The sequence below is a fragment of the Thermosynechococcus sp. PKX82 genome (genome assembly GCF_031583255.1).
In the GTDB taxonomy this organism is placed as follows: domain Bacteria; phylum Cyanobacteriota; class Cyanobacteriia; order Thermosynechococcales; family Thermosynechococcaceae; genus Thermosynechococcus.
Window position 1 is genome coordinate 2102783 of the sequence record NZ_CP134169.1, and the last position, 461373, is coordinate 2564155.

General features: G+C 53.5%; 432 protein-coding genes, 10 tRNA genes and 5 pseudogenes (1 of these 447 running past the window's edge). 247 read left to right on the forward strand and 200 right to left on the reverse strand.

Going from position 1 to position 461373, the window contains the following annotated elements:
• The 3 genes from asnS to RHH53_RS10465 all read right to left on the reverse strand — a co-directional run.
• A protein-coding gene (gene asnS, locus RHH53_RS10455) for an asparagine--tRNA ligase (RefSeq protein WP_310743758.1) crosses the window boundary here: on the reverse strand, positions 1-431 show its start. 958 nt of this gene lie to the left of the window's left edge; the window shows 431 of its 1389 coding nt (coding positions 1-431); its start codon is at positions 429-431; its stop codon lies beyond the left edge, outside the window.
• 11 nt (positions 432-442) lie between these two features.
• Complete coding sequence (locus tag RHH53_RS10460; RefSeq protein WP_310743759.1) at positions 443-2833, reverse strand: endonuclease MutS2; 2391 nt, start codon at positions 2831-2833, stop codon at positions 443-445.
• A gap of 68 nt (positions 2834-2901) precedes the next feature.
• Positions 2902-3861 carry an FHA domain-containing protein gene (locus tag RHH53_RS10465; protein ID WP_310743760.1) on the reverse strand — a complete coding sequence of 320 codons (960 nt, stop codon included), beginning with the start codon at positions 3859-3861 and terminating at the stop codon, positions 2902-2904.
• Between the two features lie 195 nt (positions 3862-4056).
• Here RHH53_RS10465 and RHH53_RS10470 point away from each other — a divergent pair, with 195 nt between their 5' ends.
• The gene (locus RHH53_RS10470) at positions 4057-4533 is read left to right on the forward strand and encodes a Dps family protein (protein WP_302678246.1); all 477 of its coding nucleotides are present in this window, start codon (positions 4057-4059) and stop codon (positions 4531-4533) included.
• Here RHH53_RS10470 and RHH53_RS10475 read toward each other — a convergent pair.
• Complete coding sequence (locus tag RHH53_RS10475; RefSeq protein WP_310743761.1) at positions 4530-4904, reverse strand: hypothetical protein; 375 nt, start codon at positions 4902-4904, stop codon at positions 4530-4532. The genes RHH53_RS10470 and RHH53_RS10475 overlap by 4 nt on opposite strands.
• An 81-nt stretch (positions 4905-4985) precedes the next feature.
• Entirely contained in the window at positions 4986-8135 is a 3150-nt protein-coding gene (locus tag RHH53_RS10480; protein WP_310438036.1) for an EAL domain-containing protein, read from the reverse strand.
• A 390-nt stretch (positions 8136-8525) separates the two neighbouring features.
• Between RHH53_RS10480 and RHH53_RS10485 the strand changes: the two genes are divergently transcribed.
• The 3 genes from RHH53_RS10485 to mutL are packed head-to-tail and all read left to right on the forward strand — an operon-like array spanning position 8526 to position 11567.
• Complete coding sequence (locus RHH53_RS10485) at positions 8526-8741, forward strand: DUF2555 domain-containing protein (RefSeq protein WP_206200107.1); 216 nt, start codon at positions 8526-8528, stop codon at positions 8739-8741.
• Entirely contained in the window at positions 8728-9945 is a 1218-nt protein-coding gene (gene coaBC, locus RHH53_RS10490; RefSeq protein WP_302678248.1) for a bifunctional phosphopantothenoylcysteine decarboxylase/phosphopantothenate--cysteine ligase CoaBC, read from the forward strand. Before RHH53_RS10485 ends, coaBC begins: the two co-directional genes overlap by 14 nt.
• On the forward strand, positions 9942-11567 hold the full coding sequence (gene mutL / locus RHH53_RS10495) for a DNA mismatch repair endonuclease MutL (protein ID WP_310743762.1): 1626 nt from the start codon (positions 9942-9944) through the stop codon (positions 11565-11567). Before coaBC ends, mutL begins: the two co-directional genes overlap by 4 nt.
• Here mutL and RHH53_RS10500 read toward each other — a convergent pair.
• Positions 11564-12055, reverse strand: coding sequence for an NADAR family protein (locus tag RHH53_RS10500; protein ID WP_310453466.1), 492 nt, complete (start codon positions 12053-12055; stop codon positions 11564-11566). The genes mutL and RHH53_RS10500 overlap by 4 nt on opposite strands.
• A 239-nt stretch (positions 12056-12294) precedes the next feature.
• Here RHH53_RS10500 and psb27 point away from each other — a divergent pair, with 239 nt between their 5' ends.
• The gene (gene psb27 / locus RHH53_RS10505; RefSeq protein WP_206200110.1) at positions 12295-12699 is read left to right on the forward strand and encodes a photosystem II protein Psb27; all 405 of its coding nucleotides are present in this window, start codon (positions 12295-12297) and stop codon (positions 12697-12699) included.
• Positions 12700-12704: 5 nt separating this feature from the next.
• Positions 12705-13415 (forward strand): M15 family metallopeptidase, encoded by a 711-nt coding sequence (locus RHH53_RS10510; RefSeq protein WP_302677631.1) that lies wholly within the window; start codon positions 12705-12707, stop codon positions 13413-13415.
• 14 nt (positions 13416-13429) lie between these two features.
• Here the strand turns inward: RHH53_RS10510 and rpmB are convergent, their stop codons facing one another.
• The 7 genes from rpmB to RHH53_RS10545 form a co-directional block, all read right to left on the reverse strand.
• On the reverse strand, positions 13430-13666 hold the full coding sequence (gene rpmB / locus RHH53_RS10515) for a 50S ribosomal protein L28 (RefSeq protein WP_149819231.1): 237 nt from the start codon (positions 13664-13666) through the stop codon (positions 13430-13432).
• Between the two features lie 80 nt (positions 13667-13746).
• Positions 13747-14385: an LON peptidase substrate-binding domain-containing protein gene (locus RHH53_RS10520; protein ID WP_149819234.1), complete on the reverse strand. Its 639-nt coding sequence runs from the start codon at positions 14383-14385 to the stop codon at positions 13747-13749.
• 59 nt (positions 14386-14444) lie between these two features.
• Positions 14445-14528 (reverse strand) — tRNA-Leu (locus RHH53_RS10525).
• Positions 14529-14590: 62 nt separating this feature from the next.
• Positions 14591-15037, reverse strand: a complete 447-nt coding sequence (locus RHH53_RS10530) for a hypothetical protein (protein ID WP_206200112.1) — start codon at positions 15035-15037, stop codon at positions 14591-14593.
• Between the two features lie 116 nt (positions 15038-15153).
• Complete coding sequence (gene pcrA / locus RHH53_RS10535) at positions 15154-17475, reverse strand: DNA helicase PcrA (RefSeq protein WP_310743763.1); 2322 nt, start codon at positions 17473-17475, stop codon at positions 15154-15156.
• A 350-nt stretch (positions 17476-17825) separates the two neighbouring features.
• Positions 17826-18749 (reverse strand): hypothetical protein, encoded by a 924-nt coding sequence (locus tag RHH53_RS10540; RefSeq protein WP_310743764.1) that lies wholly within the window; start codon positions 18747-18749, stop codon positions 17826-17828.
• On the reverse strand, positions 18728-18973 hold the full coding sequence (locus tag RHH53_RS10545; RefSeq protein ID WP_206200115.1) for a hypothetical protein: 246 nt from the start codon (positions 18971-18973) through the stop codon (positions 18728-18730). Before RHH53_RS10545 ends, RHH53_RS10540 begins: the two co-directional genes overlap by 22 nt.
• Positions 18974-19128: 155 nt before the next feature.
• On the opposite strand from RHH53_RS10545, the gene menB reads away from it, so the two are divergent.
• The 8 genes from menB to RHH53_RS10585 all read left to right on the forward strand — a co-directional run bounded on the left by menB (position 19129) and on the right by RHH53_RS10585 (position 27548).
• On the forward strand, positions 19129-19965 hold the full coding sequence (menB, locus tag RHH53_RS10550; RefSeq protein ID WP_206200116.1) for a 1,4-dihydroxy-2-naphthoyl-CoA synthase: 837 nt from the start codon (positions 19129-19131) through the stop codon (positions 19963-19965).
• A gap of 42 nt (positions 19966-20007) precedes the next feature.
• The gene (locus RHH53_RS10555) at positions 20008-20256 is read left to right on the forward strand and encodes a Ycf34 family protein (RefSeq protein ID WP_149819240.1); all 249 of its coding nucleotides are present in this window, start codon (positions 20008-20010) and stop codon (positions 20254-20256) included.
• A 65-nt stretch (positions 20257-20321) separates the two neighbouring features.
• The gene (locus RHH53_RS10560) at positions 20322-21740 is read left to right on the forward strand and encodes a TrkA-related ion transporter (protein WP_399375774.1); all 1419 of its coding nucleotides are present in this window, start codon (positions 20322-20324) and stop codon (positions 21738-21740) included.
• Positions 21741-21744: 4 nt separating this feature from the next.
• Positions 21745-22269, forward strand: a complete 525-nt coding sequence (locus RHH53_RS10565) for an SRPBCC family protein (protein ID WP_302677624.1) — start codon at positions 21745-21747, stop codon at positions 22267-22269.
• 9 nt (positions 22270-22278) lie between these two features.
• Positions 22279-23040, forward strand: a complete 762-nt coding sequence (locus RHH53_RS10570) for a hypothetical protein (RefSeq protein ID WP_310453471.1) — start codon at positions 22279-22281, stop codon at positions 23038-23040.
• Positions 23041-23135: 95 nt separating this feature from the next.
• Positions 23136-25847, forward strand: a complete 2712-nt coding sequence (clpB, locus tag RHH53_RS10575) for an ATP-dependent chaperone ClpB (RefSeq protein ID WP_302678257.1) — start codon at positions 23136-23138, stop codon at positions 25845-25847.
• Positions 25844-26716, forward strand: coding sequence for a ParA family protein (locus RHH53_RS10580; protein ID WP_302678258.1), 873 nt, complete (start codon positions 25844-25846; stop codon positions 26714-26716). Before clpB ends, RHH53_RS10580 begins: the two co-directional genes overlap by 4 nt.
• Positions 26717-26756: 40 nt before the next feature.
• Entirely contained in the window at positions 26757-27548 is a 792-nt protein-coding gene (locus tag RHH53_RS10585) for a ParB N-terminal domain-containing protein (RefSeq protein WP_310453472.1), read from the forward strand.
• Here the strand turns inward: RHH53_RS10585 and chrA are convergent.
• From chrA to nblR, 3 genes are all read right to left on the reverse strand, one after another.
• Complete coding sequence (chrA, locus tag RHH53_RS10590; RefSeq protein ID WP_310743765.1) at positions 27545-28777, reverse strand: chromate efflux transporter; 1233 nt, start codon at positions 28775-28777, stop codon at positions 27545-27547. The two genes, RHH53_RS10585 and chrA, sit on opposite strands and share 4 nt — an antisense overlap.
• Positions 28778-29208: 431 nt before the next feature.
• On the reverse strand, positions 29209-29721 hold the full coding sequence (locus RHH53_RS10595) for a DUF192 domain-containing protein (RefSeq protein ID WP_310743766.1): 513 nt from the start codon (positions 29719-29721) through the stop codon (positions 29209-29211).
• Positions 29702-30391, reverse strand: a complete 690-nt coding sequence (gene nblR, locus RHH53_RS10600; protein WP_149819255.1) for a response regulator transcription factor NblR — start codon at positions 30389-30391, stop codon at positions 29702-29704. The genes RHH53_RS10595 and nblR overlap by 20 nt, the downstream gene beginning before the upstream one ends.
• Positions 30392-30456: 65 nt before the next feature.
• Here nblR and RHH53_RS10605 point away from each other — a divergent pair.
• The 3 genes from RHH53_RS10605 (at position 30457) to frr (ending at position 31846) form a co-directional block, all read left to right on the forward strand.
• Positions 30457-30530 (forward strand) — tRNA-Arg (locus tag RHH53_RS10605).
• A gap of 52 nt (positions 30531-30582) precedes the next feature.
• Positions 30583-31311 (forward strand): UMP kinase, encoded by a 729-nt coding sequence (gene pyrH, locus RHH53_RS10610; protein ID WP_310453474.1) that lies wholly within the window; start codon positions 30583-30585, stop codon positions 31309-31311.
• Positions 31298-31846, forward strand: a complete 549-nt coding sequence (frr, locus tag RHH53_RS10615) for a ribosome recycling factor (protein WP_310453475.1) — start codon at positions 31298-31300, stop codon at positions 31844-31846. Before pyrH ends, frr begins: the two co-directional genes overlap by 14 nt.
• Before the next feature lies 1 nt (position 31847).
• Here frr and RHH53_RS10620 read toward each other — a convergent pair whose 3' ends face one another.
• Genes RHH53_RS10620 through RHH53_RS10630 form a run of 3 tightly spaced genes read right to left on the reverse strand, consistent with a single transcriptional unit; the run spans position 31848 to position 34474 of the window.
• Positions 31848-32486, reverse strand: a complete 639-nt coding sequence (locus RHH53_RS10620; RefSeq protein WP_310438509.1) for a histidine phosphatase family protein — start codon at positions 32484-32486, stop codon at positions 31848-31850.
• Positions 32487-32538: 52 nt separating this feature from the next.
• Positions 32539-33708, reverse strand: a complete 1170-nt coding sequence (locus RHH53_RS10625) for a SpoIID/LytB domain-containing protein (protein WP_310743767.1) — start codon at positions 33706-33708, stop codon at positions 32539-32541.
• Positions 33709-33745: 37 nt separating this feature from the next.
• Entirely contained in the window at positions 33746-34474 is a 729-nt protein-coding gene (locus RHH53_RS10630) for an HpsJ family protein (RefSeq protein ID WP_302678265.1), read from the reverse strand.
• A 214-nt stretch (positions 34475-34688) separates the two neighbouring features.
• Here RHH53_RS10630 and glmU point away from each other — a divergent pair, with 214 nt between their 5' ends.
• Entirely contained in the window at positions 34689-36038 is a 1350-nt protein-coding gene (gene glmU / locus RHH53_RS10635) for a bifunctional UDP-N-acetylglucosamine diphosphorylase/glucosamine-1-phosphate N-acetyltransferase GlmU (RefSeq protein ID WP_302677618.1), read from the forward strand.
• Here glmU and RHH53_RS10640 read toward each other — a convergent pair.
• From RHH53_RS10640 to RHH53_RS10670, 7 genes are all read right to left on the reverse strand, one after another.
• Complete coding sequence (locus RHH53_RS10640) at positions 36035-36367, reverse strand: hypothetical protein (protein ID WP_206200129.1); 333 nt, start codon at positions 36365-36367, stop codon at positions 36035-36037. The genes glmU and RHH53_RS10640 overlap by 4 nt on opposite strands.
• A 54-nt stretch (positions 36368-36421) precedes the next feature.
• Positions 36422-36493: transfer RNA gene (locus tag RHH53_RS10645), tRNA-Val, on the reverse strand.
• Positions 36494-36546: 53 nt separating this feature from the next.
• Positions 36547-37251, reverse strand: coding sequence for an orotidine-5'-phosphate decarboxylase (pyrF, locus tag RHH53_RS10650; RefSeq protein ID WP_310743768.1), 705 nt, complete (start codon positions 37249-37251; stop codon positions 36547-36549).
• 24 nt (positions 37252-37275) lie between these two features.
• Positions 37276-37872, reverse strand: coding sequence for a DUF3611 family protein (locus tag RHH53_RS10655; protein WP_302678267.1), 597 nt, complete (start codon positions 37870-37872; stop codon positions 37276-37278).
• Between the two features lie 30 nt (positions 37873-37902).
• Positions 37903-38739, reverse strand: a complete 837-nt coding sequence (locus tag RHH53_RS10660; RefSeq protein WP_302678268.1) for a sulfurtransferase — start codon at positions 38737-38739, stop codon at positions 37903-37905.
• Between the two features lie 13 nt (positions 38740-38752).
• The gene (locus RHH53_RS10665) at positions 38753-39904 is read right to left on the reverse strand and encodes an NAD-dependent epimerase/dehydratase family protein (RefSeq protein ID WP_181494710.1); all 1152 of its coding nucleotides are present in this window, start codon (positions 39902-39904) and stop codon (positions 38753-38755) included.
• 93 nt (positions 39905-39997) lie between these two features.
• A complete protein-coding gene (locus RHH53_RS10670; RefSeq protein WP_302678269.1) occupies positions 39998-40999 on the reverse strand; it encodes a hypothetical protein in 1002 nt (333 codons plus the stop codon).
• A 358-nt stretch (positions 41000-41357) separates the two neighbouring features.
• Between RHH53_RS10670 and RHH53_RS10675 the strand changes: the two genes are divergently transcribed.
• The 6 genes from RHH53_RS10675 to RHH53_RS10700 all read left to right on the forward strand — a co-directional run bounded on the left by RHH53_RS10675 (position 41358) and on the right by RHH53_RS10700 (position 48508).
• Positions 41358-41945 carry a Uma2 family endonuclease gene (locus tag RHH53_RS10675; protein ID WP_286627127.1) on the forward strand — a complete coding sequence of 196 codons (588 nt, stop codon included), beginning with the start codon at positions 41358-41360 and terminating at the stop codon, positions 41943-41945.
• A 91-nt stretch (positions 41946-42036) separates the two neighbouring features.
• The gene (locus RHH53_RS10680) at positions 42037-43719 is read left to right on the forward strand and encodes a DUF3685 domain-containing protein (protein WP_302678270.1); all 1683 of its coding nucleotides are present in this window, start codon (positions 42037-42039) and stop codon (positions 43717-43719) included.
• Positions 43720-43995: 276 nt separating this feature from the next.
• Positions 43996-45777 carry an iron uptake porin gene (locus RHH53_RS10685; protein ID WP_310743769.1) on the forward strand — a complete coding sequence of 594 codons (1782 nt, stop codon included), beginning with the start codon at positions 43996-43998 and terminating at the stop codon, positions 45775-45777.
• Positions 45778-45871: 94 nt separating this feature from the next.
• Entirely contained in the window at positions 45872-47107 is a 1236-nt protein-coding gene (locus RHH53_RS10690; protein WP_310743770.1) for a S41 family peptidase, read from the forward strand.
• Entirely contained in the window at positions 47097-47738 is a 642-nt protein-coding gene (gene purN / locus RHH53_RS10695; RefSeq protein WP_302678273.1) for a phosphoribosylglycinamide formyltransferase, read from the forward strand. Before RHH53_RS10690 ends, purN begins: the two co-directional genes overlap by 11 nt.
• A gap of 149 nt (positions 47739-47887) precedes the next feature.
• Positions 47888-48508 carry a hypothetical protein gene (locus tag RHH53_RS10700; RefSeq protein ID WP_310453479.1) on the forward strand — a complete coding sequence of 207 codons (621 nt, stop codon included), beginning with the start codon at positions 47888-47890 and terminating at the stop codon, positions 48506-48508.
• A 36-nt stretch (positions 48509-48544) separates the two neighbouring features.
• Here the strand turns inward: RHH53_RS10700 and RHH53_RS10705 are convergent, their stop codons facing one another.
• Positions 48545-49711 (reverse strand): aminotransferase class V-fold PLP-dependent enzyme, encoded by a 1167-nt coding sequence (locus tag RHH53_RS10705; RefSeq protein WP_310743771.1) that lies wholly within the window; start codon positions 49709-49711, stop codon positions 48545-48547.
• A gap of 142 nt (positions 49712-49853) precedes the next feature.
• Between RHH53_RS10705 and RHH53_RS10710 the strand changes: the two genes are divergently transcribed.
• On the forward strand, positions 49854-50600 hold the full coding sequence (locus RHH53_RS10710) for a hypothetical protein (RefSeq protein ID WP_206200139.1): 747 nt from the start codon (positions 49854-49856) through the stop codon (positions 50598-50600).
• Between the two features lie 41 nt (positions 50601-50641).
• Here RHH53_RS10710 and ruvX read toward each other — a convergent pair whose 3' ends face one another.
• Complete coding sequence (gene ruvX, locus RHH53_RS10715; protein ID WP_310743772.1) at positions 50642-51097, reverse strand: Holliday junction resolvase RuvX; 456 nt, start codon at positions 51095-51097, stop codon at positions 50642-50644.
• A 90-nt stretch (positions 51098-51187) separates the two neighbouring features.
• Here ruvX and ileS point away from each other — a divergent pair, with 90 nt between their 5' ends.
• The 6 genes and pseudogenes from ileS (at position 51188) to RHH53_RS10740 (ending at position 57000) form a co-directional block, all read left to right on the forward strand.
• Positions 51188-54049 carry an isoleucine--tRNA ligase gene (gene ileS, locus RHH53_RS10720; RefSeq protein WP_310743773.1) on the forward strand — a complete coding sequence of 954 codons (2862 nt, stop codon included), beginning with the start codon at positions 51188-51190 and terminating at the stop codon, positions 54047-54049.
• A 16-nt stretch (positions 54050-54065) separates the two neighbouring features.
• Entirely contained in the window at positions 54066-54866 is an 801-nt protein-coding gene (locus RHH53_RS10725) for a site-specific DNA-methyltransferase (protein ID WP_206200141.1), read from the forward strand.
• Positions 54863-55366: a hypothetical protein gene (locus RHH53_RS10730; RefSeq protein ID WP_310743774.1), complete on the forward strand. Its 504-nt coding sequence runs from the start codon at positions 54863-54865 to the stop codon at positions 55364-55366. The genes RHH53_RS10725 and RHH53_RS10730 overlap by 4 nt, the downstream gene beginning before the upstream one ends.
• Positions 55367-55430: 64 nt before the next feature.
• A pseudogene (locus RHH53_RS13245) lies at positions 55431-55622 on the forward strand (spore coat protein U domain-containing protein); the annotation flags it as partial.
• A pseudogene (locus RHH53_RS10735) lies at positions 55612-56459 on the forward strand (IS630 family transposase). The pseudogenes RHH53_RS13245 and RHH53_RS10735, both read left to right, overlap by 11 nt.
• Before the next feature lie 46 nt (positions 56460-56505).
• Entirely contained in the window at positions 56506-57000 is a 495-nt protein-coding gene (locus RHH53_RS10740) for a pentapeptide repeat-containing protein (RefSeq protein WP_310743775.1), read from the forward strand.
• On the opposite strand, the gene gltX is transcribed toward RHH53_RS10740, so the two are convergent.
• Together gltX and RHH53_RS10750 are read right to left on the reverse strand one after the other, a co-directional pair.
• Complete coding sequence (gene gltX / locus RHH53_RS10745) at positions 56990-58447, reverse strand: glutamate--tRNA ligase (protein ID WP_206200143.1); 1458 nt, start codon at positions 58445-58447, stop codon at positions 56990-56992. The two genes, RHH53_RS10740 and gltX, sit on opposite strands and share 11 nt — an antisense overlap.
• Positions 58448-58505: 58 nt before the next feature.
• Complete coding sequence (locus RHH53_RS10750; RefSeq protein WP_149819303.1) at positions 58506-60605, reverse strand: TIGR00300 family protein; 2100 nt, start codon at positions 60603-60605, stop codon at positions 58506-58508.
• Between the two features lie 292 nt (positions 60606-60897).
• Between RHH53_RS10750 and tig the strand changes: the two genes are divergently transcribed.
• From tig to clpX, 3 genes are all read left to right on the forward strand, one after another.
• On the forward strand, positions 60898-62334 hold the full coding sequence (gene tig, locus RHH53_RS10755) for a trigger factor (RefSeq protein WP_310743776.1): 1437 nt from the start codon (positions 60898-60900) through the stop codon (positions 62332-62334).
• Between the two features lie 84 nt (positions 62335-62418).
• Complete coding sequence (clpP, locus tag RHH53_RS10760) at positions 62419-63108, forward strand: ATP-dependent Clp endopeptidase proteolytic subunit ClpP (RefSeq protein ID WP_149819305.1); 690 nt, start codon at positions 62419-62421, stop codon at positions 63106-63108.
• 32 nt (positions 63109-63140) lie between these two features.
• Positions 63141-64463 (forward strand): ATP-dependent protease ATP-binding subunit ClpX, encoded by a 1323-nt coding sequence (gene clpX / locus RHH53_RS10765; protein WP_302677609.1) that lies wholly within the window; start codon positions 63141-63143, stop codon positions 64461-64463.
• Here the strand turns inward: clpX and RHH53_RS10770 are convergent.
• The gene (locus RHH53_RS10770; RefSeq protein WP_206200146.1) at positions 64460-65179 is read right to left on the reverse strand and encodes an SDR family oxidoreductase; all 720 of its coding nucleotides are present in this window, start codon (positions 65177-65179) and stop codon (positions 64460-64462) included. The two genes, clpX and RHH53_RS10770, sit on opposite strands and share 4 nt — an antisense overlap.
• 163 nt (positions 65180-65342) lie before the next feature.
• Here RHH53_RS10770 and RHH53_RS10775 point away from each other — a divergent pair, with 163 nt between their 5' ends.
• The 5 genes from RHH53_RS10775 (at position 65343) to miaE (ending at position 74375) form a co-directional block, all read left to right on the forward strand.
• Entirely contained in the window at positions 65343-70040 is a 4698-nt protein-coding gene (locus tag RHH53_RS10775; protein ID WP_310743777.1) for a translocation/assembly module TamB domain-containing protein, read from the forward strand.
• An 88-nt stretch (positions 70041-70128) separates the two neighbouring features.
• The gene (locus RHH53_RS10780) at positions 70129-72411 is read left to right on the forward strand and encodes a cache domain-containing protein (protein WP_310743778.1); all 2283 of its coding nucleotides are present in this window, start codon (positions 70129-70131) and stop codon (positions 72409-72411) included.
• A 9-nt stretch (positions 72412-72420) separates the two neighbouring features.
• Positions 72421-73098, forward strand: a complete 678-nt coding sequence (gene ubiE / locus RHH53_RS10785; protein WP_310743779.1) for a bifunctional demethylmenaquinone methyltransferase/2-methoxy-6-polyprenyl-1,4-benzoquinol methylase UbiE — start codon at positions 72421-72423, stop codon at positions 73096-73098.
• Between the two features lie 196 nt (positions 73099-73294).
• A complete protein-coding gene (locus tag RHH53_RS10790; RefSeq protein WP_206200150.1) occupies positions 73295-73786 on the forward strand; it encodes a universal stress protein in 492 nt (163 codons plus the stop codon).
• A complete protein-coding gene (gene miaE / locus RHH53_RS10795) occupies positions 73743-74375 on the forward strand; it encodes a tRNA isopentenyl-2-thiomethyl-A-37 hydroxylase MiaE (RefSeq protein WP_310453490.1) in 633 nt (210 codons plus the stop codon). Before RHH53_RS10790 ends, miaE begins: the two co-directional genes overlap by 44 nt.
• A gap of 2 nt (positions 74376-74377) precedes the next feature.
• Here miaE and RHH53_RS10800 read toward each other — a convergent pair whose 3' ends face one another.
• The gene (locus RHH53_RS10800; protein WP_302678281.1) at positions 74378-75067 is read right to left on the reverse strand and encodes a hypothetical protein; all 690 of its coding nucleotides are present in this window, start codon (positions 75065-75067) and stop codon (positions 74378-74380) included.
• A gap of 198 nt (positions 75068-75265) precedes the next feature.
• On the opposite strand from RHH53_RS10800, the gene rpe reads away from it, so the two are divergent.
• On the forward strand, positions 75266-75961 hold the full coding sequence (gene rpe / locus RHH53_RS10805) for a ribulose-phosphate 3-epimerase (protein ID WP_310743780.1): 696 nt from the start codon (positions 75266-75268) through the stop codon (positions 75959-75961).
• Here the strand turns inward: rpe and thiO are convergent.
• Positions 75958-77064: a glycine oxidase ThiO gene (thiO, locus tag RHH53_RS10810; RefSeq protein ID WP_302677600.1), complete on the reverse strand. Its 1107-nt coding sequence runs from the start codon at positions 77062-77064 to the stop codon at positions 75958-75960. The genes rpe and thiO overlap by 4 nt on opposite strands.
• Before the next feature lie 176 nt (positions 77065-77240).
• On the opposite strand from thiO, the gene RHH53_RS10815 reads away from it, so the two are divergent.
• The 7 genes from RHH53_RS10815 (at position 77241) to hmpF (ending at position 87368) form a co-directional block, all read left to right on the forward strand.
• On the forward strand, positions 77241-77750 hold the full coding sequence (locus RHH53_RS10815) for a TIGR02652 family protein (protein WP_206200155.1): 510 nt from the start codon (positions 77241-77243) through the stop codon (positions 77748-77750).
• A 2-nt stretch (positions 77751-77752) separates the two neighbouring features.
• Entirely contained in the window at positions 77753-78739 is a 987-nt protein-coding gene (thiL, locus tag RHH53_RS10820; RefSeq protein ID WP_206201692.1) for a thiamine-phosphate kinase, read from the forward strand.
• Between the two features lie 221 nt (positions 78740-78960).
• Entirely contained in the window at positions 78961-82380 is a 3420-nt protein-coding gene (locus RHH53_RS10825; RefSeq protein ID WP_310438525.1) for a phycobilisome rod-core linker polypeptide, read from the forward strand.
• A 250-nt stretch (positions 82381-82630) separates the two neighbouring features.
• Positions 82631-83374, forward strand: a complete 744-nt coding sequence (gene rpaB, locus RHH53_RS10830) for a response regulator transcription factor RpaB (RefSeq protein WP_149821735.1) — start codon at positions 82631-82633, stop codon at positions 83372-83374.
• Positions 83375-83392: 18 nt separating this feature from the next.
• Positions 83393-84193, forward strand: coding sequence for a hypothetical protein (locus tag RHH53_RS10835; RefSeq protein ID WP_302678285.1), 801 nt, complete (start codon positions 83393-83395; stop codon positions 84191-84193).
• A 5-nt stretch (positions 84194-84198) separates the two neighbouring features.
• Positions 84199-85395, forward strand: coding sequence for a homocysteine biosynthesis protein (locus tag RHH53_RS10840; protein WP_302678286.1), 1197 nt, complete (start codon positions 84199-84201; stop codon positions 85393-85395).
• Positions 85396-85682: 287 nt separating this feature from the next.
• Positions 85683-87368 (forward strand): pilus motility taxis protein HmpF, encoded by a 1686-nt coding sequence (gene hmpF / locus RHH53_RS10845; RefSeq protein WP_206200159.1) that lies wholly within the window; start codon positions 85683-85685, stop codon positions 87366-87368.
• Between the two features lie 3 nt (positions 87369-87371).
• Here the strand turns inward: hmpF and RHH53_RS10850 are convergent, their stop codons facing one another.
• Entirely contained in the window at positions 87372-88373 is a 1002-nt protein-coding gene (locus RHH53_RS10850) for a tetratricopeptide repeat protein (protein WP_302678287.1), read from the reverse strand.
• Positions 88374-88605: 232 nt separating this feature from the next.
• On the opposite strand from RHH53_RS10850, the gene RHH53_RS10855 reads away from it, so the two are divergent.
• Positions 88606-90600, forward strand: a complete 1995-nt coding sequence (locus RHH53_RS10855) for an elongation factor G (protein WP_286625052.1) — start codon at positions 88606-88608, stop codon at positions 90598-90600.
• Here RHH53_RS10855 and RHH53_RS10860 read toward each other — a convergent pair.
• Positions 90597-91445, reverse strand: a complete 849-nt coding sequence (locus RHH53_RS10860) for a glycosyltransferase family A protein (protein WP_206200162.1) — start codon at positions 91443-91445, stop codon at positions 90597-90599. The two genes, RHH53_RS10855 and RHH53_RS10860, sit on opposite strands and share 4 nt — an antisense overlap.
• Positions 91446-91545: 100 nt before the next feature.
• On the opposite strand from RHH53_RS10860, the gene RHH53_RS10865 reads away from it, so the two are divergent.
• Positions 91546-91618, forward strand: a tRNA-Glu gene (locus RHH53_RS10865).
• 96 nt (positions 91619-91714) lie between these two features.
• On the forward strand, positions 91715-92878 hold the full coding sequence (locus RHH53_RS10870; protein WP_302678289.1) for a pyridoxal phosphate-dependent aminotransferase: 1164 nt from the start codon (positions 91715-91717) through the stop codon (positions 92876-92878).
• Here the strand turns inward: RHH53_RS10870 and RHH53_RS13195 are convergent.
• The 3 genes and pseudogenes from RHH53_RS13195 to RHH53_RS10890 all read right to left on the reverse strand — a co-directional run bounded on the left by RHH53_RS13195 (position 92875) and on the right by RHH53_RS10890 (position 95781).
• Positions 92875-93476: pseudogene (locus RHH53_RS13195) on the reverse strand (Uma2 family endonuclease). The gene RHH53_RS10870 and the pseudogene RHH53_RS13195 overlap by 4 nt on opposite strands.
• Before the next feature lie 44 nt (positions 93477-93520).
• Complete coding sequence (locus RHH53_RS10885) at positions 93521-94417, reverse strand: ROK family protein (RefSeq protein WP_302678291.1); 897 nt, start codon at positions 94415-94417, stop codon at positions 93521-93523.
• Positions 94414-95781, reverse strand: a complete 1368-nt coding sequence (locus tag RHH53_RS10890; protein ID WP_302678292.1) for an LCP family protein — start codon at positions 95779-95781, stop codon at positions 94414-94416. The genes RHH53_RS10885 and RHH53_RS10890 overlap by 4 nt, the downstream gene beginning before the upstream one ends.
• 191 nt (positions 95782-95972) lie before the next feature.
• On the opposite strand from RHH53_RS10890, the gene obgE reads away from it, so the two are divergent.
• The 5 genes from obgE (at position 95973) to dnaN (ending at position 103662) form a co-directional block, all read left to right on the forward strand.
• Positions 95973-96983 (forward strand): GTPase ObgE, encoded by a 1011-nt coding sequence (obgE, locus tag RHH53_RS10895; RefSeq protein ID WP_310743044.1) that lies wholly within the window; start codon positions 95973-95975, stop codon positions 96981-96983.
• 2 nt (positions 96984-96985) lie between these two features.
• Positions 96986-99547 carry a CHAT domain-containing protein gene (locus RHH53_RS10900; RefSeq protein ID WP_310743782.1) on the forward strand — a complete coding sequence of 854 codons (2562 nt, stop codon included), beginning with the start codon at positions 96986-96988 and terminating at the stop codon, positions 99545-99547.
• Positions 99548-99549: 2 nt separating this feature from the next.
• On the forward strand, positions 99550-100821 hold the full coding sequence (locus RHH53_RS10905) for a HAMP domain-containing sensor histidine kinase (RefSeq protein ID WP_315863534.1): 1272 nt from the start codon (positions 99550-99552) through the stop codon (positions 100819-100821).
• 66 nt (positions 100822-100887) lie between these two features.
• Positions 100888-102456, forward strand: a complete 1569-nt coding sequence (gene murJ, locus RHH53_RS10910; RefSeq protein ID WP_206200170.1) for a murein biosynthesis integral membrane protein MurJ — start codon at positions 100888-100890, stop codon at positions 102454-102456.
• 96 nt (positions 102457-102552) lie between these two features.
• Complete coding sequence (dnaN, locus tag RHH53_RS10915; protein ID WP_302678295.1) at positions 102553-103662, forward strand: DNA polymerase III subunit beta; 1110 nt, start codon at positions 102553-102555, stop codon at positions 103660-103662.
• On the opposite strand, the gene RHH53_RS10920 is transcribed toward dnaN, so the two are convergent.
• A complete protein-coding gene (locus tag RHH53_RS10920; RefSeq protein ID WP_149819363.1) occupies positions 103659-104291 on the reverse strand; it encodes a CPP1-like family protein in 633 nt (210 codons plus the stop codon). The two genes, dnaN and RHH53_RS10920, sit on opposite strands and share 4 nt — an antisense overlap.
• Positions 104292-104585: 294 nt before the next feature.
• Here RHH53_RS10920 and RHH53_RS10925 point away from each other — a divergent pair, with 294 nt between their 5' ends.
• From RHH53_RS10925 to RHH53_RS10940, 4 genes are all read left to right on the forward strand, one after another.
• Positions 104586-104843 (forward strand): hypothetical protein, encoded by a 258-nt coding sequence (locus RHH53_RS10925; RefSeq protein WP_302678296.1) that lies wholly within the window; start codon positions 104586-104588, stop codon positions 104841-104843.
• Positions 104844-104909: 66 nt separating this feature from the next.
• Entirely contained in the window at positions 104910-105755 is an 846-nt protein-coding gene (gene bchL / locus RHH53_RS10930; protein ID WP_149819367.1) for a ferredoxin:protochlorophyllide reductase (ATP-dependent) iron-sulfur ATP-binding protein, read from the forward strand.
• A gap of 44 nt (positions 105756-105799) precedes the next feature.
• On the forward strand, positions 105800-106180 hold the full coding sequence (locus RHH53_RS10935; RefSeq protein WP_206200172.1) for a DUF5331 domain-containing protein: 381 nt from the start codon (positions 105800-105802) through the stop codon (positions 106178-106180).
• Between the two features lie 33 nt (positions 106181-106213).
• Positions 106214-107596 carry a ferredoxin:protochlorophyllide reductase (ATP-dependent) subunit N gene (locus RHH53_RS10940; RefSeq protein WP_302678297.1) on the forward strand — a complete coding sequence of 461 codons (1383 nt, stop codon included), beginning with the start codon at positions 106214-106216 and terminating at the stop codon, positions 107594-107596.
• Between the two features lie 53 nt (positions 107597-107649).
• On the opposite strand, the gene RHH53_RS10945 is transcribed toward RHH53_RS10940, so the two are convergent.
• The 7 genes from RHH53_RS10945 to RHH53_RS10975 form a co-directional block, all read right to left on the reverse strand.
• Positions 107650-109806, reverse strand: coding sequence for an AMIN domain-containing protein (locus RHH53_RS10945; protein WP_310743784.1), 2157 nt, complete (start codon positions 109804-109806; stop codon positions 107650-107652).
• A 94-nt stretch (positions 109807-109900) separates the two neighbouring features.
• Positions 109901-110623 carry a pilus assembly protein PilO gene (locus tag RHH53_RS10950; protein WP_310743048.1) on the reverse strand — a complete coding sequence of 241 codons (723 nt, stop codon included), beginning with the start codon at positions 110621-110623 and terminating at the stop codon, positions 109901-109903.
• On the reverse strand, positions 110620-111321 hold the full coding sequence (locus RHH53_RS10955) for a PilN domain-containing protein (RefSeq protein WP_310743785.1): 702 nt from the start codon (positions 111319-111321) through the stop codon (positions 110620-110622). The genes RHH53_RS10950 and RHH53_RS10955 overlap by 4 nt, the downstream gene beginning before the upstream one ends.
• A gap of 11 nt (positions 111322-111332) precedes the next feature.
• Entirely contained in the window at positions 111333-112412 is a 1080-nt protein-coding gene (gene pilM / locus RHH53_RS10960; RefSeq protein WP_225901572.1) for a type IV pilus biogenesis protein PilM, read from the reverse strand.
• A gap of 263 nt (positions 112413-112675) precedes the next feature.
• The gene (locus RHH53_RS10965) at positions 112676-113257 is read right to left on the reverse strand and encodes a L,D-transpeptidase (RefSeq protein ID WP_206200178.1); all 582 of its coding nucleotides are present in this window, start codon (positions 113255-113257) and stop codon (positions 112676-112678) included.
• A gap of 29 nt (positions 113258-113286) precedes the next feature.
• Positions 113287-113718 carry a hypothetical protein gene (locus RHH53_RS10970; RefSeq protein WP_206200179.1) on the reverse strand — a complete coding sequence of 144 codons (432 nt, stop codon included), beginning with the start codon at positions 113716-113718 and terminating at the stop codon, positions 113287-113289.
• 169 nt (positions 113719-113887) lie between these two features.
• Positions 113888-115117 (reverse strand): acetate kinase, encoded by a 1230-nt coding sequence (locus tag RHH53_RS10975; protein WP_310743786.1) that lies wholly within the window; start codon positions 115115-115117, stop codon positions 113888-113890.
• Between the two features lie 122 nt (positions 115118-115239).
• Between RHH53_RS10975 and RHH53_RS10980 the strand changes: the two genes are divergently transcribed.
• Positions 115240-116937, forward strand: coding sequence for a phospholipase D-like domain-containing protein (locus RHH53_RS10980; protein ID WP_310743787.1), 1698 nt, complete (start codon positions 115240-115242; stop codon positions 116935-116937).
• A 27-nt stretch (positions 116938-116964) separates the two neighbouring features.
• On the opposite strand, the gene RHH53_RS10985 is transcribed toward RHH53_RS10980, so the two are convergent.
• Positions 116965-117477, reverse strand: a complete 513-nt coding sequence (locus tag RHH53_RS10985; RefSeq protein WP_206200182.1) for an adenine phosphoribosyltransferase — start codon at positions 117475-117477, stop codon at positions 116965-116967.
• Positions 117478-117526: 49 nt separating this feature from the next.
• Positions 117527-118831: an NCS2 family permease gene (locus RHH53_RS10990; protein WP_310743788.1), complete on the reverse strand. Its 1305-nt coding sequence runs from the start codon at positions 118829-118831 to the stop codon at positions 117527-117529.
• 394 nt (positions 118832-119225) lie between these two features.
• Here RHH53_RS10990 and RHH53_RS10995 point away from each other — a divergent pair, with 394 nt between their 5' ends.
• From RHH53_RS10995 to RHH53_RS11025, 7 genes are all read left to right on the forward strand, one after another.
• Complete coding sequence (locus RHH53_RS10995; protein WP_310743789.1) at positions 119226-120947, forward strand: hypothetical protein; 1722 nt, start codon at positions 119226-119228, stop codon at positions 120945-120947.
• A 17-nt stretch (positions 120948-120964) separates the two neighbouring features.
• On the forward strand, positions 120965-121756 hold the full coding sequence (locus RHH53_RS11000; protein ID WP_310743790.1) for a prepilin-type N-terminal cleavage/methylation domain-containing protein: 792 nt from the start codon (positions 120965-120967) through the stop codon (positions 121754-121756).
• On the forward strand, positions 121734-122240 hold the full coding sequence (locus tag RHH53_RS11005; RefSeq protein WP_302678306.1) for a GspH/FimT family pseudopilin: 507 nt from the start codon (positions 121734-121736) through the stop codon (positions 122238-122240). The genes RHH53_RS11000 and RHH53_RS11005 overlap by 23 nt, the downstream gene beginning before the upstream one ends.
• Positions 122241-122252: 12 nt before the next feature.
• Positions 122253-122900 (forward strand): type II secretion system protein J, encoded by a 648-nt coding sequence (locus RHH53_RS11010; RefSeq protein ID WP_206200187.1) that lies wholly within the window; start codon positions 122253-122255, stop codon positions 122898-122900.
• Between the two features lie 186 nt (positions 122901-123086).
• Entirely contained in the window at positions 123087-123593 is a 507-nt protein-coding gene (locus RHH53_RS11015; protein WP_310438535.1) for a DUF6790 family protein, read from the forward strand.
• 120 nt (positions 123594-123713) lie between these two features.
• Entirely contained in the window at positions 123714-127016 is a 3303-nt protein-coding gene (carB, locus tag RHH53_RS11020; RefSeq protein WP_310438536.1) for a carbamoyl-phosphate synthase large subunit, read from the forward strand.
• Positions 127010-127243, forward strand: a complete 234-nt coding sequence (locus RHH53_RS11025; protein WP_149819402.1) for a DUF370 domain-containing protein — start codon at positions 127010-127012, stop codon at positions 127241-127243. The genes carB and RHH53_RS11025 overlap by 7 nt, the downstream gene beginning before the upstream one ends.
• 14 nt (positions 127244-127257) lie before the next feature.
• Here the strand turns inward: RHH53_RS11025 and RHH53_RS11030 are convergent, their stop codons facing one another.
• The 5 genes from RHH53_RS11030 to RHH53_RS11050 form a co-directional block, all read right to left on the reverse strand.
• The gene (locus RHH53_RS11030) at positions 127258-127749 is read right to left on the reverse strand and encodes a spore coat U domain-containing protein (protein ID WP_310743791.1); all 492 of its coding nucleotides are present in this window, start codon (positions 127747-127749) and stop codon (positions 127258-127260) included.
• Positions 127722-129986, reverse strand: coding sequence for a fimbria/pilus outer membrane usher protein (locus RHH53_RS11035; RefSeq protein ID WP_310743792.1), 2265 nt, complete (start codon positions 129984-129986; stop codon positions 127722-127724). The genes RHH53_RS11030 and RHH53_RS11035 overlap by 28 nt, the downstream gene beginning before the upstream one ends.
• A gap of 10 nt (positions 129987-129996) precedes the next feature.
• Complete coding sequence (locus RHH53_RS11040; RefSeq protein ID WP_206200191.1) at positions 129997-130767, reverse strand: molecular chaperone; 771 nt, start codon at positions 130765-130767, stop codon at positions 129997-129999.
• A 1-nt stretch (position 130768) separates the two neighbouring features.
• Positions 130769-131344 (reverse strand): spore coat U domain-containing protein, encoded by a 576-nt coding sequence (locus RHH53_RS11045; protein WP_206200192.1) that lies wholly within the window; start codon positions 131342-131344, stop codon positions 130769-130771.
• A 182-nt stretch (positions 131345-131526) separates the two neighbouring features.
• Positions 131527-132066 carry a spore coat U domain-containing protein gene (locus tag RHH53_RS11050; RefSeq protein ID WP_206200193.1) on the reverse strand — a complete coding sequence of 180 codons (540 nt, stop codon included), beginning with the start codon at positions 132064-132066 and terminating at the stop codon, positions 131527-131529.
• Between the two features lie 448 nt (positions 132067-132514).
• On the opposite strand from RHH53_RS11050, the gene RHH53_RS11055 reads away from it, so the two are divergent.
• The 6 genes from RHH53_RS11055 to RHH53_RS11080 all read left to right on the forward strand — a co-directional run bounded on the left by RHH53_RS11055 (position 132515) and on the right by RHH53_RS11080 (position 135725).
• Complete coding sequence (locus tag RHH53_RS11055) at positions 132515-132901, forward strand: hypothetical protein (protein ID WP_302678312.1); 387 nt, start codon at positions 132515-132517, stop codon at positions 132899-132901.
• A 116-nt stretch (positions 132902-133017) separates the two neighbouring features.
• Entirely contained in the window at positions 133018-133329 is a 312-nt protein-coding gene (locus tag RHH53_RS11060; protein WP_399384605.1) for an IS630 transposase-related protein, read from the forward strand.
• Positions 133330-133647: 318 nt separating this feature from the next.
• Complete coding sequence (locus RHH53_RS11065) at positions 133648-134658, forward strand: sulfate/molybdate ABC transporter ATP-binding protein (protein WP_206200194.1); 1011 nt, start codon at positions 133648-133650, stop codon at positions 134656-134658.
• Positions 134659-134727: 69 nt separating this feature from the next.
• A tRNA-Gln gene (locus tag RHH53_RS11070) sits at positions 134728-134799 on the forward strand.
• 17 nt (positions 134800-134816) lie between these two features.
• Complete coding sequence (locus RHH53_RS11075) at positions 134817-135599, forward strand: HAD family hydrolase (RefSeq protein WP_310743793.1); 783 nt, start codon at positions 134817-134819, stop codon at positions 135597-135599.
• A 54-nt stretch (positions 135600-135653) separates the two neighbouring features.
• Positions 135654-135725 (forward strand) — tRNA-Lys (locus RHH53_RS11080).
• Between the two features lie 6 nt (positions 135726-135731).
• On the opposite strand, the gene RHH53_RS11085 is transcribed toward RHH53_RS11080, so the two are convergent.
• From RHH53_RS11085 to RHH53_RS11105, 5 genes are read right to left on the reverse strand one after another with little or no spacing between them, the layout of a single operon-like run.
• The gene (locus RHH53_RS11085) at positions 135732-136577 is read right to left on the reverse strand and encodes a PspA/IM30 family protein (RefSeq protein ID WP_206200196.1); all 846 of its coding nucleotides are present in this window, start codon (positions 136575-136577) and stop codon (positions 135732-135734) included.
• Positions 136578-136628: 51 nt separating this feature from the next.
• Positions 136629-137408: an enoyl-ACP reductase FabI gene (fabI, locus tag RHH53_RS11090; protein ID WP_206200197.1), complete on the reverse strand. Its 780-nt coding sequence runs from the start codon at positions 137406-137408 to the stop codon at positions 136629-136631.
• A gap of 57 nt (positions 137409-137465) precedes the next feature.
• Positions 137466-138536 (reverse strand): aromatic ring-hydroxylating dioxygenase subunit alpha, encoded by a 1071-nt coding sequence (locus RHH53_RS11095; protein ID WP_206200198.1) that lies wholly within the window; start codon positions 138534-138536, stop codon positions 137466-137468.
• A gap of 39 nt (positions 138537-138575) precedes the next feature.
• Positions 138576-139583, reverse strand: coding sequence for a photosynthesis system II assembly factor Ycf48 (locus tag RHH53_RS11100; protein ID WP_255521456.1), 1008 nt, complete (start codon positions 139581-139583; stop codon positions 138576-138578).
• Between the two features lie 25 nt (positions 139584-139608).
• Positions 139609-139944 carry a rubredoxin gene (locus tag RHH53_RS11105; protein WP_149819429.1) on the reverse strand — a complete coding sequence of 112 codons (336 nt, stop codon included), beginning with the start codon at positions 139942-139944 and terminating at the stop codon, positions 139609-139611.
• 346 nt (positions 139945-140290) lie between these two features.
• On the opposite strand from RHH53_RS11105, the gene sfsA reads away from it, so the two are divergent.
• On the forward strand, positions 140291-141016 hold the full coding sequence (gene sfsA / locus RHH53_RS11110) for a DNA/RNA nuclease SfsA (protein WP_206200200.1): 726 nt from the start codon (positions 140291-140293) through the stop codon (positions 141014-141016).
• Here sfsA and RHH53_RS11115 read toward each other — a convergent pair.
• Both RHH53_RS11115 and RHH53_RS11120 read right to left on the reverse strand, forming a co-directional pair.
• Positions 141013-141366: a VOC family protein gene (locus RHH53_RS11115; RefSeq protein ID WP_206200201.1), complete on the reverse strand. Its 354-nt coding sequence runs from the start codon at positions 141364-141366 to the stop codon at positions 141013-141015. The genes sfsA and RHH53_RS11115 overlap by 4 nt on opposite strands.
• Positions 141366-141902, reverse strand: coding sequence for a phycobiliprotein lyase (locus tag RHH53_RS11120; protein WP_206200202.1), 537 nt, complete (start codon positions 141900-141902; stop codon positions 141366-141368). Before RHH53_RS11120 ends, RHH53_RS11115 begins: the two co-directional genes overlap by 1 nt.
• A gap of 184 nt (positions 141903-142086) precedes the next feature.
• Between RHH53_RS11120 and RHH53_RS11125 the strand changes: the two genes are divergently transcribed.
• Genes RHH53_RS11125 through RHH53_RS11135 form a run of 3 tightly spaced genes read left to right on the forward strand, consistent with a single transcriptional unit; the run spans position 142087 to position 143905 of the window.
• Positions 142087-142410 (forward strand): DUF2605 domain-containing protein, encoded by a 324-nt coding sequence (locus tag RHH53_RS11125; protein WP_286625093.1) that lies wholly within the window; start codon positions 142087-142089, stop codon positions 142408-142410.
• Between the two features lie 36 nt (positions 142411-142446).
• The gene (locus RHH53_RS11130) at positions 142447-142728 is read left to right on the forward strand and encodes a DUF2973 domain-containing protein (protein WP_149819439.1); all 282 of its coding nucleotides are present in this window, start codon (positions 142447-142449) and stop codon (positions 142726-142728) included.
• Positions 142697-143905: a GTPase family protein gene (locus RHH53_RS11135; protein WP_225901573.1), complete on the forward strand. Its 1209-nt coding sequence runs from the start codon at positions 142697-142699 to the stop codon at positions 143903-143905. Before RHH53_RS11130 ends, RHH53_RS11135 begins: the two co-directional genes overlap by 32 nt.
• Here the strand turns inward: RHH53_RS11135 and RHH53_RS11140 are convergent.
• The 5 genes from RHH53_RS11140 to RHH53_RS11160 form a co-directional block, all read right to left on the reverse strand.
• Positions 143902-146178 (reverse strand): ComEC/Rec2 family competence protein, encoded by a 2277-nt coding sequence (locus tag RHH53_RS11140; protein ID WP_310743794.1) that lies wholly within the window; start codon positions 146176-146178, stop codon positions 143902-143904. The genes RHH53_RS11135 and RHH53_RS11140 overlap by 4 nt on opposite strands.
• A 110-nt stretch (positions 146179-146288) precedes the next feature.
• Complete coding sequence (locus RHH53_RS11145) at positions 146289-146579, reverse strand: DUF1816 domain-containing protein (protein WP_302678315.1); 291 nt, start codon at positions 146577-146579, stop codon at positions 146289-146291.
• A gap of 179 nt (positions 146580-146758) precedes the next feature.
• On the reverse strand, positions 146759-147439 hold the full coding sequence (rsmG, locus tag RHH53_RS11150; protein WP_310743795.1) for a 16S rRNA (guanine(527)-N(7))-methyltransferase RsmG: 681 nt from the start codon (positions 147437-147439) through the stop codon (positions 146759-146761).
• Positions 147426-147734 carry a hypothetical protein gene (locus tag RHH53_RS11155; protein WP_206200207.1) on the reverse strand — a complete coding sequence of 103 codons (309 nt, stop codon included), beginning with the start codon at positions 147732-147734 and terminating at the stop codon, positions 147426-147428. Before RHH53_RS11155 ends, rsmG begins: the two co-directional genes overlap by 14 nt.
• 162 nt (positions 147735-147896) lie before the next feature.
• Positions 147897-149648, reverse strand: a complete 1752-nt coding sequence (locus RHH53_RS11160; protein WP_310743796.1) for an iron uptake porin — start codon at positions 149646-149648, stop codon at positions 147897-147899.
• A gap of 309 nt (positions 149649-149957) precedes the next feature.
• Here RHH53_RS11160 and radC point away from each other — a divergent pair, with 309 nt between their 5' ends.
• The gene (radC, locus tag RHH53_RS11165) at positions 149958-150707 is read left to right on the forward strand and encodes a DNA repair protein RadC (protein ID WP_206200208.1); all 750 of its coding nucleotides are present in this window, start codon (positions 149958-149960) and stop codon (positions 150705-150707) included.
• 43 nt (positions 150708-150750) lie between these two features.
• On the opposite strand, the gene RHH53_RS11170 is transcribed toward radC, so the two are convergent.
• Positions 150751-151656 (reverse strand): polyphosphate kinase 2 family protein, encoded by a 906-nt coding sequence (locus RHH53_RS11170; protein WP_206200209.1) that lies wholly within the window; start codon positions 151654-151656, stop codon positions 150751-150753.
• A 203-nt stretch (positions 151657-151859) separates the two neighbouring features.
• Between RHH53_RS11170 and RHH53_RS11175 the strand changes: the two genes are divergently transcribed.
• Both RHH53_RS11175 and RHH53_RS11180 read left to right on the forward strand, forming a co-directional pair.
• A complete protein-coding gene (locus RHH53_RS11175; protein WP_286625107.1) occupies positions 151860-152279 on the forward strand; it encodes a hypothetical protein in 420 nt (139 codons plus the stop codon).
• Between the two features lie 13 nt (positions 152280-152292).
• Positions 152293-153468 (forward strand): hypothetical protein, encoded by a 1176-nt coding sequence (locus tag RHH53_RS11180; RefSeq protein ID WP_310743797.1) that lies wholly within the window; start codon positions 152293-152295, stop codon positions 153466-153468.
• Positions 153469-153475: 7 nt separating this feature from the next.
• On the opposite strand, the gene RHH53_RS11185 is transcribed toward RHH53_RS11180, so the two are convergent.
• The 7 genes from RHH53_RS11185 to RHH53_RS11215 form a co-directional block, all read right to left on the reverse strand.
• Positions 153476-154057, reverse strand: coding sequence for a DUF1997 domain-containing protein (locus RHH53_RS11185; RefSeq protein ID WP_206200212.1), 582 nt, complete (start codon positions 154055-154057; stop codon positions 153476-153478).
• A gap of 72 nt (positions 154058-154129) precedes the next feature.
• Positions 154130-155773, reverse strand: a complete 1644-nt coding sequence (locus tag RHH53_RS11190) for an iron ABC transporter permease (RefSeq protein WP_302677552.1) — start codon at positions 155771-155773, stop codon at positions 154130-154132.
• 53 nt (positions 155774-155826) lie between these two features.
• The gene (gene nadC, locus RHH53_RS11195) at positions 155827-156693 is read right to left on the reverse strand and encodes a carboxylating nicotinate-nucleotide diphosphorylase (protein WP_206200214.1); all 867 of its coding nucleotides are present in this window, start codon (positions 156691-156693) and stop codon (positions 155827-155829) included.
• Positions 156683-157702, reverse strand: coding sequence for an anthranilate phosphoribosyltransferase (trpD, locus tag RHH53_RS11200; RefSeq protein WP_302678320.1), 1020 nt, complete (start codon positions 157700-157702; stop codon positions 156683-156685). The genes nadC and trpD overlap by 11 nt, the downstream gene beginning before the upstream one ends.
• A gap of 38 nt (positions 157703-157740) precedes the next feature.
• Complete coding sequence (locus RHH53_RS11205; protein WP_310438496.1) at positions 157741-158094, reverse strand: hypothetical protein; 354 nt, start codon at positions 158092-158094, stop codon at positions 157741-157743.
• Positions 158095-158190: 96 nt separating this feature from the next.
• Positions 158191-159672, reverse strand: a complete 1482-nt coding sequence (locus RHH53_RS11210) for a cobyric acid synthase (protein WP_310438507.1) — start codon at positions 159670-159672, stop codon at positions 158191-158193.
• A 14-nt stretch (positions 159673-159686) separates the two neighbouring features.
• Complete coding sequence (locus RHH53_RS11215) at positions 159687-161366, reverse strand: alpha/beta hydrolase (protein ID WP_206200218.1); 1680 nt, start codon at positions 161364-161366, stop codon at positions 159687-159689.
• Between the two features lie 370 nt (positions 161367-161736).
• Between RHH53_RS11215 and RHH53_RS11220 the strand changes: the two genes are divergently transcribed.
• Positions 161737-162486 carry a DUF928 domain-containing protein gene (locus RHH53_RS11220; protein WP_206200219.1) on the forward strand — a complete coding sequence of 250 codons (750 nt, stop codon included), beginning with the start codon at positions 161737-161739 and terminating at the stop codon, positions 162484-162486.
• Here the strand turns inward: RHH53_RS11220 and RHH53_RS11225 are convergent.
• From RHH53_RS11225 to RHH53_RS11235, 3 genes are all read right to left on the reverse strand, one after another.
• Positions 162478-163326 (reverse strand): fatty acid desaturase, encoded by an 849-nt coding sequence (locus tag RHH53_RS11225; RefSeq protein WP_206200220.1) that lies wholly within the window; start codon positions 163324-163326, stop codon positions 162478-162480. The two genes, RHH53_RS11220 and RHH53_RS11225, sit on opposite strands and share 9 nt — an antisense overlap.
• 107 nt (positions 163327-163433) lie before the next feature.
• On the reverse strand, positions 163434-164816 hold the full coding sequence (hemN, locus tag RHH53_RS11230; RefSeq protein ID WP_302678321.1) for an oxygen-independent coproporphyrinogen III oxidase: 1383 nt from the start codon (positions 164814-164816) through the stop codon (positions 163434-163436).
• A gap of 38 nt (positions 164817-164854) precedes the next feature.
• Positions 164855-165583: a biliverdin-producing heme oxygenase gene (locus RHH53_RS11235; RefSeq protein ID WP_310743798.1), complete on the reverse strand. Its 729-nt coding sequence runs from the start codon at positions 165581-165583 to the stop codon at positions 164855-164857.
• 274 nt (positions 165584-165857) lie between these two features.
• Here RHH53_RS11235 and acsF point away from each other — a divergent pair, with 274 nt between their 5' ends.
• Positions 165858-166922 (forward strand): magnesium-protoporphyrin IX monomethyl ester (oxidative) cyclase, encoded by a 1065-nt coding sequence (acsF, locus tag RHH53_RS11240; RefSeq protein WP_310743799.1) that lies wholly within the window; start codon positions 165858-165860, stop codon positions 166920-166922.
• Positions 166923-166924: 2 nt separating this feature from the next.
• Here acsF and RHH53_RS11245 read toward each other — a convergent pair whose 3' ends face one another.
• A complete protein-coding gene (locus tag RHH53_RS11245) occupies positions 166925-167227 on the reverse strand; it encodes a DUF3181 family protein (RefSeq protein ID WP_206200224.1) in 303 nt (100 codons plus the stop codon).
• 328 nt (positions 167228-167555) lie between these two features.
• Between RHH53_RS11245 and RHH53_RS11250 the strand changes: the two genes are divergently transcribed.
• The 4 genes from RHH53_RS11250 (at position 167556) to RHH53_RS11265 (ending at position 173831) form a co-directional block, all read left to right on the forward strand.
• Positions 167556-170054 carry a dynamin family protein gene (locus RHH53_RS11250; RefSeq protein WP_310743800.1) on the forward strand — a complete coding sequence of 833 codons (2499 nt, stop codon included), beginning with the start codon at positions 167556-167558 and terminating at the stop codon, positions 170052-170054.
• Between the two features lie 87 nt (positions 170055-170141).
• The gene (locus tag RHH53_RS11255) at positions 170142-171638 is read left to right on the forward strand and encodes a dynamin family protein (RefSeq protein ID WP_310743801.1); all 1497 of its coding nucleotides are present in this window, start codon (positions 170142-170144) and stop codon (positions 171636-171638) included.
• A gap of 160 nt (positions 171639-171798) precedes the next feature.
• On the forward strand, positions 171799-172740 hold the full coding sequence (locus tag RHH53_RS11260) for a diguanylate cyclase regulator RdcB family protein (RefSeq protein WP_302678327.1): 942 nt from the start codon (positions 171799-171801) through the stop codon (positions 172738-172740).
• Between the two features lie 2 nt (positions 172741-172742).
• Positions 172743-173831 (forward strand): patatin-like phospholipase family protein, encoded by a 1089-nt coding sequence (locus RHH53_RS11265; protein ID WP_310743802.1) that lies wholly within the window; start codon positions 172743-172745, stop codon positions 173829-173831.
• Between the two features lie 30 nt (positions 173832-173861).
• Here RHH53_RS11265 and RHH53_RS11270 read toward each other — a convergent pair whose 3' ends face one another.
• Positions 173862-174281, reverse strand: a complete 420-nt coding sequence (locus tag RHH53_RS11270; protein WP_149819488.1) for a photosystem I reaction center subunit II PsaD — start codon at positions 174279-174281, stop codon at positions 173862-173864.
• A 380-nt stretch (positions 174282-174661) separates the two neighbouring features.
• On the opposite strand from RHH53_RS11270, the gene RHH53_RS11275 reads away from it, so the two are divergent.
• Entirely contained in the window at positions 174662-175297 is a 636-nt protein-coding gene (locus tag RHH53_RS11275; RefSeq protein WP_310438501.1) for a YqiA/YcfP family alpha/beta fold hydrolase, read from the forward strand.
• Here the strand turns inward: RHH53_RS11275 and RHH53_RS11280 are convergent.
• Positions 175282-176268 (reverse strand): methyltransferase domain-containing protein, encoded by a 987-nt coding sequence (locus RHH53_RS11280; protein WP_310743803.1) that lies wholly within the window; start codon positions 176266-176268, stop codon positions 175282-175284. The two genes, RHH53_RS11275 and RHH53_RS11280, sit on opposite strands and share 16 nt — an antisense overlap.
• Positions 176269-176500: 232 nt before the next feature.
• Between RHH53_RS11280 and ribBA the strand changes: the two genes are divergently transcribed.
• A complete protein-coding gene (gene ribBA, locus RHH53_RS11285) occupies positions 176501-178144 on the forward strand; it encodes a bifunctional 3,4-dihydroxy-2-butanone-4-phosphate synthase/GTP cyclohydrolase II (protein ID WP_310744268.1) in 1644 nt (547 codons plus the stop codon).
• 54 nt (positions 178145-178198) lie between these two features.
• Here the strand turns inward: ribBA and RHH53_RS11290 are convergent, their stop codons facing one another.
• From RHH53_RS11290 to RHH53_RS11300, 3 genes are read right to left on the reverse strand one after another with little or no spacing between them, the layout of a single operon-like run.
• Positions 178199-178786: a 4'-phosphopantetheinyl transferase superfamily protein gene (locus tag RHH53_RS11290; RefSeq protein ID WP_310743804.1), complete on the reverse strand. Its 588-nt coding sequence runs from the start codon at positions 178784-178786 to the stop codon at positions 178199-178201.
• Position 178787: 1 nt separating this feature from the next.
• Complete coding sequence (locus RHH53_RS11295; RefSeq protein WP_225901575.1) at positions 178788-179225, reverse strand: hypothetical protein; 438 nt, start codon at positions 179223-179225, stop codon at positions 178788-178790.
• A 60-nt stretch (positions 179226-179285) separates the two neighbouring features.
• Entirely contained in the window at positions 179286-180320 is a 1035-nt protein-coding gene (locus tag RHH53_RS11300; protein ID WP_149819497.1) for a Gfo/Idh/MocA family protein, read from the reverse strand.
• Positions 180321-180463: 143 nt separating this feature from the next.
• Between RHH53_RS11300 and queC the strand changes: the two genes are divergently transcribed.
• The 5 genes from queC (at position 180464) to RHH53_RS11325 (ending at position 185440) form a co-directional block, all read left to right on the forward strand.
• Positions 180464-181165, forward strand: a complete 702-nt coding sequence (gene queC / locus RHH53_RS11305; RefSeq protein ID WP_206200233.1) for a 7-cyano-7-deazaguanine synthase QueC — start codon at positions 180464-180466, stop codon at positions 181163-181165.
• A gap of 125 nt (positions 181166-181290) precedes the next feature.
• The gene (dnaK, locus tag RHH53_RS11310) at positions 181291-183207 is read left to right on the forward strand and encodes a molecular chaperone DnaK (RefSeq protein WP_206200234.1); all 1917 of its coding nucleotides are present in this window, start codon (positions 181291-181293) and stop codon (positions 183205-183207) included.
• A gap of 205 nt (positions 183208-183412) precedes the next feature.
• Entirely contained in the window at positions 183413-183577 is a 165-nt protein-coding gene (locus RHH53_RS11315; RefSeq protein WP_011057571.1) for a hypothetical protein, read from the forward strand.
• A gap of 10 nt (positions 183578-183587) precedes the next feature.
• On the forward strand, positions 183588-183887 hold the full coding sequence (locus RHH53_RS11320) for a TMEM165/GDT1 family protein (protein WP_206200235.1): 300 nt from the start codon (positions 183588-183590) through the stop codon (positions 183885-183887).
• Between the two features lie 125 nt (positions 183888-184012).
• Positions 184013-185440 carry a mechanosensitive ion channel domain-containing protein gene (locus tag RHH53_RS11325; RefSeq protein ID WP_310743805.1) on the forward strand — a complete coding sequence of 476 codons (1428 nt, stop codon included), beginning with the start codon at positions 184013-184015 and terminating at the stop codon, positions 185438-185440.
• Positions 185441-185445: 5 nt separating this feature from the next.
• Here RHH53_RS11325 and RHH53_RS11330 read toward each other — a convergent pair whose 3' ends face one another.
• From RHH53_RS11330 to RHH53_RS11355, 6 genes are all read right to left on the reverse strand, one after another.
• Positions 185446-185820 carry a YraN family protein gene (locus RHH53_RS11330; RefSeq protein WP_206200237.1) on the reverse strand — a complete coding sequence of 125 codons (375 nt, stop codon included), beginning with the start codon at positions 185818-185820 and terminating at the stop codon, positions 185446-185448.
• A gap of 5 nt (positions 185821-185825) precedes the next feature.
• On the reverse strand, positions 185826-187106 hold the full coding sequence (locus RHH53_RS11335; RefSeq protein WP_206200238.1) for a glutamyl-tRNA reductase: 1281 nt from the start codon (positions 187104-187106) through the stop codon (positions 185826-185828).
• Between the two features lie 103 nt (positions 187107-187209).
• Positions 187210-188151 (reverse strand): Rpn family recombination-promoting nuclease/putative transposase, encoded by a 942-nt coding sequence (locus RHH53_RS11340; protein WP_310743062.1) that lies wholly within the window; start codon positions 188149-188151, stop codon positions 187210-187212.
• A gap of 3 nt (positions 188152-188154) precedes the next feature.
• Positions 188155-189084 carry an Rpn family recombination-promoting nuclease/putative transposase gene (locus RHH53_RS11345; protein WP_302678335.1) on the reverse strand — a complete coding sequence of 310 codons (930 nt, stop codon included), beginning with the start codon at positions 189082-189084 and terminating at the stop codon, positions 188155-188157.
• A gap of 3 nt (positions 189085-189087) precedes the next feature.
• The gene (locus tag RHH53_RS11350) at positions 189088-190017 is read right to left on the reverse strand and encodes an Rpn family recombination-promoting nuclease/putative transposase (RefSeq protein ID WP_302678335.1); all 930 of its coding nucleotides are present in this window, start codon (positions 190015-190017) and stop codon (positions 189088-189090) included.
• A gap of 36 nt (positions 190018-190053) precedes the next feature.
• The gene (locus tag RHH53_RS11355; protein ID WP_206200242.1) at positions 190054-191355 is read right to left on the reverse strand and encodes a valine--pyruvate transaminase; all 1302 of its coding nucleotides are present in this window, start codon (positions 191353-191355) and stop codon (positions 190054-190056) included.
• Positions 191356-191500: 145 nt separating this feature from the next.
• Between RHH53_RS11355 and RHH53_RS11360 the strand changes: the two genes are divergently transcribed.
• The 12 genes from RHH53_RS11360 (at position 191501) to uvrC (ending at position 204868) form a co-directional block, all read left to right on the forward strand.
• Positions 191501-192787, forward strand: coding sequence for an efflux RND transporter periplasmic adaptor subunit (locus RHH53_RS11360; protein WP_310743806.1), 1287 nt, complete (start codon positions 191501-191503; stop codon positions 192785-192787).
• A 9-nt stretch (positions 192788-192796) separates the two neighbouring features.
• Positions 192797-193216: a VOC family protein gene (locus RHH53_RS11365; protein WP_206201696.1), complete on the forward strand. Its 420-nt coding sequence runs from the start codon at positions 192797-192799 to the stop codon at positions 193214-193216.
• A 55-nt stretch (positions 193217-193271) separates the two neighbouring features.
• Positions 193272-194765 (forward strand): leucyl aminopeptidase, encoded by a 1494-nt coding sequence (locus RHH53_RS11370; protein WP_310743807.1) that lies wholly within the window; start codon positions 193272-193274, stop codon positions 194763-194765.
• Positions 194747-195589 (forward strand): methyltransferase domain-containing protein, encoded by an 843-nt coding sequence (locus RHH53_RS11375; protein ID WP_310743808.1) that lies wholly within the window; start codon positions 194747-194749, stop codon positions 195587-195589. The genes RHH53_RS11370 and RHH53_RS11375 overlap by 19 nt, the downstream gene beginning before the upstream one ends.
• Before the next feature lie 24 nt (positions 195590-195613).
• Positions 195614-196348 (forward strand): 16S rRNA (uracil(1498)-N(3))-methyltransferase, encoded by a 735-nt coding sequence (locus tag RHH53_RS11380; protein WP_310743809.1) that lies wholly within the window; start codon positions 195614-195616, stop codon positions 196346-196348.
• Positions 196349-196404: 56 nt separating this feature from the next.
• Complete coding sequence (gene rpsL / locus RHH53_RS11385) at positions 196405-196809, forward strand: 30S ribosomal protein S12 (protein WP_149819523.1); 405 nt, start codon at positions 196405-196407, stop codon at positions 196807-196809.
• A gap of 71 nt (positions 196810-196880) precedes the next feature.
• Positions 196881-197351: a 30S ribosomal protein S7 gene (gene rpsG, locus RHH53_RS11390; RefSeq protein WP_149819525.1), complete on the forward strand. Its 471-nt coding sequence runs from the start codon at positions 196881-196883 to the stop codon at positions 197349-197351.
• A 74-nt stretch (positions 197352-197425) separates the two neighbouring features.
• Positions 197426-199501, forward strand: coding sequence for an elongation factor G (fusA, locus tag RHH53_RS11395; RefSeq protein WP_206200247.1), 2076 nt, complete (start codon positions 197426-197428; stop codon positions 199499-199501).
• A 17-nt stretch (positions 199502-199518) separates the two neighbouring features.
• The gene (gene tuf / locus RHH53_RS11400; protein WP_149819529.1) at positions 199519-200748 is read left to right on the forward strand and encodes an elongation factor Tu; all 1230 of its coding nucleotides are present in this window, start codon (positions 199519-199521) and stop codon (positions 200746-200748) included.
• Between the two features lie 99 nt (positions 200749-200847).
• Positions 200848-201162: a 30S ribosomal protein S10 gene (gene rpsJ, locus RHH53_RS11405; RefSeq protein ID WP_149819531.1), complete on the forward strand. Its 315-nt coding sequence runs from the start codon at positions 200848-200850 to the stop codon at positions 201160-201162.
• A gap of 30 nt (positions 201163-201192) precedes the next feature.
• Complete coding sequence (locus tag RHH53_RS11410; RefSeq protein ID WP_310743810.1) at positions 201193-202968, forward strand: PDZ domain-containing protein; 1776 nt, start codon at positions 201193-201195, stop codon at positions 202966-202968.
• A gap of 13 nt (positions 202969-202981) precedes the next feature.
• Positions 202982-204868: an excinuclease ABC subunit UvrC gene (gene uvrC, locus RHH53_RS11415; protein ID WP_310743811.1), complete on the forward strand. Its 1887-nt coding sequence runs from the start codon at positions 202982-202984 to the stop codon at positions 204866-204868.
• 52 nt (positions 204869-204920) lie between these two features.
• Here the strand turns inward: uvrC and RHH53_RS11420 are convergent.
• From RHH53_RS11420 to RHH53_RS11435, 5 genes are all read right to left on the reverse strand, one after another.
• Positions 204921-204992, reverse strand: a tRNA-Gly gene (locus tag RHH53_RS11420).
• Positions 204993-205045: 53 nt separating this feature from the next.
• The gene (locus RHH53_RS11425; protein WP_310743812.1) at positions 205046-205378 is read right to left on the reverse strand and encodes a P-II family nitrogen regulator; all 333 of its coding nucleotides are present in this window, start codon (positions 205376-205378) and stop codon (positions 205046-205048) included.
• A gap of 40 nt (positions 205379-205418) precedes the next feature.
• On the reverse strand, positions 205419-206192 hold the full coding sequence (locus tag RHH53_RS11430) for a sodium-dependent bicarbonate transport family permease (protein WP_399378070.1): 774 nt from the start codon (positions 206190-206192) through the stop codon (positions 205419-205421).
• 11 nt (positions 206193-206203) lie between these two features.
• Positions 206204-206557, reverse strand: a complete 354-nt coding sequence (locus RHH53_RS13250; RefSeq protein WP_399364130.1) for a sodium-dependent bicarbonate transport family permease — start codon at positions 206555-206557, stop codon at positions 206204-206206.
• Positions 206558-206818: 261 nt separating this feature from the next.
• A complete protein-coding gene (locus RHH53_RS11435) occupies positions 206819-207151 on the reverse strand; it encodes a YnfA family protein (protein WP_206201697.1) in 333 nt (110 codons plus the stop codon).
• Between the two features lie 54 nt (positions 207152-207205).
• Here RHH53_RS11435 and RHH53_RS11440 point away from each other — a divergent pair, with 54 nt between their 5' ends.
• From RHH53_RS11440 to RHH53_RS11460, 5 genes are all read left to right on the forward strand, one after another.
• Positions 207206-208195, forward strand: coding sequence for a succinate dehydrogenase/fumarate reductase iron-sulfur subunit (locus RHH53_RS11440; protein WP_310743813.1), 990 nt, complete (start codon positions 207206-207208; stop codon positions 208193-208195).
• Between the two features lie 57 nt (positions 208196-208252).
• Positions 208253-208411 carry a chlorophyll a/b-binding protein gene (locus RHH53_RS11445; protein WP_206200252.1) on the forward strand — a complete coding sequence of 53 codons (159 nt, stop codon included), beginning with the start codon at positions 208253-208255 and terminating at the stop codon, positions 208409-208411.
• Between the two features lie 3 nt (positions 208412-208414).
• Positions 208415-209488: an ABC transporter ATP-binding protein gene (locus tag RHH53_RS11450; protein ID WP_206200253.1), complete on the forward strand. Its 1074-nt coding sequence runs from the start codon at positions 208415-208417 to the stop codon at positions 209486-209488.
• Between the two features lie 94 nt (positions 209489-209582).
• On the forward strand, positions 209583-210554 hold the full coding sequence (gene sds, locus RHH53_RS11455; protein ID WP_206200254.1) for a solanesyl diphosphate synthase: 972 nt from the start codon (positions 209583-209585) through the stop codon (positions 210552-210554).
• Positions 210555-210744: 190 nt separating this feature from the next.
• Complete coding sequence (locus RHH53_RS11460) at positions 210745-212106, forward strand: LCP family protein (RefSeq protein WP_206200255.1); 1362 nt, start codon at positions 210745-210747, stop codon at positions 212104-212106.
• On the opposite strand, the gene RHH53_RS11465 is transcribed toward RHH53_RS11460, so the two are convergent.
• Positions 212103-212759: an ATP-dependent Clp protease proteolytic subunit gene (locus RHH53_RS11465; RefSeq protein WP_310438546.1), complete on the reverse strand. Its 657-nt coding sequence runs from the start codon at positions 212757-212759 to the stop codon at positions 212103-212105. The genes RHH53_RS11460 and RHH53_RS11465 overlap by 4 nt on opposite strands.
• Positions 212760-212865: 106 nt before the next feature.
• Between RHH53_RS11465 and RHH53_RS11470 the strand changes: the two genes are divergently transcribed.
• From RHH53_RS11470 to RHH53_RS11500, 7 genes are all read left to right on the forward strand, one after another.
• On the forward strand, positions 212866-213705 hold the full coding sequence (locus RHH53_RS11470; protein ID WP_206200257.1) for a prohibitin family protein: 840 nt from the start codon (positions 212866-212868) through the stop codon (positions 213703-213705).
• Positions 213706-213838: 133 nt separating this feature from the next.
• Complete coding sequence (lysA, locus tag RHH53_RS11475; protein WP_206200258.1) at positions 213839-215191, forward strand: diaminopimelate decarboxylase; 1353 nt, start codon at positions 213839-213841, stop codon at positions 215189-215191.
• Between the two features lie 20 nt (positions 215192-215211).
• The gene (cdaA, locus tag RHH53_RS11480) at positions 215212-216090 is read left to right on the forward strand and encodes a diadenylate cyclase CdaA (RefSeq protein ID WP_206200259.1); all 879 of its coding nucleotides are present in this window, start codon (positions 215212-215214) and stop codon (positions 216088-216090) included.
• A 22-nt stretch (positions 216091-216112) separates the two neighbouring features.
• On the forward strand, positions 216113-216862 hold the full coding sequence (gene uppS, locus RHH53_RS11485; protein ID WP_302678343.1) for a polyprenyl diphosphate synthase: 750 nt from the start codon (positions 216113-216115) through the stop codon (positions 216860-216862).
• A gap of 58 nt (positions 216863-216920) precedes the next feature.
• Positions 216921-217583 carry a uracil phosphoribosyltransferase gene (gene upp, locus RHH53_RS11490; RefSeq protein WP_310438548.1) on the forward strand — a complete coding sequence of 221 codons (663 nt, stop codon included), beginning with the start codon at positions 216921-216923 and terminating at the stop codon, positions 217581-217583.
• 3 nt (positions 217584-217586) lie between these two features.
• The gene (gene thrB / locus RHH53_RS11495) at positions 217587-218492 is read left to right on the forward strand and encodes a homoserine kinase (RefSeq protein WP_286625156.1); all 906 of its coding nucleotides are present in this window, start codon (positions 217587-217589) and stop codon (positions 218490-218492) included.
• A 52-nt stretch (positions 218493-218544) separates the two neighbouring features.
• Positions 218545-219615: a RuBisCO accumulation factor 1 gene (locus RHH53_RS11500; RefSeq protein WP_310743814.1), complete on the forward strand. Its 1071-nt coding sequence runs from the start codon at positions 218545-218547 to the stop codon at positions 219613-219615.
• A gap of 7 nt (positions 219616-219622) precedes the next feature.
• Here the strand turns inward: RHH53_RS11500 and RHH53_RS11505 are convergent, their stop codons facing one another.
• The gene (locus RHH53_RS11505; RefSeq protein WP_310743815.1) at positions 219623-221851 is read right to left on the reverse strand and encodes an AAA family ATPase; all 2229 of its coding nucleotides are present in this window, start codon (positions 221849-221851) and stop codon (positions 219623-219625) included.
• 16 nt (positions 221852-221867) lie between these two features.
• Positions 221868-222998 (reverse strand): polysaccharide biosynthesis/export family protein, encoded by a 1131-nt coding sequence (locus RHH53_RS11510; protein ID WP_310454048.1) that lies wholly within the window; start codon positions 222996-222998, stop codon positions 221868-221870.
• Positions 222999-223109: 111 nt separating this feature from the next.
• On the opposite strand from RHH53_RS11510, the gene RHH53_RS11515 reads away from it, so the two are divergent.
• Both RHH53_RS11515 and RHH53_RS11520 read left to right on the forward strand, forming a co-directional pair.
• Positions 223110-223832 (forward strand): ABC transporter ATP-binding protein, encoded by a 723-nt coding sequence (locus RHH53_RS11515; protein WP_206200265.1) that lies wholly within the window; start codon positions 223110-223112, stop codon positions 223830-223832.
• 27 nt (positions 223833-223859) lie between these two features.
• Positions 223860-224144 carry a DUF427 domain-containing protein gene (locus RHH53_RS11520; protein WP_206200266.1) on the forward strand — a complete coding sequence of 95 codons (285 nt, stop codon included), beginning with the start codon at positions 223860-223862 and terminating at the stop codon, positions 224142-224144.
• Here RHH53_RS11520 and RHH53_RS11525 read toward each other — a convergent pair.
• Complete coding sequence (locus RHH53_RS11525) at positions 224098-225030, reverse strand: methylenetetrahydrofolate reductase (RefSeq protein WP_302678348.1); 933 nt, start codon at positions 225028-225030, stop codon at positions 224098-224100. The genes RHH53_RS11520 and RHH53_RS11525 overlap by 47 nt on opposite strands.
• Positions 225031-225085: 55 nt before the next feature.
• Positions 225086-226456 (reverse strand): phosphoglucosamine mutase, encoded by a 1371-nt coding sequence (glmM, locus tag RHH53_RS11530; protein WP_206200268.1) that lies wholly within the window; start codon positions 226454-226456, stop codon positions 225086-225088.
• A 183-nt stretch (positions 226457-226639) separates the two neighbouring features.
• Here glmM and rfaE1 point away from each other — a divergent pair, with 183 nt between their 5' ends.
• Positions 226640-227662: a D-glycero-beta-D-manno-heptose-7-phosphate kinase gene (gene rfaE1 / locus RHH53_RS11535; RefSeq protein WP_302677510.1), complete on the forward strand. Its 1023-nt coding sequence runs from the start codon at positions 226640-226642 to the stop codon at positions 227660-227662.
• Here the strand turns inward: rfaE1 and RHH53_RS11540 are convergent.
• A complete protein-coding gene (locus tag RHH53_RS11540; protein WP_310743816.1) occupies positions 227659-229344 on the reverse strand; it encodes an N-acetylmuramoyl-L-alanine amidase in 1686 nt (561 codons plus the stop codon). The genes rfaE1 and RHH53_RS11540 overlap by 4 nt on opposite strands.
• A 553-nt stretch (positions 229345-229897) precedes the next feature.
• Here RHH53_RS11540 and RHH53_RS11545 point away from each other — a divergent pair.
• Together RHH53_RS11545 and RHH53_RS11550 are read left to right on the forward strand one after the other, a co-directional pair.
• The gene (locus RHH53_RS11545; RefSeq protein ID WP_149819579.1) at positions 229898-230122 is read left to right on the forward strand and encodes a replication restart DNA helicase PriA; all 225 of its coding nucleotides are present in this window, start codon (positions 229898-229900) and stop codon (positions 230120-230122) included.
• A 68-nt stretch (positions 230123-230190) separates the two neighbouring features.
• Positions 230191-230469: a hypothetical protein gene (locus RHH53_RS11550; protein ID WP_206200271.1), complete on the forward strand. Its 279-nt coding sequence runs from the start codon at positions 230191-230193 to the stop codon at positions 230467-230469.
• Here the strand turns inward: RHH53_RS11550 and RHH53_RS11555 are convergent.
• Entirely contained in the window at positions 230466-231668 is a 1203-nt protein-coding gene (locus RHH53_RS11555; RefSeq protein WP_206200272.1) for an anion transporter, read from the reverse strand. The two genes, RHH53_RS11550 and RHH53_RS11555, sit on opposite strands and share 4 nt — an antisense overlap.
• Entirely contained in the window at positions 231669-231842 is a 174-nt protein-coding gene (locus RHH53_RS11560; RefSeq protein WP_206200273.1) for a hypothetical protein, read from the reverse strand. It abuts the gene before it with no gap.
• 273 nt (positions 231843-232115) lie between these two features.
• On the opposite strand from RHH53_RS11560, the gene RHH53_RS11565 reads away from it, so the two are divergent.
• Positions 232116-232421 (forward strand): DUF3155 domain-containing protein, encoded by a 306-nt coding sequence (locus RHH53_RS11565; protein WP_149819587.1) that lies wholly within the window; start codon positions 232116-232118, stop codon positions 232419-232421.
• 245 nt (positions 232422-232666) lie between these two features.
• Positions 232667-233512, forward strand: coding sequence for a transglutaminase family protein (locus RHH53_RS11570; protein WP_206200274.1), 846 nt, complete (start codon positions 232667-232669; stop codon positions 233510-233512).
• Here RHH53_RS11570 and cax read toward each other — a convergent pair.
• Positions 233509-234576, reverse strand: coding sequence for a calcium/proton exchanger (gene cax / locus RHH53_RS11575; protein ID WP_310743817.1), 1068 nt, complete (start codon positions 234574-234576; stop codon positions 233509-233511). The two genes, RHH53_RS11570 and cax, sit on opposite strands and share 4 nt — an antisense overlap.
• Positions 234577-234673: 97 nt before the next feature.
• Positions 234674-236113 (reverse strand): DUF3084 domain-containing protein, encoded by a 1440-nt coding sequence (locus RHH53_RS11580; RefSeq protein ID WP_206200276.1) that lies wholly within the window; start codon positions 236111-236113, stop codon positions 234674-234676.
• Positions 236114-236215: 102 nt separating this feature from the next.
• Between RHH53_RS11580 and xth the strand changes: the two genes are divergently transcribed.
• A complete protein-coding gene (gene xth, locus RHH53_RS11585; protein ID WP_310453612.1) occupies positions 236216-237001 on the forward strand; it encodes an exodeoxyribonuclease III in 786 nt (261 codons plus the stop codon).
• Here the strand turns inward: xth and surE are convergent.
• Entirely contained in the window at positions 236987-237790 is an 804-nt protein-coding gene (gene surE, locus RHH53_RS11590; protein ID WP_206200278.1) for a 5'/3'-nucleotidase SurE, read from the reverse strand. The genes xth and surE overlap by 15 nt on opposite strands.
• A gap of 173 nt (positions 237791-237963) precedes the next feature.
• On the opposite strand from surE, the gene RHH53_RS11595 reads away from it, so the two are divergent.
• From RHH53_RS11595 to RHH53_RS11645, 11 genes are all read left to right on the forward strand, one after another.
• Positions 237964-238200 carry a hypothetical protein gene (locus RHH53_RS11595; protein ID WP_225901576.1) on the forward strand — a complete coding sequence of 79 codons (237 nt, stop codon included), beginning with the start codon at positions 237964-237966 and terminating at the stop codon, positions 238198-238200.
• 182 nt (positions 238201-238382) lie between these two features.
• Positions 238383-238964: a thioredoxin family protein gene (locus tag RHH53_RS11600; protein WP_206200279.1), complete on the forward strand. Its 582-nt coding sequence runs from the start codon at positions 238383-238385 to the stop codon at positions 238962-238964.
• Positions 238965-239081: 117 nt separating this feature from the next.
• A complete protein-coding gene (locus tag RHH53_RS11605; RefSeq protein ID WP_310743818.1) occupies positions 239082-241115 on the forward strand; it encodes a BamA/TamA family outer membrane protein in 2034 nt (677 codons plus the stop codon).
• An 11-nt stretch (positions 241116-241126) separates the two neighbouring features.
• The gene (gene lpxC / locus RHH53_RS11610) at positions 241127-241984 is read left to right on the forward strand and encodes a UDP-3-O-acyl-N-acetylglucosamine deacetylase (RefSeq protein ID WP_310743819.1); all 858 of its coding nucleotides are present in this window, start codon (positions 241127-241129) and stop codon (positions 241982-241984) included.
• 62 nt (positions 241985-242046) lie between these two features.
• Complete coding sequence (gene fabZ, locus RHH53_RS11615; RefSeq protein WP_206200282.1) at positions 242047-242508, forward strand: 3-hydroxyacyl-ACP dehydratase FabZ; 462 nt, start codon at positions 242047-242049, stop codon at positions 242506-242508.
• A 12-nt stretch (positions 242509-242520) separates the two neighbouring features.
• On the forward strand, positions 242521-243327 hold the full coding sequence (gene lpxA / locus RHH53_RS11620; RefSeq protein WP_315862932.1) for an acyl-ACP--UDP-N-acetylglucosamine O-acyltransferase: 807 nt from the start codon (positions 242521-242523) through the stop codon (positions 243325-243327).
• A 27-nt stretch (positions 243328-243354) separates the two neighbouring features.
• Positions 243355-243816: a tRNA (cytidine(34)-2'-O)-methyltransferase gene (locus RHH53_RS11625; protein ID WP_149819613.1), complete on the forward strand. Its 462-nt coding sequence runs from the start codon at positions 243355-243357 to the stop codon at positions 243814-243816.
• The gene (locus RHH53_RS11630; protein ID WP_206200283.1) at positions 243816-244316 is read left to right on the forward strand and encodes a gamma-glutamylcyclotransferase family protein; all 501 of its coding nucleotides are present in this window, start codon (positions 243816-243818) and stop codon (positions 244314-244316) included. The genes RHH53_RS11625 and RHH53_RS11630 overlap by 1 nt, the downstream gene beginning before the upstream one ends.
• Positions 244313-245467 carry an HlyD family efflux transporter periplasmic adaptor subunit gene (locus RHH53_RS11635; RefSeq protein WP_310743820.1) on the forward strand — a complete coding sequence of 385 codons (1155 nt, stop codon included), beginning with the start codon at positions 244313-244315 and terminating at the stop codon, positions 245465-245467. The genes RHH53_RS11630 and RHH53_RS11635 overlap by 4 nt, the downstream gene beginning before the upstream one ends.
• A 103-nt stretch (positions 245468-245570) precedes the next feature.
• Entirely contained in the window at positions 245571-247778 is a 2208-nt protein-coding gene (locus RHH53_RS11640) for a glycosyltransferase (protein WP_310743821.1), read from the forward strand.
• Between the two features lie 402 nt (positions 247779-248180).
• Positions 248181-250424, forward strand: coding sequence for a glycosyltransferase family 2 protein (locus RHH53_RS11645; protein WP_310743822.1), 2244 nt, complete (start codon positions 248181-248183; stop codon positions 250422-250424).
• Here the strand turns inward: RHH53_RS11645 and RHH53_RS11650 are convergent.
• From RHH53_RS11650 to RHH53_RS11660, 3 genes are all read right to left on the reverse strand, one after another.
• On the reverse strand, positions 250421-251608 hold the full coding sequence (locus RHH53_RS11650; RefSeq protein ID WP_302678355.1) for a hypothetical protein: 1188 nt from the start codon (positions 251606-251608) through the stop codon (positions 250421-250423). The genes RHH53_RS11645 and RHH53_RS11650 overlap by 4 nt on opposite strands.
• Positions 251609-251886: 278 nt before the next feature.
• Positions 251887-252471, reverse strand: a complete 585-nt coding sequence (rdgB, locus tag RHH53_RS11655) for an RdgB/HAM1 family non-canonical purine NTP pyrophosphatase (protein WP_310743823.1) — start codon at positions 252469-252471, stop codon at positions 251887-251889.
• Between the two features lie 3 nt (positions 252472-252474).
• Entirely contained in the window at positions 252475-253128 is a 654-nt protein-coding gene (locus RHH53_RS11660; protein ID WP_310453618.1) for a retropepsin-like aspartic protease, read from the reverse strand.
• A 62-nt stretch (positions 253129-253190) separates the two neighbouring features.
• Here RHH53_RS11660 and RHH53_RS11665 point away from each other — a divergent pair, with 62 nt between their 5' ends.
• Positions 253191-253772, forward strand: coding sequence for a Uma2 family endonuclease (locus tag RHH53_RS11665; RefSeq protein ID WP_206200290.1), 582 nt, complete (start codon positions 253191-253193; stop codon positions 253770-253772).
• A 1-nt stretch (position 253773) separates the two neighbouring features.
• Here RHH53_RS11665 and RHH53_RS11670 read toward each other — a convergent pair whose 3' ends face one another.
• The gene (locus tag RHH53_RS11670) at positions 253774-254178 is read right to left on the reverse strand and encodes an NIL domain-containing protein (protein ID WP_206200291.1); all 405 of its coding nucleotides are present in this window, start codon (positions 254176-254178) and stop codon (positions 253774-253776) included.
• Positions 254179-254403: 225 nt separating this feature from the next.
• Between RHH53_RS11670 and RHH53_RS11675 the strand changes: the two genes are divergently transcribed.
• Complete coding sequence (locus RHH53_RS11675; RefSeq protein WP_302678356.1) at positions 254404-254598, forward strand: hypothetical protein; 195 nt, start codon at positions 254404-254406, stop codon at positions 254596-254598.
• Between the two features lie 710 nt (positions 254599-255308).
• On the opposite strand, the gene RHH53_RS11680 is transcribed toward RHH53_RS11675, so the two are convergent.
• The 7 genes from RHH53_RS11680 to speA all read right to left on the reverse strand — a co-directional run bounded on the left by RHH53_RS11680 (position 255309) and on the right by speA (position 262219).
• Positions 255309-256826 (reverse strand): CapA family protein, encoded by a 1518-nt coding sequence (locus RHH53_RS11680; RefSeq protein WP_310453619.1) that lies wholly within the window; start codon positions 256824-256826, stop codon positions 255309-255311.
• Between the two features lie 96 nt (positions 256827-256922).
• Positions 256923-257393 (reverse strand): CBS domain-containing protein, encoded by a 471-nt coding sequence (locus tag RHH53_RS11685; protein ID WP_302678358.1) that lies wholly within the window; start codon positions 257391-257393, stop codon positions 256923-256925.
• 2 nt (positions 257394-257395) lie between these two features.
• The gene (gene aroH / locus RHH53_RS11690; RefSeq protein WP_149819637.1) at positions 257396-257827 is read right to left on the reverse strand and encodes a chorismate mutase; all 432 of its coding nucleotides are present in this window, start codon (positions 257825-257827) and stop codon (positions 257396-257398) included.
• A gap of 30 nt (positions 257828-257857) precedes the next feature.
• Complete coding sequence (gene sppA, locus RHH53_RS11695; protein WP_206200295.1) at positions 257858-258682, reverse strand: signal peptide peptidase SppA; 825 nt, start codon at positions 258680-258682, stop codon at positions 257858-257860.
• Between the two features lie 60 nt (positions 258683-258742).
• The gene (locus tag RHH53_RS11700; RefSeq protein ID WP_302678359.1) at positions 258743-259861 is read right to left on the reverse strand and encodes an S-layer homology domain-containing protein; all 1119 of its coding nucleotides are present in this window, start codon (positions 259859-259861) and stop codon (positions 258743-258745) included.
• Between the two features lie 49 nt (positions 259862-259910).
• Complete coding sequence (locus RHH53_RS11705) at positions 259911-260297, reverse strand: hypothetical protein (protein ID WP_302678360.1); 387 nt, start codon at positions 260295-260297, stop codon at positions 259911-259913.
• An 8-nt stretch (positions 260298-260305) separates the two neighbouring features.
• Entirely contained in the window at positions 260306-262219 is a 1914-nt protein-coding gene (gene speA / locus RHH53_RS11710) for a biosynthetic arginine decarboxylase (protein ID WP_302679169.1), read from the reverse strand.
• A gap of 156 nt (positions 262220-262375) precedes the next feature.
• Here speA and accC point away from each other — a divergent pair, with 156 nt between their 5' ends.
• From accC to RHH53_RS11750, 8 genes are all read left to right on the forward strand, one after another.
• The gene (gene accC / locus RHH53_RS11715; RefSeq protein ID WP_206200298.1) at positions 262376-263737 is read left to right on the forward strand and encodes an acetyl-CoA carboxylase biotin carboxylase subunit; all 1362 of its coding nucleotides are present in this window, start codon (positions 262376-262378) and stop codon (positions 263735-263737) included.
• Positions 263737-264807, forward strand: a complete 1071-nt coding sequence (gene murG, locus RHH53_RS11720; protein ID WP_302678361.1) for an undecaprenyldiphospho-muramoylpentapeptide beta-N-acetylglucosaminyltransferase — start codon at positions 263737-263739, stop codon at positions 264805-264807. The genes accC and murG overlap by 1 nt, the downstream gene beginning before the upstream one ends.
• Positions 264808-264817: 10 nt before the next feature.
• Positions 264818-265312, forward strand: coding sequence for a low molecular weight protein-tyrosine-phosphatase (locus RHH53_RS11725; protein WP_206200300.1), 495 nt, complete (start codon positions 264818-264820; stop codon positions 265310-265312).
• Positions 265312-266337: a phosphoribosylformylglycinamidine cyclo-ligase gene (purM, locus tag RHH53_RS11730; RefSeq protein ID WP_302678362.1), complete on the forward strand. Its 1026-nt coding sequence runs from the start codon at positions 265312-265314 to the stop codon at positions 266335-266337. Before RHH53_RS11725 ends, purM begins: the two co-directional genes overlap by 1 nt.
• 79 nt (positions 266338-266416) lie before the next feature.
• A complete protein-coding gene (locus RHH53_RS11735; protein WP_310438559.1) occupies positions 266417-267097 on the forward strand; it encodes a Uma2 family endonuclease in 681 nt (226 codons plus the stop codon).
• A 15-nt stretch (positions 267098-267112) separates the two neighbouring features.
• The gene (locus RHH53_RS11740; RefSeq protein ID WP_310743824.1) at positions 267113-267775 is read left to right on the forward strand and encodes a Uma2 family endonuclease; all 663 of its coding nucleotides are present in this window, start codon (positions 267113-267115) and stop codon (positions 267773-267775) included.
• Positions 267776-267778: 3 nt separating this feature from the next.
• On the forward strand, positions 267779-268201 hold the full coding sequence (locus RHH53_RS11745) for a nucleotidyltransferase substrate binding protein (protein ID WP_310438561.1): 423 nt from the start codon (positions 267779-267781) through the stop codon (positions 268199-268201).
• Positions 268182-268484: a type VII toxin-antitoxin system MntA family adenylyltransferase antitoxin gene (locus RHH53_RS11750; protein WP_310438562.1), complete on the forward strand. Its 303-nt coding sequence runs from the start codon at positions 268182-268184 to the stop codon at positions 268482-268484. The genes RHH53_RS11745 and RHH53_RS11750 overlap by 20 nt, the downstream gene beginning before the upstream one ends.
• Positions 268485-268639: 155 nt before the next feature.
• On the opposite strand, the gene RHH53_RS11755 is transcribed toward RHH53_RS11750, so the two are convergent.
• Positions 268640-269749 carry an AI-2E family transporter gene (locus RHH53_RS11755; protein WP_310743825.1) on the reverse strand — a complete coding sequence of 370 codons (1110 nt, stop codon included), beginning with the start codon at positions 269747-269749 and terminating at the stop codon, positions 268640-268642.
• Positions 269750-269882: 133 nt separating this feature from the next.
• On the opposite strand from RHH53_RS11755, the gene RHH53_RS11760 reads away from it, so the two are divergent.
• Complete coding sequence (locus RHH53_RS11760; RefSeq protein WP_206201701.1) at positions 269883-270563, forward strand: NnrU family protein; 681 nt, start codon at positions 269883-269885, stop codon at positions 270561-270563.
• A 77-nt stretch (positions 270564-270640) separates the two neighbouring features.
• Entirely contained in the window at positions 270641-272521 is a 1881-nt protein-coding gene (locus RHH53_RS11765; protein WP_310743826.1) for a chloride channel protein, read from the forward strand.
• Here RHH53_RS11765 and cobA read toward each other — a convergent pair.
• From cobA to RHH53_RS11780, 3 genes are all read right to left on the reverse strand, one after another.
• The gene (gene cobA, locus RHH53_RS11770) at positions 272501-273262 is read right to left on the reverse strand and encodes a uroporphyrinogen-III C-methyltransferase (protein ID WP_302678367.1); all 762 of its coding nucleotides are present in this window, start codon (positions 273260-273262) and stop codon (positions 272501-272503) included. The genes RHH53_RS11765 and cobA overlap by 21 nt on opposite strands.
• 53 nt (positions 273263-273315) lie before the next feature.
• Complete coding sequence (locus tag RHH53_RS11775; RefSeq protein WP_310438565.1) at positions 273316-273957, reverse strand: L-threonylcarbamoyladenylate synthase; 642 nt, start codon at positions 273955-273957, stop codon at positions 273316-273318.
• A gap of 103 nt (positions 273958-274060) precedes the next feature.
• Complete coding sequence (locus tag RHH53_RS11780; protein WP_302677472.1) at positions 274061-274501, reverse strand: DUF29 domain-containing protein; 441 nt, start codon at positions 274499-274501, stop codon at positions 274061-274063.
• 139 nt (positions 274502-274640) lie between these two features.
• Between RHH53_RS11780 and RHH53_RS11785 the strand changes: the two genes are divergently transcribed.
• On the forward strand, positions 274641-275045 hold the full coding sequence (locus tag RHH53_RS11785; protein WP_149819669.1) for a hypothetical protein: 405 nt from the start codon (positions 274641-274643) through the stop codon (positions 275043-275045).
• A gap of 296 nt (positions 275046-275341) precedes the next feature.
• On the forward strand, positions 275342-276592 hold the full coding sequence (locus tag RHH53_RS11790; RefSeq protein ID WP_302678368.1) for a hypothetical protein: 1251 nt from the start codon (positions 275342-275344) through the stop codon (positions 276590-276592).
• A 6-nt stretch (positions 276593-276598) separates the two neighbouring features.
• On the opposite strand, the gene RHH53_RS11795 is transcribed toward RHH53_RS11790, so the two are convergent.
• Entirely contained in the window at positions 276599-278002 is a 1404-nt protein-coding gene (locus tag RHH53_RS11795) for a BCD family MFS transporter (RefSeq protein ID WP_310743827.1), read from the reverse strand.
• A gap of 309 nt (positions 278003-278311) precedes the next feature.
• On the opposite strand from RHH53_RS11795, the gene RHH53_RS11800 reads away from it, so the two are divergent.
• Positions 278312-279523 carry an MFS transporter gene (locus tag RHH53_RS11800; protein WP_206200311.1) on the forward strand — a complete coding sequence of 404 codons (1212 nt, stop codon included), beginning with the start codon at positions 278312-278314 and terminating at the stop codon, positions 279521-279523.
• Between the two features lie 78 nt (positions 279524-279601).
• Positions 279602-280138 (forward strand): DUF2062 domain-containing protein, encoded by a 537-nt coding sequence (locus RHH53_RS11805; protein ID WP_206200312.1) that lies wholly within the window; start codon positions 279602-279604, stop codon positions 280136-280138.
• On the opposite strand, the gene RHH53_RS11810 is transcribed toward RHH53_RS11805, so the two are convergent.
• Positions 280098-280829: a peptidylprolyl isomerase gene (locus RHH53_RS11810; protein WP_310453622.1), complete on the reverse strand. Its 732-nt coding sequence runs from the start codon at positions 280827-280829 to the stop codon at positions 280098-280100. The genes RHH53_RS11805 and RHH53_RS11810 overlap by 41 nt on opposite strands.
• A gap of 49 nt (positions 280830-280878) precedes the next feature.
• Positions 280879-281793, reverse strand: a complete 915-nt coding sequence (locus RHH53_RS11815; RefSeq protein ID WP_310453623.1) for an FtsQ-type POTRA domain-containing protein — start codon at positions 281791-281793, stop codon at positions 280879-280881.
• Positions 281794-281920: 127 nt separating this feature from the next.
• Between RHH53_RS11815 and RHH53_RS11820 the strand changes: the two genes are divergently transcribed.
• Together RHH53_RS11820 and hisB are read left to right on the forward strand one after the other, a co-directional pair.
• Positions 281921-282541, forward strand: coding sequence for a hypothetical protein (locus RHH53_RS11820; RefSeq protein ID WP_206200315.1), 621 nt, complete (start codon positions 281921-281923; stop codon positions 282539-282541).
• A gap of 6 nt (positions 282542-282547) precedes the next feature.
• The gene (hisB, locus tag RHH53_RS11825; protein WP_302678370.1) at positions 282548-283180 is read left to right on the forward strand and encodes an imidazoleglycerol-phosphate dehydratase HisB; all 633 of its coding nucleotides are present in this window, start codon (positions 282548-282550) and stop codon (positions 283178-283180) included.
• Here hisB and RHH53_RS11830 read toward each other — a convergent pair.
• The gene (locus RHH53_RS11830) at positions 283177-284004 is read right to left on the reverse strand and encodes a pentapeptide repeat-containing protein (protein WP_206200317.1); all 828 of its coding nucleotides are present in this window, start codon (positions 284002-284004) and stop codon (positions 283177-283179) included. The genes hisB and RHH53_RS11830 overlap by 4 nt on opposite strands.
• 110 nt (positions 284005-284114) lie before the next feature.
• Between RHH53_RS11830 and ftsH3 the strand changes: the two genes are divergently transcribed.
• The 3 genes from ftsH3 (at position 284115) to menD (ending at position 287930) form a co-directional block, all read left to right on the forward strand.
• Positions 284115-285953 (forward strand): ATP-dependent zinc metalloprotease FtsH3, encoded by a 1839-nt coding sequence (ftsH3, locus tag RHH53_RS11835; protein WP_302677465.1) that lies wholly within the window; start codon positions 284115-284117, stop codon positions 285951-285953.
• 55 nt (positions 285954-286008) lie between these two features.
• Positions 286009-286079 (forward strand) — tRNA-Gly (locus RHH53_RS11840).
• A gap of 162 nt (positions 286080-286241) precedes the next feature.
• On the forward strand, positions 286242-287930 hold the full coding sequence (gene menD / locus RHH53_RS11845; RefSeq protein WP_310743828.1) for a 2-succinyl-5-enolpyruvyl-6-hydroxy-3-cyclohexene-1-carboxylic-acid synthase: 1689 nt from the start codon (positions 286242-286244) through the stop codon (positions 287928-287930).
• An 11-nt stretch (positions 287931-287941) separates the two neighbouring features.
• Here menD and RHH53_RS11850 read toward each other — a convergent pair whose 3' ends face one another.
• Positions 287942-288301, reverse strand: coding sequence for a hypothetical protein (locus tag RHH53_RS11850; protein ID WP_206200320.1), 360 nt, complete (start codon positions 288299-288301; stop codon positions 287942-287944).
• Positions 288302-288743: 442 nt separating this feature from the next.
• On the opposite strand from RHH53_RS11850, the gene RHH53_RS11855 reads away from it, so the two are divergent.
• Positions 288744-291506, forward strand: a complete 2763-nt coding sequence (locus RHH53_RS11855) for an SMC family ATPase (RefSeq protein WP_310743829.1) — start codon at positions 288744-288746, stop codon at positions 291504-291506.
• Here RHH53_RS11855 and RHH53_RS11860 read toward each other — a convergent pair.
• Positions 291503-291640, reverse strand: a complete 138-nt coding sequence (locus tag RHH53_RS11860; protein ID WP_024125599.1) for a hypothetical protein — start codon at positions 291638-291640, stop codon at positions 291503-291505. The genes RHH53_RS11855 and RHH53_RS11860 overlap by 4 nt on opposite strands.
• A gap of 315 nt (positions 291641-291955) precedes the next feature.
• Here RHH53_RS11860 and RHH53_RS11865 point away from each other — a divergent pair, with 315 nt between their 5' ends.
• Positions 291956-292696 (forward strand): FHA domain-containing protein, encoded by a 741-nt coding sequence (locus tag RHH53_RS11865; RefSeq protein WP_206200322.1) that lies wholly within the window; start codon positions 291956-291958, stop codon positions 292694-292696.
• A gap of 207 nt (positions 292697-292903) precedes the next feature.
• Positions 292904-293230 carry a 2Fe-2S iron-sulfur cluster-binding protein gene (locus RHH53_RS11870; RefSeq protein ID WP_206200323.1) on the forward strand — a complete coding sequence of 109 codons (327 nt, stop codon included), beginning with the start codon at positions 292904-292906 and terminating at the stop codon, positions 293228-293230.
• Between the two features lie 132 nt (positions 293231-293362).
• Here the strand turns inward: RHH53_RS11870 and glmS are convergent, their stop codons facing one another.
• Both glmS and RHH53_RS11880 read right to left on the reverse strand, forming a co-directional pair.
• Entirely contained in the window at positions 293363-295243 is a 1881-nt protein-coding gene (glmS, locus tag RHH53_RS11875) for a glutamine--fructose-6-phosphate transaminase (isomerizing) (RefSeq protein WP_206200324.1), read from the reverse strand.
• Between the two features lie 39 nt (positions 295244-295282).
• A complete protein-coding gene (locus tag RHH53_RS11880; RefSeq protein WP_302678374.1) occupies positions 295283-295588 on the reverse strand; it encodes a hypothetical protein in 306 nt (101 codons plus the stop codon).
• Positions 295589-295935: 347 nt separating this feature from the next.
• Here RHH53_RS11880 and RHH53_RS11885 point away from each other — a divergent pair, with 347 nt between their 5' ends.
• Positions 295936-297429, forward strand: a complete 1494-nt coding sequence (locus tag RHH53_RS11885; protein WP_310743830.1) for a UDP-N-acetylmuramoyl-L-alanyl-D-glutamate--2,6-diaminopimelate ligase — start codon at positions 295936-295938, stop codon at positions 297427-297429.
• 17 nt (positions 297430-297446) lie between these two features.
• A complete protein-coding gene (locus tag RHH53_RS11890) occupies positions 297447-298943 on the forward strand; it encodes a helicase C-terminal domain-containing protein (protein ID WP_310743831.1) in 1497 nt (498 codons plus the stop codon).
• On the opposite strand, the gene larE is transcribed toward RHH53_RS11890, so the two are convergent.
• Positions 298915-299727, reverse strand: coding sequence for an ATP-dependent sacrificial sulfur transferase LarE (gene larE, locus RHH53_RS11895; RefSeq protein ID WP_310744269.1), 813 nt, complete (start codon positions 299725-299727; stop codon positions 298915-298917). The two genes, RHH53_RS11890 and larE, sit on opposite strands and share 29 nt — an antisense overlap.
• Positions 299728-299880: 153 nt before the next feature.
• Between larE and psb30 the strand changes: the two genes are divergently transcribed.
• The gene (gene psb30, locus RHH53_RS11900; protein ID WP_149819710.1) at positions 299881-300021 is read left to right on the forward strand and encodes a photosystem II reaction center protein Ycf12/Psb30; all 141 of its coding nucleotides are present in this window, start codon (positions 299881-299883) and stop codon (positions 300019-300021) included.
• Positions 300022-300040: 19 nt separating this feature from the next.
• Here psb30 and recJ read toward each other — a convergent pair whose 3' ends face one another.
• Positions 300041-302329, reverse strand: coding sequence for a single-stranded-DNA-specific exonuclease RecJ (recJ, locus tag RHH53_RS11905; protein ID WP_310743832.1), 2289 nt, complete (start codon positions 302327-302329; stop codon positions 300041-300043).
• A 136-nt stretch (positions 302330-302465) separates the two neighbouring features.
• Between recJ and RHH53_RS11910 the strand changes: the two genes are divergently transcribed.
• Complete coding sequence (locus RHH53_RS11910) at positions 302466-304055, forward strand: iron uptake porin (RefSeq protein WP_310743833.1); 1590 nt, start codon at positions 302466-302468, stop codon at positions 304053-304055.
• Here RHH53_RS11910 and RHH53_RS11915 read toward each other — a convergent pair.
• Positions 304052-304996, reverse strand: coding sequence for a GTP-binding protein (locus tag RHH53_RS11915; RefSeq protein WP_206200329.1), 945 nt, complete (start codon positions 304994-304996; stop codon positions 304052-304054). The genes RHH53_RS11910 and RHH53_RS11915 overlap by 4 nt on opposite strands.
• Before the next feature lie 109 nt (positions 304997-305105).
• Between RHH53_RS11915 and RHH53_RS11920 the strand changes: the two genes are divergently transcribed.
• Both RHH53_RS11920 and RHH53_RS11925 read left to right on the forward strand, forming a co-directional pair.
• Complete coding sequence (locus RHH53_RS11920) at positions 305106-305846, forward strand: DUF561 domain-containing protein (RefSeq protein WP_310743834.1); 741 nt, start codon at positions 305106-305108, stop codon at positions 305844-305846.
• Positions 305824-306828, forward strand: a complete 1005-nt coding sequence (locus RHH53_RS11925; RefSeq protein WP_310438573.1) for an RsmB/NOP family class I SAM-dependent RNA methyltransferase — start codon at positions 305824-305826, stop codon at positions 306826-306828. Before RHH53_RS11920 ends, RHH53_RS11925 begins: the two co-directional genes overlap by 23 nt.
• On the opposite strand, the gene RHH53_RS11930 is transcribed toward RHH53_RS11925, so the two are convergent.
• Positions 306732-307859, reverse strand: a complete 1128-nt coding sequence (locus RHH53_RS11930) for a hypothetical protein (protein ID WP_310743835.1) — start codon at positions 307857-307859, stop codon at positions 306732-306734. The two genes, RHH53_RS11925 and RHH53_RS11930, sit on opposite strands and share 97 nt — an antisense overlap.
• Before the next feature lie 38 nt (positions 307860-307897).
• On the opposite strand from RHH53_RS11930, the gene glgP reads away from it, so the two are divergent.
• The 17 genes and pseudogenes from glgP to RHH53_RS12015 all read left to right on the forward strand — a co-directional run bounded on the left by glgP (position 307898) and on the right by RHH53_RS12015 (position 329317).
• Complete coding sequence (gene glgP / locus RHH53_RS11935) at positions 307898-310489, forward strand: alpha-glucan family phosphorylase (RefSeq protein WP_310743836.1); 2592 nt, start codon at positions 307898-307900, stop codon at positions 310487-310489.
• Positions 310490-310501: 12 nt separating this feature from the next.
• On the forward strand, positions 310502-310807 hold the full coding sequence (locus RHH53_RS11940) for a nucleotidyltransferase domain-containing protein (protein ID WP_206200334.1): 306 nt from the start codon (positions 310502-310504) through the stop codon (positions 310805-310807).
• Positions 310801-311283, forward strand: a complete 483-nt coding sequence (locus tag RHH53_RS11945; RefSeq protein WP_206200335.1) for a hypothetical protein — start codon at positions 310801-310803, stop codon at positions 311281-311283. Before RHH53_RS11940 ends, RHH53_RS11945 begins: the two co-directional genes overlap by 7 nt.
• A gap of 70 nt (positions 311284-311353) precedes the next feature.
• Positions 311354-312300: pseudogene (locus RHH53_RS11950) on the forward strand (efflux RND transporter permease subunit).
• Positions 312261-312482, forward strand: coding sequence for a hypothetical protein (locus RHH53_RS11955; RefSeq protein WP_302678383.1), 222 nt, complete (start codon positions 312261-312263; stop codon positions 312480-312482). The pseudogene RHH53_RS11950 and the gene RHH53_RS11955 overlap by 40 nt, the downstream one beginning before the upstream one ends.
• Entirely contained in the window at positions 312479-313333 is an 855-nt protein-coding gene (locus RHH53_RS11960; RefSeq protein ID WP_302678384.1) for a hypothetical protein, read from the forward strand. Before RHH53_RS11955 ends, RHH53_RS11960 begins: the two co-directional genes overlap by 4 nt.
• Positions 313334-313345: 12 nt before the next feature.
• Positions 313346-314032 (forward strand): two-component system response regulator RppA, encoded by a 687-nt coding sequence (gene rppA, locus RHH53_RS11965; protein ID WP_310743837.1) that lies wholly within the window; start codon positions 313346-313348, stop codon positions 314030-314032.
• A 113-nt stretch (positions 314033-314145) separates the two neighbouring features.
• Positions 314146-314745 carry an efflux RND transporter periplasmic adaptor subunit gene (locus tag RHH53_RS11970; RefSeq protein WP_310743838.1) on the forward strand — a complete coding sequence of 200 codons (600 nt, stop codon included), beginning with the start codon at positions 314146-314148 and terminating at the stop codon, positions 314743-314745.
• Positions 314746-314869: 124 nt separating this feature from the next.
• Entirely contained in the window at positions 314870-317335 is a 2466-nt protein-coding gene (locus RHH53_RS11975) for an ATP-binding cassette domain-containing protein (RefSeq protein WP_310743839.1), read from the forward strand.
• A 160-nt stretch (positions 317336-317495) separates the two neighbouring features.
• Positions 317496-319682 carry an amylo-alpha-1,6-glucosidase gene (locus tag RHH53_RS11980; protein WP_310743840.1) on the forward strand — a complete coding sequence of 729 codons (2187 nt, stop codon included), beginning with the start codon at positions 317496-317498 and terminating at the stop codon, positions 319680-319682.
• A gap of 78 nt (positions 319683-319760) precedes the next feature.
• The gene (locus RHH53_RS11985; RefSeq protein ID WP_310743841.1) at positions 319761-322478 is read left to right on the forward strand and encodes a bifunctional acetate--CoA ligase family protein/GNAT family N-acetyltransferase; all 2718 of its coding nucleotides are present in this window, start codon (positions 319761-319763) and stop codon (positions 322476-322478) included.
• A gap of 72 nt (positions 322479-322550) precedes the next feature.
• Positions 322551-323687, forward strand: coding sequence for a 5-(carboxyamino)imidazole ribonucleotide synthase (locus RHH53_RS11990; RefSeq protein ID WP_302678390.1), 1137 nt, complete (start codon positions 322551-322553; stop codon positions 323685-323687).
• A 12-nt stretch (positions 323688-323699) separates the two neighbouring features.
• A complete protein-coding gene (locus RHH53_RS11995; protein ID WP_310453635.1) occupies positions 323700-325235 on the forward strand; it encodes a hypothetical protein in 1536 nt (511 codons plus the stop codon).
• A 1-nt stretch (position 325236) separates the two neighbouring features.
• Positions 325237-325530 carry a DUF2103 domain-containing protein gene (locus RHH53_RS12000; RefSeq protein ID WP_302678392.1) on the forward strand — a complete coding sequence of 98 codons (294 nt, stop codon included), beginning with the start codon at positions 325237-325239 and terminating at the stop codon, positions 325528-325530.
• 3 nt (positions 325531-325533) lie between these two features.
• On the forward strand, positions 325534-326532 hold the full coding sequence (locus RHH53_RS12005) for an ABC transporter permease (RefSeq protein WP_302678393.1): 999 nt from the start codon (positions 325534-325536) through the stop codon (positions 326530-326532).
• A 133-nt stretch (positions 326533-326665) separates the two neighbouring features.
• Complete coding sequence (locus tag RHH53_RS12010; RefSeq protein WP_302678394.1) at positions 326666-327028, forward strand: single-stranded DNA-binding protein; 363 nt, start codon at positions 326666-326668, stop codon at positions 327026-327028.
• A gap of 54 nt (positions 327029-327082) precedes the next feature.
• Positions 327083-329317 carry a transglycosylase domain-containing protein gene (locus tag RHH53_RS12015; RefSeq protein WP_310743842.1) on the forward strand — a complete coding sequence of 745 codons (2235 nt, stop codon included), beginning with the start codon at positions 327083-327085 and terminating at the stop codon, positions 329315-329317.
• Here the strand turns inward: RHH53_RS12015 and RHH53_RS12020 are convergent.
• Both RHH53_RS12020 and RHH53_RS12025 read right to left on the reverse strand, forming a co-directional pair.
• Complete coding sequence (locus tag RHH53_RS12020) at positions 329314-330384, reverse strand: ABC transporter ATP-binding protein (RefSeq protein WP_310743843.1); 1071 nt, start codon at positions 330382-330384, stop codon at positions 329314-329316. The genes RHH53_RS12015 and RHH53_RS12020 overlap by 4 nt on opposite strands.
• A gap of 267 nt (positions 330385-330651) precedes the next feature.
• Positions 330652-331119 carry a DUF4079 domain-containing protein gene (locus RHH53_RS12025; RefSeq protein WP_206200350.1) on the reverse strand — a complete coding sequence of 156 codons (468 nt, stop codon included), beginning with the start codon at positions 331117-331119 and terminating at the stop codon, positions 330652-330654.
• A 251-nt stretch (positions 331120-331370) separates the two neighbouring features.
• Here RHH53_RS12025 and RHH53_RS12030 point away from each other — a divergent pair, with 251 nt between their 5' ends.
• Positions 331371-332306 (forward strand): DUF1517 domain-containing protein, encoded by a 936-nt coding sequence (locus tag RHH53_RS12030; protein ID WP_310453637.1) that lies wholly within the window; start codon positions 331371-331373, stop codon positions 332304-332306.
• A gap of 3 nt (positions 332307-332309) precedes the next feature.
• Here RHH53_RS12030 and RHH53_RS12035 read toward each other — a convergent pair whose 3' ends face one another.
• Both RHH53_RS12035 and purC read right to left on the reverse strand, forming a co-directional pair.
• Entirely contained in the window at positions 332310-333293 is a 984-nt protein-coding gene (locus RHH53_RS12035; protein ID WP_310743844.1) for a glucokinase, read from the reverse strand.
• A gap of 13 nt (positions 333294-333306) precedes the next feature.
• Positions 333307-334038, reverse strand: coding sequence for a phosphoribosylaminoimidazolesuccinocarboxamide synthase (gene purC / locus RHH53_RS12040; protein WP_310743845.1), 732 nt, complete (start codon positions 334036-334038; stop codon positions 333307-333309).
• A 140-nt stretch (positions 334039-334178) separates the two neighbouring features.
• On the opposite strand from purC, the gene RHH53_RS12045 reads away from it, so the two are divergent.
• Positions 334179-334985 carry a helix-turn-helix domain-containing protein gene (locus RHH53_RS12045; protein WP_302678398.1) on the forward strand — a complete coding sequence of 269 codons (807 nt, stop codon included), beginning with the start codon at positions 334179-334181 and terminating at the stop codon, positions 334983-334985.
• Between the two features lie 10 nt (positions 334986-334995).
• Positions 334996-338487 carry an AAA-like domain-containing protein gene (locus RHH53_RS12050; protein WP_310743846.1) on the forward strand — a complete coding sequence of 1164 codons (3492 nt, stop codon included), beginning with the start codon at positions 334996-334998 and terminating at the stop codon, positions 338485-338487.
• Here RHH53_RS12050 and RHH53_RS12055 read toward each other — a convergent pair.
• Positions 338484-338804: an MgPME-cyclase complex family protein gene (locus RHH53_RS12055; protein ID WP_011057339.1), complete on the reverse strand. Its 321-nt coding sequence runs from the start codon at positions 338802-338804 to the stop codon at positions 338484-338486. The genes RHH53_RS12050 and RHH53_RS12055 overlap by 4 nt on opposite strands.
• A 132-nt stretch (positions 338805-338936) precedes the next feature.
• On the opposite strand from RHH53_RS12055, the gene RHH53_RS12060 reads away from it, so the two are divergent.
• The 5 genes from RHH53_RS12060 to RHH53_RS12080 all read left to right on the forward strand — a co-directional run bounded on the left by RHH53_RS12060 (position 338937) and on the right by RHH53_RS12080 (position 345293).
• Positions 338937-339806 carry an Rpn family recombination-promoting nuclease/putative transposase gene (locus tag RHH53_RS12060; protein ID WP_310743847.1) on the forward strand — a complete coding sequence of 290 codons (870 nt, stop codon included), beginning with the start codon at positions 338937-338939 and terminating at the stop codon, positions 339804-339806.
• A 3-nt stretch (positions 339807-339809) separates the two neighbouring features.
• A complete protein-coding gene (locus RHH53_RS12065) occupies positions 339810-340691 on the forward strand; it encodes an Rpn family recombination-promoting nuclease/putative transposase (protein WP_310438586.1) in 882 nt (293 codons plus the stop codon).
• 3 nt (positions 340692-340694) lie between these two features.
• The gene (locus RHH53_RS12070; RefSeq protein WP_310743848.1) at positions 340695-341672 is read left to right on the forward strand and encodes an Rpn family recombination-promoting nuclease/putative transposase; all 978 of its coding nucleotides are present in this window, start codon (positions 340695-340697) and stop codon (positions 341670-341672) included.
• Positions 341673-341800: 128 nt separating this feature from the next.
• Positions 341801-342538 (forward strand): 3-oxoacyl-[acyl-carrier-protein] reductase, encoded by a 738-nt coding sequence (gene fabG, locus RHH53_RS12075; protein WP_206200359.1) that lies wholly within the window; start codon positions 341801-341803, stop codon positions 342536-342538.
• A gap of 25 nt (positions 342539-342563) precedes the next feature.
• Positions 342564-345293 (forward strand): valine--tRNA ligase, encoded by a 2730-nt coding sequence (locus RHH53_RS12080; RefSeq protein ID WP_310743849.1) that lies wholly within the window; start codon positions 342564-342566, stop codon positions 345291-345293.
• A 134-nt stretch (positions 345294-345427) separates the two neighbouring features.
• Here RHH53_RS12080 and RHH53_RS12085 read toward each other — a convergent pair whose 3' ends face one another.
• From RHH53_RS12085 to RHH53_RS12095, 3 genes are read right to left on the reverse strand one after another with little or no spacing between them, the layout of a single operon-like run.
• Positions 345428-345784, reverse strand: a complete 357-nt coding sequence (locus tag RHH53_RS12085; protein WP_206200361.1) for a ribulose bisphosphate carboxylase small subunit — start codon at positions 345782-345784, stop codon at positions 345428-345430.
• 30 nt (positions 345785-345814) lie between these two features.
• Positions 345815-346195: a RuBisCO chaperone RbcX gene (gene rcbX / locus RHH53_RS12090; RefSeq protein WP_310438590.1), complete on the reverse strand. Its 381-nt coding sequence runs from the start codon at positions 346193-346195 to the stop codon at positions 345815-345817.
• A 53-nt stretch (positions 346196-346248) separates the two neighbouring features.
• Entirely contained in the window at positions 346249-347676 is a 1428-nt protein-coding gene (locus RHH53_RS12095; protein WP_149819787.1) for a form I ribulose bisphosphate carboxylase large subunit, read from the reverse strand.
• Between the two features lie 413 nt (positions 347677-348089).
• On the opposite strand from RHH53_RS12095, the gene ylqF reads away from it, so the two are divergent.
• Complete coding sequence (gene ylqF / locus RHH53_RS12100; RefSeq protein ID WP_310743850.1) at positions 348090-348938, forward strand: ribosome biogenesis GTPase YlqF; 849 nt, start codon at positions 348090-348092, stop codon at positions 348936-348938.
• A gap of 28 nt (positions 348939-348966) precedes the next feature.
• Positions 348967-350484, forward strand: a complete 1518-nt coding sequence (locus RHH53_RS12105) for a hypothetical protein (protein ID WP_310743851.1) — start codon at positions 348967-348969, stop codon at positions 350482-350484.
• 13 nt (positions 350485-350497) lie between these two features.
• On the opposite strand, the gene bchI is transcribed toward RHH53_RS12105, so the two are convergent.
• Positions 350498-351565 (reverse strand): magnesium chelatase ATPase subunit I, encoded by a 1068-nt coding sequence (gene bchI, locus RHH53_RS12110; protein ID WP_310438593.1) that lies wholly within the window; start codon positions 351563-351565, stop codon positions 350498-350500.
• 341 nt (positions 351566-351906) lie between these two features.
• On the opposite strand from bchI, the gene RHH53_RS12115 reads away from it, so the two are divergent.
• Genes RHH53_RS12115 through rsmI form a run of 3 tightly spaced genes read left to right on the forward strand, consistent with a single transcriptional unit; the run spans position 351907 to position 353858 of the window.
• Positions 351907-352392, forward strand: a complete 486-nt coding sequence (locus RHH53_RS12115) for an RNA-binding protein (RefSeq protein ID WP_206200366.1) — start codon at positions 351907-351909, stop codon at positions 352390-352392.
• Between the two features lie 18 nt (positions 352393-352410).
• Positions 352411-353013: a precorrin-6Y C5,15-methyltransferase subunit CbiT gene (gene cbiT, locus RHH53_RS12120; RefSeq protein ID WP_206200367.1), complete on the forward strand. Its 603-nt coding sequence runs from the start codon at positions 352411-352413 to the stop codon at positions 353011-353013.
• Positions 353013-353858: a 16S rRNA (cytidine(1402)-2'-O)-methyltransferase gene (gene rsmI / locus RHH53_RS12125; protein ID WP_310438594.1), complete on the forward strand. Its 846-nt coding sequence runs from the start codon at positions 353013-353015 to the stop codon at positions 353856-353858. Before cbiT ends, rsmI begins: the two co-directional genes overlap by 1 nt.
• Here rsmI and cofG read toward each other — a convergent pair.
• From cofG to RHH53_RS12150, 5 genes are all read right to left on the reverse strand, one after another.
• The gene (cofG, locus tag RHH53_RS12130) at positions 353839-354786 is read right to left on the reverse strand and encodes a 7,8-didemethyl-8-hydroxy-5-deazariboflavin synthase subunit CofG (protein ID WP_206200369.1); all 948 of its coding nucleotides are present in this window, start codon (positions 354784-354786) and stop codon (positions 353839-353841) included. The two genes, rsmI and cofG, sit on opposite strands and share 20 nt — an antisense overlap.
• Positions 354787-354844: 58 nt before the next feature.
• The gene (locus RHH53_RS12135) at positions 354845-355078 is read right to left on the reverse strand and encodes a hypothetical protein (RefSeq protein WP_149819801.1); all 234 of its coding nucleotides are present in this window, start codon (positions 355076-355078) and stop codon (positions 354845-354847) included.
• 11 nt (positions 355079-355089) lie between these two features.
• Positions 355090-355335, reverse strand: a complete 246-nt coding sequence (locus RHH53_RS12140; RefSeq protein WP_206200370.1) for a ferredoxin-thioredoxin reductase variable chain — start codon at positions 355333-355335, stop codon at positions 355090-355092.
• A gap of 119 nt (positions 355336-355454) precedes the next feature.
• Entirely contained in the window at positions 355455-356447 is a 993-nt protein-coding gene (locus RHH53_RS12145) for a CHAD domain-containing protein (protein ID WP_206200371.1), read from the reverse strand.
• Between the two features lie 203 nt (positions 356448-356650).
• A complete protein-coding gene (locus RHH53_RS12150) occupies positions 356651-357253 on the reverse strand; it encodes a superoxide dismutase (RefSeq protein ID WP_149819807.1) in 603 nt (200 codons plus the stop codon).
• 192 nt (positions 357254-357445) lie between these two features.
• Here RHH53_RS12150 and RHH53_RS12155 point away from each other — a divergent pair, with 192 nt between their 5' ends.
• The 3 genes from RHH53_RS12155 to folP all read left to right on the forward strand — a co-directional run bounded on the left by RHH53_RS12155 (position 357446) and on the right by folP (position 361307).
• Entirely contained in the window at positions 357446-358924 is a 1479-nt protein-coding gene (locus RHH53_RS12155; protein WP_310453770.1) for a phosphoglucomutase/phosphomannomutase family protein, read from the forward strand.
• Between the two features lie 110 nt (positions 358925-359034).
• Positions 359035-360468, forward strand: a complete 1434-nt coding sequence (locus tag RHH53_RS12160) for an MFS transporter (RefSeq protein WP_310743852.1) — start codon at positions 359035-359037, stop codon at positions 360466-360468.
• Complete coding sequence (gene folP, locus RHH53_RS12165; protein ID WP_302678412.1) at positions 360465-361307, forward strand: dihydropteroate synthase; 843 nt, start codon at positions 360465-360467, stop codon at positions 361305-361307. The genes RHH53_RS12160 and folP overlap by 4 nt, the downstream gene beginning before the upstream one ends.
• On the opposite strand, the gene RHH53_RS12170 is transcribed toward folP, so the two are convergent.
• On the reverse strand, positions 361304-361903 hold the full coding sequence (locus tag RHH53_RS12170) for a hypothetical protein (RefSeq protein ID WP_206200374.1): 600 nt from the start codon (positions 361901-361903) through the stop codon (positions 361304-361306). The two genes, folP and RHH53_RS12170, sit on opposite strands and share 4 nt — an antisense overlap.
• Before the next feature lie 162 nt (positions 361904-362065).
• Here RHH53_RS12170 and RHH53_RS12175 point away from each other — a divergent pair, with 162 nt between their 5' ends.
• Complete coding sequence (locus RHH53_RS12175) at positions 362066-363025, forward strand: ARPP-1 family domain-containing protein (protein WP_302678413.1); 960 nt, start codon at positions 362066-362068, stop codon at positions 363023-363025.
• Positions 363026-363028: 3 nt separating this feature from the next.
• Here the strand turns inward: RHH53_RS12175 and RHH53_RS12180 are convergent, their stop codons facing one another.
• Genes RHH53_RS12180 through RHH53_RS12190 form a run of 3 tightly spaced genes read right to left on the reverse strand, consistent with a single transcriptional unit; the run spans position 363029 to position 364336 of the window.
• On the reverse strand, positions 363029-363499 hold the full coding sequence (locus RHH53_RS12180) for a hypothetical protein (protein ID WP_310743853.1): 471 nt from the start codon (positions 363497-363499) through the stop codon (positions 363029-363031).
• Positions 363500-363510: 11 nt separating this feature from the next.
• Positions 363511-363804: an Asp-tRNA(Asn)/Glu-tRNA(Gln) amidotransferase subunit GatC gene (gene gatC, locus RHH53_RS12185; RefSeq protein ID WP_302678414.1), complete on the reverse strand. Its 294-nt coding sequence runs from the start codon at positions 363802-363804 to the stop codon at positions 363511-363513.
• A 10-nt stretch (positions 363805-363814) separates the two neighbouring features.
• Complete coding sequence (locus RHH53_RS12190; RefSeq protein ID WP_149819824.1) at positions 363815-364336, reverse strand: photosystem I assembly protein Ycf3; 522 nt, start codon at positions 364334-364336, stop codon at positions 363815-363817.
• A gap of 278 nt (positions 364337-364614) precedes the next feature.
• On the opposite strand from RHH53_RS12190, the gene RHH53_RS12195 reads away from it, so the two are divergent.
• From RHH53_RS12195 to RHH53_RS12205, 3 genes are read left to right on the forward strand one after another with little or no spacing between them, the layout of a single operon-like run.
• Positions 364615-365469 (forward strand): universal stress protein, encoded by an 855-nt coding sequence (locus tag RHH53_RS12195; protein WP_302678415.1) that lies wholly within the window; start codon positions 364615-364617, stop codon positions 365467-365469.
• Positions 365470-365484: 15 nt separating this feature from the next.
• Positions 365485-366108, forward strand: coding sequence for a DUF4129 domain-containing protein (locus tag RHH53_RS12200; RefSeq protein ID WP_310743854.1), 624 nt, complete (start codon positions 365485-365487; stop codon positions 366106-366108).
• Positions 366105-367232 carry a DUF4350 domain-containing protein gene (locus RHH53_RS12205; RefSeq protein ID WP_206200380.1) on the forward strand — a complete coding sequence of 376 codons (1128 nt, stop codon included), beginning with the start codon at positions 366105-366107 and terminating at the stop codon, positions 367230-367232. Before RHH53_RS12200 ends, RHH53_RS12205 begins: the two co-directional genes overlap by 4 nt.
• 28 nt (positions 367233-367260) lie before the next feature.
• On the opposite strand, the gene RHH53_RS12210 is transcribed toward RHH53_RS12205, so the two are convergent.
• Complete coding sequence (locus RHH53_RS12210) at positions 367261-367587, reverse strand: 2Fe-2S iron-sulfur cluster-binding protein (protein ID WP_206200381.1); 327 nt, start codon at positions 367585-367587, stop codon at positions 367261-367263.
• 189 nt (positions 367588-367776) lie between these two features.
• Between RHH53_RS12210 and psbB the strand changes: the two genes are divergently transcribed.
• The 4 genes from psbB (at position 367777) to RHH53_RS12230 (ending at position 372249) form a co-directional block, all read left to right on the forward strand.
• A complete protein-coding gene (gene psbB / locus RHH53_RS12215) occupies positions 367777-369309 on the forward strand; it encodes a photosystem II chlorophyll-binding protein CP47 (RefSeq protein WP_149819834.1) in 1533 nt (510 codons plus the stop codon).
• Between the two features lie 19 nt (positions 369310-369328).
• Positions 369329-369427: a photosystem II reaction center protein T gene (locus tag RHH53_RS12220; RefSeq protein ID WP_011057371.1), complete on the forward strand. Its 99-nt coding sequence runs from the start codon at positions 369329-369331 to the stop codon at positions 369425-369427.
• 260 nt (positions 369428-369687) lie between these two features.
• Positions 369688-370980, forward strand: coding sequence for a histidine phosphatase family protein (locus RHH53_RS12225; RefSeq protein WP_310743109.1), 1293 nt, complete (start codon positions 369688-369690; stop codon positions 370978-370980).
• A gap of 3 nt (positions 370981-370983) precedes the next feature.
• The gene (locus RHH53_RS12230) at positions 370984-372249 is read left to right on the forward strand and encodes a dihydroorotase (RefSeq protein WP_310438601.1); all 1266 of its coding nucleotides are present in this window, start codon (positions 370984-370986) and stop codon (positions 372247-372249) included.
• On the opposite strand, the gene fumC is transcribed toward RHH53_RS12230, so the two are convergent.
• From fumC to RHH53_RS12250, 4 genes are all read right to left on the reverse strand, one after another.
• Positions 372201-373604 carry a class II fumarate hydratase gene (gene fumC / locus RHH53_RS12235; RefSeq protein WP_302677402.1) on the reverse strand — a complete coding sequence of 468 codons (1404 nt, stop codon included), beginning with the start codon at positions 373602-373604 and terminating at the stop codon, positions 372201-372203. The two genes, RHH53_RS12230 and fumC, sit on opposite strands and share 49 nt — an antisense overlap.
• Before the next feature lie 232 nt (positions 373605-373836).
• Positions 373837-379563: a DEAD/DEAH box helicase gene (locus RHH53_RS12240; protein ID WP_310743855.1), complete on the reverse strand. Its 5727-nt coding sequence runs from the start codon at positions 379561-379563 to the stop codon at positions 373837-373839.
• Between the two features lie 2 nt (positions 379564-379565).
• Positions 379566-380918 carry a hypothetical protein gene (locus tag RHH53_RS12245; RefSeq protein WP_310743856.1) on the reverse strand — a complete coding sequence of 451 codons (1353 nt, stop codon included), beginning with the start codon at positions 380916-380918 and terminating at the stop codon, positions 379566-379568.
• A gap of 17 nt (positions 380919-380935) precedes the next feature.
• A complete protein-coding gene (locus RHH53_RS12250) occupies positions 380936-382600 on the reverse strand; it encodes a hypothetical protein (RefSeq protein WP_310743857.1) in 1665 nt (554 codons plus the stop codon).
• A 686-nt stretch (positions 382601-383286) separates the two neighbouring features.
• On the opposite strand from RHH53_RS12250, the gene RHH53_RS12255 reads away from it, so the two are divergent.
• Together RHH53_RS12255 and hisH are read left to right on the forward strand one after the other, a co-directional pair.
• A complete protein-coding gene (locus tag RHH53_RS12255) occupies positions 383287-383898 on the forward strand; it encodes a cation diffusion facilitator family transporter (RefSeq protein ID WP_310438607.1) in 612 nt (203 codons plus the stop codon).
• Positions 383899-383927: 29 nt separating this feature from the next.
• On the forward strand, positions 383928-384581 hold the full coding sequence (gene hisH / locus RHH53_RS12260; protein ID WP_310743858.1) for an imidazole glycerol phosphate synthase subunit HisH: 654 nt from the start codon (positions 383928-383930) through the stop codon (positions 384579-384581).
• A 49-nt stretch (positions 384582-384630) separates the two neighbouring features.
• Here hisH and RHH53_RS13255 read toward each other — a convergent pair whose 3' ends face one another.
• From RHH53_RS13255 to RHH53_RS12300, 9 genes are all read right to left on the reverse strand, one after another.
• Positions 384631-384723, reverse strand: coding sequence for an IS630 transposase-related protein (locus RHH53_RS13255; RefSeq protein WP_399373406.1), 93 nt, complete (start codon positions 384721-384723; stop codon positions 384631-384633).
• A 160-nt stretch (positions 384724-384883) separates the two neighbouring features.
• Entirely contained in the window at positions 384884-385309 is a 426-nt protein-coding gene (locus tag RHH53_RS12265; protein WP_310743859.1) for a DUF2887 domain-containing protein, read from the reverse strand.
• A 77-nt stretch (positions 385310-385386) separates the two neighbouring features.
• Complete coding sequence (locus tag RHH53_RS12270) at positions 385387-386046, reverse strand: Na(+)/H(+) antiporter subunit B (RefSeq protein WP_302678425.1); 660 nt, start codon at positions 386044-386046, stop codon at positions 385387-385389.
• Positions 386043-386573, reverse strand: a complete 531-nt coding sequence (locus RHH53_RS12275; protein WP_302678426.1) for a DUF4040 domain-containing protein — start codon at positions 386571-386573, stop codon at positions 386043-386045. Before RHH53_RS12275 ends, RHH53_RS12270 begins: the two co-directional genes overlap by 4 nt.
• Positions 386566-386844 (reverse strand): monovalent cation/H(+) antiporter subunit G, encoded by a 279-nt coding sequence (locus tag RHH53_RS12280; RefSeq protein WP_181496944.1) that lies wholly within the window; start codon positions 386842-386844, stop codon positions 386566-386568. The genes RHH53_RS12275 and RHH53_RS12280 overlap by 8 nt, the downstream gene beginning before the upstream one ends.
• Before the next feature lie 14 nt (positions 386845-386858).
• The gene (locus RHH53_RS12285) at positions 386859-387119 is read right to left on the reverse strand and encodes a hypothetical protein (RefSeq protein ID WP_181495024.1); all 261 of its coding nucleotides are present in this window, start codon (positions 387117-387119) and stop codon (positions 386859-386861) included.
• Positions 387116-387505 (reverse strand): Na+/H+ antiporter subunit E, encoded by a 390-nt coding sequence (locus tag RHH53_RS12290; protein WP_206200391.1) that lies wholly within the window; start codon positions 387503-387505, stop codon positions 387116-387118. Before RHH53_RS12290 ends, RHH53_RS12285 begins: the two co-directional genes overlap by 4 nt.
• Complete coding sequence (locus tag RHH53_RS12295; protein WP_310453776.1) at positions 387502-388926, reverse strand: cation:proton antiporter; 1425 nt, start codon at positions 388924-388926, stop codon at positions 387502-387504. The genes RHH53_RS12290 and RHH53_RS12295 overlap by 4 nt, the downstream gene beginning before the upstream one ends.
• Positions 388927-388935: 9 nt before the next feature.
• Entirely contained in the window at positions 388936-389277 is a 342-nt protein-coding gene (locus RHH53_RS12300) for a cation:proton antiporter subunit C (protein ID WP_149819866.1), read from the reverse strand.
• A 312-nt stretch (positions 389278-389589) separates the two neighbouring features.
• Between RHH53_RS12300 and RHH53_RS12305 the strand changes: the two genes are divergently transcribed.
• The 5 genes from RHH53_RS12305 (at position 389590) to RHH53_RS12325 (ending at position 394931) form a co-directional block, all read left to right on the forward strand.
• The gene (locus RHH53_RS12305) at positions 389590-391191 is read left to right on the forward strand and encodes an NAD(P)H-quinone oxidoreductase subunit 4 (RefSeq protein ID WP_310438608.1); all 1602 of its coding nucleotides are present in this window, start codon (positions 389590-389592) and stop codon (positions 391189-391191) included.
• A 127-nt stretch (positions 391192-391318) separates the two neighbouring features.
• Positions 391319-391546: a Calvin cycle protein CP12 gene (locus RHH53_RS12310; RefSeq protein ID WP_011057657.1), complete on the forward strand. Its 228-nt coding sequence runs from the start codon at positions 391319-391321 to the stop codon at positions 391544-391546.
• Positions 391547-391557: 11 nt separating this feature from the next.
• Entirely contained in the window at positions 391558-392415 is an 858-nt protein-coding gene (locus RHH53_RS12315) for a fructosamine kinase family protein (RefSeq protein WP_310743860.1), read from the forward strand.
• A gap of 132 nt (positions 392416-392547) precedes the next feature.
• Complete coding sequence (gene lepB, locus RHH53_RS12320; RefSeq protein ID WP_302677389.1) at positions 392548-393195, forward strand: signal peptidase I; 648 nt, start codon at positions 392548-392550, stop codon at positions 393193-393195.
• Positions 393192-394931: an FAD-dependent oxidoreductase gene (locus RHH53_RS12325; RefSeq protein WP_302677388.1), complete on the forward strand. Its 1740-nt coding sequence runs from the start codon at positions 393192-393194 to the stop codon at positions 394929-394931. Before lepB ends, RHH53_RS12325 begins: the two co-directional genes overlap by 4 nt.
• Here RHH53_RS12325 and RHH53_RS12330 read toward each other — a convergent pair.
• The 3 genes from RHH53_RS12330 to rpsN all read right to left on the reverse strand — a co-directional run bounded on the left by RHH53_RS12330 (position 394928) and on the right by rpsN (position 397285).
• Positions 394928-396565 (reverse strand): acetolactate synthase large subunit, encoded by a 1638-nt coding sequence (locus RHH53_RS12330; protein WP_302678432.1) that lies wholly within the window; start codon positions 396563-396565, stop codon positions 394928-394930. The genes RHH53_RS12325 and RHH53_RS12330 overlap by 4 nt on opposite strands.
• Before the next feature lie 86 nt (positions 396566-396651).
• Positions 396652-396939 (reverse strand): 4a-hydroxytetrahydrobiopterin dehydratase, encoded by a 288-nt coding sequence (locus RHH53_RS12335; protein WP_206200398.1) that lies wholly within the window; start codon positions 396937-396939, stop codon positions 396652-396654.
• Between the two features lie 43 nt (positions 396940-396982).
• Positions 396983-397285 carry a 30S ribosomal protein S14 gene (gene rpsN / locus RHH53_RS12340; protein ID WP_011057663.1) on the reverse strand — a complete coding sequence of 101 codons (303 nt, stop codon included), beginning with the start codon at positions 397283-397285 and terminating at the stop codon, positions 396983-396985.
• Between the two features lie 98 nt (positions 397286-397383).
• On the opposite strand from rpsN, the gene cysS reads away from it, so the two are divergent.
• Together cysS and pyrE are read left to right on the forward strand one after the other, a co-directional pair.
• Positions 397384-398850, forward strand: a complete 1467-nt coding sequence (cysS, locus tag RHH53_RS12345; protein WP_302678434.1) for a cysteine--tRNA ligase — start codon at positions 397384-397386, stop codon at positions 398848-398850.
• A gap of 14 nt (positions 398851-398864) precedes the next feature.
• The gene (pyrE, locus tag RHH53_RS12350) at positions 398865-399434 is read left to right on the forward strand and encodes an orotate phosphoribosyltransferase (protein WP_302677386.1); all 570 of its coding nucleotides are present in this window, start codon (positions 398865-398867) and stop codon (positions 399432-399434) included.
• Here pyrE and purB read toward each other — a convergent pair.
• The 4 genes from purB to ftsH are packed head-to-tail and all read right to left on the reverse strand — an operon-like array spanning position 399431 to position 405986.
• Positions 399431-400726, reverse strand: coding sequence for an adenylosuccinate lyase (purB, locus tag RHH53_RS12355; protein ID WP_206200401.1), 1296 nt, complete (start codon positions 400724-400726; stop codon positions 399431-399433). The genes pyrE and purB overlap by 4 nt on opposite strands.
• Positions 400727-400778: 52 nt before the next feature.
• Entirely contained in the window at positions 400779-401867 is a 1089-nt protein-coding gene (locus RHH53_RS12360) for an LOG family protein (RefSeq protein WP_310743861.1), read from the reverse strand.
• 31 nt (positions 401868-401898) lie between these two features.
• Positions 401899-404043 (reverse strand): ATP-binding protein, encoded by a 2145-nt coding sequence (locus tag RHH53_RS12365; RefSeq protein WP_310743862.1) that lies wholly within the window; start codon positions 404041-404043, stop codon positions 401899-401901.
• 14 nt (positions 404044-404057) lie between these two features.
• On the reverse strand, positions 404058-405986 hold the full coding sequence (gene ftsH / locus RHH53_RS12370) for an ATP-dependent zinc metalloprotease FtsH (protein WP_302678437.1): 1929 nt from the start codon (positions 405984-405986) through the stop codon (positions 404058-404060).
• 136 nt (positions 405987-406122) lie between these two features.
• Between ftsH and RHH53_RS12375 the strand changes: the two genes are divergently transcribed.
• Together RHH53_RS12375 and RHH53_RS12380 are read left to right on the forward strand one after the other, a co-directional pair.
• A complete protein-coding gene (locus RHH53_RS12375) occupies positions 406123-407922 on the forward strand; it encodes an aspartate kinase (protein ID WP_206200405.1) in 1800 nt (599 codons plus the stop codon).
• On the forward strand, positions 407909-408823 hold the full coding sequence (locus RHH53_RS12380) for a DMT family transporter (protein WP_310743863.1): 915 nt from the start codon (positions 407909-407911) through the stop codon (positions 408821-408823). The genes RHH53_RS12375 and RHH53_RS12380 overlap by 14 nt, the downstream gene beginning before the upstream one ends.
• Here the strand turns inward: RHH53_RS12380 and RHH53_RS12385 are convergent.
• A complete protein-coding gene (locus RHH53_RS12385) occupies positions 408813-409172 on the reverse strand; it encodes a hypothetical protein (protein WP_206200407.1) in 360 nt (119 codons plus the stop codon). The two genes, RHH53_RS12380 and RHH53_RS12385, sit on opposite strands and share 11 nt — an antisense overlap.
• Before the next feature lie 78 nt (positions 409173-409250).
• On the opposite strand from RHH53_RS12385, the gene prmC reads away from it, so the two are divergent.
• Positions 409251-410126: a peptide chain release factor N(5)-glutamine methyltransferase gene (gene prmC / locus RHH53_RS12390; RefSeq protein WP_310743864.1), complete on the forward strand. Its 876-nt coding sequence runs from the start codon at positions 409251-409253 to the stop codon at positions 410124-410126.
• Here prmC and RHH53_RS12395 read toward each other — a convergent pair.
• Positions 410123-410386 (reverse strand): DUF3493 domain-containing protein, encoded by a 264-nt coding sequence (locus tag RHH53_RS12395; protein ID WP_149819902.1) that lies wholly within the window; start codon positions 410384-410386, stop codon positions 410123-410125. The genes prmC and RHH53_RS12395 overlap by 4 nt on opposite strands.
• A 107-nt stretch (positions 410387-410493) precedes the next feature.
• Between RHH53_RS12395 and RHH53_RS12400 the strand changes: the two genes are divergently transcribed.
• Positions 410494-411072 carry a M23 family metallopeptidase gene (locus RHH53_RS12400; protein WP_302678442.1) on the forward strand — a complete coding sequence of 193 codons (579 nt, stop codon included), beginning with the start codon at positions 410494-410496 and terminating at the stop codon, positions 411070-411072.
• Positions 411073-411091: 19 nt separating this feature from the next.
• Here the strand turns inward: RHH53_RS12400 and RHH53_RS12405 are convergent.
• Positions 411092-411165, reverse strand: a tRNA-Asp gene (locus RHH53_RS12405).
• 63 nt (positions 411166-411228) lie between these two features.
• Between RHH53_RS12405 and RHH53_RS12410 the strand changes: the two genes are divergently transcribed.
• Positions 411229-411615 (forward strand): HEAT repeat domain-containing protein, encoded by a 387-nt coding sequence (locus RHH53_RS12410; protein WP_302678443.1) that lies wholly within the window; start codon positions 411229-411231, stop codon positions 411613-411615.
• On the opposite strand, the pseudogene RHH53_RS12415 reads toward RHH53_RS12410, so the two are convergent.
• A pseudogene (locus RHH53_RS12415) lies at positions 411568-412372 on the reverse strand (IS630 family transposase). The gene RHH53_RS12410 and the pseudogene RHH53_RS12415 overlap by 48 nt on opposite strands.
• Positions 412373-412503: 131 nt before the next feature.
• Between RHH53_RS12415 and RHH53_RS12420 the strand changes: the two are divergent.
• Positions 412504-412836, forward strand: coding sequence for an endonuclease domain-containing protein (locus RHH53_RS12420; protein ID WP_206200410.1), 333 nt, complete (start codon positions 412504-412506; stop codon positions 412834-412836).
• Positions 412837-413034: 198 nt separating this feature from the next.
• On the opposite strand, the gene RHH53_RS12425 is transcribed toward RHH53_RS12420, so the two are convergent.
• Positions 413035-413472: a single-stranded DNA-binding protein gene (locus tag RHH53_RS12425; RefSeq protein WP_206200411.1), complete on the reverse strand. Its 438-nt coding sequence runs from the start codon at positions 413470-413472 to the stop codon at positions 413035-413037.
• A gap of 178 nt (positions 413473-413650) precedes the next feature.
• Between RHH53_RS12425 and RHH53_RS12430 the strand changes: the two genes are divergently transcribed.
• From RHH53_RS12430 to RHH53_RS12440, 3 genes are read left to right on the forward strand one after another with little or no spacing between them, the layout of a single operon-like run.
• On the forward strand, positions 413651-414949 hold the full coding sequence (locus tag RHH53_RS12430; RefSeq protein WP_310743865.1) for an FAD-dependent oxidoreductase: 1299 nt from the start codon (positions 413651-413653) through the stop codon (positions 414947-414949).
• 40 nt (positions 414950-414989) lie between these two features.
• Complete coding sequence (locus tag RHH53_RS12435) at positions 414990-415565, forward strand: DUF3365 domain-containing protein (RefSeq protein ID WP_206200413.1); 576 nt, start codon at positions 414990-414992, stop codon at positions 415563-415565.
• Positions 415566-415577: 12 nt separating this feature from the next.
• The gene (locus RHH53_RS12440; protein WP_310438617.1) at positions 415578-416054 is read left to right on the forward strand and encodes a DUF3122 domain-containing protein; all 477 of its coding nucleotides are present in this window, start codon (positions 415578-415580) and stop codon (positions 416052-416054) included.
• Here RHH53_RS12440 and RHH53_RS12445 read toward each other — a convergent pair.
• Genes RHH53_RS12445 through RHH53_RS12455 form a run of 3 tightly spaced genes read right to left on the reverse strand, consistent with a single transcriptional unit; the run spans position 416051 to position 419067 of the window.
• Positions 416051-417526: an anthranilate synthase component I gene (locus tag RHH53_RS12445; RefSeq protein WP_399385554.1), complete on the reverse strand. Its 1476-nt coding sequence runs from the start codon at positions 417524-417526 to the stop codon at positions 416051-416053. The genes RHH53_RS12440 and RHH53_RS12445 overlap by 4 nt on opposite strands.
• The gene (locus RHH53_RS12450; RefSeq protein WP_302677378.1) at positions 417424-418326 is read right to left on the reverse strand and encodes an energy-coupling factor transporter transmembrane protein EcfT; all 903 of its coding nucleotides are present in this window, start codon (positions 418324-418326) and stop codon (positions 417424-417426) included. The genes RHH53_RS12445 and RHH53_RS12450 overlap by 103 nt, the downstream gene beginning before the upstream one ends.
• Before the next feature lie 9 nt (positions 418327-418335).
• Positions 418336-419067: a PspA/IM30 family protein gene (locus RHH53_RS12455; protein ID WP_302678449.1), complete on the reverse strand. Its 732-nt coding sequence runs from the start codon at positions 419065-419067 to the stop codon at positions 418336-418338.
• A gap of 140 nt (positions 419068-419207) precedes the next feature.
• On the opposite strand from RHH53_RS12455, the gene RHH53_RS12460 reads away from it, so the two are divergent.
• Positions 419208-419621, forward strand: coding sequence for a pentapeptide repeat-containing protein (locus RHH53_RS12460; RefSeq protein WP_302678450.1), 414 nt, complete (start codon positions 419208-419210; stop codon positions 419619-419621).
• Here the strand turns inward: RHH53_RS12460 and RHH53_RS12465 are convergent, their stop codons facing one another.
• Positions 419622-420722 carry a histidinol-phosphate transaminase gene (locus RHH53_RS12465; RefSeq protein ID WP_302677376.1) on the reverse strand — a complete coding sequence of 367 codons (1101 nt, stop codon included), beginning with the start codon at positions 420720-420722 and terminating at the stop codon, positions 419622-419624. It lies immediately after the preceding gene.
• 114 nt (positions 420723-420836) lie between these two features.
• Between RHH53_RS12465 and RHH53_RS12470 the strand changes: the two genes are divergently transcribed.
• Positions 420837-421778: a DnaJ C-terminal domain-containing protein gene (locus tag RHH53_RS12470; RefSeq protein ID WP_310453784.1), complete on the forward strand. Its 942-nt coding sequence runs from the start codon at positions 420837-420839 to the stop codon at positions 421776-421778.
• A gap of 1 nt (position 421779) precedes the next feature.
• Here RHH53_RS12470 and panB read toward each other — a convergent pair whose 3' ends face one another.
• On the reverse strand, positions 421780-422565 hold the full coding sequence (panB, locus tag RHH53_RS12475; protein ID WP_190278113.1) for a 3-methyl-2-oxobutanoate hydroxymethyltransferase: 786 nt from the start codon (positions 422563-422565) through the stop codon (positions 421780-421782).
• Between the two features lie 116 nt (positions 422566-422681).
• On the opposite strand from panB, the gene RHH53_RS12480 reads away from it, so the two are divergent.
• Positions 422682-424205 (forward strand): AAA family ATPase, encoded by a 1524-nt coding sequence (locus tag RHH53_RS12480; RefSeq protein WP_310438622.1) that lies wholly within the window; start codon positions 422682-422684, stop codon positions 424203-424205.
• 45 nt (positions 424206-424250) lie between these two features.
• Positions 424251-425537, forward strand: a complete 1287-nt coding sequence (locus RHH53_RS12485; protein ID WP_255521468.1) for a homoserine dehydrogenase — start codon at positions 424251-424253, stop codon at positions 425535-425537.
• Here RHH53_RS12485 and cysW read toward each other — a convergent pair.
• The 5 genes from cysW to RHH53_RS12510 form a co-directional block, all read right to left on the reverse strand.
• Positions 425534-426373: a sulfate ABC transporter permease subunit CysW gene (gene cysW, locus RHH53_RS12490; protein WP_302678453.1), complete on the reverse strand. Its 840-nt coding sequence runs from the start codon at positions 426371-426373 to the stop codon at positions 425534-425536. The two genes, RHH53_RS12485 and cysW, sit on opposite strands and share 4 nt — an antisense overlap.
• A complete protein-coding gene (gene cysT, locus RHH53_RS12495; protein WP_206200424.1) occupies positions 426360-427211 on the reverse strand; it encodes a sulfate ABC transporter permease subunit CysT in 852 nt (283 codons plus the stop codon). Before cysT ends, cysW begins: the two co-directional genes overlap by 14 nt.
• Complete coding sequence (locus RHH53_RS12500) at positions 427211-428227, reverse strand: sulfate ABC transporter substrate-binding protein (protein WP_255521469.1); 1017 nt, start codon at positions 428225-428227, stop codon at positions 427211-427213. Before RHH53_RS12500 ends, cysT begins: the two co-directional genes overlap by 1 nt.
• A gap of 405 nt (positions 428228-428632) precedes the next feature.
• The gene (locus RHH53_RS12505; protein WP_310743867.1) at positions 428633-432613 is read right to left on the reverse strand and encodes a magnesium chelatase subunit H; all 3981 of its coding nucleotides are present in this window, start codon (positions 432611-432613) and stop codon (positions 428633-428635) included.
• Between the two features lie 128 nt (positions 432614-432741).
• A complete protein-coding gene (locus RHH53_RS12510) occupies positions 432742-433407 on the reverse strand; it encodes an ABC transporter ATP-binding protein (protein ID WP_206200427.1) in 666 nt (221 codons plus the stop codon).
• Positions 433408-433432: 25 nt separating this feature from the next.
• On the opposite strand from RHH53_RS12510, the gene RHH53_RS12515 reads away from it, so the two are divergent.
• Positions 433433-434320, forward strand: coding sequence for a Sll0314/Alr1548 family TPR repeat-containing protein (locus RHH53_RS12515; RefSeq protein ID WP_302678454.1), 888 nt, complete (start codon positions 433433-433435; stop codon positions 434318-434320).
• Here the strand turns inward: RHH53_RS12515 and RHH53_RS12520 are convergent.
• Positions 434317-435306 (reverse strand): FkbM family methyltransferase, encoded by a 990-nt coding sequence (locus RHH53_RS12520; RefSeq protein ID WP_310438625.1) that lies wholly within the window; start codon positions 435304-435306, stop codon positions 434317-434319. The two genes, RHH53_RS12515 and RHH53_RS12520, sit on opposite strands and share 4 nt — an antisense overlap.
• Before the next feature lie 394 nt (positions 435307-435700).
• Here RHH53_RS12520 and RHH53_RS12525 point away from each other — a divergent pair, with 394 nt between their 5' ends.
• Positions 435701-436441, forward strand: coding sequence for a TerC family protein (locus RHH53_RS12525; protein WP_206200430.1), 741 nt, complete (start codon positions 435701-435703; stop codon positions 436439-436441).
• Here the strand turns inward: RHH53_RS12525 and ndk are convergent.
• Entirely contained in the window at positions 436416-436868 is a 453-nt protein-coding gene (ndk, locus tag RHH53_RS12530; RefSeq protein ID WP_302677370.1) for a nucleoside-diphosphate kinase, read from the reverse strand. The two genes, RHH53_RS12525 and ndk, sit on opposite strands and share 26 nt — an antisense overlap.
• Positions 436869-436923: 55 nt before the next feature.
• Between ndk and RHH53_RS12535 the strand changes: the two genes are divergently transcribed.
• Positions 436924-437721, forward strand: a complete 798-nt coding sequence (locus RHH53_RS12535) for a PhzF family phenazine biosynthesis protein (RefSeq protein WP_310438626.1) — start codon at positions 436924-436926, stop codon at positions 437719-437721.
• On the opposite strand, the gene cobO is transcribed toward RHH53_RS12535, so the two are convergent.
• The 4 genes from cobO to RHH53_RS12555 form a co-directional block, all read right to left on the reverse strand.
• Positions 437718-438320 (reverse strand): cob(I)yrinic acid a,c-diamide adenosyltransferase, encoded by a 603-nt coding sequence (gene cobO, locus RHH53_RS12540; protein WP_206200433.1) that lies wholly within the window; start codon positions 438318-438320, stop codon positions 437718-437720. The genes RHH53_RS12535 and cobO overlap by 4 nt on opposite strands.
• A gap of 3 nt (positions 438321-438323) precedes the next feature.
• The gene (locus tag RHH53_RS12545; RefSeq protein WP_206200434.1) at positions 438324-439271 is read right to left on the reverse strand and encodes an RNA polymerase sigma factor, RpoD/SigA family; all 948 of its coding nucleotides are present in this window, start codon (positions 439269-439271) and stop codon (positions 438324-438326) included.
• A 355-nt stretch (positions 439272-439626) separates the two neighbouring features.
• Positions 439627-441462, reverse strand: a complete 1836-nt coding sequence (locus RHH53_RS12550) for an SPFH domain-containing protein (RefSeq protein ID WP_310438627.1) — start codon at positions 441460-441462, stop codon at positions 439627-439629.
• 71 nt (positions 441463-441533) lie between these two features.
• Positions 441534-441854, reverse strand: coding sequence for a hypothetical protein (locus tag RHH53_RS12555; RefSeq protein WP_206200436.1), 321 nt, complete (start codon positions 441852-441854; stop codon positions 441534-441536).
• Positions 441855-442203: 349 nt separating this feature from the next.
• Between RHH53_RS12555 and RHH53_RS12560 the strand changes: the two genes are divergently transcribed.
• Positions 442204-443745, forward strand: a complete 1542-nt coding sequence (locus RHH53_RS12560) for a bifunctional pantoate--beta-alanine ligase/(d)CMP kinase (RefSeq protein ID WP_310453791.1) — start codon at positions 442204-442206, stop codon at positions 443743-443745.
• A gap of 58 nt (positions 443746-443803) precedes the next feature.
• Positions 443804-444157: a hypothetical protein gene (locus RHH53_RS12565; protein ID WP_206200438.1), complete on the forward strand. Its 354-nt coding sequence runs from the start codon at positions 443804-443806 to the stop codon at positions 444155-444157.
• A 44-nt stretch (positions 444158-444201) separates the two neighbouring features.
• On the opposite strand, the gene RHH53_RS12570 is transcribed toward RHH53_RS12565, so the two are convergent.
• The gene (locus RHH53_RS12570) at positions 444202-444423 is read right to left on the reverse strand and encodes a DUF4327 family protein (RefSeq protein ID WP_024123956.1); all 222 of its coding nucleotides are present in this window, start codon (positions 444421-444423) and stop codon (positions 444202-444204) included.
• Positions 444424-444691: 268 nt separating this feature from the next.
• Here RHH53_RS12570 and RHH53_RS12575 point away from each other — a divergent pair, with 268 nt between their 5' ends.
• From RHH53_RS12575 to recF, 4 genes are read left to right on the forward strand one after another with little or no spacing between them, the layout of a single operon-like run.
• On the forward strand, positions 444692-445900 hold the full coding sequence (locus RHH53_RS12575; protein WP_302677363.1) for a M20 family metallopeptidase: 1209 nt from the start codon (positions 444692-444694) through the stop codon (positions 445898-445900).
• A 7-nt stretch (positions 445901-445907) separates the two neighbouring features.
• A complete protein-coding gene (locus RHH53_RS12580; RefSeq protein ID WP_206200440.1) occupies positions 445908-446561 on the forward strand; it encodes a response regulator transcription factor in 654 nt (217 codons plus the stop codon).
• 47 nt (positions 446562-446608) lie between these two features.
• Complete coding sequence (locus RHH53_RS12585; RefSeq protein WP_206200441.1) at positions 446609-447097, forward strand: DUF427 domain-containing protein; 489 nt, start codon at positions 446609-446611, stop codon at positions 447095-447097.
• Between the two features lie 10 nt (positions 447098-447107).
• A complete protein-coding gene (gene recF / locus RHH53_RS12590) occupies positions 447108-448247 on the forward strand; it encodes a DNA replication/repair protein RecF (protein ID WP_310743868.1) in 1140 nt (379 codons plus the stop codon).
• Here recF and RHH53_RS12595 read toward each other — a convergent pair.
• Positions 448186-448572, reverse strand: coding sequence for a hypothetical protein (locus tag RHH53_RS12595; protein WP_206200443.1), 387 nt, complete (start codon positions 448570-448572; stop codon positions 448186-448188). The genes recF and RHH53_RS12595 overlap by 62 nt on opposite strands.
• Positions 448573-448579: 7 nt before the next feature.
• Positions 448580-448885 (reverse strand): cell division protein SepF, encoded by a 306-nt coding sequence (locus RHH53_RS12600; protein WP_149821405.1) that lies wholly within the window; start codon positions 448883-448885, stop codon positions 448580-448582.
• A 237-nt stretch (positions 448886-449122) separates the two neighbouring features.
• Between RHH53_RS12600 and RHH53_RS12605 the strand changes: the two genes are divergently transcribed.
• From RHH53_RS12605 to RHH53_RS12625, 5 genes are all read left to right on the forward strand, one after another.
• Positions 449123-449899, forward strand: coding sequence for an energy-coupling factor ABC transporter permease (locus RHH53_RS12605; protein ID WP_302678462.1), 777 nt, complete (start codon positions 449123-449125; stop codon positions 449897-449899).
• A complete protein-coding gene (locus RHH53_RS12610; RefSeq protein ID WP_206200444.1) occupies positions 449892-450197 on the forward strand; it encodes an energy-coupling factor ABC transporter substrate-binding protein in 306 nt (101 codons plus the stop codon). Before RHH53_RS12605 ends, RHH53_RS12610 begins: the two co-directional genes overlap by 8 nt.
• 7 nt (positions 450198-450204) lie before the next feature.
• Positions 450205-450993 carry a cobalt ECF transporter T component CbiQ gene (gene cbiQ, locus RHH53_RS12615; protein WP_206200445.1) on the forward strand — a complete coding sequence of 263 codons (789 nt, stop codon included), beginning with the start codon at positions 450205-450207 and terminating at the stop codon, positions 450991-450993.
• Between the two features lies 1 nt (position 450994).
• Complete coding sequence (locus tag RHH53_RS12620) at positions 450995-451855, forward strand: energy-coupling factor ABC transporter ATP-binding protein (protein ID WP_302678464.1); 861 nt, start codon at positions 450995-450997, stop codon at positions 451853-451855.
• A gap of 116 nt (positions 451856-451971) precedes the next feature.
• The gene (locus RHH53_RS12625; protein WP_206200447.1) at positions 451972-452334 is read left to right on the forward strand and encodes a response regulator transcription factor; all 363 of its coding nucleotides are present in this window, start codon (positions 451972-451974) and stop codon (positions 452332-452334) included.
• 2 nt (positions 452335-452336) lie between these two features.
• Here RHH53_RS12625 and RHH53_RS12630 read toward each other — a convergent pair whose 3' ends face one another.
• Together RHH53_RS12630 and RHH53_RS12635 are read right to left on the reverse strand one after the other, a co-directional pair.
• Entirely contained in the window at positions 452337-453599 is a 1263-nt protein-coding gene (locus RHH53_RS12630; RefSeq protein ID WP_310743869.1) for a phospholipid carrier-dependent glycosyltransferase, read from the reverse strand.
• A 1-nt stretch (position 453600) separates the two neighbouring features.
• Complete coding sequence (locus RHH53_RS12635) at positions 453601-454755, reverse strand: HhoA/HhoB/HtrA family serine endopeptidase (protein WP_302678466.1); 1155 nt, start codon at positions 454753-454755, stop codon at positions 453601-453603.
• Positions 454756-454883: 128 nt separating this feature from the next.
• Here RHH53_RS12635 and RHH53_RS12640 point away from each other — a divergent pair, with 128 nt between their 5' ends.
• The gene (locus RHH53_RS12640) at positions 454884-455744 is read left to right on the forward strand and encodes a prephenate/arogenate dehydrogenase (protein ID WP_225901722.1); all 861 of its coding nucleotides are present in this window, start codon (positions 454884-454886) and stop codon (positions 455742-455744) included.
• Here the strand turns inward: RHH53_RS12640 and RHH53_RS12645 are convergent.
• The 4 genes from RHH53_RS12645 to RHH53_RS12660 form a co-directional block, all read right to left on the reverse strand.
• Positions 455721-456212 carry a phosphate-starvation-inducible PsiE family protein gene (locus tag RHH53_RS12645; protein WP_302677354.1) on the reverse strand — a complete coding sequence of 164 codons (492 nt, stop codon included), beginning with the start codon at positions 456210-456212 and terminating at the stop codon, positions 455721-455723. The two genes, RHH53_RS12640 and RHH53_RS12645, sit on opposite strands and share 24 nt — an antisense overlap.
• A 2-nt stretch (positions 456213-456214) precedes the next feature.
• Positions 456215-456970 carry an MBL fold metallo-hydrolase gene (locus RHH53_RS12650; protein ID WP_206200452.1) on the reverse strand — a complete coding sequence of 252 codons (756 nt, stop codon included), beginning with the start codon at positions 456968-456970 and terminating at the stop codon, positions 456215-456217.
• A 10-nt stretch (positions 456971-456980) separates the two neighbouring features.
• Positions 456981-458477: a serine/threonine-protein kinase gene (locus RHH53_RS12655; RefSeq protein WP_206200453.1), complete on the reverse strand. Its 1497-nt coding sequence runs from the start codon at positions 458475-458477 to the stop codon at positions 456981-456983.
• A gap of 99 nt (positions 458478-458576) precedes the next feature.
• A tRNA-Thr gene (locus RHH53_RS12660) sits at positions 458577-458649 on the reverse strand.
• Between the two features lie 241 nt (positions 458650-458890).
• Between RHH53_RS12660 and RHH53_RS12665 the strand changes: the two genes are divergently transcribed.
• From RHH53_RS12665 to ndhN, 3 genes are all read left to right on the forward strand, one after another.
• Complete coding sequence (locus RHH53_RS12665; RefSeq protein ID WP_310438635.1) at positions 458891-460135, forward strand: protein kinase domain-containing protein; 1245 nt, start codon at positions 458891-458893, stop codon at positions 460133-460135.
• Between the two features lie 31 nt (positions 460136-460166).
• Positions 460167-460838, forward strand: a complete 672-nt coding sequence (locus RHH53_RS12670) for a DUF1614 domain-containing protein (protein WP_206200455.1) — start codon at positions 460167-460169, stop codon at positions 460836-460838.
• Between the two features lie 69 nt (positions 460839-460907).
• Complete coding sequence (ndhN, locus tag RHH53_RS12675; RefSeq protein WP_149821379.1) at positions 460908-461360, forward strand: photosynthetic/respiratory NAD(P)H-quinone oxidoreductase subunit N; 453 nt, start codon at positions 460908-460910, stop codon at positions 461358-461360.
• Positions 461361-461373 lie beyond the last annotated feature (13 nt).

Sequence of the window (461373 nt, forward strand, 5' to 3'; positions counted from 1 at the left end):
ATGGCAGTGGCACAGGCATTGCGCACGCGCATCACCGCGCCTAGGGTATTGGTTCGCGGTCGGAGATGACCAATGGTGCGTAGAAATTCAAAGCTGTGGCGTTTCTTTTGCAGGGGATAAGTTTCTGGATCGGCACCGCCCCAAAGGTGAATCTGCTGGGCATGGAGTTCAATGGTTTGGTTTTTGCCGGGAGAACGCACCAGTTCGCCACTGAATTCTGCGGCAGCCCCTGTGGTCAGGTCTTTAATGGCTGGCGTTGCTGCTGCCACGGTGTTGGGAATGACCACCTGCAATCCGGCTAGGGTTGAGCCATCGTTGACGTTGACAAACGTACATTCCTTGAGTTCGCGTTTGGTGCGCACCCAGCCCTTGACGGTGACGCGATCGCCCACTTGACCTTGATGAAGAATGTCCTTAATCCGCTGCTGCATGGGTCTTGTTCCTATAACTGCACAATGGTTACTCCCCGGCCACCTTCTTCAGGAGGCGCAAGGTGATAGCTTTGAACGCTGGGGTGCTGATCTAAAAATTGATGCACAAACTGGCGGAGGGCACCACTGCCGTGGCCGTGGATAATCCAAACCGTTCCCTGCTGGCGGTTGAGAAATTCCTCTAGGAGGGGTTCCGCCTCATGGGTGCGCTTGCCCCGCAGATCGAGGGTACGGCTCTCTGTGCGAATGGCGGGTGCTGGGGTGCGAGAAGGGAGTGGGGGGGGAGCTTGAGCTGGGTCGGACTTGGGTTTAGATGGTGTGCGTACTGGTTCGCCCTTGAGGGATTCCACCGCATGGGGAGGAACGGTAAATTTCACGGAACCCACTTGGACGACAATATCCCCCTGCTGGCTGACACTGAGGACTTCGCCCACCTGTTGCCATTGGGGCAAGCGAACGCGATCGCCCGGTTGAGGAATAAAGCCAACGGGCGGAGGTGGTGGTAAGTAAGTTTTCTCAATCTGATGCAGCGCCGTTTGGGCAGCTTGTACCTGTTCGGGACTGTTGGCGCGTTGCAGTTGAGCAATGACTTTGGCAATTTCCTGCTGTGCTCTACGAAGAGCTGTGCGTACCTCTTCTTCCAATTGTTGACGAAGTTGCTGCTGGCGTTGTCGCAGTTCCTGCGCTTTGGTGGCAATTTCTTGGTAGAGGGCTTCAGTATCGCGAAGCAGGGTTGCCGCAGCGGTGGTTTTCGACTCCTGCACTTGGCGTTGTGCCACTAGCCCGCTAATCATCTCGTTGACACTGTTGCTGTCACCGCTTAAAAAGGCCTTGGCACCTTCAACAATACTGGGATGTAGCCCCAACCGCTGGGCGATCGCTAGGGCATTAGACTGTCCCGGTATGCCCCACAGCAGCCGATAGGTCGGGGCAAGGGTGGTCTCATCAAACTCAACGGCGGCATTTTCAAAGCGGCTGTCCTGATACTTGAGGGCTTTGAGTTCGCCATAGTGGGTGGTGGCAAAGGTGAGACTGGCGTGGTCTGCCAGATAGCGCAACAGGGCGATCGCTAGGGCTGTACCCTCACTGGGATCCGTGCCGGCCCCCACTTCATCGAGGAGCACCAACGTATTGCCCCCTGTCATCTCGAGCTCTGTGAGAATATCGCGGATATTGCAGATATGACTGGAAAAGGTGGACAGGTTTTGGGTCAGGGACTGCTCATCCCCAATGTCTGCCCAAATCCCTGTAAACCAGGGCAACTCTATGGGCGCTGCCGCTGGCACATACAACCCTGCTTTTGCCATCAGTGCTGCCAAGCCCAAGGCCTTCAAGGTTGCTGTTTTGCCGCCGGTGTTGGGGCCAGTGATTGTCACTACCTTGGTGGGGGGGGGCAATTCAATGTCAATGGGCACCACGGTCTGTCCTTGCTCATGGTGCTCTTGCCACACCAAGAGGGGATGCCGCAACGCCTTCAGGTGCAGCCGCGTGTCACTGACAAACTGGGGTGGGTTGCCCTGCAACCAGAGACTATAGTGGGCACGGGCGACCGCCATATCGAGGGTGGTCAGCACATCGAGCAGATACCACAAATCATCACTAATCGTGGCCAACTGATCCGAGAGGGCTTGGCAAATGGTGCGTTCGGCCTCAGCCTCTTGATGGGTAAGTTGTTGCAGGCGGTTTTGCAGGTCAATGGTTTCTTGCGGCTCAATGTAGAGCGTGGCACCACTGGCGGAGAGATCGTGGACAATTCCCGGCATCTGGTCTTTGTGGGTGGCTTTGACTGCCAACACATAGCGATCGCGCCGTTGGGTGACCACCGCCTCTTGAATGGCACTGGCTCGCTGCTGCAGAATCTGCTGCAGTTGCTGCTGGATCTGGGCACGGCACTGCCGTTGCTGCTGGCGAATCTCAGCCAATTCTGGACTGGCGCGATCGCTCACTTGCCCTTGATCAGTAATACAGCGGTAGATTTCTTGAGCCACCTCAGGATAGGTGCGAATGCCGGCCACCAGTTGCTGAAGCGCCGTGAGTTGCGCGTGTTCCTCAATTTGACGCCGCTGTTGCCGCGCCGCACTCAACAGGTGGGCGATCGCCAGTAGCTCCATTCCCTGCAAACAGCCTTGGCGATCCAGCCGCGCCAGCGCCGGTTCAATATCTGTGACTTGGCTAAAATCGAGGTGCACTTGGTGCACCGTTTCCAGGGTAATCACCTCAGTGGTTTGAGCCAACAGCACTTGACTGGCTGCTTGGGTGCCCCCTAGAATCTCTCCCCCCTGCAGCTGGCGCATCCCCCGTTTGGTAGCAGCAAACGTTGCCAACTGCTGACAGAGACGCGGCCACTCCAGCCGCCCTAGGGATTTGTCTAGTGCACTAACTTGTGACGTGAGAACAACCAATGTTCGCTATCTGCTGAAAACACTACTTTCACTGACTGTAGCACTGCTCACCAATCCGTGCAGCGGTTCTAGAGAACCATCCCCGACGACATCTCCGCATCCACGGCATCCTGCAGTTTCAGCAGGGTACTGGTGAGGGCTTCAGGATTGAAGTAGGTCCATTCGATGGCTTGGGCGATCGTTTGCAATCGCTCGGTAATACTCGTGAGATCTCCAAACAGATTTTCGCGCGGCAAGCCCGCAAAGAGTGCCATCGCGCCTTGGTTGACCGCCCACTTGCACTCCGATTCATGGACACGGGTGCGCAGGCCACTGAGGAGAATGACATTCATTTCTGGATAGCGCTGGCGATACTGGCGACAAAAATCGTAGGGATTGGTTTTTGGCATTCCCAAATCGAGGAGCAAGAGGCTGACTTTGCAGTTGAGGGACTCCACATGGGCAATAATTTTTTCTAACTCAAAGTGGGATGTTGCCCAAATCGTCGAAATCCCTTGGGAGTTCAATAATTCCCGCCACATTTCCCCTTGGGTACGCGAAGAGTGGGTCATCAAGACCGTGACTTGGCCATTACTCCCATGGGAATGATTGGTGTAGGGGTGGGGACTCGGCGCATCCCGCAGGTCAATGTACTCTAGTTCTGACTCACCAATGGAAATGCGATCGCCGTGTCTGAGGAGATGGGGAGCGTGGATACGGTTATTGCCGACAAATGTCCCGTTCATGCTTCTGAGGTCGGTCAGCCGATAGCGATGATCCGCCTGCCGCTCAATGCGAATGTGATGCCGCGAACACCAGCGATCGGGTAGGACAATATCACAATCTTTACTTCGACCAATTTGCCAAACGGGTAACTGATCCAACACAATAGAACGCTGCATGTAAACAGAGTGCAATAACAACCGGGGTGTGGGTGCCGCTAGAATCAGCTCACTGGGACGCATGAACCCCCACTGCTGTTCACCAGAACGGCTGGGTGCTTGTAGGTGTGGAACGTAGGTATTGGGGCGATTGGCTGAGGCGTCCATAGCAGCAGCTAAAAAACACTAAAATCATCAAACTTATTTTTATGCTGCCTATCCTAGCGTTGATGAGCAGCGAGGGACTACCTCCATCTTAGATGTCAATAGAATGGCAATAGCACCCTCTAGGTTGCTAAAACGTACTCGTTATGAGTATGATAAATAGACAGGACAGTTCGATAACTGTCAAAGGAGACCACTATGACTGCAACAATCACACTAAAAGAGCAAGTGCTAGCCACCCTGAAACGGGAACAGGCCAATGCGGTTGTCCTGTATCTGAACTATAAAAAGTACCACTGGCTAACCTATGGCCCCTTGTTTCGGGAGTTGCACCTGCTGTTTGAAGAACAGGGAACAGAAGTCTTTGCCATGATTGATGAACTGGCTGAGCGTAGCTTGATGCTTGATGGCCAGCCAGTGGCAGACCCCGCAGACTATCTCAAAGTGGCAACGGTAACCCCCTCAACCGGCCAACTCACGGTCAAGCAAATGATTGAGGAGGCGATCGCTAACCATGAGCTGATCATTACCGAGATGCACCAAGATGCAGAAGTGGCCACTGAGGCGGGCGACATTGGTACGGCTGACCTCTACACCCGTTTGGTGCAAACCCACCAAAAACATCGCTGGTTCCTTAAGGAGTTTTTAGCCAAAGGCGATGGCTTGGTCAGTTAGTTGCGAATTGGGCCGTTGTAGTCAATGGTGGTGCGACCATCGGCAGCCACAGTAACGACAGTTTCGATACTGGGCAGGGATGCGGGCACGCCATTGCTGACTCGATGGCCCAAAATCCGAAACGTGTAGGAGCCGTCGGCATTGCGCACATAGGGGGCTTCACGGACAGGCCCATGCAGGGACTGATCGGCTCGATAGCGACTTAATCCGCCATTGACACGTTCTGCGGCTTGGCGGGCATAGTTGCGGGCGCGAACGAGCTCGACAATGTTGACAGGCTCAGGATTAGTTGCTTGGGCAATGGCAAAGGGGGCGATCGCTCCCCCAAGGGAAAGACTCAGCACGAGGCTAGCAATCAGCGGCTGGGTCATCAGGCTTCTCCACTCAGCGGTCTTTATCTAAGATAGCCAAGGGGCTTTGCTAACCCCTAGATAGCGGTCTTGATGCAACAATTATTTGCTTTCCGTTTGACAAGGCGTGACCCTCGCTTGTAGTAACTGGTGCGCTTGCTCCTCAGAGAGGGGTTTACCAAAGAGAAACCCCTGACCCCGCTGACAGCCCAACGCCTGCAAGCACTGCTTTTGGGAGAGATGTTCAATGCCTTCGGCAACCACTTCTAGTTGCAGGGCTCGGGCGAGGCTAATAATGGCACGAACAATTTCTAAATTTTGGAAATTGGTTTCGATGTCCCGGACAAAGGACTGGTCAATCTTTAGGGTATACAACGGCAGTTGGCTAAGGCGGCTGAGGGAGGAATAGCCAGTGCCAAAGTCATCAATGCCACAACGAATATCAAGGGCTTGGAGCGCCTCCAATTGCTCTTGGGCAAACCTTGAATCGGGCATGATCACTTCCTCGGTAATCTCCAGAATCACTTGCTGGCCGCGAATCCCATAGAGCGGCAACAGATGCTTGAGCAAAGGAACCATTTGGCCAGAATTAAAGAAAGCACTGGAAATATTGACACTGAGGGTGAAGTCGGCAGCCCGAGAACCCAGTGTCTGTTGCCATTGGTAGAGGTTGAAAATTGCCTTTTGCAGAACCCATTGATCCAGTTTTGTGGCTAGACCCAACCCCAGAGCCAAGGGCAAAAATTCTGCCGGACTGATCCAACCGTTTTCGGGATGCTGCCAACGAACTAATACTTCAAAACCAACAAGGCTGTCCTGACTGAGGCTGACAATGGGCTGGTAGAAGAGCGCTAGTTGCTCCTGCTCTAGGGCACGGCGAAATTCCTGTTCCCGTTGTAAGCGGGTGTAAACCGCTTGGTGGTGCTCCGATTCAAAGAGTTGCATACCGTTGCACCCTTGCCCCTTGGCAGCATACATGGCAATATCAGCATCCCGCAGCAGTTCACCGGCAGTGCGGTAACGAGAATTAACAATGGCGATGCCAATGCTGACGCTGACACTTACTTCAGTGCCCTTGAGCACATAGGGTTCACTAATGCAATGGCGCAGGCGATCGCCATACTCATAAATCTGCTGGAGACCCTCAATGTGTTCGAGGATGGCAATAAACTCGTCTCCCCCCAATCGGCCAACGGTGTCCTGCTGGCGCATACTCGACCGAAGGCGATGGGCAATTTCTAGAAGTAACTCGTCGCCGGCATCATGACCCAAGCTATCATTGATGACCTTAAACCGATCCAAATCCAAAAACAAAACGGCAAAGGGCGGAATGTCACCGCGGTGGTAGGCAGCCAGCAGTTGATCAATTTTTTCTGTGAGGAAGGTGCGATTGGGGAGATTCGTTAAACTATCCTGGCAAGCCAGTTGCCGCAATTTCTCCTCCGCTAGCTTGATGTTGGTGATGTCCAAGCAGGAACCAAGGTAGCCAATGCAAGTGCCGTCTTCGGCATAGCGGGGTGCCGCTTGCTTGAGTACCCAGCGATAGACACCTTGGCCATTGCGCAGGCGGTGCTCAATTTCATAGCTTTGCTGCTGCTCAACGGCAAGACGGATGGCCTGCTCTGTGCGCTCCCGATCCTCAGGATGGACAAGGTCTAACCAGTTCCAGCCAAGGATTTGGTCTAAGGAGGCGCCCAAGACGCGGCAAATGGTTTGGTTGGCAAACTCAATGGTGCCTTTGCTATCTGCCAGCCAGATCATCAAAGGTGAGGCATCGGCCATCTGGCGAAAACGGGTTTCACTTTCCACTAGGGCTAGCATGGCTTTTTTGCGTTGGGTGACATCCACCCCCACCGTGGTGATCAGGTAACTGCCATCCCCTTGAGGTTCAGCGGTGGCATTGAGGGAAATCCACACCTCATGGCCGTCGCGATGTTGAAAGCGATATTCGGTGTGGGCACAGCCTTCTTGGAGTAATTTCTCGCGAAACGGACGATGATAGGCTTCCCAGTCCTCGGAGGGAACCCGCGATCGCCAAAGATTCGGGTCTTCTTGAAAGTCAAAGGGGCTGTAGCCGAGAATGCGCAGGTGCCCTTGGGAGAGATACTCATAGCGCCAAGAGCCATCAGGAAAGAGCCGTATTTCACTGACAAAGGCATCAGCGCGATCCAACAGTTGATTGAGCTTTTCTTGGGCGGCGTGGAGTTCCCCATTGACTTTGTGCAAATCGAGGGTGCGGGCAATCACCTGCGCCTCAAGTTCCGTTTGCTGGGCTGCAAGTTGCTGGGTTAGCTGCCGTTGTCGCGTGACATCCACTGCCGTCAGTAAAATGAACTGTTGGTTGCTGTTGGGCAGTTGCAGCGGCAGGGAAACCATCTGCCAAATACGCTCTTGTTTGGCGCGAGTGCGGATGCACACATCCCCATGCTCAACCCGTGCCTGCGTTATAAGGCAGCGTTGGAATTCTGTGGCCGCCCACTGGCGTTGCGCTGCTTCAGGAAAGGCAATTGCCAACCACCCCTCCCATGTGAGGGTTTCCTCTGGGCTGCTGCCGGTTTGCTCTTGCCATGCCCGATTCATCAACCACAGTTGACCATCCGCCGCCACCAACGCCATCGGCAGCGGTGACAAAAGCAGGCTGTTGCGGAACACCTCGTCCATTTCAGTGTAGGCGCGCCAAAATGACTGCCGCTCCTGCTCTACTTGGTTCAGATGCTGAGCCTCAATAACTAAAAGAGTGACCAAAAAAGCGATGATACTGATGATCTGCACCTCTTGGGCTAAGCGCTCCGAAAGCCATAGGCGATCGTGGTGCACCCATTGAATTACCCAACCAATGAGGAGGGGACCAAGGATGATCCAAGGCAACAATCGCCGCAAAAGTAGGCCACCTATTTTTTGTGAACTGAAGTAACGCATCACCCCTCGGGAGGGATGCCATTCGATAAGGCAGAGGTTCAGCAGCCCAAGAAGAACACAGGCGAGGATTTGGCCAAGGATAGAGGTACTAAGAGACAGCGGCAATTGGTACAGACCGGCCAATACCTCAAGGAACAGCAGACAGGCACTTGTGATTGCCCCACCTTGGCCGAAAATCACTTGCCAACTTGACTCCCCCATGACCCCCCACAGGGCCACCCCTAGCCCTATAAAGGCCACAGGCCGTAGCAAACTGGTGTAGGCCGGCAAAGATAGAGCTTGCCACGGAGCAGTGATTTCCTGAGCATTGAAAACTGCTACGGCAATTGCCATCCCCATGAGAACAAGCACTAGGCCACAGAGCTGGGGGAGGCATGCTAATTCTCGATCTCTGCTCCTGGATCCCATGAGGGTGATGGCCAATGCGGTTAACCCAAGGGCGATGGCAGCAAAAACATCAATACCGACCAAGAGAGGCGAGTGGGAAGTGATGGCAGCGAGAACCCACTCTATAAAAACAGCTGTTGCTACCCCTAGACTCAACAGAGCAACCACTCGTAAGAATTGGGGATTGGTCATAGGCAGGGGTAAAACTGGCTAGGGACATCGTACCCCGCAGGGCAGTAGCTTTTTTAGTCTAGCTCCTCAATCTTGGGGTTGAGGCCAAGGGGTATGTAAACTAGTGTTGTAGGACAACTCTTTAGGCGTCCTGCAGGAGGGGGTATGCAAACAACTCACCACTACACTCAGGAGTATATCAATCACCTCACCCCCCAGGAGGTGGCTGCCTTGGCACGACGGCTTGAGGAGGATGATTACGATACACCCTTTGCTGCCCTTGAAGACTGGCATCTGCTGCGCTCCATTGCCTTTCAGCGGCCAGAGCTGGTAGAGCCTTATTTGTATCTTCTGGATTTAGAAGCCTTTGACGAGTCCTAGGGCAGTTCCCCATTTATTAGTGGGGGTGGGGGGTGGCATTGCTGCCTATAAAATCTGTGATGTGATCTCCACGCAAGTAAAGGCGGGGTGGCAAGTGTCTGCCATCCTTTCAGAGACCGCCTCGCAGTTCATTACGCCGTTGACCCTTTCGACCCTGTGCCGGCGATCGGTACTCACAGATGCGGATTTTTGGCATCCCCAAGCGCCGCGACCGCTACACATTGAACTGGCAGAAAAGGCAACGCTGATGTTGATTGCTCCCCTCACGGCCAATACGTTGGCAAAGCTGGTGCTGGGTTTGGCGGATAACCTACTGACCAGTACGGTGCTGGCCTCCCAAATACCCATCTTGGTGGCACCGGCCATGAACACGACCATGTGGGAGCAACCGACAGTACAGAGCCATTGGCAACAACTGCAACAACAGCCCCGTTATCATTGCTTACCCCCGGCCTATGGCCGCTTGGCCTGTGACAGCGTCGGTGTGGGGCGGATGGCGGAGACGCAGGAAATCATTGCCTATTTGGACTCCTTGGCCTATACCCACGGCAAACGAGACTTGGCGGGGAAACATCTGCTGATTACTGCCGGTGGCACCCGCGAGTATTGGGATACAGTGCGCTTCATTGGTAATCCGGCAACGGGGAAAATGGGGATCGCTCTGGCAAGGGCAGCCCTGCATCGCGGCGCCAAGGTGACTTTGATCTATGGGGCGATCGCCGAGCCGATCCCAGCCCAGGTACGCGCTATTGAAGCAATCAGTAGCGAAGCAATGTGCAAAGCTGTCCTTGAGGTGTGGCCAGAGGCCGATTGGCTGGTGATGGCTGCCGCCGTTGGCGATGTCCGCCCGGCCCAACAGTGGTCGGGAAAGCTCCCGAAATCGGAGTTGCCTACCGCCTTACCCCTGAGTCCGGTGCCCGATATTTTGCAAGCGGTGGCTCAGATGCGCCAACCCCACCAACGTCTGATTGGTTTTGCTGCCCAAACGGGGGATATTGTAACGCCCGCCCGCGAAAAGCTAGAACGCAAGGGCTTGGATTTGATAGTTGCCAATGCGGTGGATCAAGCCGATGGTGGCTTTGGCAGTAGCGAAAACGCAGCGGTGGTTCTGGATCGGCAGGGGCGATCGCGCGATCTTGCCAAGGTACCAAAGTTAATTCTGGCCCACCAAATTTTTGACGTTGCTCAAGAATGGCTGCCATGAGTGATGGCCTCACGGTTGTCCCCTTGCCGCTCCAAATGCAGCGGGCGATCGCTGCCGCTGAAACCCTCGACTCCCTCGCCACAGTGGTACAGGAGCTTGTGGAAAATGCGCTTGATGCCGGGGCGAGTCGCATTCACCTCCACTGGCGCCCTTCAGCATGGCATCTTGAGGTCACAGACAATGGCGAAGGGATTCGCTGGGCAGATCTCACCCAAGTGGCTCTCCCCTACACCAGCAGCAAGTTGCCCCCCAGCGGGGAATTGGCGGACATCACAACCTTGGGATTTCGCGGTCAAGCCCTCCGCAGTTTGGCGCAAATGGCACAGTTAACGATTTGCAGTCGCCACCGTGAGGCGGAGACCGGTTGGCAAGTGAGTTATGATGCCCAGGGTCAAGTGCGCAGCCAGCGTCCTCTGGGAATGGCCGTGGGGACTCGCGTGATTGCTGAGCAAATTTTTCAGGACTGGCCGCAACGTCAGCAGGGAGCAAATCCGAAACAGGTACAGCGGCGGCTTCAGGAAATCGCCCTGTGTTTTCCCCAAGTGGCTTGGCATCTCCTTAAGGATAGCAAGCGCTGGCACCACTGGCCGGCAGTGACGTCTTTGGGCGATCGCCTGCTGCAACTCATCCCACAACTCCATCCCCAAGATCTGCGCCAAATGAGCGATGCCCAAATTGAACTGGTCTTGGCGCCGCCGGATCGCCACCATCGTCCTCGCCCCGATGGCTTAGGGGTGGCTGTCAATGGCCGTTGGGTGGAACTGCACAGTGATCCCTCGTGGCAGCAGGTGATTCTTGAGGCCTTTGGTTGCAGCCTACCTCGGCAGCGCTTTCCCCTGTGTATTGCCCATCTCCATTTACCCCCAGCGGCGATTGATTGGTCAGCAGAACCCCAAAAGCGCACGATCTATCTACGGGAACCAGAGCAATGGCAAGCCCTCTTGGTAGAACGCATTGGCCAACTCCTTGCCTGCCCCTCAATCCCCCTGAGTGATGCCAGCAGCTATCAGGTGCTCAAGGCGGCTGAACCACCAAACCGCTATCGGACGCTGTTATCGCCCAATTCAGCTCAAGTTTCCTTGCCAAGCCTGAAAGTGGTTGGCCAATTGCACAACATGTACATTATTGTTGAGCACGCCGAAGGCATCTGGTTGATTGAGCAGCACATTGCCCATGAACGCGTGCTGTACGAGCAAATTGAAACAGATTGGCAGGTGGTGGAGCTAGAGCAGCCGGTGTTGGTGGACTCCCTCACGGAAACGCAAGTGCAACGCCTTCAAGACTGGGGGTTAGCGATCGCCCCCTTTGGGGTACAGGTTTGGGCAGTGCGCCGTGTGCCTGCTCTATTGCGCGATCGCCCCGATGTAGTAGCTGCCTTGATTGAACTCAGCCAAGTGGCAGATTTAACCGCTGCTAAGGTGGCCGTTGCCTGTCGCAGCGCCATTCGTAACGGCACGCCCCTCACCCTTGCGGAAATGCAAACCCTTGTGGATCAGTGGTACCGCTGCCGTCAACCCCACACCTGCCCCCATGGTCGCCCCATCTGTCTGCAACTGCAAGAATCTAGCCTTGCCCGTTTTTTCCGTCGCCATTGGGTGGTGGGCAAAAGTCATGGCATCTAGCCAAATGAGCAATCCTGCAGAGGAGTGAAGGTGTGAAGATCTGCCCCTTGGCGCAGACACTGCCGCAGGTGCATCAGCAGCCGTCCCAAATAGTTACAGCCTTGGCGATCGCTACCACAGCCCCAATAGCGATCTACGGGGGAATCCTCCACCAATTCTTCATCCCCAGTTGCTAAGAGCAGTTCCTGTAGGTCGGGATGGGTGGTAAATTTGGCAACAAGGGCACGCCACATCACTGCCTGTTTCAGTTGATCCCACTGAGGATGAACGGGGTAACGACCACTGCGACCGAGTTGGGCAGCGGCTTCAGGAGTTGGGGCAGTGCGAATAGTATGACCAAAGGCTTCATGGGCAGTGCCAAAGAATTTATGGGCTTGGTAGTAGTGCTCCGCTGTTGGCCAGTAATAGCCCTCGAGGGTAAACCCGTGGGGAGAGAAATTGGAAAAACTGCCGTAGGCATCCTTGACGCGATAAAAGTAGATGGTCATTGCCAACCGCGTTCCTACACCCCTGTGATCAGCTAGCATTCATCATGGCTGAGATCATCATCCCCCAAATGCAACTCTTTTCACTAGGGATACAACCTGTTCAAAACAGTTCAATCTGAAAGATGACGAACCCCCTATCTTCGAAAAGGGCGATCGCCAAACTTGAGACTCTAGGGGCGGATCCTTGCTAAGATGAGCCTCATGGGTACGTTGAGACCGATTTCATTTTGGGGTTTGCTATGAAACGTTTTTGGGCGATGGTTTGCGCACTTTTCCTGAGTGTGTCACTGCTCCTGACCAGTTGTGCCAATGTGCCTACTGGGCTAACGGGAAATTTCCGTGAAGATACCCTTGCGCTGATCAGTAGCCTGCGCGAAGCGATCGCCCTACCAGATAATGACCCCAACAAAAAGGCCGCCCAAGCAGAGGCTCGCAAAAAACTCAATGACTTCTTTGCCCTCTATCGTCGCGATGACTCCCTGCGATCGCTCTCTTCCTTTATGACGATGCAAACTGCCCTTAACTCCCTCGCGGGTCACTACAGTTCCTATCCCAATCGTCCCCTCCCGGAGAAGCTGAAAGCCCGCCTCGAACAAGAGTTTAAGCAAGTTGAACTCGCCCTTGATCGCGAAGCCAAGTCCTAGTCCCAATGGGGGATAAGCCCTATACCAAGATTCCTATTGCAGAGTGTGGGGAACCCCTAGCGCCTATTCCACCTACCTTTCTGCGGCTGCAACCCCATCCCTATCAAAGCCGAGGTGCCCCCTATGGCAAAGCCTCTCCGTTTTGGTTGCGGGTGGGGGTCATTGCTGCCCTTGAGCGCGCCCAAGCGTTCCTAGAACCTTACGGCTGGCAACTCGCAATTTTTGATGCCTATCGGCCAATTGCGGTACAGCAGTTCATGGTGGCGCATACCTTTGCTACCCTTTGTCAAGAACGGGGGTATGATGCACAGCAGCTTGAGCCAGCGATCGCCCGCGAGATTTGGCAACAGGTTGATCAATTTTGGGCGGTGCCCAGTTCAGACCCTCAGCAACCACCCCCCCACAGTACCGGTGCTGCTGTTGATCTCACCCTCGCTGACCCCGCAGGCCATCCTTTGGAGATGGGGGGTGTCATTGATGAAGTTTCTGAACGTTCCTTTCCCGATTTTTACGATCGCCATCCTGAGCAGGCTAATGCCGCCTGCTTTAGCCAACGCCGCAAAATTCTCTACCAAGCAATGCGCTATGCCGGTTTTCAGCGCCATCCTAACGAGTGGTGGCACTTTTCCCTTGGGGATCAGTTGTGGGCTTGGCAAACGCAGCAACAGACTGGCCAGCGGGACATCCTCGCTCGCTATGGCCGCGTGGATCTTTGAGTCTGGGCAATGCCTTAGAGCTTGTTGAGATTCAACCCCGCTTCTTTGGCAAATGCACTCAGGCCTTTGCGCTCAAGGGTTTTAATGGCTTTGGTAGAGAGGCGCAGCCGCACCCAACGGTTGCCTTCTGGCCACCATACCCGTTTCCATTGCAAATTCACTTCTTGCAGTTTTTTCGTCCGCCGGTGGGAGTGGGAAATGGCATAGGCGTTATTGGCTTTTTTTCCAGTTAGTTGACAAACACGGCTCATTGGTTTCCTCCCCAGCAAGGCAGATGGTGCAAAATAATCAGGATTTCTAGCCTAGCATATTCAATGGTGCAGGGCACTGCCTATTTGAAGGTCTCCTTAAGAACAGTCCGTGCGGCTAAGTGATTGCGGGTGGTGGTTAAAATTTCTGCTTCCCGCAGTAGGCGATCGTAGGTGGATTGTAGCTCTAGAAGACGTTGCTGCTCCTGAGCCACACCGCGAAAATTACTGGCAATCCAATAGGACAGTTCAAGGGCAGCCGTGGGCACATCGGGGGGCAGCTCCATGGGTTGTTCCGTCAGTTTTGCTGAGAGGCGCACCACATCCTCAAGAAGTTGCCGCACTTCCTTGGCCAAGGGGCGCAGATCAATGCTGGTGGGTTCATCCTCAATCCACTCCACCAGTCCAACGCGGTAGGGTTTTTCGCGCACGTAGTCCAAGATGCGAAACCGCTGCTGACCCAAGGAATCAATGAGCATGCGGTCATCGGGAAGCCGTTCGTAGCGACGCACTTCCGCACAACAGCCCACCGTGGCTGGCCGTCCCGTTTGTGGATCCCACATCACGATGCCAAAGCGGCGATCGCTCTCAAGAATCGTATTCATCATGATGCGGTAGCGAAATTCAAAAATGTGGAGTGGCAGTGGTCGCCCCGGAAAGAGCACAACATCCGGCAAGGGAAAAATGGGGAGTTCGCGAACGGCAATGGACGAAAAAGCCATAATGACAGCGCACAGAAGCCAATGCTTCTATCGTACCGTACTTTGCAGGCTTCCTAGGATGCGGAACCGGGGACTTGAACCCCGAAGTCCTTGCGGACACTAGAACCTGAATCTAGCGCGTCTACCAATTCCGCCAGTTCCGCTCGTGATAGATTTGGTCAGCGATCTTTTATTATCTTGGGTTTGGTGGAGTTCTGTCAACTCATTATTTCATCTTGCCTCGGAAGGTGAGCACAAAGGGCTGACCATCCAATTGACCATTGCCCGCCAAGTTGAGAATGGACTGCTGACCGCCATAACGGAGATTGAGGGTGCCATTGGCATCGGCCATACCAGAACTAGTCAAGCGAATCCGCAGATTGTAGGCATCCTGCTGAATGACGTTGCCAGAAAAGCCAATATAGTTGCCATCCGCCAGTTGCATATTGATATCCGCCACCTTTTGTGGATCAATGGCAATGCTCATAAACGTTACTTTTTGATTCGGGCGACCACTGATGCGAAATAGACCCTCGCCCATATCAGCATAGAAGGTGGTGCCTGCGGGTTGGGCTGGCTGAGCGACCATTGTGGGCATTTGGGGGGCGATCGCGTAGGTGTGCGCCCCAGCGCTGAGGGCAAGCAGCGTTGCTGCAATAATGCTCTTGCTCACGGGAAGTTCCTATAGGTTCATGCTTATCATGACGCTCAAAAAGCGTGAGTGGCACCCAAACAGCCGCATCCTGCAATAAGACTTCATATTGTTCAGCTCGGATCGGTTCGCTCGATTTATAGCCGCTCAAGGGGTGTCAGGCGGGGATCCACCACCCTTTGCCCGCGACGTGGGAAACGAATCACCAAGGAGAGCTCCGGGCCAGTATCAAAGACATGGGTAATTTCCCCTTCGCCATAGACAGGATGGAGAATGCGATCGCCCACCCGCCAACCAGAGGCAGCAGCCTTGCTCAACCGTGCGGGGGATAGCTTCGTGACAGCAGCCATTTTGGGTCGTCGTTGAACATTCCCTGTCAGCAGTTCTGGGGGTAGCTCTGTCAAAAATTGCGAAGGAATCGTATCTTCACTGCCACCGTAGCGGCGACGGCTTTGGGCAAAGGTGAGAAAGAGTTGTTCTTGGGCACGGGTGATGCCGACATAGCAAAGGCGGCGTTCTTCTTCGAGAGCCATGGGGTCGTTGAGACTGCGGAAGTTGGGAAAGAGTCCCTGCTCCATGCCCACCAAAAAGACAACGGGAAATTCTAGCCCCTTAGCGGCATGCAAGGTCATCAGGGAAACGACGCCCTCTCCCTCCTGCAAGGTATCCAAATCCGAGGCAAGGGCAGAACTGTTGAGAAAATCGCTGAGGCTTGCCCCCTCGTTTTCTTCGCTAAATTGCTGGGCAGCGTTAACCAATTCCATTAGGTTTTGCAGTCGCTCTAGGCTTTCGTCAGTGCCTTCGTTTTCGAGTTCGCGGCGGTAGCCTGTCTCTTCAATCACGGTTTTCACCAGTTCAGGCAATTCAATGTCGTCCACTAGCGATCGCAGGCGGGTCATGAGGGTCACAAACTGCTGCACGGCACGACTGGCTCGCCCGGCCAAGGGCGTCATGGATTCGGTATCGGCAATTAAATCCCACAGGGAAATGCCAAGGGTTTGCGCGGCGTCACTGAGGCGATCCAAACTGGTTTTGCCAATGCCGCGTCGTGGCACGTTAATAATTCGCCGCAGACTCACGGTGTCTTGGGGGTTTTGCAGCAGCCGCAAATAAGCGAGAACATCCTTGACTTCCTTGCGCTCATAGAATTTGAGACCACCAACCACGGTGTAGGGAATGTTGGCGCGAACTAAGGCCTCCTCAAAGGGGCGCGATTGGGCGTTGGTGCGGTAGAGAATGGCAAACCGTCCCCATTGGGGTTCGAGGGATTGACTGCCCAAGGCTTTGATGGTTTGGACAACAAAAGAGGCTTCATCGGTTTCAGTGTGGCAACACTCGCAGTAAATGGGAGCGCCTTCTCCTTTGGTGGGACGCAGCACTTTAGCAATGCGTTCGTTGTTGTGCTCAATGAGATGATTGGCGGCCTGCAAAATGTTGGCAACAGAGCGATAGTTTTCCTCTAGCTTGATCATTGTGCGGCTATCGTCATCGGGCAGGCGATCGCCAAAATCCTGCTGGAAATTCATCAGGATAGTGAAATCAGCGCAGCGAAAGGAATAAATGGACTGATCGACATCGCCGACGACAAAAATCGAGCGATCGCCCCAATTCTGAAACTGTTGCGGTGGCGTACCATTGGTGGCCAATAGCCGAATGAGATCGTATTGGGTGCGGTTGGTGTCTTGGTACTCATCCACCAGAATATGTTGGAATTGCTGATGCCAATACTCAAGGCGCTCGGGGTGCTGTTGTAGCAGCTGCACCGTTCGCAAAATCAAATCATCAAAGTCAAGGGCGTTATTCTGGGCAAGGGTTGCCTCATAGCGACGATAAACCTCGGCGGCCACCCGGCCAGCGGGCGATCGCTGTTCCTGCTCCAATTGATCGGGACTTAGCCCTCGGTTTTTGGCATGGCTAATTTTGTAGCGGATACCGCGCGGATCATGCTGGCGCTCATCGAGATTGAGTTCCGCAGTGGCAATTTCCTTAATCAAACTTTGCACATCTGACTCATCAAAAATGGTGAAATGCCGCGTCCAGCGATACCCTTGGGGATGTTGATAGGCCTCTATTTCTAAGCGCAGGAGTCGGGCACACAGGCTGTGGAACGTGCCAATCCAAAGGGGCTTCGTGTACGTTTGATAGACTCGCGATCGCACCCGCTGTTGTTCGAGGGGAGAGAGATCCAGCCAGTCCCGCCCGTAGAGTTGCTGAGCCACCTCTTGACCAAAGAGAGCTTCAATCCGCTCCTTCATTTCGCGGGCGGCCTTATTTGTAAACGTCACCGCCAAGATATTTTCTGGTGCCACCTGATGCTGGCGAATCAAATGGGCAATGCGATAGGTGAGCGTGCGAGTTTTCCCGGAACCAGCGCCTGCCACCACCAACATCGGGCCACAATAGTGCTCCACCGCCTGCCGTTGTGATGGATTCAGTCCTGCGAGAAAATCCCTACTCATTTGCTGCTACGCCCATTCGCCTAAAGTTTTATGATACCTGCTATGACCAGCCAACGGGTTGGCACCCCCATCCGCCAGTACTGCGGGCATCACGGCATCAGACGGCGATGGGTTGACACAAATTGATATTAAAGGGGATTTTGGATTATGAGTTGAGTAATTCCCGATGAGTTTTTACAAACAGCGCACATCACTGAAGCTGATCTCAAACTCGAAATTGCCATTCTACTACTCCAGTAGGGAAAAATTACTCTGGGCACGGCCCGCCAGCTCTTCTTCTTGATGAGTCAAGATAACACAATCACTGCGGGGGTAGGCAACGCAGGTTAAGACGAATCCTGCATCAATACTCAAAGAATCAGGGGAAGTTTCTGGCGATCGCGCCCCTGTTGTTCGAGGCAGCGGTTAATGCCCGTCACCGCCTCGTTGTACATGGCAATCTTGCCCTCTAGTTCCTTCAGTTTGGCGGCATTGTGCTCAATGCTTTCAGCCGCTTCTTTCTCTAGGGTTTTGCCGAGGTGCTCCCGTGCCTGTTGCTGTTGCTGGAGAATCTCTTGGCTATGTTGCTTGGCGGCAGTGAGGAGAGGCTCTGTAATCGCGGTGGCGATCGCGGCTCGATAGGTCACTTCAATGGTTTTCTTGATCTTGTGAACAAAGTCCATTTTCAGGAGTTCCCGCAGTTCGGTTTCCGCCTCAAACATACTCGAAGCATCAAAGGTATTGCAGGCTTTGCGCAGCACCTCCCGCAGTTTCATCACCCCTTGGGTATCATGATAGAAATCCTCGCGCTCCCGCACATAGCGATCGCACTCAATGCGTGCCACCGTCGTAATACTAGTCAGTACCTCCTCCTCCAGCTTGGCCAACATTTGATCAATGCCGCTGTCATTCCCCAGTAGGCGAAAGAGTTCGCGATAGTAGGGCTGCTGGTAAATCTCCCGCCTCAACTGCTTAAAGAGATTTTTGATCACCTCTTGGGAAGACTCGACGAGGGTTTTCTTGAGACCATTGGCCAAGTAATAGAAGGCCTCCGCCAAAATCCCCATGACGGGAACAACGGAGTTGGTGGGATGACTATCAAGGGCCTGTTGATAAATAGTAGCCACGGAGAACTGGCGCAGGAGTTGCTCGAGGGAAGTGACAAGGTTGTTTTTCAGCCGTTTATAGTCCTGCTCTGCCTCTGGAGACTGGCCGCCCTTGATACGATTGAGAAACTGATCAATATGCCGATAAAACTCATCCCCGGCGATTTTCAGTTCTTGGCTAAGATCCAACTGTAGAGGAGTTCGCGCTCCAATAGTGCATTGATCAGCATTGATTTGCCAGCACTAAAAGGCCCTGCAAAAACAATCTCAAATGTCGGCGAAACCGCCTTGCGCAGGGAAGTTTGAACTGGCGTAATATCAAAGGAGCGCAGCTTGGGTTCCGCATTCAATAGGTCAAGGAGGCGATCACAATCCGCTTGCAAATTGGGGCAGGTGTTGAGGAGGTCGCTCATAGCAAAGAAGCACAAACTATTGTCAGCAACAGCCTAACATAGCTCTCCTAGCCTCCCCTAGGTGGTGGATGTTAATTTTTTTTGCGATTTTGCTCCCCTCTAAACCCGAGAACCCCTCAGGTTACAATGAGAATCCATCTTACCCATCACACTCTATGGACAGCGTCCACTGGCAGCAGGTTCACCACTACACTGACATCCTCTACCACAAAACGACGGGCATTGCCAAAATTACGATTAACCGTCCCCACAAGCGCAATGCCTTTCGTCCCCAAACTATTGTGGAAATGAGTCAGGCCTTTGAGGATGCCCGCAACGATCCCACGATTGGCGTTGTCTTGCTCACCGGGGCAGGCCCCCACACCGATGGTAAGTATGCCTTTTGTGCGGGTGGTGACCAACGTATTCGGGGTGAGGCAGGCTATCTGGATGATCAGGGGGTAGCACGGCTGAATGTGCTGGATCTGCAACGGCAAATTCGCTCCCTGCCAAAGGTGGTGATTGCCCTTGTGGCCGGCTATGCCATTGGCGGTGGCCATGTGCTGCACTTGGTCTGTGACCTCACCATTGCTGCTGAGAATGCCATTTTTGGTCAAACGGGGCCACGGGTGGGTAGTTTTGATGCGGGGTTTGGTGCGAGTTATCTTGCCCGCATTGTCGGCCAGAAAAAAGCGCGTGAAATTTGGTTTCTCTGTCGACAATATACAGCTCAGGAAGCCTTAGCGATGGGTCTAGTCAATGCTGTTGTCCCCGTTGAGGAACTGGAGGCTGAGGGGATCCGCTGGGCGCAAGAGATTCTCACCAAAAGTCCCTTGGCCATTCGCTGCTTGAAGGCGGCCTTTAATGCCGATTGTGATGGTCAAGCCGGCCTACAGGAATTAGCCGGCAATGCAACCTTGCTGTACTACCTCACTGAAGAGAGTGCCGAGGGCAAAAACGCCTTTTTGGAAAAACGTCCCCCCAACTTTCAGCAGTTCCCTTGGCGCCCCTAAGGGATGCGCTAGAGTAGGAGCATGTGGCATTGGGAGAGTTCCATGTGTATCTGTGTTAACTGCGCCCTTGTGGATCGCTGTACCACATACTATGCCGTTGAGGAGCAGCACCAACAGCCCCATCTGACCCTCACGCCAGACTTTGACCCAATTGAGCCGACGATCAATATCAACATCCGTACCCAAGGGGAAGAGATTCTATTGGAGTGGGATGTGGTTGGTTGTGCCAGTTTCGTCGAAGAACAGGGACGGTGGGCAAAACTGCGTCCGGGAGAATTGATTCCCACCTAAATCTGATGGTTAGCCGGCGATCGCGGCAAATTGCGGCAATTTGATGTTCTCTTCTAGCGGCACTCATGGGACAAAGCCGGCTAAGACAACAGCTTGATCTATTTCTGCACGCACCACAGGTAGAAATCAGCCTGTTGGTTTTGATCCTCATATGGGTACTTTTAGTGGTGGTCGATCTTTTCTGGGTACAGCCCGGCCACCCTAATTTTTTTCTGATGCTGGCGGATTTGCCCCTACGGCTGTGCTTTGTTGTTGAGTTATTCCTACGCTTTGCGATCGCCCGCAAAAAGCAACGATTTTTCCGCCACTACTGGCTTGATCTAGTCGCGATTTTACCGATGCCGCCCCAGTGGCCCCTGTTTCGTCTGCTGCCCCTTTTGCGCCTACCCCGTGCCTCGATTTTGATCAATCGCAACCTACACTACATTTCTCCCCAGATTTCTGGTCTCTACGGTGCCCAAATTTCAGCACTGTTAATCATTGTGTTGATCATGCTCTTTGGGGGACTGGCTTTTTATATTATCGAAGGAACCTCAAACCCAGACATCGAGACCCTTGGGGATGCCCTGTGGTACAGCTTCTTTTCCTTAGTGTCCGCCGAACCCATTGGTGCCTATCCCAAAACCCATGCCGGGCGGATCATTACCCTAGTGGTGGTTTTGTCGGGGCTGACCTTGTTTGCAGTGTTTACAGGGGTGGTGTCTGCCTTCATGGTGCAGCGGTTGCAATCAGTCATGAGCATTAAGAACTTTGACTTGGATGAGTTGCGCAACCACATTATTCTCTGTGGCTGGAATCGCAGTGCCCCCCTAGTGTTGCAGGAGTTGCAAACCGATCCCCAAACCCGCCATGCACCGATTGTCATTGTTGCTGAACTGGAACAGTTGCCCTTGAGTGAGTTGCGGAGAGTAGATCAAAATCGCCTCTACTTTTATTCGGGAGACTATACCCGCATTGACGTTTTAGAGAAGGTGCAGATTTACCACGCCTCCCGTGCCATTCTCTTGGCGGATACCAGCCAGCCCCGCAGTGATCAAGACCGCGATGCCCGAACGGTTCTCGCTGCACTGACCATGGAAAAACTCAATCCAACGATTTACACCTGTGCCCAGCTTTTGGATCGCAATAATAATGTGCAACTTCAGGCGGCAGGGGTGGAAGATGTGGTGGTGGCTGATGAAATGGCGGGTCATCTCATTGGCAATGCGGTGCGCAATCAAGGGGCGATGGATGTCTTTGCCGAACTCCTAACGGTACAGGTGGGCAATCAATTTTATCGGCTGCCTTTGCCGTCAACGCTGGCAGGCAAAACCTTTTGGTATGCGCAACGACACCTCAAGGAGCAGTACGATGCCCTCTTAGTCGCTGTGGAACGTCGCATTGAGGGGCGTCGCCAGACGGAGATTAACCCACCAATGGACTATGAGCTGCAAGGGGGGGACTATGTGGTTGTGATTGCGCGGCAGTATCCACAGTGGGGATAGGGTGATGGAAATTGCCTCCCAAGTAGAGCTGCCCTTTCCCCGCGAGCACGTCTATCGTACCTATCGCGATCGCCTGCCTGAGTTAGTCAACTGGATGCCCAATGTGCGTAAAATTGAGGTGCAAGAGCGCAGGGAACAGCCTGAGATCTTAGAGATGGTTCTGGTCTGGCATGGGGGTGGCGAAATTCCGGCAGCGGCTCGGGCACTGCTGAGTGAGGCAATGCTCTCGTGGACGGACTACACCCATTGGGACGATCGCCACTATCTCACCCGCTGGCGCATTGCACCCCATGCCTTTACCGAGGCCATTGACTGCCAAGGGGAAAATCAATTCATTGCTGTGGGTGACTCAACAATTATCACTAGCCGAGGTCATCTACGCATTGATCCAAAACGCATTCCGGGGGTACCCTCCTTCCTAGCTGGCATGATTGCTCGCGCTGTGGAGGAGTATCTCGGCCAACGCATCGAACCCAATTTTCAGCAGTTGGCAGCCAGTGTCGCAGGATTTTTGCGTGCTCAAGGATAACAATCAGCGATGAAAATCTTGGAGCAAACGGACTATCGCTTGCGCTTGCGGGAACGCCCTTTGCTGAGTTGGTTTATGGGTGGGGTGTTTGCTCTTGTACCTATGTTGATGCTCAGCTTCTTTCCTGTTGCAGAAATTCACTGCCAACGCCAAACCCTACCCTATGAATGTATTGCCACCACAACCTCCTTCGTGAGCCAAGAGCGGGTGAAAATTCCGCTTCCTCTACTACGACAGGCAAAGTTGGAGGACTACATTGACAGCGAAGGCGATCGCATGTACCGCGTTGTTCTTGAAATAGCGGGCAACTCAACCATATTAGGCGTTGCCTCCTCGGAGCCGGGCGATCGCGCCGCCATGGTGCAGCAAATTAATCAGTTCTTAGCCAATCCCAATCAAACCGAACTTTCAGCGCGTGTGGACGATCGCTGGCTGATTGGGATCATTGCGGGGGTGTTCTTTCTGGTAGGGATGAGTTTCATTTCTTTCGCATCCGTCTTAACACTGGATTTGGATCGGGGCAGTGGCACCTTGACGATTCTCCATGCAAATTTTTTCCGCCGCACTCAGAAGGAATTGCACTTGCGCGCGATCAGGGACATTGCGATTGAAAGCTCCGTGGATTCTGATGGCGATCGCTTCTATCGCGTCGTGGTGCACCTCACTTCTGGCGAGACAGTTCCCCTGCGGCAGTACTACAGTAGCGGCTATGACAGCAAGAAAAAACTCGCTAATCTCCTGCGGCGGTTTCTCTATCTGCCACCTCTATAAGTCGTCCTGCGGGTGTGGCGGTGGCCTGTTGATTACACTGAAGATGATGGCATAATGCATTCACAGTCGGTGGGGTTTTGCCCTCAATTATCACTATGCAACCAACGGATCCAACAAAGTTTACTGATAAAGCATGGGAAGCCATTGTTAAGTCCCAAGATGTGGCACGGGAATATCGCAGCCAATATCTGGAAACAGAGCACTTGATGATTGCCCTCCTGCGGGAAGAGGGACTGGGGCAACTGATCTTTGAACGGGCTGATATTGACACTGAATGGGTTCTCAAGCGACTGATGGACTTTGCCAAACAGCAACCCCGCGTGCCAACGGGAAGCGAACTCTACTGTGGCCGCAGCTTGGATGCTCTCCTTGATGAAGCCAATCGTCTGCGCCAAGAGCAAGAGGATCAGTTTATTTCGATTGAGCATCTTGTCCTCGCATTTGTGGGCGATCGCCGTATTGGTCAACGTCTGTTCCGCGCTTTGAATTGCGATCGCGAGCAGTTGGCGGCCACCGTCAAAGCCATTCGCGGCGCCCAAAAAGTCTTAGACCAAAACCCCGAAAATAAATACGCTGCCCTTGAAAAGTACGGTCGCGATCTCACCGAAGCAGCCCGCCAAGGTAAACTAGATCCGGTCATTGGCCGCGATGAGGAAATCCGCCGCGTCATTCAAGTGCTCTCGCGCCGCACTAAGAATAATCCCGTGCTCATCGGCGAACCTGGAGTTGGGAAAACGGCGATTGCCGAAGGTCTTGCCCAGCGGATTATCAATGGGGATGTACCAGAATCGCTAAAAAATCGGCGGTTGATTTCCCTTGATCTGGGGAGTCTGGTGGCGGGTGCCAAGTTTCGCGGTGACTTTGAAGATCGCCTCAAGGCGGTTCTCCATGAAGTGACCCATTCCGACGGTCAAATTGTTCTCTTTATTGATGAATTGCACACCGTGGTTGGTGCGGGTGCCAATCAAAACGCCTCGATGGATGCCAGCAACCTCCTGAAGCCGATGTTGGCGCGGGGCGAACTGCGCTGTATTGGTGCCACCACCCTAGACGAGTACCGCAAGCATATTGAGAAGGATGCTGCCCTCGAGCGTCGCTTCCAGCAGGTGTATATTGGCCAACCCAGCGTTGAGGATACAATCTCAATTTTGCGGGGTCTCAAGGATCGCTACGAAATTCACCACAACGTCAAAATTACTGACTCGGCATTGGTGGCAGCGGCGATGCTTTCGGATCGCTATATTAGCGATCGCTTTTTGCCCGACAAGGCCATTGATCTCGTGGATGAAGCGGCGGCCAAACTGAAAATGGAAATCACCACCAAGCCCGCTGAACTCGAAGCCCTTGAGCGGCGCCTGCGGCAACTGGAGATGGAAAAACTCTCCCTCAAGCAGGAAGAAAGTCTGCCCCTGAGCCAAGTGCCACTGCAAGCCACCCGCGATCGCCTGCAGCGCATCGAAGAGGAAATTGCCCAACTGCAACCGCGACAACAGGCCATGCAAGCCCGCTGGCAAGCCGAAAAAGACCTCCTAGAGCGCATCAACAGCCTCAAAGAAGAGGAAGATCAGGTAAAGCTGCAAATCGAGCAAGCGGAGCGGGACTACAACCTCAACAAAGCTGCTCAACTTAAATATGGTCGCCTCGAGACGCTGCAACGGGAATTGGAAAGCACCGAAGCACAACTTTTGGAACTTCAGGCCGAAGGTGGCACCTTTTTGCGCGATCAAGTCACCGAAGCCGACATTGCTGAAATTGTTGCCAAGTGGACGGGAATTCCGCTGCAAAAATTAATGGCCTCAGAACGGCAAAAACTCCTGCAACTGGAACAAGTTCTCCATCAGCGGGTGATTGGTCAAACCGATGCCGTGGCCGCCGTGGCCGCAGCGATTCGCCGAGCGCGAGCCGGCATGAAAGACCCTGCCCGTCCCATTGGTTCCTTTCTCTTTATGGGTCCCACGGGGGTGGGCAAAACAGAACTGGCCCGTGCTCTTGCCGAAGCCCTCTTTGATGATGAAAATGCCCTTGTGCGCATTGATATGTCGGAGTACATGGAAAAACACGCTGTCTCCCGCATGATTGGCGCACCACCGGGGTATGTCGGCTTTGACAGTGGCGGTCAACTGACGGAAGCGATTCGCCGTCGTCCCTATGCCGTAGTTCTGTTTGATGAGGTGGAAAAAGCCCATCCGGAAGTGTTCAACGTGCTCTTGCAGGTGCTCGATGATGGCCGCGTCACTGATTCCCAAGGGCGAACGGTGGACTTCCGCAATACCGTGATCATTATGACCAGCAACTTGGGCAGCGAGCATATTTTAGATTTGGCCGGGGATGACAGTCGCTATGAGGAAATGCGCCAACGGGTACTCCAAAGTGCGCAAAAGTATTTTCGCCCCGAATTTCTCAACCGCATTGATGACTTGATCCTCTTCCATGGCCTAGGGCGGGCTGAACTGGCACAGATTGCTCAAATTCAACTGCGACGGGTGGAGAAACTCCTTGCGGATCAAAAAATTCGCCTGCGCCTCACCCCGGCAGCGCTAGATCATTTGGTGGCGGTGGGCTTTGATCCAGTCTATGGGGCACGTCCTCTGAAACGCGCCATTCAACGGGAATTGGAGAACCCCCTCGCCGTGAAGATCCTTGAAGAGGTCTTTGCACCCGGCGATACGATTTTGGTAGATTTGGTCAATGGTGAGTTGACCTTTAGCCCTGCCAACCTCGCAGGTGCAGGCGATCGCGACACCGTCACCGCCTCCTCAGCCTTCAGTAACCGACTCGACAACCGACTCGACAGGAAAGAAGCGTGAAAGTTATTACCATTTATCACAACAAGGGTGGTGTAGGGAAAACTACTGTTGCTGTCAACTTAGCAGCTGCCTTTCGTTGTCGGGAAAAGCGGGTTTTGGTTATTGACATGGACTCTCAAGCCAATACGACCTTTGCCACTGGCTTAATGAGTTTTCTGTTTGAAGAGGAGGATACACTGCGGGATGCTCATATCTTCCATGTGCTCAGATATGCCGATGAGTATCCCATTGAAAAAGTGGTTAGGAAATCCCAGTCTTTTAATCACCCAGAGATTGATGTTGTCCCTGCCCATATTGATTTAGTGAGCATTGAAACCCGTGATCTCCTGAAGGAGATTGATGCCATTCATCTACAACTGCTTATGAAGTTAGAAGCACTCAAGGATGCCTACGATATTGTCATCATAGATGCACCGCCAGCTTGGGATCTCTACGCCGAAATTGCCCTGATTGCCTCAGATTATCTCATTATTCCCTCAGATTTTAAGCCCTTTGCCAATCAAGGCCTAAAGTACGTCATGTCGTTTGTGAAAGATATTAATCGACGATTTGCAGACTTGCGGGTCAAGTTGGGTAAAAAACCCTTAGATATTGTGGGAATTTTGCCCTCAAAAATTCATGGCCGAACTAAGAATTCAAGTAAGTTTATTGCTGTTCAAAAAGCAATTACGAATAAGTATCCTCTGAAAATTCTAGAGACAATTATCACCGAATCTGTTGACTTATCCAATAGCCTCAATCGCGTGACTGCCAGTGGCGATAGTGAAATACCAGCCCCCCAATCTATTTTTCGCTTTAAGCCCAATTCAAATTCTGCCCGTGAATTCAATGATTTGGTAGATGAACTCAATTGGATCACTCAGTCCTAGTCAACCCTAAAATGCAATGGTCAATAGCAAACGTATTCAATTGACAGCGATTGAACTGAGCCCTGACCTTGTGCCCGCAGATCAGGGAAGGATCGAGGAACTGGCTAGTTCAATTCTCAAAGCAGGTATCTGTTTTCCACCGCTAGTGGTGCGGCGTTTGGGCGATCGCTTAGCCTGTCATCACTTCAAACTCTTGTCAGGTCATCAGCAGTATTATGCTGCCCAAAAAGCCAATCTTAAAGAAATCAATGCCCTGATTATTGAAGAAAATGATACGCCAGAAATAGAAACTGCAATTCTCAGTCAAATTCAGTCTAACTCCACAATTTCTGAAGTAACAGAAGCACAAAACCAAGAACAAACTACAGAGCCTTTAGCTTTTGACTCACCAGCGAGCAACTCCAACGGAAATCTTACCAAGACACTCCTTCAGCAGCTTCTAGAGCAAAATCAAGCTATTTTTCAGTCCCTAAAAGAAATGGAGGCAGCCCTAGTAAACATCAATGCCAAACTAGATAACTTACCACTGCCACAGGTGTCACCCCCCACACCAACAACAACACTATCAGGCTCCTCGGTAGATCGCAACCAACCTCAGTTAAAAATACGCTTGCTTAATCAAGGCTCCAGAGCCGAAATCCAACAGTGGCTTATAAATGCAGGAGTAGGTGAAACAAGCCGTCGAAAATATATCAAAGAGATTATTGAGTTTCGTACTCAATCTCCCTTTCAGTCTCTCATTCACCTTAAAGAAATTTTGAACCTGAGACCCCAGACCCTTACAAAACTCGAAAAGTGCCCCGTACCAGCAAGTTTGAGTTTTCTTCACTAGGCCGTGCCAGTTAACCATTGGCCACCGCATAATCCAACTGTTGCTCCCACAGCAAGGGCGATCGCTGGGTGCCATTTGAGGCGCGTAATCGCCACAAGGGAAAAGACCAAGAGCACGCTATTGAGAATGAGACTGACGGGCTGATTGAGGTGGACAATGGCAGGCGCAAGGTTAATGGCTGCTGACAACACCATACCCACCACCGCAGGATTGACCCCTGCCAAAAATTGCTTCACCCGTTGGAGATGCTTCACCACTTGATAGTAGTGGGCAAGAGCAAACATCAATAATAGGGATGGCAAAAATAAGGCCACGGTTGCCAAAAAGGCACCACCAATACCAGCAACACGGAATCCCGCAAAAGTGGCAATGACAGCGATCGGCCCTGGGGTCAATTGACTAATAGCCACACCATCAATAAATTCCTGCTGCGTCAGCCAATGCAACTGATCGATCAACAGTTGTTTCAACACGGGGATCAGGACAAAGCCACCACCAAAGAAAACAATGCCCACTTTGAGGAAGGTAAGCACTAGGGTCAGCCACTGAACGGGTTGAGAAGAGGCAGTGGCCATTTGGGCAGCTTGGTGGGGTAGGGTCTGGATCGCTAGGGGTAAGCCAACGAGGGCGGATTTTTGGGAAGTTTGGAGTTTTGTGGTTTTTGTCGGTGGGCTGAGTTGGAGAATGAGACCAATAATGCCACCACTGCCAAGGATGAGCAAGGGATTAATGTGGGTCAAACTGCCGAGACAGGCCGCAATGGCGATCGCGATCGTTACCGTCGAGCGCACAGACTTTTGCCCCATTGACCAGACTGCTGCCAAGATGATGCCAATGACCACTGGCGTTAGCCCCGCTAGGGCACCTTGCAATGAGGGAATCGTATGAAACCCAAAATAGAGCCAAGATAGTAAAATCACCGCCACAACGGACGGCAGCAGAAAGGTCAGACTACCCAACAGACCGCCCCAAAAGCCATGGAGGCGATAACCAATAAAGAGCGCCGTATTGACTGGGAACGATCCTAGGATTTGGCTGAGGGCAACCCCATGCAGAAATTCATCAATGGCCAAGAGCCGCCGTCGCTTAACAAACTCATTTTCCATGAGGGCGATCATGGCAATTCCACCGCCAAAGCCAATACTGCCCAGTTTCAGAAATACAGCGGTCATTTCCCAGAGATTCAGAGGCAGGGGGGACGATGACTCTTCGATCTCGGACTCTAGCATGGGTTCCTCGCAATGGCTGTAGCTAATTATATTTTCTTATATTGTCATATAGTTAAATAATAAACAAGAGGGGATGAGGTCAATTGTAGATAAAGTAAAAAAATGTGAAACAAACCTTGACAGAGTCTTAGTACTTAACTTAGGATTTTGGCTAAATTATATTAGTCATAAAACTTCTTGCAAAAATTTAGACTATGCTCGACAAGCTCTCTAAATCACCGACCTACCTAAAAACCATGACCGCTATTGGCATCGTGGGTCTAATTTTTACTCTAATTGAAGAAAAAAGCAGTGAAAGGAAAGGAGATACAACGGCTGTAGACGAGGCTAGGAAACGAAGAGAGTTTATTACCAAAGCTACAGCACGGAGTTTAATCAAATTGCTTTGGAATAACAACAATCTTTAAGAGTTAAGGAACCCTCTCCATCAGTCAAGGCGCCAAGTACTGTATCTTTACAGAATCATTGACCTTAAGTCCCAATTCAGCGGCGCGGCCACCTGCCAGTTCTAAAACGGCATCGACTGGAACCCCAGATTCGTAGGTGGGGCAGGGCAGGGTTTTGCAGGGGGGCGCTGCGGGGGCGATCGCTACCACTTTACCGTCCCTGAGAAAAATCAAGTCCAAGGAAATGAGACAGTTTTTCATCCAGAAGCTAGCCACTTGAGGCGGAGAGATGGGAAACAGCATCCCGCGATCGGGGGGTAACTCCGAACGAAACATCAAGCCCAACTGCTGCTGTGCCGGCGTGCGTGCCACTTCCAACTGAATCCATGTATCGTGAATGCGCGCCTTGGCCGTAATGGGTAGATATTGCGGAATGCCGCGAACCACTTGCGGGGGTGCGGACGGATCCCCTTGGCTCAGACTTTGACAGCCCAGCAGTAACCCCAACGTGACCAATCCCAGAACCAGCCAGCGTAACTTAGGCTTCACGGAGAACATAGCCCACTCCTCGCACTGTGTGAATCAATCGTTTTTCGCCATCAGGTTCAATCTTCAACCGCAGATAGCGAATATACACTTCAATGACGTTGGATTCTCCCAAAAAGTCATAGCCCCAGACATTTTCTAAAATTTGCTCACGGGTAAGGACTTCGCGGGGATGCTCCATGAGAAACTTCAGTAGTTCATACTCCTTCATCGTTAGATCGATCGTGCGTCCATTGCGCTCCGCCCGCCGCGTCAAGAGATCAAGGGTCAAATTATCAAATCGCAACACCTCACTTTGGGTGACTGGCGGCTTCAGATAAAGCTGAATCATTTGCAAAAAGGGCTTGGGACTATAGGGCAGCAGTAGGTAATCATCGGCACCCGACTCCAGCACCGCCACCCGATCCTCTAGGCGATCGCTCTCCAGCATCAGTAGAATTGGCAAACTAATCCCCTGCTGGCGCAACCGCTGGCACAACTCCATACTGTTGAGTCGCCCCAAATAGCGATCCATGATGATCAGGGCAGGCTGCCATTCTGCGCAGGCCAAGTGACATTCCTTTTCCGTTGTTGCAATCACGGGGTCATAACCTGCGGCTTGGAGGTCTTGCCCCATGCGCTGTGACAAGGGGTTGTCAGCGCAGACCAAAAGTAAACGTGAAGGGGGAGAATTTAGCTCCATCTCAATCATCCCTACTATGAAGATCTTACTTTCAGCTTATGCCTTGTGGGAAAATGTTCAAAAATGCGCCCGTAGCTCAGCGGAATAGAGCACTCGCCTTCTAAGCGATTGGTCGTTGGTTCGAGTCCAACCGGGCGCGTCTAACCTGCTATCGTTGATGGGGAGCGTATTGGAGTGCAAGAATCCTCGCAATGAGTCCTAAATATCGCCGCGTATTGCTCAAATTGAGCGGTGAAGCCCTCATGGGCAACCTGAACTACGGCATCGATCCAAAAGTGGTGCAGGCATTTGCCAGCGAAATTGCTCAGGTGGTGCAAGCGGGAGTTCAAACTGCCATTGTGGTGGGGGGTGGCAATATCTTTCGTGGTATGAAAGGGGCAGCGGCTGGCATGGATCGGGCGACCGCAGACTACATTGGTATGATTGCCACTGTCATGAATGCCCTGACCCTGCAGGATGCCCTCGAACAGATCAATGTCCCTACGCGGGTGCAAACTGCCATTGCCATGCAGGAGGTGGCCGAACCCTACATTCGTCGCCGTGCCATTCGCCATCTGGAAAAGGGACGGGTGGTCATCTTTGGAGCCGGGTCAGGAAATCCCTTTTTTACCACTGACACAACAGCCGCCCTGCGAGCTGCCGAAATTGATGCCGAAGTGATTTTCAAAGCCACTAAAGTCGATGGCGTCTATGATGCCGATCCCTACAAAAATCCGAATGCGCGTCGCTACCGCAGTCTCACCTACACCCATGCCCTCACCCATAACTTGGCGGTGATGGACAGTACAGCGATCGCCCTGTGTAAAGATAATGATATCCCCATCATTGTGTTTAGTTTAGAAACGGCCGGTAATATCTACCGTGCCTTGACTGGGGAACCCATTGGTACGATGGTTGGAGGCTCCTGTGAAATTAGCTGATGTCGAAGAGCGGATGCAAAAATCGGTTGAAGCAACCCAGCATGACTTTAATAGTATCCGCACGGGTCGCGCCAACGCGGCGTTATTAGACCGGGTGATGGTGGATTACTACGGCACGGAAACCCCCTTGCGCTCCTTGGCCAACATCTCTACCCCCGATGCAACCACGATTTTGATTCAGCCCTACGATCGCTCCACATTGGCCAGCATTGAAAAAGCCATTCAACTCTCTGACTTAGGATTGACGCCCAACAACGATGGCTCCAGCGTCCGCCTCAATATTCCGCCCTTGACCACAGAGCGACGCAAAGAACTGGTGAAAACTGCCGCCAAAATTGCCGAAGGGGGCAAAGTTGCCATTCGCAACATCCGTCGTGATGCCATTGATCACATCAAAAAAGAGGGCAAAGCCGGCGAACTCACTGAAGATGAAGTGAAAGACTTGCAAGAGAAAGTGCAAAGGCTCACCGATAAATACATCGGTAAAATTGATGCCCTGCTCGCCGAGAAAGAAAAGGACATTATGACCGTATAGGCTAGGTGCCCGGCAAGTGCCGCAGTTCGAGACTCAGGTGCGATCGCTCCGCAAGGGCAAGGAGCAATGGCCCACGGGAGGTATATTCGACAATACTGACACTGGCTACTGGGGCAGCAATGCGATCGCGAAATCGTCCCACATCAATACCCAGAAGACCACAGAGCATAATCCGAATGGTGGCCTTGTGGGAAACCAGCAGAACATTGCCGTCGGGATACTCCCGCTCAATTTCTAAGAGAACGGCATTACTGCGGTAGTAGATGTCAATCCCCCGCTCACCCCCTGTGGGCGCATTCCAGCCCGGATCCGCCAGCCAGCGCACATAATCATCGTGGAACTTGGCATTCACCTCTTCCGGGGAGAGGCCTTCCCACTGACCATAGTAAATTTCCCGCAGACCATCGCGAACCTGCATTTGAAGACCCACGCGATCGCACAAAAACTGTGCCGTGGTTCGAGTGCGCAACGTTGGACTGACAAAGACGGCTTGCCAAGGCAACTGAGCATAGTGTTCGGCAAAGGCCTCAGCCATCGCTAGACCGGCATCCGTTAAGGGTGGATCCAGTTCTCCACAGTAGGCATTGGCGCGACTAAAGCTAGTTTGCCCGTGGCGCAAGAAATAGAGTGTTAAGACCACAACCTTCACCCCATACCGCTAGGGGCAGCATAGTCGAGGGGCACAAAGCTCGTCAACGCTGAGTCGTGTCCAATACACTCAATGTAACGCCTTGGTAATAATGCCCCAAAATTTGGTCGTAGGTGTAGCCCTGTAATGCCATACCGTAAGCCCCCCATTGACTCATGCCCAAGCCATGACCGTGACCCCGGCCAGTAATTGTAAAGGCCACTGGCACACTTTGCCCCCTTTGACTGGCCACGTTGCCATACTCTGGCGTAATCGTCAGTAGGGTACTGCGCAATCCCAACACCCGCCGTAGTTCACTACCTGAAATGGTGCGGCTACCTGCTCTGCCCACCACTTGCACTGCCATGACTCGTCCTTGGGGAGTCAATTGCAAGGGGCGAAAGCCAACGATGGTACCAATACCGGGGAGGCGTTGTTGCAGTTGTGCCGCCGTGAAACGCACCGTCCACTGAAAGTTGGGGGAGATTTGGTCAAAGTCAGGGGTACCGCGCAGGTAGGGAACGGCATTTTGCCAAATGTGCTCTGAATTTTCGGTGTGACCCCCTGAGGAGGCATGGAAGACGGCTTCAATGATTTGGCCATTGTAGGTGAGCACTTGACCGCGTGTGGCGGCAACGGCAGCTAGGGTACTGGCGGTTTCTGAACTGACCCCCGGATACACCTGATGGGTGACGGTGGCACCGACATCAAAAAGACTACCGGGACGACGGCGTTCGCGATCGCGCCGAAAGAGGACAAAGGAACGGGAGGCCACCGCTTGAGCTTTGAGGGCTTCCAGCGGCCAAGAGGGATACATTTCCTTGCCCACGACACTGGGCAGATACTCCTCTAAATCCACAAGGTTGATGGCGATAATCCCCTCACTGGTACTCACCAATTGCAACCGCCCGCGATACCAGCGATCGCCCACCCGCACGAGGCCATGGTCTCGAGGTTCGAGGAAAACTTGCCGCCCCTGCACACCCCCTGCTTGTACCCCCGCCCCCGTGAGCACAGCCGTAATATTCTGCTGCGGTGCCACTGTCAGCACCCGACCCGCCTCATCCCGTAATTGTGCTGGGGTGGAGCTACTGATTGTTACTTGGCGTACCCGATCTAAAACCGCGACCCGCAATTCCACTGCTGCGGCCGTCAGTTGGAGCAGCAGGCTGATCAAGCAGCCGAGACCCAGCGACTGCGACAGAAGACGCCAACGTACAATGAGGTAAAGCATATTCTACTCCTCAGGTAGGCGGCAATGGTGACGATGCCTAGCGGTGTTCGCGCAGACCACTCCAACCAATGGTAATAAAGCCCACTGCCAATAGAAAACTACGAAGTCCTACCCTGAGACGATTCAGAAAGGCTTCCTGTTGCGCCCGATTCACCGCTTCCTGTTGTTGGTTGCGGATGCGCTCCCGTGCCTGACCCGCTTGTTTATCAAGGGCTTGGGGGTCTTTTTGTAACTGCTCGAGAATCGCCTGTTGATCGGGGGGCAGTTGATTGCTTTTCAGGAGTTGCTCCAGTTGACCGCTACTGGCCAATTGTTTAATTTGCTGCTGTTCCTGCTCAACCCGAATTTCTGCCTGTGCCGCCTCTTGATTGATTTGGTTGACCGCCTGTTCCGTAATTTGCCCCGTAATCGATAGGTAGAGGGGAATCCCCAGCAGGCAGAGCAATCCTAGCAAACTCGAGAGGACAAAGACCCAAAATCGCCAATCCTTGAGGGCAGGTTCCCCCGGCTCCGGCTGCGTCGTACTGCCAGAAACCGCTTGAATCCAAAAGCCAGTGTAGATAAAGACAAACCCAATCAAGGGGGTGGCACCGCGCTCAATGAATTGGTTAACGACCGTGAGTTGCCACTGGCTATTATTGAACTGGGGAGTAATAAAGAGAATGCTCCACTCGACCAAAAAGGTGAGGAGCAGGATGATTCCCACCAATTTTAGGAACTGAGCCGCCAAGGGGACAGGTCGCTTGGTTGATTTTGAAGCAGTCATGGACTGTGAGTGACTCGTCAACTACTGCATCAACCTTACTGGATTTTGGGGTCGTTGATGCATCTTGGACGCATTGACTCGCCTGTGGTGCTGCTATCTTTGGCTACCGCAACCTTGGTATACTCCAATTGTGCATGGCGCTGATGCGGCTGGGCTGCTTCTCCCCAGTATTGCTCGTTTGCCATCCCTTTGCGCATTGAGGCACAACAAATCCATGGTCATTGTGGCAGTCTTAGCGGCAGGACGAGGCACACGGATGAAATCCTCGCTGCCAAAAGTTCTCCATCCCCTAGGTGGGCGATCGCTGGTGGGCTGGGTTTTGCACCAAGTTCAATCTCTGCAACCGCAACGGCAGTTTGTGATCATTGGTTATGGAGGCGACACAGTGCGGGCTGCCTTAGCGGATCAACCCCACGTGGAGTTTGTCGAGCAGCGGGAACAACTGGGAACGGGTCATGCGGTACAGCAGCTTTTGCCGTACCTCAAGGACTATGAAGGCCATCTTTTGGTACTCAATGGCGATGTGCCCCTCTTGCGTGGGGAGACGCTGGCGAAGTTGCTCGCAGTCCACCAGAAACACAACAATGCGGCCACGATTTTAACGGCACAAATTCCCAACCCCCAGGGCTATGGCCGTGTGATTTGTGACAGTCAGAATATCTTGAAGCAAATTATTGAAGACCGTGACTGCACCACAGCCCAAAAGCAAAACCGCCGCATCAATGCTGGGGTGTATTGTTTCCACTGGCCCCAACTGGCTGCTGTGTTGCCCCATCTCCAATCCAACAATGATCAGCAGGAATACTACCTCACCGATGCCGTCAATGCCCTCAGTCCTGTGATGGCGGTAGACGTGGAAGACTATGAGGAAATTTTGGGCGTTAACGATCGCGTGCAGTTGGCGGCAGCCTATCAAGTGCTGCAAAATCGCATCAAAACTGCTTGGATGCAGGCGGGGGTGACCCTGATTGATCCGGCCAGCATTACCATTGAGGACACCGTGGAGCTGGCTCCCGATGTGGTGATTGAACCCCAAACTCACCTGCGCGGCCAAACCCGTATTGGCAGTGGTAGCATCATTGGCCCCGGCACTTTGATTGAAAACAGTGTGATTGGCGAACGGGTAACGGCTCGCTATGCCGTGATTAGCGACAGTGAGATTGGCCATGATACCCAAGTGGGGCCTTTTGCCCACATCCGCCAGCAAAGCCTGGTTGCCGATCACTGCCGCATTGGTAACTTTGTCGAGCTAAAAAAAGCGCAGTTGGGCAGTGACACCAAGGCCTCTCATCTGTCCTACCTAGGCGATGCCACCTTGGGCGATCGCGTCAATATCGGGGCAGGAACCATTACCGCCAACTACGACGGCGTGCGCAAGCACCCCACCCATATCGGTAGCGGCACCAAGACCGGGGCTAACAGTGTTTTAGTGGCTCCGGTAACCCTCGGCGAAAATGTTACGGTGGCGGCGGGTTCAACGGTGACAGAAGATGTACCGGCTAATGCCCTTGTCATTGCCCGCTGTCGTCAAGTGGTCAAGCCCAACTGGCACCCCAAAGCCTAGCCCGCCCCACAGCAGGGTTCAATGCCCAGCCGCCGCAGGAGCAGATCACTCACCGCATTAGCAACCGCAAACTCGCTATAGAAGCTTTGGGAAAAATCAAACTCTTGCAACTCCGTGACCAGAGCCAAGAGAATGCCGCCAAGATCATGCTCCCCTTCCAGCCGCTGACGGCGGTACACTTGGGCGGCTCGCTGGGCGATCGCTCGATTCACAGCTTCTGGCAAATACTCGGTGTTGAGCCAATCGAGAAGAGCTGCCTCCAACCATGCCGCATCCGCAGTGCAGTCACCACAAGGGGGAAGCTGAATCGGCGGAATCGGGGTACTCATGGCAGAGTCCTAAACTCGTCTGATTATGTTCATCTTATAACTTGAACTAAGCAATGGGCGATACTGGATTCGAACCAGTGACCCCTTCCGTGTGAAGGAAGTGCGCTACCACTGTGCTAATCGCCCTAGTTCAGACAATTCTTAATCATATCTTGGATTGCAGGTTTTTGTAAATTGCCTTAAACAACGCTGCGGCAAATTTCATCAAAGGTTGCGGCGGGATCCGCTGCTTGTAAAATCGGACGGCCAATTACAAGGTAAGAGGCACCAGCAGCAAAGGCGGCATTGGGCGTCAGCGATCGCGCTTGATCCCCTGTGGCAGTACCAAGGGGGCGAATCCCCGGACAAATTCTCAAGAACTCCTCTCCGCAGCGTTGTTTTACCCGTGCCGCCTCCTGAGGAGAGCAGACAATGCCCGCCAGTCCCGCTTGATGGGCTAGATCAGCCATGCGTTCAACATAGGTGGCCGGATCAAGGGGAATCTGGAGTTCTTGCTGCAGGGTGTTTGCGTCAATGCTGGTGAGCAAGGTCACCCCAATGAGTTGGGTGGCGTTTTCCCCTAGAGCCGCCTGCGCGCTTTTCAGACCCGCTAATCCCGTTGCCGCATGGATAGTCACAAAGTCCACGCCATAGGGGGCGATCGCCCGGGCTGCGGCGGCCACCGTATTGGGAATATCGTGGAGCTTCAAATCGAGAAAGATACGCTTCCCCTGATCCTTGAGGACATCGAGAATAATCGGCCCGCTGGCACAAAAGAGTTCTAGCCCCACCTTCCAAAATTGCACTTGGGGCAGCGTATGAATAGTGGCGATCGCGACCTCCAAATTGGGCACATCCAAGGCCACAATAATTTTGCTGGCAACAGCCTCTTGAGAATTAAACAAGTCTCTTGGATCTCCTCAGACGATTCACAGGGGACGGCGCACACAGCGCAACAACCACAGCGCCACAATAATACCCGTCAACTGAGCGGCAATCGTATTCACCTTCGCCTGAATCACAAAAATCTCCAACGGCTCAATCAAGACATTAGTGGCATAGACCGCCGCCCCTTGGGGAATTGACAGCACCTTGAGCAACAACATGCCCACATTCCACTCTGCGGCAGCCACCGTAAAAATCATGCCCGCAATATTTACCCAGAGACCAATATTCAAACTGCGGATCACGTGCTCCTTGGTCGGGCGTTTTTCTGGGCGATCCAAGCGTCGTCCCAGTTGCGGATAGCGATAGCAGCAGTAAATACTCACGCCCAAAAACACTAGACCAATAATCGCCAGCACTAAGCCCAGTGTGGGACTATTCATGCCATTTTGCGGACGATTGATATTGAATTGGCGACTAAAGATAACAATGATAATAATCAACAGCGAGACAAAGCCAAGGACGACCTGTGTCCAAAAGCCAATCCAGCCAAAGCGTTGCAGTTCACGGCCAAGACGGTGGAGAGGCTGGGTCGTACTTCGATGGGATGGTGGGGGGGCATTACTGGGAAGACGTTCCATGGTCGGGTGAGGAAGAGGGCTTAGGCTTGATCATAGCGAACGGTCATGAGGTGCCGCCAAGTAGGAACACCAATCGCTCCAACTGCCCGCATAGAGCTTGGTTTGATGCAGGCCAGCGATCGCCAGCCCCAAAATATCCACACAGGCCGTTACCCCCGATCCGCAATAGACAATAATTTGCTCAGCCTCAGCCAAAGGCTGCCAGTGGGCTTGCAGTTCCGCCACAGATTTCAAGCGCCCCTGTGCATCGGAGATGGCCTGCCACGGATAATTCACTGCTCCGGGAATATGACCCGCGATCGGATCAATGGGTTCAATTTCACCGCGATAGCGACGGGGTTCGCGGGCATCCACAATCACTGTCTGGGGGTCAGCTTGAGCAGCCATCACGCCAGTCCGATCCACCACCCACTGCGAATGAGGATGGGGCTGGAAATTGCCCGGTCGAGGCGAGGGAACCTCAGGGGTTGTCGGATACCCGGCTTCGACATAGGCGCGATAGCCACCATCAAGCACCGCTGCGCGATCGTGTCCCAGCCAACGTAAGAGCCACCAGCAGCGAGCGGCATAGGCAAACCGCGAATCATCGTAGGCCACCACCAAGGTGTCTGGGGTAATCCCCATTTGATTGAGCCGTGCTGCCAACTTCTCTGGATCGGGTAGGGGATGACGCCCGCCACGCTCTTGCCGAGGGCTGGAGAGATCCTGCTCTAGGTCGAGATAGTAGGCTCTTGGAATGTGCCCCTGATCATACTCCCGTTGCCCGCGGGTGATGTCCATGAGGTCAAAGCGGCAATCCACAATCACCACTGTGGGATCGGCCAAATGCTCAGCCAACCAAGACGCCGTTACGGCATAGGGGGTCATAGCGGCCGTGGGTTTAGGCGCGCCATTTCACTTTGGGCAGAATGTGATTAACATCCACCCGGTCTTTGTACTTGATGGCAAAGTTCAGCAGGGAGTCGAGGAGCGAATCCGACAGGTAGTGGGGTTGCAGTCCCAAATCCAGCAGTTTGGTGTTTTTGGCGTTGAAGTAGTGCTCTTCTTTTTCAACACGGGGGTTTTCGAGGTGCTGGATTTCCACCTTGAGGCCGAGGGCTTTACCCGCTTCTTGGACTTTGTGGGCAAGGTCACCGACACTAAATTGTTCTGTGAATTGGTTGAGGACGCGGAATTCACCCGGTGCGGCGGGGTTGTTAACGGCCAATTCGATACAACGCACGGTATCGCGAATATCCAAGAAACCGCGAGTTTGCCCGCCCTTGCCATAGACCGTCAGGGGATGACCAATGGCAGCTTGAATACAGAAGCGATTGAGGGCGGTGCCAAAGATACCGTCGTAGTCAAGGCGGTTGATCAACAGTTCGTCCATGCCCGTTTCTTCGGTGAGCACGCCATAGACTACCCCTTGGTTCAAATCGGTGGCGCGCAGTCCCCAAATGCGGCAGGCAAAGTGAATGTTGTGGCTATCGTGAACTTTACTGAGGTGATAGAAGCTACCGGGCTGCTTGGGATAGGGCAATGTATCCTTGCGACCATTGTGCTCAATGGTGATGTAGCCCTCTTCAATATCAATGTTGGGGGTGCCGTATTCACCCATCGTGCCTAGTTTGACAAGGTGGCAGTCAGGGTTGTGGGTATGGATGGCGTACAGCAGGTTGAGGGTGCCGACAACATTATTGACTTGGGTAAAGACGGCGTGCTCCCGGTCAATCATGGAGTAGGGGGCGGAGCGTTGTTCGCCAAAGTGGACGATCGCCTCGGGCTGAAACTCCAGCATGGCACGCTCAAGGAAGTGATAGTTACAAATATCGCCAATGTAGAGGCCAATTTTCTTGCCAGTGAGATCCTGCCAGCGTTGCAGACGGTGCTGAATGGGGGCGATCGGTGTGAGGGTCTCGACACAGAGTTCGGCATCCCAGTGGCGCCGAATCAGGCTATCCAAAATCGCCACATCATGGCCACGATTTGAAAGGTAGAGGGCTGTCGCCCAGCCGCAATAACCATCACCGCCAATTACGAGGACTCTCATGCTAACCGTGCTGAAATCGATAATTACTCCGCCAGCCATTGAATGGCTTCCATACCACGTTACCAGTAATGGGGACATCGGTGATCCATTGGGTTAGAATTCGGGGGCGCGAGTTTGACTCTCAGAAAAGATATGTAATTTAATGGTTTGTCCCGCTAAGTCAATTTGCACAATATCGCCAGAAAGAAAATCCAAGGCTTCTAATAGGGCTTGTAATTGCGGTGTGCTGGCACCCGATTCTTGGTAGAGGCGATCGCTCAAATGGCTGAGGCGCTGCCACGTGGTATAAAGCCGAGCAATGGTACTTTCCAGTTGGGCGGCCTGCTGCAGGAGATCGGCAACGGTTTGCAGTTGCTCAAGGCGCTGGGCTTCGATCAGGACTTGTTCCAGATCCACAGGGTGGGTCTTGAGGGCTTGAATTTGGGGAGCGGCCTCAAGATAGCGGCTGAGTTGGCGAGCCGTCGCCGTGATTTCCTTAACCGTTTCCACACTGGGATCGCTGGCCAGTTCTTGGGAGAGTTCCTGCTGCTGTTGGGGGGGGAGCTTTTCTAATTCTTTGACTAAGGGGGCAACGTAGCGGGGGGCAAGGGTGCGATCGCTGGCCTTTTGGCGCACCACTGGCGGTAAGAGATCAGAGTGCAGAGCCGTCCATTCCGCTTGGAGTTGGCGCACTTCACGGTGGGTAATGCGATCGCCCGCTGCTGCGGCTTGGGTAATCAGGGCTTGCACCTCAGGATCCGCTGCGGCGGTTTCCAAAAAGGCGCGTTTACTAAAGCGAGAAATGGCTTCGGGAGGCAGGGGACGTTCCTTGAGCAATTCATCGGCGCGATCGGCCAACTGAATCAAATCATCGGCACGGCGTTTACTAATTTCGTGTTCCTGGAGCCACTGCTGAAAGCCAATACCCCGCTCATCCCCTTGATGGCGATAGCGATCGCGCACCGCCCGTAGAATTTGCCCCCGCCAGATCTCTGTTTGTAGATCAAAGCGCTCACACACCTGCCACGCTTGGCGCACCTGTTGAAGAAATTCCTCCTCAGAGAGGGGAGTATCCGCAGCCGGAATGGGCAAAACAAAGTCAGGCGTTGGCTCCATTGGTCGGCGAAAACCACAGCTTCAGCAGTATAGCCTATCCCAAACAGTAGAGATAACCATCCCGTGCGGCAATATAGGCAATGTAGACCTTGCCGTCCCAAACAACGAGTGAAATTCGCTGTCATCGGGAACCCGCGTTTGGGCTTCACGCCATTAGCGGAGGGTCAAACTGGCTACCAAGCCTGCATTTCCCCAGAGGAGTAAGCGGTTGATTTGGCGACGTTTCACTGACAGACTCTGTCCCAAGAATTGACCACGCTCAAAACCCTAGTAGAAGAACATTTCACCGTGTACCCCATATGTTAGAAAGGGGCGTTGAATTGCTTAGGATTGAACTATCGCGTTGACGGGAACTCTGATGACCACAGTATTGGAGCCAGCGGTCACGTACCTCACTCCGGAAGCTTACTTAGCTCAAGAAGTGGTGGCAACGGAGCGCCATGAGTATCGCCAAGGAGAACTTTACACTATGCCCGGGGGCAGCGTTAATCATAATGAGTTGGTTCGTTCCTTAACTGTTCTGTTGAGTTTGGCACTCAAGGGACAGCCCTACCGCGTCTTTGTCACAGATCAACGCCTCTGGATTCCGGAAACGCAGTCGTACTACTATCCTGATGTCATGGTGACGCCGAAGCCGGTGCCCCTAGTGGCGGGACGCAACGATGTGGTGATGCAGCCGATTTTCATTGCTGAGGTTTTATCGCCTTCGACAGCGGATCGCGATCGCGGGACAAAATTTTTCGACTATCGTCAGATTCCAACCCTGCAAGAATATCTCCTGATTAGCCAAGATCGCCCCTGTGTTGAACAATATTTGCGGCAGGCTGAATATCAATGGCTGCTCACGATTTGGCAAGATATTACGCAGGAACTACTACTGCCCTCGTTACAGACTTCCTTAAAACTCAGTGATCTCTATGCAGACGTTGAGTTAGGTGAGTCCTAAAAAGAATTCCTTAATTGTCATGGCAAATTATCATGGCGCGGCTTGTCAGTCAATATCTGAATAGTCCCAACCCCAACTAAGTCTTGCGCAAATGTCGATGTCCCCTATCACTGCTGATGCCTCCCCCAACTTTGGTCTCATCATTGTCGAGGGAGAGGATGTGGTGCGTCTTGGCCTTTGGACAGGAATTCAGCAGCAGTTGGGGATTGAGCCGCTGGTCTTTCACGATGGCCATGGTCTGATCACCTATCTGGAAAACACACCCCTCGATCAAGAACGCACGCCTTGGATTGTTCTCTGTGATGCCCAACTCACAGTGAATGATGCCACTACCCCTTGGCTGTGGCAGTGGTTGAAGCAGCACTATCCTGCCCTGCGGATAATTCTCACTGTCCGACCCGCTGCCCTTGAGTTAGTTTCCCTTGCCCAACAGGCGGGTGTCGAAGGCATTTACCATCGCAATACGGCGCTGAGTGATCTCTTGGCGGCAATTCTGGCCATTGCCCAAGGGGAAATCGTTCACACCGTCACGCCCCCAAAACCCCCCTTGAGTGTGCTCTTTCCCAATCCGTGGGATCGTTGGCGGTATCAGGTTCTGCAGCAGGGATTGGGGGAAATGGAAGCGTGGTTACAGGCTTTGGATCAGTACTTGGGGCGATCGCGCCTCTCTGCCCTCGAACGGCTGGTGTGTGAAGGTCGCCATCGGGAAATTCGTGCCGCCCGCTGGTTAGTCTCCCGTTTCTTGCCACAGCCAACTCAAGCCCCTCCTGCGCCAGTAGTGTCCCCCGTGCGTCCGCAGATTGAGATCATTTCCCAATTGGTGGATCGCTGCTTACAACGGATGCAGTCGGATCTCTTGAACCTAACGTCGCGGCCTTTGGAGTTAGAGGTGCTCACCCTACAACAGCGGCGGGAACTGCTCTATACCATCCTGCGGCAGTGGGATCTCCTCGTGCGCACTTTACAAGCAACACCACCCAGTATTGAATTTCTGCACCAGCGGGGTAGCTCCCTACTGCAAGACCTGTGGGAACAGAGCCTGCGGGAGTTTTTTCGTCCCTATCGTTTTGCCCTCGGCAGTGACGCCGACCTGATTGAGCAATTGCTCACAGAAAGAGAAACTGTGGCCAGCGTCTATCTGAAGCCAATCCCCTTTGTGGCGGAGATGCTGGCTCATTTACTGGTGCAACAGCCCCTCACCCTCCATCAGCAGACCTATCGCTACGGCACTGCTGCCGCCTTGGAGATCCTCGATGCCCTCCTCGATCACTGGTTGCTCACTGTCGCCAATGGCATTGTTTATCCGCTACTGAATCGGTGTTGCTATAGTGCAGTGATTCAACAAACGTTTTTTCAGCCGCAATACACCTCAACGCGGGAAATGGAACGCTTTCGCAATGCCCTCTCTTGGCATTACCGCTGGCGGCGCTGGGTCAAGGAACCCCAAGATATCTTTGAAAGTCGGCTGGTAGTGTTGCGGCTAACGGAGCGAGGAATTCAGGAACTAGCGCTGACCGTCCCCCGTCAACAGGAACTGATGCAACTCGAGGGGATTCCCTACGCTCTAACCTTGGCGCTGGAGGCGCGTGATGCTTTAGCCCCCCCAGTACGGGCAGTGGTGGCTTGGGTCGGCAAGGGAGTGGTGTATCTGCTGACGCAGGTGATTGGTCGCGGTTTGGGGCTGATTGGCCGCGGCATTTTGCAGGGAATTGGTCAATCCGTTAGCAGTGGCTGGAGTCGTTCTGAAGCCCAAAAAACCTCATCCAAACCTTGAGCCGGCCTAATTCTTAAACGGCTCCTAACCTTGAGATAACCTTAAGCCAACGAACACGGTGTTAGAATCTGGCTGGTAAGTAACTATCTCTGCCCCTTGGGGGATAGTTTCTATGAGATGTGCTAAAGCCTCTGTAAGAAAGCCTGATAGCTCAGCTTGCTGGCAGATGAATAACTTTAGCGAGCATCTCAGTAGGATCAATAATTGAAGGAGAATTCTGTCTTAGGGACTCGTTCTTTAGGACAAGTTCATTGAGGAGTGAAGGAGTAAGACGTTATGTCCCGCATTTTTCCGGGGTTGGTTTTGACCTCGCCTGTTTTATTGTTGGGTGTGCTGGCAGGTGCAGCGACAGCCGCTGATACCTCTTTGACCAACTTCAGTAGCACTCAGTTTCAAACCCCTACTGCTGGTACTGAATCCCTAACCACACTGCCCACCAGCACGACACTTGTTGCCCAAAATCGCCGCAGCAACCTCTCTGTGCCCTCAGTGGCCGAACTAGAAGCGGGGCGTGTCCCTACGACATCGAGCATGGGTCAAGTGACCTCCGTTAGCCAACTCTCGGATGTGCGCCCTACAGACTGGGCCTATCAAGCCTTAGCCTCCCTTGTCGAGAAATACGGCTGTATTGCCGGTTATCCCGATGGCACCTTCCGTGGCAATCGTGCCGCTACTCGTTATGAAATGGCAGCCGCTTTGAATGCCTGCCTCGATGTAATTAGCGATCGCTTTGCCACCAAGGAAGACCTTGAAACCCTGCGCCGCCTGATGCAGGAATTTGCCAATGAACTCGCCGTCATCAAAGGCCGCGTCACCAACCTTGAAGGCCGCGTTGCCAACCTCGAAGCCACTCAATTTGCCACCCTCACTAAGCTCAACGCTACGGTTATCTTCAACGTCTCCGATATATTGACGAACAAGCAGGCACTACGTCCTGGCGCTCCTGGCCCACAACCAGTACAGGATACCAACCCCGTTGCCAATTCCCGCGTTCGTCTCAACCTCGATACCAGCTTCTATGGCAAGGATCGCCTACGGTTGCGCTTGCAAGCAGCTAATATTACTAGTTATGCCGGATTGATGGGCACCAATATGGGGCGCCTTGGCTATGATGGCAATAATAATAACCAATTTGAACTGCAAAAAGCCTTCTACAGCTTTCCAGTGACCCGTCGCGGTCAAATGATCCTAGATTTTGTGGGGGGTGAGTTCAACGACAATGTCAACAATTTCAACCCCTTCCTCCAATCCAGTGATACGGGTGCCCTCTCTCGCTTTGGGCGTTACCATCCCATCTACCGTGCAGGAAGTGCTGCCAATGCTGCGGGTGTGACCTTTAAGTACGACCTCATCCAAAATAAAGAACGGGGCACCGGCGTCACCCTCAATGTGGGCTACCTTGCACCCTTTGCCAACGACCCTGATCGAGTCGCGAACAATGGCCTCAATGGCTTCTTTGATGGTGCCTATGCTGCTTTGGCTCAGGTGGATGTGCGCCCCATTAAAAACCTCGCCTTGGGGGTGACCTACACCCACTCCTATGGCCTTGATCCCTTTGGGGGAACAGGTAGCTCTGGTTTCCGCTCAGCGGCAAACCCTTTGGGGAATGTAGGTAACAACGTGCCTAACCAAGCAGCGGATGCGGTGGGCTTCCAGTTTACCTATCGCCCGATCAAGCAGTTGAATGTTGCGGGCTGGGCAGGGTATGCCAATGTTTATGGTGTTCGAGGTGCTGCTCTAGCAGGTGGTCGCCGTGAGGCTGAAATTGTCAACTGGGCCATTACCTTTGCTTCCCCTGACCTCTGGCGGAAGGGAGATCTGCTGGGTCTTGTTTTTGGCCAGCCCCCTCAGCTCATTAGCATCACAAACGTCCCTCCTACTTTTGGCGATGGAAGTTACACGCGCTTCAACTCCTATCACTTAGAGGGCTTCTACCGCTTTGCGGTGAGTCGCAATATCTCGATTACCCCTGGGGTGATTGCCATCTTCAACCCCAACAGCAACTCAAACAACGACCCCATTGTTGTTGGCGCTGTGCGGACAACCTTTAGCTTCTAAATCCGCACTGACCTGTTTCCCCCTCCCTGTGAGGGGGATTTTTTTATGTGGGAACGATAGAATAGGGGCGAGGCGTTGTCAATGGATTTGTGGGGTGAAATACTGGGCAATTCTCGGCGTCGGTGTTGCACTATTGGGAATGCCGTCAGCACTGGGGGGCACCAGTACGCTCAAGGATGCTCCCAAGGCCTTGGTCGATGAGGCGTGGCAAATTATCTACAGAAGCTATCTGGATCGCAGTTTCAATCGTCTGGATTGGCAGGCCATTCGTCAGGAGTTGCTCTCCCAACCCTATGGCGATCGCGAGGCCGCCTATCGGGTGATTCAGCAAGCCCTTGTCCGCCTCAATGATCCCTATACCCGCTTTCTGCCGCCCCAAGCGTACCGTCAACTGCTCCTGCAAACCCAAGGCCAGCAGGTGGATGTGGGTCTCACCCTCGTGGAGTCGGGGGAACTCTTTCGCATTCAGGCAATCCAAGCGGGGTCAGTGGCTGCCAAGGCGAATTTGAAAGTGGGAGATGAAATTCTGGCCATTAACGGTCGGGGGAGCGATCGCCTGACCTTGGAGCGAGCCAATCTGGCGTTGCGAGGGCCAGCGGGGAGTCAGTTGCGCCTACTGGTGCGCCGTGAAGGTAAACCCCAACCCTTTAGTGTCGAACTCACCCGCGCCGGTGAAATTCCGCGTACAGTGAATTTTCAGGTTCTGAATCATCCTCGGGTGGGCTACATCCGCCTCAGTGGTTTTAATAGCCGCTCCCAACAAGAGATGCAAGCGGCGATCCAAATCCTGCAACGGGAGAAAGTTCAAGGCTTCATTCTGGATTTGCGCCACAATCCGGGGGGACTCCTAGAAGCCGGCATTGAAATTAGCCGCCAATGGCTCGATTCTGGGGTGATTGTGCGCATTCAGCAAAACCAGCGAGAAGAGACGATTCGTGCCCACCAACGCGCCTTGAGTCAGTTGCCCCTCGTGGTCTTGGTAAATCAGGCCTCCGCCAGTGCCAGTGAAATTTTAGCCGCTGCTTTGCAGGATCAGGGGCGCGCAACCGTGGTGGGGACACCAACTTTTGGCAAGGTGCGGGTTCAAGCGGTTCATGAACTGGGGGATGGCTCTGCCCTCGTGGTAACAGTAGCTCGTTATCTGACGCCAAAGGGGCGCGATATTGCCGCAGGGGGGATCACCCCCGATGTACTGGTGACGGTCGATCCCAGTAGTGATCTGGAATTGCGGCTCAATCCCAACTTGGTGGCACGACCCACGGATCCAATGGTGGCCAAGGCCTTAGAATTATTGAGCACTAAAATCAGTAACGCCCGTCATGTCCAGTGAGGCTCTTGTTGTCCCTTCTGCTCCAGCGATCGCGCCCGCGCCCCATCCCCTGCGGTTAGGCGTTTTAGCTTCTGGCAATGGCTCCAACTTTGCTGCTCTCGCGGAGGCGATCGCCCAAGGGGAATTGGCTGCCCAAATTCAAGTTCTGATCTACAACAATCCCGATGCCTTGGTGGCAGAGCGCGCCAAACAGTGGCAGATTCCCAGTGTGCTGCTCAACCATCGCCACTACCCCAGCCGTGAAAGTCTGGATGCGGCCATTGTCGAAACCCTCAAAGCCTATGGGGTCGAGTGGGTAGTGATGGCGGGCTGGATGCGGATTGTGACGCCTGTCCTCCTCAATGCCTACCCCCAGCGGGTAATTAACCTGCATCCCAGTTTGCTCCCCAGTTTTCGGGGATTGCATGCCGTTGAGCAGGCCTTGGCAGCAGGTGTGAAAATTACTGGGTGTACCGTCCATCTGGTGGAAGAGGAAGTGGATAGTGGCCCAATTTTAGTCCAAGCAGCAGTGCCCGTTCTCCCTGATGATACGCCCGCCACCCTCCACGCCCGCATTCAAGTCCAAGAACACCGCATTCTCAAGCAGGCGATCGCCGACATTGCCGCGCGGCAATCACAAGCTTCCTGCTGATCCTTAGCCAATAGTAAGGATCTCTCAGGGCGAGGGTCCACCCGCTTTTCTGATTGGCTTGGGAATTGCGTCAGCATCCTTTTCTCAGTGGGGAGCATTGATTCGGATTAGGATTGGGGATGTATCCGTGAGCAATTGTTAATCCAGTCATGACGCAGGCATACACCCCTGAAGATGTTTGGCGGTTATTGGGGGAACTATTAGAGGCTCAGAAGGAAACCGAACGCCGCTTTCAAGAAACAGAGCGCCGCTTCCAAGAAACGGATCGGCGATTTCAAGAGACTGACCGACGGTTCCAAGAAACGGAACGCTTGCTGCGCGAAGAAGCGCGCCAACTCAACCAGCAACTGGGGAAACTGGGCAATCGCCTTGGGGAATTTGTGGAATGGCAGGTGCGCCCCGCCGTGCTGCGCTTATTTCAGAGTTGGGGAATTGCCGTCTCTCAACTTTACAGCGATGTCATTCTCCAAGATGGCAATGAGAGTTTAGAAATTGATCTGCTAGTCGTCAATACTGATGAAGCCGTCCTCGTCGAGGTGAAAACGAAACTGAGCCAAGGGGATGTGGATGAGCACTTAGAGCGGATCGCGAAATTTCGTCGTTTGGCACACCAGTATCGGGACACCCAGCTCTTGGGCGCCGTAGCAGGAATGATCGTACCCCCTGAAGTAGCTCGCTATGCCTATCGGCAAGGTTTGTTTGTGTTGGCGCAATCAGGAGATGGGGTGGCGATTCTCAACGATGCGCAGTTTCAGCCCCGTACATGGTAGGTGACTCTAATCGCTCTAATTCAATTCTCAAGCGTCCTAAGGATGATTCTGGAGCCAGTGTTTGAGGGCAGCAACAAAGCGATCGCACTCCTGCGGCAGCGTAAAGTAATGCACACAGGCTCGCACCGAGGCAGGATAGAGCAATTCCCGCACCAAGATATTCTCTGCCTCAAGGTCTTGCACCAATTGGCGATGCTGACCATTAGCTAACTGAAAGGCCACCAAGCCCGACGGCGGCGGCACGAGACTCAAGCAGGTCAAACCCACCATGCCCTGTAACTGTTGCCAAAGATAATGACTCAGCTCACAAATGCGCTCATATCGCGCTTGGGCAGTCCCCCATTGATCATGCACCCGCAGGGCAGTGGTTAACCCCGGTACCAAGGAAAAGGCGGTTGTGGCCACTTCAAAGCGACTGGCATCCTCCTTCCAGCCGGCGGGTTGGGCATCACGGGTTTGGTGAATGCCGCGCCAGCCAATAAAGGTGGGTTCCAATGTGGCCAAGCGATCGCGCCGAATGTACAGCCCGCCAAGACCCGCAGGGCCACAGCACCACTTGTGTCCTGTAAAGGCATAGTAGTCCACCCCCAAGGCGGGTAAATTGAGGGGCACCATACCCACACTTTGGGCACCATCCGCCAAGACTTGGATGCCGCGACGGTGGCAAAGGTCAACAATTTTCTCCAACGGCAAAAGTTTCCCGGTATTCCACAGCAAATGACTGAGGACGACCAAGCGTGTGCGGGGATGGAGTTGGGTTTCAATGGCGGCCACCTCATCGTCACACCAAGGCCAAAAGGCCACCCGATCCACCACCACCCCCAACCGCCGCGCCAATTGTTCGGTAATCGCCACTACCCCCGGATGCTCACAGTTAGAAATCAGCAGGCGATCGCCCGCTTGCCAGTTGATCCCCCAGAGAACGATATTGCAGCCAGTGGTTACAGAATCTGTGAGGGCAATGGTCTCGGCGCTCGTCCCCAAAAGCTGTGCCAGTTCTTGCCGCAGGGTTTGCAGTTGTTGGCTCAGCCACGGAAAGACGCGATTGGCAAAGGGGCCTTCCTCTTGAATGTGGCGATCGCTCTGGATGATGGCCTGCCATATGTCTTGGTGCAGCGGCCCTTGTCCCCCATAGTTGAGGTAGATCTTATTCAGTAGGGCGGGGTAGGTGTCGTGGTAGGTGCGCAGTGTCTCTAGGTTCATCGATAGTGATTGCAGAGCGATAGATAGATGCTACCGCAAAGGATTTAAGATAAAGATCTGTAGCAAGTCCCCTTTTCATTCCCCCACTCAAGGGGCGGCACTTGCAAGCACGGCTCGGTAAATTAATCCTGTCAATTAAGTCATGACAAAGGCATACACTCCTGACGATGTTTGGCGATTACTAGGGGAGCTGTTAGAAGCTCAAAAGGAAACCGAACGCCATTTCCAAGAAACAGAGCGCCGCTTCCAAGAAACAGAGCGCCGCTTTCAAGAAACAGAGCGCCGCTTCCAAGAAACAGAGCGCCGCTTCCAAGAAACGGATCGGCGATTTCAAGAGACAGATCGGCGATTTCAGGAGACGGATCGGCGATTTCAGGAGACAGATCGGCGATTTCAAGAGACGGATCGGCGATTTCAAGAAACGGAACGCTTGTTGCGGGAAGAAGCGCGCCAACTCAATCAGCAACTGGGGAAACTGGGCAATCGCCTTGGGGAATTTGTGGAATGGCAGGTGCGCCCCGCCGTGCTGCGCCTATTTCAGAGTCGCGGCATTGCCGTCTCTCAGCTTTACAGCGATGTCATTCTCCAAGATGGCAATGAGAGTTTAGAAATTGATCTGCTAGTCGTCAATACCAATCAAGCGGTTCTCGTCGAGGTGAAAACCAAACTGAGCCAAGGGGATGTGGATGAGCATTTAGAGCGGATCGCGAAATTTCGTCGTTTGGCACACCAGTATCGAGACACCCAGCTCTTGGGAGCGGTGGCAGGGATGATCGTGCCCCCTGAGGTGGCTCGCTATGCCTATCGGCAAGGGTTATTTGTGTTGGCGCAGTCGGGAGATGGGGTGGCGATTCTCAATGATGCGCAGTTTCAGCCCCGCACATGGTAGCCCGTGCCCAAGAATTTGAGCAGACAACTTTTGAGCCTCCGTTATAGCTGCGGATCAGCGGGTGCCAGTGTTGCTTTTGCGGCTTGAGAACGGGCATCGAGCCATTGTTGCAAAATGAGGGCAGCAGCAATTTGATCCACTAAGTCCTTGTGGTGACGGGGCGATCGCCGCCGTTGTTTGAGGATTTCCTCCGCTTGAAAGGAGGTTAGCCGCTCATCCATATATTCCACGGGCAAGTTCAAGGCCGCGCCAATTTTTTCCGCTAGATGTTGCACTTGCCGGGCTTGGGAACCCAGTTGACCATCGAGGGTGTAGGGCAAGCCCACAATTAACTTCTCCACCCCTCGCTCTTGGCAAATCTGGCGAAGCTGCGCCACATCACTGGCAAGATTGCGCCGCTGGATGGTTGTAATGCCTGTGGCCAACTGCCCCAAGCGATCGCACCCTGCCACACCAATGCGCTTGCGCCCCAGATCCAAACCTAGAACGGAAATCATCCTTGAGTGAATAAGAACAGTTCTCCTACAATTGAATCCATTCCCGATTTTTTCTTGCCCTCCAACGATCATACCCCGCTGTACCCACCCATGACTGACGCGACCCCCGACTACAAAGACACCGTCAACCTGCCCCAAACCACCTTTGAAATGCGAGCAAATGCAGCCACACGGGAACCCCAATTACAGGCCTTTTGGGCACAGCATCAAATTTATGAAACGCTGCAGCAAACCAATCCGGGTGAGGTCTTTATTCTCCACGATGGCCCCCCCTACGCCAATGGCGCTCTCCACATTGGCCATGCCCTGAATAAAATCCTCAAGGACATCATCAATAAGTATCAACTGCTGCGGGGACGCAAGGTTCACTACCGCCCCGGTTGGGACTGCCACGGCCTGCCCATTGAACTCAAGGTACTGCAAAACCTGAAACCCGAACAGCGTGCGCAGCTAACCCCCCTGACCCTCCGCCAACAGGCCAAGGCCTTTGCCCTCAAAACCGTGGCCGAGCAAAAGCAGAGTTTTCAACGCTATGGGGTTTGGGGCGACTGGGAGCACCCCTATTTGACCCTCACTCCCGACTATGAAGCGGCACAAATCGGTGTCTTTGGCGAAATGGTGCTGCGGGGCTACATCTATCGCGGTCTCAAGCCCGTCCACTGGAGTCCTAGTTCTAAAACCGCCCTCGCCGAAGCCGAACTAGAATATCCCGAAGGCCACACCTCCCGCAGTCTCTATGCCGCCTTTGAAGTGATCGAACTGCCGCAAGGGCTAGCCAAATCGTGGTACAAAGCCCTCGGCCAATTAGGCGTTGCTATTTGGACGACAACCCCTTGGACCATTCCGGCCAACTTGGCGGTGAGTGTCAATCCGGATCTCACCTATGCCCTTGTTGAAGTCAAACCCAGTGCCCGCTACAAATATTTGATTGTAGCCAGGGATTTGGTGGAGCGCCTTAGCCAAACCCTTGCTTGTACCCTCAAGGTGGTGGCCACCGCCAAAGGCGCTGACTTGGAGAATGGGCGCTATTGCCATCCCCTCTTTGAGCGCGAGGCCAAAATCGTCATTGGCGGTGATTATGTCACGACCGACTCCGGGACGGGACTGGTGCACACCGCCCCTGGCCATGGCTTAGAGGACTATGCGGTGGGTCAGCGCTATGGCTTGCCAATCCTGTCGCCCGTGGATGAAAATGGCTGCTTTACAGCAGAAGCGGGACAATTTGCCGGTCTCAATGTCCTCAAGGAAGGGAATGAGGCGGTGATTGCGGCACTGCAAGCGTGTGGCGCCCTCCTCAAGGAAGAACCCTATGTCCACAAGTACCCCTACGACTGGCGCACGAAAAAACCAACCATCTTCCGCGCCACAGAGCAGTGGTTTGCTTCCGTTGAAGGCTTTCGCGATGCCGCCCTCAGGGCGATCGCCGAGGTGAAGTGGATTCCTGCCCAAGGGGAAAACCGCATTACGGCAATGGTGGCGGAGCGTTCCGATTGGTGTATTTCGCGGCAGCGCAGTTGGGGCGTGCCCATTCCCGTCTTTTATGACAAAGCCACGGGGGAACCCCTGCTGACGGCAGAAACCATTGCCCATGTGCAAGCCATTATTCGCGATCGCGGGTCTGATGCTTGGTGGCAACTCTCCGTTGCGGAATTGCTGCCTGAATCCCTACGAGATCAAGCCGATCGCTACGAAAAGGGCACCGATACGATGGATGTCTGGTTTGATTCTGGCTCTTCTTGGGCGGCGGTTCTCGGCGATCAACAAGCGGATCTCTACCTCGAAGGCTCTGACCAACACCGCGGCTGGTTTCAATCCTCATTGTTAACACGGGTTGCCGTTAAAGGCCAAGCCCCCTACAAAGCAGTCCTCACCCACGGCTTTGTCCTCGATGAGCAGGGACGGAAAATGAGCAAGTCCCTCGGCAATGTCACGGATCCCCGCGAAGTGATTGAGGGGGGCAAAAACCAAAAGCAAGACCCTGCCTATGGTGCCGATGTATTGCGCCTGTGGGTGTCCTCCGTGGACTATGCCAATGATGTCCCCATTGGTAAAAATATCCTCAAGCAGTTGGCGGATGTCTATCGCAAGATTCGCAATACGGCTCGCTTTCTTTTGGGGAATCTTCACGACTTTGACCCCGATCAAGATGCCATTCCCTATGCCCAACTGCCCGCCTTGGATCGCTATATGCTACATCGGCTGCATGAAGTCTTCAGCGAAGTAACGGCGGCCTTTGATAGCTTTCAGTTCTATCGCTTTTTCCAAACGATTCAAAATCTTTGTGTTGTTGATCTGTCGAACTTTTATCTCGATATTGCCAAGGATCGGTTGTACATCAGTGCTGCCGCGAGCGATCGCCGGCGCAGTTGTCAAACGGTTCTGGCCGTTGCCGTTCAAAACCTCGCCCGTGCTATTGCCCCAGTGCTTCCCCATTTAGCCGAAGATATTTGGCAGCATTTGCCCTTCAAAACCCCCTATCTTTCGGTTTTTCAAAGCGGCTGGGTACAGCTTCCTGCCCAGTGGCAGGATCAGGAGCTAGCCAGTGAGTGGCAACGCCTGCGGCAACTACGCCTAGAGGTGAATAAGGTGCTCGAACAGGCCCGTGCCGAAAAGCTCATTGGCTCCTCTTTGGAAGCCAAAGTGTGGCTCTATGTTGCCGATCCACAGTGGCGCGATCGCCTTCAGGACATGAATCCCAGCGATGCCCTCAGTGGCAATGGGGTGGATGAACTGCGCTATCTCTTTTTGGTGTCCCAAGTGGCGATCATGGCACAACCCCATACCGTTGACGTGCCCTATGTCCTAGAAGAGGAAGGGCTGTGGATTGGCGTCGATCATGCCAAGGGTGAGAAATGCGTCCGCTGCTGGAATTATGCTGAAAGTGTGGGACAATCGGCCTTGCATCCCCAGTTGTGCGATCGCTGTCAAGCCGCCCTAGAAGGGATGTTTTAGATCATTGAGCGAAAGCATGCTAGAGATTGATCGTATCTACCAAGCTGATGCTTTTACCCTCTTGCCCCAGATTGAAAGTGCGAGCATTGATCTCATTATTTGCGACGGCCCCTACGGTGTAACCACCAATCCATGGGATCGCATCTCTAACATCCAAGAGTTTAACCTCAAACTCATCACTATCTTTGCTGAAAAATTGAAAGAGGGAGGAGCACTCTACCTTTTTGGTAAACCTGATTGTATTGACTTTATTGACTACCGTCCATTTCTTAACTTACAGGCAAAAATTGTCTGGTATCAGCCCAGTCGCCTAGCCCAAGGACGGATCAACTACACAAATAACTATGATCTTATTTGTTACTTTATTAAAGGCCAGCGTCCCAAAACCTTTAACTTAGATGCTATTCGGGTACCACAGCTAGTAGAGCTAGAGCACCGTCGTCGTTGTGAGCGGGTACCATCAGTGATTAATGGTAAGTATGGCAAAACTAAATTCAATGAAGAAGGTAAAAACCCAGGAGATGTCTGGGGAGATATTAAACAGCTCACGTATAAATCAAAAGAACTAGTAGCTCGCGAAGCACTCAATACCATTCAAAAGCCAGAGCAGCTGATTGAACGCTTAGTCAAGGCAAGCTCTAATAAGGGTGACTTAGTGCTTGATCCATTTGCCGGTGTCGGTACAGCCCCTGTAGTTTGTAAACGCTTGGGAAGGCATTTCATTGCTATTGAGCAAGATCAAAAGTTTGTCCAAGCAGCAAACGAGAGATTACGTGAGGCAGAGTATGAAATCGCGGGGAGGCTTTTTGATTGGTGAAACAGCAAGTTTATCGTCAAATTGTTGCTCTGATCCGTCAAGCCTCTCAACTTGCTCAAACAATTGGTATTCGCAACCTACTGCAGCCGGGGTTAGTTAAGGAAATGATTATTGCTGACCTGCTAGGTCACGAACTAATTGATTCTAAGCGTGATGCCGATGCTCATGCCATGAGCGACCCAAGTGAAAAGTATGAATATTTATCTTGTATAGAAGGTGGAAGCGGTCAGCTTGACCGAATGTTTAAGGAACCTCCTGAAAAGCGTGCCCAATCACTTACACGAATTACCCGCAACACAAAAATTTACTTAGCCGTTTTTGAGAAGCAAAACCAAATCAACTGCAAAGTGATTTACGAGCTAGAACCTAGTGATGTACTTACCGAAGCAAATCGTCAGCTTGATCAAAGTCGGAATGCCATTTCCCATATCAGCTTCTCGGAAAACTGGGCTAGGGAGCATGGTCGTGTTGTCTATCAAATCAGTAGCTCCCATGATTAATCGAATTTACCTGCAAAGGAGTCAATGACTTGCACCTTGTAGGTTCTCTTGGTCAACTGACCGCCCCGTAACGGTTCAACTAAGCCAAGGGGGCAGCAATAGTTTTACACCGCGACAAATGAGCAGTGGGAGCGATCGCCTGAACTATAACCTCTACCTCGATGCTATAGCCATTTCGAAAGGAGATGAGATATTTTCAAGAGGGATAGGCTATACTCAAAGCGTCATGAATGTTACTCAAGAATATGAGCTATAGCTTGGACTTACGAGAGCGGGTTGTCTCCTATATCCAGCAAGGTGGCAAAATCAGTGAAGCAACTCAAATCTTTCAGGTGAGCCGCGCCACTATCCATCGCTGGCTGAAGCGAGAGGACTTAGCCCCCACAGTTGTCCCCCGTCGTCCTTGGAAGCTGGATTGGGCGGCCTTAGCAGCGGATGTTGCTGCCCATCCCGATGACCGTTTAATCGACCGTGCCCAGCGATTTGGCGTCCGAGTTTCCACCATTAGTTATGCCCTCAACCAGATGGGCATCACCCGCAAAAAAAACAGATACGTTACCAAGAACGGTGTGAAGAAGAGCGACAAGCGTATCAACAGCAGCTCAACACATGGGTAGAGAGCCATGGGGAGGAAACAGGGGTGTCTATCGATGAGACGGGGTTTGACTCTTGGGTGGAGTGTGAGTATGGGTGGTCAGCGCGAGGCCAACGAATTGATGGAGAGCGAGCGGGGAAGCGTCAGGAAAGAGAGAGTTGAGTCGCAGGACGGTATAGACATCAGAAAGACTTCATCGCCCCAATGTTGTTTTCAGGATATTTGAATGCGGTAGGGTTTGTGAGCTGGCTGAGTCAGTACTGTTTGCCGGCGTTAAAGAGACCGTCGTTGTTGATGATGGATAATGCACCGATTCATCCAAAAGGGGCGATTCAGGCAGTGGTGAAAGCGGCGGGTCACGAGGTGTTATTTTTACCGAAATCCTCTCCTGATTTGAATGTGATTGAGCACGACTTCAGTGCGCAGAAGCGATCGCGGATGTATGCAGGGTCAAACAGTTCGATTGATGAGGTGATTCGCAAGTATTGTGCTGGATGATATCTCATTCCTTATTGGAATAGCTATAAAGCTACGAGCAGGAGCATTGTCTCTCGTCCTCCTACCATTGGTTGTACCAGCGGTTGCTAAGGCTGAAAATCCTGCCCATGTGCGACAACTCTTGGAAACGCGCCAATGTCCCAACTGTGATCTGCGGGGCGCGAACCTAATGGATGCCAATTTGTTTAAGGCGAATTTAGCAGGTGCCAATTTGGAGGGCGCTTATCTGGCGGGTGCGAATCTCTTTGGCGCCAATTTGGAAAGGGCAAACTTGAACCGTGCCAGTCTCTATCTAGCGATTTTGGTCAATGTCAATTTGGCAGGGGCACAACTGGTGGGAACACGCCTCACCCTTAGCAACCTTGTCAATGCCAACCTTAGCGGTGCCAATTTGGAGAATGCGGTCATGAAGGGGGCAAACATGATTGATGTGAATTTGACGGCTGCAAACCTGAAGGGGGCAGATCTCGATCGCGCAAATTTGAGTGGGGCTAATTTAAGCCAAACGATCTTCGATCGCCCCCCAGCCCCTAGGAAGTAACCTGTGCCTGTTTCAATGCTGCCGCAAGTCGCGGTTGATCCCAGCCCCGTTGGTGGAGAATTTGCCACGTGGCCATTAAATCAGGACCGTGGACAGCACCCGTGAGGGCAGCGCGCAGCGATCGCATTGTTGCTCCCTTTTTCACCCCTGCGGCTTTGCTGGCCTGTTGAATCAGGTGTTGTCCCATCTCCACCGTCAGCTTTGGCTCTGTCGGCAAGTGTGCTAGTAGGTACGCCAAAATCGTCGCACTCTGGGGTTGACTCAGTTGAGCCATTGCTTCAGCATCAAGGGTGATGGTGGGTACAAAGAAAACTGCCCCTTGATCAATGGCCTCCTTGAGGGTGTTGAGACCCGGTTGAAGGAGTTGGGCAAGGTCAAGCAACCAAGGGCGATCGCCCCCCTCATCAAAGGCATAGCCTGCCCCCTGCCATAAGGGAATCAGTTCCGCCAAAAGTTCTGCTGGCTCTAGTTGCTGAATGTACTGACGATTGAGCCAATTGAGCTTATCCCAATCAAAGCGGGCACCTGCCTTGTTAATTCGTTCAAAACTAAAGTGCTTCGCCGCCAGATCAAGGGTAAAGAGTTCCCCTATCCCTTCAGGGGGCGACCAACCCAAGAGTGTCATGTAGTTGGCCAAGGCGGGGGCTAAATACCCCATGGCTCGGAAGTCAGAAATGGAGGTCACCCCATCTCGTTTCGAGAGTTTTTGCCCCGCTGAGTTGAGAATCAAGGGAGTATGGGCAAAGTTGGGGGGAGTGGCGCCAAGGGCTTCATAGAGCAAAATTTGTTTGGGTGTGTTGCCAATGTGGTCTTCACCGCGAATGACATCGGTAATGCCCATGGCAATGTCATCGACGACCACCACCAAGTTGTAGAGGGGGTAGCCAATTTCGCCGCGGGGGGCAGCTCGCGCAATCACCATATCGCCCCCCAGATCAGCCCCCTGCCAACTCACTCGACCGCGCACCAGATCCTGCCATTCAATCTGGCGATCGTCCTCAATTTTGAAGCGAATGACGGGGGTGCGTCCTGCGGCATCAAAGGCGGCTTGCTCCTCTGGGGTCAAATGGCGGTGACGGTTGTCGTAGCGCGGGGCTTGTCCCTTGGCTTTTTGTGCGGCTCGCAGGGCATCGAGTTCTTCGGGGGTGCAGTAGCAGTAGTAGGCAAGTCCCTTGTCCAAGAGGGTTTGAATCGCTTGGCGGTACAGATCAAGGCGATCGCTCTGGAAATAGGGGCCTTCATCCCACGTCAGCCCCAGCCATTGCAAGCCCTCAAGGATATTCTCGGTATATTCAGGTCGAGACCGCTCGCGATCGGTATCCTCAATCCGCAGAATGAATTTCCCTCCCCGATGGCGGGCGTAAAGCCAGTTGAACACAGCGGTACGGGCAGTCCCAATGTGCAGATTTCCTGTCGGACTCGGTGCTAAACGAACACGAACTGTCACTGCTGACCTCGAATACAAAAATTGCCCTTTCGATCCTACCCCATTGGCTGAAAAGCTTCTAGGCAAGGGTATAGGGACGATTCAGCCGCTCCAACTGCTGCACCATCAGGCTGAGGAACAGTCCCACATCGGTGACCACGCCCACGGATTCCACAGAACCCCGATCCGCTAGTTTAGTGACGACCGCTGGGTTAATATCCACACAGACGAGCTTCACCCCGGCGGGGGTCATATTGCCGACACCAATGGAGTGCAGCATTGACGAGAGCATCAAAATCATGTTTGCGCCCTGAATCAGGCGGGCATACTCCCGCTGCGCCTCAATTAAATCCATGAGGGTATCGGGCAGTGGGCCATCATCACGGATTGACCCCGCTAGGACAAAGGGCACATTATTCTTCACACACTCATACATCACGCCACTGGTGAGGATGCCCTGAGCCACGGCGTTGGCAATGCTGCCACAGCGACGAATGGTATTGATCACTTTCAGGTGGTGACGGTGACCGCCCCGCACAGGAACGCCCCGCTGCATATCCACCCCCAAGGAGGTGCCCATGATGGCTTGCTCCATATCGTGCACCGCGATCGCGTTACCGCCGAGGAGTCCTTGGACATAGCCTTCACGGATCAGCTTGGCTAAATGCTCACCACCGCCGGTGTGGATAACCACTGGGCCGGCCACCACAATCACTTTGCCCCCCTGATCGCGGATGCGCCGCAGTTCCCAAGCAATTTGTTCCACCACCAGTTCGACGCGGCGTTCACTGGAGACCCCTGATCCCATGAAGGTGAACTCTTGGGTGCTGCGCTGGCTTTCCGTTTTCCGAATCGTGCGGATGCCTTCGACGCCCACGACCACGCGATCGCCCACCTCTAAATCCCGCAGAATGCGACACTCCGCCACCGTGCCTTCCGGGGTTGAGCGCACCACAATCGCCCCATCCATGCGTTGGTTTTGAACCCGAACCCACTCGCCGGCAACTCGTACCTCTGTGGGATAAATCGTGGTTACATAGAAGTCATCCGGGGCAACCCCCGCTTGGGTGACGGTTTCGAGGGTCGCATCACACACCTCTGAGGGCGGTAAAATCGCACCGAGGGTGATCAACTGCGCCATGATCGCATCCATGACCTCGGCATCGGGCGCCATGACCCGAATATCCGCTTGGGAGGGACTTTGCCGTTGTTCGCCAAGATTAAATTGCAGGACTTGGAAACTGCCGCCACTTTCCACAATTGTGTCTAGGACACGGTTCACAAGGCCAGAGTCGAGGAGGTGTCCCTCCAGATGAATGACCCGACTGGGAATTGTCGCCGTGGCATGGAGTTCTTCGCGCACGGGTTCGGTCACCCGCAAGGTCAAGCATTTAGCTGCACCCCCCGCTTTGAGAAATTCTGTCAGGGGCGTTTCCACCACCTCAAAGCCCACTTGGGCAAGGGCAGACTTCAATTCTTGGCTGGCACAGTTGAGAATCACCGTGCGATCGATATTGACGGCATTGCAAGCAAAGTTGACCGCATCAGCCTCTTTAACGGCAATTCGTTTATCCGCTGGTACCCGCAGTTCAATCAGGCGGTTGGAGTAGGCATCAAAGGCGGGAGGATAGTAAAGTAAGTAGCCATCCGTGAGCGGACAAAAACATGTGTCAAGGTGGTAGAAACGCTCATCCATGAGCCGCAGGGAGAGGACTTCAATATCCAGCCACTTCGCCAAATAGGCATGGGAATCCAATTCTGAACGGAAGCCATACCCTGCCCACAGCCAGCGACCCTCACGATCCAAGAGGGCATCTCCGGCTCCCTCAAAGGGCAGTTGCTTCGGTAGCTCAAAAACTTGATACCCCTGAGATTCAAACCACGCTTTGAAATAGGGTTCTTCCCCTTGACGTTCTGGATGATAAAAGCGACTGAGCACCACGCGATCGCCGAGCACCAAGCCCGCATTCGCCGTAAACACCATATCCGGCCAGCCCGGCTGCGGCTCAATCAGGTCAACCGTGGCTCGAGCATGGATAATTTCGTAGAGTTTTTGCCACTGCTCCTGTGCCCGATCGCGGGAGGACTTGTGGATATTTCCCTCCATCCAAGGATTGATCACATAGTCCACCTCATAATGGGTGGGAGGGCACATGAGGAATCGCAGGGTTGAACTCATAGGGGTTGTTTAGAAATCGTTGCAATTTGTGAAAATAGTTAGGTGTGGGCTACACGGCACCCATGACAAACTTTTATTCTATAGGCAGTGGGGATCTTGACGATTGGTTTTGTCATCAAACCTTGACATTACACCCATTGTCCTGTGTCTTTAAGCGCAACTCCATTTGCAAAGAGCAGGGGAAATCTGCGCTAAAATTATAATTTGTGCGATCGCGCACAGCCAACTGACACTACACTGACACCATTTGCGAAGGGGAATGACCTTGACTGACGTGACTGACATCATTTCCATGACGACTGAACCCCGTGCCAATAGCCAACTCCTCGCCACGATTGAGGTTTCGGGGGCACACTCTCAACAGGTCTATAACCAAGTGGTCAATGATCTCCTTCGCCATACACAGGTACCCGGATTTCGCAAGGGCAAAGCCCCCCGGCAGCTTGTCTTGCAGCAAATTGGCAAAGAGCGGCTGCGCTATGTGGCCATAGAAAAACTGATTGAGGATACCGTCAAAGCCGCCGTCGAAAAGAACAACATCCCCTATCTAGGCAACCTCGAACTCCAAGGGGATATTACAGAGCTACTGAACCAATTTCAGCCGGGCGACAACTTTTCTTTCAGCGTCACGTTTGATGTCGAACCAGAAGTGACAGTCACAGCCTATAAAGGGCTAACCATTGAGTACAATCCCGTCACCTACAATCCCGAAACTGTCGAGAAGCTCTTGCAGCGGCACCAACGGGAGCACGCCACCCTCATTCCTGTCGAAGACCGACCCGCTCAGTGGGGCGATGATGTCACCCTAAAACTGGTGACCAAAGATGAAAATGGCGAGGTGGTGAAGGAACTCTCAGCAGATGAACTGCCCCTGTCCCTCGATGAAGAGCAACCCTTTTTGATTAAAGAAATTCCTGCTGCTGTTGTCGGCATGAGTGTCGGTGAAGCCAAAACGGTGACGGTGTCTGTTGCCGAGGAAGTCAAGGAAGGGAAAGCAGACATCCCCAAACAATTGACTGCTGAGATTGAACTTTTAGGGATTAAAGCACCGGAACTGCCCCCCCTAGACGATGCCTTTGCCGCTGAGCACAGTGAATTCAGTACGATGGCAGAATTGCGGGCCTATCTAGAACAAAACCATCAGGAGCGAGCTGAAAATCAAGACAAGAAAGCGAAAGAAGCTGCCCTCATTGATACCCTCATTGCCCAAAATCCAGTTGAATTGCCAAAAACCCTGATCCGCAAAGAGGCAGATGTGAAGGTGCGGACGACGCTGATGCAAATTCAGTCCCAAGGCGTTGATCTCAACAAGATCATGACCGAGGAACTCTACGAAAAAATGCGTCAAGAGGCAGAGCCGGGGGCAGCGAAGGAGGTACACTCCCGTTTATTGTTGAGGGCGATCGCTCGTCAAGAGGGCATTGAACCTAGTCCCGACGCAGTGGAGGAACGGCTGAACCGCTACAAAGAGGTGTTGGGCAACCAAACAGCCAAGGATCTAGAACGACTCCGCGAATTTGCCCACGATGAAGTGCAGCAGGAGGAAGCCCTCAACTGGCTCCTAGAGCAAAATACATTTCAGCCAGTGCAATCCGACACAGCCACTGAGCAGCCCACAGCGACTGCTGAAGCGCCCAAAGATACCCAGACGGAGGCCGTTGCTGAAAAGCCATCTAAGCCGCAAAAACGCTCTGGGAAAAAAGCAAGTTCTGCCCCAGCCCAAGAATAGTTCGGCATAATGAAAGTGATGATCCCTACGGGGACAAACCGCTAGTTACAATTAATTACAAACGAACCGTCATTCTAGGCAACTATGCTGCAATCGCGTTACGACCATCCCCTCAGTGCCATTCTGCGCTCTCCAGCGCTCAACCTGCCGCCTACCCATGCCAATATTGTGCCGATGGTGGTTGAGCAGTCGGGGCGGGGTGAACGAGCCTTTGATATCTACTCGCGACTCCTGCGGGAGCGGATCATCTTCCTAGGGGGGGGTGCGGGCGATCGCCGCGGCATTGATGATGCGGTTGCTGACTCCATCGTGGCACAGCTTCTATTCCTTGATGCCGAGGATCCGGAAAAAGACATTTACCTGTACATCAACTCACCGGGTGGCTCGGTTACAGCCGGCATGGCCATCTACGACACCATGAAGCACATTCGCCCCGATGTGTGTACCCTCTGCTTTGGCTTGGCGGCGAGTATGGGTGCCTTCTTACTGTCTGGCGGTACCCCCGGCAAACGGATGGCGCTGCCCCATGCGCGGATCATGATTCACCAGCCCCTCGGAGGTGCCCAGGGTCAGGCAGTGGATATTGAAATCCAAGCGCGGGAAATTCTTTACCACAAGCGCAAGCTCAATGAACTCTTGTCACAGCACACGGGGCAACCCATCGAGCGCATTGAAGCTGATACGGAGCGGGATTTCTTTATGTCCGCTGAAGAGGCCAAGGCCTACGGTCTGATTGATCAGGTGGTGACGCGGCAGACCCTCCCTAGCCACTAAGTACACCCTACGTGCAACCCTAGAGGTTCCCTATGGCCAAATATGATACCCACCTCAAGTGCTCCTTTTGTGGTAAGTCACAGGAACAGGTGCGTAAACTCATCGCCGGCCCTGGGGTCTATATCTGTGATGAATGCGTAGAACTGTGTAATGAAATCCTCGATGAGGAATTGGCCACCGTTCCCAATGCGGCGGCTCCCCGTCGAGAGGCTACACCGTCGCGATCGCCCCGCAGCACACCCCGCAGTCGGCCCCTCAGCCAAGTGCCCAAGCCTCGGCAAATCAAGGAATTTCTTGATAAGCACGTGGTCGGCCAGCATGAAGCTAAGAAAATCCTCTCAGTTGCGGTCTATAACCACTACAAGCGCCTGAGTCTTTTGGATGGTGATCAGCGGGGCGATGACAACGTCGAACTGCAAAAGTCCAATATTCTCCTGATTGGCCCGACGGGTTCTGGCAAGACCCTCTTAGCTCAGACATTGGCGAAGCTCCTCGATGTTCCCTTTGCCGTTGCCGATGCCACTACCCTCACGGAAGCCGGCTATGTGGGGGAAGATGTGGAAAATATCCTGCTGCGCTTGCTGCAAACCGCCAATATGGATGTGGAGGAAGCACAACGGGGGATTATCTATATTGACGAGATTGATAAGATTGCCCGCAAAAGTGAAAATCCCTCAATTACCCGTGATGTGTCCGGGGAAGGGGTACAGCAGGCGCTGCTGAAGATGCTAGAGGGGACGATCGCCAATGTGCCGCCGCAGGGGGGGCGCAAGCATCCCTACCAAGACTGCATTCAAATTGACACGACGAATATCCTCTTTATCTGTGGGGGCGCCTTTGTTGGTTTAGAGAAAACCATTGAGCAGCGGGTGGGCAAGAAGGCAATGGGCTTTGTCCGCGATGGCGAACCCCTCCCCAAGGAAAAACGCTCTGCGGATATTCTCAAGCAACTGGAACCCCACGATCTGGTGAAGTACGGCATGATTCCAGAGTTCATTGGCCGTATTCCCGTGGTGGCCGTGCTAGAGCCGTTGGATGTGGCCGCCTTGGCAGAAATTCTTACCCAACCTCAAAACGCGCTCCTGAAGCAGTACCAAAAACTCATGCGCATGGACAGTGTGGAGTTGCGCTTTGAACCGGCGGCGGTAGAGGCGATCGCCCAAGAGGCCTACCGTCGTAAAACCGGTGCCCGTGCCCTGCGCGCCATTGTTGAAGAGATTATGCTGGACGTGATGTACGAACTGCCTTCCCGCAAAGACCTGCGCGAATGTACCATCACGCCCGAAATGGTGGAAAAACGCTCCACGGCTGAACTACTCCTGCATCCTTCTTCGCTGCCTACGCTTTCTGCTTAGAAGAAGACGTGGCTATCGGGCATCAAGCTCAACTCAAGGGGAACCGCATGGGGATCCGTTTCTAGGGTAGCGCGAATCAGACGGGCAACGGTGGCCGGTCGCAGCAGTTTCTGGCGATCGATTTTGAGGCTGACGGCATCCCAAAAGGGCGTATCCACACCGCCAAAGTAGAATAGACTAAAGCGAATACCATAGCGCTTGAGTTCTTCGGCCATACACTTGCTGAAGCCCACGACTCCAAATTTCGCAGCACAGTAGGCTGACCCCATCGCCATTGAATGTTTACCGAGGATACCGACAACGGTGCAGATGTGTCCCTGTTGTTGCTCTTTCATGAGTTCGGCAGCCTGTTGGCTGGTGTAAAAGCAACCCTTAAGGTTGAGATCCAACATCTGATCCAGTTCAGCCGCAGTAATTTTTTGATAGGGCTTGAGGAGGCCAGCCCCCGCCGCGTTGATCAATACATCGAGTCGTCCCTGCTCACTGCGGATGGCTTGCATTAATTTGCTCACTTGCGCCGGCTGGGTGATGTCACAGGGCTGAATTTGTGCGGTGACTGAGGAGGGAAGCTGCTCTACCAAAGCTTGCAGGCGATCGCTCGAGCGAGCCGCTAAGACCAACTTGGCACCCGTTTCTTGGAGTTGCTCAACAACGGCTTGACCAATGCCACCTGTGGCACCCACCACTAACACCACACGATCTGCTAAGACACTCATTTTGTTACATTTCTTTACGTTCATCCTTTTATCCTAGCGTTTCTTGAATTGCCCAGAACCTACCCATCGCTTGGGCAATCAAATTTAGAAAGACGAGCCTTTGTTCTGCGTATTAGGATTGAGCTGTTAAGCGTCTTGCCTAGGTGTGACGGAGTTGGGATGAATGACGCAGCAACCACAACCCCCCTTTACCCTTTGGTCTCGTCAGTGGGGATGGAGAATGATTGCCTTGGTGGTGCTCGGTGGAACGCGGGCGTGGTGGTTTGTGCACTATGAATTGGCTCCTGAAATTGCCCAACAACTACAACAGCGTCTCAATCGGCCAGTGGAAATTGGCGACGTTGAGCACGTCGGGCTGAATGTTGTTCGTTTTGGCTCCTCAGCGGTTCCCAGCTACACGTCAGAAGATGGCACTCCCGAGTTGGACAACGCGCTAATCAATGGCATTGAAGTCGCCTTTAATCCATGGCAGCTTCTGACAGGTCAAAAACTAGATCTCGACGTGACTCTCCACCAACCCCAACTCACGGTGGTTCAGGATGCCCAAGGGCGGTGGTGGCGCACAGAAGTTCAGCTGCCAGAGGAGGAGCCGAGCTTTTTTCAACTGAATCAAATCAGGGTGAAGGTGCGGGATGGCTCTGTGCTGGTTCAACCCTTTCGGCGTCCTGCCTACCTGCTGCACCAAATTCATGGCGGATTGACCCTGACGCCCGATCGCCAGAATTTTGCCCTCGAAGGTCAAGCGGAGGGACAACTGGCCGGGGGTGGCCAATGGCGATTGCAGGGGGACTGGAACCAACCCCAAGAATCAGGACAACTGGATTTGCGCTTCAGTAAGATTCCCCTTGGGCTCGGGAATGAGATTCTGCCAGAGACCATTCGTGTCCAAGGCGGCCAATTGGAGGGGCAATTACGGGTTCGTCTGCCTTTACCAGAAACCCCCGAAGTCACGGGTCAAATTTGGTTGCGGGATGGTACTTTACGCACGGCCTTTGTGCCCCAAGACATCAAGGGATTACAAGCCCATGTGCAATTGCAGGGCAATCAGGCAAAGCTGCACTATTTGCGCGGGGCGATCGCCAATGTCCGCTGGCAGGCTCAAGGCACCGTCGGTCTCCGAAGCGGCTGGAACATTGAAGCGCAAGTGCCGAGGTTTGATCTCGCCCCTACCTTAACGGCCTTGCAGATTACGCCACCGGTTCCCCTGCGGGGTCAAGTGGAAGTTCCCACCCTTCGCGTGCAGGGGGATCTGGAGAATCCCCAAGTCAGGGGTGAACTGCGCAGCCAAACGCCGCTCCAAGTGGATCAACTGCAACTGCAACAGGTACGGCTGCCGTTTATGGCGTCCCTTGAGCAAGGGGTTAGGCTGATGGAGGTTCGCGCCCAGTTGGTGGATGGCGGTGAGGTACAGGCAACGGTTGGGGTAGAACCCACGGGCGAGTTTCGTGGCCAAGCACAAGTGCAGCAGGTGAATCTGCAGGCGATCGCCCGCCGCTACGATGTGGCTCCGCCCGTGTCCCTAGGGGAGGGGTTTGCACAACTGGACTTTGCTGGCAATCTGCGTACCCCAGAGGCTTGGCAGGCCAATGCCGCCTTTCAACTACCGACGGCTCAGTATCCACTGCGGGGCACCGCCCGTCTGACGCAAACTCAACTGCTCGTTCCGGAGTTTCAAATGCAGTTTTTAGGGGGGCGTCTGCGGGGTCAAGTGCAAGCCGCCGCCGGTCAGTGGCAGTTGCAGGCTCAGGCTGAGAATATTCCCCTACGGCAGTTGAATCAAGAGTTACAAGGTCGTCTCAGTGGCCAGGCGATCGCCCAAGGACGGGTGGATCAACTAACGCTACCAGCAATTCGAGCTAGTGCCAATCTGCAAGTGGATCAAACCCCCACGGGTGATCCGCTGATTGCAGTTGTGAACTGGGATGGTCAGCAATTGCAAGTGCAAGAAGCCACTCTCGGTGCGATCCGCGCCCAGGGCACTATTGGTGTTGATTTAGCGGCCTTACAACCCACTGACATTCAATTGGGCATCCAAGCCAGAAATCTCCCCCTGAGTACCTTAAGCACTTTCTTGGAACCGAATTTCCCCGTTCCCCTCACCCTTGCCGGTACCACGTCCTTTCAAGGCCAACTCACAGGCCGCCTCGATAGGCTCCAGTTTCAGGGGGCACTGCTCACCCAAGGATTGGCGGTGAATGATTTGCGCTTTGCCCCTCAACTCACGGGCACGGTTACCTTGAGCCAACAACAGGGGGCAGCCCTCAATGTACAGGGGGGGGGCGATCGCTTGGCATTTCGTTTGGATGCTGATGGCTTACCCCGCTCACTGCTGGTTCAACGGCAACAGGCGCAACTGATCGGCCAGCGCCAAGGGGAGAGCTTTGATCTGCGTCTGCAGCAGTTTCCTGTGGAATCCCTGCGGTTACGGCTCCCGGAACTCCCCGAAAAAGCCATTCTCGCAGGAGTGGCCTCAGGCAATCTCCAGTTGCAAAATTGGACGAGGGGGCAGGGTAGTTTTACCGTAGAGCGACCGGGGTTAGGGGCATGGCGGGGCGATCGCCTGCAAGCGCAATTCCGTCTGACTCGCGATCGCCTGACGATTCAATCTGGCCTTTTTACAAAAGGGGAAAGTCGCTATCAATTCACTGCCGATCTCCAGCCTCAACAATTGGGGGCGCAGTTGACGATTGCCCAAGGCAATTTAGCGGATTTAACGGGACTCGCCATCGTCCTCGGGATTGGCCAACCCACCGCTCGGGGGACTGCCGCAGATTTGGGCACACCCACCGCAGGGGAAGGTCTGCAAGTCTCACTGCTCACACAAATTCGCCGCCTTGCCGAAATTGAGATGCTACAAGCCCAAGCGGCTTTGGTGCGGCGGCCGGAGCTGCTGCCCCCCTTGGAGCAACTTCAGGGGACTTTTAATGGCCAAATCAATCTGAGTCAAACCCCGCAGTCGGGTCTGGTGGCCAGCTTTGATCTTAAGGGCGCCAATTGGCAGTGGGGAAATTACGCAGTTGATCAGTTTCTGAGTCGCGGTCGCTTTGCCCAAAATCAACTGGTGCTGACAACCCTCAATCTGCTTGTGAATGGTGGGCAATTAAACGTCAATGGCATTCTTGGCGGTAACCAGCAAAATGCCCAACTGCGGCTAGAGCAATTCCCTGTGAGTCTTGTGGCAAGTCTTTTGCCGCCGGGGGTGGATGTGGAAGGTAAGGTGAATGCCCAAGCGGTGTTGACTGGCTCATGGCAGCAGCCCATTCTCGCCGGTGAGGCGACCCTTGCGGAGGGTCGGTTGAATCAACGTCCCTTGGAGGCAGCGAATGCCACATTCCGCTACGCCCAAAATCGTCTTGCCCTTCAGGCGATCGCCCGCTTGGATACGCCAGAACCGCTCATGGTGACAGGTTCGGTTCCCTTGATCTATCCCCTTGACCCGCGACCCGTGGTGGATCCACAGTTAGCCCTAGATGTGAGTGTCAAGGATGAGGGATTGTCGTTGATCAACCTCTTTACCGATCAGGTGCAATGGCAACAAGGAAGGGGAGTTTTCCAAGCCCAACTGCGGGGAACGTGGGCGGAGCCGATGGTGAATGGCGTCCTGAGTGTGGATGATGCGGTGATTAAAACTCCCGCCTTTGAGGAACCGGTGACTAATCTCAGTGCGCGGGTGCGCTTCGATCGCGATCGCCTGCGGGTGGATGGCATTCAAGGTCTCTTTAGCCAAGGGCAAATTACCATGGCAGGGGTGTTACCAATTCAGACTCCCTTAGCCTCAGATGATCCCGATACTGCCACACCCCTCACCGCGTCCTTGCGACGCTTGCAAGTGAATGCCGGCAATATCTATCGCGGCACCGTAGATGGCACCCTCGTGATTACGGATACGCTCCTGAGTCCTGATTTGGGGGGCAGTGTCCAACTCAGCCAAGGCCGTTTGGATTTAGGCGCCATCAATGGTTTGGTCAATGGCAATGGGTTAGCCACTCCTGCTGACAGTCCCTTTGAACCCCTAGCTTTTGATAACTTGGTAATTAATATCTCAGATGCCTTGCGGGTGACGCGATCGCCCGTTCTCAACCTAACGGCCACTGGCAGTTTAACCCTCAATGGGGGTCTCAATAGTCTCCAGCCTGACGGCAAAATTCGCCTCACAGGCGGGCAACTGAATCTGTTCACCACCCTCTTTTTGCTCCAGCGGCGAGCGGATAACTATGTGCTCTTTACTCCCGCCAATGGCTTAGATCCCGAACTCAACCTCACCCTTGCTGCCACTGCCACTGAAGTTTATACCCCCGGCACCGTGACGCGACTCTCCGATGCGGGTTCCCTCACAGCCACCAGTCTGGGAACATTGAACACCATTCGGATCACTGCCCGCATCAATGGTCGTGCCAGTCAATTGCAAACCAATTTGCCTGCGGTGCTTGAGCTATCCAGTACCCCTGCCCGCAGCACGACCGAACTCCTTGCCTTGATGGGCGGTGGTTCAATTGCGGATCTCAACCAAGTGGGGGGAGAAGCGGCGGTGGCCAGTCTTGCCGGATCAGCTCTTTTCAATAACCTACAGGCATTGATTGATCAGGCCACGGGTAACCGCACTTCCTTTCGGATGTTTCCAGCCGTCGTGCCCCCCGATCGCCAGGCCCAAAGCCAAGCCCCAACCCTTGCCCTAGGGGCTGAACTGGGTTTTCAAGTGAACAGTTTTACCTCGGTTTCCCTCTTGCAGTTGCTCACCGCTCCCAATGATCCGACGCGGTTTAACCTTGGGTTTCAGGTGACAGAGCAGATTCGCCTTGGCGGACAGGTGAGCACCAGTGGTCAGGGCACAGGCTTTATTGAATTCCGTTACCGTTTTTAAGGTCGTCTAAGATCAATGTACTGCCAGCAACGCTCAAGCTTGGAAAGTAGCAATTGCGGCAGTTGCAGTAGCCTCGGTATCAATCTTGATGAAAAATTCCGCTAGAGCCTTATCTCAACGATTCTCGACCGCATGGCAGCGGTTAAGTCTGCGTTGGAAATTTACCTTGGCCTTGGCTCTTGTGGCGCTCTTTCCAGCCGTGATTATTACCGAAGCCCTGATTCAGGTCAGTAATCATAACTTCGATCGTCAACTTGAGCAGCAACTGCGCTCTAGTTTGCAGGATTTGCAGTGGGAAATTGATAACTTGGCCTATGAGTCTCGCATTCAAGCCCTCTTGATTGCCAATGGGATGTATGTGCAGCACGTGGGTCAACCCCTCACCCGTATGATGAATCCCTCCACTATCCGCGATCTGCTTGAGGAGGTGGATCCCACTGAGCGTCCCATGAATCTGATGCTGGTGAGCGATGCTAGTGGTCAGGTACTCGCCCAGCAAACAATGGTCTTGGCTAAAACGGGAGAGGCACTCCTCGACTTGACCCCCGAAACCCATTCCTACTATCGTCTCAGCTCACATCAAGCCAGCAGTATTGCTCACTTACCGATGTTTCAAGTGGCTCGCGATCGCCAGCAGATGATTAGCGGTCTGGTGCTCCTCAGTCGTGAGCAGTTACAAGAACTGGGCTTAGCCCAGCAGGCCAAGATCACATTGCGTCCTCAACCCATTGCAACTCTACCCGCCAAGCAACGGCCAGCCCCTGTCGGTACCTACCCCATTGCGGACGGCAATATTGGCTTACTGGCCTTTGCCGCAAAGCCTCTCTATGAAAACAACCAATTTCAGGGGCTAATTCTGACGGGCATTTTACTCAACAATATGCCGGATCTTGTGGATGCCACCACAGAATGGTCCACGGTAGATACGGTGGCAACAATTTTTGCCCAAGATTTGCGGATTGCCACCAATGTACCTTACACCGATGGTCAGACTCGCGCCCTTGGTACCCGCGTTGCTCGCGAAGTGGCCACTCAAGTGCTCAATCAGGGCAAAACGTTTTTCGGCACAACTGACATTTTGGGTTCTCCCTATGTAACGATCTACAGTCCATTGCAGGACTTTCGCCAGCAGCTCGATTTGCCGCATCCACCGCCCATTGGTATCGCCTTTGTGGGGAAGTCCCAAGCGTGGATTCATACCATGACCACCCAGAAACGGTTGGTGGCCTTTGCCATTACCCTTGGTGCCCTGTTGTTGGCCAGTGTTTGGGCCTATCTCACGGCCAATGCCATTGTCAAACCCATTCAATCCTTGGCGACTTCGACCCGCCGCGTGCAGGCAGGCGATTTGACGACACTGGTACAGGTGCACTCCCTTGATGAGGTGGGGGAACTGGCCAATGCCTTTAATGCCATGATGCGCCAGTTGCGGATCTCTTTTGAGGAGTTAGCCCAGAAAAACCACTCCCTTGAGCAGATTCGTGATGAACTGCTTGAGGCCAATGAACAGTTTGAGGCGGTACTCAATGCGGTACCGGGTACGATCTCGTGGATTAATGCCGAGGGCATCTATAAGGGGGTGAATCGCAAGTTGGCAGAAACCTTGAATTTGCCACCAGAGGCGTTTATTGGTCGTCCCTTGGGCTTTTTGCGTGAGGATAGAGAGTTGGCAGCCTTTATGCAGGAGTTTGTGGATTCTCCCGATCAATTTGCCTCACGCGTGATCTCCGTTAAGCGCAATGGTCAAACCGCATTTTACCTCGTGGCTTTGCAAAAATACATGCAGGGTACCCATACGGTTGCCGTCGGTATTGATATTAGCGATCGCATTCGCGCCGAGGAAGCACTGCGCATTGCTGAGGAAAACTACCGCAGTATTTTTGAGAATGCCCTTGAGGGGATTTTTCAGGCGTCAACAGAAAATCGGTTTATTCGGGTCAATGCCGCCATGGCCAGAATTTTTGGCTTTGACTCTCCTGAAGAAATGGTGCAGAGCGTCACCAGTATTCGCGACCAAATCTATGTGGAAGCCAGCACCCGTGATGAGATTCTGAATCATTTTGCAACTGGAGGAACAACGGGACATTTTGAATTCAAGGCCTATCGGCGCGATCGCCAGATCATCTGGGTCGAATTGGATATGCGGGCGGTCTGGGATGCCGAGGGCAAGATTCTCTACTATGAAGGATTGGTGCAGGACGTTACTGAGCGCAAACAGCGTGAACAAGCGATGCAGCAGCAAATCGAAGAGCTAAGGGTGGAAATTGATCACGAAAAACGGCGGCAGCAGGTGGCAGAAATTACCGAAACGGAGTACTTTCAGCAATTACGCCGTGAGGCGAACTATTTGCGTCAGCGTCGCCAGCGCTAAGGCTAAACCATGACCGATATCCAAGCCCTGTTTGAGCGCATTGCCCCCCTCTACGATCGCCTCAATGATCAACTCAGCTTTGGCCTTCACCATGTCTGGAAACAGATGGCCGTGGACTGGCTCGAACTGCCTGCAGGGGCAACGGCTTTAGATCTCTGCTGTGGCACGGGCGATTTGACTCGTATGCTGGCGCGGCGGATGGGGCGGCAGGGGCGGGTGGTGGGATTAGACTTTGCGGCGGCACCCTTGGCGATCGCCCGTCAACGCAGTTGCCATTACCCGCAAATTGAATGGCTTCAGGGGGATGCTTTGGCTGTGCCCTTTGCAGATCAAACCTTTCAAGGAATCACCATGGGCTATGGGCTGCGCAATGTCGTGGATATTCGCCAAGCTCTCAGGGAAATGTTTCGGCTGCTGATTCCCGCTGGGCGAGTCGCCATTCTTGACTTTAGCCATCCCCAAACCCCCGCACTCCAGCAATTTCAGCAATGGTACTTGCAACAGTGGGTGGTGCCCACCGCGCGTCAGTATGGCTTGGCCGCAGAGTATGACTATTTGTGGCCGAGTATTCAGGCTTTCCCCAGCCCAGCCACCCTCTGTGATCTAATTCAAAACGTGGGTTTTCAGCACGTGAAACACTATCCCCTCTTGGGCGGGCTAATGGCGATTACTGTTGCGCAAAAGTAATCTATGTTACAAAATGTAGGTTTTAGCCCCGTGGGAATCTTCTAAGCTAGAGATAGAGCCTTTTTCTATTTTTTGATGAACAGTTGAGGAGTCAGGAGTGAGATTCGCTTTTAGGAATAGGAATGGGTTTGGGCAGTCTTGAGCAGGACTCCATGACTGTGAAAAAGGCGGTAGGCAAATTGGAGGGCAGGGCGTTATGTACAAAAAAATTCTCGTTGCAGTGGATGACAGTGAACTGGGAGAACAGGTCTTTCAAACGGCGCTGGATTTGGCACAGCACTACCAAGCCCGCATGATGCTGATTCATGTCCTTTCACCCACCAATGAATCCTATCCTGACCCCATCTTTACCACCCCCTTCGCTTCCGGGGTCTATGTGGGACTCCATGAGGAAGTGATGCGTACCTATGCCGAGCAGTGGGAAAACTTTGAGCAAAAAGGTTTGGATATGCTGCGCAATCTCACCCAAATTGCCACTGAAAAGGGCGTACCCACAGAATTTACCCAAGCCTTAGGGGATGCGGGTCGGGCCATTTGTGATCTGGCCAAAGATTGGGAAAGTGATTTGATTGTGCTGGGGCGGCGGGGTCTCAAGGGCTTGAGCGAGTTCTTCCTTGGCAGTGTCAGCAACTATGTGCTCCACAATGCCCCCTGTTCTGTGCTCACCGTTCAGCGCCGCCGTGATTGAGACGCCCGTTCGCATTAAGTTTCTTGTGCAACCCACCCGTGCCGATTGGGTGGTGCAGGCGATCGCTCACTTGGATACGATTTTGCTCGATCACTCCCACTGTGAGCGCAAAGCGGCTGGCGTAGCTATCAATCTCATGTTTCGCTATCCTTCCCACAAGCGATTGGTAGATGCCCTCACCGATATTGCCCAAGAGGAACTCGATCACTTCCGTCAAGTCAATCAGCAACTGGAACGCCGCCACATTGCCCTTGCCCCCCTCAGTGCACCCCCCTACGCCTCTCGCTTGAATGCCGCTGTCCGCCCGCAGGAACCCGATCGCTTTCTCGATACCCTATTGGTTTGCGCGTTGATTGAAGCTCGCAGCCATGAGCGGTTGCAACTGTTGGCTCAGCATTGCCCAGATCGGGAGTTAGCAGAATTTTTTGCCAGCCTTGTGACCTCTGAGGCACGCCACTATGGCACCTATTGGTACTTGGCCTATGAGTCCTTTGGTCAAGAGGTGCTAGCAGAGCGATTGCAGCAGTTGGCTGTCCTTGAGAGTGAGATTCTCAGCACGCCCTACCCCTTGCCTCGTATGCACAGTTAGCCTTAGATAGTGGGTGGCGTTGCCTCTTGCGCAGTGGTGGGCTGACCGACCGTAAGGCGCACCGTTTGACCAAATTGTTCTAAAACCACTGCGGGTGTGGTGTCATAGGCATCAATGGCGCGCACAAGCACATTGCCAGCGATCGTATCCCCCACCTGCACCGTACGGGTGACATTCTCTTTGGGCGAGCGAATAATTGCCTGTAGGCGACCATTTACGGCAGCCACACCAAAAACCTTCACCGCTTGGGCGTCCACTGGGGGCGGCAGGGGTGATGGGGTGGGTGGAATGGCGGCAGCGGGAGTACCTGTTCCATTAGCCGGCGCTTGAGGGGAACCGTTACCCGCATTACCCGTAGCGGCGGGCGCACCGTTTGGCGTTTCACCCTTGGAACCCTCGTTCCTGTTGGGGGGAAGCAGCGGGGCGAAGGGATTCGCACGACCGACATTTGTCAGTCCCTCAACATAGGTTTTAGGGTTGGTAGGAGGAATTAATGCCGCAACCGCAGATGCGGTGACACTGGGAGGTTCGGGTTCAAGGTCTGGGGCAGCTGCTGCCGGTGGCGCCACCGCTTGATTGGGTTGATTGGTAGGGTCTATTTCGACTTCAGTGACGATAAAGCCACAGCCGCTCATGCCTGAGGCCAGCAACCCAATGGCAATGGTGATGATCGTGGCGCGCTGTTTCAACATTTGGTGTCTCACCTTTGGCTGATGATATTGGTGGTGCAGACGAACTCTATTGTTGCCTACTATAAAATGTACCGTTGGTCTGCAGTGGCTATGCATAGGCACTTGCCAAAGTGGTCTGGGTGGTGGAGAGTTGCTGTGGGGGCGATCGCTCGGTACACTGAAAAACAATTGTAACGTTATTTACGGAATGAATCGGTCATGAGTGCTAAGCCCGTCGTGATTGCTCCCTCCATTCTCTCTGCGGACTTCAGTCGTTTGGGTGAAGAAATCCAAGCGGTGGATCGGGCGGGAGCCGACTGGATCCATGTCGACGTCATGGATGGTCGTTTTGTTCCCAATATCACGATTGGGCCATTGGTTGTTGAGGCAATTCGCCCCTTGACCCAAAAGCCCCTCGATGTGCACTTAATGATCGTTGAGCCAGAAAAATACGTGGCGGATTTTGCCAAAGCGGGGGCGGATATTATCTCTGTCCATGCGGAACACAACGCCTCGCCTCACCTGCATCGCACCCTCTGTCAAATTCGGGAACTGGGTAAACAGGCGGGGGTAGTGCTCAACCCCTCTAGCCCTCTTGAACTCATTGAGTACGTCCTTGATGTCTGTGATCTCGTGCTGATTATGAGTGTCAACCCTGGCTTTGGCGGCCAGAAATTTATTCCAGCGGTTTTGCCAAAAATTCGGCGGCTACGGCAGCTGTGCGAAGAGCGCGGTTTAGACCCATGGATCGAAGTGGATGGCGGTCTCAAGGCGGACAATACGTGGCAAGTTCTCGAAGCCGGTGCCAATGTCATTGTGGCCGGTTCAGCGGTCTTCAAGGCACCGGATTACGCAGCAGCGATCGCGGGCATCCGCCATAGCAAACGTCCTAGTCCTGAGTTGGTGACGGCCTAGGCACTGGTTGCTGACGGAGTTTGAAATCGCTGCCACGAAAAGGCTTTCAGGTGGCGATCGCCCGTCCGATGCAAAATCAAGTTGGCCATCAGCTTCGCTGTAATCGGGGCAAGTAAAATGCCATTACGGTAATGCCCCGTGGCCAAGTAAAGATTCGCCGCTGGCCCTTCTCCCAAAATCGGTAAATCATCGGGGGTGGCTGGACGATAGCCCCACCACGTATCAATCACCTCGTAACTGGCCAACTCTGGAATAACGGCGGTGGCACGATTCAGCAGTGCTTGCAGGCCAGCAACCGTAGTTCCCTCTTGGAAACCCACATCCTCACTGGTGGCACCCACCACCACTTTGCCAGAGCGACGCGGCACGAGATAGAGTTGATCGCCAAAGATCACATGGTTCAGTAGGGGTTGCCCCGGCGGTTTTAGGGCTAACATTTGCCCCTTGCGGGGGGTGACGGGTAGGGGAAGTAGGCTTTGTGCCCATGCGCCTGTGGCCAGAATGTAAATCCCCGCAGACCAACGCCCGCGATCGCTCTCCAAGGCTGTAATTTCCCCTTGGGGGGTTTGCTGAAACCGCTGGACACTAATGCCCTCAATCACTTCGATTCCTAGAATGCGAGCGGCACTCACCAAGACCTTAGCCAAGTTGCGCGTATTCACCTGCCCATCTTGGGGAAACCACCAAGCCCCTAGCACACTCTCCGCAAAGCCCGGTTGATAGTTCCCAAGTTCAGATGCATCGAGCCAGCGGCTGTCGGGTTCCATAGGGTGGGCGCGATCGCGCTGCCGCTCATCGGTCACGGGTGCCAAAATACCACAGAGCCAGTAGCCCGCATCCATGCCCGTCAGTTGCTCAAGCTTATCAATCCAACTGGGATAGAGATTGCGGCTCGCCGTACACAAATTCCACATGGCGCCTGCGGGCAAGCCTTCTGCTTGGGGGGCTAACATTCCCGCTGCGGCATGGAGCGCTGCTTCCCGAAACTGGCGGCTGAGAACGGTGGGTCGTGCCCCCCGCAATGCCAATTCGATGGCGATCGCCAGCCCCATGGTGCCGCCACCAATAATCAAAATGTCCCGCTGTTCATCCCCAAGGATCATTCTTGACGCTTCAATCCCAATTTACACATTTCTTTATCTTGGCATCTGCCACCCCTTAAGGGTAGCCCAAACCACCCACTTGAGGGGGAACGGCGCCTTGTTTTCCGCTCCTGAAGTCAACTCGTTATAATAAGGGCGATCGCGGTGGATTTGCTGCCGCTGTGTGGTAACTGTCCATGATCTCATCCGGCTCTCACTACCCGATCTTTGGTCCTGAAATTCGTTGTCCCCACTGTCGGCAAGTCATTCCCGCCCTGACCCTCACCGATACGTACCTGTGCCCGCGCCACGGTCCTTTTGAAGCTGATGCCAAAACGGGGGAATTAATGCACCTACAATCCGGCCGCATTTGGCGCCTCTGGAACGGCGAATGGTATCGCCAGCACACCCACCCCGACGGGATTCGCTTTGAAATTCACGATGCCCTCGATCGCCTCTACACCCAAGGCTACCGCGCCACCAAAGTCATTATTGCCGAACGCTATCGGGATCTCTTTTGTGCCTACCTCGAACGCAGCACCCCTTGGCGAGGCTCCACGGATCCCCAAATGCTGCGCCTCTTTGGTTTGCCCGTTGAGTTTAGCCCCCCCGCTAGCCAAGAGGAGCGCTGGGATGTGATTAACTTTGATCTCGAAAAAGAACCCGGCGCCCCCATTCGCCCCCCCTATTTTCGGATGTTTGACTAGTGATGCTCACCCTCACCGACTGTGGCGAACTGGAATTGATTGAGCGCCTGCGCCCCTATTGCCACAGGGAATTGATTGGCGATGATGCCGCGGTTCTGTCGCTACCCCTTGGGGAGCAACTGATTGTCAGTACCGATGTCCTAGTGGAGGGGGTGCACTTTAGTTTAGGCATGGGCGATACCCCTGTGACCATGACGCCAGTGGATGTGGGCTGGCGATCGCTGGCCGCCAATTTATCCGACCTTGCAGCCATGGGGGCATTGCCCTTGGGGTTAACGGTGGGTCTCGCGGCACCGCGCAACTGTCCTGTGGCAACAATTGAGGAGATTTATCAAGGCATGGCCGCCTGTTGTCAGGCCTATGGCACCAGCATTATCGGTGGTGATACCTGTCGCTCTAGCGTTCTCAGTCTCAGCATCACCGTCTTGGGCAGTGCGCCGCCAGAACGGATTATTTATCGCGATCGCGCCCGGGTGGGGGATGTCATTGTCGTGACGGGGGTTCATGGTGCCTCCCGCGCTGGTCTCGAGTGCCTTTTGTATCCGCAGTGGGCCAGTACTGTGTCCGCAGAACTACGGCAAGCGTGGATCCAAGCCCATCAACGCCCTCAACCTCGATTGGATATTGTGCAATGGCTGCGCCAACAGGTGCCCCCGCCGCGTCTGGCTGGCATGGATAGTAGTGATGGCCTCGCGGCAGCTGTCTTGCAACTCTGTCAAGCCAGTGGGGTGGGTGCGATTCTTTGGGCAGAGCAAATTCCGATGGTGGGCTATAGCGATCGCCCGCAGGCCTTGAACTGGGCACTCTATGGCGGTGAAGATTTTGAACTGGTGTTGTGCCTTGCCCCAGACTTGGCTCAAGAACTTTGTAGGGCAGCGGGTGAGCAAGCCGCCATTGTTGGGGAAATGATTCCTGAAAAGAGAGTGCAACTCAAGCTCAATGGTGAATTATTGCCCCTGCAGCCCGATCAACTTTTTCAGCACTTTTAGGCGATCGGTTGAGTGGGCGAATTAGTTGCCTGAAGCAGGCATGGGTGTTGAGGTCGGGCACCGCCGTCAAGGAATATTACAAAAATTCATAAAGCTTAGGGGCGATCGCCGATAAATCCCCATAAATTTATACATTTCTTAAAAAAATACCGAGCTACCCCCGAATCGTTCTAATCTAAGTTAGCGCGTTAACTAAAAGTAAAGGGAGCCTCTTAGTAACCATGGTTGTCAAAGCAAGTGGTGGAAGCTCGGTTGCCCGCCCGCAACTTTATCAAACAGTCCCCGTTTCAACGATTATTCAAGCCGAACAGCAGGATCGCTTCCTGAATCGGGGTGAGCTGGATGAACTCGCTGTTTATCTGCGCTCTGGGGCAAAACGCCTTGAAATTGCCACCACCCTCACCCGCAACGCCGACATCATTGTTTCCCGTGCTGCCAACCGCATCTTTGTCGGTGGTTCCCCCATGGCCTTCCTCTCCCGTCCCCAAACTGCAGAAGCCCCCCAATTCACCACTGGGGCAAGGGGCGAAGCCATTGACATGAAAGAAGCCATGAAGTTGGGAACCGCAACCTATGTGGACACCCGTGGTGGATTCCTAGAGGGCTTGCGCTCCGTCTTTAGTGCCTCTGGTGGTGGTGCACCCGTGGGCTTCAAGCCGATCAACATTGCCCGCTATGGCCCTGCCCGCATGGAAAAATCCCTGCGCGACTTGGATTGGTTCCTGCGCTATACCACCTATGCCATTGTGGCTGGCGATCCCAACATTCTGGCGGTGAATACGCGCGGCTTGCGGGAAATTATTGAGGCTGCTTGCTCCACTGATGCCACCATTGCTGCCCTACAGGAAATGCGGCGGGCGGCTCTTAGCTACTTTGAAAAAGACGCCGAAGCCAAGGGCATTGTGGAAACCTACTTTGAAGTTCTGATCAACGAATTTATTGCCCCTGCCCCCTCCGATAAAGTGCGGCAGCGCAACTCCACGGATCTTCAAGGTCTGCAACTACCCCAGATTTACTTCAATGCCGCCGAACGCCGTCCCAAATTTGTGATGAAGCCGGGGCTATCCGCTGCCGAGAAAAACGAAGTGGTCAAAGCCGCCTATCGGCAAATCTTTGAACGCGACATCTCCCGTGCCTACGGCTTGGGCATCTCTGACCTAGAATCCAAGGTGAAAAATGGCTCCATCTCCATGAAGGAGTTCATCCGCCAACTGGCCAAATCGCCCCTCTATCGCAAAAACTTCTACGAACCCTATATCAACAGCCGTGCCCTAGAATTGGCCTTCCGCCATATTTTGGGTCGTGGGCCTTCGAGCCGTGAGGAAGTGCAAACCTACTTTGCCATTATTTCCAAAGGGGGTCTTCCAGCCTTAGTGGATGCCCTTGTGGATTCCAAGGAATACAGCGACTACTTTGGTGAAGAGACGGTGCCCTATCTGCGGGGTCTGGGTCAAGAGGCTCAAGAGTGCCGCAACTGGGGTGCCCAACAGGATCTCTTCAAGTACAGTGCTCCCTTCCGTAAAGTCCCGCAATTCATCACCACCTTTGCCGCTCAGGATCAGCCGCTGCCGGATCAACACCCCTACGGTGCGGGCAACGATCCCTTGGAAATTCAGTTTGGCGCCATCTTCCCGAAAGAGAAGAAAAATCCCAATGCTCGCCCCCAACCCTTCAACAAAGACACCCGCCGCATTCTCATTACGCGCGGGCCAGGGATCAACAATCAGGTGAGCAATCCCGCAGCGCGTGGGGTCGCCCCCGGCAGCCTAGGGCCAAAAGTCTTCAAACTGGATCAGCTTCCCAGCATCAATGCCCGCATTGGCAAACGCTCGATCGCGACGGGCGGCGACAGCGTCAAATTTGCTGAAAGTTCGACCCAGCGGGTGATTCGTGCCGCTTATCTGCAAGTCTTTGGCCGCGATGTCTATGAAGGGCAGCGCCAAAAAGTGGCCGAGATCAAACTGGAAAATGGTGAAATCTCTGTGCGTGAATTTGTGCGGATTTTGGCCAAGTCAAACCTCTTCCGCAGCCTCTACTGGACACCGCTGTACGTCACGAAGGCGATTGAATATATTCACCGTCGCCTCTTGGGTCGTCCCACCTATGGTCGCCAAGAGATGAATACCTACTTCGACATTGCCTCGAAGAAAGGTCTCTATGGCTTAGTGGATGCGATCATTGACAGCCAAGAGTACAGCGAAGCCTTTGGCGAAGATACGGTTCCCTACGAGCGCTACATTACGCCCCAAGGTCTGGCTCTGCGATCGCTCCGCACTGGCACGATTGGTGAAACTGGCGTACCCCCTGAAAAAGAAGAAACACCTCGCTTTGTCGAACTGGGGGCGGTGACCGAACTGCGAACCGAGCCAGCAATTCAGTTCCGTGCCAATCAAGGGGTGAGCAAGCGCCGCGACCAAACCAAGGTCTTTAAGCTCACAGATCTCAATGACAAGCAAAATCTGCAACTAGTGATTCAGGCGGCCTATCGTCAGGTCTTTGAGCGGGATGTGGCGCCCTACATTGTCCGCGATGAATTTACTGCCCTTGAATCGAAGCTCAGCAACGGCGAGATTACCCTCAAGGAGTTTATCGAGGGCTTGGGTTGCTCGGAACTCTATCAGAAGGAGTTCTACACCCCCTACCCCAACACCAAGGTGATCGAACTGGGCACCAAGCACTTCTTAGGTCGAGCGCCCCTTGATCAAGCGGAAATTCGCCGCTACAACCAAATTCTGGCCACCCAAGGCTTAAAGGCCTTTGTCCAAGCCCTCGTCAGTAGTGCTGAATACGCTGAAGCCTTTGGTGAGGATACGGTGCCCTATCGTCGCTTCCCCACCCTGCCGGCGGCCAACTTCCCCAACACTGAGAAATTGCACAATCAACTCACGAAGCAAAGTGATGCGATTGTCGTCCCCAGCTTTGCACCCGTGAAACCTCGCCTCGATAACACGAAGCTGCCGCTCCTCAGTCGGGCGATCGCCGAACAAGAGGCCGAAGCGCGTCAAGCGGATCCCAGCAAACCCCGCTTTATCGAATTGGGACGCTCCTTCCGCAATGGCGATGGTCAATCGGTGGAAGTGGGGGTCGGTACCACCCGTCGCCGTCCTGCTCGCATTTTCCGCATGACCGTGGGTGCCCCTAGTGCTGAAGTGGAACTGGTGATCAATGCCATCTACTGCCAAGTGATGGATGTCTTCAGTGGCCAAGTGCCCAGCCAGTTCCGGCGCCCTGATCTCGAGAGCCGCCTGCGCAACGGTGAAATTACGGTTCGCGAGTTTGTGCGTACCTTGGCCAGCTCGGAGATCTATCGCAACCGCTTCTACACCCCCTATCCCAACACCAAGGTGATTGAATTCCTCTTCCGTCACCTCCTCGGTCGCGCCCCGGCCACCCAAGCGGAAATTCGCCAATACAACAAAATCTTGGCGGATCAAGGCCTCAAGGCTGCTGTCGAAACGATGGTGAATAGCCCTGAGTACAGCCGCTACTTTGGCGAAGATGTCGTGCCCTACAAACGCTTCCCCACCCTGCCAGCGGGCAACTACATTGGCAGTGTCAAGGCCGAGGCCGACTTGGTGAAGCAGTCTTGGTCAAGCCTCTCGCCCTCGTTGGTGGGGATTCAGCCAAGCCACCGCGACTAGGGAACGCTGCCACTAACCACTGGTGAATCAATACACTAGCGGATGCTCTTGCAGGGGTGTCCGCTTTTTTTCTCGACAAGACCACATTAAAATATCTTAAAGATTCTCAATTCTGAAAAATCGGCAAAATCCTGTCCTAGTGAGGGCTGGGAGTCTTTCTATAGCCAGTAAAAAAATGATAGAGTACAAAAAATTCACATTTTAATTTCTTATCCATTACTGTTCTCATTGAGTAGGAGTGTCCGTTACTTTGGAGAGCCACAAAGAAAAGATACTCGTTGTTGATGATGAAGCGAGTATTCGCCGCATTTTAGAAACTCGGCTGTCAATGATTGGCTATACCGTCGTCACTGCTGCCGATGGCGAGGAAGCCCTGACCACATTTCGGCAGGAGCAGCCAGATTTAGTAGTGCTTGACGTGATGATGCCCAAACTCGATGGCTATGGCGTCTGTCAAGAACTGCGCAAAGAATCCGATGTCCCCATCATTATGCTCACTGCCCTTGGCGATGTCGCCGATCGCATTACAGGGCTGGAACTGGGCGCCGATGATTATGTGGTCAAGCCCTTTTCCCCCAAGGAGTTGGAAGCCCGCATTCGCTCGGTGCTGCGACGCATTGAGAAAACTAGCACCTCTGGTATCCCTAGCTCTGGGGTGATTCAGGTGGGCAATATTCGCATTGATACCAACAAGCGCCAAGTCTATAAGGGGGATGAGCGCATTCGCCTCACGGGTATGGAATTTATGCTCTTGGAATTGCTGGTGGGACGCTCGGGGGAACCCTTCTCACGGGGAGAAATTCTCGAGCAGGTGTGGGGCTACACGCCAGAACGCCATGTGGATACGCGGGTGGTGGATGTCCACATTTCCCGCTTGCGGGCTAAGCTAGAGGAAGACCCCAGTAATCCAGAATTAATTTTGACAGCACGGGGAACAGGCTATCTCTTTCAGCGGATTACTGAACCGGGAGAAGCAAGCAACAAAAATTCTTAACTGGCTTGAGGGTGGGCCATGCTTCAAAAACGCTGGCGCTGGTCAGAAGCTGTGGGTCTAGGTCTGACGGTTGTGGCCTTGAGCATTATTGCCTTTATGCAGCAGGATGCCCTGCGTCAGTTACAGGCTCAAACGGGAGAACAATTCACTGATGCTGAATATGAGCGCCAGAATGCCCAGACCATTACACAGATGCGGCTTTTGGCAAATCTCCCTTCCTTTGGTTTTGACAATTTAGTTGCCGATTGGGCGTTTTTGCAATTTTTGCAGTTTTTTGGTGATTCCGCTGCCCGCCAAGTCACGGGTTACGACGATGCACCTGCTTTCTTTGCGGTAATTATCGCTAAAGACCCCCGCTTTGCCCCAACCTATCCCTATCTTTCAACGGCAATTACGGTGTATGCAGGACAGCCGCAAACCTCTGTGGCCTTGATGGATCGGGGTCTGGCAGCGATGGATCCTGCCTATCAACCGACAGCTTACTTGGCATGGGTATTTCGGGCGATGGATGAATTGCTCTTTTTGGGCAAGGGGCAAGCGGCAGCAGAGTCCTACGATCGCGCGGCGGCTTGGGCAGAAATGAATCCAGATCCACAAGTCCGCGCCGCAGCAGAGTATTATCGCTCCTTGGCACAAACCCTACGGCGGGATCCCGATAGTCGGATGGCACAGATCAATGCCTGGATTTGGGCACTGGTGAATGCGGTCAGCGATCGCTCGCGACAAACGGCCATCGAGAATATTGAACGTCTAGGAGGTAAGGTCTCACGGCTGCCTGACGGCACTTGGCAAATCCGCCATCCTGAAGATCTGCGGTAACGCCTGTGGAACGCACGATTGCCGAAATCAATGAAAAGATTACAGCAGGCAAAGCCACCGTTTGGACATTGGCAGAACTCAAAGCCCGCCTTGAAAGCTTGAGCATTGCGGAAGCAACGCGCCAAGTGGATGTGATCACGACGGGCACGTTTGAACCCATGGAATCGTCTGGGGCGATGATTAACTTGGGGCCGACGGATCCACCGATTAAACTGCGGCAGTGTTGGCTCGATGGCATTCCTGCCTACAGTGGTTTTGGCGCCGTCGATCTGTACTTGGGGGCAGCCCAATCGCTGGATCCCAATTCCGAAGCGGGCGAAGCCGACAGTCTGCGGGAGCGCGGGGGGGGCCATGTCATTGCCGATTTGATTGCGGGTAAAGCCATTCCCCTACGGGCAGTGGGCTATGTCACGGATTGTTATCCCCGCGCCAGTTTAGAAACGGTGATTAGCAAAGAGACGATCAATCAGTTCTATCTCTATAACCCCCGCAATCTTTATCAAAATTTTATTGTCGGTGTCAATGGGGGCGATCGCCCGCTCTATACCTACCTTGGTCCGCTGCAACCGCAACTGGGGAATGCTGTCTATGCCTGTGGCGGTGCCCTTTCACCTCTATTGAATGATCCCTACTTGCGACTGGTGGGGATTGGCACGCGCATTTTTCTCGGCGGTGGCATTGGTTATGTGGCGTGGGAAGGCACTCAACACTTCCCCTTGCAAAAACGGTTGGCCAACGACACCCCCATTGGTCCAGCAGCCACCCTTGCCCTGATTGGTGATGCCAAGCAAATGGATCCCTTTTGGGTGCGCGGTTGCTATTTCAAACATTACGGTGCCTCCCTGATGTTGGGAGTGGGCGTGCCCCTGCCCGTCTTAGATCAAGACGTTATTGCCCGCTGTGCCATTCGTGATGAAGACGTGGTTGCCCCAATTATTGACTTTTCAATTCCCCGCCGCGTGCGTCCCACCTTTGGCATGGTCAACTATGCTCAACTCAAGTCAGGCAAAATCAAAATTGAAGGCAAAACTGTGCGCACTGCTCCCCTGACGAGTCTTTACTTTAGTCAGCGCATTGCCGAAGTCCTCAAAGACTGGATCCACAGTGGTCGTTTTACCCTCACAGAACCCGTTGCCCCCCTGCCGCGCGATCGCGTCTTTTTGCCACAGCAACCTTGGATGCCCGCTGCCAGCGATGATTAATGACATTAATGACTTTTGGCGGGTAGCAACCCTCCTTTCGCTATAATGACCAATAGTTCAACCACCTTGGCCTTGGCAATTCTCCAGTCCCCGACCGAGTGATTCAGGCCACTGCTGAACACTTGCCGATGGGTGTTTAATAAAAATATAGGGTTCTGGATTCCAGCGATCGCGGACAGACGAAAAGTTGCATCCTTCACTCACTTAATTTCGTCATGCGTATTATTACGGTTGTTGTATGTTCTAGTTGTGTGTCAGTCTCAGCGTTAGGGTAGAGGTCAAGGGCTGTGCAGTATCTTGCCGAGGTGATTAAAAAAACGGGTTTCATGGGGACGAAATCCGAGTTGAAGTTGTTGATGCGTGAGCAGTCGGGCTACTGGCACCCTGTCCCCCAAAACGAAGAAACCATTCCCTTTGACAACAGTCGTGACTACGGCAATGGTGTGTTGGTCTTTGTTGAAATGGCCGCCAACCGCCAGATTCAAAACGTGGATGAAGCAACGCGCCGTCTCACCGGTATCTTGCACGGCTTCACACGGATGCGTGAGCGCTTCCAAAGTCAAGAGGAAGAAATTGAGGGCTGGAAGCAATCCCTCTCCTATCAAGCAGAAGCTCTGAACCAACGGGAACAGGAATTTGAGCAGCGCAGAGAAGAACTCCAAGAACTAGAGGCGCAACTGGCCGGCGCTGAAGAGCAGCTAGCACAACTCAACAAATTGCGAGAAGAATTGACCGCCGAGGAACAGCGGATTCAAGCAGAGCGCCAAGCCCTTGAAAATTTACGCCACCAAGTGCACCAAGAGCAGCAGCGCTGGGAACAACTTAAATCAAGCCACAGCGTTGGCCTATCCCCAGAGCAAATTCGCCAAGTGGACTCGATTTTGCGGCAGTTGGCAGAGACCCTCAACAGTGGTGGGCGTCCTCAAATCGCGGAATGTTTTCAAATTTTAGACCAGCAGCAGGCCTTGCTGAGTCAATACTGGCAGCAACTGGAGCAACTGGAGCAGGAGCTGAGTCAACGGCAAGCTGCCCTAGAGGAACAACTGCAAGCCTTCCATGCAAAGGAGGAGACGTGGCGCACCGCCCAAGAACAATTTTGGCAAGACAGTCGGGCGATCGCCCTGCAGGAGGAACTCTGCCGCTACAAACAGTCCGTGCTTGAAAAAGAACGTCACCTCCTTGCCCAACAGGAGGAAATGATCCAGCAAATGCGCCAAGCCATGGTCAGTGATCTCACAGAGGCCGTGGATGTGAATGCCCTGATGAAAATGCCCATGGAGGAACTCGAAAAAGAAGTCGCCAACCGCGGTAATGACCTCAAACGTGCCTCTGCCTTTGTCAACGATCAAGAAGAAGAGCTAAAAATGGCTCTGGAGTCCTTAGCAGAACTGGAGCAAAAAGTCAAAGACGCCAGTGATTTCGATCGCCTGCAACTGGCAGGAGAACTGGAGGACGAACGCCAGCGCTGTAATCTGCTCAATCAGGCGCTTGAAGGACAGCGGCAAAATATCCGTGAAAAAGAAGCGATCTACAAAATCCACAAACAAGTGCTAGAGGCGCGCAAAGATCCCGCCTCCCAACAGGGCATTAGCCTCATTCCCATCCTCAGTGAACTGGAGCGCCAGTTTCAAGAGTACAGTGTGGCTGTCAATCAACTCGCGGAAGAATTGCAGCAGGCCTATACTGATCTCGAAAGTCTGCGCCACGACCTTGAAGAGCGCCGCAAACTGCAACAGCAGCAAAAAGATCAACTCAGTCAAGAAGAACAGGCACTGATTGAAGAGCAACGGTTACTCGCTGCCAAGCGCGGCCAAGCGAATCTACTGCGGGAGATTTTACAGCCCGTTCAAGATCGCCTCAATCACCTGCGCCAAGGCCTAGAGGGACTAAACCAAAATATCCTCAATGGCCGTCCCAGTGCTCTCATTTCTGAATTGCAGCAGGTCGTCATGAATCTAGGGCAGGGGGCTTAGTCGCTAATTGCGCTGCCGCATCGCGTCTCGGACTTTGGTTTCTCCTGCGCGGTTATTTTGCTCACGGTACAGTTTCAAAGCCACTTGATAGGCACTGCGAGCCTCCTGCCGCCGCCCTTGCGCTGCCAAGGCTTTGCCCAAGCGATAAAATCCCTCGGGATCTCTAGGGTTGATCTGCGTAGCTTGACGATAAATTGCCGCCGCTTCAAGGGGGTTGTTCTGCTGCATTAACAACTCGCCAAAGCTAAAGTAGGTGGCTAGCCGTTCGCGTTGCAAAGTGATTAGGCGGCGATAGGTTTGAATGGCTCGCTCGGGTTGATTCGCCGCAACGGCCAGTTCAGCCACCTGTTGTAGCAGATCCGCATCCCGCTGACCCAAGTTAGCGGCGCGATCAATCGCTTGCCAGCCATTGCTAGGATCGCCGGCGGCCAGAAGTGCCATCCCCAAGTTGAGTTGAATCGAGGCATTGCCGGGGGCAAGGCTTGCCGCCTGTTGCAGACTACTGAGGGCTTCAGGAATATTGCGTTGTTGGAGCAGCAAAACGCCTAATCCCTTTTGAGCCGCCCAATTGCGGGGGTCAAGACTGAGGGCGGAGCGGTAGGCCTGTATAGCGCCTTGGGGATCCCCCATGCGGGCGAGAATCACCGCCAGTCCTTCGTAGGATTGGGCATTACGGTTATTCAGGCGAATGGCTTGGCGGTAGGCGGCAGCAGCCCCGTGGTTTTCCCCCATCATCCCCAGACTGTAGCCGAGGGCATAGTAAAAATCAGCGTTTTGTTGATCCAGCTCAATAGCGCGTTGGTAGGCACGGGCGGCTTCGGCAAATTGTCCCTGCTGGGCATAGATGTAGCCAATGGCAGAATGCACGCGGGGATTACGGCTCTCGCTCTGGAGCAGTTGCTGATAAATGGCCAAGGCTTGGGCATAGTTTCCTGCTTCCACTAGCCGTCGCCCTTCTTGCATCAGCGTGCTGACTTGGCTATTGGCGTGTACTGGCGATGCCATCCAAAGGCCAAGACTGGCAATACTAGCCCACAAAAGGGAATTGAAGCGCATCGTGAGTGAGTCCTCCTCGCAAACATTAACCCCAACTTAACGGTTGTTTACAGCTCTCTTAAGAGATACTGCAAATTCCGCCAAGGGCGATCGCCAAGGGTTAAGAGATCTAGTTAAGGCAAACTAAGGCTCTATTCTGGACAATTTTGACCCGAATGGCAAATCAAAAGGTAGGTGTGCGATGGCGAGACGATGCAACATTGCCCTTGTGGGCAGCTACAACAGTGGCAAAACAACCCTTGCAGAAAGCATTTTGCGCCTTACCCACGCCACGAGCAGTAAGGCCAGTAGTCTTCTAGATACCAGCCCTGAGGCTCGCGATCGCCAAATGGGGGTAGAACTGAATGTCGTTCATACCCAGTATGGAGACTTGGAGCTGACGCTTCTCGACTGTCCCGGCTCGGTGGAATTGCTGCAAGAAACCCTCAATGCCCTCGTGGGGGTGGATATGGCGATCGTTGTCTGTGAACCCCTGAGCGATCGCGCCTTTACCCTAACCCCCCTGTTCAAATTCCTCGATGACTGGCAGATTCCCCATATTCTTTTTGTCAACAAGATGGAGCGCGCCCATGACCCCTACATGGAGATCCTCGCGGCCTATCGCCAAGTTTCCAGTCGCCCCTTGGTACCCCACCAGTACCCCATTTGGCAGGGGGATGATCTCTTGGGCTACATTGACTTGGTGACGGAGCAGGCCTATCACTATCATGCGGGGGCAGCGGCGGATTTAGTTCCCTTTCCTTCGGAATTACAAGCCGTTGAACAGGCGGCGCGGGCGGAGCTACTGGAGGCTCTAGCCAACTATGATGACCACCTTTTGGAAGAACTCCTTGAGGATATTGCGCCGCCAGAAAGTGAAATCATGGCGGATCTGCGCTGGGAGTTGGGAGCCGATTTAATTGTGCCCGTCTTTTTTGGCAGTGCGCAAACGGACTACGGTGTGCGCCCCCTATTGGCAGCCCTTGATCGCGAAGCACCCGATGCCACAGAAACTGCTGCCCATCGCCAGATCAATGGTGAAGAACCCCTCGCCCAAGTGCTGAAGACCTTCTATCTACCCCAAGGAGGCGGCAAGCTCTCCCTCGTTCGGGTCTGGCAGGGTACCTTGACCGATGGTATGAGCTTGAATGGGGTGCGCGTGGGGGGTATCTACCGTGCCCAAGGTACACAACTGGAATCCTTGGGACAAGCCACAGCGGGGGACATCGTTCTCTTGGCGCGGCTAGAGGGCATTCGTACGGGTGAGACCCTCAGTATCAATGGTCAGGCGGTGCCTTTGCCCTGTGCCCCCCAACTAGAACCCGTCTATGCCTTGGCCATTACCCCCAGTAAACGCAGTGATGAGGTGAAGCTCACCAGCGCGCTGCAAAAACTCCTTGAGGAAGATCCGGCGCTGCGCTGGGAACAGCATGGCGATACCCATGAAATTATTCTCTGGGGACAGGGTGACATTCACTTGCAGATTGCCCTTGATCGCCTGCGCCGCAAATATAACCTACCGATGCAAACCCATCTCCCCCAAGTCCCCTACAAGGAAACCATTCGCCGCAGCACGAAAAACAGTCATGGCCGCTATAAACATCAAACCGGTGGCCACGGCCAGTTTGGCGATGTCTACCTCGATATTGCTCCCCTAGAACGCGGCAGCGGCTTTCAATTTAGTGAAACCATTGTCGGCGGCGTTGTGCCCAAGCAATATATCCCCGGTGTCGAGCAAGGGGTGCGGGAATTTCTCAACCAAGGACCGTTGGGATTTCCGATCGTGGATGTGGCGGTGACCCTCACCAATGGCTCCTATCACTCCGTGGATAGCTCTGAGCAGGCCTTTCGCCAAGCGGCTCGCCTCGCCATGCAAGCGGGAATTCCCCAGTGTGAACCGCAACTCCTAGAACCCATCATGGCAGTCCAAGTGTGGATGCCCCAAGCTTTTACGGCTAAGGTGATGCAGGCGTTGACGGGGCGGCGCGGTCAGGTTTTGGGCTACAGCAATAAGGAGGGTTGGCCCGGCTGGGAACAGATTGAGGCTTATTTACCCCAAGCCGAAATGCATGACTTTGTGGTGGAGTTGCGATCGCTGACAATGGGCACAGGTGGCTTCCATTGGCAATTTGACCATCTTCAAGAAGTACCGGAGAAACTGGCCGCGACGATTGTCCAGCGCCACAAAAAAGCCTAGGCTACCAGTTGAGCCGCCTTGGCCTGCAATTCCTGAAGTCGTGTGGCCATAATCTGCTGAATCTGCGCCTCCTGCTGGCGATCGCTCGCATCCAGATCATCAGCCACGGTGCCGGGAGCCGCTTGGAATTTCTTGAGTTGACGGTCAAAGAAACTATTGGGAAAGCGGCGATACTCAACGGTCTGCTGCTGGAGGTGGGCAGTGTGGCAAAACTGGTGCAGCCAATGGGCATAGGCCACATCCTCAGCCCCATAGCGAAATTGGCGAAACACCTCCTCTTCGGGAAAGCCGCCAATAAACTCATGGACTTCGCGGCGCACGGCGAGATTGAGCACCAGCGTTTGCTCGAGGCTTTTGTGCCAGTAGGGATGCAGGCGATCGCGACAATAGACCCCCGTGCGTACCGCCCCAAAATACGCTGGGGCATAGGGTGCGGGTAAAGGCTGATTCAACACCGATAGGGCTAAAAACAGATGCTCAGGGCGGTAGAGATCATCGGCATCACAGAAAAAAATCACCTCCCCTTTGGCCAAGCGCACCCCCATGTTCCGCGCTGCCGCAATCCCAATATTCGTCGGCAAGCCCACCAATTGTAGGGGCACGGCATTCGGCCATCCTGCCGTCGCCACATCACAGGTGTGATCCGTTGAACCATCGCTAATCAGGATGAATTCCCCCGCAGTGGCGTAGGGGAAGTGCTGTTGGAGGTAGCGGCAACTGGCGGCAATGCTCTCAAGGGTTTCCCGAAAGACCGTTTCTCCCCGTTGGGTCACCACATTGTAGGCGGGCATCACAATCGAGAAGGAACGTAGGCCAGCAAGTTCCACAGCAAGTCCCTCAGTCACTCGCCCTCATTTTCTCCCTAGGAGCGGCTGCGATGCAAAAATTTCCCGAGGGGTTGACAAACGCTCAGGGCATTCGCTACATTAACTAATGCTGAGTCTTGCCCCCATCGTCTAGAGGCCTAGGACACCTCCCTTTCACGGAGGCGACGGGGATTCGAATTCCCCTGGGGGTATCCTCCATTGGCAACCTCAACGTGAACGGTCGATATTTGATTCGCCGCTCCCCTGCCAAAGTGCCACAATACGGAAAGTAGTGCAGGAGACAAAGGATGGACTGGGCAACGCGGGTGATGCGGGTCACGCCGTCGGTAACGCTGGCGATTGATGCCAAAGCCAAGGCAATGCGCGCAGCGGGAGAGGATATCTGTAGCTTTAGTGCGGGCGAACCCGACTTTGACACCCCTGCCCACATTCGTGAGGCGGCAAAAGCAGCGCTCGATCAAGGCAAAACCCGCTATGGTTCGGCGGCAGGGGAACCGGCCTTGCGGCAGGCGATCGCCACCAAGCTCAACAACGACAACCACCTGCCCTATCGCGCCGAAAATATCCTAGTGACCAATGGCGGCAAGCAAGCCCTCTTTAACCTGATGCTAGCCCTAATCAATCCCGGCGATGAGGTGATTATTCCTGCCCCCTACTGGGTGAGCTATCCAGAAATGGTGCACTTGGCCAGTGGCACGCCGGTGATTGTGACAACCACTGCGGAAACCGGCTATCGGATTACCCCTGCCCAGCTAGAGGATGCCATTACCCCCAAAACACGGCTCTTTGTCCTCAACTCCCCCAGCAACCCCACGGGCATGGTCTATACCCCCGAGGAAATTCGCGAACTAGCGGCAGTCATTGTGCGGCATCAACTGTGGGTGATCTCCGATGAGATTTACGAGAAGATTCTCTACGATGGGGCTGAACACCTGAGCATCGGTGCTGTCAGTGAGGCGGCCTTTGAGCGAACCATTGTCTGTAGTGGCTTTGCCAAGGCCTATGCGATGACCGGTTGGCGTGTGGGCTATCTGGCAGGGGCAACCGATGTCATTAAAGTCGCCACAAAAATTCAGAGCCACAGCACCTCAAATGTCTGTACCTTTGCCCAATACGGTGCCCTTGCGGCTCTAGAGGGAAGTCAAGCCTGTGTGGCCGAAATGGTGGCCGCCTTCCGCGATCGCCGTGCCTGTATCTATGAACGCATTTCTGAAATTCCTCGCCTGCGCTGTCTCAAACCCCAAGGCGCCTTTTATCTCTTTGTGGATATTAGCGAAACGGGTTTAAGTTCCGTAGAGTTTTGCGATCGTCTGCTGGAGGAAGAAAGAGTGGCCACGATTCCCGGTAAAGCCTTTGGCATGGATGATCACATTCGCCTCTCCTACGCCACAGATTTGGCCACCATTGAAAAAGGCCTGACGCGACTGGCAAAATTTGTCGAGCGGCTCTAAATCCACAACTGCGCCATCGGTAGGAGAAACCCCGGCATCACCTCACTACAATCAACCACCTCAGGGGAGTCCAAAACCACCACTTCCGCTTGGGGACGATAGAGTGCCACTTGACGGTCTTGGGAATTGATCAGCAGCCCCAAGCGCACCCCCAGTCGCCGATACTCCTGCATTTTGGCGCGTAAGCGGTCAATCGCATCCGAGGGCGATCGCAACTCAGCAACGAAATCCGGCACGATGGGGATAAAGCCCGTCAGAGCAACGCCCTCTAGGCGGGGGCTAGCAATCCAAGAGACATCTGGGGAGAGTTTGCCGCCCCCCAAAGCTGTAAAGTCATAGCCCGTTGAGGAATCAAAGGCACGCCCCAGTTGCGTTTGCCGGTTCCAAAGCCCCACTCCACAATCAGCTCAAAATTTTGGGCACCTGTTTGCTCCCCCGTTGGCGGCATGACAATCAATTCTCCAGCCTTGGTCAATTCTAGGCGCAGATCAGGATTATCGCGGCAGAGCTGATCAAACTGCTCTGGGGTCACCTGCACCGTTGCATTGCGGACATTGAGCAGCAGCGGCGAGCTATCCACGGCTGTCGTAGAAGTCATAACAGTTGGTTCAAGCCGAATAACTTGATCCTAGCGAAGGCGACTTAGAGATGGTCTTTGACGTATTTCCACGCTAGTTTGGCTGCACCGACGATGCCCGCGTGATTGCCAAGGGTGGCTCGCAAACAGTGGAGGTTATTGCGGGAGGTGGGCAGCACCCGCTCTTCCAATTCAGCAATCATCGAGGGAAAAAAGAGGTCACTGGCGGCACTAATCCCCCCACCAATAATCACTGCTTCGGGGGTGAGGACATACACAAGGCTCGCAATGCCAGCGGCTAATTCACGGCCATAGCTTTGCCAGAGGGCGATCGCCTCAGGGTCACCATTGTTGGCTCGCTCTGCCATCTCATGGGGTTCACAGCCCCAGCGCCGCCGCAGGGCTTGGGCAGAAACATGTTGCTCAAGGGAACCGCGATTGCCACTGTTGCAGGGAGGCCCTGTGTAGTCGAGGGTAATCAGCCCCAACTCGCCGGCGGCGCCATCCCGACCGACAAAGAGATCGCCATTGAGGATGATCGCACCGCCGACCCCCGTCCCCAAGGTCAGCAAAATTAGATCCTTAAACTGACTCCCTGCCCCTAGCCATGCTTCTCCGAGGCCGGCACAGTTGGCATCGTTACCAATCACGGTGGGCTTGCCCGTCAACTGTTCGAGGCTGTCGCTAATGGGCACTTCGTACCAGTCAAGGTTAATCGCACGGCGGGCAATACGACCAGTGGCATCCACAGGCCCCGGTATCCCCATCCCGATCGCCAGCGCCCGATCCTCCCCATCCAGTTCTTTAATCCCCTGCACAATGGCTTTAATCACCCGTTCTGGAAAGGGGGGCTGAGGGGTCGGCAACGTCAGGGCATTGAGGCAATCTCCCTTGGGACTAAAGCGCCCCATTTTGATGGCAGTGCCACCAAGATCAACACCAATCACGTAGGGTTCACTCACAGAGATTTTGTGGGTCTCAATTGCAGGCGATCGCGGGCATCGTCGCCCAGTTGAATCGTCACATCCGATGCTAACACACCTGTACTCTCCACCCGCACTTCACCAAATCCCAGCAATAGCTGCACCCGCCGCGCTGCCGCCAAATCCCCCTGCTGAGCAATGATCCGTGTCATCGGGAGCGGTTGGGGCAATGGCTCTGCCAGCAAAGGATCAGGGTAACCGGCGGTTTGCAGTTGCTGACTCAGACGCATGACCAATGATTCTGGCAGGGTGGTATTTTGAATCGCAATGCGCACCTGGGCAGGGGGGGTCAAACCCGTCTCGCGCGGATCAGCCGTGGGAGTATCGCGGAAATAGTGATCCGTCAGCCAAGCAATCCGTTGGTAATCGGGCAACCAATAGCTCACTTCCACTTCATCGGTGCTGCCATTAAAGTTCCCCGGCAGCATCAGAAACTCCACCCGCGATCGCGGCAAGCTAGTGAGGAATTGCCCCAAGCTCATCAGTTCCTCAACCGTTAAATTGGTATCCAAGTTTTCGCGAATAATACTGAGAAGCTGGGGGGTACGGGCAAGGGTTTCGGGGCGAGCCGTTTGCTCCATTAGTGTCCGCAAAAACATCTGTTGTCGCTGCACGCGGCCAATATCGCCAAGGGCATCGTAGCGAAAGCGCAGAAATTGTAGGGCTTGGTTGCCATTCAGGTGTTGTCGTCCGGGCTGCAAATCAATGTAGAGGCGCTGACTGTCATCCCGATAGCGCATGGCTGTGGGTACATCCACTGTCACCCCCCCAAGGGCATCAATGAGTTTCTCAATGCCTTGAACGTTAATGCGCAAATAGCGATCGATGGGCACATCCCCCAGCAAATCACTCACGGTTTCCGCCGCCAGTGCGGGTCCACCGAGGGCATTGGCTTCGTTAATTTTGGCGTCGCCTCGGCCGGGGATAAAGGTCAGCGTATCGCGGGGAATTGACAACACCACTAACCGTTGCTGCACTGGGTCAAAACGCACGAGTAGCAGTGAGTCCGATAGCCCTTCAACGGAATTCACTAGGGCATGGTAGGTAAGGTTGGGGTCAGGCGGTTCATCTAAGTCGGAGGTTAAAACCTTGGAGCCAATGAGCAGTAAATTCAAGGGTTGATGGAGCCTTGCCCCTGTCCAGCGATCGCCCCGTTGAAACACCTGCCACTCCCGACTGCTGAGCGATCGCTGCATAAGCGGTGTACTCTGACTCAATAGCCCCCAGAGTGCCCCCAAGCTGCCGGAGATTAAGGCAACCCCTAGCCACAACACCAGTCGCCAAAATAAAACCCCTTCTTCAGGCGGAGCGGGTCGTCGTCGGTGTTGCCATCGAATAAACACTATTGCCTCGGCACACTAAAATTCCCTTAAGCCTACCATATAGCCCTTTTCTCCTATGACGTACATGAAGCGTCTTCGATACGGAGTTTCACCCTTTGGAGCCGGTGTCATCCCTGTAAAAAGAACTGTCAACAAGGTGGCAGGATACAATACTCAGATACCCAACCTATACGCAACCGATTGCGGCCAAAATGCAATTTATTGACCTTGCCGAAATTCATGTCAAAGCTGGAAAGGGGGGCGACGGCATTATTGCCTTTCGCCGTGAAAAATACGTGCCTGCGGGAGGCCCCTCAGGGGGGAATGGTGGCAATGGTGGGTCAGTCATTCTCAAAGCGGTACCCCATTTACAAACGCTGCTGGACTTTCGCTATGCCCATGTCTTCAAAGCGGACAATGGCCAACGGGGCGGGCCGCATAACCGTACGGGTGCCTGTGGTGCAGATTTAGTGATTGAAGTGCCCTGTGGCACCATGGTTTGGGATGCCGAAACCGAGGAATTGCTGGGAGACCTCACCACCCCCGGTCAAACGCTGCTGGTGGCTAAGGGGGGCAAAGGGGGTTTAGGGAATAAGCACTTCCTGAGTAATCATCAACGGGCACCAGACTATGCCCTACCGGGGCTAGAGGGGGAAGAACGGCATCTCCGACTAGAACTCAAACTACTGGCGGAAGTGGGCATTATTGGCCTGCCCAATGCCGGTAAATCCACCCTAATTTCGGTGTTGTCGGCAGCGCGACCGAAAATTGCCGATTATCCCTTTACAACCTTGGTGCCCAATTTAGGTGTGGTGCGCCAACCCAATGGTGATGGAACCGTGTTTGCTGATATTCCCGGTCTCATTGCCGGTGCCCATGCGGGGTTGGGGTTGGGGCATGAGTTTCTCCGCCATATTGAGCGTACCCGTCTGCTGCTGCACTTGATTGATGCCACGGCTGAGGATGTGGTGGCTGCTTACCAAACCATTCGCGATGAGCTAGTGGCTTATGGTCACGGCTTGGCCGATCGCCCGCAAATTATTGCCCTCAACAAAATTGATGCCCTAGAACCTTCCCAAATTGCTGCAGTTGAAGACACCCTTACTGCCTATACCGGTCAACGGGTTTTTGCCATCTCTGCGGTGGCGCGTCAGGGGTTAGAGCCTCTCTTAGATGCCATTTGGCAGGAACTGGGGGTGAGCGTTTCCCATCAGTATTCTTGATTGTGACGGGTGCTGTTGAGGAACCACCGAGGAAAAAAATGAACACCAGAAGATGCCTTGTCCGGGGCGCGATCGCCCTTGGAAGTAGTCTGATTCTTGGTCTGTGTTCGCCAACTCTAGCCCAGCCATCCCCCCAGCAATTTCAGGAACTCGCCAATCAAATTGATCAACTGCGGGAACAAGGTAATATGCAGGCTGCTATTCCCCTAGCAGAGCGCTTTGTGACCTTAGTGGAAAATACACTGGACAGCAACCATCCCCTTTTGGCAGCCAGTCTCAACGAATTGGCAAAGCTCCATGTTGAGCAGGGAAATTATGCAGCAGCACTCCCCCTCTATCAGCGGGCATTGACTATCTACGAGCGTGCTGGCGGGTCAGATCAACCAGAGGTGTCTGCAACACTCAATAACTTGGCCAATCTTTACCGTGCCCAAGGGAACTATGATACTGCGTTGCCAGTGTTTCAGCGGGCATTGGCGATCGCCGAAAAGACCCTAGGGTTCAATCATCCCGAAGTGGCGGTCATTCTCAATAACATCGGTCTCCTCTACACTGAGCAAAAAAAGAGGGCAGCCGCCCTGCCCTTGTATCAACGCGCCCTCAGAATCTTTGAGCAAACCCTTGGGGAGAAGAGTCCCTACGTGGCAACAACGCTGAACAACCTCGCAGCCCTGTATCGGGAACAAAAGAATTATGCTGACGCCTTGCCCTTGTACCAACGTGCCCTTCAGATTCGCGAACAAACGTTGCCCGCAGGTCACCCCGATATTGCTGCCAGCCTGAATAATTTAGCCACGCTCTATTTTGATCAGCGCAACTACGCAGCGGCACTGCCTCTCTATCAACGGGCGCTGGCGATCGCCCAATCCCGCCTTGGGGAAAGCCATCCCCATACCGCTGCTGCGCTAGGAAACCTTGCTGCGGTCTATTGGCAACAGGGAGATTTGAGGCAAGCCCTTGCCCTACTGAACAATGTTCAAGAAATCGAAGAAAAGAACCTCACTCAAAATCTGGTCGTTGGTGCTGAGGATTACAAGCGCAGGTATCTAGCTACCTTTCAAGACACGACGAATGCCATTCTCACGCTGCACCTGCAGAACCTGCCCCAAGATCCTGAGGCCACCGCCTTGGCTCTGACAACACTCTTGCGCCGCAAAGGGCGATTACTGGATTTTCTCAGCCAGAACCAAGCACGACTGCGACGGCAACTAGCGGCGCCAGATCAAGCGAAGCTCCAGCAACTCACCACATTGCGCACAACCATCGCTAAACTCGTTTTTGCTTCAGCAAAGCCAGCAGCTTTCTCCCAAGTGCAGCAGCTTCAAGCCCAGGCCAATCAACTGGAAGCCGAACTGAGTCTGCGCAGTGCTAGCTTTCGCGAACTCACTCAACCCGTAACCATCGCTGCGGTTCAACGAGCGATTCCGGCTAATGCTGCTTTGATTGAGTTTATTCGCTATCGCCCCTACGACTTGGGCAAACAGAGCTTTGGTGAGCCGCGCTATGGCGTCTATGTATTGCGTGCCACGGGTCAGCCCCTAGGGAGAGATCTTGGCACCGCTGCTGAAATTGATGCCCAAATACGCCAGATCCGTTTGCGGTTGGCTGACCCCCGTTTGCCCAAATCCGAAGTTCAGCGGGCAGCTCAGACTTTGGCAGCGCAGTTAATCACACCCATTCTGCCGTGGATTGGGGCAGCCACCCATTTGCTCATTGCCCCCGATGGTGAGCTCAACACCATTCCCTTTCAGGCGCTTGTGGATGCCCAAGGGCGCTATTTAGTGGAGTCTTACATGATCACATTGCTGACCTCTGGGCGCGAACTCTTGCGCCTTCAATCCCAATCTGTAACTGTTCATACTCCTTTGATTATTGCTGACCCTAGTTTCGATCGCTCCTTCGGCAATGCCCCTTCAGCAACGGTGCGCTCTCTTGATTTGCGGAGTTTGACTTTTGCTCCCCTACCGGGGACGACTGAGGAAGCGCAAGCACTGAGGGTGCTCCTTCCCCAAGCTCAGGTATTACTCCAAGCAGCAGCCACAGAAGCAGCGGTTAAGGCAGCAAATTCCCCTAAAGTTCTCCACTTGGCTACCCATGGCTTCTTTCTAGCCCCATCAGGAAACAGGGATATTCTGGAAAACCCCCTCTTGCGATCCGGGTTGGCCTTGGCGGGGTTTAACCAACGCCAGAGTGGTTCAGATGTGGATGATGGTGTCCTTACTGCTTTGGAAGTGACCGGCATGAACCTCAGCGGCACAGAATTAGTGGTGTTATCGGCCTGTGATACGGGACGGGGGGAGGTGGTCAACGGTGAAGGGGTCTATGGTCTGCGCCGTGCCTTTACCATAGCCGGGGCGCGATCGCAGGTGAGTACCCTATGGAAAGTGGATGATCAAGTAACCCGCGATATGATGGTGGCCTTTTACCAAAATCTGCACCGAGGCATGGGGCGCACAGAAGCCCTGCGGCAAGTCCAGCTTCAGCGACTCAAGGATGAATCCCCCTACTATTGGGCGGCGTTTGTTTCCAGTGGTGATTGGTCTCCCTTAGCATTGCCCCGATGACGATGGTTCGTGCCATTCAATACCGTCTTGCCCTGTGGTATGTGGGGGTAACGGCACTCCTGCTCCTCATCTTTGCCACGGGGTTCTTTTTCTATGTGCGGGGAACCCTGATCGAGCGCATTGATGACACCCTCAGCCACGTTGTTGAGGTGGTGAGTCGTTCCCTGATTATTGACACGGGCACGGCGGAAGCCATTGATTGGCAAACCAGTTTAGGCAGTAGTCCCCTTGCGGCACTGGAGGAGGATCACATTGACCTAGAGGGGTTTACTCCGGATCAGCAGTTGGCTTGGAGCACGTTTTCAGAACCCCTTGATCTGCCCTTGCATCTGAATCGGACAGCAGAAACGGTGCAGGTGGGGGAGGATCGCTGGCTACGGCAGATGACGGTGGCCTTAGTGGTGGGCGATCGCCTACTGGGCTATTTGCGGGTCAGCCATCCTTGGTTCGAGGTGACCCAACCGAGTCAAGCCCTACTCTGGGATCTCTTGGTTGGTATGACCATCACGCTGACACTGGTGAGTATTAGTGGCTGGTTTTTGTCACGGCTGGCGATCGCCCCCCTGCAGCAGTCCTATGCTTATTTGAAGCAATTTACCGCTGATGCTTCCCATGAATTGCGCAACCCCGTGGCCCTCATTCAAACCAATGTCCAGGTTGCCTTAGCCACTGCGGATCTGGAAACCCAACGCCAACAACTCCTAGTCATTGAACGCCTTAGTCGCCGCCTCAGTCGCTTAGTGGATGATTTGCTCTTTCTAACTCGTCAAGATAGCGGCATGATTCCCCTGCAGGCCCAGCCCTGTCACCTTGATGCCCTGCTTTTGGGGGTGATTGAGGAGCAGACGCCCTTGATTGAGCAAAAACACCTCCAACTGGCGTTGGAGCTTGCGGATCCCCAGACCTCAGAGACAGAGGCCTATCGTCTGTGGGGCAACCCCGATCACCTGAGTCGCTTGTTAACGAATATCCTCAGTAATGCCGTGCAATATACCCCTGCGGGGGGTCAGATTCAAGTGAGGTTGGATCAGCAGGGCAAATTCTACCGCCTGGTGATTGCCGATAATGGACCGGGGATTCCCGCCAGTGAACTGCCCCGCCTGTTTGATCGCTTTTATCGCCTTCAGGGCACAAAGTCTGAAGGGACGGGTTTAGGGCTGGCGATCGCCCAATCCATTGTCAAAGCCCACCGCGGTCAGATTCAGGTGACTAGCGAAGTCGGTCAAGGCACCTGCTTTACGATTCTGCTGCCAGCGGAAATAAAAGAGATCTAGATCACTGGTACGATCATCGCCAGAGTTATCCCCAAATCCGCCAGTTTTATTAGGATTGCCACCACTGTGGAAAAGAAATCGCGTTCGCTTGCCCATGTTGCCACCATTGTTGCCGTTGCAACGCTGTTGAGTAAAGTCGCGGGACTGGTTCGCCAGCAGGCGATCGCCGCCGAATTTGGTGTTGGCGCCGCAGTGGATGCCTACAGTTATGCCTATGTGATTCCGGGGTTTCTCTTTGTGCTCTTGGGGGGGATCAATGGCCCGTTCCACAGTTCGATCATCAGTGTGGTTCTCAAGCAACCGCCCGAAAAAGCCGCGCCCCTCGTGGAAACCATTACCACCGTTGTGGGTGCCCTATTACTGGTGCTGACCGCCATTTTGATGGTGCTGGCTGACCCCTTAATTCAACTCATTGCCCCCGGTGCCAGTCCAGAGATTCAAGCCTTAGCCGCAGAGCAGTTTCGGATTATGGCACCCTTGGCCGTGCTCTCGGGTTTGATTGGCATTGGCTTTGGTACCCTCAATGCTGCCGATCAGTACTGGTTGCCCTCGATGAGTCCCTTGCTGTCTAGTTTGGCAGTGATTATTGGCATTTGGTTCTTTGCCGATCAATTTGGCCCAGCAGTGCTCGCTTGGGGAACCCTAGCGGGAGGGGTGCTGCAATGGCTTGTACAAATTCCTGCCCAATGGCAAGCCGGCATGGGTACATTGCGATTACGTTTTGATCTCAATCGTCCTGAGGTGCGGGAGTTAATTCAACTCATGGGGCCTGCTACCCTATCCTCGGGAATGCTCTTGATCAGCGTCTATATCAGTCTCTTCTTTGCCTCCCAGTTGCCTGTGGGGGCTGCGTCGGCCTTGAGTTACTCCCAACTGCTCTTTCTAACGCCCTTAGGGATTCTCTCCAATGTGATCCTTGTGCCCTATATGCCCATTTTTTCAAAGTTGGCACAACCAGAACATTGGCCGGATCTCAAGGAACGCATTCGCCAGAGTTTGGTACTCACTGCCTTGAGTATGATGCCCCTCGGTGGCATGATGGCAGCTTTGGCATTGCCGGCAGTGCGGGTGGTCTATGAGCGGCGTGCCTTTGATTTTCAGGCCTCCCAACTGGTGGCGGCGCTACTATTGGTTTATGCCATTGGTATGTTTTTCTACCTTGCCCGCGATGTTATTGTGCGGGTCTTTTATGCCCTAGAGGATGGCCGCACACCCCTCTACATCACCCTCTGGGGATTGGGATTTAATGCCCTGTTTTGCTTTTTCTTTACCCAAGCCTTTGGCGCTGTTGGGTTGGCAATGGCCACGGTTGGGGTGAATACCGTATCGTTTATTGCCCTGACTTGGATTTTGCACCGTCGTTTGGGGGGGCTACCTTGGGGGGAGCTAATTGTGCCCTTGGTGGGAATTGCCCTAGCCAGTGTGCTCAGTGGTGGGGCAGGTTGGGGTGCCCTCAAAGGACTGGAATTGCTCTGGGGGCGGGAAGGCTTGGGGGTGCAACTGTTGCAGTTGGCGATCGCCGGCAGTGTCAGCCTGATTGTTTTTGCAGCGGCTATCTCGCCCCTAAATCTACCGGAGCTAGAGTTTTTCCTGAGCAAAGTACGGCGGTTTTTGCCCAAGCGATACCAGTCATAGATTGCATAGTATGCTAGTAGATCGGCCAATAACGAGCCGCGTTTTTTCCCCTCTCCGTTGCCTCTTATCCCATCTGCCTCTGCCGTGGAGTACACCATGAAAGTTGTTTGTTCACAATCAGTTCTCAGTAGTAAGCTTGCCCCCCTGAGTCGCGTTGCGCCGAGCAATCCGTCGCACCCGATTTTGGCGAATATTCTCCTGCAAGCTGAAGGTGGCCGCCTCGGACTCTCCGTCTTTGATCTCAGTTTGGGGATGCAAATCTGGCTGGATGCAGAGGTGAAGGTGCCGGGGGCAATTACTGTTTCTGCCAAGCTCTTTAGTGAGATGGTGGCGCGAATGCCCAATCGCGATATTGAGATTACGGCGGAAGATACGCGGGTGATCCTCGACTATGGCAGCGGTTTCTTTGAGATTCAGGGGATGAGTGCCGAGGAATTTCCTGCTCTGCCCACGTTAGAGGATGTGACACCTGTAACCTTGACTGCAGAGGCATTGCGGCGGGGACTTCAGGGGAGTTTGTTTGCGGCGAGCACCGATGAAACCAAGCAAATTCTCACCGGGTTGCATGTGACGTTTGAGATCGATCGCCTTGAGTTTGCAGCAACCGATGGTCATCGCCTCGCCGTTACGCTGACTGAACAGCCTGTGCCGGAAGCCCTCTCGCCGATTACAATTCCGGCAAAATCCCTCAAGGATCTAGAGCGGCTGATGGCAAAACAAGACGGGGATGTAGCGCTGCGCTGTGACCCGACTCAAGTGGTGTTTGATATTGGCAACGATGCTCGCATTACCAGCCGTCTGTTGGAGGGGCAGTATCCCAATTACCGCCAACTCATTCCCAAAACCTTTGCGCGCCAAGTCACGGTGGAGCGATCGACCCTAGCAGATGCCCTAGAACGGGTGGCAATTCTTGCGGCTCAAAAGAATAACGTCGTCAAAATCAACATTGATGCCGAGGCTCAAGAACTCAAACTCTCGGCTGAGGCGCCGCAATTGGGCAGTGGCGAAGAGAATGTACCGGCTCAGATTTCTGGGGAGTCGATGGAGGTGGCCTTCAATGTCAAATATCTTCTCGAAGGACTGAAGGTGATGAATAGTTCAGAGGTGCAACTGCAACTCAACGGCGAAACCCAGCCTGCGATCCTCCTCCCCCTTGGGGAAGCCCAGATGAAATACTTGGTGATGCCGATTCAAATTCGCAGTTAGCGCAGGAAATTGCTGGTGAGCCAAAAGGTGACGAAAACGCCAATGCCCACCAGTTGATCCACATTGAGGAAGACCCCCGGCAGACCAAGCTGGTAAATGCCCACGGCGATCACTGCGCCCAATATCAAGGCAAGGAGGGTGATCAAAAAGGCACGGCCAAGGCGTTGTTCCTTGCGTTGCAGCCACACGAGGTTAAAGCCAACCCCCAGTGACAGCACCAATGCCAAGGTATCAGGATTGGCCTGAGACAGCCCGATCGCCATCAGAACGGCATAGACCGTTGAGGTAATGGCAATGCCCCGCAGGTTGGGGGTGTCTAACTGTTGCTGCCACCACTGAAGGGCGGGATGATTCGCAATGCGATTGGGCTTAGCTGGCGCCGGTTCATTGAGTTGCTCAGCATAGCGAATGCGCTCAGGCACTTTGATTTTGCCCTCTTGGCGTTGCCGCAGCCGATCCATCAAAATGGCATCGTAGGCTGCTTCAATTTCGGTACGCTGCCGTTCATCCCCCGGATGAGCCGCTAATAGCGCATCCCGTGCTTCCTTGATTTGCTCGAAAGAAGCGTCTTCCGGCACTTGCAGCTTTTCGTAGGGGTTGTCACTCATGGCAAATTGATCTTTGTTCATTGGCCATTCTTACGGGCGGTATCAACAGCGGACTGAAGGCTACCCTACAGCTTAACGATGCCGCACCTTTCCAAGGAGCTAATTTTGCTCGTCCAGAGAGATGGCAGAGAAAAACGCTGTAGCACAATCGCCTTCCCTCAAATTCTAACCACTTCCTAGGGAAAACGAGAGAAAGTAGCGCTCAAAGGGATACAACCGCCTAAATTGTAACAAATCATTTACTTTCGAGATTTTTAATAATTCTTTACAACGATGCGGGCGATCGCCCCCTAGGAGAAACGTTTCTTTTTTCAAATGTTTTTTGGCGCGATCGCTGGGCAGGTCAATTTTAGCCTTGGGTGCAATCGGTCAGGGAATGACTTGGCGGGGGGAGTTTTTGTATTTTTGTTTAATTTAACTAAAAAACTAACAGCAAAAAAATTAAAGATAACTTCTCAAAGAACCGCCAGTTTCCTGAGAGACTTCCAAAACTTGAAAAAGCGTTTGCTCATCCTCAAATCAGCTGAAATTTTATTACAAAAAGATTATTTTTCTAACCACTGCCGCTTCTAGCGATCGCTGGCCGAGAATAGCAGTTAGGTCATCGTGTCGCTCCATTACTTAGGAGGCAAGGTCAACGTGAAACTCGCAGTGTACGGTAAAGGCGGAATTGGCAAATCCACCACCAGTTGCAACATCTCAGTGGCGCTGGCGCGGCGGGGCAAGAAAGTCCTGCAAATTGGCTGTGACCCCAAACACGACAGCACATTTACCCTGACAGGCTTTCTGATTCCCACCATCATTGACACGCTCCAAGCCAAGGACTACCACTACGAGGATGTCTGGCCAGAGGATGTGATCTACAAAGGCTATGGCGGTGTGGATTGCGTCGAAGCGGGTGGCCCCCCGGCTGGGGCAGGTTGTGGTGGCTATGTCGTCGGTGAAACGGTCAAGCTCCTCAAGGAACTCAATGCCTTCGATGAATACGATGTCATTCTCTTTGACGTTCTGGGGGATGTGGTCTGTGGTGGCTTTGCGGCCCCCCTTAACTATGCCGATTATTGCCTGATTGTCACCGATAATGGTTTTGATGCCCTCTTTGCGGCGAATCGCATTGCCGCCTCCGTCCGTGAAAAAGCGCGCACGCACCCCCTGCGCCTCGCGGGTCTCATTGGTAATCGCACCAGTAAGCGGGATCTCATTGAAAAATATGTGGAAGCCGTGCCCATGCCCATCCTTGAGGTGCTGCCGTTGATTGAGGATATTCGCGTGTCACGGGTCAAGGGCAAAACCCTCTTTGAGATGGCCGAAAGCGATCCCAGTCTCAACTATGTCTGTGACTACTACTTGAACATTGCCGATCAAATTTTGGCGCGGCCTGAGGGGGTGGTGCCCAAGGATGCCCCCGATCGCGACCTTTTTGCCCTGCTCTCCGACTTCTACTTGAATCCCCAAGGGTCAGAACGGTCACTCGCAGCGGTCTAAAACTCCCCTAGAATACTCCACGGATCCCCTTCGCTGGAGTGAGTATGAACCCTGAGCAATTACGGCAAAGCGCACGCAGTAAGTGGCTGGCCTACTACCAAGAAAACCGCCATTGGATTGTCCGCTTGGCGATTTGGAGTACCTATCGCGGTCAACGGCGCCCCTCCTCAAGTTTTATTTTGGGGGTGCTGACGGCTTTGGAACCGCGCTTACTGGATGCTCTACCCGTCATTGTCGAACTCAGCAACGATCCCGATCGCATTATTTCTGCCTTGGGCTTGAACTTCAACCCCGACGAAGAACTGACCAACGGCGATAACCCTGCTCAACTGCTCCCCGAACCTCGCTTACTACCCCCTAAGCCCTTTGTCAGTAATCGGGCTGAAGAACACGGTGAGGAGGCTGCTCAAAGTCATCAAACCTAGTTCCAATCGTTTCTAAATTTGGAGGCTCTCCCTATGACTGCGACTGCTCCCAATGCCCTCAACTTTGAGTGTGAAACGGGCAATTACCACACCTTTTGTCCCATCAGCTGTGTGGCTTGGCTGTACCAAAAAATTGAAGACAGTTTCTTTTTGGTCATTGGCACCAAGACCTGTGGCTACTTTTTGCAGAATGCGATGGGGGTGATGATTTTTGCCGAACCCCGCTATGCCATGGCGGAGCTAGAAGAGGGGGATATTTCGGCGCAACTCAATGATTATGAAGAGCTAAAGCGCCTCTGCCTCCAAATCAAGCGCGATCGCAACCCCAGTGTCATTGTCTGGATTGGCACCTGCACCACGGAAATTATCAAAATGGACTTGGAGGGACTGGCGCCCAAGCTCGAAGCCGAAATTGGCATTCCCATTGTTGTGGCTCGTGCCAATGGTCTGGACTATGCCTTTACCCAAGGGGAAGATACGGTGCTAGCAGCCATGGCCGCCCGTTGTCCCACGCCCACAGCGGTGAGCGATCCAGAGGAACGCAACCCCATCCAGCGCCTTCTCAACTTTGGCAAGAAAAAAGAGGATCTCCAAGCTGAATCCCACCAGTACCACGACCACCCACCCCTTATTCTCTTTGGCTCCCTGCCCGATCCCGTGGTGACCCAACTCACCTTGGAATTAAAAAAACAGGGCATCAAGGTGTCAGGATGGCTGCCTGCCAAACGCTATACCGAATTGCCAGTGATTGATGAGGGCTACTACGTTGCTGGTGTGAATCCCTTCCTCAGTCGTACCGCCACTACCTTGATTCGCCGCCGCAAATGTCAACTCATTACGGCTCCCTTTCCCATTGGCCCTGATGGTAGCCGCGCGTGGATCGAACAGATTTGTACCACTTTTGGGATTCAGCCCCAAGGCCTAGCGGAGCGCGAAGCCGAAACTTGGGAAAAACTGAGCGACTACCTTGAATTGGTGCGAGGCAAATCGGTCTTTTTCATGGGGGATAATCTCCTAGAGATCTCCCTAGCGCGGTTTTTGATTCGCTGTGGTATGCGGGTACTAGAAATTGGCATCCCCTACATGGATAAACGTTACCAAGCAGCTGAGCTAGAACTCTTGACGAAGACTTGTGCCGAAATGGGGCATCCCCTCCCCACCATTGTTGAAAAACCCGATAACTACAATCAACTTCAGCGGATTAAGGCGCTCCAGCCCGACCTTGTGATTACGGGTATGGCTCATGCCAATCCCCTCGAAGCCCGTGGCATCAGCACCAAGTGGTCTGTGGAATTCACCTTTGCCCAAATTCACGGCTTTGGCAATGCCCGTGACATTCTAGAACTCGTTACCCGTCCGCTGCGGCGCAATCAAGCCCTTGCAGGGTTAGGTTGGCAAAAAATGGTGACCCACTAAAAAATGAACCCCCTCTGAACAGACTCGGAGGGGGCAATCCCTACTTAGAGGCCTTAGCGTCGCCGTGGGGGTTGGAGAATCTGGTTTTGCAGGTTAGGCGGCATACTCCCCGGTGTTGGCGAGTACTGATAGCCGAACCCCGCATTCTGGGTATCATCAACAATCTTCGGCGTCACCATCACCACCAGTTCATTGCGTTGACGCTGGTTAGCTTCCCGCCGGAACAACCGCCCCAACAGGGGAATGTCTCCTAGGATTGGAATCTTAGTCACCAACGAGCGATCTTGATCTTGGATGATGCCCGCCAGCATCAAGGTTTGGCCATCCCGCAAGCGAATCCGCCCCGACTCCATCCGCCGTTGCGAGATCAGTGTCCCCGTGGAACCACCCGTCCCTGGGAAAATCACATCATAGGTACCGCTGGGAGCACTCACCTCTGGAGACAATTGCAGCGTTATAAAACCATTATCGTCAATTTGCTCTACGGTGACATTAAAAATCACCCCCACAGGTCGCAGGATTGGGCGAATCTGTTGAGTCGCGATCGCCCCGCCGCCACCAGTGGCTTGTTGAGCAGCAGTGGATTCAATGCCAGAGAAAATTTCTTGGGTCAAATTGACTTGCGCAGCACTCCCCTCCTGAATGACAAGGGTGGGGTTGGTCAGAATTGTGGCATTGCCAGTTTCAATAGAAAGTCGAAGCTGCGCAAAAAAGTCACTCAGTAGATTCCCCACGGGTGTACTGCCAAGTGCGCCAGTGAGGGGGGCAGGGGTCAAACCACCCAGGTTAGGTGTGGTGCCGCGAATCACCGTTAAACCATTTGGATCTAAAATGGCTCCCCACAGGCTGCTGCCAAAATTAGTAATTAAGTCTGCATTGGCTGTGCGTCCTCGTAGCAGGTTCACATCAATAAACTTGACATTGACCATCACCTGCCGCTTACGGATGTCAAATTGCTGAATCAATTGGGTGGCAATTTCTACCTTGCGGGGGGAGCCGATGAGGGTGACTGTGTTGGTGCGGGGGTCACCCACCACCTCTAGTCCCCGCAGGAGTGAGCTTCGACAAATTTGATCATCAACGCCCCTCGCTGCTTCTGGTACTTGCAGCTGCTCACAGCCGGTTGGCGCCTGAAATGGACCAGTATCTGGCAAGTTTGCACCATACATTTCCAACAGCTGCACTGCCCCTAGTTGCAGGTCACCCTCACGGGTACGGGTTTCGCGGTTGAGAGCAGTTTGGGCGGTTGTTGCAGCCTGGGCACCCCCAGCTCCGCTCCCGATGGTGCCCCCCGTTTGAGCCAGAGAGCTGATTTCCCGTGTCGTTGAACCCGCCCCAAAGACGCGCATCTGATTAAGGCGAATGGTGCGGACAATGCGGTTTTGGGCATCGGGGGGTAAGGCTTGACCCACAAAGATAGTGCGGCCTTGGCGATTGGCTTTGAGGTTAGTGACCCGCAGCACATAGTTGAATACGTCTTGAACGGATTCATTCTCGATATCGAGGGAGATGGTGACGCCGCCCCCTTCCCCATTGCCTTCCGGAAAGACAACGTTCATATTGGCGGCACGAGCCAGTAGGGAAAGAACCTCCCGCACTGGAGCCTCCCGCAGCAGTAGGCGGGGAATCCGTTCATTGGTGCCCAGTTGAATCACGTCGGGGTCAGCATTGAGGGGGCTAATCAGCATATCGCCAACAGGGGGTGGCACTGGGCGCGGCAGAAAAGGCGGCACCGCACTGGGGCCGGGGGGCATGGCCATGGGTTGACCACTGGGGGCAACCTGAGGGCCCGCGGGGCTTTGAGCCGTAATGAAGTTAATTTGCAGGCCATCGCGTCCTTCGCGGATGACTTCACCAATGGGAGCAGCACTAATGCCATTCACGGTGACGCGGATGGTTTTGGCGTCCAGTTGCACCACCTCGACGGAGGAGATACCGGGGGCGGGGTTGTCTTGGCGGAAGGCACCCCCTTGGGGCAGGCGCAGTTGGCTATTGGGAATATCAGCAATGGAGGCATTGCCGCGATTGACTGTGAAAACCGCTGGCCGTAGATTCCCCTGCACGTTGAAGAGGAGTTGAATGCCGTTGGGCGCTGTTACCAGACGAACTCCCGTGATTTCCGTTGCTGTGGCCCAAGTGGGGGTTTGACTGGCAGCAACAAGGGCGGTTGTGGCCACCCCTAAGCCGAGACGATGTAAAAGCTGACTCACGATGCTTGACTCCTCACGAATGCCACCAAATGTATGAAAAGAGAATGCAACTCGCTCCCAAGACACTCTACGCTGCTTTTTGGCTTGCCATGCGCTATTGCTGCTGTTGTTGTTGCGGTTGTCCTTGCTGCTCACCTCCTTGGGGTGGGGGGGCCAAAGCGGCAATTTCCTCAGGGGTTAGGGGTACATAGGCCATGAGCTTAAATGTGGTAATCACTTCGCCGGGCTTATCAGCAACGAGTTCCATCGTCAGGTTGTTAATCACGAGGAAGTTCTGCTGCTGGTCAATTTTTTGCATGATCTGCAAAATGCTGGGAAATGACCCTTGAATCGTAACGTTGGTTACCTGTTGTTTTAGTTTGGCATTTAATTCGGGGCCAAGGGAGCCATCTTGGACAATTCCTGAAGCTGCACTATCGGGTTCAAATGTGGTCAGTTGGGCACCGCTGGTCAAGATCAGGCGGTTAATGTCAAGGAGGAGGGTGTCTAGGGCTTCCTGTGTCGCAAAGAGCGATCGCACGTCACGATTTTGCCGCTTGGCACGCTCTAGCCCCGCTACCACATCATTGAGTTGCTTCAGGATCACTTCCCGCTGGGAGAGGTCATTTTCCTGCTGGGCAATTTCCTCCTGTAACTTGGCCGCTTCCTCCAGTTTGGGGGCAATGAGAAGACTCCCCAAGTAAACCGCTGCTCCCAAACCTACCAAGGCAATAAGGACACCACTGACGACGGGTGTCAGGGTAATGCCAAAGACCGTCGGATAATTGGGTGCGGGTTCCTCAATCGGCGGGCCGCCAAAATCGCCAGTTAGGGTCATTGCTCTACCACTCCTTTTTCTTTAAGAAATCGAATGCGCGCCACCAGTCCTTCAACCCCATTGGCAGCCAGTTCATTGAGAAGTTCCGAGGCTGGCACGCTGGCGATCGCCGTCTTGATATTGAAGGAAACCCTTGCGGTTGTCTCTTCCTCACCCTGTTGATTTGCCCGTTCCGCCTTCACCAACTGAGTGGCCTTGCCATCAAAGAAGGGAGAGCGATTTTGCAAGAGCAAAAGAAAGTCACTGACTGCATCAAAGGAGACGGCTGTGCCTTCAATCGTTAGCTCTTGGCCTGTTTGTCCGCCTTGGGTAATCCGTCGAATTTGTACTTCCCCTGGCGTTTGAGTTGCCATATTGCGTATCACCGCCGACCAAGGTTTGACCTGATTAAACACCGTGGCTAGGGCTTTGGTTTCTGCGGCAATCTGTTCCTGCTCTTTTTTAATTTCATCCATGCGTTGCAGGTCTGGAGAAATGGCTGCGAGGCGATCCTGAATGCTTTTTTGTTTAATCGTCAGTTGTTGCAGCCAGAGGTTGGCACCCACCGAGCCGAGGAGAGCTAGCCCCACAAAGAAGAGGGCAGCGACACCACCGATAATAATCGGCACATTACTCATTCCTGCCGCTGCGGTTGTGGTAGCAGCCATGCCCCCCACTTCGGGACGTTCTTTAAGGAGGTTAATCTCAATTGAGTACATCGGGGATGCTCCTAAGCGCCACGCAGACCAAGACCAATCACCGTGCCGAGGGCAGGGCGTTTTTCGAGGGGAATCTCTTCCGGGGTTTGCAGTCCCAGCAAACTAATGGGGTCAACCAAAGTGGTGGCATAGTTGAGCCGCTGACTAAAAAACTCATCCACTTGACCAATACTGGCACCGGGACCGGCAAGCAGCAACTGCGAGACCTCTAGACTTTCCCCTTGGTTGAGGTAAAAGTCAATGGAGCGGCGGATTTCGTCTGCTAGATCGGAGAGCACTCGCAAAATAGCGGCACCACTGGGGTTGAGTGCTCCGGTCACATCCATCGGCTCTAGGGGAACGGTCAGATTCTCAATCAGGTCAACGCCCATCGAAGGCGGCAAGTTCATGGCGCGGCTAATGGCTTCTTGCATCCGTTCTTTACCAATGGGCACTTTGCGGTTGAACTGGGGAATGCCATCTTTGACGATGCTAATTTCTGTGCCCTCGTCGCCTATATCAATAATCGCTGCTGCTTCGCCCACAAACTGCTGTAGTGAATCCCGCAGGGTACGCATGAGGGCAAAATTGGTCACTTCAAGGGCGGTGAGTTGTAAACCGGCTTGGGTAAAGGCATTGATATAGGCATCGGTCACTTCGCGGGGCGTGCCCACGAGCAAAATTTCTACCCGCTCAATGCCATCTTCATCAAGGGAGGTTCCCAGTTTTTGATAGTCAACATCGGCCTCTTCACGGGGAAAGGGCAGGTAGAGGGGCGCTTCCTGCATGAGAACCACTTCCCGCAATTCATAGTCGGGTAATTCCGCAGGCAGGCGAATCAGGCGAATCACGGCTTCATTCATGGGAATGGCACTGATCACCTCTTTTTGTTTGATGCGCTTATCCTCAATCCCTTGACGGATGGCATCGGCGACGGCGGTGGTGTCAATGATGCGCCCTTCTTCAATGGCGCCTTCACTCAAGGGCACTGAGGCCATAGCGGTCATTTTCAGACCCTGCTTTTGCCGCTGAAGCTGTACGATATTGACCCGCTCTGGGGTGAGTTCAATCCCCAAGCCCTGCTTTGGTTTTGCAAATAGATTTCCCAGCACAATATCACCCACCAGTGAACGGTCAAGTTTGCATTAGCGAGATGGTGTGAAGAGTGAATTTCAGAACGAGGCCACACCCTAACCTGACAGGGTTATGGAAACACCTGTGTTGCTAAGGCGATCATAACCAATGTGCATCGGCTCTTTCCAATGCATTGGTATGGTTTGCAAAGTGGCTTTATGCAAAACTTGAGCGATCGCTCTTGGGGAAAGTCACCAGCGATCGCCAAATGATGATATTAGTTTTTCTTGATTAAAATCAATTAGGGCTGAACAATCACTCGTGTGCCCACCTCAATTTTTTCAAAGAGGGCGCGAATATCATCGTTGCGCATCCGCACACAGCCATGGGAAACGGCTTGGCCAATCAAAGATTCATTCGTTGTGCCGTGGAAGCCAGCATAGTTGTTATTTCCCATGGGGGCAAAGACAATCAGGCGATCGCCCAAAGGGTTGCGACCCCCCGGCGGAACCAAAACCCCCGTAAAGGGATTACGCCATTGGGGATTGACGACTTTGTGCAGCACTCTGAAATTACCTTGGGGCGTTTCCCAGCCCGGCTTGCCCACGGCCACGGGATAGCTGGCTAATACTTGATCACCTTCATAGAGAAAGACGCGGCGCTCCCGCAAGCGCAAGACAATTTTGCGTTCCAAAGCGGGTAGAAACGGAGTTGCCTCACCAACGGGGGGAAGTGCCAAGGGCGCTAAGGTGGTCGGCAAGTACGGCTCTGACTCAGAAGCACGGCTCACCTTCAATTCTTCAGCACCCACAGCAGCCATAGGCAGGATAGCGATCGCCCCCAGTGCTAAACCCAAGGTTTTTCCTCTGACCCAGCCCAACATGAGAACAACTCCGATCTCTCTCAGGATGTTTAGAACAGAATTTGTGTTGGCGGTGCCGGCGCTGGTGCTGCGGGGGGAATGGCAGCCGGACGCGGAGCCGGTGCTGAGCCACCCACTTGAGGCACTCGAATGGGGGTTACCGCGACATACTCAGGGGCAGGCACGATGGCGGCACAGATGATTTTGGCGGTGGGCACACTGGCCTTTGGATCCAAAATCACTGCCACATCCAGACCTTCAACAATTTCCTTGCGGAAGGGGCGCTGACGGTGCTTGCGATCAAACACCACCACAATCTCTTCACCCCAAGGTTGCCGCAGGGTGACATTATCTCCATCAATGTTGGTGACAACGCCCCGCACAGCCTTCACCTGCTTGGCTTCGGCGGGAGAAAGTAAAACAGTGGTACAGGTTGCCATTGCGGCCAAGGCAACAAGAGCGGTACGACGCAGATTCAACACAGTTCAACTCCTGATGTTTTTTTGTCTTTGGACGATTTAAAGATTGAATACTGAAAACTGAATACTGAGGAGTGAATAATTACCCGCATTCTACGTACGCCAACCTTGGGGCGTCAAGGCTAGAGCATAAATCTTGATGTTTTCTTATGTTTTCTTCAGCAAATTCAGCTTACAGAAGCTGTATGCAGGCGCGAGCGATCGCCCAATCCTCTTGGGTCTGAACCACGAGAACCCGTACGGGAGCAGTCGGCAGCGCAATGTCGCGATCGCCTTTACCCTCTTCGTTAGCTGCGCTATCTAACTCAATTCCCAACCAACCTAGCCCTCGGCAGACATCGCGGCGCACACCGGCGGCATTTTCACCAATTCCTGCTGTGAATACCAACGCATCGAGACCACCAAGAGCCGGCAGAAGGCTCGCAGTGCCCCGTTGCAGGGAGTAGATAAAACAGTCATAGGCCAACTGCGCTTGGGTGTTTCCCTGATCAATGGCCGCCAAAACCTGTCGCAAGTCATTACTGACCCCAGAGACGCCCAATAGACCCGATTGGCGATTCACCAGACGATCGAGTTCTTCAACTGTCTTGCCCCGCCGCAGCAGATAGAGCAAAATCCCCGGATCAATGTCGCCACAGCGCGTCCCCATCATCACTCCCGCCGTGGGGGTAAAGCCCATTGTGGTCTCAACGGAAACGCCGCCCTTGACCGCCGTCAGGGAACAGCCATTGCCGAGGTGACAGGTAATTAGGCGCAACGCTGCTAAGGGACGCTGCAATAGGGTGGCCGCCCGTTCACTGACGTATTGATGGCTAATGCCGTGGAAGCCATAGCGTTGAATTCCCGCGCTGGTCAATTCATAGGGAATAGGGTAGGTGCGCGCCACTGCCGGCAATTGCCCATGGAAAGCGGTGTCAAACACAGCAACTTGGGGTGTTTGGGGACAAATGTCGGCCATTAATTCCATTCCCAGTAAGTTGGCTGGATTATGGAGCGGCGCATATTCACTAAATTCGGTAATTGCTGCTTTCACCTGCGCATCCACGCGCACCGCTGCTTGGTAATGGCTACCCCCATGAACCACGCGATGACCAATGATCGTAATCTCTGCAAGGCTTTCTAGGAGCGTTGTCGAGCCAGTGGTGAGGGTGTCTAGGAGCGTTTTGAGCCAGTCCCGTAGGCCTGCAATTCCCCCCTCTGGATGGGTTAGGCTGGCTTCGTAGCGCTGGTCGGCAGTTGTGATCTTGAGCCGCGCCACCGTTGGGTCTTGTCCCCAATCGAGCAGGCCTTGCCAAAGGGGAGCGGGGGGTGTGGCAGCCATTGCCGCCATTTCAGGTGCTAACCGATACAAACAGGCTTTGAGGCTACTAGAGCCAGCATTTAACACCAGCACCGTGATCATGGCAGGCCTGCAAAAGCATCGCCTCTATCCTAGCCAAGCGCCCGTGGCAACCGATGCAGCGCAGAACACCTTGAGGCGAAAAAGAGAGCCCTAGAATTGGGACAAGCATTGGGGAAGTCAGCGTGTTTTGGCAAAAGCTTAAATGGCGGCGACACGGTGTGTATCTGCTGTTGTTTCTATTGGGGCTGTTGATTGCGGCTGTGGTGCTCACTCAATTGCGATCGCACCCAATTCTCCGCCCTGCCCTAGACCCGCTGCCTCAACATCCGCAAATCGCGGTACACATGAATCACTCCCAAGCCCACAGTTATCAAGAACCCTATCGCCCCTATACCCGTGAAGGGGAAGACCTTGAGGCAATCATGATTGAGCAGATTGCCAAGGCACAAAAGACGATTGATGTGGCGGTGCAGGAGTTTCGCCTACCCAATCTGGCCAAGGCCCTAGTAGCACGGCAGCAGGCGGGAGTGCGGGTACGAGTGGTGATGGAAAATACCTACACTGCGCCTTGGGCAACCTACAGCCCTGCGCAAGTGAGCGCCATGGATCCGAGAATGCGGGAGCGCTACAACGACTGGAAAGCCCTCGTGGATACCAATGGCGATGGCCAACTCAGTGCAGCGGAACTCAGCGATCGCGATGTGCAGACGATTCTCAACGAGGCCAAGATTCCTTGGATTGATGACACTGCCGATGGCTCTAAAGGCAGTATGCTCATGCACCACAAGTTTATCGTTATTGATAATCGCCAAGTCATTGCCACTAGTGCCAACTTTACCCTCAGTGATGTCCATGGCGACTTGGGACGACCCGATACCCGTGGCAATGCCAACTCCCTCTTGGTGATTGATAGCCCCGCGGTGGCACGCCTATTTACTGAGGAATTCAACATTATGTGGGGGGATGGTCCCGGTGGTCAGCCCAACAGTCGCTTTGGGGTCAAAAAGCCAGTGCGTCCCCCTCAACGGGTGGCTGTGGGCGATGCCATGGTCACGGTGCGCTTTTCGCCAACCCCGCGATCGCAACCCTGGGCGGCCTCTACCAATGGCTTGATTGGCCAAACACTACGTCGAGCACGCCAAAAAATTGATATGGCGCTCTTTGTTTTCTCCGATCAGGAGTTGTCCTACGTGCTTGAGGAACGCCATAACCAAGGGGTTAGCATTCGTGCCCTCATTGACTCAGGATTTATCTACCGTGACTTTAGCGAAGCCCTCGATATGATGGGGGTAGCGATGGCCAATACTGCCCAAGCCCGTCAAGGCAACTGTTACTACGAAGCCGGCAACCGCCCGTGGCAAAACCCCATTCAAACGGTGGGCACCCCCCTCCTACCAGAAGGCGATAAGCTGCACCACAAGTATGGCGTGGTTGACGATCGCACGCTGATTGTGGGTTCCCACAACTGGTCCGAGGCGGCCAACCGCGGTAATGATGAATTCTTGCTGGTGATTGAGCATCCTACGGTTGCAGCTCACTACGAACGGGAGTTTGAGCGGCTCTATAGCAATAGTCGTTTGGGGCTGCCGCAGCATATTCGCGATCGCATTCAGGAGCAGTTGACCGCCTGTGGCGGTAAGATTGCCACCCGACCTGCCCCCTCTTCAGGAAATCGTGCCAGCACGCCGACTACACGGGTGAACTTGAACACGGCCACCGCAGAGGAACTGCAAACCCTACCGGGCGTCGGCCCCAAACTGGCGGCTGAAATTATCCGTGCTCGCGAGCAAAAGCCCTTTCAATCCTTGGCCGATCTAGATGCTGTCCCCGGTGTCGGGCCGAAGCTCCTCGAACGCTTGCGCGATCGCGTGACGTGGTAACGCCCTAGTCAGTCACACTTAATAAACCTAATAAGTTACAAGGGTGGTAATCGGCACATCGGGCAGCTTTTGTCGTCCCCCCAAGTCCGTCAGCTCGACGATAAAGGCAAAGCCATGGAGTTCAGCTTGCGCTTTTTGGATCAGACCCGCCGCTGCTGCCGCTGTGCCTCCAGTGGCAATCAAGTCATCAACAATGAGTACCCGCCGACCTGGCTCTACAGCATCTTGGTGCATCTCGAGGCGATCGCGCCCATACTCTAGTTCATACTCCACCGCATAGACGGGAGCACAAAGTTTACCCGGTTTGCGTAAAGGAATGAAGCCTGCTCCCAGTCGATAGGCCAAGGGGGCACCAAAAATAAAGCCCCGCGACTCGATACCAGCCACATAGTCAATGCCCTCGTTGGCGTGTTTTTCCACCAATTGGTCAATGACGTAGCGCAGCCCCGCCTGATTTTGCAGCAGTGTTGTTAAATCCCGAAACAAAATGCCCGGCTTAGGGAAGTCTGGGACATCACGAATCAGGGATTTGAGATCCATAGGTAGTGTGTTTCCAATCAGTTCAGAAGCATCCTATCTTAGATCTTGTCTAACGCCAAAAGTAGTGGGCAATAAAGATAAGCGCCAATCCCCAGAGGGCAGGATGCACTTCCCTCCCTTTGCCTGCCGCCCATTTCACGATTGGATAGCTAATAAATCCCACTGCTAGCCCCTCACTGATGGAGTAGCTCAAGGGCATCACCAACACCACTAAAAAAGCAGGAATTGCTTCCGTGAGATCAGACCAGGGAATGTCTGGGAGCGATCGCGCCATAAAGACACCGACAAGCACTAGCGCTGGTGCCGTGGCAAAACTGGGAATCGCGGTTGTGATCGGCAAAAAAAACAGTGAGAGCAAAAACAATCCGCCAACCATTAAAGCCGTCAGTCCTGTCCGGCCGCCCACGGCAATTCCGGCTGCCGATTCAATATAGGTGGTCACGGTGGAAGTGCCAAAGAGGGCGCCAACAATTGTCCCCACCGCATCTGCCATAAAGGCTCCCAAAGCGCGGGGGAAATGTCCCTGCTGATTGAGAAACCCCGCCTGTACCCCCACCGCAGAGAGCGTGCCTACGGTGTCAAACATATCGGTAAAAAGCAGTACCAAGGTGACCAAGAAAAAAGACCCCAACTGCCGCGGTTGCAATTGTCCAAAACCCGCCAAGGCTTGACCAAAGAGATGGGACGGCCATTGCGGCCATTGGATCAAACCTGTCGGCCAAGGGGCAGCCCCCACTAGCCATGCAGCTAAGGCGGTGATCATCACCCCCCAAAAAATCGCCCCCCGCACCCCCTTAGCACAAAGAAAGGCTGTCAAAAGAATCCCAAGGGCAGCGAGGATGGGTGGCCATGTCTGAAAGGTGGTGAGTTTTGTTTTCGTGGCGGCATCAGCGATGATAATTCCCGCATTGCTAAGGCCAATGTAGGCGATAAATAGCCCCACCCCGGCAGCGATCGCCACCTTCAAGGACATGGGAATCATATTTACAATCAGCGATCGCACCCCCGTCAAGGTGAGCAGCACAAAAACAATGCCCTCTAGGAGGACAGCACTCAACGCCAATGGCCAAGGCAGCCCCATTTGCCCCACCACCGCAAAAGCAAAAAAGGCATTGATGCCCATGCCGGGGGCCAACGCAATCGGGTAATTTGCCCAAGTCCCCATCAGAATACTGGCCACTGCCGCAGACACGGCGGTTGCAATCACCAACTCCGCCTGCAAATCCTGTGGTTGCTCGCGAAAAATGGCATTGGAAAGAATTTGTGCATTGACGGGCAAGATGTAGGCCATCGTTAGAAATGTTGTCAGTGCCGCCAGTGCCTCGGTAGGGAGTGAGGTGTGTGCTTGCTGCAAATTAAACCAATCCCTAAAGCGTGAGTACCCATGTCTCCTCAAGAGGTTGCTCCTTTGTGCGAGAGTTATTCAAGTTTATTTACGCTTTTATTTACGCTGAAGCCCAGTATGAGTGAATTTGATAAGGCTTGGACTTGTCCCTAACAGAGAGATTCGCCACTGCATATACTGGAGTACTCTTGAAATGGAGCCTTTTGGGAAAAGGTATAATAGGGAGCAGGACATGGATGTGAGCGAGATTACATCACCTCTCTCAAGTTTGCGGTTAAATTATATCAACTGTGTATAAAAGCCAAAAATTGAGGGCGTATTCAACTCAGCATCAGCAGCAACGAAGTTCTCGTAGTCAAGATATATTGATAGAGCAAAGGTTGGGGCAATAGAGGACAGGCCAATGATGAAAAAACTGGTGCGCTCACTGAAACGTCGCTATCCCCGTCCGGGGTATCGGCGGCGGCAGCGGGGGTTTACTCTGCCTTTGGTCTTGGGCATGGGACTGATCATGATCGTGGTTGCCCTAACCCTGCTCTCGCGATCGCAACTGGATGTGACCACTGCCAGCCTGCAAAAACAAACCCAGCAGGCCTTTGCGGTGGCTGAAGGTGGTATGGCTCGTACCCTTGGCTTACTCAATGGCAACTACCAGATTCTGCTGCGCCGCACCTATAACCCCGCTAACAATACGAACTTTAATCCTGCCCGCCCCTACCTGATCAGTCGCGCAGCGGATGCAACAAAAGTGGGTCAGCCCAATACCACGGGTTTGAATGTTCCTGCTGTAAATGAATGGACAGCGGCGAGCCTTGATTCTGATGCGCCCCCCTGCTTTACCCTCGATAACCTAAATACGATTGTCCTCAACGGCACAATTGGCACCCCTGTGCAGGGCAATTACCGTATTCTCTCCTATCTCTACGATGCGCCAACGCAAACAGGACACCTGTTGATCGAAGGTCGCTTGCCCAATAACTCGCCGGCGAATGCCTTCATCTTGCAAAAGATGGTGATTACGGATCGCAGCGTGCCCTCCAACTTCCCTGGCCTGCTGGCACAAAGCATTAACCTCGGCAACAATGATGTCTTTGGCACCGTCAACGGCAATGTGATCTGCACCAATCCTGCCAACTGTGTGGTTCCCCAAGCCCAGTGCCAAAATGGCCAGCCGACCCAACAGGGACTGCGCAGTGCCATCGGAGCGCTCAATAACGCGATTATTGAGGGGACGATCGCCATCAACAAGATTAACCTACCGCCTTTTCCTATAGCACCTGATGCGGTGGGTGGTTCCGTGCTAGGGAGTGTTCCCCTGACTACGCTACCCAGTTGGTTGCCATCCAGTCAAATTACCGACTTTCAGCAAGCCCTGCAAGCGGCAGGCGGCTACAGTCAAGGTGCCTACGCCAACTTTCCGATTCCAGGACAAGGCCGAAATCCTCCCCAAGACTCACAGGACATTACAGGTAGAACAACTGACCAAAACTTTCCCCGTCCGGGCGATCGCCCCTACGTTGACCCTGACCCCAACATTCCCTTCTTTATCCCTGATCCCCTACGCCCCGGGGGGCGAATTGTCAACCCAGAGAAAGTCTATTACGCCTATCGCATTCGCAACATTAACCTCAGTGGTAACGAGAGGGTGACATTTAATACGACGAACTATGCCATTCGCCTCTACGTCAGTGGCAACATCTCCCTCAGTGGTAATGCAGGGATTGACAACACCTGTAGCCCCGATAGTTCCACCTGCGGTACCGACGCTAATATGGGACTTCCCAGTGGTGTCGGCACGCCCGATCGCCTACGCATCTATGGCAATCCCCCAGACCCAACCAATGCGATACCTGACCAAGAATTCACCCTTAGCGGTGGCTCCACAGTAGGAAGTGTCTTTGTTTATGCGCCTGATGCGAAGGTAGGCATCAATGGCGGCAGTCGCGAGCCAGATATCTTCGGTGCAGTTTGGGCAAAAACGTGGAATGGTTCTAGCTCCAACAATGCTGAAATCAGGGTGCCCGATCGCCTACCGGAAGCCTTGGGAGGCAACTATGCCAATGCTTCAATTGTTGTGGCACGCACCACCGAAGCGAGCAACTGGAACCGCCTAGCCCAGTACTAAATTCGGAGGTAATGTTGATGACTCGTCGTAAGTTCTATTTCCACTGGCTGGTGCAGCAACGTTCCCAAGGCTTTACCCTTGCGGAGGTCTTGGCTTCCATTCTGGTGATTAGCCTCTTTACCCTAGCGGCGATGCAGGCCATTGTTGTCGCTGCCTTTTTCCAAGCGGATGCCCGTAAATTTGCCGAGGCCAGTCACTGGATTCAAGATGATCTGGAAAATATCAAAATTGTTGCCTACGATCTCTGCCAAACCAAGTTTGCCCAACGCAAGCTGGCAGCACCCGCCCAAGGCAATGACACCACCTTAACACTGGCACTCATTCAATCGGGTGAAAGTGACTACGATCAAGCCATGCCCCCAGAGTATCGCACCGGGGGTGCCTGTCCAGTAACTTCACCCACGGATGGGTTTCGAGTGGGCGATCGCGTTCTCATTGGTTCGGACTCGGGCACACGCCGTATTGTCTCTATGTCAGACAACACGATTACCTTGGACTCGCCAGTAGGGGGCTATCGGGGGGCGGGTACTCGTGTCTATGCCCGCTGTCGGATTCAAGCCGATGAAACCAATGGCATTGATGGTGGCTTTGGTGCCTACCTGCAAACCTTGATTCCGCCGATGAACAGCAGCAATAATAGTCGCCCCATTGTCAATGACACGTTTACGATGACGCGCACACCCACCACCCGTGCTGAGGCACCTTTCCAAACCCTAGAACTGGCCTATTCTGTGCGCAATAGTAACAACCGCGTCGTTGCTCAACTATCAACCGAGGTAGTGCCCAATGCGTTTTTCCGCTGTCCGTGAGCAGGGCATGACCCTGATTGAAATCCTGATTGTCCTGACGGTGGCAGCGATTTTAGCGGTGGCTGTCACGCCGAGCTTTCTCTATTGGCTAGAAACGCAGCGGGTCAACCAAGCTCTTGAAAGCTTAGAGGGGGCACTACGGGAAGCGCAGCGGGAGGCAATGCGACGCAACCAAGCCTGTCGAGTGACGATTAACACAGGCACCAATCCCACTATCGCGGGAGATCCACCCCAATGTCTGCCCAATGGCTCCCGCCAACTGGAAAATGTAACCCTGCGTCGAGGAACAGGGACGGCCTCCGTGCGATTTGGCTTTCAGGGGCGCACCAGTAGTACAGGCACTATTGTCATTGCTTCTACCAATAATCCCACCCTTCAGCGCTGTTTGGTGGTGTCCTTGGGATTGGGGATTATGCGCACGGGCAGTTACCTTGCAACGGATACCACGGGTATGACTGCCAACAACTGTCAAGCACGCAACTAGAGGGGCACAGATATGCAGGGTTGGCGCAGAAGCGATCGCGGCTTTACATTGACGGAGTTACTGGTGGCGGCTGCCGTTGGCAGTATTGTTGTGGCCATGAGTGGTTGGGCAATGGTGGCTATCCTGCAAAACAATCGTCGTGTTGAAGAGCAGGCAATTACCCGCATGAACCTCAGCCGCGCCCTCGACTTTATCTCCGATGATATTCGCTCAGCCATTCGCATCTCAACCACGGCACCCCCAGATTGGGTCATTCCCAGTGGTGGCTACCAGTTGGTGATGTTTATAGAAAAACCAGCGGATAACCTAGAGGAACAGAACGACGGCACCCTCGCCAGTACGACCCGTGTGGCCTATTACACCCGTCCCAAGACGAGCAATGTGGTGTGGCGAGGCCCGATGATTCTCTATCGCCAAAAAATTGGTGACTCTACCCCCAATGCGTTGATTGATGGCATTGCCAACACGAGTCCCAACTGCACCAATAACTTGCCGGGCGCTGTTGACAGTGGCACCAACAAAGGAGGGTTTCGCGTCTTCGTTCAGCACAATCGCAATGTCAAGCTCTGCATTGCTGGTTTGGTGGAGTCAACGGGTACGGTTTACCAAGCAGAAACCCTTGCCGCCGTGCGATCCGGATCTGCGACCCCCACTCCCTAGCGGCAGCAGCATTCCTTGAGAGGTACTTTTGGGAACACTGATAGCTTCTCCTCTTCACTCGGATAGAATAGGCTCAAAACGGTGAAAGTTCCTAGGGAACGGGATGACCTCCCCTTTACTTTACGTACCCCCTGTTTGACAAAAGGGTCATCGTTTTTCTATTGCTGCTGTTATAGGGATGCAACCATGATTTGGCTTTTTTATAGTCTGATGACTATTCTTGGCATTGGTCTGCATTTGTGGCGACAGCCTCACCAGCGTACACGGGCAGGGATCATCCATGTCAGCTTGCTGTACCTACTGGTTATTTTTGTGGGAATTGGGGGGGTGATGAGTGCGTTGGTGCATACGTTTGATGCTGCAGCGACGGCTCGCAAAATTGGCTGGTTACCGGGGAGTCCTTTCCAATTTGAGGTCGCAATGGCGAATCTGGCCTTTGGGATGCTTGGCCTGCTCTGCATTTGGCAACGAGGATTGTTCTGGTCAGCAACAGGGATTGGTTTCTCGGTCTATGTGTTGGGATGTGCCTATGGCCACTACCAACAGATGTTGCTGGGAAATTTTGCCCCCTACAATGCTGGCTGGGGGATTTGGCTTTACGATGTTGGCGTACCGTCGTTGATCTTGACATTGCTGTGGGGTCGCAGTCGCTGGAATGTGTCCCACCCTCATAGGAATGTGAGTAAATCCTAACACCAATCGCCCTCAGAGCTAGTGACCTAGTGATTTTCAACTTAACAGAACAGGCGCGATCTCAAGGGGGAGTGTAGGATAGGGAAGGCGTGATTGAAATCCTTTGGCTGCGTTGTCCCTATGCCTCGTCGTACCGATATTTCAAAAATTCTCATTATTGGTTCGGGTCCGATTGTCATTGGTCAAGCCTGTGAATTTGACTATTCGGGAACCCAAGCCTGTAAGGCGTTGCGCGAGGAAGGGTACGAGGTGATCCTGATTAACTCCAACCCCGCCACCATCATGACGGATCCCGAGACCGCCGATCGCACGTACATTGAACCCCTCACCCCGGAAATGGTGGAAAAAGTCATTGCCGCTGAGCGCCCCGATGCCCTACTGCCGACCATGGGCGGACAAACGGCGCTGAACTTGGCGGTGGCTCTGTCAAAATCGGGAGTGCTGGATCGCTATGGCGTGGAGTTGATTGGTGCCAAATTACCCGCCATTGAAATGGCCGAGGATCGCAAGCTCTTTAAGGAGGCAATGCAGCGCATTGGGGTGGGGGTGTGTCCGTCGGGCTTGGCCAATACCCTCGAAGAGGCGCGGGCGATCGCCCAAGAGATTGGGGTTTATCCCCTGATTATTCGACCGGCCTTTACCTTGGGGGGCAGCGGTGGTGGCATTGCCTATAACCAAGAGGAATTTGAAGAGCTTGCTGCCGCTGGTCTGGAGGCTAGCCCGGTCTCGCAGATTCTCATTGAGCAGTCCCTGATTGGCTGGAAAGAATATGAGCTAGAAGTCATGCGGGATATGGCCGATAACGTGGTCATTATCTGCTCCATTGAGAACGTGGATCCCATGGGTATCCATACCGGGGACTCCATCACTGTCGCACCAGCGCAAACCCTGACGGATAAAGAGTATCAGCGGCTGCGGGATGCTGCCATCAAAATCATTCGGGAAATTGGCGTAGAAACGGGCGGATCAAACATTCAGTTTGCCGTTAACCCCGAAACAGGGGAAGTGATCGTAATTGAAATGAATCCCCGTGTCTCGCGCTCCTCAGCACTCGCTTCTAAGGCAACTGGCTTTCCCATTGCCAAAATGGCGGCGAAATTGGCTGTGGGCTACACGCTGCCGGAAATCCCCAACGACATTACCAAGAAAACCCCCGCTAGCTTTGAACCCACGATTGACTACGTGGTCACCAAGATTCCCCGCTTTGCCTTTGAGAAGTTTCCCGGCTCGCAGCCGGTGCTGACCACCCAAATGAAGTCCGTTGGTGAAGCCATGGCCATTGGCCGCACATTCCAAGAGTCCCTGCAAAAAGCCCTGCGATCGCTGGAAACCGGACGCGCCGGCTGGGGGTGCGATCGCCCCGAAAAACTCCCCAGCCTTGAACAACTGCGGGGGAAACTGCGCACACCCAATCCCGATCGCATCTTTGCCATTCGCCACGCCTTCCTCTTGGGGATGACCGTTGAAGAGGTTTATGAACTAACCGCCATTGATCCGTGGTTCCTGCGGCAGCTGCAGGGACTCCTAGAAACGGAAAAATTCCTCAAGCGCAGCAAACTAGAGCAACTCACCGCTGATGATCTCTGGCGGGTCAAGCAGCAGGGCTTTAGTGATGCCCAAATTGCCTACGCCACCAAAACCACCGATGATCAGGTGCGGGCCTATCGCCAATCCCTCGGTGTTGTTCCCGTCTATAAAACCGTGGACACCTGTGCCGCCGAGTTTGAGGCCTACACCCCCTACTACTACTCCGCCTATGAGCGGCCGGTGGAGCAAATTAACCCCGATACCGGCGATGTTGAATTACTGCCCCCGCAATCGGAAGTGCTGCCCCCCCGCAAGCCGCGGGTAATGATTCTTGGCTCAGGGCCAAACCGCATTGGTCAAGGGATTGAATTTGATTACTGCTGCTGCCATGCTTCCTACGCGCTGCGGGCGGATGACTATGAAACAATCATGGTCAACTCCAATCCTGAAACGGTTTCCACGGATTACGACACCAGCGATCGCCTCTACTTTGAACCCCTGACGAAGGAAGATGTCCTCAACATTATTGAGGTGGAGCGCCCCGTCGGCATTATTATTCAGTTTGGCGGTCAAACGCCGCTGAAACTCGCCTTACCCCTCCAGCAGTACCTCGAAACCCATGGCGATCGCCTCGGAACGCAAATCTGGGGCACCTCGCCCGACTGCATTGATATTGCCGAAGACCGCGAACGCTTCGAGAAAATCTTGCGGGAGCTGAATATCCCCCAACCCCCCAATGGCACCGCTCGCAGTTACGCCGAAGCCCTGAGTATTGCCCAGCGCATTAGCTACCCCGTAGTGGTGCGCCCCAGTTATGTGCTCGGCGGTCGCGCCATGGAAATCGTCTATTCCGATGCCGAACTGGAACGCTATATGAACGAAGCCGTGCAGGTGGAGCCAGAGCGACCAATTCTCATTGATAAGTATCTGGAAAACGCCATTGAAGTGGATGTGGATGCCATTGCTGATGCCAGCGGTACCGTGGTGATTGGTGGGATTATGGAACACATCGAACAAGCCGGGATTCACTCTGGGGATTCTGCCTGTAGCTTGCCCACCCAATCCCTTTCTCCTACTGTGTTGGCGACCATTCGCAGGTGGAGTATTGCCCTCGCCAAGGCCCTCAAAGTGGTGGGGCTGATGAACCTACAACTGGCAGTACAAGGGGAGCAGGTCTATATTTTGGAAGCCAACCCGCGGGCATCCCGTACGGTGCCCTTTGTCTCCAAGGCGATCGGCATTCCCCTTGCTAAAATGGCTGCCCGCCTGATGTCAGGCAAAACGCTTGCAGAACTCAATTTCCTCGATGAGAAGATTCCCAACCATGTCGCTGTTAAGGAAGCGGTTCTGCCCTTTGAAAAATTTGCCGGTACGGATACGGTACTGGGGCCAGAGATGCGCTCTACGGGTGAAGTGATGGGGATTGACATGACCTTTGGTGCTGCCTATGCCAAGTCTCAACTGGCGGCCAATCAAAGGTTACCTTTGAAAGGAACCGTTTTTGTATCGATGAGCGATCGCGACAAGGCAGCGATTGTGCCCGTGGTGCAGGAGTTGCAGTCCCTCGGCTTTCGGATTATTGCCACCGAAGGAACCCGCAATGCTCTGCTTGAGGCGGGTCTGAGTAATATTGAACTCATCCTCAAGCTCCATGAAGGGCGTCCCCATGTCCTCGATGCGATTAAAAATGAGCAGATTCACCTGATTCTGAATACGCCTTCGGGTCAGGAAGCCCGTACCGATGCCCAATTGATTCGTCGCACCGCCCTTGCCTACAAGATTCCAATTGTGACGACGATCGCCGGTGCCAAGGCAACGGCTGCCGCCATTAAAACCCTGCAAACCTCAACCCTCGGGGTACGGGCACTTCAGGACTACCATCGGGCAGAATGCTAAACATTGGTTTTGGCAACTACGTCTCACCGCAGCGACTGCTGGCGATCGTCAGCCCCGACTCTGCCCCCATCAAGCGCCTAATTCTCGAAGCACGGCAGCATCATCACCTCATTGATGCCACCCACGGACGGCGGACTCGTGCCGTACTGGTCTTGGATGGGGAGATTGTCGTTCTCTCGGCGCTGCATCCGGAAACGTTGGTGGCGCGACTCAACCCACCCCCCTAGACGCCTCTAAAACATCAAAAAATAATCGTCACCCGCAGTGAGTCGGTGTAGAGGCCGGGGGCAACCCACTGCTGGGCAGGAATGCGACCGTAGATCATCAGTGTATTGAGGACATTGTTGCCGGGAATAAAAGGCCCCCGTTGCTGTGTGCCCCCTGTGCCATCGCCCCAAATGATACTGCGATTAGCATCAAGATAGAGGTTATAGTTCAGGCGATCGCTCCCACTGCTCATTTGTCGCGGTGTAAAACTATTGCTGCCCCCTTGGCTTAGTTGAACCGTTACGGGGCGGTTATTAAAGCTACCAGCCCCACCCCCCACACAGACAAATTGGACTTGACCAGTGGTATCCAGAGGAATGGGCGAAAAAGGATCATAGCTCCCAAAGTTTAACCCGGTCACACTTTGAAACTGACAACCCGTCCCCTGAGCCTGTGCGGCTGCCCAATACCCAAGGCAACTGAAGCCAGTGATGCATCCTATCGTGGCGAGTCGGGCAACGAACATGAGACTTCCCCTACATCAGTAAAGAGATCGTCACTGGGTGGCAGTGTCAGTTGGAACGTACAGCGCAGTTGCTCGTAGGTCACTTCAGCAGTGTAGGTTCCTGCTTCTAGGGTATCAAAGTAAAATTCTCCCCTTGGCGAGAGGGGCGATAGGATTGTTTCCTTGTTGCGTTCTAGGGTGAGTTGTCCCAAATTGGGAATGATTCGCTCACTGCTCCGCAAAATCACCACTCGTCCGACATAGTTGCGACTGGGGCGGACATCAAAGCGGGCGATCGCTCCCCCACGAAAAGGCGGTGCAATCAGTAGCTCGGTGCGGCCAATGGCAAAATCAATGGGAATATCCTGATCCTCGATCCGCAAGGCATTGCCGTAGTAGGGCAGCAAGTCTGGAATCAAAATTTTACCGCGACGATTCGTGCGACCAATTTCCTGATTGCTTAAGTAGGTGCGCACACCCCCCACATTGGGCACATCCACCAAAACAAAACTTCCCTGCACCGGTCGCGTGGCAAAAACTCCACCGCCAATTGTGACGAATCCCCCTTCCACCACCACTTGCGCCTGTCCTGTATCCCCTGCCTGCGCGTAGCCAATTTGGTAGCGGCTCCAAGGGGCATTGTAAGAAAATGTGCCACTGACAAAGACCCGCTCATTGGCCTGAAGCACCTGTCCCTGATAGCCATAGCCGACGCCCACCGGGAGCGATCGCGAGACGTTGAGGAAAGGAACCCCCTGATTTCCCTGTTGCAGCCAGCCAGTGTTAAGTGTCACTGCATTGTTCAGAAAGTAGTTAAACGTAACACTGATTTGGTTCACTGGCTGATCACTGCCAGAAAGGAAGCGCGAACCTTGCAGGTATAGACTGAGATTGCGGCGGAGTTGCACTTGAGCGAGAATCGTTGCCTGTTGCCGCACCACTTGATCGCGGGGATTGGTAAAAAAGTACTGACCACTGATTGTTACCCGCGACCCCAGATTCAGAGTGGCATTGGCAAAGCCCTCTAACTGCGGGCGATCGTCCCCCAAACCCAAGCCAGTATTGACATAGTTGCCACTGAGGAGGCGCACCCCACCACCAAAGGCCAGCCGCCGCCCCGGATAGTTGTAGCCAACAGCAACCCCACTCCCCAATTTTCCCTCAGTGGTACTCACCGCCGCCGCCACATCCAGCGTGCCAATGGGAATCGCCGTACTCAGGTTCAAGCCCGCATTCAAAAGATCGCCATTGCCTTCCAGACGTGCCCCTAGGGTCAAGTTATTCAAAATGCCCTGCCGATAGGCCGCCAAAAATTGCACCTGATCTCCGTAGCTGAAATTCTCCGTGCCAAAATTTTCCCGCTCGGCACCAGCAGCCACAATAAACTCCGATAGTCCAGGGCGCAATAACGTAAACGACTGGACAAAATTACGGCTAAAGACCTGTTGATTGCCCTCAGCATCCTTTATCACAATTCGCAAGCGATTAAAGCCCCCAAAGGCGGGCAAATTTTTGAGAATAAACGGCCCCGGCGGTAACGTCACCTGCCGAATCAGCAAGTTATTCAGGTAAATTTCTGCGCTGCTGGGGGTGGTTACCTCACCCCGAAAGTCAAAGGCGGGTTGGCGAATCAGGTAAGGGCTAAGGCCAAAGTTGCGTTCCCAAACAATGCCCCCCCAAAGGCCACCCCCGCCCAACAGGTCACTGCTGATAAACGCATCCCCTAGGGTCAAAGTTGTGAGATGGCGCCGATGATCCAATCTAAAAGCGGTGAGTCCCCGTTGCAGGTTGCCATCGGCAGTCAACCCCAGCGTTGAGGTGAGGGCATTGCCACCAAAGCTAATCGCCACTTCACTGGCAGCCGTCAGTTGTTCAAAGTTATTCCAAAAAACACCATAGTTCAGGTAGGCACTTAAGGGTTGGCTATAGCGAATCCCCGGCGGTTCATTACTCGGTTTAAAGTCAATGACCGTTTGTGGCAGTTGGGCTGCTCCCACCTGTAACCGTAGCACTAAGTTGGCATCATCCCGCTGGAATGTCATCTGCGGTGCCAACGACTGCAAGGAGACGTGCTCAATGCCTTGGATGATTTCGCGGCGACCGCCAATCTCCCTCAGACCGGCATTCACTAGATCCTGCAAAGGGATGAGCACATCATCGCCACGCACCAAAACAATCACATCCCCCTTGGTAACGCGATTCACCTCAAGGGTATAAATGGCAGAGACTTCTGCTTGGGCAGAGACTGGAGCAGCCATCAGGAGGCTACTAAACGCAAACGCCGTTGGGAGTAGAAATTTCAGTTGTAAGGGAGGGGTTGGTGCCCACAGACTGTAATTTGACTTGGCGCACTTGGGCACAGTTGGTTTGTGGTAGAGGAATATTCCTAAAGGGGCGATCGCGATCGGCCAAAACATACACAGAATCTAGCGTCCGCTCGAAAACAACCGTCCCCCGCTCATTCAGCCCCTGTACGGTTATGCCAAGGGTTTGAATGTGAACATTACCACGATTGCGGAGTACAAAACTTAATTTGCCCCCTTCAACCCGACCATTCAAAATTTCGCCTTGGCGCTGGATATTGGCAGGTTGGACAAAAACGGGCAGGCTAAAGGTCTTGATAATGCGAATGGCAGCCCCTTGGGTTTCTGGCACATTGGCTGGGGGCAATTCTGTCACTAGGAGGCGATAGGTTTGCTCTTCAGTGGTTGCCGGTTGCCGTACCCCAACCCGTAAAGTCCGCTGTTCTCCTGGCGGTACCGACAGCAAGACAGGGAAAGCCACGACATTGCCATCGCTTTCCGTTAGCTCCTCTTGGCCATCGGCGGTTTGCTGCCAGCGGCGGACACTAATCTCAAAGTTAATCGGCACCTGCCCCGTATTGGTCAGGGTCAACAATGCCGTTCGCTGACGCGGTGAGAGAAACACCTGCACCGCATTCAGATAAAACTCCGAGGATTGTGCTCCCACCCTTGAAGCCATGCCAAGGGCAATGACTGTGGCCAGCAGGGCAAACCGCCACCCCAATAGAAAGCGCACGCTAGAACGAGACAGTGACTTGAACCGTATCAATATAGGCACCGGGTTTTAGCTGATCTAGAGTACCGGACGGTAAGTTATCTGCTGCGAGAATCCGACCGTAGATGGGGAAGTTTGCAGGAGATGCATTGGGTGCTGTGTACTCGACAGCATTACTGAGATCACAGCCCCAAACTTCACTTCTCGCAGCATCTTTGTATAATCCATAGGGAAGACGAGCATCCGCATTGGCCATCTGGCGCAGAGGAGCAGTACAAGAAGAGCTCGATGAAGCGTTGCTTCCTTCGTCCAGCTTAATAGTCGCTTGAGTCTTAGGTAAGCACTTGACACTCACTTCACCTTGGGCATCCAAGGGCGTTGTTGCGTGGGCACCCAATGGATCATAGGTACCAAAGTTGATATTTTGAGTACCCGTAATTTTGCAGGCTGGGTTGACGTTTGCTTGAATTTGGATATTTGTGGTTTGGGGCGAAGTTTGGGCTTTGGCAGCCTGTGCCATTAACAGAGGCAGTACGCCCCCCGCCGCAGTAAGAAATAGACCGAGAAAAATCCGTTTGAGCAGGAATGAGAAAGTCATCGTCAAACCCCCTTATGAGAACAGCAAAAAGTTTAGACCCCAATTTTTGATGTTACTCTAATACTGAATGTAGCAAACCTTTAGGGATAACTCGCGGTGAGCTTGCAACACATACTAGCAGTAACAATACTACAGCATCCCCCCCTTGCCTACCGTGATTTCACGGAGGTTTTATCTTTCCTTTAGAAAGAAACAATAATCTGAACCGTATCGATATAAGTACCCGGTGTCAGTTGATTCAGAGTCCCTAAAAGTGCAAGAGCTTGACCCGATGGGATGCGACCGTACACGATAATGTCTTTGACGCTAGCATTGGTCGCACTGTAGTCCACATCATTCAGGAAGTTACAGCCCCAAATGTCAAGAGGGGAGTAAGAACTATCCCGATACAAAAAATAAGGAAGGCGAGCGGAGCCAGAAGCCATACGCCGCAGCGGTACAAGACAACTGGACAAAGCAGCAGGATAACTCCCCTGATTCAGCCGAATGGTTGCTTGGGTGCCCGGTAAGCATTGCACACTCACCTGACCTTGGGCATCTAGCGCTTGGGTGTAGTGGGTACCGAGGGGATCATAGGTGCCAAAGTTAATATCCTGAACACCCTTAATCACACAGGCTGCCTTCACCGTCGCCTGAACGTTGATGTTACTGGTTTGAGGTGAAGTTTGAGCATGGGCGCGCTGAGCCGTTAGGAGTGGCAATAGACCACTGGCAGCAGTCAAAAATAAACTTATTGGGTAGAGCTTTAGCCTCAGAAAACAGGGGTGATGCATAAGACTCTTCTCCCAACAGTTCATCAGTATTTTAATTGCTAGAGTGAACCCTACAAATTGCTAATTATGAATTTGGAGAGCACTCAGTCATGACTTGTAGGCCAAGCTTACGCAAGCCTAATGTGAAGGTGTGCGGCGAATTCACAATTGCAGCCGTTAGAGGGACACTGTCAATCTTACACCACTTACAGGACTTATGAACAGAGAATTTTAACTACGCAACAAAAGTTAATCTAAAGATTGGCACCCCCAAGCGTCAGGATCATCGTTGATGGGATGCGATCGCCATCGAAGGCAGTCTCAAAAATATTTTTGTAATGTTGATTGACCCCATTTTACTTGAGTGTATGCTAGTGCCTAGGAAAATTTTGTAGCCCTTTGATTTGGAGTGATTGCTGTGTTGCCAGACTTGCCAAGTTTTGATGCTTTGCTTCAGAGTTTGCGTAATATTGACACCCTAACCGAGTGGGAAATGGCGGTTCTGGGCATTATTGTCATCGTGGTTGGCATTTCTCTAGGGAACTGGGTCTGGCCAAGGATTTTGCAGGGGCTATTTATTCTTCTGTATCTTGGTGTAACTGCTATTCCCCTATTTTTGGTGGCGAACGGTATTCTACACGAGTGGCAAGATGTGGTCTTTAGCTGCTTAGTTATCGGCTTTTTGGGGTCAATCCCGTTACTCCCCTTTTTTGCTATTTCCAGTATTCAGCGAAAAATAGATGGCCTCAAGCAACAGGTGAACACACCACCTGCATCAGCTCCTATTAATTTCGAAAGGGAGTGAGATATTTTCAAGAGGGATAGGCTATACTCAAAGCGTCATGAATCTTACTCACGAACATGAGCTATAGCTTGGACTGACGAGAGCGGGTTGTCTCCTATATCCAGCAAGGTGGCAAAATCAGTGAAGCGACTCAAATCTTTCAGGTGAGCCGCGCCACTATCCATCGCTGGCTGAAGCGAGACGACTTAGCCCCCACAGTTGTCCCCCGTCGTCCTTGGAAACTGGATTGGGCGGCCTTAGCAGCCGATGTTGCTGCCCATCCCGATGACCGTTTAATCGACCGTGCCCAGCGATTTGGCGTCCAAGTTTCCACCATTAGTTATGCCCTCGCCCAGATGGGCATCACCCGCAAAAAAAACAGATGCGTTACCAAGAAGGGTGTGAAGAAGAGCGACAAGCGTATCAACAGCAGCTCAACACATGGGTAGAGAGCCATGGGGAGGAAACGGTGGTGTCTATCGATGAGAGGGGGTATGCAGGGTCAAACAGTTCGATTGATGAGGTGATTCGCAAGTATTGTGCTGGATAATGTCTCATTCTTTATTGGAATAGCTATATGTTTTGAGCCTCAAGGGCAATCCACGGCACCTGTATTCTACTCAGTCTTGACGGTGGGGTAGAGCGGTTGGCACAGGTGGTGCGTTGCCATGCCATTGTCTGAGTATGCGTTTGCCCTGTGGGCAAAGACACAGGGCTTCAAAACTACGGTAATCTTATAGAGAAACTAGAGTATTGCTGGCAGTGCTATGGGCATCACTATTGAAAACGTTTCTAAGTCCTTTGGCTCCTTTCAAGCGGTCAAGCAGGTGGATTTGGATATTGCCAGTGGCTCTTTGGTGGCGCTGTTGGGGCCTTCGGGTTCTGGCAAATCAACCTTACTGCGGCTGATTGCGGGTTTAGAGATGCCCGACACTGGCCGGATTCTGCTCACGGGCAAGGACGCCACCTATCAAAGTGTCCAAGAGCGTAATATTGGCTTCGTCTTTCAGCACTATGCCCTTTTTAAGCACATGACTGTGCGCCAAAATATCGCCTTTGGCCTAGAGCTGCGCAAGGTGCCCCGTGCCAAGATCAAAGCTCGGGTTGAGGAGTTGCTCGAGTTGGTGCAGTTGGCTGGCTTGGGCGATCGCTACCCCTCCCAGCTCTCTGGCGGACAACGCCAGCGGGTGGCTCTTGCCCGTGCCCTTGCCGTAGAACCCAAGGTGCTATTGCTGGATGAACCCTTTGGTGCCCTCGATGCCAAGGTACGTAAGGAACTGCGAGCATGGCTACGCCACCTCCACGATGATGTCCACGTCACAACCGTCTTTGTGACCCACGACCAAGAGGAAGCCATGGAAGTGGCCGATCAAATCGTGGTCATGAACAAAGGTCAAGTGGAGCAGGTGGGTACCCCCGCGGAAATTTACGACCATCCCGCTAGCCCCTTTGTGATGAGCTTTATTGGCCCTGTGAACGTCGTGCGCTCCCGTGTTTTTCAGCCCACCGAAGACACAGCCCCCCACTGCGATATTTTTCTGCGCCCGCGCGACATCATTATTGAGACAAGTCCCAATGGTAACACCGTCCCAGCTCGCATTCACCGCATCATTCACTTGGGTTGGGAAATTCAGGTGGAACTGCGCCTAGACGATGGGCAGGAATTGATGGCACACCTATCGCGAGAGCGATTTGACGAGCTGCGCCTTGAACCCCAACAGCAGGTCTTTATTAAGCCACGGGAGGCAAAATCCTTTCCCCTGTATTACAGCATTTAGGCACGAAAAAAATCAGTCCATCCCTTGAACAAACCAAGCCAAACTTGCTATGCTAACAAAGCAACGCAATGGGGTGTCGCCAAGCGGTAAGGCAGCGGGTTTTGGTCCCGCCATTCGGGGGTTCGAATCCTCCCGCCCCAGTTAGGTTTTAGACAGCAATGTCACAAATATTACCCTCATTACTGGCCTTAGATTTTGATGGCGTCCTCTGCAATGGCCTGCGGGAATATTTTCAAACCAGTTGGCAGGTGTATCAGCAGGTGTGGCCTGAGCAGCCCCTTGCGCTTTCCCTAGAGGAACTAGAAAGGCAATTTGGTCAATTGCGCCCTGTGATTACGGTGGGTTGGGAAATGCCACTCCTGTTGCGAGCAATTGTTGAAGGCACCTCTACTCAAGAGATTCTCCAAAACTGGCCAAAGGTGCGCGATCGCCTACTTGCTACCTACCATCTCACTGCCACCGATTTGGGAGAACGAGTGGACGGCCTGCGCGATCGCTGGATTGCAACGGACTGGCAAAGCTGGCTAGCACTCCATGACTTTTATGACGGTGTCATAGCCGCTTTACAACGCTGGCAAGCCCAAGGTCAACCCCTCGCCATTGTCACCACCAAGGAGCAGCGCTTTGTTACCTATTTGCTGGAGCAAGCGGGCATTTCCTTTCCCCCAGCGGCGATCTATGGCAAAGAGCAACGGCAGCCAAAGCCTGTGATTCTTGAGGCGCTGCAGTCAACCTATGGCGCTCCCCTGTGGTTTGTTGAGGATCGCCTTGGGGCACTGTTACAGGTTGCGGCTACACCGGCGCTAGGGGAAACCGAACTCTTCTTGGCGACATGGGGCTATACCACTGCTGGCGATCGCGCCCAAGCCGAGGCACAACCGCGCATCCATCTCCTCAGCCGAGAACAATTTTGTGAATTTCCCCACTGGCTTTGCCCCTAACCCCTTGTCTTTCAAGGTGGTTTTCTCTATACTGGAAAAGCTGCGAAACAGCGTGGGTCGCTAGCTCAGCGGTAGAGCACTCGGCTTTTAACCGATTGGTCTTGGGTTCGAATCCCAGGCGACCCATTTGAGTTAACTATCCAGTAGGCGGCGGAGTTCTGCCATATCGTCATCAATAGATTTACTTTGAGAGGATGCACTGGGGCGTGGCGCGTCCTGCACTTCGGGGGTAGAGACGTTGATATTAATATTTAACTGACTGCTCCCACTGGAGGTCTGGGGGAGTGTCCCCGCAGAGGGGGCATCGGGCAATAAGCCCATTTGCCGCTTCATTTCTAGCAGTTCAAATTCCACATCTTGTTTGTTGGCGCTGCTTTGGAGCGCTTGGAATTTACTTTCGAGAGTATCGCCACTCAGTTCAGCGATCGCTTGGGAGCGGGCTTCCATTTGCAGGACTTTATCTTCCATACGCTCAAATGCCGCCATCGCATTGGAGGTACCCACCTTGCTGACTGCTTGATGAATCTGCTCAGAGGCTTTGGCTGCCCGGACACGCGCTTTGAGCATTTCCTTCTTCGTTTTCGCCTCAGAAATTTTGCTTTCAAGGGCGGTCAAGTTGTCCTTAAGGGTTTTTACTTGGACTGCCATTTGATCCACTTGGGCTTTAAGGGCGGCAGCGGTATCTGCAGCAGTTTTCTTACGGTTCAAGGCTTCCAACGCGAGGGCTTCATCTCCTCTACTGAGGGCAAGACGTGCCCGCTCTTCCCACTGTTGGGAATCCTTAAGATTTTGGGCGTACTGCTGCTCTAGTCGTTTCTGAGCAGCAATGGCTTGAGCAACGGCTTGGCGCAACTTCACCAAGTCCTCGTTCATGTCAATAATTGTTTGCTCAAGGATTTTTTCTGGATCTTCAGCAGCACTGACAATGGCATTGAGATTAGAGCGAATCACCATGCCGACACGATCAAGTAAACCCATGCTTTGCCTCGTCAATAACTCGCTGACTCTACTCTAGCGCATGGCTTTTATTTACATGCCCATGATGCAGTAACCGGCGTCCACATAAAGAATTTGACCAGTGATGCCACTGGCTAGATCGCTGGCAAGAAAGGCTGCTGTGTTGCCCACCTCTGTTTGGGTCACCGTGCGCCGCAACGGAGCTGTGGCTTCCACATGGTGAATCATGTCGAGAATGCCCCCCACTGCTGAGGAAGCCAAGGTGCGAATTGGACCAGCGGAGATACCATTGACACGGATCTTCTGAGGCCCCAATTCTGCCGCGAGGTAGCGCACATTCATTTCTAGGGCTGCCTTGGCAATCCCCATGACATTGTAGTTCGGCACAACCCGTACACCCCCCAAATAAGTCAGGGTAATGATTGACCCGCCGTTGGTCATCAATGGTTTAGCGGCACGGCTGAGAGAGATCAGGGAGTAGGCACTGATGTCGAGAGCGAGATTAAAGCCTTCAAGGGAGACGGCGGAAAAGTCACCACTGAGATCTTCTTTTTGGGCAAAGGCCAAGCAATGAATCAAAATATCTAAGCCACCCCATGTGGATTGAATCGCCGCAAAGGTCTCGTCAATTTGTTGAGGTTGCTGCACATCTAGCGGCAGGAGCAACTTGGGGGCAAGGGGGGCTGTCAGTTCCTCGACCTTTTGCTTCAGCTTTCCCCGCTCGTCGGGAAGATACGTCACTGCCAGTTCAGCACCTGCTGCATGGAGCTGTTGGGCAATCCCCCAAGCAATGGAGCGATTATTGGCAATGCCGGTCACAAGGGCGCGTTTTCCCGATAGGTCTAGGAGCATAGGTACAGCCAGTGTGAAGGATCTAACCCTCTGATCGTACCAGAGGGGCTGCTGCCTTTAGCGCCAGCGTAGGACTTGGGTTTTCAAGGGGTTGACAAATTCCCGTCCCTCTTGGGTGGCTTTCTCGTACTCCCGCTTAAGCTGGTAATACCATTTAGCTTGGTAATCGGCCTCCTTGATAAGCGTCAACGGTGGCTTGTACTTTAGGCCTTCGCTTTGCTTGGCCACAATGCGCAAATCTTGGTTGAGAAATTCCCGCGCTAAGGGAGCCAGTAAGGGTTTCAGGGGGGCGAGCCATGGAAAGGTCCAGTAGTAGGTGGCGGTGAGTTCAGTCTCCTGATCGTTAATGGGGGTAAGGGTAATCAGAAAGCAAAAGGTGTGGCGATCGCTATAGTTGGTTTCGATGCGAATCCCCGGCAGCCGATAGATAATTTCCACCTCCGGGTGGCCGCCCAGAATATGGTGTGCCCACGACTTGCGCAGGAGGGGATGCCGCCGCATGGTAAAGCCATAGGGCGACGGATCAAAGGTTTTTGCCTTCTCAAAGAGCTTGCCCCGCTTACGCCACCACCACGCCCCATGGACAAAGGGCGCATGGGAGGGATCCATAAAGTTAATAAACACCTGATCCAGATGTCCCGGAAAGATGAATTTTTGCACCGCTTGGGGTTGGGTCTCGGCGCTAAATCCGGGCACAAGGGGAACCTCTAGAGTGGGTTCACTAACATTGCGCTCATTAGCCGGCAAAAAAATCCAAAGATTGCCCTGCACCTCGCGTACGGGATAACTCAACACACCAAAGTGCTTGAGATCCACATCACTATCACTGGTGAGGGAGGGAATCAGGGTACAGTGGCCGTGGGCATTGAAGCGCCAGCCGTGGTAGGGGCACTCCACCTCTTCCCCATCAAAGTGACCATAGTGCAGGGGAACGCCACGGTGAGGGCAGAGATTGCGCAGCGCAAAGGGCTTGCCTGAAGTGGTACGGCAGAAGAGAATAGGTTCCCCTAAAAGCACCTTGGCTTGGCAGCGACCCGGCTTGAGGTCAGCAGCTGGCAGGCCATAGTACCAGATATTGCGCAAGAAACTACCCGCATGGAGGGAGAATGAAGTGCTGCTGGAGTTCATAACCAGACTTTACCAGATGCTCGGCAGTTATTTTCTACGTTACGCCGAAGCAGCCGTCAAGTCAGTCACATACCGCAGCAAGATCCCCTTCTGGCCAATAATGAACCCTTGATCAGGACTAAAGAAGAGAATTTTATAAAAGTTGGAGGGGACTTTTTTCACGTCCACATCCTGCTGCCACGTTTGGCCACCATCTTGGCTACAGAGCAGCACGCCGGCACCCCCTGCTAGCCATACTTCATTGGGTGTGCGATAGGCCAGATCAAGGAAGCCAACACTATTGCGACGCAGGGGACTCAGCAGTTCTCCCCAGTTTTCGGAATTGTCTGGATCAGAGAAGGCAATTTTACCGCCATTGACAATCATCCAGAGCCGACCATCCGGAGTAAAGCCCATATTGTGGACACGGCGCGAGGTCGTGCGGTTGTGGGGTTGCCAAGCGGTTTGTCCCGGCTGCCACGTGGAATAAAAGCTCCCCCGCGAGGAGACAGCCACATACTCACCAGAGGGCGAACGGTTGAGGTTGCGCATGACCCCAATGGCTTCTTGGACTAATGCTTGCCAGTTTTTGCCGCTGTCTTTGGTACGGTAAATGGCGCCTACATCGGTCATCATTTCCGCAGCGCCGCTGCCAAGGGCTTTCACGAAGCGAGGCGCACCCGGTAGTTTAGGATCGAGGGGAATTTGGTTCCAAGATTGGCCGCCATCGGTCGTGTGCAGCATAATGGGTGGCTCACCGACAATCCAACCCTCGTTCCCTTGGAAGCTAACGCTGTTGAAGCGATAGTCGGGATTATCTAACACTAGCGTACGGGGTTCCCACGTTTGGCCACCGTCGCGAGTTTCCATTAGTGTGGCATTGGCACCCACCAACCAACCGTGATTACGGTCAATAAAGCTCATATCGAGAATGGTTGAAGTGGTTGGTAGTTGGATGGCTTCCCAAGGGTTGTAGTCCAAGGCGGGGATGGCAAGGGCAGAGGTACTCAGGCTCACCCAGATACAAACGGTCACCAGTAGCCAATGCAGGAACTTGATTCCTTTCATTTTTTGCCAATAACTGTCAATTTGTTTAGCGAACATTATAGAAACTCAGTAGAAAAAGAACGGCAAGGGCAAGACCACCAAAAATGAGGATATTTTTTTGGCCGGGGGTGAGGCGATTCACACCCAAGCCGTAGTTCAGATTTTCCTTGAAGCCTGAGGGGGATCCCACAGGTCCAATGTTGCTAAATTGCTTTTTCGGAGCACTGCACACTGGACACCGCCAGTTCACGGGGAGATCAGCAAAGGCTGTCCCCGGCGGAATCGAGCGATTCTCGTCTCCCTTTGAGGGTTCATAGATGTAGCCGCAGGCACGGCACTCAAACCGATCTAAGGGCGCAACATCAGGGGTTTCGGCGGTCATACCTCAGAAATTTTTAAGATTTGCGACATACATCTTAATACTACGGGATTTAGGGGCGTTTCTTGTGATGAGGACAGGGGAGTTTTCAGGACAATACTGCGAAACTCTAAGACATGTAACGAAAGATCAGACCTTGGTAACATAAATATAAAGAAAAGATTAGGAAAGCCAGCCCTGCCAAGAAGTGATGCCATGATAAGGGTATTCAATTGAGGTCAGCCCATATAGACCTTAACCTTAAATCTCCTTTAATATTCCGTAGAATGCTGGCTTCCATATCACCAAGGGGGGCTGGCATTTTACTTTTGGGGATAAAATAGAGGCTTGCGCTTTCTATGGGTCGCCTGTGACTCCCACATTGTGTTGGCACTATCCACCGCTCCAAGCAGGAATTCTCTGTCGGCGCTATCAGCGATTTTTTGCGGAGATTGAGTTGACCTCTGGCGATCGCATCACAGCCCACTGCCCGAATACAGGGCCGATGACAGGAATCTGCCAAGTGGGTGCCCCCGTTCAAGTCTCCTACCATGCAGATCCCAAGCGCAAGCTGGCCTATACGTGGGAAATGATTTTCGTTGATGGCACGTGGGTGGGGGTAAATACGAGTTTGCCCAATCGGGTGATTGCTTCGGCATTGGCGGCAGGCATCCTACCGGAACTAGCTGGGTATGGCACTCAGCAGCGAGAGGTGGCCTATGGTCAAGAGCGCAGCCGCATTGACTTTTACTTGGCGGATCATCCCCAACAGCCCCCTGCCTATGTTGAGGTGAAAAATACCACTTGGGCGCAAGGGGGGTTAGCCCTGTTTCCTGATACGGTGACCATGCGAGGTCAAAAGCATCTGCGGGAACTGCAATGGCTACGGCAAACCCAGCCAGACACTCGTGTGTGTATGGTCTACTTTATTAATCGCGGTGATTGCGATCGCTTTGCGCCGGGAGACAGTGCCGATCCCACCTATGGACAACTCTTACGCGCCGCCTACAACCAAGGGGTGGAAATTTTGCCCTATCGTTTTGCCATTGAGCCAACGGGCATTCAGTTTTTGGGAACGGCCAAGCTGGTACTCTAGGACACTTGACTGAGTTCAATCAGATTGCCATCGGGATCTGCGACAAAGATTGCGGCTCGTCCTGAGGCACTGCGCTGCAAAGGAATTTGGGCTGCCACTAGGCGTTGTTCGAGACTGGCTAAATCAGTTATGCCAAGGGCAAAGTGGGGGTTACGTCCCCACCGCTGATCTTGACAGCGATCGACCACCTGCTCTGCTGGGATGAGATGAATTTGCACCGTACCGATTTGATACCAGCGGCCGGGGAATTTCAGGGGGCGATCGACGGGGGTAAGACCTAGCAACCCTTCATAGAAGGCCGCAGCTCGCTGCAAATCCGTGACGTTAATAGCAACGTGGAGAAAGACCATCAGGAATTGGCGGGTTGCGTCACCCCTAGGCGGATTTCTGAGCAAAAGGAGGCCATGCTAAAGCCACCGAAGCGCTTGAGAATACTGGTGCGCAGGCGTAAATTGGGACTGGCAAACCAGAGTCGCTCCTCAGAGTACATGGTTTCGTATTCGGTAATCAGTGTCAGAGCACCATCACTGCCCATACTAAAGCGACCGGCCACAGGAGCTTTTTCGGCATAGCCCATTTCCCGCAGGAGCTTGCCTTCCATCCGTGACCCCTGATCCATGATCGGCACCAATACCGTCGAGCCTTCGTGCTTTTCGGTATCCCATTCCATCGTGCCGTCCCAACTGACCCGTGCACCGCACACTGCCCAAGCCGGATCCATGTCATATTGCTGACACAGGGCAATGACCGCAGGATCATCCACAGACAGTAATTCAATGGTTAACTGAGACTTGCCTGACTCAGTTTGCTTAAAGGCCAAGTGATGACTGGTACGTTGGGAAAACCAGCGGCCAGCACTTTGGGCAAAAAAGTCGCGGATGTCCATACCTGCGCACACTATGTAATGGGGACAAGATCAGTATTTTTGAGTCTTTTTTTAGGGTACACCGTCTCTTCGATTCCTTCCAAACGATCGCGCCGAGGAAAGATGCAGTCAAAGATTAACAATGTAACAATATGTAAACGAGTTTAAGATTTAAGATAGAAGTAGGTCGCCCTCATCAATCTCTATGCTGCACTCAAATTTACCTGAACCTCAACTGCTTAAGGTCTTGCTGGAGCCGCTACTCGAAGATTTTCAGTACTGGTTCACGCGATCGCGATCGCTCTTGCAGACAGAAGTGATTCCCTTCTTGAACGTGGCGGAACAGCAGGCACTCCTTGAACGGGTGGAGACGGCTCTCAACGATGTGATTGCTACCCAAAGCCTCTTTCGGGCAACGGACGGCCAAGTGGGGGTTGATACACAGGTACTGATGCAGTGGCATACGCTCTTGATGGAGTGCTGGCAGGTTGCCCACCACTATCGCTTATCCAAATCTTGTGACGCTTAAACCATTCTCGGCGCTTGGCTTGGAGGTGCTCTCTTCATGTTGCAGTTGATCTATATTGTTGCCTTTACGGTCTTGGCACTACTGGCCATGGCTAATCTGATTCGCAGTTTGTTGACCCTCGGCATTGAATCACAACGCCAATTTTCACCGCCACGGGTGACCCATCCCGAACTGTTAGATAGCGATGGCCATGTGATTGATGAGCCCCTGTTGGTGATGCGCTCTCTCAGTGTGGAGGATGCCCGTGCCCAACTGGATGCGATCTACCGCGAATCCCCCAGCTACGGTGACGACGCCCGTGGAGAAACCCAAGCCTAAATTCTTAGGCTCCTATGGGCAGTTCCTGAGTCGCTGGTTTCAGGTGGATGCAACGGCGCTGGCGGAGGTCTTGGCTAGGGCACGGCAGGAGTTACCGGCGACGGAGGTCTTGCTGATTGGCAAACCTCAATCGGGGAAAAGTTCGATTGTGCGGGCAATGACGGGTGCCGATGCCAGTATTGTCGGGGCGGGGTTTCGTCCCCATACGCGGCAAACACAGCGCTATGACTATCCCACAGCTGAACTGCCACTGCTCACCTTCACGGATACAGTGGGCTTGGGGGAAACGCCAGCGCAAACGGCTGAGGTGGTGGCGGAATTGGATCACCTGTTGCAGCAAAGTCAACGGGCACGAGTGATTATTTTGACGGTCAAGGTAACGGATTTTGCGGGCGATCGCCTGCACCAAGTGGCAAAGGCACTGAAGAAGGCTCATCCAGAGATTCCCTTTATTTTGGCCATTACCTGTCTGCACGAGCTGTATCCTCCCCAGCAAGAAAACCATCCCCCCTACCCGCCAGACACTCCTGAGGTTAACTTGGCGATCGCCGGCCTGAAGGAACGCTTTGCTGACATTAGCGATCGCGTCATTCCCCTTGACTTTACGTTGGAAGAAGACGGCTACACCCCTGTTTTTTATGGCTTTGAGGCCCTTGCTACAACCCTAGAGGCAGTGCTGCCCAAAGCAGAAGCCCAACTGCTCCGCGAGCTGATCGCCCAATCCCATCTCAGTGATCAACTAGCTCCCCTCTATCGTCAGGTGGGGCGGCGCTACATTGCCCCCTTTGCAGTGATGGCGGGAACCTTGGCGGCAGTGCCTTTGCCCTTTGCCACGATGCCAGTCCTTGTGGGGGTGCAGGTGGTGATGGTGGTGCTGCTGGGGCAATTGTACGGTCAGACCCTTTCGCCTTCCCAAGCCGCGGGCATCTTAACCACAATTGGTGGCGGATTTGTGGCGCGGTTGGTGGGGCAACAGTTGATTAAATTTATTCCAGGTTTGGGATCGGTGCTCTCTGCCTCTTGGGCGGCGGCCTATACTTGGGCCTTGGGGGAAGCCGCCTGTGTCTATTTTGGCGACGTGATGGGGGGCAAAACTCCCGATCCGCAGCGCATTCAGCAGGTACTCCAAGAAACATTGGCAACCGCACATTTACGCTTGCGCCAAAGCGAGTCCTAAATCAAGCCATCGTTTTGAGGGGCATTGGCCTTCAGGGAGCCATCGGCCTGCCAGCGCACTTCCCGGGCTTCTCCGACCACAAAATAGGGAATTTGTTTCTGCTTCAGGTAGGTGGCGATCGCCGGATCAAGGGCATTGCGACTGAGAATGACACTGCGTGGCTTGACAATCTCAAAGAGGCGTGGCGTCAATTTTCGCCCCCACCACCAGAGAACCTGCGGTGGCTCCACGGGCGTCACGGCCAGCCAATCGGTTTGCGCGGCATCGCGACTGGGATCACTGACAAAGAGCCACTGACTGTTGCCCATCTCCAAGGTCAAGATAGCCGGATCCGCCCGCAGGACAGTAATTTTCACCTGACCCAGTTGAACGGGTTGCCGCAGGGGAAGCGATTGATGGGGCACCTTGAGGGTGGCCAACATTTCCCGGTAGGCAGGATCACTCTTGGCCGTTGGCACATCCGTAAACTGGCGAATTGGGGTGATCCGATGAATGTCGCGCCAGCCCTGTTGTTGACGGTACTGGCGATCGCTGGCCACCGCCCAATCAATGCGGTTAATGCCCTCTTGAGCCAAGAAAGCCGTTAGCCCTTGGGAATCCCCCCCATTGATCACCACTGTCCCCGCTGGTTGCTGAATCACCAGTGTCGGCACCTGTGTATTGGCGAGAACCGTAGCTTGAAACAGCGTGTTTTGGCGCAGAATAAAGGGCACGAGAAGCAGAGTGACACCAAAGGTAAACAGCAAAAACCAGCGGCGCCGCCAGCGAGGACTCAGCCACACAAGGACAATCAGGCCATAGAGAACAACAACTTGCAGCCAACCTAAGCTGCCAAGGGCGATCGTTGCCCCCGGCCACTGGCCGATGGTTTGAATCAGCCACAGGAGGAAGGCCGTGGGATAGTAGAGGAGCCAAGCAAGCGCCGATCCCACAGGCGGAACGAGAAGGCCGACCATTGCACTGATGAAGCCGCCAACCGTCAAGAGAACCAGGGGCAGATGGGCAACGACATTAGCCAGCAGACCATACACCGGAAAAATACCGAAGATTGCCAAAGAGAGGGGCAGTACCCAAAGGGTGGCCGCGAGGGGCACCGCGACAAGGTTGCGCAGGGGTGTTGGCAACCAATCGAGGCGATCGCTAATCGGTTGAGCACTGACAATGAGACCCAATGTGGCCAGAAAACTTAACTGAAAGCCAATGTCCTCAATCCACAGGGGATTGTAGATCAGCATGGCAGTGGCGATCGCCAGCAGGATCACGAGGGGTTGCCCCTTTTGACCATTCACCAAAGCCACCAGACCCGCCAAGCCCATCAACACAGCGCGAATTGCTGAGGGGGCAAACCCACTCAAACAGGCAAAGAGCACCAAGACCCCAGCCCCCAAACCATAGCGCCACTGCTGCGGCAGGAAACGCGCCACCGCCAAGACAACTGCCAACAAAATCGCCGTGTGAAACCCCGAGGTCGCCAGAGCATGGGATAGCCCCACGCGCCGAAAGCTGTCGCGCACCTCAAAGGGAATGGCCACCGCGCGGTTCCCCAGCACCATTGCCGAGACCACAGCACCATAGCGATCGCCCAACCCTTGGGCATGGACTTGGATAATCCGCTGCCGCAGTGCCCACAACCCCCAGGGTGATCCCTGATCCAAAATCGTGACCTTGTTGCCTGCTAAGCCGGCAAAGGTGTGCTGCAATTGAAGCTGCCGCCGAAAGTTAAAGGCACGAAAAAACTCACTGCCCCCCCCACGAGGTAGATAGAGCCGCCCCGAAATCTGGATCCGTTGGCTGGGATGTAGCTTTGCCCCTGCCGCTGCTGGCAGTGTCACATAGAGGCGGCCACTGGCTCTCCCTTGCAGCACCCCACTTTGGGCCGGTACTGGACTGAGATTGTGATAACGCTCCACCCCTAGGAAAAAGCGTCGTCGCCCAGCGCGATTAGGCAGTGGTGTGGTTTCAACACGCCCCTCGACGAGCACCGTTGACGGTAGGTTCAACCCCTCAAGACGCGGCACTAAACCGCTAATGTCATTCACCCCCGGCTGGGGGGTGCGCAGCCACACATAGGCCATTGCCAAAAGGGCAACGAGGGTCGCGATCGCAAAACTTTGACTCGAAGGCAGGCGCAGCCAAACCTTACCGCCCCAGCGCCGCCCGCTGTAAAGCATCCCGCCTAGAGCCAAGACCCCCAGCCAGCCCCACTGAAAGAAACTGAAAACACACCCCGTAATAAAGGCGATCGCCCAGAGAATCGCATCCGCCTTAGTCATCTTGCTGAACATAGCCCTGTTGGGGTTGGCATCCAGTGGCGCTGTTTAGGAGAAAACTGAGAGAGTGCACTGCCCTCAAAGGGAGAGTTTTAGAACCAGTTTTCAGGTGACTATGTCGTGCCGACACTAAGGGGCACCCGCGTCTTTTTTTCGACCTCAATGGTCACCTTTTCAGGGCGGCAGCGCATCACCGTCACTTCCAAGCCCTCTGCTCCTTCAGCCCTCAGGTCGTCAATGTAGCCCTGCTTCTCCCTTTCCGCTTCAGCTTGGGTCAAAAAAGGGCCAAAGTAGTAGGTGCAGGGGGGTGTTTTCGTGTCTATCTTGACCCACCATGCCAGACCCATGCCATTGACGAGATCGGCGAGCCAGTTTGTAAAACCTGTATTATTATCGCTAAACATTGACGGTATTCCTCCGAAACTTGCCAAATTGCCCCAACCAATCAATTCAGTACATCTGTTGGTTTGCTCTCTATTTGTGTATAACTGATCCCCCCCTAAATGTGTATGGCGAAAATTCCAAACCATCAATTGTCATATTTATTTACATCAAGAGTCCCCACGAGGACAAGAGCACTCATTCAAGCCTGACGCTGAAGGTAAACGCAGTGGCGCTGGGCATGGCTCAAGGGGGTGGTAAAGGCCTGAATCTCTAGGAGTTGACTGCGGTATCGCGGCAGCAGGGTTCCTAGGGTTTGGGCATCCTCTTTGCTCCACTGACCTCGGTACAGGACTAAAATGCCCCCCAACCGTAATAGGGGCAAACCGTAGGCACAACAACGACGAAGGTCTCCCACGGCTCGCATGAGCGCCAAATCATAGCGGCGGCCATGGGTTTCCGCCCGTCCCCATTCAGGGTGAATGTTCGCTAAACCAACTGTTTGCGGTAGGGATTGCAAAAATTTGACTTTCTTTTGGGTCGCTTCAAGGAGGGTCACTGACCAATCGGGGCGGGCGATCGCCACCGGTACCCCCGGAAAACCACCGCCACTGCCAATATCAATGACCTGTTGAATCTTAGTTCCCCAAGGTGTTCCCCCAGTAGGCTGAAGCCATGGCAAAATCCCCCGCAACGAATCCCAGAGGTGCTTCTCCCAGAAATCAGGGACTGCCGTAATCCGCGTCAAGTTGATCCCTTGGTTGGCTGCGAGGATTGCCCCATAGAAGCGTTGGAACTGTTCCTGCTGTTGGGGTGTGGGTTGCCACTGGAGGGTCTCCTGCCAAGGGAATGGCTCAAGCAATAACGGACTAGGACTCGCCATCACCACCACTGGGCAACTCTTTCTTTGCTGTTAGCACCTCCCACGCCGCTTTGAGTCGCTCCTCAAAATCCTTGACATGGCTAGAGACGGTATCAGCATTCGACTTCAGCTCTGCGATCGCCGTTTCAAGGGCTTTTTGTACATCTGCTGGTAGGGCTTTGATTTGAGCGGCGGCAAACCGTTGCAGAGCAGCAAGGAGAGCTTTTGCCGCTTCGGTGACCTCTTCTGGACTGACGGCTTCTGTTTCAGGTTCGGGAGTCGGGGACTCTGGTGGCGAAACTTGTTCTTCGGACATAGGGCAATGCTCCCAAGTGAGTACTCAACAACCTTAGCAATTATTTTGTGCGCCCCAGAAAAGGGCTGTACCCCTACCTTAGCAGATGCCCTTTTAGAGTGCCCTAACCCCCTAAAGATTAAAGTGAAACCCCGCCCCATTGGGCAGGGAAGATGCAAGGCGTTAGAAGCTAAATGTCGTTCGCACAACCCCCAGAAGCAGCGGCGCGTTGTTACTGTTGCTGTTGGAATTGACCACGGCAATGAGGCCAGGTGTAATTGAAATATTCCGCGAGATCGGAATACGGTACAACCCCTCGATGTGGTAGGAGTTAAAGGTTGCGCCGGGGGCACCCGGCACATTACGAACGCTAATGGTTTGTGGGGGTTGGCCGACAATTAAACCCAGAACATCGCCCTTGCGCCAGATGTCCGGTACAGCAAAGGTGGCGGCCCAGTTTAAGACTTCTGCTTCTCGCCGTGGGCCTGTGCCTTGTACCTGATAGACATTGGAGTAGCCGACCCAGCCTGCAATGTTGAATTTTTGAATGGGGCGGTAGGTAAACTGAAAGCCAAAGTTATCGGCTGCTGCATTGGCATTACTCGCACTGGGACCGATGGGGTTGGCAGCAGAGCCGTCAAACCCACTGCTTCCTGTGCCGCCGGCAACACTAGTACCAAAGGAGCGCACATAGGTAAATCCCATGGCGAGGTTCTTCGCAGGTCGCCAGTCGAGTTGAGCCAAGGCGGCATAGGCACCGTCGAAGAGACCATTAGTATTTGGTGTATTTCGATTTGGATTAGCTGCGTTCGGTGCCTGATAGCTCAGATTTAGGGTTAGGCCAGTGCCCCGCTCTTTATTTTCAAGGAGGGTATAGCGCAGTGTTAAGCCAGCCCCGCCACCGAAGCGATAGAGGGGGTTAAAGCGACCAAACCGGCTAATGGCTCCCGTTTCAGCAGACTGCAAGAGGGGGTTAAAGGTGAAGACATTCTTATCGAAGTTTCCTGCTGCGGCGTCAAAGGCAAGGAACAGGCGTTTGGTCAGAGGGGTGCGATAGTAGAGGTCGTCGATTCGGAATTGCCCATCGGTGTTGGTGTCGTAGCCAAGACGCGCCATATTTGTGTTTGTAAGATTAGCACGGTCGTATCTGGGCATATTGGCCGCCTGAATGCGCACCCGCAGGACATCCTTGCCATAGAAGCTGGTGTCAAAGTTCAGCCGAGCGCGGTAGGTAGCAACGGGATTGTCTTCGATGGTGAGACGACCGAAAGGAACGGTTCGGGTGCCTGCGAGGACATCGGACACATTGAAGATGACTGAAGCGCGTAGTTTAGTAGTGGTGGCAAATCGAGTCGCTTCAAGGTTAGCAACGCGGCCTTCCAGATTCGTCACCCGTCCCTTGATCACGGCTAATTCTCTACTAAACTCCTCCGCTAGCCGCTGAAGGGTGGCCAGATCTTCCTTGCTGGCAAAGCGATCGCTAATTACATCGAGGCAGGCATTCAAAGCGGCTGCCATTTCATAACGAGTAGCGGCACGATTGCCACGGAAGGTGCCATCGGGATAACCGGCAATACAGCCATATTTCTCCACCAGTGAGGCCAAGGCTTGATAGGCCCAGTCCGTGGGGCGCACATCCGAGAGTTGATTCACTGAGGTTACTTGCGGCATTGTCCGCTGCATTCCCAAAGACGGCGCGGGGGCAGGGAGTCGGGGAGCTTGAGCCTCTAAGTCCGCCACTGCTGGCACTTGTGCCACTTGCAAGGGTGATTTTACTGAATGAGTCACTTGTTGCAAGTCATCATCAAGAAATCTAGAGGCACTCACATCACTCGTATGGGGTGTGTCTTGCAACTGATTCGCAGCTAATGCCGCTGACATTCCCCAAGCAGGAGCCAAAGCTAGCCCCAGCCAGACCGCGATCGATCTCGCCATTATTCACTCCTCAATCATGATCAAAGTATCTGCAAGCCTCGATTTATAGGATATTCAAGGGCAATCGGGCGATCGCCCCCAGCACTTCTGAACAGGCAACTCTCACCTGCCCCCTAGGAAAAGTTAGGAGTAGATTCGCAATACGTTCATTGAGGCTGAACAGAGGAAAACAGTTTCTTTACTTTCTTTAGCTTGAACTATTTGCAAATAAAAGTCAACTACTTCTTGCAAATTTCTCTAAATCAGTCCCAACGCTGCCACAAGCAAATCTTGATATGCTTTTTAGCAATTCCCTTGATCGCTGCTGTCATGTCCTACTCCCTCCGTGTTGCTGATCTGCCCGTCGGCGATCGCCCCCGTGAAAAGCTACTCAGCCAAGGTGCCCGCTATCTCAGTTCCGCAGAACTGTTGGCGATTTTACTGGGGACTGGTCAAGGGGCGGGCAAACTCTCAGCCGTGGGCTTAGGACAATTTATCCTCAAACAGTTGGGGGAGCGCAGTGGTAACAGTACCGATGCTGTGAGCCTTTTACGCGACATTACCCCAGAGGAATTGATGGCCATCCCTGGTGTTGGCCCCGCCAAAGCCACGACCATTCTGGCAGCTGTGGAGTTGGGGAAGCGGGTCTTTCAGTCGCGACCGGGGGAGCAAACGATCATTGACAATCCTGCCCTTGCCGCTGCTGTCCTCAGTACTGATCTCATGTGGCAACCGACGGAACGCTTTGCCGTTCTCTTGTTGGATGTGCGCCATCGCCTATTGGGGTCTCATGTGATTACGGTGGGAACCGCCACAGAAACCCTTGTCCATCCCCGCGAAGTTTTCCGTGAAGCAGTGCGTCGCAATGCGAGCCGCCTGATCATTGCCCACAACCATCCCTCAGGAAGTTTAGTCCCCAGTCAAGCGGATCTGGATTTGACAAAACAAATTCTGCAAGCGGGACAAATTATGGGCATTCCGGTGCTTGACCACTTAATTCTCGGCAATGGCGATTACCAAAGTCTGCGGGAAACAACCTCCCTATGGCAAGAGGTTCCCCAAGGGGATGGAGCTGCCTAAGGATGTTCCCAAGCTCCTCGATTTCGGGAGGCAGTGGCAGCCGTTATTCCTCGTCGTCAGGTTCGTTTTCCAGTAATGCCTTGGCTTCCAGTAACTGCTCTTTGTGGGCTTCACTAACAATTGGGTAGTGCAGGTTCAAACTCGCCAACTTTTGATAAATGAAGTGAGCCACCATGAGGCGGGCAAACCACTTGCGATTGGCGGGAATAATGTGCCACGGTGCCCATTCGGTACTGGTGTGGCGAAAGACATCGGCATAGGCGTCTCGATAGTCATCCCAGTGGGCGCGATCGCGCACGTCATCAATGGAAAATTTCCAGTTTTTTTCCGGGCGACTAATGCGCTCCAAAAAGCGTTTTTTCTGCTCTGCTTTGGAGATATTCAGGAAAAACTTGAGGATGAGAATACCATTGCGGGTTAAGTAACGTTCGTAGTGATTAATGTCCTCAAAGCGCTCTTTCCAGATGTGCTTGGTCTTGGTTTCGGGGGGAAGTTGTTGACGGTTCAGCAACTCTGGGTGCACCCGCACCACAAGAACTTCTTCGTAATAGGAGCGATTAAAAATACCAATACAGCCTCGCTCTGGCAATGCGCGGTTGGCGCGCCACAAAAAGTCATGATCCAACTCCTCGGCACTCGGTGCCTTAAAGCTATACACCTGACAGCCTTGGGGGTTAATGCCACTCATGACGTGTTTGATCGTGCTGTCTTTGCCCGCTGCATCCATCGCTTGGAAAATAATCAGCAGCGCATAGATATTCTGGGCATAGAGAACATCTTGGTAAGCGGCTAGCTTCTTAATGCCAGCGGCAAGGAGTTCTTGGGCTTCGACTTTGCTTTTGAGGCCAGCGGTATCCGCAGGATCATAGTCCTGCCAGTGAAATTTCCCCCCCACGGGAACAATGTAGCGATCGGGGTTAATTTGGTCGAGAAAATCTTGGGGAATCATGATCAGGAGGGGTTGCAGCAGAACTGTATCCTAGCCTACATTCTCTCATTGCAGAAAAATCGAAATATCCCCCTTTCGCGGCTATCTTTAACAAATTGTATAAGTCACAGGCAAAACAGAATTCTCTTTGTATGCTGTATCAGTAGGCGAGCGATCGCCCGCCATCGAATCATTTTCTGTCGTTTGCGTTTTGGACAGCCACCGTGGCTCCGATTAAACCTCACAAACTGGATCTCGATGCAAGTTACCCCTGCCCCTGTCGTCGCCAAGGGGAGTTGATGCCGATCGCCCTCACGGAAGCTTTTGGCTGTCGGCGCTGTCAGCAAATTTTTGTCGTCCGTCCCGATGGCTATTCGATTGAGCAGTTGGCCACCACCTATCCCTACAAACGCGCATGGTATTGGACAGGATTGCAGTGGAATCAGTTGCAGCGGGGCTTCTCAGAAAGCTATTGGTATTTTGCGATTGGCCTGAGCTTCTTTTTATTGATGCCTATTCTCCTCTGGCTGCCCTTGCTTCTACAATTGTCCTTAAAACCTGAAGGGCTGCTATGGATTATTGCCTCCCTGCTAATTGCACTGATGCCCGCATTTTTAGTGTGGATTGCCCTCTCTCGTCGTTGAGCCACGTTCCGCTATGTTGCCCGAGCCGTTGAGGGGGGCGCGGGTCGCCAGTACACACCTCAGTCAAGCCAGCTATGCCCTGCGTCAGGAAGCTTTAGGGCAATTAATCACTGAGTTAGAAGCAGCAGAACCCCTCCTGTTGGAGCAAAATACCCTTGACCTTGAATCCAGTCGCGATTTAGCAGTGTCCCAGATTGTTCTTGGCTGGCTGCGGCTGACCCATGAGCGCCTCCACCGCATTCGGCAGTGGTTAGAGCACCTTTACCACGCGCCAGATCCGTGGCAGCAGCCGTTGCCAACGCGACCCGAGCGGTTTCAGTATGCCGTGCCCTTGGGGGTGGTGGCCTTGGTCTATGAAGGGCTACCCACTTTGAGTCTGATGTTGGCCGGCATGGCCCTCAAAACGGGAAATGCCCTTGTGCTCTGGAGTGGTGAAAGTAGCCGCTATACTGCTGGGGCGATCGCCAGTCTCATCGAGGCCGCCCTCAGTAAAACCAGTCTGCCCAAAGCCACCATTCAAACCCTCTCCCTGAGTCCAACCAGTTGGCTTGCGGATCCCGTCGCTGTTGATCTCGCCCTTGTCTATGGCCGCTTCCGCTTTGTGGCCGAGCAACGCGCTGCTGCTCGCTGTCCCTTGGTCTCTCTTTCCCTTGGGAATACCTATCTGGTTTGGGATGGTTCGGTGTCGCCAGAGAGTGTCCTCAACTGTATTCAGCACAGCCACCAAGCCAATCCCGATCGCGCCCTTGCCATTGAAAAGGTCATTGTGCTCGGTAATGTCAATCCCTCCCATCTGGCATTTGTGATCAATGAACTCACCCAAGCGGGCTACAAGCAGGGGGTGGATGAGCACTTACACCGCAACTATCCTGAAATTCCCCTCGTGGACGCCAGTGAGTGGCCACTCCCCTATCTGGATCGACGCTTGGCGTGGCACTACGAAGAGGATCTCACCGCCGCAGTGCATTGGATTCACCAGTATGGCAGCGCCGCCAGTGGGATTATTGCCAGCAGCTACGAAGACTGCCGTGCCTTTTATCAGCAGGTGCAAACTCCCCTGGTTTTTGTCAATCGTCCCCCCCAACTAGAGCGCTTGGATGCCTTGGCCATTGGTGCTGCTGCAAGGGGTTGCCAGCGGGGACTCTTTGGCCTTGGGCAATTACTCAGCACCAAGCAGGTCTATCTGTAGGGAAATTTTAGCTGGAACTGACAGGGACAGGCGTGAGCCAATCGCCACTGCCATTGGTTTCCACTTCCGTGAGCCAGCGTTGATAATCGGCGACAAGGTGTTGACTGAGGCGTTGTTTAATCGTTAACAGAACGCTCTTGAGTAAGCCATTGCCGGTGGCTTCGAGAATCGGGCGCGGTGTGAGATCCAAAGGCGGCGGAATATCCACGCCCACCTGCAAGTCAGCTAGACCAATCAAATCCGTGCCGTTTGCCGTTGCTTGGGGAGACAAATAGCCTTGGAGCGCAAGGTGAAAGCGGCGATTAATGTAGTCCACGCCGCGAATTTCACAGCCGAGGGAGCGCAATTGTAAAGAGCCATCGCTATTAGCATGGACAGCCAGATCCACCGTGGGCTGCAAGCTGACCATGAGAAAGTTAAGGGGACGCATCTTGAGGCGAAAGCGATCGCTACCCAAAAATTCCACCCGTGTTGGGTCAGTCAGGGCATACACCAGCCGCTGGGGTTGGCGCAGGTAGTGCTGCAGAAGGGCCGTGGGCGTTGCAATACTGAGGCGCACAGATTGGCTGGCCTTAAATTCTAAGTACATAGCACACCTAGCGAACGTTGTTTCTAATGTAACGAATTATTAAGAAGATTGGTAAACGGTAAACCGAACTCCCTAATCTGCCCAGCGGGTTTGCCGTCCCAGCCAAATGACCGGAATGAGACCGACGACCACCAAGGCCAAAGCACTTAAGGCGGCTTCGGGAAGTCGCTCATCAGAGGCAAAGCGGTAAACCTGTATGGCTAGGGTATCAAAGTTAAAGGGGCGAATCACCAATGTGGCCGGCAATTCCTTCATCACATCGACAAAGACCATCAGGGCAGCGGTAAAAAGGCCGGGCACCATCAGCGGCAAGTGAACCGTGCGCAGAATATTCCAGGGCGATCGCCCCAATGTCCGCGCCACCTCATCCAAGGACGGACGAATCTTCACTAGGCTGGCCTCCACACTGCCCAAGGAAACCGCCAAAAAGCGTACCAAGTAGGCATAGATCAGTGCGGTGATGGTGCCACTGAGAATCAAGCCCACTTCCACCCCCCACAGGTGCTCAGTGACATCATTAATGATGTTATCTAGCCACCCCAAGGGCATGAGAATCCCCACCGCAATCACCGTACCGGGAATGGCATAGCCCATCGCCGCAATCTGTGTTCCCCAACGCACCCAAACCGTTGGCAGCAAGCGATGCCCATAGGCCAAGAGCAGGGCAATGCCCACCGCCAAAACCGCAGAGAGGGTGGCCAAAATCAAGCTGTGGCTGGCGTGTTCTAAAAATTCACGGCTGAGGTGCAGTTGTTGGTAGCTGATGGCCAAGTAGAGGAGCAACCCGCCGGGGAGTAGAAGACCAAAGAACACCGGTAGGGCACAGGCCAGCCAAGCCAAAGCCGCTCGCCAGCCTTTGAGCACGTAGGGAATGGGGCGATCGCTCCCGCGATTGTAATAGCGTGCCTTGCCCCGAGACCATTTCTCCACGAGCAGCAGGGCAAAAACAATCACCACCAAAACAGCTGCCAACTGAGCTGAGGCCACGCGATTGCCCATGCCAAACCATGTGCGATAGATGCCTGTGGTAAAGGTATCCACGCCAAAGTACTGCACAGTACCAAAATCATTCAGGGTTTCCATGAGCGCTAGGCTGGTGCCGGCAGCAATGGCTGGCCGAGCAAGGGGCAACGCCACCGTCCAAAAACTGCGCCAAGGCCCACAGCCAAGGGAACGACTGGCCTCTAAGCTACAGGTGGCCTGCTCCAAAAAGGCTACCCGCGCCAAGAGAAAGACATAGGGATAGAGAACGAGGGTGAGCATGGCGATCGCCCCGCCAAGGGAGCGGATATTGGGAAACCAATAGTCACCGTAGCCCCAGCCCGTTAGTTCCCGTAGCCATGCCTGAATCGAACCTTCAAAGGCAAAAAACTCCGTATAGGTATAGGCCAAAACATAGGCGGGTGCTGCCAAGGGGGTTAACAGTAGCCATTGCCACCAGCGCACTCCCCAAAACTGACAGTTGGTGACCAGCCAAGCAGTACTGACACCAATGACAATCACCCCTGCTCCCACCCCCAACATTAGCCAGAGGGAGTTGAGTAAATAGTCGGGTAAAACGGTTGTGGCCAAATGATGCCAAGTGTCACCCGTATTCACAAAGAGTTGACTGAGAATGACCAAAATCGGTATCGCAATGACCACTGCAATCAGTGACACCACTAACTCCCAAGGTTTGAGCTGCACCAACTGCGGCATTCTCATGGATTTCAACATCGGGCAACCTCCCAAAATAGGTACTAACGTTGTGGGCAAGAGGTAGAGAGGACTCAAAGAATGGTCAAACTAAAGTCTAGCCAAGGGGATCGCGTGATTATCGCACTCGTAGAAATGTAGTCCACCCCTGTCAAGGCCACTGCTCGCAAGGTTTCTAGGGTGATATTGCCAGAGGCCTCAATTTTAGTGTGGGGGGCTGCGGCGCGGATCATCGCCACGGCTTGGGTCATCTCTGGAATCGGCATATTGTCAAGCATGATCACCTCTACCCCCAAGGAGAGGGCTTCGCGCACCTGCTCTAGGCTCTCAGTTTCCACCTCAATGGCCAAGGGAAAGGGACTGGATTGGCGGACTTGTTCAACCGCAGCCGTGATGCCCCCCGCTGCCACAATGTGGTTATCCTTAATCATAATTGCATCGTCAAGGCCAAAGCGATGGTTGACACCGCCCCCCACCGCCACTGCATATTTTTCTAACAGGCGCAGTCCGGGCGTTGTTTTGCGGGTATCGACGAGTTGCGTTGGCAAGTCAGCAATTTGCTGGGCGTAGGTACGGGTGAGGGTGGCAATGCCACTGAGGCGCATCAGGCAATTGAGAGCCAGCCGTTCACCTAGGAGTAAGGTTTCTAGGGGAGCTTCAATGCGAGCAACAATTGTCGGCGCCTCACAAAGGGTGCCCTCGGCCTGCTCGTAGGTAAACACTACTGCTGCTGTCAGGCGTTGGAACACCCGCTCCACAATGGGCAGACCGGCAATCACTCCCTGACTTTTGAGACGAATGTGGGCTTTTCCTTGGCGATCTTGGAGATGCAGGGCTTGGGTGGTGCGATCGCCCCGCCCGATGTCCTCCTGTAACCATTGATCCAAGAGGGGATCTAGGACACACCACGGCGGCAAATAGGCAGACCCCCTAGGACTCATTGGAGAGCGTCACCAATGTCTGTAACTTGTCCCATGCGGCGCCACTGGCCAGAATCGCCTTTGCCCGATCCACCCCTTCCCACCAATCTTGAACGACTGCTGCCACGTAGAGAGCTAAGGCGGCATTGAGCGCCACCACATCCTGCTGAGCCGTTGTGCCTTTGCCCTGCAGAACTTGGGTAAGAATCTCGGCATTGGTCTGGACATCTCCTCCAGCCAGATCCCTCAGGGGGGCACTGGCGAGTCCCAAGGCTTGGGGATCAAGGACTTCTTGGCGCAGCGATTCCTCAGGGCTACTAAACATGACAAGATCGGTCATATTGCCGAGGGTGGCTTCATCCACTCCTTCGCGACCATAGAGGACAATCCCGCGTTGGCGTCCGAGACGTTGGAGGGCGCCGGCCATGGCTTCAAGATAGCGATCGCTAAAGACACCAATCACCTGCCCTGTGGGGTGGAGCGGATTCACCAAAGGACCGAGGAGATTAAAGACGGTGCGAATTTTCAGGGTACGGCGCAGGGGAGCCACGGCTTTCATGGCGGGATGCCAACCGGGGGCAAAGAGAAACGTAATCCCCACTTCCTTGAGCAAAAAGGCGGGATCGCTGTGAGCAAGATTGATCCCAAGGCACTCAAGGACATCCGCTGAACCGACGCGGCTAGAGACGGAACGATTGCCGTGCTTAGCCACTTTGACACCGGCTGCTGCGACAACAAAGGCAACCGCTGTGGAGATATTAAAGGTACCCGCGCGATCGCCCCCGGTGCCGCAGGTATCAATGAGGGGTTCGGCTAAATTCAGCGGTGCAGCGGCGGACTGCGCCAACAATACCTTGGCCATGCCCGTGAGTTCCTCAACCGTCAGCCCCTTGAACTGTAATGCCGTGAGAATGGCACCGGCGAGGGCATCGGGAATTTCTGCTGCCAGCCATCCTTGCATTAACTGGGTGGCCTGCTCTTGCGTCAGGGCTTGGCGATCGAGGAGTTGTTGGAGCAGGTCAGACCACATTGAACCTTAATTGAACCTTGGAGGAGACGAATCGAGGGTTAATTGAGTTGTTGCTGGCGCTGGCGTGCCTGCCAATAGTGCATCGGTAAGCAAAGCAGCGAAGAGGTGGTGAGCAAAAAGGCCAAGAGTGCGGTGATTTTGCACATTTGACCTAAATCAGTGCCTTCTAATGGTACAGCGATTTGCAGACCCCGCGCACCACAATAGACGAGCCAATAGACAAAGATCATGCGCCAGAGGGTTTCACCATAGGCCTCTTGGGGGGAAGACTCCCGCAGGGGACATTGTTTTTCCTCTTGATAAGCTGTGTACAAGAGCCAGCTTAAGCCACTCAGGGCGGCGATCGCTGAAACAATTAAGGTTCCCACTGACCAAGAAGCAGCCACTGTCATTGTCCTTTTGCACTCCCTATCATCAGCACATCGTTCCTCAGTCTAGGGGAGTCATTTGCAAGGGATGACAATTGCTAACAATTTGAAATTTTTACATCAACATAATTTACAAATGCTCTCTAGGTTCAGGTGAGCCATCACGGCTTCTGTAAGTTGATCCAGTACAACAGTCCGTTGCTCGGCATAGTGGGGAATGGCTGTGGGTAGGGGGGGCAGTTGACGGCGCGATCGCAACCCATTTAGCCAATGGCGACGCCAAGCACCATTTTCCAATAGCCCATGCAGGTAGGTGCCCCAAAGCGTGCCCGCCGTGTTAACAAGGCCGAGTTCTGAGGCAGAAAAAAGGGGCTGCCAACCGTTGAGATCGCCTGTGTATTCACTTTGGCCTTGGTGAATTTCATAGCCCACGATCGGCTCAGAACCGGGGAAATAAATGGATTGGGTTTGTTGTTGCTGGGTACATTTGCTTACCCCCAATTGCGTGTGCAGCGGCATGAGTCCCAGTCCTTTATAGGTGCCGGGGCAGCCCTCTAAGCCCAGAGGATCGCTGATGGTGGTACCCAAAATCTGCCACCCACCGCAAATACCGAGAATGGTTCCCCCTTGGGCAGCGTAGGCTTGTAGTTGCGCTGCCATCCCCGTTTGCTGTAGGACGTGGAGATCAGCAATCGTCGTTTTCGTCCCCGGCAGGATCACGGCATCGGGTTGCCCCAAGGGACGATGGGGGGGTAGAAACTCAAGGGAGACACTGGGTTCCGCCAGCAGGGGATCGACATCGGTGAAGTTGGCAATACGCGGTAGTCGAATGACTGTAATTTTCAAGTCTGCCCCTTGGCGTTGGGGACGCGGATCCCATAGATCAAGGGAATCTTCGGCAGCGTAGTGGCGCTCGAGCCAGGGAATCACCCCTAACACCGGTACTCCTGTGGTCTCCTCTAGCCATTGCACACCACTGTCAAGGAGCGATCGCTGGCCACGAAATTTATTAATGACAATCCCCTGAATGAGCGATCGCTCAGCAGGATCAAGAAGCATCAATGTCCCGACAATGTGGGCAAAGACGCCCCCCCGATCAATATCCGCCACAAGGATCGTCGGTGCCCCAAGATACGTCGCCACCCGCATATTGGTGAGATCGCGGTGCTTGAGATTAATTTCTGCGGGTGACCCTGCACCTTCACACACAATCCAGTCAAAGCGTTGTCGCAGATCCGCCAAGGCCTCGGTAATCGCCTGCCAACCCCGCTCAAAATAGTCCCGATAGTAGTCTGCTGCTTGGGTGACCCCCGCCACCTGCCCCTTGAGAATCACTTGGGAGGTCATGTTGCCTTGGGGCTTGAGGAGAATCGGGTTCATCGCCACTTCGGGTTCTATCCCTGCCGCCCAGGCCTGCATTGCTTGGGCATAGCCAATTTCACCGCCCTCACGGGTGACGTAAGCATTCAAGGCCATATTCTGTCCCTTAAAGGGAGTGACACGGTAGCCCTGCTGCGCCAGCCAACGACAAATCACCGCTGTGAGGAGAGATTTACCGGCATGGGAGCTGGTGCCCACCACCATCAGGGATTTAGCATTCATGGTCGAGTTGATCATTACTTCGCTGCCTGTGGGACCTTTTCCAACAGTTCCGGGGCTAGGGATTGAGTCAGGTTCAGGCCATGGGTGGGCGAACTCAAGGCCATTGCTGCGGCCGGTGTCAGCCATTGCCGTGCCTGTTCATCCCCTAGAAGGTGCAAGCGTAAAAAGGCTAAGCTTAATCCTCGCAGATAGGTGCGCGATCGCGGGGGCATGGCACCGACAAGGGACTGGGGCACAGGCAGCACCGGTTCATTTTGACCCGCCTCACCAATGGTTGAGAAATGGGTGGCATCGTCTATCAACACCAAGTAGCGATCGGGCGTCGTCAGCCATGTAAAGGGATAAATTTGCTCCTCGACCGCTGGGGCGATCGGATCGTCACTGGCAGCCACAAACATAACGGGAATTTTCAACTGCCTCAAGGATTCAGGACTAAAGACAGCACTGGTAATCGGGTTAACAGCAATCACCGCTTGCACACGGGGATCCTGTAGGGAATAGACCTTTGGTGGTAATGCTTGCGCTTGGCATTGGAGCAGCAGTGACACATTAAACGAGTCGAGAACACTTCTTGTGCAATGTCGCCGCAGTTGTTGAAAATCCAACGGTGCCCCCGCGAGGGCGAGAGCCGTGTAGCCGCCAAAGGACTGACCAATCATTGCCACCCGCTCCAAATCTAGCCGCCCTGCCCAAGGATAGAGTTGCTCAGGAAATGTCCCTAAACGATTGAGGACAAACGTGACATCGAGGGGGCGATCCAGAAATTCTTGAGCCGCCACCCTAGGAGTGACATGGCCTATGGCAAAGGACAGCAACTGACGGGTGGAGCTGCCCACATGCTCTAGGGCAATGACGGCAAACCCATGAGAGGCCAGATGTTGACACAAATAGCGATAACTGTAGCGATTGGCTCCCAATCCATGGGAAATGATGACCACTGAAACCCGCTGTCCCGCAGGAACGATGGGTAGATAGAGATCCGCTGCAATGGGGCGGGAATGTCCCGTCAACTGCAACCGCCGAGGCGATGCATCCACTGCTGTCCAAGGCATCTCTAGCCACCGCCAAGGCCCCGGTTGGGGCAGTGATTGCACACTGGCAGGAATAGATTCTGGCTGATTTGCGATCGCCTGTTGACGAACAACATCCAGAATTGTCTCTGTTTCGCGGATTGTATGCTGGAAGTTTTTGAGAATCGCGAGTCCTTCCTTGAGATCAAAGCGGATACTGGGGGAGGGGTAATGGCGCATCACACTCAACGCGGTCAGACCCTTGGGATCAGTGGCAGCGAGAATCAGGGCGGATCGCAGGGCACGGGCGTTTTCTTGGCGGCTTTGGGTTTCGAGAATTCGGCCCGCTTGCACCATCAATTCTTGACCAAGGGGGGAATACAGGAGTTGGGCAACAGCCACCGGCGAGAGGCGCAGCCGTTCTTGTAAGGCCAACCGCAATTGCTGCTGATGCACAGGCGGCAATAACCGTAAATAGCTGGCGAGTTCTGGGGAGGCTTGGCCAGTGGTAGCAAAGCGTTCTAAATCAGCAATGGGGAGCGATCGCTCGAAGGGGCCATAGCGAAAAATAATCCGTTCTGCTGCCGTTGCCGACAGCCCCCTTGATCCCACCAAAAAGATGCTGAGACCCGCCACAACACTGAAGGGGGGCAAGAGAAACCACTTAAGGGAGAGAGTGTTCACAGCGAGGAGTCACGCAACACCACTAGATCAAGAAATTTAGAAAAGTAGTGGGAACAGCGCTCAGCGCAAAAATTCTATAGGTACTTTCCAGTATAGAGATAGCCCTTTGCTAATATGCCTGCTGCTGACATCATGCCCGCGCCATTTTGGAACTGCTAGGGTGCTGTCCTCGTCTTGAAAACTACTCAGGTTGTGAGCCAGCGCAATACCAGTACGTGATGGACATCATCACCATCTCGTTGGCGCTATCACCCCGCAGCCCACACCCAACTCCTATGGTAGTAGTGTGGCAGGTAGGGAAATGACCAAAGATTAACGATAGGCCCCCCTAACACTTCCCGCTACCGCTTTTCATTAAGGATCTTGACCTATGAAACGCCCTATTTTCACGTCACTGCGATATTTCGTTCCTTGGAGCTTGGCCGTACTCATCCTCAATGCGGGTCTGAGTTGGGCGGGATTTACGCCCCCCAAAAACCTATCCCGGCCGGGGAATCGGGAGGGGGCAGCCACCCGCGGCGTCTGTAGAGTGCAAACAGCGGCGAACGAACCGGATTTAATCGCCCTAGTACCAGCAAGTAATATTGGTTTAACGGCAGTTAATCGCCCCACGTTTTACTGGTATTTACCCGCCAATAATTACCAAGCTCTTGAGTTTGCCCTCTTTCAGAACCTTGCCGACGGGACGCAGGTGCAAATTTACAAGCAGCAGTTTCCGATGGCCAATCGCCCGCGCCTAGACAGTATTACGTTGGCGGGTGACGTACCGCCCCTACAGGAGGGGGTGGACTACCGCTGGACGGTGAGTCTCATTTGCAATCCCCGAGATCCTGATCCATCACAGATTCGCTTTGTGGAAGGCTGGGTACGGCGGGTAACACTACCAAGGATCCCGAACAAGCAACTGCCCCAGGTCAGTCCTGTAGAACGCTATAACCTGCTGGCTAGCCATGGCCTGTGGTACGATGCCCTCGAGACATTGGTCAAACTGCGGCAGCAACAGCCAACTGACCCCAAGGTGAATGCCCTGTGGACAGAGTTAATGACCGCTGAGGAGGTTGGCCTCGATCGCCTGAGCAATTTGGCGATCGCCCACCGCAGCCGGCGCAATTTACGGTAACTTAGACAGGGCGGTGGAGGGGGGCAACTGTACCTTGGAGGCAAGCCCCAGTCCTTGGAGTGTGCGAATCACCCACCAAGTGGGATCCACTTCCCACCAGTACCAGCCGGCCTTGGCCACGTGGGGATAGGCATGGTGGTTATTGTGCCAACCTTCGCCGTAGGTGAGGAGGGCTGCCCACCAAAGATTGCGAGAGTTATCATCGGTCTCAAAGCGACGATAGCCCCACTTGTGGGTGGCGGAGTTAATCAACCACGTGCTGTGCCAGAGGAAGACCGCCCGCATAAACATTCCCCACAGCAGCCATGACCAACCCCCAAGGCCATAGAGGAGCAAAGCAAGGGGCACTTGCAGCAGCAAAAAGTAGCGATCCAGCCAGCGGTAAAAGGGATGCCGCACCAAGTCTGGGGCAAAGCGGGCATACTCCTCAGCCTCAAAAAATTGGTGATGGGGATAGACCAGCCAGAGCATATGGCTCCACCAAAAGCCCCGCCGCGCTGAGTAAGGATCTTTGACTTCATCTTCGGTGTGGGCATGGTGCAAGCGGTGACCGGCCACCCAAAAAATGGGACCTCCCTGCATGGCCAAGGCACCCAAAACAGCAATGATGTATTCCAACCACTGGGGCACTTGAAAACTGCGGTGACTCAGGAGGCGATGGTATCCCAAGCAAATGCCGATGCTGCCAAAGAGCCAGTGGAGAAAGATGGTGACCACCAAGGCTGACCAAGAAAAAAAGAAGAGAGCAACCGCGGCCAAGACATGAACCGTCGTTAAAAAAAGCACAAAGGCCCAATTGAGGCGGGCAGTTTCAGGTTGGAGTTCTAGGGATGATGACATGGGCACTCCTCAACACCGTGTGCGGATTTAGACGCAAGTTGAAATCAAGTTGTAATCTAGAGAATCTGAGCCACCAAGACAATCCTCAGGGCAATCCTCGGCTGAGCCTAAATGGCCTTAGAAAATGTCTTACCAGATTTGTGTTGCAGGTAGGTATCAAAGACGGCAGCCACATTGCGGATGAGGAGTCGGCCTACGGGGGTGACCTCTAGGCGATCGCGCCCTAAATGAATCAGGCCATCGGCAGCCAAGTCTTGGAGTGCGGCCAACTCTGGAGCAAAGTAGGCATCAAAGTCCAGCTGGAACTGGCGAGCGATCGCCCCCTTGTCCAAGGTAAATTGGCACATCAGTGCCATGATGATGGTGCGGCGCAGCAGATCCTCAGGGCGCAGTTGAATCCCGCGTTCTGTAGCCAATTGCCCCGCCGCAATGTCACTAAAGTAGGTGGCTAGATGCTTCTGATTTTGGGCATAGGCCTCCTGCAACATGCTAATTGAGGTCAGACCAAAGCCAATCAAATCTGCAGGGGGCAGGATCGTATAGCCCTGAAAGTTGCGTTTGAGCGTTCCTGCTGCTTGGGCGATCGCCAGCTCATCCGTGGGCTTGGCAAAGTGATCCATGCCAATGTACTGATAACCCTGGCTAGTTAGCGTTTCAATGACCCGCTGCAAAATGGCCAGTTTGGTCGTGCCATCGGGTAGGGTAGCAGGGTCAATTCGCTTTTGGATGGGTTTCAAATTGGGAAGATAGGCAAAGTTAAAGACCGCAATGCGATCGGGGTCAAGGCGCACTGTTTTGGCAATTGTGGTTTCAAAAGATTGCACCGTTTGAAAAGGCAGGCCGTAGATCAGGTCAATGTTGACACTCTCAAACTCAGCAGCGCGGATCCACTCCATCACTTGAAAGAGCCACGCCTCCGGCTGCACCCGATTGACAGCCAGCTGAACTTGAGGATCAAAGTCTTGCACACCAAAGCTAATGCGGTTGAAGCCCAGATCGCGCAAGCGAAAGAGATACTCGCGGTCGATATAGCGGGGATTGACCTCAATGGAAATTTCGGCATCGTTGGCAAATTCAAAGTGGTGGGTGAGCGTCCGCCACAGGGATTCCACTTGGTCAATGGTGAGATAGTTGGGGGTACCGCCGCCCCAATGCATTTGAATCACTGGACGAGTGCGATCCAGCCGTGCCGCCACTTGGGCAATTTCCTCTGCTAAGGCATCCAAGTAGGTTTTGGCAATGGTTTGGCTTTGGGTGACGATGACATTGCAACCGCAAAAATAGCAGGCGGTTTGGCAAAAGGGAATATGCACGTATAGGGACAGAGGCAGATGCCCTGCGTTACTCCGCAGCAGTTCCCGCTGGAAACAATGGCTATCAAAGTCAGCAGTAAACTCGGCAGCCGTGGGATAGCTGGTATAGCGGGGCAAGGGGCGATCGTATTTTTGCAGCAATGCCCCATCAAATTGAATTGGCTGAACCACACTCATGGATGTTTGCAAGCTCCTAACAAGATCAACAGTGGGCCTTAAACGGCAACAGCTTCAGGACGGGGTTGCTCCCGCCGACTCGGTTGGTTCTCAACAACGGACTGCCAGACCTGCTCGCCAACGGTGGCTTTTAGCTCCGACTCTAGGGCGTGCATGAGGTGGCAGTTGAGGGTAAAGGCAAAGTTGGCTTCCTTGACAATGCGGGCGATCGCGACCTCATCGAGGCTGAGGCTATCCAAGGTTTCCCGATACCGCTGCTTAAAGGCTTTCTTGTCTTCTGGGGTCGGCAGGGCTGGAAACTCGTAAAAGGCGGTGCCCTTGCCTTCGGGGAGCGCTAACTGGGAACGCACAATTTTACTCAGGGCTTGTCCCCCAGAGAGATCCCCCATATAGCGGGTGTAGGAATGGGCAATGAGCAACAGAGGATCACTTTGGGCGAGGTCATGAATGCGACTGAGGTAAACGCGAGTGGCTGTGAGGGGGGTAATCTGATCGCGCCAATTGTCGCCGTAGTAGAAGGCCAAGTCTTCGGCCAGTTGGCCACTGCGGTTGAGTTCGGGAAAATACATCGCCCGCAGGCGATCGCCCGTAGCACTGGCTAAGGCAGCTTCGAGGTCAGTGTACACAAAGTAGAGATTGGCCAAGAACTGGCGGAAGAGGCTCGGCGTAATCAACCCGCGGACAAAACATTTCATGAAGGCGGTGTGTTCGGCCAAGCTGTGAGCCTCAGCAGTTCCTTCCCGCAGCGCAAGGGAGAGCACGGTCATACCTGTAACTCCTGAAATCAGTTTTTAACAATCTTTTTTGAGATGAGTTCATCCTGCCAACGACGAATGGCCGTGGGCTGAACGGGGGCAGAAGGGCAAACTAAGGGTGAGTATTACTTTTTGACCATATGGCTGTCAAGCGAAACTTCAAAAAACATTACAAAACTGCCTACTTTTGCAAAATCGTCAAGACGGTTATTGACCGTCCTGAGGGATATAGTATAGTAAAACGGTATGACCTGCATAGGTTTAGTTCTATAGGAGTGAAAGGCTTATGGTGGCGATCGCCCCCAATCCCGATGCGAGTCAGAGCGTTAAAACTATTCGCGAAAACCTTTTAACCCCCCGCTTTTACACAACAGATTTTGAACAGGCAGCAAAACTTGACCTGAGTCGCCAGCAGGAACAACTCGAAGCAATGTTGGCGGAAATGCGGGCAGACTACAACCGCCATCACTTTGTCCGCGACGACGCCTTCAAAGGCACATGGGACACCTTGGATGCAGAGACCCGCAAAGCCTTTATTGACTACCTCGAGCGCTCCTGTGTCTCTGAGTTTTCAGGGTTTTTGCTCTTTAAGGAACTCTCGCGCAAGCTGAAGAATCGCCACCCTCTCTTGGCGGAAATCTTTCACCTCATGGCACGGGATGAAGCGCGGCACGCAGGGTTTCTCAACAAGGCAATGATGGATTTTGGCCATGCCATGGACTTGGGCTATCTCTCCAAGGCGCGTACCTACACGTTTTTCCCCCTGCCATGGGTGCTCTACACCGTCTATCTATCGGAGAAAATTGGCTACTGGCGCTACATCATCATCTACCGTCACCTAGAAAAGCACCCCGAACATTCCTTCTATCCCCTGTTTAACTACTTTGAAAGTTGGTGCCAAGACGAAAACCGCCACGGCGATATTTTCAAGGCCTTGATCCACTCCCAACCTCAATTGATTCAAGGCTGGGGTGCCAAACTATGGATGCGCTTCTTCCTGCTGACGGTGTTTGCCACCCATACGCTGACGGTGCATGAGCGTGCCAAATTCTATGAAGCCCTTGGTCTTGATGCCACGGAATTCGATCGCGAGGTCATTGCCAAAACCAATGAAACGGCCGCTCGCACCTTCTCGGTGGTGCTCAATGTCGATCACCCTGACTTTTATCCGCGGCTGCAACGCTGTGTCGAAATCCATAAAAAACTCCAAGCCATTGAAGCCAGCAAGCAACCCAAGTGGCTGAAGGCCTTGCGGAAGCTTCCTCACCAGTTGGCGATCGCCGGCCACCTGTTGCGCCTGTATCTCTTGCCCCCCGTCAATGCCCAACAGGAATGGGGCACCGTGCACTAGGGCTAAAGCTCCTCTTGGCGAAAACGGTTGAGCAGTTCTACCAGCAGCTCTTGGTTGGCCTTGGGAATCAGGCGATCGAGGGAAAGGGACTGCTGACCCCCGCCAAGGGGAACTGAAACCTCCTGCAAGACACTCGTGACCTGCGCCGAATTAACCTCCCCCTGCTCTAGGAGGGGCAAAAAGGCTTCGGCAAGGGGGGCTGCCAGCTTGGCATCAGCGAGATACAGATGCCATTTGGCCACATCCATATAGATATCGCGGCCAATTTCAGCCGCAAGACGTTCAATTAAGGGGGTACGACTCATTTAGGTCACCGCTTTTTCATTCACTCTATTTGTACCAGTCAAGGGGGGCGATCGCTAAAACAGACCGATCATGGGATAGTAATCGGGAAAACACCTGTGGACAAGGATCAGGCTCACCCATAGAAGGCTAATCATTAATTTTTGTTAAGAACTAAAACCCTAACGGTCTTTTCCCTAAGTCCTGAATGCGCTCAAAGCAGCCAAAATCAATGTTTACAGGGAGCGTGTCCTTTTTCTTTTAGGAAAGAGCTGTAGATTACAACAGTTTTTATTCTTTGTGCTACCATAGGCTTCAGTCCTCTTTTAATTGCTCTTAATTGCTGATTGTATGGCTACGGCTATCCCCCCCGGCATTCCCCAAGACATTCAGCCAAGTGAGACCCTACTAGAAAACTTGCGCCAGGATGTCATTCATTTGCTGAAACAGACCGTTGGCATTGTTGAATGCTACAACAGCCTCCATAAAACAGCAGAGAGGGATTCATCTCAAGAAAAAACAGAATTTTCAGGTACAGCAGCGATTCGGCAAGCCCTCACCAACGTTGAGGAAATGGCTCTACGCATGTCCGTGGTCGCCCCCATGAAAGCTGGCAAATCCACGATTATCAATGCAATTGTCGGTCAACCGCTTTTGCCTGCCCGCAATACTGCCATGACCGCTACTGCAACGGAAATCGTTTTAGATACAAACTACCCTGAACCTGTTCTCTTTGTCCCCGAAGAAACCCTCGCTTTATTCAAAAAGGCAGCGGTGAAAATCCGCCAAGAATACAATAGGAATCGTGACAACGTTAAAGCTAAGTTACAGAAATATCCTCATCTTGACACCACATTTGAAAACATTATCAGGAATGACGGCACTTTATTCAAAGAAGAAACAACAGGTGTCGAAAGTGTGCGTGAAGCCCTGCAACTAATGAATGATTTGGTACGTTTAGCCAGCCAAATAGTTCCTGCCTACAACCCTGTAAAGCGGATGCGGGAGCTACCCCAGATCAGAGTAGCACCTTTTACCTCTGAAGGCGAGGCTATCAACACCGCTTTGGGCAACCTTGTCATTATTGACACTCCAGGTCCTAACGAAGCAGGCGAGAACTTAGAAATCAAGAATATTTTTGCTGAACAACTTGAGCGTAGTAGTCTCATTTTGGTTGTCCTAGACTTTACCCAGCTCAAGACCGAAGCGGCTAAAAGTGTTCAAGAAACCGTTCAGGCGATTGCTGAGATTCGTGGTGGAACTGAAAATATCTATGCCCTCGTAAACAAAGTTGATCAACGACGCAGAGGGGATATGACTCCTGCAGAAGTGCGGGAGTTTGTGCAGCAGGAATTTAGAATTCCTAGCTCTCATGTTTTCGAGGTATCTGCCCAACGAGCCTATTGTGCTGCTTGTTTCCTGAAGCAGCATGGCTTAGGAGAAGACTGGCGGACTCGAGATGAGGCCGGAGATTTGGCAAGAGAAATTCTTGGGGCTGAGTGGGAAAAAGAGTTAGAAGAGATTGATAAAGACGCGTTTACTAAGAAAGCTAGAGAGCAGTGGTATGAACGCTCAGGATTTTATCAGTTTTTCACTAAAGTGATTAGTGAACTCATTAAAATTGCTGCACCGAAAGTAATCAGGGAATCTCTAAACATCACTCACGGCTTTATTCATAAGCTTCTTGAAGACATTAATTTGCGAAAAAGAAGCTATCAAGCAACCCTAGGTACACTTGAGGATGAAATTAAGAAACTAAATCAAGATATTAAGAAAATTGAAAGTTCGGCTAATCTGTTGAATATTGTCGAGGAGTATCAAGAAAAAATTAAGAATCAGATTGCCAGTGAAGTCTTTAAATTGAAGAACAAGGCAAGAGCAAACGTTAGTCGTCTTTTTTCTCAAAAAGAGTATGAGCAGGCTGATATTTTCAAAAAAGTAATGCTTTTCACAGACCACCTCAAAAAACCAATACTTTCTATCACAAACAACCTCAAAAAACCAATACTTTCTATCACAGACTTTTTAGCCAACGGCAACTTTCGTGAGCATCAGGATTATGTGACGATTAGTTTTGGCTCAAACGATGACTTGAGGGTTAATTTTAGTTCAAAGGATGACGCAGAAGATTTTCAGAGAAAAATATTTAACCTAGTTTCACAAGAAGTGGAAAAATCTTTTGCTGACACCCAGAAAAAGATTGAAAAATTTGTAGGAGAAAAAATCCTTGGATTAAAGAAAGAAATAGAGGAAGAAACTCAGCCTATCCTAGAAAAAGCAAGAGAACGACTCCAGATGACTTTTAATGTGCAATTAAGCCTTCCTAATTTTCAGGTTTCAAAGGCTAGTTTTGGCAATTCTGAACTTCGACCCGAAGCTTTAACTAGGACTGTCAATAAATTTCGAAAAGTGGAAAAGAGATTTTGGTGGCACTGGTTTTGGCTAATTCCTAAGGAAGTGGATGAAATTTATACAGAGACTATTCAAGAATATGTAGTCTATCTCAATAAAGTCGTTGAGGAAATCAATCGACAAGTAGACACCCAAGCGAATCAAATAGAACAAGAGGTTAATAATTATTTAGAAAAAGGTTTTAAAGTAGAAGCAGAACAATACATCGAGTATCTCAGTAGCTATCTCAAGGATTATCGAACAACCCTGATTGAGAGCCAAGAATATCAGAGAAAGTCTGCTGTTAAAAAAGAAGAAGTGATGAGGCAATTAGAGCAGCTCGAGGAGGATGCTCAAAAAGCGAAGTGTGATATTTCAATTTATTCGCGTCGAGTAGAGGAAGTTCTGGAAAATTATGGTTCTTCCTGCGATTCACCAGAAAATTCCTCTAATCAGTGATTAATTCAGCTTTCCTTACCGTACAGTGTCAGCACTTTTTATCTTTTGTGCTAACCTAACCACCAGTACTCCCTGACTGCTGATAATATGGCCACGGCTATCCCCCCCGGCATTGCCCAAGACATTCAGCCAAGTGAAACTCTAGTAGAAGACTTGCGCCAAGATGTCATTCATTTGCTGAAACAAGCCGTTGACATTGTTGAACGCTACAACAACCTTCATAAAGCAACAGGCACAGAATTTTCAGGTACACTAGCGATTCGACAAGCCCTCGCCAACGTTGAGGAAATGGCTCTACGCATGGCCGTGGTCGCTCCGATGAAAGCCGGCAAATCCACGATTATCAATGCAGTCGTCGGTCAACCCCTCCTACCGGCTCGCAACACGGCAATGACGGCTACTGCAACAGAAATCATTTTAGACCCTAATATTGCTGAACCTATTCTGATGGTTCCCGAAGGGCTGGTCAGTTTATTTCGCGAGACTGCTGATCATATTCACTGGAAATGTCAAACAGATCGCACAGGCGTTGAGAAACTATTGCGCGAGCGATATCCTCATTTGACCCGCACACTAATCAACATTATTAGCAACCCCTTCCTATTCGAGCGACAGATAAAAGGCGTTGAAAATATCCGCACAGTCTTGCATCCCATGAATGACATCGTGCGTTTAGCGAGTGAACTTGTTCCCAACTGTAATGTCATAAAACGAATGCAGGAGTTGCCTCAAATTAGGGTCGCGCCCTTTACCCTTGAGGATCAGCCCATCAATACGACAGTGGGCAACCTTGTCATTATTGACACTCCAGGTCCTAACGAAGCAGGCGAGAACTTAGAAATCAAGAATATTTTTGCTGAACAACTTGAGCGTAGTAGTCTCATTTTGGTTGTCCTAGACTTTACCCAACTCAAGACTGAAGCGGCTAAAAGTGTTCAAGAAACCGTTCAGGCAATTGCTGAGATTCGTGGTGGAACTGAAAATATCTATGCCCTCGTAAACAAAGTTGATCAACGACGCAGAGGGGATATGACTCCTGCAGAAGTGCGGGAGTTTGTGCAGCAGGAATTTAGAATTCCTAGCTCTCATGTTTTCGAGGTATCTGCCCAACGAGCCTATTGTGCTGCTCGTTTCCTGAAGCAGCATGGCTTAGGAGAAGACTGGCGGACTCGACCTGAAGCCAAAGACTTGGCAAGAGAAATTCTTAGGGATGACTGGGAACAAAACTTAAAAGAGATTGACAAAGACGCGTTTACTAAGAAAGCTAGAGAGCAGTGGTATGAACGCTCAGGATTTTATCAGTTTTTCACTAAAGTGATTAGTGAACTCATTAAAATTGCTGCACCGAAAGTAATCAGGGAATCTCTAAACATCACTCACGGCTTTATTCATAAGCTTCTTGAAGACATTAATTTGCGAAAAAGAAGCTATCAAGCAACCCTAGGTATACTTGAGGTTGAAAAAGAAGTGATGAAGCAACTAGAGCAGCTCGAGGAGGATGCTCAAAAAGTGAAGTGTGATATTTCAATTTATTCGAGCCGAGTAGAGCAAGTTCTGATCAGCAGTATTGAAGGTGAATACTGAGTTGACAAATTATTAAATTTTATTGCAGATTCGACTTTCCTTACCCTACAGTGTCAACACTTTTTATCTTTTGTGCTAACCTAGCCCCCAGTACTTCCTGACTGCTGATGATGCCGATTTATTTAAGTCGATTAAAGTAATTTTTTGCGTTGTAGATTTTATGAATTACTTAGCCATTGAAGAGCGAATCCCTCTTGCCAATGATCAGCTACTGATTGATCTAGCTAACAGCATTCACACAAATCAGTCTTTGATAGCGTATCGCGCCAATCGAGGTTTTTTGGGTAGGTTACTGGATAGTTTAACAGGTCGCACTTACCAGCAAGATACCCTTCTTGCCCAAAACTTGACCCGAGGACAGGAAGCATTACTGAGCATTACCAATGAACTGATTGAAAAGCTTCAATTTACTGAGTATGCTCTTGTCACTACCCAACACTCCCTCCGAGAAACTCGTGAATGTCTTGTAGCTACGCAGCACTCTCTTCGAGAAACTCGTGAGGGGCTTAATCACAACACTCAGGCATTGAATAGTTTATTGAATAGTTTAATTGAGACCTGCGATCGCAAGTTTCAAGAGCAAGAGAAACGTATTGCTACCCTTGAACGGCGAGTGACGGCACGGGAAGATTTCGATCGCATTTTCTCTCTCTGGCGAAGTGGCCAAAGCTATCACGATCTCCCTTGGGCTATCCAAATCCTATTTTTAGCCCGCGAAATCTACAACAGTTCCATTGCCTACCTAGAACTTGAACAACAAGTCACTTATTATCGCGACCTACTGGTGAATGAAATTTTGGCGCACCAGCGGCACTACTTACCCAAGCATTTCTTCAGTACCGCAACGCTGCTAAAAGTAACTCGGCAAGCAACAGCACAAGAGGATACAGAGATCGTTTACGACATTCTGGCGAGTTGCCGCTATTCAGACTCCTATCCCTTGCTGCGCAATATGTCAACACTATACTGCCAACAGCAGCCTTCCTTTGTCCTTCAGCACCCTCCTTATACCCTAGATGCCAAAGAAGTCATTCAGCGGATTGTTCATGAAACTGCCGCTGCAACGTTGCATTCCCTCCAGTCTCTGAAATCCAAGGAGTGATTATGCTAAACACTGGTTCAAAAGTTGGTTTAGTCCTCACGGGTGGTGGTGCCAAAGGTGCTTACCAAGTGGGGGCACTGCGCTACCTCGCTGAACAGGGATTTGAACCGCACATTATTGCAGGTACCAGTATCGGTGCCCTCAATGGCGCCATCATTGCCAGCTATCCCCAGCAATTGGCTCGGGGTGTGAGCAAGCTCGAGGAGATTTGGCGTGAGATTGGTGCCGCCAATATCATCTCCGCCAACCCCAACTGGCTCAGCATTCTCATCAGCTATGGCATCCAATCTGCCTTACCTGAATTTGGGGGATGGATCAATACTTTTTTGACAGTGACGGGGATTCTCCCCAAATGCTATTCCTTCTTTGACCCGCGCCCGATCGAAGAACTTGTGCACTCCTATGTAAACTACAACCAACTGAAACGGGGTACGGAGCTTTGGGTAACGGTTTTTCCCTCATTGCAAATTCCGGGTCTGGGCTATAACCTGTTGATGACATTGATTGACATGTGTCGCGTTTGGACAGGCACAAAAGCTGAGTGGCTGCGGGCACAGGATATGGATGACCCAGAGACGTTATTGAACTTGCTGCTGGCGAGTGCGGCCGTTCCTTTGGCCTTTCCGCAGCGACAGGTCAATGGTCAAACCTATGTGGATGGGGCACTTCAGGATAATGTGCCCTTGGGAGCGTTGGCGCAGCGGGGCTGTACCCATGCCATTGTCATTCACCTTGAGGATGGGGTGCCCTGGAATCGTTATGACTTCCCTAATTTGACAATCATTGAGATTCGACCACAGACAGTGCTGAATACTTCAAACACGGTTGTACTGGGGAGTCTAGAAAGCTTGCTCGATTTCCGGAGCGATCGCATTGCCGCCCTGCAAGCACAAGGGTATGCCGATGCCAAGGCAGCCATTGAGCCGATCCTCACCCTTGCGCAGAACCTGAGAAACCTGCGCCAAACCCATGGGGAGTTAAAGGCTTCTACGGCAGCACTCTTGAATCCCGATGAGTTAAAAACCTCTACAGCAGCACTGCTCAATCACAACGTTACTTTAAAATCAATACCCCCCATGGTTGATCCATAGGGGGTCATCAGGAGATAGCTCAGCACCGACCTATGGATCGTAGGGCTTCTTGCCGGTGAACTTCAGTTGCGAAGGATTGGGATTTTGGCCAATGGAGCGGGGCACTGAGTTGACGGCTTCACGCCCTTGGTTCACCTTCTCAGGGAAAACACCATCCTTGGGATGGATCAACACCGTTTCACCATCGGGGAAAATGCGGTAGATTTTGTAGTCATTGATTTTGCGGGGACGCAGTTGCTGAGCGGCTAGGGCAAGGCACTGCTCCTTACGGGCAAGGTAAACAAGATTTTCCCCTTCACGCATAACCGCAGCCCCAGCCGTCGGCATTTCAAAAACCTGCTCTTTGGGGCTTGTCCAGGTGATGGCGTATTTCTCTTCGGTGTCCGCTGCGCTGAGGAGGCCGCCAGTGCTGCCACCATAGAGCGGGGGTTGCCCAGTGAGTGTTGTCATGCGTTCGATCCTCAATCTCTCACGTTTTCATTCTTAAGATCGGCCAGATACAACCCTTTTCTTGGATATGGGAACCATAAAGGGGATGCAATCCTCTCCCATAGGGGCTTTCGCAGTTTTGAGCGTTTGCCCTCCTTGCGAAAAGGGCTGTAGCCAGATTCAACGGCATCGTAGCATTGAAATCGCGGTGTTGATGCGAGTTGTGAGAAACTGTAACAGTTCCTTCAAAATAAGGAATTGTTGTTGAGCTGTTTGATCAGCATTCTGAATTATTTTCAATGATCACCCTTGAACAACCTATGGCTAAAGGGCTAATTTGTTAAGATTATTGACAAAGTGCGACAAAAATATGTCCGCTCCTCACAAGGGATTATTGAGCAATGCAATATCTCTACCTCCATGGATTTGCCTCGTCGCCGCGCTCAAGTAAAGCTCAGTATTTTCGCGATCGCTTTGCGGAACTCGGTCAACCGCTACTCATTCCTGATCTCAATCAGGGGGATTTTTTTCATTTGACCTTAAGTCGTCAAATTGACCAAGTAGAAGCGCTGCTCGCCCCAGAGGAACCCGTCACATTGATTGGCTCCAGTTTTGGTGGCCTGACGGCTGCTTGGCTAGCGCAAAAGCATTCCCAAGTGGTGCAACTGTTTCTGCTGGCACCTGCCTTTGAGTTTGCGATCCATTGGCTGCCGCGCTTGGGCGATCAATACCGCCGCTGGCAAGAAACGGGTGTGCTGGAGGTGTATCACTACACGCAAGAGCGCCTGCTCCCCCTTAGCTATGGTTTTGCCAAGGATTTACTAGAGTACGACGATCGCCAGCTGCAGCGGCCTGTGCCTACCCTCATTTTCCATGGTCTTCAGGATGAGGTGATTCCCATCGAAGCCAGTCGTCGCTACTGTGAAGGCCGCCCTTGGGTGAGTCGGGTGGAATTGGACAGTGATCACGCTCTCAAGGATGTACAGCCGGCCATTTGGGGCATGATGTATCCAATCATCTATCAGCAGTTAACTTGAGAGGCTGGGTCAAGGGAGACCGCAGGAACTTCTGCTCGCACGGCGCGAAACATGCCAAAGCGGCACAGTCCCATGCCAAAGGCAAGCCGCATCAACAGAAAGGTGGGTACTTCCCGCAAAGATTTTACTAGCCCCGGTAGGCCAAAGCGAATCAGCCCCTCTGGTCGCACAATTCCCTGCCAAATTGAATCTAGCCACGAGGGGAGCGTTTCCTGTGTCCAGTCAGCAGTGATCACCTCTCCAGCCACTAAACCCGTTGCGGCAAGGGCTTCGGCAAAGCCTTCAATACTGGCAAAGGCGGGGTGTGCCCATTGATCCAAGAGCTGCCGCATAATGAGCCGCTCCCAGAGGTTCAAGGGGTGCTGGCGATCGTCCCTTTGGTTCCAATCGGCAACCACAAGAATCCCCCCCGGCTTTAGGACACGGAGTAATTCCTTAGCAAACTGCTGTTTATCGGGCATGTGGGGGCCGGCCTCAATTGACCAAACCACGTCAAAGCTGGCATCTGGAAATGACAAGGCTAGAGCGTCATCCACCTGAAACTGCACATTGAGATCCGCAGGAGTGAGTTCCCGCGCCCGCCGTACCTGTTCAGGGCTGATTGTAATTCCCGTCACGTGAAAGCCATAGTCACGCGCTAGCATACGACTGCTCCCGCCAATGCCACAGCCCACATCCAAAACCGTTGTCCCCGGCGGCAGGCGATCGAGACCCGCCCAGCGCACCATTTCATGGACAAAATCTGCCTTTGCTTGGCGAAAGTCTTTACGACGGGGGGGCGAACCATAGTGGCCAAGGTGAATATGCTCACCCCAGTAAAATTCAAGAATGCCGTCATCGGTCCAGTCGTCATAGGACTCGGCGACAGAGCGGGCAGACTCGTACTTGCGAGGAAACAGGAGATAAAGCGCTAACCCTAGGAGGACTAACGCGCCAACAATGATAACCAGTATGAGCAATAGATGAGACATGCAGCAGATTGGCTGGTGAAACCTTTCACTATGATGACGAGGTTTTTAGCATTTCCACAAGGGAAAGAGCCACAGATGGGTTTTCGTGGGAGATCGTACGCTGTTCAATACTATCTTGAAAAGTTGGTGCAATCCTACCTGCTAGTGCTGCGGGCACCCAATCCTCGTGAAAAAGGCTGTAACTTAATAATAAGGAGCCTTAAAAATTCTGGAAGGAACTGCCTTGGCGGATGTGCCTGTGTTTGACTCGATTGAATCTGCGTTGGATGCCCTGCGGCGGGGTGAAGTTATCGTCGTGGTGGATGATGAAAATCGTGAGAATGAGGGGGATCTCATTGGTGCCGCTGAGCGTGTGACCCCAGCCATGATTAACTTTATGGCGGTTCATGCCCGAGGATTGATTTGCCTCGCCATGGAGGGCGATCGCCTCGATGAATTGGATTTGCCCTTAATGGTAACAACAAATACCGATAGCAACCAAACTGCCTTTACGGTGAGTGTTGATGCCGGTGCCCGTTGGGGCGTGACCACAGGCATTTCCGCCGAAGACCGTGCCCGCACCATTCAAGCCCTCATTGACCCGACGACCCAGCCTCAAGATTTACGTCGCCCCGGCCATGTCTTTCCCCTGCGATCGCGCCCTGGGGGGGTTCTCAAGCGAGCCGGCCATACCGAAGCCGCCGTCGATCTGACACGGTTGGCAGGTCTCTACCCAGCGGGGGTCATCTGTGAGATTCAAAATCCCGACGGCACCATGTCGCGGCTGCCCCAACTCATTGAATATGCTCGCACCCACCAACTGAAGATTATTAGCATTGCCGACTTAATTAGCTATCGTCTCCAGCATGAGCGTTTTGTCCGCCGCGAAGCTGTGGCCAAGCTACCGACGGAGTTCGGTGAATTTCAAATCTATGGCTATCGCAATTCCCTCGATCAATCGGAGCACGTCGCCATTGTCAAAGGAGATCCTGCCACGTTTAGCGAGCAACCCGTGCTGGTGCGCGTTCATTCTGAATGTTTGACGGGCGATGCCCTCGGTTCACTGCGCTGCGATTGTCGGATGCAACTGCAAGCGGCTCTGAAAATGATTAACGCGGCAGGACGCGGTGTGGTGGTTTATCTGCGCCAAGAGGGTCGTGGCATTGGCCTAGTCAACAAGCTACGTGCCTATTCCCTGCAAGATTTGGGAATGGACACCGTGGAAGCTAATGAGCACCTCGGCTTCCCAGCGGATTTGCGTAACTATGGCGTTGGCGCCCAAATGCTCAATGACTTGGGAGTGAAGCAGATTCGCCTGATTACCAATAACCCCCGTAAAATTGCTGGCCTCAAGGGCTATGGCCTCGAAGTGGTGGATCGGGTGCCCCTGCTGATTGAAGCGACGCCCTACAACACCCCCTACTTGACGACTAAGGCGGAGAAACTGGGGCATCTACTGCTACAAACTTACCTGATCACAGTGGCCTTTCGCTGGCAGGAGTCGCAATTAGATGCGGGCGATCGCTATGAGCGGTTGGAAAAAATACGTCATCTGGCCGCAGGCGTCCATTTGCTAGTGCGCGAAGAAGCTCGGCCCGTTGCGCAGGCCATCTTTGGACATCCTGACCTGATTGTTCACTTTGGCTTTGACCAACCCCATGTGGCCGATCGCCAGTGGTATCAGCAGCCAGAACATCCCTATGTCTTGGCGGTGCAAACCCTGCTGCGGCAATTTTGCCAATGGCCAACCCTGAAGGGATTTGAGTTTCTCGTGGCCACCGGCAGCGATCCAATGCTCAACCTACCGATGGATCTCGATCGCCAAGCCTACACCCAACAGCCCCCCAGTGAGTGGCAGCCTCATCTCATCTATTCATGGTCAGCATTAGCAGGTTAAAGCGTCGATGAATATCTTGGAGCATCTACGTCGTTTTCAAGTGTGAACATTCATTTATCCCACTACTTCTGGCCGAAAAAAGACACACTGGAGCGGCGTTGGCGTTAGCACAACAACACTGGCAATGGCGCGATCGCCCACGGGGAAACTGACTGCCCAATGTTCTAAAGGCTGAGCCGCCGTCCGCTGCCATACCCCGATCCCCTGAGCCTTGAGCCACGCTTCATAGTATGTCCAAGCCTGTAGAAACGAGCGATCGCTCCCCTCTAATATCCTTTGTTGCAGAGCCGCCCCAAAAAACCGCCGACTAATGGCTGAACGCTGAGGACAGGGGCGCAATATTTCTACATCTACCCCTACAGCCGCCCGGCCACTCACGGCCAACACCGCTAAGTTACCACTATGGCTCCAGTTAAATTCCAAAGCATCCAAATAGGGCTTACCCCCAGCGGTACGCGGTAGAGGCTTCTCGCCAAGATTCGGCTGATAGCGTCGTAAATAGGCGCGCAGGGTAACCTCACGGGGCACATCAGGGGGAAGCGTTAACCACCAAAGATGCAGCGCATTGGAATACAAGGTGAGATTGTCGTGTGGCGCCTGCCATTGAGGGGCAACAATCGGGGGTAGGGGCAAATCCCACACATTAAAGACTGAGGCGTTTTTTTAGTGACAATAGGTGAGTGCGGGGATTAATGGGGCTACGGGGCAGCGGTAACTCAAAATTCGGCCAATTGGGCAGACTGGCACAGGGACAGTGTACAGGGGGTAACCCATGACAGGGTAGAGGCACAGGCATTTGGCAGCGGGCACAGGGGGTAATGTCCCAACAGTCGCTCAAGAGTTGCGTAATCGTCTCCGCCGTGTCCTCAAGAAAGCAGTCTCCTGCCTGACCAGAGATCACATAGACCCAGCAGGCCTCAAAGGCTTGACTGTAGCGATCGCCCTGAAGGACAGGTTGCGGCAGCACCGTATGCGCTCCGCCCCAAATACACAGCCGTTTGCCCAGCTGAAACCAGTAGGCGAGATAGGACTTCACCTTTGCTTGGGCTGCCAAAAAGGCACAACCTTCCAGATCCGTCATTGACACAACCCTCGCTGCTGTACTTACTACCCTAGCGCAAGGAAACGAGGGCGATGCGTGCTAACGAATCAGTGCCGCCAAGGAAGCATCCAACTGTCCCCAACTGTGGCCATCAAGGGCTAACTGCTCAATGAGACTGGCCAAGCGCAACGCTTTGAGTGCCTGCTCCCCACCCACCGAGGGAGGTTGACCACCACGAACACAGTTGACGAAGTGCTCCAATTCAGCATGGAGGGGTTCAATATTGCTTGTATAGACCTTCTCAATGAGACCGTCTTGGCGGTAGAGAACTTGGCCATGATCGGCACTGCACGATGCGGTGGTTTTGCGGTGAATGAGAATCTCGTTTTTCAGGAAATCGGCCTCCGTGAGGGAATTTTTGCAGTGGGCAGCAATGCGTCGTTGTTTGCGGTGGGTGACTTTACTGGCCGTGAGGGTGGCAATAATGCCGTTGGCAAAGCCCAATGTGGCGGTCACGTAGTCCAGATACCCAGAGTTGGCAGAGCGACTGCCGGCGGCCGTTAGGCGCACCACAGGGGAATTGGTGAGTTCCAATAGCAAGTCAATATCGTGGATCATTAAGTCGAGAACCACTGAGACATCATTAGCGCGATCGGAGTAGGGACTCATGCGATCGGCTTCAAGGGCAAGGATTTCCTCAGTGCGCAGAACTTTGCTCAGTTCTTGAAATGCAGGGTTAAAGCGCTCAATATGTCCGACTTGGAGGATGCACTGGCACTCCGCTGCTGCGTTGACGAGCGATTCTGCTTCGCTAATACTGGCGGCAATCGGTTTTTCCACCAAGACATGTACCCCGTGGCGCAAGCAGGTAATGCCCACTTCATGGTGGAGACGGGTGGGCACGGCAATACACACCGCCTCAACGTGGGGCAGTAAATCCACATAGTTTTCAAAAAATTTCACCCGATATTTGCTAGCGGTATCAATGCCCCGCTCCAGATTCACGTCAGAAATGCCCACAAGTTCGACATCTTTGAGTAAACTCAAAACACGGGTATGGTGCTGACCCATGTTGCCAACACCGATAACGCCAATGCGCAGTGGTTCGGGCTGGGGACGGACGGCAGAACTCATGTCTAGTTATTTCACTCCTCTACGCAACCGGGGAAAGGCTTGGTGTTGGCGATCGCCCGCCGTAAGTAGCAACTCACAGAATGAACATTTTCAGAAAGATGCTACCACAGCATTGCCAAATGTAAAGGTTTTGATAGACAGCTATGATGACGACACCAAAGGCCGTCGTGTTGCTCTCAGGGGGGTTAGACTCCAGCACGGTGTTATTTCGTGCCAAGGCACTGGGTTATGCTTGCTATGCCCTTTCCTTTGACTATGGGCAGCGCCATCGGCGGGAATTAGAAGCCGCGATCGCCATTGCCACCGCCGCCGGCGTGATTCAGCATCAAATGGTCTCCTTGAATTTGCAGTTGTGGGGCGGCTCTGCCTTGACTGATTTAACGATTGACTTGCCTCGCGATCGCGATCTGGCTACCATGAGCCAAGAGATTCCCATTACCTATGTCCCCGCCCGCAATACGATTTTCTTGAGTGTTGCCCTTGCCTATGCCGAAGCCCTAGGGGCGCAAACGGTTCATATTGGCGTCAATGCCCTCGATTACTCTGGCTATCCCGACTGTCGGCCTGATTATATTGCTGCAATGCAGGAGGTCTATCGCTTGGGTACCAAGCAGGGGCGTGAAGGCCAGCCCATTGAAATTGTCACCCCCCTCATTGAACTCCACAAAAAAGACATCATTCGTCTGGGGAATGAGTACGGCGTTCCTTGGGAAAAAACATGGTCCTGTTACAGCGATGGCCAACAGGCCTGTGGTCGCTGCGATGCCTGTCGATTGCGTTTAGCGGCCTTTGCCGAATTAGGGCTTGTGGATCCTTTGCCCTACGCGGCTGACCACCCTGTGTAGGTTCGGTAAATCCCCCTTTTGCAGAGAGCGGGAGCGATCGCACTATAGGAAGGAGAGAGGGTTAAGCCCAATATGGGTGCTGTGCCCCGCATCGAAGTTAGCCTGCAAAGGGAGTTTTCGTCGCTATGGCAAAAGTTGTCGGAATTGATCTGGGGACCACCAACTCCTGTGTGGCCGTCATGGAAGGGGGCAAGCCCACGGTTATTGCCAATGCTGAAGGGTTTCGGACAACGCCCTCCGTTGTTGCCTACACCAAAAATGGCGATCGCCTCGTGGGTCAAATTGCCAAACGGCAAGCAGTGATGAACCCCGAAAATACTTTCTATTCTGTGAAGCGCTTTATTGGCCGTCGCTTTGATGAGGTGACCCACGAAGCCACCGAGGTCTCCTACAAAGTTTTGAACGTCAATGGCAACGTCAAGCTGGATTGCCCCGCCCTTGGCAAACAGTTTGCCCCCGAAGAAATTTCTGCTCAAGTCCTGCGCAAACTAAAAGAGGATGCTAGCAAATACCTTGGCGAGGAAGTCACCCAAGCGGTGATTACTGTGCCCGCCTACTTCAACGACTCGCAGCGCCAAGCCACCAAAGATGCTGGCAAAATTGCCGGTCTTGAAGTGCTGCGGATCATCAACGAACCCACCGCCGCTTCCTTGGCCTATGGCCTAGATAAAAAAGCCAATGAAACCATCCTTGTCTTTGACCTTGGCGGTGGTACCTTTGACGTGTCCATCCTTGAAGTCGGTGATGGCGTTTTTGAAGTGCTCGCCACCTCCGGGGACACCCACCTTGGTGGTGACGACTTTGACAAGAAAATTGTGGACTACTTGGCTGAATCCTTCCGTGCCCAAGAAGGCATTGACCTGCGCAAAGACAAACAGGCGCTGCAACGGCTGACAGAAGCGGCAGAAAAAGCCAAGATTGAACTTTCCAGCGTCATGCAAACGGAAATTAACCTGCCCTTCATTACTGCAACGCAGGATGGGCCTAAGCACCTCGACATGACGCTCACCCGCGCCAAATTTGAGGAACTCTGCTCTGACCTCATTGACCGTTGTCGCGTACCCGTTGAGCAAGCCCTCAGGGATGCCAAACTCAGCAAAGATCAAATTGACGAAGTGGTACTGGTGGGTGGCTCTACCCGCATTCCTGCCATCCAAGAGCTGGTCAAACGGCTATTGGGCAAAGACCCCAACCAGACTGTGAACCCCGATGAAGTCGTGGCGGTGGGTGCCGCTATTCAAGCTGGGGTGCTGGCAGGGGAAGTGAAAGACATTCTTCTCCTTGATGTCACACCGCTGTCTTTGGGGGTGGAAACCCTTGGCGGCGTGATGACGAAAATTATTCCCCGCAACACCACGATCCCGACGAAAAAATCCGAGGTCTTCTCTACTGCGGTTGATGGTCAAACCAATGTGGAGATCCACGTCCTGCAAGGGGAGCGGGAAATGGCCGCCGATAACAAGAGCCTCGGCACCTTCCGTTTGGATGGCATTCCGCCGGCACCCCGCGGTGTGCCCCAAATCGAAGTCACGTTTGATATTGATGCCAACGGTATTCTCAACGTCACCGCTCGCGACAAAGGCACCGGCAAACAGCAGTCCATTAGCATCACCGGCGCCTCAACGCTGCCTAAGGATGAAGTAGAACGCATGGTGCGCGAAGCGGAAATGAATGCCGCTGCTGATAAAGCCAAACGCGAGAAAATCGAGACCAAAAACCAAGCGGAACAACTCTGCTACCAAGCGGAGAAACAACTATCCGAATTGGCTGACAAAGTCTCCACCAGCGATAAAGACCGCCTCACCGCCCTCATTGCTAACCTGCGCTCGGAAATCGGCACTGAAGCCGAGAAGAAACCCATTGAATCCATTAATTTTGAACGGGTGAAATCGCTGATGCAGGATCTGCAACAAACCCTCTACAGCGTCGGCTCCAGTGTTTATCAAAGTGCGCAGTCCAGTGATGGAACTGGCTCCAGCAGCAGCGGTAGCAGTGGTGGTGGTGACGAAGTGATTGACGCTGAGTTTTCGGAAACCAAGTAGTCCCTTAAATTCGCAACTTTCTGCCAGAACAAGACTCCTCCTCCCCCTAGGTGAAAGCTTAGGGGGTTTCTCATTTTTGTGAGGGGGTATAGTCACAGTTTTTTCGATCACAGGCTTCTTGTGCTAGGGGAAAAATTCCGATAGAATAAAGTTTCTGTCCTTAATTTTTGTTGAGTGCTGAGACCACCCCACCATTGAGGTAAGCATGGCCAAACGCCGCAATCCCAAGAAAGAAAAAGCTCTTCGTAACCAAGCCTATGCTCGCAAGTTTCGCAAGCGTTCTTCGGGTCGCTACAGCCGCCGCCTAAATACGGAGAATCGCCCAGAGACGAAAACCACCGAGACGGTTGAGGAAATGACGGACGCCTAGAGGGCAGTCGGTGATTAAGCGCGCGTTGCCATGGCGAGAGTTCGGGGTTGCGTTTTTAACCGTTTTTTTGGCTGAATTTGCCGATAAAACTCAAATTGCTGTATTTTTCATGGCTGCCCGCGCTGCCTCCCCTTGGTTGGTGTTTTTGGGAGCAGCTTTGGCCTTAGTAACCACTAGTTTGATTGGGGTATTGATTGGTCGCTGGCTATCACAGTACCTCTCGGAACAGCGATTACAAACGCTGACGGGTGGTAGTCTCTTGGCGATCGCCCTTTGGCTATTGTGGGATATGCTGCACCCAAGCCTTTGATGACCAAAATATCGCCACTTAATGGCGCGAGAAAGTTCCTTCAGTTGACGATCGCCCCCTGCTAAAGTGAGGGGGTTAGCTTAGGCACTGTCTAAGTTGGTGAACCCCTGAGGAGACTGTGGAGAATGCCATCCCAAGTCATTGAACTGTGGTCATCGTTCGTTAGTATTGCCGATGCACCGTTGTTTCGCCTTGGGCGGGAAACGATTTCCCTGCGTTGGCTGTTTCAAGTGGTGCTGTTGCTCATCCTCGTTGCCATTTTGGCGCGCTTTTTCAAGGGGGTGCTGAAAAATCAACTCCTACCCCGCCTTGGTTTGGATTTAGGCAACCGTGAGGCCATTTCCACTGTGATGAGTGGTGCCGGGGGAGCACTGGGCTACATTATTGTTTTGCAAGCAGTGGGGATTAATCTCGATTCCCTAGCGGTGATTATTGGTGGCTTGGGGGTGGGGATTGGTTTTGGTTTGCAGGATGTCACCCGCAATCTCATCAGTGGCCTGACGCTCCTGATTGAGCGCAAAGTGCGTGTCGGCGACTTTGTGGAAATTGAAAACATCAGCGGCTACGTTCAGGAAGTCTCGATGCGAGCCACGGTGATTCAAACCTTTAACGGTTCAAATGTGGTGGTGCCCAATACCTACCTTGCCGATAGTCCGGTGCTGAATTGGTACTACGAAACCCATCGCGGTCGTATTGATATTGCCATTGGGGTGGCCTATGGGACAGATCCAGTTTTGGTGACGGAAGTCTTGCTCAATATTGCGCATTCTGAACCAGATGTCCTCAGGGAGCCAGGCCCGCGGGTGATTTTCCGTGAATTTGGCGATTCTGCCCTTAAGTTTGAACTCTGGGTATGGACGGATGCCATTGAGCGTCGAGTGTTCATCAAGAGCAGTCTCAATTTCAAGATTGATTATTACTTTCGGCAGCATAATATCTCGATTCCTTTCCCGCAACGGGACATCTGGATCCGCAATGCGCCAGCGCTCTCTCCCCTTAGTGAGCCAGCCGAAACGGTAGGCATGCCCTTGGCACCGGCAACGCCCTCTTTAAAGTCGCTGCTTCAGCAGGTGAGCTATTTTCAGTGCATGAATGACTTGCAATTACGCTTTCTCATCGAATCGGGCTACCGCAAGCACTTGGCAGCGAAGGAAATTTTGTTCCGTGCTCAGGAGGCAATCAGTAACTTCTACATCGTATTGCAGGGGCAGATGGCGGCGGTCTATGAGGAGAATGGTGAACTCAAGCCGATGATGACGTTTAACCCGGGGGAGCACTTTGGCGAGCTACCACTGATGCTGGGGGTGGCCTGCCCAACAACGATGATGGCAATGACGGATACGGTCTTGTTTGTCCTACCACGGGAGGGATTTGAACAGTTGCTAAAAGAACATCCTTCCCTTGCCGATGATATTGCGGTGGCGATCGCCCGCCGTCAGGATGTGCTGGCGCAACATCAACAGGAGCTTCAGCAACTGAGTCGCCAAGAGGCGGATCAAAGTCGTCCGATTAACTGGATTCGCGATCGCCTGCAAAAACTGCTGAGTTGGTAAAGTGCTCAATCGGTGGCGTCCAGCGTAAATGCGTGCTCCAAGTATTGATGCAGCCGATAGGTACCTGCTTGGTATCGCACCAAGGCCACATCGAAGCGACAGGGATGATCCTGCCACTGGGGCTGACGTTCTAGGAAGGCTTGGGCGGCCAAAATGAGTTTGCGTTGCTTGCTAGGGGAAATCGCACCGAGGCCATCACAATCCCAGTTGCGGGAACGGCGGGTTTTCACTTCGACAAAGCGCACCACCCCCCGCGGATCACAGGCAACAATATCCAGCTCACCCCAAGGGCAAGACCAGTTCTGAGCCAAAATTTGACACTGCTGGGTTTGTAGCCACGCGACAACTACCGCTTCCCCGCGATCGCCCACGTGGCGCATAGGCCCTAGGCTTCAATGGGTTCGAGATTAAACAAGTCTTGGAGGGTCTGCATAGCGCGTTGACGACTTTCTAAATCCCGCTGTGATTGCAGTTGCACCGTTGGATCATGGAGAATCTTGTTAATAATTGTGCGCGTCATTGCTTCAATGACCCCTTGATGTTTCTCACCAAACTCACTGCCTAAGCGGGAGAGGGCTTTTTCCAGCTCTTGGGTACGGATCGCTTCCATTTTTTGGCGCAGACTGCGGATGGTGGGAATCGTTTCTAGGGCGTGCCACCAAGCCAAAAAGGTCTCTAATTCTTCCTCAAGGATACCCTCGGCCTCTTGAGCCAATTGGCGTCGCGCCTCTTGGTTTTGGGCGACGACTGCTTCGAGATCATCCACATTAAACAGTTGTACGGAGGCCAATTCCGTCACGTTGGCATGGACATTGCGGGGCACGGAAATATCAATGATTGATAGGGGGCGATCGCCCGTGAGCACCGACCCTAAATTCTCGCGATCCAAGAGGGGTTGTGTCGCTGCTGTACCCGTAAAGACCAAATCCATTGCTGCCACAATCGGCAGTAGATCTGTCATCGTAAAGAGTTCAAAGCGTACTTCGGGAAACTGCTGCGCCAGTTCCTGTGCCCGTTCCAAGGAGCGGTTGATAATGCTCATTTCTTTCACCCCTCGGGCAATCAGGTGTTGCACCACCAAGCGGGACATTTTGCCCGCACCGACAATGGCAATGCGGCAGTTCTGGAGATTTTGCAACCGCAGGTCGGCGAGTTCCACCGCCGCTGAGCTAATGGAGACCGCCCCCGTCCCAATGCTGGTTTCTGTGCGTACCCGTTTACCGGCCGCGATCGCCCCCGTAAAGAGGCGATTGAGAATAGACCCAATGGACTTGTACTGCTGCCCTAACTGATGACAGCGCTTCACTTGGGAGAGAATTTGCCCCTCGCCAATCACCAAGCTATCCAGACCCGAAGCCACCCGCATGAGGTGCATCACCGCATCCTGATGCAGCAGGATAAAGAGGTAGGGACGCAGTTGGGGCAGGGGAATATGACTCCACTCACTGAGAAACTGATGCACTTCCCGCACGCCCACCTCAGTGTCACTAGTAACAATGTAAATTTCTAAGCGGTTACAGGTGCTAAGGATGGTCGCTTCCTGAATATGGGCGTAGCCGCATAGATGTTGCAGTGCCCGCTCCCGCACATCCTCTGGCACACTCAATTTTTCGCGCACATCCACAGGGGCGGTTTTGTGACTCAAGCCAATGACAGCAATATTCATAGGAATCGGTTGACGTTCGGCTGCAACTCCATCAATTGTTGTATCAGGATTCTTGAGCCTCCTTCACGCTTGTTTGCAAGTCTTTACTAAAGGAGGATTCTCCCTAACCGAGATTCCTGAGCCAGTCCCTCAGGTCTTCCAGGGTCGCAAAGTCAAGGAGTGCCTCTGCCAAAGTCTCAATCTGGGTGGATGGGAGTTGGCGAATTGCTGCTTCAAGGTCAGCCGGTAAATCCCCAAACCGTCGCCTGAGGAAGCGCAAAACAACCAGTGCTTCTCCCTGCTGTAATCCCTGTTGCAATCCCTGTTGCAATCCCTGTTGCAATCCCTGTTGCAGTCCTTGCTGTAATCCTTGCTCCAATCCCTGCCGTAAGCCCCGTTGTAACCCTTCCTCTTGTGCCTCGGCATAGACCTCTTGGTAAAACCGTGTCCGCTTCAGCTCCTCCGTCGTAAACCCCAGCATGCGCAGCACCTCCTCCCGACTCAGCTTGGTGAACTTGTACAGCACAATGGTAGTGATTAACTCTATTATGGCTTCCAAGTTTGGCGCTCTTTCGGTCTGGCTGCGCTGGGCAAGTAATCGGGCGACTCTGGGCATCTCTGCCTCTGGTACCACCATCAACTGCATCAGGGCAAGGCTCAAGGGCAATTCCGCTGGTGACCCCAGTTCATTCAAATACACCCGCCGCAGGCGATCGCTCTTGACCAACACGTCATAGGGTTCAAAGGAAACTTGTTCGGCTTGGCGATGGGGATAAATGACCACCGCTTGCCAATCAGAGAAAGTTTGGCGGTACAGGCGCAGATAGAGAAAAATCTCAGCAAAGAGACGTTCGTAGAGGGTGTTATCGCGCTGAAACTGAACTTCACAGAAATAGACGGTTCCTGAGGGGTCAGGAGGCAGAAAGACACCATCAATGCGAAAGGCCGTTTGCTTCAGCTCCACAGAGTCAAAGCGGTAGCCCTGGGGGGGATTGATTCCCAAAAGGTCAAACAGTGTCTGGGGCAGCTGGGCAAACAGTTGGTAAAAGAGGGAGTCACGGCGCATGGGCTAGGGGGAGCGCTCTAGCCACGCAGAGACGTGTTCAAGGTCAGTGAAGTCAAGGAGAGCTTCTGCCAACGCTTCAATCTGATGGGGAGGGAGCTGGCGAATGCGCTCTTCAAGACTAGTTGGTAAATCGCCAAACCGCCGTCTTAACTGCCGCAAGACAACAAGTACCTCTCCCTGTTGTAATCCCTGCTGTAATCCCTGTTGCAATCCTTGTTGCAGTCCTTGCTGTAATCCTTGCTCCAATCCCTGCCGTAAGCCCCGTTGTAACCCTTCCTCTTGTGCCTCGGCATAGACCTCTTGGTAAAATCGTGTCCGCTTCAGCTCCTCTGTCGTAAACCCCAGCATGCGCAGCACCTCCTCCCGACTCAGCTTGGTGAACTTGTACAGCACAATGGTAGTGATTAACTCTATTATGGCTTCCAAGTTTGGCGCTCTTTCGGTCTGGCTGCGCTGGGCAAGTAATCGGGCGACTCTGGGCATCTCTGCCTCTGGTACCACCATCAACTGCATCAGGGCAAGGCTCAAGGGCAATTCCGCTGGTGACCCCAGTTCATTCAAATACACCCGCCGCAGGCGATCGCTCTTGACCAACACGTCATAGGGTTCAAAGGAAACTTGTTCGGCTTGGCGATGGGGATAAATGACCACCGCTTGCCAATCAGAGAAAGTTTGGCGGTACAGGCGCAGATAGAGAAAAATCTCAGCAAAGAGACGTTCGTAGAGGGTGTTATCGCGCTGAAACTGAACTTCACAGAAATAGACGGTTCCTGAGGGGTCAGGAGGCAGAAAGACACCATCAATGCGAAAGGCCGTTTGCTTCAGCTCCACAGAGTCAAAGCGGTAGCCCTGGGGGGGATTGATTCCCAAAAGGTCAAACAGTGTCTGGGGCAGCTGGGCAAACAGTTGGTAAAAGAGGGAGTCACGGCGCATGGGCTAGGGGGAGCGCTCTAGCCACGCAGAGACGTGTTCAAGGTCAGTGAAGTCAAGGAGAGCTTCTGCCAACGCTTCAATCTGATGGGGAGGGAGCTGGCGAATGCGCTCTTCAAGACTAGTTGGTAAATCGCCAAACCGCCGTCTTAACTGCCGCAAGACAACAAGTACCTCTCCCTGTTGTAATCCCTGCTGTAATCCCTGTTGCAATCCTTGTTGCAGTCCTTGCTGTAATCCTTGCTCCAATCCCTGCCGTAAGCCCCGTTGTAACCCTTCCTCTTGTGCCTCGGCATAGACCTCTTGGTAAAATCGTGTCCGCTTCAGCTCCTCTGTCGTAAACCCCAGCATGCGCAGCACCTCCTCCCGACTCAGCTTGGTGAACTTGTACAGCACAATGGTAGTGATTAACTCTATTATGGCTTCCAAGTTTGGCGCTCTTTCGGTCTGGCTGCGCTGGGCAAGTAATCGGGCGACTCTGGGCATCTCTGCCTCTGGTACCACCATCAACTGCATCAGGGCAAGGCTCAAGGGCAATTCCGCTGGTGACCCCAGTTCATTCAAATACACCCGCCGCAGGCGATCGCTCTTGACCAACACGTCATAGGGTTCAAAGGAAACTTGTTCGGCTTGGCGATGGGGATAAATGACCACCGCTTGCCAATCAGAGAAAGTTTGGCGGTACAGGCGCAGATAGAGAAAAATCTCAGCAAAGAGACGTTCGTAGAGGGTGTTATCGCGCTGAAACTGAACTTCACAGAAATAGACGGTTCCTGAGGGGTCAGGAGGCAGAAAGACACCATCAATGCGAAAGGCCGTTTGCTTCAGCTCCACAGAGTCAAAGCGGTAGCCCTGGGGGGGATTGATTCCCAAAAGGTCAAACAGTGTCTGGGGCAGCTGGGCAAACAGTTGGTAAAAGAGGGAGTCACGGCGCATTGAGAAATGAGGAAGTACTCACCCATGAAGGAGGGCTTAAGCGAGGACATCAGAATAGGAGCGGCTAGGGAACTCTTGATACACCTGTGTAATGGTGGCGGCTAGTCGTTGCATGCCAAGGGCAATTTCCTCATCACTGGCAGTGAGACTAATACGCAGGCACTCCTGTTTGTGGCGCCACGGCTCGGTCAAGCCGGGGAAAAAGGAGCTGCCGGGAACCACAATCACCCCTGCTCGCTTCAGGTGTTGATATAATTCCCAATCTGTCATGGGTAAATCCCGTAGCCATAGCCACGCGAAAATCGCCCCCTCACCGCGATGCAAAAACCAAGGAAGGTCGTTGGGCAAAGCAGTTCGTAGGGTTTCTTCGAGAACTGTCAACTTGCGCTGATAAAAGGGACGAATGACATTGACGGATACTTCGGCTAGGGCACCATTGGCAATGGCTAAGGCCGCGATCGCCTGACCGTAGCGCGAGGCATGAATACAGGCATTGGTTTGAAAGGCTTCGAGAACACTCAAAATCTCGCGATCGCCAATGGCAATCCCCACCCGCTCCCCCGGCAGTCCTGCTTTTGAGAGGCTGAGGCAGTGGACAATATTGCCGCCAAAAACGGGTGCTAGTTCCGTAAAGTTCAAGCTGGGATAGGGGGGGCCATAGGCAGCATCAATCAACACTGGAACGCCATAGGGGACAGCGAGATCAGCAATTTGCCGCACCTCGACATCCGTGAGCACATTTCCCGTCGGATTGCAAGGACGAGAGAAGATGACGCATCCAGTCGTCTCATCAATGTGGAGTTGTTGAAAGTCGGGACGATACTTAAAGGTGTGATCCGCTTCAAAAATCTCAAGGCGCGGACGATAGGCAACAACGGTATCAGGGGTAAAGCTGACGCCACCATAACCCGTATATTCTGGACTCAAGGGGAGAACGACTTTCTTTAATTCACCGTTGGCGCTAAAGCCCCCAAAAGCATTGGCAGCAAAGAAGTAGATGGCCTGACTGCCGGGGGTGACAAGGACATTGCGCTCCGTCAGGTTCAAACCATAGCGGCGATTAAAATCATCGACAACGGCAGCAATTAGCGGTTCATACCCTTGGCTTGTGCCGTAGCGGCAGACCACTTGGCCAAATTCTGGGCTGGCCATTAGCTCGTGGGTACAGTCGCGCCATAGTTGCTCCACCTCAGGGACAATGAGGGGATTACCTGCACTCAGGTTAATCAGGTCTTGACCGCGATTCAGGCGCAACGTCTCAATAATATCCTTCATGATTGCCCGAACTCCCGTCAGTTGGGACATTTGCTGGCCAATCTGGGAGAGTGCAGGATTCATAGGCAAAGGACATAGACAGTATTGGTTAGGATAGCATCTGCGCTTCTATTAAGGGACAGATGGAACCAATAGATACGGTCAATGCTGCTATTCGGTGGGTCACTGTAACATAACGTTAGAATAGGCCAAGAACTGTAAGGCATTCATGGCAGCGTTTATCCCCTTTGTTGGTAAACCTTCTTCCCCTTGGCGATCGCTCGTGATTGGGGTGATTGCTGCTGGTTTGATTGGCAGTGGTGGCCTACTGCTGTGGCGATCGCGCCAAACGCCCCTTGATTTAGATCGCTACACCATACCCGTTCAAGACAGTCGCGATTTAGTCGCTCGCATTGCTGCCACGGGCAAAGTGGTGCCTGTGCAAACCGTCAATATCAGTCCAAAACGGGCAGGTCTTCTCGCCGAACTCTACGTCGAGCAGGGCGATCGGGTCAAGGCGGGTCAAATCATTGCCCGTATGGATAACCGCGATGAACAGGCGCAACTGGCTCAAGCCCAAGCCAACCTCGCCGATGCCATTGCCCGTCGCGATCGCGTGGTTGCCGGTAACCGTGCCGAGGAAATTGCCCAAGCCGAAGCCCAAGTGCGAGCAGCCGCCACCCGTGCTCAATTGGCAGAAGAACGCCTGAAACGCAATGAATTGCTCGCGGCTGAGGGTGCGATTCCCCGCGATACCCTTGATGAACTAAAGGCAAACCGGGATAGCGCGATCGCCAACCTGAATGAAGCTCAAAAGCGCCTGCAACTATTACAGCGGGGTTCCCGCACTGAAGAGATCCGTCAAGCGGAAGCGGCCGTGGCTGCTGCCCAAGCCCAAGTCCAAGCCGCCCGTGCTGCCCTCGAAGATACAGTGATTCGCGCTCCTTTTACGGGGATTATTACCCAGAAGTACGCCAATCCGGGAGCCTTTGTGACACCCACCACCACCGCCTCTGCCACGACCTCTGCCACTTCCACCTCAATTGTGGCGATCGCTGAGGGCTTAGAAATTCTGGCCGAGGTACCAGAAGTGGATATTGGCCAAGTGCTCGTGGGGCAACCCGTTGAAATCCGTGCCGATGCCTATCCGGGGGAAACCTTTGAAGGACGAGTACGCTTAGTGGCACCCGAAGCGGTGGTGGAGCAAAATGTCACCTTCTTTCAAGTGCGGGTCTCCCTTGTTACTGGGTTGCAGAAGCTGCGTTCTGGGATGAATGTGGACTTAGATTTTCTGGGACAAAAAATTAACAATGCCCTGCTGGTGCCGACGGTGGCCATTGCCGTTGAGCGCGGTCAAACGGGTGTTTATGTTGTGGGTGAAGACAATCAGCCAAAATTCCGCCCCGTCACCATTGGCAGTAGCTGGCAAGATCAAACACAAATTATCAGCGGCCTGAGGGCGGGTGAGCGGGTCTTTATTGATTTTCCGGAACGGCTGCGGCCAAAACAGGAGTAGTCTATGGGCTTGCACCACGTTTCCATCCGCACCGCCAATATTCAGCGGGCGATCGCCTTCTATGAATGCCTAGGCTTCACGATGGATGTCCGCTTTACCACGGGCTATACCCTTGCCTGTTGGCTCAAGGGCTGGCACACCCGCCTTGAACTTCTGCAAGTCCCTGAACCCCACCCTGCTGCTGACCCTTTTCACGATGAGCACTATGTTGGCTACTACCATCTTTCCTTTGATCTCAGTGACCATCCTGACCCCCTTGAAACATGGCTCAATCAGGTGGCGCAAACGTTGAAGGCACAGAATTTACCCTTTGAGCTACTGCTGAAGCCCACTCAGCAAGTGATTGGGTCGCACCTCTATCACGTCGCCTTTATGCGTGACTGCGATGGCTTGCCCCTTGAATTTTTGCAGTGTCTGGGTTCCTGCTGAGGCCTAAACGCCGATAAAATAAGGGGGTTGAGAGATTTTTGGGTCGTAGATAGGCATGCAACTGCAAACAATTACTACAGTCATTCCCGACTGGTCGGGGGACTTACTGGCGATCGCCGTCTTTCAAACGGAAGGCACCCTCACCCTCACCGACCCCTACACGACCCTTGATCAACGCCTCAACGGTCTATTGCAGGAACTGATCAACGAAGGGGAATTTCAAGGCAAGTCCGGTACCTCCCTTCTGATGCGCCTATTGCCCAACTTCCCCATTAAAAAGCTTCTCCTTGTGGGCTTGGGGAATCGCGATGACTTTAACCTAGAGACCCTGCGCCGCACTGCTGCGACCATTGCCCGTACGGCTCGCCGTGAACGTGCAAAAACATTAGGCATGGCACTGCCCCATGAGACTTTAGAGGCGGCGGATGCTGCCCAAGCCATTGCCGAAGGAGTTCTCCTTGCCCTCCACAGTGATGTGCGTTTTAAGTCGGATCCCGAAGCTCGTAAACTCCTGCCCTATCCAGAATCCGTCAGCCTGTTGGGTTTAGGGGAGCAAGCAGCGGCCTTGACCCGTGCCCAGCAGATTTGTGATGGGGTGATTTTGGCGCGCGAACTCGTGAATGCCCCGGCCAACGAAGTGACGCCTGTCACCCTTGCGGAAACGGCTCAGCAATTGGCGGCTACCTACGGCCTCACGGCAAAAATTTTGGAGCGCGATGAGTGTGCCGCCTTGGGTATGGGTGCCTTTTTGGGAGTGGCCCAGGCATCTGATCTACCGCCGAAATTTATTCACCTCACCTACACTCCCGCCGGAAATGTCCAGAAGAAAATTGCCCTCATTGGCAAGGGGTTAACCTTTGATTCCGGTGGCCTCAACCTCAAGACCCAAGGGGGCATTGAAACCATGAAAATGGACATGGGGGGAGCCGCAGCCGTTTTGGGAACCGCCAAGGTCATCGGTCAACTCAAACCCGCTGGCATTAAAGTTCACTTTATTATTGCTGCCACTGAAAACATGATCAGTGGCCGTGCCCTGCATCCGGGGGATATTCTCACCGCCTCCAACGGTAAGACCATCGAGGTCAACAACACCGATGCTGAAGGCCGCCTCACCCTTGCCGATGCCCTGGTCTATGCCGAAAAACTAGGCGTAGATGCCATTGTTGATTTGGCAACGCTGACCGGTGCCTGTATTGTTGCCTTAGGGGATAATATTGCCGGTCTTTGGAGCAACAATTCAGAATTGGCGCAAGCTCTGCAAAAGGCCAGCGATCGCTCCGGTGAAAAGTTCTGGCAAATGCCCCTTGAAAATAAATACTTTGAGGGTATGAAGTCCCAAGTGGCCGATATGAAAAACACCGGTCCGCGATCGGCCGGATCAATTACCGCCGCCCTATTCCTTCAGCAATTTGTTGATCACACCCCTTGGGCACACCTTGACATTGCCGGTCCTGTCTGGACAGAAAAAGAGGATGGCTACAATAATCCCTGTGGGACAGGCTACCCTGTGCGCACATTGGTGGAGTGGCTATGCAGTCTCAGTCCCTAAAACTAGTTAATGTTGGTTGTGGTCAAACTTTCCATCCAGAGTGGCTTAACTTTGATGTGGCACCAGCGGTGGCGGGCGTAAAACGCTGGGATATTCGCCGAGGTTTACCTTTTAAGGAAGAAGAAGTCGATGCTGTTTACTCTTCCCACGTTCTCGAGCACCTGAGTTGCCAAGAAGCAGAAAACTTTCTACGCGATGCCTATAGAGTATTGAAGCCGAATGGTGTTCTGCGGATAGTAGTTCCCGACTTAGAGCAAACCACTCGTGCCTACTTAGCTGAACTCGATGCGTTACGAGATGGCAGGCAAACAGAACCTGCCAACTATGAATGGCTTAAATTAGAGCTTTTAGATCAACTCGTTCGCCATCACAGGGGTGGCGCAATGGCGGCCTATCTCCTAAATCCAAATATTCCCAATCCTGACTTTGTCCGATCTCGCATTGGCCAAGAAGCTGAAGATTTCTTCAAGGTAGTTCAACAACCGCAAACAGCTAAGAGCTTTCTCAAAAAAATACTGAGACCACTGCGTCATCCCCGTGAGTTACTCGCGAAAATTTTAGTTTGGCCAATTCTTGGAAAACGAGGAGTGGATGCCCTTAGTGTGGGGCTGTTTCGCTTAAGTGGTGAAGCGCATCTGTGGATGTACGATGGCTACTCTCTCAAACTCTTGGTTGAAGCTTGTGGTTTTCACGACTGTCGTGTAGTCTCTGCTTTTGAGAGTTGCATTCCAGACTTTTCCCGTTACAACTTAGATGTGGTTGATGGCCAAGTGCGCAAACCCGACTCTCTGTTTATGGAAGCTACTAAGCCTGTCAGTGCTTAAAGAGTTTGACGAGACTCTCATTACATGCGATCGCCCCAGCGGTTAGTCGTCTCACCCTCACAAATCCAAGACCGACAGGTGTGGCTCACTCCTGAGCAAGTCCACTATCTCCGCCATGTCCTGCGCTTAAAAGATAACGATGTCATCTCGATTTTGGATGGCCAAGGACAGCGATGGCGGGGCACGCTTGGTGTGAATGGGCAGACTGTCGAATTATTGGAAGCTGAAAAGCAAGAGACGGAGCTCAGTGTAGAAATTATTCTCTGCCTAGCTCTACTGAAGGTGGCAAACTTTGAGCAAGTGCTGCAACAGGCAACGGAATTGGGGGTCAAGCGTATTATTCCGATTCAAACAGCGCGATCGCTCCTGCAACCCAGTGCCAATAAATACCAGCGTTGGCAGCGCATTCTCCAAGAGGCCGCCGAGCAAAGTGAGCGTCTTTATGTCCCCACCCTCAGTGATCCCCTCTCCGTTGCCGAAATGATCAGCCTCACCCCCAAGGGCTACATTGCCAGTTTGAATGCCTCACAGCTCCTGTGGGACTGCTTGCCCCAAATGAATCTATCTCAGCCAATTTATCTGGCGATCGGATCCGAGGGGGGATGGACAGCCTCAGAAGTGGAGCAAGTTTTGGCCGCTGGTTGGCAAGCATTTTCCTTGGGGCGGCGTACCCTGAGAGCCGTCACCGCCGCGATCGCCAGCCTGACCTTAGTGAGCCATTACACTGAGAGGCACTGCGCAACGGCACAACAGCATTGACAACGCCACGGCTACCTCGATACACTAGAAGTTCGGTGAAATTAACGTAAGCAGCAATGCCCACCATCCAGCAACTGATCCGCCAAGAGCGGGAACTGTTGAAAAAGAAAACAAAATCTCCTGCCCTCAAAAGCTGCCCCCAACGGCGTGGGGTATGCACACGGGTTTATACCACAACCCCCAAAAAGCCCAATTCTGCCCTGCGCAAAGTGGCACGGGTACGTCTCACCTCTGGCTTTGAGGTCACCGCCTATATTCCGGGAATTGGCCACAACTTGCAGGAGCACTCTGTAGTCATGATTCGCGGCGGTCGGGTTAAAGATTTGCCCGGTGTGCGCTACCACATTATCCGTGGCACGTTGGATACCGCTGGCGTCAAAGACCGTAAACAAGGTCGCTCCAAGTATGGTGCCAAGCGTCCCAAACCCGGTGAGGCTGCTGCTACCGGCAAGAAGAAATAATTTCCGTTCTCCTATCTCCTTGAGTCCACCCTTGAAATCTTGAACTTCACTAGAGCAAACAGTAAACACCTATGTCTCGTCGCACTCGCGCTCAAAAACGGCCTACTGCCCCTGATCCCGTCTATAACAACGTGCTGGTGAATATGTTAATCCAGCGGATTATGCTCAATGGCAAAAAATCCCTTGCCAGCCGCATTGTCTATGACGCGATGAAAACCGTACAGGAGCGCACCGGCGAGGATGCTCTGCAAATTTTTGAGCGTGCAGTAAAAAATGCAACGCCCCTAGTGGAAGTGAAAGCCCGCCGTGTGGGGGGTGCCACCTACCAAGTGCCGATGGAAGTTCGTCCCGATCGCGGCGTCGCCTTGGCTTTGCGCTGGTTAGTGCAATTTTCCCGCAAACGAGCCGGTCGTTCGATGTCCGCCAAGCTGGCCAATGAATTGATGGATGCCGCCAACGAAACCGGCAGCACCATTCGTAAACGGGAAGAAACCCACAAAATGGCAGAAGCCAACAAGGCCTTTGCCCACTATCGCTACTAAACCGTCACACGGTTCAAGAGTTGGATACAATTATTTAAGAATTCTAACGTAATGCAACAAACAAGGAGGTAGCTGTGGCACGGACGACCCCGCTAGAGCGAGTGCGAAACATCGGGATTGCCGCTCACATTGATGCGGGTAAAACAACCACAACTGAACGTATTCTTTTCTATTCCGGTGTGGTGCACAAAATTGGCGAAGTGCACGAGGGTACCACGGTTACCGACTGGATGGAACAGGAGCGGGAGCGGGGCATCACCATTACAGCCGCCGCCATCAGCACCTCTTGGAAAGACCACCAGATCAATATTATTGACACTCCCGGCCACGTGGACTTCACGATTGAGGTGGAGCGCTCCATGCGGGTTCTCGATGGGGTGATTGCGGTATTCTGCTCCGTCGGTGGTGTGCAACCCCAGTCAGAAACCGTGTGGCGGCAAGCCGATCGCTACAGCGTCCCGCGCATCGTCTTTGTCAACAAGATGGATCGCACTGGGGCAAACTTCTACAAAGTCTATGACCAGATTCGCGATCGCCTGCGGGCAAATGCTGTGCCGATTCAGTTGCCCATTGGTGCTGAAGATCAGTTCAAAGGCATCGTTGATCTGGTGCGGATGCGCGCCAAAATCTACAAAGACGACCTTGGCAAGGAAATCGAAGACACTGAAATTCCTGCCGAGATGACTGAACTGGCGGAAGCGTATCGCACCAAGCTCATCGAGGCAGTTGCCGAAACCGATGATGCCCTCATGGAAAAATACTTTGAGGGGGAAGAACTCACAGAAGAGGAAATCCGCGCCGCCCTACGCAAAGGGACGATCGCTGGCACCATTGTGCCGATGCTCTGTGGCTCCGCCTTCAAAAATAAAGGCGTGCAATTGCTCCTTGATGCCGTGGTGGACTATCTGCCAGCGCCCATTGACATTCCAGCGATTAAAGGTCATCTGCCCGATGGCACAGAGGTAGAGCGTGCTGCCGACGATGATCAACCCCTAGCGGCATTAGCCTTCAAAATCATGTCGGATCCCTATGGCCGCCTCACCTTCGTGCGCGTTTATTCTGGTGTTCTCAAAAAAGGCAGCTATGTCCTCAATGCCACTAAGGGCAAGAAAGAGCGCATTTCTCGTTTGATTGTGCTCAAAGCCGATGAGCGGATTGAAGTAGATGAACTGCGAGCCGGCGATTTAGGAGCTGCCTTGGGTCTGAAGGAAACCTTCACGGGGGATACCCTCTGCGATGAAAGCTCGCCCGTGATTCTTGAATCGCTGTACATTCCAGAGCCAGTGATTTCCGTGGCTGTGGAACCCAAAACCAAGCAGGACATGGAAAAACTCTCCAAAGCCCTGCAAGCCCTCTCTGAGGAAGACCCCACCTTCCGCGTCAGCGTTGATCCTGAAACCAACCAAACCGTGATTGCGGGGATGGGGGAACTGCACCTCGAGATCCTTGTGGATCGGATGCAGCGGGAGTTCAAAGTGGAAGCCAATATTGGCCAACCCCAAGTGGCCTACCGCGAAACGATTCGCAAACCCGTCCGTGCCGAAGGCAAGTTTATCCGTCAAAGTGGCGGTAAAGGCCAGTATGGTCACGTTGTGATTGAAGTAGAGCCTGCCGAACCCGGTACTGGGTTTGAATTTGTCTCCAAAATTGTTGGTGGTGTCGTTCCCAAAGAGTACATTCCACCTGCTGAGCAGGGGATGAAGGAAGCCTGTGAATCGGGGATTTTGGCAGGGTACCCAGTGATTGACCTCAAGGTCACATTAGTGGATGGCTCCTACCACGAGGTTGACTCCTCAGAGATGGCCTTCAAAATTGCTGGCTCCATGGCCATTAAAGAGGCAGTAATGAAAGCCAATCCGGTGCTGCTGGAGCCAATGATGAAGGTCGAGGTCGAGGTTCCAGAAGAATTCCTTGGGACAGTGATGGGAGACCTCATTTCCCGTCGCGGTCAAATTGAGGGACAAACCGTGGAAAATGGCATTGCCAAAGTGACGGCAAAAGTCCCTCTCGAACGGATGTTTGGTTATGCCACTGACATTCGCTCGAATACCCAAGGTCGGGGAATTTTCTCGATGGAATTTAGCCATTACGAGGAAGTCCCCCGTAATGTGGCTGAGGCGATCATTGCCAAAAATAAAGGGAACGCATAGTCTATACGAGGAACAACATGGCACGCGCTAAATTTGAACGAACCAAACCCCACGTTAACATCGGTACGATTGGTCACGTTGACCACGGTAAAACCACACTGACCGCAGCCATCACCATGACATTGGCTGCCCAAGGGAAAGCCCAAGCTCGCAAATACGATGAAATTGATGCTGCCCCTGAGGAAAAAGCCCGTGGGATTACCATCAACACGGCTCACGTGGAGTATGAGACTGAAAAACGTCACTATGCCCACGTGGATTGCCCCGGCCACGCTGACTATGTGAAAAACATGATCACGGGTGCCGCCCAAATGGACGGTGCTATTCTCGTGGTGGCCGCTACTGATGGTGCGATGCCCCAAACCAAAGAGCACATTCTCTTGGCTCGTCAGGTGGGGGTGCCCAGCATTGTTGTCTTCCTGAACAAAGTGGACATGGTGGACGACGAAGAACTGCTGGAGCTGGTGGAACTGGAACTGCGGGAACTCCTCAGCGAATATGAATTCCCCGGTGACGAAGTGCCCATCATCCGTGGTTCGGGTCTAAAAGCCCTTGAAGCCATGACCGCCAACCCGAAAACCCAACGCGGTGAAAATGAGTGGGTCGATAAAATCTACGAGCTAATGGATGCCGTGGATAACTACATTCCTACCCCTGAGCGGGATGTGGATAAGCCCTTCTTGATGGCTGTAGAAGACGTGTTCTCCATCACCGGTCGGGGTACCGTGGCCACGGGTCGGATTGAGCGGGGTCGCATTAAGCTCAACGAAACGGTTGAACTCGTGGGTCTGCGGGAAACTCGCACAACGACGGTCACCGGTATTGAAATGTTCAAGAAGAGCCTCGAAGAGGGGATTGCCGGTGACAACGCTGGTTTGCTCCTGCGCGGTCTGAAAAAAGAGGATGTGGAACGGGGAATGGTGATTGCCAAACCCGGCTCCATTACGCCCCACACCCAATTTGAGGGTGAAGTGTACGTGCTTACTGAAAAAGAGGGTGGCCGTAAAACCCCCTTCTTTGCTGGTTACCGTCCGCAGTTCTATGTGCGTACCACCGATGTGACCGGTACGATTACCTCCTTCACCGCTGATGATGGTAGCGCCGCTGAAATGGTGATGCCTGGTGACCGCATCAAAATGACCGTGGAACTGATCCAGCCCATTGCCATTGAGCAGGGGATGCGCTTTGCCATCCGTGAAGGTGGCCGGACGATTGGTGCGGGTGTTGTCTCCAAAATCCTGAAGTAGTTGATCTTATGGCCGCTAGCCTTTCTGTGGTGTTGGCGGCCTTTTTTGTCTGAATTTTGTCGGATTGTCTCTGAACCTTGACAAGTAAGGAAGATTCCTATGGCTGCTCTACAACAGAAAATTCGTATTCGCCTTAAGGCCTTTGATCATCGCTTGCTCGATACTTCCTGCGATCGCATTGTCGATACTGCAAAAAGAACCGGCGCTTCCCCCGTTGGCCCAATTCCCCTACCCACTCGCCGTCGAATTTACTGCGTTCTGCGATCGCCCCACGTGGACAAGGACTCACGGGAGCATTTTGAAACCCGTACCCACCGTCGCATACTCGACATTTACCAACCTTCACCGAAAACGATTGATGCCCTGATGAAGTTGGACTTGCCGGCGGGCGTAGATATTGAAGTGAAATTGTAAGCGTCGCCAAAGTTCACTACACTGAGGGGTATGACGCATACGATCATTCATCCTTCCCCCTCTGAGTCTTCTCTTCAGCCCCCTGCCATGGCCTACAGAATCAACTGCCAGCAGGGGCACACTCATCTTTTATGGGTAACGCTGCGGCTAACGGCACCGCAAACCGATGTTCTTGATCTGCACTTACCGGTGTGGACGCCGGGTTCCTACCTTGTGCGCGAATATGCGCGGCATCTTCAGGACTTTACGGTAACGGCCGCTGACGACACTCCTCTTGAGTGGTGGAAGTGTTGTAAAAATCAGTGGCAGGTGGCTTGCACCCCCGGTCAAGAACTGGAAGTGCGCTATGCCATCTATGCCCATGAACTCTCGGTACGCACAAACCACTTTGATAGCAGCCATGCCTACTTCAATCCGGCAGCGGTCTGCCTCTATGTGCCAGAATATCGCGATCAGCCCCTAACAGTAACGATTGTGGCACCGCCGGACTGGCGGGTGACGACTCCGCTTGAACCCTTTGGCGAGGATGGCTTCACCTTTTGGGCAGCAAATTACGATCTGCTGGTGGATAGCCCCTTTGAGGTGGGTACCCACCCTGTTTATGCCTTTGAGGTGGACGGTAAACCCCATGAATTGGCGGTGTGGGGCAAGGGCAATTTTGAGCCGCAGCGGGCGATCGCCGATATGCAGCGGATCATTGCCACCGAGGCAAGTCTCTTTGGCGGCCTGCCCTACGATCGCTATGTCTTTATTTTGCACCTTACCCACAAGGGCTACGGCGGTCTGGAGCATCTCAATAGCTGCTCGTTGATCTTCCATCGCTTTGGCTTTCAGCAAGCGGAGCAGTATCGCCGCTTCCTCTGTTTAGTGGCCCATGAGTTTTTCCACCTCTGGAATGTCAAGCGCATCCGCCCCCAAGCCTTCGAGGTCTTTGACTACGACAGTGAGAATTACACCACCAGCCTTTGGTTTGCAGAGGGAGTGACCAGTTATTTCGATCAACTGATTCCCCTATGGGCAGGATGCTTTGATGCAGAGGCCTATCTTAAACTACTGAGCGAAAGCCTCAATCGCTACCTACATACCCCCGGTCGTTGGGTGCAATCCCTGAGTGCTGCTAGTTTTGATGCTTGGATTAAGCTCTATCGCCCTGACGAAAATAGCATCAATTCGCAGATGTCCTACTACCTCAAAGGGGAGTTGGTGGCACTGTTGCTGGATTTGCGGATTCGCCTTAATTTTAATCACCAGCGATCGCTCCTCGATGCCCTGCGGCGGTTGTGGCAGCAGTATTGCGAGACAGGTCAGGGCTATACCCCCGATGAGCTGTGGGAAACGATTGAAACCGTTGCCGATGAAAACTTGGCGGCATGGCGCGAGCAGTTCATTGAGGGAACCGTAGAACTCCCCCTTCAGGAGTGGTTGGGCAAAGTCGGGCTGGAACTAGTTCCCCAAGACGCGCTGCCCTATACGGGACTTCAGTTCAAGCAGGAACACGGCGCTCTGCAAATCAAGGCAGTGCTGCGGGACTCCCCGGCTGAACAGGCAGGCTTGGTGGCTGGGGATGAAATCATTGCCCTCAATGGGTGGCGCGTCAAGGCGGAGGACTGGTCAGAGCGATTGCGGGAATACTCAGTGGGAGAGACGATTCACTTGACATGGTTCCATGATCAGCAATTGCACTCAGGAACATTGATGTTGGGAGACCCTCAGCCCCGCTATCAGGTGCAGTGCCGTGCCGATGCCACGCCGAGTCAGCGGGCACATTTGGAGGCTTGGTTAGGAGCCACAGCGGCAAAGCTCTAGGGGAGGTGGCAGCATGCTTCAGCCCTTGATTCAGGATCGCGATCGCTTGGAACAGATCTTGCGGCAACTGCCCTTGACTCCCGGCGTTTATTTTTTCAAGGACAAGACGGATCAAATTCTCTACATTGGCAAGTCCAAACGCCTGCGATCGCGGGTGCGCTCCTATTTTCGTGAGCCAGCCCAACTGGGGCCGCGCCTTGAATTAATGGTCTATCAGGTGGCGGACATTGAATTCATCGTCACCGATACGGAAGCCGAGGCCCTTGCCCTCGAAGCCAATTTAATCAAGCAGCATCAGCCCCACTTCAACGTTCTCCTCAAGGATGACAAGAAATATCCCTACGTCTGTATTACGTGGTCAGAACCCTACCCCCGCATTTTCATTACCCGCAAACGCCAATTGGGTAATGTCGGCGATACTCGCAGTGATTCCCCCAAGGATCGCTACTATGGCCCCTATGTCGATAGCTTTCGCCTGCGCCAAACCCTTGCCCTTGTGAAGCGGCTTTTTCCGCTGCGGCAACGTCCCCGCCCCCTCTTTAAGGATCGCCCTTGCCTCAACTACGATATTGGTCGCTGTCCGGGGGTCTGCCAAGCCCTGATTTCACCGCAGGAGTATCGGCAAACGCTGCACAAGGTGGCCATGATCTTTCAGGGACGCACAGGGGAACTCGTGGCACAGCTCCAAGCACAAATGGCGCAAGCGGCGGCGGATCTGAATTTTGAACTGGCGGCACGACTACGGGATCAAATTCGTGGCCTTGAGCATTTAGGAGTGGATCAAAAGGTGTCCTTGCCGGACGATACGGTGTCACGGGATGCCATTGCCCTTGCCCTCGGCGATCGCCATGCTGCCATTCAACTCTTTCAAATTCGTGCGGGTCGCTTGGTGGGACGCTTGGCCTTCGTTGCCGATGCTCAAAGTGGCAGTGTGGGCACGATTTTGCAGCGGGTGCTTGAAGAACACTATGCCCAAGTTGAAGATGTAGAAATTCCCAGTGAAATTTTGCTGCAACATCCCCTACCTGAGGCGGATCTGCTGCGTACCTACTTGAGCGAAAAGAAAGGCCGCGCCGTCACCCTCACCGTCCCCCAGCGGCAGGCAAAAGCAGAACTCATTGCCATGGTGCAACGCAATGCAGAATTAGAATTGGCACGCATTCAACAGGCCAGCGATCGCACCCAAATGGCTCTTGAAGATTTAGCCCAACTCCTTGGCCTTGACACCCTGCCCCACCGCATTGAGGGCTACGACATTTCCCACATTCAAGGGTCTGACGCCGTGGCCTCACGGGTCGTTTTTATTGATGGCTTGCCTGCCAAGCAGCACTATCGCCACTACAACATCCGCAACCCTGAGGTAAAACTTGGCCACTCCGACGACTTTGCCAGTCTTGCTGAGATTCTCCGCCGCCGCTTTGCCCCCTACCTTGAGGGCAAGGGTGACCCTCCAGAGGCTGATGACTGGCCAGATATTGTCCTCATTGATGGCGGCAAGGGGCAACTCTCCGCCGTAGTTCAGGTGTTGGAGCCGCTCCTAGGGGATCTCACCCTCCTCAGCTTGGCCAAACAGCGGGAGGAGATTTTCCTACCCCACCACCGCCAGCCTCTGCCGACCGATCCAGAGCAACCGGGGGTGCAATTGCTACGCCGCGTCCGCGATGAGGCTCACCGCTTTGCCCTGAACTTCCACCGTCAAAAACGCGCCCAACGCCAACGGCGATCGCACCTCGACCAAATTCCCGGCTTGGGCTATCAACGCCAAAAGGAACTCTTCGCCACCTTTCGTTCCATTGACTACATCCGCATGGCCACGCCCGAACAGTTGGCGCAGGTACATGGGGTCGGCCCCCGTCTAGCGGAAAAAATTTACCGCTATTTTCATGCTGATACCGATTAGCAAAGAGCTAAGTGCTTTTCAAAAGAAGAGGGCGATCGCTTGCTATTTCAAAAGCGGGTAACGCGATTCGAACGCGCGACATCAACCTTGGCAAGGTTGCGCTCTACCACTGAGCTATACCCGCAACAGATTCTTAGCTTAAAAAATTAGGGGGCGTCTTGTCAAGCCCCAGAAATTTCAGCAACCCTCAGGACCACAAAAGCTGTGGGCGTACAACACTTCGGCATCGTAGATGTAAGCAATGCCTGCATAGTCGTTGAAAAACTCGACTGCCACCCGATCCACAATTTTTTCGGCCATTTCCCGTGTCTGGGTGAGTACCTCAAACTTGATATTGGCTTGGGTATCGGAAACGCTGGGTTGATCAGAGGAGCGCACATTGCGACTCCCTTTGCCGCCGGTTTCCATCACGCTGTAGCCAGTCGCCCCGGCCTCATCAATGATTTGGGCAATTTTTTTCAAGAGAATCTTCTCGGTCACAATCACGAGCTGCTTTGCTGGCTTGGCCATTCTGAGTACCTCCTTGAGTGAAATTGGCGCGTTTGGGTCACTAGCTGCCGCCCATGATTGCTTGGGCAAGGCCAAGGTAAAGCGGAATTCCTAGGCCAATGGCAATGGGAGTCCCGATCGCGGTGGAAGCACCAATATAGGCGGAAGGGTTAGCGGAGGGAATCCCTGCCCGTAATGTTGACGGCCCAGAAATATCGGAACTAGAGCAGGCAATCACGGCTAGAATCACTACACCTCCAAGGCTAAAGCCAGTGACATAGTGGGCAATCATTCCCAAACCAAAGGCAATCAGGCCATGAACGAGGGGTGCCACCACGGCATAGACCACATACCATTGAGCAACTTTACGCAACTCACCCAAGCGTGACCAAGCCTCCATCCCCATAACGAGCATCAACACCGAGAGTAAACCGCGAAACAGAGGGTTGTAAAAACTCTCATAGACACTGTCGGGACGGGTAAAGATGCCCAAGGCAACGCCCAGCAGCAGTGCCGAAAGGGCTGCCCCTTGCAGACTTTCTTTGACAATCGGCCAGATTCTGGCTCGTTTGCTTTGTTGACTGCGGTACTCACTGGCAGTGGTGGGATACTCACTGGTGCTCCCGGCATAACCTGTGGCGCTCCTTGCACCCGCATCGGCACCAACGGCACTGAGGGAAGCCGGCGCCTTTTTCTCCTGTTTTTTCTTGAGGTAAATGCTGGCAACGACAATGGCTGTCACCAGAGCCGGAATATCCATGAACGGATACAGTGCGGCTGCCCAAGGTTCATAGCTAATTTTCTGCGCCTCCAGAGCCGTTAGTGCTGCTGCCATGGTCGAACCACTCACATCGAACCACTTACAGCCCCAAATAAACCTGCGGTAGCGATCGCGTCCACGGTTTTGACCTTCGGAAGCTTTGCTAAGGTATAACGGCCAATAAATACAATGAGAATCCCCATCGCCACAACAAAGAGTGCTGGCAAGAGCATCTCCTGTAGGTTGGAACTGCGAATCGCAATCCCATCGCTGAGGCCGACTTTCATTAGCAACATAAAAATAATGAACTTATAGATGGCATCGGGAATCTGAAGTTGACTGCCCAGCGCTGCAATGACCATGCCCCCCAGCAAGAAGCCAAGGGTAGGCGACTGTAATTGCTTGACAAAATCTTGCAAAAACTGACCGAGAAAATCCACAGTACTATTCCTCCTTAATTATCAGGGGCTATCCATGGGGCTGTAGATGTTGAAGTTGATAGAAGACTATTTGGGCGATCGCCCTCCCTGCATCCGTTGGTCAACGGCGCAAACATAGTCTTTTATCTATTCAAGCTTTTTGATTTGCTTGCCTTACTCTATAGTAAATTCTTCAGCAACACACACATTTAATAAACATTACTTTCAAATAGATTAAATAAGCCCAGCTTATAGAGTGACCTTGGGGCGATCGCGACGCTGTCAATGGCTTCTTGGCGCGTACATGATAATCAGCGTTCCTAGGAGGGCAACCCCAGCACCGAGCAAATCAAACTTATCGGGGCGCACCTTATCAATTCCCCAACCCCAAAACAGAACCACCAGCAGGAAAATGCCACTATAGGCAGCCTGAACACGACCGAAATGCGCAGGTTGCAGCGTCGGTACCATGCCATACATAAAAAGGACGATCGCCCCCGCTAAGGCATACCCAATGCTTTTATGCTCCCGTAGCCACAGCCAGACAAGATAGGCTCCCCCCAGCTCTAGGAGGCCTGTGATCAGAAAGTAAAGTAGGGATTTTGCAACTTTCATCATCGCCGCAGTGCTTGCTATACACTGGAAACTACACTGGGCCGACGCCAGCATATGACAATTCAGTTGACGATTCGCCGCCAAGCACCCAACAAGAGCGCCTATTGGCAAACCTTCGAACTAGAGATTGATCCTTCCCTCACCATTCTTGATGCCCTCATTCAAATCAAGGGATACCACGACGGTAGCCTCAGCTTTCGCAAGAATTGTCGAAACACCATCTGCGGCAGTTGCGCGATGACCATTAATGGTCGTTCTGCCCTTGCCTGTCAACAAAGTATTCACGCCGAGTTGGCCAATAGTCCTGTGCCCAACCAAATTGCGATCGCTCCCTTGGGGAATTTGCCTGTCCTCAAAGACCTTGTCGTGGACATGAGCGATTTTTGGCAAAAACTTTCAGCCGTTAATCCTTACGTGAGTACAGCGGCACGGCAAGTGCCTGAGCGGGAGTTTCTGCAATCCCCCAGAGATCGCGCCAAACTCAATGCCTCTGGCAACTGTATTCTCTGTGGTGCCTGCTACGGTGCCTGTAATGCGGTGGAAGTGAATCCCGACTTTGTTGGCCCCCATGCCCTTGCCAAAGCAGCTCGCCTTGTGGCTGATACCCGCGATAGCGAAACTGACCAACGCCTAGACCAATACAACACTGCCACCAGTGGCGTGTGGGGCTGTACCCGTTGTTTTAATTGCAACACCGTGTGTCCCGTGGGCGTACAACCCCTCGATCGCATTAGTGAGATCAAGCAGGCCATTTTAGCCCGCTCAACAGGGGCAAGCCGCAATGAAGAGCGACCCCTCCGCCATCGGCAAGTGCTCTTAGAACTGGTGAAAGAAGGCGGCTGGGTGGATGAGCGACAATTTGGCCTCCAAGTAGTGGGCAATCGTTTTCGAGATCTCAAGGGTGTGGCAAGCCTTGCCCCCTTGGGCTGGCGGTTATTGCGACGGGGTAAGTTTCCGCTGCGATTTGCAAAGTCTGCTGGTCAAGCCCAAATTAAGGCAGTGATCACCGCCCTACAGCAGAAACAGCCGTCTTCTAAAATGTGAGTACAAAGTGAAGGCTCTATGCCAAGCTAAAGAAGTTGTTTTGCATACCTAAACACCATGAGTGAACCAACACCTGATGATTTGACCCCGCAATTTGGTTGGTCGCGCTATGCGGAGCTGATCAATGGCCGCTTTGCCATGGTTGGCTTTATTGCCCTGCTGGTGCTGGAGTGGGTCACTGGCCAAGATTTCTTTACGTGGGTGGGCTGGCGATAGGTTGTGGCGGCAACACTGCGCTTAGAGGGAGTCACGCGGCGATTTGCTCCAGGAGTGGGAATTGGTCCACTCTCTCTAACTGTGCCCGCAGGGGCGCTTTGGGTGATTGTCGGGCCTTCGGGTTGTGGTAAATCTACCCTGTTGCGGCTTATTGCTGGTCTAGAGCAGCCCACCAGTGGGGAGATCTCCATTGGCGATACCTGTGTCAATGGCCTGAGTGGGCGCGATCGCGATGTGGCAATGGTCTTTCAGAACTATGCCCTCTATCCCCACATGACCGTGGCCGAAAACCTTGGCTTTGGTCTGAAAATGCGCGGTGTTGATCCGGCCACACGGCAGCAACGGATTCTTCAAGTGGCTAAGCTACTGGGGATTGAGTCCCTGCTGCAGCGCAAACCGCGTCAACTCTCCGGTGGTCAGCAACAGCGGGTGGCCTTGGGAAGGGCCTTGGCGCGATCGCCCCAAGTGTTTCTCCTCGATGAACCCCTCTCCAACCTTGATGCCCAATTGCGGGAACAAACCCGTGCTGAACTGAAACAATTACATCAACAACTGGGCATTACCACCCTCTATGTCACCCATGATCAAGTGGAGGCCATGACCCTTGGCGATCGCATTGTGGTGCTGGATCGCGGTCAAATCCAGCAAATTGGCACCCCTGCTGATCTCTACGACAAACCCGCCAATACCATGGTGGCGCGATTTTTGGGCACCCCGCCGATGAATTTACTGCCCGCTCGCTGGGATGGCAGCCGCCTGTGGCTAGCGCAGCAGCCCTTGCCCTGTCCAGACACCCCCCATTGGCCGCTAAAAAGTGAACAACCCCTCACCGTGGGCATTCGCCCAGAGCATTTGTCTATCAGTGAGAAGGGCTTGGGGGCGATCGCCACCCTCGTTGAACCCCTAGGCCGCGAAGCCATTGTCCGCTGTCGCCTCATGGATAGTTCCCAAGAACTGCTGTGGTTAGCCCCTAATCACCAAATCCCTCAAATGGGTGACCCTCTCCAGTTGCAGGCTCGCCATCTTTATCTGTTTGACCCTACGAGCGGGGTGGCTCTCAATTTTGAGCCTAGCTGAAAATTCATCGGAACCCTTACCCAAGATTGGAGGGTTCGCTTAGAATACAACTAGGATTCTGTAAAATTTCGTAACTTCTGCGGCCAGCCCGTCCATGACTTCGGTAACCTCTCTTTTTTCACCTGTCGAAGCGGATCTCTGTGTACTAACGGAGAACCTGAAGGCACTGATTGGAGCACAACACGCCGTACTCTCTGCTGCCGCCGAACATCTTTTTGCTGCCAGTGGAAAGCGCATTCGACCCGCCATTGTCTTTTTGGTGTCGCGAGCCACGCTGCCCGATCAGGGGATTACCCCGCGGCACTGCCGCTTAGCAGAAATTACAGAAATGATTCATACCGCCAGTCTCTTTCATGATGATGTGGTGGATCAAGCGCAACTACGGCGCGGTGTGCCCACGGTTAACAGTGTTTTTGGCAATCGGGTGGCCATTCAAGCAGGAGACTTTCTCTTTGCCCAAGCCTCTTGGTACTTAGCGGATTTGGATAACCTGCAAGTGGTGAAGCTCCTCTCCCAAGTGATCAAAGACTTTGCTGAAGGGGAAATTCGCCAAGGCTTTAACCGCTTTGACACCAGCATTACCCTAGACGACTATCTACTGAAAACCTACTACAAGACGGCTTCCCTCATTGCCAACAGTGCCAAGGCGGCAGCGGTTCTCAGTGAAGCGCCGCCAGAAACCATCGAGGCCATGTACACCTACGGCAAAAATTTGGGTCTAGCCTTTCAAATCGTCGATGACATCCTTGACTTCACCCGCTCCACCGCAGAACTAGGGAAACCCGCTGGCTCAGATCTGCGGGATGGCAACCTAACTGCACCGGTTCTCTTTGCCCTACCCAAAGCGCCCTACTTGCATACCCTCATTGAGCGAGAGTTTAGTGAAGAAGGGGATTTGGAAACCGCCCTCAACCTAGTGCGCCAAAGTGGTGCCATTGAAGACGCCCGCAATTTAGCCAAGGAATATGCCCAAGCGGCTCTACCGGCGCTTGAAGTGCTGCCTTCGTCGGAACCGCGTCAGGCCCTCAGCCAGTTGACCGATTATGTCCTTGAGCGGCTCTATTAAGCTGCCAGCGGCAAAATTTCCAATGCCCAGCGCATAAATTTCAGGAACTGGGCGAAAAACAGAAACAAGACTTCCATGAGGGAGTCCAATAGGTATAAGTGCGGGATCAGTAATCAATCCCCTACACTAAAGACAGGGATTGCGTCCACCCGACTAGCCCACGATTGGTTTTTATTTCGGGAGTGAGTTTGTGGCAAGAGGCGTTCAACAGCGTAAATCGGTGAGTTCTACTGTGGGTGGTCGGGGAAGGCAAAAAGTATCTCAAAAAAGCAAGGGTCAGCGATCGCGCCCTTCGCCATGGCGTACCCTAGGCTGGATTGCTGCCTTTAGTGGTGTGTCCTTGGTTTCTGCCTTTGCGGGCATGACATTTGTTTTGATGTCACCCTTTCAGGGCACGAACCATCGTGGCCAACGGGATCCCTCTTGGCTGGAAATGATGACACGGGGGTTCCAGTATGGCATGAGTCGGCCAGTGAACCTCTTGGTACTGGGGGTGGATAATGTCTTGGATGCCCCTGAAGGTTCTCCGAAACGGTTCCGTGGTCGCACGGATACGATGCTGCTGGCGCGGTTTAACCCTGAAAATGGCACGATTACGGTCTTGAGTATTCCCCGTGATACCCGTGTGGAAATTCCCGGACATGGCATCGACAAAATTAATGCGGCCAATGTTTATGGAGAGGTCGATCTAACGGTGCGGGTGGTCAGCGAAATCCTCAACTATACCCCCATTGATCGCTACATTCGCATTGATACAGATGCATTTCGAGAATTGGTGGATCTGGTGGGCGGTGTCGAGGTCAACGTGCCCAAGCGGATGGTTTATACCGATCACACCCAAAAACTTTACATTGATCTTCAACCGGGGCTGCAAACCCTGAACGGGGAGCAAGCAGAGGGCTTTGTTCGCTTTCGTTACGATGAACTGGGGGATATTGGTCGTGCCCAGCGGCAGCAAATGCTGATCAAGGCGCTGCAAAAGAAACTGGCCAATCCCGTCATGCTGACCCAGGTGCCGAAAATCTACAGCGTCCTGCAAAAATATGTGGATACGGATTTAACCTTTGCCGAACTGATGGCGATCGCCCAATTTAGTTTGCGCATTGAGCCAGACAACCTGCGTTTGATTCTGCTGCCGGGACGCTTTAGTGGTGATAGCTATGAGGTCAGCTACTGGCTTCCTGACTATGACCGCATTGATCGGGTGGTTGCTGAGCACTTTAGCGATCGCCCCTCAAAGCTGGTTGACCATACGTGGCGTGAAACAGGGACGCTACGCATTGCGCTGCAAAATGCCTCCGGTAGCAGTGACGCTGCCCAAGACATGGCGGATTTCCTCGCCCACCACGGCTATACCAATGTGATCATCAGTGAAGAGTGGTATCAGCAAACCCCCGAAACAGAGATTGTGGCACAGCAAGGGGATATTGGGGCTGCGCAAATGATTCGTTCTGTCCTTGGCATGGGGCGAGTATCCGCCAACTCCACGGGGGTGCTGTCTTCGGATATTACGATTCGCATTGGCCGCGACTGGGCAGCCGTCTTGCACTAGGTGAGAGTGGCGGGCAGTTTCTTGGTCACCGCTTCGGGTTCGAGGATGCGGTCAATAATGCCGTATTCCTTGGCCATTTGCGGCGTCATATAAAGCAGCCGATCCATATCGCGGGTAATGCGTTCGGGGGGTTGACCGGTATTTTGCGCCAAAATCTCCACCATCATTGCCTTATTGGCCAGAACCTCCTTGGCACGAATTTGAATATCGGTGGCCTGTCCTTGGGCATAGCTCTTGGTTTGGTGCAGAACAATCGTGGCGTGGGGTAAACTGGCTCGATACCCCTTTGTCCCCGCTGAGAGCAACATGGCGGCCATCCCCATCGCTTGACCAATGCAGATCGTATGCACAGGGGGCTTAATGTAGCGCATGGTGTCGCAGATGGCAAAGGCTTCTGTTTCAAAGCCAATGGGTTCGCCATCGTAGCGGGAGGTTCCCGTCGAGTTAATGTAAATGCGGATGGGTTTTTCGGGATCGTCGTATTGCAGATAGAGCAGTTCCGCAATGATCAGTTCCGTAACCGCTGGCACCAAAGGCATGCCGAGATAGACGATCCGCTCCTTCAACAGCAGTGAAGGGAGATCGGGGGGTGGGGTGCGATAGTAGGCATCACCATAGTAGGCCGCTTGGGCAGCAGTAAGGGGCAACCGCATAGGACGCTCAGCAAATGACAGACTATCTGTACTCTAGCAAGGAATTGCCTTCCGGATCGGCGGGAAGCACCGCCTATAATCAAAGCAGAAATTCAATTCTTGGGTCATGAATCAACTCCTCAGTTCGCGGCTCACCTCCTCAGTGGTGGCGATCGCCATTGTCTTGCTGGTTGTCCTTTTGAATGCCGTGGTGATTATTAATCCTGGCCAAGCAGGGGTGCTGAGTATTTTGGGTAAAGCTCAGGATACTCCCCTCCTCGAGGGCATCCACTGGAAACCGCCGTTTATTGCCAGTGTGGATGTCTATGACGTAACTGTACAGAAGTTTGAAGTGCCAGCGGAAAGTGCCACCAAAGATTTGCAGGACATTACCGCCAGTTTTGCCATCAACTTTCGCCTAGACCCCATGGCCATCGTGGATGTGCGCCGCACCCAAGGGACCCTAGAAAATATCGTCGCCAAAATCATTGCTCCCCAGACCCAAGAGGCCTTCAAAATTGCTGCTGCCCGTCGCACGGCGGAGGAGGCTATTACCAAGCGGGATGAACTTAAGGAGGATTTTGATCATGCCCTTGGCGATCGCCTAGCCAAGTACCACATTCTCGTACTGGATACCAGTGTCGTTAACCTTGACTTTTCCGAGGAATTTTCCAAGGCCGTCGAGGATAAGCAAATTGCTGAGCAGCGGGCACAACGGGCGGTCTATATCGCCCAAGAGGCGGCTCAACAGGCGCAAGCGGAAATTAACCGTGCCCAAGGGAAAGCGGAAGCCCAACGCCTCCTTGCCGAAACCCTCAAAGCTCCGGGTGGCCAGTTAGTGCTGCAAAAGGAAGCGATCGAAGCATGGCGTGAAGGCGGTGCCCAAGTGCCCCAAGTGATTGTGATCAACGGCCAAGAAGGGCTACCCCCCTTTTTCCTCAATTGGACAGGGACAGCAGCAAAATAGCTGAGGGACGGTTCGATGAACTACAGGTTCAGCAGAGACTCAACAGATGAAGGGAGCGATCGCCCAAATCCCCCTAGAATTAAGAATAGCGATTTGTTCTTTATATTCCCCTAATTTCTGCCGATACTGACCCATGATCTCCACCCCGCTTGCTGCCAATCAACAAATTTTACCCCTGACTGCGCAAACCAATGCCCGAGGCCATCTCACCATTGGTGGGTGTGATGTGGTGGAGTTAGTGGCTCAGTTTGGCTCTCCCCTCTACATCCTTGATGAGTTCACCTTTCGCACCGCCTGCCGTCAATACCAAGACACCCTCCAGCAGACCTACGGTGGTGAATTTTTGGTGCTCTACGCTTCAAAGGCTTGGAACTGCTTGGCCACCTGTGCCCTTGCCCACAGTGAAGGCTTGGGGATTGATGTGGCCTCCGGGGGTGAACTCTACACTGCCTTGAGTGCCGGCGTCCCCGCCAGCCACATTTACTTCCACGGTAATAACAAGTCCCCCCAAGAACTCCTCTATGCCCTTGAGGTCAATTGCACGATTGTTGCCGATAACTGGCTAGAACTAGAGCGCCTTGCTGCCTACGTTGAGGAGCATGATCTCTCGACCCCACCGCGCGTCATGTTGCGGTTGACACCGGGGATTGAATGCCACACCCACGAATATATCCGCACTGGACATCTAGACAGCAAATTTGGCTTTGACCCGCAACAGTTTCCAGAGTTGCTTCAGTTTGCTAAGGCGCATCCCGAACTGGACTGGGTCGGACTCCACGCCCACATTGGCTCACAGATTTTTGAGGAACAACCCCATTTAGACCTCTGTGATGTCCTTGTGGATTGGCTGGCTCAAGCCCGTGAAGCGATGCTACCCATGCGCGAACTGAATGTGGGGGGTGGTCTTGGCATTCGCTACATCGAGTCCGATAACCCGCCGGCGATCGCCCACTGGACAAAGGCCATTAGTCATCAACTGAGCCAAGCCTGTCAGCAACGCCATCTTCCCTTACCCAAACTCATCTGTGAGCCGGGTCGCTCCATCGTTGGACCTGCGGCAGTGACGGCCTACACGGTGGGCAGCCGTAAGGTGATTCCTGAGCTACGCACCTATATCGCTGTCGATGGGGGGATGTCCGATAATCCACGACCGATTACCTATCAGGCGCAATATACAGCCCTGTGTGCCAATCGCATGACCACTGCCGCCACAGAAACCGTGCGTGTTGCCGGTAAGCACTGCGAATCGGGCGATATTCTGCTGCCCCAAGTCACCCTACCCCCCCTGCAAGCCAATGATATTTTAGTGGTGGCCAGTACGGGTGCCTACAACTACAGCATGGCCTCCAACTACAATCGTGTGCCCCGGCCGGCGGCGGTGGTGGTCTGTGAGGGGGAAGCCAACCTGATCCTGCAACGGGAAACCTACGCTGATTTGGTGGCCCATGATGTCTTGCCCCTGCGATTGAGCACCCCCGCCCCCTAGGAGGTGACGAGCACGATGGGATGATAAGCCTCCTAGGTAACTTGTCGTGGCTGCTGCTGTCCTCGCAGACACTGGCCAAGGTGCGAACAGTCGTGGATGTGGTTTTGGTCTTGACCCTAACCTACGCTATTTTGCGGGTTGTGGCCGAGCGGCGAACCCTCTGGATGATACGGGGCTTTATCTTCCTCCTTTTGGCAACCTCCCTCAGTCGTGCCATTGAGCTACAGTTTTTGAGCTTTGTGCTGCACAACTTAGTGATTGGCTCTGCGGTGGCCTTAGCCGTTATTCTGCAATCGGAAATTCGCATTTTTCTGGAACAGTTGGGACGAGGACAGTTTTTCGGCTTTATGCAGCCCGTGGCCGAGTCGAGCCTGACCAATGATGCCGTTGATTTGATTGTGACGGCCGTGAAGGGATTATCTCAAGATCGTACGGGGGCACTCATTCTGCTGGAAACCCATACAAAGCTCAGCCCCCAAGATTTTACCCATGCAGGGATCGCCCTCAATGCCCGCCTTTCACCGGAACTCATTACCTCAATTTTTCAGGTGAGTTCCCCCCTGCACGATGGCGCAATTTGGGTGCGGGGGGCTGAAGTGATTGCGGCAAAGTTGATCCTGCCCCTCTCGGATCGCACGGGGCCTTGGCAGTTGGGCACTCGCCATCGCGCCGCCCTAGGGATTACCGAACGCATTAGCCACTGTGTCTGTGTAGTGGTCTCTGAGGAAACGGGGTCAATTTCCCTTGCCTTTAAGGGGGAGCTTCAACGTCCCCTCACCAGCAGTAAACTAGGGGAATTGTTGCGGCAATATGTGCAGGATCAAGGGACGGCAACTTCACAACCCCGTCAACGTCGGCACAGCTTAAAATTTTGGAAGACTGTATGGCCACTGCGCTAATTTCCGCCAATAGGATGTGTCCATGACGCTACAGCCCCATTCACTCATTGAGTTACCCGAAGATCTAGATCGCGATCGCCTACCTCGCCATGTGGCGGTGATTATGGATGGCAATGGCCGCTGGGCAAAGCAGCGCAATTTACCGCGTATTATGGGACACCAACGCGGGGTGGACACCCTCAAGGAACTGCTGCGCTGTTGCAAAGATTGGGGCATTGAAGCCCTGACCGCCTACGCCTTCTCCACAGAAAACTGGGGGCGCCCCCTGCCGGAGGTGGATTTTCTGATGACCCTCTTTGAGCGAGTGTTGCGGCGGGAACTGGCGGAAATGGTTGCCGAGGGCGTGCAAATTCACTTTGTGGGTGACTTGGCGTGTTTGCCGAACTCCCTACAAGCGGAAATTGAGCGAGCGATGACCGCTACGGCCAATAACCAAAAAATTAAATTTGTGGTGGCAACCAACTATGGTGGGCGACGGGAAATTATCCACGCTTGCCGTTCGATTGCAGCCCAAGTGAAAGCGGGACGCCTTGACCCCGCCGATATTGATGAGGTACTCTTTGAACGCCATTTGTACACGGGCGGCCTACCGGATCCCGATTTGTTGATTCGCACCAGTGGCGAGATGCGCGTCAGTAACTTTTTGCTGTGGCAGGTGGCCTATTCAGAAATTTACGTCACCAAGACCCTCTGGCCGGATTTTGACCGCGCTGCTTTCCATGAGGCGCTCCGGGATTACCAACAGCGACAGCGGCGATTTGGCCGTGTCTAAAGGGGACGATTTCAGTGGAGAATAGGAAAGCTCGCCGGGTACGTATTGGAGCGATACTGTGACCCCCCAATTGCGCATTTATGTCCCCCCTCATCCCCTCATTCAACATTGGCTAACGGTGGCTCGCGATCGCAACACGCCCACCCCTCTGTTTCGCGTAGCCATGACGGAGCTAGGTCGCTGGTTGGCCTATGAGGCGGTACGGGAATGGTTGCCAACGGTGGAAACAGTGGTTGAAACGCCCCTTGCCCCCTGTGCAGCGCTGGTGGTGAATCCGCAAGTACCCGTCGTGGTGGTACCCATTCTGCGGGCGGGTTTGGCCTTGCTCGACGGTGCCCAAGGGGTCTTACCGACAGCAAAGACGTACCACTTAGGGATTGTGCGGGATGAGGCCACCCTTGAACCCAGTTGCTATCTCAATAAGTTGCCCCCGCAGTTTGACCCGCAAACCCGTGTCCTGATTAGTGAGCCGATGCTGGCAACGGGAGGTTCAATCATGACAGCAATGCAGGAACTGGTGCAGCGGGGGATTGACCCAGCCTTGGTGCGAATCATTTCCGTGGTCACTGCGCCGCCAGCTTTGCAGAAACTCGGTGCCCATTTTCCCGCAGTGCAAGTCTATGCAGCCACGATTGATGAGACAGTGAATGAGCAGGGCTTTATTGTGCCTGGCTTAGGGGATGCGGGGGATCGCGCCTTTGGTACCGGGGAGGAAGTGTAACCGATGATGACAGTGGTGACTGTGCCAGCAACAACGGCTAATTTGGGTCCGGGGTTTGATTGCTTAGGAGCCGCTCTGACCCTCACCAATACGTTCACCTTTTCCTTGAGCGATCGCCCCCATGTCAATGTGCGGGGCACTGAGGCAGCCGGTGTCAGCAGTAGCTCCGACAATTTGGCCTATCGTGCCTACCACCGTCTCTATCAATATCTAGGGCGTGAAGCCCCACCTGTGTATTTAGAGATTGATCTGGGGGTTCCCCTCGCACGGGGCCTCGGCAGTTCAGCAACCGCAATTATTGGCGGCTTAGTAGGGGCAAATCGGCTGGCGGGCTTTCCCCTCAGTCATACCGAGGTTCTGGAATTGGCCATTGAAATGGAAGGCCACCCCGATAATGTGGTGCCGGCCTTGCTAGGGGGCTGTCGTCTTGCTGTCCAAGGGAGTGCAGGGGGATGGCATTGGCTAGAGATTCCTTGGGATCAGGATGTGGTGCCGATTGTGGCGATTCCAGACTTTGAGCTAGCCACGGAAACAGCGCGGCAAGTGCTGCCCCCCCACTGTACCTACGGTGATGCAGTTTTTAATATCAGTCACCTTGGTGCTCTGCTGCGGGGTTTGGAAACGGGTCAACGGGAGTGGCTGCAACTGGCCTTGGGCGATCGCCTGCATCAACCCTACCGCCAAAGTCTGATCAAAGGCTATACCGACCTCCACAGGGCGGCTCTTGAGGCGGGTGCCCACGGTTTGGTCATTAGTGGCGCAGGACCCACGCTTTTAGCCCTCGGGGATCCCGTTACCGCTTCCGCCATTGCCACTGCCCTCAAGGAGACTTGGGCAAAGTTTGATGTGCAGGCACGGGTGGAGGTGCTGGCCATTCAACGCCAAGGGACAACGGTGCGCGATCGCTAGGCAATCTTAGGCAATTGTATAGCATGCTTCCCTGTCAATAGGAGGTGATTAAATGAGTCAAGAACAGGATGCCCTGACAACGGAAGTGCTGCAACGCCTACGCCGCAAGGAGGGCACTTGGCAGGATTGGGGAGCCGGATGCCAGCAACTGCAAAAACAAGGGCTATCTCCCCAAGCGATTTTTGAGGCCACGGGCATTGAACCCATCCACCAAAATCAACTGATCATTGCCCTGCAAGTGAGTCAGAGCCTACGGGACGCCCCTGAATCTGTGCGTGCCTATTTTCAAACGCGGGGCAGCGATCTGCTCTATGAACTGCGGGTGTTGTCAGGGAGCGATCGCCTTGCAGCAGCCACACTCATTGTTGAGAAACAACTGGATGTCACTGCGGTTCATGAGGTCTGCCGTGCCCTCAAGGCCGTGAGCTATCAAAAGGATGAGAGTGCAGGTTTTGGTGAGAGTGTGGGCGATCGCATTGGTCGCTACTATTGGCAACTGGCGCGGCAGCAACGCGATTTAGCCCAGCGATCGCGCCTCATTGCCCAAGGCTTTCGCTTTGTTGAATCCGCCACAGGTCGCCAAGCGCTTGAAAAACTGCTGACGGACTTTACCGTGGTTCCCGCTGCTAGCCAACCCCGACTCCCCCTTTACCGCTTGGATTCCGCTGAAGACCTGCCCTACCTCGTTCCGGTCGCAGGAACAGCCCCGCTCGCTGCTGCAGCCTTTAATCAAGTGCCCCAGTTAACTTCTACAGGCGCCTTGCAATTAGTCGCTGTTCCTCAACCCATGACCCTCGTGGCTCTCCCCAGTTGGCAGGTTCTCCTGAATGCTGTTGACCCAGTCGCGGTGCTTTGGCCAGTGGCAGACCTACCCGCAGAATTACCGCCCACGCCTGAGGGACTCCCCATTGAACAAGTGCTCCTGATAGTGGATCGTGGTCTTCCAGAATGGGATCGCGATCGCTATCTGTTGATTGCACCTGCGGCCAGCGATCCTGTCCAACTGGCTTGGTTTCCTGAACCCCCTACAGCGCCAATTCTTGGCCAACTCCTGCTCGTCTTACGCCCCCCCCAAGTGCTGGATGAGAGTATCAACAAGGAACTTTGGTTCTTTGAGGAATAGCTTAACTTTAGGCGAGATTCACCACAACGCCCAGAGCGCTACCACGCCCCAAACTGTAATCTGCCAAGGCTAGTCGCACAGGCTGCTGGGGTGCTTTCAGATTCACTACCACAAGGGTCTGATCCACCAGTCCCGACCAGAGTTTGGCATCAGCAAAGTTGGCCAAGGGGGGTGTATCCACAATCACCAGATCAAAATAGTTTTTCAGGTGAGCCATGAACTGTTTGAGCGTGTCTTGGCTGAGGAGCCGCATCGGCTGTTGCCGCAACTCACCAGCGGTTAAAATTGCCAGACCGCGCCGCGCCTGAGCAACGCTATACCAGTGCCGCCGATGAATTAACCAATCCGCCAAGCCCTGTTCATTCGTCAGGCCGAGATAGCGGTGAATCTGGGGTCGCCGTAAATCCCCATCAATCAGCAGAACCCGCTGCCCCGTGCCTGCGGCAGCAAGGGCAAGATGCAGAGCAACGGTGGTGCGCCCATCGGTGGGTAGGGCTGAAATCACGGCTAACGAATGCCCCAAACCCACGGCCTGGAGGTTGGCAAACACATGGTGAAAGGTTTCTTGAAACTTCACCCATTCCCCGACAAAGGGTAGGACTTGAGTCACCTGCCACAGCCCTGAATTGCCCTTCACCGCGCGCTCTAAGCGGAGATTGGTTTGGGGGGTTGCCTTGGGAATTTTGCCAAGGAGGGGCAAGCCGAGGGCATCTTCCACTTGGGCTGGACTGACAAACGTATTGGCAGCTGCATCTGCAACATAAGTAGCCAGAACCCCCAACACAAGGCTGGCGATCGCCCCTAGCACCAACAGCAGTAAGCGCGGGAAGGTGGGTTGGACAGCGGGATTCTCTAAATCCGTCAACACCTGCCACGCAAAGTAATTCTGCGCCAGTTGTAGTTGCACTGCCTGTCGGGCTTGATTGAGCATCTCAAGGGAGAGGTTGGCCGTCCGAATCCGATGTTCAAGGCGATCAATGGCGGGGAGTTGGCTACTCAGTTGTTGTAATTGTTGGGCAACCGCCGCTTGGGGAGCCGCAAGCTCAGCATCATAGCGCCGCTGGTTTTCGTATTCAATCCACGCCGTAATGTAGTTGGTAATCAGCGTTTGTGACACTGTTCCCTGAAAGCCTAGGGTCGTGGGGTTGTCCACTTGATATTGCTCACCAATCACTTGGCGGGCGATCGCCTGCAATTGCTCCACCAAAACTCGCCGCTGTTCCTCAAGAGCTTGGATAACGGGTGTCCCTTCCCGAAAAATGGCTAGATTCTTGGCAATTTCTTGATCCAGTTCTTGAATGCGTGCCAGTTGTTGCTGATAAGCAGGGGAGGTACTTAAGTTCGCTGCTGCTAGGGCTTCTGCGGGCGTCATCTTGAGTTGTTCTTGAAACCCTTGAAAACGACCGTAGGCTTCCACGGCCTTCAGGCGAGCCGCTTGGCGCAGGCTATGGATTTGGCGATACTGTTCTGTTAAAAAGCGCAGTTGTTCTGAGGGTTGCAGGCTCGTGCCTTGGGGTTGGCTGGCTTGGAGTTGCTGCTGGAGTTGCTCTAATTCCGTAAGGTGCTGATTGATGTCTTTGTCCAGTTGCTCTAGGGTGCGATTGAGTTGTTCTTGGCGATCGCGCTGACTGTAGTCAACAAACGCCTCTGCCACGGCCTTTAATACTGCGGTCACGATTTCTGGCTGGCGATCGCGATAGACCACTTCTAGTACTTTTGTTTGGGTCGGCAGTTGCTCTGTGGCGGAACTAACCACTGGTCGAATTTCCAGATGCTCAGCTAAGACCCGCGTGGTCAAATGAGGATACTGCTGTTGTAGTTTCTGGGCAATGGGAGCTAGTACTTTGTCACTTTCTAGAACGAGAATCTGTGACCCCACATCCACTGGAGGGGGTGTGGTTGGCGGCGGGGAGGGGAGGGTACTGGCAATGCCATCACGGGGGGTCAGGGTTGGCGCAGGCTGTGGTTCCTTCACTGGTTCCATCAGAAGGCGAAAATAGGCCTCGTACATTTCGGGTTGCCAGAAAACATACCCCCCCATGACCAAGAATGAGAGTAAAACCGTTCCTGACAGTAGTCGCCACCGTCGCCGACAGCGATCGCTAAAAGCTTGCAGCCCACCCTTTTGAGAACTCTTTCTGGTGCTGAACCGTGATGGATTTCGCTGGCGATCGCCCGCAGGACGCGCTTCGCGATCAACGACCCGTAAATTGGGTATCTTTTGTGGGAGCGACATCAGTAGTACGCCATTCCTAATCAAATATGTTAACTAAGTTGAGGAACACTCCTAAGGTTCCTAAGGCGCCGATAGGACGCAGGGCATTCCCAATCGTATCCCCCACCTGCGTTAGCGCTGACCGTTCCACCACAATCACATCCCCCTGTTGCAACACAGGATTATTGTTGGCATTGGGTTGAGCCGCCAAGCTAAAGGGAATCCGTCGCCGACTGACCGTACCATCGCGATTCAGCCGCACCAGCGTCACCCTAGACATATTGGCACGTTGCACATTGAATCCGCCAGCCGCCCCAATTCCCTGAGTGAGCGTGGCATTCGCTGGCACTTCGACCAAGCCCGGTCGCAATACTTCGCCCACAACCTGCACCCGAATCACCTGTGGCGAAAACGTCGCCGAGGCCACCCGTACGGCTTCAGCCGCATTCACTTCCTTCGCCTTGGGCACCACAATCACATCATCACTGCGCAGCGTGATATCTTGGTTCGCATCCCCCGACTGAATCATCTCCCAAAGATTAATTCTGGTTACGGCTGTTTGGCCATTCCCCAGTTGGCGGCGTATCTCAATGTTGCGAATATCGGCCTCTTGGGTAATTCCACCGCTTTGAGCAAGGACTTGGCTCAGGCGAGGCCATGTTAAGCCACCGGAAAGGCCGATACCGGGGGCAGAAGCTGATACAGAAGTAAAAGGAACAACATAGGAGCCTGGACGGCTCACCTCACCTGCCACTAAAATCTTCATGGGGCGCGGCGTCTGCAATGTAACCGTTACCGCTGGAAAGCGGAGGACTTTACTATAGGCGTTCAGAATCACCTGCTCCGCTTGGGGGAGAGTTAAGCCACCCACCATGACGCGCCCTGCCAAAGGTAGGGTGACTGAGCCATCGAGATTAACAGTGAATTGTCGTTGATTAGTAACTGTTGGTGGCAGGTTGACCACTTCAATGAAAAGCACATCCCCTGCACCCAGGAGATAGTCCTGAAGGGGGTTAATGCTGGTAAAACTATAGGAGCTTGGGCTGACGGGCATGGGTTGAGCAGTGGCCGAGCGGGGTACCATCAGTGTTGCCCCAAGGGTGAATCCACTGGCGATCGCCAGCGTGATGACGGTGTTGTGTAGCCTTGGTAATGATTTGCACCCCATGGTTCATTCTCCTCACTCACTTGTTTGTTCTACCATACGCCATCTATTCGCCACCAAGGTTATGAAAAAAGGCTTTAGAATGAGTGCAAATGGCCTTGTCACCTCATTGTAATGCTGGACCCGCCGCTCATTTGCCTAGAACAGATTTCTAAAGTGTATGGCCAAGGGGAAACGGAAGTTCACGCCCTTAGGGAGGTGAATCTCAACATTCAGCGGGGAGAGTACTGTGCAATTATGGGGGCTTCGGGGTCAGGGAAGTCCACAATGATGAATATTATTGGCTGTTTAGATCGCCCGACCTCTGGCCGCTACTTTCTCGATGGCCAAGATGTGGCACACCTCAGTGATGATGAACTCGCCCATATTCGCAATGCCAAGATTGGTTTTGTCTTTCAACAGTTTTACTTGCTGGGGCAACTCACGGCACTGGAAAATGTGATGCTACCCATGGTCTATGCCCAAGTTCCCCCCAAGGAACGGCGCGATCGCGCGATCGCTGCATTGGAACAGGTGGGGTTGGGTCACCGCCTTGAGAATCGTCCCAATCAACTCTCGGGAGGACAGCAACAACGGGTGGCGATCGCCCGCGCCATTGTCAATCAGCCGCTACTCCTGCTCGCCGATGAACCTACCGGTGCCCTTGATAGCCACACCACGGCGGAAATTCTTGCTATCTTTGGGCAACTCAATGCGGCCGGCATGACGGTAATTATGGTGACCCATGAACCCGATGTGGCGGCTGTCACGCACCGCATTATTCAGTTTCGTGACGGTCAAATTCGTTCCGATCGCCCCAATGTGCCTAGCCCGCTGACGGCACCTGCTTTATCTTAAGAAGGGGAACGACTGAGAAAAAAAGCAATGGCAAAAGCAGTTTGGAAAGGCGCAACCTTGGCCGAGAGCGATCGCTATGAAGTGGTCGAAGGCAATGTTTATTTTCCGCCAGAGGCACTCAATCCGGCCTATTTTCAGCCCAGCGATACCCACACCGTTTGTGGTTGGAAAGGCACAGCCAGCTACTACCACGTTGTTGTCAATGGTCAGGTGAACCGTGATGCGGCATGGTACTACCCCGATCCCAAGCCGGCGGCTGCCAATATCAAGGGCTATGTGGCGTTTTGGCGCGGGGTGCAGGTGACGCGCTAAGGGGAGCAATTCCCGCTCGGTTGAGAATTTCGGGAATCAAATCCTCACGGCGCACCGCCATTAAGTGCACCCCCTGGCAGAGTTCCCGCGCCTGTTGTACTTGCTCGGCAGCAATAGTTATCCCTTCATCGAGGGGATCAGCGGCAGCGGCAAGGCGATCAATAAGGTGCTGGGGAATCAGTGCACCGGGCACAGCGCGATTGATAAACAGAGCATTTTTGGCCGACTTGAGGAGAAAAATTCCAGCAAGAATGGGTCGCCCACAGCCCGCCGCAATCTGATCCATAAACTTGGCTAGCCGCTCAAAGTCAGTAATTAACTGCGTCTGGAAAAATTGAGCACCCGCTGCCAATTTGCGTTCAAACCGTTGTTGCAGGCCTGACCAACTGGCAGACTGAGGATCAACCGCTGCCCCGGCAAAAAATTGCGTCGCTCCATCGGCTAGGGGGCGATCCTCGCTATCCACCCCTTGATTCAGTTGGCCAATGACGCGCAATAGCCGCACAGACTCCAAATCAAAGACGGGTTTGGCTTGGGGATGATCGCCTGCTTTGACGGGGTCGCCCGTGAGTGCCAAAATGTTGTGCAAACCTAAAGCAGCAATGCCCATGAGATCCGCTTGCAGGGCAATGCGGTTGCGATCGCGACAGGCGATCTGGCAAATGGGTTCAAACCCCTGCTGTTGCAACAAATAGGCGGCTGCCCAAGAACTCATGCGCAACACAGCGCGACTGCCATCGGTGACATTGACCGCATGAACCCGCCCCTTGAGATGGGCTGCTTGGCGCAACATCGTACTGGCATCCCTACCCTTAGGGGGGCAAACCTCTGCGGTGATGAGAAACTCACCCTGCTCACAGGCAGCTTGAAAACGCGAGACTGACAAGGAAATGGCTAGAGCGCGACTAGGCAATTATCATACAAGCTAGTGACGCCTGTTCCTAGGCCGCTAAATAAGCAGTCACCGTCTGCACCAAGGTCTCTGTCCAATAATCAGCAACACTTTGCTGCTCGGCTTCCACCATGACGCGGATAACGGGTTCTGTCCCAGAGGCACGTACCAAGACTCGCCCGCGATCGCCCATATCCAGTTGCGCTTTGGTAATCATCTGTTGCAAAGGCTCACATTCTTGCCAGTGGAGTCGTCGCTGTCGATCGTCAACACGGACATTGCGAAGAATTTGCGGGTAGGCGGTAAAACTTTGGTCTCGCAGTTGTGCCAAGGATAGACGGGAATCCTGAACTAGGGTCGCTAAATGAACCGCTGTGAGCAAGCCATCCCCCCCCACACCATAGTGACGGCAGAGGATGTGTCCCGACTGTTCTCCCCCCAGCATGGCACCGTGGCGCAGCATCTCTGCATGGACGTATTGATCGCCCACAGCAGCCCGCACCAGTTGTCCACCCCGCGCTTGCCAAGCTCGCTCAAAGCCGAGATTTGACATCACAGTGGCGACAATCAAATCCTTGGGGAGTTGTGCCTGCGACTGAAGCCGTTGTCCCCAGAAGTAGAGAATGTGATCGCCATCAACCACCCGCCCTTGGCTATCCACCGCCAGCACGCGATCGGCATCGCCATCAAAGGCAAACCCCATAGCGGCACGGGTTTCACGGACAGCCTGTTGTAATGGTTCTAAATGGGTGGAACCGCAGTTGACATTAATGCGATCGCCATCGGCGCGATCGTGGAGAGCAATCACCTCAGCCCCTAGGGCATGGAACACCGTCGGTGCCACCGCCACCGCAGATCCCCAAGCCAAATCCAACACCACCCGCAGTCTCCGCAGCGGTTGACGATCCTCAAGGGGCGCTTGCACCGCATGGCGATAGCGCTGAAGCAATTCGGGACGATGATGCAAATGCCCCCAGTGCTCCGTATGGGGCAAGGATAGGCCAGCATTTAGGTGGGCTTCAATTTCTTTTTGCAGATCAGGGCTGAGCTTGCTGCCATCGCTGCCAAAAATTTTAATGCCGTTATCGGCGGGGGGATTGTGACTGGCGGAAATCATGGCGCCACCGATGGCTTCTGTGGTGGCCGTTAGGTAGGCAATACAGGGGGTCGGGCACAGACCCACATTCCACACTTCAAAACCAGCGGCGGTTAAGCCGGCGGCCAAGGCTGTGGCCAACATATCACTGGAGTTGCGGGAATCTTGACCAATGATAAAGGGGCGCTGGGGTGCATCCGTCCTTTGTCGCAGCACTTCTCCCACCCAATATCCCAAGCTCAAGGCCAAGTTGGGGGTTAGCAACTCCCCCGCCCGTCCACGAATGCCATCGGTTCCGAACCGAATCGGCTGCTGCCCAGTCATGGTTGATTCCTCACGCCACACCAATACTCACTATTTTCTAGTCGATCCCCTTGGCTATGCAGGAGACGATTCTTAACATTTATTTACCCTTTTTGGACTATATCATCTCTGTGAACCTTGCCCTGCGCATGGGTGTCCCCCCACAGGAGTATTCTGGATCAGCGGGAATTGAGGCAAAGCCAAATGTTACCACCCGACCTGCGCCAGCAATTGCAATCGTCCCAAGGGCGACTCCTACACCTTTTGGAGTCCTTTTCCTCAGCACGGGTACTGGTGGTGGGGGATCTCACCCTCGATGAATTTCTCACGGGTCAGGTGGAACGCCTCTCGCGGGAAGCCCCTGTTCTGATTTTGCGCCATGAATTTACTCGCCAAGTGCCCGGCGGCGGTGCCAATGCCATCTACAATTTGGCCAAGTTGGGTGCTCAGGTGCAGGCGGTTGGTCTGGTGGGTGTAGATCCGCAGGGGGAGGCGCTTTGTAGCATTTTTCAAGGGGCAGGGATTGATACGCGGGGCATCTTTAAGGATGGCGATCGCCCCACCGTGACGAAAACCCGTATTTCTGGCCATGCTCGCCAGTCGGTGACGCAGCAAATTGTGCGCGTGGATCGCAAGTCCGATGATCTGCCTGCCCCAGCCCTTCAGGAGGCGCTAGCGGCCTTTATTCGTCAGCAGGTGGGGACTGCCGATGCCGTGGTTTGCTCCGACTATGGCGATGGTGTCTTTACACCCCCTGTGATTGCGGCTGCCCTAGAGCATGAGCGCACGATTGTTGATACCCAACGGGATTTAGCTCGCTATCGCGGTGCTTTCCTATTTACGCCAAACCTGCCAGAAGCAGAGGCAGCGGTGGGCTACCCAATTCGCACAGAGGCGGAGGTACTGCGAGCTGGGGAAGACCTGCTGGAGTTGACGGCGGCTAAATATATGCTGATTACGCGGGGGGATGCTGGTATGAGTCTCTTTAGTCGCGAGGCGGCGCCCTACCATTTACCCGCCTTTAACCGTACGGATGTCTTTGATGTCACTGGCGCAGGCGATACCGTTGTTGCTGCTTTAACCCTTGCCCTTGTGGCGGGTGCCAGTCTTTGGGAGGCGGCAGTTTTAGGCAATTTGGCCGCCAGTATTGTCGTACGTCAGTTTGGCACAGCCACCACATCCACTGCCGAGATGGCGGCAGCCCTTCACCATTTGCTGGAAGATTAATCCCGCGTCGCCTGCTGTAACCACTCCAGAATGCCTTGGGCAAGGGTGCGGGCAAGCTCAGCTTGGGCTTGGGGGTTAACAATCCACTCAAACTCCTCCGGGTGAATCATGAAGCCCAGTTCCAGCAGCACCGCAGGGGCAATTGTCGGACGAGTCAGGGCAAGGTTATTCCAAAACACACCGTACTGCTGCCGCCGCAGCCGCTGACTGAGATACCCCTCTAGGAAAACGGCAAGGTCATGGCTTTGGGGATGATACCAAAAGGCGCCAATCCCTTGGGTATTACGGGCATCGCCAGCATCGGGGAGAGCATTGTAGTGCAAGCTGAGGGCAAGGGTGGGTTGGGCTGATTCAATGGCGAGAAGGCGATCGGGCAAGTCCAGATCAATATCCTCTGTGCGCGTCAAAATGACTGTTGCCCCAAGGCGTTCTAGCTCGGGTGCCAGTTTTTGGGCCAGTGCCAATGTGACGACCTTCTCTGGCGTACCATCTGGGCCGCGTGCTCCCAAGTCCTCAGGCCCGCCATGGCCGGGATCAAGGAGAATTTTAATCCCCCGCAGGGGTTGTGTCCCCCGTTGGAGTTGGGGTGGATGACGCAGTTGCAGCACCAGCCGATTGCCTTCATAGGCCACACGATAGCCCCACTGTTGGCGATGATGCAGCGTCAAACGATACTCCACCCGCTCTTGATCAAGGGGGTACCAGTCAAGGCGCTGGATGACGGGATCGGCATCGAGGCGAATGATGTCGGTTTGGGGAATCGTGTTGTGGAGCGTTAGGGTGAACTGGCGATCGCCCTGCTGAATCGAAATCGGTACGGGCACATCCAAAGGAAAGCTGATTTCTGTCCAACCCGCAAGCTGACGGCTGGTTATACTGCGGATAGTGGCGGTGGTCGGCAGAGCACTGGAGAGGAACCGCACTTCATTGGCGCGGATCCAACCCCCATAGTCCAAATGCAGCCAATCCCCCGTTTGTCCGCGTACCCGTGCGCGTGTTCCCACTGGCAGTGGCGTCAGCCGGGAATAGTCAGTGCTAGGGCCAGTGCGGGCTACCCCCCCAAGGGAACGGGTGACTTCCACAACTGGTAATTGCGTTGGCTCAGCCACACGAATGCGGGCACCCAGTTGGCGTTGGTTTCCTAATTGCCATTGAATCGGGCCATAGTCGCCCACTTCGGTGAGCTGGAGGCAATTGCGATAGAGAGAAGGGCGAGCAGTGACCACCTCCGCTTGATGAATCAGCGCAGCCAGATTAGAGGGCAGTTGCACTTGGGGCGGTAGGGGTTCTAGGGGCAGAATGCGCTGACCCACTTGGACTTGCACGGCGCGATCGCTGGGGGCAGCAGCGGTAAAGCAAACAATTTCATTGGGCAGGCGCACTAAATCGGCTGTTGGCTCTAGGGGTTGTAGGGTGGTCGGTACTTGGGGCACCGTGCGAGTGATGGCAAAGTCAAGGCGTTGATCCCCTGCTTGCAGGGTGATGTGATTCAATCCGGGTTGCAGGGGAAGACTGGGGGCAAAGTGTCCCGCTGGCGAGCGATCGCCAACGACCTGCCCATTGAGGGTAACGACAACTTGCGGCGGTGCTGTACCAATAAAGAAAATCCGGGGTGCGCTTGTAGTGTGCTCTCGCGGCGGATAAACCACCTGCAGAGAACCCTGTGCTACTGCTGAGGTCATTGAGCCAACGAAACATCCACTTAATAGACCAAGGCTGAACCACTTCACTGGCTACCCCTATGCACTCAACTTCTTAATATTTTCTTCAGATTATTACTATTGAGTTGTCAATGATCAGAGTTACAAACCATTACATTAAGTAAACATCGCTGAATAGAAATGCAAGTAAGGTAGATGCCTTTCTTTTCCAAAGCAGGGAGGACGTAAAGAGAATGTAATACTTTTCGAGGGCAGTTTTGCCTAGCTTGATCTTCTTCAATCTTTGTGAAAAGGGCTGTAATAAAGGTCAATCACCTCTCAGAAAAGCGAAGCAAGTTTCTCTAAGGCCATTTGTAGAATTCCTTGATCCCCGTCGAATTAGCATATTTTTTAACATTGGGATCATTGCCATCGCTAGAAAATCCATCCATAATAAAAAGTGTCCTCTCTCATAAACTCCCTTAATGTTGCGCAATACTATTTGTTGAGTTTTGTTGTTTTGAAACGCAGATTTGCGCAACGCCTTTTATCACAAGTTCCTACACACCAAAAAGAACTTAAGGATTATTTAACTATGGTTACCATGCAAACGATTCACTGTCCTCACTGTGGTAAATTAGCCCTTCGCCAACGCTATGGCTCCGTGAGTCACACCCAGTGTCCCCACTGTGATTACGTCCTAACGATGTGCGATCGCACAGGACGGGTGCTAGAGGCCTACACGCCTGAAATTACCCATGTGGGTCAGTATGGCGCCAATCTCACCTGCACCATAGAGCGAACACGGGCACTGTGCTAGCAAGAATTCATTAGAAGAATCTAAAGATTGATGAGGAAAATCCTGAGAGTTGTTAAGATAGTTTACATATGGCTATCTTACTTCTACTGGTACTGGCATTGGTGCTGTGGTCGGTGCGACTCCTCCACGGTGCCTACCGCCTCCGGGATTTTTCCTTACTGCTGGCCAGTGGCCTCGTGGCCATCTCAGCGGGAGGCGTGATTTTTGTCTATAGCCTGATGAATGGCTGTGTCGGCTATCTCAGTCAAGGGCAGCCCATTCCTGAATCCGATGCGCCTGTCATTCTGTCTGACGTGGCCTACTTTGAGAGTGCCTCTGGAGCAACGACCCCAACCTTTAGCCCCTAGGTCTGACTCACGATCCAAACGTAGGCGATCGCCAGCGTCAACACTGTGAGCGGTGCACCAAAGCGCAAGTGCTGCCAAAAGGAAAACCGCTGTCCTGAGCTAGCAGCGGCCTCAACTGTAATTAAATTAGCCACAGCACCAAAAAGCGTAAGATTGCCCGCGAGGGTACTTGTGGCTGCCAGTAGGTACCAGAGTTGATCGGCACCTTTGGGGATAAACTGTGCGAGCAGCAGCACCGTGGGCACGTTAGAAATTAAATTTGACAGCAGTGCTGTAATCACCACGAGGGGCAAGGGCTGATTCACCCAAGGGCGCAAAACGGCTAATAAATCAAAGTTTTGAATACAGCGGGTAAGAATAAACAGACCCGCAAACAGAACCAATAGTGACCAATCCACCTGAGCAAGGATGCGCTCTGGCTTCACCCGACGGGTGACCAGTAAAGCTGCTGCCGCCAAAAGAGAGGATTCTGCCAAGGGAAAGCCGAGCAGAAAGGCCAAAAACATCAGCCCAGAGACAATCAGTGTCTTGTGGAGTAACCCTTTTTGCACCTGCACCGGTTGGAGCGTAGCCAATGTACAGGGTTGGCGCGATCGCACCTCCGGATAGAGCCACCCCAACCAAGCCACTTGCAGCCCTAACCCCAGCACTGCGACGGGAACCATCACTTGGGCAAACGGCAGATATCCTAACTCGGAAAACGATCCCACGAGGATATTTTGGGGGTTGCCGCTGAGGGTGGCCACAGAACCGATATTCGTTGCCGCGGCGATCGCCAGCAGATAGGGCACTGGATTTAAGCCCAAGACATGGGTAATGCGCAGGGTTAAAGGCGTCGTCACAAGGGCAAGGGTGTCGTTGAGAAAGACCGCCGACAACATTCCTGTAGCTACAGTGAGAAACACCAGTAGCCCCAAGGGACTGCCACTAAAGCGCACCACCGTCACCATCGCTATTTGAAAAAAGCCGCTCAAGCCCAGATAAGCATTGACAATCATCATGCTCAACAGAAACACAATGGTCTGGGGATCAATGGCTTGCCATGCAGTGGGTAGATCAATCGCCCCTAAGGCAATCAAAAGAGCCGCACTCACAAGGGCGATCGTTGCGCGATTCATACATAGCCCCGGCACCCCCCCAAGGGCTAAGGCACTGTAGCTGAGGGCAAGGATCAGAAGTTGCAGGAGAGACCGCAGCACCTACTGTTGGGTTTGAATTTTCTTGGCCTCTAGGGCATCGAGCAATTCCCCAAGCGCTGCCATGTCATCACCGTCATATTCCCGCTTCCACAACAGTTGGGAAATTTGGTTTTCAATGGCTGAGGTTAACACTTGGGTTTCGAGCACCCGTTGCACTAAGCGTTGGCTCATCATAGGGGTTCAGCAGCTTAGACAGTCGTTCTCTAGGGTAGCCCATTGGCTGTGGGGCAAATGGAAGGAACCACTTTCTCAAGTGGCACAATTTGCTATAGTGGGGTCACTGGGATCAGCAAAGCGTTGATCCTAAGCTGGGGATCGTTGTCCCGTCAATAAATCGTGTTTCGATAAATTAAGGAAAGTTGAAATTCTAGGATACACCAGATATACTAAAGGGCGACTTTTGTAAACTCAATAACAGTTCTTTGAAGGCAAAGGAGGTAAGGCAACTTGGCCAGAAGACGGAAGCGGAAGAGCCGGCGGCGTCTCGAAGGACGCAAAATCCTTGAGTGCGTACCTCAATATAGCATCGAAAGTGGCGAAGATAAACCTGTGACAGCGGCACGAAAATTTATTCAAGCCAAGGGGATCACCCCACCCGCTTTACTTCTTGTTAAGCGGAATGAGCACACCACCGATCGCTACTTCTGGGCAGAAAAGGGCTTGTTTGGTGCGCAGTACGTTGAAGAAAACCACTTTTTATTCCCTAGCCTAAGGGAACTGGCAGAAGAGAAAATGGCAGCCACGACTCGTTAGGCTGTTTTTTTTACAAACATCTGTTTTATTGAGGAGTCAGGATCTGTTCTTGACTCTTTTTGCTTTGGTAGTGAGAGGATCTAGGGTGTGGTCTAAAGATTTGATCTTTTTACGCCATTTACTTATGGCAATTTGGAAACTGTCCCCTACAATAGAAATAGCGGAGACGCACGTTTCCGTTCACTCCTCACACCACACCCCGCCTGGACAGTTATTGGTTCGGGCGGCTTCCTTTTAGATATGAAATGGAATACCGCATTTATCATCAAACTAGCTACACCTACAGCGCCCCTGTTGCCCTTGCCCCCCATGATTTACGCTTGATCCCGCGTAGTGATGGCCACCAACGCCTGCGATCGCTCTCCCTCCAAATTTTACCAACTCCCCAAGGCCAAAGTACTGTCCTCGATGTCCATGGCAATCACATTCAACGCTACTGGTGGTCACCACAGCCCACCACCTCCCTGATGATTCAGGTCACCTCTGAAGTAGAAACCTATTGCGACAACCCCTTTAACTATCTGCTTGACTCGTGGGCAGTCACCCTCCCTTTTAACTATCCGCAGCGACTGGCAACTAGCTTGCATCCCTATCTATCACCGTCAGTGGATCCTGTTGCCTATGAATTGGCTTGGCAAATTTTAGCCAGTGGCGATGGCAGTGTCCTCACATTTCTCAGTGACCTCAATAACAAAATTTACCGTACCTGTCAGCACCAAATTCGTGAAACCGGTGCCCCTTGGCCCCCCTGTGTGACTTGGGCAAAACAAATGGGTTCCTGTCGCGATACAGCCGTCTTGTTTATCCATGCCTGTCGGGCTGTGGGCTTAGCGGCGCGGTTTGTCAGTGGCTATCAGGAAGGAGACTTGGATAATCCTGAACGGCACCTCCATGCTTGGGTAGAAGTGTATTTGCCGGGGGCAGGCTGGCGCGGCTATGATCCCACCCACGGCCTAGCGGTGAGCGATCGCCACATTGCCCTTGTGGCTGCCGCTGATCCGACGGATGCTGCCCCCATTCAAGGTACCCTGCGGGGACAAGGGGTGACCTCAACCATGACCTATCAACTACAGATTCAGCGCCTCTCCTAGGTATGGAAGAAAAAGGCGGTGCCGAGAATCCCATAGGTGGCCAACAGCAGCGCCCCCTCCAGCCAGTTGGAGCGGCCATCTAGGCTAATCACATTAGCAATCACGACCGCAATAATCACCGTCACCACTTCAAAAAGACTAAAGTTTAAATCCATCGGCTGACCAATAAACTGGCCAATCAGCACCAGCACAGGTGCCACCAAGAGCGCCACCAAGAGGGATGAACCCAAGGCGATGGACACGGACAAATCCATATTGTTTTTCAGGGCAACCCCCACCGCAGTCACATATTCCGCTGCACCGCCCACCAACGGCAAGAGGATGACCCCAGTAAATAGGGGCGTTAGACCCAAGCCCTCCGTTGCTGCTTCAACTGCGCCGACAAAAATTTCTGACTCAAAGGCTACGCCAATCGTGGCAATCATTAGAACCGTGATCCACAGGGGCAGGTTCGGCTTTTCATGGTGCCCCGCTTCGTCCCCCAGTTCCACCTGACTGACATCGTAAAGATAGCTGTGGGTTTTCAAAGAAAAGAGTAACGTTAGTCCATAGACCAGAATCAGAATGATGGCGGCCACCACTGACATTTTGGAAATTGCGGTTGGCGGCACACTGCTGGAGGTGTAAATGACCATTGCCGGTAGGAGAATCGCGGCGATCGCCACCGTCATTGAGGAAGCATTCACCCGTGCCACCACTGGGGCAAAGGATTGCTCCTTGTAGCGAATGCCCCCCAGCAGCATGGATAACCCCATCACCAGCAAAAGGTTCGCCATCAGGGTGCCCGTAATACTGGCTTTGACAATATCTACTAAACCCGCTCGCAGCGCCACAATAGCAATAATCAGTTCCGTTGCATTGCCAAAGAGGGCATTCAAGAGGCCACCGATCGTCGGCCCCGTGGCAAGTGCCACCTCCTCTGTTGCGGTGCTCAACCAAATCGCCAAGGGCACGATCGCCAGTGCTGCCAAAATAAAGACCGTGAGGGCACCCCATGCCAGTTTTTCAGCGGCAATGGAGAGGGGAATAAACACCAAAAAAACAATCGAAACCAGTCGCTTCATGGGGGCACCCCTTACATGGTGAACGGAGAAAAATCTCCTCTATCCTAGCCTGCGGTTTGATGAATCCAGCCCAATTCGCGGGAAATGATGCTGATGCCTAACCACTGCGCAGGATCACCCGCTGATTTTGACGGGCGACAAGGGAAAGGGTGAGAGGGCCAGCGGTATAAACAGAGGTGGGGGTAACTGCACTAATATCAATCGTCCCTTGGTGATCTTTGAGGTCGAGGACAAATTTCACCAGTTCAATTTGGCGAAAGGAGCCAACACTGCCAGTCACAGGATCGGGGAGGACACCCGAGGCGATCGCCCGCTGATTACTGACCGTAAACAACTGATCCAAGCGTTGCAAAATTTGCTCATCGGTCATCTGGCTCGGATCCAAGGAAATGGTAGCTAGATTCTCACCCTCGCGGAAAACCTCCTGATTGCGCGCCACTTGGGGCACCACAAGAATGTTACTTTCCCCCTGTAGATAATTGGCCGCAGCTAAAATGCGCACCACATAGGGCTGGCCATCACTAATTTGGCTGCGCAGGCGGTTCACGTCTTCGGTGGTAATTTGAATCACCTGATCCGTCGGTTTGAGGTTCTGGGGACGATTCAGGACAATGGCATTGCGCCGCGCCTCCCGCAGGAGTTCTTCAATAACTTGGGTGGCCTGAGCCGGATCCTTGACATGTTGAATCACCGCAGAGGCCAAGACTTGCCCCGTGCGAATGGCGATCGTCCCCCGCCGTAATCCTAGCAAAAGGATGCTCACGTTTTCCTCAAGGCGTTGGCGACTGGCCTCAAGGGCAGCAATTTCCTGCTGAAGCGTGCGCTGTTGATTGCGTAACACCTGCTGCTGCTGATTGGCAACGGCCAGTTGATCCTGAATGCGATCAATCTCTGCTTGGAGACGATCCTTTTGACCTTCCACCTCGGCAAGGCGCTGTTGAGCCGTGCGAATGGCAGTTTCTAGGGCTGCTTTTTGGCTAGCCACATCCTCGAGGCGGCCTTGGATGGCTTGTCGCTCCCGTTGCAAACGCTGAATTTCTTGCCGCAGGCGTGCCCCTTGGGCTTCAAAGTTTTCGAGGTCTTTTTGGGCTTGGGTGTAGCGGTCTTGAAGTTGCTTGAGTTCTGCTTCTGTGAGGGTTTGACGATTGACGGCCTGCTCTAGGACTTGGTTGGTTTGACTAAGGCGTTGGCGAATGTTGGCCAGTTCAATTTGGGATTGTGCCAGTTCCGCCTCAATTTCATCCTTTTGGGCACGGGTTTCGGCGAGTTCTTGTTCAGCAGCCGCTTGTTGGCGGCGAATCGTATCAATGCGCAGCACGCCATCGCGCAATTCACGGCTGAGGGCAAAGAGGATGGCAAGGGTGGAGGCAGAAATTAAACTGCCTGTGAGAATGGTAATCAGGACAGCTGTCTGTCGAGGCCGCAAATTAAACCAGCTCAATCGGGCTTTGCCCACTTTTGAGCCGAGGCGATCGCCCACCGTCGCGATCGCGCCCCCAAGAATAATCACAGCCAACACCAAAACATACCCAGCCATATTTCGGGTACTGCTGCCACTCCCCAACTATACTTTCTACAGTATGTGCCGATGCTGCCCCCTATAACGGTTTGGGCAAATCACTTTGACTGAAATCAACCGATGCCAAAAATTGCTACTTGGAACGTCAACTCAATTCGCACTCGCCTTGACCATGTGTGCCAATGGTTAGACACCACTGGAGTGGACTATCTCTGTCTTCAGGAGACCAAAGTCACAGATGCTGAGTTCCCGCGTCAGCCCTTTCTGGATCGTGGGTATCAAGTTTATTGTAGTGGCCAAAAGGCCTACAACGGGGTGGCCATTCTCAGTCGTCAGCCTCTTGCGGGCGTAGAAGCAGGCTTTGCCCCCCAATTACCCAGTCACAGTGAGTTGGATACGCAAAAACGACTGATTCGCGCCCAATTAGCTCCTGATGTCACCTTGGTAAATGTCTATATTCCCAACGGTGGAGAGTACGACAGTGAGAAATACCACTATAAGCTGCACTGGTTAAAAACCCTCCATGTCTATCTCGAGCAGCTCACTGCCCAAGGGGAGGTGATTCTCTGTGGTGATTTTAATATTGCCCCAGAAGATAAAGACCTTTTTGATGCTAGCGATCGCGCCACAAAAGTGGGAGCCACCGATGCCGAACGCAACCTTTTAGCGGCCATTCGCGACCTTGGCTTCCACGATGCCTTTCGCCACTTTACCGAGGAGCCTGGGCACTACTCTTGGTGGGATTATCGGGCGGGTGCCTTTCGCCGCAATCATGGCTGGCGTATTGATCACCTCTACCTTACCCCCGCTGTCAAAGCCCGGGCCTGCAACTGTCACATTGATATTGCCCCGCGGCGCTTACCCAAGCCCAGTGATCATGCACCCGTGATCCTAGAGATTGAATAGAGGCTGTACAGTGGGTTGGCGCAGCCACTCGGTTAAACTCTGCACCCCTTGACCGTAGGTGAGATCAAAGGTCAACGGCGTAATACTAATCAGATTTTGGGCAATGGCTTCCACATCCGTGGGGGCTTGATTGGGGTCTTGGGGATATTCTTCAACCACTTCACCAGCGAGCCAGTAGTAGGTTTTGCCGCGAGGGTCAATGCGCTTCTGGAACAGGTCATGGTAGCGCCGAATCCCCTGTCGTGTAATGACAACGCCAGCAATTTCACTGGCAGGCAGCGCCGGTACATTCACATTGAGGAGCATCTTTGGGGGCAGGGGGGCGGTTTCCAGCGCCTTGAGCAGACGACTGGCAAAGTCAGCGGCTGGCTGAAAGTCATGAACTGTGAAACTGGTGAGGCTAATGGCAATACTGGGAATTCCCTCAATCACCCCCTCCATGGCAGCAGACACTGTGCCGGAGTAAAGAATATCCGTGCCGAGGTTGGAGCCTTGGTTAATCCCAGAAACGACAAAATCTGGGGGTTCCTCTAGGAGGGCACCAAGGGCGAGTTTGACACAGTCAGAGGGGGTACCGGAGCAGGCCCACGCCTTAATACTGGGGTGAAAGCGATCGCTAACGACTTCGGCGCGAATCGGATCAAAGACCGTGAGGCTATGCCCTGTAGCAGAGCGTTCGCGATCCGGACACACAACCACGACTTCATGGCCAGCGATCGCCAGCGTATCTGCTAACGCCCGAATACCGGGGGCAAAGACCCCATCATCATTAGCAATGAGTAACCGCATTTCCTGCCCCCTGAATCGTGAAGTATTGGCAAAACATTACAGTTGATTGCAAATCGCAACACCCTCCCTGAGAAATGTTAACCTCTAAAAGGGTTAAGTGACGCACCCCACCCTGCCGAACAGTTTGAACGCACCATTCCTGACATGACCGCTTTTGGGGATTGACAGGATCTATGGAACGCCTACTGAACTATCAGTTGAAGGAGAACACTGTGTCTGTGCATCAAAGTCATCCGCTACTCCGCGAAGACCTCAGCGAATACGTTGCCCATTTGCAACTGCACATGGCACTCCAAGCGCGCAATTTGGTGCCTGCCCTGAAACACACCAGCGACAGCCGCGAGCAACTTCTCCATCAAACCCAAGCCACCTTTGAGAAGCACGTCTCCCGTCAAAGCTATATTGGCTAAAGCAATTTTTCTCTGTGCTCAAAAATTAAAACCGATGATATCTAAGCAGGAGTGATCTTGCTGCTTTTTGCGTTCGTTGGGGGAGTTGCTCCTCTCACCACTTTGAGGAACGATCGCAACAGAGTACACTAGGGACGATATTGCTATTTGTAACACTCTTGCCAGCGTTCTCAGGAGGTTTTATGGCGCGGACAGAGTCCACGATGCTTGCCCTTGGTACTGTTGCTCCCGATTTTCAGCTGCCCGATGTGGTGAGTGGGCAAACGATTTCCCTCAGTAGCTTTGCCGATAAGAAAGCCCTACTGGTGATGTTTATTTGTCGCCACTGCCCCTACGTAAAACACGTCCAAGAGGAACTGGCGAAGCTGGGGCGCGACTACAAAGACACAGACTTAGGGATTGTTGCCATTAGTGCCAATGACGCTGCCAACTATCCCGATGATGCCCCAGAGTCCCTGAAGGCGATGGCCACTGAACTAGGGTTTACATTTCCGCTTTGCTACGACGAGAGCCAAGAAACGGCCAAGGCTTACACGGCAGCCTGTACACCGGACTTTTTCCTGTTTGATGGCGATCGCAAGCTTGTGTATCGTGGACAGCTCGATGATAGCCGCCCCCAGAATGGCTTACCGGTGACTGGGAAAGACTTGCGTGCAGCCATTGATGCCGTGTTAGCTGGTCAAACCCCCAGCGAAGATCAAAAACCGAGTCTCGGCTGTAATATCAAGTGGAAAGCGGGGAATGAGCCCGCCTATTATGGCTAAGGGTCAAGGGCAAACAGGGGGGCACTTTTGTTGCCACTTCTAAGTCATTAACCTACTGTTATAGGAATGCCAATGGGTTTGGCTGTGTTGACGCGATTTGTTTTTTAGGTGTGAGCAGTGAATAACCAACTTTTTTCGCCAATGCGAATGCAGCCAATGGGGGCTGCCCTGAAAACGGTAGCAGCGGCAATGGCAACCGTGGCGATCGCCCTCGGTTCTTTGCATCCCAGTCGTGGCCAAGAAGCCCCGCCGCCTGAAAACCAACCTGCGGAAACTCCAGCATCCCCAACGCCACCAGCGGCAGAGCCTGTGCCTGAAAGCCCTCCCGCAGCAACCCCAGCACCGCCCACCCCGCCACCTGTGAGCCAGCCCCCCGCTGATGAACCTCAAGTTCTCATTGCCGAAGTGGTGGTTGAAGGCGCCACACCCGAACTTGAGCAATTGGTGTATCAAGTCATTCGCACTCGCCCTGGCAGTACCACCACCCGCACGCAACTACAAGAGGATACCAACGCCATCTTTGCCACGGGCTTTTTTGCTGATGTCAATGCTGTCCCCAGCGATACTCCCCTCGGTGTGCGGATTACCTTTGTCGTGCGCCCCTATCCAGTACTGCGAGCCGTTCAAGTAGCGGGCAACCAAGTGCTCACCCCAGAAAAAGTCAACGAGATTTTTGCACCGCAAATTGGTCGCACGCTCAATCTAAGAGAGCTACAGTCTGGCATTGAGCAAATCAACCGGTTCTATAGGGACAATGGCTATATCTTGGGGCAGGTGGTTGGTACACCCCAAGTCGATCCCGATGGGGTTGTGACATTGCAGGTGGCTGAGGGCGTGGTTGAACAGGTCACCTATCGCTTCCTGAATAAAGAAGGAGAGCCGACAAAACAGCGTACCCGTGACTTTGTGATCAGCCGTGAAATGGACACCCAGCCCGGCGTGGTTCTCAACCAAAATACCGTGCAAGCAGATTTGCGACGCCTCTTTGAATTGGGACTCTTTGAGGATGTGCAAGTTGCCCTTGAACCCGGTCAAGATCCCCGCAAGGTTAACTTGATTTTGAATATCAAAGAGCGCAATACGGGCAGTATTTCTGCTGGGGCGGGCTATAGTTCCGCTGCGGGGCTATTTGGCACAGTGGCATTCCAACAAAACAACCTCTTTGGTCGCAACTGGAAATTTGGTGTTGAAGCCCAAGGGGGGACGGAAGGGGAGTTTCTCTTTGACATTAACTTTACCGATCCTTGGATTAAGGGGGATCCCTATCGCACCTCCTACACCGTGAGTGCCTTTAACCGCCTGACAGTGCCCACCACCTTCACCAATGGCCCAATTGATGTTCGCTTGCCCAATGGTGACTTTCCGCGGATTAACCGCTTGGGGAGTGCCGTTTTCTTTACGCGACCCTTTACGAAGGATCGGGATCAGATACGCACCGCTTGGACCGGTTCCTTGGGGCTGCAATATCAGCGGGTTACCTCCCTAGACAGTGGTTTTAGCCGCTTTAATACGGATGCTTCAGGCAACTGCTTAACCTTTCCAGACAATGGTGTTTGCCGTGGTTTTAATGACCTGTTTACGGTGCAGGCGGCAATTCTGCGAGACCTGCGCAATGATCCGCTGCGGCCAACGAGTGGTCAGGTGATTCGCTTAGGGGTGGATCAGTCAATCCCTGTGGGGGCAGGCAACATCTTAATGAACCGGGTGCGCGGCAGTTATAGCTTTTATATCCCCGTGAAGTTTCTGCGCATTGAGGGGCCACAAACCCTTGCCTTCAATATCCAAGCGGGCAACATTTTTGGCGATTTGCCTCCCTATGAATCCTTTACAATTGGCGGCGCTAATTCGGTGCGCGGTTGGGAAGAGGGGGCAATCGGCTCCGGGCGCGCCTTTGTGCAAGGAACAATAGAGTATCGGTTCCCCATTTTTAATATTGTTGGTGGCGCCCTCTTTGTGGATGGGGCCAGTTTGCTCGGTACCCAACGCAGCGTACCCGGTCAGCCGGGGATTGTGCGCGGTAAACCCGGAGAGGGGCTAGGCTATGGCGGCGGCCTGCGGGTGAATACCCCCCTAGGCAATATCCGCATTGACTTTGGCTGGAATAATGAAGGGGGCAGTGCCTTCAGCTTTGGCATTGGCGAGCGCTTCTAGGAGAAATACCCATGGTAACGACCTCTGTACCAACGGCACCGACTGCAACTGCACAGCAAACTCTTGGAAAGGCTGCCCAATGGTCAGGGGTAGGTTTGCATTCTGGTCAATCAGTTGAAGTGACCTTGAAACCCTCACCCGCCAACACGGGGCGACAGTTTGTGCGCCTTGATCTGGAGAGACAGCCCGTGATTCCTGCTCAGATTGATGCGGTTCAATCCACTCAGTTGGCAACGGAGTTGGTCGCCAATGGCGCCAGTGTGCGCACGGTTGAACATCTCTTGGCAGCGCTGGCGATCGCTGGTATTGATAATGTCACGATTGAGATCACAGGCTCTGAGGTGCCGGTGCTCGATGGCTCGGCGCAACCTTGGTTAGAAGGCATTCAAAGGGTCGGTGTTGTCCCTCAGGAGATTCCTCGGCCAGCAGTCATCTTGAAGGAACCTGTCACCATTTACGAAGGAGCAGCCTTTGTCAGTGCCATTCCTGCTCCTGAGCTACGCCTCACCTATGGCATTGACTTCCCCTATGCGGCGATTGGTCGCCAGTGGTGTAGCTTTACCCCTTCGGAACTAGCGGTGGCCGTTGCCCCTGCCCGTACCTTTGGTTTTGCCGAACAAGTGGAGTATCTGCGCAGCCAAGGCCTGATTCAGGGGGGCAGTTTAGAGAATGCTCTGGTGTGCAGTGTCAGTGGTTGGGTCAACCCGCCGTTACGCTTTGCCGATGAACCCGTTCGCCACAAATTACTCGATCTTTGGGGAGATTTAGCCCTCCTAGGGACACCCCCCATCGCGCATTATGTCGCCTATCGGGCGAGTCATCATCTGCATACCCAATTGGCACGGGCGATCGCCCAACAGATGGTTTAGTCGGCAACCATTCTCCCCTATGATTTGTGTATATCTTTGATGTGAAGCTGACCCCTATCCCTATGCCAACGTTGACTGACTCCCCACCCACCACTGTGCTGACGGTAACGGATCTCCAGCAATTGCTCCCCCATCGCTATCCCTTTCTGCTGGTGGATCGCATCATTGACTATGTTCCAGAAAAGTATGCCGTGGGGCTGAAAAACGTCACGATCAACGAACCCTTTTTCCAAGGGCACTTTCCCGGTCGCCCAATTATGCCGGGGGTGCTCATTGTGGAAGCCCTTGCCCAAGTGGGAGGGGTTGTCCTGATGCAGATGAATTGGGCAAAGGATAAGCTCTCTGTGTTTGCGGGCATTGATAAGGTGCGCTTTCGCCGTCCCGTCCTCCCCGGCGATCAGTTAATCCTGCGGGCCGAGCTTCTTGTTGTCAAGCAGCAGCGCATCGGCAAAATGCAAGGACGGGCTGAGGTGAATGGTCAATTGGTCTGTGAGGGCGAGATGATGTTCTCGCTGGTGGACTAGTCACAATCAATGATGCAAACACTGATCCATCCTACTGCTGTCATTCATCCCAGTGCCGAGCTACATCCCACAGTTCGGGTCGGCCCCTATGCCGTGATTGGCGAACAGGTGCGCGTTGGTGCCCATACCGAAATTGGTGCCCACGTGATTATTGAAGGGCCAACGGAGGTGGGGGTAGGTAATCGTATCTTTCCGGGAGCGATCATCGGCACGGCTTCTCAGGATCAAAAATATACGGGTGCCAATAGTGCCCTACGTATTGGGGATTACAACACCATTCGCGAGTTCGTGACGATCAACCGTGCCAACGGCGAAGGGGATGCCACAATTATTGGTAACCACAATCTGTTGCTGGCCTATGTCCATGTGGCCCATGATTGTGTGATTGAGGATCAGGTGGTGATTACAAATGCGGCCTCGATCGCGGGCCATGTTTGCATTGAATCAAAGGCTCGCATTGGCGGTATGGTGGGCATTCATCAGTTTGTCCATATTGGCCGCTTGGCAATGGTGGGAGCTATGGCACGGGTAGATCGGGATGTGCCCCCCTATATGCTGGTGGAAGGTCATCCGGCGCGGGTTCGTGCCCTCAATCAAGTGGGGCTGCAAAGAGCGGGGGTGACGGAGGCAGAAATGCGCAACCTCAAGGAAGCCTTTCGGATTCTCTATCGGCGGGACTTGCCCCTTGCCCAAGCGATCGCCCAATTAGCAACCCTACCCCCTTCTGAGTATTTAGAGCATCTACAGCGCTTTTTAACCTATGCCCGCGAAGAGGGACGGCGCGGCTTAACCCCCAGTGGCCGGGCGACAACGGATTAAGTCTCTAGTTGCCACTGACTCAACGCCATGCCTGCTGTGGTGCTTGTCCATCCCCAAATTCCCCCGAATACAGGCAATATTGCCCGCACCTGTGCTGCCACCCACACACCGCTGCATCTGATTGAACCCTTGGGCTTTGAACTCAGCGATCGCTACCTCAAGCGAGCTGGTCTTGATTACTGGCCCTATGTCACCTTGCACTGCCACCCCGACTGGCCGACGTTCCTCAAAACTACCCATAGCGGGGGTCGTCTGATTGCCTTTGAGCCTTCAGCCCAACAGATTTACTGGGACTTTAGCTTTGCTGAGAGTGATTGGCTGATCTTTGGCAGCGAACCCGATGGCATCCCCGCCGAAGTCTTAGCGACCTGTGACGCCTTTTTGAAAATTCCCATGTGGCAGCCGGCGGTGCGCAGTTTGAATCTCTCGGCTTCGGTGGCGATCGCCCTCATGGAAGTTTACCGCCAACTCTATTCCTCAACTGCTTGATGACCGAATCACTCCCCCTTGATGATTCCCATATTTTAGACAACGGCTGTATCTGGTACTTTGCCTACGGCAGCAACCTCTGTACCGCCCAAAAAAAACGTCGCATCGGTACCGTCCCCACTGCTGAAGTTGCTGAACTGCGGGGCTATCGCCTTGTGTTCAATAAACGCAGTAATGATGGCACTGGCAAAGCAAATGTTGTCCCTGATCCTCACCGTTCTGTTTGGGGTGTGATTTATCGCTGCACAGAAGCAGACATTGAACGCTTAGATTTTTACGAAGGTGTTAAGTGGGGACATTACCGCCATGAATTTGTTAGAGTCATAACGTCCACGGGTCAGGCGATAACAGCTCTGACTTATGTGGCAGGGGAGGATTTTATTGATGAAACCCTGTGGCCTTCAGCCGACTATTTAGAGACAATTCTCCAAGGGGCAAAGGAGCATGGGTTTCCTGTTGAGTATGTTGCTGAGCTGTGGCAGTGGAAAAACCGAATATGAATACCTCATCATCTTCCAGTGCAGTTGCCACCAAACCCCCACAAACTGAGAAACGGCGCCGCATTTTTCGGATAGTGCGGATTGGCTTGGGGGTGACGCTCATTGGCTTAGCGGTCTATCTCCTCTGGTGGCGACAGCGCAATGTGGTCAGTCGTGTCGGCTACCTCAATGGCACAGTGATTACCCTCTATGCCACGATCCCCGGCACCCTAACCCTAAAAGACTTGCGCCCTGGCGAACGCCTGAATGCCGGTACGGAAATTGGTACCATCCGCAACGATCGCAATCCCCAACTGGAAACCGATCGCCAAAATCTAGAAACTCGACTCAATGTCGCCCTTTCCCAGCAGCAGGGACTGCAACAGAAACGCAACAGCCGTATGGCTCTGATTTCTCAACTCGATCGCTATCAGCAGAGTCAGCAAACCCTTGAAGTTCGCTTTGCCCAAGAGGCAGTGCAGCGTACCCTAGGGGAACTGCGCCAAGCCCAAGAAGCTCTGGCCATTGCCCGCATTGAAGCCGATCGCTATACCAGCTTAGTGGAAACAGGGGCTGTGGCGCGCCAACTCGCCGATGAAGCCGTTTCCCGTGCCAAGCAAGCAGCGAAATTTGTTGAGAGTAAACAGGCCGAACTGCGCCGCCAACAAACAGCCCTACAAGCGGCTCGCCAAGGACTGCAACTCGATGCATCACGCACCTTTAGTTTTCCCCAGATCCGTTTGATTGATTTGCAAGTTGAACTGGTCGATATTGAGGTTGAACGCTTGGCAGTGGCCACAACGATTGCCGAGCTACGCCGTGAAATTGCCAATATCAAACAGCAACTCTCCCTGCAACGCCTTGCCCCCGTGACAGTACCGACGACCGCAGTGGTTTGGTCAGTGATCCACAAAACAGGGGATTTGGGTATTCCCCTGACCGCAGGGGATCCGATCGTTAAAATTCTCGACTGTAGCGATGTTTGGGCAACGGGCTTGGTGGCGGAGCGGGATAATCCTCGCCTGCAGGTGGGTCAGGAAGCAACAGTGCGCTTATTGGATGGGAGCGATCGCCGGCTAACGGGGATTGTCCGTGCCATTCGCGGCGGGCCAGGTAAAGTCGAAGTGGGTGAAAATGTGGCTGTGCCCCCCCCCCGATCTAGTGCGCAATGAACTGGCGGTTGATGTTCAACTCTACAACCTACCAGAGGACTTAACCGCTGAGCGTTTCTGTGGTGTGGGCCAAAGTGTCGAAGTGGTGTTTAGAAGCTAAATCATGCGCCTCAAGTCGTTGCAAGCCGATGGCTGGCTCTTGCTCTTAGGCATTCTCGCCCTCCTAGGGGTACTGCTGTGGCAAGTGAACTGGCGAGATTTACTACCGAATCTTGTCGGTTTTTGGCAGGGCGGACAAGCCATCATGCGCCCCCAAGGAACCACACTTGAGGCTTTACTGCTGCCGGCGTTTGTCTGGTTGGCAATCACGTTTCTCCTAAAGGAACTCTCCCCTAAACCGACCTTCTGGTCACGGCTGATTGTCAGTGTGGGTCTTGCCCTATTGGGGATTCGCTATGAACTCTGGCGCCTGTTGAATAGCCTCAACTTGGATGATCCCCTCAATGGCACGATCTCCGTCGTTCTCTTTTTGGCAGAATTGCTGACGGTTTTCAATAGTGTGGCCTTTTTCTTTCACTGTATTTTCTCCATTGACCGCACACCCGCAGCCGATCGCCTCAGTCAAGCGGTGATTCGCGGTGAGTATTTGCCTTGGGTGGATGTGATCTTACCGACCTACAACGAAGGGGTGGATATTTTGCGGCGTTCAGTCATTGCCTGCCAAGCCATGGACTACCCCCACAAGCGCATCTACTTGCTGGACGATACCCGTCGCCCGGCGGTACGTGCCCTAGCTGCAGAACTGGGCTGTGAATATCGCGATCGCCCCGACAACCGCCATGCCAAAGCTGGCAACATTAACCATGCACTGCCCACACTCACGGGGGAGTTGATTGCCGTCTTTGATGCCGACTTTGTGCCGAGTCGCAACTTTCTCACCCGCACGGTGGGTTTTTTCCAGGATGCGAAAACGGCAATGGTACAGACCCCCCAACACTTTTTCAATGAGGATCCAGTGACTGTGAATCTAGGGCTAGAGGGGATTCTCAACAACGAGCAGACGCTGTTTTTCCGCTTTATTCAGCCCAGCCGCGATTACTGGGACTCTGTGGTGTGCTGTGGCACCTGTTTTGTGATTCGCCGCCGTGCCCTCGATGAAATTGGTGGCATTCCCACAGACAGTATCACCGAAGACTACATGACAACCATTAAGCTGCAAAGCCTTGGCTATCGCGTCAAATACCTCAATGAAGCCTTGGCGGCGGGGATGTCGCCGGAGACGATTAGTGCCTACATTAACCAACGCTTGCGCTGGGGGCAGGGCACACTGCAAATGCTCTTTTTGGGGGGCAACTTTTTCACTGCCCCTAATCTGCGGTTAACGCAGCGCCTCTCCCATTCCTTGAGTATCATCTACTGGTTTCTTTCCATTCCGCGGGTGATCTTTCTTTTGGCACCGTTGGCCTTTTTGCTCTTTGGTATTGCTCCCTTGCGAGCAACGGTGAACGAGATTCTTTACTTTTACTTTCCCTACTATCTGGGGAATATCATGGCGTTTTCTTGGCTGACTGAGGGTCGCCGCTCCGCTTTTTGGTCGGATGTCTATGAAACAATTATTGCCTTTCCCATGGCCATCACGGTGATTCGCACCCTCATCAATCCGCGGGGCAAAACGTTTAAGGTAACGCCCAAGGGGATTGTGGATCCCCACCGCATCAATGTTAATTGGCCACTCATTCGCCCCCTGCTGGTGATTGCCCTTTTGACGATTGGGGGCTTGATTTGGCGCAGCTCTTCCCTTCAAGAGACGAATGTCAATCCCGATAGTTTGGCGGTGAACATGGTCTGGTCAATCTATAATTTGTCACTTTTGTTGGTGTGTATGCTGGTGGCCATTGATGTACCGCAGCGCCGTTTTACCCGCTTCCTGCGGACTGAACCCTGCGAACTCATTGTTGGGGGCGATCGCTATGTCGGGCAAACTGTGGATATTTCTGAAGAGGGCGCCCGCTTACAAATCCGCCACTGTGACACTTGTCAGGAAAACCATGCTTCACCGCAGGGATTACGAACCTACAGTGCCCAATTTCGCCTCTTGCCTCCTAGCGAACTCGCAGATCTATGGCTCTCGGCAGAGCTGCGCTGGCACGATCAGGAGCGCCTGATTCAACTTCAGCAGGGGGCGAGCAGCAACCCTGTCGAAATGCGCATTCGCTTTCTGGATCTATCCTTGGCAGAGCACCGTCGTCTCATCCCCTACCTCTACTGCCAACCGGGACAATGGGATGAAATTCGTGTGCCTGAAATTAAGACCGCTTGGGCAATGATTCAAAGCGTCTTTCGCCTGCATCCCCTTGCGGAAAGTCGCTAGCCCATTGTTGAATTTTTGCTTTAATTTTTCGGTATAGGCTTAGTTTTGCTAAAGCATTGGGTACACTAGAGGTAAGTTCCCTAAATGGATTAGCACCATGGTGAAAAATTACATCTGTCCCATTCTTGCCAAGCCAAACTGGCCATATTTGTTAGCCTACGAATTCGCTGCAATTATTCTAGGCAGTCGGAAATTTTGCTGATAATTAGTCTTGCATGTAGAAGCATTGTTATTCATCAAATCAATTAACACGACTGCTACATCCAAGATTCATTGATCAAAGCATTGAAAATAGTTGAAATCTAAAGAGTTGCTCACCCGATCGTAATTTTGAGGTCGTGGCGTTGTTCAACTCTGAGTGAGTACAGGATGTAGAGCTTCATCCCAACTGACTGTGTTCCCATGAAGCTACTTGAAACTAACAACCTATCCCCTAGGGTTTCTCAGCCATCGAGGCCGCCTACACCACAGGCACCTGCGCGATCGCGACGTATTAGCCCTGATCTGTGGCTTTTACTGTTGGGCAGTGGCGCATTTCTGGCCGTCCTGCTGAGTCAACTGGATTGGCAAAACTTTCTACCCAACTTAGTCGGTCTTTGGCACGAGGGGAAAGCGCTGCTGCGGGCTGACGGCACGACGCTTCAAGCACTCCTATTGCCCACACTAGTCTGGATTGCCATTACGTTCTTCCTGAAGGAGATTTCCCCCAAGCCCAATTTTTGGTCGCGTTTAATTGTGGGTTTGGGGCTGACCCTGTTGGCACTGCGGTATATCCTCTGGCGTTTTTTTAACAGCCTCAACCTAGATGATCCCCTCAATGGCACGATTTCGATTCTGTTATTTATCGCTGAACTACTGACCCTAACAAATACCATTTGCTTTTTTGCCCTGTGTATCTTTTCCAAAGACCGCAGCCCTGAGGCCGATCGCCTAAGCCAAGCCGTGATTCGGGGGGAGTATTTGCCTTGGGTGGATGTGATTCTGCCCACCTACAACGAAGGGGTGGACATTTTGCGGCGTTCAGTCATTGCCTGCCAAGCCATGGACTATCCCCACAAGCGCATCTACTTGCTGGACGATACCCGACGGCCGGCGGTGCGTGCCCTAGCAGCAGAACTTGGCTGTGAATATCGCGATCGCCCCGACAACCGCCATGCCAAAGCTGGCAACATTAACCATGCACTGCCCACACTCACGGGGGAGTTGATTGCCGTCTTTGATGCCGACTTTGTGCCGAGTCGCAACTTTCTCACCCGCACGGTGGGTTTTTTCCAAGATGCGAAAACGGCAATGGTACAGACCCCCCAACACTTTTTCAATGAGGATCCAGTGACTGTGAATCTAGGGCTAGAGGGGATTCTCAACAACGAGCAGACGCTGTTTTTCCGCTTCATTCAGCCCAGCCGCGATTTCTTTAACGCCGTTGTGTGTTGTGGCACCTGTTTTGTGATTCGCCGCCGTGCCCTCGATGAAATTGGCGGTATCCCCACCGACAGTATCACCGAAGATTACCTCACCTCGCTCTATTTGCAGGGGCGTGGTTATCAGATCAAGTATCTGAATGAAGCCCTCTCAGCAGGAATGTCACCAGAAACCATCAGCGCCTATATTAACCAGCGATTGCGGTGGGGACAAGGTACCCTGCAAATACTGTTTCTCAAGGACAACTTTTTTACCATTCCTAACCTCAACTTCCTGCAGCGTTTTTACCATAGCCTTGGCGTGCTCTATTGGCTGCTCTCGATTCCCCGCGTTATTTTTTTGCTGGCGCCCTTGGCCTTTTTACTGTTTGGGCTGGCGCCGCTGCGCGCCACAATTAACGAGGTAGTGTACTTTTACTGTCCTTACTATTTGGGCAATATCATGGCCTTTTCTTGGCTCACCGAAGGCCGCCGCTCCGCCTTTTGGTCCGATGTTTATGAAACCATCATTGTCTTTCCCATGGCTATCACAGTGATCCGCACCCTGATCAGTCCTAGGGGCAAAACCTTCAAAGTCACGCCCAAGGGGATTGTGGATCCCCATCGCATCAATGTTAATTGGCCAGTCATTCGTCCCTTGTTAATCATTGCCGCTCTGATGATGTTTGGTCTCATTTGGCGGAGTTTGCCTTTGCAAGAGACGCTGGTCAATCCCGATAGTTTGGCCATTAACATGGTCTGGTCTAGCTACAACTTTCTCTTGATTTTGGTTTGTGCTCTAGTGGCCATTGATGTGCCGCAGCGACGACATCCGCGGTTCCTGCGTTCTGAACCCTGTGAACTCATCGTTGGGAACAACTGCTATGGCGGGCAAACGGTTGACCTGTCTGAGGAGGGGGCACGAATACGCCTCAATAGGTTGCCGGCGGAGTTGTTAGATGACCCCCGAGGCGAACTGCACTTTCTGGCGCCGAGCCCTTTGATCTACTTGCGCTTACCGATCCAACTGCGGTGGTCAAGAATGGTGGCGTTAGGAAAAAACGCCACGGCTCTAGAGATTGGTGTGCAGTTTCTTCCCTTTTCTTTGCCAAAGCAACGTCGCTTTATTCGTTATCTTTACTGTCAACCCGGCCAATGGGATGAAGTTCGTGTGCCTGAGATTAAAACCGCTTGGGCAATGATTCAAAGTGTCCTTCGCCTGCATCCCCTCGCCGAGAGCCGCTAACCATTGAGAAGGGTGAGGAGATTTTGAATCGCCATACTGGTAGCGCGAATAGCTGCATGGATATTGGCGTTTTTTGGCTCCACTTGTAGCAGATAGGCCAAGCTGGATTGGAGATACGTCAGCGCCATCTGAATGTTGGGATCAATGTGCTGGTAGGTTTGGGGCGGGTAGGGCTGACCATAACTGGGATGGGCATAGCCAACGGAGTGCTCGTAGTTGGCCGCTGGATACCCTTGGGAATAGTCATAGTTGGGGTGGGGATAGCCCACAGAATGCTCGTAGTTGGCCGCTGGATACCCTTGGGAATAGTCGTAGTTGGGGTGGGGATAACCCACGGAATGCTCGTAGTTGGCCGCTGGATACCCTTGGAAGTAGTCATAGTTGGGGTAGCCGACGGCGTGCTCGTAGTTGGCCGCTGGATGGTCTTGGGTGGCTTCAACCGGTTGTGCAGGCTCAGAGGGGGTTGAAACTGTTGCTGCAACTGCAGGTACTGGTGGCGCTGACGGCAAAATGACGGCGTGATCTTCTTCCTTCTCCGGTTCGCCAGCAGGGGAGGCAATTGGCGTTGATGGGGTGCCACTGGCCTTGGCAGCCATAATTTCCGTAGCCTCAAGGATTTGGGTGGGGGCGCTGTCAATGTCTCCCATGCGTTCTCCCCGTTTGTAGGCACTGATCTGACTGGGACTCTCGGCGGTGTCTTTTTCCTCTTTTTTTAGCCATACCAGAAAGTCAGAGGCACTGTAGGTGGCTTCCCCGCCCAAGGTACGAATGGCAACAAAGCCATTGGCCGCATTGACGCTTTGAATGGGATACCAAGTGCCCCGATAGAGAATCATCGCATCCATCCCAAGGGAGTTACCCCCTGTCAGAGCGCCGCGTCGCTTACCCCGTGCCCAGCGGTCTTTCCACAGCACTCCCGCTTCGGTGTATTGGATCACATAGCCTTCGGGAACGGTGCGATGTTCGTAACGTAAACATCCGGGGGTTTGAGCCACGCCGACTTGGAAGATCTCATAATCTACCATTACCTCTTGAATCAGAGGCCGATAGGGGGAGGCATCTCGTACTTCAATGGCAAGGGTGGGGGCATCTGTTTTCACCCGAGCAACAATGCCATCTTTGTAGGAAATCAACTGAACTTCATCAAAGGTGGTTTCGACGCGCAGGTGCCGATTCGAGAGCATTCGCGAATTTTTCTGAATCAAGTCTTTAATAAATTGGTCTATTAATTCGCGATCGCCCATAGTTTTTGCTTTGAATCACGGCAAGAAGACTGCCACTGGGCCTAAGGGACGTGCCCCCTTCCTTTCATTATATTCCCTATGAACTTCTTTCTATGAAGGGCATTGCTGAATGCAACTTTGCGACGCTAGACCCGTTCTTGCATAGGAGCCACAGGTTGGTTAAGGAACACTATTGGCGTCAGTGTAGGACAAAAAGCTTGCTGCCAACAACCGTGAATCTACGGATGAAAGGTTTGCAAATACTCCCGCAGCCGCTGCAATGCCTGACCCCGATGACTGACCTGTTGCTTTTCAGTGGGACTCATCTCGGCAAAGGTACGCTGCTGACTGGGCACCCAAAAGATAGGATCGTAGCCAAACCCCCCCCGACCGCGGGGCGCCGTTAAAATCTCGCCTGCACACCGTCCTTCGGTCGTAACGGCAATCGTGCCATCGGGACGCGCGAGGGCAATGACACAAATAAATTCAGCGGCGCGATCGCTGACACCGGCCATTTCCCGTAATAGACGCTCAATACGCTCAGCATCCGTCGCACCGTAGCGAGCCGAATAGATCCCTGGTGCGCCCCCAAGGGCATGAACAGCTAGCCCCGAATCATCAGCGATCGCCCACGTTCCCAGCTCCTGAGCGGCAGTGGTGGCCTTCAAACAGGCGTTGCCCACAAAGGAATCCGCAGTTTCAGCAATCTCAAGCGTGGCTGGCAGGGGCAGCAACTCCCCAATCCATGGCTGTAACCAGCCTTGAAACTCTCTGACTTTACCGGCATTGTGACTGGCTAAGACCGCTTGGGCGAGAATGGGCATTTCCTAAGGACGACGCTGCAACTGAATATGATCTTGCCGCAAACTGACATCAAAGTGCTGGAGAAAATCCTGCCCCAATAGGCCAATGGTCATTTCAGGCCCAGCGACAGCAACGGGCACTTGCTTCCGATGAAAACCGCCGACGCTGATGGATTGGACATAGACCACTGGCAGCACCACTTGACCATTCGCGGTATGAAACAGGCGATTATCCACCACTTGAGCGGGGGTAATGCCTAAAGCGCGTGCCATCGATCGCGTAATCACTGTCATACTGGCGCCTGAATCCACTAGCATCTCAAACCGTAACCGTTGATTAAACATCACTGGGATAACGGGAATTCCTCCCTGCCGCCGCAGAATCGGTACGATGCCACTGGGCTGGGTGATCACTGTTGCCATGGGCGGAGCAGGGGTTCGGGGAAGTTGTTGCAGCCGCACCAATTCTTGACGATAGCTAGTAAGGGCTGGCGCCTGTTGGGGATGGGCACGAATGACCTGATCGAGAATTTGCACCGCTGTTGCCCAGTCTTGGCTGGCGATCGCCCGATAAAAACTTTCTGGCAGTGCCACCGCAGGCACCCCCTTGGCCGGGGCAATCAGGAGCATCATCCCCGCCAGCGTTGCCAGTGCCCAATATCCGTGTTGTTGGGTCATAATTTTCTTCGTACCCTAGGATCAATAGTAGCGAGATAAGCGTTGGCTATTCTAGACTGCCAATGAGCACGCAACCTTCGCCACAACTGAGTCCTGAAGACTATCTGCAACGGGAAACCCAAAGTGGGGTCAAGCACGAATACATCAACGGTCAGATCTACGCAATGGCAGGGGCAAGCGATGCCCATGTCACCTTAGCCTTAAATTTGGCAACTCTGCTACGACCAACGGTGCGCCAACGGGGCTGTCGTCTCTACATTTCAGATATGAAAGTGCGTCTGGAGCAGCGAAATTGCTTTTACTATCCGGATCTTTTTGTTACCTGCGATCCACGGGATCGGCAAACCTCTCTCTATAAATCTTTTCCTTGCTTGGTGATTGAGGTGCTCTCTCCTTCAACAGAGGCCTTTGATCGCGGCGATAAGTTCCTTGACTATCAAAGCCTTGAGACGCTAGAGGAATACGTGCTGGTCAATACTCGTCAGCAGCGGCTAGAGACCTTTCGTCGCAGTACCTCGGGCTTATGGGTTTGGCAGGCCTATTCCCCGCCACAAAATTCGGTTGAACTCAAGAGCATCGCTTGGCAAGGCCACTTGTCTGATATCTATCAAGACGTGACCCTTGAGGAGGAGTTGAGGAGTTGAATTAAAAGTTGGTGTGAATCGCCTCCATCGGACACGCGGTCACACATTGCTCACAGACAATGCAACGGGAGCGGGTAAATTGGAGTTGAAACGTCTCTGGATGCAGCGTCAGCGCCTGAGTGGGGCATACCCCCGTACAGAGGCCACAGTGGACACAGGCCTGCTCATCAATCACAATTTCACGGCTGGCAAGGGAAACCTCAATATTCTGTTGCCGCAACCATTCTAGGGCGGCCTCCATTTGATCAATGTCCCCAGCCAACTCTAGAACCAGTTTGCCCACTTGGTTAGGTGCCACTTGGGCGCGAATGATATTGGCAGCAATGTTAAAGTCCTTGGCTAGGCGATAGGTGACGGGCATTTGAATCGTCCGTCGAGGGAATGTCAATGTGACTCGCTTTTTCACTGGTTGAAGCTTTGCATCGCAGTACAGCCCTTTCCACAAGTATCGCACACTCGCAACGCTGTGAAAGTTAGTGCACAGCCCTTTTCATAGGAATTGAAAATGAAAAACCACTAAATTTTGTTTACTAGTCTATAAACCTAAAAGCCATCTCCAAGGTGAAATTGTTACCCTGCTAGATAGGGATGAGATAGAGAATTTTTGTCAAAATTTAATAAATTATTAAAAATGAACATCGCAAAGAAAAACGAATCTCAAATCAAGCTAGAAGGTTCATCCGTTGCTGATGAAATGGCTCTTTTATGGATGCTTGCTGGCTTGATAATCATTTTCTTAAAATTATACTTTTCTCCCATCCTTTCAGGACAGTTGAGTTGTCAGCGTACTGAAACGAAAGATATGACCGCCACTGCCCAGTGCTGAGTTAAAGAATATTGGTTTTGGGGATTGTATAAACGAAATGAAATGTTAGTTGAATACGTCTCAGGGAGTAACATTGAAATCAAAGAGGAAATAGTTCGACGTGGTCACCGACGGAAATATTGCGCTTCTTGGAGCCTAGAGGATCATGGGGGTTCCTCTGTTGGTGGATGGGGTGGGGGAAATTGTGGTGCGATGAAAGCGGCACAAGACTGATTATCAAGATTCCTGTAGTCTAATCGAGAAACCTAGACGTATACCTATAGAAACCGTGATTAGTTACCGAGTGCAATTATATCTATTTTGACTTTTCCTTTGACGGTTAACTTCTTAGCAGTCTCTTATCAGCGATTCTACTATCCTCGTATGTCAGAGTCGTTGAAATATAAGGAAACATTAATCATTGATCGATCTACAAGAAAGATTATATGGGAGAATCCGAAAACCAAATTTCGCAGAGAATATGACTTTCCCGATATAGAGGCAATGATTGTCCAAAAATATGTCGAAGTGATACAAGGCAGGCATGGCCGTTCTTGGGAACAGAATCATTTCAAGATTTACTTCACTCTTAATGTGCCGGGGCCTCCTCGCAGAGTGCCTCTTTATCAAGGGTGTAACGATGCCATAGCCGAATCCCTTATTACACAAATTCCTAAGTTTCTACCGGTCAAAATTGAGCACCAACAGTTGTCTCATCGACCAGAGGAAGACTAGGATTGGGAATCGGTGCTGACAATTTCACCGAGGCGTTCAATCTGCAAGGGAGTGTTGGGAAAGTCGGCTTGGGTTAAACGGCGAATCAGTTGCACACTGGCAAAGTTTTGATCAATGTGGGGAATCCCCTTGGCATCGAGGCGTACAGGAATGACTTTACCTTGAAGGAAGCGGCCAGAACCGTCGAGTTCAACATCTAGGATTAAGGACTTGCCAAGGGTGCCGTGACTGCTCAGGGTCTGATAGCCGACAAAGTTCCCTAGGGAATAGGCAATGAGGCGGCCTTTATACAATTCAAGGGCACGGGGGACATGGGGGCCATGACCTAAGATTAAATCGGCACCGTTATCAATCATGGTGCGGGCAAACTGAACCACATTGCCGCGGTCTTCGCCATAAAAGTACTCGGTGCGATCGCGGGTGTGAATTTGATCGCTGCCTTCGGCGCCACCATGGAAACTAACAACCACAATATCACCGTTTTGCTTGGCCTTCTGTACAAGAGCGGCACCGGCCTTGAGGTCTTGAATGCGATTTTGGCCGTAGTAGGTGGCAAAGCCAATAAATGCGGTTTTCAGGCCATTGACTTCGAGGTAGGTAATTTGATTGAGATCACCAATGGCGGTCATGCCAGCGGCGTTGATGTGGCGAATCGTATCGCGAAATCCCTGCTCATTAAAGTCGTAGCTGTGGTTGTTGGCAATGTTGAGGACATTGAAACCAGCTTGGCGCAACACCTGTGCATAACTGGGGGGTGAGCGAAAGGCAAAACTACGACCACTACTGGTGTTTTTGAAGGGATGGGGATGATCGGTGAGGGTACTTTCATAATTGCCAAAGAGGAGATCTGCCCCCTGAAGATAGGGTTTCACTTGGGCAAAGAGCTTTTGTGGATCCGCAGGCAAGCGGTTACTCGGAAAATTGGTGCCAAGGACAATATCGCCAACGGCCTTAATCCGCAGCCGGCGATCGCTCGGGGCGGGTGGGGGGGGCACAAGGGGAACGTCGGGTTCAGGGGTTGTAATGGCTGGACTGGGTTCCGCACTCGGCGGGGCATCGACACTGAGTTGATTTTGCAGGGTAAGGGCAACGGCACTCGTGCCCGCGATCGCCAGTAAACTGAGGGCAAAAGCACTGACCGCTTGATGGGATGGCGTGGTGGCAGGTGTTGTTGGATTTGAGCTTGCCTGGACAGACGGCGCCGCTGGTAAGGTCTCCTGTAAGTCAACGGTCTGTGTCCATTCTGGCCATTCTTCGCCAAGGAGCCGAGCATGGAGCCGTACACGTAGAACGCCTTGGGGCGCCAATTGCTTGAGGCCTCGGCAAACAAACTGAACGCAGACTTGGGGAGGGAGCGATCGCGCCGCTTCAAACATAATTTGTAAACAGTCACCCCGTCGCCGAACGAGGGCACGCACTCCCTTGGCCTGAAGCGTGCGGTTCATCAAATGGGCAATGGCCTCTGCTTGACCCTGCCGTGCCTGCTGCCAAATCAAATCAAGGGAAGCGGTCATGATCAAAGAACCCTCAGGCGATCGCGAGCGAACCTGTGGTTATTCTATGGGAAGTCACCAATCTTGAAAGTTAGTGTCAGGCCAATTTGACAAACGTCACGCAGAAGTTTCTTGGGTATGCAGGGCGCGCAACAGATCATGACGGCTAATAATGCCGATCAATTCTCCTTGGGCATTCAAGACCGGCAGGCGACTAATGTGGTGATTCACCATGAGGCGAGCCGCTTCGGCAATGGGGGCATCCACCCCAATGGTGTGGGGGTTAGGGGTCATCACATCCTGCACCTGTTGGCCAAGGGTTTTCTTGAGGTGTTGATGAAAGGATTCTGGAGACTCAAAGTAAATGATGCTGCCGAGGAACGTAATGTACAACGGTGGCTCGAGAGGCGCTTCGCGCACGATCAGGTCAGCTTCAGACACCAAGCCCACCAATTTGCCTTTATCATCCACCACGGGGAGGCCGCGCACCTGTTTTTCTTCCATCAGGCGAACTGCCTCAGAAATCGGGGCATCGGCACGAATGGTAAAGGGGTTGGGGGTCATGTAGTCACGGACAAGAGCGGTCATAGTTAACCTAGGGAATGAGAGGACAGATGGAGGGGATGGTAGTCGCCGTGCATTGCCAGATCGGGACGGAGGCTCTGGGCATGGCGCAGGTAGGCATGGTAAATCGGTTGATCGGGGTTGGGGGTGTTGAAGTAAATCAAGCAGCGGATACAGCGGGGTAAGCCTCCCTCCACATGCATTTGTTGAACATCGAGGAGAGGAATGTTGCGCCAATGGGGACATTCCCGGGCGATCGCTGCCGGAAAGATTTGATCGAGGTCACGGGTCACAGAGAAGGTCACACTAATCACTTCCGAGAAATCGAGGGCATTGCGCCGCTCAATCTCGCCGAGGAGTTCCAAAACCGCCTCACGGATTGCTGGAATTGAATTTTCAGTGGCGGTAGTTGCTCCACGAATTGCTCGGACGCGCCAGCCCACAGTGTGCTCCTCCATCAAGATATCCGCAAGGGTACTGTATCCAGCTTAGGGGCGATAGAGCCATAGGGGAAGTCCATTGGTGGCCATTTCAAATTCCAACCAGTCGAGACCCGCTTGCCACGGAAAGGGGAATCGTTCCTGCTGACGCGGAAACAGCCGAGCCAAGGGCGACTTGGGTTCTTCAATGGTTTGCACCTTGGTTTTGTCGGGGTCAAGTCCTGCCAATTCCGCCAGCCAGCGACGGGCATCCTCCTCGGTTCCCAAGCGATCCACCAGTCCGAGAGCAAGGGCCTGTTCACCGGTAAAGACACGGCCATCGGCAAAACTGCGTACCGTTTCCACATCGAGGTTACGGCCTTCGGCCACGGTTTGGACAAATTGGTGATAGCTGGTGTCAATGAGGTCTTGGAGAATGCGGATTTCTTCCTCAGTGAGGTCGCGATCGAAAGCAAGAATGTCTTTGTAGGGGCCAGACTTGATCACTTTGAATGAGACCCCCACCTTGTCGAGGAGCCGTTGCAAATTGTTGCCCCGCAGGATGACGCCAATACTGCCTGTAATGGTGCCGGGGTTGGCCATGATGTGCTGTGCCCCCATACCGATATAGACCCCGCCAGAGGCAGAGATATTGCCAAAACTGGCAACGATTTTCATTTTCGACTGCAAACGCTTGAGGGCCGCATAGATTTCTTGGGAATCCCCCACGGTTCCGCCGGGACTGTCAATGCGCACCAGTAGTGCCGGATAGCTCCGTTCTTCAATGGTTTTCAGGGCTTTGAGGACACGACGGCGAGTACCCCCAGCGATCGCCCCCGTAATTTCGAGGCGGGCAATTTGACGATGGTAACCACGGGATAAGGGCCAAGGCATAGGCAGCAATCAGTTCCGCAAATCGTAACAATTGACTCGGATTTCTAATCTAGCAAGGTTCTAGGAGGCAGAGGGCGGTGCTTGCTTCACCATCGCTGCTGAGAGTCCCTCGGTCCCGTTGCCGATATACCACAGGGCTGCTGCGGCTTCGGCGCGGGTGACGGGTTTTTGGGGCTGGAGCAAGAGGGTTTCTCCCCAAACGCGGCGAATGTTTGAGAGATCCCCCGCGAGATAGTCAGCGGCCACGGCATTGATGGCGGGCGGAGCAATCCGTTGACTGTCCTTGAAGCCCCATGTTTGCTGAATGCGGTCAATCGTGCTGGGACTGAGCCGCCCCTGTTGATCGAGGGGCACTTTCCACTGCAACAGCGTTTCGCGAGTAAGGGGAGCATTGGGGCGAAAGAGGGTACTAGTATCGCCGGTGAGGGGGCTGGGCAAAAATCCTGCCATCGCCAGTCCCTGAATATAGGGAAAGTCGGGATGATCACGAAGCACATCTTGGAAAATGGGTGTGTCGTTGCGGCTGCCCAAGCGGATTTGGCGTGCGGGGCGATCGGCATAAAAGCGGTTGTAGGTGGTCACCAACCAACGCACAAACTGAGCACGACTGATGGGGGTATTGGGTTGCAGGCGATCGCCCGTGGTGCTGAGAACCCCCAGTTCTGCCAAGTCACGAATGGCCGGCTGTAGGGGGGCAGGGGCGTCCTCTAGATCAGCGAACGTTTGGGGGGAGGAATGGGTGGGCTGGGGAGACGGTGTGGCCGTGGTGCTATTGACGGCTGTGTAGGCCACGGTGAAGGTTGTCAGGTTATTTTCTGGCACCGTGTTGATGGTGACGCTCACTTCCAGTTCAGCACTGCGCCCCTTGAGGGTGATCGTATTGTCGGCTACCTGTTGCTCCACCAGTTGCCAGCCCGACTGTTGAAATTGTTGGCTATAGAATTGCTGGATGGCGATCGCCGGCGCGGGTGCTTGCCAGCGGGTTTCCGTCGTCTGGGGTGACCCCGCTTGGGGCTGATTGGCTACAAGCATCGCATTAGGAAACCGTAAATTCTCTGGTAGCGTTGTCGTCGGTTCTGGCGTGGGTGCCTTCCCTGCCCATTGATCAGCATTGGGGTCAGCAGCAAACCAACTTTGTAGCCCACTGCCCTCACAACTGCTGAGAAGCAGGGCACTCAAGAATAAGATCCATCCCAATTGGCGCGATCGCTTCAACGTTCTTCGACCCTCAGCTTGCTACCGTTTCACTCAGCACTGATTTCAACCGCCATAGGAGGAAAGTCTGCCCCAACTCTAGAGGCAGCGGTGTTACCCCCTCAATACAGGACTGTACCCAGCCCTCTCCCCACGACCATTCTTGCCAGCCCTCAATGGCCTGCCGCAGCACCAATACCAGTCGCTCTGCTGTGAGTAGTTCCACGCGATGTTCCAGTTTTAACCACAGGAATTCACTGGTGAAGGTATCCCCCACTTGCAGGCGATCGCCCGTCGTCTGAACCTGTAGGGGCCACAACCACTGCCGTAACTGTGCTGGCTGCGTCAAATACTCCCGCAGTTGGTCTGCGGTGGCCGGCACCTCAATGCGCAAATGGCTTGACTGAAATGTTCCCAGCATCGCTTTCCCTAAGAGGATAGATACGTATAGCTGCGCAAACTCCGCTCATAGTTTTCTAGCAGGTGCTGCGCTTCTGCCAATGTAATTTGCTGTTCTGCCAGCGCTGCCTCAGTGCGACGGCGAATTTTTTCTAACAGGGCATCTCCTTGGTACTGCACATAACCGAGGACTTCTTGCATTGTATCGCCCCGCACCAGGTGCTCAATTTCATAACCCTTGGGAGTTAGACGGATATGGACGGCATTCGTATCCCCAAAAAGATTGTGGAGATTGCCCATGATTTCCTGATAGGCACCGTTGAGAAAGAGACCAAGGTAGTAGGGTTCCCTTGGGCGAAAGGGATGCAGTTCCAAGACCGATTTCACATCCCGCAGGTCAATAAATTGGTCAATTTTGCCGTCGCTGTCGCAGGTCAGATCTGCAAGGATGCCCCGTTCTGTGGGTTCTTCATCGAGGCGGTGGATTGGCATGATTGGAAACAGTTGATCGATCGCCCAGCTATCAGGCACCGACTGAAACACCGACAGATTGATGTAGTAAATCGAAGCCATGATTTTCTCAAGATCTTCGAGATCGTCGGGCACATATTCCTGCTGGCGAGCAATGCCGAGGATTTTGGCACAACAGGCCCAAAAGAGACTTTCTGCCCGTGCCCGCTCTGGCAAACTCAAGTAGCCAAAGTTAAAGAGACTGATGGCCTCCCCCTTGAATTGCAGGGCGTCGTTGTAGGCCTCTTGGTAGTTGTTCTCATCAATCGTTTGGTAGGTGTCGTAGAGGTTGCGGATAATCAGGTGCTCGTCCTCCGTGGCCGGTTCGGGGGTAATTTTGGGCACTTCACTGACCCCCAAGACATTGAAAATCAATACCGATTGATGGGAGGCAATGGCGCGGCCACTCTCACTGATGAGAATGGGATCGGGAATGCCCCGCTGCCGACAGGCGTCCTTAATGCCGGCCACGACATCACTGGCGTAGTTTTGCATGCTGTAGTTTTTCGAGGCATGGAAATTGGTTTTGGAGCCGTCGTAGTCCACCCCCAAGCCGCCGCCCACATCGAGGTATTGCATATTGGCACCGAGGCGCACCAGCTCGCCATAAATTTGCCCCGCCTCACGAATCGCATCCTTAATGACGCTAATGGCAGAAATTTGCGAGCCAATGTGAAAGTGCAACAGTTGCAGGGAATTGAGCATTCCTGCTTCTCGCAGTTGTTCGACTGCCGTTAAAATCTCTGGCACCGTCAGACCAAACTTGGCGCGATCGCCCGCAGAAGTGCCCCAACGCCCTACCCCCTGGGTGCTCAGTTTTGCCCGTACCCCCACAATGGGTTCAATGCCCAAAGCCTGACTGACAGCAATCACTTCCGCGACTTCTTCGGGCTGCTCAAGGACAATGATCGGGGTGTGGCCAAGGCGACGGGCGAGAATCGCCGTTTCAATGTAGCTGCGATCTTTGTAGCCATTGCAAATCAGCAGTGCCCCCGGTGTATTGAGCATGGCCAAGGCAATCAGCAATTCCGGTTTTGATCCTGCCTCTAGGCCAAACTGATGGGACTGGCCAAAGCGCACGAGGGCTTCAATGATGTGGCGTTGTTGATTGCACTTAACGGGAAAGACCCCCTTGTAGGCTCCCTGATAGCCATAGCGAGCAATGGCGCGGGCAAAGCAGGCATTCAGTCGCTCAATGCGATCCTCAAGGATATCGGAAAACCGCAGTAGCAGGGGGAGGCCAATGTTGCGCTGTTGGAGCGCCTGCACCAATTCATAGAGATCCAATGACCCACCGCGATCGCCCTTGGGAGAGACGGTGACATGACCCGCAGCATTAATCCCAAAGTAGGGTTCGCCCCAGCCCTGAATGCGGTAGAGCTGCTCGCTGTCTTCGATTGTCCAATTGCTGGTTTTCGTAACGGTCAAGGCCATCGTGGGTGACACAGCAGCCATAGTGCGCTCCCAAATAAAACCCTGCTGATCCTAACTTGTTTTTGCCAGTGGCACCAATGCAATTGCCGTCGCCTTTTCGGAAGCGTTGAGCTGGCATGGTAGCATTAGGGATCGCTTCCCCTACCGTTGACCGCCATGGCCTTTACGAAAATTTTGATTGCCAATCGTGGCGAAATTGCACTGCGGATTCTGCGTACCTGTGAGGAATTGGGCATTGCAACGGTTGCCGTCTATTCCACCGTAGATCGCCATGCCCTGCATGTGCAATTGGCCGATGAGGCGGTGTGCATTGGCGAAGCCCCCAGTAGCCGCAGCTATCTCAATATTCCCAACATTATTGCTGCTGCCCTCACCCGCCATGTCTCGGCGATTCACCCAGGCTATGGCTTTTTGGCGGAAAATGCCCGCTTTGCCGAGATCTGCGCCGACCACAAAATTACCTTTATTGGGCCGAGTCCCGCTGCCATGCGTGCCATGGGGGATAAATCCACCGCCAAAGCGACGATGCAACAGGTGGGGGTGCCGACAATTCCCGGCAGTGATGGACTGGTGCAGGATGAGGAAACTGCTCGGGCGATCGCCCGCAAAATTGGCTATCCCCTGATGATTAAAGCCACGGCTGGGGGGGGTGGCCGGGGGATGCGCTTGGTGCGCTCTGCTGAAGATTTAGGACGAGCCCTCAGTGCCGCCCAAGGGGAAGCGGAAGCCGCCTTTGGCAATGCCGGCGTCTATCTGGAGCGATTTATTGAAAATCCCCGCCACATTGAGTTCCAGATTCTGGCGGATAGCTATGGCAATGTCATTCACCTTGGGGAGCGCGATTGCTCTGTACAGCGGCGTCATCAAAAGCTCCTTGAGGAAGCGCCTAGCCCTGCCCTCACCCCCGAACTGCGTGCCAAGATGGGGGCTGCCGCCGTGACTGCGGCTAAGGCGATTAACTATGTGGGCGCTGGCACCATTGAATTTCTCCTCGACGGCCAAGACAACTTTTACTTCATGGAAATGAATACTCGCATTCAGGTGGAGCACACCGTCACAGAAATGATTACGGGGCTGGATCTGATTGCGGAGCAAATTCGCATTGCCCAAGGGGAACCCCTCAGCTTGACCCAAGAACAGGTGCTGTTGCGGGGACATGCCATTGAATGCCGCATCAATGCCGAGGATCCGGAGCGCAATTTCCGTCCCCATCCCGGTCGTATTAGTGGTTACTTGCCCCCCGGTGGCCCTGGGGTGCGCATGGACTCCCATGTTTATACCGACTATGAAATCCCCCCCTACTATGATTCGCTGATCGGTAAATTGGTGGTGTGGGGGAGCGATCGCCCCGCTGCCATTGCCCGCATGAAGCGTGCCCTAAGAGAATGTGCGATTATGGGGGTGCCGACCACCATTCCCTTTCATCAGCAGGTGATGGACACGCCAGAGTTTCGCAGCGGTATTGTCTATACCAACTTTGTCGATAAGCTCATGACCACATTGGGCTGGAATGTTTAATGCTTGGGCCAAGGAAACTACTGATTGCAGCGAGTGGTACTGGCGGGCATCTCTTTCCCGCACTAGCAGTAGCAGAAGAGTTACCTGAATATAACATCCATTGGTTGGGGGTGCGCGATCGCCTTGAACAGAAATTAATTCCGCCCCATTACCCCCTGCATACGATCAACTTCGCTGGTGTCCAAGGCAAGACCCCTTGGGCAAGGCTGCGCCCCCTCTGGCAATTTTGGGGAGCTTTTTGGCAAACGCGCCAGTTGTTAAAACAGGGACACTTCCAAGGGGTGTTTACCACCGGTGGCTACATTGCAGCGCCAGCTATTTTAGCGGCTCGCAGTTTGGGGCGTGTCGCCCTGCTCCATGAATCCAACGCCCTACCAGGCAAAGTCACCCGCTGGCTGGCGCCTTGGTGTACGCTGGTTGCCTTGGGTACCCCCGCGAGTTTAGCCTACCTCAAATCCAAACGGCTGAACCTACGGGTCACGGGCACCCCGGTGCGTCCCGATATTCTCCATCCCGGCGACTTGGAGTTGCCGATTCCCAAGGAGGTACCCCTGATTCTAGTGATGGGGGGGAGTCAAGGGGCAGTGGCCATCAATCGCCTTGTACGGGAAACGGTTCACCGCTGGCTCGAGGCGGGGGCTTGGGTGGTGCATCTCACGGGCAACAATGATCCCGATGCCCAAAGTGTTCAGCATCCCCACTATCTCGTCTTTCCCTTCTTTGAACCCATGGGATCCCTGCTGCACCGCGCGGATATCGTCATTAGTCGAGCTGGCGCCAGTGCCTTGGCGGAACTAACCCTCACAGGAACCCCAGCGCTGTTGATTCCCTATCCCTATGCGGCTGAAGATCACCAAACGGTGAATGCTGAAGTGCTGGTGAGTGCCGGCGCTGCTGAAATGATCCCGCAGTCGGCATTGACGGGCGATCGCCTCGGGCAGATCATTTTAGAATGGCTAGGGCAGCCGCAAAAATTACAAGCCATGGCCGAGAATGCCCGCCAATTGGCCATGCCCAACAGCAGTCAGCAGGTCGCTGATCTCATCCGTACGTTGATTCCCGCCCCCTAGGAAATGTCCTATGCCCATCCGTCTTCTTTTTGTTTGTCTTGGTAATATCTGTCGCTCCCCTGCCGCCGAAGGGATCATGCAAGATCTGATCAAAAAGGCAGGTTTAGAGTATGAGATTCAGTGTGACTCTGCCGGCACCAGCAACTTTCACGTTGGCGATCCACCGGATGCCCGCATGGTAATGACGGCACGGCAACGGGGACTGCACTTGACCCATCGAGCACGCCAATTTCATGCCGCCGACTTTGAGGAATTTGATCTGATTTTGGCGATGGATCGGGAAAACTACTATGATATCTTGCGCCTTGACCCCGAAGGGAAATACCGCGATAAAGTGCGGTTAATGTGTGATTTTTGCCGTCACCACGACGCGAGGGAAGTGCCCGACCCCTACTACGGTGGCCGTCAGGGGTTTGAGAAGGTGTTGGATCTGCTCACCGATGCCTGTGAAGGCCTCCTAGAGTATCTCAAGGCTCACTACCCCCAACTACAGGAGCAGCATTGATGGACTACCGCAGTGCCGGTGTAGATGTGGCCGCTGGCCGTGCCTTTGTCGAGCAGATTCGCCCCTTGGTGCAACGCACCCAACGACCGGAAGTAGTGGGACGACTGGGAGGCTTTGCTGGGCTATGTCAAATTCCCAAGGGCTATCGTCAACCCCTTTTGGTGTCGGGAACTGATGGAGTGGGCACGAAGCTAAAACTGGCTCAAGCCCTCGATCGCCACGATACGGTTGGCATTGATCTGGTGGCCATGTGCGTCAATGATGTCCTCACCTGTGGTGCTGAGCCGCTCTTTTTCTTGGACTACATTGCCTGTGGTCGTCTGGCGCCAGAGATGATGACCGCTGTAGTGGCGGGTATTGCCCAAGGGTGTGAAGCGGCGGGTTGTGCCCTCTTGGGGGGGGAGACAGCGGAAATGCCGGGATTCTATGCCGAAGGGGTCTATGACCTTGCGGGGTTCTGTGTTGGTGTCGTTGAGCAGGATCAGGTGCTGGATGGCACCCAGGTGCAGGTGGGGGATGTGGTCTTGGGATTGGCCAGTTCTGGGCTGCACAGCAATGGCTTTAGTTTGGTGCGTAAAATTGTTAGCGATCGCCAGCTCAGTTGGCAGGATACCCCCCTTGGCTCCACCCCCCTTGGCGAGCTGTGCTTAGAACCGACGCGCCTCTATGTCCAACCCATTCGTGCTGCTTTGGCGCAAGGGATTCCCATCCACGGCATGGCTCACATCACCGGCGGTGGTCTGCCGGAAAATTTGCCCCGCTGCTTGGGTCAAGGGCAATCCGCACAACTGGATCCTCAGGCTTGGCCAATTCCGCCACTCTTCCACTGGCTAGGGGAAATGGGAGGGGTCAGTTTGGGCGAACTTTTCAACACTTTCAATATGGGGATTGGGTACACCGTGGTTTTACCGCCGTCAGCGGTTGCAGCGGCGCAGGCCTGCTTTGCCGAGTGGGGGGTTGAGAGTTGGCCAATTGGCACCGTTGTTGCGGGCACCAGTGAGGTACTGGGATTACCTCCTGCTTAGTTGATGCGCATGTACCATTCACCATTTCGCTGACGCCTAGAATAAAGGTGCTGGCTGCTATCACGGACGGTTGCGAAAAATGACGGCTCCTCTCCTCACCCTTGAAAGTGGCGATCGCCTGACCCGCGAGGAATTTGAATACCGCTATGAGCACTCTCCCCACATTAAGAAGGCTGAACTGATTAACGGAGTGGTGTTTGTGGCCTCACCAATTCGGGTTAGAAACCACGCTCAACCCCATAGCAACATCCTTGGCTGGCTCTTTCACTACAGCATTGAATTTAGCGGCTTCATGGTTTGCGATAACGCCACAGTCCGGCTTGATAACCAAAATGAAGTCCAACCCGATGTGCTATTGCGCCTTGAGGCATCGGCGGGAGGTCAGTCGCGCATTAGTGCTGATGACTACATCGAAGGGGCACCGGAGTTAGTGATTGAAATTGCCTCTAGCAGTGCCGCCTACGATCTCCACGACAAAAAAGACCTCTATTGCCGTTTTGGCGTCAAGGAATATCTGGTGTGGGTGGTCTCAGAACAGGCCTTCTACTGGTATCACCGCGAGCAGGGGAGCTACGTTCAGCAACAGCCCGATCGCGAAGGAGTGCTTCGCAGTCAAGAGTTTACCGGTCTCTGGTTGAATTTGCCTGCCCTTTTACAAGGGGATATGAAAAAGGTGATGCTCACATTGCAACAGGGGCTAGCTTCCCCTGAATGCCAACGGTTTGCTGAAGCCTTAAAGCGGCAATCACAATCAATCTAGCGTTGAGGCTACGGAATGACTCAATTAGTTAATAGCATCCCCCTTGAAAGTGGCGATCGCCTGACCCGCGAGGAATTTGAATACCGCTATGAGCACTCTCCCCACATCAAAAAAGCGGAACTCATCAATGGAGTCGTGTTTGTGGCCTCCCCAATTAGAGTAAGAAAGCACGCTCAACCTCACGGACACATGGTTGTGTGGCTGGGTACCTATGCGACACTGATGCCCAGTTTGATGGTGTGTGACAATGCTACTGTACGGCTGGATGACAGCAATGAAGTGCAACCTGATGTGCTATTGCGCCTCGAAGAATCGGCGGGGGGACAATCACGCATTAGTGCCGATGACTACATCGAAGGGGCACCGGAGTTAGTGATTGAAATTGCCTCTAGCAGTGCCGCCTACGATCTCCACGACAAGAAAGACCTCTATTGCCGTTTTGGCGTCAAGGAATATCTGGTGTGGGTGGTCTCAGAACAGGCCTTCTACTGGTACTACCTAGAGCAGGGGAGCTATGTTCAACAACAGCCCGATCGCGAGGGAGTGCTGCGTAGTCAGGAATTTGCCGGCCTCTGGCTGAACTTGCCGGCCCTTTTACAAGGGGATATGAAAAAGGTGATGCTCACATTGCAACAGGGGTTGTCAACAAGAAGTGATCACCCCCTCAGTGAAGGATAGATCATGGAACGCTGGCAGTGGCGACTCAAGAGTTATAAAAAAGCGTTTCAGAGGCTTCAGGAAGGGGTGGAACTGTGCCGTACTCGCCCCTTGAGCAATATAGAAAAGCAGGGAGTGATTCAAGGATTTGAGTACACGTTTGAACTGGCGTGGAACCTGCTCAGGGACTATCTGCTTTATCAAGGAATTCTTGAGATTCGTGGTTCACGGGATGCCATTCGTGGGGCGGTTAAATACGGGTTAATTGATCAGGGAGAGCGATGGCTAGACATGCTGGAAACGAGAAACTTGACCAGCCACACCTATGAGGAGGACTTGGCAGAACTTGTTTTGAGCAGAATCACGACGGAGTTTTATCCGCATTTTGCGGAACTGCTGCGGATTTTTCAGGAGTTAGAAGTTGAGGATGCAGGAGCAAACCCTTGAAATAATTCTGGCCGTGATTCGCCGCTATCCAACGGTAAGAAAAGTTGTGCTCTTTGGGTCGCGGGCAAGGGGGGATGCACAGCGGGGGTCTGATATTGATCTGGCGATCGCTGCCCCTGACATGGACTTTGACGAATATCTACGCCTGCGGCGTGAACTGGCCGAGCTAAACATTCCCTATATGGTGGACTTACTCAAGCTGGAGTACATTTCTGACCAAGCGCTACAGGAAAACATCCGTAACGAAGGGCAAATTTTGTATGGCCATTTTGAAAGAGAGTGACATATTACAAAGAGCGATATAGCTATTCCAACAAAGAATGAGATATTATCCAGCACAATAACTGTGAATGCGTCAGGACACCTTTGTGAAGGTCAGCGTCAAGGCAAAACGTTTGAGAGCAGGATGGGACGATGACTATCTCGCTCATCTCCTTGCTACTGCCTGAGTATGCGTTTGCCCTGCGAGGATTTCGGATCAGCCTCACTGCTTGCCTGTAAGGCTTTGAGATCTAGCAAACTGACGATCGTCCCCGTCATCGGAATGGCAAGGAAAATACCGACAATTCCTGCGACTGTTGCCCCTACTAGGAGGGAAAAAAATAAAACCACTGGATTCAGGTTGACGGTGTTGCGCATGACACGGGGCATGAGAATATTTTCTTCCACCTGTTGCAGCAGAATACAGCTAATCAGCACTTGTACACTCAGGGCAATACTCTTGGGCAGCAGGATCAAGCAGATGAGGGAAATGCCCATCGTTGAGCCAATCCCTGGAATGAGATCCAAGCCACCGGCGATCGCCCCAAGGGCAAGGGCATAGGGGGCACGTAACACCAGCAAGACAAGGAATGTGGCGGTACCAAAGAAGAGAGAGAGAAGCAAACGGCCACTAAAGAAGCCCAAAAAGTTCCGCTCTAAGGCTTGGGGCACGCGATCGCGCCACGGATCAGGCAAAAAACTCAGTAGGTACTGCCATAGCCGCTCCCCCTCCAGCAGCATAAAGAAGGTAATCACAGCCAGAATAATGCCGCTGAGCAACAGCGCAAAGACAGACTGCAACTTGCCAAAACCAAACTGCAGACCCGCAAGGGCAAAGTTGCGTAATTCTGACTCCAGTTGCTGGAAATTGATGTCTAGATTCCATCGCGCCAGAAACTGCTGCATCCTCTCAAGGGAGTCAATCCACAGATCAATTTGGCTGGGCAAATTGGTGATCAAGTCCTGCAACTGGCCAATGATCGCCAACCCAAGGGTAATCCCCAAGCCGATTAGAATTGCCAATGTCCCGAGAAACACAATGGTAACCGCCAAACCATGGGGCAAGTAACGCTTGAGCCAGCCCACGGGATAGTTGAGTAAAAACGCCAGAATGGCTGCAAAAAGAAACATCAGTAAGACGTAGGCAAAGTAGTGCAAAAGTTGCACGCCAATCCAGCCAAGAGCAAAGAGCAGCAGCAGGCGCAGTAGACGGTGGTTTTCGAGGCGATCGAGCCAATTGAACATAGATTGATGTCGGATGCCCTCAACGCCTTGACTATAGCTCATAGGCTGCGTTTTGCGGCTCAGTTACATTACTTTACAAAGCGTCTGACCCTTTGGGATCATGGGATGGGGTTTTAATCGTACGGAGTAGATCGGCGTGGATCAGCACAGTTGGCAAACCAGTTCGCAGTGGATCATGGTGGGGTTATTGCTCTTGTTTGCGATCGCCCACAGTGGATTGGCAAGCTTACGTCCTTGGGCAGAAAAGCGCGTCGGTGCCCGCCTTTATCGCATTTTTTTTGCCTTAGTGAGTCTACCCTTAGCGACAATCTTGATTCTCTACTTTTTGGCCCATCGCTACGATGGCGTGCAACTGTGGCAACTCCAAGGGGTACCGGGGATGGGGGCGCTCGTGTGGGGGCTATCGGCGATCTCGTTTCTCTTTCTTTATCCGGCCACATTTAACTTGCTAGAGATTGCCGCTGTACAAAAGCCAGAAGTGCACCTCTACGAAACGGGCATTATTCGCATTACCCGCCACCCGCAGTTATGGGGACAGGTGATCTGGTGTGTGGCGCATACGCTGTGGTTGGGCACGTCCTTTACACTGCTGACCTCCCTTGGGCTGATTGCCCATCACTGCTTTGGAGTTTGGCATGGCGATCGCCGCTGGTACGCACGGCATGGAGAAGCGTTTACTGCCCTGAAAGCCCGCACCTCAATCATTCCCTTCAAAGCCATTTGGCAGGGCAAGCAACAACTGGTGTGGCAAGAATTTTTGCGCCCCGCCTATGGGGGAGTAGCCATCTTTGTCGCCTTGCTGTGGTGGCTGCATCCCTACTTTTACCGTGTGACACCGCAACTCTTGCCCTTTTAGCGTCTCCCCTGGAAATTGCGCATAATTGCGCATAATTAAGTTAGAGCTATCCCGTTTCAGGCAAATTTTTTCCACCAGTGTCCTCCCTCTCCCCCCTTTTTGCTGCTGAATCTCGCCTCACTCGTCTTTTCAATCAATTGCAACCGCCCCCGGAAACCGTCGTACTGGTCTTGGCAGTACTCATTGGCGGCAGTGCCGGGCTAAGTGTGCTGCTGTTTCGTTACCTGATTGAGACAATTCATCACATGGCCCTTGAAGACTTGATGGGGCTTATTGGTCGATGGGGCGCTTGGACACTGGCCTGTGTTCCGGCCTTGGGGGGCTTGCTGGTGGGGATCATCCGCTGGTTTGTCCAAGAGTTTAGTCCCAACCTGATGTCATTGATGGGTGCTGTAGAAGCAGGCAAGGAAATTCCCTTCATTCGCCCCATTGCCAAAACCCTTGCGGCGGCGATTTCCCTTGGTACAGGTGCGTCCCTTGGTCCAGAAGGCCCCAGTGTGGAAGTGGGTGCCAACATCGGCATTCTCTTGGGTCAAGCGCTGAAGGTTTCCCGAGAACGGCAAAAGTTGCTCCTCGGTGCAGGGGCGGCGGCAGGGTTGGCAGCAGGCTTCAATGCCCCGATCGCTGGCGTGTTCTTTGCCCTAGAGGTGGTATTGGGCACCACGTTTGAAACAACGGCTGTGAGTGTGGTGCTTTTGGCTGCTGTGATTTCTGCCCTGATTACCCAAATTGGCTTGGGGGCACAACCCGCCTTTGATTTGCCCACCTATGAGGTGCGCAGTTCCCTTGAGTTGCCCTTGTATTTGGGCTTAGGACTGTTGGCCTACGGCGTTGCCATTGTCTATACCCAGTTACTTCAGTGGCTCCCCCAAGTCTTTCAGGGGAAAATTCCACCCATGCAGTTTTTAGGTCGTATTCCCCTAGCGCTGCGTCCCCTAGTGGGTGGCCTCTGCGTTGGCCTTGTTGCTCTGTATCTACCGCAAGTGCTGGGCATTGGCTATGAAACGGTGGAAGCAATTCTCAGGGATGTGAATTTTTCCCTCGGCTTGCTGTTGATCTTGCTACTGACCAAGATGGTCTTAACAGCAGTGAGTTTAGGCAGTGGTCTAGTGGGGGGCATCTTTGCACCGGCGCTCTTTTTGGGCGCGTCCCTTGGTGCTGCTTATGGTAAAGTGTTGCCCATCCTGCTACCCATGTTTGCCAACAGTATTGCTGCTCCTGCCGCCTACGCAACGGTGGGAATGGCCGCCGTCCTTGCCGCTAGCGTCAATGCCCCCTTAACCGCTATTTTGCTACTCTTTGAAATGACGCGGGACTATCGCATTATTTTGCCTCTGATGGCAGCGGTGGGCTTGAGTGTCTGGCTAGTGAATAGTTTGAGTGTTCAAAAACGGGGCGAACTGCCCGCATTGGCACCCAGCGCTCAGACCCAGAAGGAGGAGCAGGAGGAAAGTCCCCCCAATCTTTCTGTGGCGGAAGCCATGCAATCGGAGGTGCTGTTTCTGAACGAAGCAATGCCTGTGGTTGAAGCTGGCTTGCAACTGATTGAAAAAAAAGCCTACTGCGCCTTTGTGACCGATAGTCAGCAGGACTTGATGGGGTTGGTCACCCTTGGGGATATTAATCGGGTGCTGACCCGTTGGGAAGCGGATCAGGAAACAACCGCCTATCAAACGCAAATGGTGGGGAGTGTCTGTACGCGAGACTTGTTACTGGCCTATGGGGATGAACCCCTGAAGGACGCCCTCGATCGCATGGCAGCGCGGGATTTAAGGCAGTTGCCCGTGGTCGATCGCCAGAACCCGCAACGGGTGTTAGGCCTACTCACCAGAGAGAATATCCGCCTTGCCTATTCTCTGGATCAAACGCGACGTAAGCTTTTGCCCTATTTGGAGCGGGCAATGCTGTCGGTGTCCCTAGAACCTGTTTCTTCAGACCTAGTGGAGACTTCCGATTAACTGGGAGCGCAGGTGAATGACCTCGCCAATGACAATCAAGGCAGGCGTTTGAATCTGTGCCTCGTCATAGGTGGCGATCGCTCGCTCTAGGGTTGTCACCACCACCCGTTGTTGCGGTGTTGTCCCTGATTCAATAAAGGCCAAGGGCGTCTGGGGCGATCGCCCCCCTGCCAGGAGTTGCGGCACAATTTCCCGCAGATGATGGAGTCCCATGTAAATCACAATCGTATCCACCGCCGTAGCCAGAGCCGACCAATTTACACGCGGTTGATAGCGACCAGCAGCCTCATGGCCCGTGACAAAAACCACCGAAGAACTAAAATCCCGATGGGTGAGGGGAATGTGCGCATAGGCAGGTGCAGCCACCCCACTGGTGACCCCCGGCACCACTTCGACAGTAATGCCAGCCTCGACAAGGGCAAGACACTCTTCACCCCCTCGGCCAAAGACAAAGGGATCACCCCCCTTGAGGCGCACAATCACCGCATGGCGCTGAGCCAAGTCAATCAACAGGCGACAAATCTCTGCTTGGGAGAGGGTATGGTTGCCCCGCCGCTTGCCCACATGAATTTTTTCCGCTTCGGGGTTGATCAAGTTAAGAATTTCGGGGCTAATCAGCGCATCGTAGAGCACCACATCCGCCCACTCCAGTAGCGTCTTGGCACGCACCGTCAGTAGCCCCACATCGCCGGGGCCTGCGCCCACTAAATATACTTTGCCAATTAATTGCGATGAACTCATTCTTGAATCAAACCTTGTATAACGGTTTCTATCTGCTGAAAAGCTGGAGTGGCTCACTCAACAGTCACCAGTTCTGCTGGTAGCGCTTCCCACGCTTGTCCCTTGCGTACCAGTAGCGGCGGCTCCACAGTGAGATCAAGGATACTCGACATTTGCTGTCCGGGGGGTTCGCCGGTATCAATCATTAAATCCACCCGTTTGTCAAAGGCATCGAAGAGATCTGCGGTATTCACGTAATACGTCTCGTCGTCGGGCAGTCGTGCTGAGGTGGAAATAATCGGATTCCCCAAGGCGGTCAATAGCGCTTGGCTCACAACGTGGTCAGGTACGCGAATCCCTGTGGTTTTGCGTTTGGGATTTTGGACAAGGCGGGGCACCAGTTTGGTAGCGGGGAGCAAAAAGGTGTAGGGGCCTGGGATCAGGCGACGCATGAGGCGATAAGCAGCATCGCTGACATAGGCATACTGGGCAATGTTGGAGAGGGAAGAGCACAAAAAAGTGACGGGTTTATCGTTGGAGAGTTGCTTGAGTTGGCGTACCCGTTGCACCGCTCCTTTGTGGTTCATGTCGCAGCCAATGGCATAGACGGTATCCGTGGGGTAGAGCATGACTGCCCCTTCCTTGAGAGCCTCAACAATTTGGGCGATCGTGCGGGGCTGGGGGTTAACCGGATGAAGCTCAAAAATCGCTGCCATTCAAAGATCCGCAAGGGCACTGCCGCTATAACGTAGTTTTAGTTTAACGGCAATAGCACGGGCGAATGCACCTCATCTAATGCACCTCATCTAGTGTTTTGAGCTAAGTGTCCGTTTCGGGGAGCCAACTCTGGGTCAAAACCCTCTCTAGGGGATAAGGGCAGGTTTCAGGAAAGGTGCTCAGCGGTAAACCCGTTTGCTCTGCTGCTTGGCGGCGAGCGCGTTCATAGCTTATGGCAAGTTGGCTGGCCGGATAATCCCGCAAGCTCGGACTATCAGCTATGGTCAGCTCAATTTGAGTGCGGGCATCCGTGATCGAATCCAACCAACTATCGGATCGGCGCTGGGGTTGATATTGCCACTTTAAGAGGTGTAGCAGCAGACGAGTTAACTGGCTATTGATGGCGCGCCGTTCACTTTTGCCCAAGTCCTCTACCTCAGCAATGAGATGGGGCAGATCCAACTCTTGCCATCGTCCTTCTCGCAACAATGCCACTGTTTCTGCAATCCACGCACTGTAATCTTGGTCGTACTGCTGCTTCATTGTTCCTAGATAAGGCGTGCCAGCATGATTCTTAGATGCAATTTTCAGAATAGCGGAACTACAAGACGGTACTCGCGGTCTTTAGCTCTAGCACTATGTGGAGTACAGTACACTAGATTCGGTTAGTGGATGGTTCTCAATGAAAAACTCCTTGCGCTATCTCCTGTTTGGCTTGGGTGTGGGGCTGGCGATCGCCCTTGTGCCCCGTTTACCTGTTTTGCACTCTCCCGATATGGTCATGGCGCAGGGAACCAGTCAGACCATTTCCCCCCAAGGGCTGGCGAACCACCTCAAGAAAATCAATGCCAAGATGTACGGTGCCTACTGGTGTCCCGCTTGCATGAAGCAAAAAGAACTCTTTGGCAGCGCTTTCAAAAGTATCAACTATATTGAGTGCGATGCCCGCGGTACCAATGGCCAGCCAGAACTGTGCAAGCAGGCCAATATCCGTGCCTACCCCACATGGGAAATCAACGGTAAACGCTATGAGGGGGTCTATCCCCTAGAGGGTCTAGCTCAGCTTTCGGGGTATCAGGGGCGCTAATGCTCGCGAAGCCTAAAAACTCTTTATGAGGAGAGAACTTGGCACCAATTTTTATCGTCGGTTGTCAATTGATTGTCTTGTTGTTTATCATCAAAAAGTAGTAGGGCGTTTGCGCTAGTCAGCGATCAAAGGTACTTAAGTCATTCTTGTGATTAGGATCACGGGAAAAACGTGCTTTCGATCACCAGTTAACGATATGTTGCCTTCTATGATGCAGGTATGTTAGACCCTCTCAATTGTGCCCCTGAATTCCAGCACGGTCGGTAGCGGCGTGGCTTAGGAGCGCATTATCCCCTATGAATACTTGGATAAAGACAAACGACTACCAACTGATTTATGAACACTTGCTGGAATGCGTGCAGCACGAGAGTCCACAGCAAGTCATTGAGCGGTTTCGTGCCCTTTTTCTCATGGGCTATACCTATCCCGATCGCCAGATTCAAGAGGTGATGGATCGGATTGTGACGGGGGCACGGGTGGCAGATAATTTTCGTCCCTTTATGAACCGCTGCTGCCACATTTTGATTAACCGCTGGCAGTCGCGTCCTTTGCTCCAAGGGGCAGTTCCCGAATTTCTGGCTATGCTGCAAACGCCTGTGGCGATGCCAGCGGGGGGTCTGAGCCGGGCACCGATTGTGCGTAAGCTGCGGCTGCTCCTCAAGGATTATTTAGAGAGTGAAGCCTTTCAGAAGCTCCAGCGCATGGTGCAATTTCTGCAAGAAGATGCCCAAGACGTTTCACAGATTCAGCAAAATAGCGATCGCCCCCTTGCTACCTTAATTCGCCGCTATCCCTATCTCTATAACCACTGCTTGGTGGGCGATGACACGACACCCGAAGACCTGCGCTACATTCAAGACTTTCAGCAAAAGGCCACTCAGCAGTTTGAAATGAACCTGAGTCAATACCTCACGAGTGAGTTTCGCCGTGCTCAGGGGCATAACAATATCCCACTGGTGAAAAATCCTACGTTGCTCTCTGCTGAGGAAGTCAGAACCTCGATTCAACATTTTGTCGGTAAGGTGGATGGCCGCCACACCTATCGCGACTTGGCCAGTCAATTTGGACAGCGGCTGCAACGCCTGAAATCCACCCGCGACTTTCGGGATGCCTTCTTCCACTACTTGACGGACACCACAGCGGATGTGGGGCGGGGTCGCTTTCGCCAGCGCTTTTACCAGTATTTGGAAACGCTGCCCCTCTTTCAGCAGCCACAACCTCTGAATGAATTTACGATTGTGCGCACCTGTAGCCAGACCCTCAACTACTTAGTGGTGGATAGCGCCCAAAATCCTAACCATCTGGTTTTTGTTGACTTGCTCAATACCATCGGCACGGCGGCAACGATTGGCTTATTGCTCAAGGTTGTGCTCCTCAGCAAGAAAGTAAAACCCTACCTTGAAAAACGCTTTGCGATCCTGTTTAACCACTATCAGTCCTTTAGTCGCGGCAAGGTACGCTGGCTGGTGAATTGCCTAGAGCATTTTAATATCGCCCATGTCACCCACTTTGGTAAGTTGGATTTTTCCTTCTTTGCCCGCTGGTAGGTGACTCTATTCCAAGTCCTCAGCCAAGACCTTGGCGATCGCCACCTGAGATTGTTGGCGAAATTGACTGACATCCACTCGTTTCAGAAGCAAGACAGCGGCCAGCATTCCCAGCATCGGCAGACAAAAGACAAATCCATAGGCGAGGATCGGCACGCCAAACAGTTGACGCCCAATATCAAGGGCCGTTCCGCCGACAACAGTCGCTGATCCCCGGGCAATGGCCTGCGCTAAGCCCCAAGCGCCAATAAATGTCCCCGCTGTTTCCGCCGCCGTTAAGTCCAGCATGAGACTGAGGGCACCCGTTGTTGTCACCCCAGCGGCAATGCCAAAGAGAAAGAGTTGCAACTGAAAGAGCCACACCTGCTGCGTGACGCCTGAGATGATCAAGAGCAAGAACATCAAGGCCACCCCCCAACAGCCATAGGTGGTGGTGCGGATCTTGCCGAGGCGGGGCACAATCAAAAATCCGGTGAAACTTAGACCCACAAGGGTACCCATGCCCCAGTAGGCATTCAAGCGGGTGGTTTCGGCGATCGTCATGCCAAAAACTTCACCGCCAAAGGGTTCCAGAATCGGTTCCTGAATAAATAAACTCAGGGTCATCAGGACAAGGAAGAGAAAAAAGCGCCACGTTTGGGAGTTGGCCGTGAGAATTTTCAGGGCGCGACCAAGGGTAATGTTTTCCGGATTGTCACAGGCACGGCTGCGCACATGGTAGCGGGAATACTTGGCCTCAACTCCCCAGGTGCTGGCGATCGCGAGGGCAAAGACCACCGTCAAAACCACCAAAAAGAGGCGATTAACACTTTGTTGTAGCAGTTCAATGGGGGGGTCTAGCTCCAACTGACGCAGCAGCACACTACTGAGAATGGCACCCGCCACAATGCCCACGGTCAACATGGACCAGACAATGCCCACCAATTTGCCCCGATCTTCCTCTTCGGAGACATCCACGAGCAGGGCAGCAAAGGGGGTCGAGCTACTACTGACACAAATGCCATAGGCGGCAAAGAGCAATCCCAATAGGCCAATCCACCCTTGGGTGACGAGACTCCAGCCCGCTTGATCTAAACTCTGCCCCACCTGCCAGATCACTTGAACAATCGCGTAGGTGACCAACGTAAAGGCCAAAGCCCCACCCCAGACATACCCCGTGCGATGATAGCCGCCAATGGGATGGGCATCGGAGAGCTGACCAAACCACACGCGCACCGGTGAGACAAATTGATGCATGGCGATCGTCAGCGTCACCAATGTGGCCGGCACCGCCAGTTCTTTAATCAGGATGCGGTTGAGCACCCCCAACACCAGAATCGACATCATCCCCAGTGCCATCTGAAACAGACCCAAGCGAAACATGACCCACAGGGGCAGCGGCGGGGGTGCAGCGGCAGAACGAGTGGCCATACCTCACTCAACTCACATCACTGATAGAAGATGATAAATGATTTTCAGGGCAAATTTAGATTGCCATCAAGAAGGAAATCGTCAATGATACAACTAGGGCAATCAGTGTCAAAAAGAGCGATCGCTTCAAAGATTCCGTATAAGCAGACATGGGTGGCATCACCTCATCAGTAGGATGTTTTGGGCTGTGTCCAATCGATGGGAAAAGGACTGTATTGTGTTAAGTTGTAGTCTTTTATTGTACTGCCTTTTTCTGGGGGTCAAAACCGTACAGGGCAGGCATCCATCACTTGAGGACGTATCACATCAATGGGGATCAACCTACGCTCACCATTATTCATTGTTTTACTCACAATTGTCATCGACCGTTTGGGTGAGAGTCTGATTTTCCCCATTTTGCCCTTCCTCGTGGAGCGATTTAACTTTGATGCGTTGAGCTTGACGCTGTTATTTTCTGCCTTTGCTGCTGCCCAATTCATTGCTGCTCCCCTTTTGGGTGCCCTCTCGGATCATTGGGGACGTCGCCCGGTGTTGCTGATTTGCATTGCCGGTACGGCCCTGTCCTACATTCTCTTTGCTGTGGCGACGGTTCCTTGGCTGCTCTTTGTCTCGCGGATTATTGATGGTCTCACGGGGGGCGTGGTTTCAACGGCTCAGGCCTATATTGCTGACACCTCTGCTCCAGCAGATCGGGCTAAGAACTTTGGTTTAACGGGGGCAGCCTTTGGCATTGGCTTCATTTTTGGGCCGGCCATTGGCGGCAGTCTAGCAGCCATTGATCTCAAGTTGCCGATTTGGTTTGCAGCGGGCTTGGCACTGGTGAATGTCATCTTGGCCTATTTCATCTTGCCAGAGTCATTGCCCGCAGCCCAGCGATCGCCCCTGACCCTAAAGAGCTTTGCCTTGCAGCAACAGTGGTTGGAGCTATTCAATCAACGCACCCTCCAAGCCTTACTCATGGCCTTCTTTATTTTCAACTTTGCCTTTGCTGGCTTTACCAGTATCTTCGTCCTCTTCTTGAAGCGGCAATTGAGTTGGGGACCTGCCCAAGCGGGGATCATTTTTGTGATTATTGGCGTGGTGAGTACGATTGTGCAGGCGGGCTTGATTCGCTCATTGATTCCTCGCTTTGGTGAGCAGCGCTTGAGCTTGGGGGGATTGCTCCTAGTGGCCTTGGCCTTGTTGGGGATTGCGGCGGTGCCCAGTGCGGGCGGCTTTAGTGCGCCCTTGCTTTATGGGTGTGTGGTGGGTTTGGCCTTTGGCGTGGGAATCATGTTGCCCTCGCTGCGAGGGGTGATCTCCAATCGGGTGCGAGATCAAGATCAGGGGAAAATTATTGGCGCTAGCCAATCACTCCAAAGTGTGGCGGGGATTGCTGGACCGGCATGGGCAGGGTGGGTCTTCGATCGCTGGGGTGGGGTGGCGCCCGCTTGGCAAAGCAGTGTGATGATGGCGATCGCCCTTGGCTTTTTGGCGCTGGGATTGGGCAAGCCCAAGGATGCGACCCCTAGCACTCTCTAAGCAAAATATGTCAAACTGCTAAGCAAAGACCTTTATTCGCCCATTTTTTCAACCTTTGAACCCTCTCGAAGCTCACCTATGATGCGGTTGTCTTTTCCTCAGCCTTCTCGACAGCCCCGTTGGCTCCATGCTTGGCGACGATCGCTCCGCTATCACTATTTGCGCTTGATGCGCTCCCACAGTAGCACTGAGAGTATTGCCCGTGGCCTTGGGGCAGGGGTCTTTGCTGGCATGCTGCCCCTGTTTGGGGGGCAAATACTTATTGCCGTCACGGTGGCCCTCCTTGTGCGCGGCAACAAGCCCTTGGCTGCCCTTGCCACTTGGGTGAGCAACCCCTTCACCTATGTCCCCCTGTTTTGGTTTAACTTTCAGGTGGGTTGGTGGCTGATGGGGCAGCCTGCCCTATCTTTTGGTGAGTGGCAATCTTGGGAAAAGCTCCTCGAACAGGGGGGGCAAATGGCAACGATTCTGATTTTTGGCAGTGTTTGGGTGGGCGTGGTTGCCGGACTCCTCACCTACGCCCTGTGTTTGCGACTGCTACCCACCCTGCGACAACGCTTTCGGCGGCGTTCTGCTATGGCTGCTGTAAATTTTCTAAACCGGCCACAACCTTAGCGGATTGCAGGCGATCGCCCTGTTGGATCCTGTCCACCACGTCCATACCATCGGTGACATAGCCAAAGACGGCATAATTGCCATCCAGAAAATCCAGTTGATCAAGGGCAATATAAAACTGGGCTGAGGCCGAATCGGGGAGTTGCGATCGCGCCATGGCCACCGCACCGCGCGTATGATTGAGAACGGGTGAGACTTTGCCCGCTTGGCTATAGGTGGGGGTGTCACTGCCCTGACCAAGAATTTCTAGGGGAATGTAGCGGGGGCGATTGGTCGCGGGGTCAATGAATGAACCCGTGCCGTAGAGTTGCGGCGACACACTGGGGTCTTTGCTCTGGGGATCCCCGCCTTGAACCACAAAGGGTCGGGGTTCACGAACCACACGGTGAAAAATCGTGCCATCATAGATTCCCCGCTGCACTAAATCCACAAAATTGCCAGCGGTAATCGGGGCAGCATTCCCCTTCACTTGAATCGTAATCGGGCGATCGTTGACTGTCAGTACAACCGTTGCATCGCCATTGAGTCGAGGTAAATTGGCCATAGGGGTTGGGCTTTGTGCTCCTGGAATTGAACTGGTGTCAGCCACTGAGGAGAGTGACGCGCAACTCACCAGCAGAAGCACACCGAGCACCATCACCAACTGTGGCAGAAATCGGGGCAATCTTGTGCCGAACTTCAGGGGTTTCATTGACCAGCCACTCCAAGCTAACCGTTCTATTATGCCGTGCCCTTGCGCCCTAATGACTGCGGGGAAGGGGTTGCTGTGTTGGTTGTTGCCGCAGTTGCACCAAGGGTTCATCGGGGTTTACCAAGTCAATAAAGACCATTTGGCGGGGATCCAAGTACTGAGGTAACTGCTTGAGGCTGGCTAGGGCACTGAGTTGTTTCTTCAATGTGGGACTATGCCACTGCACCACCCCAAGATGAACCGGCGCGAGGGGGGTTTGGACAATTAGATTCTGTTCATTGCGCCAATCTAAACCCGTAATCGGTAAATCCTGCTGCTGGAGAATCTGGTGAATTTGCTGCCACTGCTGCTGGCGATCGCGATCGATGGCCATTGTCTGCGGGCGCGGTGCATCCTTAACGGGTACAAAATACCCCTGCAATTGGAGTGTGGGCATTGGCTTCACGGCACTGGCTTGATAGCTACTCAGCGGGGCAACAAATCCGAGGCCATCCACCAACCAGCGACTGGCAGACCCTTGCAGCTGCCCGCTTGCACTCATTACCCAGCATTGATTGCAGGTGGCGACTGCGACAGGCTTGCGTTCTTGGACTTCGACAATCAGTGTCGGCGGAAAGAGTTGGCGGGCGATCGTCACCCGTTGCAGAGGCAGCGTCGTTTCTAGGGCATGAATGATCTCCTGTGGCCGCAAACGCAGCAGTGACTCCGGATACTCAAGGGGCAATTGTGCCTGCAACGCTTCCGTTTTCAGCAGTTGATTGCCGCGAATCACCACTTGCTCCGGGCGGCGGATAACCCAGTCCGGCAGCGTCAGTCCCCAAACCAGTCCCCCTGTTAAGGTCAAGAGGACACTGGTACGCCAAAGCCCTGCCAGTTGCCGCCAGCGGCGTTTACTTTGCAATTGGCGGCGCCGTTCCCGAATGGCATCATGAGCCGTTGTCCCCTGAGGGGTGGGATTTACCATGGCCACGGCCTCAGTCTTGAGGAAAATTGGAACTTAGGATCCTGCACGGGCTGTCATTACTTGGTGGTAAGATACGCGATGTTGATTGTCCGCTTGACTGCCTCTATCTTAGTAAAGGCTTCGCACCATGCCCCTGAATACATTTGCTCACTGCTCAAGATCATCCCTGCTCCTCGGGGTGTTACTACTGGGGGTACTCCCGCGGGCGGTGTTTGCTCAGAATCAATCTTCTAGCCCCAATGTCCAGATTGTGAATCCCACACCCCCACCCAGCTCTTCAATCTATACCCTTGAGGGGGGCAAGCGCTTGATGGATGAGGCTGCCGCCGCAGTCAATAGCCAAAATTATGCCGTCGCCGCTCGCAAGCTCTTAGAAGCCCGTACGGTGATGAACCAACTCTCGAACTTTTACCAGTCCCTCAACTCTAGCTTTTTGGGGATTGATACTGCGGCTGCCGATAGCAACCGTCGCCGTGCCCTAGAAGCAGCACAACTGCGCGATCAAGCGACTTTTCAACTGGCTTTGGTCTATCGCGCTAATAACCAACCTGAGCTTGCCGTGCCCCTTTTGGTAGAAATTATCCGCAGCCAAAACCCCACCCGTGAACTGGGACAAAAGGCCTATCAGCAATTGCTAGAATTAGGCTTTGTGGATGTGCCCTTTCCGCGTACGGGGGCAATTCCTTCCGGAACGCCTGCGGCGAGTCCACCGCCAGCCACCTCTGCCAATCCCCAACCCCGTCAGTAACGCTTCATGAACGACTCTCTCCTCAGTAATGGCCACGCGCCTCGGTTGCGCCAAGCCACGGTCGATCGCCAGACGAAAGAAACCAAGGTTCACGTTGAACTCACCCTTGATGGCAATGGTCGAGCGGACAATCACACGGGGATTCCCTTTCTCGATCACATGCTGGATCAGCTTTGCTCCCACGGCCTTGTGGATTTGCGGGTGCAGGCCACAGGCGACACCCATATTGACGACCACCACACCAATGAGGATGTGGGCATTACCTTGGGGATGGCACTCGATCAAGCCTTGGGCGATCGCCGGGGGATTCATCGTTTTGGTCACTTTGTGGCTCCCCTTGATGAAAGTTTGGTGGAAGTTGCCCTAGACTTCTCGGGGCGTCCCCACCTTAGCTATGGGTTGCAGATTCCCACGCAGCGGGTGGGCACCTATGATACGCAACTGGTGCGGGAGTTTTTCGTTGCTTTGGTGAACCATAGCCGCATGACGCTGCATATTCGCCAATTGGATGGCATTAACTCCCACCACATTATTGAAGCGACATTCAAAGCCTTTGCCCGTGCCCTACGCATGGCGATCGCCATTGACCCGCGCCGCAGTCAGCACATTCCCAGTTCTAAGGGGGTGATCCAAGCTTAGGTGTGGACGTGCCCATCGGGCATAATCGCTCCCGTGAGGCGTGCCCCGGTCAGTTTCACTAGGAGGCGATTGCCTTGGCTCATCTTTGCTCCCCGTAAATCGGCACCCCGCAGATCAGCCCCACTCAAGTCAGCACCAATGAGATTAGCCTCTTGCAGGTCGGCATAGCTGAGATCTGCTTGCAGCAAATTGGCGCGAAAGAGATTGGCGTGGCGCAGGTTAGCACGGTGGAGAATCACGCGGTGCAAAAAGGCATCACTGAGATCGGCATAGCTGAGATTGGCATGGCTGAGATTGCGCCCCTCAAAGTCCTTTTCGCTCAGGTTGGCTCCCTGTAAATTCACCCCCGACATATCCTTGTGGGGAGGCGTCGTGCGGGGTGGTTCTGGGGGCGGGGGCGCGGCTGTGCGTTGGCGCTGATAGGTGCCGTAGGTGTGGTTGTGGTGTTGGCTATAGGTCTGGTGCGTCGTTTGCTGCGGCTCACGGGGCGCATGATAGCTGCGATAGGTGTAGGGATTGGATTGATAGCGTGGGGGTGGCGGCGAGGAACGATAGGTTTGCCGCTGGCTAGCAGTCCGCTGGGAGGTTTGGCTGCCGTGTCGGGCAATATGTTGCCGCAGTTGATCCCGCGCTTCATTAAACTGCTTAATTTTCTCTTGTGCCTTCTCGATTAGCCGTGTGTTGTCCTTCGGGATGCGATCGGGATGCCAAATAAACACTAAATCCCGATAAGCTCGGTTCACTTCCTCGAGGGTTGCCCCCGGCTCCAACTCCAGTACCCGGTAGCAGGTGTCTAAATCGAGCATTTTCTGACGGCTTATCATGGATATTGATGATCTTAACCACGGGACTGCTCACCTAGGGTTGCGAAAGAATGCGTTAGTATGAACTTATGTAAAGACTTTTCACTTTTCCTAGCGGAGGATGGCGATCGGTGAATAAACAATGGCGAAACGCAGGTTTATATGTTCTTCTTGCAATCGTGGTGCTGGCCTTGGCCACTGCCTTCTTTGATCGCCAACCCACGACCAAACAGACATGGCCCTACAGTGAGTTCATCCAACAGGTCGAAAATCAGCAAATCACCAAAGTCAGTATTACCCCCGACCGCTCGCAGGCGCAAGCGATTACCCAAGATGGCACGCGGGTGCTGGTCAATCTTCCCAACGATCCTGAACTGTTGGACATTCTCATTAGCAACAATGTGGACATCGCCGTCTTGCCCCAAAGCAACGATGGCTTCTGGTTCCGCGCCCTGAGCAGCTTACTGGTTCCCATTGGTTTGCTGGTACTGCTCTTTTTCCTGTTGCGGCGTGCCCAAGCAGGTCCTGGCAACCAAGCGATGAACTTTGGTAAGTCACGGGCACGGGTACAGATGGAACCCCAAACCCAAGTGACCTTTAATGATGTGGCTGGCATTGATCAGGCCAAGCTGGAACTGGGTGAAGTGGTGGAATTCCTCAAGTACGCCGATCGCTTTACCGAAGTGGGCGCCAAAATTCCCAAGGGGGTTCTCCTTGTCGGGCCTCCCGGAACGGGTAAAACCCTGCTTGCGCGGGCAGTGGCTGGTGAAGCGGGCGTTCCCTTCTTCTCAATTTCCGGTTCTGAGTTTGTGGAAATGTTCGTTGGGGTGGGTGCCTCACGGGTGCGCGACCTCTTTGAACAAGCCAAAGCCAATGCCCCTTGTATTGTCTTCATTGATGAGATTGATGCCGTCGGTCGCCAGCGCGGTGCTGGTCTGGGGGGGGGCAATGATGAACGGGAGCAAACCCTCAACCAACTGCTGACGGAAATGGATGGCTTTGAGGGGAATACGGGCATCATTATTATTGCTGCAACGAACCGTCCGGATGTTTTGGATGCAGCACTATTGCGTCCGGGGCGTTTTGACCGTCAAGTGGTGGTGGATCGTCCGGATTACAAAGGTCGCCTCGATATTCTCAAGGTTCATGCCCGTGGCAAAACCCTCGCTAAGGATGTGGATCTCGATAAAATTGCCCGCCGTACCCCCGGCTTTACCGGTGCGGATCTCTCGAACCTACTCAATGAAGCGGCCATTCTGGCGGCTCGCCGCAACCTGACTGAAATCTCCATGGATGAGATTAACGATGCCATCGATCGCGTCCTCGCTGGGCCTGAGAAAAAAGACCGTGTCATGAGCGATCGCCGCAAGAAGTTAGTCGCCTACCATGAGGCGGGTCATGCCCTTGTCGGTGCCCTGATGCCCGACTACGATCCCGTTCAAAAAGTGAGCATCATTCCCCGGGGGCGGGCAGGTGGTCTGACTTGGTTTACTCCCAACGAGGATCAGATGGATTCGGGTCTCTATAGCCGTGCCTACCTGCAAAACCAAATGGCCGTTGCCCTTGGGGGTCGCATTGCTGAAGAAATTGTCTTTGGTGAAGAGGAGGTGACAACCGGTGCCTCAAACGACCTGCAACAGGTGGCACGGGTGGCTCGCCAAATGGTTACCCGCTTTGGCATGAGCGATCGCCTAGGACCTGTGGCCTTGGGACGGCAAACCGGGAATGTCTTCCTTGGCCGCGACATTATGGCAGAACGGGACTTCTCCGAGGAAACGGCTGCCACCATTGATGACGAAGTGCGCAATCTCGTCGAGCAAGCCTATCGTCGTGCCAAAGAGGTCTTGGTGAACAACCGCCACGTCCTTGACCAAATTGCCCAAGTGCTGATTGAAAAAGAAACAATCGATGCGGAGGAACTCCAAAGCATCTTGGATCGCAACGATGTGAAGATGGCAACGATTCCCTAGGCTTGCCCTTTGCGATCGCCCCAAGGGTCGTGCTAATGTAGTATTCCTTGGGACTGCGGGCATGGTTTAATGGTAAAACCCTAGCCTTCCAAGCTAGAGACGCGGGTTCGATTCCCGCTGCCCGCTTAACACTCAACTCCTTGAAGAACCTGCATTTTGGCGTATTGCAAAGACTCTGGGATGCTCTTTCAAAGTCTCAAAATAGGCTCAAACTGGATTTAGCACCCTATTCTATTGGTGGCCTATGGCTCAGCCACTTCGGCTAGGATAGCGCTTCTGGATTGATGAATGATTCTCACTGAAAATCTCAATGTCCTCTGGGCGAGCGTCCTCTTTGAAACCCTCTATCGCTTAGGACTGCGGACAGTCGTTCTCTCGCCGGGATCACGTTCGGGACCATTGGCGATCGCGGCTGCTGCCCATCCCCATCTTGAGGCCCTGCCGATTCTTGACGAACGCTCGGCAGCTTTTTTTGCCCTTGGCCTTGTCCAACAGCAGGGACGACCCGTTGCCCTTGTCTGCACTTCAGGTACTGCTGCGGCCAATTTCTATCCCGCGATTATTGAAGCAAGCCTTAGTCATTTACCGTTAATTGTGCTGACCGCCGATCGCCCCCCCGAATTGCGCTTTTGCCAAGCGGGACAAGCCATTGATCAGGTGCATCTCTATGGTCATGCCGTACGTCACTATCGCGAACTAAGTCTGCCGGAACTTGCTTTGCTGCCCTACCTGCGGCAAACCCTCTGCCATAGCTGGCAAACTGCCCTCTGGCCAGATCCGGGGCCAGTCCATTTGAATATTCCTCTACGGGATCCCCTTGACCTGCGCTCTGAGGCCAATTTTCATGGGGCACTTCCTGAAAACTTCTTTGATCAGGTGCAGCCCTTTGTGCCGCCTCGGGTTGTCACCGCTCTCCCTTGGCAAACATGGCAACAGATGCAGCGGGGGTTGATTATTGCAGGACCCAGTCATGGGGTGGAGCCTTTGGCGGAAGCGGCCGCGATCGATCGCCTGAGTCGGTTTCTGCAGTGGCCAGTGCTTGCCGATGCCCTCTCCTGCGCACGGGGACTGCCCCACGGCATTACCCATTACGATCTGCTGCTGCGAAATGGCCACCTACGGGAATCCTTGCGTCCTGAAGCAGTGATTCAACTAGGGCCGCTGCCCACCAGTAAAGCCCTGCGGGAGTGGCTCAGTGCCTGCGATCCGCTGATCTGGTGCCTTGACCCCACGGGCGATAACAACAATCCCCTCCATGGCCGCTGTCAGACGCTGGCGATCGCCCCCCAAGATCTGGACTGCCCCCCCGACCCCCTGCCCCCCAACCCCTACCTCAAGGACTGGCAAGACCACGATCAACGAGTACATGAGCAACTGAAGCGAACCTTGGAGGCCATTGATTGGTTCTGTGAGGCCAAGCTGATTTACCATCTGCCGCAGTGGTTGCCATCGCAAACGGCGATTTTTGTGGCCAGTAGTATGCCCGTGCGCGATGTTGAGAGTGTTTGGCGGGCGAGCGATCGCCACCATCGTTTTTACTTTAATCGAGGCGCCAACGGCATTGATGGCACATTATCTAGTGCCCTTGGGGTTGCCCATCGCGGTCAGCCCACCCTCTTGATCACGGGGGATTTGGCCTGCTTGCACGATACCAATGGCTGGCTGATCACGCCCCAGTTTCAAGGGTGTCTAACCGTACTGCTGATCAATAACAACGGCGGTGGTATTTTTGAGCATCTACCGATTCGGCGGTTTGATCCACCCTTTGAGAGCTTTTTTGCCACCCCCCAAGCGGTCAATTTTGCCCAGCTTGCAGCGGCCTACGGCATTCCCTATCACTGCTTACAGGACTGGGCGGATGTGAAAACCCAACTTTCCCTTGCCCCTTGGCCAAAGGTACGACTTTTGGAATTTAAGAGCGATCGCCAGCAAAATGCCCAATGGCGCCAGCAGGTACTGGCTCACCTCACAATTTAACTTGCGGTACCTCAGTGGCTATGGATGTGGTGGGAGAGCAACTGCTCCTCTAGCGCCGCAATCTGATTGTAGGCCGCCGTGAGTTGTGCCGTCAGCCGTTGAATTTGCACCTCTGGACTCAGGGGGCGATCGCCACTGAGGTTGCGTGTTTGGCTATAGTCATCATCCACCAAAATATCCTTGTGTTCTGGGGTACTCACCAAAGGACGCGGTTTGGGCAGAGGATTCTGCTCAGTAGGGGTTACAGGCAGAGGCTTGAGCCGCCCCTCCTCTAGGGCCTTAGAAACCTTTTGGTTGAGTTGTTCAACGATCTGGTAGAGGGCATCAATTTTGTTACTCAGAACCAGAATCTGCTTATGTAATAAATCCACAGGCCAAATCCTCTCGTGGTGAAATGCTGTAATTGTCAACTCAACTGCCTCTGGAGAAAGTAGCGGTGCACGGCATCGCTAACCCTAGGCACTGGAAATACGCTTGATAAGATAAACTAGGCATTTCTCCCAGCGTAGGGTGCCTAGAGCTAGGAGCATTGAGTGCGGAGACCAAGCTTGCCGAGAAACAAGGGTATTGCTATAGATCCAGCCTAGGGAAAGTCACTGGCTAATGGCAACTTTTTCAAAAAGACTTAAGACCAAGTAAACTTTTGTAAAAGTATGGATTGTTTTATCAATGCAGAACACCTGCCGACAAGTAATATTCCTAAAGAACTTCACACTTGGCTGAGCGAGGGTAGCTAGCTTTAACTCTCTCACTTGTTGTTTGATATGGGTTGATCAACGTTCTATCAACTGCCCTAGCCTTTGGAGACAGACGGTGGAAATTCAGCGACTAACCCTAAAAAATTTTAAGACCCACCGCGATCGCACGTTTGAGTTTCTGCCCGGTGTGAATGTCATCTGTGGCGAGAATGGTGCGGGCAAAACCAGTATTTTTGAAGCCATTGCCTGGGTTCTCTTTGATGCCACCTCGGGCTATGGCAGTGGCTTTAATAAGGCGATTATTCGCAAGGGTGCTAAACGCGCCGAAGCCACAGTTCAGTTTATCTCGGCAGCAGATGGTCGCTCCTATGTGGTACGGCGCAATACGCAAACGGGGTACGCGATTTATGACCCCCAAGTGGGAGACCTCGGTCTTTCGTTGCGTGAAGATGTGCAGGTGTGGTTGCAGGAGCACCTTGGTATCCGCAGTGCCTTTCCGCTTCGGGATCTCTTTGAGCAGATCATTGGCATTCCCCAAGGGATGATCACGGCGGATTTTCTCAAGCCACCCGCCCAGCGGCGGCAAGTTTTTGAACCGATTTTGCAAGTCAGTGACTATCGCCAAGCCTTTGACAATGCCCTTGCCCTCGTGAATTTTTCCCAAGAGCGGGTGGTGTCCCTAGAGCGGCAGTTGGCTGTGCAAAAACAGGAACTGGCCACGCGATCGCAATATGAACAACAGGCAACCGCCTTGGCAGCGGAGCTAGAGCGCGATCGCCAGCAGTGCGAGGAATTACGCCAACAATGTCAGGCCTTAGCCACCGAAAAACAGCAATACGAAGCTGCCGTTGAAACGCTGAACCGTCTTGCGCAAACCTGTCAGCGCCTCGAAGCCCAACTGCGTCAGCAGGAGGAACTCTGTCGCGATCGCCAGCGCCAGTTGGCCGCAGCTCGCAATAGCCAAGCCCAGTGCCAGCAACTGCAATCCGACTATGATCGCTATCGGCAGCAAGAGAGCCGCTACCAAGAACTTGAGCAGCAACTACGGGGACGAGCTGCCCTTGAGCAGAACATTCGCAAGCTAGAGCAGCAGCAACAAAAGCTGGCCACCCAATTAGCTAGTATTGAAAGCCAACGCCAAGCGATCGCCACCATTGCTAGTCAACTTGCTGCCCTTGAACCCCAAATTGCTGCTGCTGACGCCCTCGATGCCGAAATTGTCCCCCTTGAGGCGCGCTACCAACAAGCCCAACAGGCAGATCAAGAACTGCGCCACCTCAAGCAACAAGCGGCAACGTTGCAAGCCCGCCTTGAGAAAATTGCGCAACAGGTGCAAGCCCTAGAGCAACAGCGTCCCATAGCCGCCACCTTGAGCGCTAAACAGGCAGAACGGGAGCGACTCCAAGCCCAACTCAGCCACGCCACCGCCGCCCATGCCTTTGCTGCTACCCTCGATCCCATTCTCAAGAGAGCGCAAACCCAAGCCACGGAAACGGATCCCCTTGTAGCGGCGGCGATCGCCGAACTCACTGCCGCTCAGCAATTTGCTCTAGTTCGCCCTGCCATTGAACAGGGGCTAACGGCACTCCAACAGCTGCAGGAGAACTACCATTGGCTTTTGGATCAACTCACGGCACTGCGACAAACCCTCACAGATCCTGCCGCTATTCCCGCCCTCAACCAAACGTTAAAACAGTTAGAAACTGACATTGCCCGTGCTGCCGCAGCAGAACGATCCCTCTTGCAAGCCCAAGCCCTTGAGGAGGAACGCAGCCGTTTGGCAGCAGAGCTTAAGCAGTTGAGCGATCGCCAGCAAACCGTAGAACCCCTAAGCAAAGAACTCACTGATTTAGAACGCCGCTTGAACGAGTTACGGGAAGAACGCGCCAACCTTGGCCAACCCCATGCCCAGCGCCAACTGTTACTGGAGCAGCAGGCAGCAGCCCCCCAACTGGAAGCCGACTACGCACGTTTGGGTACCGAACAGGCCACCCTACAAGCTCGCCTCACCCCCCTTTATGAGGAACGCCAACACTATGCCACCCTTGAGGAACAGCGGCAACAGCTTAGCGATGAGCTAGCTAGACTACGTCCCAGCTATGATACCTATCTCCAACACCAGCAGCAGGCCGCCCAAGTAGAAAGCTATGAAGCGGCCCTGAAAACAGCTATGCAAGCCGCCCATGAGTTGAAAGCTGCCCTTGCCAAAGCCCAAGCAGAGTACAACACCCAAGAGCAGCGGGTGGATTTAGCCGCTCTGGAAGCCGTGCGCGATCGCTACGAAAACCTACACCGCGAGTATCAACGGCTCCTTGGTGCGATTCCTGAAAAAGAAAAGCAGTACCAAAGCTGCCTTGCCACCCTCAAGCATCTTGATGAAGTCGCCACCGAACAGGAAAAGACACTGCAAAAGCTCGTAGCGGCACAAAAACACCACTCTCTGATTGAGACGGCCCGCGAGATTTTCAAAAAGAGTGGCCCCCGCGTTAGTGAAGCCTATCTGCACACCGTTTCCAGCGAAGCCGATCGCCTGCTGCGCGAACTTCTCAACCGTCCCGATGTGGCGCTCCAGTGGACATCGGACTATGAGATTCAGGTGAATGAAGGCGGCTACTGGCGACCCTTCAAAAGCCTCTCCGGCGGTGAGCAAATGTGTGCGGCTCTTGCGGTGCGCTTAGCCCTGCTGCGGGTACTGGTCAACACCGACATTGCCTTCTTTGATGAACCGACCACCAATATGGATCAGGTGCGCCGCCAACAACTGGCCGAGAGCCTAAGCAATCTCAGAAGTTTTCATCAACTTTTTGTGATTAGCCACGATGCAACCTTTGAAGCCCTCACCGAGCACACGATCCATCTGGAGCGATCGCTCCCTTAGGCGTAGGCCGTGTGGAGTGCCCACCAAATGAGTGCCGCAATAAAGCCAAGAATCAAAACGGCAGAAATCGCGATCATCGCTGGGCTGTCGGCACCATCAAACTTCATAATGCCGCGATTAAAATCCGTGGCCATAGGAATAAACTCCAAGCACCATTGAATCCACAGTAACCAAATTAATTTTAGGCTGCTTTTCTGGCAGTGGGGTTGAGGATAACGACTTGTTACGATTTGTGGCGCTCCCTAAAAACCCTCTTAAATGTGATCAATATCACAGCAGCCCTAGGTGAAACAGGCAAAGGTAGAAGTAAGCACACAGCCTAGACCACTTGTTGAAGTGTCACGTTTTGTAACGTTGCTCCTGCCCTAACTCAAGATGAAGGGGGGAGGATTCAGATTTGCAGAGGGGATGATTTCTTGAGGGCTGTTGAAACACGGGGGATAGAGGTAATGAATAGCCTGCAACAGGAACGTCACGTTTTAATTTTGAATACCGTGGGTGGCCGGCGGGCGATCGCCCTTGAGGCAGCGGCCTACTCCCTTGGGCGCGATGAGAGTAATGCCATTGTGATTGACTTTGAAACGGTTTCTCGCCAGCACGCTATTCTCCTGCGGGTACCTGTCCCCGGTACCACCAGCTACCGCTATCGTTTGGTGGATGGCAATGCCAATGGTAAGCCCAGTACCAACGGCACCTTTGTCAATGGCAAGCGCATCAGTAGCCATGAATTGCAGCACGGCGATGTGATTCTCTTTGGTCGTAAAGCCAAGGCTTCCTATCTCATGCTCTCGATGGCGGATACCGAGTTCAGCCAATATCTGCAATCCATTGCCTTCCAAAGCATTAAATCCGATCTGCGGGGTGCCAAGGAAACCCTTGTGGGTATGGAGCTAAGTGGCGAACTGCGGCGAACCCCGAGCCGTGAATTGGTGGCAGCGGCAGCCACGCAGTTACATCCTGAAGCCGAATCCGCAAAAGAGACCTTGGCCAGTGAGAGCGACAGGGAGCCACAGGGGAACAACAAAGAAACCGTCCATGAAAAAGAGAGCCAAGGCTCAAAAACCAGCCTCGTGGGTCTAGGGGCGATCGCCCTTGTGGTTGTTGCCATTATCGCAGGAGCCGTCTGGCGATCGGGCTTCTCCCCCAGTCAACCGCAGGGTACACCACCTGCCACTCAAACCGGCAACTAGCTCAACCCAGATCCTGCATTGCTTTGATAAATAGTTTCAAAGTATAAACAATTCCGTATAACAGTCGTTCCCCTGAGTGCCTTTGCTAAAATGAAAGCAATATGGAATGCGTTCTACAACTGCCTGTGGGGTTGCGATCGCTCTAAAGTCATGAGTTAAGCGGACAAACAGACAGACATTTCAAAAGCCAGTTTTAGGAGAGCTTAAATGACAAAGCGGGATCATAGCAAAGTTTATAGTGTCACACTGGTCAATGAAGCAAGAGGCTTGAATAAAACCATTCGTGTTCATGCCGACGAGTATATTCTTGATGCTGCCGAAGCCCAGGGCATTGCTTTGCCCTACTCCTGCCGCGCCGGTGCCTGCGTCAACTGTGCTGGTCGGATCATCAAAGGGACGGTGGATCAGTCGGATCACTCCTTTTTAAAGCCCAAGGAGTTGGATGCTGGATTTGTGCTGCTGTGTGCGGCCTATCCCACATCCGATTGCGTGATCTCAACCCACGAAGAAGATAACTTACTGAACTTGACTTAATCTTCTTTTAGTTAATTTCGTCATTATTATCGCTCAAAAATTAAGTACCCCCTAGGAGCAGAACCACAAGTTTTTCTATGTGGTCTTTTATCTTTTATTAGTTATTGGCATTGCCGTCGGTGTAATACAAGGTTATTCAACGGTTACTGACTTGGCGAGGTTGCGGGGTTGATCGACATCTAAGCCACGGCGGGCAGCAATGTGATACGCCAACAGTTGCAGGGGGATCACCGTCAGGATGGGGGAGAGAAGCTCATCGACCTCGGGTACAGGTAAAAGGTTATCGAAGGTGTGCTGGGCTTCAGCCCCGTCGAGGGGGGTGACACCAATGAGGCGGGCATCGCGGGCACGGGCTTCTTGGGCATTGGAGAGGACTTTCTCAAAGACACTGCCGGGCATGGCGATCGTGACTACCGGTACTTTGGCATCGAGGAGGGCGATCGGGCCATGTTTCATCTCACCCGCAGGATACCCCTCGGCATGGATATAGCTAATTTCCTTGAGTTTGAGGGCACCTTCGAGGGCAATGGGAAAGTTGATGCCGCGTCCCAAAAAGATAAAGTCTTGGGTCTCGGAAAAGTCATGGGAGAGAGCTTCAATATAGCGTTCTTGGCTTTCTAAAATTTGCTCCATCTGGGCAGGCAATTGGCGCAAGCCAGTGACGAGTTCCGCCAAGCGGGAGCGATCGCAAGACTGCCGCTGCCATGTCAATTCTAGGGTCAGCAGATAGAAGGCCATCAACTGGGCAACGAATGTTTTTGTGGCGGCTACGCCAATTTCAATACCGGCACGGGTATCAATAATGTGGGGCACCAGATGCCCAAGACTACTTTCTGGGCGATTGGTAATCCCCAGCAAACGAGGTTGGAGAGCGCCCGCGAGTCCTTGGCGGCGTTTTAGCTCCATCTCTAGAGCGGCAAGGGTATCGGCTGTTTCCCCAGACTGGGTGACACCAATGGTCAGGGTATGGGGTAGCAGGGGCGGCGGCGCGTAGCGAAACTCTGAGGCATATTGCACACTGGTGGGAATCTGGGCGATTTGCTCAAGAAGATATTTGCCCACAAGGCTGGCGTGCCAACTGGTGCCACAGGCAACAATTTGAATGTGCTGCAGATTTTCGAGGAGGCTGGGGTCTAGGTGCAATTGCACCGGGCTAAAGGAACTGTTCTCATCCCAATCGGCTCGCAAATAGTCCTCTAAACAGGTGCGCACCACCCCCGGCTGCTCATAGATTTCCTTGAGCATGTAGTGCTTAAAGCCCTGCTTTTCCACCATGACGGGGTTCCAGTTGAGGGTGCGAGGGGTTTTGCGTAGGCGATGTCCCGCAAAGTCATAGACTTCAACCCCTGTGGGCGTCAACCGAGCCAGTTCGCCATTTTCCAGCGGCAATACAGCACGGGTATAGGGAATGATCGCTGGGGTATCGGAGGCGCAGAAGAATTCCCCTTGGCCAAAACCAATCACAAGAGGAGCTTGCTGCCGGGCCACGATCAATTCATCGGGATAATCTGCACAGATAACGGCGATCGCAAACGCCCCTTCCAATTGATGCACAGCTTGGCGCACCGCTTCTAGGAGGCCATTGGCGGTGGGGGTCTCAGGCAACGCTTCGGCAATCAGGTGGGGAATGACTTCTGTATCGGTTTCGGAGCGGAAAATGTGCCCCCGCGCTTGGAGTTGCTCCCGCAGTTCACGGTAGTTTTCAATGATGCCATTTTGCACCACGGCTAGGCGATCGCGGCTGTCGCGATGAGGGTGGGCATTGTGTTCCTCTGGTTTACCGTGGGTCGCCCAACGGGTGTGGCCAATGCCAACATGGGCAACAATGTCGAGCTGTTCAACTTTTTCGGCTAAGTTGTGGAGTTTGCCCTTGGCGCGCACACAGAGGAGTTCGCCCTCATTGAGGGTGGCAATGCCAGCGGAATCATAGCCCCGATATTCCAGCTTTTGCAGCCCCTGAAGCAGGACTTGGGTTGCTCGCTGTGGGCCAATATAACCAACAATGCCACACATAATTGATAGACCTCGTAAGCTGAGAGAAAGAGGAGTGCTCTAACGACGGCTGGCAAATTGCGGCAGTTCCACCTGTGACCGTTTGAGGGGGAGTCGCGAACGGGAGGCAAAGCGTTCTTTGGTGAATTCGGCTTGCCACGGTTGAATACCAATGGGTTGAATCGAACGCGGATGGGAAACTGCTGGCATGGTGATCGCGTCTAAGGGTTTCGAGGCGGTTCTGGAGGGAACCTGAACGCGGTGAATTGTCCTGTGCCAAGAGGTTTCAATCTGGCGGCGAGAATTGGCGATCGCTTGCCATTCTTGATCATCCATGTTCCAGTCTGTTTTGTGCCACTCACTCATCACCCAACACCCACACCTTAATGACATGTTATTATTCGGATTTTTATGAACTAGATTATCGGAATTTTAACAAAAGGCAAGCTTTGGGCAAAAATTGTCACAGGATGCTAGGGGGACAGCCTGTAACTCCCGTCACCTGCTGTGTTGAGCAATTACGCCAATCCGCTAGGGTCCATGCGCTTTCAGTGCAACTCAAGACACTTCACAAACTGGTACGTGCCTAGGCTGCATCTCCTCTCGCAGAATTCCTCATTCATACAGTGGGGTCGTTCATTGCCGTATCTTTTACAGCCAAGTGCCGTAGTGCCACAATACCCTAAACGGCCTATCACTGGAGATGCACAGCCATGAACCTACGGGAACTCCTGACGGCGGCAGAGATTACGCCGAGTTTTGAGCATCCTGCCCTCGATCAAGAGGTGAAGTCCCTGAGTACGAATTCTTGGGAGTGTCAGCGTGGCTCGTTGTTTATTGGCATGCCTGGCACGCGGGTGAATGGGGGCAATTTTTGGCCAAGTGCCTTGGCAGCGGGGGCGATCGCGGCTGTGGTGTCTCCGCAAGCCAAACCCCGTGAGGGAGATGCCTGTGTGATTGTGGTGCCCGATATTGAGCGTGCCTGTGGTCGGCTCGCGGCTGCTTTTTATCATTACCCCAGCCAGCATCTCAGCCTGCTAGGGGTTACGGGTACCAACGGCAAAACAACCACCACCCACTTGGTGGAACATCTCCTCAACAGTGTGGGCTATCCAACGGCACTCTTGGGAACGCTCTACAGTCGCTGGCCGGGACACTGTGAGATTGCCAGTCATACCACGCCCTTTGCGGTGACCCTTCAGGAACAATTAGCGGCAGCAGTCGCAGCGGGCTGTCGGTTTGGGGTGATGGAGGTGAGTTCCCATGCCTTGGCGCAGGATCGGGTGTGGGGCTGTCAGTTTGAGGTGGCGGCTTTTACCAACTTGACCCAAGATCATCTGGATTATCACCGCGATCTGGAGGACTATTTTGCCGCTAAGGCCAAGCTCTTTACTGCTGACTATCTCAAGGGTCGAGCAATTCTCAATGGCGATGATCCCTTTGGCCAGCGACTGGCTCAACAGTTGCCGCGCGATCGCTACTGGACCTATGGCCTCAGCGAAGATGCCGATTTTTGGGCTGAGCATCTCACCTATCGTGTCAATGGCGTGACGGGCACGGTTCATACCCCTATCGGTAGCGGCACCCTAGACTCGCCGTTGGTGGGACAGTTTAATGTGGCCAATGTGCTGGCGGCGATCGCCATGGGGGCAGCGGTAGGACTCCCCCTAGAATCGATGCTGAAGGCGATTCGTGACTTTGCGGGGGTACCGGGGCGGATGGAGCAGGTGCGCATTAGCCCAGACCAAGAGATTACGGTTCTTGTGGATTATGCCCATACCCCCGATAGCCTTGAGAACTTGTTAAAAGCTGCCCGTCCCTTTATTCCCGGTAAGCTAATCTGTGTCTTTGGTTGTGGGGGCGATCGCGATCGTACCAAGCGTTCCCAGATGGGAGCCATTGCCGCTCGCCTTGCGGATCAAGTGGTGGTGACATCCGATAACCCGCGCACCGAGGATCCCCGCCGCATTCTTGATGACATCCTTGCCGGTATCCCACCGCAAACGCCGCTGATTGTTGAGGCCGATCGCCGTCAAGCGATTCTGCAAGCCATTCTGAGCGCAGCGCCGGGTGATGGCGTGATCATTGCTGGCAAAGGTCATGAGGACTACCAAATTCTGGGCACTGAAAAAGTCCACTTTGACGATCGCGAGGAAGCCCGTACTGCCCTCGAACAGCGACGCAAACAACAACTGAATCAAGGCTAACGTGCCACAATAGGGGATTGTTGTTCCACAGCGAGCAGATTGTGATTGAGGCAGAGGTTCACCGCCAATTACGGGCATTTTTACGCAGCAGTGGCGATCGCCAGTGGCCTCACCATCTCACCTTGGCACGGTTGGTTGCCCGTGCCCTGCGCCTGCGGCGGGGGTGCTTACTTCAGGTTAGCCAGCGGGCGGTGTTGCACCATCGCTATGGCCTGAGTTATCTGTTGCCACTGCTGTTGTATCCTGAACCTGCCCTGCTCGTCGTCCCCCAAGAGCGACTGACACGACTACTGCACCAAGAAATTCCTGAACTCCTCACCTTCCTTGCGGTGAGGAAACCGATTCAGCATAGCCAATGCCCGCAGCCAGCCTTTGAGGGGATGCTTGTGATGAGCCTTGAGGACTGGTGTCGCCACGCCACCGCCCATCCCAATGTCGTCACAATCATTGATGGCATTGAAGCCTTGCCCCAAATTGCCCAGCAGCAGATGACCTGCACCATTACCACCAGCGATTGGGAGCACCTGAAACTCGCGATTCCCAGCGCCGTTGGTGCGATTCGCCAAGTCTATGCCCAGTTGGTGCAGCACCTCTTTCAGCGGCCTCAGAATCCCTACGGCGACTATCTGCTCACCCCTACAGAACAGCAATCGCTCCTTGAACTCCTGCATCAATGGCCGCAGGCGCTGCCTCCCCAATGGTCGCAATTGCGGGACTACCTCAACCGCAGTGACACGGTGATTTGGGGACGGCGCCACCCCACGGTGGGGTACTTCAGCCTCCAAGGACACCCCCTCAGTTTCCGCGCCTATTTTAAGGATCTTTGGTCGCAAGCGCCTTTTGTCCTCATCGGCAGCGGCCCCGATACAGACTCCCCTCTAGCCTATGTGCAGCAGGAACTAGGGATTCCGCCCCAAACGACGATTAAATTTGCCAGCGATCGCCACAGTGAAGCGATTACCCTTGCGATCTCCGAAGACTTACCTCTCCCCAACACCCCGGAATTTGCCCCAGCCGTCCTGCGGCGTCTCTACGATCTTATTGGCACGATTGGCCATCGGCGGGCGGTGATCCTTGTGAGTGATGTGCCGCTGCGGGAACAGTTGGCCACCCAATTGGCTGCCCTCTATGGTTCACGGGTACAGGTGGAGACGCCAACCCTTGATACGAACACGATTTTAGTGACGGGGGAAGCCTTTTGGCTGCGTCATGGGGCGCAGTTGCCTTGCCCGGCGCTGTTTGTCTTGACCACACTGCCCTTGCCCTCGCCGGAAAAAGCGGTGGTAAGTGCCCGCATTGAATGGCACAAGCAGCAAAAACAGGATTGGTTTCGCCAGTATCTCTTGCCAGAGTGCTTGACGATATTGGATCGCGCCCTTGCCCCTGTGCGTCAGGATGAAACGCTGGTGGCGATTTTGGATCGGCGGCTCACGGAGCGCAGCTATGGTCGGGAAATTCTCCAGAGTCTCAGTCCCTATAATCTCGTTAGCGATCGCGCCCGATCACGGCGTTGAGCTTGCCACTGCGAAAGCCTTCCAGATCTAAGGTGACATAGGTAAACCCTAGCGCTTGAAAGTGGCTCACCAGCTTTTCAAGATCGATCATTGTCACAAAGTCGGCAATCTGCGCTTGGGGCACCTCAATGCGCGCCGTATCGCCATGACTGCGGACGCGGCACAGTTCCCAGCCCTGCTTGCGCAGGTAGTATTCGGCATGACCCACCCGTTGCAGCTTGGCAGGGGTAATTTCCTCACCGTAGGGAAAGCGCGAACTCAGGCAGGGTTGAGCAGGTTTATTCCACCACGGCAAACCCAAGGATTTGGCAATTTCGCGCACCTCGAGTTTGGTAATCCCCACCTCGGCAAGGGGCGATCGCACCCCCCGTTCCTTGGCTGCGGCAATACCGGGGCGATAGTCTTGGAGGTCATCAGCATTTACACCATCGAGAATGTAGTCATAGCCCCACGCCTGTGCCAGTTCCCGCAGGCGATCGTGGAGTTCACTTTTGCAGAAATAACAGCGATTCACCGGGTTCGTGGCGTAGTTGGGATTGTCCAGTTCATGGGTTTCAATGAGTTCATGGCGAATGCCGATGGCCGCCGCCTGAATGCGGGCATCCTCTAGATCCGCTGGAAAGAGCGAGGGGGACACCGCCGTGACTGCCACCGCGCGATCGCCCAAGACATCCTGAGCAACTTTGGCCACAAGCGTACTATCAATGCCGCCAGAGTAGGCAATCAAGGCTTGATCGAGTTCGCCAATGAGATCCCGTAAGGCCGCTAGTTTGTCCACGCCCATCACCGACCAATGTTCCGAGAATTCTGCTCCTACAGTGTAGCTTAGGGATAGACGCAGCAAGCTCAAGCGCCCATTAAGCAAATGCTGCGAGTGCTCCCCCCTGCTCTACAATAAAATCACGAACTAATAACCGCTGATTGCTCGGGAGAACCTATGGGAATTTTCAATGGCATTATTGAGTTTCTTAGCAATATCAACTTTGAAGTGATTGCCCAACTGACCATGATTGCCATGATTGGCATTGCAGGGCCGGCAATTATCTTCCTATTGGCTGTGCGGCGCGGCAATTTGTAGGCCATTGTTTTGCCAAGAATTAGGAAGTCTCCCACCTTTGCGCTAGCCGTGCCAAATCCTTAGCTTGCAGCTGATACCAGCGTTGCAATCGTGTTAGTTCTGCGGTAATGCTCAGGGTGGGAGCAAATCCTTCACAGCCATAGCCCAAATGGCGCAGGATCGCTACAAGCGTACAGGGAGCAATCCAATAGGTTTGACTCAAGGCTAAAAGATTCACCTTAGTCTGTTCTTTGAGGTCATTTTGAATTGAGAGGATGAGGGTTGTCAGCGGAGCGATCGCCGGTCGTTGGCACCCTACATAGACCATTTCTGGTTGGGCAATGGCCAAGAGCCAACGCAAGTGGGTGGCAGAGGGCGGCAGTGACCAGAGAATGAGGGTGCGACAGCGATCGCGGGGGCGATCGTAGTGAATGGCTGCTGTGGTTAAGTTCGGGGGAACCTCAGGGCGGCCATAGCCATAGAGCAAGACATTGTCCCGCAACTGCGGCAGGAGCGTTGTCAAAGGCGGTAGGGGTTGCCAATGGGGAAGCGGGTGACTGGGCGGATTAGGGACGTACCACGCCAGTGAGGGTTTGACCCCCTTGAGTTCGAGTTCCAACTGGGTTTCGCCATTCCAAGTGTGGGCTGTGAGGTGATAGGCAATATCGACCGTGGTGGGCAACGGAAAAAATTGTCCCCAGCGCCAAGCCTTAGCGGTCATCTGCCGCCCATTCTGCTCTAGGGTGAGTTGCAGATGTTCCCGCTGCTGACCCATGGGTGCTTGTTCGAGAATCTTGACCCCGCGACTACAGAAAATTGGCTGCGGATTCTCACTGCCAAAGGGTTGCAGTTGCTCCACTTGGGCGTAAAAGTCCCACGTCAGCTGCTCAAAGGAGACTTCGGCATCAAGGGTAACAAGGGGACGCAGATCCTCTGGTTTGAGACAGGTTTGGGCAAAGGCTCGCAGGCGATCGCGCCAAGTCGCTAAATGCTCTGCCCGTAGGCTAAACCCCCCGGCTGCCCTATGACCGCCATATTTCAAGAGCAGATCCTTGGTCGCTTCAAGGGCCTCAAAGACATGGAATTCGGGAATGCTGCGAATTGAGCCGCGAATGGTTGTCTCATCTTCATAGGTGCCAATAAACACCGGTACGCCGTAGCGCTCCACGAGCCGCGAGGCAACAATGCCAATGACCCCATGGTGCCAGTCGGGCTGGACGATCACTAAGACCCACTCCTGTTGGGGATCAAAGCCCGTCTCTTCAAGGTGGGCGATCGCCTGTCTCTCAATCTCAGCACAGAGTTCCTGACGGCGACGGTTGGTTTCCTCACACAGGGCTGCCAGTTCCTGAGCACGCTGCGGATCCTCGGTGGTCAGCAGGTCAATCACCACTTGGGGATCACCAATGCGGCCAATGGCATTGATGCGTGGTCCCAGCCGAAACCCTACCGCTGTGGGCTTGAGGGCGGTATTCTGGGCTGGCAAACAACCCGCCATCTGCATCAGCGCTTGCACCCCCACAAGAGAAGAGGTGGGAATTGTTTGTAACCCCTGCTTGACCCAGCGGCGATTCACCCCCATCAAGGGCGCCAAATCCGCGATCGTGCCTAGGGTACACAGTTCCCGCAAAGGCCGCACCAGTTCCCGCCAGTTGCCCAGTCGCTGTGCTAGGGACAGAGCAAGGATATAGGCCATCCCCACCCCAGCGAGGGTATGGTAAGGGGATGTTGGCGGCACCAGTTTCGGATTGAGAATGGCATGGGCAGGGGGCAGTTGCTCCGGCACATCGTGGTGATCCGTCACAATCACCGTCAGCCCCAGTTCCCGTGCCTTGAGAATGGGCTGGTGGGCAGCAATGCCGTTGTCCACGGTGAGAATCAGTTTCACACCGCGCTCGTAGCAGTCTTGAACAATCCGCTCATTAATGCCGTAGCCTTCCTGCATGCGGGAGGGAATTTCATAGTCAATGTCGGCTCCCAAATGGCGCAGCGCACGCAACAGCAGAGCGGTACTGGTCATGCCATCAGCATCGTAATCGCCACAAATGGTCATTTTGTCACCGCGGGCGATCGCCTGCTGCAGGAGTTCCACTGCCAGATCAAGGTCGGGAAAGACCGTTTGCGGTGGCGGTAGCGCTAGAGTTTCCGGCTCGAGAAAGGCCTGTACCGCTTCTGGAGTCGTCAGACCCCGCCGCAGATAAATTTCCGCTAGTGATGCGGGGCAACCCAAGGCCTGCCTCAAGGCGTCACAAGACTCGAGATCAATGGGTGGCAAGAGCCAACGTTGCTGGGGAAGGGCACCCATAATGCGGCGGGGGGAGATAGGCAAAGCGATAACCCCAATGCTAACTTGAGCGTGGCTTCGGTTGACAGACCGAAAAAATAGAATAATAATCGTTACCATTCTCATTTAGCCTTGGTGAATTCCCGAGGCCGTGTCTTGGTGTGAGGTAAGGAGGTCAGTGATGGAAAAATCCCTAACAACGGTTATGGTGGCTGCCATTCACCTTGCACTACTCAGTCCAGCCGCTGTTGCTGAACCTAGGATGCCCGCTCCCGCCAGCATCGGACAGGTGACCTCTGTCTCCCAACTGTCTGACGTGCGCCCCACCGATTGGGCCTATCAAGCCCTTGCGTCCCTTGTGGAAAAGTACGGCTGTATTGCTGGCTATCCCGATGGCACCTTTCGGGGCAACCGTGCCCTGACGCGGTTTGAAATGGCGGCTGCTTTGAATGCCTGCTTGGATGTGATTAGCGATCGCTTTGCCACCAAGGAAGATTTAGCCACCTTGCAACGGCTTAGGGAGGAGTTTGCCGCCGAACTGGCCACCCTACGCGGACGGGTGGACAACCTCGAAGCCCGTACTGCTACTCTGGAGGCCACGCAATTTTCAACAACCACCAAGCTCTCTGTGGATGCCGTGATGGCCTTTCAAGCCGGTGGCAATACTCGCCAAGTCGTTGACCCCATCTCTGGGAATACGTTCACTGGGGGCAGCTACAATCCGACGGTGATTAGCAAGGTGGAGATTAACCTCAATACCAGTTTTCGCGGTACGGATTTACTGACCACGACCCTCGAAGTGGGTAACAACGGGTTAGATACGTTTGGGGCAACGGGGATTGGTACTGACGGCTTGATTGCCGGTGGCGCTGCCGATTACAGTGGCGTTGGCGCAAATGTGGAATTATCTCGACTGTTCTACAGCTTCAAGCCCACAGAGGATTTAACGATTGGTGTTGGGCCGCAATTTTATCCCAGTGATATTGTGGATACCAATAGCTATGCCAACGATTCTTTCACGGATTTTAGTTCCAATTTCTTTATCAACAACCCGCTGATTGTGCCCTACGCCGTCAATGATCCCGGTGGGGCGGGTGTCAGTATTGAATGGAATCCGGGAGGCGGATTCTTCACACTGCGCGGTGTTTATGTGGCCGCTGCAGCGGGAGCACCGACGGGTATCCCTACGGGAGGAGGTCTTTTTGGCGATCCCTATCAGGGAACCGTGGAACTGGAGTTTGCCCGTGCCTTTGGTGCCAATGAACGGAACAACTTTGCGGTGCGCCTGCAATATACCAACTCCTCAACCCTGAATATTTCCCAGAATGCCGGCGGTGTCAATGTGGAACTCACCCTCGGTAAGTTTGGCCTCTTTGGCCGCTATGCTTACTCCGATATGAAACTCTATGGCGATGGAGCAACGATTAATGGCTTGGGGCCATTTACTGTGGATCCGGGGGTCTTTGTCATTCCCGCTGGTGGCCAAGTGAAGACCACTGCGCAAACATGGATGGCGGGTTTGGCCTATCGGGACTTGTTGGCGGAAGGATCATTGCTAGCAGCGGCGGTGGGTCAGCCCTTTATTAACTCGTTGGCATCACAACCCGGGATCAATGATGCTACCCAAACCAACTATGAACTCTTTTTCCGCTATCCCCTCAGCGACAATATCTCAATTACGCCTGTGTTTATGGCAATCACCAATGCCAACAATAGCGCTACCAATAGCCCCATTTTCCAAGGGTTGATCCGCACCACGTTTAGTTTCTAAATCAGACACGCCCTAAAGGCTTGGCGGAGCTGGTGCTCATCAAGGTTACGGCCAATAAAGATGAGTTCATTGCGCTGATGGCCAAGGGGGCGATCGAGGGGACGACCATCAAAGAGCATATGCACCCCCTGAAAAACAAAGGGCTGGGGCTGCTCCGCGAGGTGCAAAATCCCCTTCATGCGGAAAATATCGGGGCCTTGGGTTTGCAGCAACTGGCTCAGCCACGTTTGCAGCTTAGCACCATCCAATTTGCCCTCAGCAACAATGGCCACAGAACCCACAGATTCATCGTGTTCATGGTGATCTTCGCCAAGAAAGTCTGGGTCGAGTTCGAGGGCCCGCTCAAGGTCAAAGCCCCCCACATCGAGGATGTGCTCCATGGGGATGGCGGCCTGCTGGGTGCAATACACTTTGGCCAAGGGGTTCATGGCATGAATGCGATCGCGCAACTGGGCGAGGTCTGCTTCGCTCACCAAATCCGTCTTATTGAGCAAAATCACATCGGCAAAGGCAATTTGCTCTTGGGCTTCGTCCGCTTGCCAGTGGTAGTGAATGTGCTTGGCATCCACCACGGTAATCACGGCATCTAGGTGAGTTTGGCTGCGGATGTCCTCATCCATGAAGAAGGTTTGAATGACGGGTGCGGGATCGGCAAGCCCCGTGGTTTCAATAACAAGGTGATCAAACTTGTGCCGCCGCTTCATCAGGTTGCCAATGATACGGATCAAGTCGCCGCGCACCGTACAGCAAATGCAGCCATTATTCATCTCGAAAATTTCTTCATCGGTATTGACCACCAGTTGATGATCAATGCCCACTTCGCCAAACTCGTTGACAATCACAGCGACCTTCTTGCCGTGTTCGTGGGTGAGAATGCGATTGAGGAGTGTGGTTTTACCGGCACCCAAGTAGCCAGTGAGCACTGTAACGGGAACGGTCATAGGCTGGACAACAGCTAGAGACTCTTTGAGCCTATCAAATATCCGTTACAGTCGTTGTGAAAAGGGCTGTAGGATAAAAAAATGCACAACTACGGAAAGTTTCAAGTCTATGCTGCATCCGCGTTTAGCCGCTGCCTTTGAGCAGCGTTCTGTTCTCAAGATTATTAGTGGCCTCAACAATTTTGATCGCGATCGCGTGCGGGCGGTGGTGACTGCTGCCGATCAAGGGGGTGCCACTTTTGTGGATATTGCTGCCGATCCTGAGCTGGTGCGCCTTGCCAAGGAACTGACGACACTGCCGGTCTGTGTGTCTGCGGTGGAGCCATTACAACTGCTAAATGCCGTTGCTGCTGGTGCCGATCTGGTGGAAATCGGCAACTACGATAGCTTCTACGCCCAAGGGCGGGTGTTTAGCGCTGAGGAAGTGCTGGTATTGACGCGCCAAACGCGCGAGTTGCTGCCCCAAATCATGCTGTCGGTCACAGTGCCCCACACGCTGCCCTTGGATCAACAGGTTGCCCTCGCTGAGGCCTTGGTGGCCGCCGGCGCCGATGTCATTCAAACCGAAGGGGGAACCAGTAGCCAACCCCACCACAGTGGCACGTTGGGTCTCATTGAAAAAGCAGCCCCGACATTGGCGGCAACCTACGAAATTTCCCGCGCCGTTGCGGTGCCGGTGCTGTGTGCTTCGGGGCTTTCGACAGTGACGATTCCCTTGGCGATCGCTGCTGGGGCTGCGGGTGTCGGGGTCGGCTCTGCCGTCAACCAACTCAATAGTGAAGTGGCCATGGTGGCCAGTGTGCGTGCCCTCGCCGAAGCAGTCAAAGGTGCCATCGCCGTCCACCGCTAAGCCTGTGGTGAAGCTCTCCCGATTGGCTGTGGCCTGTGCCAACCGCCTTTTTGAGGCTGCCAGCGATCGGGAGCGTTTTTTAGAGGCTCTCACCACTCCCCCGCCCTACCCTGCCACGGTGCTGTGGTGTCGCGAGCCAGCGTCTCCCTTACCCTTTGAGCCATTGCCGCCACTTTCTTGGCAGCCCCCTTGGGTGAGTCGCTTTGCCCCCGGCAGCCGTACCGGTCAACACCCTCTCCATGAGGCCGGGGCTTATTATTGCTTGGATAGCTCATCGGTGTTTGCGGCGGTTCCGCTGCTGACGCTGCCCCAAGAGCCGTCATTGGTGATTGATGTGTGTGCGGCGCCCGGCGGCAAGAGCCTCTTTGCGTGGCGATCGCTGCAACCCCGCTACCTCATCTGTAATGAAACCATTGGCAAACGGGTGGGGATGCTGATTAGCAATCTCAAACGCTGTCGAGTGCATCCAGTGGGCGTCACCGCTTGGGATAGTGAAGTGCTGGCTGCTGAGTTCCAAGGCGCTGCTGATGTGGTGATTGTGGATGCTCCCTGCTCTGGGCAATCGCTGCTGGCCAAGGGGCAAAAAGCTGAAGGGTGTTTCCATCCATTGACGATTCGCCACAACCAACGGCGGCAAAAACGCATTCTCGCAACTGCAACAGCCTTGGTGCGCCCGGGGGGATGGTTGCTCTATAGCACCTGCACCTTTAGTCAGGATGAAAATGAGGATGTGGCGGCTTGGCTGATGGCAAGGTTTCCGCAGTGGGTTCCTCAACCTGTGGCGGCACTAGCGGCCTATCAATCCCATCTAGCAGCCTTTCCCTGCTATCGGCTGTGGCCCCACCAAGGGGAAGGAGCGGGCGCCTTTACGATCCTCTGGCAGCATCAGGGGTCTGGGGAAGCCAATCCTTTACCGCAATTGGCTGAAGGTTGCGCCTTGGGCGATCGCTGGCGCTGGCAATCGAATTCCCAACCGGCATAGGTAATGGCAGCAACGGCATTTTGATCTAAACACCGCCCGAAAATGCGACTACCGGCGATCGCATCCTGACCCACCAAGGTGGCTCCCAGCAGTTGTCCTTGGCGGTTGATCACCACTTGACCCAAGCTCTGACCCTCGGAACTAAACTGCTGAATCTCCCACAGTTGAACGGGTTCCCTGAGGCGTTGCTGGGCTTGCCGCGCATTCCAGCCGACACGAGCGATTGGCACAGGCAAGGCAATCCACCACGGTTGACGGTAGTAATCAAGGGGCAGGGATTTTCGCTGTAAAATCTGGCGGGCGATCGCAAAGGCTTCAAAGTAGGTCAGGGAGGGCAAATGGTACCCCCGCTGCCAACCGCCACAGGCATAGACTTGGGGATGACTGGTGCGCCCTTGGGAATTGATCCGCAGCCACCCTTGAGCATCTCGCTGGAGGCGGTGCAGGTTCAAAGGAGTTGGATCGGGAGCTTTGCGCCTTCCCAGTGGGGGAACCCCTAGACCGAGGCCACTCAGGGCAGCATGCAGGCGATCGTTGAACCACGCATCTTCTGTGGCCACAAGCGGCAGACCTTGTGCATCGGGATGCGAGGCTTTGCCAGACCAGTGGTGCCAACAGGCCAGCTCAATCCTGCTGAGGGCGTCCATATCCTGAGCATCCATTGCCGCAGGCGCATCAAGGAGGAAATAGCCTCGCGCATACAGGCGATCGCCCCCCACCTGAAAATGACAGCCGGGCTGCCAGACAAATTCCCCCGCCCCTGTGATCACATCGACCCCCACCAATTCCAAGACCCTAGGGGCATAGCGGCGCTGTCCGTGGCTGAGGTGGGCTTGAAAGTGCTGCCACTGCTGAGTATCCAATCTTTGAGGGGGAAACTGCGACAGCCACCAGCGTTGCCACTGCCATTGCCACTGCGCATCAGCGGCTGGGATTACTAGGCCAATCCGCCCCAAGGCCGCACACCGATAGGCAATGTCCAATGCCAAAGGACTCGCCGCCACAATCAGCAAATCATACTCAAAGCGCATAGGAAATTAAGATAGAAACGACGACACTGGCAGCTCCTATGAAGCCCATCCGCACGTTTAACGTTCGTCCTCACCTGCCGCAACGTTTGGAACCCCTGCGGGAACTGGCCTACAACCTCTACTGGACGTGGAACACGGAGGCGATCGCCCTCTTTCGCCGTCTCGACCCAGAACTGTGGGAGCAAACCAACCACAATCCCGTCGCCCTGTTGGGACGTATTCGCCAAGATCGCCTCTTGGATGCGGCGGCCGACAACGGCTTTTTGGCACAGATGGAGCGGGTGATCAGCCAATTTCAAGAATATGCCCAGCCTGTGCAGACGTGGTACCAGCAAACGCGCACGGACGCGCCTCCCGGCGAGTGTATTGCCTATTTTTCCCTTGAATTTGGCTTGACAGAGTGCCTGCCGATCTATTCTGGGGGGTTGGGGGTGTTGGCAGGGGATCACCTCAAATCTGCTAGTGACTTGGGACTCCCTTTGGTGGGGGTGGGGCTGCTCTATCAAAAGGGCTACTTTTCGCAGTACCTCAGTGCCGATGGCTGGCAGCAGGAACGCTATCCCAGCAATGATTTTTATACCCTGCCCCTGAAACTCGTCACGACTCCCCAAGGCCAAGAACTCCGCATCCGGGTTGATTACCCCAATCGGGACGTGCAAGCACGAATCTGGCAAGTTCAGGTGGGTCGGGTTCCCCTTTATCTTTTAGACACAAACCTGCCAGAAAACAGCGCCTACGATCAGCAGATCACCGATTACCTCTATGGCGGCGATATGGATCTGCGCATCCATCAGGAGATGCTCCTAGGCATTGGGGGAGTACGCCTGCTCCACGGCTTGGGGTTGCGGCCAACGGTCTATCACATGAATGAGGGGCACTCGGCCTTTTTGTCCCTAGAGCGGATTCGTCAACTGATCGCCGAAGAGCAGCTTACCTACGATGAAGCCTTGCAGGTGGTCAAGGCCAGCCAACTCTTTACCACCCATACCCCCGTGCCTGCGGGGATTGATCTGTTTCCTGCCGATAAGGTGACGTACTATGTCGGCCACTATGCGGAGGCCTTTAACCTTTCGCAGCAGGAGTTTCTCTCCCTTGGCCGTGTGAATCCGGGGGCTTTTCAAGAACCCTTTAGTATGGCGAACCTAGCCATTCATACCGCCAGTTTTGTCAATGGGGTGAGCGCGCTCCACGGTGAAGTCTCCCGCCAAATGTTCCAAGGCCTGTGGCCCAATCTGCCGCCGACGGAGGTGCCGATTACCTCGATTACCAATGGCGTCCATGCTCGCAGTCGCGTTTCTGAACCATTGCAATACCTGCTGGATATTTACCTTGGGCCGCAGTGGTCTGATGCGCCCTTGGCGGATCCCCTCTGGTCGCGGGTCAGCAGTATTCCCGATGAGGAGTTGTGGCGTATCCATGAGATTTGCCGCTATCAGTTGGTGATGTTTGTGCGATCGCGCCTACAACGGATGCTTGAAGAGCAGGGCGCCTCTAGTGCTGAATTGACGCAAGCGGCAGAAGTGCTGGATCCGACCGCCTTGACCATTGGCTTTGCCCGTCGCTTTGCTACCTATAAACGCGCCACTCTCTTTTTGCGGGATGTGGAACGGCTGCGGCGAATTTTATTGGGCTCAGTACCGGTGAAAACGGGGGCGAAGCAGCGGCGGCCGATTGTCCAGTTTGTGATTGCGGGCAAGGCGCACCCCAAGGATAACCCCGGCAAAGAACTGATTCAGGAAATTATTCACTTTACGCGCCAAGAGGGCATGGCCAACCACATTGCCTTTATCCCGGATTACGATATGCACGTAGCAAAAATGATGGTGGCAGGCTGTGATGTTTGGCTGAATACCCCCTTGCGGCCTCAGGAGGCCTCCGGCACCAGTGGCATGAAGGCGGCCATGAATGGCTTACCCAATCTGAGTACCTTGGACGGTTGGTGGGACGAGGCGGACTATGTGAAAACGGGTTGGGCGATTGGCCACGGCGAAACCTATGACGATCGCCACTATCAAGATCTGGTGGAAGCCAATGCGCTCTATGAACGGTTGGAGCGGGATGTCATTCCCCTGTTTTACGATCGCGATGAAAATGGGGTGCCGCGCGGCTGGGTGCAAAAAATGAAGGCAGCCCTTGCTCTCAATACGCCTCAGTTTAACACCGCGCGAATGGTGCGCGAGTATGCCCATCGGGGCTATTTCCCCGCCAGCGATCGCTACTTTACGCTCAAGGAAAATAACTATGCTGCAGCCAAGGAACTGGCACGCTGGAAAGCCCATATCTTTGAACACTGGTACTCAATTCAGATCATCAGTGTTGAAACCTCGGCTGAGCACAACCTCGAAGTCAATGAAATAGTTGAAGTCAAAGCTGTGATTGCCCTCGGTGCGCTCTCCCCCAATGACGTACAGGTGATTTTGTTCCAAGGGCGGGTGAATGACGCCGGTACCCTAGAGGAGGCTTGTCCTACCCTGATGACGTTTGTGGGTACCACCCCTGAAGGCTATAGCCTGTACACCGCCGAGATGAGCTACGACACGAGTGGCCACCAAGGCATTGCCCTCCAACTGCTACCGCGCCACGTCTATCTGAGTCATCCCTATGAAATGGGACTGGTCTTGTGGGCTTAGGAGAGAATCAGGTTGCGATTAACGGATCAGCAAGTGCAGCAAATTTGCCAGATAGTGGCGGCGCTGGTGGGTAGCGAGGCTGAGGTGTGGTTGTTTGGTTCGCGGGTGGACGATCGCCTGAAGGGCGGCGATGTGGATTTATTGATCCGGCTGTCTCACCCCGTTGAGAATCCTGCCCTTGTCAGTGCTCGACTCAGTGCCAAAATCAGCCGCGCCATGGCAGGTCGTAAAGTGGATATTCTCCTCTGGGCACCCAATCTCCAGCGGCAGCCGATTCACGATTGGGCCCAACAAACGGGAGTTCGCCTTCAATGTTGAGTCCTCAACTTCAGGAACGCCTACATCACCTCTGCCAACTGGTGGAGCGAGAAGTGGCACACCTACAGGTGACGGATCAACGCCTCTTTCAGGAGCCATTTACGGCACGGCGGGCAGCACAATTGGAGGAGGATATTGACCTAGCGGAGCGGGTGGATGCTTTTGTGGCACGCTTTGGTCGCCTTCAAGATACCCTAGGGAGCAAGCTGTTGCCCGCCTATCTGAGTGCCTTTGGCGAACCAGTGGCAACTTTTTTGGAAAACCTTGACCGTGCTGAGCGACTCGGCCTTGTGCCTGATGCAGACGCTTGGTTTACTATGCGGCAACTGCGCAATCAAATGGTTCACGACTACATTCGAGATGCAGCCATTTTAGCCACGAGTTTGCAAGCTGCCCACGAGTTTGTTCCTGTCCTGATTGAAACTGCAACTCGGTTTTGCCAACGAATAAAGCACAAATCGTTCGGCAACTCCTAGCTTTTCATCTTTATTTCATGTTTATTTCATGTGCCTTTGCCAAAATCAGCCTTAGTAACACACTGTGGTAATGCTGAATCGAATTCTTGGGTGGTCAATTGTCCAACGTTGGTTGGTGGTGCTCGGGGCGATCGCCCTGACGATTTTCGGTATTTTTCAACTGCGGCAAATGCCCCTTGATGTACTGCCAGAGTTTGCGCCCCCCCAGTGGAAATTCAAACGGAGGCACCGGGCCTAGCACCAGAGGAAGTGGAATCGCTGATTACGCTGCCCATTGAAAGTGTCGTCAATGGTACGGCAGGGGTTGAAACTGTGCGCTCTGCATCGTCTCTTGGCTTATCTGTTGTCAAGGTAGTTTTTAGTTGGCAAACGAATATCTATCAAGCACGGCAACTGATTACCGAGCGGTTGCAGGAGGTGCGCGATCGCCTACCACCTAATGCCTCACCCCAAATTTCACCGATTACCTCCCCCATTGCCACGATTTTGATGTATGCCCTTGCCCCCAAGGTGCCCACTGCCCCAGATGACACCTCCCTCATGGAACTGCGACAGCTTGTGGATCAAAAGGTGGTGAATCGCCTCTTGGCAGTGCCGGGGGTGTCCCAAGTGATTGCCTATGGTGGAGATGTGCCCCAGTATCAGGTGCTGGTTCATCCCGATCGCCTCGCCGCACAACAGGTCTCCTTGCAGGACGTGGTGGCGGGGGTGAGTGGCGCCAATGAAAATGCAGCGGGTGGGGTCATTGTCACTCCCGATCAGGAGTTAATTGTGCGGGGCATTGGTCGGGCAACATCAGTCGCTGATTTAGCGGTGGCGTTGGTGGCGCACCGCAATGGCCAACCAATTCGCGTGCAGGATGTGGCAACAGTCACGAAAGGGCCTGCCTTAGCGCGGGGAGATGGCAGTGTCAATGGACAGCGAGCAATTATCCTTATATTGACTTCTATATCCAAGAGGGGGAAGACCATATTCCCGTGGGTACTGCTACCGTTACTGCTGATATTGAAACGCTAACGGGCGATCGGGTCACTCTACCGATGACCTATACCCCTGAGGACAAACACTACACCGCACGGCTAGCCAATCCCGTGGCAGGAGACTATCGTATTGTTCTCCTTAGCACCATCAATGGTCAACCCATTAACAGTCGTTTTCGCTTTCGTTATGAACTCAATCAGGGAGGAAGACAAGAATGATGCTACCACGCTTTATCCAACCCACCCTCTTGGGACTGGCCATGCTCTTGAGTGGGGCGATCGCCACCCTTGGGATTGCCCAGCAACGGCAAATGCCTATGCTTCATGACCACCATCACCTGCACCACAGTCCCAACCATGAGCAGGCAGACGGCTCTGCTACGACCCATATGGAACTACTGAATGCGCCCGCACCTACGCCTCAACAACCAACCACCTTTACGTTGGCGATTCGCACCCACACTGGTGAAGCAGTGACGCAGTTTGAGCGTTTTCAAGAGGCGCTAATGCACCTGATCATCGTCAGTGATGATTTTCAAGTGTTTCAGCACCTGCATCCCCGCTATCTGGGTGAAGGTCAGTTTCAAGTCACAACCCCATTGCCCCAAGGGGGAGGCTACACCCTCATTGCCGATTATAAACCCGCTGGCGCTGACGAAACGGTGGCGATGATCCCGATCGCGGCTGAAGGAACGCCGCCCGCATCGAGTACGCCAACCGCTCAAACCACCCAAGTGATTGGCACAACGGCAGTCGAACTAAAACTCCCTCAACCCCTCAAGGCTGGATCAGCGGTGGAAGTGGCCTTTCGCCTACGGGATGCTGCCACCCAGCAACCCCTTAGGGATCTGCGCCCCTACCTTGGCGAAGCAGGGCATCTGGTGATTTTGCGAGACACGACTCCCCTCGAACCTGCTGATTATCTCCATGCCCATGCCGTGGATCATCAACCTAAGGAGGTGATCCGTTTTATGACCCAGTTTCCTGTGCCCGGACGTTACAAGCTCTGGGGACAGTTCCAGCGGGGTGAGCAAATTGTTACTGCTCCCTTTTGGGTGACGGTGAATTAGGGGATTGCACGGATGAAGGTGTTGCTGCTTGAAGATGAACCGGATTTAGGAGCCGCCATTCAGCGCGTGTTGCAACGAGAAGGCTATGTGGTGGACTGGGCGCAGGAGGGGGAACTGGTTTGGGCCTACGTTGAGCAGTTGCAGGTGGACTACGGTGTTGCGATTTTGGATTGGATGGTTCCTCGGCTGTCGGGGTTGGAGGTTTGTCAGCGACTGCGTATCCACCACTACACGGTGCCCATTTTGTTGCTGACGGCACGGGATGGCCTCAGCGATCGCGTTCAGGGATTAGATGCGGGGGCAGATGACTATTTGATTAAGCCCTTTGCAATGGCTGAGTTGCTGGCGCGGCTGCGGGCTTTACTGCGGCGATCGCCCCAATTCCAACCCCAGCAATTGTGTCAAGGGGCATTAACGTTAGACTATGGTACCTTCACCCTGAGAAATAGGGCGGGTACTGAGGTGCAGTTAACCGCTAAGGAATTCCAGACCTTGGAATACCTCATGAAACGCCCCCAGCGGATTCTCAGTAGCGACCAACTGATGATGCAGCTTTGGGAAGTGGGCAGTGAACCCAGTAGTAATGTAGTGGCAGCACAAATTCGCCTGCTGCGCCGCAAACTCGCCCTCCTTGGTCAAGAGCACTGCATTGAAACCCTCCATGGGTTAGGCTATCGCTTTGTTGTCGATCATGGTTGATCATAAGCTCTTCCGCCACAGCCGCAGTCGTCTTGCCCTCTGGTATGCCCTCACCATGAGCGCTATTCTCAACGGTTGCTTACCCTACAGAAGCACAGCGAGCACAGGTGGCTGTGGGTCAAGCTCTAAATATCACTGTTGCAGGACTTCCCAATCGTGTTTTCCGCAGTCGTATTGAACTCATTGATAGTGTCGTTGATCCCGCCACGCAGCAAGTTGCGGTACGCGCCAGCTTGGCTAATTCCAGCCAAGAACTCAAACCTAGTAGCTTTGCGACTGTCCAAATTTTTGACGATCGCCAAACCCGCAATGCCGTGATGATTCCCCAGTCCGCGATCGTGGAGCCAGTCGATCAGCCCCCCCTTGTGTTTGTGCAGAATGGTACTGCCTTTGAAGCTGTCGAAGTGACCCTTGGCCAGCGAGTTGGCGATCAGGTAGAAGTGATTAGCGGTCTTTATGGGGGCGATCGTATTGTTACCCAAGGTACGATGCAACTCTATGCCCAATCTCTGTGGGGGGATACCTCAACCGCTACTTCAGACACAAAACCGGAAACAGACTCTCCACCGTGGATTTGGTTGGGGGCGGCTGTTGGGGCGATCGCTCTATTTGGGGCAGGTCTAGGTTGGCAAGCCTATCGAACACAACGGCTGAATTCCGCAGCGCATACCGAACCCTCTCAATCTTCTACCCCCACGAAGGTCAACCCTTAGAAATCGCAAAATGCCACTCGATCTTCTCCATTCTGAGGGGTTTGTGTGTCACGAGGACAGGGTGTCTGCCAAACTAGGCAAGATATTAGTTAGAGTTTTGAACACCTTGAACAGGCAGATAGTGATGCGATCGCCCCCCCCAAAAACGGTTGTTGATCTCCCCACCGTCACCCTCACCCTCGAAAGTCAGGGGAAAATGTTGACCTATTCCCTGACCCAACCGGAGCATCGCCTTGGACGCGATTACCAATGGGCGGATTTAGTAGTGCCCGATGAGCCACTCTGGTCAGTGATTTCCAACCGCCATGCCGTTTTTAAGCAACAGGGGGCAACCTACTACCTTTGGGATGGAGATGGCCATCAACGCCGCAGCACCAATGGCACGTTCTACCACCAACGCCGCATCGGCATTGAAGAGGGCTTTGCCCTTGGGGAAACCCTACGTCTAGAGATTGGCCAAAACCCCAGAAATAAGGTGCAACTACTGGTGCAGATCCAGTCTTTGGGAGCGGCGAGTCCACCTCCTTTGCCCCAGCAGCGCCGCCTTGTCCTCAAAGCCCTCAAGGAATGGCCGCTGACTTTAGGGCGCGAAACCAGCAACAGCTATCAGCATTGGCAACTGGCTGCCCCCACGGTCTCCCTACGCCATGCCAGTATTGATCGCACGGGTGCGGGTCTCTATATTTTGCGAGATTTGGGCAGTACCAATGGCACCTATGTGAATGATCAATTGCTGAGGGGACCCTACACGCTGCGCAATGGCGATCAAATTCGCATTGGCCCCTTTGTCCTGCTCTACCGCCACGAGACCTTGGAGATTACGGATCAGGGCAGCCACATTCGCATTGATGCTTGGGGATTGGAACGATGGGTGAAAACGGCTGCCGGCGATCGCCCCCTCTTAGCGGATGTCTGCTTTGTGGCGGAGCCGACGCAACTTGTGGGGATCGTTGGAGGCAGCGGCACTGGTAAATCCACACTGCTCAAGGTGTTAATGGGGCTTGCCCCTGTCCAAAAAGGCCAAGTACTGCTCAATGGTCTCAATCTGCATCGTAATATCGCTGCCTACCGCCACCAGATTGGCTATGTTCCCCAAGAGGATATTTTGCATTCTCGCCTAACCGTGGGCGAAGTCCTCAGCTATGCGGCGCAACTGCGCTTACCAGCGGATACCGATGCCCAAAACCGCAAAGCCGCCATTCAGCGAGTTCTTGAACAGGTGCAGTTAACGGGAACTGAAGATCAACTGGTGGCGAGTCTCAGTGGCGGTCAGCGCAAGCGGGTGAGTATTGCCGTTGAGCTATTGGCCAACCCCAAGCTCTTTTTCCTTGACGAACCCACCTCGGGTCTGGATCCGGGGCTAGACTTTTTGTTGATGCAGTTGCTGCGGCAATTGGCAGATGAAGAACGCACGATTGTCTTGGTGACCCATGCTACGAGTCATGTGCATTTGTGCGATCGCCTGCTGGTTCTAGGCTCGGGTGGGCGTCTTTGCTATTTTGGCTCTAGCGATCGCGCTTGTGAATTCTTTAGCCCTGATCGCCCCCTGAATTCCGTGGCTGAAATCTATGCCCTCTTAACCCCAGAAAACAGCGCCGCGTGGAGTCAAAAATTTCGCCAATCCACGGACTATCAACGCTACCTTGCCAGCCACCTCAGCATGGGGCAGCACTATGAGAGCACCAGTGTTTTGGGGGGCGAAAACCGTGCCAGTGCCGAATCCTCTCCCCAACAGCCAGCACCCCCTCACCTCTATCAATGGCGGGTGTTGTGTCAACGCCAGTGGCAACTCCTGTGGCGCGATCGCCTTAGCCTTGTCTTGAATCTGATCAGCGTCCCCATTGCCCTGCTGCTCACCCGCTTTGCTATTGATCGCTCCCCCTTTGTCCCCCAAGATCCCCCCGGCCTGCTGCAAGCGGCTCAAACCCTGCGCATTCTCTTTGTCTTTACCTGTGCCTGTCTTTGGGTGGGACTCTCCGGCTGGTCGCAAGCCTTGATTACAGAGGTAGCCATCTACCGCCGCGAACGTCTTGCCAATCTCAGTCTCTGGGCTTACATGGCAGCCAAACTCACCCTTGGTAAGGGGATGGCTTTGGTACAAACACTGCTCATTACCCTTGTGGCACTGTTGGCCTTTGGTCTGCCGCAGGGTACCCTCCTCCCTTGGCCGGTGGGGTTTGGCATCACCACCTTCCTGACCCTAGTGGCCAGTCTCTGTTTAGGATTACTAGTCTCTGCTGCCGTGAATAACAGTGATCAAGCCAGCAAGATTTTACCGCCATTGCTCCTGCCGCAAATTATTTTTGCCGGTGTCCTCTTTAAGCTCACGGGCGTTGCGACTGTCCTCTCTTGGCTGACGATTGGCCGTTGGACAATGGGTGCCTATGGTGCCTTGATTGACGTGAATGGCATGGTACCGCCGCCCCTCGATTTTGGCCTTTTTGAACCACCGCCTCAGCCCTTTGATCCAACACCTGTCTATGCTCCCACTTGGGGTAATCTGCTGCTAAATTGGGGACTGCTGATCCTCCACAGCCTCATTTACACGGGCGTGGCCACCTATTTGCAATGGCGCAAAGCGCCACCTTAAGGCCATCGGGGGTTGATCTTCCAACCAGAGGCAGGGTTCAACCGCATATTGACTCATTACAATTGTGCATATTTACTTATTCCAATTATGGCTGTCCTGCGAGATGATCTAACAAATGACCCAAAATTGTTCCTATTGAACATAGACTGCTGCCGCACCCATGGAGAGCGATGTTGTTTCCCTGTATGGGCGCGATTATATCCCCATTGTCGCCCCGCCCCCGCCGGCTACTAAAATTCGAACTCACCCGAAAACGGTTCCGGTGCTCAAGGACGACGATGTGCTGCTCATTTGTGATGAGTTGGGCAATATCTGTAATGACGAGCAGCAAACGGCTATTACAGGTTTATTTTGTCAGGATACCCGCTTCCTCAGTCAGGCGGAATTGCGCGTGGGGGGCGATCGCCCGATTCTGCTGAGTTTTCATTGTACAGGTAGCCATGCGCTCAAGGTGGTGTGCACCAATCCCAAGCAACCTTCTCTGCCCGCGGAGGCCTTAGCAATTGAACGATTCCTAGTGGTGCGGGGTGCCCTCTTTGAAACGATTCTCATCACCAATCATCAGGCGCAGCCGGCCAGCGTGGAGATTCGTTTAACCTTTGCGGCAGACTTTCAAGATTTATTTGAAATTCGCCAATACAGCGGTGGTCGCCCACAGCGGGGAAAAACGCTGCAACCCGTCAGTTGTGAATTGCGCCACACCAAAGGACGGGCGGATCTGTGCTTTGCCTACCAGGGGCTTGATGGCGCCCTTATGGAAACCCAAGTGCAGTTCTTGGGCACCCCTCCGGATCGTCTTGATGACACCACCGCCCTCTGGCGTCTCAAGCTAGAACCCCAAGGCTACCACAGCATTCACTATTGCATCCGCCCCTTTACCAATGGGGCACCCACAGCCCATGTCCCTGTGCCTTCATCCCTAGCGGCTGCCGATCAAGCGGCTCAACAGGAGCGGCAACAGTGGTGGTCAGACTGCACGGAGATTGTCACCTCAAATCCGCAGTGGAATCGCATCCTACGGCGGGGGATGGCAGATCTCTATATGCTCTTGCAGTCCTTTGGCCATGGCAAGGTGCTGACGGCTGGCATTCCTTGGTTTGCCACCCTGTTTGGCCGTGACTCGATCATCTCAGCCATGCAGACACTGATCCTCAATCCAGCGATCGCCCGTGATACGCTGCGCACCCTTGCCCATTACCAAGGGAAACAGGTCTGTCCTGAGCGCGATGAGCAGCCGGGGAAAATTCTCCATGAACTGCGCTTTGGCGAGATGGCGCGCAACCGCGAGATTCCCCATACCCCCTACTATGGTACGGTGGATGCCACCCCCCTATGGCTGATGCTCTATGCCGACTACTACGCATGGACGGGCGATCGCACCACGGTCGAGGCGCTCTGGCCCCATGCCCTTGCGGCAATGAACTGGGTGGATCAACAAATGGCCGCCACGGGCTACCTCACCTACGATCGCCAAGCAGCCAAAGGCATTGACAACCAAGGCTGGAAAGATTCTGGCAATTGTATCGTCAACCGTCGCGGTCAACTGGCTCACAGTCCCATTGCCCTCTGTGAAGTTCAAGGCTACGTCTATGCCGCCAAAACCCGTCTGAGTGCCCTTGCTCGAGACTTTGGCTATGGCGAGTGGGGCGATCGCTGGCGGCAGCAAGCAACGGATCTCAAAACTCGCTTTAACCGCGACTTTTGGCTTGAACCGGAGGGATTTTATGCCCTAGCCCTCGATGGCGAGGGTCGCCCCGTTGATAGCCTCACGTCCAATGCAGGTCAGTGCTTGATGACAGGAATCTGTGACCCCGAAAAAGCCCAACGGGTCGGACAACGTCTGCGGCTGCCGGATCTATTCAATGGTTGGGGCATTCGTACCCTCAGCAGCACCTCCCCTGCCTACAATCCCATTGGCTATCACTTGGGGTCGGTCTGGCCCCACGATACGGGTCTGATTGCCTTGGGGCTGCGCGCCATTGGTGATAGTGACTTTGCCCTGACCTTGGTGGATACCCTTTTTGATATGGCCTGTCGGCAGCCAGATTTGCGCCCACCAGAACTTTTCTGTGGCTTCGATCGCCAGACCTATCCCCAACCGGTGCAATATCCCGTGGCCTGCTCTCCCCAAGCTTGGGCAACGGGCAGTCTGTTTCAATTCATTCAGATCATGGCTTGGCCGCTGGTGGATGTGCCCCAAGGCAAGTTTTTGGTGCATCAGCCCCTGTTGCCCAACAGTATCGAGGAACTCCACCTCCGTAATTTGCGGGTCGGTGACACTCGCTTTCACCTGCGGCTTTGGCGCACGGGCGAGAAGGGCTGTGACTGGGAAGTACAGCCGGCGTAACGAATCGTAACTCGGGACGATCGCCCTCGCTAGAGTAGAGGTGGCTCAATTCCCAACCTCTGTAACGCAAGCAACGGCATGACCCGAACCACCGCCTACGACATTTGGCGCGCTGGTCATCAACCCCTGCGCCCCCTCTTTGCCCCCAAAAGTGTTGCTGTCATCGGTGCCAGTGAAAAAGAAGGCAGTGTTGGCCGCACCCTTCTCTGGAATCTGATTCAAACCCCCTTTGGCGGAACGGTTTTTCCCGTCAACCCGCGCCGCAGTTCGGTGTTGGGCATCAAGGCCTATGCCCGTGTGACGGCGATCCCCGAAGCGGTTGATCTCGCAGTCATTGCCACCCCTGCGGCTACAGTACCAGCGGTGGTTGCCGAGTGTGCAGCAGCGGGTGTGAAGGGGGCAATTATTGTCTCGGCGGGATTTCGGGAAGTGGGGGCGGCGGGTCTTGCCCTCGAAGAAGAGATTTTAACCATCGCCCGTCAGGCGCGGATGCGCATTATTGGTCCCAATTGTCTGGGAATAATGTGTCCGCCCACGGGGCTGAATGCTACCTTTGCCGCGACAATGGCGCGATCGGGTCATGTCGGCTTTCTCAGTCAAAGTGGCGCCCTGTGCACTTCGATTTTGGACTGGAGTTTGCAGGAGAATGTCGGCTTTAGTGCTTTTGTTTCCATTGGCACGATGCTGGATGTGGGCTGGGGCGACCTCATTTACTACCTAGGCGATGATCCGCAAACCCGCTGCATTGTTATTTACATGGAATCTCTGGGGGATGCGCGATCGTTCCTCTCCGCCGCGCGGGAAGTGGCCTATGTCAAGCCGATTATTGTCATCAAAGCAGGACGCACTGCCGCCGCCGCTCAGGCCGCCGCTTCCCATACCGGGGCATTGATGGGATCCGATGCAGTGGTGGATGCGGCCCTAGAACGCTGTGGGGTGCTGCGGGTGGAAACCATTGAAGATCTGTTTGACATGGCCGAAGTCCTCGACAAGCAATCGCGCCCCAAAGGCCCCCATTTGACGATTCTCACCAATGCCGGTGGACCTGGGGTCTTGGCGACCGATGCCCTGATTCGGGCGGGTGGTCAACTGAGTCCCCTCTCTGGGGATACCCTCAAGGCACTGAATCAAGTGCTCCCCCCCGCTTGGAGCCACGGTAACCCCGTGGATATTTTGGGGGATGCCACTGCGGATCGCTATCTCAAAGCTCTGCAATACTGTGAAACCGATCCAAATAGTGACGGTTTGCTGGTGGTACTGACGCCCCAAGCCATGACCGATCCGCTGGCGATCGCCCAAGATCTCGCTATTTATGCCAAAAACCGTCCCAGTGGTGCCAAGCCGATTCTGGCCAGTTGGATGGGGGGCACAACGGTCAAAGGGGGAGAAGCGATTCTCAATCAGGCGGGCATTCCCACCTATGCCTATGCCGATACCGCTGCCCGCATCTTTAGTTATATGTGGCGCTATAGCGATCACCTGCAGGCGCTTTACCAAACCCCCTCGCTGCCCCTAACCACCACCCCCCCGGATCGGAATGCTGTCAGTCAACTCTTTGAGCACGTGCGCAGTGAGGGGCGTACCCTATTGACGGAGTGGGAAGCCAAGGCGGTTCTTGCTGCCTACGGCCTACCGGTGGTGGAAACCTGTATTGCCCGCAGTGAAGCAGAGGCAGTGGCTGCTGCCGATCGCCTAGGGTATCCTGTAGTTCTCAAGCTCTATTCGCCCACAATTACCCACAAAACGGATGTCGGGGGTGTTGCCCTCAATCTTCCCGATGCGGCTGCGGTCATTACCGCCTACCAACAGATTGAGAAAAATGTCACCACTGCTGCTGGCGCGGATCATTTTGCTGGTGTCACCGTGCAGCCGATGATCCCATGGAAGGGGTTTGAACTCATTTTGGGCAGTTCCACCGATGCTCAGTTTGGGCCGGTGATTCTCTTTGGTACGGGGGGACAGTTGGTGGAAGTCCTCGAAGACACCGCGATCGCCCTTCCCCCCCTGAACACCACCTTGGCACGCCGTCTGATTCAGCAAACGAAAATCTCCCGTGCCTTTGCCGGCGTGCGGGGCTGGCCAGCCGTCAACCTTGCCCTATTAGAAGATCTGCTGGTGCGCTTTAGCCTGCTGGTGGTGGAGCAGCCGTGGATTAAGGAAATTGACATCAACCCCCTCTTGGTGGCACCCCCGGATCGCCTGATGGCCTTGGATGCCCGCATTGTGCTCCACAAAGAGGAAAGCACCTTTGTCAAGCCTGCGATTCGTCCCTATCCCACCCAATACGTGAGTCCTTGGCAGTTGCGCGATGGTACCCCAGTGCTGATTCGACCGATTCGGCCAGAGGATGAACCCCTAATGCGGCAGTACCATGCCACCCTCTCGGAGCAGAGTGTCTATTTGCGCTATTTCCACCTGATGAAGTTGTCGCAGCGGGTTGCCCACGATCGCCTAGTGCGCATCTGTTTTGTGGACTACGATCGCGAGATGGCTCTGGTGGTGGAGCATCAAGGCGCCAGTGAACCGCAAATTATTGGTGCGGCTCGCCTCAGTAAGGATCACTTTAGCAATACAGCCGAGTTTTCGATGTTGATTAGCGATCGCTGGCAGCGGCAAGGCCTTGGCACTGAATTACTACACCGCTTGATTCAAATTGGCCGCGATGAAGGGCTAAGTGCCATCCACGCCTATGTTCTCAAGGATAACGAGGGGATGATGCGTATTTGCCGCAAATTGAACTTTGAGTTTGCTGCGGGTGATGATCCCAGCGTTTGGTTTGTGCAGCTTGCCCTCTAGGGGATACAAAGCATAGAACCCTAGGATCATTGGTGTAGGACAATAGGTTCCGTTGAGTCGATTAGAGGAAGCGTGAACAAAGTAACCAAGATTGGGGTGATTGGTGGTGGTCAGTTGGCTTGGATGTTGGGGCTGGCGGCCAAGGAAATGGGACTCTCGCTGTGGGTACAAACGTCTGCGGCAACGGATCCAGCCGTCGCGGTTGCTGCGGGGGTCTGCTATGGGGCGATCGCCGATGTGGCAACGACAGCGCAACTGGCTAAGCAGGTTGATGTGATTACCTTTGAGAATGAGTTTGTCGATCTCGAGGGGTTGCAGCGCCTTGAACAGCAGGGGATTTGTTTTTATCCCCGCCTTGCCTCCTTGGCTCCCCTCTTGAACAAGTACCAGCAGCGCCACTTTTTGCAACAACTGGGGATTCCTGTACCCGCCTTTGGCTATTTGGGCGATCGCCCGCCCAGCATTCCCTGTGTGATTAAAGCCTGTCGCCACGGCTATGACGGCCAAGGCACATTTGTCATCTCCGATGAGCAGGCATGGCAGCAGTTTCAGCAGCGTTGGCCAGAAATTCCGCCCCAAGGGTTTTTGGTGGAAGCCTTTGTGCCCTATGTCAAAGAACTGGCGATCATGGCAGCGCGATCGCCCCAAGGAGACATTGCCCTATACCCCGTGGTGGAAACGCAGCAGGTGGCTGCCATCTGTCGCTGGGTGATTGCCCCTGCCCCGGTTGACCCCCAAGTGAGTGAGCAAATTCAGCAGATTGCCCGCCAAATCCTAACGGCACTTGATGCTGTGGGTATTTTTGGCATTGAGTTTTTCCTCACAGCCACGGGTGAGGTACTCGTGAATGAAATTGCGCCCCGCACCCACAATTCTGGGCATTACACCATTGATGCCTGCGTCACGAGTCAATTTCAGCAGCACTTGCGCGCCATTAGTGGCCAGTCCTTGGGCAGTCCCGCCATGCAGGTACCGGCAGCGGTGATGGTAAATCTCTTGGGCTTAGCCGAACCGCAGGTTGACTATGGGGCAAAATGTCAGGTCTTGGCGGCTCTCCCCCACGCGAACCTTCACTGGTATGGTAAAAGTCAAACCTACGCGGGCCGCAAGTTGGGTCATCTTACAGTGCTGTTGGCAGAACCAGCGGCAGCCCTACCCATGATCCAGCACATTGAAGCCCTCTGGTATAGTACGCCTGTTGCTGTGTGACCGTTCCTGCTAATGCGTTCTCACTCCTTCCCTCAGCCCCTTGATCGCGCTGCTTTGAGTGTGTTCCTTGTGGCGCTGGTGCTGACCCTTTTGCTGTTGTGGGGGGGCGATCGCACCCAGGCCCAAGTGCGGGACTTTACGTGGCAAGACCGCGATGTGGGCGCCGACGATCGCGCCTTTATCCTCGCCTTTAATCGGCTGATGGATTGGTCATCGGTGGCGGCGCATCTCAAGATTGAGCCACCCCTTGAGGGCAAGGCCAGTTGGTCGGGGCGTCGTTTTGCCTACACGCTGACACAGCCGATTCCCTACGGTCAAACCTTCAAAGTCTCCCTCGAGGATGCCGTTTCTGTGCCCCAAGGGAAACCGATCAAACCCTTTCAGGGGCAGTTTCGTAGTCGTGATCGCGTGCTGGTCTATCTTGGCTCCGGGGTTGAAGAGGGGCGCCTCATCCTCTATAACCTGACGCTGCAACGGAAGATATTCCTTACACCTGCCAATCTACGGGTGTTTGACTTTCAGCCCTATCCTGCTGGCGATCGCATTCTCTTTAGTGCCGGCGAGCGCGGCGAGCAAATGGGTTTTGACCCCCAACTGTACACCGTGACTACCGGGCTATACTTCAATGCCCCTGAAACCCCCCGCCGGCAACCTCGACCCGTGGGCGAAATTTCCCTGATCCTTGACAATAGCGAGTATCAAAACCTGCGCTTTCAGTTGGCCAATGATGGCAGCAAAATCGTGGTTCAGCGGGTAAATCGTCTCCAGCCTGCGGATAGCTCCCTGTGGCTCCTCGATGAAAATTTTCAGCCTCGGCGGCTCAACCAAGCGGCTGCCGGTGATTTTCGCATTGCCCCCGACAACCAGCATTTAATCATTGCCCAAGGGCAGGGGTTAGCGATTGTGCCCCTAGAAGCCGGCAATGGTGAGAGTGACTTTGACTTTTTGCCCCAGTATGGCATGGTGCTGGACTTTAGCCGCGATGGCCGGCAAGTGGCAGCGGTGAAGTTTAACCCCAATTTCTCGCGATCGCTCTATGTGGTGGACATCTTTGGCGAGCATAGGGAACTGCTAACCATCAATGGCTCAATCATTGCCGGCCAATTTGACCCCAAGGGGGAATTTCTCTATGCCATCCTCACCCGCATTGAAGGGGAAGGCTCTTACCGCGAAGTTCCCTATCTTGCCCTCTTTGATCTGAAAACTAAGGAACTGTTCAAGCTCAAAGATTTTGACCCGCAGCAGGAACTCTACCTCAGCTTGGCACCCGATGGCCGTACATTGGCCGTTGACTCTGTTGAGGGACGGGAAATGCCCGATGTGGTGGATAATAGCGATCTGTATAGCGAGACTGCCCCTGTCAACCCCAGTCCCAGTGATCTGGCAGAACTGCCCACTGACCCCCAAGCACCCCCCCCGCCACCGCGTCAACTTTCCCCCCAACAACATCAAATTTGGCTTTTCCCCCTAGAATTAAATCAAGATAAAATTGCTGTTGGGATGCCAGAACCTTTGGCACCCGGCTTGCACGCACGGTGGTTACCCTAACATGGCAGCAGGAACGGGTCGGGTCGTCCTCAATCACTCCACTCACATTGAAGGTCTCATTCCCGTCTTGGAAAAATTGGCCAAGGTGGCAGGCATTAGTACCCTCACGCCCGGTGTCATTGCTCCCGTCAAAGGGAAATCCCCCCATCTGCATCTACGGGTGTCGGTACCGATCAAGGGCGGATTTAAGCTGATTGCGCGGCGAGGCAAAACGGTGCAGGAGGTGTTTGTCATTACCCAACTGAGTGAAGCAGAACTCAAGGCTGCTATTGATGCCGTGCTGGCCTCTAAATAAGCCATGGGTAAATCCACTGGTCAAGGTCTTGGGAATGAAACGAGCCGCCTGATTTTGCAGCGCTTGGGGGAAGCCCTGATCACGCTGCTGTTGGCCTCGGCGTTAAGTTTTGCCATTATGCAGTTGGCACCGGGCAACTATCTGGACAATCTCAAGGCGGATCCCCAAATTTCTTTGGAACGCCTGCAGGAATTGGAGCGGCAATTTGGTCTTGACAAGTCGCCCGTGGAGCAATACTTGCACTGGCTGTGGCAGATTATTCGCTATGGCAACTTTGGCACTAGTTTTGTCTACCAGCGATCGGTGGCCTCCCTATTGTGGGAGCGGGTACCCGCCACCCTCCTGTTGTCCGTAAGTTCCATTCTGCTCACCTGGGGATTAGCCATTCCCTTAGGTATTTGGGCAGCGGTGACGCAAGATCGTTGGAGCGATCGCCTGCTGCGGGTCATTAGCTACATTGGCCAAGGCTTTCCCAGTTTTATTACGGCTCTGTTGCTCCTGTTTCTGGCGCAAAGTACGCCTTTGTTTCCCGTAGGGGGCATGACCAGTTTGTTTTACGACGACCTCCCTTGGTGGGGCAAAGTTCTGGATATTGCTTGGCACCTGATTTTACCGACTATCGCCCTCACCCTCAGCAGTTTTGCGGGTTTACAACGGTTGATGCGGGGTAATTTACTAGATGTGCTGCGGCAAAACTACATTCAAACGGCACGAGCCAAGGGACTCCCAGAATCGCGGGTGATCTACGTCCATGCCCTACGCAATGCGGTGAACCCCCTCATTACCCTGTTGGGTTTTGAATTTGCCAGCCTCCTCAGTGGTGCTTTTATTGCCGAGTTTTTCTTTAACTGGCCGGGTCTGGGGCGCTTAATTTTACAGGCGGTAACTGCCCAAGATATTTACGTGGTCATGGCCAGCCTGATGATGGGGGCAGTGATGCTGATTATTGGCAACCTCCTTGCAGATTTACTCCTGAAATGGGCTGACCCCCGCATTCGGTAACCCCGCAGAACCCAATTTTTACAAAAATCTATAGAGAGGCAACAGCTGAGCAAGGCGCTGGCTGGGCTTTGAGGCAGTAGCACCAATGGAACCATGTACAATGGGGCAAAGAGCAGTTTGAGGCTAGTCAGCCATGGGTCTAAACGTGGTTCATCTAGTGGGTCGTGTCGGCAGTGATCCCGACGTTCGCTATTTTGAGTCGGGGAGTGTGAAGTGTCGGCTGACCTTGGCCGTGAATCGCCCCACCAAGGAGGATCAGCCCGATTGGTTTAACTTGGAAATTTGGGGAAAAACCGCTCAGGTGGCTGCTGATTATGTGCGCAAAGGAACGCTGTTGGGTATCAAGGGCAGTCTCAAGTTCGATCGCTGGCAAGACCGCAACACGGGGGCCGAGCGCTCCTCGCCGGTCATTTTAGTTGACCGAATGGATATTCTCAGTTCCAAGCGGGATACGGATCCCAGTGCTGTGCCAGCGGGCTATGTGCCAGAAATGTAGGGATACAATTAGGTTGTCAGTGCGTCCAATATCATTGTCCCTATAGCTGCTGCCATGCCCAATCCTGCCCGCGATCTTTGGCAGTCCATGACTCAAACCGTCACCCAAGCGGTACAGACGGTACACTCTCGCTTTGATTGGCAACAGGTCTCCCTGCGGGAAAATGCCCGCACGCCCGAACTATGGGTGGAGTTCAAAGGTCAACGCCAAGTCTTTCCCTTGGTGGGCGATCGCTACATTCTTGGCCGCAGTCAGAGCCGCGCTGACATCATTATTGACGCAGAGATTGTCAGTGGCACCCATGCCCGTTTGAAACGACTCACCCCCACCGGGGTCTTTCAAATTCAGGATTTGGACTCCACCAATGGCCTCTATCGCCAACGCAAGCGACTGCAAACGGCTGAGCTACACCATGGCGATGTGATCACCCTTGGACCACCGGAGGTGAAAGGCGCCGTTACCCTCCGCTTCCACAATCCGCCCCCGCTATGGGTTGCGGTTCTCACCTACAGCATTTGGGGAATTATGGGCATCAGCGCCCTTGGGATTGGCTTGCTGAGTGTGGAAGCCAACAAAGTGGCGGTGCGTCCCCTGCCACCCCTTGAGCAAGGCCCGATTATTCTCCTTGATCGCCAAGGGGAACTGATTAATCCAGTCGAAGATCGCCCCCACCGCGAACTGCAACGGCTCAATGAGTTTTCCCCTTACTTAGTCCATGGGGTCTTGGCCTCTGAGGATGCTCGCTACTACTGGCACTTTGGTGTTGATCCTCTGGGCATGGCGCGAGCAGTAGTTACCAACCTATTAACCCGCCAAACACGCGAAGGAGCAAGTACCCTCTCCCAACAACTGGCGCGCACCCTCTTTCGTTCCCATGTGGGGATGGATGAGAGCCTCGGCCGCAAGTGGCGCGAAATGGCGGTTGCCCTCAAGTTGGAATTTTTCTACAGCAAAGATGAGTTGCTCTTGGCCTACCTCAACCGTGTCTATCTGGGTATGGGCAATCGTGGCTTTGAGGATGCGGCGCAATTCTACTTTGATAAGCCTGCCAAAGACTTGACACTCAATGAGGCCGCCACCCTAGTGGGGATTCTGCCGGCACCGAACCGCTTTAACCCGGTGCGCGACTACGATGCGGCGGTGGATTATCGCAATCGGGTCATTTTGCGCATGGTGCAGCAGGGCTACATCAGCAAAGAAGAGGGCGATCGCGCCCGTCGCTCCCGCATTGAAATTAGCCCAAAGGCGCGAGAATGGCTCAGCACCCAGCGCTTTCCCTACTACACCGACCATGTCTATCAAGAACTGGCTCAACTCCTTGGCGATGAACTCGCCCAAGAGGGCAACCTGATTGTGGAGACAGGCCTAGACCCCCGCTGGCAAGAACTGGCCGAAACCAGTCTGCGCAATTTTATCACCAGCACTGGCAGCGCCTATGGGGTTCATCAGGGGGGACTGATTACCCTGCGGCCGAGGGATGGTCTGATTCTTGCCCTCGTGGGTGGCGTGGATTACCAAAAAAGCCAGTTTAACCGTGCCACCCTTGCCCTGCGTCAACCGGGCTCCACATTCAAGGTGTTTGTCTATACCGAAGCCCTCCTGCAAGGCCATAGGGCTGGTGAAACCTTTTCCTGCGCGCCCGTCTTCTGGCAGGGGCAACAGTTCGAGGGCTGCCGTGGGGGGGGTGGTGCCATGGATTTAGCCACCGCCTTAGCCCTTTCGGAAAATCCGATTGCTTTACGTCTTGCCCAAGCCGTTGGTTTGGAGGCCACCATTCGATTGGCCAGAGCAATGGGGATTACGACGCCTCTGCAAGCGGTGCCCGGCCTTGTTCTCGGTCAAAGTGAGACGACCCTCCTTGAAATGAGTGGTGCCTTTGCTGTGTTGGCCAATGAGGGAGAACGGATTCCGCCCCATGCCATTCTCTCGGTGCGCGATGGCGGTGATTGTAAAAGTACAAACGACTGGCAGACCTGTCGCCTGATCTATGCCGCGAGTGATGAAAGGCCTCAACGGGTGCTCGATCCAGCGATCGCCAATGAAATGACGCATTTGCTGACAGCTGTTGTCAGCCGGGGAACGGGTCGTGCCGCTGCCATTGGTCGTCCAGTCGCTGGCAAAACCGGCACTACCAATGATGGTCGCGATCTTTGGTTTATTGGCTATGTGCCCACTGCCGATGTTCTCACCGGAATTTGGCTGGGCAATGATGATAATAGTCCCAGCCAAGGCAGTAGTGGGTTGGCTGCTGCTCTTTGGGGCGAATATATGGGGCGTGCCCTAAATTAGAGTTCCTTGGGAAAGAAACGCACCGCTTGCGCGGCCACTTTCACAGGGGTACCAACGGGTAAATTCACAGCAAGGGGCTGGCGGGCATGGAGATCTTGACCGGAGGGCAGTTGAATGCAGTAGCGATACTCGCGACCAAGGAACTGGCGATCGCGAATCACAAAGCAGCTGGTTGCCGCAGTGTCTGGCTGCAATTGCACATCCTCTTCCCGAATCATCACCTCCCCTTCCCGCTTGGGGAGTGCTTCCGGCAGGGGAAACACGCCAACATCCGTGAGCACTTGAGAACCTTCAGCACAGGCGGGCAAAAAGTTGGCTTGGCTAATAAACCCAGCCACAAATCGCGAGGCCGGGCAGCAATAAATCTCCTCCGGCGTGCCCACCTGTTCAATTTTTCCTTCGCCCATGACGGCTAAGCGATCCGACAGACTCAGGGCTTCCTCCTGATCATGGGTCACAAAAATTGCCGTTGTCCCTGTGCCCTTGAGAATTCGGCGTAACTCTTCCCGCAGTTGCAGCCGCACTTGGGCATCCAGATTACTCAGGGGTTCATCCAGAAGAATCACCGCTGGTTGGGGGGCGATCGCCCGCGCCAAGGCAACTCGTTGCTGTTGGCCACCCGACAATTCATGGGGATAGCGCTTTTTCAGATCCGCCAGCTGCACTAGAGCCAAAACTGCTGCCACCCGCTCCTGAATTTGCTGCTTGTTCAGGCCTTGTTGTTGCAAACCAAAGGCAATATTCTCCGCCACTGTCAAATGGGGAAACAGGGCAAAGTCCTGAAAGACCATGCCCAAAGACCGTTGCTCAGGGGGCACAAAGACATTGGCCGCGGCCACACAGCGATCGCCTACCCTAATTTCCCCGGCATCGGGCGTGTCCAGACCCGCAATTAAGCGCAGTAAGGTTGTCTTGCCACAGCCTGAGGGTCCTAATAGACCCAGAATTTCCCCCTCCTGAACCCAGAGGCTGACATCGCGAATCGCAGCAAAGCGGCCAAAGGATTTATGTAAGTGCTCAACTTGGACGGCTGTTTGAAGCGTTGGCATCAGGGGAAGTGTGGTCATGATCACCCAGAAAGCGAACTGTCTGCAATCAGTAAAGCGAAGGAGCACCCACTGCATTAGGAATTATTTGCAGTACAGCCCTTTTCTGAAATATCGGGTACGTCAGGTAAGTGAAATGCTGACCCACACGTGCTTTCGCAGTGCTAAGCATATTCATCCCTGTGAAAAGGGCTGTAATTAGTGCTCCTCATATTCTGGCACAAAAGTCCTCGCTTGTTGCAGAGATTTTGCAATTGCTACACTCGCTGCCTAGGTTGCCATCCGCATCTAACTAGCATTGAGAATGCGTTGCACAATTTGCAGACCCGTCACCGCCTGCCAACCAAAGAGGATCACCAGAAACAGGTTGAGGGTCATGTGCAGGGCTCGAGCCGTCTCACTGCCCTTTTGCATAAAGGGAACTAAGCTAGCGGAAAGGGCAATCAGAGCCGTCATGGTCAGACCCACAATCAAGTGGGGCCCGACAAAGAGCTTGCCATTATTGATATAGGTCACAGCCATACCGCCAATCGTGCCCATCACCATTAGGGCGAGTAAGATGGCGCCAACTTGGTGGTGTTTGACGTTCACCTTGGCTTGGATCAGCGCTTTCTTTTCCTCGCCACTGAGGGAGCGCAGGCGACGGGTTTGAATCCCTAAATACATGGCATAAAGTGTGAGCGCAAAAAGAATCCACATCAGCACCGGGTGGGCAAAGGTAATCACCGGCTTAAGAGGCTCAGGAATTTCAATCATTGTTTTCGTGAACAGAACTCGGCAGGCAAAGCATTCATCGAAAGTTTGCTTTTCATATCGTAATACAGCCCTTTTCTAAAATATGGCCTACACCAAGGGGGCGCGAGGCTTCCGTAATTTTGACTGCTGCCAGCGTGTTCCATCCCCGCGAAAAGGGCTGTAGGGTTTACCCATCTGTTCTAAAGATGACAAAACGTTAGACTGAGAGCAGGACCTCTCCTTCGGTGTGTCAATCCTTGGGAACACGATTTATGATGAAAACTTTTTGGCAACGTCTCAAATCTGTCACCGCCATTGTGGCAGTGGGGGTATTGATTGCCCATCTTATCCTTGATAGTGGTGCCGCATGGGCCGCCCGCAGTGGTGGACGTGTCGGGGGTGGCTCCTTTAGTCGTCCGGCGCCCACCCGTTCCTACGGTGCCCCCCGCAGTGATTACGGCGGCTATGCTCAGCCCGTTCCAGTCTATGGCGGTGGTTTTGGCTTTCCCTTCCTGATTCCCTTCTTTGGTTTTGGCGGTGGCTTTGGCGGCCTATTCACGATCATTATGATTGGTGTGCTGGCCAATATCTTGATCTCCACCTTCCGCAACTTCCGCAATAGCAGTGATGAGTCAGAAATCTACCAAGACAACCCCGTGGTCTCGCTACATACGCTGCAGGTAGGGCTTCTGGCTCAAGCTCGCGAACTCCAAGAGGAACTCAATCAACTAGCCCTCACTGCCGATACCGCAACGCCCGAAGGTCTGACCAAAGTGCTGCAAGAGGCAACCCTTGCCCTGCTGCGCCATCCCCAATACTGGGTCTATGCCCATGCCAGTAGCCAAGAAACCAAGCTGTTGCAAGCAGAAACCGCCTTTAACCAACTGGCACTTGCGGAGCGCAGTAAGCTGAGCGCTGAAACCCTCTCCAACTACCGCCGTGACATTAAGCAAACAGCGATCGCCCCCATTGTCAGCAATGATGTGGGTGAATATATTGTTGTAACTTTGGTGGTGGCTGCCACGGGTCGCTTGAAACTGCCCGCAGTCAATAATGACCTAGAGCTACGGCAAGCGCTGCAACAGTTGGGAGGCATTGGTAGCGATCGCCTACTGGCGGTCGAATTGCTCTGGCAACCCCAAGCCATTGGTGACACCCTCACTGCCGATGAGTTGCTAATGGCCTATCCACAACTGAAGCACCTCTAACCCCTAGGCCCCCTGAGCGGCTAAATGTACCGCGCCCCGCAATCCCACCTCTGGATTCGTAATCACTGCAACGTACAACTGCTCCATCAGGGGGCGAAATCGTCCCTTACTCACAAACCCTTGGCGAAACGTGCCATCGGTCATTTTCGGCAGAATTTTGGGGGCAATCCCTCCGGCAATCAGCACCCCCCCCAAGGGCAAACTTTTCAGGGCAAGGTTGCCAGCCTCTGCCCCATAGGCATCCACAAACATCCGTAAGGCTTCTGCACACAGAGGATCCCCCTCAAGGCCGTATTGACTGATCACGGCGGCGCGATCCTCCACCTCTGCCATGGCTGCTGCAACCACTGCTGATTCGGGAGCAAAGTGGACACTCTTGAGATACTCGTAAATTGCCACTAGCCCCGCGCCAGAAACCACCCGTTCCACAGAAACTCGCTCGTAGGTTTGCCACAAATAGCGCAATAGACCCATTTCCTGTTCATTGCGGGGTGGAAAGTCGGTGTGGCCACCCTCTAGGGGCATCACTTGGTAGCGATCGCCCTGCCAAATCATCAGTGCTTCCCCCAAGCCAGTACCCGCTCCCAATAGGGCAATAGGCGCTTGGGGACGCCGCGGCCGCTCCTGAAGGACAACAAAATCCGTCGGCGGTAATACTAATGCACCATAGGCTACGGCTGCAAAATCATTCAGCAGCGTCACGCAAGGGATCTGCAATGCCGTTTCTAATTCGGCACCACTGACCCGCCAGCCCAAATTGGTGACCTGAGCCACTTGGTCAATCACAGGCCCCGGAATCCCCAGACAAGCCCGCTGTGGATGGGCAGGACTCTCCTTGAGGAACGTTTGCAAAAGAGTTGTCAAGTCAGAGAAATCGCGGCTGGCGTACTTCGTCCTGTGAAGCAAATGCCAATCACTGCCCACCACATCCCATAATTCGATGAGAGTTTTTGTGCCACCCACATCGGCGCCAAGTACAACGGTCATTGCCCACCCCTTGCTAACTCACGCTATGGGCTAACACTCGCTGCATCACGAGGGCGTAGGCATCCTCAATGGCGCCCAAATCTTGGCGAAAACGATCTTTATCGAGAATGCGCTTCTCAGGATCACTTTCATCCTGATTCCAGAGGCGGCAACTGTCGGGACTAATTTCATCCGCCAACAGAATCTCCCCTGTCGAACTGCGGCCAAACTCCAGCTTAAAGTCCACTAGGGTAATGCCACACTCCGCAAAAAAGCGACTGAGATGGGTATTGACGGCCAAGGCCATTTCCTTGATCGTTGCAACTTCCTCATCTGTAGCAATCTGCAATAGGCGCAGGCGATCGCCTGTAAGGAGCGGGTCACCAAGATCATCATTCTTGAGGTAAAACTCCACCAAGGGGGGATTGAGTTCTAATCCCAAGGGCAATCCCGTCTGCCGACAAAGGCTTCCCGCTGCCCGATTGCGCACCACCACCTCAAGGGGAATAATCTCTACTCGCCGAATGTGCATCTTGTTTGGCGCCACTTGGGCAATAAAATGGTTGGGGATGCCCTGAGCCGCCAGATACTGAAACAAATGGCTGGCGATCGCGCAGTTCATCACTCCCTTGTTTTGGATCGAGCCACGCTTCTGGGCATTAAAGGCGGTGGCCTCATCCTTGAACTCCGCCAGCAAGATGTCTGGATCCGCTGTGGCATAAATAATCTTTGCCTTGCCTTCGTACAAGGGAGAGAACTGAGTCATAAAAAGAGGTGCGTCTAAAAGCCAGATCTAGCCTAGCAAAGGCAGTCCCCCAATCCACAGCAGCTTGCTATAGGATAATCCCAATGGCTAAACCCCTCTTCGGCAAATTGGCATAGACTGACGGCAGGAGATAGATAGCGATGCCTCACTTCAGTAATCAACAGGCAGAAAAACTGGCAGAAATTGGTGCCTTCCTCCGCGAAAAGCGAGGGGAAGTGGGTCTAAGTCTTGAGGAGGTGGCCGCCAAAACGTTGGTGCGCCAGTCAATCCTTGCAGCCATTGAAAATGCCAACCTTGAGGAGTTGCCCGAACCCGTCTATACCCAAGGATTTATTCGCCGTTTTGCCGATGCCCTTGGCCTTGATGGCAAAAGTATTGCCGCCAATTTTCCAACAGTGGCTGACCCTGTGGAGCGCCCCGATAAACCCAGTCTTCCCAGGGGCGATATAGGTTGGCAGTTGCGCCCAATTCACCTCTACCTAATGTACTTTGCCCTCGTGGCAGCAGCAGTGGCTGGGTTGGCCTATCTCTTTCGTCCTCAAGCCCAAAGCATCACCGATTTAGCCCCCGCACCGACCCCTACCGCGTCCCCCAGTCCCACACCCACCCCCACAGCAGCGGCAACACCGACGCCCAGCCCCACGACCCCTGAAACGGTTGAGGTCAAGTTGTCCCTCTCCGATGCCTCGTGGCTCGAGGTGGAAGCCGATGGTCGAGTTGTCTATGCTGGTATTTTGGAGTCGGGAACAGAGCGCAGTTGGCAAGCCAAGGAGCGTTTAATTGTCCGCACGGGGAATGCTGGCGCTGTCAAGGTGAGTGTCAATAATGGTCCGTCCCAACCGATGGGGCAACTGGGAGAAGTGACAGAAAAAGAATTTCTTGCTAGTCAGGCCACTTCAGAGAGGGCAACCACGTCAACAGCACCGGAGCGTAGCGTTTCCAACTAGGTCACCCTCAATGGATGCAGCAACCACCTATCAAGTGGGGGGCAGTTTACCGACCACATCGGCAGTCTATGTCCGACGGCAAGCGGATGCGGATCTGTTGGCTGCCCTGACCGCTGGTGAGTTTTGCTATATTCTCAATTCGCGGCAAATGGGCAAATCCAGCTTGCGGGTGCAAGTAACACAGCAATTGATCACAATGGGGTACCGCTGTGCTGCCCTCGACATTACCAAAATTGGCAGCCAAAATATTCAACCCGAGCAGTGGTATGCCAGCTTTGTGGGTGCCCTCATTCAGGGATTTCAGTTAACTGATGTGGTCTCCTTGCGCGCTTGGTGGCGCGATCGCCAGCTGGTGTCACCCATTCAGCGCCTCAGTGATTTCGTAGAAACAGTGCTGCTTGCCCACACCCGTGAACCCCTTGTCATTTTTATTGATGAAATTGATAGTTTGTTGAGTCTGCCCTTTTCCACCGATGATTTTTTTGCTTGGATCCGCGCTTGTTACAACCAACGGGCAGATTATCCCGAATATCAGCGCTTAACCTTTGCTCTCTTTGGCGTGGCCACCCCCGATCAACTGATTCAAGATAAGCAACGCACCCCCTTTAACATTGGTTGTGCCATTGATTTACAGGGATTTACCCTTGCGGAAGCCACCCCCCTACTCAAGGGCATTGCCCATCTTAGCGACAACCCCGATCAACTCTTGGCGGAAATTCTCAATTGGACGGGTGGCCAACCCTTCTTGACCCAAAAACTCTGTCGCCTGCTGCAACACCACGGGTCATTTATGCCGGCGTCAACCCTCTCCCATGAGTTAGCCCAGTTTGTCCAAGAGCATATCCTTCAGGATTGGGAGCGGCAAGATGAACCCGAACACCTCAAGACCATTCGCAATCGCTTGCTGGCCGATGAACAGCGCATCGGTCGTCTCTTGGGTCTCTATCAGCGGGTTTTAGAAACGGGGGGTATTCCCCTTGATGGCAGTAGTGAGCAGCGAGCCCTCGCTCTAACGGGATTGGTGTGCCAGCGCCAAGGCAAATTGCAGGTGTTTAACCCCATCTATGCCCAAGTTTTTGATGCCCAGTGGGTTGAGCAACAGTTGGCACAACTGCGCCCCTACAGTGAGGAGTTCCAAGCATGGCTGCGCTCTGGGGGCAGTGATAGCTCCCGTCTCCTGCGGGGACAAGCCCTTGAGGAAGCGTTGATCTGGGCCAGTGGCAAAAGCCTCAGTGATCTGGATTATCAGTATCTTTCTGCCAGTCAGGAGGCCAACCAGAAAGCGATTCAAGACACGTTACTGCTCGAGCGCCAAGAAAAGGAGACGATCAGTGCTGCCAACCGCATTCTCGAGGCAGCTCGCCAAAAAGCCAGTCGTCTGACCCGCCGCGCCCTCATGGCTCTTGGTATTGTTTCTGTGATTTCTCTGGGGGTAGCGGCAATTTTGGCAAAAACCTATGCAGATCTACAAGCCTCCCAAGAAAGTCTAGCCCTTGAGCAAACCAGTAATGATCTTCTGGAACAGTTTCAAGCCCAAGAGTTACCCGCCCTTTTAGCAGGTATTGAGGCAGGACGCCACTTAAAACGACTGGTGGGCGATCGCCCCCTGAGTCAATACCCTACGACGCGCCCCCTCTTTGTGCTTAATTTTCTCCTCGATCACATTCAAGCCCGCAACCAATGGCAGAGTGACAATACCCCCCTGATGGCGGCCTTTTTGACGGCTGATGGTCAGCAGTTCAGCATTAGTGAAAGCGGCGTTGTCGAATTTTGGCGAGTGAACGGCGAGCGACTGAGTGCCCAGTCTTTGGAGATTGGCAATGTCAAACTGGCACGGATCAGCCCTAGGGGCGATCGCGTGGGTCTGCTCAATAATAAGGGCGAAATTTCCCTGTGGCGTGTCGAACCGCAAAAACTTATCTTTGAACGGCGTTTGCCTGCCTTACCGATCAATAACTTTCGCTTTAGTCCAGAGGGGCAGGAGTTGGCGGCCACCACAACTACAGGGGATATGCTGCGTTGGAGCCTTGAAGGGGAATTACTGGCCACTATTCCCACCCCTAGCCAGAGTATCAATAGCTTGAGTTATGCCATCAGGGGCGATCGCTTGGCCACTGCCGATGAAGAAGGCTGGATTCGGGTTTGGTCTCGTCAGGGGGAACTGCTCCAAGCATGGCAAGTCCAAGCCGATCTTCCCGTTCCCCAAACCAGTTTGACCTATCTCAGCAATGGCCAACTGGCGACGGTAGGCAAAGATGGCACCCTCCGCCTTTGGAACACCAAGGGGCAACAAATCAATCAATGGCGTGTCAGTGCAGCCCCAGTGTATTTTGTGGGTACGTCTCCTGTGGGCTATCGTCTATTGACCCTGAGCACAGATAACACGATGCGTCTGTGGCAGCCAACGGGTGAACTGATTGCTGAGTTGGGGAGTCATGAACGCCTGATCAATACCGTCAGCTTTAATCCAACGGGGTCAGTGCTCCTCAGTAGCGATCGCGGGGGGCAAATGACGCTGTGGTACCTCGATCATCACCGCACGGAACACTGGTTTGCCGATCAAGAGAGTATTTGGACAGTGGCCTTAGATCCCCAAGCAGCCACAGTAGTCACGGGGGGCAAAGATGGTCGCGTCAAGTACTGGCAACGGGATGGCACGCTCCTTGCCACAACCCCAGTTCTCGATCCTCAAGGCATCAACCAAGTGCTCTTTAGTCCCAGCGGCCAACGGGTGGCGATCGCCACCAAAGGGGGAAAATTAGTGATCTGGAACCTTGCGGATCGCTCCCAGCAAATCTGGCAACTGCCCATCGAGGCTACCCTCTACACCGTGTCCATGGATCCCCAACGACGGTACTTAGCCGCAGGCGATGAAAAAGGCACCATTTATCTTGTTGACCTCCAGCGGCCAGAGAACATTCAAAAGCGCAAAAGTGAAGGGGAAATTTGGAGCCTCAGCTTCCATCCGACACTCCCGCTGCTGGCGAGTACGGGGTCTGCGGGCACAATTGAGGTCTGGAATTTTGAGGGCGATCGCCTTGCCTATCGCCTGAACCCTGATGCAGGATGGCTGGCTAGCCTTGAATTTAGTGCCAACGGCCAATTCCTAGCGGCGGCTGGCGAAAGTGGCTCCGTCTATTTGTGGTCAATTCACGGCAAGAATGCCCCCAGCAACCCCCGTGTGTTTCGTGCTCACCAGCGCAGTATTGTCAGTCTCGGTCTTAGCCCCAATGGTGAAATGATTGCCACCGCCTCCCCCGATCGCAGTGTGCGGGTTTGGAACCAAAGAGGCCAGCTCATTACACTGATTGATCGTATTTCTGCCATTCCCTACAGCGTTGATGTGAGTGGCCAAGACGAACTTTATGTGGCGATTGGTACCGAGGATGACGAGGTCTTGATTAGCCCGCTGGCCACCCTAGGACAGTTATTAACCAGCGCCTGTGACTGGCTCAAGGACTACCGTCAACAAAATCCCGATGTTGCTCAAGCCTGTCCCTAAACGCTTGCAAGGGAAGCAAGGGGATTCGGAACCTCCTCGCTGGTGAATTGCCCCATCAGCACATACTCCAAGCGCAGCTTCAGCCACTGAATAAATTGCTGGTTGGTGGAGATAATGGCTGCGGCGGGCTGTGGACAACGCGCCTTCTGTTCAGCAAACTGGGGCTGCTCTAAAAACGCCGGCTCGGGCACCAGCCAAAAATCAATCTCTTTGCCTTGCTCCCGATAGTGACGCTGTCGCTCGCGAAACACTTCCTCAAGGGGTTCTTCCTCAGTCAAAAACTTTTTGCTTGCGAGAATGTAATAGTACGTCGCCATAGGGATCTATGCAAAACCACAACATATTCTATACAGTCCTCAGCTTAGCATAGGGGGAACCCCTGCCTCCATAACACTCTAGTTCTGAAGTTTTCTGAGGTTTCTGGTCGGAGCGATCGCTCTTCCTAGCCCATGCACCGCGACTCCCTCTTTTACCAACTGTTTGCCCAGCTGCCCCAAACCCTCTTTGACCTCTTGGGCAGAGACACTCCTCAGGGGTATCGTTTTGAATCCGTGGAACTCAAGCAAACGGCCTTTCGCATTGATGGCGTCTTCGTGCCCCCCGACCCCTCGGGAATAGTCTATTTTTGTGAAGTGCAGTTTCAGCGGGACAACACCTTCTACGAACGATTCTTTGCGGAAATCTTTCTCTATCTGCGGCTGTATCGTCAAACCTTCTCTGATTGGCAAGCGGTGGTCATTTATCCCAATCGCCAAGCAGAACAAGAGTGTTTTGAGCCGTATCAATTGTTAGTGAATAGCGATCGCCTGCGTCGGGTCTATTTGAATGAACTTGGTTCACTTGAGGCGTTGCCATTGAGCCTAGCCCTGATGCAGCTCACCGTGTTACCCGAAGCAGAAATGCCGACAGCAGCACGGTTGCTGGCAGAGCGCACTCGCATAGAGGCAGTTCCAAGGCCAGAAGTCATAATGGAGTTAATCACAACCATTGTGCTCTACAAGTTCACCAAGCTGAGTCGCGAGGAGGTACTGCGCATGCTGGGGTTTACCACTGAAGAACTAAAGCGGACGCGATTTTATCAAGAGGTTTATGCTGAGGCACGAGAGGATGGATTACAGCAAGGATTACAACAAGGACTACAGCAAGGAGAAGCAGCCGTTGTCCTACGGCAGTTAAGGCGGCGGTTTGGTAGTGTGCCCAATGACCTTGAAGAACGGATTCGTCAGCTCTCTGCCGATCAAATCGAAGCGTTGGCAGAAGCACTTCTAGACTTCACTGACCTAGAGGAAGTGTTTGCGTGGCTAAATCGCTCTTCCTAGCCCATGCACCGCGACTCCCTCTTTTACCAACTGTTTGCCCAGTTACCCCAAACCCTCTTTGACCTTTTGGGCAGAGACACCCCTCAGGGGTATCGTTTTGACTCAGTCGAGTTGAAGCAAACCGCCTTTCGCATTGATGGCGTCTTCGTGCCCCCTGACCCCTCGGGAATAGTCTATTTTTGTGAAGTGCAGTTTCAGCGGGACACTACCTTCTACGAACGATTCTTTGCGGAAATCTTTCTCTACTTGCGTCTGTATCGCCAGACCTTCTCTGACTGGCAAGCGGTGGTTATTTATCCCAATCGCCAAGCTGAACAAGAGTGTTTTGAGCCGTATCAATTGTTAGTGAATAGCGATCGCCTGCGTCGGGTCTATTTGAATGAACTTGGTTCACTTGAGGCGTTGCCATTGAGCCTAGCCCTGATGCAGCTCACCGTGTTACCCGAAGCAGAAATGCCGACAGCAGCACGGTTGCTGGCAGAGCGCACTCGCACAGAGGCAGTGCCAAGGCCAGAAGTCATAATGGAGTTAATCACAACCATTGTGCTCTACAAGTTCACCAAGCTGAGTCGCGAGGAGGTGCTGCGCATGCTGGGGTTTACCACTGAAGAACTAAAGCGGACGCGATTTTATCAAGAAGTGTATGCTGAGGCACGAGAGGAAGGGCGACAAGAGGGGCGACAAGAGGGGCGACAAGAAGGATTGCAGCAAGGAGAAGCAGCCGTTGTCCTACGGCAGTTAAGGCGGCGGTTTGGTAGTGTGCCCAATGACCTTGAAGAAGGGATTCGTCAGCTCTCTCCCGATCAAATCGAAGCGTTGGCAGAAGCACTTCTAGACTTCACTGACCTAGAGGAAGTGTTTGCGTGGCTAAATCGCTCTTCCTAGCCCATGCACCGCGACTCCTTGTTTTACCAACTGTTTGCCCAGCTGCCCCAGACCCTCTTTGACCTCTTGGGCAGAGACACTCCTCAGGGGTATCGTTTTGAATCCGTGGAACTCAAGCAAACGGCCTTTCGCATTGATGGCGTCTTCGTGCCCCCCGACCCCTCGGGAATAGTCTATTTTTGTGAAGTGCAGTTTCAGCGGGACAACACCTTCTACGAACGATTCTTTGCGGAAATCTTTCTCTATCTGCGGCTGTATCGTCAAACCTTCTCTGATTGGCAAGCGGTGGTTATTTATCCCAATCGCCAAGCAGAACAAGAGTGTTTTGAGCCGTATCAATTGTTAGTGAATAGCGATCGCCTGCGTCGGGTCTATTTGAATGAACTCGGTTCACTTGAGGCGTTGCCATTGAGCCTAGCCCTGATGCAGCTCACCGTGTTACCCGAAGTAGAAATGCCGACAGCAGCACGGTTACTGGCAGAACGCACTCGCATAGAGGCGGTTCCAAGGCCAGAAGTCATAATGGAGTTAATCACAACCATTGTGCTCTACAAGTTCACCAAGCTGAGTCGCGAGGAGGTGCTGCGCATGCTGGGGTTTACCACTGAGGAACTAAAGCGGACGCGATTTTATCAAGAGGTTTATGCTGAGGCACGAGAGGATGGATTACAGCAAGGATTACAACAAGGACTACAGCAAGGACTACAACAAGGACTACAGCAAGGACTACAGCAGGGATTGCAACAAGGATTGCAACAAGGACTACAGCAAGGACTGCAACAAGGATTGCAACAAGGACTACAGCAAGGAGAAGCAGCCGTTGTCCTGCGGCAGTTAAGGCGGCGGTTTGGCAGTGTGCCCAATGACCTTGAAGAACGGATTCGTCAGCTCTCTCCCGATCAAATCGAAGCGTTGGCAGAAGCACTTCTAGACTTCACTGACCTAGAGGCAGTGTCTGATTGGCTCGATCACTCCGCCTAAGAATACTGCCTCGCGTGTTGATCTATTGGGTTGACATGCCCTAGACCCAAGAGGGGTAACATCGGCTGTTAAAATTTGTGATGGACTATCCATACGTGCAGCATTTTTGCCCTTAGGAGAGAACTGATTTGAGCGAAGCAGCCGTTGCCATTGTCACTGGTGCCTCACGGGGAATTGGTCGGGCGATCGCCCTCGAACTGGCGAAAGAAGGAGCCACTGTAGTTGTCAACTACGCCCGTTCTGCTGAAGCTGCCCTTGAAGTGGTGCAAATGATTGAACAGCAAGGGGGAACAGCGATCGCGATTGCTGCCGATGTATCTATCCCTGAGCAGGTCGATACCCTTGTGGCCAAAACGGTGGACACCTATGGCCGCGTCGATGTGCTGGTCAACAATGCCGGCATTACCCGCGACACGCTGCTGCTGCGCATGAGCCTCGAGGATTGGCAGGCGGTGATTAACCTGAACCTGACGGGGGTCTTCCTGTGTACCCGTGCGGTGAGTAAACTGATGCTCAAGCAAAAGCGGGGACGAATTATCAACATTGCTTCGGTAGCCGGGCAAATGGGCAACCCTGGCCAAGCCAACTACAGTGCTGCCAAAGCAGGCGTGATTGGGTTTAGCAAAACTGTGGCCAAAGAACTCGCCAGTCGGGGCATTACCGTGAATGCCGTTGCCCCCGGTTTTATTGCCACTGAGATGACCGCTGGACTCAAGGCAGAGGACATTCTTAAATTCATTCCCCTAGGGCGGTATGGCGAACCCACAGAGGTGGCAGGGATGGTGCGCTTTTTGGCCTTGGATCCGGCAGCCGCCTACATTACGGGGCAAGTCTTCAATGTGGATGGTGGTATGGTGATGGCCTAGGCGCCTTGGAGTAGTGCAGCAACCCATGACCGACGCGATTACCCTCCCCAGTCAATACGATCCCAAGCAAACCGAGGCCAAATGGCAACAGCTTTGGGAAAGCAGTGGTGTCTTTCACGCCGATCCCAACCACCCTGGCAAGCCCTATTGCATTGTCATTCCGCCTCCGAATGTCACCGGCAGTTTGCACATGGGTCACGCCTTTGAGCACGCCCTGATTGATGTGCTGATTCGCTATCACCGCATGATTGGTCGCAACGCCCTCTGGCTGCCGGGGACAGACCATGCCAGTATTGCTGTTAGCACGATTTTGGATCAACAGTTGCACGCGGAGGGCACCAACCGCTTTGCCTTGGGACGAGAGGCCTATCTGCAGCGGGCTTGGGCGTGGAAGGAGTCATCGGGCAATACGATTGTCGGCCAAATTCGTCGCTTGGGACTGTCGGTGGATTGGTCGCGCGAACGCTTCACCATGGACGAGGGGTTGTCGCGGGCGGTGCTGACCGCCTTTAATCGCCTCTATGAAGCAGGGCTGATCTATCGCGGTAAGTATTTGGTGAACTGGTGCCCCGCCAGTCAATCGGCAGTCTCGGATTTAGAAGTGGAAAACCGTGAAGTACAGGGGCATCTCTGGCATTTTCGCTATCCGCTGACGGATGGCTCAGGATATTTGGAGGTGGCGACGACCCGGCCAGAAACGATGCTGGGAGATACAGCGGTGGCGGTTCACCCTGAGGACGATCGCTATCGCCATTTGATTGGCAAAACGCTGCGGCTTCCCCTGATGAATCGGGAAATTCCCATTATTGGCGATCCCTTAGTAGATCCGACCTTTGGCACCGGCTGTGTGAAAGTCACCCCAGCCCACGATCCCAATGATTTTGTCATGGGGCAACGCCATCACCTACCCATGATTAACCTGATGAATAAGGATGGCACCCTCAATGAGAATGCTGGCGAGTTTGCAGGTCTGGATCGCTTTGTGGCGCGTAAACAGGTGGTGGCTCGCCTAGAGGCAGAGGGCTTTTTGGTACGGGTGGAGGACTATAAACACACCGTTCCCTATAGCGATCGCGGCAAAGTCCCCATTGAACCGCTCCTCTCTACTCAATGGTTTGTGAAAATTCGTCCCCTCGCGGATGCTACCCTCAAGGCACTGGATAAAAAGCACTCCCCCCGCTTTATCCCCGATCGCTGGGCAAAGGTCTATCGCGATTGGCTGGTGAACTTACGGGATTGGTGTATTTCACGGCAACTGTGGTGGGGGCATCAAATTCCCGCTTGGTATGTGGTCAGTGAAACCGAAGGCGAAGTGCGCGATGACACGCCCTTTGTGGTGGCCATGGATGAGGCCGCTGCCCGCGCCAAGGCGATCGCCCAATTTGGCAAGGAGATTCAGCTCCAGCAGGATCAGGACGTACTGGATACGTGGTTTTCCTCTGGTCTATGGCCCTTTTCTACCCTCGGCTGGCCCGATGATACGCCAGACTATCGCTGCTATTACCCCAACACCACCCTTGTGACCGGGTTTGACATCATCTTTTTCTGGGTGGCGCGGATGACTATGATGGGGCAGTACTTCACGGGTAAAATCCCCTTCCGCGATGTCTATATCCACGGCTTGGTGCGGGATGAAAACAACAAGAAAATGTCCAAGTCTGCCAACAATGGCATTGACCCGCTGATCTTAATTGAAAAATACGGTACTGATGCGCTGCGCTATAGCTTGGTCAAGGAAGTGGTAGGCGCCGGTCAGGATATTCGCTTGGCCTACAACCGCAAAACCGATGAATCGGCAACCGTCGAGGCGGCTCGCAACTTTGCCAACAAGCTCTGGAATGCCTCTCGCTTTGTGTTGCTGAATCTAGAGGGACAAACCCCCAGCCAGTTGGGGACACCACAGCGGCGGGACTTGGCGGCCAGCGATCGCTGGATTCTCAGTCGCTACCACACGGCCATTCAAACCACCCGCGAACGCATTGAAAGCTATGGCCTTGGGGAGGCGGCTAAGGGACTCTACGAATTCATCTGGGGGGATTTTTGCGACTGGTACATTGAACTGGTGAAACCCCGTTTGCAAGGGGAAAACGCCAAAGCTAAGCGCACGGCGCAACAGGTGCTAGCCACGGTTCTCGATGGTATCCTGAAGCTGCTCCATCCTTTCATGCCCCACATCACCGAGGAAATTTGGCACACGCTGCATCAGGTGGGAGACAGTGAAGTTTTAGCGGTACAACCCTACCCGAAAGTGAATCGCCGCGCCATTGACCCTGACCTTGAAGCCCAATTTAGCCTTTTGATTGAAACCATCCGCACCCTTCGCAATCTGCGGGCAGAGGCAGGAATTAAGCCGGGATTGTATATTACGGCCTTGATTGAGGCCAGTGCTGAGGAAGCACCGATCTTTGAGGCTGGGGCGGCAGATATTCAACACCTAGCGCGCCTTGAGTCGCTAACCATTGGCACCGACCTGCAAATTCCGCAGCAGGTGTTTAGTGGTGTGGTTGGCAAAAGCGAGGTGCTCATTCCCCTAGCGGGGGTCGTGGATGTGGCAGCCTTGGTGGCCAAACTCCAGCAGGAGGGCGATCGCCTGACCAAAGACATTCAATCTTTAACGGCTCGCCTCAACAACCCCAATTTTGTTAACAAAGCCCAACCAGAGGTGGTGGCTACGGCTCAGGCGCAACTGACCGCTGCCCAACAGCAACTCGCGATTATTCAGCGCCGACTCCAGTCGCTAAGTGCCGATGCCTAAACCCAACCCTGATCAGTAGAAAACAGCACCGCAAGCAGTTGAAGCCTACTTGTGTGATCGCTCGCCTCATTAACGTGCAATAAAAAATAGGGGGGTGTTTCCCCCCCCTAAAATGGACTGAGAAAATCTCAGCCTCAATAGCGATAGCCGCCGTAGCCGCTGTTGGCCTGATTGGGCTTGTAGACAATAAAGCCCATCACTTGGCACTGCTTGATATTGTCAAAGGCCACCACCCGGATAAAGCAGTTAGGATACTCCGAGCGGCACTGCTGCACCTCGTTGAGCACCTCTTGGGCATTGGTGCAGTTAAACAGGGGCAGCTTCCACATCGTCCAGTAGTGAATCTCAGCATCAGAGGTTTCGTTGAACTCTACGCAGGGGTGGTAACCCTGATCAATCGCGTACTGGATTTGCCGCATAATTTGGGCATCACTGAGGGGAGGCAGGTAGGAGAAAGTTTCGTAACGACGTTCTTTGGGCAGTGTTTTCATAGGTTCCTCAATTGGTTCACAGTCAACAAACTATTCAGGGGTTTCTGGATTGCTGCTTTCAACATTGGCTTCCGCCACTTGGGTCATCCGCTCCAGTTGTCGACAGCGGTGTTGCAAGTTGGCCTGCTGGATGCCCGCACGTAACATTTCCGGTAGATAGTCCGCCACCATTTCCGCGAGATGTTCGCGTACCGTGAGGATGCGAAAACCGAGATCGGGCTGTTCGCGAAAGAGAGCTTCCAAGTAGCGTTCACCATCTTGGATACTTTCTTGACTCGTGAACTGGTGTAGCCAGAGCGATCGCGGTGGATCGGTTTCGGCCAGTTGCCCAATCACGGTTCGCACGGCCTGATAGGTGAGATAACTCATCAGGGTTTTGGTGGTTTGCTTCGCAATGTGCTTGACATCCATAGACCTACGGGGAAATCGTTGCCGTAGCTCCGATTGAACCCCAACTGCACCACCTAGATCGTGTCTTGCGCTTCAAACTCGAACTTGATTTCTTTCCAGAGTTCGCAGGCAGCAGCCAGTTCTGGACTCCAGCGAGCGGCTTCGCGGATGATGTCGCTGCCTTCGCGCATCAGGTCACGACCTTCGTTGCGGGCTTGGATGCAGGCTTCAAGGGCGACCCGGTTCGCAGTTGCCCCCGGTGCATTCCCCCAAGGGTGACCAAGTGTGCCGCCCCCAAATTGCAGCACAGAATCATCACCAAAAATGTCCACCAGTGCGGGCATGTGCCAGACGTGAATGCCACCAGAAGCCACCGCCATCACTCCTGGCATCGAGGCCCAGTCTTGGGTGAAGTAAATGCCACGAGAGCGATCCTGCTCAATGTAGTTTTCCCGCAACAGATCGATAAAACCAAGGGTGATGGCTTTATCCCCTTCCAGCTTACCGACAACGGTACCGGTGTGGATGTGGTCACCCCCAGACATCCGCAAGCACTTGGCCAAGACCCGGAAGTGGATGCCGTGGTTTTTCTGACGGTCAATCACAGCGTGCATAGCGCGGTGAATGTGCAGTAGCATGCCATTGTCACGGCACCATTTGGCCAAGGTAGTGTTGGCAGTGAACCCTGCGGTCAGGAAGTCATGCATGATGATGGGCATTTCCAGTTCTTTGGCAAACTCTGCCCGCTTCAGCATTTCCTCGCAAGTGGGAGCGGTTACGTTGAGATAGTGGCCTTTGATTTCGCCAGTTTCGGCCTGGGCTTTGTGAATGGCATCGGCAACGAAGAGGAAGCGATCGCGCCAGCGTTGGAAGGGCTGGGAGTTGATGTTTTCGTCATCTTTGGTGAAGTCCAGACCACCGCGCAGACATTCATAAACGGCACGGCCATAGTTTTTCGCCGACAGACCCAGTTTCGGCTTGATCGTGCAGCCCAAGAGGGGACGACCATATTTATTCAATTTGTCGCGCTCCACTTGAATCCCGTGGGGGGGGCCTTGGAAGGTTTTCAGGTAAGCCACCGGAATCCGCAGGTCTTCTAGACGCAGCGCTTTGAGGGCTTTGAAACCAAACACGTTCCCCACAATGGAGGTCAGCATGTTGGTGACGGATCCTTCTTCAAAGAGATCCAGCGGGTAGGCAATGTAGGCGATGAACTGATTATCTTCACCCGGCAGGGGTTCGATGTCGTAGCAGCGACCTTTGTAGCGATCCAAGTCGGTCAGCAGGTCGGTCCACACGGTGGTCCATGTCCCTGTCGAGGATTCTGCGGCAACGGCGGCGGCAGCTTCCTCAAAGGGCACGCCCGGCTGCGGGGTCACACGAAAGGCCGCTAGAATATCGGTATCTTTGGGAGTGTAATCAGGGGTGTAATAGGTCAGGCGGTAGTCTTTTACCCCTGCCTGATACCCAGCTTTCTGGGATTTGGATTGCGTATAGGCCATAGACGTTTTTCCTCTTTAACAGTTACTGTGCCGAATAGAGCAATCTCTACGGGCAACCTTTGCAATGGGTAGTGTGAACGCTACGATTCCCCCAAAATGGGGCAAAATTGAGCAATGCAAAACTCAGCGAGATGATGCAACCATCCGCAAGCCTGTGATATCGTCGTAGGTCTTATGCTTAAGCATCAGCTTAGTTGATACCCAATGCAATAACTTTTGCTTTGGAGATTCTTAATTATTCTATAGGTTTGGGTTATCAATCTTTAGAGTTGTTTATAGGTTTCTAATCAGAGGCGCACAACCATAGTGCTCTGTCTATTCAAAAACGATTGAGGATTATCTGAAATCAATTGAATGGCGTTCATGGGGGGCGATCGCTCTATTGTTTTTGCAAAAAAGGGGGTGGAATTTCTATGAGTCCGATCATTCAATGGTATCCCGGCCACATTGCTAAGGCAGAACGCGCCCTTAAGGAACAACTGAAACAGGTGGATGTGATCTTAGAAGTGCGGGATGCACGGATTCCCCTGGCCAGTTACCATCCCCAAATTCGTCAGTGGGCTAGTGGCAAGCACCGCCTCTTAGTGCTCAATGGCATGGACAGGATTAGCGATCGCGATCGCCAGCAGTGGCTGACATGGTTTGAGACCCAAGGAGAAACCGTCTTTTTCACCAATGCGCAGCGGGGTGAAGGGATTCGCCAACTCCAACAGGCGGCGGTGCGGGCAGGGACTGCCATGAATCAACGCCGTCAACAGCGGGGCATGCAAGTAAGAGCCGTACGGGCTGTGGTTCTGGGGTTTCCCAATGTGGGCAAGTCAGCACTGATTAATCGCCTTTTGCGGCAGCGGGTGGTTGAGAGTGCCGCTCGGCCGGGGGTAACCCGGCAACTGCGCTGGGTACGTTTGTCTCCCACCTTGGAACTTTTGGATGCCCCCGGGGTCTTGCCGATGAATTTTAAGAATCAAGAGGCGGCGGTAAAACTGGCCATTTGCGATGACATTGGCGAAGCTGCCTACGACCCTTGTCGCGTGGCACCAATTCTTGTTGAGCTACTGCACCAGTTGGGACACGCCGATCGCCTCAGCGATCGCTATGGTCTAGCCGTCACCGACACGGGTGAAACCTATCTTCATGATCTCGCCACTCGCCGCTACCATGGGGACTTAGAACGGGCGGCTCGTCAACTTTTGCAAGACTATCGCCGCGGTTACTTGGGGGCGATCGCCCTTGAGCGTCCCCCTTTGCAAGATAATATGTAAGTATTTCTGCAATTCTAATTGCTGTGCCATGAAAACACTGATGATTACTGTGGGCAACCGACAGGTGGGCTGGCGGTGCAAAGACGGTATTGTGCGCAATTTTGGAGCTGATGGTGATCCTGCCCGTAAGGGGAATGCGCCACCTCACCTGAGTGAGTTGTACGAGGAATTTGGCATCCAACGGGGTTTTCATGATCCTGAGGCAAAGCACCGCCACAACGTGCGCTATTTAAGTGAAATCGTTTATCGGCATTGTCAAGCTAAGAATGACTTTTCACCCGTGGTTTTGCTGCTGGATGAGCAAATCTTGGCAGCACACTATGCCACGCCAACGGAACCTGCGGAGGTGATTCTCTGGGGAACAGATCAGCCAGAGTCGGTCGGCTGGCAATTTTACGCCATGGATACTTGCTGGTTGGCGCAGTTGATGGCAGGGGCGATTCGGCAGCGCTATCCCCACCTCAACGTCACGGTTTGGAACTGTCCGGTTGATGTGAATCAGAGGCAAGCCCTGTGGGACTTCACGGAAAAGCAGTTAGAGCAATATATTAAGCGTCTGCCAGAGAACGCGGCTGGCAATTGGCAGTTGCAAATTCAAACAAAGGGGTCTGTCCCTCAAATGGCAGATGCTTTGAACATGATTGCGGCAGTTCTCATGCGTCAGTATCCCGTTAGGAAAATTATCCCGACAGAGCCAAAACCGTTCTTTGATCCAAGCAATCAGTCTGCTCGCAGTGCTGAATCTCTTGAAGAGGTGTCTTTAGGTGAGGTCTTTTGGCCACTGGAATGCCAGCGGATTGCCACAGCATGGAAACGGGGCGACTTTGCTGCCGCAAAGGTACTCCTTGAAGCCCATCGCGATCGCCATGAAGCGCTCTATCAGTTGGCCGATCGCCTTGCCTTAGCAACAAACTGGAGTATTCAAGATTTTCTCAAGGGAATTCAGGGGGAACGCTGGCTGGATCAAGGGTCTACGAGAGCAGTGGCTCGCAAAGATCAACGGCAGCAGTGGCGCGAGGCGACGGTCAATCGTTGTCCCAATAGTGAAACGGCCACCAGCAAGTTCTTGAAAATTTGCGAATTTGAGCTATTGATTGATCTGAGCTTGCAGCAGGCGAACTATACCCTCGCCTTTATGCAATTTGCCCAGATGCTTGAACGGCTCCTGTTTTGGCGATGCGAACAGGAAGATTGGCGCACGCAGGGGCACTTAGGTGAGGAATTTTTGCAGGAGGGCAACTATCGTGATCCGACATTGGGGGTGCTGTGGCGAGCCTGGGCAAAAGCGGAGCAGCGATTGCCCGCTGATGACCTTGTTAAAAAGCTGGGGACGGTCAATGAATATCGCAATGGCGTTGTTCACCGCAATCGAGCGATCGGCCGTAAAGAGTTGACTCAGTTGGCCGGTGTTTCCCCAGAGACATCCCCAGCAGAAATTCATCAAGGGCTGTTAAATGTCCTTTGCCAAGTTCTCAATCAAGAACAAATGCCAGAAAAAGGGGTGGCGCGATCGCTCTACGAGTGGGGACTAGAGCAACTGAAGTAATCCCAATCCCAGCCTAAGCAGCAATCTCCACACCAAAAACCTCTTGGAAGACTTTGCCCACCTTGTAGCCGGAGTCAATTGACTCAAGGGGATCCTTGCGCAGACGGTGCCGCAGACACAGGACAATCACTCGTGAAATATCCTCGACGGTAACATCGCTGCGTCCCTCAAAGGCGGCCAAGGCCTTGGCAGCGCGGTTGGTGACAATGTCTCCCCGCAAGCCATCCACATCTAGCTCGGCACAGACTTGGGAAATTTTCACCCGCAGTTCGTAGTCAATTGTGACACTCGGCAAGAGGGCTTGGGCAGCAACTAGCTTGGCTTGCAGCGCTTCCTGTTGAGCTTGGTATTTGGCCAAAAAGGCTTCGGGGTTTTGATCAAATTGCGATCGCTGCTCAACAATTTCTACCCGCAGGGTGGCATCCTTAACGGTGCGAATCTCGGCGTGCATGCCAAAGCGATCCAATAGTTGCGGTCGCAGTTCCCCTTCTTCGGGGTTACCAGAGCCAACTAAGACAAACCGTGCTGGGTGACGAATTGAAATACCTTCGCGCTCAACGGTATTCCAGCCGGAGGCAGCGGCATCCAGCAGCACATCCACCAAATGGTCGTCGAGCAGGTTCACCTCATCCACATAGAGAATGCCGCGGTTAGCCTTCGCCAAAAGACCCGGTTCAAACGCTTTCACCCCCTCCGCAAGGGCTTTTTCAATATCAATGGTGCCGCAAACCCGATCCTCAGTTGCCCCCAAGGGCAGATCCACCATCGGCACTTTTTTCTTAATGGTGTGAAGGGGTTCACCCGCCGCCACCGCCACCTTCACTGCGTCGCTCATGAGATCGGGATCGTTAGGATGACTGTTGAAGGGATCATCGGCCACCACCTCAATTTCCGGCAGCAGATCCGCGAGGGCGCGAATGGTGGTTGATTTGCCCGTGCCGCGATCGCCCATAATCATCACCCCACCAATTTTGGGGTCAATGACATTGAGCAACAATGACAGTTTCATTTCGTCCTGACCGACAATTGCCGTAAAGGGAAAAACAGGCCGACGAGGGACAGCAGTCGCAGTCACAGGCATCACATCGCAAAAACAGCATTGATTATTGTGCCACATTGCGCTTGCGCTGCCACAGCAAAATTTTTCCGCAAAATCCTAGCCCTAGGTGGAGGAACTGTGATACCCTAAGTAGGAACAATTAAGGAGCTAGGCGCTCTCATTGCTTTTGCTCCATTACGTCCATGCAGGTTCTCAATTAGCAACAATCGCTGTGAACCCATCCAGTTATTTTACACCACTAATCAAGGCAGGGGCTTTGCGTACCCTTGGGGGACGTAGACCTCAGTTGCGAGCGGTTTCTCACGCCCGACTGTCCATTTTTGAATCGTGTTGTTTTTAAGCTGCCGAAGGGAGGTTTCTTTATGTCCGTGCGTTTATATGTGGGCAATCTGCCGCGTGAACTGAGCCGCGAAGAGCTAGAAGCCCTATTTAACCAAGAAGTGGGCGAAGTGGGCACCACCAAACTAATTACCGATCGCAAGACTGGTAAGTGCCGCGGTTTCGGCTTTGTCACCGTTGAATCCGAGGAAGTGGCGGATCAGGTGATTGAGAAACTCAACGGCTACACCTTTAAGGACAATCCCCTCAAGATTGAGAAAGCCAACGAGAAGCCCAAATCTGAAGCTAAGGAAAATAAGGAAAAAGAAGAAACAGTGGCCGAAAAGCCCACTCCCAGCAACCGCAATAATCGCAAAAATAATAAAAACAATGGGCGGCGTACCCCAGCCAATTCGGCGCCGGCTGAATATAGCTCCATGGATACCGAGGCGGCTCAACCGGATCCCCGCTGGGCAGATGCCTTAGCACAGCTTAAGGAACGGCTCCTCGCCCAAAGCAGCAACGCTTAAAGGTTTTAGGCAGTTTCTATGACGGTGGATCCCTGGCCATTTGTGACCCCGGGTATCCCCGATGATCTCTTTGAGCGCTTACCAGGTATTCCCCTCACCCAACGGGAAACGCGATTATTGATGCTTTCCTATTTGCGGCTTGAGCCGGACTCTTGTCTTTGGGATGTGGGCGCGGGCACGGGTACGATCGCTGTTGAGGCAGCACGCTTGGCGAAGCGGGGACAGGTGATTGCCATTGAACGGGATGAGGAAGTCGTTGATCTGATCCAACGCAATTGCGATCGCTTTGGCGTCAAAAATGTGCAAATTGTTGCTGGTTCGGCTCCAGATTGCTTTCCCCAGTTACGTCGCACCCCGCAGCGCATTTGTCTCGAGGGGGGGCGCCCGATTAAGGAAGTTTTGCTGCAAGCGTGGGAGTATCTTGCGCCCGGTGGTCGCTTGGTGGCGATCGCCAGCAGTTTAGAAAATCTCTATGCCCTCTCTGAAGGGTTCGCGACAGTCCAAGCCCGCAGCCTAGAGGTGGTGCAATCGGTCATCAATCGCCTAGAAACGCGGGGCGGCCACCAAATTTTTGCAGCAGTGGAACCGATCTTTATTCTCAGTGGCGAGAAAATTTCCTAATGAGCAGCGGGCAACTGTGGGTGGTGGGTACCCCCATTGGCAATCTTGAGGATATAAGCGCTCGTGCCCTGCGCATTCTCAAGGCGGTGGATCTCATTGCTGCGGAGGATACACGCCACACCGGCCGCCTGTTACAGCATTTTGGCATTACCACACCCCAAATCAGTCTCCATGAGTACAATACCCAACAGCGCGTGCCCCAACTGCTTCAGCGCCTAGAGGCGGGTCAACAGATTGCCTTGGTTAGCGATGCAGGGTTACCGGGGGTGTCGGATCCCGGTTATGAACTGATCACGGCCTGTATTGCCGCAGCCATTCCGGTCACACCGATTCCCGGCGCGAATGCTGCCTTAACAGCCTTAATGGCCGCAGGATTACCGATGAATCGCTTTTGTTTTGAAGGGTTTTTGCCGACTAAGGGGCGCGATCGCCAGCAGCGATTAGCAGCACTGAAACAGGAAACGCGCACAATTCTTCTCTACGAAGCCCCCCATCGCTTGCTGCAAACGGTAACAGAGTTACGTCAAATCTTGGGGAGCGATCGCCCCCTCGTCCTCGCCCGCGAACTCACGAAGCGCCACGAAGAATTTTGGCGGGGAACCCTCGGCACTGCCTGCACTTATCTACAGGAGCATCCCCCCCGTGGCGAATACACACTGGTTTTAGGCGGTGCCCCTGAACACTCTGTGGCCGTGAATCCCCATCATCTCGCGGACGAATTAGCGACACTTCTTAGCCAAGGCCTTTCCCTTACCCAAGCCAGCCGTCAACTGGCAGATCTCACAGGGCTTTCGCGGCGCGACATCTATCAACTGGGACTCCAGCTCAAACAGGCATCCCCTTGACTTTCCCCCTCAATGGCGGCGGCAACCCATCCACAAACTGGGGATAGACGGGGAGTCGTGGCACTAATTCCCATCCCCACGCCTGTAATTGTTCCCTTAGGGCTGTCACATCGGTATGGGGATAGTCGGGATTGACATGATCCAAGGGAACGATGCCCCCCAAATCGCGAGCGCCCGCGTTTAGGCACGCCCGAAAGACCTCTGGATCTGTGACGAGATTCGCAGGAATTTGAATCGTGATGTCTTCAGGCAAGAGCGATCGCGCCCAGTGTACCACGTTCGGTAATTGCCTCAGATCAAAGGGGGGCAACGCTGCTTCCTGTTGCTGGCCGGGACTGTGGGGCTGCAAAATCACCTCCTGAATATGTCCCCACCGCCGATGACACTCAGCAATGGCCGTGAGCGTTTCTGCCCAATCCTGCGGCTCTTCACCAATGCCCAAGAGCAAGCCCGTAGTGAAGGGAATACCCAGTTCCCCGCCCTGTTCCAGTTGGTGTAAACGCAGTTGCGGATCCTTGCTAGGGGCATGGCGATGGACGCTTTGCAACAACTTCGGTGTTAATTGCTCTAGCATCAGTCCCATCGAGACATTCACCGCCTTGAGAGCGGCCATTTCTGCTCGATTGAGGGGACCCGCATTGGTATGGGGCAGAAATCCCTGATCCAAGGCTAAGGCGGCTAGATCATAGAGACGCTCTAACCATTGGGAACGCTGGGGACTGTTGGGGGCAACTTCGCCACTGAGAATCAAAATTTCTCGCACCTGTTGGGGGTCAAGCCCTGCCAACTGTTGAGCCGCCGCCTCTAAACTCAACCAACCACTCGTGCCAATATCCTGACGGAAGTTGCAGTAGGTACAGCGATTAAAACACTCGTACGTCGGTACAAGAGTAAAAGCTGGACTATAGGTGATGGTGCGATCGCTCATGGAGACTCACGAAAAAGTGCTCTTATCTCAGCACCACTGCGTTCAAGGAGATAATTTCTCAATAACGGGCGATCGCGAACACGTAGAGGGCATGGCCTGCCAATAACGTTAACCACACCAGCGTTACCGTTGGCATAAAGGGTACTGCCGTGGGTTGCACCTGATGCCAAAACCAGCCACCAGAGTTAAAAGCAGCAAAAAGGGCAACATGAACCGCAAAATTCATGCGATCGTCCAAACGGCGATAGCTCGGATCACGGCGATCGGGCTTACGGGGCCAACGGGGAGGCATATAGAGCGTACCTAAATCACTTCCAGCTCGTCGGGGTGCAAATGAGCAATGAACTTGGGACTAAACCGCACCTGAATCGGGTAGTTGGGACTAATGGGACGGCCCTGCCAGTCGCTGAGAATGGCGAAAATCTCCCCTTCCATGCCCTGAATGTCAAAGGGTTCGTTACGGTGATCGGGATGGTGATAGACGATGGTAGGGGTCTTAACGCGTACCCGCAGGCCTACACTTAGGGTTGGTTGCTCTACAACGCTCATTTGCTTGTTGTTCTCCTGGACCGGCAAGGGTTTTATTTTTATCGTCGCATACGGATCGGCAAGGGCGATCGCCCTAGGACAATTGAACATCAATTGTTACCATTGCCGCCCGACCTCTGTCAGTTGGCAGAGGAGATCATCGGATGACCGAGGGAGTTGCCATTGGCGCTTATTGTCATTGGTGGCATGAGGAGTAGAGAGCGCACTTGATGGCGTTTTTCGGGGCTGAGGTATTCCTGCTGGACGGAGCGCCAAGTTTGCCACTGGCGTGTTTGCTCAAGGGCAATCATTTCTGCGAGGCAAGGAGAGGCTTGGCGAAGATTGAGTCCAAGTTGGGTACGGAAAAAGTCATGGAGGACAACGCCATCGTGAAGTGTGCCTAGGAGTTCTTGCAACTGAGCAAAGGCATCTACCTGTTCAGTGAAGGTGTCTCCATAGACACTGCTAAAGAGTTCCATTTGGTAGCGTACCCGCTTGGTTTGCTTGCGTAGATCGTGGAGATCTTCACCCGCTGTTTGCAGCCACTGGGGCGGGTTACTCACCGCAAGGAAAAGGGGGCGATCGCCCTGCCATTCAATGGCCACTTGCCACCCCGGATGCAGTAGCAGTTGACACACCAAGGGCAACAAAATATCTGGGGCAATCAGTTCTGTGGGTAAGTTAGCAATCTCACGATATTGAGGGGCAGCTAGCCATTCTTCTAGCCCCTGTTGCAATTTGCGATAGCGATCGCTGCGCAGCAATTGAAGGGCTTTTTGTAGCAGTTCTGTCCGTTGCTTTTCGAGTTTTTTGATCAGTTTTGCCAGTTGTTGTTGCTCAGGGCGAGGTAGGTGAGGGTAATACTGCTCCTTGAGCGCCAGCATCATCACATCCAAATCCCGTACGGGACTGAGACTGCCGGCGATCGCCCGCACCCGTTGAATGGAGACTCCCTTGGGCAAACGTACGGTATTACAAAACACTTCCAGAGCCGTTCGCAGGCGGCGCAAACCTACCCGCATCTGGTGAATTGCCTCAACGTCGCGATCGCGAATCACCCCCGGCTCGTGTTTGCTAATTTTGCGGTAGTACTTTTCAAAAGCGGCGTACGCGATATGCCCTAGGGTTTCCATAAGACCCCCTCCCTGCTCAACGCCTAAAGGAATACCACTATTAAATTAACGTTTATTAACCAAGGTTACTTTTATCTTAATTTTAACTTAACCATAGTTGTGGCCGAATCATGGCTCAGCAAAAAAAGCCCCGCTCGATCAGAACGGGGATCAGTGAAATCAGTGAAGTAATTCAGTAAGAGCGGAACAAAAAATTGGGAAACTTAGGCAGCCGCTAGATTTTTAGCAACAAAGTCCCAGTTCACCAGTTGGTTGAGGAAGTTATCAATGAAGTCTGGACGGCGGTTTTGGTAGTCGAGATAGTAGGCGTGCTCCCAAACATCAATCGTCAGGAGGGGCACTTGACCGTGAACCAAGGGGTTTTCGGCATTGGGGGTTTTGGTCACTTTCAGCGTACCCGCTTCGAGCACCAGCCATGCCCAGCCGCTACCAAATTGGGTCGCCGCTGCATTTTTGAACTGGGACTTGAACTCATCGTAGCTACCAAAGGCACTGTTGATCCGGGCGGCCACATCACCCGTAGGAGCGCCACCGCCACCGGGCTTGAGGCTATTCCAGAAGAAGGTGTGATTCCACACTTGAGCCGCATTGTTGAAGATGCCCACCTTGGCAGCATCGCCATAGGTCATGCGAATGACATCTTCAAGGGATTTGTCAGCGAGTTCCGTATCTTGAGTCAGTTTATTGAGGTTGTCCACGTAGGCTTTATGGTGCTTGCCATAGTGAAATTCAAAGGTTTTCGCAGACATCCCATAGGGTTCAAGGGCACCCGGATCAAAGGGAAGGGGTTCTTGTACAAATGCCATAGTGCTCAATACCTCTCTAAAGGTGATGCAGGTTTAGGCTACTAGAGATCAGTCATCGCCAAAAGGCACCTAGCAGCAGTGCCCATCGCCTAATTAACAATTCGCAATAATTATATCATCCTCCTTTCCGCTTCAGAAAAGAGCTGTCTCGCAGCATGATATGTTCAGAGGGGTTCTTGGGTCTTGGGTTCTATGGTTGCTTCTGTCCTTCGCCTCGATCAGGTTTTGATTCCTGAGGATGCCCCGATTCGCTTTGGTACCGATGGCTGGCGCGGCATCATTGGCGCTGAGTTTACTTTTAACCGTTTGCTGCGGGCAGCCAAGGCAGCAGCGGCAGTGCTCCATCAAACCTATGGCAAGGGCACAACGCCTCGGATCATTGTGGGCTACGATCGCCGGTTTTTAGCGGAACAGTTTGCCGCAGCCGTTGCCCAATTACTGGCGAGCCAAGGCTATGAGGTGTGGCTTTCAAATTGTGCGGCACCGACCCCCGCCTTTAGTTGGGCCGTCAAAGCAGAGGGAGCCATTGGCGGCTTGGTAATGACGGCAAGTCACAATCCCGCTATCTATGCGGGACTGAAGGTGAAGGGCGCCTTTGGTGGCTCCGTACCCACGACCGTCACCCAAGCCATTGAAGCGCAGTTAGCTCAGGGAGAGCCGCCACCCGTGGGTGAGGCCAAAACAGACTATCAAGCCTTTGATCCGTGGCCCAGCTATTGTGCGGCCTTGCGCACTCATGTTGATCCAAGACCCATTCGTGAGGCGATCGCCAGCGGTAAGCTGCGGATCTGTGCCGATGTTATGCATGGGGTGGCCGCAGGAGGGCTAGAGCGCTTGTTGGATTTAGCGATACCAGAGTTTCGGCGCGATCGCGATCCCCTCTTTGGGGGAGGTGCTCCTGAACCCATTGGCCGTTATTTAACCGCAACCCAAGAGCAACTGCGACAACAACACAGTGCCACCCCAACAGTGTGTTTCGTCTTTGATGGTGATGCCGATCGCCTAGCAGTCATTGATGGCGAGGGGGTGCTGTACACTGCCCAAGAAATTATTCCCATCTTGATTGATCATCTGGCACAACACAGTAGCTACCGAGGGGCGGTGATCAAATCCATTAGCAGTTCTGATCTGGTGGCGCGAGTGGCCGCCCACCATGGTTTAGCGGTGATTGAAACGCCCATTGGCTTTAAGTACATTGGCGATCGCATGCTGGCAGGGGAAGCTGTCCTCTTAGGTGGTGAAGAATCGGGGGGAATCGGCTATGGCCATCATCTTCCTGAGCGAGATGCCTTACTCTCAGCACTGTACCTACTACAAGCCCTAGTGACATCTGGCTTGAGCGTAGGGGAATACTATCAACAGTTGCAGGCAACCACGAATTTTTACAGTGCCTACGATCGCGTTGATCTCACCCTCGCGTCCTTAGCGCAGCGACAACAACTAGAAGCAATCCTAGCAGCGCATCCCTTCACCCAGATTTTGGATAGCCCCGTGAGCCACTGGGAGAGCATTGACGGCTACAAGTTTCATCTAGCTGATGGCGGTTGGTTACTGATTCGCTTTAGCGGCACCGAACCCCTGCTGCGCCTCTACTGCCAAGGGAAAACGCCTGAAGAAGTGCAGCGCATTTTAGAATGGGCAAGTCAATGGGCAGTTGCAGTGGCTGGCTAATGCCCTAGAAAGCCGAGGAATTCTGAGCAGAGAGCCTATAAAGTCGTATAAGGCTCTATAAGTGAACTATAAATTGAGCCTCGTCCTCCCCAGAACCAGAGAAAACCATCATGCCACCAGAGCCAGCCAGAGGCAATTCAACCGCCACCAGTGCCCGTTCGCCCCTTTCCCTATGGACAAAACTTGCCTTTGGCGCCGGTGATCTCGGAACCGCCATCACGGCCAATTTACAGGTGTTTTTCCTGATGGTGTTCTTGACCAATGTGGCTGGCCTCAATGCGGGCTTGGCAGGCAGTGTGTTGATGATTGGCAAAATCTGGGATGCCATCAATGATCCGATCATCGGCTACCTCAGCGATCGCACCCCTGTGGGCAAGTGGGGACGCCGCCACATCTGGATGATCCTAGCAGCCCTTCCCTTTGGCATTTGCTTTTTCTTGAACTGGTGGGTACCAACGACGGATCAAGGGTTGCTCTTTGGCTACTACGTTCTCATGGGTCTCCTCTTTAACACGTTTTACACCGCAGTCAACCTACCCTACAGCGCCCTAACACCAGAACTGACAGAAGACTACAACGAACGTACTAGTCTGAATAGTTTTCGCTTTGCCTTTTCCATTGGCGGCAGTATTGGCTCGCTGCTGTTGGCGCAAATTCTCTTCCAAGTCATTCAGGAACCCAAAACTCAGTACATTGTCCTGGGGGGCATTGCCGCTGTATTATCTGTGCTGCCCATCTATTGGTGTGTCTGGGGCACACGGGGACGGGTACGGGAGTTTGAACGGCATACCCCCAGCAGTGGCCAAAGCCCTTTACCCTTGAAGACGCAACTGCGGTTGGTCTTTAGCAATCGGCCCTTCCTATTCGTGATGGGCATTTACCTCTGTTCTTGGCTGGCGGTGCAAATTACTGCCTCACTGATTCCCTTTTTTATTGGCGATTGGTTGCAAATGTCCCCCGCTGAATATACGCAAGTGGCGCTGGCGGTGCAATCGACGGCGATGATCATGCTTTTTGTTTGGAGTGCCGTGAGTCGGCGTATTGGCAAGAAGGCGGTCTATTACATGGGCATGGCACTGTGGATGATTGCCCAAGCTGGCTTGTTTTTATTGCAGCCGGGACAAACAACGCTGGTCTATATCTGCGCGATTCTGGCGGGGTTTGGGGTTTCAACGGCCTACCTTGTCCCTTGGTCAATGATTCCCGATGTGATTGATCTCGATGAACTCAACAGTGGCCAGCGGCGGGAGGGGATCTTCTATGCCTTTATGGTGCTACTGCAAAAAATTGGTCTTGCCTTGGGGCTATTTCTCGTCGGTCAGGCCTTGCAGTGGGCAGGCTACCTCTCCAGCGTTGCCGGTGAACCGCGCCCCGTTCAGCCCCCCTCGGCACTGTTGGCAATCCGCATTGCCATTGGACCGCTACCGACTTTTTTTCTCATTATTGGCATTGTTTTGGCCTACCTCTATCCGATTACGCAAGCGGTACACCAAGAGATTCTCTTAAAGCTGCACGCTAAACGGCAAGGAGAGGCTAGTGCATGAAGGGCTGGTACGTGGGCGATCGCGCTTTTGTTTGGGGGGAGCGCACCTACATCATGGGGATCTTAAATATCACCCCTGACAGTTTTAGCGATGGCGGTGACTTTTTTAATCCCGCCAGTGCCGTTGCCCATGCCTTTGAGATGGTGGCGGCAGGGGTTGATGTCATTGATATCGGCGGTGAGTCCACCCGTCCGGGCGCCAGTGAAGTGCCCATTAGTGCTGAGTTAGCGCGGGTGTTGCCCGTGATTGAGGGCATCCGTCAGCAGTCGCAGATTCCCATTTCCATTGATACCACCCATGCGGTGGTGGCGCGCGCAGCGGTTGAGGCAGGGGCGAATATTGTCAACGATGTCTCCGGCGGGCAGGCGGATCCGGAAATGTTTGCCACGGTAGCGGCATTGGGGGTGCCCTATATCCTCATGCATCGGCGGGGAACGCCAGCCACCATGCAGCACTTAACAGACTACGGGGATTTGATTGGTGATTTGCTTCGCTATTTTCAGGAACAAACGCAGCGGGCGATCGCCAGCGGCATTCCCCCCGAGCATCTGATGATTGATCCCGGTATTGGCTTTGCCAAAACCACGCCCCAGAATCTCACCCTTTTACGAGAACTGCGACAATTTCACAGCCTTGGCTATCCTCTCCTGCTGGGGCCATCGCGCAAACGCTTTATTGGTGACGTGCTGAACCTGCCCAATCCTAAAGACCGGGTTTGGGGTACTGCAGCGGTCTGCTGTCATGCCATTGCCCAAGGGGTCGAGATGGTGCGTGTCCATGATGTGGCGGCCATGGTGCAGGTGTGTCGGATGGCCGATGTGCTCTGGCGATCGCCCTAGGGAGACTCAAGCCACTTAAGGACACCCACCGCTATGAGAAAAAGACTCGCCAAGCCCTCTAAATAAGGGCCAAAGCGCAAGGGGGTTTGTTCGCGGAGTTGCTGCCCCAACCAAAAGCCACTACCAATGCAGACCCAACTGGTTACTGTACTCGCTATCACAGCACTAGCGATCGGTAACTGTGCCAAACCCGCAGCTACCCCTGTAGCAAAGTTCGTCAGGGTCAATGCTAAACCCAACAGCAGCGACTGGTAGAGCGTGAAGTCATAGGCATAGTCAAGAATTGGTAATAAGTTCGGCTTTGTGGTTTTAGAGGGATGATTCAAGTTGAGCCAGACTCCCCCCAGTGCCGATGCCCCCATGACTATTAGTAAGCCACTGCCAAGCCGCTGTGTCCAAATCAACGGCACATACTGCTGTACCCACCCACCCAACCCCATGGCCAAAAAGGTACTGCTACCCGAAAGAGCCGCAATCAGAGCATTCCCCAGCCAACTCATACGATAGCGGCGCAGACCATAGCTAACGGCCACGCTAAAGTTATCCATATTGGTGGCAAAACCAAAGAGTAGGGAGGCGATCGCGACTGGGAGCATTGGAACCTCTCAAGAATTCACCCTGAGCATAAGCGATTTCTAAGGACAAAGGCACCTGTTAATTAGGATGGTCTGGCGGGGCGATCGCAAATTTTCTGGGTGGATGCATATCCCTAACAACAGCAATGGATAACCAGATGTACACCCTTGCGAGGTGATCCCATGAATCTTCTCCAAGAACTCCTACAAACCGTTGAAATTGGCACCCCCCAAACCTTTGGTGGCATGACGCTGTTTCCTCTGCTGCGCCCGATTGTGGCAGAACCCGACTATTGGACGCTGACGGAAGCAATGAACCAAAACCTGCTGAAGATTACCGAGGTGTCTGAAGGGGGGCATGTGCCTGAACTCCTGTGCCATAACTGGAGCGATCGCTCGGTACTGCTTGTGGATGGGGAAGAACTCGTCGGTGCCAAGCAAAACCGTATTCTTAACCTCACAGTACTGGTGCCCGCCCACACTGATCTGAAAATTCCCGTTTCCTGTGTTGAACGGGGTCGCTGGCACTACCGCTGCCGTGAGTTTGCCGCTGCTGATCGCGCCTACCATGCCACAGGGCGCGCCAAGAAACTCCGCTATGTTACAGAGTCGTTGAAACGCAGGGGAAGCCGCCTTGCTGATCAGGGGGAAATCTGGGCGGATGTCGATGACCATCTGCTTTTCTTTGCTTGCAAGTCCGCCACCGATGCCCTCGCTGATGTTTATGAAAAGGAAGCCCACTCCCTCGATGAGTACGTCCAAGCATTTCGGGCGATCGCCCAGCAGATTGGTGCGCTTTTCGTCGTGCACGGTCAAATTTTGGGCTTGGAACTCTTTGACTTCCCTGCTACCTTTGGCAAACTGCTCCCCAAATTCAGCCGCAGCTACGGCCTTGAAGCCCTGAAACCCTCTCTTTCTCACGGTTCAGAAGTCACAACTGCCGATGCTAAAATCTTTTTGACGACTGTGGCGGCTGCAACGGCTGAAACCTTTGAGGCCTTGGCCGAAGGCACGGATGTGCGGCTCACCCATCCCGAAGTCATTGGTAGTGCCCTTGTGGCCAAGGGGCGAGTAGTGCACTTGAGCGCCTTTCCCACCGAGATCACCCAGTCCAAACGCCGGCGGTCAGGTTGGGAAATTTAAGTCCTAGGGACAATTGCTGCGCCCCGGTGCCGGCACACACAACTCCCATTCCGCATTGAAGGGTTCGTAGCCGAGAGCCACCCCCGCCCGTTCTGCTTGGTAGCGCACCTCCTCAAAGCAGTCAAAGCCATCGGGGCGCACGGCAATAATAATGTACTCGCGATCGCGCTGACGGCGGAGATTGGCCAACAAAATGGCCAGTGGCGAGGTCGGTTTGGCCAGATCTGCTGCCCGCACAAGCACCTTTCGCGGATGAATGATCACCCCCTCGCGACGGCACTCTAGATAGCGGGGGGTACGCCCGTCATTTTGGGCATTTTCCCGTGCCAAAATTTGCACATTGGTACGTTCTCGCCCAAGGCTGCTGGCACTGATGACCACCACTAACAGGATCAGCGTGCCAATGGTGCAGGCCAAGATCGAGAGGAAGGGAAATAAGTCCAGTTGTAAATGGTTGGATTGACGCCGCCGCACAGCCTGATGCCTTACATAATTTTGGGCACACGGAAAAAGTCATCCTCGCGATCCGGGGCGATCGCCAGCAAGTCCTCGCGATTTGGCCAAGGCTCCAACACGTCGGGACGGGTTACATTACTGACTTCAATCGCACGGGTCGTCGGTGGAATATCCGTGACATCCAGTTCACTCAATTGGTTCACATAGTCAAGGATGCTATCTAGTTGCTGGGTCAGGGCTTCAATTTCGCTTTCCTCAAGGGCGAGGCGAGCCAAGTGAGCCACCTTGCGCACATCCTCTGTGGTAATAACTTTTGTTGCCATGGGTAATCCCTTAGAAATAAACATCCATGCTGGAGCGACCCGTGGTCTTCAGCCAGTTTTGCGCCTCGATATAGTTATTGGGCGCCAGTTGAATCGCCCGTTTCCAGTAGTCTGCGGCGCGATCGAAGAGTTGTTCAGCCTCCTCGGAGCGCTGTTGCTCCTCTGCCTGTGTGCCCAAGTAGTGGTAGATCACCGCAATATTATTGAGGGCTTGGGGCATGCGGGGATTGAGTTCAAGGGCTTGGTGATAATACTCTAGGGCTTTTTCATGATCGCCGTTACTGGCGTGGATCAGGCCAATGTTGTAGAGAATGTAGCTGCGATCGTTGGGGTCTTCCTCTAGTTCTAGGGCTGCTTGGTAGTTCTCCAGTGCCTCAGCATACTCGCCATCGGCTTGGGCAGACATGCCATCGCGGTAATAGGCAAAGGCGGTTTTTGACTGCGAACTGGTGGGCAAGACCTTGAGAATGAGGTCAGCCATGACCGTAAAGGTTTTGTCAATAAAATTGTCGTTCCGTTGCGATCGCGGCATAGGGATTCCTTGAACGGCCTCTTGCCTAGTGTATCAAAAGCACTCCCAAGAGCGCCCCCTAGCCAATGCCTAAGATTTGTAGCGTTCCACCAAGAAGCCCCTAACCCAGACCTAAGATCGTCATACAGCCCTTTTCTTGAGATGTGGCGTGTACGAATGAGGAGAGCATCCTATCCTCCAGCAGTTTTGACTGTTTTCAGCGTGTGCCATCCTTGGGAAAAGGGCTGTAGTGGCCATCCGTGCCCTGATGCTCACCAGATGTTGGGAGTTTGAGATTTATGATTGAAAATATTCTATTGGCAGACTCAGGAACTGGACAATCCGAACAAATGCTCAAGTCGCTGATGGAGTTGCCAGCGATTCAACGCGCTGCCGTCACTGTTTTGCACGTGATTCCACCGAAAATTACTGCCGAGGAGATGGCCGAACAACGTCAAGCGGGTGCCAAACTCCTAGCGGAAGCCGTTGCCCGACTGCATCTTGACCCCGTCATTAGTGTCAATACCATGCTGCGGGAGGGGGATCCCAAAGATACCGTGTTGCACGTGGCCGATGAAATCAATGCCGACTTAATCATCATGGGATCGCGGGGACTCAAGCGCCTGCAATCCATTCTCGAAAACTCCGTCAGCCAATATGTGTTTCAACTGTCTTCCCGACCGATGTTGCTGGTGCGCGATGACCTCTTTGTGAAGAAAATTAACCGCATCATGGTAGCGCTCAATAATTCTGCTGCAGCCAAGGCCTCCTTGGACTTAGCCGTGCGCCTAATAGAGGGGGTCAAGGGGGGCAAACTCATTCTTGCCCACGTCAATCCCGACCTCAAAGGTCATGCTGATACCCCTAGCACGGCTGCTGAAAAAGATCCGATTCTCTCGGAAGCCGCAACGGTGGCCAAGCAGCGGGGTGTGGAATACCAGTGTGTCCTGACCACCGGCAAGCCTGGTGAAGAAATCTGCCGCATTGCGGTTGACACCAATGCCGATCTCCTCGTTCTGGGTTCCCCGGATCGGCGTCCGTCCATCGCTCGCAGTTTACCCGACTTGGATCGCCTTTTGGGCACCTCCCTGTCTGACTATGTGCGGGTCTATGCCGAGTGCCCCGTGCTCTTTGTGCGACAATCGGAGGCGTAGTCTGGTCTGGCGACGGTGACCTTTTTCGATGATCTGCGCTGGCAGGGCGATCGCCAGTGGCGACAATTGGGTGAAGCCCTTGAGTACAGCTTTCTCCAACTCTTTCGCCAGCAAACGGAGCCATTTTGGCAGGACTCCCCCTCCTTAGAGGCATGGCTACGCTGGTTCTTGCAAGGGGTCTTGCTCGTTGGCCTTGGACTCGCCCTCTATTTCCTAGGGCGCAGCCTGTGGCGATGGTGGCAGCGGCGATCGCGATCCTCCTCAGCAACACTGGCTTCTACCCTTGAGGAGCGCCCCAGACCCGTACGGGAATGGTTAGAACTGGCCCAAAGCCTACAATTGGCGAGAGACTCCCGAGGGGCCTGCCGTGCCCTCTACATGGCCTTGCTCTATCGGCTGCAGGAGGCGGGCTGGCTACGGCTACAGCCCCACTGCACCAATGGCGACTATCTACGGGAATTGGAGCGACTCTTTCAACTGGGGGAGCGATCGCCAGCCGTGCGGCGGAGTATTCAGCACCTCTTTCAAGTTCACAGTCGCAGTTACTATGGCGCCGAAGCGGTGGATGCCCAAACCCTAGCCACCTGTCAAGCCGCCTATTTTGAGGTGGAACCCTTCCTGCGGGAGCGCCAGCAATGATCGCGATCAACCGTCGCCAGTGGTTTTTCCTCGGCTTCGCTGTCCTTGTGCTGTTGGTGGTTGGTCTCCTGATTTTGGCGGTGGCTCCCAGTAGCCGCGCTGGCTCCTCCTTTGATCCCTCCCCTTGGGGCACGCAGAAATTTTATGCCTATCTGGAGCAGCAGGGGTTCCAAGTGGCGCGTTGGCAGCGGGACTATGCCAACCTCAAGGGTGAGGGGCACGTTTTCATTCAAATAAGTAGTCGTCCCATTGGCTGGTCACCGCCTCTTTTGGAGTGGCTGGCTCAGGGCAATACGCTGGTGCGCTTTTACTGGCATGGGGAACCCACCGCAGCCCCCTTTGTACAGCGCCTCTCCACTCCTCAGGGCAAGGTGTTGATTGAAACGCGCCGCCGCGTCCCCCGTCAGCGGGGCGATCGCCCCCTGCTCAAGGATGATCATGGTTCAATTGTCTATCTCAGGCAAGCCACTAGTCCCCAGAACCATGGACAACGAATCCTTGGGGTCTATCCTTGGCTGGTGGCCAATGTCTATGGCGGTGACCCCCCCCTTGCGAACTTTGCCGTTGTGGCCGAGATTTTGCAGAACGTGGTTACGCCGGGGGCAACGATTTACTTTGATGAATGGCTCCACGGCTATCGCCAACGCTCCCCAGAGGATGTGGTCAGGGAGACAGTGCCTCAAACCCTCTTCGACTACTTCAGTCGTACCCCTTGGTTGGCGGTGGGGTTGCAACTTGCCCTCTTGGTTCTCTTTTTGCTATGGCAGCAAAGTCAACGTTTTGGCCCACCCTTATTGGAGAAAGAACCCGTCTCCAGTAATAGTGCCGCCTACATTGAAGCACTAGCGGGCGTTTTGCAACGGGCACAGCAGCGGACGTTTGTTCTAAAACAGCTTCAGGATCGTCTCCGCTATGATCTGGCAAACCAATTAGGCCTTGCAACCACTGCTGCCGATCTGCCCAAGGATGCTGAACTCCTACAAGCTTGGCAACGCACCACCGGGCGATCGCCCGAACTCCTGCAAGATCTCTTCAGTGTGACCAACAGCCTCGACGATTCTCAGTTACTCAGGTGGCTAGAGCAGGCCGCCAGTGTTGTGCAGGCTCTGCAAACGGTTGACTAGTCTAATTGACCCCATCAGCAAGCCTCACCTAGCTTTTGGGCTTTGTCTTCACACACACGGGTCCATAGACAAGGGTTTGGCAAGCCAAGCGATAATTCTCTGGCTTACGGCGGAGCTTGCGTTCTTCCACTGGTGTGCGGGGGGAGAGGTTTTCCATACCCTCGACGATCTCAACAATACAGGTGCCACACTGGCCATAGCCCCCACAATTAAAGAGCTTGCCCTTGAGGGTATAGAGGTCAACCCCCGCTTCCATTGCTTTTAAGCGCAGATTCGCGCCGTCGGCAGCAATCACTTCTTTGTTTTCGTTAACAAACTTAATATTTGTGCCCACAAATTCAGCTTTGCTTGCCATAGGAACCGACGCTAGTTACCATTCTTAATACATTCTCATTTTGGCAGAAAAACTGCCCAACCGTAGCTGAAGTTACGGGTAAATTGGCCGTTAAACTCTTAGTAGGGAAGCGGTTGTTACCGTGATCCGGCTGCTTAATAAAATTTGTTCATGCAAACGCTAAATTTTTGTATAGGAGGAGCGTAGTCAATGGGACTACCCTGGTACCGAGTCCACACTGTCCTGATCAACGATCCAGGACGGTTGATTGCCGCCCACCTGATGCACACGGCATTGGTCGCCGGTTGGGCAGGGTCGATGGCTCTTTATGAGCTAGCTATTTTTGATCCCAGTGATCCCGTTCTCAACCCAATGTGGCGGCAGGGAATGTTTGTCTTGCCCTTCATGGCACGGTTGGGGGTCACGGGGTCTTGGAGCGGTTGGAGTATTACTGGCGAAACAGGGATTGACCCTGGTTTTTGGAGCTTTGAGGGGGTTGCCCTCGCTCACATCGTCCTGTCAGGTCTGTTGTTCTTGGCGGCCTGCTGGCACTGGGTCTATTGGGATTTGGAACTCTTCCGCGATCCTCGCACCGGTGAGCCTGCCCTCGACTTGCCGAAAATGTTTGGCATTCACCTGTTCCTTGCCGGTTTACTCTGCTTTAGCTTTGGTGCTTTTCACCTGACCGGTCTCTTTGGTCCTGGGATGTGGGTCTCTGACCCCTATGGCTTGACGGGCAGTGTCCAGCCTGTGGCACCCGAATGGGGACCCGATGGCTTTAATCCCTACAACCCCGGTGGTGTGGTTGCTCACCATATCGCCGCAGGCATTGTCGGTATTATTGCTGGTTTATTCCACCTGCTGGTACGTCCACCCCAACGGCTGTACAAAGCTCTGCGCATGGGGAATATTGAAACGGTACTCTCCAGCAGTATTGCTGCCGTCTTCTTTGCTGCCTTTGTTGTTGCCGGCACGATGTGGTATGGCAGTGCCACCACGCCCATTGAACTCTTTGGGCCGACGCGCTATCAGTGGGACAGTGGCTACTTCCAACAGGAAATTAACCGCCGTGTGCAGGCCTCCCTCGCCAGTGGCGCCACCCTTGAAGAGGCTTGGTCAGCCATTCCAGAGAAACTGGCCTTCTACGATTACATTGGCAACAACCCCGCCAAAGGTGGTCTCTTCCGTACTGGCCCGATGAACAAAGGGGATGGCATTGCCCAAGCTTGGAAAGGCCATGCCGTCTTCCGCAACAAAGAGGGTGAAGAACTCTTTGTCCGTCGCATGCCTGCCTTCTTTGAAAGCTTCCCCGTCATCCTCACCGATAAGAATGGCGTTGTCAAAGCCGACATTCCCTTCCGGCGTGCCGAGTCGAAGTATAGCTTTGAGCAACAAGGCGTGACCGTCAGCTTCTACGGTGGTGAATTGAACGGCCAAACCTTCACCGATCCACCCACCGTCAAGAGCTATGCCCGTAAAGCTATCTTCGGTGAGATCTTTGAATTCGATAAGGAAACCCTCAACTCCGACGGGATTTTCCGCACCAGTCCCCGTGGCTGGTTTACCTTCGGCCATGCAGTGTTTGCCTTGCTCTTCTTCTTTGGTCACATTTGGCATGGTGCCCGCACGCTGTTCCGCGATGTCTTCTCTGGGATTGATCCCGAACTGTCGCCGGAGCAAGTGGAATGGGGCTTCTACCAAAAAGTGGGCGATGTCACCACTCGTCGCAAAGAAGCTGTCTAGTCATTCCTAGGGGACTACTATGGAAACCATCACCTACGTTTTCATCTTTGCCTGCATTATCGCGCTGTTCTTCTTTGCCATCTTCTTCCGTGAGCCTCCTCGGATCACCAAGAAGTAGCCTCTGATCCATCAGCGAATAGGTCTTTAATACTTGCCGATCGCCCCTGCGGTCGGTTTTTTGATTTTTATGTGATGCTCAAGAGATGATGCCCGCCAATTCTCGAATCTGTCGCTCCTGAAGCCACAGTTTCTGCTAAAGTCTGTATGGCAAGGTGGGATGGCCAAGTTTGTTGTCTGTGAATTGTTAAGGAGAAACCTCTGAGTACCCGAGTCATCATTGTCCGCCACGGTGAAAGCACGTTTAATGTCCAAGAGCGGGTGCAAGGTCACAGTGATGCCTCTTCACTGACGGAACGCGGTCGTTGGATGGCAGCCCAAGTGGGTCTCGCTCTACAGGGCATTCCCATCCGCAAGATTTACACCAGTCCCCTGAAACGGGCAAAGGAAACCGCAGAGGGCATCCATGCTCAGCTCCAAGACCCGCAACTCAAGCCACCCCATTCCCTTGATTTACTCAAAGAGATTGCGCTGCCCGCTTGGGAAGATCTGCCCTTTGCCGAAGTGAAGGCACGGTTTCCCGAGGACTATCGCCGCTGGCAGGAAGCCCCAGAAACCTTGATGATGAAAATCACCACGGAGAGTGGCCAAACCCAGGAGTTTTTTCCGCTATTGGATCTCTACGATCGCGCGGGCATGGTTTTGGAAGCGCTGCTGACGGCTCACGAAAATGAAACGATTGTCATTGTCGGCCACAGCGGTATGAATCGTGCCCTGATTTGCACGGGTCTCGGCTTGGGGGTCAAGGGCTATTTACGGCTCCAGCAGGCCAATGGCGGCATTAGTGTCCTCAATTTCAGCAATGGCTTGCGGCAACCCGCACAACTAGAAGCCCTCAATCTCACGAGCCATCTCAATGATCCTTTTCCGCAACCCCGTTTCAAGGAGCAAACGCTGCGCATCTTTCTGGTACGCCATGGTGAAACGGACTGGAATCGCGAGGGACGCTTCCAAGGGCAAATTGATGTGCCCCTGAATGAAAATGGCCGTGCCCAAGCGGCGGCGGTGGCCGAGTTCCTCAAGGAGGTGCCCTTTCACCATGCCTTGAGTAGTCCCCTACGGCGGCCCAAGGATACGGCCTTGGCGATTTTGCAGTATCACCCTGATGTCGAGCTAGAGCTAGAACCAGCCCTTGCCGAGATTAGCCACGGGGATTGGGAGGGCAAGTTTGAACCGGAGGTGGCGGCGGCCTATCCGGGGGAACTGGAACGCTGGCGTACCACCCCGGCTCTGGTGCAAATGCCCAATGGGGAAAACCTCGAACAGGTGCGCGATCGCGTGGTTAAGGCATGGGAAGAGTGGCTGAAGCGCTGGAAAACCAATGCTCCCACCCCCCACAATGTTTTGGTTGTGGCTCATGATGCCACTAATAAGGTCTTGCTCTGCCACATTGTTGGCCTAGGCATTGAAAACTTCTGGCTCTTTAAGCAGGGCAATGGCAGCGTCACGGTAATTGACTATCCCCTCAAGGGCGGTCTGCCGCGATTGCAGGCAGTGAATATCACCACCCATTTGGGGGGCGTGCTGGATCGGACGGCGGCGGGAGCCTTGTAGGCGATGGTGTGGCGACTGTTGCAACAGGTGCGGCTGCTGGATCCGGTCAACCGCCAAGATTATCGCGCCGATGTGCTGCTGGCGGCGGATCAATTGGTGGCGATCGCCCCCCAAGAGGTACCTGCTGACGCCGAAATCATTGATGCATCAGAATGGGTGTTGGCTCCCCCCTTGGTAGATCTCTATAGCCACAGTGGTCAGCCGGGTTATGAGGCGCGAGAAACCCTTGAGACACTCTTGGCCGCTGCCGCTGCCGGTGGGGTGCAGCATTTAACCCTCTTACCGACTACAAACCCCGTGATTGATGATCCTGCCGTCTGGCAAGGGCTGCAGCAGGAGATACCGCGGACGACTTGGTCACAGGTACGGGCTTGGGGCGCACTCACCCAAGGATGCCAAGGGACGGCTTTAACCGATTTAGCGGAACTGGCGGCCAGTGGGGTAGTTGGCTTTTGTGATGATCGGGGGTTGACCCATTGGCCTTTGGTGCAGCGGGCACTCACCTATGTCCAGCCCCTAGGCAAACCCGTTGCCCTTTGGCCCTTTGACCCGGCCTTGGCCGCCAATGGGGTGGCACGGCAAAGTGGGGTAGCCACTCGTCTCGGATTGGTGGAGCAACTGGTCTGCTGTGAAACCATTCCTCTATTGGCGATTTTGGAATTGGCACGCACCGTCTCAACCCCAATTCACCTCATGCGCCTGTCAACCGCTCGCAGTGTCGAGATTCTTGCTAAGGACAAACCTGAACAGGTCAGTGCCAGTGTGTCGTGGTTACATTTGCTCTTTACGGTTGAGGATCTAGCCAGTTACGATCCGCATCTGCGCCTTGACCCGCCCCTAGGAACGGCCAGCGATCGCCAAGCCCTGATCGAAGGACTCAAAACGGGGGTTATTGAGGCGATCGCCATTGACCACACCCCCTTGCTCTATGAAGAAAAAATGGTTTCCTTTGCCGAGGCACTCCCCGGTGCCATTGGTCTCGAATTAGCCCTACCCGCCCTCTGGCAGGAACTGGTTGCCAAGGAATACTTGAGTGCCCTTGACCTGTGGCATGCCCTCAGTACGGCACCGGCGCGGATTTTGAGCATTGAGCCACCCCGTCTCGAACTGCACAGTCGCAATTTTGTGCTCTTTGATCCGACGGTGACTTGGACAGTGACGCACCAAAGCCTGCGATCGCGCGCTCGCAATACGCCCTTTTGGCAGCACTCCCTGCGGGGTCAATTAGTGTCCTTTTCACCCAGCATCAACTCTGGCCGCACCCACTGATCAAATTCCTCAGCCGTGAGATACCCCAATTCCACCGCCGCTTCCTTCAGGGTTTTACCTTCGCTGTAGGCCTTTTTCGCGACGGCTGCTGCCTTGTCATAGCCGATGTGGGGGTTCAAGGCCGTCACCAACATGAGCGATCGCTGCAAATGGCGCTGAATTTGCTCCCGATTGGGTTCAAGGCCGATTAGACAAAACTCAGTAAAGGCTTGACCGGCATCACTCAGCAGTTTGATCGATCGCAGCACATTGTGAATGATCAGGGGCTTATAAACATTGAGTTCAAAATTTCCTTGACTGCCCGCGATGCCCACTGCGGCGTCGTTGCCCATCACTTGCACACAGACCATCGTTAGGGCTTCACATTGGGTGGGGTTGACCTTACCCGGCATAATCGACGACCCCGGCTCATTAGCAGGTAAGATCAGTTCTCCTAGACCACAACGGGGGCCTGAAGCCAGCCAGCGAATGTCGTTGGCCATTTTCATCATTGCTGCGGCCAAGGTTTTCAGGGCACCACTGAGCATCACCAAGGGATCATGGGCGGCCAAGGCAGCAAAGGGGTTCTCGGCTTTGCAGAAGGGATACCCCGTCATTTGGGCTAATTCTGCCGCCACGCGATCGCCAAAACCGGCGGGGGCATTCAAACCCGTCCCCACGGCCGTACCGCCAATGGCGAGGGGATACAGATGCTGGAGTGCGTACTCAATATGGGCTTGACAGGCTGCAATTTGACTGGCGTAACCCGAGAATTCTTGGCCAAGGGTGAGAGGCACGGCATCCATCAAGTGGGTGCGGCCAATTTTAATAATGTCGGCAAAAGTGGTGACCTTTTCCTGCAATACGGCCAGTAAGTGCCGCACCATCGGCAGCAGTCGCTCCTGCAGCTCAATCACTGTGGCAATATGCATCGCCGCCGGAAAGGTGTCATTAGAAGACTGGCTACAGTTCACATGGTCATTGGGATGAATTGGCGTTTTGCTCCCCTTCACCCCCCCCGCCAGTTCAATGGCACGGTTAGCAATCACCTCATTTACATTCATATTGGTTTGGGTACCACTACCCGTCTGCCAGATGGAGAGGGGAAACTGATCATCCCAGCGCCCTTCAATGACCTCATCGGCCGCTTGCATAATCCATGCCGCTTTATCGGCAGCTAAAACCCCGAAATCGCGGTTGGCGATCGCGGCTGCCTTTTTCAGCCGTGCCATGGCATGAATAACCTCGAGGGGCATGCGCTCGTGACTGATGGGAAAATACTTTAGGGAGCGCGCCGTCTGGGCACCCCAGTAGCAGTCCGCTGGTACCTCAATGGCACCGAGGGAGTCGTATTCTAGGCGAGTTGCAATTGTCATGATTCGTCATACCGAGGGGGAGAACCCATCTCTCATCATTGCAGAAGAAGAGCCAATGCTTACCTTAGACCTATCAGAGATAGAGTGGCAACAACTGAAATAGTCTAAGTCAATATTCCGAGTCAGAGAACTTAGCGTCGGGAAATTTGGCTGGGAATGATTTAAGTTATATTGTAAAGCCGATTTTATTGCCTGATCTCTCATCAAATCAAATGAATTTACCAGTGCTCATCTAAACATAATCTCCGGGTCGTCGGAGGGCAATCAAAGGATTAGCATGTTCAATCTGATAGTTAGGGTATCGTGTTCTAGCATCTGCCACAGCTTCTATCCATTCAGGATGCTGATCGTTCCACAAGGGATGGCGGATAATTCGAATCACACTGTTGTTTCTCTGATTTTTCACAAAACCAGTTAGATTAGCAAACTGAGTAGGACTGCCATAACCAAGGTGTTGAAAAGTTGTAGAAATTGCACCAGTTACTAAACTTTGCCAAGGATTAGGGACATTCCCCCAATTAGAGGCTAAGTCTATAGTAACGGATGAGTCTCTGACCAATCGAGCCATATCCAAAGCCAATCGCCAGTCTAGGAGACCATGATAGGCAAGATTTCGATAATCTCGCAAACAGTCATTACAAGAAGTATCACAGTTTCTGCCGTGACCTTGAGAATTCAGCCAACGGTAGGCTATTGACAGAGAATTATTAGGGTCTGATTGAGCCATGACTTTCTCAAATTGATGAGGATTGGCTAAAAAATTGCAGTAGCCTGCACCATTCTCCAAACTGTCACAGAGAAACGCTTGGCCTACAACTTTGCCATCTTGAGCTAATGTACGAAATCCTGCTTGCAATTCCAGCGGATCAACATCTAAATAAGCAGAGGCGGCAATCCTGAGCCAAAAAGCGAAGGAATACCATGCCGCTCTCCCTTCTACCGTCATTGGATCAGCAAATACCCCCTCACTCCACCGGGCAATGCTTACCAAGAGAATATCACTTTTGCGGCGTGCAAGGAGTGCAATTCTATATTTCTGTCCTGAACCAGTAACACGATCGCTCCCTTCAATGGCATCGGCAACTACATAAGCTCCTGATTTGCGTTCATTGAATACTAAAGCATCTTGAAAATTGAACCCTCCCCTCCCGCCATTATCATTGATTGAAATAATATGATCGCTTACAGAAGAAACATTAGCGTTCAAAACTAAGATTGGATTACCAGCAGGAGAATTGATACTAACAGTGGGACGTGTAGAACGAGGTTGCCACTCAAACTGCCCATCATAATTCTCTGGTTTCAAATTCGTAAAAAAACCTTTTGGTTCTCTAGCATCCAAAGAACGTAAACTTTGTTGATGGCACACAGGGCATTCAAAAAGTTGATCTATTTTACTGCCAGTAATAGATTGATCAGGTTGATAGGGATAAACTACGGCTTGACAATTACTGCATAACCCCAGTGCTTGGTTAGGCTCAGGTAAAGGGGGCGAAAAACCAGGCTTAACATCAACGTAGTTACCATTGTTTTGAGGTACTAATTCCACAACTCCACAGGCGGTATGCACTGCTCTATCTCTTACAGTCTGAGAACCAGGCGCAAACTGACCGATCGCTATATCCAAATCACGATCGATGGTTTCTTTATTTGACCATTTGGTGTAGAGAAGCCTTACCCTAGTGGGAAAGCCAAACATGGGCAAGTATCCTGCATTTGCTAATCGCTCGCTCAAATTATTTTGAGTGTAGGTAGCATCTGCCACAATACGATCAATTTCAGGAATAAGGTCATTACGAAGATAAGTCAGAAATTGAGAGTCTTCTGTGCTTAAATCAACTTGGATTTTTAATGCCTTTAAAATAGATAGAATTTTTGACTCATTAGAATTATCCTGCAACCAAGCAATAATTTGAGGTTTGTATTTATGCCAATCGTCAACTTTGCCAAACTCACCATGCACGCTATCAGTTAGCTCCAAAGAGCTACTAATCCCTTTTTCTTTAAATGACTGTCGTAAAACTTCCTTGATCAACACTCGCTTAAAAATCTCCTCACTACGCATATCCACATAGGGTGGGGGAGGGGAATCACCCGTGATGCTTTCTGGGCGCTGAAAATAAAAATCGTCATGACTTCTACCCCTACAGAAAGTAACCGCTAGAGAAACTCCTGCACTACGCCGTCCCGCCCGTCCTACCCGTTGCTGATAGTTGAATCTGCGGGGGGGCATATTAGACATCATCACCGCCAGTAATGCTCCAATATCTACGCCAGCCTCCATTGTGGTCGTTACGCTTAAAAGGTCGATGCCTTGAACTCTGGGAATTTCCTGACTGATGAATACATCTTGAAACCAGCGCTGGCGTTTTGGTCGCTCATCCTTATCCGTTTGTCCTGTGAGTTCTGCCGCATTCATCCGAAAAGGATTCCCCGACTGTTCTGAAAGATAGGTGTAGTAATCAAAATCCGATCTGCTTTGGCTAGGTTCAAGCCTTACTATTGGCGCATTTTCATTTTTGGAAGTATTGCATTCAGGACAAATTCCACCCGCAGGATGAAGATAAAAAGCATTGCATTGGGGACAGCGATAACCAGGGCGAGTGCCATCACTATTCAATATCGTAGGAGGTACAAGATAAAGTCTGTCTGGATTGAGAGCAAGACAATTACCACTGGCTATACCTGCCTTAGAGTCAGCAAGCTGTCGTAGAACATCAGCGGAAGAAACATTAGCGATACGGTTACAATATCTTTCAGAATAGCCGGGCAATTTTTGATTAGTCCCTTCATGGAAATAACTGGAGTACCTATGAAGTCGGCGGGTGCCTAATTGGCGAATGACAGCATCTACTACTTGAACCAAAACATCAGAGACATCCCCGACAGGTGAATAGCTAACCCACCCTTGCCCAATATTCTCAAGTACCCTAGCTACATGAATGAATATGGCATACATCATCTCATCAGCTAACTTCCCTTCTAAACGATCGAGATGATTAGTCTGTTCAGGAGTAATAGGAGATATTGGAACAACTGATGTGCCCCAGTTATAGCACTTAAACCAAGAATGCCATTCTCTTCCACTATCTTGTCCTACTGAGTAGTTTAGGGCACTGAAATCAGTCCCCCCTGGACAAATTCCATACTGCAATAAAGAGTCTCTTAATTTGCGCCTTAAATCCAAGAGGGGAACACGATTTGGATAATCTCGGAGCATTCTTAGCCATTCACTTCTTGCCGATTCGTTGGCAGAAGGAAGATTCATAGTCCAAAAAAGTGCCTCTGTTGTGAGAGTAGAATAGGCATTAGCAAAGCGATTGCGCCGCTCCATATCATCTGACGAATTAGGTAGATTCAGATCATTTCTCAGCCTAGGATTCAGACTTTCTATTCTGTCAAGAATATCTTGGTTCGTGCAGGTTTGTTTCACAAATGATAATAAATCTCCCCAATAATCCTTAAAAGATTGAATTAGTAGTAATCGCACCATATCTCGATAGTGATCTCGCTCCATCCCCGCTGCCAGTTTTGCCGCATCTTGACGACTATCAGAAAAAATCACCAATTTACGGGGAGACCGAATACTTTGAGGGGAAGGAGCAGGCATTTCTCTCAACAAGCCGCTTGCAATCACCTGACAAGCCTTCTGAAAACCTGTGCGATGGGTACGCAGTGGAGTTGGAAATATTTTTCCTTTGCCGTAGTCTGCATCACAACGAGGACATTTACTAGGAAAAGCGGAAGCTTCATCTGAGCGACTACCCATCACTTGATAAAGCCAACCTGGTACCTGATTTTTCCTTGGCGGTGTATTCGACTGATCAAGCATTCCAGTTACATGATCTAGTTTTGCTTTAGTCCATTTACAATTAATTCCATTGTGAGTCCATTGCTCATCTTGAGGTTGAGTTTCCCAAGGATTGCGATCATTAGGTAGGGGCCAAAAAATGCGATAGTTGCCATACTTTTGACTTAATATAACTGCATCTGGAATTCCTTCCAAGTCAGGTTGATCAGGAGTGAGAATTTCCACAGTAGTATTTCCTACCTTTCTTGTAGCTTTGTATCCGCCCACTAGGACTTCGCCACAGACTTCACAAACAATTAAATCTAAGACACGAGAACCGCAGGAGCAAGATAAACTATGGTTGGCATGAATTGCTCCTATAGTTGGTCTACTTGGTTTTGGCTGACTATTTCGTAACTCTCGATCAACGGCTGGATCAGTACAATTGGGATTAGTACAAGCCCAAAGATTTTGCAAATTACGGAAAAATAAATGACCTCTCACTGGTTGGGGCGATCGACCGTTAGCTAAGGTACTCATTCCCAATGCCATTAAAAATCCTCGCATAGCATCAGAAGTAAGCTGTCCTGGTTCTCTAGCATTCGGAAAAAGCTGATCATCTAAATCTCTTACATCAGTAGCACGAACACTACCATTGACGGCTCTACAAGCATCTCTGATAGCATCTGCCGCTTCTATTTTTTCTAGAGCTTCACCCAGTTGTCTGCGTGGGTCAGAGTCACCACTGGAAGTTCCTAAATTTTCTGCCAAAGTAGTTATGTATGGCAGTGATGATTCAAGATCAGGTGGTTGCATGGGACGAAACGGATCGGGCTGAACTGAGCGAGCAAACTGAGCAAAAACATCGCTATATTGATTGATATTTAACCGTGCTCCTTCTCTAGGCGGAGTTTGCTCCCCAGTAATAAACCTAAAGTCCCCCCGACCAAAAAACTGCCGCAGAAAGTCATTTCCCTCTTGTCCTGCTTCTAAACTAGCTGTGGTCGTTAAGATTCTCAGTTGGGGTGAATCAGCAGTTAAACCGAGGCGATGGTATAACAGGCGAAGGATGTAGGCAACTTCTGTACCCGGTGTACCCCGATAGGCATGCAGCTCATCAATAATTAAGTAGAATTTATTTTCTGAATTGCTTTCTAACCATCTCTTTGTAGCATCAAATATATTGTTTTCGATACTTCGCATCATCATGATATTCAGCATTGAATAGTTGGTGATCAAAATATCAGGGGGATGGTCTTGCATATCCCAGCGCGATCGCATTTCACCACCATCTAATCTTGGAAAGTAGAAGCGTAAATCCGGCATGTCATTAAGCACTGATGGATCACTTTCAATACCACTTTGAAGATTTTTATATTCTTCTTCCATGCGTTGCATGATCGTTCTCAATTCCCCGAGCTTTTCCGAATTTTGTACTCGCCCATGACTATGATTTAGCCTAGTTTTTGTTCCAGGTACAGGGGTAAGCCCTGTGTAGCGTCCAAAGGTAATGCGGTTTCCTGCTCTAGTACGATCGAGCCATTCATGCACAGTAGGACTATCTAAAACTTTGCGTAATCGGCGTAATTGGTCTTCTACCAAAGCATTCAAGGGATAGAGAATCAAGGCGCGTACAGCCGCAGGACGAGTTTCATGGCTCCTTTGAGCAACCCAATCACCACGAGGATTATCAGTTTCATCCCACCAGCGTTGATTTGCAGGTTTAGTATTAGGTGCTGTCCAGCTTTGAGATTCTTTGGCTAACTCAGCTAAAAGTGGCAAGAGAAAGCACTCTGTTTTACCCGATCCTGTTCCCGTTGTAACCACAATATCTCTTTGATCAACGATCACCTCTTGTAAACTTTGCCATTGATGCTGATAAAGCTGAATTCCATCATCAAAGAGAGTTTGTCCAAGTTGGTCTAAGTCTTGATACTCTCTTGGTAAATTTCTTGCAGCCTCAGACAAGCTCATGCCTGATGGGGGATAAATTGGTAATGGCTCAACTAGGGGTGGAATACTCAGGACAGGATTATGGGGATCACGAAGAAATTGCAAGCGGCGATCGCGTTCTTTGGCTAGGGCAGGATACCGCAAGGGAAATGCACTCTTGATGTAAAGTTGATAAATGCGATCAAGTCTTTGGTATGTGCCAAGTAAGTCATGCATAACTACTGCTCAGTTAGTGTAATCTTGAGAGCTTCTGAAATTTCTCTAGCCAGCCGTGAACTAATTCTAGTGTAAATCAAGAAGCCATCTCGGTAGGTAGGTAACATGCCAGATGCCATAACTAAATGAGATTCATAAATCTCTGGCAACCTTTGAGCCCTAGGAATTGCCAAAGTTTTTTCTTGACGATTGTAGTAAAACTCAACATTCTGCCCAAGCGATAGAATTGCCAAAAATCTTAATCCATACCAATCACCCTGTAACCATGATTGTGTATTTTGATTGTAGAAAAAATTATATCTAAGCCGTCTAGAGTCTTTTGTCCAAAACTGATAAAATCCCGTTTCATTTTGGAAAATACAATCAATAAAGTTTGCTCCATCAAATCTCTTCAGATCAAAATTAAAAGGGAGAACACCATCAATTCTATTCAAACTATTCTGCCAATCATTAAGACTGAGAATACTTGAGGATTCAGCTAAATTAATAGAATATCCAATCTTTTGAGCTAGAATTTCAATCGTAATTTGACTGGGCAATATTAGCTTAATTCTGGGAGGTGCTTCCCCTCTTGGCTGATGTCTTTCCTTTAGTGATCCAAATTCTCTAAGCCTCTGTAAAAAGCAATGGCTACGCTGACCATGAAGTAAAAAAGTCTGATCGCTAGGTTCAGAATCAGTACCCACATGTACTAAAGAGGGCGGATTAACTTGCCATTTAGAGCCATTATCAGAGGTAGTTAAATGATTCAGTAGTTTTAGCCGCCTTAAAATGCGCTTTGGCTCATGGAGATCAAGAATTTCACAGGTTTTCTTAAAGGATTCCCATGTGCCGCTTCCTGAAGTAGATAGCCAATAAAGCAGATGTTCATGCTTAGTTGAGAATTGCCTAATTTGCTCATCACTGAGATTTTGAGTTTTAGTACTATCAACTAAGGCGAAAGGACTCTCACGAATAATTTTTTGGGATCGGTATGGAATAGGATTTGTGTAATCTTGGACATCATGTGCTGCCCCAACCATTGGTTTAATATCGTCAATAGTAAATTGGTTACGTTCCTTGCCAACAGGAAAATTAAAACATTGTTCCTTTAAGCCTTTAATAAAACTATCTACTTCAGGTGGGATATCCCCCATTTCTATGCTCTCAATCGCGATAAAAAAGTAATATTCCCCTTTTGGTTCTTTTTCGATTCTTAATAATGGTATGTACGGTACAAGATTTCTAGACTGAACTGACCTAGATATAACTTTGATTAGCTGTTTAGGTTTTAATTTCTTTGTACTTTGCTTAAATCCCATATACCATCTCACTGATCTTTGTCTACTTGTTTTCTCTTGTCTGGATTGGGTCATGATTAACTCCTTGCTGATTAAGCACTAAAACTTGTAAAATCAATTTCATCCCATGTTACAACTTTTATTAGTCCCTGAGCAGATTGCCCTGAACAGGTGGCACTAACTATAAAACTACCTTGAGTCAAATTGGGAATTGAATGCCGTTGATTAGTTGAAAAAGACTGATCAGAGTAAACCGTTTCGTTGGTAGTAATGTTGGTAATCTCTACCGCAACGGTTGGATGAAATGCAAATACTGTTACCTGTGGGAGATGATCACTGATCCATGTATTATTCTTCTTGGGTACTCTTAACCCTCCTGAAAAACTAATAGATAGCGATGTTTTCGGTTGTAGTTCATTTTTCAATTCTGCTGATTGAATAAATACTGCATCCCATGCTTTAGAAAGGACTTGACACTGATAAACTTCATACCAATCTGAGTTATCACCAAAAACTAGATATTTTGTATCACGATCGCCTTCCCATTGAATTAGGTTTTCATCTCTCAATCTTTGTAAATCTGTAAATAGTGATTCCCTGAAAAGGATAATAAACTGCTCTCCCAATTTTGGACTACTCCAGCTAGCATATACCCCTGATTCAGGGTTATCTGGATCGGGCACTAAAATCCAAAAGTCTCGCTTGGGTAAAATTAACTTCTCAGCTTGGGCATTGGGATTTATCTGATATGTTCCGCCGTTAGATATTTCTTGTCTCGACAAAGGTTGTCCGATCGGTAAATACCAGCCCGCTCTGTCTTCTCGTAAATTCCATCGTTCTCCATTGGCTTCTACTGTTAATGAACCAAGCGATCGCCCTTTTTGTTGCTTTGGATACAGGTAGTACTCAATATTTCCCAAAAAATCCTCAGTGCGATATATCCCTGCGTACAACTGGCGACTCCACTCTCTACGCTTTGTTCTACCGGTTAAGGTGTTTGGTGATCCTTCCGCCAGCCAGTCTTCGTAGGTTTCATGAATTACCTGAGCTACTGATTCATAGCGACTACGATCATCTATTAACTTTTTGAGATGCTGGGTAAATGTTGAGTATTCATTAGCCACTTTCGTAAATAATGTTTGCTCATCCCATCTTGTTTGCCATTGTTTTTCATGAAAGAGTCTTCTCAATCGATCCTTATCTGCATTACGAAGCAATGACTGGGATATTGGATAGTTAATGTATTTTCTTTGTTTACTAGAACCCTCTTCAGCTGTTGGGATAAAGCCTTTTTGAAACAACCAGCTATTCCATTCTTTCCACAAATATATTTCAGGAGCATCTTCATTAGGCCTTATTTGTAGCCCCTTTGGTCTAGATTGTCTATCCTCAGGAAGGCACAGGATTTTGCGAAACCTAGAAAAATAATTTTTCTCATCTAACTTATTATCTTCATCATCCGCCATTTCATTGGCTGCTAAAACCATAATCCCTAAAAATGCAACTCCAAGAGGGTAACCCGATTTGTCCGAATAAGACACAGTGCTTAGGTCTATTTTTTCACCTTTGACTACTCGACTTCTTACAACATTGCAGAAGCTTATAGCCCAAGATTCATGTTCACACTTTTGGGAAAAAGAACTGCCAATTTTTTCTAAGCTATCACTATCTAGGCTCAGGTAAATTTTTGTGCCGTAAGGTACATTTTGGGTAAAGTAGTTGATGAGAGCAGTATTCCAGTCAGAGTAGGTAACCATGAGACCAATATTTCTTTCATTCCTATTGGTATGTTTTTCTTGCTTTACTCTTTACTTAAGAAATGTAGGCATTGATAATGAGCAACCTTAGAAGATGGATTTGAATAATCTCTAAACGGCTGACCTGATCGACTACCTTTTAGTAAATCTTGACCAGAATAAATTAAGCTGTAGCCACGGATTGATTTAGGTCGAGAAACCCCTACAACATTTGTTCAACACGTTCAACATTATAGTCTACCTCTGCATAGCCCCAAAAGTTGACCAGTATAGAGCTTGGTGTTACTGAGTCATACAGTCTTAACGCTTGAAAAAGATGTTCTAGAAAAATTCTATGGTCAAACGATCTGATTTGAGGCAGAAATATTGAATCTTGCAACAAAAATTAACATATCAAGTGACAATCAGACCGGCTTGTCAATCAAAGTGCCAATGTTATTCCAATGTTATTATTGTATTATCGAATACCGGTTAGTACCCTAAGTAGCTGTAGCTGCTAGTTAAAGCCACTTTGCGTCAATAATTGTGACAGTTTAATTTAAAAGAATAACTCTGACCGTTGTACGGCAAGTCACATCTGCATTGACTAGCTAAACAATTGACTAGCTAAACAATTGTGCTATTCGAGGTCTGGCAACCCTATAGCTACTTCAGCCATGATATTTAGATACGTTTGGGAATAGCCCATGTCCGATTGTGGTTGCCACATCGAAGCAAGAAATGCGGCGGAGCGCAAAACCCTGCGAATTGTGCTGCTGATCAACGTGCTCATGTTTTTTGTGGAGGTGATTACTGGCGTCCTTGCCCAGTCCACTGCCTTGATTGCTGATTCTCTTGATATGCTGGCCGATGCTCTCGTCTATGGCCTCTCCCTCTATGCCGTGGGGCGATCGCTCAAGCAGAAAACCCGTGCAGCAAGTCTAAGTGGCCTGTTTCAAATAACGCTAGCCGCCCTAATTTTGCTGGATGTGATCCGTCGCTTTGTCAGCGGTAGTGCCCCAGAGGCAGATTGGATGATGGCGATCGCCCTCCTTGGGCTAGTAGCCAATACTTGCTGTCTGTATCTAATTGCCCAACATCGGCGGGGGGAGGTGCATATGCGGGCGAGCTGGATTTTTACCCAAAACGATGTCATTGCCAATGTCAGCGTGATTGGAGCAGGGGCGCTAGTGGCCGTTTTTCAGTCTCCTTATCCTGATTTGATTGTGGGGTTTGGCATCGCCAGCCTTGTGCTTTGGGGCGGGATTCGCATTATTCGGGATGCAAGGCAAGCAGGGATGAGTACCCCTGTAGAATAGGTAGGGTTACCCTTTGGGAGAGGCTTTCTGTGAGCACACCCGCGATCGCCATTATTGACTACGATATGGGCAACCTGCATTCCGTGAGTAAAGCCCTTGATGTGGTGGGGGCAATGCCCTTAGTGAGCGATCGCGCCAGTGACATTTGTGCTGCGGATGCCGTGGTTCTCCCCGGTGTCGGTGCCTTTGACCCCGCCATGACCCATCTCCACGAGCGGGAACTGGTGCCTGTCATTCAGCGGGTGATTCAGCAGGGGATGCCCTTTTTGGGGATTTGTCTGGGTCTGCAAGTCTTGTTTGAGTGCAGTGAAGAAGGCAGAGAACCCGGCCTTGGTATTTTTGCGGGGAAAGTCAAACGCTTTCAATCTGAACCCGGTCTCCCCATCCCCCACATGGGCTGGAACCAACTGACCTTGACGCAACCCGCCTGTCCCCTCTGGCAGAATTTACCGCCAACCCCTTGGGTGTATTTTGTTCACTCCTACTTTGTCGCCCCTGAGGATCCAGAGTTAGTGGCCGCCACCGTCCGTCATGGTCAGCAAACTGTCACAGCCGCGATCGCCCGCACCAATGTCTTTGCTTGTCAATTTCACCCCGAAAAGTCGGGCAAGATCGGCCTGCAACTACTGCGCAACTTTGTCACTCTCGTCAAACACCAGTATAGCCATTTTAATCAAGAATGAGATATTATCCAGTCCAATAATTCCGAATCACCTCATCACACCGTTCTTGCTAGCGCATCTGTTTTTTTCGGGTGATGCCCATCTGATTGAGGGTGTAACCAACGGTGGAAACTTGTACCCCAAATCGCTGGGCACGATCGATTAAACGGTCATCGGGATGCTTTGAGTCGCTTCACTGATTTTGCCGCCTTGCTTGATATTAGGAGACAACCCGCTCTCGTAAGTCCGAGCTATAGCTCATAAGGGAGTCAGGGGGCATGGGCTAAGCATAGAAATCAAGCCAATCAGACACTTCCCCAAGGTCAGTCCTGATAAAACCGCGTCCGCTTCAGCTCTTCAGTCGTAAACCCCAGCATCCGCAGCACCTCCTCGCGACTTAGTGTGGTGAACTTGTACAGGACAGTTGTTATGATTAACTCTATTATGGCTTGCTGCTTCAGGTCTGTTTCTGTCTGACTCCGCTGCGCAAGTAATCGATTGGGATAAATGACCACGGCTTGCCCATCAGAGAAGGTCTGGCGATACAGACGCAAATAGAGAAAGATTTTAGCAAAGAAGCGTTCGTAGAAGGTATTATCTCTTTGAAACTGGACTTCACAAAAATAGACCACTCCTGAGGGATCAGGGGGGACAAAGACACCGTTAATGCGGAAGGCGGTTTGCTTGAGTTCAACGGAGTCAAAGCGGTAGCCCCTAGGATAGTCAATTCCAAGCAGCTCAAAGAGCATCTGAGGCAGTTGGGCAAAAGTTGTTAAAAGAGGGAGTCGCGGCGCATGGGCTAGGGAATATATCACGGGAGCATGGATTAAAGCAGGCCGCGATAGCGAATAAATGTCAGCACTGCCGCCCACGACCCCAAAGCCACTTTCAGGGCAATGAGGATATTCAGCCAAGGAATCCAGCCACCACTGAGGAGCGTGCCAAACTGACCCGCCGGCAAGGCCACCCCCATCAATAGGCTGGCACCGCAGAGAATGAAAACAATCACAGAGATTTTTTCCCATCTGGCGGCATGGAAGCGACGATAGATGCTCTCTAGCCACTCTGGAGCTGAGGTAATGGCCACAAGCCCGATCGCCGTCCCGCCAGCAACGCCAGCCGCAAATCCACCCCCCGGACTCAGGTGCCCCCGCAAGGCCAACTCAATACACACAAGGGAGCAAATGGTGGCGCCAAATCTTGCCAAAACAATCGAGGGCTGATCATTAAAGCGGCTAACGTGGCCAAGGGGTTTTTCATTGCTGAGTAGATACTGTGCCCCCATGATGGCAAGAGTGAATACCACCACTTCAAAAATGGTGTCGTACAGGCGATTGCGCAAAATCACAGCCGTAACGGCATTGGGAATGCCACTCTGGTTAACAAGGGTTTCGACAATGGGAAGCGTTGGTACCGCAGGTAGGGTGGGGATCATCAGCATTTTCACCAGCAGCAGCACTGCCGCAATGCCATAGAGCCAAATCATGTCGCTGACTCCTCTTCACTGGGCAAGGGGTAATACACGAGTTCTGTGAGATTGGTGAGCTGGGGCTTGAGGATGGTGTAAAGGCGTGCTACACGGGTCATCGTTAATAATTGAGTGGTTTCTTCAGCACATAGGGCATGAATCTCGCGATCGCGGAGCGCTATTTTAAGTTGCTCAAAGGTGGGATAAATGATTAATTCAACACGCAAATGATAGGGAGCAACGGCTTCACGAATGGCTGCCAGTAAGTGATCCAAGCTATCGCTGGAGAGTGCCGAAGCTAAGATGCCCAATCGCAGCACCAAGGAAGAGCGTACTGCAACGGCGTAGAGCATAATTGAGAGCATTGTTCCCACAAGGGCTTCGGTCAGCGCCACATCGGCAGCGCCGAGAATGGCATAGAGCAGGGCCGCCACCGCACCAATAATGCCACGAATGACAAGGGCGTGGTAGGGATTCTCCTGAAACACCAGCATCAGAGCCGTTAGAGGCAAGAGTGCAGTGACAGCAATGAGCCAGCTATCCATCAGTGTCCTCCCCTTGGGAGCAGTAGGCCAAAACGTAGCCCAGAATGGTGTTCCAGAGGGCGAGGGAGATCAACGCCAAGACCAGAAGCGGCCATTCGCGGGGAATGCGCAGTAACACCCCGATCATGATCGCCATCGAACCTAAGGTATCGGAGACTGACAAAAAATGCAGTTTATACAGGGGCGATCGCCGACCCACCAGCGGCCATGTTCCCCACAGCCAAAGAAAGAGACCAAAACTAATACAGGCATAACTGATCCACTGTAAAATCACTGACCCCCTCCCTAAAGATTGGCGACATCCCGTAGTCGCCGCAGAATCTGCGCCAAGAGCATCAGGGCACCATTGCCCACACTAAGGATGATCACCCCCACAATGCCAATCATCCAATCATCCCGCTGCACCGACACCAGCAAGATCATAATGGCTGCCTTTGTGGCAATACTGGCAAAGGCCAACATCTTCGACCAGATGTGCTCCCCCTTCCAAGCAGCATAGAGGGGAATGCCCAGAATCAACAGCATGATGACTAAAAAGGCGGTCATTTTTCGGGTCTGTGCTCCACTAGTTGATGCACTTCAAACCAGCCCTCCTCGTCGTAGTGCAGCACGATCGTCTTGGGGGTGAAGGTAATCGTAAAAATATCCAGAAAAATCAGACCGGGGGCACGGGTAGGATCAACGGGTTCACGGACGATCGCTTCATGACGATGGGGACGCACCATCATTTCAATTGTCTCAAAGTAGGCACGGGGAACAGCCATCGCCACTTTTCCTAGGGTACTCAGCCACTGCCGCAGTGTTGCCACACCCCCTCGCCCTTGGGGCAGCAGGAGCGAAACCAAAATCCCAATCGCCAGATTGACCAAGCCAAAGTCCGCCGTCAGCAGTAGCCAAATCGTCAGGCGCAGGGCAAAGTTCAAATAATTCATAGCGCTAACCCCACCAAGCCAAGTAAGAGTAACAGCATCACCCCTAGAAGATGCTCTAGGCGCTCCCAAGCCCCTCGCCAAGCGGATTCCCAGCGGGAGACCCCCAAGGCCACTAGGCCACACCCCACCAAGGGCGGCAAAAAGGCGCGTAACAAACTCATGCCACTACTGTAGGCTTCCATGTAGCCGGCATTGGCCAGAAATAGCCCACCCAAGAGCACCATTGTGGCGGCACTATAGCCCATAGGGGTCTTGCTGGGATAGCGGGGCAAAAAGAGGAATTTGCTGTAAATTGTGGCGGTCAAAAAGCCAGCACCATAGAGCAGTCCCTGCTGCCACGGATCAAGGTAACTCAGGGTCAAGGCCTTAGCGGGGAATCCAGCAAGGAAGGGCACACCGACAATGCCATAACCGGCAATAATCAGGGCGATCGCCACTGGGCGCGGCAGACCCTCTTGGCGCAATTCACTAAGACGATAGTGGCACAGTTCCCCCACACTCAAAAAAAGACTGGCCTTGGCTAAGCCGTGCATCAGAGCATACAAACCCGCTGCCGGTGGGGCAATGATCACCCATCCCAGGTGGCCAAGGGTACTAAAGCTGAGCATCCGTCGTACATCATCGGCCACCAAGGCAAATATTGAGCCAAAAAAGATCGAGGCGAGGGCAAACAGCTGCACAATATCGGCAATGTTGCTATGGAGCAGACTGACGCGAGCAAGGCTAAACACCCCAGCATTTTCGACAATGCCGGCTAGGAGAGCAGCAACAATGGGAGCAGCAACGACGTTAGTTTGGGGCAACCAAAGCCCACTAATGAAAATGGCGCCCTTGGCCAACAATGCCATCAAAATCAGCGCCACAGCCTCTGGCGGTGCCTGCATCAGGGCACTAAAGGCAAAGGTATGGTTTGTCTGATAGACGAGCGCCACCCCCATTAGATAAAAGAGCATGGCCACGTTGCTCACCATCAGGTAGCGTAGGCCAATCCAGAGGGGGCGATCGCTACGGGGATAGGCAATCAACAAAAAGACAACAATCCCCAGCACCTCAATATTGACGTAGAGACTGAGGAAATCCGCTGAAATAAAGACGGTGTTGGCACAGCCGTGGAGCAGACACAGCAGCACATAGAAGAACGCTTTATAACCCTCCTGCCACGTATGTAACAGTGCTGCCAAAATGACGAGGGCATTGGTGACAATAAAGTAGCCACTGAGGGGGTCAATGCTCAGGGAAATGCCAAAGCTATCGAGTAGGACAAACGCAGTGTTGACTTGGTTAATGGTGATGCCTAAGCCGACACAGAGGGAAACAAGGGCGATCGCCAGCGGCAGACCCCGCGCTAAGGGGGGCAATAAGTAAAGCGTTAAACCCGCCACAAAGGGCAACAAAATCCAAGCGATCGCCAGCGCCGTCATTGCCGCTCCCTACAGGTACTTTTGATCAATTTCTGGGGTTTCCAACGTCGGGTTATCCCGCGCTAGCTTCATTGCTGCCACCAGCATCAGCGTTTGAATCGAAAGGCCAATCACGATCGCGGTTAAAATCACGGCTTGGGGTACGGGGTCGGCATAGGCAGCATCAAAGGCTCCGCCACGGGCAATGGGCGTGACCAGACCACTGTGGGTGGCAATGACCACAAACAAAGCCACTACGCCGGTGCTCATGACATCCATCGTCACAATCTTCATTAGCAGGTTTTTCTTGACGATCGTTGCTAGAAACCCGACGAGGATAGTGACAAAAACACTGGCTTCCAAGAAAATCATGAGACCCCACCCCCAGACACTCTGGTATTTAGAACAAACTGTAACATTCTGCTTTGCCGTTACACCTTGCCTGTTGCTATAAAACTGCACTGCCGCAACCAACGGTGAGGAACCTTAAGCCCGTCAACCCCCATCTTAACTTTATTCAGATCAATATTAATTCTTTATAGAATAGATTTTTGTCAATAGAAGTGCCACAAACTTTATAATTTAGAAAAATGCTTAACAATTTGCAACATTTGGCAAATAGGTATATATTCTTATTCAGATGCGTGAACAGAGTACTGGACTCGTCCCTTGGGGGGTTGTCTGATGAATGTCCAATTTCCTTGGCTGACTGTACTGACACTGCTGCCTTTAGTGGCAGCCTTTTTCATTCCCGTATTGCCCGACCGTGAGGGGAAGACAGTCCGCTGGTATGCCCTAGCGATCGCCCTCCTCGAATTTGGCCTCTCGGCAATGGTTTTCTGGCAGCACTACGATGCCCAATCCGCCCAGATCCAAATGGTGGAAACCGTGCCTTGGCTGCCGCAAATCGGCCTGAACTGGTCCCTAGCGGTTGATGGCCTTGCCGTCCCCCTGATGTTGCTGACGGGTCTGGTCAACACAGTGGCAATCTTTGCGGCTTGGCAAGTAAAGCAGAAGCCGCGTTTATTTTATTTCCTGATGCTGGCGCTCTACAGTGCCCAAATTGGCGTCTTTGCCGCCCAAGACCTCATCCTCTTCTTCCTGATTTGGGAATTGGAACTGGTGCCCGTCTATCTACTCATTTCCATCTGGGGGGGAGCCAAACGCCAATACGCCGCTACAAAATTCATCCTCTACACTGCCGTTGGTTCCCTCTTTATCCTCATTGCTGGCCTCGGGATGGCCTTCTATGGGGGGGACTTTACGCTCAGCATGGCGGCCTTGGGTCTCAAGGACTATCCCTTGGCGCTGGAACTGCTGGCCTATGGTGGTTTCCTGATTGCCTTTGGTGTCAAGCTGCCGATTTTTCCGCTACACACTTGGTTACCCGATGCCCATGGTGAAGCCTCGGCGCCCGTGTCAATGGTGCTGGCAGGCGTGCTCTTGAAAATGGGGGGCTATGGCCTGATTCGCTTCAACCTGCAAATGTTGCCGGATGCCCACATCTACTTTGCCCCTGTTCTGATTGCCCTTGGGGTCGTGAATATTGTCTATGGTGCCCTGACTGCTTTTGGCCAAGAAAACCTGAAGCGGCGGCTGGCCTACTCCTCGATTTCCCACATGGGCTTTGTGCTGCTGGGCATTGGTGCCCTCAATGGCATTGGTCTCAATGGGGCGATGCTGCAAATGCTTTCCCACGGTTTGATTGCGGCTGTTCTCTTCTTCTTGGCCGGGGTGACCTACGATCGCACCCACACATTGGCCATGGCAAAAATGAGCGGGATTGCCCAATCCATGCCGAAAACCTTTGCCCTCTTTACTGCCGGCTCTATGGCTTCGCTGGCGCTGCCCGGTATGAGTGGTTTTGTCAGTGAACTGACGGTCTTTTTGGGCTTGACCAACAGTGATGCCTACTCCACGACCTTCAAAGTGGGGGTGATTTTCCTTGCCGCTGTTGGGGTGATTATTACGCCCGTCTATCTGCTCTCGATGGTGCGCCGTGTCTTTACGGGCAAACAAGCGGGCGATATGTTTGACAAACTGCTGTTGGACATCAATCCCCGTGAAACCTTCATTGCCCTGTCCCTGTTGGTGCCGATTATTGCCGTGGGGATGTATCCCAAGCTAGCCACCCAAACCTACGATGTGACCACGACAGCGATCGCTAGCCATGTCCATGCGGCTCTGCCGGCGGTAGCGCAGCACCATCTGCCCCTCTATGCCCAACTGACCCAATCCGCCCCCAGCCTAGTCAGTGAAGCAACCGTTGCCGACAGTACCCTCTAGGGGTGAGGGGTGGGAATGCACCGTCTCCAACTGGCAGTTCAGGGCATTCATTGCTAGAGTGGAGTAACGGCATTCCTGCCCTTGGGCAGATTGCATAAACTGAATACGGTGATTCAATAAAGGCTCTATGAGTAATCTCGAGAAACAAATTGAACAAGCCCGCGAGGAAGCCCACAAAATCTGTGACACCGAAGGGGCAACCTCTGGACAGTGTGCCGCCGCTTGGGATGCCCTTGAGGAACTGCAAGCGGAAGCTGCCCACCAACGCGCTGAGCAGCAAGATCACAAAACCTCCTTCCAGCAGTACTGTGATGACAACCCTGATGCTGCTGAGTGCCGCATTTACGACGACTAAGGGTTGAGGGTGTGGGTCGCTGGCAACAGTTGTGGGATCAATTTGCCGCAGCGACGGGTCAGCGGCTCCATGGGGGTAAAGCCCTTGCGGTAGGGGGCGGCAGTATCAACACCACCTATGTGTGGCAACATCCTGAGCAAACCCTCTTTGTTAAATTCAATCGCCCTGAACGGCAGGCCATGTTTGCTGCCGAAGCCAATGCCCTGCGGGCGATCGCCAAGGTTCAAGCGATTCGCGTTCCCCTTCCCCTGCTATGGGGAGTGGTTGAGGACGCGAGTTTTTTAGTGTTGGAATACTTGCCCCTCACCAGTGCCGGAGATTGGTGGCAAATGGGGGTAGAGCTGGCACAGTTGCACCTCAAGAGCACTGGCGATCGCTATGGCTGGTCGGAGAATAACACCATTGGTGCCACTCCTCAAATCAACCCTTGGTCAGACAACTGGGGGGAGTTTTTCCGCGATGCTCGCCTGCGTTATCAGTTTGATCTGGCTCGCCGTCGGGGTGGACACTTTCCCAAGGCGGAGCAGCTCCTAGCAGCCATTCCAGAACTCCTGAACCATGAGCCAACCCCTACCCTAGTGCACGGCGATCTCTGGTCGGGAAATGCTGCCTTTTGTCGTACGGGGGAACCCGTCATTTTCGACCCCGCCAGTTACTATGGCGATCGCGAGGTGGACTTGGCCATGAGTGAACTCTTTGGTGGCTTTCCTGCGGCCTTTTATGAGGGCTACAACGCCACCTATCCCTTAGCGGCTGGCTATAGGCAACGGAAAACCATCTACAACCTGTACCACATCCTCAATCACTTCAATCTCTTTGGCGGCAGTTATGGGACTCAAGCCCAGTACATGATTGAGCAGATCCTTTAACTACAAGCTGCCCTGTGGAACAGAACGTTTGCCAAAGCACTCTAAAATCAAACAGTGCTCCCTCGCCTCACATCCCTGTAGTATCGTGGAGTGCATGGCTTCAATTTTTGAGTGTTTGCGAGATTCCTTCCTATGTCCGATGGCAAAGTGCCACCCACAAATGCTTCTACCCCTGAATCAGTGACAGCCAAGGCCGAAAAGACGACAGAACCTTGGTGGCTGGAGATGGCCAAAACCTTGGGGCTGGCTGCTCTCTTGGCTTTTGGTATTCGTACCTTTGTAGCAGAAGCGCGCTATATCCCCACCGGCTCGATGGAAGAAACCCTGCTGATTAACGATCGCCTGATTATTGAAAAGATCAGCTACTATTTCCATGCCCCTCATCGCGGCGACATTATTGTTTTCAATCCAACTCCGGCCTTGCAACAGGCAGGCTTTCGTGATGCCTTTATCAAGCGGGTGGTGGGCTTGCCTGGGGATCGCGTGGAACTCCGCCAAGGGCGCGTCTATATCAACAATCAACCCCTACCCGAACCCTATCTAGCTCCCTCGACATTGACCTCCGTCGATACCTGTGCCGGTATTCAGCCCTATCTGGCTCAACCGCAGGTGATTCCTGCCAACAGCTACTTGGTCTTGGGGGATAACCGCAATAACAGCTTTGATGGCCGCTGCTGGGGCGTGGTACCGCGCAATTACATTATTGGTCGTGCGGCGATTCGCTTTTGGCCCCCCGATCGTTGGGGGTTGATTACCGATCCCAAGGAACCGCAACAGTGAGGCAAACCCTGCGCACCGAGGTACTCGTTGTGGGTGGTGGCACAGGGGGGGTAGCTGCTGCTTTAACGGCGGCTCGCATGGGAGCGCAAACGGTGCTGGTCAGTGAAACGCCGTGGCTAGGGGGCATGCTCACCAGTGCTGGGGTGGCGGCGCCCGATGGCAATGAACTCATGGCGTGGCAAACCGGGCTGTGGGGTGAGTTTCTGCGGGCGATCGCCCAACGCCAAGTGGGGGGGCTAGATCATGCTTGGGTGAGTTTTTTTACCTTTGAGCCAAAGGTCGCCGCTGATCTTTTTGCCGAGTGGGTCAAGGCAACCCCCAACCTGACGTGGCTTGTCGGTGAACTTCCCCAAGCGGTTTTGCGCCAAGGCGATCGCGTCCTCGGGGTGGAATTGACCACCCTCACCCTCCATGCCCAAATCACGATTGACGCCACAGAACTCGGGGATCTCCTTGCCTTGGGGGAAATTCCCCATCGCTGGGGGTGGGAGTGGCAGGCAGACACCCAAGAACCCTCAGCCCCCCCAGCACCCACAGCCTTGACTCAAACCTATCCCGTTCAAGCCCCCACATGGATTGTCGTTTTACAGGACTACGGTGAGGGTGCCACTGCCCCAGAGATTCCCCCTTCTCCCCTTTGGGATGAGCACAAGTTTAACGGTGCTTGGGCAGGCTATGACCCGCTGCACTTTCTCAACTATGGCCGCCTGCCGGGAAACCGCTTTATCCTCAACTGGCCGCAGCAGGGGAATGACTATGGGGTGGGTCTGGAACGGCTGATTGGCTCTGCCCAAGAGCGACAGGCCTTTTGCCAAGAGGCACGCTGGCACGCCCAAGATTTTGCCCGTTATGTGCAGCAACAGTTGGGTCGCCGCTATGGCTTAGCGGAAGAGACGTTTCCCCAACTCCCTGACCAACTGGGGGGCGGTGCCTATGCCCTCCATCCCTATTACCGCGAAAGTCGGCGCCTGATGGGTGTCACCACAATTCACGAGCAGGATATTCTCCCCACTGCGCCACCACCCGTTGATGCCCAAGGTCACTACACGGGCATTGCCATCGGCAACTATCCGAACGATCACCACTATCCGGGCATGGAACTCCCCCTTGTCCCTAAGTCCATCCGTTGGGGCGGTCGTTGGACGGGGACGCCCTTCGTGATTCCCTATACGTCGTTGATTCCCCAGACGGTAGAGGGCTTTCTAGTGGCAGAGAAAAATATCTCGGTGACCCATATTGCCAATGGTGCCACTCGCTTGCAACCGCTGGTAATGGGCATTGGACAGGGGGCAGGGTGGTTAGCCGCCACAGCCATTCGCCAAGGGAAATCGCTGCACCAACTGGTGGGCACCCTTGATCTGAAGCCCCTGATTCAGGAGTGCCGACAGGCAATCTTTCCCTTCTTTAACCTGCCGCCGCAACATCCCGAATGGGAAGCTTGGCAACTCCAGACACTCAATACATTTGATCCCACAGTTCCCCTACCGCCGACGGTGGCGATCGCCCAACCGACACCCATGATCGTGAGCGCCGGCATGCAAACGGTTAGCGGCGAATTTGTGAAACTAGGGGAACAGGCGTATCAACTCCGCACGGATCAGTGGTCTTGGCCTTTGGTAACACTCCACCCCACCGTCAACGAGCAACTGCAAACCTATCAAAGTGGGCAGCGAATCACAGTAACGGGGTTTATGAACCCCTACGCCCCTTGGATTCGGGTGGCGTGCGTGGCCTAAGTTTCGCAGCTTAGCTCCCCAAGGCGTTGATTAAAACGCAGATTCTCACTGTAGTCCACGGGGACATCAATAATGCTGGGCACAGACTGCGCAAGGGTAGTTTTCAACGTTGGGATAAAATCAGCGGTGGCTTCAATGCGATACCCCTTGAGTCCCATGCTCTCGGCCAACTTGACAAAGTCTGGGTTACCAAAGTGGACATAGGCAGATTCACCAAAGTAGCGCTGCTGCTTCCACTCGATGAGGCCATAGCCGCCGTCATTAAAGACGATGGTTGTAAAGTTGGTTCCTATGCGCAGCGCGGTTTCCAGTTCTTGGCAATTCATCATGAAGCCGCCATCGCCGGTGACTGCCACCACATGCCGCTGCGGATAGACTAATTTCGCCGCTATTGCCCCTGGTACGGCAATCCCCATTGCGGCAAAGCCATTGGAAATCAGGCAGGTATTGGGGCGATCGCAATGGTAGTGACGGGCAATCCACATCTTGTGGGCACCCACATCAGAAATGACGATATCCTCTGGCCCCATGACTTGACGCAGGTCGTAGATGAGCTTTTGCGGCTTGACGGGAAAACTCTCATCTTGGGCATATTGGCAGTAGTCCGCCACAATGTCTTGGCGCAGTTGCACGGCATAGGGGGTGGGCTTATCTTGGCGATCGGCCCGCTTGAGAATTTCATAGAGGGAATCAGAAATATCTCCCACCACCTCAATCACAGGAATATAGCTGCTGTCAATTTCGGCATGGGTGGCCGCAATATGGATAATGGGCAAGCGGCCATCGGGGTTCCAGCTTTTCGGGGAATACTCAATCAAGTCATAGCCAACGGCAATCACTAAGTCAGCATGATCAAAGCCGCAGCTAATGTAATCCCGCTGCTGGAGTCCCACCGTCCACAGGGCAAGGGAGTGCTGATAGGGAATGACCCCTTTACCCATGAAGGTATTGGCCACGGGGATATTCAGCTTTTCGGCAAAATGGGTGAGGGCAGCGGCAGCGTGGGCACGAATAGCGCCATTCCCCACTAAGATCAGGGGGTTCTCAGCAGCATTGATCAGTTCAGCGGCCTTGAGAATGCTCTGGAACGAGGCATAGGTTTTTTCGGGCGGGCTAGGCTTGAGGGGATAGCCCTCAGCTTCCATGGCGGCAATGTTTTCGGGCACATCAATGTGAACCGCCCCTGGCTTTTCATTCTGGGCAATCTTAAAGGCCTTGCGGACAATTTCTGGCGTAATGCTGGGGCGGACAATCTGGGCATTCCATTTGGTTACCGGGCTAAACATGGCCACCAAGTCTAGATATTGGTGGGACTCGATGTGCATGCGATCGGTGCCTACCTGCCCTGTAATGGCCACAAGAGGAGCACCATCGAGGTTAGCATCGGCAACACCGGTCATTAAATTCGTAGCACCGGGACCGAGAGTAGAAAGACACACCCCCGCTTTGCCGGTGAGACGACCATAGACATCGGCCATAAAGGCCGCCCCTTGTTCATGGCGGGTGGTGATAAATTGAATGGGGGAGCGACGCAGCGCTTGCAGGACATCAAGATTTTCTTCCCCCGGCAGACCAAAAATGTATTCTACGCCTTCATTTTCAAGGCATTTCACGAGTAATTCGGCGGTATTCATAAGGATGGGCGATCGCGGGCACTACTCCCTATCGTAGTTCTGTCTTTTTCGCCCAATCCTTAAATATTGGCAAATGCTGACGAAAGTTATGCCGCGGCCAGATCGGAGATCACCTTGGCCAGATCAATGTCCTTTTGGGTAATGCCGCCGGCATCATGCGTCGTAAGGCAGACCGTCACCCGATTCCAAGAAATGGATAAATCAGGGTGATGTCCAGCTTGCTCAGCGGGATCCACCAGACGATTGACAAAGGCAATGGAGCCAAGAAAATCCTTGAAAACAAATGTTTGCTCAAGGCGATCGCCCGCCAATTTCCAGCCCGCTAGGTTTGCTAGTTGTGCCTCAATATCGGCTGGAGAGAGTCGCTCTGCCATGGTTGTGCCTCAACCCTATTAGCTCTAGGGTAGCAGAGGCAATTTACCAACTGGACTTGACCACTCCCGGCAGCAACCCTTGGTGAGCCATTTCCCGCAGGGCATTGCGGCAGAGGCCAAAATCACGATAATAACCACGAGGACGACCTGTCAACCAGCAGCGATTCCGTAGCCGCGAAGGGGCACTATTGCGGGGCAACCGTTGCAGTTGACGATGGATGCTCATGATCTCTTCTTGGGTTTCGGCGCTGGCCAGTTGAGCCTTGAGTTCTTGGCGTTTGCTGGCGTATTTAGCAACAAGCCGTTGCCGCTTTTTTTCCCGTTCGATCATGCTTTTTTTGGCCATGGGGGTGTGTTTGTCCTCGATAATGATGAATTTGGTATCCTATATCCTATCAAAGAGCGATTTGCTGCTGCAACTGTTGATCCTTGCGGGGTGTTTCTGTGCCCTTACATCTGTACAACACACTGTCTCGCCGCCTTGAACCCTTCTCGCCCCTGCACCCAGAGCGGGTGACGATCTATGCCTGTGGTGTCACGGTGTATGACTACTGCCACTTGGGGCACGCCCGTTCCTATGTGGCTTGGGATGTGCTGCGCCGCTATCTCACGTTCTTGGGCTACGTGGTGCACTATGTGCAAAATTTTACCGATATTGATGACAAGATTTTGCGCCGCGCCCATGAAAACGGCGAGACGATGGCCACAGTGAGCGATCGCTACATTGCCGCCTACCACGAGGACATGGCGGCCTTGAATATCCTACCTGCCACTGCTTATCCCCGCGCGACAGAGGTGATTCCAGAAATTATTCACCTCATTCAAGGGCTACTGGATCGCGGCTATGCCTATGTGGCCGGCGGGGATGTTTACTATGCCGTGGCACAATTTCCCAGCTATGGCAAGCTTTCCGGGCGCCAGCTTGAGCAACTCATGGCCGGTGCCAGTGGCCGCATTGAGGAAGAGGAGGAGCAGCGCAAACGCCATCCCCTTGATTTTGCCCTCTGGAAAGCCGCAAAGCCGGAGGAAATGGCTGTTTATGACCCGTGGGAAGCCCCTTGGGGTAAAGGGCGCCCCGGCTGGCACATTGAATGCTCGGCAATGGTGCGACAGGCCTTTGGGGCAACGGTGGATATTCATTGCGGTGGCATGGATTTAATTTTCCCCCACCACGAGAATGAAATTGCCCAATCGGAGGCGGTGACGCAACAGCCCCTAGCCCGATTTTGGCTCCACAACGGCTTTGTTACCGTCAACACAGAGAAAATGTCCAAGTCCTTGGGGAATTTCACAACCATTCGTGATCTGCTGGCTCAGGGGGTGGATGCCATGGCCTTGCGCCTGTTGGTTTTGCAGGCTCAGTACCGCAAACCCTTGGACTTTACGCCAGAGGCACTGACCGCCGCTGCCAAGGGCTGGCAAACCCTGAAGGAGGCGCTACAGCTCAATCGGCAGCTCTCCCTGCCCGTCATTGATCCAGAGGGGGTCAAAGCTCACCCCAGTACCCAAGCCTTTTGTCAAGCTATGGATGAGGACTTGAACACCGCAGCAGCTCTAGCGGTCATCTTTGAACTGGCCAAAGTCCTGAATCGTGAGCAGCATCGCTATCTCCACGGGGGAGACTGGGGGCGATCGCCCGCTGAAATCAGCCGCGACTGGCACACCCTAGTCACTCTTGCTCAGGTTTTGGGTCTAGAGGCAAAAGCAGAGGCACAAGCTGCGTCAACGGTTGGCCTAACCGATGAGGAGATTCGAGAGTTAATTGCTGCTCGCACCGCTGCCCGCCAAGCCAAGAACTATGCGGAGAGCGATCGCCTGCGGGATCTCCTTTTGGCTCAAGGGGTCAAACTCGTGGATCAAAAGGACGGCACCACCCATTGGTTTCGCGTGCCCGCTGGCTCAACCCCCTAACTGTGGAGAACACTATGCACGATTCCCTTGCTGACCTGCGTCAGGAACTCTTGGCGCTTCTGTGCCGCGATGCCTACCGTGCCGGCGAGTTTATCCTTTCCTCTGGCCAAAAAAGCCACTACTACATCAACTGCAAACCTGTGACCCTATCAGCGCGGGGCGCTTACCTTGTGGGGCGGCTCTTCTTGGCGCAGTTAGCCCCTGAAGCGGTGGCGGTGGCGGGTCTCACCCTTGGGGCGGATCCCTTGGTGGTGGCAGTGAGCGTGCTCTCCAATGTGCACGGGCAGGATCGGGCAGCGCTGATTGTGCGCAAGGAAGCCAAAGGCCACGGCACGATGAGCTTTATTGAAGGTCCCCCCTTGCCCCAAGGGGCGGTGGTCACGGTGCTTGAGGATGTGATCACGACGGGGGGGTCTGCCCTCAAGGCGGTGCTGCGGCTCCAAGAGGCAGGCTATGTGGTCAATGAGGTTCTGGCCATTGTCGATCGCCAAGCGGGCGGGGAAGCTGCCTTTGCCGCTCAAGGAATACCCCTGCGATCGCTCTTTCGGATTAGCGACCTCGAAGCCTACCTCAATGCGGTCTAAATTCCCAACCGCTGGTAAATTTCCTCGAGGTACTTGAGGTGATGTTCAGGGTTAAAGCAGGCCTCGAGTTCCTCTGGTGTCAGGTAGCGCTGAATCTCTGGATCCCCTTTGAGGTTGGCAGCAAAGTCACCGTTGGGTTGATTCCACGCGGCATGGGCATGTTTTTGCACCAAGGCATAGGCAGCTTCGCGACTCAGCCCCTTCTCCACCAGCGCCAAGAGCACCCGCTGACTAAAGATGACACCGCCGTAGCAGTTCATATTGCGGCGCATATTTTCGGGATAGACCTGCAGCGTCTGCACCAAGTCAGTCATTTCCACCAGCATAAAGTGGCTGAGAATCGAGCTATCGGGCAAAATCACCCGTTCCACCGCACTGTGGGAAATATCCCGCTCATGCCAGAGGGCAACATTTTCAAGGGCAGCCAAAGCATTCCCCCGCAGCACCCGCGCTAGACCGGTCAGTCGTTCGGAACGAATGGGATTGCGTTTGTGGGGCATCGCAGAGGAGCCTTTTTGTCCCTTCGAGAAGAATTCCTCGACTTCAAGGACATCGGTGCGCTGAAGATTGCGAATCTCAACAGCAAAGCGCTCGAGGCTGGCTCCCAAGAGGGCAAGGGTTTGGGCATAGTCGGCATGGCGATCGCGGGAAATCACCTGTGTTGAAGCGGTATCGGGTTGGAGACCGAGTTTTTGGCAGGCGATCGCCTCCACCCGCGGATCCACATTGGCATAGGTGCCCACTGCCCCCGAAATTTTGCCTACGGCCACGGTGCGCTGCAATTGGCACAGGCGATCGCGATGGCGCAGCAATTCCGCCAGCCAACCCGCGAGTTTGAACCCAAAGGTAATGGGTTCGGCATGAATCCCATGACTGCGTCCCACCATCACCGTATAGCGATGTTCTTGGGCACGGTGGCGTACTGCCTGAATGAGCTGCTCCAACTGCTCTTGAATCAGCGTCAGACTGGCCACCAATTGCAGGGCTAAACCGGTGTCGAGGACATCGGAACTGGTCAAGCCAAGGTGAATATAGCGGCCGGCATCGCCAACATGTTCGTTGACATTGGTGAGGAAGGCAATGACATCGTGCTTTACCTCTGCCTCAATTTCCAGCACCCGTTGGGGGTCAAACTTGGCCTTGGCTTTGATTTCAGCGACGGCGTCAGCAGGAATATGTCCCAGTTCGGCTTGGGCTTCGCAGACCGCAATCTCAACATCGAGCCATGTTTTTAATTTGTAGGCATCCGTCCAGAGATTCCCCATTGGGGCAAGGGTATAGCGTTCGATCATGGGCGTATGTATCTCTAAGGGTGATCAAAAACGGTCATCTGGGGGCGATCGCCTATTTGCGTTCGGGATGGCAGGTGGTTGCCGCCGTGGCAAAGCTATTGAGGCGGTAAATCAGTTGGTACAGACGGCCGTAGTCCCGCTGGTTAAAGTGCAAGATCAAGCGCGGCAGGTGGAGGGTGTGGGTCAAGGCGGGGCGGTTGATGGGTTGCTCGTCTTCCACTTCCCGTGGCAGCGGTTCAGTGCGTTCAATCTGACCCGCCACAAGAATGTCCTGAAAATCGCGATTGAGTTCTGCAAGGGCGGCATCACTAATGTCTTGGTTCAACCGCAGCACGAGGCGATCGCCCACGTAGCGGCTGGAGTGATAAACCCGGTAAAAGCCACTGAGGTAAGCCAACCCCTCCTCAACACTGGTGCAAATGCGGTAGAGTTCCTGATCTTCACGGTTAATTAGTCCCTTGGCTGCCAGTTCTTCACGAATAAATCGATCCCAATGCTGCCAGTAGGTGCCGCCGGGAATGTCCATCAAGACCAAGGGTTTAGGGGGGGCTTTGCCCGTTTGACAGAGAGTCAAGCATTCAAAGGCTTCATCTTGGGTGCCAAAGCCACCGGGAAATACAGCAATGGCATCGGTTTCCTTGAGCAAAAAGAGCTTGCGCGTAAAGAAGTACTTGAAGTGAATCAGACGCGGATCCCCTTCAATATAGGGGTTAGCCCCCTGCTCAAAGGGGAGTTCAATGTTCAGGCCAAAGGACTTATTGGAGCCTGCCCCTTTGTTGCCAGCCTCCATGATGCCACCCCCGGCACCGGTGATAATCATAAACCCCGTGGCACTCGCCGCTTGGGCAAAGGCCACCGCCATTTCATAGACTGGCGCCGTGGAGGGAGTGCGTGCCGATCCAAAGATCGAAATTTTGCGGGTATGGCGATAGGGGGCAAAGACCCGCAGGGCTTGGTGCATATCCCGCAGGCAGGAACGCAGAATCTTCCAATCTAGTCGTTCCAGTTCCTCATTGGCAATATCCAGAAAAAGTTGCAGGGCTTGGTAAATCACGTCGCCGTGGGGCACCCTATCCAAGCGACGAATTAACTGTTCAAGGTCTTGCTGTAGGCTACTTAAAGCGACTCGCGAAAGGGTCATGGCACCCTAAGAACGTTAGCACCCTATTTTATCAGGCAGCGGGATCACCTGATGCAGTGGGTAGGCTGAGGGTAAAGGTGGTAATGCCCGCTTCACTGTCGGCGCTAATTTCACCCTGCAATTGCTCCACGAGTTTTTGGGTGAGGGCAAGGCCTAAACCCGTTCCCCCCTGTTGCCACGGATCGGCATTGGGAATGCGATAAAACTTTTCAAAGATGCGCGGTAGCTCCTCACTAGGAATCTCTGAGGGATTACTCACTTGAATTTGCAGGCGATCGCCCCCGATTGGATCAAAACGGACAACAATCTGTGCGCCAGCAGGGCTGTACTTACAGGCATTGTTGAGTAACTCTGCCAAGATGCGGGCTAAGGCATGGCGGTTGGAGAGGAGGGGCGGCAACGTGGCGGGGCGCAAAATCTCAAGGGATTGCTGCCGCTGTTGCATGCGGTTGCGGAAGGGTTCGAGCACCGAGGGCAGCCAACTGTCGAGATCAATCACCTCCTGTTGAATCTGGCTGCGCCCTGCCTCTAGGCGTTGCAGATCCAGCAAATCATTGATCAATTCCGTTTCGCGGTTGCACTCATTGGCGAGAATGTCGAGGTAGCGTTTCTGGCGATCGTCGATGGCAAATTGCTTCAGCATATAGATGGCCATTTTCATATTGGCCATGGGGGTACGCAACTCGTGGGAAACGGTACTCAAGAAATCATCCTTAATGGCATTGAGCCGCTCTAGCTCCTGCATTTTCTGTTCCAGTTCGGCAGTACGGGCGCGCACTTGGCGCTCCAAATCCGCATTGAGTTCTTGTACCTGTTGGTAAAGCTGCGCTTGGTGAATGGCGAGGGCACACTGATCGGCAATGGTTTTGACGAGGCTTAAATCTTCTGGTGTCCAAGACTTGGGCAGGGTTTGTTGCCAAAGCTGGCGATCGCTTGCCAAAACGGACGTTGCCTCACTGGGTTCCCACTCCCAATCGAGGAGCGTAATTTGGCCGAGAAGTTGGCCGAGGTAAACCAAGGGAGTAATTACCAAAGCGTTGACGTTGAAGGTTCTGAGATCTGTTTGCAGCGGCTGCGGCAAATCCGTACAACTCGCCGCCAAGACCACCTGTTCACCCTTGCTGAGGGCGGGTTCAAAGAGGGCGATCGCCTGCTGGTTGAGAGCAATCAAGTGGTTGGGTAAGCTGACAAATTGAGGACGGCTGGCATAGGTAGGGCTATTGGGCGCATGGGTTTGCGTAATCAGGCAGAGGGTCGATCCCAAGGCTTCTAGGAGTAAATCAGCGGTAATTTGCAGAACTTCCGCTGCCACCATAGTGGTACGCATGGCTTGAATGATGCGGTTAATGATGGCCTCACGGCGGGCTTGGTTGCGCAGTTGTTCCTCGGCTCGCTTGCGATCGGTGACATCCATGACATAGCTGCGGATCAGCTCACTTTCATAGATGTAGTGAATGGATTGCTCGTAGATGCGCCCTTGGTACTCCACCTCCCGCACATGCACTTTTTCTTGGGTTTGCTTCATGTAGCGTGCGAGTTCCGGCAATCCCAGCAATAGAGGATGAGTCAACTTCTGTTGCTGTAGATCTCGAAACTGTATCACTGCCGCTGGATTGAGATACGTCACCCTCCCCTCTAAATCCACTTCCAAAATTGGGTTGGGCGTCAGCTCCGGATAGGAGGCCAAGCGCACTAAGGCCGCTTCACTAAAATTCTCGATATTACCTTCACTGAGGGGGACAAGTGTTGCAAAGGGATTGGTGCTTTTGGAGAGAAATCCTAAGACATCGGTACTGCGGCAAAAATCCTGAAACTCCGTATCCGTCATGTTCGTCAAGGTCAAGTAGCGGGCACGCACATCGCCGCCAAACACAATCATGTCACCGCCACGCAAATCATGGGCAACAATCCGCTGGCCATTGACCAGAGTGCCATTCGTACTGCGCTTGCCCTGCAAATCACCATCAATGAGGCGAAAAAGATGGCTATTGGTTTCAGGACTGGTCACCCGTAGGAGAATAGCGTGCTGCCGTGACACCATCTTGGAGTGCAGGACAATTGAATTCGTTGGATCGCGACCGATGGAATAAGTGGCTGCCTCTAGCAAAATAGGTCGCCGCCCCTCACTGTCTTCGAGGACTAACAGGTGGCGGACTGCCTGCCGCTCGTGGCTCACCGTTGCCTCCTTGCCTAGGACGGCTGGGCACCCTGACGAAAGGATACTGGTGTCGCTGTCACCTTCCAAGTGGGTTCTTTGACAGGTAGGGTAGTATATTGGCGCACCAAGGCACGGAACTCATCACCGTCAATGGTTTCTTTCTCAAGGAGCAGCTCCACCAGCTTATCAATGGCCACCCGATGCTCGCGGATCAGTTTGCGGGCAATCTCGTAGCAGTGCATAACAATCTCGCGCACTTGGTGGTCAATTTGCACGGCCACAGCTTCAGAATATTCAGCGCGCGGCATGAGATCTCGACCCAGAAAGACCTCGTTGCCCGGCGTTTCAAGGGCTAAGTGTCCCAAATCCGACATGCCGTAACGGGTCACCATTTCCCGCGCCAGATTGGCCACTGCTCGCAAGTCGCTACTGGCACCCACGGTGACTTCAGCATCGCCAAAGATTTCCACTTCGGCAGCGCGCCCCCCCAATAGAATGGTGATCTCGTCGAGGAGCCATGCGCGGGTATAGAGGCCACTATCCACCCGCTCTTCATCAAAGATCTGCTGGGCAAAGCCGCCAACGCCCCCCGACCGGGGAATAATGGTCACTTTATTGAGGGGATCCGCATGTTTCAAGAGCGTCATCAGTAGAGCATGACCCACTTCGTGGTAGGCAATCAGCCACTTTTTCTTGCTGTCGAGGAGGGGAGTGAGCGTCATGCCAATCGTCACGCGATCAATGGCATCGTCAATTTCGGCATTGGTAATGGCCGGTTTGCGACGCCGAGCAGTAAGAATTGCGGCTTCATTGAGGAGGTTGGCCAGTTCGGCACCCGAAAAGCCGGGGGTACGGCGGGCGATCGCCTCTAGGGACACCTCGGGAGCAATTTTCTTGTGCCGCGCATGGACTTGGAGAATTTGCAGGCGTCCCTTGTAGCTGGGCAAATCAACGGTAATTTGGCGGTCAAAGCGACCCGGACGCAGGAGGGCAGCATCCAAAACATCGGGGCGGTTCGTTGCCGCAATCACAATAATGCCCGTATTCCCCTCAAAGCCATCCATTTCCGTCAGGAGTTGATTGAGGGTTTGCTCGCGCTCATCATTGCCACCGCCAATGCCGGCACCCCGTTGGCGACCGACGGCATCAATTTCATCAATAAACACCAGACAAGGGGCGTTTTCTTTGGCCTTTCTGAAGAGATCCCGCACACGGGAGGCACCGACGCCCACAAACATTTCCACAAATTCAGAACCAGAAATGGAAAAGAAGGGAACCCCAGCTTCACCGGCGATCGCCTTGGCAAGGAGCGTTTTTCCGGTTCCTGGTGGCCCAACTAGCAGCACCCCCTTGGGAATACGGGCACCAATGGAGGTAAATTTCTCTGAATTCTTGAGAAAGGTCACAACTTCCTGCAGCTCTTCTTTGGCCTCTTCAATCCCAGCCACATCGCCAAAGGTCACCCCCGTTTGTGCCTCCATTTGAAAGCGGGCGCGGGATTTACCAAAGTTGAGAATCTGCCCAGGGCCGCCGGGGGCATTACTCGCCCGCCGCAAAATCATCAGGAATAAAATCAGCAGAAAGAAGCCCAGCATCAAGTTAGAAATGACGCCAACCACTGCCCCATCACTGCTAGAGGGCACCACCCGCACCGTCGTGTTATAGCGGGTACTCACTTGGCGCAGCAGTTCTACAAGTTCAGGATTGCGATCAAAGAGCCGTACCTCTTGGGGGGGAGATTGTTCGGGTTGATCTTTACGGCGAAACTTGGCTAGCCCCTGTTCCTGATAGAGTTCGACGGAGCTGACTTCACCCGCCTTGAGGGCATTGAGGAATTGACTGTAGGAAACGGTGTTGTTATTGCTCGATTGCGCTAAACCAATGTGAGTGGGAGCTAACGAGAGACCCACGACCAAAGCCAGTTGACTCAGCCGTTGGGAAAGGCGTTGAGCGTATTTCATCGGCACCCGTTTCCGAAATTCAGTTCTAATTTCCAGTTTAACAGCGATTTTTTAGTTCCCTAGCGCCCTGGATCAGCCACAGCCAAGAATCACCGCCCTAAATATAAAATAGGACAGCATTCTCTTTAGAACGCCCATGGGACTGATTGTACAAAAGTATGGCGGCACGTCCGTCGGTAGTGTCGAGCGCATTCAAGCGGTAGCCCGCAGAGTCAAGGCAACTGTGGCAGCGGGACATCAGGTAGTGGTGGTGGTCTCGGCCATGGGCAAAACCACGGATAGCTTGGTGCAACTGGCCTATGCCATTAGCGATCGCCCCAGTCAGCGGGAAATGGATATGCTGCTTTCCACGGGGGAGCAGGTCTCGATCGCCCTGTTGACGATGGCGCTCCATGCCTTGGGGGAACCCGCCATCTCCCTCACCGGTGCCCAAGTGGGCATTGTCACCGAACCGGCCCACACCCGTGCCCGCATTCTCCACATTGAGACCCAGCGCCTCGAACGGCACCTCAAAGAAGGACAAGTGGTGGTTGTGGCCGGCTTTCAGGGGATTACTGCTGCTGCGGATTTTGAAGTCACCACCCTTGGGCGGGGTGGCTCGGATACCTCGGCTGTGGCCTTGGCGGCGGCGCTGCGGGCGGATTGCTGCGAAATTTACACCGATGTCCCCGGCATTTTGACCACGGATCCGCGACTGGTGCCCAATGCCCAACTCATGAGTGAGATTACCTGCGATGAAATGCTGGAGTTGGCGAGCCTAGGGGCAAAGGTCTTGCACCCCCGCGCCGTGGAGATTGCCCGCAACTATGGCGTGGATTTGGTGGTGCGCTCCAGTTGGACGGATGATCCCGGTACCCGTGTCATTGCACCATCGCGGCCGCCGCGTCCCGTGGAAAATCTTGAACTGGGCAAACCTGTGGATGGGGTGGCGCTGGATACGGATCAGGCGAAGGTGGCACTACTGCGGGTGGCCGATCGCCCCGGCGTTGCGGCACAGCTTTTTGGCGAACTGGCACGGCAAAATCTTGATGTGGATTTAATTATCCAATCCATTCACGAAGGTCAGACGAACGACATTGCCTTCACCGTGCAAAAGCGCGTTCTTAAACAAGCCGAGGCTGTTGCTGTGGCCTTTTATCCCCGCTTGAATCCACGGGTTGAAGAGACGGATGTGCTCGTGGATGCCGACATTGCCAAGGTGAGTATCACCGGTGCCGGGATGATTGGCCGACCGGGGGTGGCCGCTCAGATGTTTTCGGCCTTGGCGGCAGCGGGCATTAACCTACAAATGATTTCCACCTCTGAAGTGAATGTCAGTTGTACAGTGGCCGCAGCGGATGCAGGTCGAGCGATCGCTGTTCTCTCCCAAACCTTTGATGTGGAAGCCGCCACCACTGTCCCCCAAGAAACCCCCGATGCCCCAGCGGTGCGGGGCGTTGCCCTTGATCCCAAGCAGGCGCGGATTGCGATTCGCGATGTGCCCGATCGCCCCGGTATGGCGGCGGCAATTTTCCAGACCCTTGCGGATGCCGCCATTAGCGTGGATATGATTATCCAATCCCAGCGATCGCGTTCCTTGGGGGGTGTGATGACCCGCGATATTGCCTTTACGGTGGCCTCTGCCGATGCCGAGCGAGCCACGGAACTACTCAAGGGGGTTCAGAGCCAATTGGGCTACGGCGACATCCTCATAGATACGGCGATCGCCAAAGTGAGCATTGTTGGTGTGGGGATGATCCACCGTCCGGGGATTGCTGCCCAAATGTTTGCGGCCCTCGCCCGTGAAAACATCAACATTCAAATGATTGCTACCTCGGAAATTCGCGTGAGTTGTGTGGTGGCAGAATCGGAGGGGGTGCGGGCGCTGCGGGCGGTGCATACAGCCTTTGGTTTAGATGGTGAGGCTCCCGTCGTCATTCCCGATGTCGGTAAATAGACCGCCCTATTGGCAAATTGCCCTTGTCCTCGGCGTGGGCGTGTTGGCGGTTTCTACAGCTGCTGTGCTGGTGCGCTGGGGTGTTGCTGATTTAGCCACCGATTCCCTAGGCATGACCGTGGGGTTGAGCATTTTCTTGGCCAGTGGTCGCCTCAGTTTGGCTGCTCTCTTTTTGACCCCGCAACTTTACACGTGGCCGTGGCTAGACCTGACTCGCCAAAATCTGCGTTGGGCACTGGCGGCTGGGGTTGCCCTTGCGGCGCACTTTAGCCTCTGGTTCACCTCACTGCACTACACCTCGGTGGCAGCCTCAACCACATTGGTGACCACAACGCCCATCTGGTCGGCGCTCGTCGGGTACCTTTGGCAGCGACAAACCCTTCAACCCCGTGCTTGGGTGGGCATGGCGATCGCCCTTGGCGGCAGCGCCCTAATTGGGACGGCAGAACCGACGAGTGCTGTGGCAAGGAACCCCCTACTCGGAAATGCGCTGGCGATCGCGGCGGCGTGGGCGGTCAGTGCCTACTTTATCTGTGGTCAAGCGGCTCAAAAGGCGGGTCTGGCGATTCACCACTACGCCCTTGTGGCCTATGCCACTGCTGCCTTGGTTCTCTTGCCCCTGCCGCCACTGCTGGGTCTGACTTACGGAGGTTGGCCGCTGAAGCTCTATGGTGCGATTCTCCTGCTGGCTTTGATCCCCCAGTTGGTGGGGCACACCAGTCTCAATTGGGGGGTGCGTTGGCTTTCCCCTACATGGGTAACTCTTCTGGTGTTGGCAGAACCGATTGCTGCGAGTCTCTTTGCCCTGCTGCTCTTTGGTGAGGTGCCGACAACGGCAGTGATGACGGGGGGCAGTCTGGTGCTGGTGGGTTTAAGTGTAGCACTGTGGCCTAGTCCCTAGGGGGGTTCGGCGATCGCCGCCGCTGTTTGAGGGTATCCAAAGCATCCCCCAAGGCGGTAATGAGTCCCTCACGGGTACGGGCATGATTTTGCCGTTCCTCCTCTAGGGCACGCCGTAGCCGTTCATTGTCCAAGAGGGCTTCAATCAGTTGTGCCTGAAGTTCGGCAACAGAGGTTTCACTGCGCACGCGGGCTTCAATCCGGGCTCGTTCGTCCGCCCATTCCGGGGCTTCGGGATCTACAGGCGGTGGGGGCGGTTCAGGAACCAGTGACGGCAGTTCATTTGCTCGCGCCTGCGCCCGTTGCAGTTGCTCTTGCAGACGTTGAAGCTGTTCCTGAAAATCTGCCACAGTGGATAAGGCACAGTTAGAAATTCTAGGGCTATTTTGATACGAGTATCCTCAGAAAACAAGGGTCAAGATATATTCGTGAGTAGCGAGGCACTCCAAGCATGGTGGCACTGGGCACAGGCGATCATTCCAGCCCCTGAGCGCGAGAGTGGCCTACGGGAGTTAAAACAATTTCTCAGTGCCTTCACACAGTTGAGTCCCCTTGACATCACCCTGCGCCGCTTTCCGCCCGAGATTCCTCTAAAACTGCCCCTTGCAGAACTCCAAGAGCGTTGGCAACGCCGCTGGCAGGAGCGGGTTCCCCTGCAATATCTCATTGGTACGGTTCACTGGCACGATCTGGAATTAGTTGTCACCCCCAGTGTGTTGATTCCTCGGCCAGAAACAGAGGAACTCCTAGAAGTGGTGGCAGTAACGGTACCCCCTTGGCAACAACAGGGGCATTGGCTGGATTTGGGTACGGGGAGTGGGGCGATCGCTATTGGCTTGGCGCGGTTATTTGCGGCGGCGCTGGTGCATGCCGTAGATTGTAGCCCTGAGGCCCTAGAGGTCGCGCAAGTCAATATTCAAAAGTACGCTTTGGGCGATCGCGTGCGTTGCTATGTTGGCAGTTGGTTTGCCCCCCTTACCCATCTGCAAGGGCAGGTGCAGGGCATTGTCAGTAATCCTCCCTATATTCCCACCCGCCTAGTGGCCACTCTCCAACCTGAGGTGCGCTGCCATGAACCCCCTATTGCTCTCGATGGTGGTGCGGATGGCTTGCAGGCGATTCGTCAGATTGTTGAGACGGCACCAGAGTATCTTCAGCCCCAAGGCTGGCTCTTTATCGAATTGATGGCAACCCAAGGGGAAGCTGTGGCAGCGCTAGCAATGGCCAGCCAAGCCTATGAACGAGTGGAAATTCTTCGGGATCTCAGTGGCCACGATCGCTTTTTGCTCGCTCAAGCAGTTTAGCCGCGATCCCAGCGCCAGAGAGCAACCATCAGGGCAACCACTCCGATTTGTAATGCCAGATTCCACACCAAATCGTTACCAGCAGTGCCCGCCAATCCCTTGAGGCCAAGGATAAAGGCACCCATGAGTCCGGAAGCGGCAAAAACGGCATAGAAAACGCGCCGTAGTCCCCGATAGGGAGCGGCTGCCTCGGCTCGCAGGCGATCGCGCAGGGTTGATTGAGTCACTTCAGCCGGTTGCTGGGGTTTGTGAGTAGCCATTTTGATTTTCCCATCACCTGAAAATATCCTACGTCCCTACAATGGGGAACGGTGTGCATCAATAACGGTCTAAGGCCGTAGGCCAAAAAAGATGTGAGGAGTTTGATATGCATTGGCAGCGAATCAGTGTAGCACTGGCGATCGCCTTGGGTAGCACGGTTGCAATTCCCCAACTCAGTCAACCCTCCCAAAATACTGGTGCAGGGACACTCCGCTGGAGCGATGCTTCCTTTCCTGTGGAAAATTTCCAAGGCTATACCTCTCCCTTTGGCTACCGGCGATCGCCCACGGGGGAACCCACGACCGAATTTCACAATGGCCTTGATTTTGCCGCTCCTCAAGGGAGCTATATCCGTAATTGGTGGGCGGGGCAGGTGATTGAAGTTTCCGATCACACCGCCTGTGGCACACTGGTACGAATTCAATCGGGGGCTTGGGAACACGTTTACTGCCACATGATGGGGCGGGTTGAGCAGACCCCCCAAGGACGAGCCATGGTCGATCGCGCCGGTGGCATTTTCATCCTAGAGGGGCAGCGGGTACCCACGGGGGCACGTATTGGTCGAGTGGGCATGACAGGCCGCACCACCGGACCTCACCTTCACTGGACGCTCCGCCACCGAGGGCAATTGGTCAACCCTGCCGTGGTTCTACAGGCCATGTATGGTAGCCAAGCCCAACGATAACTTTCTGGTTAAAAACTAACGGGACTGACGGGGCTCGAACCCGCAACTTCCGCCGTGACAGGGCGGTGCTCTAACCGATTGAACTACAGTCCCAATTTTTGAGCGATTTTTAGACTATCAGGAAAATCATGGCCTTGTCAACTGGTTAAATTTGCCTTGCTGGGCGATCGCCTGCGGGGCATCAATCAACTGCGTAGCCTTGACCCCAACGATGCCTTTCGGCTCATTCAACCCCTCAGCCAAGATGAAAATTCCCGTGTCCGCTACACTGCGGTGAGTCAAATTGCCAGCCTTGGGCACGTCAATCTCAATCAAGCCCATGACCTGTTGCGCGATCGCCTGCTCCATGACAGCGAAACGGATGTCCGTGCTGCCGCAGCGGATGCGATGGCTGCCCTACAAGTTCCCTTTGCCCTTGAAGATTTAGAAACGGCCTACCACAGTACCGATGATTGGCTGTTGCAGTTTATAGCAATTCTAATCAAGAATGAGACATCATCCAGCACAATACTTGCGAATCACCTCATCAATCGAACTGTTTGACCCTGCATACATCCGCGCTCGCTTCAACGCACTAAAGTTGTGCTCAATCACATTCAAATCAGGAGAGTATTTCGGTAAAAATAACACCTCGTGACCCGCCGCTTTCACCACTGCCTGAATCGCCCCTTTTGGATGAATCGGTGCATTATCCATCATCAACAACGAACGTTTCTCTAACGCTAGCAAACAGTATTGACTCAGCCAGCTCACAAACCCTAACGCATTCAAATATCCTGAAAACAGCATTGGGGCGATGAAGTCTTTCTAGTATCTATACCGTCCTGCGACTCAACTCTCTCTTTTCTGACGCCTTCCCACTCGCTCTCCATCAATTCGTTGGCCTCGCGCTGACCACCCATACTCACACTCCACTCGAGAGTCAAACCCCCTCTCATCGATAGACACCACCGTTTCCTCCCCATGGCTCTCTACCCATGTGTCGAGCTGCTGTTGATACGCTTGTCGCTCTGCCTCACACCTTTCTTGGTAACGTATCTGTTTTCTTTCGAGTGATGCCCATCTGGGCGAGGGCATAACTAATGGTGGAAACTTGGACGCCAAATCGCTGGGCACGGTCGATTAAACGGTCATCGGGATGGGCAGCAACATCCGCTGCTAAGGCCGCCCAATCCAGTTTCCAAGGACGACGGGGGACAACCGTGGGCGCTAAGTCCTCTCGCTTCAGCCAGCGATGGATGGTGGCGCGACTGCCCTGAAAGATTTGAGTTGCTTCACTGATTTTGCCACCTTGCTGGATGTAGGAGACAACCCGCTCTCGTCAGTCCAAGCTATAGCTCATATTCTTGAGTAACATTCATGACGCTTTGAGTATAGCCTATCCCTCTTGAAAATATCTCACTCCCTTTCGAAATAGCTATACGAAAAAGAATGACGCGATCGGAGGTGATTCTCTGGCAGCATCTCAAGGGCAAGCAGATGAATGGCTATGATTTCGATCGCCAACGTCCTATCGATGAGTACGTTGTTGACTTCTACTGCAAAAAGCTGAAGCTAGCGATCGAAGTTGATGGCTCATCCCACGATAGCGAAGAAGCTCAAGAGCAAGACCGCTACCGTCAGCAAAGGCTTGAAGCCTTAGGGGTTCGATTCTTGCGGTTTCGAGATGAAGAGGTGTGCCACAATGTTGAGGGAGTCCTTGAGGCGATCGCAACCTGGATAAAGGACAACGCCTCCAAAACTTTCCCTCCAGAGAGAGGCTAGGGGTGGGTCTGAGTTGGGCTGACTACGAAAGGGATGCGAAGGGAATTCTTGCCCTGTGAATTGCTGCGTGAATCTCATTTGTGACCTCTGCCCATCAGACTAAGAAGCCTCCCATGGCTCTCTAGTTCTCCTCATCCCAAACTGACGTGGGTGAGATGATGTGTTCGTGCTAAACGCTAGCCGAATCAGCGTCAATCCCTAGAAGGGTACCTCATCTAGGTTAATATCTTCGGGTTCGGGGGGTGGGGGTGCCACCTTCGGTGTGACAGGTGCAGTGGCTGCGGGTGTGGCCATGGGGGTGGTTGCCGGCTGTGCCGGATGATCCACAATATTGCCCTCAACGGTGTAGAAGCGGCTTACCACCAACTCGGCGCGTTTTTCTTTGAAACCTTCGGGGCGGTCAATGGTGTCCATTTTTAGCCGACCTTCTAAGATCAGGCGATCGCCCACTTTGCATTCTGCCTGCATTTTTTGCCCCAAATTGCCCCACGCCACTGTTCGCAAACTCATGGGTGGCTCTTCACTGCGCAGGCTAGCAAACTGCACCACCATTGTGGCCACCGCCATCTGATTTTCTTGGGTGTAGCGCAGTTCTGGCGCTTGAATCACTTCTGCAAAGAGGACGCAACTATTCATCCGATGAGCTTCCAACAGGTCGTGTTCTTTCCAGTATAGTCCCAACGGCTGCCGCGACAAGGCCACAGGATCAATACAGCGCGACGCTGGGGTTCTCCCTAGCACAGACGGCTGTAGCCAATTGTATCTTCTTATACTACCATATAGTTAATTAAATAAACTTACAGAGGACACGGTCATGGCACGGGTGGTTGTCCTTGGGGCGGGCATTGGCGGATTGCCCACAGCCTACGAATTGCGGCATCGTTTGGGCGATCGCCATCAAGTGGTGTTGGTCTCCGATGTGGATCGCTTTACATTTATTCCAGGACTAGTGGCAGTTGCCCTCGGACACCATTCCCTCGAACGCCTGCAAGTGCCCCTAGGGATCGTGAGCCGTCGCCATGGGTTGCAATGGGTGCAAGGCAAAGTTCAGCAGATTGACCCTAAAGCTAAGAAAGTCTATTTGCCTGAGCAAACCCTTGACTACGACTATTTAGTGATTGCCACAGGGGCAGAACTCGCCCTCGATTTGATTCCCGGCCTTGGCGTTCACAGTCATTCCGTGTGTACCCCCGCCCACGCAGTTGCCGCCCATCGAGGATGGCAAGCATTCCTCAAAGACCCCAAGGACTTAGTTGTGGGTGCGGCGCCGGGAGCCAGTTGCTTTGGGCCTGCCTATGAATTTCTGTTTTTGGCGGAGTATGCCCTGCGGCGTCATCGGTTGCGCGATCGCGTCAAGATGACATTCATTACCCCTGAACCCTACATTGGCCATCTGGGGATTGGTGGCTTGGCCAACAGTGATCAACTCACCCTAGACCTGATTGCACAGCGGGGCATTGAAACCATCACGAATGCCGAGATCACGGCCATTGAGCCGCATCGGATTTTGTTGCGGGATGGACGGGTAATCCCCTTTGGCTACAGCATGATTTTGCCACCTTTTCGCGGGCCAGCCTTTGTGCGTGCCTCGGGTCTTGGCAATGAAAAGGGATTTTTGCCCCTGCTGCCCACCCTTCAGCACCCCGACTATCCTGAAATCTATGGGGTCGGTATTAGTGTTCACCTGCCGCCGATAGAAGTCACCCCTGTGTCTATGGGCTTGCCCAAGACGGGTCAAATGACCGAAGAGATGGCGATGGCTGCGAGCCACAACATTGCCGTTGCCCTTGGGGAATTAGCGGCTGAGCCTGTGGTGCCGACACTGGATGCCCTCTGTTTTGCCGACTTTGGCGACACGGGTATTGCCTATATTGCCGCTCCTGTGATTCCTGAGACCCTCGGGCAGAAGCGCCGCTTGGCCTACGCCATTCAAGGATTGTGGGTGAGTTGGGTCAAGGCCGCCTTTGAACGCTACTTCCTGCTGAAAATGCGATGGGGGCTAAGTGTTCCTTGGTTTGAACAGTGGGGACTGCGGCTCTTCTTTGGCCTCTCCCTTGTGCGTCCCCTTCAACCCACTGTGTTCCCAGAGCAGCAACCAACTATGAAAGTTTGATAGAGAAACATTGACAAAATTTCATAAAGGAGCAATTTCTATGGTGCGCATCTTTCTCATGGGTCTGTTGATGGTGTTCCTATGGCTCCAGAATTCCCCGGCCACCTTGGCCAGTGTGAATCCCGATGAACTGGGGAAAGCCGTAACTGCGATTGAACAATTGGATCAAATGCGCATTGGTCTTGCCTCTACCCTAGAGGGCAGTACCACCGAACCCACCCTTGACACCTTTAAGGCTGTTTGTGCCCCCGTGGGCAAGAAAGCGAAGGAAATTGCTGCTGCCAATGGCTGGCAACTGCGTCAGGTAGCCCTCAAGTACCGCAACCCCAACCATGCCCCGCGCACAGCGCTGGAAGTGCAAGCCCTCAATCGCTTTGATAACAATCGTCAACTCCAAGCCTTTTGGCAAACGGATGCTGAAGGGGTGCACTACTTCCGTCGCATTGATGTCCAAGCCAGTTGCCTTGCCTGTCATGGGGCGAAAAATCGGCGGCCTGCCTTTATTCAAGAAAAATATCCCAGCGATCGCGCCTATGGCTTCCGTGTTGGTGATCTGCGGGGCATGTACGCTGTGACGATTCCGCAAATTCAACAGGCACTCCAAACCTCACCCTAGGGAGGAACTTCAATGAAACGTTGGCAGGGTTGGTTACTTGTGATCCTGCTCGTCATTCTCCTGTGGCTAGCGGTGTCCCCCAGTAGCCCTGCCATGATTCGCACCATTGAAGAGGCTCCCAATCAAGTGGTGGTGCAGTCGCGGCATCAGTTGCGCGATAATCGTGGCTTCACGTGGCAGGTGATTCTCTTTTCCCGTCGTGACCAGTTGCAATTACGCTTGGTGGGGTTTCCCGAGCAGTACCACTTTCGCCATCTCGATCCCTTGGTGCTGATCACATCGAGCGGTCAAACCCTCACAGCCGTAGATGACTTTCCCAAGGCAGACTCCGTTGCCAATGTGGGACAGTTTGACCTGTTGCCCCTTGTACCGCGCTTGCCCCAGAGTGAACCCTTGGTACTGCGTCCGCCCCTAGAGGAGCAGGGGATTGAGATTGCTGTGCCTGCGGCTGTGGTAATTGAATGGCACGCTCTGATGGAGGGAGTCTAGGAACGGGGGCTGATGGGCGTAGGTGTCCCAAGGGCAAGGAGTAGGGCTTGGGCTTTGCTCAGGGATTCTTGCCATTCCCGCTCTGGATCACTGTCGGCCACAATACCGGCGCCCACTTGCCCCCAAGTCGTCTGGCGATCGCCCGCCACCAAAAGAGTACGGATGAGGATATTCAAGTCCAAATGCCCCCGCTGATCCCAGTAGCCACAGGAACCGTAGAACAAATTGCGGGGAAAGGGTTCCAAATCGGCCAAAATCGCCATGCAGCGTACCTTGGGACAGCCGGTAATCGTGCCACCGGGAAAGAGGGCACGGATCACATCCACAGGAGACAGCCCCGGCTGCAACGTGCCGCGAACATTGCTCACCAAGTGAATCACATGGCTGTAGTACTCCAGCGTTAGGAGTTCATCCACCACCACACTGCCCCACTGGCACACTCGCCCCAAGTCATTGCGCTCTAAATCCACGAGCATCATGTGTTCTGCCTGTTCCTTGGTATTGCTGAGGAGTTCCTCGGCGTAGGCGCGATCGCCCGCTGGGGTTTGGCCGCGCGGACGGGTACCAGCAATGGGTCGGGTTTGCACCCTATCTCCCTGCACTTGCACCAAGCGTTCCGGTGAGCAACTGACAATGTAGCCCCAAGGGGTCTGCCAAAAACTGGCAAAGGGAGACGGGTTAATCTGCTGCAGCCGCAGGTATTGTTGCCAAGGATCAACGCGCCCGTAATGGCAAAAGCGGGCCGACAGATTGGCCTGAAAAATATCCCCGGCACGAATATGGCGGAGAATCTGCCGCACCGCTGCTTGGTAGGTATCGGGTTGCCAGCCAGCGGCTAGTTCAATGCTGCCGGGGCGATCGGGTAGGGGCAGATGAAGGGCAGGGGACGTTTGCTCTAGGCTCTGTTGGAGAAGGGTTAACTCTGCCTCGGTGGAAGCTGCTAGATAGAGGAGATCTTCTTGATGATCTAAAACCGCGAAGGCTTGGGGTTCATACCAAAAGGCCACTGGAAAAGGGAGAGGATCAGGCTTCAGAGGCGGCAGGGCTTCAATTTCCCACGCCAACTCATACCCCAGCCATCCCAACCAGCCACCAGTAAAGGGCAGATGGCGCACCGCTTCAGGAACCGCTTCACATTGGGGAAAGCTGTGTAGCGTCGGCAGGACTTGACCCAAGGAGAGTGGCCACTGGCGATCGCCGCGGGGGGAACCCGCACAAATGGAATAGCGCGCTTGGGGAGTCGGGGCTTGGGCTGGGCTTTCCAGTAAAACGGCAATCGGCTCAGTCAAAAACAATTGCTGAAAAATAGCGCGACCCGTGCGACGCCGCAGCGGCAAACAGCACCATAGCCACGGCTGACAGGGGAACATCAATGGTGTGTCACCCCCAACCAACCCAAACGAACCAACCAAAATAACCCCATGCCCCCCAGAGCCAACCAATCTCGCCGCTGCAGTCGCAGATGGTGCCAGGGATTATCGTAGGTTCCCGGTTCTTGAAAGCCCCGCACCTGCATGGCACAGGCCACCTGTTCTGCCCGCAGGAGTAAATTGTCCAACAGCCGTACTGCTAAGGTGAGCCACAACTTGATGCTGCCCTTAATGCCCACCAGTCGCCAATTGATGGCACGCGTCCGCACTGAGCGGCTCAGGTTTTGCACCTCTTCTAAAACCAAGGGAATAAACCGCAGCGACAGCGTCAAGGTCAGGGCAATTTCCGCCACTGGCAGCTTAAAGCGTTTCAGGGGCTGCATCAGATTTTCCAAGCCAGCGGTGACTTCTTCTGGGGCAGTGGTCAGCAAAAACAGATGCGTGCTGTAAAGGAGCGTAAACAGGAGGGTACTCAGGCGTAACCCCAAATCCAGCGATCGCTGGGAGACTTGCAGATGAATCGGAAACTGACCCACTTGGGCACGAAACTGCCACAGGATATAACTGTAACTCGTGGGCGGAGCGGTGGCTTCCAAAGGGCGGCGGGGTTGATAGGTGACCGCCATCCCATCGGGCATCAAAGCCGTGATGACTAGAATTAAACTCCCCACCAAGAGGAGCCACAGCAGTTGCCGCCGCCACACCCGTGCGGGAATCCCCCCTAGGAGGGTCAGGAGAATTAAACTGGCCACTAGCCCCAACCGCCAACTGACATCCGCCAAAATAGGTGCCAACAGAAACGTCATCAACCATGCCAACTTAACCCGCGGATCAAGGCGGTGCAGCCAAGTCACCGGTTGTTCAAGGTATAGCCCCAAAGGGAGCGATCGCAGGAGATCCATGGAAAATAACTAGTTCTTCTTCAGTTCCCGCCGCAGGGCTTCCAACTCTGGATCGTAGGCAGGGGTGCTGCTGGGTGACAGTTGCGGGTTGGCCAATTCTGCCTTCAGCCGTGCCAAATCGTCATCCACACTGCCGGCTTCGAGGGCGGCAAACTTGGCTTCGAGGGTATCGCTATTGAGTTCAGCCACGGCTTGGGAGCGAGCCTCCATTTCCTGAACCCGTTCCTCCATGCGCTCAAAGGCGGCCATGGGGGCATTGGTGTTGAGGCTGCTAAAGGTTTGTTGCAGTTGCTCTGAGGCCTTGGCTGCCCGTGCCCGTGCCACCAGCATTTCTTTGCGGGTTTTCGCTTCCGCGATTTTGCTTTCAAGCTGCTGCATTTGTTTTTTGAGGGCTTCCACTTGGGTCACGGACTGCTCCAATTGCCCTTTGAGAGCCATGGCTGCATTCAGTGCTGTTTTTTTGCGACTCAAGGCCTCAAGCGCTAGTTGCTCATCCCCATGTTGCAGGGCAATTTTGGCACGGCGCTCCCACTCAGCCGCCTGCTGTTGATGTTGGTTGAACTGTTGCTCTAACCGCTTTTGGGAGGCGATCGCTTGGGCGACGGCTTGCCGCAGGGTCACCAGATTGTCCTGCATTTCAATCATGGTCTGCTCAAGGATTTTTTCGGGATCTTCAGCAGCACCCACCAGCGCATTGAGCCAACTGCGAACCACACGGCTGACGCGATCAAACAGTCCCACAGCGTTATCTCCCTATTGGTTCCTTATCTATAGCAGTATGCCACTTTCCTTAGACCCTTTGGCCACGAGTTCCAAAAACGGTCGCTGCCCTAGGCTTAAACTATAGTAAAATCATCAGAACCCTGATCCTACTTTTAGTGATGTCTGCTTCTTCGGGGCAACCTTCAGACGCCTTTGATAAACACGGTTTTCTCAGTCGCTACGCCCCAGCCATCATTAATCAAAATAGAGCTGATCAAATGCTGGCAGACTATGCCAAAGGGCGGCGTGACTTTCGGCGATTGGATTTGCGCGGTGTCAACCTAGAAGATGTGAATTTGGCAGGGGCCGATCTCAGTGGCTCGGATTTAAGCAATGCCACACTGACCAACGTGGATTTGACCAATGCCAAGCTGATTGAAGTTAAGCTGATCAATGCTGAACTGACGGCTGTGCAATTGCGCCAAGCCAACCTGAGTCGCGCCAACCTGCGGGGTGCCACACTGACCTACACGTCTTTAGCCACGGCAACCCTGCGGGGAACAGTCCTGCCCAATGGCCGCTTGTCCGATTAGCTAAAGCTGGTGCAAAAAAGCTTGCAGCCGTTGCCAAAAGCGCTCCATCTCCGCTGGTGTGCCAATGGTGACCCGAATGCCGCTAGCGATCGCCCGTACAAGAGTCCCCTGACGCCGCAAGGCATCACACAGGGGCTGGGTGTATTGCGGTTCCTGCAAGCGGAAAAAGAGGAAATTGGCCACACTCGGCCATACCCGCAGTTGGGGGCAACCCTGAAGCCGTTCATAGAGGCGCTCCCGCTCCGCTAGCACCGTGGGAATCTCTGCCAGCAACGCCGGCCGATGGTCAAGGGCAACCTGCGCCGCCACTTGAGAAAACGTAGGCAGGTTATAGGGCAGACGAACCTTTTCTAAAACCGCAATCACCTCGGCATTGCCAATGGCGTAGCCCACCCGATGGGCGGCGAGTCGAAAGGCTTTGGAAAACGTACGCAGAATCAACCAGTTGGGATGCGCTGCCAAGTCCCCCACCAGTGTCTTGCCCGAAAATTCAAAATAGGCCTCATCAATCACCACTAAAATGTCCTCAGGAAGCTGCCGTAGCCAGTCCACCTCCGCTGCGGTTAGGGGGTTCCCTGTTGGGGAGTTGGGTTGCAGCATAAAGAGAACGCGCACGGGGGGAGCCGCTTGGGCAATGAGGGTATTGGCTTCAGCAATTTGCACGGCAAAGGTGTCAGGATCGCGGGGCGATCGCTGGACGGGAATCCCTAGGGTTTGGGCGAGGATCCCGTATATGGAAAATGTCGGTTCTGCCACTAGGATAGAACCGTAGCCCCCGATCGCAGTGGCCAGTAAAATCGAGCGAATTAGCTCATCGGAGCCGTTGCCAACCGCAATTTGGTGTGGGGAGATCTCCGTTGGGCTGTGTTCACTGACATAGCGAGCGATCGCCTGCCGCAGCGGCCAATGATGACTGTCAGGATAGCGATGACTGGCGAGGGTGCTGACATACTGTTGAGCTAACGCCTCCTTAAGGGCAGTGGGCAAATCCCACGGAAACTCATTGGTATCGAGGTAATCCAGTTCTAGGGGTAGGGAGTCACTGCTGGGGGTGGAGTAGGCGCGGAGGTTGCTCAGTTCTGGACGAAGAAACGTCGCCATGCCAAGACGGTATAAAGGGATTCAACTATAATAGCACTGAGCTTTTTGCCTTAATTTGCTGCCAGCCCTGACACTAAATCTTCATCTTTTGATTACGTAGAGGCGAATGTTCCTATGGCGCGTACCGACTTCAAAGATTACTACCAAATCCTCGGGGTCAGCAAAAATGCCACGGATGCCGAAATTCGGCAAGCCTTTCGCCGCCTCGCGCGCAAGTATCACCCCGACTTAAATCCGGGGGACAAAGAGGCAGAAGCTCGTTTCAAGGAAATTAACGAAGCCCACGAAGTGCTCTCAGATCCGGAAAAACGACGCAAATACGATCAATTTGGTCAGTATTGGCAACAGGCCAGTGCGGCGGGTGCCGGTGGCTTTAATGTCAATATTGGTGACTTTGGCGCTGACTTTAGTCAGTTTAGCAGCTTTGAAGACTTTATCAACGAGTTGCTGGGGCGATTTGCCACTGGCACCACCACAGGGCGTACCCGCACTTGGAGCAGCGCTGGCTTTGATTCATCGCCATTTGGGGGTACCGATGTTGATGCGGAAGTGCAAATTAGCTTCCAAGAGGCCTTTGAAGGCTGCCAAAAAACCTTCAAGATTGGCAATGAACAGGTGACTGTGACGATTCCCGCTGGTATTAAGCCGGGGACGAAGTTACGACTGCGGGGGAAAGGTCAATATAACCCCTACACCCAACAGCGAGGGGATTTATATCTCGCGGTACAGGTGGCGCCCCATCCCCTCTTCCGCTTTGAAGAGGATCAATTGGTGATTGATTTGCCAATCACGCCGGATGAAGCTGCCTTGGGTGCTCAAGTCACGGTACCGACGCCCTCTGGGACTGTGGTTTTGAATGTGCCCCCTGGTACGCGATCTGGGCAATCGCTGCGGTTACGGGGCAAAGGGTGGCGCAGTAGTAGCGGCATTACTGGCGATCTCCTTGCCAAGGTGCAAATTGTGCCCCCCAAATCCCTGAGTGCCCAAGAAAAAGAACTCTACGAAAAGTTGCGATCGCTCCGCACCTTTAACCCCCGTGCCCATTGGCCGCTCTAAGTTAGGGAAATTGCCGCGATTTTACAGCTTGGCAGTAGCTCTTAAGGGCAGCGATCGCCTGAGTGCCCAAGTCGGCATACACCTTAGCAAAGGGGGGCACCTGTGGACTCAAGCCCAAAACATCTGCCGTCACCAACACCTGACCATCACAGTAGGGGCCGGCGCCAATTCCAATCGTGGGAATTTTCAGCTTGGCAGTAATCTGCTGTGCCAAATCCGCAGGAATATGCTCCAAAATGATGCCAAAGGCACCTGCTTCGGCCAGAGCAAGGGCATCTGCGAGAATTGCTTCTGCCCCCTGTGGTGTCTTCCCCTGTTGTCGCCATCCCCCCAACTGATGCACCCGCTGCGGCAACAGACCCACATGACCCAGCACCGGGATGCCGGCCTCCACTAAGCGCCGCGTTGCTGCCTGCACCACCGGAGAGGCACCTTCCATTTTCACTGCTTGGACGTCTGCTTCTTTGACTAAACGCCCCGCTGAGCGCAGGGCCTGTTCGGGGCTTTCGTGGTAGCTCAAAAAGGGCAGGTCACACACGAGGAAACTGTGGCTGACGCCCCGCCGCACCGCCTGCGCATGGTGAATCATCTGATCAAGGGTCACCGGCAACGTGGTTTGATAGCCAAGGGCAACCATACCAAGGGAATCCCCGACAAGGATCACATCCACCCCCGCCGCATCCAATAGCCGCGCCCACAGATAATCCCAAGCTGTGAGCATGGTAATCGGCTCTCCCTGCTGTTTTTTTTGCTGGAGTTGGGGTAAGGTTACGGGGCGACGCACCATAGTCAAATCCACGAGCTTCGTATCCCCATCCTCTAAAGGAACGCTCAAAACGTCAATTTAGCCACAGGCATAGAGTCTAGTGATATGATTGGGGCGCGATGTTAGCCACAATACGCATGTCTTTGCCTGCCTTTGTCGAAGCCCTATTAACCCCTGCTGCGTACCCCCATGCAGTGACCTCTCCCATTCAATTGCTGCAAACGCATATTTCCTACGTATTTCTGACGGGGGACTATGCCTATAAGGTGAAAAAGCCGGCGGATTTTGGCTTTTTGAACTTTACAACCCTAGAAAAGCGGCTATTTTACTGTCGGGAAGAGTTACGGCTGAATCGCCGTTTGGCGTCAGATCTCTACTTGGCGGTGGTGCCCATTGTGGCGGTAGGCGATCGCTATTTTGTGGCGGATCCCCAAGACTTACCTGCGGGAGCTGAGGTGATTGACTATGCCGTGCAAATGCGGCAATTTGATCAGTCGCAACTGTTTTCGCACCTCTTTGCAGCCAACCAAGTCACCCCCCACCTGATTGAATCCCTCGGTAAAGAACTGGCTCATTTCCACCGCGCCGCTGCCACAGATCCCCACATTAGTGAATTTGGTTCCCCGCGGGCGATCGCCCAAGTGATTAACAATTGCCATGCCTTGGCGGCTCAGTTTGTCGGTCGCTGTCAATCCCCAGAACAGTACGCGGCGATTCAGGCTTTTACCGATAACTTTCTGACCCGGCATCAGGAGTGGTTGGTGCAGCGGCAAGCCGCAGGCAAAATCCGCGAATGCCATGGGGATCTGCACCTGAACAATATCTGCCTGTACAACGGCAGGGTGCAAATTTTCGACTGTATTGAGTTCAACGAAGAATTTCGCAACATTGATGTCATTTATGACGCCGCTTTTTTGCTGATGGATCTGGAGTTTCGGGGTCGCGGGGACTTGGCCAATCTCTTCCTCAATACCTACTTGGAGTGGAGTGGGGACTACGCTGGGGCGGTGCTGTTGCCCCTTTACCTTTGCATCAGAGCCTATATTCGCGGCAATGTGAACGCCTTGGCCCTCAACGATCCCGCTATTAGCGAGGCCGAAAAGGCACAGATTCAAGCCACGGCTGCGGCCTACTATGAGGCGGCCTATCGCTACACCCAACCACGTCAAGCCAAGCTCTATGTCATGTGCGGTCTCTCTGGGGCAGGCAAAAGTACACGGGGACGGGGTCTCGCCCAAGCCGAGCAAGCCATTCAAATCCGCTCCGATGCCGTGCGTAAGCACTTGGCGGGTTTACCCCTTGACCGCCGCAGCAGTGATTTCCCGCAGGTCGATCTCTATTCTGAGGCCATGACCCAAAAAACCTATAATCAACTCTTGGCCTATGCAGAATTGTTGCTGCGTCAGGGACAAACGGTGATTTTGGATGCGAAATACGATCGCGTGGCGCTGCGCCAACCCGTGATTGCTTTAGCTGAGAAATTGCAGGTGCCCTTGGAGATTCACTTCTGTAATGCACCGCCTGAGGAACTGCGCCGTCGCTTGAGCGATCGCCAAGGGGATATTGCCGAGGCCACGCCCGATCTCATTGCTGCCCAAGTGGCGAGTTTTGAATCCTTTTTGCCTGAGGAGGAACCCTACGTTCGCCATGTGTGTGACTAGGACGAGCGCGACTGATAATAGGAACAGTGCAATAGGACGGGTCTGATGTATCACATTGGTTTACTGGGGTTGGGCACTGTTGGTGGCGGTGTGGCGCAAATTTTGGCGGATCCAGCGGGGCGCCATCCGCTGATCAAGGAACTGGCGATCGCCCAAGTGGGGGTACGGGATATCCATAAGCCCCGTGCCGTTGCCCTTGATCCCAAGCTCCTGACCACTGACTTAGAACGCATTGTGACTCATCCTGAGATTGACATTGTGGTGGAAGTCCTCGGCGGCATTGAACCGGCGCGATCGCTCATCCTCAAAGCCATTGCCCACGGCAAGCACATTGTCACCGCCAACAAGGCCGTCATTGCCCGTCATGGTGCTGAAATTTTTGATGCCGCCAATGCCCAAGGGGTCTATGTGATGCTCGAAGCGGCCGTGGCTGGTGGGATTCCCGTCATTCAAGCCCTGAAACAGAGCCTAGGTGCCAATCGTATCCACAGTGTCAGCGGCATTCTCAATGGCACCACCAACTACATCCTGACCCGCATGCAGCAGGAACAGGGGGATTTTGCCCCCATCCTTGCCGATGCCCAACGCCTAGGGTATGCCGAAGCCGATCCCAGTGCTGACATTGAGGGATGGGATGCCGCGGATAAAATTGCCATTCTGGCCAGCCTTGCCTTTGGGGGGCGGATTCGCCGCGAGGAAGTGTATTGCGAGGGCATTCGTGGGATCACGGCGGTAGATATTGCCTATGCGGAAAAACTCGGATTTCGCATTAAACTGCTGGCGATCGCCCGCCAGCTCAGTGGCCAGCCCCTAGAGGTGCGCGTTCATCCGACGCTCGTGCCCCTTGAGCACCCCCTTGCCGGCGTCAATGGCGTCTTTAATGCCATTCTCCTAGAGGCAGAGCCGTTGGGTCAGGTAATGTTCTATGGTCCCGGTGCCGGTGCAGGGGCAACCGCCAGTGCCGTCGTGGCGGATTTAATCAACATTGCCGCCCTTCTCCCCCAAGGACGTGCCAGCCATCCCTTGCTCACCTGCCAGCACGATCAGTTTATGCCGCTGCTACCGATGGCGGAGGTGGATAGTCGTTTCTATGCCCGTGTCCATGCCCAAGATCATCCGGGAGTCCTAGGGAAACTGGGTACCTGTTTTGGCAACCACAATGTTAGCTTGGAATCCCTTGTGCAAATTGGCAGCCACAATGAACTGGCAGAAATTGTGATTGTCACCCACCATGTGCGCGAAGGGGAGTTTCGTCAAGCTATGGCCGAGATTGCCCAAATGACCGATATTGAAGCCGTGCCCTCGATTTTGCGCGTCCTCGGCACCTCCTAGGGATTGGGCTTGATCCCTGTTTTCCGCTCCAAAATTTCCTTAACCACGAGCGTCACAAGCGCTAGCAAGCCAAGGATCACCGCTGCCGCATAGGCGGACTCCGTATTGTAGTTTTTGTAGGCATCCTCCACAAAGAGGGGCAGGGTTTGCGTCAGACCCGCCACATTGCCAGAGACTACTGCCACAGCGCCAAACTCCCCCATCGCCCGCGCATTGGTCAACAGGACCCCATAGAGCAGCCCCCAGCGGATATTGGGTAGGGTGACTCGCCAAAAGGTTTGCCACTCATTGGCGCCTAGGGTTTTTGCGGCTTCCTCCTGCTCGGTGCCGATTTCTTCTAGAACAGGGATGACTTCTCGCGCCACAAAGGGCAAACTCACAAAGGCTGTTGCCAGCACCATCCCCGGAAAAGAGAAAATAACGCGAATATCTAAAGCTTGCAGCCAGCCCCCGAACCAGCCATTGCGGCCATAGACCAGTACCAGCATCAGTCCGGCAACAACGGGGGAGATGGAAAAAGGTAGGTCAATAATGCTCAGTAAAAGGGTGCGTCCCACAAAGCGATGGCGGGCGATCGCCCAAGCGGCACAGAGACCAAAGATCGTGTTTAAGGGCACCACCACCAAGGCAAGGGCAAAGGTCAGCCACACCGCATGCAGAAAATCCGGCTCCAGCAAATTTTCCAGAAAGGGCATGACTCCCTTGTGAAAGGCTTGGAAAAGGACATTGGCCGCCGGCAGCAAAAGCACAAGGGCTAAGTAGGCGATGGCAATAACAATCAAAAGGGCATGTAGCCATGGCTTTTCTTGGGTGGGCGAGGGTTTAACGCTCCGCATAGCGCCGCCCCCACGCTTGCAGCAGATTAATCAGAAATAAAATCGCTAGGGATACCAAGAGCATCACCGTACCAATAATGGTTGCTGCCTCATAGTCATACTGCTCTAAGCTCTGAAACACCAGCACTGAGGCAATCAAGTCCCGAAAAGGAGTGTTGGAGGAAATAATCACAATTGAGCCAAATTCCCCCACTGCCCGTGAGAAGCCTAGGGCAACGCCTGTGAGAATAGCGGGCATCAAAGGTGGCAAAATCACTCGCCAAAAGGTCTGCCCATGAGTAGCACCCAGCGACCATGCTGCCTCCTCCACATCCTTTTCCATTTCAGTGAGGACGGGCTGCACCGTGCGAATCACGAAGGGTAAGGAAATAAAGAGCATCGCCACCGCCACCCCCCAGCGGCTGAAGGCAATTCTGATTCCGAAGGGCGCTAGTAAGCTACCAATCCAGCCATTTTCGCTATAGACCGTTGCGAGGGTGAGACCCGCCACCGCCGTTGGCAATGCAAAAGGTAGATCCACGACAGCATCAAAGAAGCGCTTCCCCGGAAAGGAATAGCGCACCAGCACCCAAGCAATCAGGGTACCAAAGACGCCATTGATCAGCGCTGCGATGAGGGCAGTCACAAACGTGACTTCATAGGCCGACAGGGCGATCGCCCGCGTTGCCACCTGCCAAAAATGCAGTGGCCCAGCACTACTGGCACGGCTCAAGAGGGCAGCAATGGGTACAGCCAGCATCACGAGTAAGTAAAAGACCGTGATTCTCCAAACCCAAGGAAACTGCCAGCGCTGTTTCTGAGGAGAGAGTGACGGCGAAATGGGGTGGGTAGCGGTCATCAGGCTTGATTCTCCTGCTGAATTTGATCAAACAGGGCGCCATTAGCGAAAAATTGGGCTTGCACCTTCTCCCAGCCCCCTAAATCTGCCACGGTAAAGAGGGTGGGCACGGGTGGAAACGTCTGCTGATGAGCGGCAAGGACGGTGGCATCCACGGGTCGAAAACCATATTGGGCAAAGATCTCCTGAGCTTGGGGAGTATAGAGAAAGTCAATATAGGCCTGTGCTACCTCCCGTGTGCCATGTTTATCCACGTATTGATCCACAAGGGCGATCGGGTTTTCAATCAGGATATTCACAGGAGGAAGGATATAGGAAAGGGTCTTGCCCTTTTGGCGAGCCAAGATCACTTCATTTTCATAGTTGATCAGGGCATCCCCCTGTCCCTGTTTCAAAAAGGCATCAGTGGCTTCACGACTATCGCGGGGGAGAGCGGCCACATGGCGAAAGGCTTCAGTCACAAACTGCCGCGCCTGATCAAACGTTCCCCCTGTTTCCGTGACCGATCCCCACAGCGCAAGGAAGTTCCAGCGAGCCGCGCCAGAGGTTTTGGGATCGGCAGTCACAAATGTCACCCCCTCACGGGTGAGATCCTGCCATGTTTGCAGATTTTTCGGGTTGCCGTCACGGGTAATCAGGGCACCGACAGAAGTGGTGACAATGCTGTTGTGGGGGGCTTGGCTAGCCCAATCGGGGCGAATTAACCCTGCTTTGGCAATGCGATCGACATCTAAAGCAAGGGACAAGTGGACAATATCGGCTTCTAGGCCATCAATCACCGCCCGTGACTGACTGCCCGAGGGACCATAACTCGTTCGGAAGCGCACTTTTTGTTGATGTTCCTGTTCCCATTGAGCAGCAAACAGGGGCATAATAGCCTCGTGCGCTTTTTTAGTGACCGAGAACGAAGAAAGGGTTAGATTCACCTGAGCAGGGCGACCATCGGGCAGAGTGGCCTGAAATTGACAAGCAGCGGTGAGACCACTGAGACCTACCGCTAGTAAGAACAAGCTCAACCAAACCCTAAAACGCCGCCAATTGACCATTCTGCCATCAATCTACGATAAATCGGTCGGAATACTGATGTGTAATCCATCTTAGCAGAAGGGGCGGCGATTCCGACTGGAATACTTAAAACGTGATCAGCACCCCACTCGGATTCGCGGGAATCACATACTGCGGTTGATTGCGATCGGACTTTTTGCGGTAATGGCGCGATCGCGGGGAGGCTGGCGGAACACTAACCACTCTTGGCTGCACCACATACTCTGAAGGAGGGTCAACTTCTCCACAGAAAAAACGTACTGCAAGGTCTGACACTTAAGGAGCAGGGAGCGCTCCGATCCCATCTGTAACCAAATAACCAAATAAAGTGACCAAATAAAAAGGGGGAAGAGCCTCCCCCATGCTATTCACGTTGTTTACTCAACGCCCTCAATCTTGTCCTCGACCTCTTGATAGAGTTGCCGCAGCAGTTCCAGATTGGCTTCACTGGTCTGCCAATAGCCGCGTCCGTGAAGTTCGAGGAAGGTGCTCACCATTTTGCGGAAGGAGTGGGGGTTGGTATTCAGAAGCCGCTGCCGCATCTGCTCATCGAGAATAAACGTGGCATTCGCCTCCTCATAAACCCAGTTATCCACAGCTCCTGCGGTGGCCGACCAGCCCATTGTGTTGACTAGTCGCTTCGAGATCTCGCGCACCCCTTCGTAGCCGTGGGAGAGCATCCCTTCATACCACTTGGGATTCAGGAGCTTGGTTCGGCTGTCGAGGCGAACGGTTTCCGAGAGCGTCCGCACTTGGGCATTGGCTGTGGTGGTATCGGCAATATAGGCCTTGGGTTGCTTGCCATCGCTGCGCAGTGCCGCCACCAGCTTGGTCGGATCTGAGTCAAAGTAGTGGCTGACATCGGTGAGGCTAATTTCTGAGGAGTCGAGATTCTGGAAGGTTACATCCACGGTTTTGAGGGCGGTTTCAAACAAATCCCGCGCCTGCTGCATCGTCCCCGGAGAATCTGCCGAGAAGGCAAAGGACTTACGGGAGAGATACATATCCTGAAGTTCCGACTCCTGCTCCCAAGAGCTATTTTCCACCGCTAGGTTGACATTCGCCGCGTAGGAACCGGAGGCATTGGTGAAGACCCGTGTGGCCGCTTGGCGCAGGTCAATCCCCAATTCTGAAGCCTGTTGCAGGGCGTGCTTGCGGATAAAGTTTAGCTCAAGGGGTTCATCGGCTTCGGCAGCCATCTTGATGGCACGGTCAATGAGCGCCATCTGGTTGATAAAGAGATCGCGGAAGACCCCAGAACAGTTGACGACAACATCAATGCGTGGCCGCCCCAGCTCTTCTAGGGGGATGAGTTCCACTTTGTTGACCCGTCCCAAGGAATCGGGTAAAGGACGTGCCCCCACTAGCCAGAGCACTTGAGCAAGGGACTCGCCATAGGTTTTGATATTATCTGTGCCCCAGAGCACCATGGCGATGGTTTCTGGCCATTGGTTGTTGTTTTCCGCTTTTTGCCGCGCTAGAAGGCGATCGACCACAACTTTGGCAGACTGCACAGCAGCGGCAGTGGGAATGGCTTGGGGATCCAAGGCGTGGATATTTTTGCCCGTCGGCAAGACCTCAGGATTGCGAATTGGATCGCCACCGGGGCCGGGGAGAATGTACTCGCCTTCAAGGGCTTGCAGCAGTGCCCCCAGTTCATTGTCGGCCACAATCTGCTGTAAACAGAATTCGAGGTATTCCATCAGGGGCTTGAGGGCAGCGGCATCCACTTGGGTATAGCCTGCACCATGGAGGGATTCAATCCACGGCTCTTTGCGCCCCATGTTAAAGAAGTTCAGCTTCGAGACCCGCGACACACGACCCTCGGCATCGGCTTGGGCTTGGACGAGGGCACTGACGGCAGCACGGGTCGCCTCGTTAATCTGGCGCAGCAGTTCAACATCCGCCAGTACCCCGCGATCGCTATTTTGATAAATCTCATCAATGTCCCGCCCTAGACTCTCGGCAATGAGCCTGGGCAAGCTCTTAATGCCGTCCTCAGAGCGATCCAAGCTGGCAATATTGACCAAGGTAGCCACTGCTTCTTCCGTTGTCGGCGGTTTGCCAATTACGTGCAGGCCACAGGGCAGGAGGCGGCTTTCAATTTCCATCAGCTTGATATAGACCTTGCCCACGAGGGTATCGCGCTCCTCGGCAGTGAGATCTGCCGCGTCCTTAGCGGGGAGAGCCACATCCTGATCGAGATTGACTAGGCGGCACTTGTCCATGATCGTGTTGACAATCTGAACCCCCCGACCGCTATCTTTCAGGGTTTGGTAGGAACCAATGAGATCGCTGAGTTCCCGCAGCCCTTTGTAGAGGCCGGCATTTTCCGCGGGGGGCGTGAGGTAACTAATCGTGTTGGCATAGCTGCGGCGTTTGGCAATGGTGGCTTCGGAGGGGTTATTGGCAGCGTAGTAGTAGAGGTTGGGAATACAGCCAATGAGATTATCGGGGTAGCAATCCCCAGACATGCCCATCTGTTTGCCCGGCATGAACTCCAAAGAACCGTGGGTGCCAAAGTGGAGCACTGCATCCGCCTGCCAAATGTGGTTGAGGAAGGTGTAATAGGCAGCAAAGCCGTGGTGGGGACTGGCAGAGCGAGAAAAGAGCAGCCGCATTGGATCCCCTTCGTAGCCAAAGGTGGGCTGCACGCCAATAAAGACGTTGCCGTAGGCTTTGCCGTAGATGAGCAGGTTTTGGCCGTCACTGTTCAGGTGCCCTGGCGGTTTGCCCCAGTTTTCTTCAAGGCGCTTGGCGTAGGGGGTGAGGCGCTCGTATTCCGGCACGCTCATGCGGTAGGCAATGTTGAGTTCGGGACTCCCCACTTGGGCACGGGCATCGTGGAGAATTTCCTGCATCAGGGCTTCGGCACTCTCGGGCATGTCCTGCACGTCATAGCCGTTGTTTTTCAGGGCTTCCATGACTTTGTAGATGGAGCCAAAGACATCCAAGTAGGCGGCGGTGCCAACATTGCCTTTATCCGGCGGGAAGCTAAAGATGGTGATGGCGACTTTCTTTTGCACCTTGGGTTTGCGGCGCAGATTGGCCCACTTCAGTGCCCGCTGTACGATCATTTCGACGCGGTCTTGGAGGGCGATCGCCTTACCGGTCACGCCATCGCGACCGGAAAGAATAATTGGCTCAATGGCACCATCCAGTTCCGGTAGAGCAATTTGCAGCGCCACTTGAATCGGGTGCAGCCCCAGATCGCTGTCTTCCCATTCCTCAGTGGTTTGAAACACCAAGGGCAGTGCCACCATGTAGGGACGGTTGAGTTTTTTCAGTGCCGCCACAGCTTTGGGATGATCCTGCTTGGCAGGCCCCCCCACAAGGGCGAATCCCGTGAGAGAGACAACGGTATCAACAATGGGTTTCTCAGGGTTGACGGGATCGTAGAAAAATTTTTCTAGGGGCGTCGAAAAGTCCAGCCCACCAGAGAAGACGGGAATCACCCGCACCCCTTGGGATTCAAACTCTTGCACAATGGCGACATAGTGAGCGTCATCACCGGTGACAAGGTGGGTACGCTGCAACAGCAGGCCAATGGTGGGCACGAGAGGGTCTTTGAGATCAGCGCCAATATCGCGGCGACTGTTGAACCAGTTGAGGTACTCCTTAAGATCCTCAAACATTTGCGGTGCAAGGGGGTGCCAAATACCGGTGTCGGGGTAGGTGACCGGTTCTTGGTAGCTGAGGTTGCTGTTTGGCTGACCTTTGAAGACGTAGCGATCGGCCAGCATGAGGAGGAAGTTTTCTAGGTTCTCTGGCGACCCGCCCAGCCAATACTGGAAGCTGAGCATGAAGTTGCGGGCATCCTGAGCCTTGTCAATGGGGAGGTACTTCAGCACTTGGGGCAGGGTTCGCAGGAGTTTGAGCATGGCATCTTGGAAGCCGGCACCTGACTTCTCCTTGCGCTTTTTCATGAAGTTGGCAATGACGCTCTTGGATTGGCCAATCTGAGCCAAGGAAAAGCTGCCCATTTTGTTGAGGCGCATCACTTGGGGCAGCGAGGGGAAGACAACCGCTACATCCAAGCGATCGCGATAGGGCTGAACCGCCTCGACCACCTTATCCGCTAAGTCCTCAATGAAAATCAGGGAGGCGATAAACACATTTGCCCGCGCCACGTCCTCACAGAAGGCGGCATAGTTTTCGGGATTGCGCAGTTCCTCAAGGAGATAGCCACTGATTTCAATGGCCACCTGTGGATGGGTATCGTTAATGCTGCGAACCGCTGCCGACAGCGCGCTCTGGTATTGGGCTTCAAGTACCACATACACCACTCGCAACAGCGATCGCCCATTTAACGCCGCTGGCGCGATATGCCGAATCGTGGACTTGACGTGGGTGAACATGCGTTCAAACTCCTTGTAACGATCGAGACCAAACCCCAAGGGGGATATACCTTTTGTGGTTGTAGCAGAAAATCAAGCTGGCAAGCGACTTTGCGGTTCTGTGGTAACAAATTGCAAAGTATTGCTACCTAAGTATTAAAACTTATTACAGGACTGGATCGCTGGGAAATCAAGGGCACTAGACAACCGTTTTCCAATCGCCACGTGCGATCGCTAATCTCTCGCAATTCAGTGGCCTCATGGGTGACCACAAGCAGGCTCCAGTGTTCCTTGAGGCGGCGCAGCACCTGTACCAATTGGCGGCGCATTGACCAATCCAGACCCGCTGTGGGTTCATCGAGCAAGAGCAGGTAGGGTTGGCGCACCAGTTGCACAGCAAGCGCGAGGCGACGCTGCTGACCACCGCTCAAGGATTCGGGGCGGGTGTGCAAAGGCAAATGATCGAGACCCACATCGGCAAGGGCGCGGTAAAAGTTTTCGTAGGGAATTTCTGGGTGGCCAAAGCGCAGCTCTTCGAGAATGGTACTGCCACAGAAGTAGCGATCTGGGAACTGAAAGACCAATCCGGCCAACTGTTGTAAATGATCGGGTGTGAGAACCTGATCCTGCCATCGAATGATTCCCCGACTGGGGGTGGCCAAGCCCGCTAAAATCTCTAGTAGGGTGGTTTTGCCGGATCCACTGGGTCCGATAATTAATCCCAGTTCAGCCATACCCAAGTCTAAATTAATGTCCCGCAAAATGGGCTGAGGGGTGGCGGCGGGGTGGTAGCTGAGATGGTGAACCGAAAACAAGATGCAGACTCCGGAGGTAACGACCGTGCAAACACGTCAACTGCGCCTGTGGCAACGCTTTGCTCTCTATCTTAGTGGAGCGATCGCCCCCTGGGTACTGAGTACCGCTGCCCTTGCTGGGGATCCTTTCCGTACGGGCGCTCAAGCACGACCCATTTCCGATCAAACGGAAGCTGTCTTTGTTGCCCTCTTTCGCGATGGCAACTATGTCAAAGGTAAAGAGTTACTGCCGGCGGCCTTGGAGCGCGATCGCCAAGAACCCCTAACCCTGACCTTGGCTGCTGCCATTGCCTATCTTAATGAAGACTGGGCAGGGTACAAACGCTACGCTGAGGAGACCCTACGCGCTGCCCAAGCCCTCACGAGCCGCGATCGCCTGCGGGGAAATCTCTATCAAGCCGTGGGGCATTTCCTGATGGCTGGCTATGAAATTTCCGATGCCGGATCGGGGCCTGTGGCTGGTGCCCCCGCCGCTCTGTTGCGGGTACAGCGGGTTCTCGATCATGTGGGGCGAGCCGAAGCTGTCAATCCTCGCGATCCGGAATTGAATCTTGTTCGTGGCTTTATGGAGTGGGGTATTGCCAGTAATGTGGGCTTTGTCAGCATGGATCGGGCCATTCAAACCCTGCAAACCTACGCCGCTCCCAATTACCTGAGTTATCGAGGCTTGGCCTTGGCCTATCGCGATCGCAAGCAATGGCCGCAAGCCTTAAACGCAGTTGATCAAGCCTTGGCACTTGCCCCCCACAATCCAGAACTCCTTTATCTGAAAGCACAAATTTTGGCCGCCAGTGGCAACCGATCGCAGGCACAGCAATATTTCCAGCAAGCCCTAGCCAAACAAAGCCAATTGCCGCGAGGGATTCGCGAGGAAATTCAGCAGTTTAGCCGTCGCCTTTTGCCCCAAGGCTAGGTTGTTGGCTCAGACAGCAGCTTTGAAATTGGCAGCTTGGCAATATCTGTGCCGAGCAGGGGCTGAACCTGTTCCAAAATAGCGCAAATTTCTTTGCGGCAGTTCCACTGAGGGATTTTGCCATAGCGAAGCGTCAGTTGCGTTAAAACTTCCAGCGCATAATCAGGAAAGTCCAGTGCATCAGCAATTGCCGCCAGTTTTAGCAAGTGGCTAGGGCTCTGTAGGTGCTGGTTTTGCTGCTGTTGATTCTCATTGAGCAAATCCCGCAGGTAAATTGCATCGGCCCATAGCAGTTGACCCCCTCGCCGTTGGGAGTGAAATGGGGAAACGTAGCGCGGTAATCGGCACCAACCATCATTGGTGAGTAGGTCAAAGAGCACAAAGCCTTGAGCGCGCAAATATGCATCAATATCCCCAAAGAGGGGCTGCCCTCTGTAAACCTCCGAAAACTCAACTTCAACCATGATTGCTAAAGTACTGGCTGCCAGAAGCCGCTCACCGCCTTGCAACACATCTAGATCTGCACCTTGGACATCCACTTGCAGGACATCTACGCTCTCAAGGCCTTCAGCTTGGGCAAATGCGTCAAGGGTGGTTGTTTCCACCTGAACACTTGCCGCTACATCCAAGCCAGGATTAAATCCTTGAAATCGCGATGTGTAGCTCAAATTTGGTGGATATAAAGAACTGCAATGAATGGCGTTGGTAATGTAAAGGGTTGATTCTCCCACCTCTTTGCCCAACGTCAGCGGATAGTGACGCTCAAACCACGTAATTCCTTGGGCGGCTAAGGCGGTATTGGCCTGATCACAGGCGTCGGCATCCGCATCAAAACCATAAATTCTGAGATTGGGGGCAAAGATATGCCATGGAGATTGGGCATAATCATCCTCATGATAGATTTTGCGAGAGCCAACGATGCACAGCGTTAAAGAAAGCGGATCGAGCTTGCCTGCCGCTTTTAGCGTATTGTTAACGAGTCCCATAGCAAAGTAAAATTTCTACGACGTCAACGACAATTCTGAATTATGCCCCAGCGAACACTGCCTTTTGCTCAATCATCGCCACCTTGGTAAAGCGAGCGATCCAATCCAAGAATTTTCACCCCCTTGGCTCCCCAAGATTTCAGTCCTCGTGATAGGTTAACGGTGAAAATGCGACAGGATGCAGGACTATGCACACCAGAACCAAAGGGGAATCGCTTGTCCGCTGACTGGATGTGCGTAAGGCCTACCGTCAGCCCAACGGTCAGGTCACTAGCATTTTGGGTTGCGCCTACGTCTGGGTTTGAGGGTGTTCCATCTTTGGGAAAAGGGCTGTACCGCTCCTGTGCGACGATAAATATAAGCAGCCAAAAATCTGGAGAACTTCCCTCACCCGATGATTGATGAACTATTGGAACTCTCGCCCAACTGGGGACTGGATACCCTGTTGTTACTTGTGGTGTTGTTGGCACTCGAAGCGGTTCTCTCAGCGGACAATGCGATCGCCCTAGCGGCCTTGGTACGAGGCATCGAAGACTTAGATGCACAACGGCGGGCACTCAATCTGGGACTGGCCATTTCTTACGTTTTTCGCATTGGCCTGATTTTCACAGCGACTTGGGTCTTGCGGTTCTGGCAGTTTGAGTTGGCGGGGGCACTCTATCTGCTGTGGTTATCGGCAAAGTACTTTTTCTTTACGACCGAGCCAGAACATGAACACGAGCGGGTGATTCGTTCTTTTTGGCAGGCAGTCCCCCTATTGGCCTTAGCGGATTTGGCCTTTTCCCTCGATAGCGTGACAACGGCGATCGCCCTGTCGGATGAGCGTTGGCTGGTATTACTCGGCGGCACGATTGGCGTGATTATGCTGCGCTTTATGGCGGAGCTATTTATCCGCTGGCTAAAAGAATTTCCTCGACTTGAGGATGCGGGCTATTTCACAGTGATGCTGGTGGGTCTGCGGCTGCTCATTCGCGTGATTAATCCCCAGCTGGTACCCTCGGACTGGGTGATGATTAGCCTGATTGCCCTTTGCTTTACGTGGGGCTTTTCCAAGCGGGAGGTGGAGGAGCCAGACACCCCCCCAACCCTTCCCAAGTCAACCCATGAACCTACATCTCATACACCCAAGAGGTGAAGGCCGGCTCCCAAGGCACCAGTTCCTGCGTCTGGAACCAGAGATTGATTTCCCGCTCAGCATTTTCGGGACTGTCGGAGCCGTGAATTACATTCCGTCCCACATCTACAGCAAAATCGCCCCGGAGCGTTCCTGGCTCCGCATTGAGGGGATTAGTGGCACCAATCAGTTTGCGGGCATTGGCAATCACCCCCCGGCCTTCCCAGACCATGGCCACCACCGGTCCAGAGGTAATGAAATTCACTAGCCCCGTAAAGAAGGGCTTATCTTTGTGTTCGCCGTAGTGCTGCTCTGCCAATTCGCGGCTGACCCGCATCAGTTTGAGGCCGACCAGTGTGTAGCCTTTTTGTTCAAATCGTTGGATAATCGTCCCCACTAGCCCACGCTGAACGCCATCGGGCTTAATGGCTAGAAATGTCCGTTCCACGCAGTATGTCCTCTGCTCGATCTACAGGATTGATTTTACGGTTTTCGGGGGTCGGATGCCGCTACCACTGTACCAAGTTGATGCCTTTACCCAAGAACCCTTTCGGGGTAACCCGGCGGCCGTATGTGTCCTAGGGACGTTTTTTGAGGATGCAACCTTGGCGGCGATCGCCCGCGAAATGAATCTTTCAGAAACGGCTTTTGTCGTACCGCTGGCCAGTGGCTTTCACCTGCGCTGGTTTACCCCTGTGGCAGAAGTGGATCTCTGTGGTCATGCCACCCTCGCAACAGCCCATGTCCTCTGGCAGCATCAAGGGGTGGTAGGGGATCTAGAATTTCACACCCGCAGCGGTCTCCTGCGTGCCCAGCGCCTTGGGGATTGGATCGCCCTTGATTTTCCGCAGCAGCCCGTAATGCCCCTTGCGGATCAGCAGGTGCAAGCCTCAATCATTGCAGCGCTCGGGACACCACCCATATTTATGGGGCAAGCGGGCAGCGATCTGCTGGTGGATCTGGTCGATGCCAGTGCTGTAGCCCAGTTGAAACCCGATTTTGACCAAATTGCCCGCCTGCCTTGCCGAGGATTGATTGTGACCGCCCAGGCCAATGGCGCGGAATATGACATCGTCTCCCGTTTTTTTGCCCCCCAACTGGGCATCCCTGAGGATCCGGTCACTGGCTCGGCGCACTGTAGCTTGTATCCCTACTGGCGAGCAAAACTGGGGAAGGACAAGTTATTGGCCTATCAAGCCTCAGCGCGGGGGGGCGTGATTAAAATTCACCCCCACAGGGGCGATCGCCTGCGGCTATTGGGTCAGGCGGTTACGATTTTCGCTGGCGAACTCCTGCTTTAGAATTCAATCCCCGGCTGGGCTTTAACGCCCTGTTCGCGAAAGGGATGCTTGACAAGGGTCATTTCCGTCACCAGATCTGCGGCGTCAATCAGGGCTGGGGGAGCACCGCGTCCGGTGAGAATCACATGGGTCATTTCTGGCTTGCGGGCAAGTCCCTCGAGCACCTGTGCCACAGTTAAGTAGTCCAGCTGGAGGGCGACATTAATTTCATCGAGCAGTACCAAACGGTACTCGGGGTTGGTGATGTAGCTCAGACCCAGCTCCCAAGCCGCTTGGGCACAGGCGATATCCCGCTGGCGGTCTTGGGTTTCCCATGTAAAGCCCTCCCCCATCGCATGGAAGGCCAGTTGGTCTGACCAATGGCTAAGAACCGCTTTTTCCGCTGGCTCCCACGCCCCCTTGATAAATTGAATAATTGCCACGCGATAGCCATGCCCCAAGGAACGCAGCACCATGCCAAGTGCCGCTGTGGTTTTGCCCTTGCCGTTGCCCGTATGGACAATAATGAGACCTTTTTCACGGGTGCGCTCCGCGAGGCGTTGCGCCTGCACGGCTTTGCGCTGCTGCATTTTTTGGCGGTGCTGTTCGTCAGTGAGCATGGGCTAGCTGGCAAGGTACTCGTGAATATCGCCGCGGCGTTTGCGGAGTTTGCTGAGGGCCTCCCGCTCAATTTGCCGCACCCGCTCGCGACTAATGTTGAGCAGTTCGCCCACTTTGGCAAGGGTGAGGGGCTGGCCGTTTTCTAGGCCAAAGCGTAGGGAGAGCACATGGCGTTGCTGCGGGGTCAGATCCGCCATCAGCCGTTCAAGGTCACTGCGCAACGAGGATTGAGCGGCAAACTCCTCCGGTGAAATGGACGGATCCTCGAGCAATTCCCCCAACTCCGTATCCTGATTATCGCCGACACGGACATCAAGGGAGAGGGGTTGTCGCGCCCGTTCGAGATATTCCCGCACTTGGGCAGGGGTTAATTCCAGTTCTGCCGCCAGTTCATTAATCGTGGCAGCGCGACCGAGGCGTTGGGATAGTTGTCGCTGGGCTTTTTTGATTTTGTTCAGCTTTTCGGTGATGTGGATAGGCAGACGGATCGTGCGCCCTTTTTCAGCGATCGCCCGTGTAATGGCTTGGCGAATCCACCAGTAGGCATAGGTGGAGAAACGATACCCCTTGGTGGGGTCAAATTTTTCTACCCCCCGCTGCATCCCGATTGTGCCCTCTTGGATTAGATCAAGCAGATCCACATTGCGCTTGATGTACTTTTTGGCAACCGAAACCACCAGCCGCAGGTTGGCCTCCACCATTTTGCGTTTGGCGCGCTCGCCATTTTCGATAATTGTCTCTAATTCTGCTTCACTCATGTTGGCGGCGGCGGCCCATTCAGCACGGGTAGGTTCACGGTTGAGTTCTGCCGCGAGCTTTTCGCGAATCTCGTTCATGGCGCTAAGCTGCTGCACCTGTTTGCCGTAGATCACTTCCTGTTCGTGGGTGAGCAATGGCACACGGCCAATCTCCCGTAGGTAAGTGCGCACTAAATCTTTTGAAGTATCCATAGTCCCTATCGCTCGTTCTCAAGGTTGACAGCAGTGATTCGTCCAAGGCCTAGGAATATCGTTTTCTCTATAGGATGGGCGATCGCCCCTGCTAAAGATCGCGGCCAAGCCAACGGTGCTTTAACAGCGTTTTCGTAGATACGTTACATATATTAAGAATCTTAACATTTCTAAATCTGTTCATCGGAATACTAACACCGACCTTTGGCGGTTCTTAATCTTTTTTTTATATTTACCCCATTGAAAAATCTCTATGAATTTTGAAAATACAGATGGAGTTAATAAATCTTTGGTTCACGCCTCAGACCTACTGAAGAGTTATCCATTCTTGCGGCTAGGGGTATGCAGTCGCGTCTTAGGAATGAGACGTATTTTCTTGGAGTAGGGATTTAATTTGTGCTAACAACTGCCCCAGTTTCCCCTCCTCAAAAAGGGCATTGATCAGGGCTAGCCCGCTGGTGGATAGGAGCAGTTTATTGAGATCAGCAGGGGTGCCCCCGTTGGCAAAGGTATAAATTTTGGCATCGCCAATCACCCCCGGTTGCGGGGCAAGGGCTTGGAGAACTTGTGGCAGTTGCGGTGCCAGTTCTGGCCAGAGGGCTGTAATCACTTGAGCTGTCAAGTTAGCGTTGCTAATCACATTTTTGGCCGCGAGCATGGCCTCCATCCCTTCAGCTTCAGCAAGGGCTTTATCACGGTTGGCCGCCGCAAGGGTGCGAATCGCTTCCGCCTCCAGTTCCGCTGCCTGTTGGGCAATTTCCGCTTGCCGCCGCCGCCGAAAGGCATCAATTTCCACAACGTTTTGCTCTAGCACCCGTTTTTCAGCCGCTTCCCGCTCTGCGGCAATAATCGCTAGGTTTTTCTGGCGATTGGCTTTTTCCACTTCGATGGCGGTGGTGACCGCAGATTCTGCCCGTGCCCGCTCGGCTTCGGCAATCAGACTTTCTTTTTTCTTGGTGGCAACGGCGATCGCCACATCCTCTTGGGCAAGACGCGCTTGACGCTCGGACTCCGCAATGGCCACCTGTGCTTGCAAACGGTTGGCCTCCACCTGCTGCTGGCGACTGATCTCGGCGATTTCTGCCTCCTGCTGTTGCTGGGCTTGCGTTACCTTCAGGAGTTTATTTTTTTCCTCCAGTTCAATGCTGGCCTCGATTTCCTTCTGTTGGATGGCAAGTCTTTTGCGGATTTCTTCTTCCTCAACCGCTTGGGCTTGGAGCAACTTTGCCCGCTGAATCGCGGCTGCCTCTGCTGCTTTGGCCTCCTCAATTTCCCTTTCCCGCTGCGCTTTTAGGGCTTCCACCTTCAGGCGTTGGCTTAACAGTGCCGCTTCTTTTTCCTCTTCAATTTGCAGGGAGCGTTTTTGGGCATCCAGTTCCTTTTGTTCGATCGCTACCCGGGTTGAGAGTTCGACTTCCCGCTTTTGTTGAATCGAGCGTTGAATCGTTTCTGTGCGCAGCCGCACCCCCTGAGCATCAAAAAAGTTGTTTTCGTCGTAGGTGTCACTCTCTTGGACTTCTGAGATGGCAATGTTGTTGAGGGTGAGTCCAACTTTTTGCAGATCCTGCTGCATCAGGTTGAGTACCTCTTGGGCAAACCCCAGTTTGTCGGAGTCAATTTCAGCCAAGGACTTGTGTTTTGCAGCTGCGCGAATGGCATCGTCCGCCCGTTTTTCAAGGGCATTCTTGATGTCTTCGGGGGTAATGCGGTTATTTTGGGAAAGGCGAGCGGCGGCAGTGAGGACATCCTCTTCGGTGGCATTGATGCAGACATAAAAGGTGACCCGCATATCAGCCCGCAGATAATCTTGGGTACGCACCGCCAATTTGCCCGTTCGCTCTACGTCAATGGAGATTTCCCGCAGCGGTACCCGTGTCAACTCATGGAACCCCGGCAGGGCAATGCAGCCACCATTGAGAATGACTGTTTTTTTCTTAACAAAAATCCCCCCCGTGCGCACAAAGGCTTCGTTGTTGGGGGTAATGACATAGACGCGCGTGTAAGCCCAAATGCTCAGGAGCAGTAAAATCACAATGCCGGCAATCACACCGGGAAAAAAGAGCAGCCCACCCAGATTACCCATGACAATGGGGGGAGACTCCGCCAGTACTGTGGCTTTGGTTTGGGTGCGGGGAGGTGCTGGCAATTCTGGTGTCGGTAATGCCTGCAAAAATGTCAGCCAGTAAAGCATAGAACTGCCCCCTCAGCGTTAATTTCAGTGTGGCATTTTGGGGGCGATCGCCCGCTATTTTTAAGGGTTCTTTAATTCGCTGGAGCCACTTCAGTGGTTGAGGCCACGGCGGCATCTTTGCGCTTTTTCTTCTCTGTGACTGTCACAGGTCGCATTTCAATATGGTTGAGCAGTGTCGTGACAAAGGCAAAGAGCAAAAAGGGCAAGGTTAAGACCAAAATTAGCCCCCCGACCAGAAACGCCTGCACGGGATTATTGTAGAGGGTGAGGGATGCGGCCAAACCAATAAAGATCACAATCAGCCAAACAATGACTTGGCCATAAATATCCCCGAAGGTGAGGGTGCAGACGAAACGGTATTTTTGTAAGCTGTTTTGTAGTTCATTGGCCATAGGGGCTATCCTCGCGGCGTATGCTGAACAGTTCCAGTTAAAAAATAAGCTTTTGGCTCAGGGGGAGTAAAACGGAGGTTGCGTGACAGGGTTGGCAAGTACAGAGAAACGAAGGTACCTGAATTTTAGAAAACCTGCCCCCAAGATTAAAGCCCTTGCAACAAATGTACAAACTTTGGTTAGAAAAAGCGGGCACGGGCATTGGACAGCCCTTTTCTAACATTGGGATCCACCAAACCCGCCTCTCTAATCGTGGCTTTCAGAAGCTGGCGTGTCTTCTCTCGGTGTGAAAAGGGCTGTAATATGACAGATTGTATCAAAACTGCACCGATCGCCCCCGAAGCACTCTATGGGTAAGTTTTACCGTTTGACCACCACGGCGGGTTTACAGGCTGCCCTTGGCACATTACCTCCCGCAACCACCCTTGGTTTTGTGCCGACAATGGGGGCACTGCATGGGGGGCATGCCGCCTTGATCCAGCGGGCACGGCAAGAGTGTGATGTGGTCGTTGTCAGTATTTTTGTCAACCCGCTTCAGTTTGGCCCCCAAGAGGATTTGGAGCGCTATCCCCGTGCCCTTGAGGCGGATACGGCACTTTGTCAGCAGTTAGGGGTGGATCTGCTCTTTGTGCCCAGTGTGGCTGAACTGTATCCAGCGGGGATGGAGAGTCTCACGGTAGTTGAGCCACCAAGGGAGTTAACGGAACGCCTCTGTGGGCGATCGCGCCCCGGCCATTTTCGCGGGGTAGCAACAATTGTGCTGAAGCTCTTGCATTTGGTGCAGCCCGATCGCGCCTATTTTGGCCAAAAGGATGCCCAGCAGTTAGCAATTATTCGCCGCTGTGTGGCGGATTTGAATCTGGACGTGGAGATCATTGGCTGCCCCATTGTCCGCGATGCCGATGGCCTTGCCCTCAGTTCCCGTAATCAATACCTCAGTGCGGGCGATCGCGCCACCGCCTTAGCCCTAAGTCAGAGCCTAGAGGCAGCGACTGCTGCTTTTCGTCAAGGTTGCTTTGCTGCCAGCGATCTCTTGGAGCAGGTTCACAACCATCTGCGCCAGTTTCCCCAGTTGCGCCTCGACTATGCCGAATTGGTGCATCCCCAGACCCTTGTGCCCTTGGAACGCATTGAGACCGTGGGACTGCTGGCGATCGCGGGTTGGGTGGGGCAAACGCGCCTCATTGACAATTGCCTATTGGATCGCCGCCTGCCGATTCTGGCTGTGGATGGCCCTGCCGGCGCGGGGAAGTCAACCGTGACGCGACTAGCAGCCCAAGCCCTAGGGTTGCAGTACCTTGACACCGGTGCCATGTATCGAGCAGTAACTTGGTGGTGCTTGGGCAATAACATTGATCTCAGGGATGAGCCAGCCGTCGTAGAGGCGATCGCCCATTGTCAGTTGCGTCTTGAGAGCAGCGATCCCCCTCAACCCACACGGGTGTGGATCAACGATTGCGAGGTCAGCCAAGCGATTCGTTCCCTAGAGGTGACGCAGCGAGTGTCCCAAATTGCCGCCCTGCGGGGTGTGCGACGACTCATGGTACAACAACAGCGGGCGATCGGAGCCAATGGGGGCATTGCTGCCGAAGGTCGTGATATTGGTACCCATGTCTTTCCCGAGGCAGGCTTGAAAATTTTCCTAACGGCCTCGCCCGAAGAGCGTGCCCAGCGCCGCTGGCAGGAGTTACAACAACAAGGACAATGCGACCTCTCCTACGAGGAATTGCTCGCTCAGATTACCGCTCGCGACACAGCGGATCAGCAACGCACCTACGCCCCTTTTCGCAAAGCTGCCGATGCCATAGAAGTCTGTACGGACAACTTGGGGATCGATGAGGTGGTGAGTAAAATTGTTCATCTCTACCGCAGTCGCTTTCCTCAACCTTGATGAGCAAGGGAGATTTCCCGTACAGTAGCAGAGGAGAGTTCACGCCGAGCACATTTCTATGGATCGCAATCCCCTCGATCTTGTACAACAACTCTACTACACCGGTATTGGAGCGGCTGCTGCTGCCATTGAATCCCTACAGGATGAGGCCAAACGCCAAGAATACCTGACGCAACTGCGGGTGGATGCCCGCCAATTGGCCACCGTCTGTGCTGAGAAAGGCCGCCTCACCGAAGCGCAAGCACGGGAACTGATTCAAGCCTTCATTGCCCAACAGCAGCAACCCTCTGCGACCCCTGAGCCTGCTCCTCGCGAGAGTGCTGACTTAGCCGCAGATATTCAAACGCTTCTCGAAACGCTGCGCGCCATTCGCCAAGACCTACAGCAGGATTCTCAGGCACCCACGTCCTAGGATTTGCGCATTATTGGGAAGTCGGTGCCCTGAATGATGGCTCTTTAGTCGTTGTCCCAGCACTCACGGCCAATGAGGTCGCCAATGCGATCGCGCAGCATAAAATCACAGCGCTCTAGCTCTGCCTCAATGAGGGGCCACTCCCGAACGGGCACAAACTGGCAGAGGGTGTAAATGGGCTGCTGCCGACTCACCACACCTTTGGCCACCAGTCGTCGTGCTTCATCTTTGACGAGTTCGATGGAGTATTGAAGGGATTGAACCATAACATCCTCGTTTGGCTGAAGAGACCCTAGGATTCAGAATTGGCAAAGTGTAATATCCAATACTGAACTATTTTAACTTTTGCCCTAGGGAGCTACCTGTCATAATAACAAATGTTTCCTAAGTCAGGGGGTTCTGATCAAAAAATCCTACTACTGGTGGAAGCGAGTGGCGCGTCACCTGTTCTTGAGGTTACATTGACTGTCACTGCCCCAGAGCATCGTTTATCCTAGAGAAAGGCAATGCTAAACAAAATCTAAAGACTGCCCCATGGCTTTCCATCTTCCCCAATTGAGCTGCCAACTGCGTCCAGAGGTGGCTGCCCTCCAAACCGAACTTGTGCAGTGGCGACGCTATTTGCACCAGCGACCAGAATTGGGCTTTCAAGAACACCTGACGGCGGCCTTTGTCAGTGAGAAACTACGGCAATGGGGCATTCAGCATCGCACGGGTATTGCGGAAACGGGAATTGTGGCCGTGATTCCGGGAGCGCGACCGGGGCCAGTGCTGGCGATTCGCGCCGATATGGATGCGCTGCCAGTGCAGGAGGAAAACGATAAGCCCTACCGCTCTCTCCATGAGGGGAAAATGCACGCCTGCGGGCACGATGGTCACACAGCGATCGCCCTTGGGACTGCGAAATACCTTGCTGAGCACCGCGATTTTGCTGGTACGGTCAAAATCATCTTTCAACCAGCGGAAGAAGGCCCCGGTGGGGCTAAACCCATGATTGAAGCGGGAGTTCTCGATGCCCCGAAAGTGGATGGCATTATTGGCCTGCACCTCTGGAACTTTCTGCCCGTTGGTACGGTGGGGGTGCGTAGTGGGCCGTTGATGGCGGCAGCGGAATTCTTTGAGTGTGAAGTACACGGCAAGGGGGGACACGCCGCTTTACCCCAATTTACGGTGGATACGGTTCTCGTTGTTGCCCAGATCATTACGGCTTTGCACACTATCGTCTCGCGCAACGTGGATCCCCTAGAGACAGCGGTGATTTCCGTGGGGGCAGTACATGCGGGCACCGCCAAGAACGTGATTGCCGATACCGCGACCTTTCGGGGAACAGTGCGATACTTTAAGCCAGAGTTGGGGGACTGGCTACCCCAGCGCATTGAACAGGTGATTGCGGGTATCTGTCAGAGTCATGGCGCCACCTATGACTTTCGCTATGAGCGGATGTATCCCCCCACCGTCAACGATGCCAAGATGGCGAAATTAGTGCGCTCTGTTGCTGAATCGGTGGTTGAAGTGCCGGCTGGGGTCACGTCCCACTGTCAAACCATGGCGGCGGAAGATATGTCATTTTTCCTGCAAGCGGTTCCGGGTTGCTACTTCTTTTTGGGGTCAGCCAATGGCACACTGGGGTTAGATTTTCCCCACCATCATCCCCGCTTTGACTTTGACGAAACTGTTTTAAGTATTGGGGTTGAGCTGTTTGTCCGCTGTGTGGAGAAGTATTGTGGTCTAGTGGAGACCTAAATTTCCTATGTCCCTCACGGTACTCATTGCCGATGATGATCCCGGCATCCGCCTGTCGGTGAGTCACTTTTTGGAATCCGAAGGGTACTGTTGTCTGACGGCGGGAGATGGTGCCCAGGCCCTCGAAATGATCCACCGCTATCAGCCCCATCTGCTGATTACGGACATTGCCATGCCCAACATGAATGGCTATGAGTTGGTGCGGCAGGTGCGCCAGCATCCCTCATTGCGCTTACTACCAGTAATTTACCTCACCGCACGCACAGAACTAGAAGAGCGAATTCGCGCCTATCGCACCGGGGGCGATGTCTATCTTTCCAAGCCCTTTGACCTCAATGAGTTGGCAGCGGTGGTGCGTAACCTGTTGGATCGGGCGCAACTGGTACAAATCGAATGGCAGCAACGACAGCAACCCTTTGCGGCGCCGAAAACACGAACCCTCAGCGTTGATCTCACTCAACGGGAAAAGGAAGTGCTAGGGTTACTCGTGGCAGGACTCTCCAATGCCCAGATTGGCGATCGCCTGCACTTGAGCGCCCGAACGATTGAAAAGCACGTCAGTAGCCTCTTTCAAAAAACAGCGGTTCACAATCGAGCTGAGCTGGTGCGACTGGCCATTGAACAGGGCTTGGTGGAGCGACAAACCAGTTCCCAAGCTTGAGCCATAGCTGTTACCGTCAAGGAAGAGTGTTGAGGACCTGAAACGCGATGCAACGGATTCCCCCTGCCCCCGGCCAAGAATCGGTTTGGGACTATCCCCGTCCGCCCCGTGTTGAACCCACCTCAAAACACCTGCGGGTGGTCTTTAATAGTGTGGTGATTGCCGACACCCAGCGGGGACAGCGGGTACTAGAAACCAGTCATCCCCCAGTGTATTACTTTCCGCCAGAGGATGTACAGGTGCAGTATCTGGTGCCCTCAGCACGGCAAACCTTTTGCGAGTGGAAAGGACAAGGCGCCTACTACCACGTCAAGGTGGGCGATCGCCAAGCGGATAATGCAGCCTGGTACTATCCCAAACCTACCCCTGCTTTTGCGCCAATCTGCAACTACATTGCCTTCTATGCTGCTTTGATGGATGAATGCACCGTGGATGGTGTGGTGGTGATTCCGCAACCGGGGGGCTTCTATGGCGGCTGGATTACTCCGGACATTGTCGGCCCGTTTAAGGGGGCACCGGGGACTTGGGGCTGGTAAGGGCTGCTAAGTGTTTCTCAAATCACTCCATCTGCGCCACTTTCGCAACTACAGCGAGCAATCGGTGACGTTTGCTGCGCCAAAAACCATCGTCGTTGGGGACAATGCCCAAGGCAAGTCCAATTTGCTAGAGGCTGTGGAGTGGCTGGCCACACTGCAATCCCATCGCACCCATCGCGATCGCGACCTTATTCAGCAGGGACAAGAGAGTGCCCAAATTGAAGCCACCCTAGAGCGCCAAGGCGTCCCCCTTGATCTGGCGGTGAGTTTGCGCCCCCTCGCAGGCCGTGTCCTACGGGTGAATGGCTGTACCGTTAAGCGCACGGCGGAATTTCTGGGGCAACTCAATGCGGTGGAATTTTCCTGCTTGGATTTGGAACTGGTGCGGGGCACACCGGCCATTCGCCGCAACTGGTTGGATCGGATTTTGGTGCAATTGGAACCCCTCTATAGCCAACTGCTGCAAACCTACCAAAAAGCCCTGCGCCAACGGAATGCTCTCCTCAAACAGGCCGGCAGCCAAGGATGGGATGAAGCCCTCTGGCAGGCATGGAATCAGCAATTGGTGATCAATGGCACTCGCATTATCCGCCGCCGACAGCGCCTCATTGAACGCTTGGCACCCTTGGCTCAGGAGTGGCATCGCGTGTTGAGTGGCGATCGCGAGACACTCACCTTGACTTATGAGAGCCATGTGCCCCTTGGGGATGGCACTTCTGAAGTGATTGTGGCTGCCTTTAATGAGGCCTTGGCCGCTCGCCGCACTATTGAACTGCTGCAAAAAACCAGTCTGGTGGGACCGCACCGTGATGATGTGGGCTTGTGCCTCAATGAGCAAAGTGCCCGTCAATTTGCTTCCCAAGGGCAGCAGCGCACGCTGGTATTGGCGTTGAAACTGGCGGAACTGGCTCTTGTGGAAAGTGTGGTGGGCGACACTCCCCTTTTGTTGTTGGATGATGTCCTCGCCGAATTGGATTTGCAGCGGCAGGGAATTTTATTAGAGGTGATGGGCGATCGCTACCAAACGCTGATTACCACCACCCACCTTGCCCCCTTTGCCACCCCTTGGCGGCAACAAGCACAAATTCTTAAGGTGACGGCGGGGACGATCGCAAGCGTGCCTGACACTGCTGCTGAAACCAGTGACTAATCTGGGAAACGGTTAGCTCAGCAATGGGCACCCCCTCCCTTGCAGCAATTTGCCGCAGTTGCTTGAGGGCACTGATTAAAATTTGGCCATACCATGTCATAAACCCCCCTTGGCGCTGCTCCTCCGCTTGCAACTGGGGATCGGCAGCAACAAGTTCATAGACTTGGGCTTCCGTCAGGTCTTCGAGGGGGTTTCCCTCAGTCTTAGCTCGCAAATAGCGCTGGGCATACACCGCCACTCGAATAGCAAAGCGATCTGCGGCCGGTAAGAGCAGTTGATCAATCTCTTGACACTCACTGACGGTGAGCAGATCTGCAGGATTCATGAACGGCTTAGGCCAGTCCAGCGGGTGTCGGTGCTGCTGTGGATTCTTGGATATTAATCACGTTGGGCGTAAAGAGAAAGACCCCATCCCCAAGGCGCGATTGATGGCCATTGATGGCATAGGTGCTACCAGCGGCAAAATCAGAAATGCGCTGTGCCTCGGTGACATCGAGGTGCTCTAGGTTGAGAATCACTGCCTTGTCAGCCCGCAGCGCTTGAACGATCAGGGTCGTATCACTGAGGGACTGCGGCTTGATCACCACTACTTCATAGCCACTACTCAAGGAATGACCAAAGGCAGTCAGTTCACTCATGACAACTCCCCCCTGGGAACATAGCAACAGTACCTACGATTCAATAATGACATTAGACTTCATCCTGTTATACCGACTACATCAAAATTTATGCAAATTCCAGCCTTACAGTCTTGGCACTGCGTGAATTTTTGAGCAGGCATAGCTCTTTCTAATATCGGTTGCAGCCCCCACTGGGCATAGGCAAGTTACTGGTTGCGCACTAGAATAGGCGCACTTAGGTTTAGGACTATCTCAATGATCAAACGTAGCCAAGCGAAGCGATATAGCTCCCTTGGGGCGATCGCCCTTCTGAGCGCGTATCTCGTGGTCGCGAGTCCTCACCCCGCCTTGGCGATGCACATTAGCGAGGGGTTTTTGCCCCTTGGCTGGGCAGTGGGCTGGTGGCTGGTTTTTTTACCCTTTTTGGCATGGGGACTATGGGCACTGCGACAACAGATTCAACAGCAACCAGAGTCAACCCTGCTGATTGCCTTAGCCGGTGCCTATGCCTTTGTCCTCTCTTCGTTGAAGATTCCTTCCGTTACGGGTAGCTCTTCCCATCCGATGGGGATTGCCTTGGGAGCCGTTCTCTTTCGGCCACCGCTGATGGCCGTGCTGGGGACATTGGTGCTGCTCTTTCAAGCCCTGCTCCTTGCCCATGGCGGCCTGACCACCCTAGGCGCTAATGGCTTTTCGATGGCGGTGGTGGGACCTTGGTTGGCTGGGTTGACCTATTGGGGGATGTCCCGTGCCACGGCTAAGCCAGCGATCGCGATTTTTAGTGCTGCTCTGATCAGTAACTTGGCCACCTACTCGGTGACTTCTTTACAATTGGCATTGGCCTTTCCCGATAGTATGGGTGGGGTGGCGACGGCTTTTGCCAAGTTTGCGGCGCTCTTTGCTGTGACGCAGATTCCCTTGGCGATCAGTGAAGGGTTACTCACGGTGTTGGTGTGGAACTGGTTGACCACGTACTGCACAGCCGAATTGCAAACCTTAAAACTCTTGCCTGGAGGGGAATCCAATGAATAAAAAAACAGTGGCCTTCCTATTGGGCGGCGCAATTCTCTTAAGTACACTTCCCCTACTGCTGGTTAAGGGTGACTTTGAAGGTGCCGATGCCCAAGCCGAAGCGTTAATCAGCGAGGTGGCACCAGACTTTGAACCTTGGGCAGAGCCATTGTTTGAACCGCCCAGTGGTGAGATTGAATCCCTGCTGTTTGCTGTGCAAGCAGCTCTGGGGGCGGGGGTCATGGGGTTTATCTTGGGTCAGTACCGCGAACGCCATCGCCAAAGGGCAACCGCTGCCTCAAAATCGCAACAGTCCTGAGCAGTCAATGCACCATCACCTCGATACCTATGCCTATACCAATGGTCTGCGGCATTTGCACCCTGAACAAAAGTTGATTTTTGCGATCGCCAGCCTGTTATTGACGTTTTTTGCTCGTCCCCTTGTCCAGAGTTTGCTTTGGCTGTGGCTGAGCCTTTGGATTCTCGGCTATGCCCGCATTCCGTGGCGGGTTTATTTCACCCTCTTAGCCACAGTTGCTGCGTTTTGGCTGGTGAGTTTGCTAGGGTTAGTGGTGCAAATCATCCCGACGGAGACTTTACGGACTTCGGGGCAAGTGGTTCTCAGTGACATCTCCCTAATGGGCTGGTCGTTCTTTATCAGTGCCGAGAAATTGCACCAAGGCTTAACCCTAGGACTGCGGACAATGGTTGCCAGCACCTGTTTACTATTGATTTTATTGACGACCCCCTTTCCAGCCCTGTTGAGTGTGGCCGAGCGCTGGCGGGTTCCCCATTTCATCCTCGATATTCTGATGTTGATGTACCGCTATATCTTCACCCTCTTAGAAACCGCTTTCACACTGCAATTGGCGCAGCGGGCACGGGGCGGCTATCAACGGCGATCGCGCTGGCTCGTTAGTGTCAGCCTGTTGGCGGCTCAACTCCTGCGGCAGTCTCTGTACCGCTATGAACAGGTGAACCTTGCCCTGCTCAGTCGGGGTTTTCAGGGGCAGTTTCGGGTATTGCGCCCCCAGTCCTATGCCTATTCCCAACGGTATGGCCTTGAAATCGTCATTGGTGGCGGTGCCCTCATTCTGCTGAACGCAATCATCTGAGATGTCTGTGCCGCTACTGGAATTTCATCAGGTTGGCTTTCGCTATCCCAATACCACTACCCCCGTGCTGCAAGACTGCTCCTTTACGCTAGAGGCGGGACAGAAAGTTGCCCTTTTGGGGCTGAATGGCTCAGGCAAATCAACGCTCTTTTATCTGGCAGCGGCCCTCTATCGGCGCGATCGCGGTGAAATTTACTGGCAAGGGCAACGGCTCGTCCATCAACCAGAGCGACTGCGGCAGTGGCGGCAACGCATTGGCTTGGCCTTTCAAGACCCCGAACAGCAACTGGTGGCAGGCACCGTGGCGGAGGACATCTCCTATGGGCTGTGTAACTTAGACCTACCCACCGCCGAAATCGAAGCGCGTTTGTACCAAACCCTAGAGAACTTTGATTTAGTGGAGCTTGCCGATCGCCCCCTGCATCATTTGAGTTTGGGGCAAAAACGGCGGGTGGCACTGGCTGGGGTAATGGCCTTAGCACCGACGCTATTACTGCTTGATGAACCCACCACCTATCTCGACTATCAGCAGCGGCAGCAACTGGAGCAGGCCCTAGAGAACATTCACCAGCAGGGAACCACGATTATGATTGCCACCCATGATCTTGATTTTGCCTATGGCTGGGCCGACTGGATTATGGTGCTGGTCAATGGTCAGGTCACCGTGAGCGATCGCGCTTCCCATGTCTTTGGGCAGTGGCCGACCCTTGCCCCTGAATTGGGAACGCCTACCCTACTGCACCTGTGGCAACAATTTCCGCCCTTTTGGCGTCGCCAGCGACCCTTGCCCCGCACCCCCCTAGCCTTGAGTCAAGAATTGGCTGCTCTCTTTCAGGAATTCCAAAGGAGCGATCGCCCCTAAAGACCAAGGTGCCGATGTTCAGGACTCCGGTGAAAATGATAAGCTAGGCGATGGGTAGAATATCCAACTGTTCACTAATTACCAGCGTATTATTTGCGGCATCAGGCAGAACCTTTATGGCCACAATTATGGTTGTTGATGACAGCCCCACCCTGCGGGCAATGATTGTTCAGCTGATGAAAGAGCAGAACTATGACGTTGTTGAGGCTGAGGATGGTATCGAAGCCCAAGAAAAGATCAAGGCTCAATGTCCTGATTTGGTGATTCTGGATGTGGTGATGCCGCGCATGAATGGTTACGAACTGTGCCGCTGGATTAAGGGTGAAGCGGCTTGCCAAAGTGTGCCCGTGATCATGTGCACCACCAAAAGCGAAGAGTTTGATATTCACTGGGGTAAAAAGCAGGGGGTGGATGCCTACATCACCAAACCCTTTGATCCTGCAGAACTCATTGCCACTGTTAAACAACTCCTAGGATAGTCCTAAATCCAAGACGGCAACCACATCCGCCTCAAAAAGTCTTGGGGCGTCAGGGGTAGTCCTAAATACAGGGGGAGCCAGTAGAGGAAGCCCCCAACAACCACCCCTAGGACGGCAATGCCTGCCCAGCGTGCCCAAGCTCCCCAATCGTGGCTGGCTTCCCAGAGCAAGGCCAAGGCCATAAAGCTATAGAGGGCAGCGGGGAGGTAGTGATAGATAAAGACACAGCGGCTCACCAGTGCCCAGGGCAAGAGATTGGCAGCATAGTTTAAGAGCACAAAACGGCCTGCGGTTGTCGTCAATCTAAGGGGGATAAGAGCCAACGTGGCCAAGGTTCCCAGCCACAGAAGAGGGGGATTAAAGAGGGCATAGACGGCATAAACCCATTGGGTATCTGCCGGTGGTAGGGGCGGGCCAATGACGGGCACGAATTCACTGAGGGTTTGCACCCGCTGAAAAAAGTAGCTCATGGGGCGCAGCAGGAGCGGCCAAGACCACCACGGCGAACAGTAGGGATGGGCAGTACTGGCCACACTGCGGTGAAAGTTAAACATTTGGCGATGGAGGTCAAGTAGGCTCTGGTGGGGATGAAACTGGAGATGGGGTAGCCAGAGCAGAGTATAAACCACAAAGGCGACAACGGGGAGTAGCAGGCACATCTGCCACCACTGGTAAGTGGTCTTCCATTCAGCAGGCAGCGGTAAACTCTGCTGGAGAAGCCAGAAAAGCCCTACCCCCAACAGGAATCCCAAGCCACTCCACTTCACTGCCCCACAGGCGCCAAAGGCAATGCCTGCGGCCATCAGCCAGAGCGATCGCGCCCTTCCTTGGTAGCGCAACCCCCATAGCCAGAGAATCTGTGCCACCACACCCAAAAGCACAAGGGAGATATTGATGAGAGCATAGCGAGACTCCACCAAAAAGAGGCCATCGAGGGCAACAAAGAGTCCCGATAGCAGTGCCACTCGCGATCGCCGCGTCAGGAGATAGGCCAACACCGCCACTGCTATGGGAATCAGTGATCCCATCAGGGCATTCAACCAGCGATAGCCCCAAGGGTGAAAGCCGCCCCCCAGCCAGATGCTCAGGGCAATCAGGTATTTTCCCAAAGGCGGATGGGCATCAAAGAAAGGAACCCCGGCGAGATAGTTGCGGCCAAAGCGGGCAAAATAGACCTCATCAAATACCAGTGTGGGAAAGCGAGTCAGCCCCCAAAAGCGGGTGGCAAGGGCAAAGAGCCACAGCAGCAGTAGCCCCAAGGGCATCCTAAGCCGCTCCCTGCAACTCCGCTGTCCGCACCGCAATCCGTTGGCTGCGATCGCCCCGTTGAACGGTCAGGTTGAGAACTTGCCCCACAGCGGCACTATCAACAATCCCCTGCAACTGATCGGCACTGGTAATCGGTTCCCCATCCACGGCTGTAATCACATCCCCCCAGCGCAGACCAGCTTTTGCGGCCGGTGTATTGGGCAACACTTGCAGGACAAGAACGCCATTGACCTCTGGCAGAATCACTGGTGAGTTGGGATTAGCATTGTTTTCCTTGGCCATTGCTGGCGTGAAGGTGGTCATTTGAATGCCAATGTAGGCGTGTTGAATTTTTTCACCGCGAATCAGGCGCTCTTGCAGGGCTTTGGCCTTATTAATTGGAATCGCGAAGCCAATCCCCATGGCATCGGCACGAATGGCAGTGTTAATGCCAATCACTTCCCCCTCTTCATTGAGCAAAGGCCCCCCAGAATTGCCGGGGTTGATGGCCGCGTCCGTTTGAATAAAATCAAGGCGCTTATCGGGGATACCCACTTGGGCGCTGGAACGGTGGAGTGTACTGACAATGCCCAATGTGACGGTGTTATCAAGGCCAAGGGGATTCCCGACGGCGATCGCCCAATCCCCCACTTTCACGTCACTGGAATTGCCGAGGGGCGCAGTGGGTAGGGGTTCGGTGACCCCTTTGAGTTTGACAATCGCTAGATCAGATACCTCATCCACGCCGCGCACTTCTCCCTCAAAGACCCGGCCATCCTTGAGGCGCACCGTCACCGTATCTGCTTGACTCACCACATGGGCGTTGGTCATGACAATGCCACTGGGATCAATGATGAACCCCGACCCCTGACCCCGCAGCCGATCCTCTTGGGGGGGCAAGGCTAAACCGGGGAAAAATTGGCGAAAGAAGGGATCACTCAAGAGGGGATCCGCTGGGCGCACAATCGTGCGTTCGGTATCAATGCGAACAACCGCATCGCCAACCCGCTCCACTGCGGCTGCCACAAAACTATGGTGAGCTGCTGCTGCCCACACCGGTGTACCGCTACTGAGGCACCAAACAAGAGCAAGGCCAAGGCAGCATTTGAGGGTCTGCTGAAGCAAATGGGCAAGGCGTTTCATCATTGGTGGCCTAAAGCGCAACAGAGTCATTTCTGATTGTATCGAAGCCCCCCCTCTGGCTGTGAATCCAAAGCACAAATCTGCATAGGAGGGGAATGTCCCTCAGAACAAGAATCAATGTCACAATCGTAAAGGTATTCAAGTTTAGGGGCACTATGCTGCGGATTGGCATTGTCGGGCTGGGACTCATTGGTGGTTCACTGGGCATTGATCTGCGGGCAAAGGGGCACTATGTGGTTGGGCTGAGTCGGCGTCCTGAAACCTGTGAGCGGGCGATCGCCAAGGGTGCCATTGACTGGGGCAGTACGGAGCCAGAAATTTTGCGTGCCCTTGATCTGGTGTTTCTCTGTCCCCCCATTGGCAGCATTCTCAGTGTCGCCTTGGATATTACCCCCTACCTCAGTCCAGAAACAGTGCTGACAGACGTGGGATCCGTCAAGGGAGAAATTGTCCCCGCCCTCGAAAAACTCTGGCCTCGCTATGTCGGTGGGCACCCGATGGCCGGTACCGCAGAATCCGGCATTGAAGCGGCGCAAGCCCATCTCTTTGACAATGCCCCCTATGTTCTCACCCCAACCCTCTACACTGACAGTGCGGCCATTGACTGTGTGGCTGGTGTGGTCAATGATCTCGGCGCCAAGCTACTCTATGCCACCCCCTCGGATCACGATCGCGCTGTTGCTTGGATTTCCCACCTTCCCGTCCTCGTGAGTGCAGCACTGATTCTTGCGAATGCCCAAGAAGCCAATGAGCCGATTCGGAAGCTTGCCCAGCAGTTGGCTAGCTCCGGCTTTCGCGATACCAGCCGTGTTGGCGGCGGCAATCCAGAGTTGGGACGGATGATGGCGGAATATAACCGCGCGGCGTTGCGCCACTGCCTGATCCACTACCGTGCCACCCTTGATGATCTGATTCGCCAAGTGGAGCAGGAGGACTGGGAGCGGCTGCAAACCACCCTAGAACAGGCGCAAGCCTACCGCGAGCAGGTCTATCCCTCAGGGACGCCGCCGGTAGTTTAAACGACGCACAATCCAGTAACTGGCAGACAAGGCCAAGATGGCGATCGCCAGCCCCAAGAGCTTTGCCACCGTTTCCGGTTGGCCAATATCCAGAATGATAATTTTGCGGGCAATGGCAATTAGAGACGTGACAATTACTAGCTCAACGATTTGCGACGAGACGTGGGTTTTCAGGTAGGCGGTTATATTTTCAAGAATCTCCAGAGCCACAAGCACATTGAGAAAGAGGCCAAAGATTTTCACCAGTTCAAGGCTAAACTGTCCCAAGGGGGGTGAGAATAGCTCCACGGTCAAAATCCGCCCCAAATCAATAATGGCGACGATGACCACCAGCAGCATCCCGATCGCCAGCACCCGAGTCGCGATCCCCTCAATCTGACTGAGCAACTGCAAAAACCGCTGATTGTCCTGAAGTAGAAGAATTACCTCTTGCCAAAAGAGAATCAAAGGCCGTAGCCAGCATCGCATCCCTAGACCTCAGCCAGAAGAACAAGGGGAGTGTAGGCTACTGGTTCCACCAAACGAGTGTTGAGACCTAGCCGCTGAAACGCCACTTGCAGTTCCTCAAGGGTGCCTTTGACCGAGAGCAGTCGCGGTAGCCATCCCTGAAGACGGAGGGTACCATTGCCAGCAGTGGTGATCATCACCTTGGGCTGAAGCCATTGTCCCAATTCCAATGCCGTTTTGCCCCCCTTGAGAATCGCACCCACCATGGGTAAACAGACATCCAACAGCGGCGTAATCACCACATCCACCTTGCCGTAGGTGCGCAGCCACGAATCATGACAGCCGTGGGGTTCATAGTAGAGACTTTGAGTGCCCCAGCGCACAATGTAACCATTTTCCTGTTGACGAGGGCCGATACTGGCGCCCTTGGTGGCTTGGATTGTGAGATCGCGGTACGTGTAGGTTTGGTGGGGGCTAAGGGCAATTACTGTTTCAAAGCCAAGACCTTGAGCAACTTTGGCGGCACTGGGGGAGGCAATGACCGGTAGGGCGCGATCGCAGGTGCGGAGGGTAGGTTCATGGCAGTGATCTGGTAGCCCTTGGGAAAGCAAAATGACATCCCCATCGCTTGGCATGGGGCAGGGGCGCGATCGCTCCGCCTGAAACAGCCAAGGCGTGTTGCCAAAAGTCAGTGCCCCCACAAACCACGGATCAACCAAAATCCGCGTATGACCTAACTTCCACAACCAAGTATTGCTCTCCAACCACGTTAACTGCATTGCCCCGCTCCTACAGTAATCGCGCCAAGATATTGTAAATTAGCAAAAAAATGTTGCCCATAACCATGCAACCCAACCCCACTAAACCACAAATGAGCAGCGCTGTCACACCCCCTAGGCCTGCTTGCAAGAGGGGGACAAAAAAAAGAACTGCCCCTGAAATGACTGCAATGATCAACTGCTCCCAGTGTTCAATCCAGCGTTTGTACTGCAAAAACACCAAAAAGGCAAATAGAGCACCAATCAACCCCGCACTCACACCAACAGGCAACTGCCAAGCGGTCATCAAACTAAAAATCATCAACCCCAAGGCCGTCATTTCAAAGCCCGTAAAGCCAGCACCAATGAGAATTTTCAATGCCGGTAAGGGAGGCGCAGGCTGGCGGGGCGGTTTTGCTTTCGGACGTGGTGTGCTGGTCGGTGGCATCACCGGTCCAGGTGAAGGAGGGGGTGCCGGTTGTGACACTACGGGTGGCGGGGAAGGGGGTGCTACTGTTACTGGTTGTGGCAGTGGAGGCGGTGGTGGGGCGGGGGTAGAGTAAGCATTTAAGTCCGCTAAGACCTCTGCCGCTGATTGGTAGCGATCGCTAGGCGCCGGTTGTAGCATGCGATCGAGAATGGCTTGCAGTTGTGGACTGACTTGGGCATAGGAATGCCAATGCCAGCGGTTGTTATAAGCGTCGAATAGCTCACTGGGATCTTTGCCGGTCAGCAATATGATACAAGTCACTGCTAAGGCATAGAGATCTGAACTGGGATAGACCCGTTCCCCCCGTGCTTGTTCCGGTGGCGCATAGTATTGGGTATAAATACCCGTAAAGTGTCCTTGTTGTCCCCCCGCTTGGGAAATCTGCTTCACCGCACCAAAATCCAGCAGATAGAGCCGCCCTTGGCCGGGAAACTTTGTCTTGCTGGGGTGCTGGCGCATAATATTTGAGAGCTTAATATCACGGTGGATCGAGCCGTGGTCATGGACGTACTGCAACACGGGTAGGAGTTCCCGCAGCACCTGCCGCACCTCTTCCTCACTAAAGCATCCCTTTTGAGCCAGTTCATCCTCGAGGGTTTCGCCGTCAATATATTCCTGTACCAAGTAGAAATACTGCTCTACCCCTTGTCCATCCACACTGGGGACTTCTTCAGCAAAAAATGCTAGTAAATCAGGAATCTGCGCATGCTGCCCCAGTTGGTCGAGAACTTCACCCTCTCGCTCAAAGAGTTCCTGAGCTTTTTGCCGACTCTGGGGATCGGACACGTTGGGACGAAATTGCTTAATCACACACTCACGCCGACCAGGGGTATCCAAATCCCGTGCTAGATAGGCCGCCCCAAACCCCCCCTGACCCAGAACCCGCTCTGCAACGTATCGTCCCCGTAGAATCAAGGGCATCCCACAGGCCGTACAAAATCGCTCCGCCACGCGACTGTAGCGTTTGTTGGGGTTGTCTAAGTCTGGAACATCGTTTTGGGGACAACGACAGTGGGGACGGGTGCAATAGACAAGCATGGCAAGGGTGGCAAGATCGTTTCCTTGATCATCATAGTGCCGTCATGGCAGGCAAGGCTAAGCCAAAGACCCAATACTTTTTGGGCGAACACTGAGTAAAGCTGATGGTCGGACTCGAACCGACGACCTACTGATTACAAGTCAGTTGCTCTACCAACTGAGCTACACCAGCACTATTCCTAGTGTACTACGCTTTGGCAGTCGTGAGAAATCTTAGACCATAGTCTCCTTCATAAAGAATTGCGCACTGTCAAGCCGGATAGACAGTCTAGAGTAGGGCTGCATGCTCCGTTAGAACACTTAGCCTTGGCATCTTGAGCTGTTTATGATTTATTGCAAAACACTGCAGACATCGGCAAAGTGTAGGAAAATAGGCTAAATCTCGATGAGTTTGCTGTGGCAGTTCCACATCCGTGATTATTCTGCACCTGTTAGATCCTTGGAAACGCACCCCGGTCAAAACATGGCGTTTCCCGATTAAAACAACTATTCGTATTGGTCGTGCCGCAGATAACGATGTGATTCTCAATGATATTCTCATTAGTCGCTATCACGCTGAACTGTGTTGCTATCGGGATCCAGAAAATCTCGGACGTTGGTATCTCAAAAGTTTGGGAGCGATCGGGACGTTTGTTGATGGTCGCCTTGTTGATGAGAGCAAACTTGCCAGTGGCAGTCTCATTCAGCTAGGCCCCACAGGCCCAATTCTTGAATTCCATGAGCAAACCTTTCGCCGCAGTGCGCCCACCCTCAGTGAGTGTACCCATGCCGGTAATATGCCGGGGAATCTGTTTTGCATTCACTGTGGTCAACCCCTCAATGTGCAGCGCACCGTACGCAACTATCACATCCTGCGCCTTTTAGGGCATGGCGGCATTGGCACAACCTACTTGGCCTGTGAAGCGCAACCCTCCGGGGGATGGACTGGCAAGGTACCGGAGGTGTGGGTTCTCAAAGAACTGCGGTCTGATATGGAGGACAATGAAAAGGCACAGGAACTCTTTGAACGGGAAGCTCGCATCTTACAGCTCCTTGACCATGCAGGGATTCCCCGCTTTTATGACTTTTTTGTGGAAGATGGTAAAAGCTATTTGGTGATGGAACTCATTCATGGCATTGACCTAGAGCGCTGGGTACTGCGCAATGGCACGGTGCCGATTCCTCAGGCGGTGCAGTGGATGATTCAAACCTGCGGTGTCTTGGACTATCTGCACAATCAGGATCCACCCGTGATTCATCGGGATCTCAAACCCAGTAACCTACTGGTGCGATCGCGCGATAACCAAATTGTTTTGATTGACTTTGGGGCGGTCAAAGAACTGGGGCATTCCCCCGGTGGCACCCGCATTGCCGTGGAGGGCTACAGTGCTCCGGAACAGATGATGGGTCAACCCACCATTCAGTCGGATCTATTTGCAGTAGGCGCAACCCTAGCCTTTTTGCTGTTGGGGGATAGTCCGATTCGTTTCTATCACCACCGTGATGGCTTTCATCGCCTTGATGTTTCGGATCGCCCCGAGATTCCCGACCCCTTGAAACAGGTGTTGCACCGCGCTACGGCTCCTCTGTTGCCCGATCGCTATCCTTCCGCGATTGCTTTGGCCAAAGCGCTGAGGGAGGCTCTGGCGGCAGTGTCCCAGGCGTCCTCCCACGTTTGAGTCCCAAGTTTTAAGGTCATTTTGCGTTTCTATGATTTATCTGCCTGTTACTGCTCTACTTTTTGTGCTGCTGTTACTGTCGCTGCCTTTCCTTTGGCTAGCGATCGCCCTCGATGCTGTACAAGTGGCCGTTGCCAAGTTGGGCTTTTCACCTACTGCTGCTTCGGTCTTACTGCTGCTTGTGATTCTCGGCAGCACGATTAATATCCCCCTCTATGAGCGGGTTTCTACGGTGGCCATTGTTCCCGACTTTGAAGAACTCTGGCTCAGTCGGTTTTGGGGCATTCCCCTGCGCAAAATTGAGCAAAAGACGATTGTGGCACTGAATGTGGGGGGCGGCTTGATCCCGACGGTGCTAGCCCTCTATCAATTTACCCGCGTCAGTCCCTTGGCGATTCTCTTGGTGACGGCAATTGTGGCCGCTGTCAGTTACTACTCTGCTCAGGTGGTACCGGGGATTGGTATTCAAATGAATGCCTTGGTCGCGCCCCTGACAGCAGCAATGACAGCTATTTTGATTTCTGGAGGCGTAGCGGCGGCACCCATTGCCTTTGCCGGAGGTGTGCTGGGAACCCTGATTGGTGCAGATTTACTCCACCTACGGGAAATTGAGCGGATGTCGGCGGGAGTGCTGAGTATTGGTGGTGCGGGTGTTTTTGATGGTATTGCCTTATGTGGGCTATTTGCCCTGCTATTAACTTAGGCATACCCGCAGTAGGAATGACCGTGATAAAGTGCTGGATGGAATGCTAAAACCTGTGAGAAAGGATCTATGGGTCTGCTGGCTGGCTATCAATTTGTCAAGGATTTAGAATCCGCTGGGGCATTGGCACTCTTTGTTCCCCCGGAGGGTGGTTTTGAGGGTCGTTATCAACGGCGACTGCGTTCCAAGGGCTATACCACCTTGCACATGAGCGCACCGGGTTTGGGGGATTTAGCAGCCTACCTGACCCAAGCGCACGGGATTCGTCCGGCTCACACGGGCAAGGAAGACATTCGCGTTTATTTCCAGCCCCCCCTAGTGACCTACCACTTGGAAAACCTGCCCCCCAATGCCAAGGGACTGGTGCTTTGGCTGATTGATGGCAAGCGGCTCTCAAGGCAGGAATTTGCCTACTTGGCACAGTTAACCCAGACCCTACCGAAGTTCAAAGTGGTGGTGGAAGTGGGGGGCGATCGCACTGTGCGCTGGGAACCCCTTGCTGATTGGGTCGCTGCCGCTTAAGACCAGACACGTC

Bases quoted from the DNA above. Each gene is read 5' to 3' on its own strand.
- RHH53_RS10465 (WP_310743760.1), bottom strand. From the start codon at position 3,861: ATGGACGCCTCAGCCAATCGCCCCAATACCTACGTTCCACACCTACAA.
- RHH53_RS10470 (WP_302678246.1), top strand. From the start codon at position 4,057: ATGACTGCAACAATCACACTAAAAGAGCAAGTGCTAGCCACCCTGAAA.
- RHH53_RS10475 (WP_310743761.1), bottom strand. From the start codon at position 4,904: ATGACCCAGCCGCTGATTGCTAGCCTCGTGCTGAGTCTTTCCCTTGGG.
- RHH53_RS10480 (WP_310438036.1), bottom strand. From the start codon at position 8,135: ATGGCAATTGCCGTAGCAGTTTTCAATGCTCAGGAAATCACTGCTCCG.
- RHH53_RS10485 (WP_206200107.1), top strand. From the start codon at position 8,526: ATGCAAACAACTCACCACTACACTCAGGAGTATATCAATCACCTCACC.
- mutL (WP_310743762.1), top strand. From the start codon at position 9,942: ATGAGTGATGGCCTCACGGTTGTCCCCTTGCCGCTCCAAATGCAGCGG.
- RHH53_RS10500 (WP_310453466.1), bottom strand. From the start codon at position 12,055: ATGACCATCTACTTTTATCGCGTCAAGGATGCCTACGGCAGTTTTTCC.
- psb27 (WP_206200110.1), top strand. From the start codon at position 12,295: ATGAAACGTTTTTGGGCGATGGTTTGCGCACTTTTCCTGAGTGTGTCA.
- RHH53_RS10510 (WP_302677631.1), top strand. From the start codon at position 12,705: ATGGGGGATAAGCCCTATACCAAGATTCCTATTGCAGAGTGTGGGGAA.
- rpmB (WP_149819231.1), bottom strand. From the start codon at position 13,666: ATGAGCCGTGTTTGTCAACTAACTGGAAAAAAAGCCAATAACGCCTAT.
- RHH53_RS10520 (WP_149819234.1), bottom strand. From the start codon at position 14,385: ATGGCTTTTTCGTCCATTGCCGTTCGCGAACTCCCCATTTTTCCCTTG.
- pcrA (WP_310743763.1), bottom strand. From the start codon at position 17,475: ATGAGTAGGGATTTTCTCGCAGGACTGAATCCATCACAACGGCAGGCG.
- RHH53_RS10545 (WP_206200115.1), bottom strand. From the start codon at position 18,973: ATGAGCGACCTCCTCAACACCTGCCCCAATTTGCAAGCGGATTGTGAT.
- menB (WP_206200116.1), top strand. From the start codon at position 19,129: ATGGACAGCGTCCACTGGCAGCAGGTTCACCACTACACTGACATCCTC.
- RHH53_RS10555 (WP_149819240.1), top strand. From the start codon at position 20,008: ATGTGTATCTGTGTTAACTGCGCCCTTGTGGATCGCTGTACCACATAC.
- RHH53_RS10560 (WP_399375774.1), top strand. From the start codon at position 20,322: ATGGGACAAAGCCGGCTAAGACAACAGCTTGATCTATTTCTGCACGCA.
- RHH53_RS10565 (WP_302677624.1), top strand. From the start codon at position 21,745: ATGGAAATTGCCTCCCAAGTAGAGCTGCCCTTTCCCCGCGAGCACGTC.
- RHH53_RS10570 (WP_310453471.1), top strand. From the start codon at position 22,279: ATGAAAATCTTGGAGCAAACGGACTATCGCTTGCGCTTGCGGGAACGC.
- clpB (WP_302678257.1), top strand. From the start codon at position 23,136: ATGCAACCAACGGATCCAACAAAGTTTACTGATAAAGCATGGGAAGCC.
- chrA (WP_310743765.1), bottom strand. From the start codon at position 28,777: ATGCTAGAGTCCGAGATCGAAGAGTCATCGTCCCCCCTGCCTCTGAAT.
- RHH53_RS10595 (WP_310743766.1), bottom strand. From the start codon at position 29,721: ATGTTCTCCGTGAAGCCTAAGTTACGCTGGCTGGTTCTGGGATTGGTC.
- nblR (WP_149819255.1), bottom strand. From the start codon at position 30,391: ATGGAGCTAAATTCTCCCCCTTCACGTTTACTTTTGGTCTGCGCTGAC.
- pyrH (WP_310453474.1), top strand. From the start codon at position 30,583: ATGAGTCCTAAATATCGCCGCGTATTGCTCAAATTGAGCGGTGAAGCC.
- RHH53_RS10625 (WP_310743767.1), bottom strand. From the start codon at position 33,708: ATGCTTTACCTCATTGTACGTTGGCGTCTTCTGTCGCAGTCGCTGGGT.
- RHH53_RS10630 (WP_302678265.1), bottom strand. From the start codon at position 34,474: ATGACTGCTTCAAAATCAACCAAGCGACCTGTCCCCTTGGCGGCTCAG.
- glmU (WP_302677618.1), top strand. From the start codon at position 34,689: ATGGTCATTGTGGCAGTCTTAGCGGCAGGACGAGGCACACGGATGAAA.
- RHH53_RS10640 (WP_206200129.1), bottom strand. From the start codon at position 36,367: ATGAGTACCCCGATTCCGCCGATTCAGCTTCCCCCTTGTGGTGACTGC.
- RHH53_RS10655 (WP_302678267.1), bottom strand. From the start codon at position 37,872: ATGGAACGTCTTCCCAGTAATGCCCCCCCACCATCCCATCGAAGTACG.
- RHH53_RS10660 (WP_302678268.1), bottom strand. From the start codon at position 38,739: ATGACCCCCTATGCCGTAACGGCGTCTTGGTTGGCTGAGCATTTGGCC.
- RHH53_RS10665 (WP_181494710.1), bottom strand. From the start codon at position 39,904: ATGAGAGTCCTCGTAATTGGCGGTGATGGTTATTGCGGCTGGGCGACA.
- RHH53_RS10670 (WP_302678269.1), bottom strand. From the start codon at position 40,999: ATGGAGCCAACGCCTGACTTTGTTTTGCCCATTCCGGCTGCGGATACT.
- RHH53_RS10675 (WP_286627127.1), top strand. From the start codon at position 41,358: ATGACCACAGTATTGGAGCCAGCGGTCACGTACCTCACTCCGGAAGCT.
- RHH53_RS10680 (WP_302678270.1), top strand. From the start codon at position 42,037: ATGTCGATGTCCCCTATCACTGCTGATGCCTCCCCCAACTTTGGTCTC.
- RHH53_RS10685 (WP_310743769.1), top strand. From the start codon at position 43,996: ATGTCCCGCATTTTTCCGGGGTTGGTTTTGACCTCGCCTGTTTTATTG.
- purN (WP_302678273.1), top strand. From the start codon at position 47,097: ATGTCCAGTGAGGCTCTTGTTGTCCCTTCTGCTCCAGCGATCGCGCCC.
- RHH53_RS10700 (WP_310453479.1), top strand. From the start codon at position 47,888: ATGACGCAGGCATACACCCCTGAAGATGTTTGGCGGTTATTGGGGGAA.
- RHH53_RS10705 (WP_310743771.1), bottom strand. From the start codon at position 49,711: ATGAACCTAGAGACACTGCGCACCTACCACGACACCTACCCCGCCCTA.
- RHH53_RS10710 (WP_206200139.1), top strand. From the start codon at position 49,854: ATGACAAAGGCATACACTCCTGACGATGTTTGGCGATTACTAGGGGAG.
- ruvX (WP_310743772.1), bottom strand. From the start codon at position 51,097: ATGATTTCCGTTCTAGGTTTGGATCTGGGGCGCAAGCGCATTGGTGTG.
- ileS (WP_310743773.1), top strand. From the start codon at position 51,188: ATGACTGACGCGACCCCCGACTACAAAGACACCGTCAACCTGCCCCAA.
- RHH53_RS10725 (WP_206200141.1), top strand. From the start codon at position 54,066: ATGCTAGAGATTGATCGTATCTACCAAGCTGATGCTTTTACCCTCTTG.
- RHH53_RS10750 (WP_149819303.1), bottom strand. From the start codon at position 60,605: ATGAGTTCAACCCTGCGATTCCTCATGTGCCCTCCCACCCATTATGAG.
- tig (WP_310743776.1), top strand. From the start codon at position 60,898: ATGACGACTGAACCCCGTGCCAATAGCCAACTCCTCGCCACGATTGAG.
- clpP (WP_149819305.1), top strand. From the start codon at position 62,419: ATGCTGCAATCGCGTTACGACCATCCCCTCAGTGCCATTCTGCGCTCT.
- clpX (WP_302677609.1), top strand. From the start codon at position 63,141: ATGGCCAAATATGATACCCACCTCAAGTGCTCCTTTTGTGGTAAGTCA.
- RHH53_RS10770 (WP_206200146.1), bottom strand. From the start codon at position 65,179: ATGAGTGTCTTAGCAGATCGTGTGGTGTTAGTGGTGGGTGCCACAGGT.
- RHH53_RS10775 (WP_310743777.1), top strand. From the start codon at position 65,343: ATGACGCAGCAACCACAACCCCCCTTTACCCTTTGGTCTCGTCAGTGG.
- RHH53_RS10780 (WP_310743778.1), top strand. From the start codon at position 70,129: ATGAAAAATTCCGCTAGAGCCTTATCTCAACGATTCTCGACCGCATGG.
- ubiE (WP_310743779.1), top strand. From the start codon at position 72,421: ATGACCGATATCCAAGCCCTGTTTGAGCGCATTGCCCCCCTCTACGAT.
- RHH53_RS10790 (WP_206200150.1), top strand. From the start codon at position 73,295: ATGTACAAAAAAATTCTCGTTGCAGTGGATGACAGTGAACTGGGAGAA.
- miaE (WP_310453490.1), top strand. From the start codon at position 73,743: ATGCCCCCTGTTCTGTGCTCACCGTTCAGCGCCGCCGTGATTGAGACG.
- RHH53_RS10800 (WP_302678281.1), bottom strand. From the start codon at position 75,067: ATGTTGAAACAGCGCGCCACGATCATCACCATTGCCATTGGGTTGCTG.
- rpe (WP_310743780.1), top strand. From the start codon at position 75,266: ATGAGTGCTAAGCCCGTCGTGATTGCTCCCTCCATTCTCTCTGCGGAC.
- thiO (WP_302677600.1), bottom strand. From the start codon at position 77,064: ATGATCCTTGGGGATGAACAGCGGGACATTTTGATTATTGGTGGCGGC.
- RHH53_RS10815 (WP_206200155.1), top strand. From the start codon at position 77,241: ATGATCTCATCCGGCTCTCACTACCCGATCTTTGGTCCTGAAATTCGT.
- thiL (WP_206201692.1), top strand. From the start codon at position 77,753: ATGCTCACCCTCACCGACTGTGGCGAACTGGAATTGATTGAGCGCCTG.
- RHH53_RS10825 (WP_310438525.1), top strand. From the start codon at position 78,961: ATGGTTGTCAAAGCAAGTGGTGGAAGCTCGGTTGCCCGCCCGCAACTT.
- RHH53_RS10835 (WP_302678285.1), top strand. From the start codon at position 83,393: ATGCTTCAAAAACGCTGGCGCTGGTCAGAAGCTGTGGGTCTAGGTCTG.
- RHH53_RS10850 (WP_302678287.1), bottom strand. From the start codon at position 88,373: ATGGCATCGCCAGTACACGCCAATAGCCAAGTCAGCACGCTGATGCAA.
- RHH53_RS10855 (WP_286625052.1), top strand. From the start codon at position 88,606: ATGGCGAGACGATGCAACATTGCCCTTGTGGGCAGCTACAACAGTGGC.
- RHH53_RS10870 (WP_302678289.1), top strand. From the start codon at position 91,715: ATGGACTGGGCAACGCGGGTGATGCGGGTCACGCCGTCGGTAACGCTG.
- obgE (WP_310743044.1), top strand. From the start codon at position 95,973: ATGCAATTTATTGACCTTGCCGAAATTCATGTCAAAGCTGGAAAGGGG.
- RHH53_RS10905 (WP_315863534.1), top strand. From the start codon at position 99,550: ATGGTTCGTGCCATTCAATACCGTCTTGCCCTGTGGTATGTGGGGGTA.
- dnaN (WP_302678295.1), top strand. From the start codon at position 102,553: ATGAAAGTTGTTTGTTCACAATCAGTTCTCAGTAGTAAGCTTGCCCCC.
- RHH53_RS10920 (WP_149819363.1), bottom strand. From the start codon at position 104,291: ATGAACAAAGATCAATTTGCCATGAGTGACAACCCCTACGAAAAGCTG.
- RHH53_RS10925 (WP_302678296.1), top strand. From the start codon at position 104,586: ATGTTTTTTGGCGCGATCGCTGGGCAGGTCAATTTTAGCCTTGGGTGC.
- RHH53_RS10935 (WP_206200172.1), top strand. From the start codon at position 105,800: ATGAACCCTGAGCAATTACGGCAAAGCGCACGCAGTAAGTGGCTGGCC.
- RHH53_RS10940 (WP_302678297.1), top strand. From the start codon at position 106,214: ATGACTGCGACTGCTCCCAATGCCCTCAACTTTGAGTGTGAAACGGGC.
- RHH53_RS10950 (WP_310743048.1), bottom strand. From the start codon at position 110,623: ATGACCCTAACTGGCGATTTTGGCGGCCCGCCGATTGAGGAACCCGCA.
- RHH53_RS10955 (WP_310743785.1), bottom strand. From the start codon at position 111,321: ATGTACTCAATTGAGATTAACCTCCTTAAAGAACGTCCCGAAGTGGGG.
- RHH53_RS10965 (WP_206200178.1), bottom strand. From the start codon at position 113,257: ATGTTGGGCTGGGTCAGAGGAAAAACCTTGGGTTTAGCACTGGGGGCG.
- RHH53_RS10975 (WP_310743786.1), bottom strand. From the start codon at position 115,117: ATGATCACGGTGCTGGTGTTAAATGCTGGCTCTAGTAGCCTCAAAGCC.
- RHH53_RS10985 (WP_206200182.1), bottom strand. From the start codon at position 117,477: ATGGATCTCAAATCCCTGATTCGTGATGTCCCAGACTTCCCTAAGCCG.
- RHH53_RS10995 (WP_310743789.1), top strand. From the start codon at position 119,226: ATGATGAAAAAACTGGTGCGCTCACTGAAACGTCGCTATCCCCGTCCG.
- RHH53_RS11000 (WP_310743790.1), top strand. From the start codon at position 120,965: ATGACTCGTCGTAAGTTCTATTTCCACTGGCTGGTGCAGCAACGTTCC.
- RHH53_RS11005 (WP_302678306.1), top strand. From the start codon at position 121,734: ATGCGTTTTTCCGCTGTCCGTGAGCAGGGCATGACCCTGATTGAAATC.
- RHH53_RS11010 (WP_206200187.1), top strand. From the start codon at position 122,253: ATGCAGGGTTGGCGCAGAAGCGATCGCGGCTTTACATTGACGGAGTTA.
- RHH53_RS11015 (WP_310438535.1), top strand. From the start codon at position 123,087: ATGATTTGGCTTTTTTATAGTCTGATGACTATTCTTGGCATTGGTCTG.
- carB (WP_310438536.1), top strand. From the start codon at position 123,714: ATGCCTCGTCGTACCGATATTTCAAAAATTCTCATTATTGGTTCGGGT.
- RHH53_RS11025 (WP_149819402.1), top strand. From the start codon at position 127,010: ATGCTAAACATTGGTTTTGGCAACTACGTCTCACCGCAGCGACTGCTG.
- RHH53_RS11030 (WP_310743791.1), bottom strand. From the start codon at position 127,749: ATGTTCGTTGCCCGACTCGCCACGATAGGATGCATCACTGGCTTCAGT.
- RHH53_RS11035 (WP_310743792.1), bottom strand. From the start codon at position 129,986: ATGGCTGCTCCAGTCTCTGCCCAAGCAGAAGTCTCTGCCATTTATACC.
- RHH53_RS11045 (WP_206200192.1), bottom strand. From the start codon at position 131,344: ATGACTTTCTCATTCCTGCTCAAACGGATTTTTCTCGGTCTATTTCTT.
- RHH53_RS11065 (WP_206200194.1), top strand. From the start codon at position 133,648: ATGGGCATCACTATTGAAAACGTTTCTAAGTCCTTTGGCTCCTTTCAA.
- RHH53_RS11075 (WP_310743793.1), top strand. From the start codon at position 134,817: ATGTCACAAATATTACCCTCATTACTGGCCTTAGATTTTGATGGCGTC.
- RHH53_RS11085 (WP_206200196.1), bottom strand. From the start codon at position 136,577: ATGGGTTTACTTGATCGTGTCGGCATGGTGATTCGCTCTAATCTCAAT.
- fabI (WP_206200197.1), bottom strand. From the start codon at position 137,408: ATGCTCCTAGACCTATCGGGAAAACGCGCCCTTGTGACCGGCATTGCC.
- RHH53_RS11095 (WP_206200198.1), bottom strand. From the start codon at position 138,536: ATGAACTCCAGCAGCACTTCATTCTCCCTCCATGCGGGTAGTTTCTTG.
- RHH53_RS11100 (WP_255521456.1), bottom strand. From the start codon at position 139,583: ATGAAAGGAATCAAGTTCCTGCATTGGCTACTGGTGACCGTTTGTATC.
- RHH53_RS11105 (WP_149819429.1), bottom strand. From the start codon at position 139,944: ATGACCGCCGAAACCCCTGATGTTGCGCCCTTAGATCGGTTTGAGTGC.
- RHH53_RS11115 (WP_206200201.1), bottom strand. From the start codon at position 141,366: ATGGTCTTTCTCCACGTTGCTATTAACGTCACGGATTTGCAGCGAGCT.
- RHH53_RS11120 (WP_206200202.1), bottom strand. From the start codon at position 141,902: ATGGACATCCGCGACTTTTTTGCCCAAAGTGCTGGCCGCTGGTTTTCC.
- RHH53_RS11125 (WP_286625093.1), top strand. From the start codon at position 142,087: ATGCTGCACTCAAATTTACCTGAACCTCAACTGCTTAAGGTCTTGCTG.
- RHH53_RS11130 (WP_149819439.1), top strand. From the start codon at position 142,447: ATGTTGCAGTTGATCTATATTGTTGCCTTTACGGTCTTGGCACTACTG.
- RHH53_RS11140 (WP_310743794.1), bottom strand. From the start codon at position 146,178: ATGACTAAGGCGGATGCGATTCTCTGGGCGATCGCCTTTATTACGGGG.
- RHH53_RS11145 (WP_302678315.1), bottom strand. From the start codon at position 146,579: ATGTTTAGCGATAATAATACAGGTTTTACAAACTGGCTCGCCGATCTC.
- rsmG (WP_310743795.1), bottom strand. From the start codon at position 147,439: ATGGCGAGTCCTAGTCCGTTATTGCTTGAGCCATTCCCTTGGCAGGAG.
- RHH53_RS11155 (WP_206200207.1), bottom strand. From the start codon at position 147,734: ATGTCCGAAGAACAAGTTTCGCCACCAGAGTCCCCGACTCCCGAACCT.
- RHH53_RS11160 (WP_310743796.1), bottom strand. From the start codon at position 149,648: ATGGCGAGATCGATCGCGGTCTGGCTGGGGCTAGCTTTGGCTCCTGCT.
- radC (WP_206200208.1), top strand. From the start codon at position 149,958: ATGTCCTACTCCCTCCGTGTTGCTGATCTGCCCGTCGGCGATCGCCCC.
- RHH53_RS11170 (WP_206200209.1), bottom strand. From the start codon at position 151,656: ATGATTCCCCAAGATTTTCTCGACCAAATTAACCCCGATCGCTACATT.
- RHH53_RS11180 (WP_310743797.1), top strand. From the start codon at position 152,293: ATGTTGCCCGAGCCGTTGAGGGGGGCGCGGGTCGCCAGTACACACCTC.
- RHH53_RS11185 (WP_206200212.1), bottom strand. From the start codon at position 154,057: ATGTACTTAGAATTTAAGGCCAGCCAATCTGTGCGCCTCAGTATTGCA.
- RHH53_RS11190 (WP_302677552.1), bottom strand. From the start codon at position 155,773: ATGTTGAAATCCATGAGAATGCCGCAGTTGGTGCAGCTCAAACCTTGG.
- nadC (WP_206200214.1), bottom strand. From the start codon at position 156,693: ATGAGTCCTAGGGGGTCTGCCTATTTGCCGCCGTGGTGTGTCCTAGAT.
- trpD (WP_302678320.1), bottom strand. From the start codon at position 157,702: ATGTGGTCTGACCTGCTCCAACAACTCCTCGATCGCCAAGCCCTGACG.
- RHH53_RS11205 (WP_310438496.1), bottom strand. From the start codon at position 158,094: ATGACAGTGGCTGCTTCTTGGTCAGTGGGAACCTTAATTGTTTCAGCG.
- RHH53_RS11210 (WP_310438507.1), bottom strand. From the start codon at position 159,672: ATGAATGCTAAATCCCTGATGGTGGTGGGCACCAGCTCCCATGCCGGT.
- RHH53_RS11220 (WP_206200219.1), top strand. From the start codon at position 161,737: ATGAAACGCCCTATTTTCACGTCACTGCGATATTTCGTTCCTTGGAGC.
- RHH53_RS11225 (WP_206200220.1), bottom strand. From the start codon at position 163,326: ATGTCATCATCCCTAGAACTCCAACCTGAAACTGCCCGCCTCAATTGG.
- hemN (WP_302678321.1), bottom strand. From the start codon at position 164,816: ATGAGTGTGGTTCAGCCAATTCAATTTGATGGGGCATTGCTGCAAAAA.
- RHH53_RS11235 (WP_310743798.1), bottom strand. From the start codon at position 165,583: ATGACCGTGCTCTCCCTTGCGCTGCGGGAAGGAACTGCTGAGGCTCAC.
- acsF (WP_310743799.1), top strand. From the start codon at position 165,858: ATGGTGGCGATCGCCCCCAATCCCGATGCGAGTCAGAGCGTTAAAACT.
- RHH53_RS11245 (WP_206200224.1), bottom strand. From the start codon at position 167,227: ATGAGTCGTACCCCCTTAATTGAACGTCTTGCGGCTGAAATTGGCCGC.
- RHH53_RS11250 (WP_310743800.1), top strand. From the start codon at position 167,556: ATGGCTACGGCTATCCCCCCCGGCATTCCCCAAGACATTCAGCCAAGT.
- RHH53_RS11255 (WP_310743801.1), top strand. From the start codon at position 170,142: ATGGCCACGGCTATCCCCCCCGGCATTGCCCAAGACATTCAGCCAAGT.
- RHH53_RS11260 (WP_302678327.1), top strand. From the start codon at position 171,799: ATGAATTACTTAGCCATTGAAGAGCGAATCCCTCTTGCCAATGATCAG.
- RHH53_RS11265 (WP_310743802.1), top strand. From the start codon at position 172,743: ATGCTAAACACTGGTTCAAAAGTTGGTTTAGTCCTCACGGGTGGTGGT.
- RHH53_RS11270 (WP_149819488.1), bottom strand. From the start codon at position 174,281: ATGACAACACTCACTGGGCAACCCCCGCTCTATGGTGGCAGCACTGGC.
- RHH53_RS11275 (WP_310438501.1), top strand. From the start codon at position 174,662: ATGCAATATCTCTACCTCCATGGATTTGCCTCGTCGCCGCGCTCAAGT.
- RHH53_RS11280 (WP_310743803.1), bottom strand. From the start codon at position 176,268: ATGTCTCATCTATTGCTCATACTGGTTATCATTGTTGGCGCGTTAGTC.
- RHH53_RS11295 (WP_225901575.1), bottom strand. From the start codon at position 179,225: ATGACGGATCTGGAAGGTTGTGCCTTTTTGGCAGCCCAAGCAAAGGTG.
- RHH53_RS11300 (WP_149819497.1), bottom strand. From the start codon at position 180,320: ATGAGTTCTGCCGTCCGTCCCCAGCCCGAACCACTGCGCATTGGCGTT.
- queC (WP_206200233.1), top strand. From the start codon at position 180,464: ATGATGACGACACCAAAGGCCGTCGTGTTGCTCTCAGGGGGGTTAGAC.
- dnaK (WP_206200234.1), top strand. From the start codon at position 181,291: ATGGCAAAAGTTGTCGGAATTGATCTGGGGACCACCAACTCCTGTGTG.
- RHH53_RS11315 (WP_011057571.1), top strand. From the start codon at position 183,413: ATGGCCAAACGCCGCAATCCCAAGAAAGAAAAAGCTCTTCGTAACCAA.
- RHH53_RS11325 (WP_310743805.1), top strand. From the start codon at position 184,013: ATGCCATCCCAAGTCATTGAACTGTGGTCATCGTTCGTTAGTATTGCC.
- RHH53_RS11330 (WP_206200237.1), bottom strand. From the start codon at position 185,820: ATGCGCCACGTGGGCGATCGCGGGGAAGCGGTAGTTGTCGCGTGGCTA.
- RHH53_RS11335 (WP_206200238.1), bottom strand. From the start codon at position 187,106: ATGAATATTGCTGTCATTGGCTTGAGTCACAAAACCGCCCCTGTGGAT.
- RHH53_RS11340 (WP_310743062.1), bottom strand. From the start codon at position 188,151: ATGCGCCGTGACTCCCTCTTTTACCAACTGTTTGCCCAGCTGCCCCAG.
- RHH53_RS11345 (WP_302678335.1), bottom strand. From the start codon at position 189,084: ATGCGCCGTGACTCCCTCTTTTACCAACTGTTTGCCCAGCTGCCCCAG.
- RHH53_RS11350 (WP_302678335.1), bottom strand. From the start codon at position 190,017: ATGCGCCGTGACTCCCTCTTTTACCAACTGTTTGCCCAGCTGCCCCAG.
- RHH53_RS11355 (WP_206200242.1), bottom strand. From the start codon at position 191,355: ATGAATCCTGCACTCTCCCAGATTGGCCAGCAAATGTCCCAACTGACG.
- RHH53_RS11360 (WP_310743806.1), top strand. From the start codon at position 191,501: ATGGCAGCGTTTATCCCCTTTGTTGGTAAACCTTCTTCCCCTTGGCGA.
- RHH53_RS11370 (WP_310743807.1), top strand. From the start codon at position 193,272: ATGCAACTGCAAACAATTACTACAGTCATTCCCGACTGGTCGGGGGAC.
- RHH53_RS11375 (WP_310743808.1), top strand. From the start codon at position 194,747: ATGCAGTCTCAGTCCCTAAAACTAGTTAATGTTGGTTGTGGTCAAACT.
- RHH53_RS11380 (WP_310743809.1), top strand. From the start codon at position 195,614: ATGCGATCGCCCCAGCGGTTAGTCGTCTCACCCTCACAAATCCAAGAC.
- rpsL (WP_149819523.1), top strand. From the start codon at position 196,405: ATGCCCACCATCCAGCAACTGATCCGCCAAGAGCGGGAACTGTTGAAA.
- rpsG (WP_149819525.1), top strand. From the start codon at position 196,881: ATGTCTCGTCGCACTCGCGCTCAAAAACGGCCTACTGCCCCTGATCCC.
- tuf (WP_149819529.1), top strand. From the start codon at position 199,519: ATGGCACGCGCTAAATTTGAACGAACCAAACCCCACGTTAACATCGGT.
- rpsJ (WP_149819531.1), top strand. From the start codon at position 200,848: ATGGCTGCTCTACAACAGAAAATTCGTATTCGCCTTAAGGCCTTTGAT.
- RHH53_RS11410 (WP_310743810.1), top strand. From the start codon at position 201,193: ATGACGCATACGATCATTCATCCTTCCCCCTCTGAGTCTTCTCTTCAG.
- uvrC (WP_310743811.1), top strand. From the start codon at position 202,982: ATGCTTCAGCCCTTGATTCAGGATCGCGATCGCTTGGAACAGATCTTG.
- RHH53_RS11425 (WP_310743812.1), bottom strand. From the start codon at position 205,378: ATGGCCAAGCCAGCAAAGCAGCTCGTGATTGTGACCGAGAAGATTCTC.
- RHH53_RS11430 (WP_399378070.1), bottom strand. From the start codon at position 206,192: ATGGCAGCAGCACTAACGGCTCTGGAGGCGCAGAAAATTAGCTATGAA.
- RHH53_RS11435 (WP_206201697.1), bottom strand. From the start codon at position 207,151: ATGAAAGTTGCAAAATCCCTACTTTACTTTCTGATCACAGGCCTCCTA.
- RHH53_RS11440 (WP_310743813.1), top strand. From the start codon at position 207,206: ATGACAATTCAGTTGACGATTCGCCGCCAAGCACCCAACAAGAGCGCC.
- RHH53_RS11445 (WP_206200252.1), top strand. From the start codon at position 208,253: ATGAGTGAACCAACACCTGATGATTTGACCCCGCAATTTGGTTGGTCG.
- sds (WP_206200254.1), top strand. From the start codon at position 209,583: ATGACTTCGGTAACCTCTCTTTTTTCACCTGTCGAAGCGGATCTCTGT.
- RHH53_RS11465 (WP_310438546.1), bottom strand. From the start codon at position 212,759: ATGCGGTTGCCCCTTACTGCTGCCCAAGCGGCCTACTATGGTGATGCC.
- RHH53_RS11470 (WP_206200257.1), top strand. From the start codon at position 212,866: ATGAATCAACTCCTCAGTTCGCGGCTCACCTCCTCAGTGGTGGCGATC.
- lysA (WP_206200258.1), top strand. From the start codon at position 213,839: ATGATCTCCACCCCGCTTGCTGCCAATCAACAAATTTTACCCCTGACT.
- cdaA (WP_206200259.1), top strand. From the start codon at position 215,212: ATGATAAGCCTCCTAGGTAACTTGTCGTGGCTGCTGCTGTCCTCGCAG.
- uppS (WP_302678343.1), top strand. From the start codon at position 216,113: ATGACGCTACAGCCCCATTCACTCATTGAGTTACCCGAAGATCTAGAT.
- thrB (WP_286625156.1), top strand. From the start codon at position 217,587: ATGATGACAGTGGTGACTGTGCCAGCAACAACGGCTAATTTGGGTCCG.
- RHH53_RS11500 (WP_310743814.1), top strand. From the start codon at position 218,545: ATGAGTCAAGAACAGGATGCCCTGACAACGGAAGTGCTGCAACGCCTA.
- RHH53_RS11505 (WP_310743815.1), bottom strand. From the start codon at position 221,851: ATGTCGCTCCCACAAAAGATACCCAATTTACGGGTCGTTGATCGCGAA.
- RHH53_RS11510 (WP_310454048.1), bottom strand. From the start codon at position 222,998: ATGGGGTGCAAATCATTACCAAGGCTACACAACACCGTCATCACGCTG.
- RHH53_RS11515 (WP_206200265.1), top strand. From the start codon at position 223,110: ATGCTGGACCCGCCGCTCATTTGCCTAGAACAGATTTCTAAAGTGTAT.
- RHH53_RS11520 (WP_206200266.1), top strand. From the start codon at position 223,860: ATGGCAAAAGCAGTTTGGAAAGGCGCAACCTTGGCCGAGAGCGATCGC.
- glmM (WP_206200268.1), bottom strand. From the start codon at position 226,456: ATGACTGGGCAGCAGCCGATTCGGTTCGGAACCGATGGCATTCGTGGA.
- rfaE1 (WP_302677510.1), top strand. From the start codon at position 226,640: ATGTTACCACCCGACCTGCGCCAGCAATTGCAATCGTCCCAAGGGCGA.
- RHH53_RS11540 (WP_310743816.1), bottom strand. From the start codon at position 229,344: ATGACCTCAGCAGTAGCACAGGGTTCTCTGCAGGTGGTTTATCCGCCG.
- RHH53_RS11545 (WP_149819579.1), top strand. From the start codon at position 229,898: ATGGTTACCATGCAAACGATTCACTGTCCTCACTGTGGTAAATTAGCC.
- RHH53_RS11550 (WP_206200271.1), top strand. From the start codon at position 230,191: ATGGCTATCTTACTTCTACTGGTACTGGCATTGGTGCTGTGGTCGGTG.
- RHH53_RS11560 (WP_206200273.1), bottom strand. From the start codon at position 231,842: ATGATGAGCCAACGCTTAGTGCAACGGGTGCTCGAAACCCAAGTGTTA.
- RHH53_RS11570 (WP_206200274.1), top strand. From the start codon at position 232,667: ATGGAATACCGCATTTATCATCAAACTAGCTACACCTACAGCGCCCCT.
- cax (WP_310743817.1), bottom strand. From the start codon at position 234,576: ATGAAGCGACTGGTTTCGATTGTTTTTTTGGTGTTTATTCCCCTCTCC.
- RHH53_RS11580 (WP_206200276.1), bottom strand. From the start codon at position 236,113: ATGGCTGGGTATGTTTTGGTGTTGGCTGTGATTATTCTTGGGGGCGCG.
- xth (WP_310453612.1), top strand. From the start codon at position 236,216: ATGCCAAAAATTGCTACTTGGAACGTCAACTCAATTCGCACTCGCCTT.
- surE (WP_206200278.1), bottom strand. From the start codon at position 237,790: ATGCGGTTACTCATTGCTAATGATGATGGGGTCTTTGCCCCCGGTATT.
- RHH53_RS11595 (WP_225901576.1), top strand. From the start codon at position 237,964: ATGGAACGCCTACTGAACTATCAGTTGAAGGAGAACACTGTGTCTGTG.
- RHH53_RS11600 (WP_206200279.1), top strand. From the start codon at position 238,383: ATGGCGCGGACAGAGTCCACGATGCTTGCCCTTGGTACTGTTGCTCCC.
- lpxC (WP_310743819.1), top strand. From the start codon at position 241,127: ATGGTAACGACCTCTGTACCAACGGCACCGACTGCAACTGCACAGCAA.
- fabZ (WP_206200282.1), top strand. From the start codon at position 242,047: ATGCCAACGTTGACTGACTCCCCACCCACCACTGTGCTGACGGTAACG.
- lpxA (WP_315862932.1), top strand. From the start codon at position 242,521: ATGCAAACACTGATCCATCCTACTGCTGTCATTCATCCCAGTGCCGAG.
- RHH53_RS11625 (WP_149819613.1), top strand. From the start codon at position 243,355: ATGCCTGCTGTGGTGCTTGTCCATCCCCAAATTCCCCCGAATACAGGC.
- RHH53_RS11630 (WP_206200283.1), top strand. From the start codon at position 243,816: ATGACCGAATCACTCCCCCTTGATGATTCCCATATTTTAGACAACGGC.
- RHH53_RS11635 (WP_310743820.1), top strand. From the start codon at position 244,313: ATGAATACCTCATCATCTTCCAGTGCAGTTGCCACCAAACCCCCACAA.
- RHH53_RS11640 (WP_310743821.1), top strand. From the start codon at position 245,571: ATGCGCCTCAAGTCGTTGCAAGCCGATGGCTGGCTCTTGCTCTTAGGC.
- RHH53_RS11645 (WP_310743822.1), top strand. From the start codon at position 248,181: ATGAAGCTACTTGAAACTAACAACCTATCCCCTAGGGTTTCTCAGCCA.
- RHH53_RS11650 (WP_302678355.1), bottom strand. From the start codon at position 251,608: ATGCTCTCGAATCGGCACCTGCGCGTCGAAACCACCTTTGATGAAGTT.
- rdgB (WP_310743823.1), bottom strand. From the start codon at position 252,471: ATGCCCATTCTCGCCCAAGCGGTCTTAGCCAGTCACAATGCCGGTAAA.
- RHH53_RS11660 (WP_310453618.1), bottom strand. From the start codon at position 253,128: ATGACCCAACAACACGGATATTGGGCACTGGCAACGCTGGCGGGGATG.
- RHH53_RS11665 (WP_206200290.1), top strand. From the start codon at position 253,191: ATGAGCACGCAACCTTCGCCACAACTGAGTCCTGAAGACTATCTGCAA.
- RHH53_RS11675 (WP_302678356.1), top strand. From the start codon at position 254,404: ATGAACATCGCAAAGAAAAACGAATCTCAAATCAAGCTAGAAGGTTCA.
- RHH53_RS11680 (WP_310453619.1), bottom strand. From the start codon at position 256,826: ATGACCGCTTCCCTTGATTTGATTTGGCAGCAGGCACGGCAGGGTCAA.
- RHH53_RS11685 (WP_302678358.1), bottom strand. From the start codon at position 257,393: ATGACCGCTCTTGTCCGTGACTACATGACCCCCAACCCCTTTACCATT.
- aroH (WP_149819637.1), bottom strand. From the start codon at position 257,827: ATGGAGGAGCACACTGTGGGCTGGCGCGTCCGAGCAATTCGTGGAGCA.
- sppA (WP_206200295.1), bottom strand. From the start codon at position 258,682: ATGCCTTGGCCCTTATCCCGTGGTTACCATCGTCAAATTGCCCGCCTC.
- RHH53_RS11705 (WP_302678360.1), bottom strand. From the start codon at position 260,297: ATGCTGGGAACATTTCAGTCAAGCCATTTGCGCATTGAGGTGCCGGCC.
- speA (WP_302679169.1), bottom strand. From the start codon at position 262,219: ATGGCCTTGACCGTTACGAAAACCAGCAATTGGACAATCGAAGACAGC.
- accC (WP_206200298.1), top strand. From the start codon at position 262,376: ATGGCCTTTACGAAAATTTTGATTGCCAATCGTGGCGAAATTGCACTG.
- murG (WP_302678361.1), top strand. From the start codon at position 263,737: ATGCTTGGGCCAAGGAAACTACTGATTGCAGCGAGTGGTACTGGCGGG.
- RHH53_RS11725 (WP_206200300.1), top strand. From the start codon at position 264,818: ATGCCCATCCGTCTTCTTTTTGTTTGTCTTGGTAATATCTGTCGCTCC.
- purM (WP_302678362.1), top strand. From the start codon at position 265,312: ATGGACTACCGCAGTGCCGGTGTAGATGTGGCCGCTGGCCGTGCCTTT.
- RHH53_RS11735 (WP_310438559.1), top strand. From the start codon at position 266,417: ATGACGGCTCCTCTCCTCACCCTTGAAAGTGGCGATCGCCTGACCCGC.
- RHH53_RS11740 (WP_310743824.1), top strand. From the start codon at position 267,113: ATGACTCAATTAGTTAATAGCATCCCCCTTGAAAGTGGCGATCGCCTG.
- RHH53_RS11745 (WP_310438561.1), top strand. From the start codon at position 267,779: ATGGAACGCTGGCAGTGGCGACTCAAGAGTTATAAAAAAGCGTTTCAG.
- RHH53_RS11750 (WP_310438562.1), top strand. From the start codon at position 268,182: ATGCAGGAGCAAACCCTTGAAATAATTCTGGCCGTGATTCGCCGCTAT.
- RHH53_RS11755 (WP_310743825.1), bottom strand. From the start codon at position 269,749: ATGAGCTATAGTCAAGGCGTTGAGGGCATCCGACATCAATCTATGTTC.
- RHH53_RS11760 (WP_206201701.1), top strand. From the start codon at position 269,883: ATGGTGGGGTTATTGCTCTTGTTTGCGATCGCCCACAGTGGATTGGCA.
- cobA (WP_302678367.1), bottom strand. From the start codon at position 273,262: ATGAGTTCATCGCAATTAATTGGCAAAGTATATTTAGTGGGCGCAGGC.
- RHH53_RS11775 (WP_310438565.1), bottom strand. From the start codon at position 273,957: ATGGCAGCGATTTTTGAGCTTCATCCGGTTAACCCCCAGCCCCGCACG.
- RHH53_RS11780 (WP_302677472.1), bottom strand. From the start codon at position 274,501: ATGAAGCAGCAGTACGACCAAGATTACAGTGCGTGGATTGCAGAAACA.
- RHH53_RS11785 (WP_149819669.1), top strand. From the start codon at position 274,641: ATGAAAAACTCCTTGCGCTATCTCCTGTTTGGCTTGGGTGTGGGGCTG.
- RHH53_RS11790 (WP_302678368.1), top strand. From the start codon at position 275,342: ATGAATACTTGGATAAAGACAAACGACTACCAACTGATTTATGAACAC.
- RHH53_RS11795 (WP_310743827.1), bottom strand. From the start codon at position 278,002: ATGGCCACTCGTTCTGCCGCTGCACCCCCGCCGCTGCCCCTGTGGGTC.
- RHH53_RS11800 (WP_206200311.1), top strand. From the start codon at position 278,312: ATGGGGATCAACCTACGCTCACCATTATTCATTGTTTTACTCACAATT.
- RHH53_RS11805 (WP_206200312.1), top strand. From the start codon at position 279,602: ATGATGCGGTTGTCTTTTCCTCAGCCTTCTCGACAGCCCCGTTGGCTC.
- RHH53_RS11810 (WP_310453622.1), bottom strand. From the start codon at position 280,829: ATGAAACCCCTGAAGTTCGGCACAAGATTGCCCCGATTTCTGCCACAG.
- RHH53_RS11815 (WP_310453623.1), bottom strand. From the start codon at position 281,793: ATGGTAAATCCCACCCCTCAGGGGACAACGGCTCATGATGCCATTCGG.
- RHH53_RS11820 (WP_206200315.1), top strand. From the start codon at position 281,921: ATGCCCCTGAATACATTTGCTCACTGCTCAAGATCATCCCTGCTCCTC.
- hisB (WP_302678370.1), top strand. From the start codon at position 282,548: ATGAACGACTCTCTCCTCAGTAATGGCCACGCGCCTCGGTTGCGCCAA.
- RHH53_RS11830 (WP_206200317.1), bottom strand. From the start codon at position 284,004: ATGATAAGCCGTCAGAAAATGCTCGATTTAGACACCTGCTACCGGGTA.
- menD (WP_310743828.1), top strand. From the start codon at position 286,242: ATGATTCTCACTGAAAATCTCAATGTCCTCTGGGCGAGCGTCCTCTTT.
- RHH53_RS11860 (WP_024125599.1), bottom strand. From the start codon at position 291,640: ATGGCCACGGATTTTAATCGCGGCATTATGAAGTTTGATGGTGCCGAC.
- RHH53_RS11865 (WP_206200322.1), top strand. From the start codon at position 291,956: ATGAATAGCCTGCAACAGGAACGTCACGTTTTAATTTTGAATACCGTG.
- RHH53_RS11870 (WP_206200323.1), top strand. From the start codon at position 292,904: ATGACAAAGCGGGATCATAGCAAAGTTTATAGTGTCACACTGGTCAAT.
- glmS (WP_206200324.1), bottom strand. From the start codon at position 295,243: ATGTGTGGCATTGTTGGTTATATTGGCCCACAGCGAGCAACCCAAGTC.
- RHH53_RS11880 (WP_302678374.1), bottom strand. From the start codon at position 295,588: ATGAGTGAGTGGCACAAAACAGACTGGAACATGGATGATCAAGAATGG.
- RHH53_RS11885 (WP_310743830.1), top strand. From the start codon at position 295,936: ATGAACCTACGGGAACTCCTGACGGCGGCAGAGATTACGCCGAGTTTT.
- larE (WP_310744269.1), bottom strand. From the start codon at position 299,727: ATGGGCGTGGACAAACTAGCGGCCTTACGGGATCTCATTGGCGAACTC.
- psb30 (WP_149819710.1), top strand. From the start codon at position 299,881: ATGGGAATTTTCAATGGCATTATTGAGTTTCTTAGCAATATCAACTTT.
- RHH53_RS11910 (WP_310743833.1), top strand. From the start codon at position 302,466: ATGGAAAAATCCCTAACAACGGTTATGGTGGCTGCCATTCACCTTGCA.
- RHH53_RS11915 (WP_206200329.1), bottom strand. From the start codon at position 304,996: ATGACCGTTCCCGTTACAGTGCTCACTGGCTACTTGGGTGCCGGTAAA.
- RHH53_RS11920 (WP_310743834.1), top strand. From the start codon at position 305,106: ATGCTGCATCCGCGTTTAGCCGCTGCCTTTGAGCAGCGTTCTGTTCTC.
- RHH53_RS11930 (WP_310743835.1), bottom strand. From the start codon at position 307,859: ATGCGCTTTGAGTATGATTTGCTGATTGTGGCGGCGAGTCCTTTGGCA.
- glgP (WP_310743836.1), top strand. From the start codon at position 307,898: ATGAAGCCCATCCGCACGTTTAACGTTCGTCCTCACCTGCCGCAACGT.
- RHH53_RS11945 (WP_206200335.1), top strand. From the start codon at position 310,801: ATGTTGAGTCCTCAACTTCAGGAACGCCTACATCACCTCTGCCAACTG.
- RHH53_RS11960 (WP_302678384.1), top strand. From the start codon at position 312,479: ATGATGCTACCACGCTTTATCCAACCCACCCTCTTGGGACTGGCCATG.
- rppA (WP_310743837.1), top strand. From the start codon at position 313,346: ATGAAGGTGTTGCTGCTTGAAGATGAACCGGATTTAGGAGCCGCCATT.
- RHH53_RS11975 (WP_310743839.1), top strand. From the start codon at position 314,870: ATGCGATCGCCCCCCCCAAAAACGGTTGTTGATCTCCCCACCGTCACC.
- RHH53_RS11980 (WP_310743840.1), top strand. From the start codon at position 317,496: ATGGAGAGCGATGTTGTTTCCCTGTATGGGCGCGATTATATCCCCATT.
- RHH53_RS11985 (WP_310743841.1), top strand. From the start codon at position 319,761: ATGACCCGAACCACCGCCTACGACATTTGGCGCGCTGGTCATCAACCC.
- RHH53_RS11995 (WP_310453635.1), top strand. From the start codon at position 323,700: ATGCGTTCTCACTCCTTCCCTCAGCCCCTTGATCGCGCTGCTTTGAGT.
- RHH53_RS12000 (WP_302678392.1), top strand. From the start codon at position 325,237: ATGGCAGCAGGAACGGGTCGGGTCGTCCTCAATCACTCCACTCACATT.
- RHH53_RS12005 (WP_302678393.1), top strand. From the start codon at position 325,534: ATGGGTAAATCCACTGGTCAAGGTCTTGGGAATGAAACGAGCCGCCTG.
- RHH53_RS12010 (WP_302678394.1), top strand. From the start codon at position 326,666: ATGGGTCTAAACGTGGTTCATCTAGTGGGTCGTGTCGGCAGTGATCCC.
- RHH53_RS12015 (WP_310743842.1), top strand. From the start codon at position 327,083: ATGCCCAATCCTGCCCGCGATCTTTGGCAGTCCATGACTCAAACCGTC.
- RHH53_RS12020 (WP_310743843.1), bottom strand. From the start codon at position 330,384: ATGACCACACTTCCCCTGATGCCAACGCTTCAAACAGCCGTCCAAGTT.
- RHH53_RS12025 (WP_206200350.1), bottom strand. From the start codon at position 331,119: ATGATTGAAATTCCTGAGCCTCTTAAGCCGGTGATTACCTTTGCCCAC.
- RHH53_RS12030 (WP_310453637.1), top strand. From the start codon at position 331,371: ATGATGAAAACTTTTTGGCAACGTCTCAAATCTGTCACCGCCATTGTG.
- RHH53_RS12035 (WP_310743844.1), bottom strand. From the start codon at position 333,293: ATGACCGTTGTACTTGGCGCCGATGTGGGTGGCACAAAAACTCTCATC.
- purC (WP_310743845.1), bottom strand. From the start codon at position 334,038: ATGACTCAGTTCTCTCCCTTGTACGAAGGCAAGGCAAAGATTATTTAT.
- RHH53_RS12045 (WP_302678398.1), top strand. From the start codon at position 334,179: ATGCCTCACTTCAGTAATCAACAGGCAGAAAAACTGGCAGAAATTGGT.
- RHH53_RS12050 (WP_310743846.1), top strand. From the start codon at position 334,996: ATGGATGCAGCAACCACCTATCAAGTGGGGGGCAGTTTACCGACCACA.
- RHH53_RS12055 (WP_011057339.1), bottom strand. From the start codon at position 338,804: ATGGCGACGTACTATTACATTCTCGCAAGCAAAAAGTTTTTGACTGAG.
- RHH53_RS12060 (WP_310743847.1), top strand. From the start codon at position 338,937: ATGCACCGCGACTCCCTCTTTTACCAACTGTTTGCCCAGCTGCCCCAA.
- RHH53_RS12065 (WP_310438586.1), top strand. From the start codon at position 339,810: ATGCACCGCGACTCCCTCTTTTACCAACTGTTTGCCCAGTTACCCCAA.
- RHH53_RS12070 (WP_310743848.1), top strand. From the start codon at position 340,695: ATGCACCGCGACTCCTTGTTTTACCAACTGTTTGCCCAGCTGCCCCAG.
- RHH53_RS12080 (WP_310743849.1), top strand. From the start codon at position 342,564: ATGACCGACGCGATTACCCTCCCCAGTCAATACGATCCCAAGCAAACC.
- RHH53_RS12085 (WP_206200361.1), bottom strand. From the start codon at position 345,784: ATGAAAACACTGCCCAAAGAACGTCGTTACGAAACTTTCTCCTACCTG.
- rcbX (WP_310438590.1), bottom strand. From the start codon at position 346,195: ATGGATGTCAAGCACATTGCGAAGCAAACCACCAAAACCCTGATGAGT.
- RHH53_RS12095 (WP_149819787.1), bottom strand. From the start codon at position 347,676: ATGGCCTATACGCAATCCAAATCCCAGAAAGCTGGGTATCAGGCAGGG.
- ylqF (WP_310743850.1), top strand. From the start codon at position 348,090: ATGAGTCCGATCATTCAATGGTATCCCGGCCACATTGCTAAGGCAGAA.
- RHH53_RS12105 (WP_310743851.1), top strand. From the start codon at position 348,967: ATGAAAACACTGATGATTACTGTGGGCAACCGACAGGTGGGCTGGCGG.
- bchI (WP_310438593.1), bottom strand. From the start codon at position 351,565: ATGCCTGTGACTGCGACTGCTGTCCCTCGTCGGCCTGTTTTTCCCTTT.
- RHH53_RS12115 (WP_206200366.1), top strand. From the start codon at position 351,907: ATGTCCGTGCGTTTATATGTGGGCAATCTGCCGCGTGAACTGAGCCGC.
- cbiT (WP_206200367.1), top strand. From the start codon at position 352,411: ATGACGGTGGATCCCTGGCCATTTGTGACCCCGGGTATCCCCGATGAT.
- rsmI (WP_310438594.1), top strand. From the start codon at position 353,013: ATGAGCAGCGGGCAACTGTGGGTGGTGGGTACCCCCATTGGCAATCTT.
- cofG (WP_206200369.1), bottom strand. From the start codon at position 354,786: ATGAGCGATCGCACCATCACCTATAGTCCAGCTTTTACTCTTGTACCG.
- RHH53_RS12135 (WP_149819801.1), bottom strand. From the start codon at position 355,078: ATGCCTCCCCGTTGGCCCCGTAAGCCCGATCGCCGTGATCCGAGCTAT.
- RHH53_RS12140 (WP_206200370.1), bottom strand. From the start codon at position 355,335: ATGAGCGTTGTAGAGCAACCAACCCTAAGTGTAGGCCTGCGGGTACGC.
- RHH53_RS12145 (WP_206200371.1), bottom strand. From the start codon at position 356,447: ATGGAAACCCTAGGGCATATCGCGTACGCCGCTTTTGAAAAGTACTAC.
- RHH53_RS12150 (WP_149819807.1), bottom strand. From the start codon at position 357,253: ATGGCATTTGTACAAGAACCCCTTCCCTTTGATCCGGGTGCCCTTGAA.
- RHH53_RS12155 (WP_310453770.1), top strand. From the start codon at position 357,446: ATGGTTGCTTCTGTCCTTCGCCTCGATCAGGTTTTGATTCCTGAGGAT.
- RHH53_RS12160 (WP_310743852.1), top strand. From the start codon at position 359,035: ATGCCACCAGAGCCAGCCAGAGGCAATTCAACCGCCACCAGTGCCCGT.
- folP (WP_302678412.1), top strand. From the start codon at position 360,465: ATGAAGGGCTGGTACGTGGGCGATCGCGCTTTTGTTTGGGGGGAGCGC.
- RHH53_RS12170 (WP_206200374.1), bottom strand. From the start codon at position 361,903: ATGCTCCCAGTCGCGATCGCCTCCCTACTCTTTGGTTTTGCCACCAAT.
- RHH53_RS12175 (WP_302678413.1), top strand. From the start codon at position 362,066: ATGAATCTTCTCCAAGAACTCCTACAAACCGTTGAAATTGGCACCCCC.
- gatC (WP_302678414.1), bottom strand. From the start codon at position 363,804: ATGGCAACAAAAGTTATTACCACAGAGGATGTGCGCAAGGTGGCTCAC.
- RHH53_RS12190 (WP_149819824.1), bottom strand. From the start codon at position 364,336: ATGCCGCGATCGCAACGGAACGACAATTTTATTGACAAAACCTTTACG.
- RHH53_RS12195 (WP_302678415.1), top strand. From the start codon at position 364,615: ATGATTGAAAATATTCTATTGGCAGACTCAGGAACTGGACAATCCGAA.
- RHH53_RS12205 (WP_206200380.1), top strand. From the start codon at position 366,105: ATGATCGCGATCAACCGTCGCCAGTGGTTTTTCCTCGGCTTCGCTGTC.
- RHH53_RS12210 (WP_206200381.1), bottom strand. From the start codon at position 367,587: ATGGCAAGCAAAGCTGAATTTGTGGGCACAAATATTAAGTTTGTTAAC.
- psbB (WP_149819834.1), top strand. From the start codon at position 367,777: ATGGGACTACCCTGGTACCGAGTCCACACTGTCCTGATCAACGATCCA.
- RHH53_RS12220 (WP_011057371.1), top strand. From the start codon at position 369,329: ATGGAAACCATCACCTACGTTTTCATCTTTGCCTGCATTATCGCGCTG.
- RHH53_RS12230 (WP_310438601.1), top strand. From the start codon at position 370,984: ATGGTGTGGCGACTGTTGCAACAGGTGCGGCTGCTGGATCCGGTCAAC.
- fumC (WP_302677402.1), bottom strand. From the start codon at position 373,604: ATGACAATTGCAACTCGCCTAGAATACGACTCCCTCGGTGCCATTGAG.
- RHH53_RS12240 (WP_310743855.1), bottom strand. From the start codon at position 379,563: ATGCATGACTTACTTGGCACATACCAAAGACTTGATCGCATTTATCAA.
- RHH53_RS12245 (WP_310743856.1), bottom strand. From the start codon at position 380,918: ATGACCCAATCCAGACAAGAGAAAACAAGTAGACAAAGATCAGTGAGA.
- RHH53_RS12250 (WP_310743857.1), bottom strand. From the start codon at position 382,600: ATGGTTACCTACTCTGACTGGAATACTGCTCTCATCAACTACTTTACC.
- RHH53_RS12255 (WP_310438607.1), top strand. From the start codon at position 383,287: ATGTCCGATTGTGGTTGCCACATCGAAGCAAGAAATGCGGCGGAGCGC.
- RHH53_RS12265 (WP_310743859.1), bottom strand. From the start codon at position 385,309: ATGCTCTTTGAGCTGCTTGGAATTGACTATCCTAGGGGCTACCGCTTT.
- RHH53_RS12270 (WP_302678425.1), bottom strand. From the start codon at position 386,046: ATGATTTGGCTCTATGGCATTGCGGCAGTGCTGCTGCTGGTGAAAATG.
- RHH53_RS12275 (WP_302678426.1), bottom strand. From the start codon at position 386,573: ATGGATAGCTGGCTCATTGCTGTCACTGCACTCTTGCCTCTAACGGCT.
- RHH53_RS12285 (WP_181495024.1), bottom strand. From the start codon at position 387,119: ATGACCGCCTTTTTAGTCATCATGCTGTTGATTCTGGGCATTCCCCTC.
- RHH53_RS12290 (WP_206200391.1), bottom strand. From the start codon at position 387,505: ATGAATTATTTGAACTTTGCCCTGCGCCTGACGATTTGGCTACTGCTG.
- RHH53_RS12295 (WP_310453776.1), bottom strand. From the start codon at position 388,926: ATGACGGCGCTGGCGATCGCTTGGATTTTGTTGCCCTTTGTGGCGGGT.
- RHH53_RS12300 (WP_149819866.1), bottom strand. From the start codon at position 389,277: ATGATTTTCTTGGAAGCCAGTGTTTTTGTCACTATCCTCGTCGGGTTT.
- RHH53_RS12305 (WP_310438608.1), top strand. From the start codon at position 389,590: ATGAATGTCCAATTTCCTTGGCTGACTGTACTGACACTGCTGCCTTTA.
- RHH53_RS12310 (WP_011057657.1), top strand. From the start codon at position 391,319: ATGAGTAATCTCGAGAAACAAATTGAACAAGCCCGCGAGGAAGCCCAC.
- lepB (WP_302677389.1), top strand. From the start codon at position 392,548: ATGTCCGATGGCAAAGTGCCACCCACAAATGCTTCTACCCCTGAATCA.
- RHH53_RS12330 (WP_302678432.1), bottom strand. From the start codon at position 396,565: ATGAATACCGCCGAATTACTCGTGAAATGCCTTGAAAATGAAGGCGTA.
- RHH53_RS12335 (WP_206200398.1), bottom strand. From the start codon at position 396,939: ATGGCAGAGCGACTCTCTCCAGCCGATATTGAGGCACAACTAGCAAAC.
- rpsN (WP_011057663.1), bottom strand. From the start codon at position 397,285: ATGGCCAAAAAAAGCATGATCGAACGGGAAAAAAAGCGGCAACGGCTT.
- pyrE (WP_302677386.1), top strand. From the start codon at position 398,865: ATGCACGATTCCCTTGCTGACCTGCGTCAGGAACTCTTGGCGCTTCTG.
- purB (WP_206200401.1), bottom strand. From the start codon at position 400,726: ATGATCGAACGCTATACCCTTGCCCCAATGGGGAATCTCTGGACGGAT.
- RHH53_RS12360 (WP_310743861.1), bottom strand. From the start codon at position 401,867: ATGACCCTTTCGCGAGTCGCTTTAAGTAGCCTACAGCAAGACCTTGAA.
- ftsH (WP_302678437.1), bottom strand. From the start codon at position 405,986: ATGAAATACGCTCAACGCCTTTCCCAACGGCTGAGTCAACTGGCTTTG.
- RHH53_RS12375 (WP_206200405.1), top strand. From the start codon at position 406,123: ATGGGACTGATTGTACAAAAGTATGGCGGCACGTCCGTCGGTAGTGTC.
- RHH53_RS12380 (WP_310743863.1), top strand. From the start codon at position 407,909: ATGTCGGTAAATAGACCGCCCTATTGGCAAATTGCCCTTGTCCTCGGC.
- RHH53_RS12395 (WP_149819902.1), bottom strand. From the start codon at position 410,386: ATGGCTACTCACAAACCCCAGCAACCGGCTGAAGTGACTCAATCAACC.
- RHH53_RS12400 (WP_302678442.1), top strand. From the start codon at position 410,494: ATGCATTGGCAGCGAATCAGTGTAGCACTGGCGATCGCCTTGGGTAGC.
- RHH53_RS12420 (WP_206200410.1), top strand. From the start codon at position 412,504: ATGACGCGATCGGAGGTGATTCTCTGGCAGCATCTCAAGGGCAAGCAG.
- RHH53_RS12425 (WP_206200411.1), bottom strand. From the start codon at position 413,472: ATGAATAGTTGCGTCCTCTTTGCAGAAGTGATTCAAGCGCCAGAACTG.
- RHH53_RS12430 (WP_310743865.1), top strand. From the start codon at position 413,651: ATGGCACGGGTGGTTGTCCTTGGGGCGGGCATTGGCGGATTGCCCACA.
- RHH53_RS12435 (WP_206200413.1), top strand. From the start codon at position 414,990: ATGGTGCGCATCTTTCTCATGGGTCTGTTGATGGTGTTCCTATGGCTC.
- RHH53_RS12440 (WP_310438617.1), top strand. From the start codon at position 415,578: ATGAAACGTTGGCAGGGTTGGTTACTTGTGATCCTGCTCGTCATTCTC.
- RHH53_RS12450 (WP_302677378.1), bottom strand. From the start codon at position 418,326: ATGGATCTCCTGCGATCGCTCCCTTTGGGGCTATACCTTGAACAACCG.
- RHH53_RS12460 (WP_302678450.1), top strand. From the start codon at position 419,208: ATGTCTGCTTCTTCGGGGCAACCTTCAGACGCCTTTGATAAACACGGT.
- RHH53_RS12465 (WP_302677376.1), bottom strand. From the start codon at position 420,722: ATGGCGACGTTTCTTCGTCCAGAACTGAGCAACCTCCGCGCCTACTCC.
- RHH53_RS12470 (WP_310453784.1), top strand. From the start codon at position 420,837: ATGGCGCGTACCGACTTCAAAGATTACTACCAAATCCTCGGGGTCAGC.
- panB (WP_190278113.1), bottom strand. From the start codon at position 422,565: ATGGTGCGTCGCCCCGTAACCTTACCCCAACTCCAGCAAAAAAAACAG.
- RHH53_RS12480 (WP_310438622.1), top strand. From the start codon at position 422,682: ATGTCTTTGCCTGCCTTTGTCGAAGCCCTATTAACCCCTGCTGCGTAC.
- RHH53_RS12485 (WP_255521468.1), top strand. From the start codon at position 424,251: ATGTATCACATTGGTTTACTGGGGTTGGGCACTGTTGGTGGCGGTGTG.
- cysW (WP_302678453.1), bottom strand. From the start codon at position 426,373: ATGCGGAGCGTTAAACCCTCGCCCACCCAAGAAAAGCCATGGCTACAT.
- cysT (WP_206200424.1), bottom strand. From the start codon at position 427,211: ATGACCGCTACCCACCCCATTTCGCCGTCACTCTCTCCTCAGAAACAG.
- RHH53_RS12505 (WP_310743867.1), bottom strand. From the start codon at position 432,613: ATGTTCACCCACGTCAAGTCCACGATTCGGCATATCGCGCCAGCGGCG.
- RHH53_RS12520 (WP_310438625.1), bottom strand. From the start codon at position 435,306: ATGGGACTCGTTAACAATACGCTAAAAGCGGCAGGCAAGCTCGATCCG.
- RHH53_RS12525 (WP_206200430.1), top strand. From the start codon at position 435,701: ATGATTGATGAACTATTGGAACTCTCGCCCAACTGGGGACTGGATACC.
- RHH53_RS12535 (WP_310438626.1), top strand. From the start codon at position 436,924: ATGCCGCTACCACTGTACCAAGTTGATGCCTTTACCCAAGAACCCTTT.
- cobO (WP_206200433.1), bottom strand. From the start codon at position 438,320: ATGCTCACTGACGAACAGCACCGCCAAAAAATGCAGCAGCGCAAAGCC.
- RHH53_RS12545 (WP_206200434.1), bottom strand. From the start codon at position 439,271: ATGGATACTTCAAAAGATTTAGTGCGCACTTACCTACGGGAGATTGGC.
- RHH53_RS12550 (WP_310438627.1), bottom strand. From the start codon at position 441,462: ATGCTTTACTGGCTGACATTTTTGCAGGCATTACCGACACCAGAATTG.
- RHH53_RS12555 (WP_206200436.1), bottom strand. From the start codon at position 441,854: ATGGCCAATGAACTACAAAACAGCTTACAAAAATACCGTTTCGTCTGC.
- RHH53_RS12560 (WP_310453791.1), top strand. From the start codon at position 442,204: ATGGGTAAGTTTTACCGTTTGACCACCACGGCGGGTTTACAGGCTGCC.
- RHH53_RS12565 (WP_206200438.1), top strand. From the start codon at position 443,804: ATGGATCGCAATCCCCTCGATCTTGTACAACAACTCTACTACACCGGT.
- RHH53_RS12570 (WP_024123956.1), bottom strand. From the start codon at position 444,423: ATGGTTCAATCCCTTCAATACTCCATCGAACTCGTCAAAGATGAAGCA.
- RHH53_RS12575 (WP_302677363.1), top strand. From the start codon at position 444,692: ATGGCTTTCCATCTTCCCCAATTGAGCTGCCAACTGCGTCCAGAGGTG.
- RHH53_RS12580 (WP_206200440.1), top strand. From the start codon at position 445,908: ATGTCCCTCACGGTACTCATTGCCGATGATGATCCCGGCATCCGCCTG.
- RHH53_RS12585 (WP_206200441.1), top strand. From the start codon at position 446,609: ATGCAACGGATTCCCCCTGCCCCCGGCCAAGAATCGGTTTGGGACTAT.
- RHH53_RS12595 (WP_206200443.1), bottom strand. From the start codon at position 448,572: ATGAATCCTGCAGATCTGCTCACCGTCAGTGAGTGTCAAGAGATTGAT.
- RHH53_RS12600 (WP_149821405.1), bottom strand. From the start codon at position 448,885: ATGAGTGAACTGACTGCCTTTGGTCATTCCTTGAGTAGTGGCTATGAA.
- RHH53_RS12605 (WP_302678462.1), top strand. From the start codon at position 449,123: ATGATCAAACGTAGCCAAGCGAAGCGATATAGCTCCCTTGGGGCGATC.
- RHH53_RS12610 (WP_206200444.1), top strand. From the start codon at position 449,892: ATGAATAAAAAAACAGTGGCCTTCCTATTGGGCGGCGCAATTCTCTTA.
- cbiQ (WP_206200445.1), top strand. From the start codon at position 450,205: ATGCACCATCACCTCGATACCTATGCCTATACCAATGGTCTGCGGCAT.
- RHH53_RS12620 (WP_302678464.1), top strand. From the start codon at position 450,995: ATGTCTGTGCCGCTACTGGAATTTCATCAGGTTGGCTTTCGCTATCCC.
- RHH53_RS12625 (WP_206200447.1), top strand. From the start codon at position 451,972: ATGGCCACAATTATGGTTGTTGATGACAGCCCCACCCTGCGGGCAATG.
- RHH53_RS12630 (WP_310743869.1), bottom strand. From the start codon at position 453,599: ATGCCCTTGGGGCTACTGCTGCTGTGGCTCTTTGCCCTTGCCACCCGC.
- RHH53_RS12635 (WP_302678466.1), bottom strand. From the start codon at position 454,755: ATGACTCTGTTGCGCTTTAGGCCACCAATGATGAAACGCCTTGCCCAT.
- RHH53_RS12645 (WP_302677354.1), bottom strand. From the start codon at position 456,212: ATGCGATGCTGGCTACGGCCTTTGATTCTCTTTTGGCAAGAGGTAATT.
- RHH53_RS12650 (WP_206200452.1), bottom strand. From the start codon at position 456,970: ATGCAGTTAACGTGGTTGGAGAGCAATACTTGGTTGTGGAAGTTAGGT.
- RHH53_RS12655 (WP_206200453.1), bottom strand. From the start codon at position 458,477: ATGCTTGTCTATTGCACCCGTCCCCACTGTCGTTGTCCCCAAAACGAT.
- RHH53_RS12670 (WP_206200455.1), top strand. From the start codon at position 460,167: ATGATTTATCTGCCTGTTACTGCTCTACTTTTTGTGCTGCTGTTACTG.
- ndhN (WP_149821379.1), top strand. From the start codon at position 460,908: ATGGGTCTGCTGGCTGGCTATCAATTTGTCAAGGATTTAGAATCCGCT.